The organism is Buchnera aphidicola (Anoecia corni) (assembly GCF_964056675.1).
Taxonomy (GTDB): domain Bacteria; phylum Pseudomonadota; class Gammaproteobacteria; order Enterobacterales; family Enterobacteriaceae; genus Buchnera_E; species Buchnera_E aphidicola_B.
Genome location: NZ_OZ060371.1, coordinates 57672 through 519044, shown reverse-complemented (window position 1 = coordinate 519044; position 461373 = coordinate 57672). Strand labels below are relative to the sequence as shown.

The 461373-nt window shown below is 23.0% G+C and carries 375 protein-coding genes, 23 tRNA genes, 3 rRNA genes, 2 other RNA genes and 6 pseudogenes (1 of these 409 cut by a window edge); 189 read left to right on the top strand and 220 right to left on the bottom strand.

Going from position 1 to position 461373, the window contains the following annotated elements; all coding sequences use genetic code 11:
* The 5 genes from rnr to dut form a co-directional block, all read left to right on the top strand.
* On the top strand, nucleotides 1-1140 hold the 3' portion of the coding sequence (gene rnr, locus AB4W63_RS02280; protein WP_367680966.1) for a ribonuclease R. The gene continues 1071 nt to the left of window position 1, outside the view; the window shows 1140 of its 2211 coding nt (coding positions 1072-2211); its start codon lies off the left edge, out of view; the stop codon is at nucleotides 1138-1140.
* 303 nt (nucleotides 1141-1443) lie between these two features.
* Nucleotides 1444-1818, top strand: coding sequence for a 30S ribosomal protein S6 (rpsF, locus tag AB4W63_RS02275; protein WP_367680965.1), 375 nt, complete (start codon nucleotides 1444-1446; stop codon nucleotides 1816-1818).
* Between the two features lie 86 nt (nucleotides 1819-1904).
* On the top strand, nucleotides 1905-2132 hold the full coding sequence (gene rpsR / locus AB4W63_RS02270; RefSeq protein ID WP_158342103.1) for a 30S ribosomal protein S18: 228 nt from the start codon (nucleotides 1905-1907) through the stop codon (nucleotides 2130-2132).
* 32 nt (nucleotides 2133-2164) lie between these two features.
* The gene (gene rplI / locus AB4W63_RS02265) at nucleotides 2165-2614 is read left to right on the top strand and encodes a 50S ribosomal protein L9 (RefSeq protein ID WP_367680964.1); all 450 of its coding nucleotides are present in this window, start codon (nucleotides 2165-2167) and stop codon (nucleotides 2612-2614) included.
* A 144-nt stretch (nucleotides 2615-2758) separates the two neighbouring features.
* Entirely contained in the window at nucleotides 2759-3232 is a 474-nt protein-coding gene (gene dut / locus AB4W63_RS02260) for a dUTP diphosphatase (protein ID WP_367680963.1), read from the top strand.
* 233 nt (nucleotides 3233-3465) lie between these two features.
* Here the strand turns inward: dut and AB4W63_RS02255 are convergent.
* Nucleotides 3466-3538 (bottom strand) — tRNA-Ile (locus AB4W63_RS02255).
* Between the two features lie 170 nt (nucleotides 3539-3708).
* Here AB4W63_RS02255 and AB4W63_RS02250 point away from each other — a divergent pair.
* Both AB4W63_RS02250 and sbcB read left to right on the top strand, forming a co-directional pair.
* Nucleotides 3709-3781, top strand: a tRNA-Asn gene (locus AB4W63_RS02250).
* A 424-nt stretch (nucleotides 3782-4205) separates the two neighbouring features.
* A complete protein-coding gene (gene sbcB, locus AB4W63_RS02245; RefSeq protein WP_367680962.1) occupies nucleotides 4206-5639 on the top strand; it encodes an exodeoxyribonuclease I in 1434 nt (477 codons plus the stop codon).
* A 103-nt stretch (nucleotides 5640-5742) separates the two neighbouring features.
* Here the strand turns inward: sbcB and AB4W63_RS02240 are convergent, their stop codons facing one another.
* Nucleotides 5743-5976, bottom strand: a complete 234-nt coding sequence (locus AB4W63_RS02240; protein ID WP_367680961.1) for an oxidative damage protection protein — start codon at nucleotides 5974-5976, stop codon at nucleotides 5743-5745.
* Between the two features lie 25 nt (nucleotides 5977-6001).
* On the bottom strand, nucleotides 6002-7036 hold the full coding sequence (gene mutY / locus AB4W63_RS02235; protein WP_367680960.1) for an A/G-specific adenine glycosylase: 1035 nt from the start codon (nucleotides 7034-7036) through the stop codon (nucleotides 6002-6004).
* Between the two features lie 189 nt (nucleotides 7037-7225).
* Between mutY and trmB the strand changes: the two genes are divergently transcribed.
* Entirely contained in the window at nucleotides 7226-7942 is a 717-nt protein-coding gene (gene trmB, locus AB4W63_RS02230) for a tRNA (guanosine(46)-N7)-methyltransferase TrmB (protein ID WP_367680959.1), read from the top strand.
* Between the two features lie 99 nt (nucleotides 7943-8041).
* On the opposite strand, the gene hemW is transcribed toward trmB, so the two are convergent.
* From hemW to dusA, 4 genes are all read right to left on the bottom strand, one after another.
* Nucleotides 8042-9178: a radical SAM family heme chaperone HemW gene (hemW, locus tag AB4W63_RS02225; RefSeq protein ID WP_367680958.1), complete on the bottom strand. Its 1137-nt coding sequence runs from the start codon at nucleotides 9176-9178 to the stop codon at nucleotides 8042-8044.
* Between the two features lie 198 nt (nucleotides 9179-9376).
* Nucleotides 9377-9799, bottom strand: a complete 423-nt coding sequence (ruvX, locus tag AB4W63_RS02220) for a Holliday junction resolvase RuvX (RefSeq protein WP_367680957.1) — start codon at nucleotides 9797-9799, stop codon at nucleotides 9377-9379.
* A 638-nt stretch (nucleotides 9800-10437) separates the two neighbouring features.
* Nucleotides 10438-11832 carry a replicative DNA helicase gene (dnaB, locus tag AB4W63_RS02215; RefSeq protein WP_367680956.1) on the bottom strand — a complete coding sequence of 465 codons (1395 nt, stop codon included), beginning with the start codon at nucleotides 11830-11832 and terminating at the stop codon, nucleotides 10438-10440.
* Between the two features lie 345 nt (nucleotides 11833-12177).
* On the bottom strand, nucleotides 12178-13161 hold the full coding sequence (gene dusA / locus AB4W63_RS02210) for a tRNA dihydrouridine(20/20a) synthase DusA (protein WP_367680955.1): 984 nt from the start codon (nucleotides 13159-13161) through the stop codon (nucleotides 12178-12180).
* A gap of 352 nt (nucleotides 13162-13513) precedes the next feature.
* Between dusA and AB4W63_RS02205 the strand changes: the two genes are divergently transcribed.
* The 5 genes from AB4W63_RS02205 to deoD all read left to right on the top strand — a co-directional run bounded on the left by AB4W63_RS02205 (nucleotide 13514) and on the right by deoD (nucleotide 20132).
* Complete coding sequence (locus AB4W63_RS02205) at nucleotides 13514-14044, top strand: single-stranded DNA-binding protein (RefSeq protein ID WP_367680954.1); 531 nt, start codon at nucleotides 13514-13516, stop codon at nucleotides 14042-14044.
* A gap of 633 nt (nucleotides 14045-14677) precedes the next feature.
* Nucleotides 14678-15253 (top strand): NfuA family Fe-S biogenesis protein, encoded by a 576-nt coding sequence (locus AB4W63_RS02200; protein ID WP_367681211.1) that lies wholly within the window; start codon nucleotides 14678-14680, stop codon nucleotides 15251-15253.
* A 910-nt stretch (nucleotides 15254-16163) separates the two neighbouring features.
* Nucleotides 16164-17765 carry a peptide chain release factor 3 gene (locus AB4W63_RS02195; RefSeq protein ID WP_367680953.1) on the top strand — a complete coding sequence of 534 codons (1602 nt, stop codon included), beginning with the start codon at nucleotides 16164-16166 and terminating at the stop codon, nucleotides 17763-17765.
* A gap of 375 nt (nucleotides 17766-18140) precedes the next feature.
* Complete coding sequence (locus tag AB4W63_RS02190; protein ID WP_367680952.1) at nucleotides 18141-19376, top strand: phosphopentomutase; 1236 nt, start codon at nucleotides 18141-18143, stop codon at nucleotides 19374-19376.
* A 51-nt stretch (nucleotides 19377-19427) separates the two neighbouring features.
* Nucleotides 19428-20132, top strand: coding sequence for a purine-nucleoside phosphorylase (gene deoD, locus AB4W63_RS02185; protein ID WP_367680951.1), 705 nt, complete (start codon nucleotides 19428-19430; stop codon nucleotides 20130-20132).
* Nucleotides 20133-20222: 90 nt separating this feature from the next.
* Here the strand turns inward: deoD and AB4W63_RS02180 are convergent.
* Nucleotides 20223-20314: transfer RNA gene (locus tag AB4W63_RS02180), tRNA-Ser, on the bottom strand.
* Nucleotides 20315-20871: 557 nt separating this feature from the next.
* Here AB4W63_RS02180 and aroK point away from each other — a divergent pair.
* From aroK to trpS, 4 genes are all read left to right on the top strand, one after another.
* The gene (gene aroK, locus AB4W63_RS02175; protein WP_367680950.1) at nucleotides 20872-21396 is read left to right on the top strand and encodes a shikimate kinase AroK; all 525 of its coding nucleotides are present in this window, start codon (nucleotides 20872-20874) and stop codon (nucleotides 21394-21396) included.
* A gap of 83 nt (nucleotides 21397-21479) precedes the next feature.
* Nucleotides 21480-22565, top strand: a complete 1086-nt coding sequence (gene aroB / locus AB4W63_RS02170) for a 3-dehydroquinate synthase (RefSeq protein WP_367680949.1) — start codon at nucleotides 21480-21482, stop codon at nucleotides 22563-22565.
* Nucleotides 22566-22702: 137 nt separating this feature from the next.
* On the top strand, nucleotides 22703-23371 hold the full coding sequence (gene rpe / locus AB4W63_RS02165; RefSeq protein WP_367680948.1) for a ribulose-phosphate 3-epimerase: 669 nt from the start codon (nucleotides 22703-22705) through the stop codon (nucleotides 23369-23371).
* Nucleotides 23372-23546: 175 nt separating this feature from the next.
* Nucleotides 23547-24545 carry a tryptophan--tRNA ligase gene (trpS, locus tag AB4W63_RS02160; RefSeq protein WP_367681210.1) on the top strand — a complete coding sequence of 333 codons (999 nt, stop codon included), beginning with the start codon at nucleotides 23547-23549 and terminating at the stop codon, nucleotides 24543-24545.
* Between the two features lie 209 nt (nucleotides 24546-24754).
* On the opposite strand, the gene tsgA is transcribed toward trpS, so the two are convergent.
* On the bottom strand, nucleotides 24755-25936 hold the full coding sequence (tsgA, locus tag AB4W63_RS02155) for an MFS transporter TsgA (protein WP_367681209.1): 1182 nt from the start codon (nucleotides 25934-25936) through the stop codon (nucleotides 24755-24757).
* Between the two features lie 1883 nt (nucleotides 25937-27819).
* Here tsgA and tusD point away from each other — a divergent pair.
* From tusD to rplQ, 35 genes are all read left to right on the top strand, one after another.
* Nucleotides 27820-28215 carry a sulfurtransferase complex subunit TusD gene (gene tusD, locus AB4W63_RS02150; RefSeq protein ID WP_367680947.1) on the top strand — a complete coding sequence of 132 codons (396 nt, stop codon included), beginning with the start codon at nucleotides 27820-27822 and terminating at the stop codon, nucleotides 28213-28215.
* A gap of 40 nt (nucleotides 28216-28255) precedes the next feature.
* Entirely contained in the window at nucleotides 28256-28615 is a 360-nt protein-coding gene (gene tusC, locus AB4W63_RS02145; protein ID WP_367680946.1) for a sulfurtransferase complex subunit TusC, read from the top strand.
* A gap of 26 nt (nucleotides 28616-28641) precedes the next feature.
* Nucleotides 28642-28908: a sulfurtransferase complex subunit TusB gene (gene tusB, locus AB4W63_RS02140; protein ID WP_367680945.1), complete on the top strand. Its 267-nt coding sequence runs from the start codon at nucleotides 28642-28644 to the stop codon at nucleotides 28906-28908.
* A gap of 94 nt (nucleotides 28909-29002) precedes the next feature.
* Nucleotides 29003-29377 carry a 30S ribosomal protein S12 gene (gene rpsL / locus AB4W63_RS02135; RefSeq protein ID WP_367680944.1) on the top strand — a complete coding sequence of 125 codons (375 nt, stop codon included), beginning with the start codon at nucleotides 29003-29005 and terminating at the stop codon, nucleotides 29375-29377.
* A 77-nt stretch (nucleotides 29378-29454) separates the two neighbouring features.
* Nucleotides 29455-29925: a 30S ribosomal protein S7 gene (gene rpsG / locus AB4W63_RS02130; protein WP_158342053.1), complete on the top strand. Its 471-nt coding sequence runs from the start codon at nucleotides 29455-29457 to the stop codon at nucleotides 29923-29925.
* A 96-nt stretch (nucleotides 29926-30021) separates the two neighbouring features.
* Nucleotides 30022-32151 carry an elongation factor G gene (gene fusA / locus AB4W63_RS02125; protein WP_367680943.1) on the top strand — a complete coding sequence of 710 codons (2130 nt, stop codon included), beginning with the start codon at nucleotides 30022-30024 and terminating at the stop codon, nucleotides 32149-32151.
* A 44-nt stretch (nucleotides 32152-32195) separates the two neighbouring features.
* A complete protein-coding gene (gene tuf / locus AB4W63_RS02120; RefSeq protein WP_367680942.1) occupies nucleotides 32196-33380 on the top strand; it encodes an elongation factor Tu in 1185 nt (394 codons plus the stop codon).
* A 476-nt stretch (nucleotides 33381-33856) separates the two neighbouring features.
* A complete protein-coding gene (gene rpsJ / locus AB4W63_RS02115; protein WP_158342047.1) occupies nucleotides 33857-34168 on the top strand; it encodes a 30S ribosomal protein S10 in 312 nt (103 codons plus the stop codon).
* Between the two features lie 31 nt (nucleotides 34169-34199).
* Nucleotides 34200-34829, top strand: a complete 630-nt coding sequence (rplC, locus tag AB4W63_RS02110; RefSeq protein WP_367680941.1) for a 50S ribosomal protein L3 — start codon at nucleotides 34200-34202, stop codon at nucleotides 34827-34829.
* Nucleotides 34830-34840: 11 nt separating this feature from the next.
* Entirely contained in the window at nucleotides 34841-35464 is a 624-nt protein-coding gene (rplD, locus tag AB4W63_RS02105) for a 50S ribosomal protein L4 (protein WP_367680940.1), read from the top strand.
* Nucleotides 35461-35763, top strand: a complete 303-nt coding sequence (rplW, locus tag AB4W63_RS02100; RefSeq protein WP_367680939.1) for a 50S ribosomal protein L23 — start codon at nucleotides 35461-35463, stop codon at nucleotides 35761-35763. The genes rplD and rplW overlap by 4 nt, the downstream gene beginning before the upstream one ends.
* A gap of 23 nt (nucleotides 35764-35786) precedes the next feature.
* Nucleotides 35787-36608 carry a 50S ribosomal protein L2 gene (gene rplB, locus AB4W63_RS02095; RefSeq protein ID WP_367680938.1) on the top strand — a complete coding sequence of 274 codons (822 nt, stop codon included), beginning with the start codon at nucleotides 35787-35789 and terminating at the stop codon, nucleotides 36606-36608.
* Nucleotides 36609-36629: 21 nt separating this feature from the next.
* The gene (gene rpsS / locus AB4W63_RS02090; protein WP_367680937.1) at nucleotides 36630-36917 is read left to right on the top strand and encodes a 30S ribosomal protein S19; all 288 of its coding nucleotides are present in this window, start codon (nucleotides 36630-36632) and stop codon (nucleotides 36915-36917) included.
* A 14-nt stretch (nucleotides 36918-36931) separates the two neighbouring features.
* Nucleotides 36932-37264: a 50S ribosomal protein L22 gene (gene rplV / locus AB4W63_RS02085; RefSeq protein WP_367680936.1), complete on the top strand. Its 333-nt coding sequence runs from the start codon at nucleotides 36932-36934 to the stop codon at nucleotides 37262-37264.
* Between the two features lie 19 nt (nucleotides 37265-37283).
* Nucleotides 37284-37991: a 30S ribosomal protein S3 gene (gene rpsC / locus AB4W63_RS02080; RefSeq protein ID WP_367680935.1), complete on the top strand. Its 708-nt coding sequence runs from the start codon at nucleotides 37284-37286 to the stop codon at nucleotides 37989-37991.
* A 16-nt stretch (nucleotides 37992-38007) separates the two neighbouring features.
* Complete coding sequence (gene rplP, locus AB4W63_RS02075; protein ID WP_367680934.1) at nucleotides 38008-38433, top strand: 50S ribosomal protein L16; 426 nt, start codon at nucleotides 38008-38010, stop codon at nucleotides 38431-38433.
* Nucleotides 38420-38620, top strand: coding sequence for a 50S ribosomal protein L29 (gene rpmC / locus AB4W63_RS02070; RefSeq protein ID WP_367680933.1), 201 nt, complete (start codon nucleotides 38420-38422; stop codon nucleotides 38618-38620). The genes rplP and rpmC overlap by 14 nt, the downstream gene beginning before the upstream one ends.
* Nucleotides 38613-38867 (top strand): 30S ribosomal protein S17, encoded by a 255-nt coding sequence (gene rpsQ, locus AB4W63_RS02065; RefSeq protein WP_367680932.1) that lies wholly within the window; start codon nucleotides 38613-38615, stop codon nucleotides 38865-38867. Before rpmC ends, rpsQ begins: the two co-directional genes overlap by 8 nt.
* 141 nt (nucleotides 38868-39008) lie before the next feature.
* Nucleotides 39009-39380: a 50S ribosomal protein L14 gene (rplN, locus tag AB4W63_RS02060; protein WP_367680931.1), complete on the top strand. Its 372-nt coding sequence runs from the start codon at nucleotides 39009-39011 to the stop codon at nucleotides 39378-39380.
* Nucleotides 39381-39390: 10 nt separating this feature from the next.
* Nucleotides 39391-39708 carry a 50S ribosomal protein L24 gene (gene rplX / locus AB4W63_RS02055; protein WP_367680930.1) on the top strand — a complete coding sequence of 106 codons (318 nt, stop codon included), beginning with the start codon at nucleotides 39391-39393 and terminating at the stop codon, nucleotides 39706-39708.
* 22 nt (nucleotides 39709-39730) lie between these two features.
* Entirely contained in the window at nucleotides 39731-40270 is a 540-nt protein-coding gene (rplE, locus tag AB4W63_RS02050; protein ID WP_367680929.1) for a 50S ribosomal protein L5, read from the top strand.
* A 21-nt stretch (nucleotides 40271-40291) separates the two neighbouring features.
* A complete protein-coding gene (rpsN, locus tag AB4W63_RS02045; protein ID WP_367680928.1) occupies nucleotides 40292-40597 on the top strand; it encodes a 30S ribosomal protein S14 in 306 nt (101 codons plus the stop codon).
* A gap of 95 nt (nucleotides 40598-40692) precedes the next feature.
* Complete coding sequence (rpsH, locus tag AB4W63_RS02040) at nucleotides 40693-41088, top strand: 30S ribosomal protein S8 (RefSeq protein WP_367680927.1); 396 nt, start codon at nucleotides 40693-40695, stop codon at nucleotides 41086-41088.
* A gap of 16 nt (nucleotides 41089-41104) precedes the next feature.
* Complete coding sequence (rplF, locus tag AB4W63_RS02035; RefSeq protein WP_367680926.1) at nucleotides 41105-41641, top strand: 50S ribosomal protein L6; 537 nt, start codon at nucleotides 41105-41107, stop codon at nucleotides 41639-41641.
* 5 nt (nucleotides 41642-41646) lie between these two features.
* Nucleotides 41647-42009: a 50S ribosomal protein L18 gene (rplR, locus tag AB4W63_RS02030; RefSeq protein ID WP_367680925.1), complete on the top strand. Its 363-nt coding sequence runs from the start codon at nucleotides 41647-41649 to the stop codon at nucleotides 42007-42009.
* A 35-nt stretch (nucleotides 42010-42044) separates the two neighbouring features.
* Nucleotides 42045-42530 carry a 30S ribosomal protein S5 gene (rpsE, locus tag AB4W63_RS02025; RefSeq protein WP_367681208.1) on the top strand — a complete coding sequence of 162 codons (486 nt, stop codon included), beginning with the start codon at nucleotides 42045-42047 and terminating at the stop codon, nucleotides 42528-42530.
* Between the two features lie 8 nt (nucleotides 42531-42538).
* On the top strand, nucleotides 42539-42727 hold the full coding sequence (rpmD, locus tag AB4W63_RS02020; protein WP_367680924.1) for a 50S ribosomal protein L30: 189 nt from the start codon (nucleotides 42539-42541) through the stop codon (nucleotides 42725-42727).
* A gap of 1 nt (nucleotide 42728) precedes the next feature.
* Nucleotides 42729-43169 carry a 50S ribosomal protein L15 gene (gene rplO / locus AB4W63_RS02015; protein WP_367680923.1) on the top strand — a complete coding sequence of 147 codons (441 nt, stop codon included), beginning with the start codon at nucleotides 42729-42731 and terminating at the stop codon, nucleotides 43167-43169.
* Between the two features lie 6 nt (nucleotides 43170-43175).
* Nucleotides 43176-44519, top strand: coding sequence for a preprotein translocase subunit SecY (gene secY / locus AB4W63_RS02010; protein WP_367680922.1), 1344 nt, complete (start codon nucleotides 43176-43178; stop codon nucleotides 44517-44519).
* 29 nt (nucleotides 44520-44548) lie between these two features.
* Entirely contained in the window at nucleotides 44549-44665 is a 117-nt protein-coding gene (rpmJ, locus tag AB4W63_RS02005; protein ID WP_158342004.1) for a 50S ribosomal protein L36, read from the top strand.
* A 96-nt stretch (nucleotides 44666-44761) separates the two neighbouring features.
* Nucleotides 44762-45118, top strand: a complete 357-nt coding sequence (gene rpsM, locus AB4W63_RS02000) for a 30S ribosomal protein S13 (protein ID WP_367680921.1) — start codon at nucleotides 44762-44764, stop codon at nucleotides 45116-45118.
* A 21-nt stretch (nucleotides 45119-45139) separates the two neighbouring features.
* On the top strand, nucleotides 45140-45529 hold the full coding sequence (gene rpsK / locus AB4W63_RS01995) for a 30S ribosomal protein S11 (RefSeq protein ID WP_367680920.1): 390 nt from the start codon (nucleotides 45140-45142) through the stop codon (nucleotides 45527-45529).
* Nucleotides 45530-45557: 28 nt separating this feature from the next.
* Nucleotides 45558-46178, top strand: a complete 621-nt coding sequence (gene rpsD / locus AB4W63_RS01990) for a 30S ribosomal protein S4 (protein ID WP_367680919.1) — start codon at nucleotides 45558-45560, stop codon at nucleotides 46176-46178.
* Nucleotides 46179-46203: 25 nt separating this feature from the next.
* Complete coding sequence (gene rpoA / locus AB4W63_RS01985) at nucleotides 46204-47190, top strand: DNA-directed RNA polymerase subunit alpha (protein WP_367680918.1); 987 nt, start codon at nucleotides 46204-46206, stop codon at nucleotides 47188-47190.
* A 56-nt stretch (nucleotides 47191-47246) separates the two neighbouring features.
* Nucleotides 47247-47660 (top strand): 50S ribosomal protein L17, encoded by a 414-nt coding sequence (gene rplQ, locus AB4W63_RS01980; RefSeq protein WP_367680917.1) that lies wholly within the window; start codon nucleotides 47247-47249, stop codon nucleotides 47658-47660.
* 197 nt (nucleotides 47661-47857) lie between these two features.
* Here the strand turns inward: rplQ and fmt are convergent, their stop codons facing one another.
* Complete coding sequence (gene fmt, locus AB4W63_RS01975) at nucleotides 47858-48838, bottom strand: methionyl-tRNA formyltransferase (protein WP_367680916.1); 981 nt, start codon at nucleotides 48836-48838, stop codon at nucleotides 47858-47860.
* 28 nt (nucleotides 48839-48866) lie between these two features.
* The gene (def, locus tag AB4W63_RS01970; RefSeq protein WP_367680915.1) at nucleotides 48867-49301 is read right to left on the bottom strand and encodes a peptide deformylase; all 435 of its coding nucleotides are present in this window, start codon (nucleotides 49299-49301) and stop codon (nucleotides 48867-48869) included.
* A 989-nt stretch (nucleotides 49302-50290) separates the two neighbouring features.
* Here def and AB4W63_RS01965 point away from each other — a divergent pair.
* The 6 genes from AB4W63_RS01965 to cspE all read left to right on the top strand — a co-directional run bounded on the left by AB4W63_RS01965 (nucleotide 50291) and on the right by cspE (nucleotide 55778).
* Nucleotides 50291-50845, top strand: a complete 555-nt coding sequence (locus tag AB4W63_RS01965) for a Sua5/YciO/YrdC/YwlC family protein (RefSeq protein WP_367680914.1) — start codon at nucleotides 50291-50293, stop codon at nucleotides 50843-50845.
* Entirely contained in the window at nucleotides 50838-51692 is an 855-nt protein-coding gene (gene aroE, locus AB4W63_RS01960; protein ID WP_367680913.1) for a shikimate dehydrogenase, read from the top strand. The genes AB4W63_RS01965 and aroE overlap by 8 nt, the downstream gene beginning before the upstream one ends.
* Nucleotides 51693-52041: 349 nt before the next feature.
* Nucleotides 52042-52114: transfer RNA gene (locus AB4W63_RS01955), tRNA-Glu, on the top strand.
* A 171-nt stretch (nucleotides 52115-52285) separates the two neighbouring features.
* Nucleotides 52286-55212 (top strand): 23S ribosomal RNA (locus AB4W63_RS01950).
* A gap of 92 nt (nucleotides 55213-55304) precedes the next feature.
* Nucleotides 55305-55420: ribosomal RNA gene (rrf, locus tag AB4W63_RS01945) — 5S ribosomal RNA — on the top strand.
* 148 nt (nucleotides 55421-55568) lie between these two features.
* Complete coding sequence (cspE, locus tag AB4W63_RS01940; RefSeq protein ID WP_367680912.1) at nucleotides 55569-55778, top strand: transcription antiterminator/RNA stability regulator CspE; 210 nt, start codon at nucleotides 55569-55571, stop codon at nucleotides 55776-55778.
* Nucleotides 55779-55869: 91 nt separating this feature from the next.
* Here cspE and ybeD read toward each other — a convergent pair whose 3' ends face one another.
* The gene (ybeD, locus tag AB4W63_RS01935) at nucleotides 55870-56133 is read right to left on the bottom strand and encodes a DUF493 family protein YbeD (RefSeq protein ID WP_367680911.1); all 264 of its coding nucleotides are present in this window, start codon (nucleotides 56131-56133) and stop codon (nucleotides 55870-55872) included.
* A 151-nt stretch (nucleotides 56134-56284) separates the two neighbouring features.
* On the opposite strand from ybeD, the gene cysS reads away from it, so the two are divergent.
* The gene (gene cysS, locus AB4W63_RS01930) at nucleotides 56285-57730 is read left to right on the top strand and encodes a cysteine--tRNA ligase (protein ID WP_367680910.1); all 1446 of its coding nucleotides are present in this window, start codon (nucleotides 56285-56287) and stop codon (nucleotides 57728-57730) included.
* Here cysS and folD read toward each other — a convergent pair.
* Nucleotides 57720-58595: a bifunctional methylenetetrahydrofolate dehydrogenase/methenyltetrahydrofolate cyclohydrolase FolD gene (gene folD, locus AB4W63_RS01925; protein WP_367680909.1), complete on the bottom strand. Its 876-nt coding sequence runs from the start codon at nucleotides 58593-58595 to the stop codon at nucleotides 57720-57722. The genes cysS and folD overlap by 11 nt on opposite strands.
* A 134-nt stretch (nucleotides 58596-58729) precedes the next feature.
* On the opposite strand from folD, the gene AB4W63_RS01920 reads away from it, so the two are divergent.
* Nucleotides 58730-58803 (top strand) — tRNA-Arg (locus AB4W63_RS01920).
* Nucleotides 58804-58898: 95 nt separating this feature from the next.
* On the opposite strand, the gene AB4W63_RS01915 is transcribed toward AB4W63_RS01920, so the two are convergent.
* The 12 genes from AB4W63_RS01915 to AB4W63_RS01860 form a co-directional block, all read right to left on the bottom strand.
* Nucleotides 58899-59546: an adenylate kinase family protein gene (locus AB4W63_RS01915; RefSeq protein WP_367680908.1), complete on the bottom strand. Its 648-nt coding sequence runs from the start codon at nucleotides 59544-59546 to the stop codon at nucleotides 58899-58901.
* A 75-nt stretch (nucleotides 59547-59621) separates the two neighbouring features.
* On the bottom strand, nucleotides 59622-61541 hold the full coding sequence (htpG, locus tag AB4W63_RS01910) for a molecular chaperone HtpG (protein WP_367680907.1): 1920 nt from the start codon (nucleotides 61539-61541) through the stop codon (nucleotides 59622-59624).
* Nucleotides 61542-61718: 177 nt separating this feature from the next.
* Nucleotides 61719-62048 carry a YbaB/EbfC family nucleoid-associated protein gene (locus AB4W63_RS01905; protein ID WP_158341971.1) on the bottom strand — a complete coding sequence of 110 codons (330 nt, stop codon included), beginning with the start codon at nucleotides 62046-62048 and terminating at the stop codon, nucleotides 61719-61721.
* A gap of 519 nt (nucleotides 62049-62567) precedes the next feature.
* On the bottom strand, nucleotides 62568-63653 hold the full coding sequence (dnaX, locus tag AB4W63_RS01900; protein WP_367680906.1) for a DNA polymerase III subunit gamma/tau: 1086 nt from the start codon (nucleotides 63651-63653) through the stop codon (nucleotides 62568-62570).
* 363 nt (nucleotides 63654-64016) lie between these two features.
* Nucleotides 64017-65762, bottom strand: coding sequence for a SmdB family multidrug efflux ABC transporter permease/ATP-binding protein (locus AB4W63_RS01895; protein WP_367680905.1), 1746 nt, complete (start codon nucleotides 65760-65762; stop codon nucleotides 64017-64019).
* Nucleotides 65763-65786: 24 nt separating this feature from the next.
* Complete coding sequence (locus tag AB4W63_RS01890; RefSeq protein WP_367680904.1) at nucleotides 65787-67517, bottom strand: SmdA family multidrug ABC transporter permease/ATP-binding protein; 1731 nt, start codon at nucleotides 67515-67517, stop codon at nucleotides 65787-65789.
* Between the two features lie 199 nt (nucleotides 67518-67716).
* Complete coding sequence (locus tag AB4W63_RS01885) at nucleotides 67717-69579, bottom strand: SurA N-terminal domain-containing protein (protein WP_367680903.1); 1863 nt, start codon at nucleotides 69577-69579, stop codon at nucleotides 67717-67719.
* A 283-nt stretch (nucleotides 69580-69862) separates the two neighbouring features.
* Nucleotides 69863-72220, bottom strand: a complete 2358-nt coding sequence (gene lon / locus AB4W63_RS01880; RefSeq protein WP_367680902.1) for an endopeptidase La — start codon at nucleotides 72218-72220, stop codon at nucleotides 69863-69865.
* A gap of 192 nt (nucleotides 72221-72412) precedes the next feature.
* Nucleotides 72413-73663, bottom strand: a complete 1251-nt coding sequence (clpX, locus tag AB4W63_RS01875) for an ATP-dependent Clp protease ATP-binding subunit ClpX (protein WP_367680901.1) — start codon at nucleotides 73661-73663, stop codon at nucleotides 72413-72415.
* A gap of 113 nt (nucleotides 73664-73776) precedes the next feature.
* Nucleotides 73777-74403: an ATP-dependent Clp endopeptidase proteolytic subunit ClpP gene (clpP, locus tag AB4W63_RS01870; RefSeq protein ID WP_367680900.1), complete on the bottom strand. Its 627-nt coding sequence runs from the start codon at nucleotides 74401-74403 to the stop codon at nucleotides 73777-73779.
* A gap of 184 nt (nucleotides 74404-74587) precedes the next feature.
* Complete coding sequence (gene tig, locus AB4W63_RS01865) at nucleotides 74588-75877, bottom strand: trigger factor (RefSeq protein ID WP_367680899.1); 1290 nt, start codon at nucleotides 75875-75877, stop codon at nucleotides 74588-74590.
* Between the two features lie 361 nt (nucleotides 75878-76238).
* Entirely contained in the window at nucleotides 76239-76538 is a 300-nt protein-coding gene (locus AB4W63_RS01860; RefSeq protein WP_367680898.1) for a BolA/IbaG family iron-sulfur metabolism protein, read from the bottom strand.
* Between the two features lie 192 nt (nucleotides 76539-76730).
* Between AB4W63_RS01860 and cyoA the strand changes: the two genes are divergently transcribed.
* Genes cyoA through cyoE form a run of 5 tightly spaced genes read left to right on the top strand, consistent with a single transcriptional unit; the run spans nucleotide 76731 to nucleotide 81481 of the window.
* Nucleotides 76731-77591 (top strand): ubiquinol oxidase subunit II, encoded by an 861-nt coding sequence (cyoA, locus tag AB4W63_RS01855; protein ID WP_367680897.1) that lies wholly within the window; start codon nucleotides 76731-76733, stop codon nucleotides 77589-77591.
* A gap of 50 nt (nucleotides 77592-77641) precedes the next feature.
* A complete protein-coding gene (cyoB, locus tag AB4W63_RS01850; RefSeq protein ID WP_367680896.1) occupies nucleotides 77642-79642 on the top strand; it encodes a cytochrome o ubiquinol oxidase subunit I in 2001 nt (666 codons plus the stop codon).
* Nucleotides 79629-80249, top strand: a complete 621-nt coding sequence (locus tag AB4W63_RS01845) for a cytochrome c oxidase subunit 3 (protein WP_367680895.1) — start codon at nucleotides 79629-79631, stop codon at nucleotides 80247-80249. Before cyoB ends, AB4W63_RS01845 begins: the two co-directional genes overlap by 14 nt.
* On the top strand, nucleotides 80246-80599 hold the full coding sequence (gene cyoD / locus AB4W63_RS01840; RefSeq protein WP_367680894.1) for a cytochrome o ubiquinol oxidase subunit IV: 354 nt from the start codon (nucleotides 80246-80248) through the stop codon (nucleotides 80597-80599). The genes AB4W63_RS01845 and cyoD overlap by 4 nt, the downstream gene beginning before the upstream one ends.
* A 21-nt stretch (nucleotides 80600-80620) precedes the next feature.
* Nucleotides 80621-81481, top strand: a complete 861-nt coding sequence (gene cyoE, locus AB4W63_RS01835; protein ID WP_367680893.1) for a heme o synthase — start codon at nucleotides 80621-80623, stop codon at nucleotides 81479-81481.
* A gap of 50 nt (nucleotides 81482-81531) precedes the next feature.
* On the opposite strand, the gene AB4W63_RS01830 is transcribed toward cyoE, so the two are convergent.
* Both AB4W63_RS01830 and nusB read right to left on the bottom strand, forming a co-directional pair.
* Nucleotides 81532-81837, bottom strand: coding sequence for a TusE/DsrC/DsvC family sulfur relay protein (locus tag AB4W63_RS01830; protein ID WP_367680892.1), 306 nt, complete (start codon nucleotides 81835-81837; stop codon nucleotides 81532-81534).
* 1582 nt (nucleotides 81838-83419) lie between these two features.
* Nucleotides 83420-83845, bottom strand: coding sequence for a transcription antitermination factor NusB (nusB, locus tag AB4W63_RS01825; RefSeq protein ID WP_367680891.1), 426 nt, complete (start codon nucleotides 83843-83845; stop codon nucleotides 83420-83422).
* Nucleotides 83846-84918: 1073 nt separating this feature from the next.
* Here nusB and AB4W63_RS01820 point away from each other — a divergent pair.
* Nucleotides 84919-84995, top strand: a tRNA-Met gene (locus tag AB4W63_RS01820).
* A 96-nt stretch (nucleotides 84996-85091) separates the two neighbouring features.
* Here AB4W63_RS01820 and recD read toward each other — a convergent pair.
* The 9 genes from recD to AB4W63_RS01775 form a co-directional block, all read right to left on the bottom strand.
* Entirely contained in the window at nucleotides 85092-86714 is a 1623-nt protein-coding gene (recD, locus tag AB4W63_RS01815) for an exodeoxyribonuclease V subunit alpha (RefSeq protein WP_367681207.1), read from the bottom strand.
* A 13-nt stretch (nucleotides 86715-86727) separates the two neighbouring features.
* Entirely contained in the window at nucleotides 86728-86940 is a 213-nt protein-coding gene (locus tag AB4W63_RS01810; RefSeq protein WP_367680890.1) for a hypothetical protein, read from the bottom strand.
* Nucleotides 86941-86948: 8 nt separating this feature from the next.
* The gene (gene recB / locus AB4W63_RS01805) at nucleotides 86949-90473 is read right to left on the bottom strand and encodes an exodeoxyribonuclease V subunit beta (RefSeq protein WP_367680889.1); all 3525 of its coding nucleotides are present in this window, start codon (nucleotides 90471-90473) and stop codon (nucleotides 86949-86951) included.
* A 42-nt stretch (nucleotides 90474-90515) separates the two neighbouring features.
* Entirely contained in the window at nucleotides 90516-92891 is a 2376-nt protein-coding gene (locus tag AB4W63_RS01800; RefSeq protein ID WP_367680888.1) for a hypothetical protein, read from the bottom strand.
* Nucleotides 92892-93070: 179 nt separating this feature from the next.
* Nucleotides 93071-93880 carry an exodeoxyribonuclease V subunit gamma gene (locus AB4W63_RS01795; RefSeq protein WP_367680887.1) on the bottom strand — a complete coding sequence of 270 codons (810 nt, stop codon included), beginning with the start codon at nucleotides 93878-93880 and terminating at the stop codon, nucleotides 93071-93073.
* A 183-nt stretch (nucleotides 93881-94063) separates the two neighbouring features.
* A complete protein-coding gene (mscS, locus tag AB4W63_RS01790) occupies nucleotides 94064-94915 on the bottom strand; it encodes a small-conductance mechanosensitive channel MscS (protein WP_367680886.1) in 852 nt (283 codons plus the stop codon).
* Between the two features lie 247 nt (nucleotides 94916-95162).
* The gene (fbaA, locus tag AB4W63_RS01785) at nucleotides 95163-96245 is read right to left on the bottom strand and encodes a class II fructose-bisphosphate aldolase (RefSeq protein WP_367680885.1); all 1083 of its coding nucleotides are present in this window, start codon (nucleotides 96243-96245) and stop codon (nucleotides 95163-95165) included.
* 51 nt (nucleotides 96246-96296) lie between these two features.
* Nucleotides 96297-97469, bottom strand: coding sequence for a phosphoglycerate kinase (locus AB4W63_RS01780; protein WP_367680884.1), 1173 nt, complete (start codon nucleotides 97467-97469; stop codon nucleotides 96297-96299).
* A gap of 290 nt (nucleotides 97470-97759) precedes the next feature.
* Nucleotides 97760-98353, bottom strand: coding sequence for a YhgN family NAAT transporter (locus tag AB4W63_RS01775; protein ID WP_367680883.1), 594 nt, complete (start codon nucleotides 98351-98353; stop codon nucleotides 97760-97762).
* Nucleotides 98354-98832: 479 nt separating this feature from the next.
* Here AB4W63_RS01775 and asd point away from each other — a divergent pair, with 479 nt between their 5' ends.
* Nucleotides 98833-99960 (top strand): aspartate-semialdehyde dehydrogenase, encoded by a 1128-nt coding sequence (asd, locus tag AB4W63_RS01770; RefSeq protein ID WP_367680882.1) that lies wholly within the window; start codon nucleotides 98833-98835, stop codon nucleotides 99958-99960.
* Between the two features lie 132 nt (nucleotides 99961-100092).
* On the opposite strand, the gene tusA is transcribed toward asd, so the two are convergent.
* From tusA to prfB, 11 genes are all read right to left on the bottom strand, one after another.
* Nucleotides 100093-100350 carry a sulfurtransferase TusA gene (gene tusA / locus AB4W63_RS01765; protein ID WP_367680881.1) on the bottom strand — a complete coding sequence of 86 codons (258 nt, stop codon included), beginning with the start codon at nucleotides 100348-100350 and terminating at the stop codon, nucleotides 100093-100095.
* A gap of 54 nt (nucleotides 100351-100404) precedes the next feature.
* Complete coding sequence (gene nadD, locus AB4W63_RS01760; protein WP_367680880.1) at nucleotides 100405-101046, bottom strand: nicotinate (nicotinamide) nucleotide adenylyltransferase; 642 nt, start codon at nucleotides 101044-101046, stop codon at nucleotides 100405-100407.
* A 12-nt stretch (nucleotides 101047-101058) separates the two neighbouring features.
* Nucleotides 101059-102051 (bottom strand): DNA polymerase III subunit delta, encoded by a 993-nt coding sequence (gene holA / locus AB4W63_RS01755; protein WP_367680879.1) that lies wholly within the window; start codon nucleotides 102049-102051, stop codon nucleotides 101059-101061.
* A gap of 57 nt (nucleotides 102052-102108) precedes the next feature.
* A complete protein-coding gene (gene leuS / locus AB4W63_RS01750) occupies nucleotides 102109-104697 on the bottom strand; it encodes a leucine--tRNA ligase (protein WP_367680878.1) in 2589 nt (862 codons plus the stop codon).
* Nucleotides 104698-104906: 209 nt separating this feature from the next.
* Nucleotides 104907-105734, bottom strand: coding sequence for an HlyC/CorC family transporter (locus AB4W63_RS01745; protein WP_367680877.1), 828 nt, complete (start codon nucleotides 105732-105734; stop codon nucleotides 104907-104909).
* A 125-nt stretch (nucleotides 105735-105859) separates the two neighbouring features.
* Nucleotides 105860-106303 (bottom strand): rRNA maturation RNase YbeY, encoded by a 444-nt coding sequence (ybeY, locus tag AB4W63_RS01740; RefSeq protein ID WP_367680876.1) that lies wholly within the window; start codon nucleotides 106301-106303, stop codon nucleotides 105860-105862.
* A 203-nt stretch (nucleotides 106304-106506) separates the two neighbouring features.
* Nucleotides 106507-107835, bottom strand: coding sequence for a tRNA (N6-isopentenyl adenosine(37)-C2)-methylthiotransferase MiaB (gene miaB / locus AB4W63_RS01735; RefSeq protein WP_367680875.1), 1329 nt, complete (start codon nucleotides 107833-107835; stop codon nucleotides 106507-106509).
* Nucleotides 107836-108136: 301 nt separating this feature from the next.
* Nucleotides 108137-108931, bottom strand: coding sequence for a thymidylate synthase (thyA, locus tag AB4W63_RS01730; RefSeq protein ID WP_367680874.1), 795 nt, complete (start codon nucleotides 108929-108931; stop codon nucleotides 108137-108139).
* A gap of 973 nt (nucleotides 108932-109904) precedes the next feature.
* Nucleotides 109905-111152, bottom strand: a complete 1248-nt coding sequence (lysA, locus tag AB4W63_RS01725) for a diaminopimelate decarboxylase (RefSeq protein ID WP_367680873.1) — start codon at nucleotides 111150-111152, stop codon at nucleotides 109905-109907.
* 301 nt (nucleotides 111153-111453) lie between these two features.
* A complete protein-coding gene (lysS, locus tag AB4W63_RS01720; protein WP_367680872.1) occupies nucleotides 111454-112971 on the bottom strand; it encodes a lysine--tRNA ligase in 1518 nt (505 codons plus the stop codon).
* A 10-nt stretch (nucleotides 112972-112981) separates the two neighbouring features.
* A protein-coding gene (gene prfB, locus AB4W63_RS01715) for a peptide chain release factor 2 (protein ID WP_367681206.1) occupies nucleotides 112982-114086 on the bottom strand; the annotation gives its coding sequence in 2 pieces (ribosomal slippage) (nucleotides 112982-114010 and nucleotides 114012-114086; 1104 coding nt in all).
* A gap of 315 nt (nucleotides 114087-114401) precedes the next feature.
* On the opposite strand from prfB, the gene ygfZ reads away from it, so the two are divergent.
* A complete protein-coding gene (gene ygfZ, locus AB4W63_RS01710) occupies nucleotides 114402-115382 on the top strand; it encodes a tRNA-modifying protein YgfZ (protein ID WP_367680871.1) in 981 nt (326 codons plus the stop codon).
* A gap of 256 nt (nucleotides 115383-115638) precedes the next feature.
* On the top strand, nucleotides 115639-116262 hold the full coding sequence (gmk, locus tag AB4W63_RS01705; protein WP_367680870.1) for a guanylate kinase: 624 nt from the start codon (nucleotides 115639-115641) through the stop codon (nucleotides 116260-116262).
* Between the two features lie 228 nt (nucleotides 116263-116490).
* Here gmk and typA read toward each other — a convergent pair whose 3' ends face one another.
* Entirely contained in the window at nucleotides 116491-118314 is a 1824-nt protein-coding gene (typA, locus tag AB4W63_RS01700) for a translational GTPase TypA (RefSeq protein WP_367680869.1), read from the bottom strand.
* Between the two features lie 409 nt (nucleotides 118315-118723).
* Between typA and yihA the strand changes: the two genes are divergently transcribed.
* On the top strand, nucleotides 118724-119332 hold the full coding sequence (gene yihA / locus AB4W63_RS01695) for a ribosome biogenesis GTP-binding protein YihA/YsxC (RefSeq protein WP_367680868.1): 609 nt from the start codon (nucleotides 118724-118726) through the stop codon (nucleotides 119330-119332).
* Nucleotides 119333-119485: 153 nt separating this feature from the next.
* Here the strand turns inward: yihA and polA are convergent, their stop codons facing one another.
* A complete protein-coding gene (gene polA, locus AB4W63_RS01690) occupies nucleotides 119486-122254 on the bottom strand; it encodes a DNA polymerase I (protein ID WP_367680867.1) in 2769 nt (922 codons plus the stop codon).
* A 922-nt stretch (nucleotides 122255-123176) separates the two neighbouring features.
* On the opposite strand from polA, the gene mutS reads away from it, so the two are divergent.
* The gene (gene mutS / locus AB4W63_RS01685; protein ID WP_367680866.1) at nucleotides 123177-125690 is read left to right on the top strand and encodes a DNA mismatch repair protein MutS; all 2514 of its coding nucleotides are present in this window, start codon (nucleotides 123177-123179) and stop codon (nucleotides 125688-125690) included.
* A 604-nt stretch (nucleotides 125691-126294) separates the two neighbouring features.
* Here mutS and eno read toward each other — a convergent pair.
* Both eno and AB4W63_RS01675 read right to left on the bottom strand, forming a co-directional pair.
* Entirely contained in the window at nucleotides 126295-127581 is a 1287-nt protein-coding gene (gene eno, locus AB4W63_RS01680) for a phosphopyruvate hydratase (RefSeq protein ID WP_367680865.1), read from the bottom strand.
* Between the two features lie 1083 nt (nucleotides 127582-128664).
* Nucleotides 128665-130353: a glutamine--tRNA ligase gene (locus AB4W63_RS01675; RefSeq protein WP_367680864.1), complete on the bottom strand. Its 1689-nt coding sequence runs from the start codon at nucleotides 130351-130353 to the stop codon at nucleotides 128665-128667.
* Between the two features lie 175 nt (nucleotides 130354-130528).
* On the opposite strand from AB4W63_RS01675, the gene AB4W63_RS01670 reads away from it, so the two are divergent.
* The 5 genes from AB4W63_RS01670 (at nucleotide 130529) to rpiA (ending at nucleotide 131740) form a co-directional block, all read left to right on the top strand.
* Nucleotides 130529-130602: transfer RNA gene (locus AB4W63_RS01670), tRNA-Met, on the top strand.
* Nucleotides 130603-130648: 46 nt separating this feature from the next.
* Nucleotides 130649-130730 (top strand) — tRNA-Leu (locus AB4W63_RS01665).
* Between the two features lie 53 nt (nucleotides 130731-130783).
* Nucleotides 130784-130854 (top strand) — tRNA-Gln (locus AB4W63_RS01660).
* A 58-nt stretch (nucleotides 130855-130912) separates the two neighbouring features.
* A tRNA-Gln gene (locus AB4W63_RS01655) sits at nucleotides 130913-130983 on the top strand.
* Between the two features lie 82 nt (nucleotides 130984-131065).
* Entirely contained in the window at nucleotides 131066-131740 is a 675-nt protein-coding gene (rpiA, locus tag AB4W63_RS01650) for a ribose-5-phosphate isomerase RpiA (protein WP_367680863.1), read from the top strand.
* Nucleotides 131741-131821: 81 nt separating this feature from the next.
* On the opposite strand, the gene AB4W63_RS01645 is transcribed toward rpiA, so the two are convergent.
* From AB4W63_RS01645 to alaS, 6 genes are all read right to left on the bottom strand, one after another.
* Nucleotides 131822-132406, bottom strand: coding sequence for a 16S rRNA (uracil(1498)-N(3))-methyltransferase (locus AB4W63_RS01645; protein WP_367681205.1), 585 nt, complete (start codon nucleotides 132404-132406; stop codon nucleotides 131822-131824).
* Between the two features lie 23 nt (nucleotides 132407-132429).
* On the bottom strand, nucleotides 132430-132552 hold the full coding sequence (locus AB4W63_RS01640) for a hypothetical protein (RefSeq protein WP_367680862.1): 123 nt from the start codon (nucleotides 132550-132552) through the stop codon (nucleotides 132430-132432).
* Between the two features lie 310 nt (nucleotides 132553-132862).
* Nucleotides 132863-132936: transfer RNA gene (locus AB4W63_RS01635), tRNA-Arg, on the bottom strand.
* 4 nt (nucleotides 132937-132940) lie between these two features.
* Nucleotides 132941-133029: transfer RNA gene (locus AB4W63_RS01630), tRNA-Ser, on the bottom strand.
* A gap of 221 nt (nucleotides 133030-133250) precedes the next feature.
* Nucleotides 133251-133427: a carbon storage regulator CsrA gene (gene csrA, locus AB4W63_RS01625; RefSeq protein ID WP_367680861.1), complete on the bottom strand. Its 177-nt coding sequence runs from the start codon at nucleotides 133425-133427 to the stop codon at nucleotides 133251-133253.
* 180 nt (nucleotides 133428-133607) lie between these two features.
* A complete protein-coding gene (alaS, locus tag AB4W63_RS01620; protein WP_367680860.1) occupies nucleotides 133608-136262 on the bottom strand; it encodes an alanine--tRNA ligase in 2655 nt (884 codons plus the stop codon).
* A 346-nt stretch (nucleotides 136263-136608) separates the two neighbouring features.
* On the opposite strand from alaS, the gene AB4W63_RS01615 reads away from it, so the two are divergent.
* Nucleotides 136609-136794: a S4 domain-containing protein gene (locus AB4W63_RS01615; RefSeq protein WP_367680859.1), complete on the top strand. Its 186-nt coding sequence runs from the start codon at nucleotides 136609-136611 to the stop codon at nucleotides 136792-136794.
* Complete coding sequence (locus tag AB4W63_RS01610) at nucleotides 136785-137570, top strand: RluA family pseudouridine synthase (protein WP_367681204.1); 786 nt, start codon at nucleotides 136785-136787, stop codon at nucleotides 137568-137570. Before AB4W63_RS01615 ends, AB4W63_RS01610 begins: the two co-directional genes overlap by 10 nt.
* Before the next feature lie 131 nt (nucleotides 137571-137701).
* Here the strand turns inward: AB4W63_RS01610 and aroQ are convergent, their stop codons facing one another.
* Nucleotides 137702-138151: a type II 3-dehydroquinate dehydratase gene (aroQ, locus tag AB4W63_RS01605; RefSeq protein ID WP_367681203.1), complete on the bottom strand. Its 450-nt coding sequence runs from the start codon at nucleotides 138149-138151 to the stop codon at nucleotides 137702-137704.
* Nucleotides 138152-138496: 345 nt separating this feature from the next.
* On the opposite strand from aroQ, the gene tldD reads away from it, so the two are divergent.
* A complete protein-coding gene (gene tldD / locus AB4W63_RS01600; RefSeq protein WP_367680858.1) occupies nucleotides 138497-139942 on the top strand; it encodes a metalloprotease TldD in 1446 nt (481 codons plus the stop codon).
* Nucleotides 139943-140097: 155 nt separating this feature from the next.
* Here tldD and rplS read toward each other — a convergent pair whose 3' ends face one another.
* The 6 genes from rplS to AB4W63_RS01570 all read right to left on the bottom strand — a co-directional run bounded on the left by rplS (nucleotide 140098) and on the right by AB4W63_RS01570 (nucleotide 145148).
* Nucleotides 140098-140448, bottom strand: coding sequence for a 50S ribosomal protein L19 (gene rplS, locus AB4W63_RS01595; RefSeq protein WP_367680857.1), 351 nt, complete (start codon nucleotides 140446-140448; stop codon nucleotides 140098-140100).
* Nucleotides 140449-140488: 40 nt separating this feature from the next.
* Nucleotides 140489-141238: a tRNA (guanosine(37)-N1)-methyltransferase TrmD gene (gene trmD, locus AB4W63_RS01590; RefSeq protein WP_367680856.1), complete on the bottom strand. Its 750-nt coding sequence runs from the start codon at nucleotides 141236-141238 to the stop codon at nucleotides 140489-140491.
* Nucleotides 141239-141276: 38 nt separating this feature from the next.
* Nucleotides 141277-141816, bottom strand: a complete 540-nt coding sequence (rimM, locus tag AB4W63_RS01585; RefSeq protein WP_367680855.1) for a ribosome maturation factor RimM — start codon at nucleotides 141814-141816, stop codon at nucleotides 141277-141279.
* Between the two features lie 17 nt (nucleotides 141817-141833).
* Nucleotides 141834-142088: a 30S ribosomal protein S16 gene (gene rpsP / locus AB4W63_RS01580; protein WP_367680854.1), complete on the bottom strand. Its 255-nt coding sequence runs from the start codon at nucleotides 142086-142088 to the stop codon at nucleotides 141834-141836.
* Between the two features lie 93 nt (nucleotides 142089-142181).
* On the bottom strand, nucleotides 142182-143546 hold the full coding sequence (locus AB4W63_RS01575; RefSeq protein ID WP_367680853.1) for a signal recognition particle protein: 1365 nt from the start codon (nucleotides 143544-143546) through the stop codon (nucleotides 142182-142184).
* Nucleotides 143547-144008: 462 nt separating this feature from the next.
* Nucleotides 144009-145148 carry a prephenate dehydratase domain-containing protein gene (locus AB4W63_RS01570; RefSeq protein ID WP_367680852.1) on the bottom strand — a complete coding sequence of 380 codons (1140 nt, stop codon included), beginning with the start codon at nucleotides 145146-145148 and terminating at the stop codon, nucleotides 144009-144011.
* 516 nt (nucleotides 145149-145664) lie between these two features.
* On the opposite strand from AB4W63_RS01570, the gene rplM reads away from it, so the two are divergent.
* The gene (rplM, locus tag AB4W63_RS01565) at nucleotides 145665-146093 is read left to right on the top strand and encodes a 50S ribosomal protein L13 (RefSeq protein ID WP_367680851.1); all 429 of its coding nucleotides are present in this window, start codon (nucleotides 145665-145667) and stop codon (nucleotides 146091-146093) included.
* A gap of 13 nt (nucleotides 146094-146106) precedes the next feature.
* Nucleotides 146107-146499, top strand: a complete 393-nt coding sequence (gene rpsI / locus AB4W63_RS01560; protein WP_367680850.1) for a 30S ribosomal protein S9 — start codon at nucleotides 146107-146109, stop codon at nucleotides 146497-146499.
* Between the two features lie 197 nt (nucleotides 146500-146696).
* On the opposite strand, the gene cgtA is transcribed toward rpsI, so the two are convergent.
* The 4 genes from cgtA to AB4W63_RS01540 all read right to left on the bottom strand — a co-directional run bounded on the left by cgtA (nucleotide 146697) and on the right by AB4W63_RS01540 (nucleotide 149561).
* Entirely contained in the window at nucleotides 146697-147704 is a 1008-nt protein-coding gene (gene cgtA, locus AB4W63_RS01555; RefSeq protein WP_367680849.1) for an Obg family GTPase CgtA, read from the bottom strand.
* A 104-nt stretch (nucleotides 147705-147808) separates the two neighbouring features.
* Nucleotides 147809-148072, bottom strand: a complete 264-nt coding sequence (gene rpmA / locus AB4W63_RS01550; RefSeq protein WP_367680848.1) for a 50S ribosomal protein L27 — start codon at nucleotides 148070-148072, stop codon at nucleotides 147809-147811.
* A gap of 8 nt (nucleotides 148073-148080) precedes the next feature.
* Nucleotides 148081-148404, bottom strand: coding sequence for a 50S ribosomal protein L21 (gene rplU, locus AB4W63_RS01545; protein WP_367680847.1), 324 nt, complete (start codon nucleotides 148402-148404; stop codon nucleotides 148081-148083).
* A 908-nt stretch (nucleotides 148405-149312) separates the two neighbouring features.
* Nucleotides 149313-149561 (bottom strand): BolA family protein, encoded by a 249-nt coding sequence (locus AB4W63_RS01540; RefSeq protein ID WP_367680846.1) that lies wholly within the window; start codon nucleotides 149559-149561, stop codon nucleotides 149313-149315.
* Between the two features lie 443 nt (nucleotides 149562-150004).
* On the opposite strand from AB4W63_RS01540, the gene greA reads away from it, so the two are divergent.
* The 12 genes and pseudogenes from greA to AB4W63_RS01480 all read left to right on the top strand — a co-directional run bounded on the left by greA (nucleotide 150005) and on the right by AB4W63_RS01480 (nucleotide 165517).
* Entirely contained in the window at nucleotides 150005-150484 is a 480-nt protein-coding gene (gene greA / locus AB4W63_RS01535) for a transcription elongation factor GreA (protein WP_367681202.1), read from the top strand.
* Between the two features lie 224 nt (nucleotides 150485-150708).
* Nucleotides 150709-151344, top strand: coding sequence for an RlmE family RNA methyltransferase (locus AB4W63_RS01530; RefSeq protein ID WP_367680845.1), 636 nt, complete (start codon nucleotides 150709-150711; stop codon nucleotides 151342-151344).
* Between the two features lie 59 nt (nucleotides 151345-151403).
* Nucleotides 151404-153200 carry an ATP-dependent zinc metalloprotease FtsH gene (ftsH, locus tag AB4W63_RS01525; RefSeq protein WP_367680844.1) on the top strand — a complete coding sequence of 599 codons (1797 nt, stop codon included), beginning with the start codon at nucleotides 151404-151406 and terminating at the stop codon, nucleotides 153198-153200.
* A gap of 997 nt (nucleotides 153201-154197) precedes the next feature.
* Complete coding sequence (gene secG / locus AB4W63_RS01520; protein WP_367680843.1) at nucleotides 154198-154485, top strand: preprotein translocase subunit SecG; 288 nt, start codon at nucleotides 154198-154200, stop codon at nucleotides 154483-154485.
* A gap of 71 nt (nucleotides 154486-154556) precedes the next feature.
* Nucleotides 154557-154643: transfer RNA gene (locus tag AB4W63_RS01515), tRNA-Leu, on the top strand.
* A 459-nt stretch (nucleotides 154644-155102) separates the two neighbouring features.
* Nucleotides 155103-156323: pseudogene (gene nusA / locus AB4W63_RS01510) on the top strand (transcription termination factor NusA); the annotation flags it as partial.
* Nucleotides 156324-156566: 243 nt separating this feature from the next.
* Complete coding sequence (gene infB, locus AB4W63_RS01505; protein WP_367680842.1) at nucleotides 156567-159137, top strand: translation initiation factor IF-2; 2571 nt, start codon at nucleotides 156567-156569, stop codon at nucleotides 159135-159137.
* Between the two features lie 132 nt (nucleotides 159138-159269).
* Nucleotides 159270-159632 (top strand): 30S ribosome-binding factor RbfA, encoded by a 363-nt coding sequence (gene rbfA, locus AB4W63_RS01500; protein ID WP_367680841.1) that lies wholly within the window; start codon nucleotides 159270-159272, stop codon nucleotides 159630-159632.
* Nucleotides 159633-159665: 33 nt separating this feature from the next.
* Nucleotides 159666-160604: a tRNA pseudouridine(55) synthase TruB gene (gene truB, locus AB4W63_RS01495; RefSeq protein WP_367680840.1), complete on the top strand. Its 939-nt coding sequence runs from the start codon at nucleotides 159666-159668 to the stop codon at nucleotides 160602-160604.
* Nucleotides 160605-160713: 109 nt separating this feature from the next.
* Nucleotides 160714-160983: a 30S ribosomal protein S15 gene (gene rpsO, locus AB4W63_RS01490; RefSeq protein ID WP_367680839.1), complete on the top strand. Its 270-nt coding sequence runs from the start codon at nucleotides 160714-160716 to the stop codon at nucleotides 160981-160983.
* A 172-nt stretch (nucleotides 160984-161155) separates the two neighbouring features.
* Complete coding sequence (gene pnp, locus AB4W63_RS01485; protein WP_367680838.1) at nucleotides 161156-163255, top strand: polyribonucleotide nucleotidyltransferase; 2100 nt, start codon at nucleotides 161156-161158, stop codon at nucleotides 163253-163255.
* A gap of 504 nt (nucleotides 163256-163759) precedes the next feature.
* Nucleotides 163760-165517 (top strand): DEAD/DEAH box helicase, encoded by a 1758-nt coding sequence (locus AB4W63_RS01480; RefSeq protein WP_367680837.1) that lies wholly within the window; start codon nucleotides 163760-163762, stop codon nucleotides 165515-165517.
* Nucleotides 165518-165618: 101 nt separating this feature from the next.
* On the opposite strand, the gene AB4W63_RS01475 is transcribed toward AB4W63_RS01480, so the two are convergent.
* Entirely contained in the window at nucleotides 165619-166008 is a 390-nt protein-coding gene (locus tag AB4W63_RS01475; protein ID WP_367680836.1) for a Rid family detoxifying hydrolase, read from the bottom strand.
* 156 nt (nucleotides 166009-166164) lie between these two features.
* Nucleotides 166165-167181, bottom strand: a complete 1017-nt coding sequence (gene argF, locus AB4W63_RS01470; RefSeq protein ID WP_367680835.1) for an ornithine carbamoyltransferase — start codon at nucleotides 167179-167181, stop codon at nucleotides 166165-166167.
* 346 nt (nucleotides 167182-167527) lie between these two features.
* Here argF and AB4W63_RS01465 point away from each other — a divergent pair, with 346 nt between their 5' ends.
* The 4 genes from AB4W63_RS01465 to asnS all read left to right on the top strand — a co-directional run bounded on the left by AB4W63_RS01465 (nucleotide 167528) and on the right by asnS (nucleotide 175183).
* Nucleotides 167528-169030 carry a leucyl aminopeptidase gene (locus AB4W63_RS01465; protein WP_367680834.1) on the top strand — a complete coding sequence of 501 codons (1503 nt, stop codon included), beginning with the start codon at nucleotides 167528-167530 and terminating at the stop codon, nucleotides 169028-169030.
* Nucleotides 169031-169208: 178 nt separating this feature from the next.
* Nucleotides 169209-172052, top strand: coding sequence for a valine--tRNA ligase (locus AB4W63_RS01460; protein WP_367680833.1), 2844 nt, complete (start codon nucleotides 169209-169211; stop codon nucleotides 172050-172052).
* Nucleotides 172053-172177: 125 nt separating this feature from the next.
* On the top strand, nucleotides 172178-173134 hold the full coding sequence (locus AB4W63_RS01455; RefSeq protein ID WP_367680832.1) for a rhodanese-related sulfurtransferase: 957 nt from the start codon (nucleotides 172178-172180) through the stop codon (nucleotides 173132-173134).
* A 651-nt stretch (nucleotides 173135-173785) separates the two neighbouring features.
* Nucleotides 173786-175183 (top strand): asparagine--tRNA ligase, encoded by a 1398-nt coding sequence (gene asnS / locus AB4W63_RS01450; RefSeq protein ID WP_367680831.1) that lies wholly within the window; start codon nucleotides 173786-173788, stop codon nucleotides 175181-175183.
* A gap of 231 nt (nucleotides 175184-175414) precedes the next feature.
* Here asnS and AB4W63_RS01445 read toward each other — a convergent pair whose 3' ends face one another.
* From AB4W63_RS01445 to AB4W63_RS01360, 18 genes are all read right to left on the bottom strand, one after another.
* On the bottom strand, nucleotides 175415-175777 hold the full coding sequence (locus AB4W63_RS01445; protein WP_367680830.1) for an HIT domain-containing protein: 363 nt from the start codon (nucleotides 175775-175777) through the stop codon (nucleotides 175415-175417).
* Nucleotides 175778-175865: 88 nt separating this feature from the next.
* A complete protein-coding gene (ptsG, locus tag AB4W63_RS01440; protein ID WP_367680829.1) occupies nucleotides 175866-177329 on the bottom strand; it encodes a PTS glucose transporter subunit IIBC in 1464 nt (487 codons plus the stop codon).
* 124 nt (nucleotides 177330-177453) lie between these two features.
* The gene (locus tag AB4W63_RS01435) at nucleotides 177454-178110 is read right to left on the bottom strand and encodes a TatD family hydrolase (RefSeq protein WP_367681201.1); all 657 of its coding nucleotides are present in this window, start codon (nucleotides 178108-178110) and stop codon (nucleotides 177454-177456) included.
* Nucleotides 178111-178260: 150 nt separating this feature from the next.
* Nucleotides 178261-179253, bottom strand: coding sequence for a DNA polymerase III subunit delta' C-terminal domain-containing protein (locus tag AB4W63_RS01430; RefSeq protein WP_367680828.1), 993 nt, complete (start codon nucleotides 179251-179253; stop codon nucleotides 178261-178263).
* Nucleotides 179246-179881, bottom strand: coding sequence for a dTMP kinase (tmk, locus tag AB4W63_RS01425; RefSeq protein ID WP_367680827.1), 636 nt, complete (start codon nucleotides 179879-179881; stop codon nucleotides 179246-179248). The genes AB4W63_RS01430 and tmk overlap by 8 nt, the downstream gene beginning before the upstream one ends.
* 370 nt (nucleotides 179882-180251) lie before the next feature.
* A complete protein-coding gene (gene acpP, locus AB4W63_RS01420; RefSeq protein ID WP_367680826.1) occupies nucleotides 180252-180500 on the bottom strand; it encodes an acyl carrier protein in 249 nt (82 codons plus the stop codon).
* Nucleotides 180501-180545: 45 nt separating this feature from the next.
* Nucleotides 180546-181271, bottom strand: a complete 726-nt coding sequence (gene fabG / locus AB4W63_RS01415; RefSeq protein WP_367680825.1) for a 3-oxoacyl-ACP reductase FabG — start codon at nucleotides 181269-181271, stop codon at nucleotides 180546-180548.
* On the bottom strand, nucleotides 181268-182218 hold the full coding sequence (locus AB4W63_RS01410; protein ID WP_367680824.1) for an ACP S-malonyltransferase: 951 nt from the start codon (nucleotides 182216-182218) through the stop codon (nucleotides 181268-181270). The genes fabG and AB4W63_RS01410 overlap by 4 nt, the downstream gene beginning before the upstream one ends.
* A gap of 295 nt (nucleotides 182219-182513) precedes the next feature.
* Nucleotides 182514-182687: a 50S ribosomal protein L32 gene (rpmF, locus tag AB4W63_RS01405; RefSeq protein ID WP_367680823.1), complete on the bottom strand. Its 174-nt coding sequence runs from the start codon at nucleotides 182685-182687 to the stop codon at nucleotides 182514-182516.
* 114 nt (nucleotides 182688-182801) lie between these two features.
* Nucleotides 182802-183746: an RluA family pseudouridine synthase gene (locus tag AB4W63_RS01400; protein ID WP_367680822.1), complete on the bottom strand. Its 945-nt coding sequence runs from the start codon at nucleotides 183744-183746 to the stop codon at nucleotides 182802-182804.
* 630 nt (nucleotides 183747-184376) lie between these two features.
* A complete protein-coding gene (locus tag AB4W63_RS01395; RefSeq protein WP_367680821.1) occupies nucleotides 184377-184694 on the bottom strand; it encodes a hypothetical protein in 318 nt (105 codons plus the stop codon).
* A complete protein-coding gene (flgI, locus tag AB4W63_RS01390) occupies nucleotides 184694-185833 on the bottom strand; it encodes a flagellar basal body P-ring protein FlgI (RefSeq protein ID WP_367680820.1) in 1140 nt (379 codons plus the stop codon). Before flgI ends, AB4W63_RS01395 begins: the two co-directional genes overlap by 1 nt.
* Before the next feature lie 154 nt (nucleotides 185834-185987).
* Entirely contained in the window at nucleotides 185988-186716 is a 729-nt protein-coding gene (locus AB4W63_RS01385) for a flagellar basal body L-ring protein FlgH (RefSeq protein WP_367680819.1), read from the bottom strand.
* Nucleotides 186717-186778: 62 nt separating this feature from the next.
* On the bottom strand, nucleotides 186779-187576 hold the full coding sequence (gene flgG / locus AB4W63_RS01380; protein ID WP_367680818.1) for a flagellar basal-body rod protein FlgG: 798 nt from the start codon (nucleotides 187574-187576) through the stop codon (nucleotides 186779-186781).
* 18 nt (nucleotides 187577-187594) lie between these two features.
* Entirely contained in the window at nucleotides 187595-188353 is a 759-nt protein-coding gene (locus tag AB4W63_RS01375; protein ID WP_367680817.1) for a hypothetical protein, read from the bottom strand.
* Between the two features lie 89 nt (nucleotides 188354-188442).
* Nucleotides 188443-189732, bottom strand: coding sequence for a flagellar hook-basal body complex protein (locus AB4W63_RS01370; RefSeq protein WP_367680816.1), 1290 nt, complete (start codon nucleotides 189730-189732; stop codon nucleotides 188443-188445).
* Between the two features lie 165 nt (nucleotides 189733-189897).
* Nucleotides 189898-190320, bottom strand: coding sequence for a hypothetical protein (locus AB4W63_RS01365; RefSeq protein ID WP_367680815.1), 423 nt, complete (start codon nucleotides 190318-190320; stop codon nucleotides 189898-189900).
* Nucleotides 190321-190354: 34 nt separating this feature from the next.
* Nucleotides 190355-190942 carry a flagellar basal body protein gene (locus AB4W63_RS01360; RefSeq protein WP_367680814.1) on the bottom strand — a complete coding sequence of 196 codons (588 nt, stop codon included), beginning with the start codon at nucleotides 190940-190942 and terminating at the stop codon, nucleotides 190355-190357.
* Between the two features lie 108 nt (nucleotides 190943-191050).
* Here AB4W63_RS01360 and flgA point away from each other — a divergent pair, with 108 nt between their 5' ends.
* Nucleotides 191051-191719, top strand: coding sequence for a flagellar basal body P-ring formation chaperone FlgA (flgA, locus tag AB4W63_RS01355; protein WP_367680813.1), 669 nt, complete (start codon nucleotides 191051-191053; stop codon nucleotides 191717-191719).
* Nucleotides 191720-192022: 303 nt separating this feature from the next.
* Nucleotides 192023-193570 (top strand): murein biosynthesis integral membrane protein MurJ, encoded by a 1548-nt coding sequence (gene murJ / locus AB4W63_RS01350; RefSeq protein WP_367680812.1) that lies wholly within the window; start codon nucleotides 192023-192025, stop codon nucleotides 193568-193570.
* A 44-nt stretch (nucleotides 193571-193614) separates the two neighbouring features.
* Here the strand turns inward: murJ and AB4W63_RS01345 are convergent.
* Nucleotides 193615-193701 (bottom strand) — tRNA-Ser (locus AB4W63_RS01345).
* A 218-nt stretch (nucleotides 193702-193919) separates the two neighbouring features.
* On the opposite strand from AB4W63_RS01345, the gene AB4W63_RS01340 reads away from it, so the two are divergent.
* Both AB4W63_RS01340 and AB4W63_RS01335 read left to right on the top strand, forming a co-directional pair.
* A tRNA-Cys gene (locus AB4W63_RS01340) sits at nucleotides 193920-193990 on the top strand.
* Between the two features lie 46 nt (nucleotides 193991-194036).
* Nucleotides 194037-194124 (top strand) — tRNA-Leu (locus tag AB4W63_RS01335).
* An 86-nt stretch (nucleotides 194125-194210) separates the two neighbouring features.
* Here AB4W63_RS01335 and AB4W63_RS01330 read toward each other — a convergent pair.
* Nucleotides 194211-195074: a methyltransferase gene (locus tag AB4W63_RS01330; RefSeq protein ID WP_367680811.1), complete on the bottom strand. Its 864-nt coding sequence runs from the start codon at nucleotides 195072-195074 to the stop codon at nucleotides 194211-194213.
* Between the two features lie 454 nt (nucleotides 195075-195528).
* On the opposite strand from AB4W63_RS01330, the gene minC reads away from it, so the two are divergent.
* The 3 genes from minC to minE are packed head-to-tail and all read left to right on the top strand — an operon-like array spanning nucleotide 195529 to nucleotide 197346.
* Nucleotides 195529-196227 (top strand): septum site-determining protein MinC, encoded by a 699-nt coding sequence (gene minC, locus AB4W63_RS01325; RefSeq protein ID WP_367680810.1) that lies wholly within the window; start codon nucleotides 195529-195531, stop codon nucleotides 196225-196227.
* A gap of 45 nt (nucleotides 196228-196272) precedes the next feature.
* Entirely contained in the window at nucleotides 196273-197085 is an 813-nt protein-coding gene (gene minD / locus AB4W63_RS01320; RefSeq protein WP_367680809.1) for a septum site-determining protein MinD, read from the top strand.
* 3 nt (nucleotides 197086-197088) lie between these two features.
* Nucleotides 197089-197346, top strand: a complete 258-nt coding sequence (gene minE, locus AB4W63_RS01315) for a cell division topological specificity factor MinE (protein ID WP_367680808.1) — start codon at nucleotides 197089-197091, stop codon at nucleotides 197344-197346.
* 107 nt (nucleotides 197347-197453) lie between these two features.
* Here the strand turns inward: minE and tsaB are convergent, their stop codons facing one another.
* From tsaB to zwf, 4 genes are all read right to left on the bottom strand, one after another.
* On the bottom strand, nucleotides 197454-198122 hold the full coding sequence (gene tsaB / locus AB4W63_RS01310) for a tRNA (adenosine(37)-N6)-threonylcarbamoyltransferase complex dimerization subunit type 1 TsaB (protein WP_367680807.1): 669 nt from the start codon (nucleotides 198120-198122) through the stop codon (nucleotides 197454-197456).
* Nucleotides 198123-198310: 188 nt separating this feature from the next.
* Nucleotides 198311-199882 carry a TerC family protein gene (locus AB4W63_RS01305; protein ID WP_367680806.1) on the bottom strand — a complete coding sequence of 524 codons (1572 nt, stop codon included), beginning with the start codon at nucleotides 199880-199882 and terminating at the stop codon, nucleotides 198311-198313.
* A 337-nt stretch (nucleotides 199883-200219) separates the two neighbouring features.
* Nucleotides 200220-201110 carry a protease HtpX gene (gene htpX, locus AB4W63_RS01300; protein WP_367680805.1) on the bottom strand — a complete coding sequence of 297 codons (891 nt, stop codon included), beginning with the start codon at nucleotides 201108-201110 and terminating at the stop codon, nucleotides 200220-200222.
* A gap of 342 nt (nucleotides 201111-201452) precedes the next feature.
* Complete coding sequence (zwf, locus tag AB4W63_RS01295) at nucleotides 201453-202919, bottom strand: glucose-6-phosphate dehydrogenase (protein ID WP_367680804.1); 1467 nt, start codon at nucleotides 202917-202919, stop codon at nucleotides 201453-201455.
* Between the two features lie 606 nt (nucleotides 202920-203525).
* Here zwf and pyk point away from each other — a divergent pair.
* On the top strand, nucleotides 203526-204971 hold the full coding sequence (pyk, locus tag AB4W63_RS01290) for a pyruvate kinase (protein WP_367681200.1): 1446 nt from the start codon (nucleotides 203526-203528) through the stop codon (nucleotides 204969-204971).
* 1133 nt (nucleotides 204972-206104) lie between these two features.
* On the opposite strand, the gene aspS is transcribed toward pyk, so the two are convergent.
* The 3 genes from aspS to trxB all read right to left on the bottom strand — a co-directional run bounded on the left by aspS (nucleotide 206105) and on the right by trxB (nucleotide 209446).
* Nucleotides 206105-207832: an aspartate--tRNA ligase gene (gene aspS / locus AB4W63_RS01285; RefSeq protein WP_367680803.1), complete on the bottom strand. Its 1728-nt coding sequence runs from the start codon at nucleotides 207830-207832 to the stop codon at nucleotides 206105-206107.
* 248 nt (nucleotides 207833-208080) lie between these two features.
* Nucleotides 208081-208299, bottom strand: a complete 219-nt coding sequence (gene infA / locus AB4W63_RS01280) for a translation initiation factor IF-1 (RefSeq protein ID WP_367680802.1) — start codon at nucleotides 208297-208299, stop codon at nucleotides 208081-208083.
* A 193-nt stretch (nucleotides 208300-208492) separates the two neighbouring features.
* Nucleotides 208493-209446, bottom strand: coding sequence for a thioredoxin-disulfide reductase (trxB, locus tag AB4W63_RS01275; RefSeq protein ID WP_367680801.1), 954 nt, complete (start codon nucleotides 209444-209446; stop codon nucleotides 208493-208495).
* A 325-nt stretch (nucleotides 209447-209771) separates the two neighbouring features.
* Between trxB and lolA the strand changes: the two genes are divergently transcribed.
* From lolA to tpiA, 7 genes are all read left to right on the top strand, one after another.
* Nucleotides 209772-210395 carry an outer membrane lipoprotein chaperone LolA gene (gene lolA / locus AB4W63_RS01270; protein ID WP_367680800.1) on the top strand — a complete coding sequence of 208 codons (624 nt, stop codon included), beginning with the start codon at nucleotides 209772-209774 and terminating at the stop codon, nucleotides 210393-210395.
* A 113-nt stretch (nucleotides 210396-210508) separates the two neighbouring features.
* The gene (serS, locus tag AB4W63_RS01265) at nucleotides 210509-211801 is read left to right on the top strand and encodes a serine--tRNA ligase (RefSeq protein ID WP_367680799.1); all 1293 of its coding nucleotides are present in this window, start codon (nucleotides 210509-210511) and stop codon (nucleotides 211799-211801) included.
* An 83-nt stretch (nucleotides 211802-211884) separates the two neighbouring features.
* Nucleotides 211885-212976 carry a 3-phosphoserine/phosphohydroxythreonine transaminase gene (serC, locus tag AB4W63_RS01260; protein ID WP_367680798.1) on the top strand — a complete coding sequence of 364 codons (1092 nt, stop codon included), beginning with the start codon at nucleotides 211885-211887 and terminating at the stop codon, nucleotides 212974-212976.
* Nucleotides 212977-213049: 73 nt separating this feature from the next.
* Nucleotides 213050-214339, top strand: coding sequence for a 3-phosphoshikimate 1-carboxyvinyltransferase (gene aroA, locus AB4W63_RS01255; protein WP_367680797.1), 1290 nt, complete (start codon nucleotides 213050-213052; stop codon nucleotides 214337-214339).
* Between the two features lie 303 nt (nucleotides 214340-214642).
* On the top strand, nucleotides 214643-215314 hold the full coding sequence (gene cmk, locus AB4W63_RS01250) for a (d)CMP kinase (protein ID WP_367680796.1): 672 nt from the start codon (nucleotides 214643-214645) through the stop codon (nucleotides 215312-215314).
* 111 nt (nucleotides 215315-215425) lie between these two features.
* Nucleotides 215426-217105 (top strand): 30S ribosomal protein S1, encoded by a 1680-nt coding sequence (rpsA, locus tag AB4W63_RS01245; protein ID WP_367680795.1) that lies wholly within the window; start codon nucleotides 215426-215428, stop codon nucleotides 217103-217105.
* Between the two features lie 220 nt (nucleotides 217106-217325).
* Nucleotides 217326-218102: a triose-phosphate isomerase gene (gene tpiA / locus AB4W63_RS01240; RefSeq protein ID WP_367680794.1), complete on the top strand. Its 777-nt coding sequence runs from the start codon at nucleotides 217326-217328 to the stop codon at nucleotides 218100-218102.
* A 341-nt stretch (nucleotides 218103-218443) separates the two neighbouring features.
* On the opposite strand, the gene pfkA is transcribed toward tpiA, so the two are convergent.
* The 6 genes from pfkA to phrB all read right to left on the bottom strand — a co-directional run bounded on the left by pfkA (nucleotide 218444) and on the right by phrB (nucleotide 227283).
* Nucleotides 218444-219406 carry a 6-phosphofructokinase gene (pfkA, locus tag AB4W63_RS01235; protein WP_367680793.1) on the bottom strand — a complete coding sequence of 321 codons (963 nt, stop codon included), beginning with the start codon at nucleotides 219404-219406 and terminating at the stop codon, nucleotides 218444-218446.
* A gap of 380 nt (nucleotides 219407-219786) precedes the next feature.
* On the bottom strand, nucleotides 219787-220479 hold the full coding sequence (gpmA, locus tag AB4W63_RS01230; RefSeq protein ID WP_367680792.1) for a 2,3-diphosphoglycerate-dependent phosphoglycerate mutase: 693 nt from the start codon (nucleotides 220477-220479) through the stop codon (nucleotides 219787-219789).
* 498 nt (nucleotides 220480-220977) lie between these two features.
* Complete coding sequence (gene sucB / locus AB4W63_RS01225; RefSeq protein WP_367680791.1) at nucleotides 220978-222177, bottom strand: dihydrolipoyllysine-residue succinyltransferase; 1200 nt, start codon at nucleotides 222175-222177, stop codon at nucleotides 220978-220980.
* A 22-nt stretch (nucleotides 222178-222199) separates the two neighbouring features.
* On the bottom strand, nucleotides 222200-225001 hold the full coding sequence (locus AB4W63_RS01220) for a 2-oxoglutarate dehydrogenase E1 component (RefSeq protein ID WP_367680790.1): 2802 nt from the start codon (nucleotides 224999-225001) through the stop codon (nucleotides 222200-222202).
* A gap of 106 nt (nucleotides 225002-225107) precedes the next feature.
* Complete coding sequence (locus tag AB4W63_RS01215; RefSeq protein WP_367680789.1) at nucleotides 225108-225851, bottom strand: Nif3-like dinuclear metal center hexameric protein; 744 nt, start codon at nucleotides 225849-225851, stop codon at nucleotides 225108-225110.
* Between the two features lie 4 nt (nucleotides 225852-225855).
* On the bottom strand, nucleotides 225856-227283 hold the full coding sequence (gene phrB, locus AB4W63_RS01210; protein ID WP_367680788.1) for a deoxyribodipyrimidine photo-lyase: 1428 nt from the start codon (nucleotides 227281-227283) through the stop codon (nucleotides 225856-225858).
* Nucleotides 227284-227512: 229 nt separating this feature from the next.
* Here phrB and fldA point away from each other — a divergent pair, with 229 nt between their 5' ends.
* Nucleotides 227513-228031 carry a flavodoxin FldA gene (gene fldA, locus AB4W63_RS01205; RefSeq protein ID WP_367680787.1) on the top strand — a complete coding sequence of 173 codons (519 nt, stop codon included), beginning with the start codon at nucleotides 227513-227515 and terminating at the stop codon, nucleotides 228029-228031.
* A 381-nt stretch (nucleotides 228032-228412) separates the two neighbouring features.
* Here fldA and gap read toward each other — a convergent pair whose 3' ends face one another.
* Complete coding sequence (gap, locus tag AB4W63_RS01200; protein WP_367680786.1) at nucleotides 228413-229408, bottom strand: type I glyceraldehyde-3-phosphate dehydrogenase; 996 nt, start codon at nucleotides 229406-229408, stop codon at nucleotides 228413-228415.
* A 1501-nt stretch (nucleotides 229409-230909) separates the two neighbouring features.
* Between gap and mfd the strand changes: the two genes are divergently transcribed.
* Nucleotides 230910-232961: a transcription-repair coupling factor gene (gene mfd, locus AB4W63_RS01195; RefSeq protein ID WP_367680785.1), complete on the top strand. Its 2052-nt coding sequence runs from the start codon at nucleotides 230910-230912 to the stop codon at nucleotides 232959-232961.
* 125 nt (nucleotides 232962-233086) lie between these two features.
* Here the strand turns inward: mfd and leuD are convergent, their stop codons facing one another.
* The 4 genes from leuD to leuA all read right to left on the bottom strand — a co-directional run bounded on the left by leuD (nucleotide 233087) and on the right by leuA (nucleotide 238368).
* Nucleotides 233087-233710: a 3-isopropylmalate dehydratase small subunit gene (gene leuD / locus AB4W63_RS01190; RefSeq protein ID WP_367680784.1), complete on the bottom strand. Its 624-nt coding sequence runs from the start codon at nucleotides 233708-233710 to the stop codon at nucleotides 233087-233089.
* A gap of 36 nt (nucleotides 233711-233746) precedes the next feature.
* Nucleotides 233747-235141, bottom strand: a complete 1395-nt coding sequence (gene leuC / locus AB4W63_RS01185; protein WP_367680783.1) for a 3-isopropylmalate dehydratase large subunit — start codon at nucleotides 235139-235141, stop codon at nucleotides 233747-233749.
* A gap of 4 nt (nucleotides 235142-235145) precedes the next feature.
* Entirely contained in the window at nucleotides 235146-236237 is a 1092-nt protein-coding gene (gene leuB, locus AB4W63_RS01180) for a 3-isopropylmalate dehydrogenase (RefSeq protein WP_367680782.1), read from the bottom strand.
* Nucleotides 236238-236829: 592 nt separating this feature from the next.
* Entirely contained in the window at nucleotides 236830-238368 is a 1539-nt protein-coding gene (gene leuA, locus AB4W63_RS01175; protein ID WP_367680781.1) for a 2-isopropylmalate synthase, read from the bottom strand.
* Nucleotides 238369-238987: 619 nt separating this feature from the next.
* Between leuA and AB4W63_RS01170 the strand changes: the two genes are divergently transcribed.
* The gene (locus AB4W63_RS01170) at nucleotides 238988-239974 is read left to right on the top strand and encodes a beta-propeller fold lactonase family protein (RefSeq protein ID WP_367680780.1); all 987 of its coding nucleotides are present in this window, start codon (nucleotides 238988-238990) and stop codon (nucleotides 239972-239974) included.
* 1367 nt (nucleotides 239975-241341) lie between these two features.
* Nucleotides 241342-242259, top strand: a pseudogene (gene bioB, locus AB4W63_RS01165) (biotin synthase BioB); the annotation flags it as partial.
* A 752-nt stretch (nucleotides 242260-243011) separates the two neighbouring features.
* Here bioB and glyA read toward each other — a convergent pair.
* From glyA to rlmN, 3 genes are all read right to left on the bottom strand, one after another.
* Nucleotides 243012-244283, bottom strand: a complete 1272-nt coding sequence (gene glyA / locus AB4W63_RS01160) for a serine hydroxymethyltransferase (RefSeq protein WP_367681189.1) — start codon at nucleotides 244281-244283, stop codon at nucleotides 243012-243014.
* Between the two features lie 90 nt (nucleotides 244284-244373).
* Entirely contained in the window at nucleotides 244374-245654 is a 1281-nt protein-coding gene (hisS, locus tag AB4W63_RS01155) for a histidine--tRNA ligase (protein WP_367681199.1), read from the bottom strand.
* 550 nt (nucleotides 245655-246204) lie between these two features.
* Nucleotides 246205-247254 (bottom strand): 23S rRNA (adenine(2503)-C(2))-methyltransferase RlmN, encoded by a 1050-nt coding sequence (gene rlmN / locus AB4W63_RS01150; protein ID WP_367681188.1) that lies wholly within the window; start codon nucleotides 247252-247254, stop codon nucleotides 246205-246207.
* Nucleotides 247255-247481: 227 nt separating this feature from the next.
* Between rlmN and AB4W63_RS01145 the strand changes: the two genes are divergently transcribed.
* Complete coding sequence (locus AB4W63_RS01145) at nucleotides 247482-248261, top strand: inositol monophosphatase family protein (protein ID WP_367681187.1); 780 nt, start codon at nucleotides 247482-247484, stop codon at nucleotides 248259-248261.
* A gap of 894 nt (nucleotides 248262-249155) precedes the next feature.
* Here the strand turns inward: AB4W63_RS01145 and AB4W63_RS01140 are convergent.
* Both AB4W63_RS01140 and AB4W63_RS01135 read right to left on the bottom strand, forming a co-directional pair.
* Nucleotides 249156-249917: a pseudouridine synthase gene (locus AB4W63_RS01140; RefSeq protein ID WP_367681186.1), complete on the bottom strand. Its 762-nt coding sequence runs from the start codon at nucleotides 249915-249917 to the stop codon at nucleotides 249156-249158.
* 72 nt (nucleotides 249918-249989) lie between these two features.
* Nucleotides 249990-250907, bottom strand: coding sequence for a DMT family transporter (locus tag AB4W63_RS01135; RefSeq protein WP_367681185.1), 918 nt, complete (start codon nucleotides 250905-250907; stop codon nucleotides 249990-249992).
* Between the two features lie 348 nt (nucleotides 250908-251255).
* On the opposite strand from AB4W63_RS01135, the gene trpD reads away from it, so the two are divergent.
* The 6 genes from trpD (at nucleotide 251256) to yciA (ending at nucleotide 257225) form a co-directional block, all read left to right on the top strand.
* Nucleotides 251256-252260, top strand: a complete 1005-nt coding sequence (gene trpD / locus AB4W63_RS01130; protein WP_367681184.1) for an anthranilate phosphoribosyltransferase — start codon at nucleotides 251256-251258, stop codon at nucleotides 252258-252260.
* An 8-nt stretch (nucleotides 252261-252268) separates the two neighbouring features.
* Nucleotides 252269-253636: a bifunctional indole-3-glycerol-phosphate synthase TrpC/phosphoribosylanthranilate isomerase TrpF gene (trpCF, locus tag AB4W63_RS01125; RefSeq protein WP_367681183.1), complete on the top strand. Its 1368-nt coding sequence runs from the start codon at nucleotides 252269-252271 to the stop codon at nucleotides 253634-253636.
* Nucleotides 253637-253673: 37 nt separating this feature from the next.
* The gene (trpB, locus tag AB4W63_RS01120; RefSeq protein WP_367681182.1) at nucleotides 253674-254879 is read left to right on the top strand and encodes a tryptophan synthase subunit beta; all 1206 of its coding nucleotides are present in this window, start codon (nucleotides 253674-253676) and stop codon (nucleotides 254877-254879) included.
* Complete coding sequence (gene trpA / locus AB4W63_RS01115; protein ID WP_367681181.1) at nucleotides 254866-255687, top strand: tryptophan synthase subunit alpha; 822 nt, start codon at nucleotides 254866-254868, stop codon at nucleotides 255685-255687. Before trpB ends, trpA begins: the two co-directional genes overlap by 14 nt.
* Before the next feature lie 166 nt (nucleotides 255688-255853).
* Nucleotides 255854-256627, top strand: a complete 774-nt coding sequence (locus AB4W63_RS01110; protein WP_367681180.1) for a YciC family protein — start codon at nucleotides 255854-255856, stop codon at nucleotides 256625-256627.
* 187 nt (nucleotides 256628-256814) lie between these two features.
* Nucleotides 256815-257225, top strand: coding sequence for an acyl-CoA thioester hydrolase YciA (gene yciA / locus AB4W63_RS01105; protein ID WP_367681179.1), 411 nt, complete (start codon nucleotides 256815-256817; stop codon nucleotides 257223-257225).
* Between the two features lie 798 nt (nucleotides 257226-258023).
* Here yciA and lipA read toward each other — a convergent pair.
* From lipA to mnmA, 7 genes and pseudogenes are all read right to left on the bottom strand, one after another.
* The gene (gene lipA, locus AB4W63_RS01100; RefSeq protein ID WP_367681178.1) at nucleotides 258024-258932 is read right to left on the bottom strand and encodes a lipoyl synthase; all 909 of its coding nucleotides are present in this window, start codon (nucleotides 258930-258932) and stop codon (nucleotides 258024-258026) included.
* A gap of 109 nt (nucleotides 258933-259041) precedes the next feature.
* A complete protein-coding gene (lipB, locus tag AB4W63_RS01095; protein ID WP_367681177.1) occupies nucleotides 259042-259665 on the bottom strand; it encodes a lipoyl(octanoyl) transferase LipB in 624 nt (207 codons plus the stop codon).
* 94 nt (nucleotides 259666-259759) lie between these two features.
* Complete coding sequence (locus AB4W63_RS01090; protein WP_367681176.1) at nucleotides 259760-260404, bottom strand: YchE family NAAT transporter; 645 nt, start codon at nucleotides 260402-260404, stop codon at nucleotides 259760-259762.
* Between the two features lie 337 nt (nucleotides 260405-260741).
* Nucleotides 260742-262691 (bottom strand): exoribonuclease II, encoded by a 1950-nt coding sequence (locus tag AB4W63_RS01085; RefSeq protein WP_367681175.1) that lies wholly within the window; start codon nucleotides 262689-262691, stop codon nucleotides 260742-260744.
* Between the two features lie 241 nt (nucleotides 262692-262932).
* Nucleotides 262933-263708: pseudogene (locus AB4W63_RS01080) on the bottom strand (enoyl-ACP reductase).
* 401 nt (nucleotides 263709-264109) lie between these two features.
* Nucleotides 264110-265480, bottom strand: a complete 1371-nt coding sequence (purB, locus tag AB4W63_RS01075; RefSeq protein ID WP_367681174.1) for an adenylosuccinate lyase — start codon at nucleotides 265478-265480, stop codon at nucleotides 264110-264112.
* Between the two features lie 260 nt (nucleotides 265481-265740).
* Entirely contained in the window at nucleotides 265741-266856 is a 1116-nt protein-coding gene (mnmA, locus tag AB4W63_RS01070; protein WP_367681173.1) for a tRNA 2-thiouridine(34) synthase MnmA, read from the bottom strand.
* Nucleotides 266857-267298: 442 nt separating this feature from the next.
* Here mnmA and lepA point away from each other — a divergent pair, with 442 nt between their 5' ends.
* The 5 genes from lepA (at nucleotide 267299) to acpS (ending at nucleotide 272166) form a co-directional block, all read left to right on the top strand.
* A complete protein-coding gene (lepA, locus tag AB4W63_RS01065; RefSeq protein ID WP_367681172.1) occupies nucleotides 267299-269086 on the top strand; it encodes a translation elongation factor 4 in 1788 nt (595 codons plus the stop codon).
* A 22-nt stretch (nucleotides 269087-269108) separates the two neighbouring features.
* Nucleotides 269109-270038: a signal peptidase I gene (gene lepB / locus AB4W63_RS01060; protein ID WP_367681171.1), complete on the top strand. Its 930-nt coding sequence runs from the start codon at nucleotides 269109-269111 to the stop codon at nucleotides 270036-270038.
* Nucleotides 270039-270166: 128 nt separating this feature from the next.
* On the top strand, nucleotides 270167-270847 hold the full coding sequence (gene rnc, locus AB4W63_RS01055; protein WP_367681170.1) for a ribonuclease III: 681 nt from the start codon (nucleotides 270167-270169) through the stop codon (nucleotides 270845-270847).
* A complete protein-coding gene (era, locus tag AB4W63_RS01050) occupies nucleotides 270844-271692 on the top strand; it encodes a GTPase Era (RefSeq protein WP_367681169.1) in 849 nt (282 codons plus the stop codon). The genes rnc and era overlap by 4 nt, the downstream gene beginning before the upstream one ends.
* Nucleotides 271693-271785: 93 nt before the next feature.
* A complete protein-coding gene (acpS, locus tag AB4W63_RS01045; protein WP_367681168.1) occupies nucleotides 271786-272166 on the top strand; it encodes a holo-ACP synthase in 381 nt (126 codons plus the stop codon).
* A 31-nt stretch (nucleotides 272167-272197) separates the two neighbouring features.
* Here the strand turns inward: acpS and tadA are convergent, their stop codons facing one another.
* The 7 genes from tadA to dnaQ form a co-directional block, all read right to left on the bottom strand.
* Nucleotides 272198-272653 (bottom strand): tRNA adenosine(34) deaminase TadA, encoded by a 456-nt coding sequence (gene tadA / locus AB4W63_RS01040; RefSeq protein WP_367681167.1) that lies wholly within the window; start codon nucleotides 272651-272653, stop codon nucleotides 272198-272200.
* A gap of 35 nt (nucleotides 272654-272688) precedes the next feature.
* Entirely contained in the window at nucleotides 272689-273162 is a 474-nt protein-coding gene (gene smpB / locus AB4W63_RS01035) for an SsrA-binding protein SmpB (RefSeq protein WP_367681166.1), read from the bottom strand.
* A 264-nt stretch (nucleotides 273163-273426) separates the two neighbouring features.
* Entirely contained in the window at nucleotides 273427-273999 is a 573-nt protein-coding gene (gene grpE, locus AB4W63_RS01030) for a nucleotide exchange factor GrpE (protein ID WP_367681165.1), read from the bottom strand.
* Between the two features lie 286 nt (nucleotides 274000-274285).
* Nucleotides 274286-274741: a xanthine phosphoribosyltransferase gene (gene gpt, locus AB4W63_RS01025; protein ID WP_367681164.1), complete on the bottom strand. Its 456-nt coding sequence runs from the start codon at nucleotides 274739-274741 to the stop codon at nucleotides 274286-274288.
* 226 nt (nucleotides 274742-274967) lie between these two features.
* Nucleotides 274968-275558, bottom strand: coding sequence for a D-sedoheptulose 7-phosphate isomerase (gene lpcA, locus AB4W63_RS01020; RefSeq protein WP_367681163.1), 591 nt, complete (start codon nucleotides 275556-275558; stop codon nucleotides 274968-274970).
* Nucleotides 275559-275842: 284 nt separating this feature from the next.
* Nucleotides 275843-275916: transfer RNA gene (locus tag AB4W63_RS01015), tRNA-Asp, on the bottom strand.
* 68 nt (nucleotides 275917-275984) lie between these two features.
* On the bottom strand, nucleotides 275985-276686 hold the full coding sequence (dnaQ, locus tag AB4W63_RS01010) for a DNA polymerase III subunit epsilon (protein WP_367681162.1): 702 nt from the start codon (nucleotides 276684-276686) through the stop codon (nucleotides 275985-275987).
* Between the two features lie 50 nt (nucleotides 276687-276736).
* Here dnaQ and rnhA point away from each other — a divergent pair, with 50 nt between their 5' ends.
* The 3 genes from rnhA (at nucleotide 276737) to AB4W63_RS00995 (ending at nucleotide 278025) form a co-directional block, all read left to right on the top strand.
* Nucleotides 276737-277195 (top strand): ribonuclease HI, encoded by a 459-nt coding sequence (gene rnhA, locus AB4W63_RS01005; RefSeq protein WP_367681161.1) that lies wholly within the window; start codon nucleotides 276737-276739, stop codon nucleotides 277193-277195.
* 96 nt (nucleotides 277196-277291) lie between these two features.
* The gene (locus AB4W63_RS01000) at nucleotides 277292-277417 is read left to right on the top strand and encodes a hypothetical protein (protein WP_367681160.1); all 126 of its coding nucleotides are present in this window, start codon (nucleotides 277292-277294) and stop codon (nucleotides 277415-277417) included.
* Between the two features lie 14 nt (nucleotides 277418-277431).
* Nucleotides 277432-278025 carry an MBL fold metallo-hydrolase gene (locus tag AB4W63_RS00995; RefSeq protein WP_367681159.1) on the top strand — a complete coding sequence of 198 codons (594 nt, stop codon included), beginning with the start codon at nucleotides 277432-277434 and terminating at the stop codon, nucleotides 278023-278025.
* Between the two features lie 18 nt (nucleotides 278026-278043).
* Here the strand turns inward: AB4W63_RS00995 and AB4W63_RS00990 are convergent.
* The 3 genes from AB4W63_RS00990 to AB4W63_RS00980 all read right to left on the bottom strand — a co-directional run bounded on the left by AB4W63_RS00990 (nucleotide 278044) and on the right by AB4W63_RS00980 (nucleotide 279912).
* Nucleotides 278044-278116: transfer RNA gene (locus AB4W63_RS00990), tRNA-Ala, on the bottom strand.
* Between the two features lie 101 nt (nucleotides 278117-278217).
* Nucleotides 278218-278294 (bottom strand) — tRNA-Ile (locus AB4W63_RS00985).
* Between the two features lie 66 nt (nucleotides 278295-278360).
* A 16S ribosomal RNA gene (locus AB4W63_RS00980) occupies nucleotides 278361-279912 on the bottom strand.
* Nucleotides 279913-280276: 364 nt separating this feature from the next.
* Between AB4W63_RS00980 and argS the strand changes: the two genes are divergently transcribed.
* Nucleotides 280277-282010 (top strand): arginine--tRNA ligase, encoded by a 1734-nt coding sequence (gene argS / locus AB4W63_RS00975; RefSeq protein WP_367681158.1) that lies wholly within the window; start codon nucleotides 280277-280279, stop codon nucleotides 282008-282010.
* Between the two features lie 106 nt (nucleotides 282011-282116).
* Here the strand turns inward: argS and flhA are convergent, their stop codons facing one another.
* Both flhA and AB4W63_RS00965 read right to left on the bottom strand, forming a co-directional pair.
* Nucleotides 282117-284231: a flagellar biosynthesis protein FlhA gene (gene flhA / locus AB4W63_RS00970; RefSeq protein ID WP_367681157.1), complete on the bottom strand. Its 2115-nt coding sequence runs from the start codon at nucleotides 284229-284231 to the stop codon at nucleotides 282117-282119.
* A 28-nt stretch (nucleotides 284232-284259) separates the two neighbouring features.
* Entirely contained in the window at nucleotides 284260-285381 is a 1122-nt protein-coding gene (locus AB4W63_RS00965) for an EscU/YscU/HrcU family type III secretion system export apparatus switch protein (RefSeq protein WP_367681156.1), read from the bottom strand.
* Nucleotides 285382-285847: 466 nt separating this feature from the next.
* Between AB4W63_RS00965 and AB4W63_RS00960 the strand changes: the two genes are divergently transcribed.
* Nucleotides 285848-287578 carry a proline--tRNA ligase gene (locus AB4W63_RS00960; protein ID WP_367681155.1) on the top strand — a complete coding sequence of 577 codons (1731 nt, stop codon included), beginning with the start codon at nucleotides 285848-285850 and terminating at the stop codon, nucleotides 287576-287578.
* A gap of 78 nt (nucleotides 287579-287656) precedes the next feature.
* Here the strand turns inward: AB4W63_RS00960 and dnaE are convergent, their stop codons facing one another.
* From dnaE to rpsB, 7 genes are all read right to left on the bottom strand, one after another.
* Nucleotides 287657-291163 carry a DNA polymerase III subunit alpha gene (gene dnaE, locus AB4W63_RS00955; RefSeq protein ID WP_367681154.1) on the bottom strand — a complete coding sequence of 1169 codons (3507 nt, stop codon included), beginning with the start codon at nucleotides 291161-291163 and terminating at the stop codon, nucleotides 287657-287659.
* Between the two features lie 52 nt (nucleotides 291164-291215).
* Complete coding sequence (locus AB4W63_RS00950) at nucleotides 291216-291794, bottom strand: ribonuclease HII (RefSeq protein ID WP_367681153.1); 579 nt, start codon at nucleotides 291792-291794, stop codon at nucleotides 291216-291218.
* 174 nt (nucleotides 291795-291968) lie between these two features.
* On the bottom strand, nucleotides 291969-292397 hold the full coding sequence (locus AB4W63_RS00945; RefSeq protein WP_367681152.1) for a 3-hydroxyacyl-ACP dehydratase FabZ family protein: 429 nt from the start codon (nucleotides 292395-292397) through the stop codon (nucleotides 291969-291971).
* 731 nt (nucleotides 292398-293128) lie between these two features.
* Nucleotides 293129-293698 (bottom strand): ribosome recycling factor, encoded by a 570-nt coding sequence (frr, locus tag AB4W63_RS00940; RefSeq protein ID WP_367681151.1) that lies wholly within the window; start codon nucleotides 293696-293698, stop codon nucleotides 293129-293131.
* Between the two features lie 161 nt (nucleotides 293699-293859).
* Nucleotides 293860-294585 carry a UMP kinase gene (gene pyrH / locus AB4W63_RS00935; protein ID WP_367681198.1) on the bottom strand — a complete coding sequence of 242 codons (726 nt, stop codon included), beginning with the start codon at nucleotides 294583-294585 and terminating at the stop codon, nucleotides 293860-293862.
* A gap of 200 nt (nucleotides 294586-294785) precedes the next feature.
* Nucleotides 294786-295583 carry a translation elongation factor Ts gene (gene tsf, locus AB4W63_RS00930; protein ID WP_367681150.1) on the bottom strand — a complete coding sequence of 266 codons (798 nt, stop codon included), beginning with the start codon at nucleotides 295581-295583 and terminating at the stop codon, nucleotides 294786-294788.
* Between the two features lie 189 nt (nucleotides 295584-295772).
* A complete protein-coding gene (gene rpsB / locus AB4W63_RS00925; protein WP_367681149.1) occupies nucleotides 295773-296480 on the bottom strand; it encodes a 30S ribosomal protein S2 in 708 nt (235 codons plus the stop codon).
* A 299-nt stretch (nucleotides 296481-296779) separates the two neighbouring features.
* On the opposite strand from rpsB, the gene map reads away from it, so the two are divergent.
* Both map and dapD read left to right on the top strand, forming a co-directional pair.
* Nucleotides 296780-297538 carry a type I methionyl aminopeptidase gene (gene map / locus AB4W63_RS00920; protein WP_367681148.1) on the top strand — a complete coding sequence of 253 codons (759 nt, stop codon included), beginning with the start codon at nucleotides 296780-296782 and terminating at the stop codon, nucleotides 297536-297538.
* 270 nt (nucleotides 297539-297808) lie between these two features.
* Nucleotides 297809-298639, top strand: coding sequence for a 2,3,4,5-tetrahydropyridine-2,6-dicarboxylate N-succinyltransferase (dapD, locus tag AB4W63_RS00915; protein ID WP_367681147.1), 831 nt, complete (start codon nucleotides 297809-297811; stop codon nucleotides 298637-298639).
* Between the two features lie 114 nt (nucleotides 298640-298753).
* On the opposite strand, the gene AB4W63_RS00910 is transcribed toward dapD, so the two are convergent.
* Complete coding sequence (locus AB4W63_RS00910) at nucleotides 298754-300205, bottom strand: trypsin-like peptidase domain-containing protein (protein ID WP_367681146.1); 1452 nt, start codon at nucleotides 300203-300205, stop codon at nucleotides 298754-298756.
* A gap of 952 nt (nucleotides 300206-301157) precedes the next feature.
* Here AB4W63_RS00910 and ilvB point away from each other — a divergent pair.
* The 9 genes from ilvB (at nucleotide 301158) to mtnN (ending at nucleotide 312664) form a co-directional block, all read left to right on the top strand.
* The gene (ilvB, locus tag AB4W63_RS00905; RefSeq protein ID WP_367681145.1) at nucleotides 301158-302888 is read left to right on the top strand and encodes a biosynthetic-type acetolactate synthase large subunit; all 1731 of its coding nucleotides are present in this window, start codon (nucleotides 301158-301160) and stop codon (nucleotides 302886-302888) included.
* On the top strand, nucleotides 302885-303361 hold the full coding sequence (ilvN, locus tag AB4W63_RS00900; protein WP_367681144.1) for an acetolactate synthase small subunit: 477 nt from the start codon (nucleotides 302885-302887) through the stop codon (nucleotides 303359-303361). Before ilvB ends, ilvN begins: the two co-directional genes overlap by 4 nt.
* 175 nt (nucleotides 303362-303536) lie before the next feature.
* Nucleotides 303537-304484: a 16S rRNA (cytosine(1402)-N(4))-methyltransferase RsmH gene (gene rsmH / locus AB4W63_RS00895; RefSeq protein ID WP_367681143.1), complete on the top strand. Its 948-nt coding sequence runs from the start codon at nucleotides 303537-303539 to the stop codon at nucleotides 304482-304484.
* A gap of 942 nt (nucleotides 304485-305426) precedes the next feature.
* Complete coding sequence (locus AB4W63_RS00890) at nucleotides 305427-305858, top strand: hypothetical protein (RefSeq protein WP_367681142.1); 432 nt, start codon at nucleotides 305427-305429, stop codon at nucleotides 305856-305858.
* Nucleotides 305825-306562: an FtsW/RodA/SpoVE family cell cycle protein gene (locus tag AB4W63_RS00885; RefSeq protein ID WP_367681197.1), complete on the top strand. Its 738-nt coding sequence runs from the start codon at nucleotides 305825-305827 to the stop codon at nucleotides 306560-306562. Before AB4W63_RS00890 ends, AB4W63_RS00885 begins: the two co-directional genes overlap by 34 nt.
* A gap of 2401 nt (nucleotides 306563-308963) precedes the next feature.
* Nucleotides 308964-310217: a cell division protein FtsA gene (gene ftsA / locus AB4W63_RS00880; RefSeq protein WP_367681141.1), complete on the top strand. Its 1254-nt coding sequence runs from the start codon at nucleotides 308964-308966 to the stop codon at nucleotides 310215-310217.
* A complete protein-coding gene (gene ftsZ, locus AB4W63_RS00875; protein ID WP_367681196.1) occupies nucleotides 310217-311410 on the top strand; it encodes a cell division protein FtsZ in 1194 nt (397 codons plus the stop codon). Before ftsA ends, ftsZ begins: the two co-directional genes overlap by 1 nt.
* A gap of 123 nt (nucleotides 311411-311533) precedes the next feature.
* Nucleotides 311534-311869, top strand: a complete 336-nt coding sequence (gene erpA, locus AB4W63_RS00870) for an iron-sulfur cluster insertion protein ErpA (RefSeq protein WP_367681140.1) — start codon at nucleotides 311534-311536, stop codon at nucleotides 311867-311869.
* 135 nt (nucleotides 311870-312004) lie between these two features.
* Entirely contained in the window at nucleotides 312005-312664 is a 660-nt protein-coding gene (gene mtnN, locus AB4W63_RS00865) for a 5'-methylthioadenosine/S-adenosylhomocysteine nucleosidase (protein ID WP_367681139.1), read from the top strand.
* Between the two features lie 223 nt (nucleotides 312665-312887).
* Here mtnN and lpdA read toward each other — a convergent pair whose 3' ends face one another.
* The 5 genes from lpdA to truA all read right to left on the bottom strand — a co-directional run bounded on the left by lpdA (nucleotide 312888) and on the right by truA (nucleotide 322224).
* Complete coding sequence (gene lpdA, locus AB4W63_RS00860; RefSeq protein WP_367681138.1) at nucleotides 312888-314309, bottom strand: dihydrolipoyl dehydrogenase; 1422 nt, start codon at nucleotides 314307-314309, stop codon at nucleotides 312888-312890.
* Nucleotides 314310-314389: 80 nt separating this feature from the next.
* On the bottom strand, nucleotides 314390-315670 hold the full coding sequence (locus tag AB4W63_RS00855) for a 2-oxo acid dehydrogenase subunit E2 (RefSeq protein WP_367681137.1): 1281 nt from the start codon (nucleotides 315668-315670) through the stop codon (nucleotides 314390-314392).
* A gap of 32 nt (nucleotides 315671-315702) precedes the next feature.
* Nucleotides 315703-318378: a pyruvate dehydrogenase (acetyl-transferring), homodimeric type gene (gene aceE, locus AB4W63_RS00850; RefSeq protein WP_367681136.1), complete on the bottom strand. Its 2676-nt coding sequence runs from the start codon at nucleotides 318376-318378 to the stop codon at nucleotides 315703-315705.
* Nucleotides 318379-318683: 305 nt separating this feature from the next.
* Complete coding sequence (secA, locus tag AB4W63_RS00845; RefSeq protein ID WP_367681135.1) at nucleotides 318684-321209, bottom strand: preprotein translocase subunit SecA; 2526 nt, start codon at nucleotides 321207-321209, stop codon at nucleotides 318684-318686.
* Nucleotides 321210-321444: 235 nt separating this feature from the next.
* Nucleotides 321445-322224 carry a tRNA pseudouridine(38-40) synthase TruA gene (truA, locus tag AB4W63_RS00840; protein WP_367681134.1) on the bottom strand — a complete coding sequence of 260 codons (780 nt, stop codon included), beginning with the start codon at nucleotides 322222-322224 and terminating at the stop codon, nucleotides 321445-321447.
* 387 nt (nucleotides 322225-322611) lie between these two features.
* On the opposite strand from truA, the gene dksA reads away from it, so the two are divergent.
* The 5 genes from dksA to thrC all read left to right on the top strand — a co-directional run bounded on the left by dksA (nucleotide 322612) and on the right by thrC (nucleotide 330237).
* Complete coding sequence (gene dksA, locus AB4W63_RS00835) at nucleotides 322612-323067, top strand: RNA polymerase-binding protein DksA (protein ID WP_367681133.1); 456 nt, start codon at nucleotides 322612-322614, stop codon at nucleotides 323065-323067.
* 413 nt (nucleotides 323068-323480) lie between these two features.
* A complete protein-coding gene (gene pcnB, locus AB4W63_RS00830; protein ID WP_367681132.1) occupies nucleotides 323481-324695 on the top strand; it encodes a polynucleotide adenylyltransferase PcnB in 1215 nt (404 codons plus the stop codon).
* Between the two features lie 838 nt (nucleotides 324696-325533).
* The gene (thrA, locus tag AB4W63_RS00825) at nucleotides 325534-327990 is read left to right on the top strand and encodes a bifunctional aspartate kinase/homoserine dehydrogenase I (RefSeq protein ID WP_367681131.1); all 2457 of its coding nucleotides are present in this window, start codon (nucleotides 325534-325536) and stop codon (nucleotides 327988-327990) included.
* Nucleotides 327991-328007: 17 nt separating this feature from the next.
* A complete protein-coding gene (gene thrB / locus AB4W63_RS00820) occupies nucleotides 328008-328937 on the top strand; it encodes a homoserine kinase (protein WP_367681130.1) in 930 nt (309 codons plus the stop codon).
* Between the two features lie 7 nt (nucleotides 328938-328944).
* Nucleotides 328945-330237, top strand: a complete 1293-nt coding sequence (gene thrC / locus AB4W63_RS00815; RefSeq protein ID WP_367681129.1) for a threonine synthase — start codon at nucleotides 328945-328947, stop codon at nucleotides 330235-330237.
* Nucleotides 330238-330347: 110 nt separating this feature from the next.
* Here the strand turns inward: thrC and ychF are convergent, their stop codons facing one another.
* The 3 genes from ychF to AB4W63_RS00800 form a co-directional block, all read right to left on the bottom strand.
* The gene (gene ychF / locus AB4W63_RS00810; protein ID WP_367681128.1) at nucleotides 330348-331421 is read right to left on the bottom strand and encodes a redox-regulated ATPase YchF; all 1074 of its coding nucleotides are present in this window, start codon (nucleotides 331419-331421) and stop codon (nucleotides 330348-330350) included.
* A gap of 29 nt (nucleotides 331422-331450) precedes the next feature.
* A complete protein-coding gene (gene pth, locus AB4W63_RS00805; RefSeq protein WP_367681127.1) occupies nucleotides 331451-331987 on the bottom strand; it encodes an aminoacyl-tRNA hydrolase in 537 nt (178 codons plus the stop codon).
* A gap of 157 nt (nucleotides 331988-332144) precedes the next feature.
* The gene (locus AB4W63_RS00800) at nucleotides 332145-332756 is read right to left on the bottom strand and encodes a Fe-Mn family superoxide dismutase (RefSeq protein WP_367681126.1); all 612 of its coding nucleotides are present in this window, start codon (nucleotides 332754-332756) and stop codon (nucleotides 332145-332147) included.
* A gap of 377 nt (nucleotides 332757-333133) precedes the next feature.
* Here AB4W63_RS00800 and rnt point away from each other — a divergent pair, with 377 nt between their 5' ends.
* On the top strand, nucleotides 333134-333778 hold the full coding sequence (gene rnt, locus AB4W63_RS00795; RefSeq protein WP_367681125.1) for a ribonuclease T: 645 nt from the start codon (nucleotides 333134-333136) through the stop codon (nucleotides 333776-333778).
* 163 nt (nucleotides 333779-333941) lie between these two features.
* Here the strand turns inward: rnt and grxD are convergent, their stop codons facing one another.
* Nucleotides 333942-334250: a Grx4 family monothiol glutaredoxin gene (gene grxD, locus AB4W63_RS00790; protein ID WP_367681124.1), complete on the bottom strand. Its 309-nt coding sequence runs from the start codon at nucleotides 334248-334250 to the stop codon at nucleotides 333942-333944.
* 258 nt (nucleotides 334251-334508) lie between these two features.
* On the opposite strand from grxD, the gene ssrA reads away from it, so the two are divergent.
* Nucleotides 334509-334878: a transfer-messenger RNA gene (gene ssrA / locus AB4W63_RS00785) on the top strand.
* Between the two features lie 84 nt (nucleotides 334879-334962).
* Here ssrA and nadK read toward each other — a convergent pair.
* Nucleotides 334963-335846 (bottom strand): annotated as a pseudogene (nadK, locus tag AB4W63_RS00780) (NAD(+) kinase).
* Nucleotides 335847-335983: 137 nt separating this feature from the next.
* On the opposite strand from nadK, the gene grpE (AB4W63_RS00775) reads away from it, so the two are divergent.
* Entirely contained in the window at nucleotides 335984-336592 is a 609-nt protein-coding gene (gene grpE, locus AB4W63_RS00775; RefSeq protein ID WP_367681123.1) for a nucleotide exchange factor GrpE, read from the top strand.
* Nucleotides 336593-336734: 142 nt separating this feature from the next.
* Here grpE (AB4W63_RS00775) and ung read toward each other — a convergent pair whose 3' ends face one another.
* Nucleotides 336735-337319, bottom strand: a complete 585-nt coding sequence (gene ung / locus AB4W63_RS00770) for a uracil-DNA glycosylase (RefSeq protein WP_367681195.1) — start codon at nucleotides 337317-337319, stop codon at nucleotides 336735-336737.
* Between the two features lie 250 nt (nucleotides 337320-337569).
* Between ung and AB4W63_RS00765 the strand changes: the two genes are divergently transcribed.
* Nucleotides 337570-338172, top strand: coding sequence for a redoxin domain-containing protein (locus AB4W63_RS00765; protein WP_367681122.1), 603 nt, complete (start codon nucleotides 337570-337572; stop codon nucleotides 338170-338172).
* 149 nt (nucleotides 338173-338321) lie between these two features.
* Here AB4W63_RS00765 and AB4W63_RS00760 read toward each other — a convergent pair whose 3' ends face one another.
* Nucleotides 338322-339089 (bottom strand): DUF2076 domain-containing protein, encoded by a 768-nt coding sequence (locus AB4W63_RS00760; RefSeq protein ID WP_367681121.1) that lies wholly within the window; start codon nucleotides 339087-339089, stop codon nucleotides 338322-338324.
* 553 nt (nucleotides 339090-339642) lie between these two features.
* Between AB4W63_RS00760 and gyrA the strand changes: the two genes are divergently transcribed.
* The 3 genes from gyrA to nrdB all read left to right on the top strand — a co-directional run bounded on the left by gyrA (nucleotide 339643) and on the right by nrdB (nucleotide 345859).
* Nucleotides 339643-342183 (top strand): DNA topoisomerase (ATP-hydrolyzing) subunit A, encoded by a 2541-nt coding sequence (gene gyrA, locus AB4W63_RS00755; RefSeq protein ID WP_367681120.1) that lies wholly within the window; start codon nucleotides 339643-339645, stop codon nucleotides 342181-342183.
* A 178-nt stretch (nucleotides 342184-342361) separates the two neighbouring features.
* Entirely contained in the window at nucleotides 342362-344650 is a 2289-nt protein-coding gene (nrdA, locus tag AB4W63_RS00750) for a class 1a ribonucleoside-diphosphate reductase subunit alpha (RefSeq protein WP_367681119.1), read from the top strand.
* A gap of 78 nt (nucleotides 344651-344728) precedes the next feature.
* Nucleotides 344729-345859: a class Ia ribonucleoside-diphosphate reductase subunit beta gene (nrdB, locus tag AB4W63_RS00745; protein WP_367681118.1), complete on the top strand. Its 1131-nt coding sequence runs from the start codon at nucleotides 344729-344731 to the stop codon at nucleotides 345857-345859.
* 196 nt (nucleotides 345860-346055) lie between these two features.
* On the opposite strand, the gene pta is transcribed toward nrdB, so the two are convergent.
* The 5 genes from pta to prfA all read right to left on the bottom strand — a co-directional run bounded on the left by pta (nucleotide 346056) and on the right by prfA (nucleotide 352817).
* Complete coding sequence (gene pta, locus AB4W63_RS00740; RefSeq protein ID WP_367681117.1) at nucleotides 346056-348167, bottom strand: phosphate acetyltransferase; 2112 nt, start codon at nucleotides 348165-348167, stop codon at nucleotides 346056-346058.
* A gap of 36 nt (nucleotides 348168-348203) precedes the next feature.
* Nucleotides 348204-349403: an acetate kinase gene (locus AB4W63_RS00735; RefSeq protein WP_367681116.1), complete on the bottom strand. Its 1200-nt coding sequence runs from the start codon at nucleotides 349401-349403 to the stop codon at nucleotides 348204-348206.
* A gap of 544 nt (nucleotides 349404-349947) precedes the next feature.
* Nucleotides 349948-350757 carry a tetratricopeptide repeat protein gene (locus AB4W63_RS00730; protein ID WP_367681115.1) on the bottom strand — a complete coding sequence of 270 codons (810 nt, stop codon included), beginning with the start codon at nucleotides 350755-350757 and terminating at the stop codon, nucleotides 349948-349950.
* A gap of 114 nt (nucleotides 350758-350871) precedes the next feature.
* Nucleotides 350872-351735: a peptide chain release factor N(5)-glutamine methyltransferase gene (gene prmC, locus AB4W63_RS00725; protein ID WP_367681114.1), complete on the bottom strand. Its 864-nt coding sequence runs from the start codon at nucleotides 351733-351735 to the stop codon at nucleotides 350872-350874.
* A complete protein-coding gene (gene prfA, locus AB4W63_RS00720) occupies nucleotides 351732-352817 on the bottom strand; it encodes a peptide chain release factor 1 (RefSeq protein ID WP_367681113.1) in 1086 nt (361 codons plus the stop codon). Before prfA ends, prmC begins: the two co-directional genes overlap by 4 nt.
* A 580-nt stretch (nucleotides 352818-353397) precedes the next feature.
* Between prfA and AB4W63_RS00715 the strand changes: the two genes are divergently transcribed.
* Nucleotides 353398-354345, top strand: a complete 948-nt coding sequence (locus tag AB4W63_RS00715) for a ribose-phosphate pyrophosphokinase (RefSeq protein WP_367681194.1) — start codon at nucleotides 353398-353400, stop codon at nucleotides 354343-354345.
* Nucleotides 354346-354637: 292 nt separating this feature from the next.
* Here the strand turns inward: AB4W63_RS00715 and AB4W63_RS00710 are convergent, their stop codons facing one another.
* From AB4W63_RS00710 to ndhC, 14 genes are all read right to left on the bottom strand, one after another.
* The gene (locus AB4W63_RS00710; protein ID WP_367681112.1) at nucleotides 354638-355111 is read right to left on the bottom strand and encodes a CvpA family protein; all 474 of its coding nucleotides are present in this window, start codon (nucleotides 355109-355111) and stop codon (nucleotides 354638-354640) included.
* A 661-nt stretch (nucleotides 355112-355772) separates the two neighbouring features.
* Entirely contained in the window at nucleotides 355773-357230 is a 1458-nt protein-coding gene (locus AB4W63_RS00705; protein WP_367681111.1) for an NADH-quinone oxidoreductase subunit N, read from the bottom strand.
* A 36-nt stretch (nucleotides 357231-357266) separates the two neighbouring features.
* Nucleotides 357267-358775: a NuoM family protein gene (locus tag AB4W63_RS00700; RefSeq protein WP_367681110.1), complete on the bottom strand. Its 1509-nt coding sequence runs from the start codon at nucleotides 358773-358775 to the stop codon at nucleotides 357267-357269.
* A gap of 76 nt (nucleotides 358776-358851) precedes the next feature.
* On the bottom strand, nucleotides 358852-360723 hold the full coding sequence (locus AB4W63_RS00695) for an NADH-quinone oxidoreductase subunit L (RefSeq protein WP_367681109.1): 1872 nt from the start codon (nucleotides 360721-360723) through the stop codon (nucleotides 358852-358854).
* A complete protein-coding gene (gene nuoK, locus AB4W63_RS00690) occupies nucleotides 360720-361022 on the bottom strand; it encodes an NADH-quinone oxidoreductase subunit NuoK (RefSeq protein ID WP_367681108.1) in 303 nt (100 codons plus the stop codon). The genes AB4W63_RS00695 and nuoK overlap by 4 nt, the downstream gene beginning before the upstream one ends.
* 50 nt (nucleotides 361023-361072) lie before the next feature.
* Nucleotides 361073-361564, bottom strand: coding sequence for an NADH-quinone oxidoreductase subunit J (locus AB4W63_RS00685; RefSeq protein WP_367681107.1), 492 nt, complete (start codon nucleotides 361562-361564; stop codon nucleotides 361073-361075).
* 11 nt (nucleotides 361565-361575) lie between these two features.
* A complete protein-coding gene (nuoI, locus tag AB4W63_RS00680; RefSeq protein WP_367681106.1) occupies nucleotides 361576-362121 on the bottom strand; it encodes an NADH-quinone oxidoreductase subunit NuoI in 546 nt (181 codons plus the stop codon).
* A 17-nt stretch (nucleotides 362122-362138) separates the two neighbouring features.
* Complete coding sequence (gene nuoH, locus AB4W63_RS00675) at nucleotides 362139-363110, bottom strand: NADH-quinone oxidoreductase subunit NuoH (protein ID WP_367681105.1); 972 nt, start codon at nucleotides 363108-363110, stop codon at nucleotides 362139-362141.
* Complete coding sequence (nuoG, locus tag AB4W63_RS00670; RefSeq protein ID WP_367681104.1) at nucleotides 363107-365833, bottom strand: NADH-quinone oxidoreductase subunit NuoG; 2727 nt, start codon at nucleotides 365831-365833, stop codon at nucleotides 363107-363109. The genes nuoH and nuoG overlap by 4 nt, the downstream gene beginning before the upstream one ends.
* A gap of 140 nt (nucleotides 365834-365973) precedes the next feature.
* On the bottom strand, nucleotides 365974-367260 hold the full coding sequence (gene nuoF, locus AB4W63_RS00665) for an NADH-quinone oxidoreductase subunit NuoF (protein ID WP_367681103.1): 1287 nt from the start codon (nucleotides 367258-367260) through the stop codon (nucleotides 365974-365976).
* Nucleotides 367257-367769 carry an NADH-quinone oxidoreductase subunit NuoE gene (nuoE, locus tag AB4W63_RS00660; RefSeq protein ID WP_367681102.1) on the bottom strand — a complete coding sequence of 171 codons (513 nt, stop codon included), beginning with the start codon at nucleotides 367767-367769 and terminating at the stop codon, nucleotides 367257-367259. Before nuoE ends, nuoF begins: the two co-directional genes overlap by 4 nt.
* Nucleotides 367770-367772: 3 nt before the next feature.
* Nucleotides 367773-369578 (bottom strand): NADH-quinone oxidoreductase subunit C/D, encoded by a 1806-nt coding sequence (gene nuoC / locus AB4W63_RS00655; RefSeq protein WP_367681101.1) that lies wholly within the window; start codon nucleotides 369576-369578, stop codon nucleotides 367773-367775.
* Nucleotides 369579-369718: 140 nt separating this feature from the next.
* A complete protein-coding gene (locus AB4W63_RS00650) occupies nucleotides 369719-370372 on the bottom strand; it encodes an NADH-quinone oxidoreductase subunit B family protein (RefSeq protein ID WP_367681100.1) in 654 nt (217 codons plus the stop codon).
* A gap of 41 nt (nucleotides 370373-370413) precedes the next feature.
* The gene (gene ndhC, locus AB4W63_RS00645) at nucleotides 370414-370803 is read right to left on the bottom strand and encodes an NADH-quinone oxidoreductase subunit A (RefSeq protein WP_367681099.1); all 390 of its coding nucleotides are present in this window, start codon (nucleotides 370801-370803) and stop codon (nucleotides 370414-370416) included.
* A 684-nt stretch (nucleotides 370804-371487) separates the two neighbouring features.
* Here ndhC and dnaK point away from each other — a divergent pair.
* Both dnaK and dnaJ read left to right on the top strand, forming a co-directional pair.
* Complete coding sequence (gene dnaK, locus AB4W63_RS00640; RefSeq protein WP_367681098.1) at nucleotides 371488-373416, top strand: molecular chaperone DnaK; 1929 nt, start codon at nucleotides 371488-371490, stop codon at nucleotides 373414-373416.
* 105 nt (nucleotides 373417-373521) lie between these two features.
* On the top strand, nucleotides 373522-374661 hold the full coding sequence (gene dnaJ / locus AB4W63_RS00635; RefSeq protein WP_367681097.1) for a molecular chaperone DnaJ: 1140 nt from the start codon (nucleotides 373522-373524) through the stop codon (nucleotides 374659-374661).
* 131 nt (nucleotides 374662-374792) lie between these two features.
* Here dnaJ and rpsT read toward each other — a convergent pair whose 3' ends face one another.
* Nucleotides 374793-375053, bottom strand: a complete 261-nt coding sequence (gene rpsT / locus AB4W63_RS00630) for a 30S ribosomal protein S20 (RefSeq protein WP_367681096.1) — start codon at nucleotides 375051-375053, stop codon at nucleotides 374793-374795.
* Nucleotides 375054-375193: 140 nt separating this feature from the next.
* Between rpsT and AB4W63_RS00625 the strand changes: the two genes are divergently transcribed.
* From AB4W63_RS00625 to AB4W63_RS00585, 9 genes are all read left to right on the top strand, one after another.
* Nucleotides 375194-375391 carry a hypothetical protein gene (locus AB4W63_RS00625; RefSeq protein WP_367681095.1) on the top strand — a complete coding sequence of 66 codons (198 nt, stop codon included), beginning with the start codon at nucleotides 375194-375196 and terminating at the stop codon, nucleotides 375389-375391.
* A 100-nt stretch (nucleotides 375392-375491) separates the two neighbouring features.
* Nucleotides 375492-375812, top strand: coding sequence for a hypothetical protein (locus AB4W63_RS00620; protein ID WP_367681094.1), 321 nt, complete (start codon nucleotides 375492-375494; stop codon nucleotides 375810-375812).
* A 34-nt stretch (nucleotides 375813-375846) separates the two neighbouring features.
* A complete protein-coding gene (locus AB4W63_RS00615) occupies nucleotides 375847-376050 on the top strand; it encodes a riboflavin kinase (RefSeq protein ID WP_367681193.1) in 204 nt (67 codons plus the stop codon).
* Between the two features lie 86 nt (nucleotides 376051-376136).
* Nucleotides 376137-378962: an isoleucine--tRNA ligase gene (gene ileS / locus AB4W63_RS00610; protein ID WP_367681093.1), complete on the top strand. Its 2826-nt coding sequence runs from the start codon at nucleotides 376137-376139 to the stop codon at nucleotides 378960-378962.
* Nucleotides 378962-379423: a signal peptidase II gene (gene lspA / locus AB4W63_RS00605; protein ID WP_367681092.1), complete on the top strand. Its 462-nt coding sequence runs from the start codon at nucleotides 378962-378964 to the stop codon at nucleotides 379421-379423. The genes ileS and lspA overlap by 1 nt, the downstream gene beginning before the upstream one ends.
* A gap of 761 nt (nucleotides 379424-380184) precedes the next feature.
* Complete coding sequence (dapB, locus tag AB4W63_RS00600) at nucleotides 380185-380985, top strand: 4-hydroxy-tetrahydrodipicolinate reductase (protein WP_367681091.1); 801 nt, start codon at nucleotides 380185-380187, stop codon at nucleotides 380983-380985.
* Between the two features lie 198 nt (nucleotides 380986-381183).
* Nucleotides 381184-382305 carry a glutamine-hydrolyzing carbamoyl-phosphate synthase small subunit gene (gene carA, locus AB4W63_RS00595; protein WP_367681090.1) on the top strand — a complete coding sequence of 374 codons (1122 nt, stop codon included), beginning with the start codon at nucleotides 381184-381186 and terminating at the stop codon, nucleotides 382303-382305.
* Nucleotides 382306-382357: 52 nt separating this feature from the next.
* Nucleotides 382358-385591 (top strand): carbamoyl-phosphate synthase large subunit, encoded by a 3234-nt coding sequence (carB, locus tag AB4W63_RS00590; protein ID WP_367681089.1) that lies wholly within the window; start codon nucleotides 382358-382360, stop codon nucleotides 385589-385591.
* A 28-nt stretch (nucleotides 385592-385619) separates the two neighbouring features.
* Nucleotides 385620-386102: a dihydrofolate reductase gene (locus AB4W63_RS00585; RefSeq protein WP_367681088.1), complete on the top strand. Its 483-nt coding sequence runs from the start codon at nucleotides 385620-385622 to the stop codon at nucleotides 386100-386102.
* 33 nt (nucleotides 386103-386135) lie between these two features.
* On the opposite strand, the gene AB4W63_RS00580 is transcribed toward AB4W63_RS00585, so the two are convergent.
* Together AB4W63_RS00580 and rsmA are read right to left on the bottom strand one after the other, a co-directional pair.
* Nucleotides 386136-386945, bottom strand: coding sequence for a symmetrical bis(5'-nucleosyl)-tetraphosphatase (locus AB4W63_RS00580; RefSeq protein WP_367681087.1), 810 nt, complete (start codon nucleotides 386943-386945; stop codon nucleotides 386136-386138).
* A 106-nt stretch (nucleotides 386946-387051) separates the two neighbouring features.
* Nucleotides 387052-387762, bottom strand: a complete 711-nt coding sequence (gene rsmA, locus AB4W63_RS00575; RefSeq protein WP_367681192.1) for a 16S rRNA (adenine(1518)-N(6)/adenine(1519)-N(6))-dimethyltransferase RsmA — start codon at nucleotides 387760-387762, stop codon at nucleotides 387052-387054.
* A gap of 257 nt (nucleotides 387763-388019) precedes the next feature.
* On the opposite strand from rsmA, the gene AB4W63_RS00570 reads away from it, so the two are divergent.
* A complete protein-coding gene (locus tag AB4W63_RS00570; RefSeq protein WP_367681086.1) occupies nucleotides 388020-388781 on the top strand; it encodes a DedA family protein in 762 nt (253 codons plus the stop codon).
* Nucleotides 388782-388836: 55 nt separating this feature from the next.
* On the opposite strand, the gene rplY is transcribed toward AB4W63_RS00570, so the two are convergent.
* Nucleotides 388837-389154 carry a 50S ribosomal protein L25 gene (gene rplY / locus AB4W63_RS00565; RefSeq protein ID WP_367681085.1) on the bottom strand — a complete coding sequence of 106 codons (318 nt, stop codon included), beginning with the start codon at nucleotides 389152-389154 and terminating at the stop codon, nucleotides 388837-388839.
* 144 nt (nucleotides 389155-389298) lie between these two features.
* Nucleotides 389299-390147 (bottom strand): deoxyribonuclease IV, encoded by an 849-nt coding sequence (gene nfo / locus AB4W63_RS00560; protein WP_367681084.1) that lies wholly within the window; start codon nucleotides 390145-390147, stop codon nucleotides 389299-389301.
* Nucleotides 390148-390712: 565 nt separating this feature from the next.
* Here nfo and glyQ point away from each other — a divergent pair.
* Together glyQ and glyS are read left to right on the top strand one after the other, a co-directional pair.
* Complete coding sequence (gene glyQ, locus AB4W63_RS00555; RefSeq protein WP_367681083.1) at nucleotides 390713-391606, top strand: glycine--tRNA ligase subunit alpha; 894 nt, start codon at nucleotides 390713-390715, stop codon at nucleotides 391604-391606.
* Nucleotides 391607-391628: 22 nt separating this feature from the next.
* Nucleotides 391629-393698, top strand: coding sequence for a glycine--tRNA ligase subunit beta (gene glyS / locus AB4W63_RS00550; RefSeq protein WP_367681082.1), 2070 nt, complete (start codon nucleotides 391629-391631; stop codon nucleotides 393696-393698).
* Nucleotides 393699-394393: 695 nt separating this feature from the next.
* On the opposite strand, the gene pheT is transcribed toward glyS, so the two are convergent.
* From pheT to AB4W63_RS00515, 7 genes are all read right to left on the bottom strand, one after another.
* Entirely contained in the window at nucleotides 394394-396799 is a 2406-nt protein-coding gene (gene pheT / locus AB4W63_RS00545; protein ID WP_367681081.1) for a phenylalanine--tRNA ligase subunit beta, read from the bottom strand.
* 13 nt (nucleotides 396800-396812) lie between these two features.
* A complete protein-coding gene (gene pheS, locus AB4W63_RS00540; RefSeq protein WP_367681080.1) occupies nucleotides 396813-397796 on the bottom strand; it encodes a phenylalanine--tRNA ligase subunit alpha in 984 nt (327 codons plus the stop codon).
* A gap of 250 nt (nucleotides 397797-398046) precedes the next feature.
* On the bottom strand, nucleotides 398047-398403 hold the full coding sequence (gene rplT / locus AB4W63_RS00535; RefSeq protein ID WP_367681079.1) for a 50S ribosomal protein L20: 357 nt from the start codon (nucleotides 398401-398403) through the stop codon (nucleotides 398047-398049).
* Nucleotides 398404-398456: 53 nt separating this feature from the next.
* Nucleotides 398457-398654 carry a 50S ribosomal protein L35 gene (rpmI, locus tag AB4W63_RS00530; protein ID WP_367681078.1) on the bottom strand — a complete coding sequence of 66 codons (198 nt, stop codon included), beginning with the start codon at nucleotides 398652-398654 and terminating at the stop codon, nucleotides 398457-398459.
* Between the two features lie 72 nt (nucleotides 398655-398726).
* Nucleotides 398727-399263, bottom strand: coding sequence for a translation initiation factor IF-3 (gene infC, locus AB4W63_RS00525; RefSeq protein ID WP_367681191.1), 537 nt, complete (start codon nucleotides 399261-399263; stop codon nucleotides 398727-398729).
* Nucleotides 399264-399266: 3 nt separating this feature from the next.
* Nucleotides 399267-401195: a threonine--tRNA ligase gene (thrS, locus tag AB4W63_RS00520; RefSeq protein WP_367681077.1), complete on the bottom strand. Its 1929-nt coding sequence runs from the start codon at nucleotides 401193-401195 to the stop codon at nucleotides 399267-399269.
* 222 nt (nucleotides 401196-401417) lie between these two features.
* Complete coding sequence (locus AB4W63_RS00515) at nucleotides 401418-402464, bottom strand: 3-deoxy-7-phosphoheptulonate synthase (RefSeq protein WP_367681076.1); 1047 nt, start codon at nucleotides 402462-402464, stop codon at nucleotides 401418-401420.
* A 1138-nt stretch (nucleotides 402465-403602) separates the two neighbouring features.
* On the opposite strand from AB4W63_RS00515, the gene AB4W63_RS00510 reads away from it, so the two are divergent.
* Entirely contained in the window at nucleotides 403603-403974 is a 372-nt protein-coding gene (locus tag AB4W63_RS00510; RefSeq protein WP_367681075.1) for a HesB/IscA family protein, read from the top strand.
* A 48-nt stretch (nucleotides 403975-404022) separates the two neighbouring features.
* Here AB4W63_RS00510 and tyrS read toward each other — a convergent pair whose 3' ends face one another.
* The 4 genes from tyrS to nth form a co-directional block, all read right to left on the bottom strand.
* Complete coding sequence (gene tyrS, locus AB4W63_RS00505) at nucleotides 404023-405306, bottom strand: tyrosine--tRNA ligase (RefSeq protein WP_367681074.1); 1284 nt, start codon at nucleotides 405304-405306, stop codon at nucleotides 404023-404025.
* Nucleotides 405307-405513: 207 nt separating this feature from the next.
* A complete protein-coding gene (locus tag AB4W63_RS00500) occupies nucleotides 405514-407325 on the bottom strand; it encodes a hypothetical protein (RefSeq protein WP_367681073.1) in 1812 nt (603 codons plus the stop codon).
* Between the two features lie 5 nt (nucleotides 407326-407330).
* Complete coding sequence (locus AB4W63_RS00495) at nucleotides 407331-407777, bottom strand: hypothetical protein (protein WP_367681072.1); 447 nt, start codon at nucleotides 407775-407777, stop codon at nucleotides 407331-407333.
* A gap of 104 nt (nucleotides 407778-407881) precedes the next feature.
* Nucleotides 407882-408514 carry an endonuclease III gene (nth, locus tag AB4W63_RS00490; RefSeq protein WP_367681071.1) on the bottom strand — a complete coding sequence of 211 codons (633 nt, stop codon included), beginning with the start codon at nucleotides 408512-408514 and terminating at the stop codon, nucleotides 407882-407884.
* Between the two features lie 958 nt (nucleotides 408515-409472).
* On the opposite strand from nth, the gene AB4W63_RS00485 reads away from it, so the two are divergent.
* Nucleotides 409473-409545, top strand: a tRNA-Val gene (locus AB4W63_RS00485).
* 180 nt (nucleotides 409546-409725) lie between these two features.
* Nucleotides 409726-411057, top strand: a complete 1332-nt coding sequence (gene tilS / locus AB4W63_RS00480; protein ID WP_367681190.1) for a tRNA lysidine(34) synthetase TilS — start codon at nucleotides 409726-409728, stop codon at nucleotides 411055-411057.
* Between the two features lie 54 nt (nucleotides 411058-411111).
* Here the strand turns inward: tilS and metG are convergent, their stop codons facing one another.
* From metG to smrB, 12 genes and pseudogenes are all read right to left on the bottom strand, one after another.
* Complete coding sequence (gene metG / locus AB4W63_RS00475) at nucleotides 411112-412761, bottom strand: methionine--tRNA ligase (protein ID WP_367681070.1); 1650 nt, start codon at nucleotides 412759-412761, stop codon at nucleotides 411112-411114.
* Nucleotides 412762-412965: 204 nt separating this feature from the next.
* Nucleotides 412966-413547 carry a dCTP deaminase gene (gene dcd, locus AB4W63_RS00470; protein ID WP_367681069.1) on the bottom strand — a complete coding sequence of 194 codons (582 nt, stop codon included), beginning with the start codon at nucleotides 413545-413547 and terminating at the stop codon, nucleotides 412966-412968.
* A gap of 274 nt (nucleotides 413548-413821) precedes the next feature.
* Nucleotides 413822-415231, bottom strand: coding sequence for an NADP-dependent phosphogluconate dehydrogenase (gene gndA / locus AB4W63_RS00465; RefSeq protein WP_367681068.1), 1410 nt, complete (start codon nucleotides 415229-415231; stop codon nucleotides 413822-413824).
* Between the two features lie 182 nt (nucleotides 415232-415413).
* Nucleotides 415414-416031 carry a bifunctional phosphoribosyl-AMP cyclohydrolase/phosphoribosyl-ATP diphosphatase HisIE gene (hisIE, locus tag AB4W63_RS00460; protein ID WP_367681067.1) on the bottom strand — a complete coding sequence of 206 codons (618 nt, stop codon included), beginning with the start codon at nucleotides 416029-416031 and terminating at the stop codon, nucleotides 415414-415416.
* Entirely contained in the window at nucleotides 416022-416801 is a 780-nt protein-coding gene (gene hisF, locus AB4W63_RS00455; RefSeq protein ID WP_367681066.1) for an imidazole glycerol phosphate synthase subunit HisF, read from the bottom strand. Before hisF ends, hisIE begins: the two co-directional genes overlap by 10 nt.
* Nucleotides 416795-417519, bottom strand: a pseudogene (hisA, locus tag AB4W63_RS00450) (1-(5-phosphoribosyl)-5-[(5-phosphoribosylamino)methylideneamino]imidazole-4-carboxamide isomerase). Before hisA ends, hisF begins: the two are co-directional and overlap by 7 nt.
* Nucleotides 417520-417524: 5 nt before the next feature.
* The gene (gene hisH / locus AB4W63_RS00445; protein WP_367681065.1) at nucleotides 417525-418118 is read right to left on the bottom strand and encodes an imidazole glycerol phosphate synthase subunit HisH; all 594 of its coding nucleotides are present in this window, start codon (nucleotides 418116-418118) and stop codon (nucleotides 417525-417527) included.
* Nucleotides 418118-419185, bottom strand: coding sequence for a bifunctional histidinol-phosphatase/imidazoleglycerol-phosphate dehydratase HisB (hisB, locus tag AB4W63_RS00440; RefSeq protein WP_367681064.1), 1068 nt, complete (start codon nucleotides 419183-419185; stop codon nucleotides 418118-418120). Before hisB ends, hisH begins: the two co-directional genes overlap by 1 nt.
* A gap of 21 nt (nucleotides 419186-419206) precedes the next feature.
* Nucleotides 419207-420271, bottom strand: a complete 1065-nt coding sequence (gene hisC, locus AB4W63_RS00435) for a histidinol-phosphate transaminase (RefSeq protein WP_367681063.1) — start codon at nucleotides 420269-420271, stop codon at nucleotides 419207-419209.
* The gene (gene hisD / locus AB4W63_RS00430) at nucleotides 420264-421580 is read right to left on the bottom strand and encodes a histidinol dehydrogenase (RefSeq protein WP_367681062.1); all 1317 of its coding nucleotides are present in this window, start codon (nucleotides 421578-421580) and stop codon (nucleotides 420264-420266) included. The genes hisC and hisD overlap by 8 nt, the downstream gene beginning before the upstream one ends.
* Before the next feature lie 6 nt (nucleotides 421581-421586).
* The gene (gene hisG, locus AB4W63_RS00425) at nucleotides 421587-422486 is read right to left on the bottom strand and encodes an ATP phosphoribosyltransferase (RefSeq protein WP_367681061.1); all 900 of its coding nucleotides are present in this window, start codon (nucleotides 422484-422486) and stop codon (nucleotides 421587-421589) included.
* Between the two features lie 584 nt (nucleotides 422487-423070).
* Nucleotides 423071-423583, bottom strand: a complete 513-nt coding sequence (gene smrB, locus AB4W63_RS00420) for an endonuclease SmrB (protein ID WP_367681060.1) — start codon at nucleotides 423581-423583, stop codon at nucleotides 423071-423073.
* A gap of 205 nt (nucleotides 423584-423788) precedes the next feature.
* Between smrB and aroC the strand changes: the two genes are divergently transcribed.
* Both aroC and dapA read left to right on the top strand, forming a co-directional pair.
* Nucleotides 423789-424871, top strand: a complete 1083-nt coding sequence (gene aroC / locus AB4W63_RS00415; protein ID WP_367681059.1) for a chorismate synthase — start codon at nucleotides 423789-423791, stop codon at nucleotides 424869-424871.
* 484 nt (nucleotides 424872-425355) lie between these two features.
* A complete protein-coding gene (gene dapA / locus AB4W63_RS00410; protein WP_367681058.1) occupies nucleotides 425356-426243 on the top strand; it encodes a 4-hydroxy-tetrahydrodipicolinate synthase in 888 nt (295 codons plus the stop codon).
* A gap of 272 nt (nucleotides 426244-426515) precedes the next feature.
* On the opposite strand, the gene dapE is transcribed toward dapA, so the two are convergent.
* From dapE to AB4W63_RS00390, 4 genes and pseudogenes are all read right to left on the bottom strand, one after another.
* Complete coding sequence (dapE, locus tag AB4W63_RS00405) at nucleotides 426516-427643, bottom strand: succinyl-diaminopimelate desuccinylase (RefSeq protein WP_367681057.1); 1128 nt, start codon at nucleotides 427641-427643, stop codon at nucleotides 426516-426518.
* A gap of 295 nt (nucleotides 427644-427938) precedes the next feature.
* Nucleotides 427939-429951, bottom strand: coding sequence for a transketolase (gene tkt / locus AB4W63_RS00400; RefSeq protein WP_367681056.1), 2013 nt, complete (start codon nucleotides 429949-429951; stop codon nucleotides 427939-427941).
* 68 nt (nucleotides 429952-430019) lie between these two features.
* Nucleotides 430020-430982, bottom strand: a complete 963-nt coding sequence (tal, locus tag AB4W63_RS00395; protein ID WP_367681055.1) for a transaldolase — start codon at nucleotides 430980-430982, stop codon at nucleotides 430020-430022.
* A 487-nt stretch (nucleotides 430983-431469) separates the two neighbouring features.
* Nucleotides 431470-432682 (bottom strand): annotated as a pseudogene (locus AB4W63_RS00390) (beta-ketoacyl synthase N-terminal-like domain-containing protein).
* Between the two features lie 413 nt (nucleotides 432683-433095).
* Between AB4W63_RS00390 and AB4W63_RS00385 the strand changes: the two are divergent.
* The 3 genes from AB4W63_RS00385 (at nucleotide 433096) to rnpB (ending at nucleotide 434373) form a co-directional block, all read left to right on the top strand.
* Nucleotides 433096-433353 (top strand): hypothetical protein, encoded by a 258-nt coding sequence (locus AB4W63_RS00385; protein WP_367681054.1) that lies wholly within the window; start codon nucleotides 433096-433098, stop codon nucleotides 433351-433353.
* A 44-nt stretch (nucleotides 433354-433397) separates the two neighbouring features.
* Nucleotides 433398-433976: an SAM-dependent methyltransferase gene (locus tag AB4W63_RS00380; protein WP_367681053.1), complete on the top strand. Its 579-nt coding sequence runs from the start codon at nucleotides 433398-433400 to the stop codon at nucleotides 433974-433976.
* A 10-nt stretch (nucleotides 433977-433986) separates the two neighbouring features.
* Nucleotides 433987-434373, top strand: an RNA gene (rnpB, locus tag AB4W63_RS00375) — RNase P RNA component class A.
* Nucleotides 434374-434480: 107 nt separating this feature from the next.
* Here rnpB and pmbA read toward each other — a convergent pair.
* Nucleotides 434481-435827 (bottom strand): metalloprotease PmbA, encoded by a 1347-nt coding sequence (pmbA, locus tag AB4W63_RS00370; protein ID WP_367681052.1) that lies wholly within the window; start codon nucleotides 435825-435827, stop codon nucleotides 434481-434483.
* Nucleotides 435828-436029: 202 nt separating this feature from the next.
* On the opposite strand from pmbA, the gene ppa reads away from it, so the two are divergent.
* A complete protein-coding gene (ppa, locus tag AB4W63_RS00365; protein ID WP_367681051.1) occupies nucleotides 436030-436569 on the top strand; it encodes an inorganic diphosphatase in 540 nt (179 codons plus the stop codon).
* A 102-nt stretch (nucleotides 436570-436671) separates the two neighbouring features.
* On the opposite strand, the gene AB4W63_RS00360 is transcribed toward ppa, so the two are convergent.
* Nucleotides 436672-438600, bottom strand: coding sequence for a hypothetical protein (locus AB4W63_RS00360; RefSeq protein ID WP_367681050.1), 1929 nt, complete (start codon nucleotides 438598-438600; stop codon nucleotides 436672-436674).
* Nucleotides 438601-438953: 353 nt separating this feature from the next.
* On the opposite strand from AB4W63_RS00360, the gene rpmB reads away from it, so the two are divergent.
* Together rpmB and rpmG are read left to right on the top strand one after the other, a co-directional pair.
* Nucleotides 438954-439181 (top strand): 50S ribosomal protein L28, encoded by a 228-nt coding sequence (gene rpmB, locus AB4W63_RS00355; protein ID WP_367681049.1) that lies wholly within the window; start codon nucleotides 438954-438956, stop codon nucleotides 439179-439181.
* Nucleotides 439182-439211: 30 nt separating this feature from the next.
* Nucleotides 439212-439379 carry a 50S ribosomal protein L33 gene (gene rpmG / locus AB4W63_RS00350; RefSeq protein WP_367681048.1) on the top strand — a complete coding sequence of 56 codons (168 nt, stop codon included), beginning with the start codon at nucleotides 439212-439214 and terminating at the stop codon, nucleotides 439377-439379.
* Nucleotides 439380-439820: 441 nt separating this feature from the next.
* Here the strand turns inward: rpmG and fliR are convergent, their stop codons facing one another.
* The 11 genes from fliR to fliF all read right to left on the bottom strand — a co-directional run bounded on the left by fliR (nucleotide 439821) and on the right by fliF (nucleotide 449804).
* Complete coding sequence (gene fliR / locus AB4W63_RS00345) at nucleotides 439821-440612, bottom strand: flagellar biosynthetic protein FliR (RefSeq protein ID WP_367681047.1); 792 nt, start codon at nucleotides 440610-440612, stop codon at nucleotides 439821-439823.
* Between the two features lie 2 nt (nucleotides 440613-440614).
* On the bottom strand, nucleotides 440615-440884 hold the full coding sequence (fliQ, locus tag AB4W63_RS00340) for a flagellar biosynthesis protein FliQ (RefSeq protein ID WP_367681046.1): 270 nt from the start codon (nucleotides 440882-440884) through the stop codon (nucleotides 440615-440617).
* A 42-nt stretch (nucleotides 440885-440926) separates the two neighbouring features.
* Nucleotides 440927-441664 carry a flagellar type III secretion system pore protein FliP gene (gene fliP / locus AB4W63_RS00335; RefSeq protein ID WP_367681045.1) on the bottom strand — a complete coding sequence of 246 codons (738 nt, stop codon included), beginning with the start codon at nucleotides 441662-441664 and terminating at the stop codon, nucleotides 440927-440929.
* Nucleotides 441665-441891: 227 nt separating this feature from the next.
* Nucleotides 441892-442296, bottom strand: coding sequence for a FliM/FliN family flagellar motor switch protein (locus AB4W63_RS00330; RefSeq protein WP_367681044.1), 405 nt, complete (start codon nucleotides 442294-442296; stop codon nucleotides 441892-441894).
* Between the two features lie 16 nt (nucleotides 442297-442312).
* Nucleotides 442313-443260 (bottom strand): FliM/FliN family flagellar motor switch protein, encoded by a 948-nt coding sequence (locus AB4W63_RS00325; protein ID WP_367681043.1) that lies wholly within the window; start codon nucleotides 443258-443260, stop codon nucleotides 442313-442315.
* 100 nt (nucleotides 443261-443360) lie between these two features.
* Nucleotides 443361-444407 carry a hypothetical protein gene (locus AB4W63_RS00320; protein WP_367681042.1) on the bottom strand — a complete coding sequence of 349 codons (1047 nt, stop codon included), beginning with the start codon at nucleotides 444405-444407 and terminating at the stop codon, nucleotides 443361-443363.
* Nucleotides 444408-444588: 181 nt separating this feature from the next.
* On the bottom strand, nucleotides 444589-445041 hold the full coding sequence (locus tag AB4W63_RS00315; RefSeq protein WP_367681041.1) for a flagellar FliJ family protein: 453 nt from the start codon (nucleotides 445039-445041) through the stop codon (nucleotides 444589-444591).
* Between the two features lie 44 nt (nucleotides 445042-445085).
* Nucleotides 445086-446441 (bottom strand): FliI/YscN family ATPase, encoded by a 1356-nt coding sequence (locus AB4W63_RS00310; protein WP_367681040.1) that lies wholly within the window; start codon nucleotides 446439-446441, stop codon nucleotides 445086-445088.
* The gene (locus AB4W63_RS00305; protein WP_367681039.1) at nucleotides 446413-447129 is read right to left on the bottom strand and encodes a FliH/SctL family protein; all 717 of its coding nucleotides are present in this window, start codon (nucleotides 447127-447129) and stop codon (nucleotides 446413-446415) included. The genes AB4W63_RS00310 and AB4W63_RS00305 overlap by 29 nt, the downstream gene beginning before the upstream one ends.
* A 25-nt stretch (nucleotides 447130-447154) precedes the next feature.
* Nucleotides 447155-448111, bottom strand: coding sequence for a FliG C-terminal domain-containing protein (locus AB4W63_RS00300; protein ID WP_367681038.1), 957 nt, complete (start codon nucleotides 448109-448111; stop codon nucleotides 447155-447157).
* Complete coding sequence (gene fliF / locus AB4W63_RS00295; RefSeq protein ID WP_367681037.1) at nucleotides 448098-449804, bottom strand: flagellar basal-body MS-ring/collar protein FliF; 1707 nt, start codon at nucleotides 449802-449804, stop codon at nucleotides 448098-448100. The genes AB4W63_RS00300 and fliF overlap by 14 nt, the downstream gene beginning before the upstream one ends.
* A gap of 238 nt (nucleotides 449805-450042) precedes the next feature.
* On the opposite strand from fliF, the gene AB4W63_RS00290 reads away from it, so the two are divergent.
* On the top strand, nucleotides 450043-450354 hold the full coding sequence (locus tag AB4W63_RS00290) for a flagellar hook-basal body complex protein FliE (RefSeq protein WP_367681036.1): 312 nt from the start codon (nucleotides 450043-450045) through the stop codon (nucleotides 450352-450354).
* A gap of 207 nt (nucleotides 450355-450561) precedes the next feature.
* On the opposite strand, the gene AB4W63_RS00285 is transcribed toward AB4W63_RS00290, so the two are convergent.
* Both AB4W63_RS00285 and gltX read right to left on the bottom strand, forming a co-directional pair.
* Nucleotides 450562-450634 (bottom strand) — tRNA-Ala (locus AB4W63_RS00285).
* Between the two features lie 105 nt (nucleotides 450635-450739).
* Nucleotides 450740-452158, bottom strand: a complete 1419-nt coding sequence (gene gltX / locus AB4W63_RS00280) for a glutamate--tRNA ligase (RefSeq protein WP_367681035.1) — start codon at nucleotides 452156-452158, stop codon at nucleotides 450740-450742.
* 181 nt (nucleotides 452159-452339) lie between these two features.
* Between gltX and AB4W63_RS00275 the strand changes: the two genes are divergently transcribed.
* Nucleotides 452340-452412, top strand: a tRNA-Val gene (locus tag AB4W63_RS00275).
* Nucleotides 452413-452469: 57 nt separating this feature from the next.
* Nucleotides 452470-452542, top strand: a tRNA-Lys gene (locus AB4W63_RS00270).
* Between the two features lie 19 nt (nucleotides 452543-452561).
* On the opposite strand, the gene ligA is transcribed toward AB4W63_RS00270, so the two are convergent.
* On the bottom strand, nucleotides 452562-454577 hold the full coding sequence (ligA, locus tag AB4W63_RS00265; RefSeq protein WP_367681215.1) for an NAD-dependent DNA ligase LigA: 2016 nt from the start codon (nucleotides 454575-454577) through the stop codon (nucleotides 452562-452564).
* 1150 nt (nucleotides 454578-455727) lie between these two features.
* On the opposite strand from ligA, the gene AB4W63_RS00260 reads away from it, so the two are divergent.
* The 3 genes from AB4W63_RS00260 to crr all read left to right on the top strand — a co-directional run bounded on the left by AB4W63_RS00260 (nucleotide 455728) and on the right by crr (nucleotide 458385).
* Complete coding sequence (locus tag AB4W63_RS00260) at nucleotides 455728-455982, top strand: HPr family phosphocarrier protein (RefSeq protein WP_367681034.1); 255 nt, start codon at nucleotides 455728-455730, stop codon at nucleotides 455980-455982.
* A gap of 148 nt (nucleotides 455983-456130) precedes the next feature.
* Nucleotides 456131-457831 (top strand): phosphoenolpyruvate-protein phosphotransferase PtsI, encoded by a 1701-nt coding sequence (ptsI, locus tag AB4W63_RS00255; RefSeq protein WP_367681033.1) that lies wholly within the window; start codon nucleotides 456131-456133, stop codon nucleotides 457829-457831.
* A 53-nt stretch (nucleotides 457832-457884) separates the two neighbouring features.
* Nucleotides 457885-458385 carry a PTS glucose transporter subunit IIA gene (gene crr, locus AB4W63_RS00250; RefSeq protein ID WP_367681032.1) on the top strand — a complete coding sequence of 167 codons (501 nt, stop codon included), beginning with the start codon at nucleotides 457885-457887 and terminating at the stop codon, nucleotides 458383-458385.
* Nucleotides 458386-459017: 632 nt separating this feature from the next.
* On the opposite strand, the gene AB4W63_RS00245 is transcribed toward crr, so the two are convergent.
* Nucleotides 459018-460268, bottom strand: coding sequence for a tRNA CCA-pyrophosphorylase (locus tag AB4W63_RS00245; RefSeq protein WP_367681031.1), 1251 nt, complete (start codon nucleotides 460266-460268; stop codon nucleotides 459018-459020).
* 150 nt (nucleotides 460269-460418) lie between these two features.
* Here AB4W63_RS00245 and rfaE1 point away from each other — a divergent pair, with 150 nt between their 5' ends.
* Complete coding sequence (rfaE1, locus tag AB4W63_RS00240; protein WP_367681030.1) at nucleotides 460419-461357, top strand: D-glycero-beta-D-manno-heptose-7-phosphate kinase; 939 nt, start codon at nucleotides 460419-460421, stop codon at nucleotides 461355-461357.
* Nucleotides 461358-461373: the final 16 nt, after the last annotated feature.

The window sequence follows — 461373 nt, the reverse complement described above, 5'->3', positions numbered from 1 at the left end:
GTAAAAGGAGAGATTTTAAATTACAAACATTATCAAGCAATTATAAATTCTCATGCTCGTCTTACTTATACAGAACTTTATAATATCTGGCAGAACAAAAAATTAGTATGTATTAAATACAATAATTTATTAAAAGATTTACACTGTTTATATCAATTATATTTAGTTTTAAAATCTTCTCCAGTATTACAAAATAAAATTTCTTTTAAAAAACAAGAGTATAAGATAAAACTGTCATCTTCTTTAAAAATAAAAGATATTTATAAAAAGAATATATATAATTCTCATGAATTAATTGAATTATGTATGGTTTTAGCTAATTTAGTAACAGCTCAATTTTTAATAAAAAACGAATCCTTTATACCGTTTAGAAATCATGAACCTCCTGACGAAAAAAGTGTTAAGAATTGTCAAGAAATGTTATATCATTTAGGTTTTTGTTTAAATAAAAATATTTCGCCTTGTGCTATGGATTATTCAGCTATATTAAAACAATTATTCACTCACTCTCATTATGAAATTGTTCAAGAATTATTATTGCGTTCTATGAAGTCAGCTGTTTATAATGTAAATAACAAAGGTCATTTTGCATTGTCCTTACGTTGTTATACACATTTTACTTCTCCGATAAGACGTTATCCAGACTTATTAGTACATAGGGTTTTAAAAGATCATATTTTAAAAAGAATAGATAAAACAAGATACCTTTCAAACAAAAATGTTTTATTTTTTAAAGATAAGATGAAGAAAATAGCTCATCATTGTTCTTTTGCTGAAAGAAGAGCTGAATGTGCGGTAAGAGACTCTATAGAATGGTTAAAATGTGATTTTGTAAAGAAAAAATTAGGAGAAGAATTTGAAGGAACAATTTTTCATGTTGTTGAGTTTGGATTTTTTGTAAGATTATCTAGGTTTTTAATTGATGGTTTAGTGCATGTATCTACTTTAAGCAATGATAAGTATTTATATGATCATCAGAAACAAAAGTTAGTTGGAAAATCTTCAGATTTGTTTTTTTCTTTAGGAGATAAAGTAATAGTTAAAATACATACTGTTTCTACTGAATCTAGAAAAATCGAATTCTTGTTTTTATCAAAAAAAAAATTTTCAAAAGCGTCCAAATTTTTTATAAATTTGTGATTATATTATTTAATAGTAATTAACTATTTTATTTAAAACAAGATAAGTTTATTGGTATTTAGTTTAGAAAATTGTATTTTCCAATATGTAATTTGACAAATGATAAAATAAATACATATAAATTAAGTTTTAAAGAAAAAAATCATTGTTACAGTTTAATCCTTGATTAAATAAATTTATATATATTGAGTTTTTTACTTATATAATATATATTGAAAAGAGTTGTGTAGTATTAAGTACTTTTATTGTTTTTATAAACATATAGTATGAGTAAACAAAGTTAAATGATAGACGAGGTTTTTAATGAAATACTATGAGATAGTTATAATGATACATCCGGATAAAAGTGATAAAGTAAAAAACTTTATAAGTAATTACGATAAGTTTATTGTAGAAAAGCAAGGTAAAATTCATAGAACTGAAGATTGGGGTAGAAGACAATTAGCTTATCCTATAAAAAAATTGCAAAAAGCTCATTATATATTAATGAATATTGAATTAAATTCAAATTATATTAATGATGTTAGAAAAAAAATACAATTTGACAATTTTGTTATACGGCACTTAATTATGTGCACTATAAAAAATAACGTTACTCCTTCTATTATGATGAATGTTTCAAAAGAACAACAAGATAAAAAATTATCTTCAGTAACTAATAGATCGTTTGCATCATAAAATGTAACTATAACTATTTATTATAGTATTAACTAATAGAATATGTTTTGTAGAGTTTGTTAATTAAAATTGCTCAGGAAATCAATATGGTAAGGTATTTTAGAAGAAGAAAATTTTGCAGATTTACTGCAGATAAAACTTTAGAAATAGATTATAAAGATATAAATATGCTAAAAAACTATATAACAGAAAGTGGAAAGATAGTTCCTAGTAGAATTACTGGAACTAAAGCAAGATATCAACGTAGGTTAGCTCAATCTATTAAAAAAGCTAGATATCTTGCTCTTTTACCATATACAGATTTACATAAATAATATGTATTTTTTTTAGAAAAAGAAGAGAAATTATGAGACTAATTCTTTTAGAAAAAATGAAAAATATAGGAAATGCAGGACAAGTTGTAGAAGTCAAATCAGGTTATGCTCGTAATTTTTTAATACCTAAAGGTAAAGCTATTTTTGCTAGCAAAGAAAATATTAAAAAACATGAGTTAAATAAACGAGAATTAGAAAAAAAATCACTTGAAAAAATTTTAAATGCTAAAGATAAGATAAATAAACTAAAATCATTAGGTACAGTTGTTGTTTATTCTCAAGCTGGAAGTAAAGGAAAGTTATTTGGTTCTGTGGGTCCTTCAGAAGTAGTCTCCGCAATAAAATTGTTAGGAATGGAAGTAAATAAAAAAGAATTAATGTTTAATAGTGGTAATTTACATTATATAGGTGTACACACTATAGTTTTTCAACCACATAAAAAAGTAAAAACAGATTTTTTAGTAGAAATTATCCCATGTTAATGTAAAAACATAACTATTTATTTAGTTGTATACAATTATTGTAAATTATAAATACATTTTAGGTATAATTTATGTTTACAAAACAATTAAATTTGCAAATTTTTTTTTAGAACAAAATTATAAAGTTGAACTGTAGTTAAAAAAATGAAAAATAAACAAAATTATATAATACAGTACAAAGTTTTAGATCCTAAAATAGGAACAAAATTTTCTATTCCAAAGTATGCCACTGATGGGTCTTCAGGTTTAGATTTGGTAGCATGCATTAATAAAAATATGGATTTGGTTCCAATGAAAAGTATTTTAGTTTCCACTGGAATAGCTATTTATATATCTGATCCAAGTATTACTGGAATTATTGTTCCTAGATCTGGATTAGGACATAAAAAAGGAATTATTCTAGGAAATACAGTAGGTTTAATAGATTCAGATTATCAAGGCGAACTTATGATTTCAGTTTTAAATAGAACTAATAAAAAAATTCTAATTTTTCCTGGAATGCGTATTGCTCAAATTATATTTGTTCCTATTTTAAAACCAATATTTGAAATAGTACAAACATTTAAAAAAAACACACATAGAAATATAAACGGATTTGGACACACTGGAATAGTATAAATATTATTTTTGATAAATAAAAAAAATAAAAATTGAAATCTAAAAATATTTTTTACTTAAAAAATAAGAATACGAATTTTTATATATAAAATTTAATCAATGTTACTGTCTATAGTTTAATTATATAAATATAATCATAGATATAAATATACTATGGTAGTGTTTGAAATAAAGAATTAATTTTTAGTAAATATATATTTATATAGTGCATATATTTATAGAATTCACATTTTTGACCCCTGCTGGATTTGAACCAGCGACCAAGCGATTATGAGTCGCTTGCTCTTACCACTGAGCTAAGGGGCCGAAATATTTTTTATTATACCATATATAATAAGAATTTATCTATATAAATTTCTTTATATAAAGTGAAAAATTTCCAATTTATCTGTTAGAATTAATTATTTTTATATAGATACGAAAAAAAAATTTATAGTTTTGACAACTTTTATTTTTATTGATATTATATATATAATTCCTCTGTAGTTCAGTTGGTAGAACAGCGGACTGTTAATCCGCATGTCACTGGTTCGAGCCCAGTCGGGGGAGAAATACTATTTACTATTAAGTAATAGTAATGTTTTTATAAAATTTTATAATTTTTCTGTTAAATAAACAATAATATTATTTTTATATTTGTTAAATACCAGACTATTTTATAGTCAAAATTGTTTAAAAAAATTTTATATAGTATATGGAACATAACATTTTAAATTGTATTTAAAGATTAAACGAATTAATTTTATACTATAAAAAATATCCATTTTATTAGTATAAAGTATACTAGATATAATCTAGTATCATTAAAAAAAGTGTTAAATAAAAAAATTGTTCTGTTTATATAGTTAATTAAATAAATTATTTCTTAAAAAGAATATTTTATATATAAAATTATATGTTTATATATATAAAAAAATAATTAGTTATAAATGTATTAAAATTAATAAAAGGTATATATATATAAATATATAGTATGATTGATACTTTTCTTTTTTATGATTATGAAACTTTTGGATTAAATCCAGCATTAGATAAACCAGCTCAATTTGCATCTGTTCGTACTAATTTAAATTTTAAAACAATAGAAGATCCTTCAGTATTTTATTGTTACCCTCCGAAAGATTATCTTCCTGATCCAAAATCAATATTAATCACTGGTATTACTCCTGAATATACTATTAAACATGGATTTAATGAATCTTTATTTTCAAAAAAAATTTATAGTATTTTAAATAAAACAAGGTCTTGTATTGTTGGTTTTAATAATGTTAAATTTGATGATGAATTTACCAGAAATATTTTTTATAGAAATTTGTTAGATATATATAGTTGGCAATGGAAAAATGGTAACTCAAGATTAGACGTAATTAAAATAATTAGAGCTTGTTATGTTTTTCGTCCAAATGAAATAAGTTGGCCTAAGAAAAAAGATGGTTCGATTAGTTTTAAATTAGAAGATTTAGCTAAAGTAAATGGTATAAATCATTATCGTTCTCATGATGCACTATCTGATGTTTATGCAACAATTAGTTTGTTAAAATTAGTAAAATATAAATATCCAAAAATGTTAAATTTTTTTTTCAAAATAAGAAAAAAAAACGGTTTATTAGATGTTATAAAAAAAAGTAGAAGTAAGTTGTTTATTTATACATCTTCTTTTTTTGGATTTAAACAATATTATTGTATTTGTTTTTTTCCTATAGTAATAGATCCGAATAATAAAAATTTACTAATATATATAAATGTAGGAGGAGAAGACGTAGAAAAAAATTTTATAAAAAATAGATTTAGTTTAATAAAAAATAATAATGTAGAATATTTTTTTTCATTTGGATTTAGTTACTTATATATGAATAGATGCGAAATTATAGCTCCAATAACAATTTTACAAAAAAATGATTTTTTTAGATTAAATTTAAATAAAAAAACAATTTTAAATAATAGAAAATGGATTAAAAAAAATTATTTTCTTTTAAAAGAAGCAGCTCTTTTATTCTTGAGTAAGTGTTCTTTTCAGATTAATAAAGATGAAAAAAATGTTGATTTATTAATGTATCGTTCTTTTTTAAGTAACAGTGATAAACTTATTTTAGAAAGAGTTCATGTATTACCTAAAAAAAATTGGAACGTATTGAAATTTAAAGATAATAGAATGAATAAAGTATTTTATAGATATCGTGCTCGAAATTATTTTTATCTTTTAAATAGAAAAGAAAAAGAAAAATGGATTTATTATTGCAGTTCAATTATTAATCAAAAAAAACTTTATGAATATATTGTTAGAGTAAAATATTTACTCAAAAAATACAGCTATGATATAAAAAAAATAAATTTGTTAAAAAATATGTTGTTGTATGCAAAAAAAATTTATATAGAACATCGTTTAAATTTGTTTTTTATAAAGTAGACATATTAAATATATAAGTAAAATTTTAACGTTTGTTTGATAATCTTTAATAGTTTTGTTTAAATGTAGATAATTTTTTTTAGAAATAACAATGTTGAGTACATTATTTTTTAAATAAAAAGATATTCATAAATTTTACAATTTTTTTTTGATCTTGAGGATCAAACATATTTAGTTGTTTTTCATTAATTATTATAGTTTGATAATCTATCCATTTTAACCATGCTTTTTTAGAAATTTGTTTATAAATTTTTTTTCCTAATTTTCCAGGATATGGAATTTTATCCATTCCTTCTAAATTTTTTTTATAAAAATTGCAGAATACTATACGTTTCATATTTGTTTTATATACTGTAGGTTGTTTACAACATTAAATAAGAATATTTGTGCAAAATTTTTAGAACTAAACTTGGAATTCCAACTTTTTGGTTATTTAATACGTTGAACCAAATCGTATCTTTTTCAGATTTAACATGTTTATTTGTTTTTATAATTAAGAATATAGGGTTAATTGTAAATTTATATTGAGTAATATATAGCGTAATAGATTGTAATTGTTTTATTTTCACAGGAATTATGTTTTTTTCTTTTATCCAGTTAATTAAATAATTTCTTTTAGTAAATAGTGGAAAGCTAAACAAGTCTTTCCAAAATGAGTCTTTTTTATATTTTTTTAAATAAATATATTCTTTGTAATTAATGATAATACACCAATAATTTTTTAATTGTAAAATTTTATTTCTAATAGAGCACGTTTGAAAAAATTTTTTTTTAAAAAACGTACATGTATGATTAATAGGACAAATTTTACAATTTGGATTTTTTGGATGACAAATTAAAGATCCTAAGTCCATTAGTGCTTGATTAAATTTTCCAGCATTATGTAATGGTAATATAGATTGAATTTTTTTCCATAGAAAATCATCTATTTTTTTATTGTATACATTAAATTTTATTCCATATAATCGTATCAAAATTCTTTTTACATTACTGTCTAATATAGGAAAAAAATAGTTATAGCTAATAGATAATATTGCTCCTGCAGTCGTTCTTCCTATTCCTGGAAGTTTTATAACATGATTAAAAATATCGGGAAATTTCCCGTTATATTGACTAGAAATTATTTTAGATGTTTTATAAATGTTTTTTGCTCTTTTATAATATCCTAATCCGCTCCATTTGTGCAAAATAGCATTTTCTGAAGATGTAGCAATGCTATGAATTGTAGGATATTTTTTTAAAAATTTTGTAAAATATGGAATAACAGTTTTTACTTGAGTTTGCTGTAGCATAATTTCTGATATCCAAATAGAATATGTTGTTTTATTCTTTTGCCATGGTAAATTTTTTCTTCCGTAAATATGAAACCAGTTTAAAATTATTTGTGAAACATTCATTGTGATTTTAACTTGTAATTAAAAATTATAGTAAATAAAATAATTAAAAAAAATGTATTAAATAAAATCTAATTTATTTTTTAGTTTGATTGTGTGTAAAGAAACATTCTTTTATTTAATAGATATATAAATGTACTATTAATACTTTATTATAAATAATTTTATCTAAAAATAAATAGGAAAATAAATATGGATAATAGTTTTTTGTTTACACATAAAGTTACAAACGATAAATGTTTAAAAAAAATCAATAGTTTTGTGTGTAGACGAAGAAAAATAAAAGAACATCATAAAAAAGAAATTGAAAAATATTGGTCTTTAATCGGAATAATGTATACGAAATTTTCTTTTAATTTAAATGATTTTTTTATTAATTCAAATCCTTTAGTAATAGAAATAGGGTTTGGAACAGGTATGTCTTTAGTTGAAACAGCAAAACGAGAGAAAAACAATAATTATTTAGGTATAGAAGTGTATTTTCCGGGAATATTACAATGTGCACGTGCTAGTTATTTTTTAGGGTTAAAAAATTTGCGCATAATATATTATGATGCTACAGAAGTTTTTAAAAATATGATACAAGATTCGTCTATTAAAAGAATTCAAATTTTCTTTCCTGATCCTTGGCCAAAGAATAAGCATAAAAAGAGAAGATTGCTAAATAAACAATTTATTATTTTATTATTTAAAAAATTAAAAAGAGGAGGTAATTTATGTATTTCTACGGATTGTAAAGATTATTCAGACAATGTTATTAAAATATTAAGTAGTGTTAAAAGTTGTTTAAATATAACAATGAAATATAATCTTAATAAGAAACTTTTTTTTTGTCCAACTACTGTATTTGAAAGAAAAAGTAAGTTATTAGGAAAAATTAATTTTTATATTTTATGCAAAAAATTATAAAAAATACATTAGTAGTAAGGACGTGTAATTATGATTTTATCTTTTAATTAAGAAGAAATTATTAAATAGAAAATTATTTATTGATTTATTTAATTTTATTTAATTTAAAAATATTTCTAGTAAATTATTCATAAAATATGTTCCTTTTTTAGTTAGTGTCCAATAGAACGGAGTTTCTAACAAATATCCTTGGTTGATAGCTATTTTTATTTTATTTTTGATTTTTAGACAAGGAACATTAGTTTTTAAAAAAAAACAAATTTTTTTAATAGGTTTTAACAATCTAAATTTATTAATAAAATATTCTATAGGTAAATCTTTTTCTTTAATTTTATATTTTTTCTGTAAATATAATCCTTTCATAAATATAGAAATATTTCTATTTTTTATGGTTCTAATAATATCTCTATTACTTTGAGTTATTTTTCCATGAGCACCACATCCTATACCTATATAATCATTAAAATTCCAGTAGTTTTTGTTGTGCATACATTGAAAACCTGGTTTTGCAAAAGAAGATATTTCATATTGAATATATCCAGCTCTTTCTAGCAATTTTTTTCCTTTTTTAAATATTTTTAAATTAGTGATTTCATTAGGAATATTTTTAGGTTTTTTATAAAAAAAAATGGTATTTGGTTCTATTGTTAATTCATACCATGAAATGTGAGATGGATTTATAAGTATTGTTTTTTTTATATCGTATATAGCATTTTCATAAGATTGTCCTGGTAAGCTATGCATAATATCAATATTAAAGTTGATATTTTGGATATTAGATATTTGATATAAAAAGTTTTTTACTTGAGATTGACTATATTCTCTACCTAAAGATTTTAGTATATTAGTATTAAAGGTTTGAATTCCAATAGAAAATCGATTGATTCCAATTTTTATAAATTGGTTTATTTTTTCTAATTCTACTGTATTAGGATTAGATTCAATAGTAATTTCTGCGGTTTTTGATACTTTTACTTTTTTTTTTACCTTATATATAAGGTATTCTATTATTTCTGGATTGAACAAACTAGGTGTTCCGCCTCCGATAAAGATAGATTTGATTGTTCTATTGTTTGTAATTAACAAATCTCTGTCTAAATCGTTTAATAAATTTTCAATGTATTTTTCTTGAGGGATTTTTGTTTTTATTTGATAAGAATTAAAGTCACAATAATAGCATTTTTTTAAACACCATGGAATATGAATATATAGACTTAAATTAGGTAATTTTTTCATAATTGATATATTAGAATTTTCAATAAGTAAATGTTAATAAAACTTATTATACAAAAATTAAGTATTGATTTGGATACCATTTTAAATGAATTTTTATTTTATATACAAAAAGAATTATTGGATTTAAGTTTTATAAAATTATTTTGATTAGTATTTAAAATTATAAATAAAAAAAATATTTATAATAAAAATTATATTTTATTTATTTTTAGCAATTGATCTTTTATGAAACCAACTTTCTAATATTATTACAGCAGACAAAGAATCTATTTTTTTTATTAATTTTTTTTTTTTATATTTATGTATTAATTGTAATTTAGCTTCTACTGTAGTGAATCGTTCGTCATATAATTCAGTATTTATTGAAAACATTTTGCGTATATATTGAGCAAATTTAATGGTTTTATAAGTAATCTTTTGTTTTTTTCCATTTAAGTTTAATGGTAATCCAACTATTACACATTTTGGATTCCATTCTTTAAAAATTTTATTTAAAGATTTTTGTTCTGGAACGCCATTTTTTGCTTGAATTGGGTTTAATATAGTTGCTGTATTGGTTATTGTTTGTCCAATAGCAACTCCTATTTTTTTTGTTCCAAAGTCGAAAGCCAATGTTATCATTTTTTTATTAAATAGTAGAATGTTTTGGTATTTGTGTAATAACTAAAAATAGTTATATTAAATTTTGTGTATACAATATAAATAATAATAAGCTAAATTTGGCTAATTAATTTGTTTTTTATCAGTAAATAGATAATAAAAATAATTAAACGTGTTTTTAACTAGTTTAATTTTATTAACGTGATATAAACAAAATACATTGTTCATGTTTTTTTTTCTGTTAATTGTAAGTTATTTATGTAAATAGTTTGGTTTAAATTTTATTTTCAATAAACAGAATTTTATTCTATCTTTTAAAGAAGTATTTTTACGAATTTGACTTTAATTAATAACAGTTATCGTGTTATTCTAACAAGAATGTAAAAAATATAAGGACATATTTATATACATAAATAAATACAAATTACAATTAATTTTTTAAAAACCTATATTTTGTATAAAAAATTGTTAATTTTTGTAGTATTACATGAATATTATGTTGTACACAATTTTTTTATAAAAAAACATAATATATGTTTAAGATAATTTATCTATATTCAAAAAAAATTTTATTTTTTTATATAAAAAAATTTATACTGTATTTTTATATAAAGAAATATATTTAATATTTATGTGGATTTTTTATTATTATATAATCTTCAACTTTTATGTTTTCTATTAGAATAGTTATCAAATCGAGACCAATGTCCATTAAAAGTTAACTTTATAGTTCCTATTGGACCATTTCTTTGTTTTCCTATAATTACTTCTGCTATCCCTTTAAGTTCACTATTTTCATGGTATATTTCATCTCTATAGATGAACATTATTAGGTCAGCATCTTGTTCTAAAGAACCAGATTCACGTAGATCTGAATTTACAGGTCGCTTATCTGATCTTTGTTCTAGTGATCTATTTAGTTGAGATAAAGCTATAATAGGAACTTTTAATTCTTTAGCTAAAGATTTAAGTGTTCTAGATATTTCTGCTATTTCTAAATTTCTGTTTTCGCCAAAAGAAGGAACACGCATTAATTGAAGATAATCAACCATTATTAAGCTTAATCCTTTGTTTTCTCGATATATTCTTCTGGCTCTAGATCTTATTTCTGTCGGTGTTAATCCTGTTGAATCATCTATAAACATATTTTTCTTTTTTAAAAGAATATTAATAGTACCTGACAGTCTGGACCAATCTTCATCATCTAGTTGTCCTGTACGTATTTGTGTTTGATCTACTCTAGATAAAGATGCTAGCATTCGCATCATAATTTGTTCTCCTGACATTTCTAAACTAAAAATTAATACGGGTTTGTCATAAATCATAGCCACGTTTTCGCATAAATTCATAGCAAATGTTGTTTTTCCCATGGATGGACGAGCAGCTATTATTATTAAGTCTGATGTTTGGAGTCCAGATGTTTTTTTATTTAAATCTTTATATCCAGTATTAATTCCAGTAACTCCATTATAAGGAGTTTGATACATTTTCTCGATAGTAGAGATAGTAGAATTTAGAATATCTTCAACATTTTTAGGACCAGAGTTTTTTTTCATTTTTTTTTCGGAAATTTTAAAAACGCTAGATTCAGCATAATCTAGTAATTCTTCACTAGTTTTTCCTTTAGGATTATAGCTTTTTTCAATAATTTTATTGGCTGTTAGAATAATTTCTCGGAAAATAGATCTTTCTTTAATTATATCTGCATAAGCAGTAATATTAGAAGTACTGGGAGTATTTTTTGACAATTCAGCCAGATAAGAAAACCTTCCTATAATTTCTAGTTTTCCTTTTTGTTCTAGTGACTCAGATAAAGTAATTAAGTCAATAGGATGTCCTGATTGTAGAAGATATTTCATTTCTTTAAAAATTAATTTATGAGACTGTGTAAAAAAATCGTCAGCTACTATGCGATCTGAAATACTATCCCAATAGTCATTATCAAGCATTAGACCTCCTAAAAGAGATTGTTCAGCTTCTAATGAATGAGGTAGAACTTGTAAATCTTTAGAAAAAGTATTAATTTTTTGGTGAAATAATTTATTACTTTTCATATTTTATATATTTACCAAAATATAGATAAAAACTGAGTAATATAAATTTTAGTTTAAAATTCAATCATAATTTAAAAAATATAGAGTTTAGTTGATTTTTAATTGAATTAAATGTCATTTTGTTATAAATTTACTTATAAAAAATAAAAATGTTAATGTTAAAACTTTATTCTATATTGCTATAAAAAATATAAAATAAAGTTTTATTAAAATGTATAAAAATAATTTTTTTAAAAGATAAATTTTCAACGTATTTAAATTTAAAAAAGTACATGTATAAGAAATTAAAAATATAATTATTTATGGAATGTTTTATATATTTGTACTTTTTTTAATATAATTTAATTATATATGAATAAATTTCATAGCTTTTTCTAATACATTAATGTTAGCATTTTTTTTATAAGATTCTTGCATAAGATATTTTTTCCATTGCTTATATCCTTTTTCTCCTTTAAAAAGTCCAAGCATATGTCGAGTTATTTTATATATTGGAATACCGTTAGTTATTTGTTTGTTTATATATGGAAACATGCTATATAGTAGTTGAACATTGTTTAATTTTTGTTTTTTAGGATACTTGAAAATTTTTTCATCTACTTTTCTTAATAAACTTGGATTTTTATATACTTCTTGTCCAAGCATAACTCCGTCTACTTTTTTTAAATGAGATATTGATTCCTTAATTGTAGTTATTCCTCCGTTAATGACTATGTTTAAATGAGGAAATTCTTGTTTTATTCTATATACAATATTGTATTTTAAAGTAGGAAGAGATCTATTTTTTTTTGGGCTATATATATTTGTAAAAGCGTTTCTAGCATGTATAATAAATGTTTTACAAAGAGTATTTGTAGATATTTTATGTATAAAGTCGCTTAAAAAACTATAATTATCTTTATGATTTATTCCAATTCTAGTTTTTATACTTATAGGAGTTGGAATAGAATTATTTATTGCTTTTACTATTTGAATTACTAGAGTGCTGTGTTGCATTAAAAAAACGCCAAACATACCAGCTTTAGCACTTTTAGAAGGACATCCTATGTTTAAATTAATTTCATGATAACCTTGATTGTACGATATTTTCGCGCATTTAACTAGTTCTACTATATTACTTCCGGCGATTTGGATGGCAATTGGATTGCACAGTTTTTTTTTTAAAATGTTTTTTTTGTTTAAAATATATTTTGTAGTCATCATTTCAGTATATAAAATAGATTTTTTAGTAAGTTTTCGATGAAAATAGTTACAAAATTCATCAGTATAACTTAACATTGGTGCAACGCAAAATCTATTCTGATTATGAAAAATAAAATTTGGATTCATATTATCAATTATAGTATGTGTTCGTACTATAATAATATAGTAATATATCAAAAATATATATATAAATGTCATTTAACTAAATATATTTTCTAAATTTTAATTAGATATTTATTATAATAAACAGTTTATAAAATAAATAATTTAGACTGTATATTTAACTAAATAAAAGTTTTATTAGGAATAATATTTAAATAAATGATCTAAATTTATAGAAATAATACGAATATATATTAAATTTAATTATTGTTAAATTGTTAATAGTATAATAAACAAAATTTACATAGAATTATAGTTATAGAAGTGAATGGTTTTCTACTAATATAAATTTATATAAACTAATAAGGTTTCAGTTATGGCTAGTAGAGGTGTTAATAAAGTTATTATTATTGGTAATTTAGGTCAGGATCCTGACATTAGATATATGTCTAATGGAGGCGCAGTTGCGAATCTAACATTAGCTACTTCAGAAACTTGGAAAGATAAAAATACGTTAGAAATGAGAGAAAAAACAGAATGGCATAGAGTTGTTTTATTTGGAAAATTAGCAGAAGTTGCTGGGGAGTATTTAAAAAAAGGATCTCAAGTTTATATAGAAGGTTCATTGCAAACTAGAAAATGGAAAGATAAAAGTGGAATAGATAGGTATACTACTGAAATTGTTGTGAATATAGGTGGTACTATGCAAATGCTAGGAAATAGACATTCATCTTCTACTTCTCCTAACGTTTCTAATGCTACTTTTGCTAAAAAAAATAGTAAACCAAATAAAGAAAATACAATTGAAAAACATTCAGCAGTAAATAAATCGGCAAAATACATAAATTCTAAAAGTTTAGAAAATGATGAATCTATAGTAGATTTTGATGATGATATTCCGTTTTAAATAATCTCTTAATTGCAAAAAGGATCTATTAATGATAGAGCATTAATAGTGTTTATTACACTAGATATGTTTTTAGTTATTAATATTTATTATTTTAAATATTATTAAATTAGATTTGAGTTTACAGTTAAATATATATTTAATATATTTAATAAAATTTGTTTTATTTATTAAATGAAAATGCTTTAGAATAATTAAAAATAATAGATATATATAAAATATTTTTTTTTAATTTATTTAATAAAAAACACAAACAATTAAATTTATTAAATCTATAAAATATTTAATTAAATTAAAAAAAAAAAACAAAAAAAATCTTGAGATAAATTGAATATAATAGTATATTATTTTAATAGTTTAGAATTTATTTATTTAAATTATAATGTAAATAGACTTTTTTAATTTATATGTTTATTTCGAATATATTTATAACTTTATACGTGGAGGAAAAGTTTATGTTTCTAATAGGAATGTTTTTCATTTAATAATTTTTACTATGTAAAAAAAAGATAAAATAGTATTTTTTTAAAATACTATTTATTTTACAAAAAAGAAACATGAAAATAATTTTTCTTGTTTACTTTAAAGTAAAGTAGTATTCTTTATTTTACATAGTAATTACTTATTTTATATATAATGCATATTTCAAAAGAAGCACAATCATACTTTGTTAGTTTATTATCAAAAAAAAAAAAAAACACACACATTCGTATTTTTATAATTAGTCCAGGAACACAAAATGCGGAATGTGGTATTTCATATTGTGAATTAGATGAAGTTTCTAAAAAAGATATTGTTTTAAATTTTATGAACTTTAATGTCTATGTACGAAAAAGTATATTTTCTTATTTAAAAAATGCTGAAATTGATCTAATAAAAGATAATTGTAATAGTCAAATTACTTTTAGAGCTCCGTTTGCTAAAGGAAGAAAAAAATTAACTGAATTAACATTATTCGAACAAGTAAAATTAATGTTAGATAAGGAAATAAATCCTAATTTGTCTTTACATAATGGATTAGTTACTTTAGTAAAAATTACTGAAAAAAACATAGCTGTTTTGAAGTTTAGTGGAGGATGCAACGGTTGTTCCATGATTAGCACAACACTAAAAGATAACATTGAAAAGTTATTATTACAAAAAAATCCAGAATTAAATGGAGTAATAGATATTACAAATCATAAATATGGATCTCATTCATACATATAAAAAATATTTTTTCGACTGAAAATAAAATTTAATTAAACATTGTTTATTTTATAAATAAAATATGAATTAGTATTATACTATACATACATATATATATAAAGAATTATATTATCTATAGTATAGTTAATGTAATTAGTAATAATATCTTTTATTAAAAATACTTTGTACAAGTAATATATATATAACTTTAAAAAAGTTATTATTTTTAGTAATAATTTTATTCAAGATATAAGTTTAAAATTAATGAAATATAAATACATAGTTATTATATATATATAGTAACGAATTAAAAATTAACAGTTTTATTAATTTTCTTTTTTATCTAATACATATATATGCAATTAGTGTTTAAGATAATTTAAATAGACCATATATATTGGTTTTTTTATTACATTAACATATATTTTTTTAATTTATTAAATTTTATATATCATTTCTTTTAAATTTTAAATAAAAATATAGCGTACTAGTTAATTAATATAATATTGAAATATGTAACAATTATAACGTTGAATATATATGTATTTATTATAATACGAACTAAAATAAAATAGTGTAAATTATTTAAATAAAAATATTATATAAACATATACTCATACAAGTAATTTGAGACTTATAAAGTTAGATTTTCTATTATTTTTAATACAATGTTTTTAATTTAAATATTAAATATATAAATAAAAATATTTATTATTTAAATAGTATTAGTTCTACAATGTTTTATTGTAGTTCATAATATACTTTACGTATAATAAAACTCAATTTTAAAATAGTCTATTTATAATAGTACAGGCAAAGCGTACTATATAAATTCGAATTAATCGGATGGTTAATTTAACATTCTTTGCAAGTCATGTTTTAACAAAAAAGGATTAAATTTATTTGATATGAAATATGTATGGATTAATGAATGTTTACTATTAACTATGAACATAGAGTGAAAACGCGACGAACATTTGCTATTATCTCACATCCAGATGCAGGTAAAACTACTGTTACAGAAAAGATGTTGTTTTTAGGAAAAGTTATACATATGGCTGGAACAGTAAAAGCGAAAGGAAGTAGTAAATATGCAAGATCTGATTGGATGGAAATAGAAAAAAGAAGAGGCATTTCTGTTACTACATCAGTTATGCAATTTTCTTATAAAGATTGCATAATAAATCTTTTAGACACTCCTGGACACGAAGATTTTTCTGAAGATACATACCGTATTTTAACTGCAGTAGATTTTTGTATTATGATAATAGATGCTGCCAAAGGAGTGGAAGAAAGAACAAGAAAGTTAATAGAAGTTACGAGACTAAAAAAAACTCCGATTATAACATTTATCAATAAATTAGATAGATATTGTAAAAATTACATATCTTTATTAGACGAAATCGAATCAGATTTAAATATAAAATGTATTCCTATAAATTGGCCTATAGGTTCCGGAACTAGTTTTTATGGAATTTATAATTTAAAAAATAAAAAAATACATACATATTTAAAAAAAAAAAAAAGTGAACAAAGTCAAAATAATTTAAGTGATTCTATTAAAATTTTTAATTTGTTTTCTTTAAAAAAAATATATGAAAAAAATTATGCTGAAGAAATATATGAAGAATTACAACTAATAGAAAACGTATATGATAAGCATAATTCTGCAGAATTTCTTAAATCTATATCTACCCCCGTATTTTTCGGTACAGCTTTAGGAAATTTTGGAATTGATTATATGTTAGATTATGTTGTAAAGTATGCCCCTAGTCCTAGTTCTAGAAAAACTAATCTTCGAATAGTTAATCCAAAAGAATCTTTTGTAACAGGTTTTGTTTTTAAAATTCAAGCAAATATGGATTTAAGGCATCGTGATCGAATTGCTTTTTTGAGAATCGTGTCTGGAATTTTTCATAAAGGTATGAAGTTAAAAAATATTCGTACAGGAAAGATATTTGTCTTATCAGATGCTGTGTATTTTATAGCAGGAGAAAGGCGAATAGTTAATTCTGCTTATCCAGGGGACGTTATTGGAATACATAATCATGGTACTATAAATATAGGAGATACTTTTACTGAAGGGGAAAATTTTAGTTTTATAGAAATTCCATTATTTGCTCCAGAAATTTTTAAAAAAGTATTGTTAAAAAATCCTTTAAAAAAAAAACAATTAGTTAAAGGATTAATTGAGTTATCTGAAGAAGGTACTATACAAGTTTTTAGAAAAATGGATAGTAATACTATATTTTTAGGTGCTATAGGTTCGTTGCAATTTGAAGTAGTACTTGATCGTCTGAGAATAGAGTATAAAGTTGATATAGCGTATAATGATGTCAATATAGCTGTTATTAGATGGATTAAATGTAAATCTAAAAAGAAATTAAAAGATTTCATTAATAAGTACTCTCAACATTTAGCTTTTGATTTTAAAAAAAATTTAGTCTATATAGCTACTAATGCAGCAAATTTAAAGATTACATCTGATCTGAATAAGGAACATATATCTTTTTCTAGTACAATAAATTTTTGATGTTAAAAAATATTATTTGTTTTAATAAAGATATACATATTATTTATAAAATAAAAAAATGTTTTTTTATAAAAATAATTGATTCGAATTTTAAATACTTATTTATATTTTCTAATTTTTTTTACAAATAAAAAATTTTTATTATTTAAACTAATAATAATCTATGTTGTATATAAGTAAAATTATAGTTTAATTAAATTATTTAAATTTTATAATTAAAATGAATTAAAAACCGAAAATTTGTTGTTTTAAGACATATTAAAGTAGTTTGTATAGTTTATATGTTTTATGTATAAAGTGTAGTAGTTTTTTATAAAGAAGAGTAGATGTAAATTCATTACAATAATATATGTATATATTTGGAGTTATATTTATATGAAACGAGTAATTTTAATAGTACTTGATTCTTTTGGAATTGGATCTACAAAAGATTCATATAAATTCAAAGATAATGGATCAGACACTTTCGGTCATATTGCTGAGTACTGTTTTAGAGGGTTAGCAAATAGTAAGTTAAGAAAAGGACTGTTAAAAATTCCTAATCTAGTTCAATTAGGTATAGTAAAAGCAGCTGAAAAATCAAGAAAAAAACCAGTAATAGGATTAGAGAATAATGGTTTATTAGATTTAATAGGAAGTTATGGTTATGCAGAAGAAATATCTTCTGGTAAAGATACTTCTTCCGGACATTGGGAAATAGCAGGTGCACCTGTTCTCTTTAATTGGGATTATTTCATTGAATATAAAAATAGTTTTCCTCAAAAGTTATTAAAAAAAATTATAGATAAGTGTTTTTTACACGGTTGTTTAGGAAATTGCAGGGCTTCTGGAACGGATATTTTAAGTGTGTTAGGAGAAAAACATATACAAACTAAATATCCTATATTTTATACTTCAGCAGATTCTGTATTTCAAATAGCATGTCATGAAAAAATATTTGGACTAAATAATTTAAATAAATTAGGACAAAATATACGAAAAATACTAGATGAAGAAAACTATAATATTGCTAGAGTAATAACTCGACCTTTTCTTGGAAAGAATAAAAACGATTTTCATAGAACAGGAAACCGACGTGATTTTTCAGTTAAACCTACATCTGTTACTATAATGGAAAAAATTATTAAAGAAAAAAATGGAAGTGTTGTTTCTATAGGAAAAATTTCAGATATATATGCTAATGTTGGAATTTCAAAAAAAATAAAAGCTACTGGAATAGATGACTTATTTAATTGTACTTTAAAAGAAGTTCGAGAACGTAATCAAAGACATTCTATGATTTTTGTGAATTTTGTTGATTTCGATTCTTCTTGGGGTCATAGAAGAGACGTTTCTGGTTATGCTTCAGGATTAGAATTATTCGATTCTAGATTACCTGAAATACTTAAGTTATTACAAAAGGATGACTTATTAATTATAACATCTGATCATGGTTGTGATCCTACATGGTCTGGGACTGATCATACTAGAGAAAATATACCTATACTAATATATAATGTAAGTATTACTCCTAGATATTTAGGTTTTAGAAAAACTTTTTCAGATATAGCTCAAACTATAGCTTCTTATTTTGGGACTACTAGAATGAATTATGGAAAAAATATGCTTTAATTTTATTTATATATCGTTATAAAAAAATGTATAATTTTTAGGAGAAAATTTATGTCTACACCCCATATTGATGCTCAAAAAGGCGATTTTGCTGAAGTTGTTATTATGCCTGGAGATCCTTTAAGAGCAAAGTATATTGCTGAGAATTATTTAAAAAATTCAATACAAGTAAATACTGTACGATCTATGTTAGGGTTTACTGGATTTTTCAAAAATAAGAGAGTATCTGTGATGAGCCATGGAATGGGAATTCCTTCTTCTGTTATATATGTAAGAGAACTAATTTCAGAATTTGGGGTAAAAAAAATAATTCGCGTTGGTACTTGTGGAGCTGTATTAAATTCTGTTGATTTAAATGATGTTGTTATTGGAATGGGAGCGTGCACTGATTCTAGAATTAATAGATTACGTTTTGGAAATCATGATTTTTCAGCAATAGCTGACTATGACACGTTGTCTGCATTAGTATTGAGTGCTAAAAAAATAAATACTGCTGTTAAGGTAGGAAACTTTTTTACAACAGATTCTTTTTATTCTAATACCAGTGAATTATTAAAAATGTTAGTACAGTATAATATTCTTGCGGTAGAAATGGAAACATCTGGAATTTATAGTATTGCAGCAGAACTTAATGCAAAAGCGGTTTCTATTTGTACTGTAACAGATCATTTAATAACGCATAATAAGTTAAGTGTAAAAGATAGAGAAAAAAGTTGTAATAAAATGATAGAAATAGCATTGAATTCCATCGTGTAGGTTAAAAATATTAATATATAACTTCTATTGAATTTTAGTAATTAAAAAAATGATTATTAATAATATTAGGTGAAATACTTATTTATTTTCTGGCGGTGAGAAAGGGATTCGAACCCTTGATACGTTAAATGACGTATATACGCTTTCCAGGCGTACTCCTTAATCCTCTCGGACATCTCACCTTTTTTTTAATTTTATATTTTAAATGTACCTTATTTAATGCAATAAGTATATATTATTTTTTATAAAAATATGCAACAATTCGTATATATATATAATAAGTAACATATATAGCATATAAGTGAAATAAAAATTAAGTGTTCTTATCTGTTTTATAAAAATAAATATTTTATTTTTATAACTAGAATATAAATAGATTTGTATAGATTATATAGACATTTTTAACATTCTAGAATATAAATAGTTTATTTAATAATTCTAAATCTACTAGACGAAATAAATAGTAAATTTTTGTGGTATAAAAACATATTGTTACGAATATTAAAGAGTTTTAAACTAGTTAATTACATGATTTTATGATTTATTAGAATCAATTAGGTATTTATAGTGAATTTAACTAATAAACAATATTAATATTAAAAAAAATAAAACAAGATAAATTTTTTATTAAAAATAGTAATTTTAGTGCATTATATAGTTTTTAACTTTATTCTCACCAGTATATTTACACTGGATTTTATATAACACAACAAAATGATTAAGTTTAAAATAGTAAAATATGGCAGAAAAACGTAATATATTTTTGATTGGACCTATGGGAGCAGGTAAAAGTACCATTGGAAAACAATTAGCACGACGATTAAATATGGATTTTTATGATTCAGATAATGAAATTGAAAAAAGTACTGGAGCAAATATTAGCTGGGTATTCGATGTGGAAGGAGAAGAAAAATTTAGAATTAGAGAAGAAAAAGTTATTAATACTCTAGTAAAAAAACAAGGTATAGTTTTAGCTACTGGAGGTGGATCTATTTTATCTAAAAAAGTTAGAAATAAATTATCTGCTAGAGGTATAGTAGTTTATTTAAAAACATCTATTGAAAAACAAATTATTAGAACATTGAGAGATAAAAATAGGCCTTTGTTAAATATTAAAAATTCAAACGAATCAATTTTTAAAAAACTAGAAAATATTCGAAATCCTCTGTATGAAGAAATTGAAGATATAGTAATATATACAGAAGATAAAGGAATTAAAACATTAGTGTTAGAAATAATTAGATATATAGATAATTTAGTTTAAGTATTTTCTATTATTAATAGTACATCATCGAAAAAATACTGTATATACATATATTTTATTACGCATGCGTAGGGAATAATTTTATGGACATTTTGCGAGTAAATTTAGGGAATCGTAGTTATCCTATAATTATAGGATCTAAATTAGAAAAAATAGATAAATCTTTTTTTTGTATAAAAAAAAGAAATAAAGTAATGTTAGTTACCAATAAACGTATATCTAAATTATGGAAAAATAATGTTATTACCTATTTAAGTACAGTGCATAATCATATAGATGAAATCATTCTTGACGATGGAGAACAGTTTAAACAACTAAAAACGGTAGAATTTATTATCAGTATTATGTTAAAAAATAAATATTCTAGGAATAGTATTCTAATTGCATTGGGAGGTGGAGTAATAGGAGATATTGTAGGTTTTGTAGCATCTATATATTTAAGGGGAATTAGATATATTCAGTTACCTACTACTTTTTTGTCCCAGATTGATTCTTCTATAGGAGGAAAAACAGGGGTAAATCATATTCTTGGAAAAAATATGATAGGTTCATTTTGGCAACCTAAAAGTGTAATTTTAAACTTAGATTTCTTAAGTAGTTTGTCTTTTCTTGAAATACAATCTGGGATGGCAGAAGTAGTAAAATATGCTATTATTTTTGATAAATATTTTTTTGTTTGGTTAGAAAAAAATTTTCCTTTGGTGTTAAAATTAGATAAATTATCAGTTCTATATTGCATAAAAAAGTGTTGTGAATTGAAAGCTAAAATAGTATCTAATGATGAAAAAGAAAATAATTTAAGAGCACTTTTAAATTTAGGACATACTTATGGGCATGCTATAGAAACAGAGTTAGGATATGGTTTCTGGTCTCATGGACAAGCAGTTTCAGTAGGTATTGTAATATCTTCATATACTTCTTTTTTATTAGGAATTCTTCAAGAACAAGAATTATTGAGAATTATATCTTTATTAAAAAATATAGGTTTACCTATAAATATTTCTAAAAATAGTTCTGCACAATCTTATTTAAATCATATGCGAAGGGATAAAAAAGTAATTTCAGGTGTTCTTAGATTAATTTTACCTAAAAAAATAGGGAAGTGTGATATTTATTCAAATATAGATTCAGATATTATTTTAAAATCTATCAGAAGTGTTATGGTGTAAATAATTGTAATTTTTATAAAAATATATTTAAAAACATGAAAAACATGTATTTATGTGTAATATGTTTAAAACATACAAATTATTTTAATTAATTAGAATTATTTTTTATGATGGCATTGTAAATATGGAATAAAGATATGAAAAAAATATTATTAGCTCCATCAATTTTATCTGCAGATTTTTCAAATTTAGAAAAAGAAATTAGAGAAGTAATGTCTTCTGGAGCAGATTTAATCCATTTTGATGTAATGGATAACCATTATGTTCCTAATTTGACTTTTGGGTCCATGGTTTTAAAATCTTTACGAAAATCTAACATTACTTCACGTATTGATGTACATTTAATGGCAAAACCATTAGAAAATTTAATTTATGATTTTTTAAAAGCAGGAGCAGATTCAATTTTTTTTCATCCAGAATGCAGTGATCACATAGATAAAACATTAAATATAATAAAAGATTATGGATGTCAGACTGGTTTAGTTTTTAATCCTGCAACTTCTCTGTGTTGTTTAGAGCATGTTATAGAGAAAGTCGATCATATTGTAATAATGGGAGTTAATCCAGGATTTGGAGGACAATCGTTTATATCTTCAACATTGAGTAAAATAAGAAAAGTTCGGTCGATAATTACAAATAGTAAATTAAAAATATTATTACATATTGATGGCGGTGTGAATTTAAAAAATATTGCAGATATTTCACAAGCAGGTACTGATGTTTTTATTGTTGGTTCTACAATATTTAAAAGTAAAAATTATTTCTCTATATTAAAAAAATTACGTGAACAAGCAAATAATATTTGATAATTAAGTATTAATAAATTACTAGTAGATAAATTATATTATAATTAATATATTAAATATTAACATTAATAGTAATAAATAAGAAATTATTGTTCATAAACAATAGCTTATTTAGATAAATGAATAAAAATTTTAATTGTGAATAAAACATGAAAAATAAATATAAAAAAAAAAAATTTTATTTAGCGCTGTTCAACCCTCTGGATTATTAACTATTGCTAATTATTTAGGAGTATTATGTCATTGGAAAGAAATGCAAGATAGTTATGATTGTATATATTGTATTGCTGACCTGCATGCTATGACGGCGAAAAAAAAAATTTATAAAAAAAAAAACAAAAATGAAAATATAAAAACTATATTAGATACTTTAGCTTTATATTTAGCATGCGGAGTAGATCCAAATGAAAGTATTGTATTTCTTCAATCTCAAGTGCTTGAACATACGCAATTAAATTGGATATTAAATTGTTATACAAATCTTGGTGAGTTATTTAGAATGACTCAATTTAAAGTGAAGTCTAAGAATGAGAACGCTAGTATAAATTCGGGATTATTAACTTATCCGATACTCATGGCTTCAGATATATTACTATATGATGTTGATAAAGTATTAGTTGGGGAAGATCAGAAACAACATATAGAGTTAACAAAAAAAATAGCTCGTAGAGTAAATGGAATTTACAGTAAAGAAATATTTACTATACCTAGTGTAGTTATCACTAAATCAGGATCTAGAATAAAGTCCTTATTAGATCCGACAAAAAAGATGTCTAAATCAGACTTTAATAGAAATAGTAGTATATTTATGTTAGATAATATAGAGTTAATAAATAAAAAATTTGCAAAAGCAGTAACAGATTCTGAAAATCCAGCAAATATATCTTTTAATAAACAAAAAAAACCAGGGGTTTCTAATCTTTTAGAAATACTTTCTGCTTTAAAAAATATACCTATTATAGAATTAGAAAAATTTTTTTTAAATAAGACATATTTAGATTTAAAATTAATGATTTGTCAAACAGTTAAAAATAAATTATTACCTATACAAGAAAAATATTTTTTATATAGAAAAGATGAAGAGTATTTAAAAGATATTTTATTTCGAGGAGCTACGAAAGCTAAAAAAAGAGCAAAAGAAACAATTAAAAGATTATTTAGTGTATTAAATTAAAAAAAAGTAATACATATTGTTTTTTGATAAACATTTCAATTGTTTAATTGATTATGCATAAAGTAAATATACTTTGTGTTTTAGAATTAAACTTTTAAATATAAAATATATAAATATATATATTATAGTTTAAAAGTTTACTGAATAAGTTAGTATATAACAATAAATATTATGTTCTTGTAGTGTACAATGTAAAGAATAAAGTATATTTATATTTTTCTTAATAAATATTTTTTATGTTGGGAAAAATAGATTATGATTATATGTAAAAAACATACTATTAAATATAAAAAATTAGCAGTATTTAATGCAGAATTAACTCCACCTGCAGCTACGATAGGTCCTGTGAAAACAAAAGTTAGAAGTGTTCCAATGGTTCCAGATGTTAAAATAAAGTTGACAATTTTTGGGGAAGCTATTTTTTTTTGCAACGAAGCTAAAGTAATAATTATTGTATATATAGCGCTTGAAAAAAATCCTAACATAGAAATGATCCATGGTAGATAATGAATATTATTGCTATGAATAAAAATATACATTAGTACAGTAGAAGTACTAGTCAAAAATATAACTATTTTTTGTAAGTCGAATAAAGTTAATACAACGGTAAAAAACCACATTCCTACCATATAAGCCATCCAAAAGTTACTTACTAATTGGCTAGAGTAGTTGATATTTGCATGCATATTTTGCATAACAAATTGAGGAACCCAAGAAATAAATCCTAGTTGTCCTAAGATATAAAAAAAAGCAGATATAGCAAGTAGAATTACACTAATTGTTCCATTTTTTGATAGTTTTGAGTGTATTTCTGTTTTTTCTTCTTTAATAAGAGGAAATTGAACACTTATTGCAATAAAAAAAATAAATAAATCTATTATTCCTATTAGGATGTAAATCCAGTTCCAAGGAACGTTTTTTGCTAATAAAAATCCAGTAATAAATGGAAAGAAAATACCTGCCATGCTAAAAAAAGAATCAGTTAGTAGGAGAAAAGTAGCACGTTTTGTACCGTGATATAAATTAGCAATTATAAACGTTCCTATAGACATAGTAAGACCGCTAACACTACCCAATATGAACATACTACAAGAAAAAATAGTTATACTATGAAAAAACGATAGTCCAAAAATAGATAATACAGCCAATGCAAAACTAAAAAAAATTTGTTTTTTTAAAGAAATAATTTTAACACACCAGTTATTTATAAACATAGCAGTTAAAATTCCTGAATTTAAGTAAGTGAAAGAATTGCTCATATCTACTAAAGACAGTTTAAAATCTTTTGCTATATTACCCATGACTATTCCAGTAACAGTCACTAATGCTCCAGTAAAAGCATATGATAAAAAACTAATCCAAGTTAAACCAACACGGTTATAATTCATCATTGTTCCTTTATTATTATTCATAAAAAAGAATGTGTAATCAATTTTAAAAAAAAATTATGAGAATTAGAATTTTCCTGTTGATGATAATTTAAAACTTCGCAGTACTTAAGAAAAAAAAGAATTATAATTTAATTTTAAAATTGTAGAATATATATATGTATGTGTATGTATTGTACAATAATATAGGATTATTTGTTATTAAAAACGTTAGAAGTAAATTATGTTTTATTATTTAACAATAATTTTTATTATAAATAGATTATATAAATAATAAATAGTAGAGTGTTAGTTGAGGAAAATACAAAATAGTATATTGTTTTTTAAAAAAAGCATAATACAAAAAACAATAATAAAAGAAAATAAACGTATTTTTTTGTTTAACAAATAAAGTGCTTAAGAAAATAACTTAATAATAGAAAGTATAGTTGTTTTTCATGTGTCATAATGTTTTTACTTGATTTTAAAAGTATAGTTTATTATTTATTAAAAATAAGGCGTAATTTTGCAAATATTTTTTATTGTAAATTTTATTTTTTAAATATCTTATAAAGGATAAGACGGATAATAGTTTTATTAAAATATTACTTTATAACAAAAGACGTAAAATACAGAACGGTAAAAATTATTCCCGTTTTATAATTTAATGTATTATTTTTTTCAAATAGTATTTTTTGCTATATATTTATATTTTTTTACTACAATAGTGATGTTTGTATATTAGAATTATTTTTTTTTTAAATATTAAGTTGATGTTAAAAATCATTAAAAATGATATTTTGTATATTATTTAAAATAATAAAGAATTATTGTTTTATTATTAATAATATTATAATTATTACAACTAGTTATGATGTTACTATATATCAATAGTTTTGATTAAGAAGTATCTATAACTAGATAAATGGTTTTTTATAAATGGAAATATATATCGTTTATATAGTTATTTTAACGTTGACTTCTAATTTTATATTAGAGAATGTTTCGATTTTGCATTTAAATTTATATTGAATCGTTAAAAATATTATTTAAAAGGATGATAAACATTTTATATTAATAGATTTAATTGTAAAACAGATATATATAAAGCACTAATGTTTATTGTTATACAAACTATATTTTTTTTCGTTTAAAACTAACGTTTGATAAAAATTTTAGTATTCAATTAATAGTTTTTCTAATATTAATTAGATTAAATATACGTTCAGTAATGGTAAGTATTATTATTATAATAATAATTATTTTTATAATTTTAAAAATAAGAAATTAAAATGATAATACATTTATACTAATAATGTTATTGTTGATAATTATTAATATAAAACAATATTATATTCTTTTATTGTATAGATAATATTTATATATGAGAAAATGTTATATTAAGAATCTACATTTAGTTTAAAAGTGACACATATAAAAATTTTTGGTTTTTTTTACTAGTTAAATATGAATTAATTTATCTTAATAAAAAAAAGTATTTTTGTTTAATAAATCTTTTTAAAGATAATTTAAATATAGATATTTCATTTAAATAAAATGTTTAGCAGTATAGAATAAATAAGCGATTTAGAATAGTTGAAACTAATTTACTTAAATTGTAATGTTCTATTATTTATTTTAATTTATTTTTTTAGTTAGTTATTTTAAAAAAATGCTAGATTAATTTCATTTAATTTGTTAGAACTATAAAATGAATTATTAGATGCAATCGTTCATTTAGTAACAAATCACTACTTTAAAAAAAATACTTAATTTTTCAATATTAAACAATTAGTACATATATTTATTGTTTATATAATCACAAATTATTAATACTTTATCTTAAAGTTACATAAATTTAAGTTATATATAATAATTTTATATTAAATCAATTTGATCTTTTTAAAATGAAATATATTTATACAGTAATGGTAACTTCTTCAATATATAGTTCGCAAAATTCAATTAGTTCATTTATTTTTTCTAGAACTGTTCTTAATTTAGGACATAGTATATACAGTGTATTTTTTTACGGTGATGGTATTTTTAATGGAGTTACTACTAGTAACATGAAAAATGTACATTATATAAATATAGAAGAAGAATGGAAAAAAATACATGATTTACATAATGTGAAATTATATTTATGTATAAATTCATTAATACAGCGCGGAGTGGTAACAAAAAATGCTGATTTAGGTAAAGAAAAAAATAAAAAAAATATTTCTAAAGCATTTTCTATTGTAGGATTCAGTAGATTTTTAAAATCAGTTAAAAAATCTAATCGTTTTATGCAATTTTAAATTATATTAATTAGTTAATTAAAATATATTTATATGAATAATGAATAGTATAGCTTTTGTTTTTTCTCATCTTCCATATGGAACTTCGAATAGTCAAGAAGGTTTAAATGCTGCTCTAGCATTATCTTCGTTTACTAATGAAATAGGTTTTTTTTTTATAAATGATGGAGTTCTACAATTATTAAAATGGCAAAATTCTAAAAAAATTTTTTTTCATAAATATACTAATGCATTTCGTATTTTTTCGATTTATTGCGAAAAAAAGTGCTATTTACATTTAGGATCTGTTAATAAACGAGGGATATTTTTTTTTGATGATTTTTTAGTTAATATAAAAATATTAAATAATTTATCTTTTAAAAAAAAGTTAAATAGTTTTGATTGTATTATAAATTTTTAGAGGTAATAGGTTTGTTGCATACATTGATGAAGTCTCCATATTCTATTGATTTAGATACTATGTTTTTAATGATAGATTTAAATGATGACATTGTTATGTTGCAAGATGGAGTTGTTTTTGCAGTAGATAAAGATTTTTTTTTGAATTATAAAAGATATATACATATCATACATGTTTTAAAAGAAGATTTAGAAGCACGGGGTTTAAAAAATATTAATTCTGGATTTAAAGTTATAAACTATAAACAGTTTGTACAACTTACATTTAAACATAAAACACAAATAAATTGGTAAATTAGTATTTTTGTTTGTATTTAGATGTTTACAATATAAATTTTTAAAAAATGTAATATACTTTACATCAAAATTAAAACTATCAGGAAAAATTATGTCTACTATTAATCAATTAGTGCGTAAGTCGAGATTGTATAAAAGTATTAAAAGTAATGTTCCAGCATTAAATAGCTGTCCTCAAAAAAGAGGCGTATGTATTAGAGTATATACGACTACTCCTAAAAAACCTAATTCAGCATTAAGAAAAGTTTGCAGGGTTCGTTTAACGAATGGATTTGAAGTTACTGCATATATAGGTGGAGAAGGGCATAATTTACAAGAACATTCTGTAATATTAATAAGAGGAGGAAGAGTAAAAGATTTACCCGGAGTAAGATATCATGTAGTAAGAGGATCTTTAGATTGTGCTGGAGTAAAGGAAAGAAAGACTAGTAGATCAAAATATGGAGTAAAAAAAAGTAAATCTTAAATTTATTATTTATAATATATATATCTATATTTATTTTAATAAGTTTGAATAAATATTTTTTAAAATAGGAGAATTATATGCCAAGAAGAAGAGTAGTAAATAATCGAAAAATTTTACCTGACCCGAAGTTTTCTTCTGAATTATTAGCTAAATTTATCAATATATTAATGGTAAATGGAAAGAAATCTATTGCAGAATGTATTGTTTATAGTGCGTTAGATAAATTATCTAAAAAAATTGGAAAAAAAGAAATTGATGCCATTGAAATTGCTTTTGAAAATGTTCGACCAGTAGTAGAAGTTAAATCACGTAGAGTAGGTGGTTCTACTTATCAAGTTCCAGTCGAAGTTCGTTTAGTAAGGCGTAACGCTTTAGCTATGAGATGGATAATTTCATCAGCTAGAAAAAGAAAAGATAAATCTATGACGTTACGTTTATTTCATGAATTGCTTGATGCTATAGATAATAAAGGAGCTGCAGTGAGAAAACGAGAAGAAGTACATAAAATGGCAGAAGCAAATAAAGCATTTGCACATTACCGTTGGTAAAATAAAATATATATATTCTACAGTATTTTACTAAGTAAAAATAAATTTGCAATTTAGTATTGGTATAATTATTAATTCAATAAGGCAAAAGAAATAATGGCTCGTATAACACCTATTATACATTATCGTAACATTGGAATTAGCGCTCATATTGATGCTGGAAAAACTACAACTACAGAACGGATTTTATTTTATACAGGAATAAATCATAAAATAGGAGAAGTTCACGATGGAGCGGCTACCATGGATTGGATGGAACAAGAGCAAGAAAGGGGAATTACAATTACATCTGCGGCAACTACAACGTTTTGGTCTGGAATGGCTAATCAGTTTAAATCACATAGAATAAATATTATTGATACACCAGGACACGTTGATTTTACTATAGAAGTAGAAAGGTCAATGAGAGTACTAGATGGGGTAGTAATGGTATATTGTGCAGTAGGAGGAGTTCAACCTCAATCTGAAACAGTATGGAGGCAGGCTAATAAATATAAAGTTCCACGTATTGCTTTTGTTAATAAGATGGATAGAATGGGAGCTGATTTTTTAAAAGTAGTAGAACAAATTAAAGTTCGATTAGGTGCTAATCCAGTTCCACTTCAACTTTCTATTGGAAAAGAAGAAAATTTTACAGGATTAATTGATTTAATAAAAATGAAAGCTATTCGTTGGAATGAAGAAGATCAAGGTATTACTTTTAAATATGAAGATATACCTGTAGATATGGAAGTTATTGCTGAAGAATGGAGGCAGCATATGATCGAAGCAGCAGTAGAAGAAGATGAAATTTTAATGAATAAATATTTAAATAATCAATATATATCTGAAAAAGAAATAAAAACTTGTTTAAGAAAAAGAGCACTAAAAAATGAAATAATGTTAGTGACTTGTGGTTCTGCTTTTAAAAATAAAGGTGTACAAGCTTTATTAGATGCTATTGTAGAATACTTACCTTCTCCTTTAGATGTTGTTAATTTAGAAAAAAAATTAAAAATTAGTGATAAAAATACTACTCAAAATAATATAATTTTTGATCATAGTGATTATTTAGACAGACAATCTTTTTCAGCTTTAGCTTTTAAAATAGCAAATGATCCGTTTGTTGGAAATTTAACGTTTTTCCGAGTTTATTCTGGTTTTGTTCGTTCTGGAGATACTGTCTTTAATTCTGTTAAAGAACAAAAAGAACGATTAGGACGTATTGTTCAAATGCATGCAAACAAGAGAGAAGAAATAAAAGAAGTATATGCTGGAGATATCGCTGCTGCAATAGGTTTAAAAAATGTTACTACGGGTGATACTTTATGTGATCCAGGTAATCCTGTTATTTTAGAAAAAATGGAGTTTCCAGAACCAGTAATATCTATTGCTGTTGAGCCTAAGACAAAATCTGATCAAGAAAGAATGGGTGCTGCATTAGCTCGTCTTGCGAAAGAAGATCCTTCATTTCGAGTACATGTTGATATCGAATCTAATCAAACCATTATATCTGGAATGGGAGAATTACATTTAGAAATTATTGTAGATCGTATGAAACGTGAATTTAATGTAGATGCTAATATAGGAAAACCTCAAGTTGCATATCGTGAAGCTATTAAAATAAGAGTAAATGATGTAGAAGGAAAACATATAAAGCAATCTGGAGGAAGAGGACAATATGGTCATGTAGTTATTGATTTGTTTCCATTAAAAGATAGTGATGAAAACTATACGTTTATTAATGATATTAAAGGAGGAGTAATTCCAGGAGAATATATTTCAGCTATTGATAAAGGTATTCAAGAACAGTTAAAATCAGGTCCTTTAGTTGGATATCCGGTAGTTGGAATTGGAGTTCGATTGCATTTTGGCTCATACCATGATGTAGATTCTTCAGAAATTGCTTTTAAATTAGCAGCTTCTTTCGCATTTAAAAAAGCTTTTAATTTAGCTAATCCGATTTTGTTAGAACCAATTATGAAAGTTGAAATAGAGACTCCTGAAAAGTATATGGGAGATGTTATAGGAGATTTAAATAGAAGAAGAGGACATATAGAAAAGATGAAAGATGTAATGTCTGCTAAGTTTATTACAGCTCAAGTGCCTTTATCGGAAATGTTTGGATATGCAACTGATTTGCGTTCTCAAACACAAGGAAGAGCTGTTTATTCTATGGAATTTTTGAAGTATACAGAAGCTTCAAAATCTACAATTTCTTCTATTTTAGATAATAGAAAAAAATAATAGTAATTTATTAAATATAAATAAACATATGAGGAATATAGAGAGTGGCTAAAGAAAAGTTTGAACGTTCTAAACCGCATATAAATGTAGGTACTATCGGTCATGTAGATCATGGTAAGACTACGTTAACGGCTGCTATTACTACAGTTTTATCTAAAAAGTATGGTGGTACAGCACGTGCTTTTGATCAAATAGATAATGCACCTGAAGAAAAAGCTAGAGGTATTACTATTAATACTTCTCATGTAGAGTACGATACTGAAAAGCGTCACTATGCTCATGTAGATTGTCCTGGTCATGCTGATTATATAAAAAATATGATTACTGGAGCAGCACAAATGGATGGTGCGATTTTAGTAGTAGCAGCTACAGATGGACCTATGCCTCAAACTAGAGAACATATTTTGTTAGGACGTCAAGTAGGAGTTCCGTATATATTAGTTTTTTTAAATAAGTGTGATATGGTAGATGATGAAGAATTATTAGAATTAGTAGAAATGGAAGTTAGAGATTTGTTAACACAATATGATTTTCCAGGAGATAGTACTCCTATAATTAGAGGGTCTGCTTTAAAAGCATTAGAAGGAGATGCAGAATGGGAAGAGAAAATTGTTGAATTAACAAATTTTTTAGATTCATACATTCCAGAGCCGAAGCGTGCTATTGAACAACCTTTTTTATTACCGATAGAAGATGTTTTCTCTATTTCTGGAAGAGGAACTGTTGTTACTGGAAGAGTAGAAAGAGGTATTATTAAAATTGGAGATGAAGTAGAAATAGTTGGTATTAAACCAACGAGTAAAACAATTTGTACTGGTGTCGAGATGTTTAGAAAATTATTAGATGAAGGTAGAGCAGGAGAAAATGTAGGTGTATTGTTAAGAGGTACAAAGCGAGAAGAAATAGAACGTGGTCAAATTTTATCAAAACCTGGTTCTATTTTACCTCATGTTAAATTTACTGCTAAAGTTTATGTATTATCCAAAGATGAAGGGGGAAGGCATACAGCTTTTTTAAAAGGATATAGACCTCAATTTTATTTTAGAACAACTGATGTAACTGGTTCGATTGAACTTTTAGGTTCAGTAGAAATGGTAATGCCTGGAGATAATGTAGAAATGGTAGTTACTTTAATTCATCCAATTGCTATGGAAGAAGGGTTACGTTTTGCTATAAGAGAAGGAGGAAAAACTGTGGGTGCTGGAGTAGTTTCTAAAGTAATGAGTTAATTTTAAAAAATAACAATAATATATTATTATATGTTTATTTATTAATATAAACAATGAAGATAGGGAAAGGAGTAGTTTTTTATGCTCTTTTCTCATTTTAAATGAAATATTTTTTAAATAAAAAAAATCAATTAAATATAGAACTGTTAAGTTTTTAAAATATAGAAATAGTATTTTCAGCAGGTTTTATTTATATATATATAGATTCGTTTGTCTGGTAAGATATTTACATATCTGAATAATAATTTATACGTTTTTTTTTTATTGTTAATATGTTAAAATACTATTAATTTTAATTAAAAATCATAACATTCTTTATAGGAGTTGAATTATAGAAATATATATATAAAAAATATTAAAATTTATTTTAAAAATTCCTAATAAAGGATTTATGTCAAAACGATTACACCACATAACATGCATTTTCATGTATATGGAGTAAATTTATAGTTTGTATATAATGGAGTTCTGATGCTATGCAGAACCAAAGAATTCGTATTCGTCTTAAAGCTTTTGATCATCGTTTAATTGATCAATCTACGGCTGAGATAGTAGAAACAGCTAAAAGAACAGGAGCTCAGGTTCGAGGTCCTATTCCTTTACCAACAAGAAAAGAAAGATTTACTATTTTAGTATCTCCGCATGTTAATAAGGATGCTCGTGATCAGTACGAAATTAGAACACATAAAAGATTAATTGATATCGTTGAACCTACTGAAAAAACTGTAGATGCGTTGATGCGGTTAGATTTAGCTGCAGGTGTAGATGTTCAAATTAGCTTAAGTTAAGGTATCTTAATGTGATTTAGAGGTACTAAAAATGATGGGTTTAGTAGGAAAAAAAATTGGAATGACTAGATTTTTTACTAAAGAAGGTTTAGTTATTCCTATTACTGTAGTTAAAGTCAATAATAATAGAGTTACACAGATAAAGAGAAAAGAAAAAGATTTATATGATGCTATTCAAGTAACTACGGGTAAAATAAAAAATAATAGATTAAAAAAACCTGCAATAGGACACTTTATGAAAAATAAAGTATCAGCAGGAATAGGTTTATGGGAGTTTAGAGTTAAAAATATAACAGAGTTTAAGATTGGCCAGATTTTGACTATAGACATATTTTTAAATATTAGTAAAGTAGATATTACTGGATTTTCAAAAGGAAAAGGATTTAGTGGTACTATTAAAAGATGGAATTTTAAAATGCAAGATGCTACTCATGGAAACTCCTTATCACATAGAGTACCTGGATCTATTGGACAAAACCAAACTCCTGGAAGAGTATTTAAAGGAAAAAAAATGTCTGGTCATTTAGGAAACAGTAGAACTACTATTCAAAATTTAAAAATAATAGAAGTTGATGCAGATAATAGTTTATTACTTATTAAAGGATCTATTCCTGGTCCAAAAAATAGTAATATTATTGTTAAACCGGCTATTAAGGGATGAGGGATTTAGATATGGATTTAGTACTTCAAGATATACAGGAATTAGTCCCTGTATCTAGATCTGTTTTTGGTTGTGATTTTAATGAATCTTTAGTTCATCAAGTAATAGTAGCATATACTTCTTATGCTAGACAAGGAACAAAATCTCAGAAAAGTAGAGCTTTAGTTTCTGGTTCAGGAAAAAAACCATGGAGACAAAAAGGTACTGGAAGAGCAAGAGCGGGTTCCATAAGAAGTCCACTTTGGCGTTCTGGAGGAGTGACTTTTGCATCTTGTAATAAAGATTATTCGAAAAAGATTAACAAAAAAATGTATAAAGGAGCGTTAAAAAGTATATTATCTGAATTAATCAGGCAAAAAAGATTTATAGTTTTAAAAGATTTTTCTTTAGAATATCCAAAAACTAAATTATTATTAGAAAAAATAAAATTTATATCATTAACAAAAAAACTATCTTTAAATAAAGTACTAATTGTTACAAACAAAATAGAAGATAATTTAATATTAGCTTCTAGAAATGTCAAGAGAATAGAAGTTCGAGAAGCTTCTTATATTGATCCATATAGTTTGATAAAATTTGATAAAACAGTGATTACTTTAAAAGCAGTAAAAAAAATTGAGGATATGCTGGTATGATTATGGAAGAACGTTTATTAAATGTAATTCTATCTCGTCATATTTCTGAAAAATCAACTACTTCTGTAGAAAAAAAAAACACCATAGTATTAAAAGTAGCATATTCTTCAAAAAAATATGAAATTAAAAAATCTGTAGAAAGATTGTTTTCTGTGAAAGTAGATAAAGTCAATACATTAGTAGTAAAAAGCAAAAAAAAAGGACAGGGACAAAAAATAGGATTTAGAAAAAAATGGAAAAAAGCTTTTGTAACTATAAAAAAAGGACAAAAATTAGATTTAATTGATTCTAGAAAATAAATAGTTATACTAAAGGAAAAAAAATGACAGTTGTCAAATATAAACCAACATCTCCAGGACGTAGACATGCTGTAAAAATCGTCACTCCTAATTTATATAAAGGAAAAGCTCATTCTCTTTTATTAAAAAAAATGGTTAAGACAGGAGGTAGAAATAATAATGGTCGAATAACTACTCGTCATATTGGAGGAGGTCATAAAAAAAGGTATAGAATAATAGATTTTAAAAGAAAAAAAGATAATGTTTTGGCAGTTGTAGAAAGAATAGAGCATGATCCTAATAGGTCGGCTAATATAGCATTAATTTTATATAGAGATGGAACAAGAAGCTATATCATTGCTCCAAAAAATATTAATATTGGAGATACAGTAGTTTCTGGTCCAAAATCAGATATTAATGTTGGTAATGCTCTTCCTATAAAAAATATACCTATAGGTTGTCTTATTCATAATATAGAAATGAAGCCTGGAAAAGGAGGTCAAATAGCTAGATCAGCAGGAAATTACGCTCAGTTAATTTCAATAGAAGAAAATTATGCTTCATTAAGATTGCGATCTGGAGAAATGAGAAAAGTTGAAATTAAATGTAGGGCAACAATAGGAGAAGTGGGAAATTCTGAAAATATGTTGAAAATTTTGGGAAAAGCAGGTGCCTCTCGTTGGAGAGGAGTTAGACCTACTGTCAGGGGAACAGCCATGAATCCAGTCGATCACCCTCATGGAGGTGGTGAAGGTAGGAATTTTGGTAAACATCCGGTTTCTCCTTCAGGTTATCAAACTAAAGGAAAAAAAACTCGTAGAAATAAAAGAACTGATAAATTTATTTTACGTCGTAGAACTCGATAATTATTTATAAGGTAGTTGCATATGCCACGTTCTTTAAAAAAAGGGCCTTTTATAGATTCACATTTATTTAACAAAGTAAAAAAAATAATTAAAAACAAAGATAAAAAACCATTACGAACTTGGTCTCGGCGTTCTACTATATTTCCGAATATGATTGGATTAACAATATCTGTTCATAATGGAAAAAAACATATTCCAGTGTTTATTACTGAAGAAATGGTAGGGCATAAGCTTGGTGAGTTCTCTGCAACAAGAACTTATAGAGGACATACTTCAGATAAAAAAGTAAAAAAAACATCTAAGAGTTAATTAAAGGTATAACAATGGAAATTTTAGCAAAATATTGTAAAGCTCGTTCTTCAGCTCAAAAAGTGCGATTAATTGCTGATTTAATACGGGGAAAAAATGTTTTAGTAGCTATGAATATATTAAACTTTTTAAAAAAAAAAGCTGCTCATTTTGTTAGAATGACTCTTCAATCTGCTATTGCAAATGCCGAACATAATAATAGTTGTGATTCAAAAAAACTGAAAATCATAAAAATATTTGCAGATGAAGGACCTACAATGAAACGTATGATGCCGAGAGCTAAGGGACGTTCAGATCGTATTTTAAAGCGAACAAGTCATATAACAGTAGTTGTTTCTGACACTTAAGTTTTTGGAGTAATATAATATGGGACAAAAAGTTCATCCTAATGGAATGAGGTTAGGAATTGTTAAAAAATGGAATTCAATCTGGTTTTCTAATAGTAAAAATTTTGCGAATAATTTGCATAGCGATTTTGTCGTACGAGAATTTTTAAATAAAAAACTATTAAAAGCATCAGTATCAAAAATAGTAATAGAAAGGTTATCTAAGAGTATAAGAATTACAATCTATTCAGCTAGGCCGGGGATAGTCATAGGAAAGAAAGGCGAAGATATAGAAAAATTAAGATCAGAAATTTTAAATATTACTGGTATTCCTGCACAAATAAATATTGCAGAAATAAAAAAACCTGAACTAGATGCAAAATTAGTATCAGATAATATTGTCTCTCAATTAGAGAGAAGAGTTATGTTTCGTCGTGCCATGAAAAGAGCTGTCCAAAATTCTATGAGACAAGGAGCAAAAGGAATAAAAGTAGAAGTAAGTGGAAGGTTGGGAGGAGCTGAAATAGCTAGAACAGAATGGTATAGAGAAGGTAGAGTTCCATTGCATACTTTAAGGGCTAATATAGAATATAATTCTTCGATAGCTAAAACTACATATGGAATAGTTGGTGTTAAAGTATGGATTTTTAAAGGAGAGATATTAGGAGGAATGTCTTCAGTTGAAGAGTTAGATAAATTAGAAAAACCTACTTTACTTTCCAGAAAGAAAAAAAAGAATAGAAGATAAAGGATAAAAATTTATTATGATGCAACCAAAACGTACTAAGTTTCGAAAAATGCATAAAGGACGTAATCGAGGTATAGTAGTAGGAGATGAGATTAGTTTTGGAATGTTTGGTTTAAAGGCAGTAGATCGAGGACGACTGACAGCAAAACAAATTGAATCAGCTAGAAGAACTATTTCTCGGTTTATAAAAAGACAGGGAAAAGTATGGATCCGTGTTTTTCCAGATAAGCCTATTACTCAAAAACCATTAGAAGTTAGAATGGGAAAAGGAAAAGGTAATGTTGAATATTGGGTTGCATTAGTTCAACCTGGAAAAATTTTATACGAGATTTCAGGAATTTCTGAAGAAATATCTAGAAAAGCATTTAAATTAGCATCATCAAAATTGCCTATAAAAACTATATTTGTTAATAAACGAGAGATTGTACATGTTAATAGATAAATTACGTTCTTTAAAAAAAAGTGAAATTTATGAACAGTTAATGATTTTTTACAGAGAACAGTTTAATTTAAAAATGCAATTGTCGTCAGGAAAATTAAAACAGACTCATTTATTAAAAAAAATTAGAAAGCAAATTTCTAGAACTAAAACTATTTTTATGGAAAAAAGGCATAAAGATAATGGTTAAAAAAAAAAATATATTACAAGGAAAAATAAGTAGCAATAAAATGTATAAGTCAGCTACAGTAATAATAGAAAAGTTAGTAAAACACAATTTATATAAAAAATTCATAAAACGTACTACTAAATTACATATTCATGATGAAAACAATGAATGTTCTGTAGGAGATATTGTAAAAGTACAAGAGTGCCGTCCTATTTCTAAGACTAAATCATGGAAATTAGTACGTATAGTTAAGAAAATAGTTATTTAATTTAATTAAAATTCAATATAGTATTATTATATATAAAAATAAGTATGTAGTTTAATATCATTAAATGTTCATATAAGTTTTATACGAATAATATAGCTATATTTTACAGTTTTGTGAATATAAAAAGAGATAATATTTAAAATGATACAAGTAGAAACTGTTCTTAATGTAGCTGATAACTCAGGTGCTAAATTAGCAGTTTGCATAAAAGTGTTAGGTGGTTCGAAAAGAAGATATGCAAACATTGGAGACATCATTAAAATAGCTATCAAAGAAGCGATCCCAAGAGGAAAAGTAAAAAAAGGAGATGTTCTTAAAGCTGTAGTAATAAGAACAAGGAAAGGTATCAGGAGATCTGATGGTTCGTTAATTAGATTTGATAGAAATTCTTGTGTTTTGTTAAATAATATTAATGAACAATTAGTTGGAACTAGAATTTTTGGTCCTGTTACTAGAGAATTACGTAACGAAAAATTTATGAAAATTGTTTCTTTAGCTTCAGAAGTAATATAGAGGTAAAGTTATGGCAGCCAAAATTCGCAAAAATGATACAGTAATGATTTTATCAGGAAGAGATAAAGGAAAAATTGGAAAAGTTATTGAAATAAGATCAGATAGAAATAAGGTCATAGTACAAGGAGTTAATATAGTAACTAAACATCAAAAGTCGGTTCCTTCTCAAAATAAAAGCGGGGGAATTATAAAGCAAGAGGCTTATATTCATATTTCTAATGTAGGTATTTTAAATACAAAAACTGGAAAATCAGAAAAAATAGGGTTTAAATTTCAATCAGGAAAAAAAATTAGATTTTTTAAGTCCAGTAATGAAATGCTTATATAAAAAGAAAAAAAGGACTATTTATATGTCTATATTATATAATTATTTTAATAGTGTTGTTGTAAAGAAACTTATGGTTAAATTTAATTATAGTTCTATAATGCAAGTTCCTAGGATAGAAAAAATTGTTTTAAACATGGGTGTTGGAACAGCTATATCAGATAAAAAAATATTAAATAATGCTGTATCAGATTTATCGTTAATTTCAGGTCAAAAACCATTAATTACTAAAGTTCGAAAATCAGTAGCTGGATTTAAAATTCGAAAGGGGTATCCTATAGGATGTAAGGTTACTTTAAGAGGAAAAAGAAAGTGGGATTTTTTTCATCGTTTAATAGCAATAGCTATACCTAGAATTCGCGATTTTAGAGGATTTCCACGTTCTTCTTTTGATGGACAGGGAAATTATAATTTTGGAATAAAAGAACAAATTATTTTCCCAGAAATTAATTATGATAAAATAGATAAAATAAGAGGTTTAAACGTTACTGTTGCAACTACTTCTTTATCAAGTGCTGAAGGATATGAATTATTATCTGCGTTCAATTTTCCATTTCGAAATTAAAGATAGGAATTATCTAATATTATGGCTAAACAATCAATGAAGGCTAGAGAAGTTAAACGTATTTATTTGGCTAAAAAATTTTTAAACGTAAGAAAGAAATTAAAGTCTATTATTTTGAATTCTAATTTAAAAGAAGAAGTACGTTTTAATGCTGTTTTAAAATTACAATCATTACCAAGAGATTCGAGTATTTGTAGACAAAGGAATAGATGTCGTCAAACAGGAAGACCTCATGCTTATTTAAGAAAATTTGGATTAAGTAGGATGAAAGTACGAGAATCTGCTATGAGAGGAGAAATACCAGGTTTAAGAAAAGCTAGTTGGTAGCTATATGTAGTATAAAAAGAATAACATTTCTAATATTTATATTGATTAGTTAAGTATATATATATAGTAGAAAGATTTAAAAGGAGAAAATTTAATTGAGCATGCAAGATCCTATTTCAGATATGTTAACTCGTATACGAAACAGTCAGGCTTCTAATAAAATTTCAGTAATGGTCAGTTTTTCAAATATTAAATTAGCAATTAGTAAAGTATTAAAAGAAGAAGGATATATTTTAGATGTTATGGTAAAAAAAAATAAAAAAATATTTTTTTTAGAAATACTTTTAAAATATTTTCAGGGTAATGCTGTTATAGAAAAAATAGAACGAGCAAGTCGTCCTAGTTTTAGAATATATAAAAAGAAACAATTCATTCCTAGAGTTATGGATGGTTTTGGAATTTCTATTCTATCTACTTCTAAAGGAGTTATGACAGATAAAAATGCCCGTAAAATAGGATTAGGTGGTGAAATAATTTGTTATGTAGCTTAATTGGAGTAGTATATGTATGTCTAGAATTGCAAAATTACCTATTATTGTTCCGAAAGAAGTAAAAATTGTTTTAAATTATCCAATAATTCATATAACAGGATCATTCGATTCTTTATCGTATAAAATACATAGATATGTTAATGTACGGTACAAGAGTAATGTTTTAATTTTCAATACTAAGATTGATGATTCTAAAAGTTGGGCTCAAGCAGGTACTGCTAGATCGATTATATCTTCAATGATAGTTGGAGTTTCTGTAGGATTTGTAAAAAAGTTAAAGTTATCAGGTGTCGGATATAGAATTGCTTTATCAAAAAAAAATGTTATTAATATGTCATTAGGATATTCGCACAACGTTGAATATATTTTACCAAAAGGTGTATTAGCAGAAAGCCCATCTACGACTGAAATTATATTAAAAAGTGCTAATAAACAGTTAGTTGGTCAAGTAGCGTCGAATTTGCGTAGTTATAGAATTCCAGAGCCTTATAAAGGAAAAGGTATACGTTATGAAAATGAGAAAGTTCGAATTAAAGAGGCAAAAAAGAAATAATTTATATGAATCCTAATATTAAAAAAATGTCTAGATTACGTAGAGCACGTAAGACAAGAGAAAAATTAAAAGAGTTAAAAGTAATTCGATTAGTTGTTCATCGTACTTCAAAACATATATATGCTCAAGTAATTAACTCAGATTCTTGTACAATTATAGCATCAGCTTGTACTTTAGAAAAAAAGATCATAAAGAGTAAAAAAGGAACTGGAAATAAAATATCTGCTTCAATTATTGGAAAAGAAATAGCTAAAAGAGCTTTAGAAAAAGGTATTAAAAAAGTTTCCTTCGATCGTTCTGGTTTTAAATATCATGGTCGTGTAAAAGAATTAGCAATGTCAGCACGAAAAACAGGACTTAATTTTTAAGGTAAAATAGGATGTCAAAATTTGAAAAAAAGAATATGTCTCAGGGAGATTTAAAAGAAAAATTAGTAGCTGTTAATAGAGTATCTAAAACTGTTAAAGGTGGTAGGGTTTTTTCTTTTACTGCATTAACAGTTGTAGGGAATGGACGTGGAAAAGTGGGATTTGGATATGGAAAAGCTAAAGAAGTCCCTGCAGCTATTCAAAAAGCTATGGAAAAAGCACGAAAAAATATGATTAGTATTCCGTTAAATAGAGGAACGTTGCAACATGCAGTTACAGGATCTCACACTGGATCAAATATTTTCATGAAACCAGCTTCAGAAGGGACAGGTATTATAGCAGGAGGTGCTATGCGTGCTGTTTTAGAAGTCTCAGGGATACATAATGTTTTAGCTAAAACGTATGGATCTACTAATCCTATTAATGTAGTTAGAGCTACATTAGATGGTTTATCTAGAATGCGATCTCCTTCTATGATAGCTAAAAAGAGAAACAAACTTATTAGTGAAATAGTGGAGTAAAAAAAAACATGATAAATAATGATAGTGTAACAATTACTCAAACCAAAAGTTCTATAGGAATATTGCCGAAACATAAAGCTACTTTAAAAGGATTAGGACTTAGGTATATAGGACATACTGTTGTAAGAAAAAATACTCCTTCCTTGCAAGGAATGATAAAATTAGTATCCTACATGTTAGTAGTAAAGGAATTTTAATATGCATTTAAATACTATTTCTTCAAAAAAAGGTTCTATTACAAGAAAAAAAAGAGTTGGAAGAGGAATTGGTTCAGGGTTAGGAAAGACATGTGGTAGAGGTCATAAAGGACAAAAGTCTAGAAGTGGGAAAAAAATTAGTAGAACGTTTGAAGGAGGGCAAACTCCTTTATATAGACGATCTCCTAAATTTGGTTTTTTTTCTCGAAAAAAAAAGCTAACAGTAGAAGTTCGTTTATCAGATTTAAATAAAATAAATACTAAACATGTTATTACTATTAATGAATTAAAAAAACATAATATCATAAATAACAATGTAAAGTATGTCAAAATTATTTTACATGGTACTTTAAAAAAATCTCTTATAGTAGAAGGTTTATCTGTTACAAAAGGAGCGCGTTCAGTAATAGAATCATGTGGTGGAGCAATTAAAAATGAATAATTTATTATGGAACATAAATTGATTAACTATTATAAAAATTATAATAAAGGAATAATTGAATTAAAAAGAAGAACGATATTTTTTATTTTTTCTATTATTGTTTTTCGCATTGGTTCGTTTATTCCTATACCTGGAATTAATATTCCAGTATTGTCAAAAATTATATATTCTAATTCTAGTGGAATTTTTGACATATTTAATATGTTTTCTGGTGGATCTTTAAGTAGGGCTTCTATATTCGCGCTAGGAATTATGCCGTATATTTCAGCATCTATTATTATTCAAGTATTAACTTTAGCTTATCCAACTTTTTCTAAGCTAAAAAAAGAAGGAGAATTAGGAAGTAAAAAAATTAATAAATATGTAAGATACCTAACATTATTCTTGGCTATTTTTCAAGCGGTTGGATTGGCTACTAGCCTTCCATTTTTATCTGGAATGAAATATTTTATTCTTAATCCTGATATTTATTTTTATTTTATTGCTATATTTAGTTTAATTTCAGGATCATTGTTTTTAATGTGGTTAAGTGAGCTCATTACTGAATATGGTTTAGGAAATGGAACATCTATACTAATATTTATTAGTATTTTATCAGGATTTCCTTCAACTTTTAGTAAAATAGTTAACCAATTTCATAATAATGAGTACACTATATTGCAATACATAGTTGTTATGATTATTATTGTATTGTCTATTTTTTTTGTAGTTTTCACTGAACGTTGTCAAAGACAAATAACTATACGTTATGCTGGTCGTCAACGAGGCAGTAGAATATATTCTACTCAAAATACTCATTTACCATTAAAGTTAAATATGTCTGGTGTTATGCCAGCAATATTTTCATCTAGCATGTTAATTTTTCCTTCTACTATAGCATCTTGGTATTTGGGTAAGCACTTAGACAATTTAAATTTATTATGTAAAATTATTTTGTTTTTTAAGTTTAGTCATATTTTTTATATTTTATTATATGCTACATCAATAGTATTTTTTTGTTTTTTTTACAGCCAATTAGCTTTTAATCCAAGAGAAACTGCAGATAATTTAAAAAAATCAGGAGCTTTTATTCCAGGTATTAGACCAGGAGAAAAGACAGAAAAGTATATTAGTAATATTATGTTGAAGTTAACATGTATTGGTTCTGTATATATGATATTTATTTGTTTGATGCCAGAATTTATAAAAAATATTTTTAATATGCCATTTTATTTTGGAGGCACATCATTATTGATAGTTGTCGTAGTAATAATAGATTTTATAACTCAAATACAAACTTTAATTTTATCGAATCAGTACGATGTTATTTTAAAAAAATCTAATTTATATTTTAACAATAAAAAAAAATAGTTATATATTAAAAATATTGAGATCTACAAATGAAAGTAAGAGCATCAGTAAAAAAATTATGTAGAAATTGCAAAATAGTGCGTAGAAAAAATGTGATTCGTGTATATTGTATTAGTGATCCAAAACATAAACAGAGACAAGGATAAATCATATTTAAATTAAAAAATTAATAAGTTATATTGTTTTAAATAAAACTGTAGTATAAATAATTCATTTTTGTATTATAATAATTAGGAGTTTTTATGGCTCGTATTGCAGGAATTAATATTCCTGATCATAAACATATAATAATAGCTTTAACAAAAATATACGGGATTGGCATTTCTAGTTCTAGGTTAATTTGTCAAAGTATAAGTATTAATGAAGATAATAAAGTAAAAGACTTAAATGATTCGCAGATAGATTTATTAAGAACAGCTATTTCTAAATTTATTGTAGAAGGAGATTTAAGAAGAGAAAAAACGCTAAGCATTAAACGTTTAATAGATTTAGGCTGTTATAGAGGGTTAAGGCATAGAAAAGGATTACCGGTACGGGGTCAAAGGACTAAAACTAATGCAAGAACATGTAAAGGTCCTAGAAAATCTATAAAAAAATAATTGGAGTTTTATAAAAGAATCATGGCAAAAACCACAATACGTACTCGTAAACGAGTAAAAAAGCAAGTTATGGACGGAATAGCACATATTCATGCTTCATTTAATAATACTATAGTTACTATTACTGATAAACAAGGAAATGTTTTAGGATGGGCAACTGCCGGAGGATCTGGTTTTAGAGGATCTAGAAAATCTACTCCTTTTGCAGCACAAGTAGCAGCAGAAAGGTGCTCTGAATTAGTAAAAGATTATGGTATAAAAAATTTAGAAGTAATGGTGAAAGGTCCTGGACCTGGAAGGGAATCTACAATTAGAGCATTAAACTCTGCTGGATTTAAAATTACTAATATTACAGATGTAACTCCTATACCACATAATGGATGTCGTCCTCCTAAAAAAAGACGTGTATAAAGTGGTTAACGTTAAGGAAAAATAATAAATGGCAAAGTATCTTGGTCCGAAGTTAAAACTAAGTCGAAGAGAAGGAACGGATTTGTTTTTTAAATCAGGAGTTCGGTCTATAGAATCGAAATGTAAAATAGATAGACCGCCTGGAGTTCATGGTATAAAAAAAACAAGATTGTCAGATTATGGTATACAATTGAGAGAAAAACAAAAAGTTAGAAGACTATATGGAATACTAGAGAGACAATTTAGAAATTATTATAAAAAAGCAGCAAGATTAAAAGGAAATACAGGTGAAAATTTATTGTTGCTATTAGAATCTAGATTAGATAACATTGTTTACCGTATTGGATTTGGTTCAACTAGAGCTGAATCTAGACAGTTGATAAATCATAAAATAATTACTGTTAATAACAAAATAGTAAGTATTCCTTCATATCAAATTTTAAAAAACGATGTTATTGGCATAAATAATCATGCTAAGAATTATATTCGTATAAAAAATTCTATACAGCTAGCAGATCAAAGAGAACCTTCTACTTGGTTAAATTTAAACAAATCTACTATGCAAGCTAAATTAATTAGAGTGCCTGAACGAGTTGATTTTTCTTCAGAAATTAATGAACATTTAATAGTTGAACTATATTCAAAATAAAGCAATATCATTAAGAGAGGAATATATGTCACTTTTAAATAAAAATTTTCTAAAACCTAGATTAGTAAATGTAGAACAAATAAATATAACCCGTGCAAAAGTTACTTTAGAACCATTAGAACGAGGATTTGGTCATACATTAGGAAATGCACTTCGTAGAATTTTATTGTCGTTTATGCCTGGAAGTGCTGTTACAGAAGTAGAAATTGATAATGTTTTACATGAATATAGTACTAAAGAAGGAATTAAAGAAGATATATTAGAAATATTATTAAATTTAAAAAAATTAGCTGTAAAAATTCATGGAAAGGATAAAGCTATTTTATTTCTAGAAAAATCTGGAGTTGGAGTAGTTACAGCATCTAATATTATTCATGATTCAAGTATAGAAATAATTAATCCAAAACATCATATATGTCATTTAACAGATTTAAATTCTTCTATAAAAATGAGAATAAAAATAGAAAAAGGAAGAGGATATGTTCCTGTTTCTGCTAGAGTTAGGAATAGTAGCGAAAGAATAATAGGAAGATTATTATTAGATGCTTGTTACAGTCCTGTTAATCGAGTTTCTTACAATGTAGAAGCTGCTAGAGTTGAACAAAGAACTGATTTAGATAAATTAGTATTAGAGATAGAGACGAATGGTACTATTAATCCTGAAGAAGCAATTAGAAAATCAGCTACTATTTTGTCAGACCAATTAGAAGCTTTTGTAGATTTAAGCAGTGTTCCAGAAGTAGAAATTAAAGAAGAAAAACCGGAATTTGAACCAATTTTATTACGACCTGTTGACGATTTAGAATTAACAGTTCGTTCAGCTAATTGTTTAAAAGCAGAAATGATTTACTATATTGGAGATTTAGTACAAAAAACTGAAGTAGAATTATTGAAAACCCCTAATTTAGGAAAAAAATCTTTAACAGAGATAAAAGATATATTAGCTTTAAGAAATCTTTCCTTGGGTATGCGTTTAAAAAACTGGCCTCCAAAGAAGTTATTAAATGTTTAATAAATTTAAAATTATAGAATATTTAAAATCTATGTAGTTTTTAAAGGAATATAGATATGAGACATAGAAAAATTGGACGTAAACTAAATAGAAAAAGAAGTCATTTGAACTCCATGCTTAAAAATATGGCTCATTCTTTATTTACGTATGAAATTATAAAAACAACTTTATCTAAAGCAAAAGAATTACGCAGAATAGTAGAGCCATTAATTACTCTTTCTAAAAAAGACAGTTTGTCTAACAGAAGAATATTATTCTCTAAAATTAGAGATAAAAAAATTGTTTTTAAATTGATTAAAGATATTGGTCCAAGATTTTTAAATCGTGCTGGAGGATATACTAGAATATTGAGATGTGGAGTACGACCTGGAGATTGTGCTCCAATAGCATATATTGAATTAGTGAATAAAAATGCTAAAAGCATGGTAAAATTAAATACAACTAAAACGTTAGAAAACAAATTACATTAAGTATAATTAAGTTTATTCTAAACGTTACTAATAGTTTTTAACTATACACGTATTTTTTGGATGTAATTATTAAGAACATAGCGTTTCAAATTTTGTTATGTTCTTAAACAAAAAATGATTAATTTAGGATGTCATATTTTTGTAAAAATACAACAAAGGGATATATAGAATTTTTTTAATTTTAAATATTTAAATTATTAATTTAAAATAATACCTGTTTTTAACAATTTTTTATTTGAATTAATGAAATCTTGTATAGAAATAATTTTTTTTCCTGGAAATTGTATTTTTTTTAATAAAATAATACCATTTTTTGTATTTACTTGGATCCCCTTTTTACTAATTTTAATAATTTCTCCTATTTTATGAGTTTTTTTATTGTTTATAACAGACGATTGAATCACTTTTATTTTTATATTATGAAATATAAAATATCCAATTGGCCATGGAAAGAATGCTCTAATTAAGCGTTCTATATAACAGGCTGTTTTGTTCCAATCTATTCTTGCATTTTCTTTTTTAAATTTTTTAGCGTATGTAGTTAAGCTTTCATTTTGAGATATTAATTTTATTGGTTCTTTGTGTTCTATTTTTTTTAAAACACGAATTATACAATAAATTCCTAGTTTAAATAATTTTTTTTCTAAACTATAACTTGTTTCTTTTTTTTTTATAAAACATTTAGAAGAAAACATTATTTTTCCAGAATCTATGGATTCATTCATTCGTATAATAGTTATCCCAGTTATTTTATCTCCGAATAAAATTGAAGAAGATATAGGAGATGCCCCCCTCCAACGTGGTAAAAGAGAAGGATGTAAATTAATACATCCAAAAGGAAATAAATTTAATATAGAATGTGGAACAATTGAACCGTAGGCTACAACAATCATAACATCTGCATTTAATTTTTTAAGATTTTCTACTATTTTTCTATCTTTTGATAAGCAATTAATTTCAAATGTTGGAATAGAATAGATTTTTGCTATTTTTTTGACAGGGCTTTCAATTGTTTTACTTCCTCTTTTACTCTTATTATTTTTTTTAGTAATTACTGCTACAATATTATATTTGTAATTAGCTAATGATTGTAAATGTTTAGCAGCAAATATAGGAGTTCCAGAAAAGATAATTTTTAATTTTTTAAGGTTGTTTTTGTTTAAAGTTTGTGTTGTCATTGTAGTTTATATAAATTTTTTATAGTTATTATTTTTTTTTTAAATAGTCGATAAATAATTTTCCTGATAAATGATCTATTTCATGTTGTATACATACAGCTAAAAGAGAGTGTGCTTTTATGAAACATAATTTATTAGACCAATTTGTTGCACGAATTTCTACGTAAGAATATCGGGATATTATTGCTCGTTTATTTTTAATAGATAAGCAACCTTCTTCTACCTCAATATTTCCAGAATAATTTAATATGGTTGGATTAATAAGTATTATAGGATTGTTTTTTTTTTCAGAATTTATAGCAATAGCTATTTGTAAATGTATATCAATTTGTGTAGCTGCTAGTCCTATTCCGTCATTTTCATACATAGTTTCAAACATATTATCTATTATTACTTTAACTTTTTTATTCACTGTTTTCACAGGTTTAGCTACGTTTCTTAAACGAATGTCTGGATGTTGCAATATATTTAATATACTCATAATTTTATGATAAAGTAATCGGTTAATATTTTATTATAAATCTTTTTAAAAAAATAAAAAGGTGAAAGTAGAAATGTTTGAATTTTATTTCAAAATAGAAAAATTAAAAAAAATAATTATTTTTATTTTAAATTAATTTAAAACAGATTTAATAAAATGATAAGTAAAGATATATATTTGTAATATTTTATTAGTAATTAAAAATTATTTATTTTATATAATTGTGTATATAAAATAGTTTATTCGTATATAAAAAACAAAGTATTTTTTTTGATCAATAACAAATTAAGTTTTTATAGTAAATTTTACTTTATAGGTAAAATACTTATAAAAAACAAATTATTTAAAAGTAAAAAAAATAAATAATTCAATGATTTATTGAGTTAATTTTAATTAAAAATGAATTAATTAATTAAATGATTAAAATTACTTTTAATAAAATTAGTAAATAAAAAGCCTATAATAGTATTAGTTTATTATATCTATAAGTATAGATACATAAATATATAGACATATAGATATATAAATTTATAGATATATATACAAAATAACTAAGATCATAATATAGGTGTATTAGTTTAATAAGTTGTAAAGCATTTAGTATATATATAAATACATAATATATTTATTTGTATAACTTTAAAGAATTAAAAGTATTAATATTATTTAATTAAATAATAATAAATAATATTAAAGATTAAATATTTATACTAGTTGTATTTTTAAACTTATAATGTTTTGAAAATATACTATTAGATATTTATTTTTTTTAATCTAGAAATAAAAATAAATATTTTTTTTAAATACTAATCATGTTTTAATTATTAGAACTAGAACTTTTTTAATTTTTTAACTTTTAATTACATGTAGATACCGTTCGGTTTGATTATCTTTTGATTTAGGTAAAGTATTACAACATTTTTTATGAAATTTAGTTAAAGAAAATATAATAATATACAAGAGTAAAAATAATGCTTATTTCTATAAGAAAAAGTATTCAATTATTAAAGAAAAAAAATATTATTTTTTATCCGACAGAATCAGTTTTTGGACTTGGATGTGATCCGGAAAATAAAAGTGCAGTTTACAAAATACTTTTTATTAAAAATAGGAATATAAACAAAGGATTTATATTAGTAGCTCATAACTATAATCAAGTAGAACATTACATAGAGTATTCTAGATTAAAAATATGTAAAAAACAACTTTTTAGTTATTGGAAAAACATGAATACTGTATTGTTACCTTCAAAGAATTCTGTTCCATATTGGATTACTGGAGATTCAAATTTAATAGCTATTAGAATAAGTAATCATAGTGTAATAAAAAAAATATGTACTAGATTCGGAAAACCTATAATTTCTACTAGTGCTAACATTTCAGGAAAAACCCCATGTAAAACTTTATTGGAATTAAAAGAACAATTTGGAAATACTATAAATATAGTTAAAGGAAGTCTTGGATCAAACAAAAATCCATCTAATATTATTAATGCAATTACACAAGAGTATGTTAGATATGAATAGTATAGTAAATAAGAAAAAATCTAAAAACGATAGTATAGATAATTTTGCTTTGTTCGGGAATCCAGTTAATCATTCTATGTCTCCTAATATATATAAAAATTTTTCTAAAGAACAAGGTATTCCATTAAAGTACAAATTGATAAATGTATGTGAAAATAATTTAATTAAAGAAATGGAATTATTTTTTAGTTTAAAAAATAGTAAGGGGGCAAATATTACTGTACCGTTTAAAGAAACAGTTGTGCATATTTGTAATTCTTTAACAGATAGAGCTAAAGTTAGTAATAGTGTTAATGTCATAAAAAAATTAAGCAATGGGACTTTATTAGGTGATAATACTGATGGAGTAGGATTGATTCACGATTTAAAAACAAAGAAATTTATAGATAAAAAAAGTAACATTCTTATACTTGGAGCAGGTGGAGCTGCATTAGGAATAATTAGTGTATTATTAGAAATAGGCAGTACTGTATTTATATGGAATAGAACGATAGAAAAAGCTAAAGTGTTAGAAAAGCGATTCAAGCATTTAGGAGATGTATTTTATTTAAATTTTTTTAACAAAAAGATTCATGAAAAAAAATTTAATTTGATTATTAATGCTACTTCTTGCAGTATGAAAAATCAAATTCCAGATTTTCCAAAATATTTAATTAGTAGTAATACATATTGTTATGATTTGTTTTATAGTAGAAAAAATACTGTTTTTACAAAATTTTGCAAAAAAAATGGAGCTATCCATTGTTCTGATGGAAAAGGGATGTTAGTTAGTCAAGCTGCATTTGCTTTTTTTTTATGGTATAATAAATTTCCAAATATAAGTAGTAGTATGGACTCTGTATTTTAAAAACGGAAAAAGAGCATATGCAGTTTTTTATTTGTTTTAAATATATATAACATAATTAAAATGTTATAGAAAAGAATTTTTGTATATTATTTTCGAAGTTAAATTAATGTTTTATTTATTAAAAATATAAAATTATATATAAATAATACTATTTTACTTTGTTTCAACAACGTGTTAATCTTATTGTATATTTTAATTTTAAATTCTAATTTAGATTAATTTTTTACTTTGGTGTTTAATTGGATACATTTCGTATATAAAGTAAATTTTATTTCAAAAAATAATAGTTATTATTGTTTTTATACTTTATATGTATAAATAATAGTTTATATATTAAAATATTTTTTTAGTCCCCTTCGTCTAGCGGTCTAGGACATCGCCCTTTCACGGCGGCAACAGGGGTTCAATTCCCCTAGGGGACAAACTGTATAAATTTTTAGTAAAGAAATTAAATTATTTGTATACTATTCTTTATATTTGTGTTAATCTTATTATGATTTAAAATTTATTAATTTGTTCTTTAACAATTGAAAGCAAGCATACAATATAATATACATGTAATATTTATTATATAAAACACCTGTGGGTTGTAAGGTTAAGCGTATAAGCGTATATGGTGAATGCCTTGGCAGTCAGAGGCGAAGAAGGACGTGCTAATCTGCGAAAATCATCGGTGAGCTGATAAGAAGCGATATTAACCGTTGGTATCCGAATGGGGAAACCCGATGCAATATATAGCATCATTATTAACTGAATATATAAGTTAGTAAAGCAAACCGAGAGAATTGAAACATCTAAGTATCTCGAGGAAAAGAAATCAATTGAGATTCCCTTAGTAGTGGCGAGCGAAAAGGGATCAGCCATGAGTTAACTATATAACTTGTTTATTTAATAGAATGATTTGGAAAAATCAGCGATACAGAGTGATAGCCTCGTACATGAAAAATAAATATTTTATAAACTCAAAAAATTAGGGCGGGACACGAGAAATCTTGTCTGAAGATAGGGGGACCATCCTCTAAGGCTAAATACTCCTGACTGACCGATAGTGAACTAGTACCGTAAGGGAAAGGCGAAAAGAACCCCGGCTAGGGGAGTGAAATAGATCCTGAAACCATATACGTACAAGCAGTAGGAGCTTGTTGAAATAAGCAAGTGACTGCGTACCTTTTGTATAATGGGTCAGCGACTTGTATTTTGTAGCAAGGTTAACTTTAATAAGGGAGCCGCAGGGAAACCGAGTCCTAAATAGGCGTTTTAGTTGCAAGGTACAGACCCGAAACCCGGTGATCTAGCTATGGACAGGTTGAAGGTTGGGTAAAACCAACTGGAGGACCGAACCGACTGATGTTGAAAAATCAGCGGATGATCTGTGGTTAGGGGTGAAAGGCCAATCAAACCGGGAGATAGCTGGTTCTCCCCGAAAGCTATTTAGGTAGCGCCTCGTGAATTCATCTTCGGGGGTAGAGCACTGTTTCGGCTAGGGGTCCATCCCGGACTACCAATCCGATGCAAACTCCGAATACCGAAGAATGTTATCACGGGAGACACACAGCGGGTGCTAACGTTCGTTGTGGAAAGGGAAACAACCCAGACCGCCAGCTAAGGTCCCTAAATTATAGTTAAGTGGGAAACGATGTGAGAAGGCATAGACAGCCAGGATGTTGGCTTAGAAGCAGCCATCATTTAAAGAAAGCGTAATAGCTCACTGGTTAAGTCAGCTTGCGCGGAAGATTTAACGGGGCTAAAACTATATACCGAAGCTGCGGCAATAAAATAAACTAATTTTATTGGGTAGGGGAGCGTTCTGTAAGCTGATGAAGATATATTGTAAAGTATATTGGAGGTATCAGAAGTGCGAATGCTGACATGAGTAACGATAAAGCAGGTGAAAAACCTGCTCGCCGAAAAACTAAGGTTTCCTGTCCAACGTTAATCGGGGCAGGGTAAGTCGACACCTAAGGTGAGGTCGAAAGGCGTAATCGATGGATAACAGGTTAATATTCCTGTACTTCTTGTTATTTGCGAAGGAGGGACGAAAAAGGTTAGATTATCCAGGCGTTGGTTGTCCTGGTTTAAGCGTGTAGGTATAAAAACTAGGTAAATCCGGTTTTTTTTAATCTGAGGCGTTATGACGAATCATTACGGTGATGAAGTAATTAATACCATATTTCCAGGAAAATCTTCTAAGCTATAAATAACAAGAAATCGTACCACAAACCGACACAGGTAGTTAGGTAGAGTATACCAAGGCGCTTGAGAGAACCTAGGTGAAGGAACTAGGCAAAATAGTGCCGTAACTTCGGGAGAAGGCACGCTAACAGTAAGTGAAAAAGATTTACTCTTTATTAGCTGAAGTTAGTCGCAGATAATAGCTGGCTGCAACTGTTTATTAAAAACACAGCACTGTGCAAACACGAAAGTGGAAGTATACGGTGTGACGCCTGCCCGGTGCCGGAAGGTTAATCGAAGGAGTTAAAGGAAACTTGAAGCTCTGAACTGAAGCCCCGGTAAACGGCGGCCGTAACTATAACGGTCCTAAGGTAGCGAAATTCCTTGTCGGGTAAGTTCCGACCTGCACGAATGGCGTAATGATGGCCAGGCTGTCTCCACCTAGGACTCAGTGAAATTGAAATTGCTGTGAAGATGCAGTATACCCGCGGCAAGACGGAAAGACCCCGTGAACCTTTACTATAGCTTGATACTGACTACTGAGTTCTACTGTGTAGGATAGGTGGGAGGCTCTGATGTTTAGACGCTAGTTTAAATTTAGCCGACCTTGAAATACCACCCTGTATAATTTGGTATTCTAATCTAGCACCGTTATCCGGTGTAGAAACAGTGTCTGGTGGGTAGTTTGACTGGGGCGGTCTCCTCCCAAAGAGTAACGGAGGAGCACGAAGATTGGCTAATTACGGTCGGACATCGTAAGGTTAGTGTAAAGGCATAAGCCAATTTGACTGCAAGCATGATAATGCGAGCAGGTGTGAAAGCAGGTCTTAGTGATCCGGTGGTTCTGTATGGAATGGCCATCGCTCAACAAATAAAAGGTACTCCGGGGATAACAGGCTGATACCGCCCAAGAGTTCATATCGACGGCGGTGTTTGGCACCTCGATGTCGGCTCATCACATCCTGGGGCTGAAGCAGGTCCCAAGGGTATGGCTGTTCGCCATTTAAAGTGGTACGCGAGCTGGGTTTAGAACGTCGTGAGACAGTTCGGTCCCTATCTGCCGTGGGCGTAGGAAGATTGAGGGGATCTATTTCTAGTACGAGAGGACCGAAGTGGACGCATCTCTGGTGTTCGGGTTGTCATGCCAATGGCATTGCCCGGTAGCTAAATGCGGAAAAGATAAGTGCTGAAAGCATCTAAACACGAAACTTACCCCAAGATTAGTCTTCCCTGAAACATATTTTGTTTACTGAAGGGACGTTGGAGACTACGACGTTGATAGGCTAAATGTGTAAGCACAGCAATGTGTTGAGCTAATTAGTACTAATGACCCGAGAGGCTTAACCTTACAACACCAGAGGTGTTTTAATATGAATCACTATTTGTTTTTATTGAATGCTTGTTTTTAATAACTAAAATTAAATTTTAGTAAAATAATTACCTGGTTATTATAGTAATGTGGTACCACCTGAAACCATACCGAACTCAGAAGTGAAACACTTTAACGCCAATGGTAGTACGGGGTCTCCCCGTGTGAGAGTAGGAAATTTCCAGGTAGTTATTTTACTAAAATATTTTTAATTGCTACAATAATTTAAATACATTTTTATTTTATAGTTAATTGTTTTTATATTTGTTTTATAACTTAAAATAAAGTAAAATTTTTTAGAAAAAATAGTGTAATTTTATGTAAAGGTAATATAGATGTCTAAGATTAAAGGTACTGTTAAATGGTTTAATGAGTCTAAAGGTTTTGGTTTTATTACTCCTGAAGATGGAAGTAAGGATGTTTTCGTTCATTTTTCTGCTATACAAAGTAATGGATTCAAAACTTTAGCAGAAGGTCAAAGTGTAGAATTTGAAATTACTGAAGGAGCGAAAGGTCCTTCTGCTGCTAATGTAACAAGTGTTTAATTATTTTAAATTAATAAAATTATAAATTAGATTCTTTTAAATCATTTAAAACGGTACATTAAGTACCGTTTTAAATTTTTTTAAACGAATTTTATAAAACCATTCTGACTATATTTATTTTGTTTATATCATTGTATAAATTTTCTATTTGAGTAAAATCATTAGCATATATAGTAATAGAAATAGATAAATAATTTCCTTTACTACTTGATTTTATTATTGGAATATAATCTCCAGGTATTCTTAATTGAATAACTTTGATAACGTTATCGATTAATTCTGGTTTAGCAATTCCAATAACTTTATAAGTAAAAAAACAAGGAAATTTCAAAGATTCTTCTAATTTTGTCTTCATGTTTATCCTAATTTAAATATAAAATATTATTTTTACTAAAAAATTTAAAACTTCGTGTTTAAGATTTTTTTATATAAATAGGAAATTATATATATAAAATTATACCATTTTATTTTTAAATACATATACTCTTATTATGAGATAAAGAAGGATGTTAAAAATTTTTAATACTTTAAATAATAAAAAAGAAAAATTTATACCTATAACTTCAAATAAAGTAAATATGTATGTTTGCGGAATTACTCCGTATGATTTTTGTCATTTAGGACATGGAAGAACTTTTATATTTTTTGATATTGTGTTACGGTTTTTAAAAAAAAATAGATATCAGGTTAATTATATTCGAAATATAACAAATATTGATGATAAAATTATTGAAAAGTCATTTAAATCTAACGTATCTGTAAAAAATCTTACAAATTATTTTATAGAACAAATGCGTAAAGATTTTTCTGTATTAAATATATTAATTCCTACTCAAGAACCATTAGTTACTGATCATATGGAATCTATATACAAAATAATTCGATTTTTGTTGGATACTAATTATGCTTACCATTCTAAGAATGGAGATATTTTTTTTTCTGTTAGGAAAGATAAAAACTATGGAAAATTATCAAATCAAGTATTAAATAAATTAAAAAAAACAAAAAATAGTATAGATGAAAATAGTAAGCATCATGTTGAAGATTTTGTTTTATGGAAAAAATCAAAAAAAAATGAACCATATTGGACTTCTCCATGGGGAAAAGGAAGGCCTGGATGGCACATAGAATGTTCAGCTATAAATAATTTTTATTTTGGAAAAAAAATAGACATACATGGAGGAGGAATTGATCTATTATTTCCTCATCATGAAAATGAAAATGCTCAATCAACCTGTTATAATCAGTCATTAATATATTCAAAATACTGGATGCATTCTGGTATGGTTTTTTTAAAACAAAAAAAAATGTCAAAATCTGGTAAAAACTGTGTTTATTTACGTGATATTTTAAAAAAAAATAATCCAGAAAGTGTTCGGTTATTTTTTTTATCTACGCATTATAAAAAACCAATTTATTACGATAAAATTTCTTCTTTAAAAATTTCTTTTTTTGCTTTATCTAAATTGTACATTGCTTTACAGCAAAATAATATTGTTTGTTATATAAATAACCAATTTCAAGAAATAAAAAACCATGGTTTATTGTACAAAAAAAAATTTTTTAATGCTATGAATGATGATTTTAATACTCCAAAAGCTTTATCTGTTTTATTTGAGTTATCAAAAAAAATACAAATGTATAAAAAGAAAAAAAGTTATTCTTATTCTAATTATTTAAGCTATATTTTAAAAGAATTAGGAAATATATTAGGTATTTTACTGCAAAATACAAGCGATTTTTTTAGCATAAACTCAGTTGTTAATAATGAAAAATCTAATCAGTTTATTAAAATCTTAATAAAAAAAAGAAGTTATTTTAGAAAATTAAAAAACTGGAAAAAAGCTGATTTTATTAAAGAAAAACTTTTAAAGTTAAATGTCAGAGTAGAAGATTCTACAACAAAAACAACGTGGAAATATATACACATATATAATGATGTTAGTACTTAAGATATTTTTTTATATTTTTTTTATAAATATCTATAGTGTTTTGTAAAAGAGATAAAATGGTCATAGGACCTATTCCTCCAGGTACCGGCGTTATAAGAGAAGCTTTTTTTATTACAGATTTAAATTTCACATCTCCTACAATACTACCATCATTTTGTTTATTTATTCCTACATCTATTATTATAGATTTTTCTTTAATCCATGAAGAATCAACAAATTCTGCTTTTCCAATTGCTACTATTAAAAGTTCTGCTTTCTTCGTATGTTCTTTTAAGTTTTTTGTAAATCTATGAGTTACGGTAGTAGTGCATCCATGTAGAAGTAACGCTAAATTCATAGGTCTTCCAACAATATTAGAAGCTCCTACTATCACTGAATTCAATCCGTATGTTGGTACATCATAAAATTTCATTAATGTAATTATTCCTCTCGGAGTGCAAGGTATTATTGTAGGATTTTTTTGACATAAAGAACCTATGTTGTATGGATGAAATCCATCTACGTCTTTGTATGGAGATATAGAATTACATATGTGTGCAGAATTAATATGAATAGGAAGTGGTAGTTGAATTAATATTGCATCTATTTTATCGTTATTATTTAAATGATTAATTTTTTTTAATATTGATGTTTCAGATATATTTTTTGAAAAGTGATATAAAACGAATTTGATTCCTACATTTTTACAAGCTAATTTTTTGTGTTGTACATAAATTAACGAAGCAGGATTTGTTCCTATCAATATTACTGCTAAATGTGGAGTTCGATGTCCTTGATTTTTATAAAACAATAATGTTTTTTTTAATTTTTTTTTAAAAAAATTGGATACTTTTATACCATCCATAATTTTTTTTGTTAATTTCATTTTAGTAATCTCTGTATACAAAAAAATATTTGTATAATTTTATGTTGCATAACATGATTTTTATATGTAATATATTTTGTATATACTGGTTTTTTAACTAATTTTTTTTAAATTAAATTTTATTTTTCTGTATTGCACTCTTAGCTCAGTAGGATAGAGCAGCGGCCTTCTAAGCCGTAGGTCACAAGTTCGAATCTTGTAGAGTGCAATTTTTTTAATTTTAAATAAATATTTAAATTACTTGTTTCCTAAAATCTTTTATATGTAATTTTTATAGATTTTTTTTAAACTTTTAACGTTATGTTAAGAATTTAAATTTAAATGATGTAACAACTCTGTTTTAACATGTTCAATAGTTTTACTAGCATTTATTTCATATAATTTACATGTCCCGCGAATGCTTTCTGTTCGATAAAATTCTATTAACGGTTTGGTTAAAGAGTTATAAATTTCTAATCTTTTTTTAACTATTTTTTTAGAATCATCTTTGCGAATACTTAATGGTTCTTTAGTTAAAGGATCTAATTGTTTTTCTCCAATAGCAAATGAGTTAACATTAAATACTCTTCCTGAAGGAACATGAATTCTTCTACCAATTAGCCTATCAATTAATACATTTTTTTTAGCAAATAAATAAAAGATTATATCAATTTTTTTGAATTTTTTTAATTCTTTTGCTTGAATAATAGTTCTTGGAAACCCATCTAAAATAAAACCTGGTTTACAAAATTTTTTTTCTATTTGAGAAAAAATTAATTTTGTGACAATATTATCATTAATTAATTTTCCATCATTTATTTCTTTAGATACATTTTGCATTGTAGATAACGTATTGATGTTTTCTTTTAAAATTTTACTACTTGATATTATTGGAATTTTTATTGTTTTAGATATTAATAAAGATTGAGTTCCTTTTCCTACCCCTGGGGGTCCAATGAAAATAATATTCATTTTTTTCCTTATTACAAAAAAAGATTATTTTGATAATTTTATATAGCATTTTTACTGTATTAGATGAAAATCCTTTTAAGAAGTTAGAAATTTATTCATTCGGGAAATAAATCCGTTAGGATTTTTGAGATTTCCTCTTTCAATTAACAAAGCTTGTTCAAACAACAGTTTAACCCATTCGTTTAATTCTTCTGTATCTTGTATAGCAGATATTTTTTTTATTAGTTTATGTTTAGGATTTATTTCTAAAATATATTTAACTGGAGGAACTTTTTGTCCAGCTGATAAAAATAATTTAGCCATTTGAGTTGACATTTCATTTTCATTTGTTAAAAGAACAGAAGGTGAATTAGTTAAACGATGAGTGATTCTGACATCTTCTACTTTATTTCCTAATATTTTTTTTATGTCTTGAATAAAGGATGTAAATTTTTTTTCTACAGTAGATGTATTATTTTTATTTTCTGAAAACAACTTATTTAACGAATCATCTGATTTGCTAACAGACTGGAACTTTTTGTTTTCAAATTCATTTAGATAGTTCATCATCCATTCATCTATTCTTTCAGATAATAGTAAAACATCAATAGATTTTTTTTTGAATACTTCTAAAAGAGGACTATTTATAGCTGCTTCATAGCTTTCTGCAGTAATGAAATAAATTTTTTCTTGATGTGAAGGCATGTTATCTACATAATCTTTTAGTAACACAGTTTGTTTTTTACTTTTATTATTAATAGAAGAAAAGAGTAATAATTTAGATATTGTTTCTTTATTTATTGGATCTTCAGCTGGACCTTCTTTTAAGATTGGACCGAATTGATTCCAAAATTCTATATATTTTTCTTTATGCTTATCAAGCATATTGTTTAAAAGTTTTAATATTCTTTTTGTAATTGCTTTTTTTAAGGAATTAATAATATGGTTATTTTGTAATATTTCTCTTGATATGTTTAATGGTAAATCGTTTGAATCTATTAATCCTCGTACAAAACGTAAATAATTAGGTAAAAATTGTTCTGCATCATCCATAATAAACACACGTTTTACATAAAGTTTCAATCCTTTTTTATTATCTCTATTCCATAAATCCCAAGGTGCTATTTTAGGAACATATAATAAACTGATATATTCTTTTTCACCTTCAACTTTGTTGTGACTCCAAACTAGTGGATCTTGAGAATCATTAGTTAGATGTTTATAAAAATTTATGTATTCTAAATCAGAAATTTTAGATTGTTGTTTTGTCCATAACGCTTGTGCTTGATTTATTTGTTTCCAAGTATTGTTTTCTTTTTCTTCTTTTTTTCCTTTTTTTTCTTTTTCTTCTTTTTCTTCTTTTTCTTCTTTTTTTTCTATTTTTAATAAGATTGGAACGTTAATATGGTCAGAATATTTATTGACTGTATTTTTTATTTTCCATTCTTCTAAAAATTCTTTTTCTTTTTCTTTAAGTTGTAATGTAATAGACGTTCCTGCAGTTTCTTTTTTTAGATGTTTTATAGAATAATCTCCTGAACCTAAAGATTCCCATAATAATCCTTCAGAATTTGAATCTATTGCACTTTTAGTATGAACTAAAACTTTTTTTGAGACTATAAAAGAAGAATAAAATCCGACTCCAAATTTTCCAATAAGATTATTTTCTTTTAATTTTTCTTTTTTTAACGATTTTAAGAAATGTTTTGTTCCAGACTTGGCAATTGTTCCTAAATTCTCAATAAGTTCTTTCTTATTCATACCAATTCCATTATCAATAATGGTTAATTGATTGTTAATAGTATCAATTAATATTTTTATTTCAAATTGATCATTTTTATGATCTACAGAAGAAGAAAGATTGAAATACCTTAATTTATCTATTGCATCAGATGCGTTTGAAATTAGTTCTCTTAAGAATATTTCTTTATTAGAATATAAAGAATGAATCATCAGTTGCATTAATTCTTTAGTTTCAGATTTAAAAGAATAAGTAGTTTTTTCTTGATTGTTCATTGATATCTCTATTTTTTATAAAAAATTAATTATGTATAATTTGATTTAAACAATAAGTCTAGACTATAAATATTATATAAATATATAATTTTTAATTATATCAAATAATTGATATAAATTATTATAAGTATATAATATGATGTATTTTGCATATTTAATATAGCAATATTATCTCGTTTAGTTAGATAAATTAAATGCATTAGGAATATTCATATTATTAGAAATAGAAGACATTTTATTTTTTTTTATCTCCGATATTCTTCGGATGGCATCATTAAAGGCTGCTGTCGATAGATCTTCTAGAATTTCTTTTTCTTCATCGAATAAACTAGAATCAATTTCTACTTTTTTACAAATGTAAGAACCGTTTATAGTTATTTTAATTAAACCAGCTCCAGATTCTCCTGTGACTTCAATTTTTTCTATTTCTTCTTGTATTTTATTCATTTTTTCTTGCATATCTTGAGCTTGTTTTACTAAATTTCCTAAATTATGTTTGTTGAACATATATTGATATTACCTTTTACGAAAAAATGACAGATGATGTTTTATTTTTTTTTTAAATTTTTTATTTTTAAATTATTTTTGTTTAAATGTATTTTAAATATTTGTATAATTTTTGTTAAATTTTTATCAGATAAGAATTTTTTTTTCATAAATTCTTTTTTTTTTTTAACTTTATATAGATTTTATCGACTTTTTTTTTTTGATAAAATCAAAAAAGGATAAATTAGATTTTTTTTCTTTTTTTTTTAAAAAAAATACAGATTTTTCTTTGATTAGTTTATAAAACCTTTCGTTTAAACTAATAGCATTGTTTTTTTTTAAAGAATATTTCTCTTTATTTAAAATAATATTTTTTTTTTTTTTATTATTTTTTTTCTAGATTCAATAATATTCATTAATAATTTTTGATGTTTTAAAAAACTATTGTTTTTATCTTTGGAGTCCATTTTTTATTTTATATGTTTAATGTTGTTAAAAATAATTGTAAAACGCTTAGTAATATTTAACGTTGTTTTTATTTTATAAATGAAGTATTTCTAATACTAGCATTTCTATGCCTATTTTTTTAGTTGGAGCTAAATATATCAGTGAACGTCCATGAAGAATTGTTTTATAATATAATTTTAATTGATTAAAACTTAATTTACTTGCTATTTTTAATAATTCATTTTTAAAAGACGACATATAATAATTATTTTTCAATGTAGATGGATATAGTTTTATCATAGAAATAAAATGAAATATTTTTAATATTTCTACTAATAAATAATCCCAATTAACATATGAAGATTCGCATTGGTTTAATTTTTCAAACGTTTTTGTAATATTTTTTTTTATGATTGATTTTGTAATTTTAAAAATTATTTCTTCATTAAATGTTCCTAATAAATTAATAATTGTTTTGGTTAAAATTTTTTTATTATCTATATATATAGATTGTTCTAAAAAATTTAAAGCATCTCGAATACTACCTAAAGAGTAGTTAGAAACAATTTTTAAAGCCTCGGGTTCTATTTGTATATTTTCTTTTTTTAAAATTTTAGAAATAAAATTATATATCTCAATAAATTTTAGGTCGTTTAATTTAAAAATTAAACATCTGGATAATATTGTATTTGGAATTTTTTCTATTTCTGTTGTTGCAAAAATAAATTTAACATGTTTCGGAGGTTCTTCTAGAATTTTTAATAAAGCGTTAAAACTATGTTTAGATAGCATATGTATTTCATCTATTAAATATATTTTAAACCTTCCTTGTAAAGGACTATAATAAACAGTTGAAAGCATTTCTTTTATATCTTCTACTTTTGTTTTAGATGCTCCGTCTACTTCTATAAAATCTGAAAAACAGTGTTTTTCTATATTTTTACAAATAACACATTTTCTACATGGATTTGCTGTAATAGAATTATAACAGCTTAAACTTTTAGCAAGTATTCTAGCTATAGTAGTTTTTCCAGTTCCTCTTGTACCAGAAAAAACCCAAGCATGATGTATTTTATTCAATTTAATACTATTAGTTATAGCTTTTATAACATATTTATGACCGCATACTTGACTAAACTTCTGAGGTCTCCATTTTCTAGCTAATATTTTATAATTCATAATGATAGAAGAAATAAAAGTGTAGTACTTCTTATTTTATCATAAAAAAATGCATATAGTTATCTGTATTTCATGTATATATAGTTATAATTATTGTTAAATTTTTTTTAAAAGATGAAAAAATATATATTTTATGTTATTATAAATAATATTTTTATTTATATAGAAATGTAACGTTTTTTTTTAAAGTACATTTCTATATAAATATGTAAAATTACAAATAAATCTCTGTTAGTAACCTAATGTTGTAATCTTGAATGAATAAGTCAGGTTCGGAAGAAAGCAGCTACATCAAGTGAATCAGGTATTAGAAAATTACTAACAGGGATTTACTTTTTTTATATAAATATGTAATGTTAAATACTATTGATTGTACGTTTGTCCTTTATACATTCTAAAATATACTTTTCTTCTATTTATCAATTCTTTGTGTGTTCCTTTTTCAATTATTTTTCCATTTTGTAAAACAATAATATTGTCTGCATCAATAATAGTAGATAGTCTATGTGCTATTATAACTAATGTAGTATTTTTTCTAATGGATGTTAAGGTTTCTTGAATTGTTTTTTCTGTTTCAGAATCAATATTAGCTGTTGCTTCGTCTAAAATTAATATTTTTGGTTTTATAACTAAGACTCTAGCTATAGCTAATAATTGTTTTTGTCCAACCGATAAGTTATTTCCTTGCTCTCCTAACATAGTATTTATTCCATTTGGCATAGATTTAATAAAAGAATAAAGTTTTACTAGTTTAAGAGTTTTTAATATTTTTTTTATAGAAATTTTCCTACCTAAATCAATATTATTCAATATAGTATCTGCTAAAATGATTGGATCTTGTTGAACAATAGCAATTCCAGTTCTTAGAGAAAAGTAAGATAATGAGTTTATATCTCTATTATCAATAAATATACGTTGGTTTTTAACAGGATAAAATCCCATTATTAGGTTTACTAGTGTACTTTTTCCGCTCCCAGTGTTTCCAACAAAAGCTATGAATTTTTTGTTTGGTATTATTAAATTAATATTATTTAATGAAAGTGCACTATTCTTAGAATATGAAAAACTTAGATTATTAATAGCAATTTTACCAGTAGATATAGTAAATTTGTTTACCCCGTAGTTTTGTTTTGGTGAGTCTATCAATTCAAATATTCTTTCTCCTGCTACAATAGCTTGTTGTAAAATAGTTTGTTGAGTAATTATAGCTATAAGAGGTTCATTTAGACGTCCTAAATAATTTATAAACGCATATAAAACACCAACTTCAAATAATTTATTAGAGAAATAATTTACTAATAGCATTAAACTGCAAAGAATGATTGAAGAAATAAAGCTCAAAAGAGGTCGTAATAAAAATCCATCTAATTTTAGTATTTTAATTCTAGCTAAGTAATGAAAATAACTAGTTTCTTTTAAATATTTTCCAAATCTATTTTCTTGATTAAATTGTTTAATAACATTCATCCCGTTTATTATTTCATTGAATTTGTTATTTATATTAGCAATATAAAATCGCACTTCTCTTAATAACGGTGTACTAAATTTTTGGTGTATTAACATTATAATTAAAACTATAGGAATCATGGTTATAGCTAAAATAGCCATATGCCATTCTAAAAAAAACATACTGATTAACATAGTACTAATAAATGCTGTTCCACGTAATGTAGTAGATATTACAGTATCATATAGTTCTCTTATCACCTCAGTATCGTTTGTTACTTTAGATACTAACTGACCTATAGGTTGAGCGTCAAAAATGTATACAGGTTGTGCTAAAGCCGATCGCATTACTTCTGATCTGATGGCATATACTATTTTTACAGATATTTTATTAAATAAAATAGCTTCTATATAAGTAAGAGTAGAAGCAATAATTTGTAAAACAAAAAAACATAATATAATCAATGTTATTAAATGATAATCTCCTTCTTTTTTTTCTATGATATGTTGTATAAAATATCTTATTAATATTGGACTAGATACTTCAGCTATTGAAGCTGCTATTAGTAGAGAGAAAGCAATATAGAGAGATTTTCTATGCTGTTTACTATAAGCAAGTAATCGTTGAAAAATTGGCCACAGTTTTATAAAACAATTTAGCATTCAATATTTTCCTTTTCAATTATATTAAATATGTTGATAATTATACATTTTACTGTACCAATTTACTTCTTTCATTAAATTTGTATGAGAACCATGTTGAATAATGTTTCCATTTTTCATAACTACAATTTCATCAGAGTTTTTTATAACAGATAATCTATGAGATGAAATAATTATACTTTGATTTTTCTTTTTCCATTTTTTTATATTTTTTAATATTTTGTGCTCGGTGCATCCATCAACAGCAGATAAAGCATCATCTAAAATTAATAATTCTGCATTTAATAATAAAGCTCTAGCAATTGCAATTCTCTGTTTTTGTCCTCCTGACAGCATAACCCCTTTCTCTCCAACTTGAGTATTGTATTTTTTAGGAAATCGAATAATATCAGTATGAATATTTGCTATTATAGAAACAAATTTTATTTCAGAATAAGTTGCGTTAGGTTTTCCTAAAGCTATGTTATTAAATATTGTATCAGAAAATAAAAATGTAGTTTGATTGACTACTGCAATATGATTTCTCCATTCTTTTAAAGATAATTCATTTAAATTTACTCCATTAAAAATAATCTCTCCTTTATCTATTGGAAAATTACGTTGTATTATATTTAATAACGTTGTTTTTCCAGATCCTGTAGGTCCACATAACCCTAATATTTTTCCTGATGATAAAACAATTTTTATATTTTTTAAAAAATGATCTTTAGTATTTGGATATTTGAAATAATTAATATTAATAATGAAACTATTAAGTATTTTTGGAAAAGTAGTATATAAATTTTTATTATTTGTATTGTTTGGAATAATTAAAATTTCTTGAATTCTTTCCCAAGCAGCACTCCCTCTTTCCACTATATTAAACATCCATGCTAAAGCTAACATAGGCCAAATAATCAATCCTAAATACATAATAAAACTAGTTAATTGTCCTAAACTTATAGCATTAGTCCAAACTAACCAACCTCCTACAGTAATAGATAAAAGATTAGATAAAGAAATAAAAAAATGAATTATTGGTTCAAAACATGCATCAACTTTAGATACTTCCATATTTTTAAAGCTAGTAAAGTTAGCAATTTTATTAAATTTTATTAATTGACTTTTTTCTAATCCAAAAGCTTTTATCATCCTGATACTAGTTAAACTTTCTTGTACTTGATTATTTAAAGAAGAAAAAGCAGCTTGTGATTCAAGAAAACGAATGTGTAATTTTTTTCCAAATTTTTGTATTATAAATGCCATTATTGGCATAGGTAATAAAGCAATTATAGTAAGTTTAAAACTGATCTGAGTACTCATAACAATTAAAACAGAAACACCTATAACCAGAGAATCAACCAATGTTAACACTCCTTCTCCTGCTGCAAAAACTACACGGTCTACGTCATTAGTAGCCCTTGCCATTAAATCTCCAGTTCTTTTTGTTAAATAAAAAGACATAGTGTGTTTACTAAGGGATTTATATAATTTTTTTCTTAATTCTACAGCTAATTTATATGATGCACCAAATAATAAAATTCTCCAAATATATCGAAAGATATAAATGATAATAGAAGTAGTAAGCATAGATATAATCCAGTTAAACATATTTATGCTATTTTTTTTATTTTGAATGATTGCATCTACTAACATTCCAAGTAATTTAGGAGGAAGAAGTTGAAGTATAGCAATTATAAGTAATAGTGTTATAGCTCCTAAATAGCGTTTCCATTCTTTTAAAAAAAACCATTTTAATTGATTAAACAATTTCACAGAAAATTTCCTACTAGTTAAAGTATGTATATGAATAAGTTATGGGTAAAATTGTTATATTTTTAATATTTTAATATAGATATGTATAATACTTGTAATACTAAAAAAATAATAACAAAAATAGAAAATTTTATACTAATTTATTTTCATCGAAAAAGTGAATATATTTTTAAAAATAATTTTAAATAAAAATATTTTATTAAACTATATTTCCTGATAGTTGAGTGTTATTTTTAATGTCAGATGTTTGTTCTAGACTGTGAAATATGTTATGAACACAAATATGAGAATAATAATTTTCAATGTAATTTTTTAAAAATAAAATATTTTTTTTGTTAGAACTATTAGAATAAAATGTATTATTACATTCAATAAGAAATATATGTCCTTTTGGATTTGTAAAAATTCCATAAACTGGTTGATTTTGAAGTTTTAATTTTAAATTAAATGAAAATTTCTGGAGTGGCGAAATGTTTAATTGAGATAGGATGATTTTATTAGAAAAAACAAATTGTTTATTTAATAAAATCCGCAACTTATTATTCGGTGTAGTATCTATTGTTTTTTTTAAATTCATTATTATTTTTTTTCTTGTTTGCGTATATCTCAATATATTTTTTATTTCTTTTATACATTCTGAAATAGTTTTTTGTTTTTTTGGGATATATTTTTCTATATTGAATAAGTAACATATTCCATGTTTAAAATCGATTTTATATAAATTTACATTAGATATAGAGTGAATATTTAATTTTTTAAATGTTTTTTTTTCTAGAATAGTATTTATTAAATTTTTTAGAGTATTTTTTTTAGAAAAAAGTGTAGCATGAAGAACATCTAACTTAAATTTTTTAGCAATATTTTTTAAATTATTTTTCTTATTTTTTATTTCTTGATATATTTTCTGTTTGATTATCTGAAATTTTTGGTTATTTATATTGTCAGTTGATTTTGGCGTAAAAATCTTTTTTGCATTTAGAACTGTTTTTTTTTGTGAAGGAATTACTTTACTGGATTTTAAAATATAAAAACCTTGTTTCGAACAAATTATTTTAGAAATATTCCCATTATATGCTAAAAACACACGTTGAATTTCACTTGGAAATGACGAGTTAGTTATCCAACTTGTACTATTATTTTCTGTTATAGGAATATAATTAGTTGTTTTTTTTCTTTGTTTTTCTATTTTTTTAAAATTTTTTCCAAATAATAATTCTGTTATTATAGTTTTAGCTGTTTTTTTAGAATTAGTTTTTAGAATAGTAAATTTTCTTTTTGTTGAAATAAAAGGATTCTGACAATTTGATGTATTCCAATTTTTTAAATTATTATTATTAACTGACATTTTTAATTTATTAATATCAAGTTTAATATAATTTATTTTTAATTTTTCAGGATGAAAAAATGAATATTTATGTTTTTTGTAATAATTTTTTATATTTTGTAGTGTTATTTTTTGCTGATTTATTTTTTTGTAGACATTTATTTTAGCTTGCCTAATTATTCTGTGTTCAGAGAAAGATTTTATAAGTATATTTAGTTCTGAATTTGTTAAAAAATCAGTATCTTCTAGTACGGATAAAAATTTTTTTTTCGATTCTTGTATATTTACAAAATTTTCATATTCTTTTTTTGAAATATGTAAAATCTTTAAAAAATTATTAAATTTATTTTGATTAAATTTGTTATTTTTTTTAAAAAAAGATAATGTTTGTATTTTTTTTTTTATAAAAGAGGAACTTAATAAAAAATGAATTTTATTCATATATTGCTCTAATAATATATTTTTGATTTTTTTAGATAAAAATTTTCTATAGTTTTGATTAATAGAATTATTTTTTTTATAGTAAAAATTGTTTAATAAATTATTAGAAATTGTATTTTTTTCTGAAGAAATTAATTGATAAATATATTTAAGTGTATTGTCTTTTTTTTGTATGCTATACACATTAGATGTATGTTCTTTTTTTATGCTGTTTTTATTAACGCAAGTATAAGTAATACTTATCATTAAAGAAATAGCTAGTAAAGTTAATAAACTATTAACTATGATCTTGTTCAATTTGAAATTAGCCTTGATATTAAAAATTAAAATTTAAATTAATTTGAATTAATTAAAAAATACAAATACATAAGTATATAAATTAAAAATATATATATGTACGTATGTGTTAATTATAGCTAGTATATAATATAAAACTGACATTTTATAGTCAAAATTATTTTAAGTTTGATTTATTAAAAATTATTTTTTAAATAAATATATAGTTAATGTATATGATATTTATTTAGTAAAATACACACTGGTAAAATGTTTCATTTCACCAGTTGCAAAATAATTATAATTATTTTGTAAAATTTTCAGTTAAGTATGGTTTTTTTTCTAATGCTAAAATTAATACTTCTTTAATTGTTTCGACAGTAATAATTTTTAGATTAGATTTAATATTTTTTTCAATTTCTTCTAAATGTATTTTATTTTCTTTAGGTATAATTACAGTTTTAATACCGCTTCTACGTGCGGCTAAAAGTTTTTCTTTTAACCCTCCTATACTTAAAACTCTTCCACTTAATGTAATTTCTCCTGTCATAGCTATATTTGATTTAACTGGATTATAAGTTAAACAAGATACTATAGCAGTACACATAGCTATTCCTGCGCTCGGTCCATCTTTAGGTATGGCTCCTTCTGGGACGTGTACGTGTACATCTTTTTTTTCATAAAAAGTTTTTTTTATTCCTAAATATTTTGCTTGTGATCTTACTACTGTCAGAGCAGTTTGAATTGATTCTTTCATTACTTTACCTAACGACCCTGTATAGGTTAACTTTCCTTTTCCAGATACACAAGCTGTTTCAATAGTAAGAATTTCTCCCCCTACTTCAGTCCATGCTAAACCAGTTACTTGGCCTATGTGATTAGAAGATCTGGTTTTTCCAAAAATAAATTTTTTAATTCCTAAATATTTTTTTAAATTTTTTTTGTCAATTGATATAGAGGTGCAATCTTTTTTTAATAATATTTTTTTAACTGTTTTTCTACATATTTTTGATATTTCTCTTTCTAAATTTCTAACTCCAGATTCTCGAGTATAATATCTTATAATATTAACCAAAGCATCGTCTTGAATGAAAAGTTCTTTATTTTTTAAGGCATTTCTTTTCATTTGTTTGTCGTATAAATAATTTTTTGCTATATTTATTTTTTCATCTTCTGTATATCCAGAAATTCGTAAAATTTCCATTCTGTCTAATAGTGGAGTAGGAATATTTGTAGAATTAGCAGTAGCTATGAACATTACGTCAGAAAGATCGTAATCTACTTCTAAGTAATGATCATTAAAAGCTATGTTTTGTTCTATATCTAAAACTTCTAATAATGCTGCCACTGGATCTATTCTAATATCAAAAGCCATTTTATCAATTTCATCTAGTAAAAAAAGAGGATTTTTGACTCCAACTTTAGCTATTTTTTGAATTATCTTCCCAGGCATAGATCCAATATATGTTCTTCGATGACCTCTTATTTCAGCTTCATCTTTTATTCCACCTAATGCCATTCTAATATATTTTCGCCCAGTGGCTTTTGCTATAGATTTTCCTAATGAAGTTTTTCCTACTCCAGGAGGTCCTACTAAACATAATATCGGACCTTTTAATTTTTTTGTTCTATTTTGTACAGCAAGAAATTCCAGAATTCTTTCTTTGATATTATCTAATCCGTAATGATCGTTATCTAATATATGTTTTGCTATATGTAAATTTTTTTTTATTTTGCTTTTTGTATTCCATGGAACTTGTAACATCCAATCAATATAATTTCTAATAACAGTAGCTTCTGCTGACATAGAAGACATCATTTTCAATTTTTGAAGTTCTGATATAGCTTTTTTTTTAGCGTCTTTTGGCATTTTACTTATTTTTATTTTTTTTTCTAAAACTTCATTTTCGTCTAAATTTGAATCCGGTTCCCCTAATTCTTTTTGAATAGCTTTTATTTGTTCGTTTAAATAATATTCTCTTTGGCTTTTCTCCATTTGGTTTTTGACACGATTTCTAATTTTTTTTTCAATTTCTAGTAAATCAATTTCTGATTCTATTACACTCATTATATTTTCTAATCTTTCTTCAACATTTTCTAACTCCAGTATTAATTGTTTTGATGATAATTTTAACGGAATATGAGACACGATAGTATCTGCTAATTTTTCTGGATCATGTATTTCTTGTAGAGTAGTTAATATGTCAAAAGGAATTTTTTTATTTAATTTTATATATTTTTTAAATTGGTTAATAGTTGTTCTCAATAAAACAGTAACTTTTTTTTCTTCTACAGGCTCAGATTTTTTTTTGCAAACATTTGCTAAAAAATATTCTTTTTTTTCTTCTATAAAGTTTTTTATTTTTGCACGGAATAATCCTTCTACTAATACCTTGACTGTTCCATCTGGTAATTTCAACATTTGAAGAATTTTTGCTATAGTTCCAACTTTAAATAAATCAGATTCTTTAGGTTCTTCTATAGTTGATTTTTTTTGAGTAATTAATAGTATTTTTTTATCATGTTTCATAGAATATTCTATACATTGAATCGATTTTTTTCTTCCTACAAATAAAGGAATAACCATATAAGGATACACTACGACATCTCGTAATGGTAAAATAGAAATTTTAATATTTTTTTCTAACATGTCAATATTCATTAATATAGACCTTTATATTTTTAAACTAATTTGAAAAAATTGATTTTCAACTCAATTAATAATTGTATGAATAATTAATTATTATAACGTATGACAATCAAATTTTTTTCAATAACTATGTGACAAACGTATTTTATGAACATTTTGATTGTTTTAATAATACTAGTATTTATTGTTATATGTATATATTTATTAATTTTTTGTTTTATAAATTAATACTGGATCAGAATTGTTATAAACAGTTTCTTCTGTAATTAATATTTTTTTTACATTATTAATAGAAGGTAAATTAAACATAGTATCTAATAAAATATTTTCCAAAATAGAACGTAGACCTCTTGCTCCTATATTTTTTTTTAATGCTTGTTTTGCTATTGCTTTAATAGATTGATCACAGAATTCTAGTTCAACTCCTTCAATTTCAAAGAGTGTTTGATATTGTTTAATTAACGCATTTTTTGGCTCAGTTAATATTTTTGATAAAGATTTATAATCTAGTTTTTCTACACTAGTTAGTATAGGTAATCTTCCAACAAATTCAGGAATTAATCCAAATTTTATTAAATCTTTAGGTTCTATTTTTTCTAATAAATTAAAATTATATTTTTCTATATTGTTTAGAACAGAATGAAATCCAATAGAATTGGTAGTATGTATTCTTTTTGAAATAATTTTTTCTAATCCATGAAAAGCTCCGCCACATATAAATAAAATGTTAGAAGTATTAACGTTTAAAAATTCTTGATTAGGATGTTTTCTGCCACCTTTAGGTGGAATGGAAGCTAGTGTTCCTTCTATTATTTTTAATAACGATTGTTGCACTCCTTCTCCAGAAACGTCTCTAGTAATAGAAACATTTTCAGATTTTCGTGCAATCTTATCTATTTCATCAATATAAATGATTCCTCGTTCAGCTTTTTCAATATCAAAGTTACAAGTACTTAACAGTTTCTGTATAATGTTTTCAACATCTTCGCCTACGTAGCCTGCTTCAGTTAATGTAGTTGCATCAACTATAACAAAAGGAACATTTATAATTTTTGCTAATGTTTTAGCTAATAATGTTTTTCCGCTTCCAGTTGGTCCTATTAGTAAAACATTACTTTTTTCACATTCAACTTTATTGTTTTCAAAAGTATTTTTTTTAATGCGTTTATAATGATTGTACACTGCTACAGAAAGTATTTTTTTAGATTTTTTTTGTCCAATTATGTGATGGTTTAAATGTTTGTATATTTCATGTGGAGTTAAATGTATTTTACACATAAATTGATTAATTTCGCTATTTTTTTCTTGTGTAATTATTTCATTGCATAAAAGAATGCATTCTTCACAAATAGATACATTTTTTCCAGTTATAATTTTTTTTAATTTATTTTCAGATTTATTACAAAAAGAACAATGTAACATAGAGTCAATTTTTTTTTTAAAATCATCGTTCATAAAAAACCTTACATATAAAGTTTATATTTAATTTTATAGTTTATAATTTTATAATAAAAAATATAAACTTTATTTATACAAATAATTATTGAATTTAAACAAAATAATAGAATTTACATTCTAGTTGTTAGAATAGAATCAATTAAACCATATTCTTTTGCTTCGCGAGCACTCAAAAAACAATCTCTTTCAGTATCCATTTCTACTTTTTCAAAAGTATTTTTTGTCATTTTAGCAAGAATTTTATTCATTTTTTTTTTTATAAATAAAATTTCCTTAGCATGTATTGCAACATCAGATGCCTGTCCTTTATATTGTCCTAAAGGTTGATGAATCATAATTCTAGAATTAGGAAGGGAATATCGTTTTTTTTTATTTCCCGCAGCAAGTAAAAAAGCTGCCATAGAACACGCTTGTCCTATACAAATAGTATTCACTTCTGGTGTTATAAATTGCATTGTATCGTAAATAGACATACCTGAACTGATAATTCCTCCCGGAGAGTTGATATATAAAAAGATATCTTTGTTTGGATTTTCAGATTCTAAAAACAAAAGTTGGGCTATTACTGTATTAGCCATATTATCTTCTATAGATCCTGTTACAAATATAATCCGTTCTTTTAATAGACGAGAGTATATATCGTAAGATCTTTCTCCTCTTTCATGATTTTCTACTACCATTGGAATAAGATGTGAATAATTTTTTGCATAATTTTGACATATTTTGTTTTTATACATATTTTTTTATTAATTATGTTAATTTGTTAAAAGTAATAAATTCATTATAAATGTTAATATTTATTGCATATATAAAACATTTTAATTTTAGTATTTAAAATATACAATATATAAATATATTGAACATCATTAAAAGATATTATATATATAATAATATATTTATTGTTTAAAATTTTTAATTTGCTTAAATCTTTTTAATAAATTGTTGAAAAGAATATTGTTTATATATAATTTTTGTTGATTTAAGTAAAGTTGAATAGATTTTATTTTCTATAATAAAATTATCTATTTTTTTTCTTATTTTTGTATTTTTATAATAAGCATTTATATATTTTGAATATATATGTTCTTTTTTAAAAGAACTTTGAAAAAAATTTTGTATAATATTTTTATCAATAGAAATTAGATTTTCATTAATAACTTTTTTAAAAGTTAATTTTAAAATTAAATTTTTTATAGCTTCAGCTTTTACTTTTTTTTCTGAATAAATTGAAAGTAAACATCTAAATTTTTTTTCATATTTAGTATTATAATATTTATATATTAAATTCATTTCTTTTTTTATCATTTTTTCCGGAAAAGAGATAGAATTTTTCTTTAAAATATTATTAATAATTTGTTTTTTAATATATATTTTTTTAAAAACATTTAATGTTGTTTTCATTTTTTTTTTAACATTATTAAATAAACTACTTTTAATTTTTTTTAGAAATTCTATTTTTTTTGAAACAGGTAAATATAGTTTTTCTATATTTTTAATTAAAATTATAATTTTTACTTTTTTTCCTTTAAGTTCTTTTTCATAAAAATTTGAAGAAAATGTTTTATATATATTACAAACATCGCCTATTTTATGTCCTAATAGTTTATTTTGAATCTCAGAAAAAAATAATTTATTATTTATAATAAAAGAAAAATTTTTTGTTTTATATTTTTCAATATATAGGTTATTATGCTTTATTTTATAGTCAATAGTAATTTTATCTGAGTTTTGTATTAAATAATAAGATTTTTTTTTCCATGATAAATAATTTTTATATATTTTTTTTAAATAAAAAGATTTATCTGAGTTAGTAATATTAATTTTCGGTTTTATGATTGTAGTGTTTTTTATCGATTTTATCGAAGAAGATAAGTATTCATAAAACTCAACTGAATAAGTAATATTTTTATCAAATGAATCTTCTTGAAAAATATATTTTGGACGATCTAATATTTTGTATCTTTTTTTATCAATATAATTGAAAAAGTTTTTTTTCATCAGATATGTAATTGATTTTTGCATAATTTCATTTTTATGCATTTCATAAATAATATTTAATGGAACTTTTCCTTTTCTAAAACCATGTAAAGATACATTTTTTTTTAAGATGATACTTTCTAGATTCATTCTTTTTAAAAATTCTTTTTTGCTAATATTTAATGTTATCAAGTGATGTTTGATTGTTTTATTTTCTTTATTTTTTTTTTTCATACTAATTCCAATAAATCATGGTTATCTAAATATATTTATAAAATATTTTTAAAATTTAAAGAAATCAAATTATTTTTATTGTTATTTTACTTTCAATTTAAACTTAAAAATTATATAAATTAATGATAGGTATAGAAAAAGAAAATATTTACATAATAATTATCATTAGTAATATATTTAAAATATTTAACAATTATAAGTTTTGTATATAGTTAAAACTAATCAAAAAATAATTATGAAATATAATATACTATGTTTTATTTTGTATAATTAATAGATAACATATGTAAATTTAATAATTATTAAATACGTATATATTAATATATTTATATTTATTTAAAATTAATTGTTTTTTATATTATTAGGATCTTTTGTTTGAACAAATAATCTTATAATTCGTATTATTTTTTTTAGTATTCCATTCTATTTGTGTATAAGTGTATAAATCAATAGAATAAATAGAAATATTATTTTTTTTTAATATTGCATGTACTAACTGGTGTCTACGTAATAAGGACAAAGAAGAAAACTGTTGAGACACAATAATTAATTTATAATGACTGTTATTTTTTTTTAGTAAATGAAATTTACTATTATTAAAAATAATTAAAGTAGTAGTAGATAAGCTTTTTTTTAAAATTTTTTTTAATATTTGTTTCATAAAATACTCTTTATTAAATAATATAATAATTATGATAATGTAATTAAAAGTAATTATTTTTTATAAAATAATTATAAATCATTTGATATATGCGGTAAAAATTTACTAGTTATATATATATTTTATATATTATTTTGTGTTTAATAAAACATTAAACAAGCAATTTTATTTATAATTTAATTAGGTTTGCAAATGAAATTTATCAAAAAAAGTAAAATTTTAAAAATTTTTTTAATTAATAGTACTATTTTATTGCTATATGGTTGTAGTTATGATGGTATTTTAAATGGGAAAGGAATAATAGCGACTCAACAATACGAATTATTAATTACGGCTTTTTTAATTATGTTATTGATTGTTATTCCAGTAATTATAATGACTTTACTGTTTTCCTTTTTATACCGATCTTCTAAAAAAAACACAAATTATGATCCAAATTGGAATCATTCAAAACCAATAGAGATTATAGTTTGGACAATTCCAATAATAATTATATTTTTTTTAGCAAAAATAACATGGCAATCAACTCATGATTTAGACCCAAAAAAAAATATTTTTTTAGAAAAAGATAAAAAACCAATTTATATTAATGTTGTTTCTTTAGATTGGAAGTGGTTATTCATTTATCCGCAATACAACATAGCGACTATTAATGAAATTTCTATTCCGATAAACGTACCTATCATATTTAAAATAACATCTAATTCTAATATGAATTCTTTTTTTATTCCTTCACTTGGTAGTCAAATATACGCTATGGCAGGCATGAAAACAACTTTACACCTTATTTCTAATGAAACAGGAGTACTTAAAGGAATTTCTGCAAATTATAGTGGAGAAGGATTTTCTGGAATGAAATTTTCAGTTATATCTAGTAAAAATACTAAAACTTTTATGCAATGGATTAATAAAGTAAAAAAATCTAAAAAACATATAAATAATTTTTATGATTTTAAAAAAATATCTGTTCCTAATCAAAATCATAATATAGAATATTTTTCTAGTGTATATTCAAAAATATTTACGGATATAATTAATCAATTTTATCCATAATTAGATTTTTAATTTTATTAAATTAAAAAAGATTATTTTTAGGAAAAAAAATGTTTGGTAAATTAACTTTACAATCTATACCTTATCATGAACCTATAATCATGATTACTTATTTTATAATAATAACTATTGGAAGTATTATAATTGCATATATTACATATATAAGAAAATGGAACGATTTGTGGAACATTTGGATTACTTCAGTTGACCATAAAACTATAGGTATAATGTATATGGTTCTTGCTTTTGTAATGTTATTTCGTGGTTTTACAGATGCTGTTATGATGAGAATCCAACAAATTCTAGCTTCAACATTAAATCATGGTTCAGGTTTTTTACCACCGCATCATTATGACCAAATATTTACAGCACATGGGGTAATAATGATTTTTTTTGTAGCCATGCCTTTAATAATTGGATTTATGAATTTTATTATTCCATTACAAATAGGAGCAAGAGACGTTGCTTTTCCATTTCTTAATAATTTAAGTTTTTGGTTAACTGTAAGCGGCGCAATACTGATTAATATTTCGTTAGGAATTGGAGAATTTGCAGCTACAGGTTGGTTGGCATATCCTCCATTATCTGAACTAATATATAGTCCTGGAGTAGGAGTTGATTATTGGATTTGGAGTCTACAAATTTCAGGAATTGGAACAACTTTAACAGCGATTAATTTTCTAGTAACTATAATACAATTACGAGCGCCAGGAATGAGTATGTTCAAAATGCCAGTTTTTACTTGGACATCTCTATGCTCTAATTTATTAATTTTAATTTCTTTTCCTGTTTTAACAACCACCTTATCATTATTAACGTTGGATAGATATTTCGGATTTCATTTTTTTACTAATGATTTTTATGGAAATCCTATGATGTACATTAATTTGATTTGGATTTGGGGTCATCCGGAAGTTTATATTTTAATTTTACCTGTATTTGGTATTTTTTCTGAAGTTGTTTCTACGTTTTCTAAAAAAACTTTATTTGGATATGTTTCATTAGTATGGGCTACAATAGTAATTACTATTTTGTCTTTTATAGTCTGGTTACATCATTTTTTTACTATGGGAGCAGGATCTAATGTTAATACTTTTTTTAGTATAGCTACGATGGTTATATCAATCCCTACTGGAGTAAAGATTTTTAATTGGTTATTTACCATGTACAAAGGGAAGGTTAAAATGCATTCTTCAATGTTATGGACTATAGGATTTTTAATTTCTTTTACTATTGGAGGTATGACTGGAGTAATCTTATCTATACCAGCACTTGATTTTGTATTGCACAATAGCTTATTTTTAATAGCACACTTCCATAATATGATTATTGGAGGAGTAGTTTTTGGATGTTTTGCAGGAATAAATTATTGGTTTCCAAAATGTTTTGGATTTGTTCTGAATGAGTTTTGGGGTAAACTAGCTTTTGTATTTTGGATAACTGGATTTTTTATTGCATTTATGCCTTTATATCTATTAGGGTTTATGGGAATGACACGTCGTATTAGTCAAAATATTGATCCAGAATTTCATACTTTATTGGTAGTTTCAGGTATAGGAGTATTTTTAATTTTATTAGGAATAATAAGTCAAATAATTCAATTTTATTCTTCTATAAAAAATAGAAAAAAAAATATTGATTTTACTGGAGATCCTTGGGATGGAAGAACTTTAGAGTGGTCTATTTCTTCTCCTCCTCCGTTTTATAATTTTTCAAAAATACCAAATATAACAAGAAGAGATGATTTTTGGTTTTTAAAACATAAAAAAATACAAAGCACTATATTAGACAAAAAAAAATATTTTTTTAAAATGCCAAAAAATTCTAAGTATGGAGTTTTAATCGGATTTTTTTCTACTTTTTTAGGATTTTCTGCTGTATGGCATATTTGGTGGTTGTTTATTTTTTCATTTGTATGCATATTAATGTTAATAATAATAAAGAGTTCTATAAAAAATAAAGAACAAATTATAACATCTGATGATGTATTAAAAATAGAAAATCAGTGGATTAAACATTTAAATAAAAAGAAAGATTATGATAGAAAATAAAAATTTGAAAGAAAAAAAAAAACTACACTATGAAAAACTTAATTTTACATTAGATAGAAAAAAAACATTTGGTTTTTGGATTTATTTAATGAGTGATTGTATTATTTTTGCAACTTTATTTTCAGTATATTCAGTTATGCATAGTAGTTGTCCATATTTTTTACAAAAAAATTCATTATTTAAAATAAATATTGTTAGTTTAGAAACTGCTGTATTATTATTAAGTTCAGTGTCTTACGGAACGTCTATGCATTTTTTACTAAAAAATAATTTAAAAAAAGCATATTTTACTTTTTTCATTTCTTTCATATTAGGATGCTATTTTATTTTTACTGAATATATTGAGTTATATACACTTATATTGAATGGATATGGACCTACAAAAAATGCTTTTTTATCTTCTTTTTTTACGTTATTAGCAACTCATGGAATTCATGTGTTTGTAGGAATAATATGGATGGTAGTTTTAATTATTCAATTAGCCTGCAAAAAAAATTATTCTTCTGCATTAATAAATGATTTTTTTTGCTTAGGACTATTTTGGCATTTTTTAGACATAATATGGATTTGTATATATACTTTTGTTTATTTAATTGGTGCTTTATGATTATAAAAAAACATAACGAAGAAAAAAATAATTTTATAAAAAGCAATATATATTCATATTTTTTTGGTTTTATTTATTCTGTTTTACTATCTTTTATTCCATTTTTCTTAATAGAAAAAAAAATAAATATTTTAGATAATAAAAATTACACAAATTTGATAATTTTACTTTGTTGTTGTCTTCAAATTTTTTTTCAAATATATTATTTTTTACATTTAAAAGATTCTATGGGAAATTTTTGGAATATTATTTTTTTATTATTTACTTTTATAATTATATTGATAATAATAATTGGATCTACTTGGATTATGTATAATTTACATTATAATGTAATGATTCATCAATATTAAATAACTGTAAAATAGTACACCATGATTAATTATTTTTATATTATAAAACCTAGAATTATAGTTGGTAACTTAATTTCTTTAATTGGAGGATTTTTTTTAGCATCTAGAGGAACAGTTATTTGGGATTTATTATTTTTTTCTTTAACTGGTACTCTTTTTGTTATTGCTTCCGCATGCGTTTTTAATAATGTTATTGATATAGATTTAGATAAAAAAATGAATAGAACAAAAAATAGAGTATTACCTAAAAAATTAATATCAGTTAAAAATGCTTGTGTTTATGGTATTTTATTGGCAGTTATAGGATTTAATATTATCTATTTTTATGTTAATCATTTATGTTTTTATTTAATTATGTTTGCTTTTTTTATATATATATTTGCATATACATTGTTGACTAAAAGATATTCTGTATATTCAACTTTTATTGGATCACTAGCAGGAGCTATTCCTCCTATCATAGGGTATTGTTCAGTTAGAGATAAAATTGATTTATGCTCTTTGTTATTGTATTTTTCATTAATATTCTGGCAAATATCGCATTTTTATTCTATAGCTTTGCATTATTTAGAAGATTACAGAAAGTCAGGAATGCCAATATTACCTGTTTATAAAAATATAAAAATAACTAAGATATATATTATTTTATTCATTATTTTTTATATTGTTGTTAATACAATTTTATTGTATTTTTCATATGTTAAAATACAATATTTTATAACATTAGCAATATTTTCTTTTTTATGGTTGTTTTTAGCTATATATGGCTTATTTATACACGTAAATTTGCGTTTATGGTCTAAAAATTTATTTATTTTTTCGTTATTAACAATATGTGTAAATATGTTGTTAATGATTACAGATAATTTTCGTTTTTTATAAATAAATTTATAATATACTATGTATATTTTAATATTTATAATAGTAGTAATTTATAAACAAATATTCGGCTTAGGAAGTCCAGCTATTTTGGTAGCTTGTTTTAATGGTCCTTTTGGAAATAGTATAAATAAGTACTGACTATTAAATATTTTTATACTATGGTTTTTTTTCATATTTTGAATAATTATTCTTAATGAAGGACATAAATGGAATTCACAATAAAATTGCCGAATAAAAAAAATTATTTTCCAGTGGTCTTTATTAAGAGTCAAATATTCTTTTTTTGCTATTCTATTAGCTATATTTAAGTTCCATTTTTTATAGTTTAATAAGTATCCTTTAGAATCTACATTCATTATTGTTAACCTAGTTTTAAATAATTTTTAAATAAATAATTTTATTTGTTTTTATTTATATTAAATTATAAGAAACAATTTAGTGCAAGTTGTTTTTTACAAAAGCATTTTATATGCTTGTTTATTAAATGAAGAAAAAAGATAGTATATGCACTATATATATATATAGTGAAACATTATTTATTTTTTAATATTTTTAGTTATGTAGTATACATTGATTAAAATAAATATATATAACTTTTATCTATTTTTTTAAATTAGTTTTGTATATATATATATTATATAAATTTATATATTAATTGATTTATATAATCAGTTATAGATTCTAAAAAAATATGTTTATATGTTACAAAAACATAGTTATAGACATTTTAGTAATATTAAAAATTTTACGAGTGTAGTATATAATTTTATTTATTTTATATTTGTGTATTATAAATATATTTTTTTTTTACTATTGGATTTGTAGAAGGATAGTTTTTTAAATAAATTTATATAAATATTGAATTTTAGTATTAGTTTAAATATTAACTTTTTAGTATTCAACTTAGTAAATTAAATGAAATTAGAATAATTTATTCTATATATTTATGTATTTCAATATTCTTAAATTTTTTAAAATATTAAAAATAATTTTTTTTCATTTTATATAGAAAAAATAGTATTTTTCAAAACTTATTTGAATTCTGCTTTGTTATTCATTCAAATTTTAAAAAATATTTTTTATATAAAAAATAATCAATTATTGCAATATTGCATCCTTCTTAAATTTTAAACCTGGTTAAAAGAGATTATTATTAATAATATATATTTTTTAAGATTTTACTATCATTAAAGTTTTATAAATTTTCTAAATATATAGTTATATATAACGTATATTTACATCTTTAAATGTTAACAGTTATTTAACGTAAATCAATAATATGTAAAAAATAAATATGATTACATATGCTAATATTTTAAAACTATAATTGTATACACTTACATGTCAAATATGTAATAAGTTTGTTTTAGATGTAAAAATATCAATTATATTTGATACAAATAATCATCATTAAAATTTAATTTAAAGGATATTTATATATATAAAATAGAAACGTTTTTTTTATAATCATAAAAAATTAAAATAAATAGTTTTTTTTGTATATACAATTATTTTTATTGTATAATTTTCTTGTTAAATTATTATGATATTGTTTATTTGTAATAAATAAAACTAATTTTATAGTTGTAAGTTAGTTTTCTTTTCTTTTAATTAACTTTAAATTAGAATGTTTTTATTTGTTAAAAATATTTTATTATAAACTAACACTTTATATTTTAAATGAATTTAAAATTTTGAAAGTTAACAAAATTGATTTTTATTAAATTTATTTAATTATTTTTTTAAATGCATTTAAATATATAGAAATACATTTATATAATATTAAATATATTAAATACATAAGTATAAAATACTGATTTTTTAAACAATATTTGTTTTCATATTTTTAAAATTATAGAAAATCATTCTATTATGTTTGTACATATTATTAAAATAATAAATATTGATTAAAAAATAATCTTGTTTTAAAAATTAGTTTTAAAAACTGTTTTTAGTATATCTTAGCGCAATAGCAGCTTTATCTAATACTCCATTAATAAATTTATGACTTTTTTCAGCTCCGAAAGATTTTGCTAATTCAATTCCTTCATTAATAGAAACCCTATATGGTATATCGTTTCTTTTTAATAATTCATAAAAAGATATACGAAGAATAGCTTTTTCTATTTCTCCTAATTTTTTTAAATCACGTGAAAGATATGGAGATATTAGTTTATCAATATGTTTGTAATTGTTAGTAACTCCAAGTATTAGTTCATAAAAATATTCTATATCAACATTTTTATTATCATATTCTAAAAAAAAATAGTCTATATTATCTTTAATGTTGTTATTAGATAATTGCCATGAATAAAGTAATTGCACAGCATATTCTCTAGCTTTTCTTCGTTCTGACGGTTTCATACTTATCCTGTAAGGTATTATTTACATAAATAGTTATTTAATGATTGAGAATTTTTATTAAAAATAATTTTAATAAATTTAAAATTATGATACTAGCAGTGTATTAATGCATAAACATCATTTATATTAATTATCGATGCTTTATTAAATTAGTAATTTAATATTTTTTTTAAGAATAATTAATTTTTTAATGTAAATTAAATTTTAAATATAAAACATTAGGAAACATTCATAATTTAAATTAAAGGTATTCAAAAAATATATTAACATATTTAACATATAATTATTTTAAACAAAATAAAAAATATTTATTTTGCAAATAAATTGTTTTTAATTTCAATATTTTAAACAAAAGTATTGTTTTTTACTTTTTAATTCAATAAAATATAAGAATCAATATATAGTTTTATTTATTTTTTAATATAGTGTTTTCTTTAAACAATTAAATTTTATGCATAGAATGAATAGATAAAACATATGCTTTTTAAGTTTAGTATCAATAAATTTTATTTATACATTAAAAACAAAGTAAGTGTTTTTTATTTAATATGTAATATCTTTTAATTTTTTAATGTAAATTAAAATAACGTTAATTATTAATATTTTTTTGCAAATGTTTTTAATAGTTAAATAATCGTTTATTTAAAATAATTAGATTTGTTTTTAAATAAATATAAAGTACTGATTTTTCTAAATTAACTACTGTAATAAGATAACATAAAATATATATATGTCTAATTTATTAAATTCTTTTAAATAATGAGTAAAATGTAAGATTAGAAATTTGTTTTTTAAAAGACTAGTTGCTCAAATTTAACAAAAAATATTTTTTGTAAAATTAGTAAATTCAATATAAAATTATATGATAAATTCTTTACTTCTATATATGTAGGTGTACATATAAAACATTATAAACTATATATTCAGAACAATTTATGTATTAAAAAAAATTATTTTTAATTATTTTTAATTTTAACAAATATAAAAATGTTGCTAAATACAGTTTAGTAATGTATAATAAGACTTTGTGACATAAATAATATAAACTATTATTTAGTAATGTTTAAAAAAATCGCGGGGTGGAGCAGTCTGGTAGCTCGTCGGGCTCATAACCCGAAGGTCGTTGGTTCAAATCCAGCTCCCGCAACCAAAAACATATTCAATGTTCATTGATAAAAATAAAAACCCATAATTGTATATCAAAAATTTTTTCGTTTCTTAAAAAAAATAATTGTTAGTTAAAATTTTAATTTTTATATATTCTACTAAAATTAGTATTTTTCAAGCGTAATATTTTAAAAAAAACACTTTTTTTCCCATAAATATAAATTTCTTTTTTTGATCTTGTAACAGCTGTATAAATCAATTCTTTACTAATAAAATTACTGCTAATTTTATTAGGCATTATTAAACTAATAGAATTGTACTCTGAACCTTGAGAACGATGTACTGATATAAACCAAGCCAACTTATAATTAGTAATAAGATAGCAAGAAATTTTTTTCAATGTAGAATTAGAAAGTAAAAAAAATACTTTTAATTTTTTTTTATCATCATATAACACTATTCCAATATCTCCATTATGAATACCTAAAATATTACAATTTTTTGTAATTATTATTGGTTTTCCTTCATACCAAACTTCTTTTTCAAATAAATTTAAACTTTTTATAGATAAAAAGTTATATTTTTGTATGTAATATTCTATTTTTTTATTTAAAATATTAGTTCCAAAATTATTAATGTTTGTTGCACATAAAGCTTGATGATATTGAAAAATAGTTAAAATATTTTTAGGAGATTCATTATTTTTAATAGATTGAAAATAGTTTTTGTAACATTTAATAATATTTTTTATCATACCTAAATAACTTTCTTTATCATTTATTTGAAAAAAGTTAATTTTATTTGAATTATTATTTAAAATTTTATTAATAGTTTTAACGTCATTTTGTAATATAGCTTGAGAAAACAAATCAATACTTGAGTTTTTTTTAAAACGATAGCTTTTTCTTAAGACAACAAATTTATTACTAATATAATTTAATTTTAAATTACTTAATGTTAAAAGTGTACTATGTCCTAATTTTTTTATGTTTTTTATAAGATCAATTGTGTATCCATTTTTGTAATACTTAAAAATATCTTTAAATATTGCCCCAGATCTTATAGGAGGTAATTGATGAACATCTCCTAAAAATAGAAGTATTGTTTTTTTTGATAATGAATCTATTATTTTACAGAACATATCAATATCAATCATAGATGATTCATCAATAATTAATAAGTCTAATTTTAATATACGATTCTTATTATAATAAGGTTGAGAAAAATTATTCTTAATTCCTAATAAAGAATGGAGTGTTTTAATTTTATATTCAAACATTATTTGAGCATTATTAATTTTTTTATTTTTTTTTAAGTCTAGAAGTGTTTTTTGAACAGAATATGCTAATTTCATTGTAGATTTTCCAGTTGGAGAAGATAATCCAACACTAATTTTCTTTTTTTTAACAATAGAAAACGCGCTAATTAATTTCGCTATCATAGTAGTTTTACCTGTCCCAGGTTTTCCTACTATAAAAGTAGTTCTATTCATTAAAGCGATAAGAAGAGCTATTTTTTTTTCTTGTGAATCGCGTTTTAAAAATAATAAATTTATTACTTCAATATATTTTTTAATGTATTTAGTACTGTATATTTCTTTTTGATGTATAAAATCTATAATTTTTTTTTCTAATTTCCACATAGAAAATAAGTATAGCGAATGATTATCTATGACGATAGGAGCTATTAAATTATTTGGATCAGTTGTTACAGCACTAGTAGCACTAATTTTTCTTATCCAAAGATTTTCTTCAAACTTTATTTTTTTCCAAATTTTATTTAAAAATTGATTTTTTTTTTATAAAAAAATATTTTTTTTTTAAAAAAATAAAAGGAAGACATATATTTCCTTTCCATGTAAAATTACTAACACAAGAAGCTAAAAACATTAATTCTTTTTCATTTTCTTTAGCAATTGTTATAGAAAAATGAAAATCAAAAAATCGAATAATGTTTTTTTTTACTAACAATAACAATAATTTTTTCATAATTTTTTTTAAAAAACTCCGGAAAAAAGTTGATCTAACTTATTTATTAAAGAAAAATTCGGAACTACATGAAATATTCCATTATTTTTGCTTTTTTGTCTGTTATCTATTGCTCTTAAAAAAATATAAATAATACCTCCAAAATGTGTTACATAATTGTATTTTGGAATCCTTAATTTTAAATATCTATGAACAGCAAGAGTATATAATTTATACTGTATGTGATAATAATTTTTTTTTATAATTAATTCTAATGCTTCACTAGAATAATAACTATCATTGGATCCTAACCAATCTGATTTATATTCTAAAATATAAAATTTTTTTTTATGCATTACAATTAAATCAATAAATCCATGAAGCAAACCATAAATTCTATTAGACAATTGATTATATATTTTTTTTTCAGAAAAATTTGAATCATTTAAAATATTAAATAAATCTAATTTACGTATTTTTTTAAATATTGGAATATGAAATTCAAATTCTTTTTTTAAAGAATTCGGATTTAATTTAAATAACTTAAGTTCATGGTATAGAAAAGAAGTATTAATGATATTATTCATCCAATGTGTTAAAGGAGAAACCCATTTTTCTTCTAAACTAATTTTAAACATTTGTTTTTGGATCCAAACTTTATTAAATAAATGTAAAAAATTATGCTTTTTTAAAAGCAAATGTAAAAATTTTCCAATTTTTTTTCCTTTTGGAAAAGTATGAGGGTTTAGTTCTTTTTTTATTAGATTTTTTTTAACATTTTTACTTTTTTCTATAAAATATTCATTAAAATTTGCAGATTGGTTTGAAAAATATTTAATTAATTTAGAATAACTCAAAATATTCCAGGTATTTAGTTTTTTTCTGTTGAATGTATTTGTTGTTAATGAATACATATTTTGCTGTTTTTCATCTTTTATTTTAGAAAAAGATCTTATATAATTAGTAACATTTATTACATTTTTAAGGTGCACTAGTTTAAAACTTTTAAACAAATCATTAGAATTTAAATAGGATTTATTTCGTAATAAGTATCCTAATCCAGTTTCATATAACGATCGAGTATTATTTTTTTTTTTATAAACTGGAGCTACACTTATACTACAATGCAATATGGATCTAGTTAACGCAACATATAACAATCTTAAATCTTCAGAGAGTATTTCTTTTTTAGACAAGATTGTATTTTTTATGGTTTTTTCTAGATCTAAATTAAAATAATTTGTTTTTTTATTATAAAAAATACATAAATCATTTTTTAAAAAAGAAATTCCGAATGGAATCCATACAATAGGAAATTCTAATCCTTTAGATTGATGTATACTAATGATTTTTATACAATTTTGAGAATATGATCTTTTAATATACTGTAGTTTAACTTCTTTTTCTTGACATAAAATTTTTTTTTCTAACCAAGATAACAATAAATTTTTAGACTTAAAATAATAACTTTTTTGTTCTAATATTTCTGCTAATTGAAAGTAGTTTAAAATAGAATGTTTTTTTTTTTGATTTAGTATAGATTCAAAATTCGAGTTTTCATTTAAAATAACTTTTTTTATAAAAAAAGAAATTCCAAAATTTTTCCAATATTTTTTATATAAATACATTTTTTTTAAGAAGTTATAAAACATAGTTTTATCGTTTTTTAAGCAATAAACATCAAAAAAATTTTTAAAAAAAACATTAGACATGATTACTTGATCTAAATATTTTTTATTATTTAAATCTAATATAGATCTCATGATATAAAATAAATTTTTTGCTTCTTCAGAAGAAAAAATCGTTTTTTTCTCAGAAAAGTATGCAGATTGTATATTTAATTTATTCAATGATTTTTGAATTATATCAGATTCGTATTTATTTCTTACTATAATTGTAATATGTTTTATATTTAAAAATTGATAATTTCCATTAAAATATAATTTTGCTTTTTTTTCTTTTCCTTTTTGAATCCAATAATTTATATTACCTGCACATTTATCAGCACTATTTTTTTTATAATTTTTTAATGAAATTAATTTTTTAGAAACAAAAAATATTTTTAATGCTGATTGAGTAACACTATGTATTTTAAAAGACATCTTGTGTTTTTTGACATTAATTCTATTTGGAACAGAACTTTTTAAAAAAGAAATATCTTGAAAAAGAAACGGAGTATTGTTTTTACTAAAAATAATATTAATGCTTTTGATCATATTTTTAGAGGATCTCCAATTACTTGTCAATGTATGTATATTTTTAATTTTTGATCTTATTTTAAGATATGAAAAAATATTGGAACCTTGAAAACTATAAATAGCTTGTTTAGGATCTCCAATTAAAATTAAAGAAGAATAATTTTTTTGTGTATATATTTTTGAAAAAATTAAATATTGTTGATAACTAATGTCTTGAAATTCATCTATAAATGCTATAGGATATTTTTTTTGTAAATCAATAGTAATATTTTTATTTATTAAAATTTTATTTTTAATTAAAATTTCTAACTCATTAAATTCTAACTCAAAATTTTCCTTTTTTATTTTTTGTACAAACATCTTTATTTTTTTTATAGCATAAAACACAAATAACTCTTTTAAAGAAAACTTTATTTTTAAAAAATTATCTATAGTTTTAAGAAAATTATTTACTACGTTATTTTGTTTATCTATGTATAAAAAATGTGTCTTTAATTTAAAATCAAGTAATTCTTTTGGTATATAGTAGTTTTTAGTGGTAGAAATAGACCATTCAGTTATTGAATTGAATATTTTTGATAATTTTTTAAGTTTATTATTCATATTATTAAAAATTAAAGATTTATATATTTTTAATATATTTTTATTTTCTTTTTTCCAATAATTTTTAAAAAATACTATATGACTAATTAATATTTGATGTCTTTCAACTAAAGATTTTTTATATATTGCATGTTTTATAATTTTCCCAAAATGAACGTTTAACCAAGGAGTTATATGCATGAATAATGCTAAAGGTTCTTTCCAATATGTAAAAATAATTTTTGATATATCTTTAGGAAGTTTATAACAATAACATTGCCAAAAAGAAATAGTAGCATTTAGTTGTAAGTTATGAACATCTGTAACGAACTTGTCTTTAAAAATGATTCCACAGGAAAATTTATATGTATTTAATATATACTTGTAATAACTATGCACGGTGTAAATAGCGATTTTATCTAAATTGTTTAAAGCAAAAGTTAATGTTTGAATTGCTTTGTTAACGTTTTTTATTTTCTTTATAAAAGAAATAAAGATAGGATGGGTTGTGTAATTTTTTTTAAACGCTGTTTTTAGTTCAAATATTGTTTTTTGAATTCTTTTTTTTAATTCTTTTTTTGCATTATTTGTAAAGGTAACAATTAATATATTTTCTATATTAATTTGTAATGTTTGCAATGTTGTATCTTTTATACCTAATAATAATCGTAAATATAAAAATACGATTGTAGAAGTTTTTCCAGTTCCAGCTGAAGCTTCAATAAGATGTTGTCCTGGAAAGGAAATGTTAAATATATTAAAATTTTTATTCATTATTAATAATATATATGATTTTTTCTTAAAAAAAGTATTTATTTAACGAATGTTAACTTTTTTATAAGAATATTTTAAAATAGGAAGAAACCATTTTTTTGTATTTTTAAAAATTTTTTCAATAATTTTTTCATTTAAACTAGGTATTAATTTATGTACAAAAACGTCATCTTTTTCTCCTTGTTGAAATTGATTTCCATTCCATATTTGCATAAACTTTTCTTTGCTTGCTTCAATGATATGTTTATTACTAGAAATTTTATTTAATTTCTTATCAAACATTGTATTTAACCAATGCATTCCAGAAGAAGTAAGTAAAATAGGATTTTTTGATCCTATAACAAATCCACATACATATTTTTTTAGATAATAAATTGATTTTGTTTTATTTAAAGAGTGAAGATGCCACTCACTATTTTTAGATCCTATTAATATACTAGGTTTTTTTCCTCCTAAAGCACAATAAATTAAATGTTGTATCCAAAATGACATACCATCTTTTAATTTTAAAATAGAAGGTTTAAAACAAAGAATTCCAAAATGATGATTTTTTTTTTCTTTAAGAACTTTTATTTTTCCTTTTAAAAAAATATTATCGATTTTTAAATTAAAAATATTTTTTTTAAATGAATTCGGTGTTAAAAACGAAATTTTATTTATTACATTTTTTATTTCTTCCTTTTGTTTCGAAAAACAATTTTCTCCAAAATATTTATATGGCAATTGTCCAGAAAATAGAAATCTATTAAAAATAGTATCTAGTTTTTTATTTTTTAATTTAAAATTAAATATTTCGTCATTTAATTTATATCGATTTAAGTAATCTATAGAAAAAGGTTCGAATTCTGAAACGTTTACATTAATTTTTGATATAGAAATGTGTAAATAATATTTAAAAAAATAAAAAATTGGATTTTTCCAAAAAAATATAAAATTTTCTATTAAAATAATATTGTTATTAAATACAGATCTAGAATAAATTTTTTTTTTGTTATTAAAATTAGAATCTGAATAAATTTCAGATTTTTTTAGCCGTTTTTGACTAATTTTTGTATGTTTAGAACATTTTTTTAATTTATTTTTATCACAAATAATCGAGTAATGATAGTGTTTTATAGTAAAGTCTTCTTTTTTTATATTTATATAATTAAAGTAATTAAAATTAATTTTTATAATTTTTTGAATATATTTTTCTAATTCTTTTATAAAAGGTGATTTAGATGTTTTATTTTTATATGCACACTGAGATTTAAAATAACTAATAAAAAAAAAGTTTTGTGTATTTATTAAAGTAACTAAAAAACAATATTTTTTTAATTCATAAGTATCAGTATGCATAGCAGTGTTGTAATAACTTGTTAAATCAAAATAATCATAATCTTTTATTTTTGGATAGCTTTCTTCATCACATCCTAATAAATAAGTTACTTTATATGGAATATATTCAAAAGAATAAAAATCAGAAACAATAACAGATCCAGTAAATATTTTATTTTTTTTTATAAAACTATTTATATTTTTTAATATTTCTTCTATTAACAATTGAATATTTATTCGATAATTTTTTATTATTGAAGCAGTATTAATTGTCTTTTTCCAGGCATCTAGAATTAATTTAAGATATTTGTTTGTTTTTTCATTGTTTATGTAAAAGTCATGTATTATATTTTCTCCAATTAATTTCCAATTTTTTATTTTTTTTGAAGTAGACAATTTTTTTTTCCATTTTTTTAAGAAAGAAATAAATATTAAAAATTTATTTAATGTATTAGATGCATCTAAATTAAAATCATGAGAAGAAAATATGTTATTCCATAGTATTTGTTCTTTTTTATTTATAGAATAAGAAATAATCATCCTATTTATTCCTTTTTCCCATGTATTATGTATATCAATTGGTAAATTTATTTTCTTTAAATGTTCTTGATCTATACCCCATTTGATATTAGATTGTTTTGTCCAATCATCTAACCACTGTACTTCTTGTTCGTTTAATAGAAATTTTTTGTATATAAATGGTAATCTTAACAAAAAAAATATTTCATTGTGAAAAAAATTACATTTAGATAAGTTTAATAATTTGAAAAAACTATTAAAAATTAAGTTATCTGTATTTATTTTTTTATTTACTATAATGAAAGGAATACATTTTTTTTTTTCTGGAGAATTAAATATTGTTTTTATAAATGGAAGATAAATATTAATATTTGTACTTTTTATAATAATATCATGAGGAAATATATCTAAATTGTTGTTAAAAATATGTAAAAGATTAGTATGAAGTACTTGTACTTCAATTTGAATAGAAGAACAAATATGTATTTCTATAGAATTATCTATATATATGTTTTTTTTTACATTTCTTTTGTTGTAGTTTTTTTTTTGATATTTTTTAATAACGTTTTTTTCACGATCCAATACAATATTAGATTTAATTAAATTTAATATAGTTGTATTTTTATTATTAATGGAAAATGTATTATATAAATTTATATATTGGTTGGATATTTCTTTTAAAAAAAAAATAGAATTAAATTCTAACTGACCCCATAAATTTAGTAAATGATTATTAAAACGTAAATTTTTGTTGGTATTTTTTATTTTTTTATTAAAAAAATAACAGTTTTTAATGAAATTAGAAATTTTGTTAGATATATTTTTTTTTTTTTTTTTTGGTAGTGAGTAGTATACTGATTGTTGCTAACAGTAAAAAAAAATAGATACACATCTATAAATTTTTTGTTTTTAATAACAGATAATAAATCATAAATTGACGATTGTACTGTTCCAATTAAAAAAACACGATTTGGAAAGTTAAGTATATGTATTTTTTTCTTATTTATGTACCTAATATAGTGTCTTAATAACTTAGGATAAAAACATAATTTATCGTTAGTATCTTTTATATGTTGAATTAGGAACATCCATATTTTTTCTTGTAATATTTGATTTTTTAATTTAAAAAAGTGTTTTTTCTTATCCCATTCGTTAATCCAATCCGGTCTATTTTTAATGTATTTTTTAAACAAATCAGCAATATGTGACAAAAATAAGTATTTTTCAAAAGAATTTTTGAATTTTTTCAAAAAAATTGCAATATTTTTTTTTTTAGAAAGTAGTAACAAATACCATAAGATAGTATCTTTTTTTATTTCTATCAACTGTTTTTTTTTTGGAATTATACATTTATATAATTTTCTAATGTAAGAATTTATATGTAATATTTTTATGTTAGCTGTTATTCCTAATTTTAAGGAAAGTGAATAATTCAACCATTGCTTAATCTCTTCACTATTAACTAATATAATTTCTGATGTTAAAGGATTATCTAATGGATTTTTTTTAATATGAGTACATATAGTATTTACTACTATATTGAGATCATTAGTTTTATATAAAAATAGCATGAATTATTTTATTTTTAATACAAAATATATAGTTAATTTATTTTAAATTAAAATTTTATATTTACAACATAAATACAATATAAATATATATTTTTTTTTAAAAAATAAACTTGTATTTATATTGTAAAAAGATATAGATTTTTTTTACAGTTGATAACTGTTTAAATAGTTTAAAATATTTTGCTATAGTTTTGTTTTTTTATGAATGTGAACATCTAATTGAGGATAAGGAGAATCTATGTTATTTTTATCTAGTGCCTTTTTAAATTTTATCATTAAATCCCAGTATACTGAATTTAAATCATCTGTATAACTCCAACAACGTATTATAAAATTCATAGAAGAAGGACTTAATTCACTTAATCCTACAACTACTCCACGATCTTGTAATACCCTTGGTTCGTTTAAAGTAACTTGTTTCAAAACTTCAATAACAAAATCAACGTCAGTATTATACGCTACCCTGATCATAAATTCATTTCTTCTAGCTGGCTCTCTAGAATAATTTATAATGTTATTATCTAATATTTTACTGTTTGGAACAATTACTATTTTCCCATCTAGTGTACGCAACATAGTATAAAATATATGTACATTTAAAACTGTTCCATTTATATTGCATAAATTTACATACTCTCCTGTTCTTAGTGGTCTAAGAGTAACTAATAACGTTCCTGCAGCAAAGTTAGATAAAGATCCCTGTAACGCTAAACCTACTGCTACTCCAGCAGCCCCTAAAACTGCTATAATAGAGGTTATTTGAACTCCTATACAACTTATAGAAGCTACAAAAGATACGGCAATAATGACATATTGTAATAAAGTAGAAAGAAAACCCGCAACAGTTTCATCAATACATCTGTGCGTTAAAATTCCATTTATTCCTTCTGAAATACCTTTAGCTATACATATTCCAATTATCATTATAATAATAGATGATGTAATGTGTAAAGTATAACTGCAAAACAGTTCTTCATTTTTCGCTAACCAACTACTTGCGAGATTTATATCATTAGCTATTTGTAGACCTTCCATTATTATCTCTTTTCTCTAAAAATTAATTGTTTAATGTGAAATTATTTGAAATTTAACTTTAGTGATTTTTTATAATCAGAAAAGTTATAAATGTTAATTTATTTGGATTTAATTAATACTTTATATTTAAAAATAAATTTTTTTAGCTAGAACAATTTAAATAATTAAAAATAAATATTACTAATGTTTCATAAAATTTAATTACAAATTTACAAATTGTTAATGCTAATTTTTTATTAAAAGTTAGTTATAGTGTGTTAAAAGAATTCAAATCTTGAAATATTTTCTTTAATTTAGCACGAATATATAATTGACTATTTCGAATCCAAGATCTTGGATCATAGTATTTTTTATTTGGTTTGTTTTTTTGAGTAGAATTTCCAAGTTGACTTTTTAGATATTCTTTATTACTTTTATAGTAGTCTAAAGTTCCTTTCCAGTATTTCCATTGGATATCAGTGTCTATATTCATTTTAATCACTCCGTATGATATAGACTGTGTTATATCTTGTAAAGAAGATCCGGAACCTCCATGAAATACAAAATTGACAGGATTTTCTTGTGAACAATTATTGGATCTAATTAGAATTTGAGCATTTTTTAATATAGATGGTTTTAACTTCACGTTACCTTGTTGGTATACTCCATGCACATTTCCAAAAGATGCTGCTATAGTAAATTTAGAACTAATCTTTTTTAATTCCTCATATGCATGTTTTATATCTTGAGGACTAGTATAAAGTAATTTGTTATCTATATTTGTATTATCGACTCCATCTTCTTCTCCTCCTGTGCAACCTAGCTCTATTTCTAAATATATGTTCATACTAGACATATCTTCTAAATATTTTTTGCAAGTATCAATATTTTTTTCTAATGTTTCTTCAGATAAATCAATCATATGAGAAGAAAATAAAGGATGATTTTTTCTTTTAAAATATTCTTTATTTTTAACTAATAGTTGATCAATCCAAGATAAGTTCTTTTTATGACAATGATCAGTATGTAAGATTACTGGTACATTATAATATTTAGCCATTAAATGTACATAATTAGCTCCTGCTATAGATCCTATAACTGATTTTTCATGTATATCTAATGTATTTGGTATTCCTTTTCCAGATAAAAAAGAAGATCCTCCATAAGAAAATTGTATTATTACTGGAGATCTATATAGTGATGCGCTTTCTAAAACAGCGTTTATAATATCTGTATTTATACAATTTATCGCTGGTATTGCAAAATTATATTTTTTTGCTAAATAAAATAATTTTTGTATATCTTGTCCAAAGATAACACCTGGTTGTATAACTTGTAAAATTTTAGACATTAATTTTCCTATATAGTACATATTGAATGTCAAGTTAATAATAACATATTATCAATTAGAAATTACATCTTTTTTATGTAAAAATTTTATACCTGGAAGTAATTTCCCTTCTAGATATTTCAAAAATGAACCTCCTCCAGTTGATATATATGAGATTTTATTTCTTATTTTAAATATGTCTATAGCACTTATAGTATCACCTCCTCCTGCAATAGAAAAAGCATTACTGTTAGCTATTGAATGTGCTAATGTTTTTGTTCCATATGAAAAATTTTTAAATTCAAAAACTCCCACTGGACCATTCCATAAAATAGTTTTTGCAGATTTTATTATATTTTGAATAATATTTTCTGATTTAGGGCCTATATCCATAATTTCTTCATTTTTTTGTATATTAGAAACGAGTTTTATAGTAGGTAATGCATGTTCATTAAATTCTTTACTGACCCTAGAATCTACTGGAATAACAATATTAAATTTTTTATATAGCATACTCGCTTCTTTTATAAATTCTTTTTCATGTAAAGATTTTCCAATATGATTATTAATAGCTAAAAATGTATTTGCTATTCCTCCTCCAACTATAACTATATCTGAAATATGCAGTAAATGATGCAACATATTAAATTTAGTAGATACTTTTGATCCACCGATAATAGAAATCATTGGTCTTTTTGGTTTTTTTAATATTTTTTCTAGTGATGTAATTTCATATTTTAAAAGAATTCCTGCACAAGATATAGCTGCATATTGTGCTACTCCTACAGTAGAAGATTGAGTTCTATGAATTGAACCAAATGCATCCATAACAAATATATCACATAATTTAGAATATTTTTTTGATAAATTTATATCGTTTTTATTTTCTCCGATGTTAAATCTAACATTTTCTAAAATATATAGTTCTCCATTAGTAAGTTGTATATTGCTATTTAAATAATTTTTAATAAAATGAACTTTAGTAAAAGTAATTTTTTTTTTAAAATATTGAAAAATAGGAAATAGCGATAGTTTTTTGTTATATTCTCCTTCTTTAGGTCTTCCTAAATGAGACATAACTAAAACTTTAGCATTGTTTTTTAAACAATGCAATATTGTAGACATAGAAGCTTTAATTCTTGCTGTAGATATAATTTTATTATCTTTCATTGGAACATTTAAATCAGATCTAATAAGAACACGTTTATTGTTTAAATTTAGAGTTTTAATATCTATATATTCCATACATATTCCTTAGTACTATGAATAACATTGAATTAAATAATTTTTATGAATTTAGAATTAAACAATATAGTTTTAAAAAACTAATATAATTATTATTATTTTTTGATCTATTTAATGTTTACACATATATAACTTCAATTTTTCTAAATTTTATTTATTGTATGTTAATTTTTTTTAATTTAATTTAAAGTTTAAAAAAATAAAAACAAAATAAATATATAACATATATTTATTTTTTTTAATAAAAAATTATTAGCTTGAATAACAGAATAAGACTTTTTTTGAAAAAATTAATTAAATAACCATGCATGAATACCGTCTAAGAACATTTGAACAGATAGCATAATTAAAATTAACCCCATTAGTTTTTCTAGTGTATCTATTCCTTTTTTTCCAAAAATTGTTAAAAAAAATCCGGATAATAATAAAACTCCTGTTGTTATTATCCATGCTATAAATAAAGATATAGATAATGAAGTTAAAAATTGAGGATATTTATGCGATAATAACATAAGCGTAGCTAATAAGGAAGGTCCAGAAACTAATGGAACAGCTAATGGTACTAAAAATGGTTCCTCGTCATCTTTTTCAGAATTTAATAATGTTTCAGGATTTGGAAAAATCATTCTTAGAGCAATTAAAAATAAAATTATTCCACCGGATATTGAAACTGATTCTGTTGTAACATGAAAAATACTTAATAAATTTTTTCCAAAAAGTAAAAATAAAAACATAATAAATAAAGCTATAATCATTTCTCGAATTAGGACAATAGTTCTTCTTTTTGGATGTATTTTTTTTAAAATAGACACAAAAACTGGTAAATTTCCTAATGGATCCATAATTAATAAAAGTAATATAATTTGAGATAATATATTATACATAGAATACTCCTGGAATGATGTTGATATAAAATATTTGGATTGTTGTATTTATTTAAATGAATTTATTGTTATATCAATAATATTATTTATATGTAATATATAATTTTACTATTATTATTTGCATTAAATACAGAAAATAAAAAATGTAAAATAGTTATACATAACTATTTTTCATGTATATGTTTTAATTGAGCATTTTAAATAAATTGTATTATAAGTTTAAATATTTATATTTTTTTGTTACATAGATTTAAAACTTTTGTATTAAATTAATTTAATAATAATAATTGTTAATCATATTCAATTATTAAAAATAAATAATTTCATACCAATAAGTTTAGTATTAGTATATAAGTTTATTTATTGATAATAAATATTGATTATTAAATATTTAATGAAATAAAATTTTATATATTTTTTTTTAAAATAAATCGATAGTAAATATATTACTAAAATTTAATCATTGAGAGTTCATTACTATGAATAAAAAAAGAAAAAAAACAGTTGGATTCGTTGGATGGAGAGGAATGGTAGGATCAGTACTAATAGAAAGGATGATAGAAAAAAAAGATTTTAAAAACATTAATGCTGTTTTTTTTACAACGTCACAAATTGGAGAAATATCACCTATTATTGAAGATTGTAATTATACAAAATTGTTGCAAAATGCTTATGATATAGATCTTTTATATAATTTAGATATTATTGTATCATGTTATGGTACTGAGTATACTAATCTTGTTTATTATAAGCTTAGGTCAATAGGTTGGAAAGGTTATTGGATAGACGCAGCATCTGAGTTAAGAATGATGAAAGAATCTTGTATTGTTTTAGATCCTATAAATTTAGAAGAAATAAATAAATCTATAGATTCTGGAATAAAAACATTTGTAGGAGCAAATTGTACTGTTAGTTTAATGTTAATGGCATTAGGAGGTTTATTTTGTGCTAATTTAATCGAATGGATTTCTGTATCAACATATCAAGCTGCTTCAGGAGCAGGTGCCAAACATATGTTAGAATTATTGAATCAAATGAATTTTATTTCTAAAAACATAAATAGTGATTTAGAAAATAAGGTTGTATCTATACTAAATATTGAAAAAAAAATTACTAACCTATACAAGTCAAAAAAATTTCCAAGAACTCATTTTAAAATTCCACTATTAGGAAACTTAATTCCTTGGATTGATAATTTTTATAATAAAGGACAAACTCGAGAAGAATGGAAAATACAAGCAGAAACTAATAAAATTGTTTCTTCGGATAAAAAGATTTTAATTGACGGAAACTGTGTAAGAATTGCAACTTTGAGATGTCATAGTCAATCTTTCGTAATAAAATTAAAACAAGATATTTCAATAATAGAAATTGAAACAATACTAAAAAATCATAATAAATGGGTGTCAATTATTCCAAATACTGCAGAATTGAGTTTAAAGTATTTAAATCCAGCATATGTTAGTGGAACTCTACTTACTCCAATTGGAAGAATTAGAAAATTAAATATAGGAAAGAAATATTTATCTGCTTTTACTGTAGGAGATCAACTATTATGGGGAGCAGCTGAACCTTTAAGAAGAATACTATGTATTCTTATTAAATAACATAAAATATAACAAATATATATACGTTTTAACTAATTAAACATAAAAAGATTTTTTTAACAGTGTATTAATTCTATTTAAATTAATTTAAAGATTAGCATAGTATTTATTGAAATACCATAAAATACGATACTATGTTATCGAGGTATTCCCTCGTTTTAACAAATAACGAAAAGGTACATATTTATCATGATATTCTAGAATATTATGCCCCATAAAGTTACAAAAATACTGTATATCTTGTTTTATAGAAATATCGTCAGAAATAACTAAAACTATATCTCCATTTCTAATAGTTCTCATAGTTTTTCTTAGTAAAAAAACTATGTCTGGACAGCATAATCCCCGTAGATCTAATATATTTCTTTTTTTTTCAAAAATTCCTTTCATGTTATTAACTCGTTATTAATTTTATATGTTTTGTATTAAACATGTTTTTTATAATTAAAGATATAGCTTGTTTTTCTTTATATACTGATATACTTTAATAGGTACAAACTGTTTATATATTTTTTTTTTTTTTATACAATTTCGTATCTTTGAAGACGAAATATTTTCTTGTTTTATATTAGAAAAAAAAATATAACCTGAACTGCAATAACTGAAAATAGAAAAATCATCTATTTTATAAGTGTTAACCCAGGATAAAATAGAATCCTGAACTTTTTTTACTAATTTTACTTTTCTTGGAATAACAACAATATGGCAAAGATTTAAAAATTTTTCCCAATTTTCCCATTTATAAATTTCATATAGATTATCTTCGCCAATTATAAAAATCAAAGATATAGATTTTCCAATTTTTCTCCTTATTTTAACTAATGTATCAAAAGTATACGATATTTTTTTGTCTTTTATTTCAAGTAAATTTATTCCCAAATTAGTAAAGTTGGATATAGCTAATTTTATCATTATTAATCTATGTTTATTTTTTATATTCCGTATAAGTTTATGAGGTGGAATATTATTTGGTAACAAAAATATATTTTTCAAATGCATTTCTTGTAATAAGCGGTTTGCAGATAACAAATGCCCATTATGTATTGGGTTAAACGTTCCTCCTAGAATACTTATTATTCTTTTCATAGTTATTTTTCATTATTTCTTTTTGTAACAAAGTAATATTGTTATTTTTTTTAATTTATCTATAATAACGCATTCATAAGATTTTTTATAAATTATTTCTATATTAATTAAATATTGTAATATTGTATTTAATTTTTCTAAAGAAAAAAATGTTGATTTTTTTTTTAAAAAATTATGTTTTAATTTTTCAAAAAAAAATGAATTTTTTTTTTGCTGATAAAAAGTAGAAGTTTTTTTAAAAAAAATTAGTTGAAATATATCTTTTTGTAATAATTTAATCAATAACAAAATTTGATTTTTTTTTAGCACTAAATGATTTAATATTCGAAGAGCTTTATCTAATTCTTGATTAAATAAAGAGAATAACCAATCATATATTAAAAAATTTGAAGAATCTGAAATTACTTTTAAGACTTTCTCATAAGTTATTTTTTTTTTTTTAAAAATTAAAAACAGCATTGTTATTGCATTTGACAATCCTAAAATGTTTTTTTCGTAACATTGACAAAACATTTTTAAAACAATAGGATCTATTTTTAAATCTATTTCTAATACTTTTTTTTTTAGCCAAATTAATAGTTGATTATTATTGGGAATAGTACATTCTACAAATAAACATGAAAAATTTTGAAGATTATTTAAATAACAAAATTTAGATTGAAAATAATAGATTATTATTAATAAATTTTTATCTAATCTATTGAATATTTTGTTTAATAAATTATTAAAAGCAGTTTTGTGTATACTATATTGTATATATAAAATAATTATTTTTTTTGAAAAAAACAAATTATTTTGAATTTTTATTTTTAAAAAATTTAATATGTCTTTTTCTTTTTTTAAGTAAAATCTTTTTAGTAAAAAAAAACCTTTTTTTTTTGCTTTATCTAATATTTTTTTTTTAGTTTCTTCTAAATAAAAAATTTCTATTCCATATAATATGTAGCATGCATAATTATGTTTTTTTAAATATAAAGAAACTTTTTCTGGAGTAATTTTTAACATTTATAATTTTCTATATAAAAATTTAATGTTGATTATTAATTTTTAACTATAATATATTTATTTAATTGTTTCAATAACAAAATTGAGGACTTTATTAGGAATATGTATAATATTTTTTATTTTAATTGATTTTAAATAGTTTTTAATTGTAATACATGTGTTTATATGTTCTAAAATTTTATTTTTTGTTAAATTTTTTTTAACTTGAATTAAATATTTTTTTTTTCCATTTATTTGAATAACAATATTGGTATTAGAAATAATAAATTTTTTTTTAAAAATAGGCCAATGTTCTTTATCTAAAGAATTTTTTTTAGTTATTATTTTCCATATATAGAAACATACATGAGGTATGAATGGATAAAGTAATTTTAATATAGTTAACAAACATTCTCTGTAAACTGCTTTATCTTGTTTTTCTAATATTTTGAATTTTGAAACACAATTTACTAAAGACATAATAGAAGATATAGCTGTATTAAACGTTTGTCGTATTTCAATATCATCAGATACTTTTTTTATAGTTTGGTGTAAATTACTATATAGCACTTTTTGCTTATTATTAAATAATAATGGATTAGGAATTTCTAAGTCTTCTTTATTTTGTATAAAATTATAATATAAGTTCCAGATTCTTTTTATAAATCTATGTGTACCTATTAAATTATTTTCATTCCATTCTAATGCCATAGTTGCTGGCGCAGCAAACATAATAAATAGACGTACAGAATCGGCTCCATATTTTAATACTAATTGGCTAGGTTCTATTCCATTATTTTTTGATTTAGACATTTTTATCATACCCGCATGAATCACTGGTTGATTATTACTAGCAATACTAGCTTGAATAATTTTTCCTTTTTTGTCCTTTACACAATGAATTAAAGAAGGAGATATCCAGTGTTTTTGTTTTTTATTATCAAGAAAATAAAAGGCATCACCTAATACCATTCCTTGGCATAAAAGTTTTTTTACTGGTTCAGATGAAGAGACTAATCCAAAATCATATAATAATTTATGATAAAATCTTAAATAAATTAGATGCATAGTAGCATGTTCTATTCCACCAATATATTGATCTACAGGAAGCCAGTAGTTAGATTCTTGTTTATCTACCATTCCATATTTAAAATTAGGAGATGTATATCTAACATGGTACCAAGAAGATTCTATAAAAGTATCAAATGTATCGGTTTCTCTAGTAGCTTTTTTATCATTAATAATAACATTAAACCATTTCTTATTATATTTCATAGAATTATGAATGTTTTTTAGATCTTTTACTACAGGTAATACTATTGGAAGTTCTTTTTCTAAAACAGGTAATATTTTTCCTTCTTTAGTTGTAACTATTGGAATAGGAGTTCCCCAATAACGTTGTCGAGAAATACTCCAGTCTTTTAGTTTAAAAAATGTTTTATTTTTTATAATGTTTTTTTTACTTAAAATATTAAATATTTCAGTTTCTAATTTAGAATGGTCAAACTTATAAATTTTTTTTAACAAATTAACACAAGACGATTTTCCTAAGTTTTTTAATTGATGTAAAAAAAAATTTTTTTTATTTATTTGAGATAAAGAAGAGATAGTAGGAATTTTATTTTTTAAACAAAATTGAAAGTCTTTTTTATTATTTTTTGGGTATCCGGCTACAACTCCTGTTCTATAATCTTTATCAACATACATACCTATCCATAGTGGTATTTTTTGTTCTGTTATAGGATGAATAATATATTTTTTAGTATTAATTCCTATTAAACTTTTACTTCTTTCGTTAAAATGCATAGATTTATATTTATTAATTAACAAATTATCTTTCATACTAAATATCAAAAAACCATTTGTTAAATTATGAAAAGGAGAAACAGCGATATATGTTATATCGAGTAATTTACTTAATTTAGTAATAAATATCAATAAAGTTTTATCACTATTAAAAATAGATAATTTTATTTCTTTTCCTTTTTCTTTTCCTATCCAATTTTTCTGCATATCTAATACTTTTTTTGGCCATTCAGACAATTTTTTTAAATCAGATAATAATCTGTTAGAATAATCACTAATTTTTAAAAACCATTGATAAATTTTTTTTACAGTAACTGTTTGATTACATCTCCAGCATAATCCATCTTGTACTTGTTCATTAGCCAATACTGTTTCGTGAAAGTTACACCAATGTACTAAAGATTTTTTTTTATATACTAGATTTTTTTTATACAATTTTAAGAAAAACCATTGTTCCCAACGGTAAAATTCTACAGTAGATGTATTAATTTCTCTACTCCAATCATAACTAAATCCAATTAATTGGAGTTGTTTTTTCATATTTTTTATATTTTTTTTTATCCATAATTCTGGAATTATATTATTTTTTATTGCTGCTTCTTCAGCTGGTAAACCAAAAGCATCCCATCCGATCGGATGTAGTACATTTTTCCCTAACATTCTTTGATAACGAGCTATTACGTCACTGATTGTATAATTTCTTACATGTCCAATATGTAAATTTCCAGAGGGATATGGCAACATTGAAAGACAATAAAATTTTTCTTTTTCTTCATTTTTGACCGATTTAAAAGTATTATTTTTTTTCCAATATTTTTGCACTATTGATTCAATTTTTTGCGGTATATATTCTTTTTTCATTTTTATTGTTTACAATAATTTATTTTATATAAAATATAAATATTTATACAATATATATGTATATTAATATCGAATTGTAATTTATATAATTTAACTAAAATATATTTTACTCGTTAATAATTTAAAAATATTGCTATTAACATACAATTAAATAGTCATATTTATGTATAGAAGTAAATATTTATATTAATTTAAGCATATATAATTTATCAATTTAAAATTGATACTTTCATTTGAACAATATGCCTGTTGTTTAATATCGATATTTCAAATTTTAAATTTTTTATAGTTATCACTTCTCCTTCTACAGGTAGCCTTTCTATTTTTTTAGTTAAAAATCCTCCTATAGTATCTACGTTATCACTTTTAAAATTAGTATTAAATGTTTCGTTAAATTCTTTAATAGAAGTAAATCCTTTTACAATAAATTTTTTTTCATTAATTTTAAAAATATTCTCTTCTTCATTTGTATCAAATTCATCGTATATATCACCAACAATTAATTCTAAAATGTCTTCAATAGTTACCAATCCAGAAACTACTCCAAACTCATCTATTACTATCGCTATATGAAATCTTTTAGCTTTAAATTCTTTAAGCATATCGTCAACATATTTACTTTCAGGTACTACAATAGCAGGGCGTAGTACATTTTTAACAAAAAATTTTTTTTTAGGGTTTTGCATAAAAGATAATAAATCTTTCGCTATCAAAAATCCTTCTACATAATTCTTATCTGAACTAATAACTGGAAATCTAGAATGTGCTGATTTAATGATAATATTTAAACATTCTTCAAGGGTAAATGTTAATTCTAAAGTAACAATATTTGGTTTAGGTATCATTATTTCTTTCACACGACGTTTAGTAATGTCTATAACTCTTTCTATCATTTTACACGTAGTTTGATCTATTAAAGAATTTTGTTCAGATTCTTTTATTAAAGAAAGTAATTCTTTTCTACTTTTTGGTTCATCATTAAATAATCGATGAAATAACAGGGAAAAAAAGTTTTTTTTTGATTGATTATTGCTCATAATTTTATGTTTAAATTATTAAATAATTCATTAATATAAAATTGTTTTCTATAAATTTATTATATTACTATTTTTAATAAACTATATTTATAATATTTTAAAAGAATAAAAATCTAAAAAAAAAATTAATTCGAAATTAATAATAATTTTTGTTCTAAAGACTCCATTTTTTTTGCTGAACTATCATTTAAATGATCAAATCCAATTAAATGCAATATTCCATGAATTATAATATGCGAAAAATGATAGAGTATAGTTTTTTTTTCTTGGATCGATTCTTGAATTACTGTTTCATAACATATAGCTAAATCTCCAATAAAATTTTTTATTTCTTGATTAACAAATGGTCCTCTAAATGGAAAAGCAAGGACATTAGTTTCTTTATTAATGTTTCTGTATAATTTATTTAAACGTATCATTTCAATTTTTTTTACACATTTTATAGAAACAAAAATAGATTTTTGTTGATCATTAGAAACGATTTGAACTAAATTTTTAAAATGTTTTTTAGATGGAATTCTCATGTCTTTATTTTTAAACAAATCTAATTTTGCACTATATTTATTCATAATTTAATATAAAACTTTTTTATATAAAAAATGTTAATACAATTTTTTATTAAAAATAAAAAACTATTTATATATTTAAAAAAAATTATATATAAAAAATATATATTTCTATATTTTTAATGTTATTAATTGTAATTAATTGTCTGTAATATTTTTGTTTATTGAAATTAAAAAATTTACTAAATTAAAATAAAAAATATTTTTTAAACTAATTTTCCAACCAGAGTATGTCTACCTACATTAGTAATATTTATCTTCACAATTTTTCCTATACAAGAATGTCTTCCTTCAAAGTAAACTGTTCTATTATTCATTGTTTTTCCTGATAATTTCATAATATCATTTTTTGCAATACCGTCAACAAGAACAGACTGAGTTGTATTTAACATATTTGAACTCAATTTTTTTGATTGAACAATAATTTTGTTTTGCAGTATAAAAAGTCTTTTTTTTCTTTCTTCAATTCTTGTGTTTTGTTTTAAAATAGAAGCAGGAGTTCCAGGTCGTGGTGAATACAAAAAACTAAAGCTCATGTCAAAATATATATCGTTTACTAATTTCATAGTTTGTTTAAAATCTGTTTTTGTTTCTCCTGGAAAACCAATTATAAAATCAGAACAAATATGCATTTTTGGTCTAATTAGTTTTAATTTTTCTACTATTACTTTATATTGGACAGTAGAATATCGTCTCCTCATAAGCTTTAAAATTCTATCTGATCCACTTTGAACTGGAAGATGAAGGGAATCAGTTAGCTGAGGTAATTTTGAGTATGCATGAATCAAATCATTTGTAAAATGAATTGGATGACTAGTAATAAATCGAATTCTATAAATTTCATTAATTTCTGAAATATAATATAATAGCTTAGAAAAATTACATTTTTTTTTATTGGAATATTCTCCAAAATAAGAATTTACATTTTGTCCTAATAAAATAACTTCTCTAGTACCCAATCTTGTTAGTTGTTTAATTTCATTAATTATATCAATAACCGGTCTACTAATTTCTCTTCCTCTTGTATATGGTACAATACAAAAAGAACAATATTTGTTGCATCCTTCCATAATAGCTACTAAAGAAGAAATCCTTGAAGTAGATGTAATTGTATATTGTATATTGTCAAATTTTTCTATAGATTTATAGTTAATAATGTCTATAATTAATTTTTTTGAAAGAATTGCAGACTCAATCATATCAGGTAATCGATGTAGAGTTTGAGTTCCGAAAATTATATTAATATAATTAGCGCGATTAAAAATTTTTATTCCTTCTTGCGTAGCAACACAGCCTCCGACTGCTATAATTATATTTGGATTGTTTTTTTTTAAGATTCTCCATCTTCCTAATTGATGAAATAATTTTTCTTGAGCTTTTTCTCTTATAGAACAAGTATTTAGAATTAAGATATCAGCTTTTTTCGCACTATCAATTAAAAAATATGATTCTTTTCTCTTTAAAAAAATCGCAATTAAAGATGAATCATATTCATTCATTTGACAACCCCATGTTTTAATATGTACTTTTTTCATTTTTTTATTTTAATATTGCTATATTATCAATTGTATTTTATAAATTTAATTCATTAAAATATAATGTTTTTATACTATTATTTATATCGAAAATTAATTTATATTAAAAGAATAAGTTTATTGCTATTTTTTAAATTTTATTAAAAGTAAGATTTTTTTCATTTTTTTACATTTTATGCATTTATTGAAATCAATGTGGTTTTTATGTTAATAAAACATTAATATTATAAAAATAGTAAATCAATTTTTTATATTTAATACGTTTGAAAATAAAAATGATAATATTTAATATTAAGTTTAATTATATAGCAATTTCTGCCTTTATTACAGGATGAGGATAATAGTTAATTATTTTAATATCATTAAATTTGTAATCAAATATAGAATCTGGTTTTCTATTGAATACAATGATAGGAAGATGTTTAGGTTTTCTACTTAATTGAATTTTAGCTAATCCAATGTGATTAACATATAAGTGTACATCTCCTCCTATCCATAAAAAATTTCCAACTTTTAAATTACATTGTTGTGCAATCATATGAATTAGTAAGGAATAACTTGCTAAATTAAAAGGTAATCCTAAAAAAACATCACAAGAACGTTGATATAGTTGACAACTAAGGAATTGTCCATCAACATAAAATTGAAAGAGTAAATGACATGGAGGTAATGACATATTTTTTATTTCAGCAACATTCCATGCAGATACTATCATTCTTCTAGAATTCGGATTAGTCATAATTAAATGAATTACTTCATTAATTTGATCAATATGTTTTCCATCGTATGTTTTCCATTTTCTCCATTGTTTTCCATAAATTGGTCCTAAGTCGCCGTCAATATTTTCCCAATTATTCCAAATGGATACATTATTTTCTTTTAAATATTTTGTGTTTGTATCCCCTCTTAAAAACCACAATAATTCATAAACTATAGATTTAATGCTACACTTTTTAGTTGTTAACAATGGAAATCCATCATTGAGATTAAATTTCATTCTATAACCAAAAATAGATTTAGAATCAATGTTTGTTCTATTTTTTTTTATAGTTCCTTTATTAATAATAGTTTTTAATAATGTTAAATATTTTTTCATATAATCATTTATATTATTTTTTTTAAGTGAAAGTATAGAAACAAATTAACTTCTAAAAATAGTATAAAAATAAAACTTAAATTATAGTAGTAATATATATATATGTGTGTGTATTTAATTATCTAAATTTTATATATATCTAGTTATAATTTAAAGTATCAAATTTATAACTAAATCCAATATAAAAAAAACTAGTTAATATTAAAAAAATATTTTAAAATTAATTCTAACGATTTTTAAAAAATACATATAACAAAATCAAATATGTGATTAGTTATTGTATTTTATTAAAATATTAAATACGATAATAAATCGTTTTTAGTGTTGTCTGAACAACATAACAAGTTTTAATGAAAATATTAAATGCTTGCAATTAATTTATAGTATATTTCTATATTTATAAAATAGTTTTTTTGAATTTATTTTGATTAAAGAAAAATAATTAGAGTTATTATTGTTTTTTGCAAAACACAATTTTATATTAGTTTTTATTTTAAAAAAATTAATAATAGTAAATTAAATAGTTTTTTATAAAAAATTTACGTTTTTTTTTAAATATTAATAAATGAACAATAGATAGTATTAATTCTGCAAAAAATGTATCTAATCCGTTCATCTAAATAATTCTTTACAATTAGTACAAATTTTGTTTTATATTTTTTATGATTTATATATTTTTAAATTATAGTATATAAACTATACTAGTAATATATAAACAAAAATATAAGTTAATTCCTATAAATAAATTTTAAATTTAGTACTAAAAAAAACTTATATTCATAAAATGTAAAATACATGTATTAATATAATTAACATTTATTATTTTTTATAAATATACAATTTATTTGTATAGCACGTTTGTATAAAAAATAAATATAATTTGTTTACTAGATTTTTTTTTGTACAAATAGTACATATTATCTTTTTTTAGATGTAAATATAAAATTTAAGTTATAACAATCTTAAAATTAATTTAAAGCTCTAACGCAAGCATTTCAGAAATAGTTTGTCGTCTTCTAATAACTTTAACGGTTCCTAAATTAAATAATATTTCAGGAATTAATGGTCTACTATTATAATTTGAAGACATAGAAGATCCGTAAGCGCCTGTATCATGAAATATAATAATATCACCAATTTCTATTAAAGGTAGTAATCTTGGTTTAACTTCTCCATCATTAGATTGCGTAAATATATCTCCTGACTCACAAAGAGGTCCTGCAATTACTGTTTTTCTTTTTATTTTATTATTAATTAATTTGCAACTATTAGAAATTACAGATATATGATGATAACTACCATACATTACCGGTCTAACAAGATCGTTAAATCCAGCGTCTGTAATTACAAAATATACATCTTTTATTTTTTTTACAGCATTTACTTTTGCTGCTAGAATACAAGATTCTGCTACTAAAAAACGTCCAGGCTCTATTTCTAATGTAATAGGATGATTAAAAAAATTAGCCAGCTTTTTTTGTACAACATTCCATAATGTAAAATATTCATCAATATTAATACAGGATTGATTCAATTTATATGAAATAGGAATACCTCCTCCTGCTGATATTGATGATATATCAGTGTTTAAATTAGTAACGCACGATAACATAGATTCACATACTTTTTTTAGATTTTTATAATTTACTCCAGATCCTATATGCATATGAATTCCTACTAAATTAAAGTTATAAACTTTAACTAATTTAATCGCTGATTGCAAATCCCATATTCCATGTTTACTGTTTTCTCCCCCTGTGTTTGTTTTTTTATGGTGTCCATATCCAAATTTTGGATTTACTCTAAGCCATATCTTATGATTAGGAGAAATATTGCCCAATTGATGCAACATATCTATAGATCCAATATTAACTGTAATATGTTGTGATACAACTTTATTTAACGACTCTTCATCGAAAGAATCAGATGTATAAACAATCTCTTCATTATTAGGACTAAACCCGGACATTAAAGCTCTTTCAATTTCTCCGTAAGATACAGCATCTATTTTTACACCACATTTTTTTAACAAACGTAATATATGAATATTGGAACATGCTTTTTGAGCATATCTAATAACGTTAAATTTACTTAGTTTTTTTACTTGATTTTTTATAATATTTGCATCATATATCCATAGTGGTGTTTTATATAAAGAAATAGATTTTAAAATATTTTTTTTATTTAATTCACTTTTAGTAGTAAAAACAGAAAAAGGCATATTTTTTCTCTTAAAATGATAATAGTAAACATACGTATTTCATTATTAATAAATTATTATATATAGCTAAGTTAAAATTTCAAATTTCATTACTAAAATAGTCTAAATAATTTTCTAATGTATGATTTTGCATATATATATATATAATATATCATTTTTTATAATTTTTATTAAAACAATTTTAGATAATTATTAATTGTATTTATTGTTCGAAAAAAGTATTTAAATTAAGACTTAATGTAAAAACATATTAAAATTAAATGTGATTTAACTTAATAATATAAAAGTATATAGCGATAAATTACTTGAAATTTTTAGGACGAAGAACTGGAAATAAAATAACATCCCGTATATTTTTTTGATTAGTAAATAACATTACTAAACGATCAATACCTATCCCTAATCCTGCAGTTGGAGGTAATCCATATTCTAAAGCATTAATATATGAACTATCATAAAAAAATTTTTTTTGTTTTGTATTTTTATAATATTTTTTTTGTTGCAGAAATCGATTTTTTTGTTCTTCAGAATCATTTAATTCAGAAAAACCATTTGCTATTTCATATCCTCCTATAAATAATTCAAATCTTTCTGTATATTCTATAGTATTTCTTTTATTTTTAGCCAATGGTGAAACTTCTGTTGGATAATCAACAATAAACGTAGGTTCAATTAATTTCTTTTCTACTGTTTTTTCAAAAATTTCATTTAATAACTTTCCAATTCCCCATTGTTTGTTTTTTTTTATTCCTAAAGAGAGGGATATATTTTTTAATTTTTTGTAATTGTTTAAATCTGAAAATCGGATATTAGAATTAAATAATAAAATAGATTCCTTCATAGAGATAACTTTAAACTTATTTTTAAAATTTAGTACATGTTTATTAAATTCAATTGCGTATGTGCCTGTAATTACAGTACATAAATATAAAAATAAATTTTCTATAAATTTCATAGCATCTTTATAGTTATGATAAGCCATATATGCTTCCATCATAGTAAATTCTGGATTATGCCGAACAGATACACCTTCATTCCTAAAGCTCTTATTTATTTCAAAAATTTTATCAAATCCACCTATAATTAATCGTTTTAAATATAATTCTGGGGCTATTCGTAAATAAATATCTATATCTAAACTGTTATGGTAAGTTATAAACGGACGAGCGTTAGCTCCTCCTGGAACATTTTGCATTATAGGAGTTTCTACTTCTAAAAAATGATTTTTTTCCATAAAAGATCGAATCTTAGAAACTATATAGGATCTTTGTTGAAACCTAAAAAACGTTTTTTTATTTGTTATTAAATCTAAATGTCTTTTTCTATAACACAATTCTTTATTCGATAAACCATGAAATTTATCTGGAAAAGAATTAACAGATTTTGTTAATAAAATTATATTTTCACAATATACAGATAATTCTTTCGTTTTTGTTCTAAATAAATATCCTTCGATTCCTAAAATATCTCCTATATCTAGAATATCATTAGACGTTAAATATATATTACTTTCTATACATTTTTTTTTATAATAGATTTGAATTAAAGTATTTACATCTTTTAGTGTTATAAATGAACTTTTTCCCATAATTCTTTTTTGCATTACTCTTCCTGCTATATTTACTTTAACTATGTTTGTCTTAAGCATATCTCGTGTGTAAGTTTTATATTTTCTATGAATTAAATCAGCAGTATGGGATCTTTTAAAAGAATTTGGAAAGTTAAATCCGTTTTTTTTCATAAATGCTAATTTATTAGCCCTATTTTTTTTTTCTGTAGTTTCTTGTTTTATTTCGTTACAAATCGATTTTTTATTCATATTCTATATCCTAAAATCCTAGTTTTAAACTAGCTTTTATAAATTTGTCTAAATGACCATTTAATACTTTCTGAATATTTCTAGATTCTATATTTGTCCTTACGTCTTTTATTCTAGAATCATCTAATACATAAGATCGAATGTGATTACCCCAAGTAATATTTAGTTTAGAATCTTCTATTTTTTTCTTTCTTAATTGTTCTTTTTTTAAGGATAAATGATTAATTTTAGATATTAATTGTTTCATAGCCTGTTCTTTATTTTTATGTTGAGAACGACTATTTTGACATTGCACTACTACACCTGTAGGTATGTGTGTAATTCGAACAGCAGATTCTGTTTTATTGACATGTTGACCTCCTGCTCCAGATGATTTGTAAACATCTATACGTAATTCATTATAATTAATTTTTGTATTGAAACCTTTATTAATATCAGGATAAATAAATATAGAACAAAAAGAAGTATGTCTTTTATTATTAGTATCAAAAGGATTTTTTCTAACAAGTCTATGAATTCCAGCTTCTGTTCTAAGCCATCCAAAAGCATAGTGTCCTTTAACTTTAATAGTTGCTGATTTTATTCCATTATTTTCCCCTAATGTTTTTTCTAAAATATTGATTTTAAACTTTTTACTATAGATCCATTTAAGATACATTTTTAATAACATATTAGCCCAATCTTGAGATTCTTCTCCTCCAGAACCAGACTGTATATCTATATAACAATTTAGAGAATCATATTTTTTTGAAAACATTTTTAAAAATTCTAACTTTTTAATTTTAAATTGTAAATTATAAATTTCTTTAACAATGTCACCTAATATTTCTTTGTCTTTTTTTTTTTCTTGTTCTACTAACACTAATAATTCTTTGAAATAATTTATTTTTTTTTGTATGCTATCAATAGGAAATAAATGTTCTTCTAAAAAAGATTTTTCTTTTAATAATTTTTTTGAAATATTAATTTCTTTCCATATTTTAATAGATTGTAATTCTATATTGATTTCTGTAAGACGTTCTTTTTTTTTATAATATTCAAAGATAATACATAATTTTTTTTTTTTTTTTGTATACAGAGTTTAATAACTTTTTTACAAAATTAATTGAATACATAGTCATTTACATCCTTTAATATGAGATCATTTTTTTATAACATATGAACGTAATTTTATAATTATATTTTTTTTGTAAAAAATATTGATGTTTTTTTTATTACTAATAGAGTCGTTGTTAACTTTAAAAAAAATTACTATAGTAAAAAAAAAATCTTAGAGATATATTTAATATATATCATAACTTTTTTAATTATTATAATATAATTGAAAATATATAAAATCTAATTAAAATAAATTAATGTAAATTTATTTCAAATATTAAATTTGTATTTAATACATATCAATAATAAATTAATTGTTTTAGGAAATATTAATGATTACAAATAAAATAACAAAGACCGTTGATTCTTTTTCTTTAGAAACAAAGTATCCTATGTTTTTTTTAAAAGAATGGAGTATAGTGTCGATTTCAGGAATTGATGCAACAATGTATCTACAAAATCAATTAACAATTGATATTATTTCTTTACCTAAAAATACTATACAGTTTTGTGCTTTATGTAATGTATCAGGAAAAGTATTAACTAGCTTAATTATTTTTAAATGTAAAAAAAAATATTTTTTATTTTTTCGTTCTAGCGTAAAAGTCATAGTTATTGATGAACTAAAAAAATATGCTGTTTTTTCTAAAGTATTAATTGTAGATGAAATAGAATTTTATATATTAGGTATTATAGGTAAATATTCTTCTATAATTTTAGAAAAATGTTTTAATCAAAAACTTAACAAAAAAAATTATGCGTATGTTTTAAATAAATTTATTGTTATAAATTTAAGTTTTTTTAAATTGCGTTATTTGATAATAGTTAGTAAATCTTCAAGTCTAGAATTATTAAAAAATAATTTTTTAATTAACAATTATAATATTTTAAATGACGATAAATGGTTATCAATCGATATTGAGTCAGGATATCCTATTATCGAAATAAAAAATACTGGAAAATTCCTTCCTCAAGCATTAAATCTATATGCATTGAACGGAATTAATTATAATAAGGGATGTTATAAAGGACAAGAAATAATTTCTATTACTAAATTTAAAAGACAAAATAAACGAGTTTTATCTTGGATTATTAGCAAAGAAATTATTAAAGATATAAAAATAGGTGATATTTTAGAAGTTAAAAAAAATAAAATATGGTATAATGCAGGAGTAGTATTAACTTACATTTATATACGAAATCAATTCACTTGGATTCAGGCAGTATTAAATAATAAGTATTGTCCATCTATGTCTTTTAGATTAAAACTGCATAAGTCTTATATAATATCAATCAACAAAACTTTTTTATAGGAATTTTATGTTTACTATTTATTTCATATATAAATATTTTTATAAAAAAGTAATTCGATTTTAATTTTTATTTTTTAAAACTATATACTCATACATATAAAATACATTTTTTTCATATGAAATGTATAATTTTTAAATTTAAAATTAATATTTTCTATTCACTAAATAGAACAATTTTAAAATTTATTTATAGAAAATTTTTATATATATTAGCTATTTTAGCAAACATTATCGAACATACAGCGTATTCTATATAATGACAAAAGGCACATTATTTATTATTTCCGCACCAAGTGGTACAGGAAAATCTAGTTTAATCAGAGCTTTTCTAAAGAAAAAAATTATAAATAATATCGAAGTATCTGTATCTCATACTACTAGATCAGTTCGTCCTGGAGAAATAAACGGGAAAGATTATTATTTCGTTTCTATAAAAAAATTTAAAATTATGATAAAAAAAAATAAATTTATAGAATATGCAAAAGTTTTTAACCATTATTATGGAACATCTTATACATCGATTAATAATAAACTAATTAGTGGAAAAGATGTTTTTTTAGATATTGATTGGCAAGGAGCAAAACAAATAAAGAAAAAAAATATTAATTCTAAAAGTATTTTTTTATTACCTCCTTCAAAAAAAGAATTACTTTCTAGATTAAAAAAAAGAAATCAAGATAGCAACTTTATTATTTCTAAAAGAATGAAAATGGTAAAAACTGAAATAAGTCGATTTTATCAATATGATTATATCATAGTAAATGATGATTTTGATGCATCTTTATTAGACATTAAATATATAATATTATCACAGCGTTTATCTATAGAACACCAAAAGAAGCATAATATTAATTTAATTCAAAATCTTTTAAACAAGTAATTAAAATTTTTTTATTTTTAAAATGTATCCGAAATTTTTTTTATGGTTATTTTTTTTTAATATGTTATATACAAATATTTTTTTTTATATTAATTTGATTATCACTTCAACATATATTATTTAGATAGAATTATTCAGATAATCCTATCTAGGTGATAACTATTCTGTTTAATAACTATATAAAACATATATAAATTTTCTACTTAAAATAAAATATATATATATTATTTATAAAATTTTATTTTTTCGTATTTCTTGTTTTCTTTTACTTTCAGTTAAATATTTTTTTCTCAATCGAATAGAAATAGGAGTTATTTCGACTAATTCATCATCATTAATAAAAGCCAGCGATTGTTCTAAAGTTAATTTAATAGGAGGAGTTAAAACAATAGCTTCGTCAGATCCAGAAGCTCTCATATTAGTGAGTTTTTTACCGGTTAAACAATTTACTGTTAAATCATTTATCCTATTATGTATTCCAACAATTTGACCTTCATAAACTACATCTCCATGTTCTAAAAATAATTTTCCTCTCTCTTGCAAATTAAATAAAGCAAATGCTGTAGCTTTTCCAGTTTTATTAGAAATTAGTACTCCGTTTCTTCTTTGTGTTATTTTATTTTTTTGAATTTTTTCATAATGGCTAAAAGCAGAATAAAATAATCCTGTACCGCATGTTATATTCATAAATTCAGTTCTAAAACCTATTAGAGATCTACTAGAAATAATGTATTCTAATCTAACTCTAGATATTTCATCTGAAAAAATATTTTTTAATTCTCCTTTTTTTTCTCCTATATTTTTCATAATGACTCCTTGGTATTTTGATTCAATATCTATAATTAAAGATTCGAATGGTTCATGTTCAATATTGTTAATAAATTTAAATATTATAGTTGGACGAGATACTTCTAATTCAAATCCTTCTCTTCTCATATTTTCAATTAATATAGATAAATGTAGTTCTCCTCTTCCAGAAACACAGAAAACATTAGCATCCGTAGTTTCTTCTACTTGTAAAGCTACATTGTATTTTGTTTCTTTTCTTAAACGAGCAATAATTTGACGAGAATTAACATTTTTTCCTTCTTTTCCGCAAAAAGGAGAAGTATTTACACAAAAAAACATTTTTACAGTAGGTTCATCAACTTTTAAAACTGGCATTGCTTGAATATTATCAGGATCGCATATTGTATTAGAAATTAATAAGTTATCAATTCCAGTAATGGCAACAATATCCCCTGCTTTTGCTAGTTGTATTTCATTTCTTTTTAAACCTAAATATCCAAGGACTGTATTTATTTTTCCTATTCTAGTACAATTATTATTATCAATCACAATTACTTTCTGATTAGGTTTTACACTTCCTGATTGTATTTTTCCAATACCAATTGTTCCTAAATAATTGTCATACCCTAATTGCGAAATTTGCATTTGAAAAAAAGGATTATTATTTATAGATGGTTTTGGAACATATTTTATAATTGCTTCAAATAAAGGATTCATATTGCTCCCCATATTTAAGTAATCAGTTCCAGCAATTCCTAATAGAGCAGAAGTATAAATAATTGGAAAATCTAATTGTTTGTCAGAAGCTTTTAAACTTACAAACAAGTCAAATATTTGATCTAATACCCAATCAGGACGTGAGTTTTCTCTGTCTATTTTATTTATTACTACTATAGGATTAATATTATGTTTAAACGCTTTTTGAGTAACAAATCTTGTTTGTGGCATAGGACCGTCAAGAGCATCTACAACTAATAATACTGAATCAACCATAGATAGAACTCTTTCTACTTCACCTCCAAAATCTGCATGTCCAGGAGTATCTATTATATTTATTCTATATTCTTTCCATATAATTGAAGTATTTTTAGCAAGAATAGTAATTCCTCTTTCTTTTTCTAATTCATTAGAATCCATCACTCTTTCTGTAGTTTCTTCATGATCTTGAAATACACCAGATTGTTGTAATAACTTGTCTAACAATGTTGTCTTCCCATGGTCTACATGAGCAATAATAGCAACGTTTCTCAGTTTTTTATTCATATTTTCTCAAAATAATGTAAAATTAGATTTTTTATAAATTAAATAAATTATGTAATTGACAAATTTTTAAATATTTATTCTAAATATTGAATTTGAAACAATATTTTTTTTGATTTTTTATAAAATTAATATTTAAATACCTGTTGTATAATAATAATTATTTAGAACTATATTTTTTGTATATATAGCACTTTGAGTTAAAAGAAAACTTATAAAATAATGTATTCAATTGAAAATTTTTATAAATAAAAACATATATAAATAATTACTTATATAATGTAAAAAATATTTTTTAAAAAAAATATTCTTATATTAAAAATGATTTTTTATTTATAATATAATGGTTTGTTTTAAAAAGTAAATTTTTGTTATAAACAGTTATGACATTACTTTGATAAGGGTACAAGCAATGAATTATAAATATGAAAATACAAAATTTTTAACTAGTGCATTAAAAGTGCCTTTAAAGTATTTAAATTCTTGGACGGAAATCGCGTTTTTTGGTTATTCAAATTCAGGAAAATCTAGTTCAATAAATGCATTAATAAACAGAAAAAATTTAGCTCGTATTGGAAAAACTCCAGGAAGTACAAAAACAATTAATTTTTTTCAAGTATCAACTAATTTGAAATTAGTAGATTTTCCTGGATATGGTTATTCAACTATTCAAAAAAAAATAAAAAATAAACTAAAATTAGAACTTACTAAGTATATTAAAACTAATAAAAATTTAAAAGGTTTAATTAACATTATGGATATTAGGCATCCATTAAAAACTTTTGATTTATTTTTTATAAAAAAAGCTTGTGAAAATAATATTCCTGTATTAGTTCTGTTGAATAAATCAGATAAGATTGCATTAAATTCTCAAAAAATAAAAATATTGCAAGTAAAAGAAAAACTATCTGTAAAACATAATAACATAGATATAATTACATTTTCTGCTTTAAAAAAAACAGGTATTGATTATTTAAAAAGAAAAATATATTATTGGCACCAAAATCGTAGAAAAATTTAAACAATAAAATTATTTAATTCTAATGATATTTGGAATAAAAATTTATGTTAAATGTTTAATATAAAATATAAATAATGTTAATTTAAGCGATTATTAATCGTATAAAAGTATTTTAAATTATAAAACATACTAAATTTTTGAATATAAATTTTTTCACATCACTGCATTCCAATTTTTTCCTATTTTTATGTTAACTTTTAAAGGTACATTTAAATGTACACATGATTCCATAATTTTTTGTATACGTTTAGCAATATCAAAAGATTTTTCTTTTCTTATTTCAAATACTAGTTCATCATGAACTTGCATGATCATTCCTGCATGTTTTAAAAAATATTGTTCTAAATCATTATTAACATATATCATAGCTTTTTTTATAATGTCTGCTGCTGTACCTTGAATAGGAGCATTTACAGCAACTCTTTCAGCAGCTTTTTGATAATTTTTATTATTAGATTGTATGTTTCGGATATATAGCTTTCGTTTATCTATAGTTCTTACATAACCTTTTTTCGCTGCAATAATTTTAATTTTTTCTATATATTTATGTACTCCACTATATTTTTTAAAATATAAATGAATATATTTTTCAGCAGCAGTAATTTCAATATCTAGTTTTTGTGCTAATCCAAAAGCACTAATTCCATATATTACAGAAAAATTAATTGTTTTAGCTATTTTTCTTTGCTCAAACGTTACTGAACTAACGTTTACATGAAATAAATCTGATGCAGTTATACTATGTATGTCTTTCCCAGTATTAAAAGCATGAACTAAAGCTTTATCATTTGATAAATGAGCTATGATTCTTAATTCTATTTGCGAATAATCAGCACTCATTATTACAAAATTTTTTGGTGCTATAAATGCTGTTCGAATATTTTTTTTATTTTTTTTATCGATCGGAATGTTCTGTAAATTAGGATTTTTTGAAGATAATCTTCCAGTATTTGTAATAGTTTGATAATAAGAAGTATGTATTCTTTTTGAATCTTTTCTAACCATTTTAGGTAGCTTGTTTATATAAGTAGATTGCAATTTTCGTAAACTACGGTATTTTAATATAATCTGAGGAAGAGGATCATATTTAGATAATGTTAACAATACTTTTTTATTAGTAGAAAATTTTTTATTTTTTTTTGCAACAAATAGTTTTTTTTTAAAAAAAATTTCTTGAATTTGCTTTGTAGATGATAAGTTAAATATTGTTCCAGAATGAATATAAGCTTTTTTTTCTAGTTTAATTAGTTTTTTAGTTATATTTTTAGAAAATGATTTTAGTAAATTACAGTCTATTAAAACCCCATTCAACTCCATTTTAAAAAGCGTTTTTACTAATGGTAAATCAATGTTCTTATATAAATTAAACATAACTTTATTTTTTTTTATTAAAGGCAATATATGCATATGAGTTTTGAAAATAAAATAACTTTTTTTTATAATTTTTTTTATATGGTCTATTGATGTGATTTTACTAGAGTAAGTTTTATTTGAGTTTATTAACGAATTTGAATTTTCTAATAGTTTTTCATATTTAGAATACTTAAAAATATTGTTTATAATAAAAACGTTTGTATTATCATATGATAATTTATTATATTTAAATAAATATAACTCTAACATAGTATCAAAATATCTATTACATATTTTTATTTTTAAAAAAAACAAAATAAAATATTGTAATTTTAAGTTTTCTGTTATTTTTACAACGTTTGGATCTTCAAACATGATTTTCAATTTTTTAAAAACCACATTTATATTAAGATTACTAATAATATTTAATTTATTAGTTTTAAAAACTAAATAACAGAATTTATTTTTTTCTGCAGAAAGTACTATTCCATTAATATTAAAAATTGTTTCGTTTATATAGTAAATATCAAAAAAAAATGAAAATTTCTTGTTTTCTTTAAATTCATTTAACCATAATTTAAAATTTTTTTTATCTAAAATCATATTATTATAATAATTTTTTTCATATTTTTTATATTTTTCTTTTTTTTTCACGATAAAATTATGATTTTTTGGAAAAAACCATTCATTAATTAAAAACAATTTATAAAAATAATTAAATTCATAGTAATGAAAAAAATGTAATAATAAGTTAATTTTTGGTTTTAATAATAACATATTTTCTATATTTTCTTTCAAAGAAACATTTAGTTTAATTGTTGTTAATTTAAGTGATAAAAAAGCATTTTTTTGATATTTTTTTAAATTTTTTTGAATTCTAACTTTCCCTCTTAATGATAGTTCTTGAATTTTCTTAAGGTTTTTATAAATATTTTTAATACTTCCAAATCTATTTATTAATATCAATGCTGTTTTTTTTCCTATTCCCAAAACTCCAGGAACATTGTCTGAAACATCTCCTGTTAACGCTAAAAAATGGTTTATATATTCTGCTTTAACGCCATATTTTTTTTTTATTTCTTTAGGTCCTAAAATACACTTTTTTGAGTTATCTATAATCGAAATATTTTTATTAACTAATTGAGCCATATCTTTATCAGTACTACTAATAAGAACAGAAAAATTTTTTTGTTCTGCTAATTTTGATAATGTTCCAATAACATCATCTGCTTCTACGTTAGATTCAATTATTAAAGGAATACCAAGATATTCAATAACTTGATACAAAGGATCAATTTGAATTTTTAAATTTTCAGGCATAGATGATCTATTTTTCTTATAGTTTTTATATAATTTTTTACGAAAGTTTTTTTTAGAAGAATCAAAAATAATGATCATTGTATATGGATCATAATTTAAAAATAAACTTCGAATTATATTTAATACTCCATAAATAGCTCCTGATGGCTGTCCTTTTGAATTAAAAAAAAATGGAAAAGCATAATATGCCCGATATAAACAAGACGTTCCATCTACTAAAATTATATTTTTTTGATGTATGTTTTTCATTCCAGCATTCCATTATTAAAATATATATGAATGAATAATTTACATATTTTACATTTATACATATAAAATATTATAAAATTATATAAATAATTAAGTTTTACAAGATAATTTTATAATTACATTTTTTTGATTACACTAACAAATATTATTGAATTAAATTTGTTTTAATTGAAAATACTTAATTTATAATTTGTATATTTAATTTAAAATTAATTCTCTAGGATAATAAGTAACTATTTGTAAAATGCATTTTTTTATTTTTTTTAAACAACGCTGGTAGTATTGTTATGAAATATTGTTAAAAAATGTAAAATGTTAAATAAAAAACACTTAATTTTAAAAAATGTATTAAAATTTTTAACTAACAATTTATTTTTATCTTTTATACCAAGTATATTTTATATATATATATAAAATATTTACTAAACGCGATTGTTATACACGATATTTTCAATTTAAAATAATTAATTAACAAAAGTTACATTTATTAATTTTAAATTATTTTTTTTTTGTTATTAAATAAAAACTTTAAAATTACACAAAATAGATAAATTAACAAATATAACTTATTTATTTAATAAATAAGATAATAAGAAAATGAAATTTAAACTATTACTAGTTTAAAATAATTTTCATTTACAAAAGGTATTTATACTCATAATTTTAAAATTTAAATTTAGTTATTGCTAAAGATACATACATACAATTTTGTAGTGTTTTATTCATTGTTGTAAACATTTACTAAATTTTTTATATATATTAAATATATATATTTAAATGAATTTACAATGTAAATATATATTTATAACAAGTTTTATATCTAGTTTTTAACTAATATAGACACATTCATTTGATTTTATCATTTGATATTTTTTTTTATAACAACTATTAAAGTTTTTAAATTTATCAATATGGAATATTCATGCTAAATACAAATTGTTATAGACATACTCCAATAATTCAACAGTATTTATCAATAAAAAAATTATACCCTAATATGTTTTTATTTTTTCAAATAGGTGATTTTTATGAACTTTTTTACGAAGATGCGAAAATTGCAACATCAATATTAAAAATTGTTTTGACTAAAAAAGGCTTTTCTGCAAAAAAAGTTGTTCCAATGGCAGGTTTTCCATGTCAAAAAATAAATTATTATTGTAAGAAGTTGCTAAAATTAGGAAAATCTATTGTAATTTGTGATCAAGTTAACAATAAATTATTTAATAACAGTCTTATACCACGAAAAATTGTACAAGTTATTACACCTGGAACTGTAGTTAATGAAGAATTATTAAATGGAAAAAAAGATAATTTATTAGTATCTATTTTTGAAAAAGATAATTCTTTTGGATATTCTAGCTTGAATTTATGTTTAGGAAAATTAGAAATTTTAGAATTTAATCATATAAACGATTTAATGTCAGAAATAGAAAAAACTAATCCAGAAGAAATTTTACTACCAAAAAATTTTGCTTATTCGTTTTTATTTAATAAAAGAATAGGAATACAAAAAAGATCTATATCAAATTTTAATTTGAAAAAATCATATCAAGTACTTATTTCACATTTTTTAAGTAATAAAAAACAAAAAAGTAAACTCAAAACAAAAAAATTAGGAGTTCGAGCAGCAGGTAGTATTTTACAATATGTAAAATATATAAAAAAAAATATTCCATCTCATATTCAAAATTTAAAAATAAAAAATAAACATATATATATATATATGAATCTTTCTACTAGAAAAAATTTAGAAATTAATGAAAGTAAAAATATTTCTAATAAAAATGGTTCTTTGTTGTCTTTAATAAATAAAACATCTACATTGATGGGCAGTAGATTGTTAAAGAGATGGCTTGTTTCTCCCATATGTAATACAAGCGAAATTGTTAATAGACAAAATAGTGTAACTATTTTGTTAAAAAACTATCAGAAAATAACTTCTATTTTAGAAAAATTTCATGATTTAGAAAGAATAATAACTCGTATATCATTAAACCAATCTATTCCAAAAGATTTGGTAAATTTAAGAAATTTATTATCATTATTACCAAAATTAAAAATACTTCTCTCTAAAATATTAGAAAAAAATTTAATTCGTTTAAACAATAAAATACATTTATGCAAAAGTTTAAATACACTTTTACACAATGCTATTCAACCTATGCCATCTTATTATATAAATTATGGTAATGTTATTGCTACTGGATTTAGCAAAAAACTTGATCGATGGCGAGAAATAGCTCACGATTCTTTAAGCTACTTAAAAAAAATTGAACTTAAACAAAAAAAAAAAATTGGAGCGAATTCCTTAAAAATAGGATTTAATAAAATTATTGGATATTATTTACAAGTAAACAAAAAAGATAGTTGTTTAATTCCTAATAATTATTTCCGAAAACAAACTTTAAAACATACAGAAAGATATATAATACCTGAAATAGAAAATTATCAAGAAAAAATTTTATATGCAAAGACTATTTCTATTGATATTGAAAAAGAAATATATTTAAGTATATTACATAAAATCACTCCGTTTTTAGAAAAATTAAAAAAAACTTCTTATTCTATTGCAGAATTAGATGTATTAAATAACTTTGCAAAAATAGCAATTAATTTAAATTATGTTTGCCCTACTTTAACAAAAAATTATGGTATTAGTATAATTAATGGAAGACATCCAATAGTTGAGTTAGCAAAAGAGAAAAGTTTCATTCCTAACTCAACTTATTTATCTTCAAAAAAAAGAATGTCGATAATTACAGGTCCTAATATGGGTGGAAAAAGTACTTATATGCGCCAAATAGCAATTATAGTAATTTTGTCTTATATTGGAAGTTATGTTCCAGCTACAAAAGCATCAATTGGTCCTATTGATAAAATATTTACTCGTATTGGAGCTCATGATGATTTGTATTCTGGAAAATCAACGTTTATGATGGAAATGTTAGAAACTGCTTATATTTTAAATCATGCTACATCAAATAGTCTAGTTATCATAGATGAATTAGGAAGAGGTACTTCACCGCAAGACGGATTATCTTTAGCTTGGTCTTGTGCTAAAAATTTAGCTAAAGATATAAAATGCATGACTCTTTTTTCTACTCATTATTCTGAATTGTCAGATTTGGAAAAAAAATATAAAAATATAAAAAATATTTATTTTGATTCTTTGTTTAAAAATAATGAAATTTTTTTTAATTATGTTTTAAAAAAAGGATTTACAGAAAAAAGCTATGGTTTGTCAGTAGCTTTACTATCTGGATTTCCTAAAAAAGTCGTCTTAAATGCTAAAAAAAAATTAAAACAAATCCATAAAGAACAAAAATTACCTATTATAAAGGCAATTAAATTAATAAAGAAAATTAACTTTAATAAAATAAAACCTTTAAAATCATTAATAGTGCTTAATTTTTTAAAAAAAATTTTAATAAATTAAATAAAAAGCATTTTATTTTTAATAAAATTAAACTAATTTAAATTTTAATTGTTGTATTTCAAATTATTATGTGAATAAGATCTAAATCTATTCAAACGTATAATACAAATTAAATAGCACATTTTTCACTAAGAATATTAATTCCAGTAAACAATTTTAATTTTATATCGGTAATTACGTATTCTATCTTAGATATGAATAAAAAAAATTTATAAATAAACAATGTTTAATATATTTATTAACAAATTACAAAATTATTTGTTTAAAAGAGTGAATTAAATTTATATTTAACCAATTTGATTTTGTATTTTTGCAAATTTAAATATATATTTAATACTTTTAGCATTTTAAAATTAAAAATTAATAAAGTTTATTTTCACTTTTATACAAAAATAAATAACATTTTTGTACAAAAGCATCTTAATAATAATTATTAGTATTTTTATATTTATAAAGTAAAAATTTTGTTGTATTAGAAATTACTAATACAACATGTGTAAAAAAATTGATAGATAATATTTAATATTTTATTTAATATATGAATATTTTATATCTAAAAGATAAGATTTATGCAATTAATTTTTTATTAATTAAAATAATTTACTTAAACAAAAGAACATAAAGGAGTCAAATTTTTCTCTATTAATTCTTCAATTCTTATTAATTGATTATATTTTGCTACTCTTTCTGTTCTGCTCATAGACCCAGTTTTAATTTGCCCAGCATTAGTTCCAACAGACAAATCTGCAATAGTCACATCTTCAGTTTCACCCGATCTATGTGAAATAATCACCTTATAATTTGCTTTTTGTGCTATTTTAATAGTTTGCAATGTTTCAGTTAATGTCCCAATTTGATTAGGTTTTATTAAAATAGCATTAGCAATGTTATTTTTTATTCCTTTTTTTAACAAGTTAGAGTTAGTAACAAATAAATCATCTCCTACTATTTGTATTTTTTTTCCTAATTTTTCAGTTTGATATTTAAAACCATTCCAATCTGATTCATGCTGTCCATCTTCTATCGAAGATATAAAATATTTATCAGATAATTCTTCTAGATAATTAGTAAATTCTTTATATGTAAATTTTTTATTTTTGTTGTCTAAAACATATTTTTTTTCTTTAGAAGAAAATAATTCAGAAGCAGCACAATCAATAGCTATTGAAATATTTTCTCCTAAAATATAGCCAGAATTTTCTATAGATTCTTTAATTAATTGCAAAGCTTCTTCGTTGTTTTTTAAATTAGGAGCATATCCTCCTTCATCTCCTACTGCAGTACTCATTCCTTTTCTTGTTAAAATTTTTCCTAAAGAATGAAATATTTTTGCTCCTATTTCTATAGATTCTTTAATAGTTTTTACTCCTATAGGACGAATCATGAATTCTTGTATATCTAAATTATTATTTGCATGTTTTCCTCCATTAATTATATTAATCATTGGAATCGGCATAGATAGTTTATTATCTGTATTATTTATTTCAGCAATATATTGAAAAAAAGGTATCTTTTTATATTTTGATGCAGCTTTTGCTACTGCTAAAGAAATAGATAGAATACTATTCGCTCCCAAATTAGATTTATTTTCAGTCCCATCAAAATTTATCATAGCTAAATCTATTTTGTTTTGATCAGTACAATCATAATTTTTTAAAAGATTATTAAAATCATTATTAATTAAATGAACAGATTTTTTTACTCCTTTTCCACAAAATCTTAAAAGATCATTATCCCTTAACTCTACTGCTTCTTGTTTTCCTTTTGAAGCTCCTGATGGACATGATGCTCTTCCAAAAGTACCATCTTGTAAATAAACATCCGTTTCAACAGTCGGGTATCCTCTGGAATCAATTATTTCTCTAGAAATTATTTTTTTAATTTTTGACATTATTGTTTCCTATAAAATAATTTTTTTTGTATATAAAACGGTGCATATATATTTTTTTATGAAAGATATAAGCTTAAATAAACTACTTTAACTGTATTATTAATAGAATTAATATCTCATATGCTTATTTTGAATAAAAATCATTTGTATGAAAAAAATAACATAAAGTAATTTTAATATTAATAAATGATGTGTAATTTTTGTTATATTTATATTTGTAAATAATTAATTGTTCATTGACATTTTTTTATTTGTAACATACTACTACTAGTAGTAGTTTTTACTGCAATATTTATTGTATATATAAATGTATAACATATAAACAATATTTTAATAACATGCACATTTTTTTAAATCTATATATATTTTTATACAAAAAAATATTAATCAATATTACTATATATTTAGTTTAATAATAAAATATTAAGATTTATTTATATTTATTAAATTATTAATAGAATGAATATTCATTATATTAGTAACAATTGAAATTTAAGCAATGCAATTTATTAAAAAATTAAAAAAATCATGTGTTTTTTTATTAAATTGTTAATTCTTAAATATTAAATATATAACATGACTAAACATATAATTTATTTGTGATTTAAACAAAATGTTTTATCGCAATTTTAAAAAAAAAATATTTTTTATATTCTTTCTTACTAAATATTAATAATTATATATATTTTTTTAAGTGAACAACTAAATGCGATATTGTACAAGATTGATGTTTGATTTTCTTTTAATTAATCAAATTTAAAACGTATCAATCTAGTTAGTTACTGTTCGATTAATCACAAACTATATATGTATGTGTAGTAATATTTTTCTTTAATAAATAGATATTATTTATGTAAATATACACTAAATAAATTTATTATAATTTATCTTTTTATTCATATAAAAATACGATTTTTCGCATAAATTTTAAAATATTAAATAAAAATGAAAAAAAAAATTTAGTTGTGATAGAAATAATTTTAAAAAAATATTTTAAATAATACTATTATTAATAAACTTAAAATTTATTTAAAATTAACTAAATAAATCTTTTTACATGATAAAATAAATAAAATAAGTATTTTAACGTTGTTGTTTTTTTAACAATTTATTATTTTTTCTTTCCTTTAATGTAACTATTCTATTAAAAGTAATTATATGATTTTTTACATTTAATTTATCTAAACTGTCTTTATCAATACAAAAATATCCTACTCTTTCAAATTGATAAAAATTGTTTTTACTATTGAAAATAATACTTTTTTCTACTATTCCATTTTTTTTTACTAATGAATTTTCATTTATAAATGGTAAATATGTTTTTTCTAAATCAGGTTTTTTGATTCTAAATAAAGGTTTATAAATGTTAAATACAGCGTTTAAAATATTTTCTTTTGCAATCCAATGAATAATTCCACTAATACGATATTTTGTAGGATTTTTACGAAACGTATTTTTATCATATTTACAAATTAAACAAACAATTTTACCAAAATTATCTTTTTTAATCTCAGTAACTGTAATAACGTACGCATATCTAAGTCGAATAAACGTTCCATAAGATAATTTTATATTATTATTACTTTTTTTCTCATTAAAATCAGATCTATCTATATATATTTCTTTTGAAAATATATATTTTCTATTTCCCATTTTTTTGTTGTTAGGATGATTGGGAACAGTTATAATTTCTTTTTGAGAATCATTCATATTGTATATTATTATTTTAATTGGATCTAATATAGCCATTATTCTAGGAGCTCTCACGTTTAAATCTGATCGAATACAAGATTCTAGTAATGATAATTGAACTGAATTTTCTTGTTTAGTAATTCCGATTTTCATACAAAAGTTTTTTATCGATTCAGGAGTATATCCTCTTCGTTTTAATCCTGAAATAGTAAGTAATCTTGGATCATCCCAATTATTTACTATTTTTTTTTCAATAATAGTTTTCAGTTTTCTCTTAGATAAGACTGAATATTCTATGTTTAATTTTGAAAATTCGTATTGTTTAGGTTTATATTTAATAGATATATTATCTAAAATCCAATTATATAGTCTTCTATTATCTTGAAATTCTAAAGTACACAAAGAATGTGTAATATGTTCTATAGCATCTGATATACAATGAGCAAAATCATAAGTAGGATAAATACACCAAGTATTTGTAGTTTGATGATGATTCGAAAATATAATACGGTACAAAATAGGATCTCTCATTACTATAAATGAAGATTTCATATCTATTTTAGCACGTAAACATGCATTTCCTTCAGAAAATTCGCCATTCTTCATTTTTTTAAATAAAAATAAATTTTCTTCTATAGTGTGATTTCTGTAAGGACTATTAGTTCCTGGTTTAATTAATGTACCGCGATATTTTTTTATTTCGTTTTTTTTTAGTTTATCAACGTAAGCTAAACCTTTTTTAATCAGTTCTATAGCATATTCATATAAATAATTAAAATATCTAGAAGTATATTTTTCACTTCCATCCCATATACATCCTAACCATGTTAAATCTTTTTTAATAGCTTTTACATAAGATATTTTTTCTTTTATCGGATTAGTGTCATCAAATCTTAAATGAAAACGTCCATTAAATTTTTTTGCTAGATAAAAATTTAAATATATAGATTTGGCATGACCAATATGTAAATAACCGTTAGGTTCAGGAGGAAATCGCGTTCGTATTTTTTTATGAATTTTATTTTTTAAATCTTTACTAATTATTTTTTCAATAAAATTATTATTATATGTATTTTTCATATTTTCCCTCAAAAACAATAAATTATAAATTTATAATAATTTTTAGTTAATATTAAATAAACAAAGCAATAGTTTTATTGTAAACTTAAAACATTTTTTATTCCTTTATTGATTTATATTATGGTACAATATCATAAATATACTATATATTTAATTTTATTAAATAAATTTAAACAGCTACGTAGCTCAATAGGTTAGAGCGCAGCACTCATAACGCTGAGGTAATGGGTTCAAATCCCATCGTAGCTAAAAAATATATTCCTAGTCAATTTATACAATATGTATATAAACATAAGCGGAAGTGGCGAAATTGGTAGACGCACCAGATTTAGGTTCTGGCACTGAAAAGTATGCGAGTTCAAGTCTCGCCTTCCGTATATAACATGATATTAATTTTTTAAATAGTTTTTTGTATTTATATATTTAAAAATGGGGTATAGCCAAGTGGTAAGGCACCGGTTTTTGATATCGGCATCCCTGGTTCAAATCCAGGTACCCCAGAATTAATAAATAATTAGTATTGTTTAAAATAATACTTATTTTTTATAAAAAAACCGATTGGGGTATAGCCAAGTGGTAAGGCACCGGTTTTTGATATCGGCATCCCTGGTTCAAATCCAGGTACCCCAGTACATTTTTATTAAAAAATAAAATGTATCACATATATTTAATGTTATATCTATTTTACTCATTAAAAATAGGAGTAAATAATTTGTATCAAGAAAAATACAAGAGTTCAGCTTCATTATTTTCAATGAATTATATAAAAAAAAATTCAATAATAGGAATAGGAACAGGTAGCACAATACTTCATTTTATTAAATATTTAAGAAAATTAAAACATTGTATTACAGGTGTTGTATCTAGTTCCATTCATTCTTTAAATATTCTAAAAAAATATCAATTCTGTATTTTAAATTGTAACAATGTTGAAAAAATCGACGTATATATTGATAGTGCAGATGAAATTGACTATAACTTAATGATGATTAAAGGAGGTGGAGGTGCTTTAACTGGAGAAAAAATTCTTGCTTCAAAGTCTAAACAATTCATTTGTATCGTTGATGACAGTAAAATAGTAAAAAAATTAGGGAAATTTCCTATTCCTATAGAAGTAGTTCCTATGAGCGTTTCTCATATTAAAAAAAAATTAATTAGTTTAGGTTGTTTTCCAATACTTAGAAAAAATTTTACTACAGATTATGGAAATAAAATAATTGATGCATATAATTTAAAAATTAACAACGTTCTAAAACTAGAAGAAAAATTAAATTCATATCCAGGAATTGTTACAGTTGGATTATTTGCAAAACAATCAGCAGATATTTGCATTATTTCTGGAAAATTGGGAATAAAAATTTTAAAAAAAAATAATAAAAATAGTTAACTAGCTCATTGAGCTATATACTATGTTTTATAATTTATATTTTTTACTGAAAATATTTTATTGAGTTTGTTATAAGAAAATTTAAAAATCACCAAATTTTAGTTGTAGACAAGAAATAGCAGAAATTGCCGCAGTTTCCATTCTTAAAGTTCTAGAGCCTAAAGACAAACTACTAAATCCGTTTTTTAACAAATACATTTTATCTTTTTTAGAAAATCCGTATTCTGATCCTATTAAAATTCTAACTTTATTTATATTCTGATCTAAATTGTTGATGCTATATTTTCCACTTTTTTCAAAAAAAAATTTTTTTTCTTTTTTATCTTCTTTTATCCATTTTTTTAAACATTGTGGTTCATCTATTTCTGGAACAATGTTTCTTTCACATTGTTGACAGGATGAAATAATGATCTCTTTCCAATGTTTCATTTTTTTATATATGTAATCTTTATTTAAAATGTTTTTTAATAATTTATTAAAAATAGGAGTAATTTTAGAAACTCCTAGTTCTACTGATTTTTGAATAATCATATCCATATTTTTATTTTTTGAAATTATTTGTCCTAAATGTAAATACAAGTTTGATTCATTGTTTTCACTAGTACAATTAATGATCTTTAAAGCAATTAATTCTTTAGAAATGAATTGAATTGTTGCTAAAAATATAATATTTTTGTTGTTAAATAATTTTATGTAATCGTTTTTTTTTTTTTTAATACATTTTTTATATAATGAACTATTTTTTTTTCATGTAAAACGATAGAATCAGTGACAGACAGTTTTTTAAATTGATATATTCTTGGAATTCTCATTAAATAATTTTTAGCTTTAATTTTTTTGATATAATTGAACGTTTTTTAGATACATAAATTAAGTTAAAACATTATATAAATTTCTTTATATTTTAATTGGAATAATAAGTTAATTTAACTGCTAACTTATATATTTTTTATATACTAGTTATTTAGTATTATAAATAGAGTAATTTTTATAACATTTTATTAAAAAATAAAATTAGAATACATTCATAACAAACAGTTAATCACGTTAAAATTTATGCATATATATAATTATTATGGAAGCAGTACAAATTTTATATTTTATATAAATTTATATGTCTACTACATCCGGAAGGATTCGAACCTCCGACCTCTCGGTTCGTAGCCGAGTGCTCTATCCATCTAAGCTACGGATGCTTTTCGGTGAGAGAGGGATTCGAACCCTCGATACAGATTTATCTATATATTCCCTTAGCAGGGGAACGCCTTCAACCTCTCGGCCATCTCACCAACATCACATAATTTTTTAATATTAATATGCTTAATATATTACTTTTTTATTCAATAAGTCAATAATTTTTTATCTCAACTATTTTTATATTTGTTGTTACAAATAATACAAATATTTATCGTTAATAAACATATTCAATCAACATGTAATTATTTTAACACATAGAAAAAATATTTGAATTACTATTAATAAAAATTACTATTCTTATCTATATTACATATTAATTTTGTTTTTTTTCAGCTTGAATACGTTCGTATATTTCTTCTCTATGTATAGAAACTTTTTTTGGAGCATTGACTCCAATTCGCACTTGATTTCCTTTTACACCTAATACAGTCACTGTTATTTCATCACCAATAATTAATGTTTCACCGACTCGTCGAGTTAAAATTAACATTCCCTACTCCTTGAAACGTTTTAGACTATAATATACGACTATTTCCAATTTAAAATATTTATTGTTTAATAACCAATTAAACTATTTATATATAAAATATTAACCATAAAAAATCTAAGTTTATTTAAAATTTTTTTTTATTATATCAAATAGAACTTAAACATGATATTTATTTTAAATTTAATTATTTTTAAAAGAGCAATACTTATATATATTTTTAATAACATAATCTTTTATTTTTTTTAAAAAGATAGAACAATCTTCTACATTATCTCCAAAACCTGATGCTGATTCTTTTTTCCCTCCTCCTTTTCCATTTATATCTATAGCTATTTTATTTGTTAAATCAACCGCATTAATTATATAAAGAATATTTTTGGTGACTTTTACATGAAAATACATTTTTCCATCTACACTATAAAATATAATTATTATACCTTTATTTAATACTTGATAAATAATAGATATTATTTTTTTTATAACTTTATGATCATTTATATGTATATATTCTATAATAATTTTATTATTATTTATAATAAAAACGTTTTTTATTAATTGTCTACTTATCTTTTTTATTTTTTTATTTATATTTTCTTCATGAATTTTTTCTAATTCAAAATTGTTTTTAATTAATTGAATAATTTTTTTTTCTATATTATTAACATTAGTTTTTAAAAATCCCGCAATTTTTTTTAAAATATTGTTTTTTATTTGCATATCTAAAATTGCTTGATTACCAGTGACAGCTTCTATTCTAGATATTCCAGCACCTACATTTGATACATTTGTTATTTTAAAAGTACCTATTTCTCCTGTATAATTCACATGTGTTCCACCACATAATTCTTTAGAAAAATCTCCTATAGATAATACTCTGACGTTGGTACTATATTTTAAATTAGGCAACAATATTACATTTTCTTTATTTATATTATTAAATTTTACAATTTTAGTTTTTATGCAAATATTTTCCCGAATTTTTTCATTTATTAATCTTTCTAAAATAGAAATTTTTTCTGAATCTAATATTTCAATATTAACAAAGTCAAATCTTAAGTATTTTTCTTCTACTAAAGAACCTTTTTGTTCAACATGTTTTCCAATAACTAATCGTAACGATGCATGTAATAAATGAGTTGAAGTATGATTGCATTGAATCGAGTGTCTCTTTTTTTTATCTACTTGTACATCAACCATATCATTTATAGCAAATGATCCTTTAATAACTTGTCCAATATGTCCTATTGCTTTTCCATATTTTTTTGTATCTTTTACTAAGAAAACGCTATTTTTTAAAAAAATTTTTCCTAAATCTCCTATTTGTCCTCCTGATTCAGGGTAAAACGTTGTTTTATCTAAGATAATTATCCCTTGTTCTCCTAACCTTAATTTTTTTTTTAGTTTTTGATTTATAAAAATTTCTTTTATTTCAGATTTAATTTTAGTATCTGTATATCCTTGAAACAAAGATGAAGTTTTTGACTTTAACTTTAAGTTATTTGTTTGAAAAAAATTATTATTCTTTCTTGCTCTATTTTTTTGTCGATCCATTAGATTATTGAATTGAATTAAATCAATTTGAAAATTATTTTCTTTGCAAATATCTGTAACTAAGTCAATTGGAAAACCATAAGTATCATACATAGAAAATAAAGATTTTCCATCTAAAGTATTATTTTTTATATGTTTAAATTTTTCTTTTAATAGAAATAATCCTTTTTCTAAAACATAAAAAAACTGTTCTTCTTCTTTTTTAATTATTTGTATAATAAAATCTTTTTTTTCTGATAATAAAATATTATTTTTTTTTATTTTCTCAATAAAAAAAGAAGCTAATTTATAAAAAAATAAATCCTTTATTCCTATTTTATTTCCATGTCTTATAGCTCTTCGTAATATTCGTCTTAAAACATAACCCTGTCTTTCGTTAGATGGAACAATACCGTTTGAAATAATAAATACAGAAGATCGTACATGATCAGCTATAATTCTTATAGAAGAATTATTAAAATTACTTGTTTTAGACATATCTATAATTTTTTTTATTAAAAATAAAAATAAGTCGGTTTCATATGCTGAATCAACTTTTTGAATAATAGAAACGATTCTTTCTAATCCCATTCCTGTATCTATTAATACATTAGGTAAAGGAATTAAATGATCTTTGTTAATTCTGTTAAACTGTATAAAAACTAAATTCCAAATTTCAATAAATCGATCACCTGTGTTATAATTTGAACCTGGAGGATAACCCTTTAAATGACTACCTTTGTCAAAAAAAATTTCAGTTGAAGGACCACAAGGCCCTGTAGAACTCATTTGCCAAAAATTATCAGACTTATATTTTTCATTTTTTTTATCACTTATTTTTATTAATTTATCTAATGGAATATTAAATTTTTTTTTCCAAATATTATAAGTTTGTTGATCTTGAGCATAGGTAGTAATCCAAAGTTTTTCTTTAGGTAAATTAAAATAGTTAGGACTAGTTAATAGTTCCCATGCATAAGAAATTGCTTCTTCCTTAAAATAACCATTAAAACTAAAATTTCCTAGCATTTCAAAAAATGTATGATGTCTAGAGTTAAATCCAACATTGTTTAAATCATTATGTTTTCCACCTGTTCTTAAACACTGTTGCACAGTAACAATTCTAGAATGTTGAGATTTTTTTTTTCCTAAAAATACATCTTTGAACTGATTCATACCTGCATTAGTAAATAACAAAGAAGGATCATTATTTGAAACTAATGGACTTCCAGGAAAAATACAATGATTTTTTTTTAAAAAAAAATTTAAAAATATGTTACGTATAGTATTAGAACTTATATTCATATAATTCCTATTTAAAATTTTATGCATTTAATATTAAGTAGTATTTAACGTCTAATATAATTTTGAAACATAGATGTTTAATTAAAATTCATAAATTTTACTATTTTATCAAAAAAATAATTTTTAATTAAAAAAATTAAATTAAAGTTAAATTATAAACATATATATATAATCACGTTTCATAATTTGGTTTTTATTTTTATATAAAATATCTATAAAATATTTTGCATATATAATATTTTTTTATTAAAAGATTTTATATTAATAATATTAATAATATATTCCAATTATTATTACCATTTATATTCTATAAACATATAGACAAACTTGTTATTTAAAGGAAATAATGAATAATTCTACTTATCGAATGTTTACTGTTTTTTCTTTACCAAATAAAGATACAAGATTAGACAAAGTTTTATCAATGAATTTGCCAGAATATTCTCGTTCATATTTTAAAAAATGTATTTTAACAAAAAAAGTTAGTGTAAATGGTTTAATTAGCACTAAACCTAAAAAAAAATTTTTTTAAAAGATATAATTACTACTATAATCGATGTAACTGAAAATAATTCAATTGAACCTGAAAATCTAAATTTGTCAGTTATTTACGAAGATGAACACTTATTGATTATAAATAAAAAAAGAGGAATGGTTGTATATCCTGGTCCTGGACATCCAAATAAAACATTAGCTAATGGTTTGATATATAAAAATCACAACTTACTAAAAATTCCGAGAGTAGGTATTGTCCATCGATTAGATAAAGATACAACAGGATTACTAGTAGTTGCAAAAACTATATCTTCGTACTATAAATTGGTCGGGTTATTAAAATTAAGAAAAATTACTAGAATATATGAAACAATTGTGTTTGGAAAACCACCAAAAATAGGAGTTATAAATAAACCTATTTCTAGACATAATGTTCAAAGAAAATTAATGTCAGTTAATATAAAAGGAAAAAAGGCTACTACACGTTTTATAGTTATTGAACAATTTCATCATTGTTCACATGTAAAAGTACAATTAGAAACAGGAAGAACTCACCAAATCCGAGTTCATATGCTACACATAAAACATCCTATTTTAGGAGATAATGTATATTTTTCAAAAAAAAGTAAAAAAATTTCTAAAAAAATTTTAGCTTGTTTTACTAATTATGTCTCTAGACCTCTATTACATGCTAAAACAATTCAGTTTTATCATCCTATGACAAATGTATTTATGTCTTATACTGTTAATCTTCCTCAAGATATGAATTTAATTATTGACTATTTAAAACAATACTTTAGTTATAAATCCTAAAAATTGTATTTATTTTAAATAATGTAAAATAATGTAAATAATTTAAAAACTATTAATTTTTTATTAATTTTCAAGTAATGTACTTATTTCTTTTACATTTTATATTAATTTTATAAAGTTTATTTTAATTGTTATTTAACTTGTAATTTTTTAGGTATACTTCTTAATGCCCAAATATATCCATCAAAACCAAAACCACAAATTGTTCCAGATGATATATCAGAAAACCAAGAGTGAGATCTAAAACTTTCACGAGAATATATGTTAGAAATGTGAACTTCGATAAATGGAATATTTACAGATAAAATTGCGTCTCTTAAAGCAATACTAGTATGCGTAAAAGCAGCAGGATTAAAAATAATAAAATTAACTTTATTCAATCCTAAATGAATTTTTTCAATTAAACGATGTTCTGAATTAGATTGAAATATATCTAAACTTATATTTAATAACTTAGCTTCTTTATATAACGTTTTTGACAAATCAGATAACGTATTATCTCCATAAATTTTAATTTCTCTTTTTCCTAATAAATTTAAATTTGGTCCATTTAATATTAAAACATTAATTTTTTTCATGATGATTATAATTGATATATTTTTAAAGTTAATAAATTGTTTTTATAATAGAATTTAATTTAACTATTTTAAAACTATTTAACTCAATAATACATTGTAAAACTTATAAAGTAAACGTGGATTTGTTTGATAAATATTTTATTAAGATAATAAATATATTTTATTAATTTAAAGCTATATACTCTAAAATAATTAGATTTTGCTATTTATTAATAATTAACTTTTTAATTATATTAAAATTAAACAATTTATAGACGAGTCTTAACCTATACAATAAACATTAAAGAAGAAGAACCTTTTTTGTTATAAATAAGATGCTAAATTTTTAACAGAAGTGAAAATAATATTATGCATATTTCAGTAATTAACAATTTATTAATTTTAAATAAAATAACTCAAGAAAATATATTTAACGTATTATCTAATCTATTAAAAAAAAACATAGATTATGCTGATATTTATATTCAATCTATTTTTAACGAATCTTGGACTTTAGAAAATAATATTGTGAAAGAAGGACACAGTGACATAGATCAAGGATTAGGAGTTAGAACTATTTTTGGAGAATCTACAGGATTTGCTTATTCTAATAATATTAGTTTAAAATCGTTGTTGAAAAGTTCAAAACTATCGTCTGAAATAGCAAAAAAATTTAGAAAATCTGTATTAAATCCTTTTTGTAGCATTAAAAAAAAACAAATTTTTAGCACAATAAATCCTTTAAATTCTTTAACAACAAAAGATAAATTAGATATTTTACTTCGTGTAAATTCTACAGCTCGAAAATATAATCCAAAAGTTATAGAAGTAAATGCATGGTTATCTGCGACTTATGAAGAAATTTTAATTGCTTCAACAGATGGAAATTTAACTACTGACATAAGACCTTTAGTACAATTATCTATTGTTGTTTTAGTAGAAAAAAATGGAAGAATAGAATCAGGAAGTAGTGGAGGTGGAAGAAGAACTGGATATCAATTTTTTTTATCCTCACAAATCGGAGAAAATTACATTGACTATTTATCTAAAGAAGCAGTTCGCATAGCATTAATAAATCTTTCTGCAAAAGAAACACCTTCGGGATCTTTTCCTGTTGTACTAGGTTCAGGTTGGCCAGGCATTTTATTACATGAAGCTATTGGACACGGATTAGAAAGTGATTTTAATAGGAAAAAAACTTCAATATTTAGTAATAAAATTGGATCACGAGTGACATCTAAATTATGTACAATTATTGATGATGGAACTCTTTTACATAAAAGAGGATCCTTAAATATTGATGATGAAGGAGTTTTAAGTCAAAAAACTATTTTAATAAAAGAAGGCATACTTATCAATTACATGTATGACAAATTTAATGCTAGATTAATGAATATGAAATCAACAGGAAATGGACGCCGTCAATCCTATAAAAGTTTACCAATGCCTAGAATGACTAATACTTATATGCTATCTGGTTTTTCTAGTAAAAAAAATATTATTGAAAGTATAGATTATGGATTATACGCTGTGAACTTTTCGGACGGACAAGTTGACATTACATCTGGAAATTTTGTTTTTTCTACATCAGAAGCTTATATTATTAAAAAAGGAAAAATTAGTTATCCTGTCAAAAAAGCTATGCTTACAGGATCAGGAATAGCTGTTATGAACAATATTTCCATGGTAGGAAATGATCTTAACATGGATGAAGGTATTGGGACTTGCATGAAAGAAGGACAAAGTATTCCCGTTGGAGTAGGACAACCTACTTTAAAAATAGATCAAATAACTGTTGGAGGAACTATGAAATAATATGTAAAAAAGAAAATAATAGATAAACATTTTAAAGACGTATCTATTTACTATATTTAGTATACTTTATTATACAAGAACAATCATGCAGGAAAAACAATAGCACTGCATGATTCTATTATAGTAGATATATATATGTAAACCTTTAATTTTATTTAATTTAAACGTTCTTTTATACGAGCAGATTTACCGGTTCTATTTCTTAAATAATATAATTTAGCTTTTCTCACTAATCCTTTTCTTTTTACCATAAAACTATGAATATTTGGGGAATATATTGAAAAAACGCGTTCTACTCCTTCTCCGTTAGATATTTTCCTAATTGTACAAGAAGAATTCAATCCACGGTTTTTTTTGGCAATCACCACTCCTTCAAAAGATTGTAATCTTTTTTTTGTACCTTCTATAATCCATATATTTATTTCTAATGTATCTCCTGGTCTAAAAATTGGAATGCTTTTTTTATTAATTTCTTTTCTTTCTAAATTTTTAATAATATTACTCATGTTTTGTAACCTTTAAATACATAAGTTTTAGTAATTTGTTTTAAAAACTATTTTTATGCAGTTTTTTTTTTATTAATACAAGAAGTTTGAGTTCTTTAGTTGAAAGTTTTTTCTTTAACAATAAATTTGGTTTTTTTAATAATGTTTCTTTTAAAGATGCTTTTAACTTCCATTCTTTTATATTTTTATGATGTCCTGATAGTAATGTTTTAGGAACAGACATATTTAAAATAGTTTTTGGTTTTGCATATTGAGGTTCTTCTAATAGTTTATTAGAAAAAGAATCAGAATTAATAGAATCAATATTTCCTACCACTCCTGGAATTAATCGAGAAATAACGTCTATTATAACCATAGCAGCTATTTCCCCTCCACTTAAAATATAGTTTCCAATAGATAATTCTTCGTCTACAACTGTTTTTAAAATTCTTTCATCAATTCCCTGGTACCTACCACATACTAATGTTATATATGAATGTTTTATTAAGCTAAGAGCTTTTTTTTTATTTAATTCAGTACCTTTAGGACTTAGATAAATTACTTTAGTTGTATTATTAGATTTTTTTTTCGAAACATTAATTGCTGATGTCAATGGTTGAAACATCATAACCATTCCAGGTCCACCACCATACGGTTTACTATCAATTCTTTTTCTTTTATTTTCAGAAAAATGTCTAGGATTAAAATAATCTATTGTTAAAAGGTTTTTTTTTATAGCTTTTCCTAAAATTCCATATTTACTTATAGACGAAAACATTTCTGGAAAAATACTAATGATATCAATTTTCATATAATTTATAATTATTAATATTAAATATAATTATTTTTTTATAAACTTTCATTATAGTCTACAATAATAATATTTTTTATTAAATCTATTTTTTTTATAATTTTTTTTTCTATAAAAGGAATTAAAGTTGTTACTTTATTTTTTTTAAAAGTTTTCTTACTTATAACTAACAAATCATTAAAAGTATTATCAATCAAATCAACAACTTTCCCAATATATATATTTTTTATTGAAAAAACATGACAATTAATTAAATCTTTCCAATATAGTTCACTATTTGATAAATCCGGTAATGCGCTCTCTTTTACTAAAACATTTTCATTAGTCAATGCAGAAATACTATCTCTATCATTTATATTTTTAATAGAGAAGATGTAACGTTGTTTATATTTTTTCCATTGTACGTTAATGATTTTTTTCCCTTTTATAAACCAAGGAAAATAACTAAAAATATTTTCTTCTTTTTCTGTAAACGAAGTTAAATATATCCATCCAAGTATTCCATACGGTCTTCCTACTTTTCCAACTGTAATATTTTCGTTATTTTTTTTTAAATGTTTATTTTTAATAATTATCATTATTTAATTAATTATGTCTATACTGTATCTATTGAATTGAATTTCACAATTAAGTCTTTAGTTCTATCTGACGGTTTAGCACCCTTGTTTACCCAGTGTTGAAATCGTTGCATGTTAATATTAAATTTTTTCTCTTTTATTAATGAAAAAGGATTAAAAAAACCAATGCGTTCAATAAATCTTTTTTTTACTGAAAAACGATTATCTGATACTACTATTTTGTAAAAAGGAAAATTCTTTCTTCCATGTCTAGCTAATCTAATTACTACCATAGTATTAACCTCTACTTGAATACAATCAAACAATTATTTATTTATATAATAAATATGTCTTTATTTATAAAAATGAATGTATTTTTACACAATTTAAAATAATTTGTTAGGAAAAAAATTACTAATATTTTTAATAATGTTAGAAATTCCAGTTTTTTTTACTGATTTAACTAACCTTTTAACATTTTCAAACTGTTTTAGCATATTGTTTATATCTTGAACTTTAAATCCAGATCCTAAAGCTATTCTTCTTTTTCTAGATCCTTTAATAATGTTTGGAAATAATCTTTCTTTTTTTGTCATAGAATTTATTATGGATACAAATTTTTTTAATAATTTACTATTTAAATTAGATTTAACATCGTTAGGAATTATTTTATTATTTGGTAATCTTTCTAATATATTTTCAATATTCCCTATTTTATTTATTTGTTTTAATTGAATTAAAAAATCATACAAGTTAAACTCTGTTTTATTAGAAAAAGTTTTTTTTATCTTTTTTATACTAGAACGATCAATTTTATTTTCAATTTCCTGTATTACTGATAAAACATTTTCCATTCCTAATATTCTTTCAGCAATTTTTTTAGGTTGAAAATATTTAATATCATATATTTTTTCCCCAGTTCCTACAAGTTTAATTATTTTTCCTGTACTATATTTTATAGATAAAGCTATACCTCCACGAGCATCACTGTCTATTTTTGTTAAAATAATACCGGATATAGGTAAATACGTATTAAATTGCTCAATCATATTAATTGCATCTTGTCCTACCATAGCATCTATTACTAATAAAATTTCTATAGGGTTAACTACATTACTTATAGATTGAATTAAATGCATCATGTGTATATTTGAATACATTATTCCTACTGTATCTAATAGCAAAACGTCATAAAAATTAACTTTCGCATATTTTAATGCTTCTTTAGCAATTAAAATACTATCTTTTTTTTTGCAAAAAGGAAAAAAATCTACTGAGGCTTGTTTAGATAACGTTTCAAGTTGTTCAATAGCTGCTGGACGATAAATATCAGTTGACGCTATTAATATTTTTTTTTTCTTTTCTTTTTTTATAAATAATGCTAATTTTCCAACAGTAGTAGTTTTACCCATTCCTTGCGCACCTACTAATAAAAAAACAGCTGGAGGCTCTGTAGACATATTTAAAACATGATCATTTTTTTCATTCGAACTCATAGTACATATTAGTTGTTTTTTAACTATTTTAATAAATTCTTGACCTGGAGTAAAACTATTATTAAATGTTTTTCCAATAGCATCATTTTTTATATCTAAAATAAATTTTTTAACTACTTTTAATGCTACATCTGCTTCTAACAAGGCTGTTCTAATGTTACGTAAAGTCTTTTGTATATTAGATTCTGTGATCTTACCTTTATTTGATATATTAAATATAGATTTTGAAATTTTTTTAGCTAGGTTATAAAACATATATTTTTTCTCGTACTTATAAAATTAATATTTATTTAATTTATTAAAAATAGAAATTATATTTTGTTGCGCTCTACTATAAATAATTATTAAATAAAAAAAAATAAGAATTTTTAATTAAAACTAATAAAATATTATTTATTTTTTTTTATATATATCTGCCAAGTTTTTTTTTATAAGAATTAATTTTATTTTAAATAAAATGTTTATTTACATTATTAGTTTAATAATAATAATTATAAATTGTACAAAAAATTATTGTTAATGACCTTATATTTTATTTATATTATATATCATCTCTTAAATAAGATGATAAAATTTACAAAAAAATTAAATTATTAAATATTTTAAATACAATATACACTACTTTTATAATGTATATTCGATACTAATATATTACAAAAATTAGAATTTTAAAAAAAAACATATGTATTTATATATAAAATTATTTATCTAATTTTATTATATTTTATAAGGATAAGATCCTAATATTTTTAAAAATCTAGTTAATTTTACAAGTTTGTAAAGAATTGCTAATTGTTTTTTATGTGAAAAATTATTTGTGATATCCATGTGAAATATTGATTTAATATCACTTGACGAATAATTTAGTAATTTTATTTTTTTTATATAAAAATTTGCTTTTTTTAGTGAGGAAATAATATTGTTAATAATATTATTTTTCTCATCAATACTAAATAATATGGTAGTTTTATAATTTGTTTTATTAATAGGTAATATATTATTTCTAGATAAGATAAAAAACCTAGTAGTATTTAAAATCTTATTAGATAAATTTTTCTTCAATTTATATAGATTATAAAGACCCGCTCCAATCTTATTTCCTATAGCAGCACAATTTTTGTTATTGTTTGTAGAAACTATTTTCATTGCTTCAGAAGTACTATTTGTAAATTTAATTTTCCATTCTGGAAATTGAGAAATAAATGTACTGCATTGTTTAAAAACTTCTTCATGACTATAGACAGTATCTATATCTTGAATTAATATTTTTTTAATTGTTAACAAATAGTGGTTAATTGGAATTTCTATTTCTCCTACAACATTTAAGTTAGTAGTTAAAAGTAATTTATAATTTTGCAAAATAGGACCAGAACAAGTATTTCTAATAGGTAAAATACAATAGTCGGATTTATTCTCTTCTACACTTAGAACTAACTTTTCAAAAGAAGAGAACGGAAAATATTCAACATTTTTTATTTCTTTTTTTAAAAATAGAGAAGAAGCAATGTAAGAATAAGAACCTTTTGGACCGAGAAAAGAAATTTTTTTTGAAATATTTTTTTTATTCAAATAATCTTTATCTAACAAATATTTTTGTACACGAATTGATTCTTTAATAATCACTTGAAATAAATGTATTATAAAATTCTTATTTAGATTGTTTTTTTTTCCTATTTTAACTAAAGTTTTTAACATTTTTTTTTCTCTTTCTTTATCTTTTATCTTTTTTTTATAATTTATTTTAACTTTTACAACTTTTTTTGTTAGTAATTGTCTTTTTGATAGTAAAAGTATTATTTTTTTATCAATATTGTTAATGTTTTTTCTTAATTCTAATAAAGGATCTAAAAAAGTCATAATTTTTTCCTATACAATCATGTTATTAATATAATTAATGGTTATTTTTTTAAAATTTATACTTATAATAAGTGTATATACATTTTATATAGAAAAAAATTTATGTATATACATTATTTTTAATAAAAGACCATTAAACTTGAAAAAAATATTTATATTTTAATTGCTAATACAATAATAAATATTTAAGTAAACTAGAACTAAAAAAAAATTTATACTTTTGAAATTTTTTAATTAGCAATAAAATTATTATTTTTTTTTTATGTTTAATAATTTTTAATTAAATTTTAAATATTCAAATACCCTATTTTAAATTCTAAATTTAATAGAATTTAAATATAAAAAAAACTATATTTAATTTTTTAAAATTATTGAATTTAAATTATAAATTTATATGTTAGGATTGAATATCAATGATATTTGGACATATATAAAATATTTAAAAAAAATATAAATAAAATATTTTTATAAGAAAAATATCTTCTGTTTAAAAAAATCGTATTAGGTTAAACTTACATGAAAACATTTATTGCCAAACCAAATAACTTTATACAATCATGGTATTACATAGATGCGACCAATAAAATATTAGGAAGATTAGCTACACAAATTTCTATATTGTTAAGGGGAAAGCATAAAGAAAAATATACCCCAAATATAGATACAGGAGATTATTTAATTATTTTAAATACAGAAAAAATAAGGGTAACCGGAAAAAAAAGCAATAACAAAATTTACTATCATCATACTGGATATATAGGCGGAATAAAAAAAGTTACATTTAAAGAACTTATTAAAAAAGATGCAAGAAAAATATTACATAATGCTGTTAAAGGTATGATGCCTAAAGGACCTTTAGGAAAATCTATGTTAAAAAAACTTAAAATATATATAGGAAATAATCATTTACATGTTGCTCAAAATCCACAAAAATTAGAAATTTAATCAGGACATCTCTATGAAAATACTATATAAATATGGAACTGGAAGAAGAAAAAGTTCTTCTGCACGTGTTTTTTTAAAAAAAGGAACAGGAAAAATTACAGTTAATAAAAAATCTTTAGAAAAGTATTTTTCTCGAAAAACTTCTTCAATGATAATCTTGCAACCTTTAGAACTCATTAATATGAGAGAAAAATTTGATCTATATATCACAGTAAAAGGAGGTGGTATATCTAGTCAAGCTGGTGCTATTAAACAAGGAATAACAAGGGCTTTAATAGATTACGATAGTTTTTTTAGACCTGTACTCCGAAAATCGGGATTTGTAACTAGAGATTCCAGGGAAGTAGAAAGAAAAAAAGTAGGATTACGAAAAGCAAGACGACGTCCTCAATTTTCTAAACGTTAAATAAAAGATTATTATTTAATTATGTTTTTACATACATTTAACCCGGTTTAATTAAATGAGTGATCCGGGTTATTTAAACTAACGTGATTTATTTATTAAAATTACATACCTATTTTAATTTTAAACTTAATATTTTTATTATTTTCTAGTTAACAGTATATAAATATAGTATATATTGTAAAATATAAATAAAATTTTTATTTATAAAAGAAAGAAGATATATCGTTGCATAATTTTTCTAGTCCAAAAGAATCAGAACATGAAATAAGATAATATTTTTTGATTTGAGGAAAACTATGCAAGATAGTTTTTAATAATTTTTTAGTTTTTTCTTCACTTACTAAATCAACTTTAGTAAAAACAGTCCAAATATGTTTTTTTAACAAAATTTTTTTCTTGTAGTTATTTAATTCATTTATAATGATTTGAATATTATTACAAACATTTGAACTATCATAGGGACAAATATCTATTAAATGTAATAAAAGAGTACATCGTTCTAAATGTTTTAAAAAACTTATTCCTAACCCCACTCCATTAGAAGAACCAGAAATTAACCCAGGTATATCAGCAATAATAATTTTTTTTTCTTTTATTCTATCAATTACTCCTAACGTAGGATATATAGTAGTAAATGGATGGGAAGAAATTTTAGGCTTAGCTTTTGTTATCGTATTTACTAACGTCGACTTTCCTGCATTAGGCAATCCTAATGTACCTATATTAGCTATTAGTAATAATTCTAAAATTAAATCTTTTTTTTCTCCTATAGAACCTAAAGTTCTTTTATAAGGAACTCTTCTAGTAGGAGATTTAAATCGAGTATTTCCTAATCCGTGCCATCCTCCTTTAGCTAATAATAGTTTTTTTCCAATAATAGTTACATCAAATATTATATTTTTTGAATCAAAATCTATAATTCTAGTTCCTAATGGAACAAAAATAGTTGTATCTTTTCCTTTTCTTCCTGATGCATTATTAGATTTTCCAGATTCTCCGTTACCTGCTAAAAATATTTTTTTAAATCTATAGTCTACCAAAGTATTAATATTTTCATCACCTTGAACCCATATATCACCTCCATCTCCTCCATTTCCTCCATCTGGGCCTCCTTTAGGAGCATATTTTTCTCGTCTAAAATGAATGCACCCATTTCCTCCATTTCCAGCGATAACTTTAATTAATACTTTATCTACAAATTTCATTTTAGAAAAGTCCTAATTGTAAGTATGTTAAATCTAAAATAGATATGCTATAAAAATTAAAACATATATATTATTAATTTAATATACATAAAAATATGTTATGCTTACGTTCCATTCTCTATTATATAAACATAACTTCTATTCTTTATACCTTTTCTTTTAAATTTTACTAATCCATTAACTAAAGCGTATAAAGTATGGTCTTTTCCACATCCTATATTTTTACCAGGATGAAATTTTGTTCCACGTTGACGAACAATGATACTTCCAGATTTAACAGTTTCTCCTCCAAAATGTTTAATTCCTAATCTTTTAGATTTTGAATCCCGTCCGTTTCTACTAGAACCACCTGCTTTTTTCTGTGCCATAACCTAATTTATTCCTTAATGTTATATTCTATTTTATGAATTTTTACAGTTGTAAACCACTGTCTATGACCTTGTTGTTTTTTATAATGCTTTCTTCTGTTAAATTTTATAATATTTATTTTTTTTGAACGACCATGTTCTAATATGTTTCCATGAATAAAAACATTACTTAAAAATGGATTTCCAAAATTAGTATTTTTTTCTCCAACATGAATAATAACATTTTTAAATATTATTTTTTCTCCTATTTTAGCATTCAATTTTTCTAATAGAATGATTTTTCCTACACTCACTTTATATTGTTTCCCGCTATTTGAAATAATTGCATACATTATAATTCTCCGTTCTTCTTGTAAACTATCAATAAAATTAATCTATTTTACGTAAATAAACATATGATTTATTTTTATTAAAAATATTTAGAATTTAAACTTAAATGTGATTTAATATATTTAATTTAAAATATGTTATAAAATATAAAAAATTTTATTCTATAAAAATAGCATGTATTAATTAGCACTAATACTATTTATTGTATAAACAATACTCACATATTTTTTTTTGCAGTTATACATGCTAATCAATAATATTAATTTAGTTTTAAACTATACAAAAATAAAAAAAGTATTTTCTTTTAATTTATAAAACAAATATAGGTATTTTATACTAATGAAATTATTCTTTTAAAAACGTATCAACTTTACAAGCATTTTGAATTTTTGAAACATTAACATTACTATGAATTAATGTTTTTTTTTAAATAATTATGAACGACTCACTAAAAATATTCTTTACGATGTATTTTTCTGTAAAACAAGTAAAACATCACTTAAATAAATGAAATATTTCATTTATATATATGTTTTTCTATTCAATTCATATTAATAACAAAAATATATACTGTTTAAATCATATTTTTCAGGTTAAAACTATTTTTTTATCATTTTTTTTATTTATGAATATTTTTTAAATACAATTCTATTAATTAAATTATTATTATTAAAAAAATAGTATATTTTGTATTTAAACAAATACTTTATAATAATAGATTGTCAAACTATGAATTACTGAATAATTATATTATTCATGGTATATAAAACATATATAAGCACATTCATTATTTATTAAAAATAAAAATATTTTATATTTTTTTTAAATTTATATACAATAAATAATATATAACAATTATTTATTTAATCATATTTGTGTATTTCATATAAAATATGATTATAATTAATAGTTATTTTAACAATTTGTTTTTTTTCCATTCTTTTAAAGAATATGCTTCTATATTTATAGAATGTATTGTCTCATCAGAAAAATACTTCATTAGTGGTTCATACACTAATTGTTGCCGTTTAACTTGATTCATTCCTATGAAGACATCACCTATTACTACTATGTTAATATGATTATTTTCACCACTAACAAACACTTGTTCTAAACAAATGTTTATTTTCAACAATTTTTCTATTTTCTTATATTTCATAGTTAAATTTCGCATAATAATATATTATTATATTATTTTACTAAAAAAGTAAAATACTTAAACGTTAATCTAAATATAAATAATACAGTTTAATTTTATTAAATATATTTTTTTAAATGTTTATCTAAACACTTAATAAATTGAGTATATCTTATTATTCATACAAACAATAATAATTGACTAATTTTTTTTAATTCACATCAACTATTTTTTAATTTAATTATAAGTTAAAAATGTTGTTTTTACTAAATAAAAAAAAATTTTATTTAATAAAAAAAATCTTATCAAAAATAAATACTTATTCTTTTTAAGACAAGAATAAACATAGTATATTTATACTAAATAATCTACAATTTTATGAAAATTAATATATTTAAAATGATTTTAAAAAATGATTTCAATTAGTTAATTAACAATTGACGGATAAACAAGAAGGTATTCTTATGGTGAACTATATTCCTATGACAGTATCTGGTGAAAAAAAACTTCGAGAAGAATTAAAATATTTAAAACATGTTCAACGTCCAAAAATAATATCAGCTATTTCAGAAGCTAGAAAGCATGGTGATCTAAAAGAAAATGCCGAATATCATTCTGCTAGAGAAGAACAAGGATTTTGTGAAGGAAGAATTCAAAATATTCAAAAAATGCTTTCTAATGCTCAAGTAATTGACATCACGAAAATAAATAATCAGAAAAAAGTAATTTTTGGAGTAACAGTGACTCTTCTAAATACTGAAAATAATACAAATATTACCTACAAAATTGTAGGAGATGATGAAGCAAATATTAAACATAATTTAATTTCTATTAATTCTCCATTAGCAAGAGGATTAATAAGTAAAAAATTACATCAAATAGTGCATATTGTTACACCAAACGGAAAAAAAAGCTTTAAAATATTAAAAATTGAACATATTTAAAAAAAATTGAATTAAAGTAAATATTAAACATTGTATATTTTTAATAAAAAAATATGTTGATACTTAAAAATGAGTTTAATTTATAAAAAATTAATACAATATATTCGAAATATTATTATAAAAATAATATATAAGTATATTACTTAAATTAATATTGTATAGTACTATTACTACATAATAATAATAATATGTGTATTTTATAACAACTGAGGTTTAATTTAATTTTGATTAAACATTTTTCTTTTAAAACTAATTCTTGGATAAAAAATCATATAAAAGATTATTACGTTAAAGAATCTTATAAAAACAACATTCGTTCTAGAGCATGGTTTAAATTAAAAGAAATAGATGAAAAAGAAAACTTATTTAAACTTAAACATAAAATAATAGATTTAGGATCAGCCCCAGGAAGCTGGGCTCAATATGCAGTATCTAAAATAGGTAATAAAGGAGTTGTCTATGCCTATGATATAAAACCTATGAAACCAATTAAAAATGTTATTTTCAATCAAGGTGATATTGTTAATGATAGTTCGCTACTGGAATCATTATTAAATTTTTTTAAAACAATCTCTATTCATGTAGTTATGTCAGATATGTCGCCAAATTTGACAGGTGTTCGTCTTGTTGACAATGTTCGTTCTATTAATTTATGTAATATTTCATTACTTATCGCAAAAAAAGTTTTAAAAAAAAATGGTTTTTTTTTAGTAAAAACATTTCAAGGAATAGAATTAAATCAATATATAAACGAAATACGCAAGCATTTTGTTTTAGTTAAAATTTATAAACCACGATCATCACGTTCTTTTTCTCGCGAATTATATATTCTAGCATCTAGACCAAAAAAAAAAAATTAATCTAGATATTTTTTTAAAACCGTTATGTTATTTATGAGGAGGTTTATCTTTTGAGTGACATGATTAAAAACTTAGTCTTATGGCTAGTTGTTGTATTAATATCAATGTTTATATTTCAAAGTTTTAATTTTATCGAAAAAGATTTACCTAATGTAGACTACTCTACTTTTTTATCAGATGTTAAACTTAATCAAATTCGAGAAACACATATTAATGAACACGATATATTAGTTATAAAAAAAAATAATACTACTTACCGCACATTCATGCCTATGAATGATCCGCAACTAATTAATAATCTTGTAATTAAAAAAGTAAAAATTTTTGGAAATATGATAGACAAACCTAATATACTTATGTCTGTTCTTATATCTTGGTTTCCGATGATATTACTAATTGCAGCATGGTTTTTTTTTATTCGCAACATTCAAATCGGTGGTGGAAAAGGACCTATGTCTTTTGGAAGAAGTAAAGCAAAAATGCTTTCTTCCAACAAAATTAAAACTACTTTTTCAGACGTTGAAGGTTGTGATGAAGCAAAAGAAGAAGTAGCAGAATTAGTAGAATATTTGAAAGAACCGTTAAAATTTAAAAAATTAGGAGGTAAAATTCCAAAAGGAGTATTAATGATTGGCCCTCCTGGAACTGGAAAAACTTTATTAGCTAAAGCTATTGCAGGAGAAGCAAAGGTTCCATTTTTTTCAATTTCAGGTTCAGATTTTGTAGAAATGTTTGTTGGTATTGGTGCATCTAGAGTAAGAGATATGTTTGAGATATCCAGAAAATCAGCACCGTGCATAATTTTTATAGATGAAATTGACGCTGTTGGACGTCAACGTGGTTTTAACATTGGAAGTGGAAATGAAGAACGAGAACAAACTTTAAATCAAATGTTAGTAGAAATGGATGGATTTGATAGTAATTCTGGAATTATAATCGTAGCAGCTACTAATCGTCCAGATATTTTAGATCCTGCCCTTTTACGTCCAGGAAGATTTGATAGACAAGTAATAGTAGACCTTCCGGATATTAAAGGAAGAACTAAAATTTTACAAGTACATATGAAAAACATTCCATTAGATAAAAATGTAGATCCTAAAATAATAGCTAGAGGAACTCCGGGTTTTTCAGGAGCAGACCTTGCTAATTTAATAAATGAATCAGCATTATTCGCAGCAAGAAAAAATCGAAAAACAGTTTCTATGTTAGAATTAGAAAAAGCAAAAGATAAAATTGTATTAGGTGCAGAACGACGATCTTTAGTTATGACTGATAAGCAAAAAGAATGTACAGCTTACCATGAATCAGGACATGTAATTGTTGGACGCCTCGTACCTAATCATGATCCAGCGCACAAAGTAACAATTATTCCTAGAGGAAAAGCTTTAGGTGTCACTTTTTTCTTACCAGAAGAAGATGAATTTAGTATCAATAAAGAAAAATTAGAAAGTAAAATTTCAACTTTATATGGAGGAAGATTAGCAGAAGAAATAATCTATGGAAAAAATAAAGTATCTACTGGAGCATATAATGATATTAAAATGGCAACAAATATAGCTAAAAATATGATTACTTTATGGGGATTTTCAACTAGATTAGGTCCTATTTTATATTCTGAAGAAGAAAAAAATAGCTTTTTAGAAAAAAGATCAATGAAAATTAACCGAATCTCTAATGAAATAGCAAATATAATTGATGAAGAAGTAAAATTATTAATAGAAAACAATTATTCTAGAGCTAAAAAAATTTTAAAGGAAAACCTAGACATATTACATGCTATGAAAGATGCTTTAATAAAATATGAAACTATCAATTCTGATCAAATTGAAAATTTAATGTCAAGAAAACCTATATAAATAAAACAAATTTATTATCTTTTTAAAAAATTAGTTGAAGCTAAGAATCATTCATTTTGTATAACTAATTATATATTAGTGAAAGTAATACTCAAACAGTTAGAACTAAAATATACATATATAGAATAAAAAATCTTTTAAGATTTTTTATCTATATAAAATTAGTAGTCTAAACCGTTATTTATGCAAAATACGTTAAATGTATTTAATATTTATGAAAATAAATATTGTATATCTACTTATATATAGAACTCATCTTCTTAAGATTAATATTTTTTTTTACTTTTATAATTTTATTGTAACTATATTAACAAAAACAGCATTTATATAATAACTTTATTAAATTAAATTAAAATAATTAATATGAATTTAAAGTTATATAACAAATTTATATTTAAATAACCAAAAATAAGTATTTTTTGTAAAAGTTTTAGAATAAACAAAAGATTGAATTTTTTTAAAATAAAAAAATCATATACACTTATTATTCTTAATATTTATTTAATTTTATTAATTTATATCCAACATTTTGTTTTATTTCTTATAAAGAAATTATAATATAATTATATTATTTACTAAACATGACATTATTTTATTAAGTATATAAATACTATTGTACAACTAAAGTTTTACGTATTAGTTATAATTTATAATTACAAAAAAAACCTTTACTATATATAGAAAATAATTTAAAGCGACGAAATAAATTGTCTTATAAAAATAGTGGTTAAACCTATTACAGTTTTATCATTTAAACCTTAAATAATATATATCAATCAGTATTGATTTTTAAATTTAAAAAATAATTACTATTTAAATTATATGTTTATATTTGTTCACTTTTATAATTATTTTTTTAAAAATTGTTTTTTAAAAGAAATTGTATTTGCTAGATAAATACTCAATTATTTAATAATATATACTCACAGTATTAATTATATTGTATAATAAAAGTTAAGATATAAAAAATAAAATACGCTATTCTGCAGGATATTTTATGTATCAATTTATGTTTTGTTTATTTATGTTAACATCACTTTTTTTAATTGTTTTTATCATGTTGCAAGAAGGAACAAGTATAGACAAATCTTATGATTTAAATTCTTCTTCCATATTCAATATTTTTAGCAATAATGGCAATACTAATCAATTTATATTAAAAATTACAGTTTTCTTATCAATAATGTTTTTTATATTAAATATTGTATTATCTAATTTAAGTATTAAACATAAAACCAATATGAAGCACCTGAATAAAGATATAAATCATATTGTTCATATATAAAAGATATTTATTTTTATAGCCATACACACGTATATATGTTTAAGTGATACAAATTATTTATTTTTTAAATTGCCGAGGTGGTGAAATCTGGTATACACGCTACTTTGAGGGAGTAGTACCTTAATATAGGTGTACGGGTTCGATTCCCGTTCTCGGCATAATTTTTTTGTCTGTTTGATAAATAAGATTAAATATATAATATATATATATATCTTTTTTATATTTAGTAAACTAAAACAATAAAACGTTTAAAAAAGAACTATTGATATAATTTATTAAGAAAAAAAATCTAGAATTTATAAAAAAGCCCCGAAAAAACGGGGTTTTTTATTATTATACAATCATTTTAACAAAAATTATTTTTATATATACATAAGTTTATATATTAAAAAAAAGTTCTTATTATTCAATATAAATATTTTTTTAAAAAAAATTTTTTATATTTTTTATATCTTGCTCAATTATTATGTTTAAAAAAAATTTGTTAATAACCAATAAGAATTATTTTGTATATAAATTTATTATAGTAAATTATTTAAAATTTAAACAATTAAAATATTAAGAAAAGCATGAATTTATCTTTAGTAAAAAATAATTTAATTTGAGAAAATTTAAAAATGAATAAAGAAATTTTAGCGGTTGTAGAAGCTGTTTCTAATGAAAAATCACTTCCTCGTGAAATAATATTTGAAACGTTAGAACTAGCATTAGCCACTGCTACTAAAAAAAAATATGAACAAGAGATAGAAGTTCGAGTGAGTATAAATAGAAAAAATGGAAGTTTTCTTACTTTCAGAAGATGGTTAATTGTTAACCATGTTTGTTATCCAACAAAAGAAATTACAATAGAAGCTGCTAGATTAGATGATCCTACTCTTCAATTAGGTTCTTATGTAGAAGATATTATTTCTTCTGTGACTTTTGATAGGATAACTACTCAAACAGCTAAACAAGTTATTGTACAAAAAGTACGTGAAGCTGAAAGAATGATGATAGTTGAAGGATTCAGAGAAAAAATTGGTAATATTGTTACTGGAATAGTAAAAAAAATAAATAGAGAAAGTATTTCTCTAGACTTAGGAAACGGTGCTGAAGCATTAATTATACGAGAAGAAATGCTTCCTAGAGAAAACTTTAGACCTGGAGATAGAATAAGAGGGATACTTTATAATATAAATTTAGAGTCAAAAGGAGCACAATTATTTGTAAGTAGATCACAAATAACTATGTTAACTGAGCTTTTTCGAATAGAAGTACCAGAAATAGGAGAAGGTATTATTGAAATAAAAGCAGCTACTCGAGATCCAGGATCTAGAGCTAAAATTGCTGTAAAAACTAACGATACACGAATAGATCCTGTCGGTGCATGTGTTGGGATGAGAGGAGCCCGAGTTCAAGCAGTTTCTGAAGAATTATGTGGTGAAAGAATAGACATTGTTTTATGGGACAAAGATCCGGTTCAATTTGTTATCAACGCTATGTCTCCAGCAGAAGTATCTTCTATTGTAGCAGATGAAAACTCTAATATAATGGATGTAGCTGTAATTAATGAAAATCTTGCTCAAGCTATAGGAAGAAACGGACAAAACGTTCGACTAGCCTCTCAATTAAGTGGTTGGGAATTAAATATAATGACGGTAGACGAATTAAATATAAAAAAAACAGAAGAAAAAAAAAACATAATTAATTTATTTAAAAAAAAAATAAATTTACAAGAGAACATTTCTGAACTATTAATTCAACATGGATTTTCTTCTATTGAAGAATTAGCTTATGTAGAATTACATGAATGGTCTAACATTCAAGGAATAGAATTAGATGTTGCTAAAAAAATTCAATCAAATGCGATTAAATATTTAAAAAAAACTGATAAAAAAAGAATAAATAAATAAATATTAATCTAAGAATTTTAATAAAAAAATTATAATTTGAAATTAGAAAATAAACATTTTAGATTAAAGAATATAAACAATAAATTTTTATTTATAAAAATCTATTAAAATTAAATACATATTGAACAAGAATATATTTTGATTAAATTTTATTAATTTCTAATTGTAAATTTTAAGATAAGAGAAAATATGAATAAAATTACTTTAAATACATTTTCAAAAGAGATTAATTTATCGATAGATCGAATAATTCAAATTTTTAAAAAAATAGGAATTGTTAAAAATAATAAAGATGTAATCGATAATACAGAAAAAACAATGTTTTTAAAATTTATTAAAAACGAATCAGTACATAAAAAGAATACTTTTACATTAAAAAGAAAAGTTCACAGTATATTAAATGTTTCTAATAGTAATGGTAAAACTAAAACTGTAAAAATAGAGTTTAGAAGAAAACAAAATATATTTGATAAAAAAAATACTAATAATGTTAAAAAAAATGAAAAAAAATATTTTCAAAAAAACATTATTTTAGATTCTAAAAAGAATAAGAATAATATTCTTGTTTCTAAGAAAGTAATAGATACTAAAAAAAACAATACTCAAAATTCTGAAAACGTTTTAATTTCTGATGAAAAAGATTCTAAAAAACTACAAAAATATTCAAAAAAAAAATTTAAACTTAACAAAGTTAACACTGTAACAAGAAAAAAACCTATAGACGATAAAATTAATAAAATAAAAAAAAACAAAATAGAAAAAAACAATAATTTAAAATCTTTTATAAATAATAATAAATTCAATATTAATCTAGATAAAAACAATTCCGCTAAAAACAATTCTAAGGTAAAAAAAAAATTATTTATATCAAAAAAAAATAAAAAACCCGTAAATAATATAGAAAATAAAAATTTAAATAAAAAAAATGCTCAAATCCTGTCTAAAAATAAAAATATAAAAGAACATTTAACACCATTACATGGATTCAAAAAACCATTAAAAATTATAAAAAGGAACATTATAATAAGAGAAAAAATTACTATACATGAACTATCTAATAAAATGGCAACAAAAAAAAACAAAGTGTTACAAGTAGCAAAAGAACTAGGTATTTCATTTAAAAATAATGAAATAATTGATCAAGATATAGCTCAATTAATTGCTGAAGAAATGGGGCATAAAGTAATAATAAAAAAAGCAAACTATTTAGAAGAATCATTATTAAATAAAGAAAAATTAGGAAATCAAAAGTTAATAATAAGACCTCCTATAGTCACAATTATGGGACATGTAGATCATGGTAAAACAACTCTGTTAGATTGTATACGAAAAATTAACACTGTTGACAAAGAAGCAGGAGGAATAACTCAACATATTGGAGCTTATAATGTCAAAGTTAATGAAATAAACACTATAACTTTCTTGGATACTCCTGGACATGCAGCATTTACAGCTATGAGAGCTAGAGGTGCTAACATAACAGATATAGTAATTTTAATAATTGCTGCTGATGATGGAGTTAAACCTCAGACAATAGAAGCTATTCAACATGCTAAAGCAGCAAAATCACCTATTATCATAGTTATAAATAAAATTGATAAATCTGATTCTAATCCAAAAAAAATACAAAAAGAACTCATAAAACACAATATTGTTTCAGAAGAATGGGGTGGAGAAACTATGTTTGTTAAAATTTCTTCTAAAACAGGAGAAGGTATACCAAATTTATTAGATGCTATCCTACTTCAAGCTGAGATGTTAGAACTAAAAGCATCATCTTGCGGATTAGCTGAAGGAATAGTTTTAGAATCTTTCTTAGATAAAGGATTAGGTCCAGTCGCTACTATTTTAATAAGAGAAGGAGTATTAAAAAAAGGAAACATTGTATTATGTGGTTGTACTTATGGAAAAATTAAAGTTATAAAAAATGAAGCAAGTAAATTAGTTAAATATGCTAAACCTTCTATTCCAGTTCAAATATTTGGTCTATCTGATATACCTATATCTGGAGATAAAATTAATGTTGTTAAAAATGAAAAACAAGCTAAGGAAATTGCTTTATACAGACAAAAAAAATTACAAGAATATAAATTGTCTAAAGAAAAATTTTTAACATTAGATACTATCTTTAATAATTTAAATAAAAAAACTAATTTAGGATTAAATTTAATTTTAAAATCAGACACGCAAGGTTCTTTAGAAGCGATTAAAACAGCATTGCAAAAAGTTTCTACTGAAACTACAAAAATAAAAATTGTAGGATCAGGAGTAGGTGGAATAAAAGAAACAGACGTATCTCTAGCTATTGCTTCTAAATCCATTATTATAGGTTTTAATGTTAGAGCAAATTCTTTATCTAAAAAATTAATTCAATTAGAAAAAGTAGATATTAGGTATTATTCTGTTATTTATGATTTATTAGACGCTATAAAAATTTCTGTTAATGAATTATTAATTCCAAAAAAAGTTCAAAAAATTATTGGATTAGCCACTGTAAGAAATATATTCAAATCACCAAAATTTGGAACAATCGCAGGATGCATGGTTACGAGTGGAATAATAAAACGACATTGTTCTACAAATATTCTAAGAGATAGTAAAGTAATATACACAGGAGAGTTAGAATCACTTAGAAGATTTAAAGATGATGTTATTGAAGTAAGAAACGGAGTAGAATGTGGAATTGGTGTAAAAAACTATAACGATATTCGCGTTAATGATATAATAGAGGTATTTCAATTAACAGAAACAAACTTATAAATTTTTATTTTTTTAATTTTTTAATTTTTTTAATATATTTAAACCACACAAAGTATATCTATAATTTATTATAATAAATTATTAGTTGTATATTTCAGTAAAATAGTAAAATAACTATAATTTAATACAATTATGAATGGAAAACATTACCGATCAATACGCATTTCAGAAATCTTAAAAAAAGAAATTTCTTATATTTTTTTAAAAAAAATTAACGATCCACGAATTATAAATTCTATGTTAACTATTTTAGATATAACACTGTCAAAAGACTTATTTAATGCTAATGTATATATTGGTTTTATAACAGAAAATAATAAAAACATTTGCAATAAAACTATTAAAATAATTCAAAATTGTTCTGGATATGTTAGATTATTACTATCAAAAAAAATACAATTAAGAATCATTCCAATATTGAATTTTAAACACGATACTTCTTTTTCAACAGGTAATTACATTAGCAATATAATAAATCAAATAAAGAAAAAATAATTTAATTTATTAAAAATATTCATAAGGTGTTTAATGTCTGCTTTAATAATATATCGATCTGTAAATGGAATATTACTTTTAGATAAACCATGTGGATATTCATCAAATAATATTTTGCAAAAAGTAAAAAAAATTTTTTGTGCTAAAAAAGCAGGACATACTGGATCTTTAGACCCGATTGCTTCAGGAATGTTACCTATTTGTTTTGGAGAAGCTACAAAAATTGCACAATATTTACTAAACTCAAATAAAACTTATCATGTAATTTTTAAATTAGGTCAAAGTACTTCAACATTTGATTCTGAAGGAGAAGTATTATTAATACGGAAAATAAACGTAAATGATCAAAAAATAAGAAAAGTTTTAAATCAATTTACTGGATATACCTATCAGATACCACCAATGTATTCAGCTATAAAATATAAAGGTAAACCATTATATTTTTACGCACGAAAAAATATTTTTATAAACAGAAAAAAAAGATTAGTACATATTAGTGATATCCAGTATATAAATAATAAGAACAATCTTATAGAAATAAAGCTTAGTTGTTCTAAAGGAACTTACATCCGTTCTTTAATTCATGATATAGGAGAAAAATTAAAATGTGGTGCTCATATAGTCTTTTTAAGAAGACTAAAAATAGCACATTATATAGAATCTGATTTAATAAATTTTAATTTACTACAAAAGTTAAAAAATAACTTTAAAAATTTAATTTCTCCTTCTATATTTTATAAGAAAATAGATAGACTTTTAATTTCAATAGACTCTGCTTTATATCATCTAAATGAAATAGTTTTAAATTCTGAAGAAGAACGTTTATTTAAGAATGGAAATAACATATTTCTAAAAAAAAATAATACTTTTAATGGAATAATAAGAGTAAAATCAGAAAAAAAAAAGATACTAATAGGTATTGGATTTATAAAAGATAAAACTGTTCTTTTTCCAAAAAGAATAATATTCTAATTTTACAAGTTTAACAAAATTAAAAATATTTAATTTAAAATTATTTTTCTTAAATAGTGAATATTTTAGTTAAATATAAATTTTATTATTAAGTATGGAAAATTTATATATGTCAATAACAGCTAGAAAAAAACAACAAATTATCACACAATTTGGAAAAAATGAAAAAGATAGTGGACGTTCAATAGTTCAAGTAGCTTTATTAACTGAAAGAATAAATCAACTGCAAAATCATTTTTCTTTACACAAAAAAGATCATTCTGGAAGAAGAGGACTTATAAAGATAATATCTTATCGTAGAAAATTACTTAAATATTTAAAAATAAATTATTTAGATCAATATCATCTAATAATTAATAAATTATCTTTACGTCACTAAGCTAAAGTAATATTTTTGATGAAATACTCCTTTAAAAGGGCTCCAAATAGCCCTTTTTTAATTCTAATAAAATTATTTGTACGTTTATAATAAGTTATACAGTGTAAAATATGTTTTTATAATTCAATTTAAATTATATATTCAATCTTATTTAATTTTAAGGATACTAGTTTTGTTAAATCCAATTTTCCATAAGTTTCAATATGGACAACATACAATCAGTTTAGAAACAGGATTAATTGCCCGACAAGCTACTTCTTCTGTTTTAATAAATATGGATGGTACTGTTGTATTAATTACTATCGTAGAAAAAGAATCTTCTACACTAATAGATAGAAATTTTATTCCTTTATCAGTTAATTATCAAGAAAGAACATATGCAGCAGGTCGTATACCAGGAGGATTTTTTAGAAGAGAAGGAAGGCCAAGTGAAAACGAAATATTAATTGCTCGTTTAATTGATAGACCAATTCGTCCTTTATTTAAAAAAGGGTTTTCAAATGAAGTGCAAATAATTGCTACAGTTTTATCTCTAAATCCAGAAGTAAATCCAGATTTAGCAGCTATTATTGGAACTTCCACTGCTCTTACTCTGTCTAACATTCCTTTTCAAGGACCTATAGGAATTGCAAGAATAGGACTCGTTAATAATGAATATGTACTAAATCCTTCAACTACAGTAATAAAATTAAGCGAATTAGATTTAGTCGTTTCAGCAACTAATAAATCTGTAGTTATGATTGAATCTGAATCAAATATGCTATCTGAGAAAAAAATTCTAAACGCTATTAAATTTGGGTTTAAAGAACAAAAAATATTGATTAAAAATATTTTAATATTTGCAAAAAAAAATAAAATAATTAAAAATTATAACACTCATTCATTGCATGAATACGATCAAGTTTTATATTCGACAATAAAGAAAATAATAGAAATACCTATTAAAAATATTTTTTTTAAATCAAAAAAAGCTGAAAAAACAGAAAAGTTAAATACATTAAAATGTAACTTATTTAAAATTTTAAAAAATAAAGAATTAATATTTGAAGATTTAATTATTGAAAATATATATACAGATATTTTAAAAAAGACTATTCGAAAAAAAATATTAAAAGAACAAATAAGAACTGACGGAAGATCAAAAAAATCTATTCGAAAAATAAACATTAAGACTGGACTATTACCAAGGGTGCATGGATCAGCTTTATTTACTAGAGGAGATACTCAAGCTTTAGTATCTATCACTTTAGGAACGTCCCGTGATGCGCAAAACATAGATGAATTAATCGGAGACCGAACTGATAACTTTTTATTTCATTATAATTTTCCTCCTTATTCAGTTGGAGAAATAGGAGTAATAGGATCACCAAAAAGAAGAGAAATTGGACATGGAAAATTAGCTAAACGAAGTTTACTATCTGTAATGCCTAAAATAAATCAATTTCCATATACTATTAGAGTTGTTTCTGAAATTACTGAATCTAACGGATCATCTTCAATGGCTTCAGTATGTGGTGCTTCTTTAGCATTAATGGACGCCGGTGTACCAATAAAATCAGGAATAGCAGGAATAGCTATGGGACTGATAAAAGAAAAAAATAAATATATTATACTTTCAGATATTATTGGAGAAGAAGATTTTTTTGGAGATATGGATTTTAAAATATCTGGAAATGATATAGGAATAACAGCACTACAAATGGATATGAAAATCAATGGAATAAACCAAAAAATTATTGAAGAAACATTATATCAAGCAAAAGAGGCTCGTTTAAAAATCTTAAAGACAATGAATGAATCAATAAATATTCCAAAAAAAGAAATATCGATATATGCTCCTAGAATTTATACAATTAAAATAAATCCTGAGAAAATAAAAGATGTAATTGGAAAAGGAGGTTCAATTATTAGAATGTTAACAGAAGAAACAGGTACAACTATAGAAATAGAAGATAGTGGAATGATAAAAATATCTTCTGCTTTACAAGAAAAAGCTATTCATGCTATTCGAAGAATTAAAGAAATTACAGCTGAAATTATAGTTGGAAAGATTTACCCTGGAAGAGTTATACGTATTGTAGATTTTGGAGCTTTTGTATCTATCGGAATAGGAAAAGAAGGATTAGTACATATATCGCAAATAGATAAAAATCATGTAGAAAAAGTTTCTGACCATCTGCATTTAAATCAAATAGTTCAAGTAAAAGTCTTAGAACTTGACAAACAAGGAAGATTACGACTAAGTATTAAAGCTGCAAATAGTACAATATAAAATTACACAAATAATACGCATTGATCTATTCCATCTATTTATCTATTGAAATATATAAAAAATTATATTTTTTAATAAAAACAATTATTATTTGTAATAGTTACTCACATTAATCAATTTAAAGCATCAAATGTCTAGACAAATTTAAATTTTAATTTCTTATTTTTAATAGTAATAAGAAAAATTCTATTTAATAATTTTATATTAATGTTTAGAATTAAATAAAAGAATGATTTCATATTTAAAATTTACTGTAAATTTAAAAAAATATTTATTTTAAAATATATTATTACTATTTTTAATATGTTAATATTAAAGATATATTTTTATAAAAAACCAGATTTTATTACTAAATATTAATTATTAATAATATTAGTAATATTATTTTTGTCAGTTAGCATTATTTAATTAAAGCTGGTTCACATTATTCAATGAAAAATAAAAAATTTTATTTTGATGATTTGTGTAAGCTAGCCGCCGTAAATAAAGAGGCATAAGTATTACATGACTCATATCGAAACATCATTTTTAAAACTTGGTTTAAATACTAATTTAATTAAATCTCTACATGAAATGGGATACACAAAACCTTCTCCTATTCAATTTTCTTGCATTCCTTATTTATTAAAAAACTATGACGTTTTAGGAATGGCTCAAACTGGAAGCGGAAAAACTGCTGCTTTTTCTTTACCATTATTACAAAATCTAGACTTACTTTTAAAATTTCCTCAAGTTTTGGTTTTAACTCCAACTAGAGAATTAGCAGTGCAAGTGTCAGAAGCATTTTTAGCATTTTCAAAATATATTAAAGGAGTACAAATATTAGCTTTGTATGGCGGTCAAAAATATGAAAACCAGTTAAGATCCTTAAAAAAAGGCCCGCATATAGTAGTAGGAACACCAGGGAGACTTTTGGATCATCTAAAACGAGGAACTCTTAACTTATCAAGATTAAAAAGTTTAGTTTTAGATGAAGCTGATGAAATGTTAAGAATGGGATTTATTGAAGATGTAGAAAACATTATGGCTAAAATCCCAAAAAACCATCAAACCGCTTTATTTTCTGCAACTATGCCTGATGCTATTCGAAAAATTTCTAAAAGATTTATGAAACATCCAAAAGAAATATACATAAAATCCAATATTACTAATAAACCCGATATAGAACAAAGCTATTGGATTGTTAATGTAAGAAAAACAGAAGGACTTATTCGATTTTTAGAAGTAGAAGAATTTTTGTCTGCTCTAATATTTGTTAGAACTAAAAATGCAACTTTAGAAGTTTCTGAATCTCTTGAAAAACATGGATATAATAGCGCAGCATTAAACGGCGATATGAACCAAGCTCTTCGAGAACAAACTTTAGAAAAATTAAGAACTGGTAGACTAGATATATTAATTGCTACAGATGTAGCAGCTAGAGGTTTAGATGTAGATAGATTAAATCTAGTAATTAACTATGATATTCCTATGGATGTAGAATCATATGTGCATCGAATAGGACGAACTGGAAGAGCAGGAAGAACTGGAAAAGCTTTACTTTTTGTAGAACACAGAGAAAAAAGACTGTTGAGAAATATCGAAAGAATAACAAAATCAAAAATTTTTGAAACAAAGTTACCTAACAACTCGTTATTAACAGAAAAAAGATTACAAAAAATTAATTTAAAAATAGAAAAACAGCTAAATAGTAAAGATTTAGTAGATTATCAATCAATATTAAAAAAGCTAAAATGTTTTGAACATATTACCATTGAAAAATTAGCTGCAGCTTTACTTAAAATGGCTCAAGGGAGAAGAGTACTAATCATAAAATCTGAACCATTATATAAAAGTAACAAATTTCTAACTTTAAAAAATAGTACAAAAACATTTAATAATTTTAAGAGAAGTAAATTTAAAAAAGAAAAAAATGTGCTAATGAATCTTTATAAAATTGATGTTGGAAGAAACGATGGAGTAGAAGTACGACATATAGTAGGTGCAATTGCAAATGAAGGAAATTTAAGTAGCAAAGATATAGGAAACGTAAGACTTTTTCCAATTCATTCTACAATTGAATTACCTATGTCTTTACCTACAAAAACATTGAATTTTTTTTCTAAAACACGTATTTTAAACAAGTTTATTAATATAAGACTTATTTCTAATAACAAAAATTTTAAATTGAAAAAACATAATGAAAAAAATCGTTTTTCGAATAAAAAATCTTTTTTGAAATATGTTCCTGAACGAAAAAAATTAAGTAGACGTAGAACTTAATAAGGTTTAATAATTTTATTTTTTCAAGTTAAAAATATATAGTTTATGCCACATAGTGGCATATATATATTATAGTATGTGAATACTTTTAATACTGAAATTCATAAGTTTTTCATCGCAATAGCTTCAATTTCTATATTAGCATCGTATGGTAATTTTGCTACTTGAACACAAGATCTCGTAGGAAATTGAGAATTATGGTTTAAAAAAAATTTTTCATATGCTATGTTTATTTTTTTTAAATCATGTATATCGGTAACATATATTGTAGTTTTAATAATATTATTAACCTTAAATTCTCCTTCTTGTAAAATATAATTTATATTATTTAAAATGAACATTGTTTCTTCAGTTATATTTTTAGTTGAAGACTCAGGTTTTTTATTTAATCCAATTTGTCCAGATATAAACATCATATTATTAAATATAGATCCTTGAACATATGGTCCTAATGGACTTATTACTTTATTAGTATGTATTGTTTTAAACATATAGAATCCTAATTCTAAGAGTTTAAAAAAAAATAATATATATTTAATGATTTTAAAGATTGTTTTAAAATTCATAAATACATATTAATCGTTATTTAAATAATTTTTTTTTAAAAATTACTTATTAAGTTTCTTAATTATACATTAATTTAGCTTTTAATTAATCGTTTTAATTAAACTTAGTATTAATAAAGATTTAATAGTATGTAATTTATTTTCTGATTGTCTAAAAATAATTTCTTTGTTTTTTTCAAAAACATCGTTTGTAATCTCTATACCATTATTTAAATTATATGAAGAATATATACTTCTAGATAACACGGTTTTTTTGTCGTGTAAAGCAGGAAGACAATGTAACACTTTTACATTTTTATTATTAGTTAACGTTAACAATTTTTCATTTACTTGATATTCATATAAACAATCAATAGTCTTAGTCCACTTATCATTGTCATCACCCATAGATAGCCATACATCCGTATATACATAATCTACATTTTTTAATCCTAAATCAATATTATCAGTAAATAAAATGTTTTTACTTTTTTTAATTAAATCATCTATATGTTTATTTTCTTTCATTGTTTTTTTTAAATATTTTTTTGGAGATATTACACGAAAATCAAATTGATATAATAGAGACATTTCTATTAAACTATTTGAAATATTATTACTAGAATCTCCTATATAGGCTAATTTAATGTCAGATAACGATTTAAAATTATGGAGGTCTTCTTTTATAGTTAACATATCTGCTAATATTTGAGTTGGATGATGTTGTTTTGTCAATCCGTTCCACACAGGAACATAAGAAAATGATGCTAATTCATCAACATTACTATGATCTATTCCTCTAAAAAATATGCCATCATATATTGACGTTAAAGTTCTAGATGTATCTTTAATAGATTCTTTATATCCTATATGTGAATTTTTAGATTCTAAATATGTAGTATTCGCTCCTTGATTAAAAGCAGCAATTTCTATTGCACATCTTGTGCGCGTAGATTCTTTTTCGAAAATTAATACAATGTTTTTTCCTCTTAAATATTTTTTTTCATCATTTTTTTTTTTTTTTACTTTTAATTTTTGTGCTAAGTCTAACAATTTATTTATGTCAACTTTATTAAAATCTATTATTCTTAAAAAATTTTTTTTGTACATTCTGTTCATATAATTTATCTTCTAGTTTTTTAAAAGGAACATATACATATTTATTCGATATTTTATACTTTATGTACTTCCTAAATAATAACATCTATGTTTCAAAAAAAAAATGTACATACTTACATGTCTTAAAATCATGTATCTATAATATAGATATTTAATTTATTAAAAAAAAACTATATTTATTTTAATTAAAATAAATTTTTGTTTAAATTTTAATAAAATATTGTGAACATATGTAAATAATCATCGTATGAATCATCTTTAGTGTATTATACTACTAAATACAGGTTTATTAAAAAATTTTAAAAAAAATAATATATAATTTTTTTAAGTAAAAAATAGGATTAATATGAAGTGCTTTATTAAAGACAAAATATTAAATATACCAAACATAGAATCTATTATTATAGGAGTTTTTCAATCTAATAAGTTATCTTATTTTGCAAAAAAAATAGATGTAAAAAGCAACGGATATATTTCTAGTTTGATTAGATCAGAACCACAATTAAGTAAACCGGGAAATGGAGTTTTTTTATACAAAATTCCTAACATTAATTTTAAAAAAGTAATCTTAGTAGGATGTGGAGATAAAGATACTATAACTTATGAAACATATATAAAAATTATACATAAAAGTATAAATATATTGAAAACTATTGTTACACCCACTATTTTTTTTTCATTATTAGATTTAAATGTTAAAAGTTATAATTTGTATTGGAAAATAAGAATATTTATAGATATTATATATGATTCTTTTTATATTTTTAACAAATACAAAAAAAGTAATAAATATTTTAATTTAAAAAAAATTTATTTTACTTATATTTCGAAAAAAGAAAAAGAAATTGGAAAAAAAGCCATTAAACACAGTATAGCCATATCTATAGGAAAAAGTTATGCGAAAAATTTAGCTAATTGTCCTCCTAATATATGTAATCCAGCTTATTTAGTCACTTGCGCTAAACAATTAAAACATAAATATAAAAACACAATAAATGTAAGTGTTTTAAACGCTACAAAAATAAAAAATTTAGGAATGAATGCATATTTATCAGTCGGAAAAGGATCTAAAAATAAACCCTATATTTCTATTATAAAATATAAATCTATCAATGATGTTTTGAATAAAAAACCAATTATATTTTTAGGAAAAGGAGTTACTTTTGATTCTGGAGGTATTTCGATAAAATCTTCATACGCAATGGATGAAATGAAATATGATATGTGCGGAGCAGCAGCAGTATATGGAATTTTATTATCTGTAGCTCAATTAAACTTACCTATTAATATTATTGGAATTTTAGCTGGTAGTGAAAACATGCCGGATGGAAATTCATTTCGTCCGGGTGACATAATAAAAACTATGTCTGGAAAAACGGTGGAAATCATTAATACAGATGCAGAAGGACGATTACTACTATGTGATACACTTACTTATTTAGAAAAATATGATCCTGAAATAGTAATAGATGTTGCTACGTTAACTGGAGCATGTATAACAGCATTAGGAAAAAATGTTAGCGGTTTTATGACAAAAGATAAATTGTTATCTCAAGAACTAATAACGGCTTCTAATCAAACAAATGATAAAATATGGAGACTTCCTATGTTTGACGAATACTATGAAGAATTAAAATCAAATATTGCAGATTTAAGAAATGTTGGAAGTGGAACAGCCGGAGCTATAACTGCAGCTTGTTTTTTATCTCATTTTTCAAAAAAATACCGTTGGGCTCATTTGGATATTGCAGGAACAGCATGGACTTCTGGAAAGGAAAAAAGCGCTACTGGACGTCCTATAAACTTATTAATACAGTTTTTGTTAAATAGATGTAAATTATCACAATAACAATATGAGTTTATTATTCTTATGTTCTAAATTCTATACAACTCTATATTGCAAAAAAATTATTTTAAATAAATTTATATTTTTTATATTTTTTAAATTTTTAATGTTTAAAATATAATAAATAAAATTTATATTAAAAAATAAATTGCATATTAAAAATAAATATTAATAAATTACTATGAAAAATCAATATAATCCAAAATCAATTGAAGAAAAAATATATTCTTTTTGGGAAAAAAATAATTTTTTTAAACCTAATAATGACAAAAGCAAAAAAAGTTTTTGTATTATGATGCCACCTCCAAATGTAACTGGAAATTTACATATGGGTCATGCTTTCCAGCAGACATTAATGGACATTCTAGTACGTTATAATAGAATGAAAGGAAAAAATACTTTATGGCAAACGGGAACTGATCATGCTGGTATTGCTACTCAAATTATTATTCAAAAAAAAATAATTGAAGAAAAAGGTATATTTCCGAAAAATTACCGAAGAGAACAATTAACTAAAATCGCATGGAAATGGATAAAGAAAACAAAAAAAATCATAAATAATCAAATAAAAAGATTAGGTTGTTCAGTAGATTGGACAAGAGAACGTTTTACATTAGATCCAAAAATTTCAAAAGCTGTTCAAAAAGCATTTATAACATTGTATCATGATAAATTAATCTATAAAAAAAAACGTCTAGTAAATTGGGATACAACAGTAAAAACTGTTATTTCAGATTTAGAAATAGAATATCGTGAAATAAATAAAACGTTTTGGTATATAAAATATCCTATTTGTACAAACAACTCGCAAAATGTATCTTCAACTAATTTTATCGAAATAGCTACTACACGTCCTGAAACATTATTAGGCGATGTAGCTATAGCTATAAATCCATTAGACTCTAAAAATAACCACTTTATTGGAAAGAAAGCAGTTGTTCCAATAATAAATCGAATTATTCCTATAATTGGAGATCCTTCAATTAAGATAGATAAAGGTACTGGATGCGTAAAAATAACCCCAGGTCATAATTTTATAGACTATTCTATAGCAATAAAAAATAAATTACCTATAATTAACATTTTTTCTTCTTCTGGATATATTTTAGATATATTGAAATCATATGATTACTGTGGAAAAAAAATAGATATGGAATACTTAAAAACTCCTGATATATTTCGATATTTGACTATTCTTGAAGCAAGAAAAAAAATATTAACAGAAATAAAAAAATTAGGATTATTAACAAAGACTACCAATTTAAGAGGAAAAGAAGCATATAGTGACAGAAGCGGTTCTATTATAGAACCAATGTTAACAAGCCAATGGTATTTAAAAACTAATTCTCTATCAAAAAAAGCAATTTTAGCTGTAAAAAATGATTCTATTAAAATATTTCCTGAACAATATGCAAATATGTATTTTTCTTGGATGAATAATATTCAAGATTGGTGTATATCTCGTCAATTATGGTGGGGACACCGTATACCTATTTGGTACGACAAAGAAAAAAAAATGTATGTTGGAAAAAATGAAGAAGATATTAGAAAAAAATATTTAATTAAGCAATCTGTCACTTTAAAACAAGAAAAAGATGTATTGGATACTTGGTTTTCTTCAGCTTTATGGACTTTTTCAACTTTAGGTTGGCCTAAAAAAACGGAGGAATTAAAAACTTTTCATTCTACTAATGTACTAATAAGTGGATTTGATATTATATTTTTCTGGATAGCCAGAATGATCATGTTAACTTTATATTTTATAAAAGATAAATATGGAAATCCTCAAGTACCATTTAAGAAATTATATATTACTGGATTAATTAAAGACGAACAAGGATTAAAAATGTCAAAATCAAAAGGAAATGTCATAGATCCTTTAGATATGGTTGACGGAATCAATTTACCAGACTTAATTAAAAAAAGAACTAGTAATTTAATTAAATCTAATACATTAAATACTATTATAAATCTTACAAAGAAACAATTTCCATCAGGTATTAAAGCTATGGGTACAGATGCATTAAGATTTACTTTTTCTTCTATAGCATCTAATAATAGATTTATTAATTGGGATATGAATAAATTAAAAGGATATAGAAATTTTTGCAATAAACTATGGAATGCCAGTCGTTTTATTATTAATAAAATAAATCTATCTAAATTGAATATGTATAAAAAAAATATAGAAACAAAGTGCATTTTAAACAAGTGGATTAATGTTAAATTTAATAATTTAGTTAAACATTATGAAAACAATTTGAATAACTTTAGATTTGATATAGCTTCTAAAGCATTATATAATTTTTTGTGGAATTGTTTTTGTGATTGGTATTTAGAATGTTCTAAGCTTTTTATAAATAAAAATTTTTTTAATGACGAAAAAAAGTTAGAGATAGAATATACTTCTCTAAACATATTAGAAAAATTTTTAATCTTATCTCATCCTATTATTCCATTTATTACAGAAATAATTTGGAAGGAAATTAGCATTGCAAAAAAAATACCATTTACATCTATTATGTTACAACCGTTTCCGAAATTTAATTCTATATTAATAGATAAAAAATCTATCATAGAAATGCAATGGTTAAAATTAATTATAACTTCTGTTAGAAAAATTCGTTTAGAACTTAATATAAAAAAAAATATAAAAATATCTATGTATTTTCAGTCACATGATAAAATAGGAGAAAAAATAATTACAAAATATTCTAAATATTTATGTAAACTATCCAATTTAATGTATTTGAAAAATTTAAAAAATAAAAATAACAAGAATAATTATATACAAAAAATAATAAACAATATAACTTTTTATATTCCTGTAGAACATAAAGAAAAAGTTATATATAACAATGATCTATTAATAAAAAAATTGAATAAAATAAATTTAAAAATTAAAATTAGTAAAAAAAAATTATCTGATAAAAATTTTTTAAAAAAAGCTCCAAAAAACATTTTAATAAAAGAAAAAATATATTTATTGAAATTAAAAAATGAAAAAAATGAATTGTTAAGTTAAATATAATAAATTACTAATTTATTTTGTTTTTAAAAAGTAATTATCAGTTAGTACAAATTACTATGTTTGTACATATAAAAATATTTTAGATACAAAAACTTATGTTTAAAGTTATAAGGTAAATAATGAATTTTAAGCTAAATAATATTTTTTGCAGAAAAGATTTAAAAAAGAAAGAAGTTTATCTTCATCATTGTAGAATTACTATTTCGTTTTATAAATATTTTTACGTAGAAAATCCACTTCAAGTTAGAAATAAATTATATTTATACTTTTTCAAATGCAATGTTTTTGGAAGAATATATGTATCTATAGAAGGAATAAATGCACAAATAAGTATTCCTTACCGTAAATTTACTAAAGTAAAACACTTTATCTATAATTTACATAAAAAGTTGAAAAATGTGTATCTAAATATAGCTATAGATAATAAAAACTTATCTTTTTGGATGCTAAAAGTTAAAGTACGTAAAAAATTAGTGTCAGATGGAATTGATATTCCTAATTTTAATAATGAAAAAAAAGGAACATATTTAAATTATATGCAGGTAAATAAACATATAAATGATCCTAATACCATTTTTGTAGATGTTAGAAACGACTATGAATTTAATGTAGGTCATTTTAAAGGATCTATACGAATTCCAGGAAAAACATTTAAACAACAAATAAGTAATTCTGTTTCTTTTTTAAATAAATTTAAAAAAAAAAATATAGTTATGTATTGCACTGGAGGAATTCGTTGCGAAAAAGCAACATCTTGGATGTTGTTGAATGGATTTAAAAAAATTTATCATATTTTAGGAGGAATTATAAGATATGTAAATGATTCAAATAAAAAAAATTGTAAGATTAGTTTTTTAGGATCTAACTTTGTGTTCGATGAACGTATGATAGAAAAAATTACTCAAAAAGTTTTATCTTACTGTTACAATTGTAAAAAATCTAGTGATAAATATAGAAACTGCATTAATAATTTTTGCCATAAATTAATTATCCAATGCGATTCATGCGTTGATCAGTTAAAATCACATTGCTCTCTAATCTGTATGAACAACAATAATAATAAAGTTACTAAGTAAAACTTGTATAAATAGTATATACATATACATATACATATACATATACATATACATATACATATACATATACATATGTATATGTTAAGTTTATTAAAACAATTGTTTTATTTGTTTTTTTAAATTTACTCAACTTTCTTAATTTATAAATAGAAAAATATTTTTAAAAATTGAATTATTTTTAAACTTTTTTAGAAATAAAATATTTTTGATTAATTTGCAAAATTTTAAACAACATATACTAAAAAAATATATATCGTTTTTATTTTTATATATTCTTTGCATATACTTACTTATGTTAAATATATTGTAATATAATAATGTTTATTTACTGCATTTCTAGTATTAAATATCAATAAAATAATATTCTTTTATTTTTTTATATATATTTTCATTTTAAAAAATAATTATTTAATATTATTTTAATTTTTATGATAGACAGAAAATAATTAAAAGGTTTAATCTTATAAAAGAAAAAATTAAATTATTTCCTTTAATTTTTGTATATGTATATTTCTACATAAAATTCTATTTATAAATAAATATAAAACTAATTTTGTTTTTTTATATGATTTTTTACATTGTTAAAACTATATTAGTATAAAACAAAAATATTTATTTTTTTTGATTTTCAATTTAGGATGAAAAAATCTTATGGTAACCCCGATTAAACTTATATTAATGGAAAAAATAAAAATTAATGAAAAAATAAAAATACAAGGATGGATTCGAACTCGAAGGAGTTCAAAAATAGGAATTTCATTTCTTAATGTATACGATGGATCTTGTTTACATACTATTCAAATAGTAGCTCATTCTTCTGCAAAAAACTATCATACAGAAATATTATGTTTAACTGCTGGTTGTTCTGTATCAATAATTGGTACATTAGTGTTATCAAAAGGAAAATCACAAAAATATGAAATTAAAGCACAAACCATTACTGTTTTAGGATGGGTAAATAATCCCAAAAAATATCCTATTTCTTCTAAAAATCATACCACTCAATATTTAAGAGAAGTATCTCATTTAAGAGCTAGAACTAATGTCATTGGATCAATTTGTAGAATTAGAAACACTCTTTCATTTGAATTGCATAATTTTTTTTTTAAAAATGAATATTATTGGATTCCAACTCCTATTATTACAAGTATAGACACAGAAGGTAGCGGATCCATGTTTCGTGTGTCTACACTAGATTTTAACAAAATTCCTAAAGATATATCTAAAAATGTAAACTACAAAGAAGACTTTTTTGGAAAAGAATCTTTTTTAACTGTGTCAGGACAACTCACTTTAGAATCGTATGCTTGTGCTATGTCCAAGGTTTACAATTTTGGACCTACTTTCAGAGCAGAAAACTCTAATACTAGTCGTCATTTATCAGAATTTTGGATGCTAGAAGTTGAACAATCTTTTTCAAATTTGAACGATATTATAAAATTATCTGAAAATACAGTAAAATATGTTATTAAAAAAGTTTTAGAAAATAATGCTGACGATATTTATTTTTTAGAAAAATTTTTAAAAAAAAAGTTGTTTAAAAAATTAACATATTGTATAGAAAATAATTTTTTTCAAATTAATTACATAGATGCGATTGAAATATTAAAAAGTTCTAATCAGTTTAAAACTGATAACATTTGTTTTGGAATAGATCTATCTTCTCTTCATGAAAAATACTTAGTAGAAAATTGTTTTAATAATCCAGTAGTAATACTAAATTATCCGAAATTATTAAAACCTTTTTATATGAGAATAAATAAAGATAAAAAAACAGTAGCTGCTATGGATATACTATTTCCTGAAATAGGCGAAATTATAGGAGGTTCGCAAAGAGAAGAAAGAATTAAAATTCTAGACCAACGTATCAATGAATGTGGTTTAAATAAAGAAGACTATCAATGGTACAGAGATCTGAGAAATTATGGAACAGTTCCCCATTCTGGATTTGGATTAGGATTTGAAAGATTAATGTCGTATATTACTGGTATGTCTAACGTAAAAGATTTAATTCCATTTCCAAGAACGGTGAAAAACTCTAGTTTTTAATAGAAAATTACTCTATATATATATAACTCTAAATGTTAATACTTAATTAATTATATATATAATATTATATATATATTTTATGTTGATAAATGAATTCATTGTTATACAATTTAAAATTATTAACTATTGTTACATACTATAAAGAATAATTATTTAAAATTAAATTTCTTAAACTAAACATAAACATTTACATACGTATATAATCTATATAATTAATTTTGTACTATTATTTTAACAAAAATGTTTGCTTAACTTTTTACCTCCTAATAAATGAATATGTAAATAAGGAATTTCTTGACCTCCATTTTCATTACAATTAACAATTAATCTATATCCATTTTCAGATATGTTAAACTTTTTAGCTAATTTTGTAGCTGTATAAAACATATGTCCAAGTAATAACTTATTTTCAAACGTAACATAATTCATCGATTCTATATAATTGTTAGGAATAATTAAAATATGTATCGGAGCCAACTTATGTTTGTCTTCAAATGCTGTTACTAATTCATCTTGATGTACAATAATCGCAAAAGATTTACGTAATACTATATTTTTAAAAATAATAGATTTTTTTTTATCACTTTTATCCATATGATCCTCATATAAAACAAATAGTTCTATTATAGTTGACATTAATCATATAAAGTTAATTATTCGCTAATTATAATTATATGCATTACTATATAGATAAATATTTATTTTTTTTAATTTTATAATTTTTTATATATTCATCAATAGCTGTTTTAATATTATCTGATTTTGTTCCAAAAACAGCTTGTATGCCTGATCCTGAAATTATTACTCCTAAAGCACCAATTTTTTTTAACTGTATTTGATTCACTTTAGTACTATCTTTTACTGATACTCTTAAACGTGTTATACAAGCATCTATACTGATAATATTTTCAACTCCTCCAAAAGAATCTACTATTTTAGAAACTATTTTTTCTATATTTTCAGATTTTAATGCTTCTGAAAAATGTTCTCTTCCAGGAGTTTTTAAATCAAAAATTATTATAAAAAAATAAAAAATAATATAATAAACTATAGTATATAATATCCCAATAATTGGAAATAACCATAAATTATGACTGTTTCCACTCAGTATTAAAAAATCTAAAATTCCATGTGAAAAACTAGTTCCAGCTCTCATATCCAATAACACGCAAATAGTAAAAGCTAATCCAGAAAGAATAGAATGTATTATATATAATATAGGAGCTACTAATATAAAAGAAAATTCAATTGGTTCTGTAATTCCAGTTACAAAAGCAGTTAAAGCAGCTGAAATCATAATTCCTGCTACTTTTTTTCTATACTTAATTTTAGCCGACTGCCAAATAGCCATAGCAGCGCCCGGTAATCCATACATTTTAAATAAAAAACCACCAGACAATCTTCCAGCTGTAGTATCTCCAGCCATATATCTAGCTATATCGCCATGAAAAACTTTACCAGAAGAATTTACATATTCTCCAATTTGCATTTGAAAAGGAACGTTCCATATATGATGTAATCCAAAAGGAACAAGCATTCTCTCTACCAAACCATAAATTCCAAATGCTATTTCTGGACTTTGATAAGCCGCCCATAAAGAAAAATTTTGAATTATCTGTCCTACTGCAGGCCAAATTGTAGAAAGTAATATTCCTAAAAAAACAGAAAAAATACCTGTAATCATTGGAATAAATCTTTTTCCAGAAAAAAATCCTAAATATTCTGGAAGCTGAATTTTAGAAAAAATATTGAATAAATATGCAGTCATTGCTCCAACAAGAATACCACCTAATATTCCTGTATCAGAAAAATAATTTAAAGATGCATTATTTAATGACTGATTCAAAAAAAATGGAGTAAAAACAAACATTGTTTTTTTCATAATTCCATAAGAAACAACGGCTGATAATGCAGCTACTCCATCGTTTTTAGTAAAACCTAACGCTACTCCTATAGAAAAAATAACTGACATATTAGAAAAAACAGAACTTCCTGCTTCAATCATAACTTTAGAAACAATTTCTGGAATGCAAGAAAAATTTGCAGATCCTATGCCTAAAAAAAGACCTGCAATTGGAAGAACAGAAACTGGCAACATTAAAGATTTTCCAATTTTTTGAAAACTTGAAAATGCATTTTGTAACATAAACTGTATTATCCTCTATCACTGTAGATCAAAAAACAATTAACATATAAAATTAATAATTAAATAATTTTTAATATTTAAAATTAATTCAATAAAATTGCAAAAATCATACTTTTTTAAAACATTACTTGTTATGTTTAAAAAATAATCTGTAAAAATTTTTTGTAGTAATTGCTGAAAAAATATTTAAATTCATATTTTTTATTTTAGATAAATAATTTGCTATATTATATAAATAAGCAGGTTGATTTTCTCTTCCACGATATGGAACAGGAGTCAGATAAGGAGAGTCTGTTTCTATCAACATTCTTTCTATTGGAATAAACTTCACAACTTCTAGCAAATGTTGTGCATTTTTAAATGTTGTAATTCCAGAAAAAGAAATAAAAAAATTCATATCTAAAAACTTTTTAGCTATTGACTTGCTTTCTGTAAAAGAATGTATAACTCCTTTACAAATATGTGCTTTTTCTTCCTTTAATATTTTTAAAACATCTGAACTAGAATTTCTCGTATGAACTATTAATGGTTTATTAAGTTTAAGAGCAGTTCTAATATGCTGTCTAAAAAATTTTTTTTGAAGATTTACATTTTTTCTATGATGATAATAATCTAATCCTGTTTCTCCTATTGCTATTACTTTTCGGTTATTAGCAAATTTTTCTAATTCTAAAATAGAATTATCATTGCTACAATACAAAGGATGTATTCCACATGAATACCAAACTTTTGAACATAATGTGTCTACTAGAATAAATTTTTTAAATTTTTCTAGTGAAATCGAAACTGCTAAAATTGCATGAACATTTTTTTTTTTGCTTTATCTAAAACATCGTTTACGTTCAAGTGCAATTTTTTATAATCTAAATCATCTATATGACAATGAGAATCTACTAAAAACATATATTTTCTCTCTTTAATTAAGTGAATATTAAATATGAAAAAAATTTTTTTCAAATTTTAGCAATTCATTTGCAATTAACACATTTTTATCTATTCCAATAACATTTATTAGATTAAATCTACATTTGAACCAAGAATATATACTCAAATTTAACTTTTTAACTGAATATTTAAAAGAAATTTTTAAAATTAATAATTTTTGATCTAGATTAATTAAACAAGATTCATCTAAATACTTTATTTTTATAGAATCTATTAAAATAGAATAAATCCACAAAATAATTAAATTAAAGTTTATTTCTTTAAAAAAGGAAAACAATAAAAAAAAATTTTTTTTTCTTAAACAAAAATAAAATTGTTTATAAAACGATTCTCTTTTTTTTAAGAGTGTAATTTTCAACATATGAAATGCAACTAATGGAGATCCATTACTCAATTTTAACATAATCGTACATAATTTTAGCGAAGAATGAGTTTTTTTTTGTAACCATAGTATATTTTTCTTATCATTTATGGAAAAAAATAAATTGTACGTAATACAACGACCAATAAAAATCGTTGGTAAAATATCAGAAAAATAGTTTTTTATAAAAAGAAAAGTGTTAGAATAGGAGTCTTCTACTATTTTTAGTAAAATGTTAATAAAAGAGACAGGTATATTGTGACTATTAGAAAAAAAAATAATTTTAGCACTATTCTGATGAGATGTATTAAAAATAACTTTTTTTACTAATTCAATAGATTTTTCTATATAAGAATCAGATTTTTCTTTCTTTAAATCTATAAGATAAAAATCTGGATGATTTTTTAATTTCATTAAATTGCATGAAAAACACTGGTTACAACTATATATATGTTTTTTTTTTTCACATAATATCCATTTACTAATATCCCATATTAGAACAGAGCATGCAGTACCTATCATAGAATTAATTACAATAGATTTGTTTGCATAACCTTGTCTATATTGATTAATTATTTTCTCATATAAACTAACTATCCACGGATACTCATTATTCATAATTTTTAATCCATGTATACAATTTAGTTTTTATTTCTTTATGAACTTCATTTTTTTTTTTTTCAGCATCTATAATAATACAGTTACTATGTTTATTTACTAACTTTAAATATTCTAGTCTAACTTTAGAAAAAAAATCAATATTATTCATTTCTATTCTATCCAATGATGTTCTTTTTTTTATTCTTTTCATGCTAGTATATGGAGATATATTTAAAAAAAAAGTTAAGTTAGGTTTAAAAGATCCAAAAAACATAGACTGTAAAATAGAAATTTTTTTCTTAATGCTTTTTGAAAATGTTCCTTGATAAGCATATGAAGAAAAATAATGTCTATCTCCTATAACCCAATCTCCTTTTTTTAGTCGTGGTTTAACAATACTTTCAATTAATTGAGTCCTTGCTGCATACATTAATAACAATTCTGTATTGATAGTAATTAAATCATTATTAAATTTTTTTTTTACCAAACATCTTATTTCTTCTGCTAATGCAGTACTACCTGGTTCTCTTACAGAAATAACATTTCTAATACCAAAATCCATTAAAATGTTCTTTATGTGCATTACCGCTGTAGTTTTTCCGGATCCTTCTATACCTTCTACTACTATAAATTTATTTCTCATCATATCTATTTTCTTTTTATAAAATTAAAACATATTAATTAAATTAAAAATTTTATTTTGCAATACAGCATAAATATATAAAAATAAGCTAAGATTTATAATTTTATTTTTTTTAATATTTAAAAAAAAATACTTTTAATATAAACAATAGACTATAAAAAAACAAATAATTTTAATTTATACAAAAATTGATTTTAAATTAAAAATTATATACTTAACATTTTACGTAAACATATTGAATATTAAATAAATAACATATTTTTAATATTTAAAAATTAATATAATATAAAAATATTCACTCCTAATAAAAAAAAAATTTATAATTATCTTGTTCTTACAATAAAATAACTTTTAATGATAAAAAACTAGAAATTTAATTATTTAAAGAAAATTTATAATTTTTAACAAATTCAATAGCATGTTGTAAAGTAGTAATTTTTTCTGCTTCTTCATCTGAAATATTAACTCCAAATTTTTCTTCTATAGACATAATAAGTTCTATTATATCTAAAGAATCTGCTCCTAAATCTTTTGAAAAAGAAGATTTTACAGATAATTTATCTTGTTTTATATCAAGTTGTTCTGAAACAATTTTTTTTATTTCTTTTTCTATATCTTTCATAAATTATATATCCTAAATATATATTAAATAGTATATCTTATATTTTTAATTCATAAAGAGTCCACCATTTACATGTAATGTTTGACCAGTAATATACTTTGCACAATCTGAAGACAAAAAAATAATAGCATTAGCAACATCTTCTTTAGTTCCAAATTTTTTCATTGGTATTTTGTTTAATACTTTTTTTTTAATTCCTACGGTCATATCTGTTTTTATATAACCTGGAGCGACAATATTAACGGTTATATTTTTAGAAGATAATTCTAAAGCCATAGATTTGTTAAAACCAATTAATCCGGATTTAGAAGAAGCATAATTAATTTGTCCAATATTACCAATAAATCCGACTATTGAACTTACTGTTACAATTCTTCCATATTTTTTTTTTTTCATTAACGGAACTACTAATTTAGAAATATAAAAAGCAGAACTTAAATTAACCCTCAATACTTTTTCCCACTGAAAAAACGTCATTTTGCATAAAAAATTATCTTCTACAATTCCAACGTTATTTATTAAAATATCAATGCAACAAAAATGTTTTAATACATATTTAATTGCTTTTTTTATTGAATAAATATTAGTGATTTCTAATACAACTCCATCTCCTGACATTTTTTTTAAATAATATTTAATACTATCAGCACCTTCCTTAGTACTAGAAGTTCCTATAACTGTAGCTCCTTTTTCTGCTAGCATAATTGCCGTTGATTTTCCTATTCCTCTGCTAGCACCTGTAACTATTGCTATTTTACCTAAAAAGTTCATGATTTTTTACTTAAAATTTTAAATGCTTTTAAAAAATTACTCATTTTATATAATGAAATGTTAGTAGTACCATATATATCTTTATTAATTTGAGTTAAAATGGAAGAAGCCCCTATTTCTAAGAAAAAATTTATTTTTTTAGAAAAAATAAATTGTATAATTTCTATCCATCTAACTGGTTTGTACAATTGTTGAATTAAAGACTTTTTTATAAAAATAGAAGATGTTTCACATTTTATAGAAGTGTTGTTAACTATCGGACATATAGGATCATAAAACTTAACTTTCTTAATTAATTTATATAAATATTTAGCTGCTGGTTTCATTAGATATGAATGTGCAGCAGTATTAACAGGAAGCATTTTTGTAAATGTTGCTCCATGTTCTTTACATAATAATTGCATTTTTTTTATATATTTCATTTTTCCTGAAACAACTATATTTTTTTTAGAATTTATACATGCTATAGAAATTACTGGATTATTAAAATTTAAAACAATTAATTTTTTTATATTTTCTAATTTTAATCCTATTATTGTTAACATACTAGCTTTAAAATTCTTACATGCAAAATCCATTATTTTTTCTCTTGAATGTATAATTTCTACTGCTTTTGCAAAATTCAATGTATTAGAACATACTAAAGCTGAATACTCTCCTAAACTATGTCCGGCCATTATTGTTGGATTGATTCCTGTAATAGTTATCCATATTCTATAAATAGCTACAGATGTTGTTAAAATTACTATTTGTTTGTAAGAATAGTTTTTATTTCTAATATAGAAATATTTTTTTTTTGAAAAAATATTCCATAAATTCAACTTTATAATTTCTGAAGCTTCTTCAAACGTATCTTTTGCAATTTTTAAATTAGTTGAGTTTAAATGTTTAAAACTATTAAATACATTAAGAGAACCTTGTCCAGGAAAAATCATTGCGAATAACATGTTACCTTCTATATTTTAAATAACTTTATGCATGTAAAACAATTTGCATTTATAAAATTAGTAAAATTCAATACAATAAAAAATAATGTACTATATAATACGTAATCTGATATATACAAATCTTATTAAAAAAATAAACTTATTTATATAAAAAATTAAATATTGTTTTCAATGTCATCAATAAAAAATAACAACGAAAAACATATTTTTTAACAATATCTAATATTTGATTAGAAAATAATTAATAATGTTGTATTTTTATTTGTTAACTATTTGTTAAAAATTAGAAATGCTTTTACTTTTTGCTAATTACTTTTTTTCCTTTATAGTTACCTTTTGTAGTAATATTATGTCTTATATGTAACTCATGTGAGTTTCTGTCTTTAGATATAGAAGGAGAAAAAATTTTATCATGTAATCTACGCATTCCACGTTTTGAACGAGAAGGTTTATTTTTTTGAACTGCCATATTTATCCTTTATCTTTAAAAGATTTAATGTTATTAAGATAATTAAAAACAATAATATGCGATTATATGCATTTATAAAAGTACGTATAATTATTTCAAATTTTATTCAATTAACTATAACTTTTTTTCATAATTAATCCATGTTTTTGATAATGGAGCTTTTATAAAAAAATTTTTTTTATTATCAGGATGTTTAAACTGTATACTAGAAGCATGAAGAAATAAAGAAATATTCTTATTTTTTTTAAATAAAAGTTTATCTAATTTATTATCACCATACCGCTCGTCAAATATTATTGGGAATCCTAAAAAAGAACTATGTACTCTAATCTGATGAGTTCTACCAGTAATAGGTGTCACTTCCATAGAAGTAGTATTAGTATAATATTTTTTTATTAAAAAAAATGTTTTTGCAAATTTCCCTTTATTACTTACAATAACCGCTCGTTTTTTACTAGAATGAAATTTTTTTAATAATGGTTGAGTAATATTTATTTGACTTTTAGGCCAATGTCCATGAACTATACTAATATATTTCTTTTTAATTTTATTATTAATCCATTGTTCATGTAATTCTTTTAAAGAAGAATATTTTTTTGCAATTATTAATATTCCAGAAGTTTCACGATCTAATCTATGCACTAATTCAAGATATTTATTTTTTGGCCTAATATGTCTAAAAATTTCAATTATACCAAATTTTACTCCGCTACCTCCATGAACAGCTATTCCTGCAGGTTTATTAATTATAACAAGAAACTCATCTTCATATATTATGCTGGACAAAATAGTTTTTTTTATAGTTTTACATAAAATTATTTTTTTTTTTACTTCATTTGTTATGTTAATTAGAGGAAGATGTACTATATCTCCTTTTTTTAACTTATAAAATGGTTTGATTTTTTGTGTGTTTATTCTAATTTTTCCAGTTCTTATTAACCTATAAATCATACTTTTAGGAACATTTTTATATAAATTAAATATAATATTATCTACTCTTCTATTTATCATATTGTCATCAATGACTAATCTTTTATATATTTTTTTTTTAAACTCCATATTGTGTTTCTCTAAAATAGTTTTTCTAAATCATTTAGTTTTTTTAAATAAATCCTTTAATAAAAAGAATAAAAACGACTTCAATAAATAGTTTATTTGAAATAAAATCTAATGTAGTAACTAAATTAATAGTATATAAATGTTATTTTTTCTATTTATTAAAAATAAAAATTAATAATTTTAGTAAAATAAACACTGTTATAATACGAATATTTTTATTTTTCTATTTTTTAAATAATGTATAATTCTATTTCTAATATAGTACAAATATTATTATTCTAAAATATAATATAATATGATCTATTAAATTTGAATTTCTATTAAAGTAAAAAAGTAATACCGAAATGGTAAAATTAATTACATTCTTATTTAAAATATTTTTATCTAACAAATAAAAATTGAATTTTATTTCTATGTATACTGTACTACTAATATATAAATAAAAGTTATTTATTTAACAAAAAAACTATTACATAATTCAGTATTTTAAAAATAAAAATTTAAATAAAAAAAACAACTTTTATTTATACTAAGAATCTAAATACGAATTTAATATATTAAACATAATTTGAACTAATTTAAATAAAAAGTTATTTCTTAGATGTATAATTTATTTATTTTTCTGGTTTTTTAACTAGTTTTTTTTACACAAAAATTTTCTAATCCAAATCCTTTTTTAGATAAAACACTAGACAATTGATAAGTATACATACTATTTAACATTTTCATTTGATCGGAGTTAAACAGAGTATTTTCAGAATAAAAAATGTTTTTATTGGATAAAACCATATTTATGAATATCATTTCAATAGATTTTGTTATAGAATTTTTATTCTTTAAATTTATTTTTTTTTTTGAATTATTAGTTTTTACTAAATAATTTAAATGTGATTTACTATGTTTATAATTATTTTTAATCAAATCTATACTATTATTTTCAATTTTCATTATTGTTTTCTTATCTCTAAAGTAGCTGGAAGCGCTCCAACATCTTTCATGGACGTAAGAATAGAAATTATTTCAGCTGGAGTTATATGAAATTTATTTAAAACAGATAATATAACATGTATATCAACAGTGTTATTTATCAATACTGTATTGAATTCATCATTATAGTTTTTTGTTTGACTATTAGTTTTTTTTGATAAAATATTGTTTTTTTCTTGATTAGAAAAACATGGAATATTGTTTTTGTTAGTATTTATAAGTAATGAAAAATGTTTACTTAAAATAGTACATGAACCTACTTTTATATCTGAATTTGATATTACTAATCCTGTTCTATTATTTATAATAATTTTTGGTTCATTTATATTTGTATTTATAAACATCTTTTCTATATTAGAAATCATGTTTATAACATTTTTACAACTTTTATTATTTGTGTTTACTTGAACTATATTCGGATTTAATACAAAAGATGCGTTTTTATAAGAAACGTTAATACGATCGCTTATCTTCTGTGCAATAATAATATCGGGTTTATTTAGTTGAAAATTAATAAAATTTTTATTTCCAAACATGTTATCTATTGACTTTTCAACAATAGCACTATTTTTTAAAATTGCTACATTATTATTTCGTGAATTAACAATAAAATTATGACGATCAATTGCCTTACTAAATTTCTTTTCATTAAAAAAAGGAATACTTCCTTGTGCTATAGCATATGTTTTATTATCTAATCCAAGAAGAGGTGTCAACAATAACGTACCTCCTGACAAACTAGTACTGTTTCCAATAGATGAAACTTCTACATTGATTTTTTGTCCAGATCTAATAAAAGGAGGTAATGTAGCAGTAACTACTACTGAAGCAGTATTTTTAGAATCTAAACACTTGTTTTTTTCAGATACATTTATTCCTAATTTATGTAGTAAATTATAAAGTGTTTGAAAAGTAAAAGGGGATTGTTTAACAGAATCACCTGTTCCTGGTAACCCAACTACTAAACCATATCCAATTAATTCGTTTTCTCTAACTCCTTCAATAGTAGTTAATTTATTGATTGTTTGAGCATAAGAAAAAGAAAATAAAATAAAAAAAATAACTATAAAAAAAGTTGAAAAAAATGATTTTTTATACATATAAAACCTTTTTTTAAAAAATTCTATTAGATAAGTTAGAATGTTTAAAAATATAACTTTTCTATAATTAATAGAATTTAAAAAATTAACAATTTTAATTATTATAATAAAAAAAATTTTTTATGTAACATTTATCATTTTTTTAAATGCTACTCTAACTTGAAAAAAAATAAAGGAATAGTTTTTGCATCCAACTAATTTTACTATTTTGTTCAATACTTCCATTATTATAATATTCTATTTTTTCATTTGCTACATCATGTGACTTTACTACATTATTTGCACTAATATTTTTAGGATTTATTACTCCAGAAAAACGAATGAATTCTGATTCTTGATTTATAGATATTTGCTTTTGTCCAAATATTTTTAAATTTCCATTTTTACATATATCGGTTATGGTAACAGTAATAATGCCTGTAAAAGTGTTTTTTGAAAACGTATTTCCTTTTCCAGAAAAATTATTTTTAGATTCACTATTTATTTCTGCTCTAGATCTATTTATTTTTGAATTTAATAAAAAATCTAACGGATTCGGAAAGGAATTTATATTTACTTTACTATTTCCATTTCTTGTTAAAGAAGACATAGAACTATTACTTGCACTGACATTTTCTTCTAATAACAACGTAATAGTTTCTCCTATCTTATATATTCTTTTCTCATTTAAAAAAGGATTGGATAGGTTGCTTTCTTTATTTTTTAAACTTTCAAATAATGATAAATCATTAATTTTTTTTAAAAAATCATAATTGGCTTTTTTATAATTTTTTATCTCTGAATTTACATAATTTTCACTTGTATATAAAGAAAAACCATTTAGTACTAAAATAGTTGTAACTAAAAAAAACCATTTAGGTGTTTTAAAAAATGATTTAAACAATGAAATATACCTTTTTTTAATATTAAAACTACATCTTATAACTAATAATATATGTATATTTATTATAGCTGAGATAATTTTTGTAACATTTGATCTGCACTAGATATAGCTTTTCCATTAATTTCATATGCTCTTTGTATTTGTATTAAATTTACTAATTCTTCAGCTATATTTACATTAGAAGATTCTAAAAAATGTGATTTTATACTTCCTGTTCCTTCAGTTCCTGGTTTGCTCTCTATTGCACTTCCAGAAGAAGGCGTTTCAACAAATAAATTATTACCAATATTAGATAATCCAGAAGTGTTAGAAAAATGAAATAAGTTTATTTGTCCTATATGTTCAGGAGTGCCATTTTCTTCAGATGATAGATTTACTGTTACAGAACCATCTAATCCTATAGTAGGATCGTTAACTAAGTTATTTGGAAAAATAATTCCAGATTCTTGTTGTACAGGAAATCCTGAGTTAGTGACTAATTGATTATCTTGATTAATATTAAATGCACCATCTCTTGTATACGCCATTTTTCCATTAGGTAATATTATTTGAAAAAAACCATTACCATCGATTGCTAAATCTTTAAATGAATTAGTAGGAGTTAAATTTCCTTGTGTGTCAATAATTTCTGTAGAAATAGGTCTAACACCTGTACCAATTTGTAAATTAGAAGGGAAAATAGAATTTTGAGAAGACGTTTCACCAGGAGATCTTATGTTTTGATACATTAGATCTTCAAACATAGTTCTAGAACGTTTAAATCCGTTTGTATTAGCATTAGCTAAATTATTAGAAATAACATTCATATTTAATTGCTGAGCATCTAATCCAGTCTTTGCAATCCATAAAGAAGCGAACATATCTTTTTTTCCTATATTTTAACTATTAATGTCTACGAATTTGTTTAAAAGATTGTTATTTTCTATATCATGTCCAACAATACTGGTATAAAAATCAAATTTTCTACAACAATCAATAGATTGTAATAAATTTTTTGTTAAATCTACATTACTAGTTTCTAACGATTTCGATTTTATTTTTTTTTCATTCATTAATTCGTTATTTTCTTTTATTTTTTTATTTTCTATTGTTTTATTGAAAATGTCATAACAAAAACTATATCCATTTTTTTTTACGTCTTTACTTCTTAACCAGGTTAACTTTAATTTTCCTAAATATTTTTTTTTTCCTTTTATTGTATATATGATAGTTCCGTCTTCTAAAAAATTTATATTTTCATAATTAGGAATTACAATATAACCTTTTTCACCTAAAACTAAATAGTTGTTTACAGTAAGTCTATTTTTTGAATCAATACTCATGTGGCCGTTTCTAGTATACATTTCTTGATTCAAAATAGGATTTTTAAGAGTTATCCAATAATTTTGCAAAGGAGCAATATCTAATAATCTATTAGTTTCTTGTATACTTCCGGGTTTATCACTATAAGAAACTACTGGTTTTAAGTAGTATTCTTTATTTTTAAGGACATTATTCTTTTTTTTATCTAGAATTAAAGAAAAAGTTTGTTCTCTAAACCCGGTTGTATCAATATTAGATAAATTATTTAATAAGATTTCATGTTGAATTACGGTATTTTTAGCAGCTTCTAATACTGCATTTATTCCAGAGTTCATTTATTTTTTTCTTATTATATTAAATATATTTAAATATTTAAATAAAATTAATTAACTATTATATTTTTTTAAAATTAATCGTATTTCATTTAGCTTGTAAATATGCTTGATATATTATTGTTTTTATCAACTGTAATAATGTCTATTTTAGAATTTTTTTCTTCATTATGATCTAATTGTAAATTAGAGATTTGTTTATTATCTAAATTATGACCATCACTATAATCAATAGCGATTTTTCTATCTTGATTATCTTCGTTTTCTTTCGCTATAAGACTAGATATGTTCTGAGATACTGTTGATAAAATGTTTGGGTCACTGACTTCTAAAATAGACATCTGTGCTAATTGTAATTTTTTTCCATTAGAATAATATCCTGATATTAACCCTTCGCTATCTATCATAAATTTATTTAAAGTACCTTCAGGAAATCCGTTTGCCTGAACATGAGTATAGTCTCTAGGTATATTATAATTGTTACGTATTCTTACGCTTTCTAAATTTATAGATAAAGGAGTAACATATCTTTTATCTGAAGAAGTGATATTTATTAATTTTTTTGAGTTTATGATGTTTCCATTTTCGTCGCATTTAAAAGTAAACGGATCACAAACAACTGTTTTTCCATCACTTCCTTGATAATAATTTTCATTTTTAAAAATGTTAGGAATTTCAGATGCTGTTTGACTATCATCATGAATAGAAGTTGAAACAGTCCATTCTCTATTACCAGTTTTTAATATATTTAAATCTACAATACATTCTTTTCCGTCTTTATTGTAAATAACTGTTTTTATATTATTAGTACATGTTGATTCATTTCTATAATCATAGGAAAAATTAGTAAAAATAGGAGCATTCATATTTAAATATGAAAATAATGCTAACTTAGTAGTTGGCTTATAGTCTATTTTGTATGCATTAGAAAGATTTAAATTTTTAGGAATAGAACTATCTATAAATTCTGATACTTTCTTGCACCCTTTAATATTATATCCCGTTAACCGGTATCCTTGTTCTGTTATTACATCTCCATGTTCATTTATTAAAAAATGTCCTTGTTTTGTATACAAGATAGAATCATTATTGTCCGATAACCTAAAATAAGCGTTGGGACTAATATTAGTATACAAATTTCGGTTGGCATGCTTATCTACTTTGTTTAAAGACAAACAACTTCCGTTTTCGTCTAACTGTTCAAAACCAAAGTTAGCCTCGCTTCTATATGGACTGTTATTTGCATTATTATATTGAAAGTTTAATTCTTCGTATTGTGATGCTACCTTATTTTTATGATTATGTTTTATTGTTGATGATTGTAAAGATTGGATAGAATTATGAAATTTTTGAATTGAGTTTTCAAGAGATTCTAAAGACATATAAAAACTCTCCTTAATAAGATTTTTAATTTTTAATTATTTAAAATGGTTTAGTAATATATACTACATTATTTAAATGTAATTATTTTTTTATTTTTTAAATATAAATAATTTTTTAAATTACTTAATGTTTAGTTGACTATTGCTTTATAAATATATTGTATATCATTTCTCGATAATAGACAAAGTATTTAATATAATAGATTTATTAGAATTCAACATAGACAAATCAATTTTATACTGATTAGAAGATTCTATAAATCCTATATAATTATTAATAAAATCAAGATCTGACATTGAATTATACTTTTCATTGCTAAACTTATTGTTTTTTAAACTTTTACTTACAAAACCATCGTCAACTTTGTTTTCTTCAATTTTTAACTTAACACCTCCTATTTTACAAGAATTATCGTTTTTAATAGGACTAAATTTAAAAACAGCATTTTTTTGTTTATATAAATTATTATTTTCTCTTTTATATGAACAATGTTCTATATTTGACATTTTTTTAGCATAAAAATTCATACTATATTCCTGCGACTCTACTGCAGACCCTAATATTTTATATGTATCAAATATATCCATTTTATTTACCCTTACTTTTATTTTTAAATTTTTATTAATCTAAAACTTTTAGCATATTATCTATTTTATATTTTATAATAGCCAATTCTTTTTTATGTTCTAGTTCTGTTTCAACAAAACTTATCCTCTCATGAGTTAAATTAATTTCATTACTATTATCATTGTCATCTGTAATATTTAAGTTAGAATCGTTTGATTCTATTACATTTTTTAGCATAGAATCAGTTATTTCTTGATATAATAAATTATTCTTTTCATCAATATTTTCAATACTATTTTTAATATCGTTAAACAACGAATTTTGTATGTTAGAATGTAAATTCTTTTCATTAAAAGTAAAGTTTTCATCAATAGTTTTATCTACTGATATACTTTGTTTTAAGTTTTCCTTATAAATCTCAATAAAATTTTTTTTTTTACTGTTTACAGCAGAATTATTTTTTTTTATGTAAATTAAATCCTTTACTTTTTTTTTAAATTCATCTAAAAAATTTACATTTATTTTTTTATAATTAGGAGTATCAATATTAGCTATATTACTAGCTATACTACTTTCTTTTAATGTTAATAACTCTAACATCAATTTATCATTTTTAAAATATGTGTCTAATTTAGAAATCATAAAGTTCCTTAATCATATTATAAAATAATAAGTTTTTAATTAAAACTAACATTTATGTTTTTAAATACAATTAACATTTAAAATTAATTAATATATTAAAAAAATTCTATGAATCATTATAAGACAAAATCTTTTATATGCATAATTATATTCTTAATTAGTCTAAATAACGCATTTTCTTCAGAATTATCAAAAAAAATTATAAATTTCTTAAAAAGAAATGACCCTATCTATTTAAATCATATTGATTTAAAAATACTAACTAAAAAAAAATTGTGTGACACACCATATAATCCACGATTTATTCTTCCTTATCATTATAAAAAATGGGGAAATACAAAAATATTAATGGCAACTGCAGAAAAAACAATGCAAATAAATATATATATTAAAATTATTGGATGTTATTTTTTAACTAATAAGAAACTAGAAAAATATTCTATTTTAAATAATAATAATTTTATATCTAAAATTGGAAATTTCGACAGTTTACCACAAGATGCTATTCTAGATAAATATTTAATACTTAACAAAACAATAAATCAAAGTATGCACTCCCATCAAATAATTACTAGCTCTACTTTAAAACCTATTATTGTTATAAAAAAAAATGATATAGTAAAAGTTTTTTTTAAATCTTTAAATATATACATATCAACTATTGGAATCGCTTTAAATAATACTTGTATAGGAAATAAAGTAAAAGTTATTTTATATTCAGGTAATATAGTCACAGGTCAACTTGATAATGATGGAAACGTAAAATTATTAGTATAAATACGATGAAAATGTAAGAACGTTTTTTTAATATCTGTATTTTAACTTTAAAAAAATAAATTTTAAATTTATCTTATTTGTATTTAATAACCAATTTTCAACTAAAACAACTTTTAATGATAAATAACAAATGTTACACATTATAGTAAAAAGTTATTACTAGAGTATAAGTATGCATTATATTTACTTGCTTTATTGAGTTTTTTTAATTTTTTAAAAAACACACCGATTATTTTAAAATTAAGTAATTGAAATACATTTTGATTCAAATATTTCTCTAAAAAATATAGGAGGAAATAATATATGAATCTTTTTAAACCTTTTTTTATAAATAGCACTGTGATTTTGTTTTCTAGAATTTTAAGTTTTATAAGAGATATGTTAATCGCTACAACGTTTGGAGCTATTATAGAAACAGATGCTTTTTTTGTAGCCTTTAAAATACCCAATATACTACGTAAAATTTTTGCAGAAGGAGCTTTTTCTCAAACATTTATACCAATGCTAACAGAGTACAAAAATAAAAAAAAGTTTAAAAAAACTAGATTTTTTATATCTTATATTTCTGGAATGTTAAGTCTAATATTAATATTAATTATAATAGTAGGAATGATATTTTCTCCAGAAATCATTTTTATGACGTCTCCTAAATTTTATTCTGATTCAGAACTCTTTCACACTACTGTTATTCTATTAAGAATTATGTTTCCATATGTTTTTTTTGTATCTTTAGCATGTATGGCTTCTTCTATTTTAAATGTATGGAATTATTTTTTTTTACCAGCAATATCTCCTATGTTTTTGAACTTCAGTATTATTTTTTTTGTAGTTTTTTTACATTCGTATTTTAAAAAAAATATTTTTTGTTTAGCTTGGGGTGTTCTTGTAGGAGGAATAATACAATTTTTATATCAATTACCAAAAATACAACAAATACATATGTTACCGTATCCAGTTATAAATATAAAAAATAAAAGATTAACTAAAATGTTAAAAGGTATAATTCCAGCTGTTTTTGGAGTAGCTTTTTCTCAGTTATCAACAATAATAAATATTTTCTTTTCTTCTATTTTAGATGCTGGATCTATTTCTTGGATTTATTATGCTGATAGACTACTAGAATTTCCAACCAGTATATTAGGAATATCTTTAGGAACTATTTTATTACCTGTTTTAACAAAAAATGTTGTAAAAAATAATTTTTTAGATTATAAGAAAAATTTAGATTGGGGATTGAAATTATCTTTTATGTTAGGTTTACCAAGCAGTTTATTAATATATTTTTTAGCAAAACCTTTAGTAATTTCTTTATTTCAATATGGAAACTTTAATGATTTTGATACTTTTATGACAAAAAATACAGTTGAATCATATTCAATTGGAATTATTGGTTTAATTCTAGTAAAAATACTATCTTCTAGTTTTTTTGCTTTGAAAGATTTTACTACACCGATGAAATGTTCATTATTAACTATAATTATAAATACAGTTATAAATATATTCTTTATATATATTTTTAAACATGTAGGTCTTGCTATTTCTGTTTCAATATCAACCTGGATTAATGCTTTTTTATTGTACAAAAGTTTACGTTCTTTTCAAAAAATATCCTTTACATCTGAATGGTTGCAATTTTTATTAAAACTATTTATTTCTTTAATAGTAATGAACTATGTTATTACTATTATTTTACATAATATATGTGATTGGAGATATGGATCTATTATTTTTAGAATTTTACGTATAACTGGAACAATATTAATATCTTGGGCAACATATTTAATTACGTTTAACATATTAAATTACTGTACGTTTTACAGTAAAAGCTGTTTTAACATTAAAAAAAATTAATAGATAACTATTTTAATGAAATATACACTTTCTTTTTAAGTTTTCGGAGGAAGAGAGATTCGAACTCTCGGATGATTTTATTCATCGGCGGTTTTCAAGACCGCTGCCTTAAACCACTCGGCCACCCCTCCATATTTTTAAATAAATTTTATTTTTATTAAATTAAAATATATGAAATATATATCATATATTATGTACTCAATGCAAGTAATTTTACTATTTTATAGATAATAAAACATTTTGTTTTTTTTATTTATTCTGATATAATATTATCAGTTTCTATATACATATATTATATAAAAAGTTATTATTTTTTTAATATAATTTAAATATAGTTATATTACTTATAGGCGCGTTGACAGATCGGTTATGTAACGGACTGCAAATCCGGAAAACTCGGTTCGATTCCGGGACGCGCCTATATAAATATATATATATAGATATTTTTTAATCAAGATATGAAAATGCCCGGATGGTGAAATTGGTAAACACAAGGGACTTAAAATCCCTCGGCTGTAAATGCTTTGCGGGTTCAATTCCCGCTCCGGGTACCAAAATTTATAAATTTTTATTTTAATAAATTAAAATTTTATTAACTAAAAAAGTATTATTTCTTCACTTTCAGTAATATTAATTATGTTTAATTTAATCCTTGATAGATTTTATAATTTTTATTTTTTTTTAACATAAAAAATTTTTTAAAATATTTTTTAAAATAACTTTCAAAAAAGCAAGACGAGTTTGTTACAATTCTCAATTCTCCATTTTTTTTTAAAAAATTTTTAGATTGTTTGATTATATTTTTTAATACAAAGAAATCTAATTTTAAATCATTATGTATTGGAGGATTAGAAATAATTAAATTAAACTTCTTGTTTATTCTAGAAAAAATATTACTCGAAAATACAGATGCTTTTAAATTATTATTTTTAATATTTAATTTACTAGAATATAAAGATAAAGCACATTCATCTACTAGATTTATATTTATATTATTTTTATTTAACAATTTTAAAATTTGAATAGATAAAATACCTGACCCACATCCTATATCTAATACATCTCCATGAATTTTTTTATCTAACGTTGATAGTAACAATAAAGTACCAGAGTCTACTCCTGAATATCCAAATACTCCTGGAAAACAAGAAATATATATTTCATTCCAAAAATAACTTTTTTTGAAATTATTTAATACAAATAGATATTTTTTTTTTATTTTTCCATAAAATAAAGTACAACGATTTTTTCCTTGAATTTTTTCTAAATTAATCCATTCTTCTAGTATACCTTTAGCGCTTCTTACACCACTTTTATTTTTTCCTACAATAAATACTTCGGTTGAAATAGAAAATATAGACAGTAAGTATTTTATTTGAAAAATAGCTTCTTGTTTGTTTTTTGGCCAAAAATATACTATTGTATTACATATTTTTGAAAAATGTTCAGGAAGAAACACTCCAAAAAAAATTTTTTTTTTGTTATACTTCTTAATTTTTCCCATTTACTATATTTTATAGTATGTGTTATAGAAAAAATAGACTCTAATTTTACAGGTAAATCATCTTGAAAATTTCCTGAAAATAAAATTTTTTTTTTTAACAAATAAGAAAGATTATGAATAATCTTACTAGTAGAACTAAAGTTAGTCATATTTTTTCGTACACTCCAATTTAAAAAAATTACAAAAATAGACATATGATTTATAATCATAAATGTGTAGTAAATATATTTACTATATATAAAAAAACAAATATATATATGTTTTTTATATAAATAAATTTATATTTTTAATTTAAAAACAAAGTATCTATACTTAAAATAAAATCTTTGATAACATTTTATTAATTAATGATACTTAAAATCAATAGATATATATATATCTACTATTTATATAATAAATAATATCTTTTTTATATTTAACTCCATTTTTTTAAAAAATATCAAGCGAAATAGATATGTTTAATCAAGTTATAAAATTAAAAAGTAATAATTTTACTTTACTAGTTCTTTATTTACAAAATGATTCAACAAAAAAAATAAAGTATGCTTTACAAAAAAAAATACAAGAGTCACCTTCTTTTTTTAAAAATGCACCTATTATTTTAAATATTTCACAACTGTCTTGTAAAATCGATTGGAATTCAATTAAATATATTATTCAATCGTTAAAATTAAAAATTGTAGGTTTTATAAAATGTAAAAATGAAAAATTAAATGAAACCGTCCTTGATTCTGGAGTTCCTATTTTTTTTAAAACAAACAAATTAACAAATGCTGTACATATTCAAAAAAAAAAAAAAACTATTGATGTAAAATCAAGTCTTTTTTTTAAAAATAAAATTATAAAAAAACCGATACGATCTGGACAACAGATATATTCAAGTAACAGTAATATTATTATAATAAATAATGTTAATGAGGGATCTGAAATTCTTTCTAATGGAAATATTCATATATATGGAAAACTGAAAGGTAAAGCATTAGCAGGAATACAAGGTAATACACAATGTTATATTTTTTGCACAGAATTATTTGCTGAACTTATTTCTATTTGTGGTCAATTCTTGCTATTAGATCAAATCCCATCTGACTTAATTGGAAAATCCGTTCAATGTTATATAAAAAATGGAGCTATAAAATTATTAAAAGTATAATCTATAATTGTTTTTAACCAAATTACTCATTCTACAGGAAAATGTATGACACGTATTATCGTAGTTACATCCGGGAAAGGTGGAGTAGGGAAAACCACTTCAAGTGCATCTATTGCTACTGGTCTAGCTAGACTTGGACAAAAAACTGTAGTTATTGATTTTGATATTGGATTAAGAAATCTAGATCTAATCATGGGATGTGAAAGAAGAGTTGTCTATGATCTCATAAATGTCATACAAGGTAATATAGAGCTTAATCAAGCTTTAATAAAAGATAAGAACACAAAAAATTTATTTATTCTACCTGCTTCTCAAACAAGAGATAAAAATTCACTGCATAAAACAGGAATAAAAAATCTTTTAAAAAAACTAACAATTATGAATTTTGACTTCATCATTTGCGATTCTCCAGCTGGTATAGAATCAGGAGCTATTATACCTATATATTTTTCTGATGAAGCTATAATAGTTACCAATCCAGAAGTTTCTTCTATTCGAGATGCTGATCGAATTTTAGGTATTATTTCCTCAAAATCACAAAGAGCTGAAAAAAATCAAAAGCCTATCAAAGAACATTTGCTTATAACTAGATATAATATTGAAAGAGTTAAAAAGGGAGAAATGCTAAGTATAGAAGATATAAACAACATATTATGTATACCTCTATTAGGAGTAATCCCAGAAGATTTATCAGTACTAAAATCTTCTAATCAAGGAAAACCTGTTATTTTAAATAAATCTTCAGAAGCCGGTCAAGCTTATTCTGATGCAACTAACAGATTAATGGGTAAAAAATGTCCTTTTCGATTTATTAAAGAAAAAAAAAGAAATTTTTTTCAACGATTTTTTTGGAGATAACATATGTCTTTACTTAATTTTTTCTTTTCTAAAAAAAAAAAAAAAACAGCTAAAATTGCAAAAAATAGATTAAAAATTATTATAGAAGAAGAAAGAAAAAATAAAAAATTAAACCATTATTTACCAAAACTTAAAATAGATATTATTAAAGTTATATGCAAATATATAAAACTAGATCCTAAAACTACTAATATTCAACTAGAATACAAAGAAAATAAAATGTCTATATTAGAACTTAATATAACTTTTATAGAACAATAAAAAAATAAATTTTGTGTATTAACTATAATAAATATATTACATTCAGTAACATAAAATAATAAAACTAAAAAATACTTTAATTTTTAGTTTTATAAAAGTATTTTTGTTTAAGATAAATATTTATTTAAATAAACAGGCTCTATTTTATGAGCAGGAAAAATAATATTTTTTTGAATATATAATAATGAAGTTGGAAAAATGTAACGTATATTAGGATATGTTATATCTTTAATATTTTTTATACATCGACTTGTGTTAGGTATTTCAGACCATGCTGATCCTACAGAAATATATACGCTATTTATCATATTTACTTTTTTTAAAATAGTTTTTCTATCTAGTAATACTTCTGTATTTTCTCCAATCCAAAATCCATATTTGTTTTTTTTATATTTGCCCCAATAAAATTTTTCTTTTGTAGCTTTCATTGCTACTATAACTTTATTAAATTTTTTTTTTTTTGAAACTTCTTCTGCCATTAATATAAAAGTAGAAACACTTAATATTGGAATATTTAATCCTAATGAAAGACCTTGAGCAATATTACAGGATATTCTTAATCCTGTAAAATTTCCAGGTCCTTTAGAAAAAGAAATATAATCCAAATCTTGTACCTGAATTCCATGAGACGTCAATAAACTATTTATACAATTATAAATATTAATATCTTTTATTCTAAAATTAAATAAAGAACTAGTATAAATACTATTATTTTTCAATAATGCTATTGAAGCACAGCTAAATGTCATATCAATTGCTAAAATATTTAAACACATACTATTAAACCATATTGAATAATATTTAAATAAAAATTTATAAATAATTAATAAAAACTATAATTTCATCACACTAAAAATTTATTTATTTCTAATAAAACCATTTTTATTTATAATTTTAAAAATTTATTAAATGAAAATTTTTTTTTCTATATTAAGTATTGTTTTAAGTAAGAAGAAATTTCTTCTTAAGTATCTTGTTTAGTTATTACAACTTTAACTAAATCTATTCTATATTGATTTGATTCTAATATGCAGCATTCTATAGGTGGAATTTTTACTATATCTCCTGGAATAGGCACATTTCCTTTTTCAGAAATTAATAATCCTGCTAAAGAAGCATTATTATTTCTATTTTTTGTGTTAATTATAATATTTAATGATTGTTCTAAAGTATGCAAGTCAGTTCCTCCTTTTATAATCCAAACACCTTTTTCGTTTTCTACTATATCTGGAGTCTCATCATCATCTGGAAATTCTCCTGCTATTGCTTCTAAAACATCAAGTGGAGTTATTAAACCTTGAACTACTCCAAATTCATTAGTCACAATAACTAAAATTCCTTTAGCTTTCCTTAATACTCCTAATAAATTAATAGGATTTAGTGTATCTGGTATAACTACTGGAGGTCTGTTAGATGCGAACTTAATTATATCAAACTTATTATTAAGAATCACTAGAATTTCTTTAGCTCTAACTACTCCTATAATTTTATCTAATTCTCCATCACAGACAGGAAATAAATTGTGAGGTGTATCTAATAATTTTTTTTGTATGTTACTCAATGAATCTTCTACATTAATCCATGATATCTCTCTTCTAGGAGTCATAATACTTTTAATAGATCTACCTTCTAACGTTAAAACTCCGTTAATCATGTACTTTTCTTCTTCTCTAAAATAATTTTTATATCTATTATTTTCTAAAATAGTTGGAGAATGCTTATTTTTTTTTAAAAAATCATATGTGCATTCTATTTTTTTATCCTTTATTATTAAATTAGAAATAGCTTCTGAAACTCTAACTCTTACAGGACGAAGTGATTGGTATTTTATAAGATTATTTTTATCTATCTGATTTAAACATTCTATAAATACAGAAAATACTATTGCTCCATATAAATACCCCTTAGGTATATAAAATCTAAAGGATTCTGATACCAAACTAACACCAATCATAATTAGAAAACTCAAACATAAAATAGTTATAGTAGGATGAAGATTTATAAAAGAGACTAATATTTTAGAAGCTAATAACATAAAAACTGTTGCTATAATTATAGCAACCACCATAATTAATAATTTATTTACCATTCCAACTGCTGTTATAATTGAATCTAAAGAAAAAATAGCATCTAAAATAGATATTTGGAATACAGTAATCCAAAAATTAGAATATTTTTTTTTTATATTTTTCTTTTTTTTAGCAAAATCTAACTTATCATGTAATTCCATAATTGCTTTAAATAAAAGAAAAGATCCACCAAATAATAGTACTAAATCTCTTCCAGAAAAATAAAAATATTTAAATACCAATAATGGATGATCTAAAGTAATTATCCAAGACATAAAATATAATAATGTTATTCGCATTACTAAAGTAATAGTCAAACCTAATATTCTAGCTTTATCTCTTTGTGAAGGAGATAGTTTTTTTACTAAAATAGAAATAAATATTAAATTATCAATTCCTAAAACTATTTCTAATGCGACTAACATTAATAAAGCAGCCCAATTTGACGAGTCTAAAAACAGGTACATTAAAAACTCCATATTAAATAGGGCAAAATATTAAATGTTACACTATTAAAAACAAATATATATAATTTACGAATAACTGAGATTTTTATAAATAAAAATTCTGTAAATATACTAAAAAATTGAGTTTTAACCTATAAAAAAATTCATAATTTAATTTTTAATTATTGAAATACAATTCTTTTTTTAAAAAAAAATAATAAAATTATATCGTTTTAATATTTTATACATTTAAAGTTTAAAACCGGTACATCTACTTAAATTTTTATTTTTATTAAATATGGTTGTAAATAAATTTAATCAGTCAAATTATCGTGTTTGACTGATTAAATCCTTTATTTTATAAATAATCTCTATTGTACAAAGCTTCTATTCTTTGCTGTAATGGTGGATGAGACATAAACATCTTTGCTAAATTAAAACTTTCTTGACCATGTATGCACAATGCAGTAACAGAAGAAATTCCTTTATTCATTTGGTCATTTTGCATTTGTAATTTTTTTAATGCAGCTACCATTTTATCTATTCCAACTATTTTAGCAGCTCCAGCATCCGCATAAAATTCACGATTTCGAGAAAACCACATAATAATAATAGTAGCTATTCCACCAAATACCATTTCAGTAAACATAGAAACTAAAAAATAAAATATTGGATAATTACTAGTATTTAAATTATCTTCATTTTTTTTTGAAGAGATAAAATTAGTAACTATAGTTGCCACTATTCTTGAGAAAAAAATCACAAAAGTATTTACAGTTCCTTGTATTAAAGTCATAGTGACCATATCACCATTAGCAATATGACTAATTTCATGAGCAATAACCGCTTCTGCTTCACTTTTATTCATATTCTGCAACAGTCCAGTTGTTACAGCAATCAACGCAGAATTTCGTCTAGGTCCAGTTGCAAAAGCATTGATTTCTAATGATGGATAAATAGATATTTCTGGAGTTGTTATTCCTACTATTTTAGAATATTTTTGAATTGTTTTAATTAACCATTCTTCTTGCTCAGTTTTTGCTTGCTTTACCAAAATTCCGTTAACTGCACGCAATGCTATCCACTTAGAAAATATTAAAGAAAAAAAAGAACCTCCAAAACCACATAATACTGACATTATCATTAAAGATTCGATACTATTTTGTTGTATTCCTACTATGAATAATAAAAATCCAAAAACTAACATAACTGATATATTAGTTAATAAAAAAAGAATGATTCTCATCATAAAATACATATTCCTCTTATGATTTTAAAATCGTTAAAAACATAAAAATATTTTTTAGCTAAATTAATTTTTTGTATATTTTATATAATTGATTTTGCATATATACGAAATACTCACAATATATATTATTGGTATTATTATGATATAAATGTTCACTTTTTTACATGAATGGTTTTTAATCTAAAACATTTTTTCAAAATAAAATCTTTTTTTAATATTCTATTAAAATTAACGCAAATTTATTAACCATAATTAGTTTTTTATTTATATTAAAATAACTAATATTTACTTAAATTGTTAAATAAAAAATAAGTATCTTTTATTAAAATTTTCTTTTTAAAACTAATTATTATGCCAATATCTACCATCTTTATTTAATAAAACATCAGAATTATTTGGTCCCCAACTTCCTGATTGGTATAAAATTGGTTTTAAATTTACATCTTTCCACGCATCTATTATAGAATCTATCCAACTCCATGCTAATTCCACTTCATCTCGACGTACAAATAAAGATTGATCTCCTTTTATAATTTCTAAAAATAATCTTTCATAATCTTTTAAAAATGTTTTATTTCTTTCTTTATAAATAAAATTTAAAGATTCAGTCACTAAATCGTTAGAATCATATAAACCTGGTTTTTTATTAAAAAAATTAATTTTTAATCCTTCATTAGGTTCTAAAGTAATAATTAATTGATTGCTGTTTCTTCTAGACAATGTTTTATTAAAAGTATTAGTAGAATCGTTTTTAAAATTTATTACTATTTCTGAACATTTTTTTAATAATCTTTTTCCTGTTCTAATATAGAATGGTACTCCATTCCATTGCTCATTATCAATTTCTACTTTTATAGCAATAAACGTTTCAGTATCACTTATATTTTTTTTACTTCCTAAATCATTTAAATATGATTGAACTGGTTTGTGATTAATAAAACCAGAATCATATTGTCCAAGAACTATATTATTTTTAACATTATTTTTAGTAATTAGCTTTAAACTTTTTAATATTTTTACTTTTTCATCCCTAATTTTATCTGCATTTAAAGAATGTGGTCTAGACATAGTGATAAGAGTTAAAAGTTGAAGTAAATGACTTTGAACCATATCTCGTGTTTGACCAGTACTACTAAAAAAATTAATCCTTCCCTCTATTCCAATTTCTTCCGATAAAGTAACTTGTACATTATCAATGACTGAATTGTTCCAATTTTTATAAATAAAAAAATTTGAAAACCTAAAATAAAGTAGATTTAAAACAGTTTCTTTTCCAAGATAATGGTCTATTCTAAAAATTTGATTCTCTCTAAAATATGTTCCTAATACATTATTTATTAACTTCGACGTTTTTAAAGAAGTTCCTATAGGTTTCTCAACTACAACTCTAGAGCTATAATTATTAAGATTAAACTTTTTTAGTCCTAAACAAACGTTGCTAAACGTATAATGCGGCATAGCTAAATAATAAATATATCTACTATTTTTTTTTTTTAATATATCTTCTAAAAGAAAAAAATTAGAATGATCAGCAACATCTAAATTACAAAAAATAAATCTAGATTTAAATTTATTGAATACTGAATAATCTATTTCTTTTGATAAAAAAGTTATTAAATTTTTTTCTATCATATCACAATATTCACGACTACTCCATTTTGCTCTTCCTACAGCAATGATGCGAGTATGTGCATGTATTTGTTGTTTACATTCTAAACTGTATAATGCAGGAATTAATTTTCTTCTAACTAAATCACCTTTAGCTCCAAAAATAACAATGTCATATAATTCTACTGAACTGTAAACCATAAATTTTATCCTGATAAACACAATTAATTTGTAATATTCTTATTTTTTTCTTTGTAATATAAAAAATATTTAAAATACAAATTTGAAAGAACTAAATTTATCCCTATATTTAAAAACATCTATATAAAGAGTTTTATTATATTTTTTTATTAAATTATATTTAAATAAAATATTACTATATTTTAAAATTTTTAATGATTACTAATCATAGTAGACTTGCATTTTTATTGCTAATAAACCATTTTTTATTAAAAATGTTTAACTATTTTAGTTCAATTCTATCTATTGTCAATAATATTAACATTTAAAATATTAAGTGTATTTTACTAATTACATACATACATGATGATTCGATTTTAACTTAATTATTATAACAAATTTTAACATATCTCTTAACAATTTGTAAGCATTCACTACATCTTAAAAATGTTCCTTATAAATCAATCTTTAGTTATAATCTCAATATTAGTAACTTTAAAAAAACTCAAAATAAATGTATTATAAATACAGTTTTAAATAAAATTATTCTTTTTAATATAAACATATTACATATATAAGAAATTTTAACCCGTATATTTTATTCTTTATAAACAATAGGCTTTTATCATTATGAAATGTATTAGAAGAACAAAAATTGTTGCAACATTAGGTCCTTCTACAGATAAAAAAGACAATTTAAAAAAAATTATTCAAAATGGTGTTAACGTGCTACGTTTAAATTTTTCCCATGGCAATAGTCAAGAACATCAATATAGAGTAGAACAAGCTAAACTAATTATGAAAGAAATGGGATGTTATTTATCAATATTAGGTGATTTGCAAGGTCCAAAAATTAGAATAGGTATGTTCGAAAATAAAAAAATTTTCTTAAAAAAAGGAAATAGCTTTATATTGGATTATAATTTTTCAAAATACCATGGAAATGAAAAAATAGTTCAAGTTGAATACTCTAAATTATCTGAAGAAGTAAAAAAAAATGATATTCTTTTGTTAGACGATGGCAAGATAAAGTTAAAAGTATTAAATACAAAATTGTCTAAAGTATTTACCAAAGTATTAATAGGAGGAGTTCTTTCTAATAAAAAAGGAATTAATAAACTTGGAGGTGGATTATCTGCTGATTGTTTAACAAAAAAAGATGAAAAAGATATAAAATTAGCAGCTAACTTAGGAGTAGATTATTTAGCAATTTCCTTCCCTAGATGTTCTGCGGATCTCTTACGTACAAAATTATTACTACAAAAAGCAGGAAGTCGTGCAAAAGTCATTGCAAAAATAGAAAGAGCAGAAGTAGTTTCTAACCAAAATATAATAGATGAAATAATTAATAACTCAGATGCTATTATGGTAGCTCGAGGAGATTTAGGTGTAGAAATTAGCGACCCAGAACTAGCAGGAGTTCAAAAAAAATTAATAAAAAGAACTCGTCAATTAAATAAGATTGTAATTACGGCTACCCAAATGATGGAATCTATGATCACTAATTCTATCCCTACAAGAGCGGAAGTAATGGACGTAGCTAATGCAGTTTTAGATGGAACCGATGCAGTTATGTTATCAGCTGAAACTGCTTCTGGAAAGAATCCAGTAGAAACTGTAATTTCTATGTCTGAAATATGTCAAGGGGCAGAAAAAATACCAATTTTAAATACTTCGAAACATCGTTTGAACACACAATTTAATTGTATAAAAGAAGCGATCGCTATGTCATCAATGTATACTGCTAGTCACTTAAAAGGAGTATCATCTATAATTAATCTTACCCGTTCTAAACAAATATCTATCATGGCTTCTAGAATAACGTCTAAATTACCTATTTTTTCGTTAACTGATAATTTACGAGATTTAAATTTAATGGCATTATATAGAGGTGTTATTCCTATATTTTTTAAAAAAGTAAATAATGAAGTAAAAGAAGAAAATCAAGCTATTGCATTTTTACTATCTAAAAATCTAATAATTTCGGGAAGTCTAGTAGTTATTATTGCATTAGAAGAAACTTATAATTTTAAAAAAATTTATTCTTCTAAAGTTTTAGAAATATCAATGTAAAAAATGTTTACAACAATATTGTTTTTAAATTCAATTTAATTATGTTAATAATCGTAAATATAAAATATATGTAAATCCTTTATATAGAAAATAATCCGTCTATACAATTTATTAATATATTTTATATTTATAAAATAGATACATTTAATACAAAAAATAAAAAGTCATAATTTTTAATTACATAAAAATAAAAAATACTTTAATTTGCAAAATTTAAAAATTTCAAATATTTAATAGTATGTATATTCATTGTTTAATTCTTTAAATTAACATTTAAGTTGATTAACATTTTTATTAAAATTAAATACTACTTAATCAGATGGAATAACCCAAGATTATTAGTAGAAAATACCTCTTATAATTTTTCTTAATAAAAATCGCTTCTTTTAAATAAATAAAGTTTTAAACAATTTTTTTTAAAAAAAATTTAACTTTCACATTTTTTTAAATAAAGTAACAATTGTTATATTTAACACTAAAAACTTTTTTTTAGTATAAGTAAACTATTATTAATTTAATTTTTAAAAATTAATATTAATAATGTATTCTATATAATTAATTGTTTTATTTATCAATAGACATGTTGAGATTTATATCTATATATATGAAAAATAAAAAAAAATGATTGTAATACTAATCTTGTATTAAACATTTACACTGCAAAAAAAAATAAACAGTAAGTAATTACTTTATAGTTAGAATTTGTTTTTATAACATATTAATATTTTTGATTAAAAAACATTAAATTGACTTTTGAATAAAATTATTTTTTATATATTTCAAACTATTAAATAAAAAAAAAATTTTCTTTTATTATCTTTATATAAAATATAATTATTACGTAATTACTCTATTTAATCTTACCGTTTTAACAATTTAAATTATATTTCTTATCAATGCATTATCTTCTACTATTATAAATAGTACTACTAAAGCGATTTTTTATTTATACTTTTAATATTATTTTTTATTTTATATGATTAAATATTTAATTAAATTTAAAACTCAAACTTTTAAATACTTGATATACATTTAAAAAAATAATATATTTTTAATTTTTTATTATAGGTTAAACTAATTGCTACTGTTCAATAAATTTAATATTCTTAAATTTATTTGATTTTGTTAAATTACTAAATAATTTTATTAGGTGCACCTGTTGTTAAACAATAAGCAGAGGTTGTCTTTGGAAAAGCAATAACATCTTTTATATTTTTTGAATTCGTCATGAGCATGACAATTCTATCTAAACCAAAAGCCATTCCAGCATGAGGGGGCGTTCCAAAATCTAAGGCTTTTAAAAAAAAACCAAACTGTTCTTCTTTTATCTTTTTTGAAATTCCTAGAAGATTAAAAATTTTATCTTGTATACATGTACTGTTTATTCTAACAGAACCACCACCTGCTTCATATCCGTTTATTACTAAATCATAAGCTTCAGAAATAATTTTTTCAGGATAAGAATCCAACAGATCTAAATTTTTTTTAGTATTTTTAAAAGAAGTAAACGGATGATGAACAGAAACTAAATTATTTTTAATATCTTTATTAAATAATGGAAAATTTATAATCCAAACTGGCTTCCAATCTTTTTTACTTATTAAATTTAATTCTTCACCAATTTTTTTTCTTAAAACTCCAAAAATAGTACTAACTAAAGCACATTTTTCTATCATTAAAAATATAATATCTCCGTTTTTTGCTTTTGTTTCATTAATTATTTGTTTCAAAATTTTTGCATCTATTATATTTTTATGAGAACTTTTAATTCCATTTAATCCTAATTGCATATTAATTATTCGTATAAAAATTAATTGTGATTTAGTGAATTTAGCAACCAATAAATTATATTTTTCTATTATTTTCCTACTAAAGTATTTTTTATGTGGAACACAAAGTCCGACTATTTTATAATTTTTTTCCTCTTTAATATTAAAAAATAAAAAAAATTTTTTATTTTTTTTTAGTAGAAAAGTTAAATTTGTTAATAATAATGGATTTCTTAAATCCGGTTTATCAGATCCATATTTTTCTATTGCATGATTAAAAGTAATTGTCGGAAACTTATCTAACCGAATTTTTAAAACTTTTTTCCATAAATTCCGAATCATTTTTTCCATAATTAAACGAACTTTTTTTACATGCATAAATGACATTTCCACATCTAGTTGCGTAAATTCTGGTTGTCGATCTGAACGCAAATCTTCATCTCTAAAACATTTAGTTATCTGATAATAACGGTCAAATCCTGATATCATAAGAAGTTGTTTATATATTTGAGGAGATTGAGATAGAGCGTAAAATTTATTAATATGTATTCTACTAGCAACTAAATAGTTTCTTGATCCTTCATTCATTACTTTTGTCAGAATTGGAGTTTCTACATTTATAAATTTATGACTTTGCAGAAAATGGTGTAATAAATATACTATTTTACTTCTAATTTTAAAAATATTTATATTTTTTTTATTTCTAAGATCTAAATAACGAAATAAAAATCTTTTTTCTTCACTATATGTATGGTAATAATCTAAAGGAAATGACTTAGATTCATTAAATACATATATTTTTTTTGCTAATACTTCTATTTTTCCAGTATTTAAGTTTAAATTAATATTTTTGTCCAATCTTTTCTTTACAATACCATGAACTTTAATACAATATTCATTTTTTAAAATAGAAAATTCTTGATACAGATTTTTATTTTTCTTATCTATAAAGATTTGAACTATTCCTTTATTATCTCTTAAATCTAAAAACAAAAAACTTCCAAAATTTCTAATTTTATCAACCCATCCACATAAAATAACTGATGTATCTATATCTATCAAACATAAATCTCCACAATATTTTGTACGCATATAACTTCTCTTCAATCTATAAAACATATATGTGTTTAATACGTTAATAAAAATAAATCATATTTTTCGAAATTAGCATATAAATTTTTTTTTGTCATATTAATAAACATTATTTTTTAAAACAATTAATATATTTAATAATTTTTATTAATAAACCTGTAAAATTCTTTTTTATTCAAAATAAGAAAACATTACTATTTAAAATATATTGTATATATTAAATATTATTTAAATAATATTTAATATATTTATCTACTTCTAAAAATTATTCTTCCTTTAGAAATATCATATGGAGTTAATTCTACCGTAACCTTATCTCCAGTAAGAATTCTAATGTAATTTTTTCGCATTTTTCCTGATATATGAGCAATAATAATATGATCGTTTTCTAGTTTTACTCGAAACATGGTATTAGGTAAAGTATCAATTACAGTTCCTTGCATTTCTACATTATCTTTTTTGTGCATAATTTACTTGTTCTCTATTATTTTTCAGTTGATCTCAAGTTGTTATTTATTACTAAAATTTTAAAAAATTGAAAATGAATTATTTTTTTAAATTTTTTATTTTATATTTCATATATACAATTTAAGTTAATTTTTTTAGTAAAAAATGTAAGTTTATCTATAATTTATACTGAATGATATCGAAAAAAATATTTTATTTTTTTGCATTTAAATACTTTTCAGCATCTAAAGCAGCCATACATCCTGTTGCTGAAGAAGTAATAGCTTGTCTGTATACATGGTCAATTACATCCCCTGCCGCAAAAATGCCTTCAGTACTAGTTTTAGTAAATCCACTATGTATTCCAAAGTTCACAGAAATATATTCATTTTTCATTTTTAAATGATTTTTGAATATTTTTGTATTAGGAGTATGTCCTATAGCTATAAAAACTGCTGCAACATTTATAGTAATAAATTCATTATTGTTTATATTAGATTTTATTTTAATTCCAGTAACTTCTTCTTTTGTTCCTAAAATTTCATCAACTATAAAGTTCGTATACAATATTATTTTTTTTTCTTTTACTTTTTTTTTTAATTGATATAGTAATATACTTTCTGCACTAAAATATTTATTTCTATGTACTATAAAAACTTTTCTAGCTATTTTTGATAAAAATAAAGCTTCTTCTACAGCAGTATTACCTCCTCCTATAACTACTACATCTTTTTTTACATAAAAAAAACCATCACAAACAGCACAAGTTGATACTCCTTTCCCTTTGAACTTATTTTCAGAACTTATCCCTAAATACCGAGGAGAAGCACCTGTTGCTATAATTAATGCATCAGTTCTATAACAAAACGTTCGTCCTATTAAATAAAATGGTTTTGTTAAAAAATCTACTTCTAGAATTTCATCATTAATTATATCAACTTTAAATTTCTTTGCATGTTTATGCATTCTATCCATTAAATCTATTCCACTTAAAGTCGAAAAATCTCCCGGCCAGTTTTCAATAGTATACGTTGTAGTTAATTGTCCTCCTACTATATTTCCTGTAATTAATATTGGAAACAAATTAGCTCTAGATGCATAAATTGAAGCAGTATAGCCAGCTGGACCAGATCCTAGTATAAGAAGTGAAGTATTTTTAGTTTCCATTTTTCTTTTATAAATACATATATTGGACTAATTTAAAATTTATTTATTTTTAATACTTTATTTATTTTCAAAATTTTATATACTATAAAATTTAAATATAAAAATTTATTTTTTAATATATAATAATATTATTTCAATTAATTCTAATAGAAATATTATTTTATATGTTATTCTAATTAAACGCAAATAAATGAGTTTATCTTCTATACATATTTAAAATCCTAATATAAACTATATGTTTATTCTAAATAAAAATATTTAATTTAAACTCATATAAATATGAAAACACCATATCTTTTTTTTTAACTGATTTTAGGACAAAAAAATGAATAAAATATTGTTGTTTATCTTTGCAGTATTATTATCAGTATCTTCAATGGCATTCGACAAACAATTAGATTTAGAAAATCGATTAAATCATTTAAAAAATATCTTTTTAGAATTTAAACAAAAAATAATAGATAAAGATGGAAAACAAATTTTTGATTCTAAAGGAAAGCTTTGGATTAAAGACAAAACTACATTTTATATTCATATAGATTCTCCTAGTCCTGTAAAAGTAGTATCTAATGGAAAAACAGTATGGCATTTTAATATAGAAGATCATAACGTAACTATTTTACCATTTGAACATATGAAAAAAAATGTACAAATTCTATCTATGATAAATGATCCATCATTTCTAAAATCAATAATAAGCAAACATAAAAATAACGCATTTAATATGATTCTAAGTGAAAAATTTTTACCTTATAAAAAAATTAATATAAACATAACAGAAGAAGGTATTATTAAAAGAGTTGAGTTCATAGATGAAAACAGCGAACGAATTATATTTGAATTCCGAAGCCAAAACAAATGGGATGTAGAACCAAATAAATTTGATTTCGTAATTCCAGAAAAAACTGAAGTTAACGATCTACGACTAAGCAATTCAAGTAATAGTTAATTATTAACAAAATTTTTAATAACATTTAAAATCATGTTTGCGTTTTTTTATTATTGAAATCAAATAATTAAAACTTAACGCAAACTACACTCACTCTATTTTTGTAAAAAAAAATGTTAGATCCAATCTTATTTCGTATTCAACCTGAATTAATAAAAAAAAAATTAAAAAACCGTGGATTTAATTTAAATATACATAAAATAAATACGTTAGAATCTAAAAGAAGAATTCTTCAATTACATACTGAAACCCTTCAAAAAAAACGAAATTATTTTTCAAGATTAATTGGAAGCTTTAAATTAATATCTAAAAAAAATTCACATTTAAAAAAAAAAGTGGTGAATATTAATAATACTATTCAACATAATAAAAAAAAATTATCCTTTCTGAAAAAAATAATTTTAGAATTTTACCTCAATATACCTAATATACCTCATAAAGATACTCCAATAGGAAAAAATAATACTAGTAATCATGAAATATTCCAATGGGGGAATAAATATAAAAAAACTAATATACTATTTAAAAATCACATTCAACTTGGTAATAATATTCTCGGATTTGATTCTAATCCAAATTTAAATATATCTGGTTCTCAATTTATTGTTATGAAGAATAAAATTGCTTTACTTCATAGAGCACTTGGTCAATTTATGTTAGATTTGCATACAATAAAACATGGATATTCAGAAATATATGTTCCTTATATAGTAAATTCAGACTGTTTATATGGAACAGGACAATTACCCAAATTTAGCGAAGAACTTTTTCATATTTATTCTAAAAATAAAAATAAATTAGAGTACTCTTTAATTCCAACTTCAGAAGTACCACTAGTAAACTTATTTAAAAATAAACTAATTAATAAAAATGAATTACCTATTTTATTAACAGCTCATTCTCCTTGTTTTCGATCAGAAAATTATTCTTATGGACAAAACACAAAGGGGCTAATTCGAACTCATCAATTTGAAAAAGTAGAAATTGTACAAATCGTCCATCCAAAAAAATCATCTTTAGCTTTAGAAGTAATAACTAATCACGCAGAAAAAGTATTGAGACTATTAAAACTACCATATAGGAAAGTTCTCCTATGCACACAAGATCTAGGTTTTTCTGCTTCTAAAACTTATGATTTAGAAGTTTGGTTTCCATCTATGGATAAATATATAGAAGTATCTTCTTGTTCTAATATGTTAGATTTTCAATCGAGAAGAATTAATCTAAAATATTCTAGAAAAAAAAAATCAAAAAATAATTTTTTACACACGTTGAACGCATCTGGATTAGCTGTTGGAAGAACATTGGCTGCCATTATCGAAAATTATCAACATTCTGACGGAAAAATAGAAGTTCCTACTGTTTTGCAAGAAAAATATATGAATGGATTAAAATTTATACAATAAAAATTAATTAAATTAATATTTAATTTTTTAGATTAACATCTAAATTAATAATTTTTACAATTTAAACATTAGATGAGAAAGAAATGAATAGTAAAATTTATAATTTTAGTGCTGGACCAGCTATGATTCCGAGAAAAGTATTAAATACTATTTCTAAAAATATTCACAATTGGAATAATTTAGGAGTTTCTATTATTGAAATAAGTCATCGTTTTAAAGATTTTGTTGATATGTTTGAAACAGCAAAAAAAAATTTAAAAAAAATAATGAATATACCTGAAAACTACAAAATATTATTTTGTTCTGGAGGAGCAAGAGCTCAATTTTACGCTATTCCTATGAATTTATTGAATACAACTCAAACCGCAAACTACATTAATAGTGGTTACTGGTCTAAAAGTGCTTTTACAGAATCTCAACGTTTATGCTCTTCTAAATTAATAAATGTACGTAAAATAAGAGACGGAAAATATTCTATTTCACCAATGAAAGAATGGAATATCAATGATAAAACGTCTTATATTCACTATTGTCACAATGAAACAATAGAAGGTATTGCTATATACGAAAGACCAAATTTTAATAAATCCATTGCAGTAATAGCTGACTTTTCTTCAAGTATTCTATCTAGAAAAATAAATATTAAAGATTACGGAATGATATATGCCAGTGCTCAAAAAAACATAGGACCATCTGGTATAACAATAGTTATTATACGAGAAGATTTAATTAAAAAATGCCATGAACATTGTCCATCTGTTTTAAATTATAGAAATATTTTAAAAAATAAATCCATGTTTAATACTCCTGTTACTTTTTCTTTATACGTAGCAGGTTTGGTATTTAAATGGATAAAAAAAATAGGAGGAATTGCAGAAATAGAAAAAATAAATGAAAAAAAATCTAATCTTTTGTACAAAACAATAGATGATAGTTCTCTATACACTAATTTTATTGATAAAAAAAATAGATCATCTATGAATATTTCGTTTTTTTTAAAAGATGAAAAATTGAATGAACTATTTTTAAAAAAAACACATAAAAATGGTCTTTTATTTTTGAAAGGACATTCTTTAATAGGTGGTATGCGCGCTTCTATTTATAATGCTATGACTTTTAATGGAGTAAAAAAACTATCTTCATACATGAAATATTTTGAAAAAAAATATGGATAGTTTAATTAATTATTATGTAAATAATAAACAATACTTAATATATACAAATAATTTTTTCTAGGAAATTTACTATATGAAAACATCTTTAACTATAAAACCTATTGCTTACGTTCAAGGAAAAATAGATTTACCTGGTTCAAAAAGCATTTCCAATAGAGCACTTCTTATTTCTGCGATTTCTAACGGAAAAACTAGTTTAATAAATTTATTAGATAGTCATGATACACAATTCATGCTTTTAGCTTTAAAAAATTTAGGTGTACATTACATTTTAGAAAAAAAAAACTCTATTTGTCATATATATGGAAATGGAATTGATTTTAAAAATAATAAAAAATCATCTATATTTTTAGGAAACGCAGGAACAGCTATAAGATCTTTAGTTGCTGTTTTATCTTTAGTTAATAATGATTTTGTTATTACAGGTGATGAAAGAATGCAAGAACGTCCTATAGGAGATTTAGTTGACTGTCTAAAACAAGGAGGAGCTAAAATTAAATATATACAAAAAAAAGAAGGATTTCCACCAGTACAAACAAAAGGAGGATTTGTTGGAGGAAAAATTTCAATACGTGGGAATATTTCTAGCCAATATTTATCAGCACTTTTGATAGCATCTCCACTAGCCATTAATGACACTACTATTACAGTAAAGAAAAAATTAGTATCAATTCCCTATATTAAAATGACATTAAATATCATTCAACATTTTGGAATAAAAATAAAACATGAGAATTATAAAACGTTTTATATTAAAGGACAACAAACTTACCGTAGTCCAGGAACTTACTACATAGAAAGTGATTTATCTTCAGCTACTTATTTTCTAGCAGCTGCAGCTATTAAAGGTAAAAATATTGTTTTAAATAACATATATAGAAATAGTATACAAGGAGACATTAGATTTATTAACGTACTTCAAAAAATGGGAGCTATAATATTTTGGGGAGAAAATTTTGTAAAATGTTCGAAAGGAAAACTGTGTGGAATTGATATGGATATGAATGATATTCCTGATGCAGCAATGACTATTGCTATGGTAGCGTTGTTTGCTAATGGAACAACAACTATCAGAAACATATATAATTGGAGAGTTAAAGAAACAGATAGATTACATGCAATGTCTACTGAATTAAGAAAAATTGGTGCCATAGTAATAGAAGGTGAAGATTATATTTCTATTACTCCTCCTAAAAAATTTATTACATCTTCTATTAATACATATAATGATCATAGAATAGCAATGTGTTTTTCTCTTATATCTCTATCAGAAACATCAGTTAACATAATAGATCCAGAATGTGTTTCAAAAACATTTCCAAATTATTTTTCTGTTTTTAATAAAATAAGTTTTTATAATTAAACATATAATATTTTACAAGATATTTATATATATTTATATCTTATGCAAATATTATGAAAATAAGATTTATCTTATTAACAATCTACATATAAAACTAACATTTTATTTTTAAAATAAAAAATTTTATACAATTAGGTTTTAATTTAAAATAATAATAAATAAAATTTATTTATTTTAATTTATATAATAAAATCTAAAATACTATTTTTAAAATTTTAATATATTTACATATATATATCTAATATATACTTATATAAAAAAAAACAATAATCTTTTAATTAAAACTTATTCTATTTAACTATTATGAATATTCCAGTAATTACTATTGATGGAACAAGCGCGTCAGGAAAAAGTACTTTATGTAAAAAAATATCTAAAAAAATAGGATGGTTTTCGCTAGAATCCGGTTTTATATACAGGGCAGTTGCCCTCATTTATTTACAACGTTCTTCTTATATTATACCAAACAAAGTTATTGTTATTGCAAAAAAATTAAACTACTTTTTATTTATAAGAAAAAAAAAATTTAAGGTAATTTATAATAAAAAAGATATTACAAATAACATTTTTACAGAAAAAACTTCTATACTTGCATCTAAAATATCACAAATTCCAGAAATACGAAGTATATTATTAAATGTTCAAAAATCATTCCGATTAAACCCTGGTTTAGTAGCTAATGGAAGAGATATGGGAACTGTAGTTTTTCCTGATTCTCAACTTAAATTTTTTCTAACATCAAATTTAAAAATTCGTTCTTACAGAAGAATGCTTCAATTAAGAAAAAGAGGAATAATTACTAGTTTTAAAAAAACGTATTATGAAATTCAAAAAAGAGATAATCTTGATATTTTTAGAAAAATATCTCCTTTGAAACCATCAAAAAATGCTATAATATTAGATACAAGTTATATTAATACAACTGAAATGTTTAACATTTCAATGAAATATGTTAAATCTAAATTTAATTTATAATAAATTATATAAATAGCCCTAAAAAATGGAAATTTTTTAGAAAAATGTACTATATCTTAATAAAAATACGGAAATTGTAGAGATTAAATAATCTATATATACATATATAATATGACTGAAACATTTTCTCAATTACTTGAAGAATCTTTTCAAAAAATAAAAACTGCTCCTGGATCTATACTAAAAGGAACAATTATATCTATAGGTAAAGATTCCGTTATAGTAGATGCTGGATTAAAATCTGAATCTTCTATTCCTATCGAACAATTTAAAAACAAAAAAGGAGAATTAGATATATCTATAGGAGATCTTACTGATGTTTCGCTAGATACGATAGAAGACGGGTTTGGAGAAACAATATTATCTAGAGAAAAAGCAAAAAGACATGAATCTTGGTTATTATTAGAACAATCTTTTAAAGAGAAGAAAACTATTAATGGAACAATAGATGGTAAAGTAAAAGGTGGATTTACAGTTTCTCTAGATGAAATTAGAGCTTTTTTACCAGGTTCATTGGTTGACGTAAGACCAGTAAGAGATACCATGCATTTAGAAGGAAAAAACTTAGACTTTAAAGTAATAAAACTAGATAAAAAACGAAACAATGTAGTAGTTTCTAGAAGAGCAGTTATTGAATATGAAAATAGCGCCGAAAGAAATCAACTATTAGAAAAACTACAAGAAGGACTTAAAGTAAAAGGAATAGTTAAAAATTTAACTGAATATGGTGCTTTTGTAGATTTAGGAGGAGTTGATGGATTACTACACATAACAGATATGTCCTGGAAAAGAGTTAAACATCCTAACGAAATAGTTAGTATCGGAGATGAAATATCAGTTAAGATTCTAAAATTTGACCGTGAAAAAACCCGTGTTTCATTAGGACTAAAACAACTAGGAGAAGACCCATGGATAGCTATTTCTAATCGTTATCCAGAAAAAACTATTTTAAAAGGAAGAGTAACCAATTTAACAGATTACGGATGTTTTGTTGAAATAGAAGAAGGAATTGAAGGATTAGTTCATGTTTCTGAAATGGATTGGACTAATAAAAATATACATCCTTCTAAAGTAGTTAATGTAAATGATATTGTAGAAATTATGGTACTAGATATAGACGAAGAAAGAAGAAGAATATCTCTAGGTATAAAACAATGTAAAAAAAATCCATGGAAAAACTTTTCAGAAATTCACAAAAAAGGAACTAAAGTAATAGGAAAAATAAAATCTATTACTGATTTTGGAATATTCATTGGTCTTCCAGGTGGAATAGATGGACTGGTACATTTATCAGATATAGATTGGAATTCTTCTGGAGAAGAAACCATTAAAAACTATAAAAAAGGAGAAGAAATAACAGCAATTGTACTTCAAGTAGATCCTGAAAGAGAAAGAATATCTCTAGGAATAAAACAATTGCAAGAAGATCCTCTAAATTTTTATTTAAAATTAAAGAAAAAAAATGGTACTTTTATAACAGAAATAAAAAAAATAGAAGAAACACGATTTATTACAAAAATGAAACATAATATTACTGGAATCGTAAAATTATTTGAATTACCTGAAAAAAATAATAAGATAAATATTATTCAATACAAAATTAATGACATTATTTCCACAAAAATAAATAATGTAGATAAAAAACATAGAACTGTTTATTTAACTATCGTTCAAAATAAAAATACATTGAAAAAAGAAAGCACTGATGATATACACTCTAATGCAGCGAAAAAAGAAAAGTTTTCAAACGCTATGATGGAAGCGTTTAAAGCTGCAAAAAATAATGAGTAAATTGCACTTAAACAATTAAATATTGGTTATAATATTCTATTGTTACATTTATTAGAATCAAACTACATAATCTTAAATTATTTGATTAATAGTATTAAATGCTATTTAAAATGAAATATTTTATTTTATATTTCATTTTTCTATACAACTAAATTGCTACTTGCTAAAATGGCAATTTAGTTTTTCTAACTATACACAACTTCTAAATTCCTTCAAAAAAATGAAAAAAAACCCCACATTACCTATAATTATAGGAAACTGGAAATTAAATGGAACAAAAAATAAGTTAAATTCGTTTTTTAAATTTATAAAAGAAAAATCATTAAAAATGAAAAAAAATTTAACTATATTAGCTCTTCCAACTATTTATTTAAATTATGCTCAAGAACTAGTGTCAAAATTAAATATTAACTGTAAAATATCAGCGCAAAATATAGATATTCATAACTATGGAGCGTATACTGGAGAAACATCAGTAAATATGTTATCTGACATTAATATACAATACACTATACTAGGACATGCAGAACGACGTCACTATCACTCAGAAAACAATGATATTATTGCAAAAAAATTTATTTTATCCAAACAAAAAAATATCACTCCTATTTTATGTCTTGGAGAAAATCAATTAGAAAAAGATTATGGAAAAACAGAAGAAATAATATTAAATCAATTAAATGCTATTGCTAATATAGATAAAAAAAACAAAACTATATTCAATAATTCTATTATTGCTTACGAACCCATTTGGTCAATTGGATCTAAAAAATCTGCTAATCCCGACATAATTCAAAAAATACATACTTTTATAAAAAACTACGTTATTAAAATTCAAGATTTTAATGTAAATAATTTTTTTACAATTTATGGAGGATCTGTTAACGAAGAAAATATAAGTTATTTTTTAAAAAAAAAAAATATAGATGGTTGTTTAATTGGAAATGCTTCTTTAAATAAAACTACATTTAATAAAATTTTAGTAAAATCTAAGTAAATAAATAAATAAATTTTTTATAAATGAATTACTTATATATAAAATTATTGTAACTAACAATTAATTATAATTTCTTTTTATATAAAGTTACTATTTTTTATAAAAATAGACATATCTATTGTTATAGAAATAATCTATATATCTAACTATAAACAAAAACGATTAATACGTTATAAAACGTATTAATTAAATAATTAAAAATTAAATATATAATAAAGTATGAAATTTTTAAAATTAGAATAAAACAATAAATAAATTTACTTATTTGAGAATGCAAATTTCTTTTCAAAAAAACTATATAGTTTTTTTATAAAAAACTTATTTAAATAATTAACTGTTTTCTAAACCAATTTTTTAGCTAAATCAAACCAATCACTTTTAAAAGACCGTTTCATATTTTTTAAAGCGTAACTAATATCATTATTTACCATTTTTCCATTTTTGATCCCAATACATTTTCCAACATTACCTTTTATTATTAAATCTATAGCGTAAGAACCCATTCTAGATGCTAAAATTCTATCATAAGCTATAGGCTTACCTCCTCTTTGAATATGTCCTAAAATAGTAGCTCTTGTTTCTCTTTTAGTATTTTTTTCTATATATCTAGCTAAATTTTCTACATTACAAATATGTTCTGTTATAGCTATAATTGCATGCTTTTTTCCTTTAGATAATCTATTTTTTATATAATTAAGTAAATCTTCTTTAACATATTTAATTTCTGGTAATGCAATAAACTCACAACCTCCCGCAATAGATGCAGCTAAAGTTAAATCCCCGCAGTTACGTCCCATTACTTCTACTATAGATATTCTCTGATGCGATGAAGAAGTATCGCGTAACCTATCAATTGCTTCTACCACTGTTTCTAATGCAGTTAAATATCCAATTGCATAATCAGTTCCTACAACATCATTATCAATGGTTCCTGGTATAGTTAAGCATGGAATTCCTAATTCTGTAAGTTTTTTTGCTCCTACATAAGATCCATCTCCTCCTATAATAACTAAATAATCGATTCCTTTTTTTTTTATATTATTTATTGCAATCAATCTATTTTTTATTAAATTAAATTCTGGAAATCTAGCAGATCCTAAAAATGTACCTCCTCTATTAATCATATTTGATACACTATCACTGTTTAATTTAACTATTCTATTTTTACATAAACCTAAATAACCATCATATATCCCAAATAATTCTAATCCCTCCATTATACCTGTTCTTACAATACTTCGAATAGCAGCATTCATCCCTGGTGCATCACCACCACTTGTTAAAATACCTATTTTTTTTTTCATAAACTTTATAACCCTTTACATATAACATTAAACACAAATTTATTAACATATTTTCAAATCTATAACTTATTCTTAATGATATATAAAACAACTTATTTTTAATAGTTCTATAAACTATTTTGCTAATTTTAATCAATACGAAATAAATCTATATTTTTTATAACAAAAACAATTTTAAAATTTAAATAAAATGTTTCACAAATTTATTTTAATTTTAACATTTTAGTTTTAATCATTTTTACTAATTAAATTTAATTAATTTATTTAACAAAGTAATACTATACTCTAATGCATGTATTAGTTTACATAACAACAAATTAAAAATTTATTTATTTTAATTTTTTTACTTTATTTTTATGTTTAAATTTATATTTAATTTTTTATAAAAAATAGTATCTTACTGGAACATTGTTTTTGTTAAATTCATAAATAATAGGAGATCCAGTTGGAATATCTAATCTACTAATTAATGCATCATCAATTTTTCCTAAATATTTTATTAACGCTCTTAAAGAGTTACCATGAGCTACTATAATTATTTTTTTTTGTAATTTCATTTTTGGTAACAATGTTTCTTTCCAAAATTTAACTACTCTTTTCTCAGTTAACTCTAAACTTTCCCCTTTAGGAAAATTGTTTAATCCTATATTTTCATAACGCTCATCATATCCAGAAAACAAACAACTAGCATTTTTTATTTTAGGCGGTGATATTTTATAGCTTCTTCTCCATTCATGTACTTTCTTTTTTCCATATTTTTTTATCGTTTCATCTTTGTTCAATCCTTGCAAGGCACCATAATGCCTTTCGTTTAACCGCCAATCTTTATTTACAGTAACCCAATTTTTATTCAATGTTTTTAAAATAATCCATAAAGTATGAATAGATCTTGTTAACATTGAAGTAAATGAATAATTAAAATCAATTTTATTTATTTTTAATAAGTTTGCAGCTTTTACTGCTTCTTTTTTACCTAACTCAGATAATTCAACATCATTCCATCCTGTAAACTTGTTTAATAAATTCCATTTACTTTGTCCATGCCTAATTAAAATAACTTTATTTACTGACATATATACTCCTTTAAAAAAATGCATATTAAATAAATTAAAACCATTTTAAATTATAAATAATATATAAATATATACAACAATCTTTAATTACAATAAAAATTGTAATTTTTTAACAAAAAAATATCACTACAATATATTTATAATTAATTTATTTATTATTGTTAAATATCAATAATGAACTCATATGTCATAATATTTACAAAAACTACATATAATTTTATACTAAAATTATTTTCATTGAAAACTATTAACAATCATTAATATGTTATTTAATTTAAGCTATTTTGCCTCATTTAAAACAATTAAATACATAAATATATATATTCTAAACATTTCATTCTTTTAAAAACTTCTATTTACTTTAAAAATAAATTTAATATTTTAACTTATTTAAATTAAATTAATTATTTTTTAATAACGTTTATTCATTAAATATAAATATGTTGGTTAACAATATAAAGTTCCAACATATTTTAATTAATTCATTTTATAACATCTTTATACATGTAATAAAATTCTAGAAAAATCTTCTAATATTTCTTTCAATCTTGATAAAAATTGAATAGAGGTTTTTCCATCTATTATTCTATGATCATAGGATAACGAAATATACATCATAGGAAGAATTATAATACTATTTTCTACTACCATTGCTCGTTTTATGACATTATGCATTCCTAAAATAGCTGTTTGAGGTGGATTTATTATAGGAATAGACATTAAAGAACCAAAAACACCTCCATTACTAATAGTAAAATTCCCTCCAGTTAAGTCATTTATAGATAACTTTCCAGTATTCCCCTTTAAAATAAAGTTTTTTATTTTTTTTTCTATATCAACTATACTCATTTCTTCTACATTTTTCAACACAGGAGTAATCAAACCTCGTTTTGTCGCAACAGCTACACTTATATCAACATATTTATAATATATAATACTATCTTGATCTATTGAAGAATTAATCACTGGAAACGACTTTAAGGATTCTGCTACTGCTTTAATAAAAAAAGATGTTAGTCCTAATTTTGTTTTATGTTTTTCTTCAAACTCGTATTTATATTTTTCCCTTAAATTTAATATGTTTTTCATGTTAACTTCATTAAATGTTGTTGAAGTCACCATATTCCTTTGTGAAAATAACAATCTTTCTGACATTTTCATTTTTAAAGGACTCATTTTTATTCTTTCAGCTCTTCTTTTTTCGTAACTTTGTTTATTTTTTATATTTTCTTCTTCTCCTCTTATACAGTTTATACTGTTTTCAACTTTATCTTTTTTAATAATATTTAATACATCATCTCGATTTAACCGTCCTTTTTTTCCAGTAGCAATAATTAATGTATGATCTATTCCATGTTGCTTTATTAATTTTCTCACTGAAGGAGAAGCTTCTAATTCTTTTTCCTTTTTTACAGATTCATTTTTTTCTTTAACAATTTTTTTTAATTTCTCTTCTTTTTGTAAGGTAATTTTTCCTAATATCTGTTTTGAATAAACAACTTCTCCCGGTTTCATTATTATAGATGTCAAAATACCATCTGTTAAAGCAGGTACTTCTAATATTACTTTGTCTGTTTCGATATCTAATAATACATCGTCTCGTTTAACATATTCTCTAATATTTTTATGCCAACTAATAATTTGAGCATTAGATACAGATTCTGGAAATTCTGGAGCTAATATATCTACTTCATTCATTATTTTTCCTAATATGAATTAGTTAATTAATATTTATTGCTTTTTGTAAAATATTTTCTTGTTCTATTTTATGACAAGAAAAACTACCTACTGCTGGCGAAGCTGATTTTCTTCTCGAAATACAAAAAAAATTTGAATTTATAGGTAATAAAGATTTTATTTTTTCTTGAAAAAAAAACCAAGCACCTTGATTTAAGGGTTCTTCTTGACACCATACAAAATCATGAATATGATGACATATGTTTAAGATTTGTCGAATATCTTTTTTGGGAAATGGATATAACTGTTCTATGTTAATAACACATATATTAACTATATTTTTCTCTTTTATCTTTTGTAAAAGATCATAAAAAATTTTTCCAGTACAAAATATTACTCTTTTTAGTTCTTCACTCGATAAAAGTGATTTAGAATAAACTATTTTTTTAAAATCTTGATAGCATATTTCATTAAAAGAAGAATATGTTTCTTGACGTCTTAATAATGATTTTGGTGTGATAATAATTAATGGCTTTTTTTTCGTTAAAAAAGCTTGCTCACGTATTAAATGATATATTTGTGAAGCTGAAGATGGAATACATACACGTATATTATCCTGGGCACACAGCTGTAAAAATCTTTCAATTCTAGAAGAAGAATGTTCCGGTCCTTGACCTTCATATCCATGAGGTAAAAACAAAACTAAATTGGACTTTATATTCCATTTTTGTTCTCCTGAAACAATAAACTGATCAATTACTACTTGAGCTCCATTAGCAAAATCTCCAAATTGAGCTTCCCAAATCGTCAAAGTTTTTGGAGAAGAAATAGAATAACCATATTCAAACCCAAGAACTGCTTCTTCAGATAATACTGAATCAATAACATCGAAAAAAGAACTAGAACTATTCATCTGCATTAGAGGTGTAAAACTAGAACCATTTTTTTGATCATGTATTTTTAAATGACGATGAAAAAATGTTCCACGAGATACATCTTGTCCTGATATTCTACAAGAAATCCCAGATTTTATTAAAGTTGCGTACGCTAAAACTTCTGCAGATCCCCAATCAAACTTTAATTCTTCTTTTACCATTTTTAATCTATTTGAGTAAATTTTATTAACTAAAAAATGTGTATTGAATTTATCAGGAAATGAATAGGCACTATTTGCTATTTTTTTTAAATAATCAGCATCTATAACTTTTTTTTCAAAAATACTCTTACTACTTTTTTTTACTTCTAAAAAAACGTCTTTTTTATTTATTTTATTTTCTTGTATATACGCAAAATATTCACTTTCTATTTTATTACGATATTCTTCTACTTCATTATCTGCTTCTTCTTTAGTTACTACTTGTTTGTTAATTAACTTACTAGAAAAAATAGAACACACTGTTGGATGATTTTTAATCTTTGTATATAAAACAGGTTGAGTTACATAAGGATCGTCTGCTTCATTATGTCCATTTCTTCTATAACAAACTAAATCGATAAATACATCTGAATTAAATATATTACGAAATTGTAATGCTAATTGCATTACATATATAACTGCTTCTGGGTCATCTGCATTTACATGAAAGATAGGACATTGAGTCATTTTAGCAATATCAGTACAATATTTACTAGATCTAAGATCCATATGATTTGATGTAGTAAAACCAATTTGATTGTTTATGACAATGTGAATAGATCCATTAACGTTATATCCTGTAGTCTTAGACATATTTAGTATTTCTTGAACAATTCCCTGACCACATATTGCTGCATCACCATGAATCAATATAGGTAGTATGTTTTTTGTACTATTTTTTTTTTTATTTTTGTCTAAATTAGCTCTTACAACACCTAATACAACAGAATTAACAACTTCTAAATGAGATGGATTACACTGTAAAATTAACTCAAGATCATAATTTTCTTTAACTTTTTTAATTAATTTATGTCCTAAATGGTATTTAACATCTCCAGAAATATTCTTACTTGTTTTATTAGAATCAAAAAATTCAGAAAATATATTTATTATTGGTTTTTTTAATATATTCACTAAAACATTTAATCTTCCTCTATGAGCCATTCCAAATACAATTTTTGATATTTTTTGATCTTTTGCAGATTTTATAACTGAAGATAGCATTGGAATTAAAACATCTGCTCCTTCTAACGAAAATCGTTTAGCTCCTGGAAATTTGTTCTGTAAAAACTTTTCAAAAATTTCACATTTAATTAAATCTCTTAATATAGATTTTTTCGCTTTATCTGTTATTTGTGAATAAATAGATATATGTGAAATGTAATTCTTAATCCAATTTATTTTATTATTATTGTCAATATGTAGAAACTCAAATCCAATAGATTTACAGTATAAATTTTCATAAATTTTTAATTTATGTCTTATATTATTTTCTGAAATTAATCTTATAAATTTTTCTTGTAACGTCGGATAATTGTATTTTAAATATTTTTTAAAACTTGTAATATAATATTTTACTAAATCTTCTTTTTCTATATTCAAAACTAAAGGATTAATAGACGCAAACTTATGTCCATGTTTTTGAAAAAAAAAATCTAAAATACAAAACAGTATTTTTTTTAAAGTTGATTCTTTTTCTTTAATATTAGAAAATTCTAATTTTTTTAATTTATTTTTTTGATCTTTTATATAATTTTTTTTAAATATTTTTTTTTTATTATATAAATTATTTTTTAATTCATTGAATTCGGATTTAAAAGAAAAATCTAAAATATTACTTTTTTTTTTATTTATAAATTCATTATACAAATTTTCTAAAAACTCTTGATTAATAGAATTTATCCAAGATGTTTTTTTAAACAAAATCATATGATAATATCCTTAACTTTAAGATTAATATTTTAACTTTTAAAAAAATTATTCAAAATGATTTATTTTCTTTAGCTCATTTTTTTATAAAAAATAAAACATTATTTTAAATTGGATTATAGATATCTAAAAACTCAACATGCAAATTATATTTTCTTTGTAACCATTTACCTAAATATTTTATACCGTTTCTTTCAGAAGCATAATGACCAATAGAAAAAAAATGAAGTTTATATTCTCTAGCATAGTGAATAGTTTCTTCCGACACTTCTCCAGTAATAAAAGCATCTACACCAAACTCCCCGGATTGTTTAATAAAAGATTGACCTTTTCCACTACACCAAGCTATTTTACTTATGTATTTAGATCCTGTTTCCCCAAAATAAAAAGGTGTTCTAAAAAACGTTTTTTTTATCTTATTAAATAATTCTATTCCTGTTATTTTTTGATCAACATTACCCCATGAAACATATTTTGTTATATTATCCTTATAATTGATCTTTAACTTTCTTCCAATATGAAAATTATTTCCTAATGTTTTATGAATATCTAAAGGTAAATGCCACGCATATAAATTAATGTCATTACTTAAGATCTTCTTTAATCTTTTCCTCTGTATTCCTCTAATAATATGCAAATCGTTGTTCCAAAAACAGCCATGATGTACTATGATTGCATCAGCTTTCTTTTTTACAGAATATTCCAATAATTCTTGACAAACAGACACTCCGGAAATAACAGAATTAACTTTTTTTTTTCCTTCAACTTGTAATCCATTAAAAGTATAATCTTTAAATAAATGAACTTTTAATTTAGCATTTACTACTGATTCTAATTCAATATTATTCATACTATTAATTACTCATATTTTTTGCTAACTGAATAAAGTGTAAAAATTTTTTATACTCAATATTATACATAACAATAAATGTTGGATAACGTACAAATTTCTTTTGTATACACTTACACAATCCAGGATTATGGATACAACGTATAGGAATATGAAGTAACTCTTTTAAAAAACTTTTAATATAATTGCATAAATAATCAAACCTTTGACATTGACTTATAGGATTAAACGTTCGAACATATGGGGCGTTATCACATCCTATTGATGATATCCATTGCCATCCACCATTATTAGATGAAAAATCTCCATCAATTAATTTAGACATAAAATATTTTTCACCTAACCTCCAATCGACTAGTAAATTTTTTACTAAGAAATTAGCAGTCACCATTCTTAATCTATTATTTATCCAACCTAATTCATTTAACTGTTTCATACCTGCATCTACTATAGGATATCCTGTTTTACCTTTTTTCCACATTTTAAAAAAATACATGTTATTTTTCCAAACAAGTTTCCCTTCCCATTTTCGCAAAGATTGATTTTTGCTTAAGATAGGATATCCATTTAACAAATGTTTAAAAAAATCTCTCCAAATTAATTCGTTTATCCATTTTAAAACAAATTTATTTTCTAAAAAATTACATTCTTTTTCTATAGATTTTAAAAAGCATTGTTTAGGAGATAAAACCCCAATACTTAAATATGGAGATAAAAAACTATTTGATTTAAACGCAGGATAATCTCTATATAAAAAATATTTTTTAATCTTTTGTAAACAAAATTTATTTAATTTAAGTAAAGCATTTTTTTCCCCTACTGGAAAAATGTTTTTGTCAAAATTTTCTCTTGGAAATTTAAAAGAATAAATCCTACACTTATAAACTATGTTTAATTTTCTTCTAGAAGGTTTCGGGAAAATAACGAAGTTAACAACTTTTAATTTACTAATCATTTTTTTTTTAAACAAATGAAAAACTTTATACGCACTATTAACTTTAGTTAACATTTTTTTAGGACTAAGTAATAAATTCCCATGAAATCCATTCATACTAATATTGTTAATATTTAATTTTTTTTTTATATCAACATCACATTCTTTTTCAATATGTTCATATTGGTAATTATAAAAAACAGAATTTATTTTGTGTTTTAAACAAAATTTTACTATTAATTTTTTTAAAACTGAATTACTATTAACTTCATAATAGTAAAAAATTATTCCAATTTTAAACATCTCTTTAGATAGATTAAATATATGTTCATATATAAACTGCGATTTTTTATAAGACATATTATTCTTTTTCCATTGTTTTGGAAGAGATGTAAAAAGTCCTAATACTTTGTCTTTTTTGTTTTTGCAAGCAGTATATAAAGCTTCATTATCTGTCAATCTTAAATCACTTCTAAACCACATAAGATTAATATTCATATTTTTACAACTTTATAAAAAATAATATATGCGTTTATTAAAATAAAAAACTAATTACTGTACAAGAACAAAATTTTATTTTTATATAAAATATTCATATGTGTTAAGATATAATAACCTATATTTAATATGTACTTTTACATTTATAGTATATCATGTTATTAACTATTCAATAAAAGTTATCCTTTTTTTAAACAATTTAACTTAATATAATTCTTGGACCTTAAATATGAAGAAAGTAGGAATTTTTTTTGGTACTGATACTGGAAACACAGAAAAAGTAGCTTTTTTAATACATGAACTATTAGGAGATGCAATTTCCAGTATGTTTAATATTATTGAAATAAAAAAAAAAGATATAGAAAAGTATAACATTCTTATGTTTGGTATACCTACATGGTATTACGGTGAATTACAATGTGACTGGGAAGATTTTCTTCCAACTTTAAAAACTATAAATTTTAAAAATAAAACAGTAGCTTTTTTTGGATGTGGAGATCAAGAAGATTATTCAGAATATTTCTGTAATGGAATGAGAATTATATATGACTTAATTGTCAAAAAAGGAGCAAAATGTGTTGGAAAATGGAAAAATGAAGGATATTCTTTTAAGTCATCCACTGCACTATTAAATGATAAATATTTTCTTGGATTAACTATTGACGAAGATAGACAAATTGAATTAACAGAAGACAGAGTTTATATGTGGGTGAATTCTATAAAAAAAGAAATAAATTTATCTGAATAAAAGAAGCGTAATAATAATTTTAATTATATTAATAGATCTAATTATATTTATAATAAACATTAATATAAAAATCAAAAATACATTATATGTTTATAACATAAATAAAATTGAAATACATACAAATATATTATTTGAATAAAAATATAAATGTATGTTCACTTAATTTAATAGTGATTTATTATATACAATTTTGTTATTTTTTCTATAACATGTGACGATAATTCTTCGTCACATGAAGAAAAAATATGTGCTTTATTAAATGAACAAAGTTCAATTATCTTATTTCTACATCAATAAGACAACTACTCAGTATATTAGAATAATTTGCTTATAATTAAAATTTCTTAATAAAAATTATTTTAAAAAATAAACAAAAAATATTTAAGAACAAATTAGTTCTACAAGATCAAGCACTTTAGTAGAATACCCGGTTTCATTGTCATACCAAGATATTAACTTAGAAAAATGATTATTTAAAGACAATCCAGCCGTAATATCTACAATAGAAATTAACTTACTTCCATTAAAATCTGAAGAAACTACAGGATCTGTAGTGTATCCTAAAATATCTTTCATAGAACTACTAGAAACATATTTTATTAATTCACAAATATCTTGATAACTTGCTGATTTTTTATGACGAAAAGTTAAATCTACTACAGATACGTTAGGTGTTGGAACCCTAAAAGCTATTCCTGTTAATTTTCCATTTAATTCTGGTAATATTTTTCCTACTGCTTTAGCTGCTCCAGTAGAAGAAGGTATAATGTTCTGAATAGCTCCTCTTCCTCCTCTCCAATCTTTACTAGAAGCTCCATCTACTGTTTTTTGCGTAGCTGTTACCGAATGAACTGTAGTCATTAATCCTTCTAAAATATTAAATTCATCATGTATTACTTTAGCTAAAGGAGCTAAGCAATTAGTAGTACAAGAAGCGTTTGACACAACTAATTCACCTTTGTAAGTATTAAAATTAACTCCTCGGACAAACATAGGAGTATCATCTTTAGATGGTCCAGTAATAACTACTTTTTTTGCTCCTGAAGATATATGGCTTAATGCACTTTCAGTTGTTAAAAAAATTCCAGTTGATTCTATAACTACATCTACAGAATATTTACTCCATAAAATATCTTTTGGACTTTTCTTAGCAGATGTAAATATTTTTCTATTATTTACAATTAAACAATCTTCTTTTACTTCTATACTATTAAAAAATAAACCATGTGTAGAATCATACTTTAACATGTAAGCCATGTATTCAGCACTAACTAAATCATTTATAGCTACAATATCGATATTTGAATTATTTTGTGCCATTCTGAAAACTAATCTACCAATACGTCCAAACCCGTTAATACCTACTCTTATTTTCATTCTAATTTACCATTTTATTTATATATATATATAATAATTTATTGAAATTAAAAAATATTGAAACTAATATAATGAACAATGCTATTGTTTTTAAAATAAAATATTATTACTTTAATTAATATAATATTTAGATTAAAAACCTTATATTTAGTTAACTTAATATATTAAATTATAAAAATAGTATGAATATTTGTTTAGAATAGCTTTAACTATGTAAAATATTAATTATACTTTATTACCTATATAGACAGCAATTAAAAATAAAACATATTAATTTTGTTCTACAATTAAAATCGTATTTCATATAAATTTTTACTCATATTTATATCTTAAAAAAAGATAAAAACCCATTAAACAGATTTAAAATTTATATTTATATTTAAAAAAATACATACTTATGGTTAAATAAAATTTGATAATGATTGTGTTTTGTTTAATAATTTTTACTATAAACTAATTAGTCATTAATAACCTACATATTTTTTATAAAAAACATTATAATTTATTTGAAATAAATAATACTTATCATATAAAATATATATATGTAGAAATAACTATTAAATTATTATTTATATATATCTATAAAAAAATAAAATTTAAAAGTGTTTTTTTATAAGAGTTAAAAAAATTTTTAAAATATATCAAAATTTTTTGAATTACCTTTCTTCCAAATTAACAATATAATAATCAAAATTTATTCTGATTTTATTAAAAGTAACATAGTAAAACATTTTTATCCAAAACTATAGAAATATATATGTACTAGGTACATAACACATTCATATAAACATCAATGCATTAATATAAGTATTTCACTATTTTATCTACTTAATAAAACACTATATAATAAAACTTATATAACAGTATATTCTATATATATATGTATTAAGTAATAGACAAAATTATTATTTTTAATTTTAATTATGCTATTCAAAAAAAAAATGATTACAATTTATCCTAAAAAATTAATTATTTTTTAATATAATCTAGTATATAAAAATATTTATCACACTATTTAAACAAATTATCTTTTAAAAAATTATTTTACTATAACTTTATATTATTACTGCATATATATAAATAATAAATCAGTATTTTTAAAGTTTATAAAAAAAATTAATTTTGTATGTATTTTAAAAAAAACAATAATAATAATTACTACTAATTTAAATAGAATTATATATTAGTATTTTATTATTAATATTTATTTATTCGTTTAATTTTATTAAAAACAACTAAATATAAATCTTATTTATTACATTAAATTACATTTAAATATAAAAAAAAGTTTTTTTTAAAATCAATAATAGGTATTTTTCGCAAAGTAAAATAAACTATTTTTTAAGATTAAAATTATTAATTACGAATACTAAAATAGAATTTTATTAAATCTCACGATTTAATTTTAAATATAAATATATATATATGTAATATATATATATGTTTACCATTTATATATAACTATATCTTATAAACAATAAATTTTAAAGAAACAAAAACAGTGAATATACAAATTCAACATTGTCTAGAGTTAAAAGTAAACCAACTAGTAGTTCATATAGAACACGGCATCGGATTATATAAAGGGTTAACTACTTTAACGACTCCAAACGGTATTACTACTGAATATTTAATTATAGTATATGCTAATAAAGCAAAACTATACGTACCAATATCATATCTACATCTAATTAGTCAATATCGATCATATACTAATCCTAATATTCCTCTAGATAGGTTAGGAAGTTCTAATTGGAAAAAAGAAAAACACAAAGTATTTAAAAAAATTCGCGATTATGCAGCAAAATTATTAGATACATATTCTTTAAGAATGTCTAAAAAAGGTTTTTCTTTTTCAATACAGTATGCAAAATACAAAAAATTCGTAAAAAACTTCCCATTCAAAACTACTCCAGACCAAGAAAAAGTAATTAATACTGTATTAAAAGATATGCATAAATCTACTCCAATGGATAGGCTAGTTTGCGGTGATGTAGGTTTTGGAAAAACAGAAGTAGCCATGCGAGCTGCATTTATAGCTGTATGTAATGCCAAACAAGTTGCAATATTAGTTCCTACTACTTTGTTAGCTCAACAACATTTTAATAGCTTTTCTCAAAGATTTAAAAGTTGGAATGTCAACATAGGAATCCTATCTAGATTTTCTTCTGATAAACTAATTAAATCTAACATAAAACAAATATCTAAAGGAATAATTCATATTTTAATAGGAACTCATAAAATGTTATTCAGTTCTATAAAATGGAAAAATTTAGGATTATTAATTATTGATGAAGAACATAGATTTGGAGTGTTAGATAAAGAAAAAATAAAGGAAAACTATATTAATATCGATATTTTAACATTAACAGCAACTCCTATACCCAGAACTTTGAATATGACAATTAATGGAATACGAGATCTATCCATAATAGCTACTCCACCAGAAAAAAGACGTTCTATAAAAACTATTGTTGAAAATTATGATGAAAGTATTATAAAAAAAGCTATAAAAAAAGAAATAGAAAGAAAAGGACAAGTATATTTTATACATAATAATATAATGACGATTCAAAAAAAAGCTAATCTACTCAAAAAATTAATTCCAGAATCAAAAATAGCTGTAGCTCATGGAGGTATGAAATCTTCTTATTTAAAAGAAATAATAAAAAAATTTTATTTAAAAAATTTTAATATATTAGTATGTACTACATTAATTGAAACAGGTATTGATATCCCAAATGTTAATACTATTATTGTCGAACGTGCAGATCAATTTGGATTATCTCAGTTACACCAACTGAGGGGTAGAATTGGACGATCTCATCATCAAGCATATGCTTGGTTATTAGTTCAAAACTTAAAAAAAACAACTTTAAATGCTCAAAAAAGATTAGAAGCTATTTCTAAGTTTGAAGATCTTGGAGCTGGTTTTATATTATCTTCTCATGACTTGGAAATTAGAGGAATTGGAAATCTTTTAGGTAATGAACAAAGTGGACATATCAATTCGCTCGGTTTTTCTTTATACATGAAATTATTAAAGCAAGCTATTAAAAATTTAAAATCAGGCTGTTCTACGTCTTTAAAAAAAATGTTATCTTTTCAACCAGAAATAGAACTATATATTATTTCATTAATTCCTTCACAATACATTTCTAATGTAAATACAAGACTATTTTTTTACAAAAAAATTTTTAGTGCTAAAAACAAATTAGAATTGAAAACTATAAAACAAGAACTCAAATTAAAATTTGGAACTATTCCAATAGAAGTTAATAATTTAATAAAAATTTCTTATTTAAGAACAATTTTTAAAAAAATAGGAATAAAAAAAGCAATACTTAATAAAAATGTAGGAAAACTATGTTTTGATAAAAAAACGCCTATATCAAATCACGTGTTATTACAAAATTTATCAAATAATCCAATTTTATCATGGAACTTTTCTTCAGAAACATGTATCCAAATTCACTATAAACTTTGCAATGAAAACGCTAGATTAGAGTGGATTTTATCTTTTGCTCTAAAAATTGCTATGATAGTTACTTAAAATAAACAAACGTTGGTAGATACTAAATCTATCAGACTCATTTTTAGAATCTATATCGTATACATAATATATATTAATTTTTTTTTACTTTAAAAAAATAGATATTACTAATAATCATTATTAAATTAATTTAATGCGTTTTTCTTATATCTTAAAAAAGATGGTATAGATTGTTCATAACTTTTAATTTCTTTTTCGTGTCTCATAGTATAATCAATATTATCTAATCCATTTAATAAACAAAACCTATAAAAAGAATTTATTTTAAAGAAATAATCTTTTTTTCTTATCGTAAGCTTACAATCTAATAAACTAATTGTACAAGATATACTCTCATTTTTTTTAAACAAATTAAATAATTCATTTATTATTTCTTCAGAAAAATTAATTAATAATAATCTATTATTTATAGAATTATTATAAAATATATCCGAAAAACTTGGCGCTATTATAGCTTTAAAACCATAATCTACTAAAGCCCATACTGCATGTTCTCTTGATGAACCACATCCGAAATTTTCTCTAGTTAAAAGAATATTAGCTTTTGCATAAATCTCTTGATTCAATATGAATTTAGAATTTTTTTTATCTTTCAATCCATTTAAATATCTCCAGTTATAAAAAAGATTTTTTCCAAATCCAGTTTTGACATTACTTTTTAAAAACTGTTTTGGAATAATAATATCAGTATCTATATTCGAAACATTTAAAGGAACTACTAAACCAGTATGTCTAATTATTTTTTTCATCAATATGTTTAACCTTTTAAATTAATAATTTGTAAATTACTTACTTATATCTACAAATTTTCCATAAATAGCTGCAGCTGCTGCCATTTTAGGACTAACTAAATGAGTTCTTCCTCCTCTTCCTTGGCGTCCTTCAAAATTTCTATTACTTGTAGAAGCACATCTCTCTCCATCATTTAAAACATCTTTATTCATACCTAAACACATAGAACATCCTGGTAATCTCCATTCAAACCCTGCTGACTTAAAAATTTTATCTAATCCTTCTTTTTCTGCTTTAATTTTAACAGATTTAGAACCTGGAACAACTATAGCATGTACATAATTAGATATTTTTTTGTTTTTAATAACATCTGCTGCCTCACGTAAATCTTCAATCCTTCCATTAGTACAAGATCCTATAAATACTTTATCTACTTTTACTGATAATAAAGATACGTTTTCTTTTAAGTTCATATATTCCAAAGATCTTCTTGCACTATTTTGATCTATTATATTCTTATAATTACTAATAAATGGAATTTTTTCTTCTATATTAATTACCTGAGATGGATTTGTACCCCAAGTAATTTGAGGAGATAAATTATTAACATCTAGTGTATAAACTTTGTCAAACTTTGCATGCATATCAGATTTTAAAGTTTTCCAAAACTCAATCGCTTTTTCAAAGTCATCACCTTTTGGAACGAAAGTACGATTTTTTAAATATTTATAAGTAACATTATCTGGAGCAATTATAGCAGATTTTGCACCCATCTCAATTGCCATATTACAAATAGTCATTCTTCCTTCCATAGTCAAATTACTAATAGTTTCTCCACAAAATTCAACTACATGTCCTGTTCCTCCAGAAGTACCTATTTTTCTTACTATATATAATGCAATATCTTTAGCAGAAACATTATCTTTTACACGTCCAATAACTTGAATTTTCATATTTTTTAAACGATTTTGTGATAATGTCTGGGTAGCTAAAACATGTTCTACTTCTGAAGTTCCTATTCCAAATGATAAAGCTCCAAAAGCACCATGAGTAGAAGTATGAGAATCTCCGCAAACAATAGTAGAACCAGGTAATGTTAATCCTTTTTCTGGTCCAATAATATGGACTATTCCTTGGTCAGGATGATGTAAATCATATAAAGAAATATTGTATTTTTTACAATTTTTCATCAATGTTTGCATTTGTATTTTTGCCATTTTTCCTGATGAATTTATATTGTTACTATGTGTTGGAACATTATGATCCATTGTAGCAAAATTTTTTTCTGGACACCTAACATTACGATTTTTATCTATTAAAGAAAGAAAAGCCTGAGGAGATGTTACTTCATGTAATAAATGTAAATCAATGTATATAATAGGTATAGTATTTTCATCTTGAAATATAATATGTGAATTATATATCTTTTCGTATATCGTTTTTCCCATAATTTTACGCCCTTAAAGATAATAATTTAGCTACTTGACTACCAAATTCATCAGTGCTAATGTATTTTTTACTATCACTAATATCTTTTGTCCTATACCCAATTCTCAAAGCTTCACGAACCGACTTTTCTAGTAAATAAGATAATTTAGGTAATTTCATTGTATAATGTAAAAACATAGATATACATAAAATTTGCGCTATAGGATTAGCAATATTTTTTCCAGCAATATCAGGAGCAGATCCTCCTGAAGGTTCATAAATTCCAAATTCTTTTTCATTAAAACTAGCTGAAGGCAGCATTCCTATTGATCCAATAATAGCAGCACATTCATCTGATAATATATCACCAAATAAATTAGACGATAATATCACATCGAACTGGGATGGATTTTTTATAATTTGCATAGCAGCGTTGTCTACGTATAAATGATTTAATGAAATATCAGGATAACTTTTTGATATACTATGAACAGTTTTTCTCCATAATATAGAGCTGTTTAGTACATTAGCTTTATCTACAGAAGTAACTCTTTTTTTTCTTAATCTAGCTAACTGAAAAGCTATTTTTGCAATTCTTTCTATTTCAAATTTGTAATATATCTCTGTATCAAAAGAATGTTCCATTAATCCACAACCACTATTTCCTCGTGGTTTTCCAAAATATATTCCACCTGTTAACTCCCTTACATATAATATATCAAACCCTATTTTACTGATATCATAACGAAGAGGAGATAAACAATGCAATTCAGGATATATTTTTGCTGGTCTAATATTCGAAAATAAATTAAAATGTTTTCTTAACGCAAGAAGAGCACTTTTTTCTGGACGTAAATGACTGGGAAGATTATCCCATTTTGGACCTCCTATCGATCCCAATAAGACTGCATCAGATTCAGAACAAGAATCTATTGTACATTTAGGTAAAGATACTCCATACTTATCAATTGCTATTCCACCAATATCACATTCACAATGCGAAATATTTAATTTAAATTTTTTTTTTAACACTTTTAAAATTTTGTAACCTTGCTCCATTACCTCAGGTCCTATCCCATCACCAGGTAATATTGTTAATTTAATCTCTTTTTTCATAAAACAACTCTTATTTTTTTTTAATTTTTTAAAGTATTAGATATTTTTTACAATATATTGTATATATATATAAACAAACAAATATCAATATTATATGTCTAATATACTAATTTTATTAGTAATTTACATATTTAAAATATATATAATTTCACATTATTATACTTTTCTACAGTATATATAGATAGATATTCTATCCTTATAAAATATATAAATACATTCTGTTATTTCGTAAAATAAAAATATAGATTTGTTAGTTAAACCTGTTATGCTATATAATTAAAAATTACTACAATAAATTTAAAAAAAAGTAATTTTCTTTAATATAATAAGTACATACTATTATATAGTTGAATTATCCTTAAAAAAAATAAGCAAAACATTTATAAAACTAATTTTTGTTTGTAAAAAATTAATTTACTTATATTTTTTAATCTAATATAGAAAGATTAAAATATTTAAATAAAAAACCTATATTAATTTATAAAAAATTTAAATTTTATTCTTATAATCAATAAATTAATTTTTTTTTAATTCAATTATTTATAAAATCAAAAACTATTTTTTTTTTGTTTAACTAACATATATTTATTTGTTAACTTTTAGCTAATAACATTGCTCTATTGTATTTTTCAATATCATTTAATATTATTACTAATGATTTGACAATTGCTTTTGAAAAACTTATAGAAGAAGTTTTTGAATAAAATATTCTTTTTTTATATAAAACTGACATACTTATCATTCCAATTTCTTTTTTATTCTGCATTTGAACTACAAATTTATAATTATTTAAAATAATTGGCACATTAGTTATGTTAATAATAACTTCTGTTATAGAATTTACTAAATTATTACTTTTTGATAATGATTGTCCTTTTAATATATTTTTTCCGTATAATAATTCTATAAAAACCATGTAACTATTACTAGAATAAAGTTCTACTTTTAACGATTTTAAAAAAAATGAGGTTAACTTATATTTATCATCTAAAAAAGATAATATCTCTAAATGATAATCAAATACTTGTCCAATTTTGTCAGATAACTTCAAAAATTTTTTATATAATACATTTAGATTATAATCTGCTTCTTTATAACCCATGTTATCCATATAAAATTTTATTGCAGCTCTACCAGAACGTGATGTTAAATGTAACTGTTTAGCTTTAAAACCAATATCTTCAGGAAAAATTATTTCATAATTTTTTCGATTTTTTAATATTCCATCCTGATGTATACCTGAAGAATGAGAAAAAGCATTATTTCCAACAATTGCTTTATTTTCAGGTATTAAAATATCACATGTCGAACTGACAATTTTACTCGTATCATAAATGTTTGAAATTTTAATACTAGTATACAAATTTAATAATTTTTCTTTGATTTTAATTGCCAAAATAACTTCTTCTAATGCAGTATTCCCTGCTCTTTCTCCTATTCCATTAATTGTTCCTTCTATTTGTCTAGCTCCTGCTTCTAATGCAGAAATAGAATTACCAGTAGCCATTCCTAAATCATCATGACAATGAACAGAAATAATTGCTTTACCTATATTATGAACCTGATTGCAAACTTGTGAAATAATTTTTTTATATTCACTAGGAATAGTGAATCCAACTGTATCAGGAATATTAATTGTTGTAGCACCAGCATCTATAACAGCTTCTATAATTCTACAAAGATTTTGAATAGAAGTACGTCCAGCATCTTCACATGAAAATTCAACATCATCTGTGTACCGTTTAGCTCTTTTTATTCCTTTAACAGCCATTTCTATAATTTCATTAAAAGTTTTTTGCAATTTAGAAGTTATATGCAAGTTAGACGTTCCTAGGAATACATGAATTCTAAATTGTTTTGATTTATTCATCGCTTCTGCTGCTACATCAATATCTTTATCGATACATCTAGCTAAGCTACATATTCTACTATTTTTTATAATATTAGAAATTGTTTGAACTGCTTTAAAATCTCCTGGAGAAGACACTGGAAATCCTGCTTCTATAAAATCTACTCCTAAGTCTTCTAAAGATAAAGCTATTTTTAATTTTTCTTCTATACTCATACTTGACTTTAAAGATTGTTCTCCATCACGAAGAGTTGTATCTAAAATAATAATTTTTTCTTTCATTATCTTCCTATTCTATAACATTTATCTATACTAAAAATAGATTACATATTGCTAATATCAGCTTAAATCAAATACTATTGTTTTACAATATACTGTAATCCACTAATAATAGTTTATCAATATTTAATAAAAAACATTAAACTACTATAATTTTAAATTTATTTAATTATCTATTTTAACAAAACTATATTTTTTTAATTTATTCATAACTATAAATTACTTAGCTTTTAAAGCAGTAACAAATATAAGAATATCTTTTATAAAGTATTTTTATATACAAATTTTATGTTTTCTAATATCTATTATTTTTTAAAAACCATGATTTTAAAAACATCTAACCTATTTAAATATATAATTTTACTCTGTAAATAATAATAAAAAAAAAATATATATTTTTTAAATAATTTATATATAAATATATGTAAAAATAAAAATTATTAAATAAAACACCAATATTTTAAATTCTATAAAATTGACATATATTTTTATGTTAAAAGTACATATAATTTCTATATAAATAAAATTCGTATTAAAAACATGTTTTTTATGCATGCTTTCTTATTTACTTTAATTTAAAAAAATTATATATGACTTGTATTATTAAAACGAGAGAAAATTAATGGATAAATATATATATATCTCTAGTCCTGGAGATAACTCAATTAAAATTTTAAAATTTTTTAAAAAAAATATAACAGTAGTTCAAGAAATGTATACTAAAGGTCAAGCACAACCTATATCTTTAAGTAAAAAATACAAATTAATATATGTTGGAATAAGACCTAATTACAATATAACAACTTATAAAATTTTAAATAATGGAAAAATAGAGGAAATATCTACTTTCGCATTACCAGTACCTTTAAATTATATTGATATAAATAAAGAAAATAATTTATTAGTATGTAGTTCATATCATGGATCATTATTAATCATTGTAAAATTAAATGAAAACGGAATTCCTATAACTATTTTAAATACGTTTAAAAATGTTAATGGTTGCCACTGTTCTAAATTTTATCACTTAAAGAACAGTATAATTGCAACTGCATTGAAATCAGATTCTATTTATATTTTTAACTCTATAAACAATAAAAAACATTTTGAAAGATTACAATTTTTAGTTGAAAAAAAATCTGGACCACGCCATCTTGCGTTTCATCCAAATAAAAGTTTTATTTTTTCTATTAATGAATTAAATGGCACAATAAATGTATGGAAAATAACAAATAATAAATTTGGTATAAATAATGTACAAAAAATAAATTTACTTCCCAAAGAATATAACAATTCTATATGTTATTGGGCTGCCGATATTCACATATCACCATGCGGAAAATATTTATACGCGTCAGAAAGAAATAATAGTATAATAACATTATTTGAAATTAATCAAAATAATTTTAAAATTTTTTTTAAAAAACGTTATTTTGTAGAAAAACAACCTCGTACATTTTTTATTGATAAAGAAAAAAATTTGCTATCTGTTGTAGGAGAAAAATCAAATTTTATTACAATATACAAAATTTCTAAAGATAATGGTGAACTTTTTCCTATAATAAGGAGTTATGCTGGAGAAAATCCTGTATGGGTCATTATGAATTAAATCAACATTAACTTAAACTTATATACTTGATTTGTTAAATTTTATTAAATTTCATATAAATTTTTTTTATACATTTAATATTTGAAATCATTACACATGTTTTTAATAAAAACAACTGTAATATATATGCTATTTTAAAAATAAAAAAAAATTTTATTAAAACTTTAAATACAGAATTAACTAAATATATGATCCGTAAGATTCGTAACAACCATATTATAAAATTTTAGAATCAATTGGTTTCTATTTTACAATATGTTACTTAAATACATTTGATATTTCTATAATCTAATTTTTTTTTATTAAAAAATTTCAATATAATTTATGTATTAACAACAGTAATATTTTTTATCTATTTTATATTATAAAAAAAATAACAGTATAGAATAAAATATAAATTTCTTAACTTATTAAATTAATTGATCTATTACATAAATAAAATCTCATTTCTAATTATTTTAAATAATTAAAGCAAGATACATATATGAATTTTAGATCAAATATATCTTGTATATAAAACTTGTTTTTTAATATTCATTAAATGTTAATCGAAAATATTTTTTCTATTCTTTTAACGTTAAAAATTAACTAAAAATTATTTTTTATATATATATTTGAAAGTAAAAAACAAGTAAATACTATTTTTAATATTGAAATAAAATAAATTCATATTTATATCTATTTAAATTATTACCACTATAAATTTATAAATTAAACTTTGATTATTTAAAAAAATAATAATATAGCAATCTATAACAAATATGTTTAATTACATTAATAAATATTAAAATGTACTAAAATAAAAATATATAATTAACATCTATATTTTATTCTTGATAAAAAAAACCAATAACATTTGTTTCAAATAAAAAAAATTTTCTATTATATTTTTCCTAAATTACATAGAATACATATTCTTTTAATTGAGAAAAATTTTTCAATCTTTTACAACTAATTGCATAATTATTTAAAAAATAAATGTTTTATTTAAAAAAATGAAAACTTTATCAAAATAAATAAATTATTTTTTTAAAAAATTACTATATAACACAATTCTGTATTACTAAAATAGTAGTCTATGTTTGTTTTTCTTATTTAGTAAATTTAAATGCAATTAAATACGTCTATATATAAAAAACCATAAAATTTTATATATTATTTTAAATTTATTAAAATACCCTGAATAATTTTTAATACCTTTACCAAACATATAGCGCTTAATTAGTTGTTAAACGATAATAATTCTATATGTTTTTTTATATTAGAATATAAACCCTATTTATTTATTTTAATTTAAATCTACAAAAATTAAAATTAAGATTTGTCATATATGTATTTATAAATACTATGAAATTTATGAGAAAATTATGAAAAAAATTTGGACTTTAAAAAAAATTCAACAGTTATTTAAATTACCTCTTTTAGAACTGTTATTTTTATCTCAAACTATACATAGAAAAAACTTTCCTCCTAATACTTTACAAATAAGCACTTTACTATCAATCAAAACAGGATCTTGCCCTGAAGATTGTAAATATTGTCCACAAAGCGCACATTATAAAACAAATATAAAAAAAGAAAAATTATTAGAATTAAAAAAAGTTCTTTTAGAAGCTAAAAAAGCAAAACTATCAGGTTCAGACCGATTTTGCTTAGGAGCAGCTTGGAAATCTCCATCTGAACAACATATTCCATATTTAGAAAAAATAATAAAAAAAATTAAAAATATGGGCATGGAAACATGCATGACATTAGGAAGTTTAACAAATCTACAAGCTAAAAGATTAGCTCGTGCTGGATTAGACTTTTATAATCATAATTTAGATACTTCTCCTAAATTTTATAAAAATATAATTACTACTAGAAAATATGAAGATAGATTAAGAACATTAGAAAATGTAAGAAAAAATGGAATAAAAATCTGTTCAGGAGGAATAATAGGACTAGGAGAAACTGTTCAAGATAGAATAGAACTACTTATGGAATTATTAAATCTTCCTAGTCCACCAGAAAGCATACCAATAAATATGCTAGTAAGAACAAAAGGAACTCCTATGGAAAATTATCAACCTATAGATCCGTTTGAGCTAATTCGAGTAATCGCAGTTACGAGAATTATATTCCCTTCTTCCTATATTAGATTATCTGCTGGAAGAAAAAATATGAACGAACAAACCCAAGCAATGTGTTTTATAGCAGGAGCTAATTCTGTATTTTATGGTTGTAAACTATTAACAACAAAAAATCCAGATAAAGAAAATGATCTTCAATTATTCAAAAAACTAGGACTAAATTTCAAAAATACAATAACCGATAAAAAAAATAAAAATATAAACATAATTACAAAAAATAAAAAAAATAATACTAAAAAAATGTATTATAACGCAACTATTTAAATTAAAAAATACATATATATATAATTTTTTATATGAAAAAAATAGTTTATAACGTTACATAAAACTTAAAATTTATGTAACGTACTTACAATATAAATTTAATTATTAATGCTAAAAATAATGTAAAACTCTATATAAAAAATCGTTATTTTAGTAAAAAAATATTTTTTCTCAAAAGAAATAACTAGAAAATTATTTTTAAACTTTAATCTATTTTAGAATCTAAAAAAATAGATAACTTCTATTCATTTATACATATCAATATTTACGTTAAAGATATTTTTACTATAGTAAAAGCCATATCTTCATAAAAATAGTAAAACATCTTACTAAAAATTTTTATTTTAATAAAAAAATAATATATAAATTACTAATATGATAAATACATAAATAATGTTTACATTAAATAAATAAACATCATTAATTTTTAATTAATAGTTAAACTTATTTACATTTTAAATATAAATACAGCTAAACTTAAAATATTGATATACTATTTTTAATACATATATATATATTTTATTTATAATTTTATTCCATATTTATTAATGAAATATATATATATATAAATTATTTTTTCTGTAAAAAAAATTTTGTAAGTTTAAAGTATACTTAATTATTCTACTTTAAAATTAAATAAGTTATGGTATATACTTATATACTGGAAACAAGACACATAATTTTTTTACTTTTAATTTTACCTCATCAATTTTGTCTATATTATTTATATTATTTATATTATTAAGAACTTTCATTATCCAATGAGATACTAGTTTAGATTCTTTTCTTCTAAATCCCCTACGGGTTATAGCAGCTGTTCCTATTCTAATACCTGAAGAAGTAAAAGCACTTTTTGTATCATTAGGAATACTATTTTTATTCACTATTATATTAGAACGACTAAGATAGTATTCGGCTTCCTTACCAGTAATGTTTTTATAACTCAAATCTATTAAAAAAAGATGATTATCTGTTCCATTAGATATAACTTTAAAACCGTTTTGAATAAAAATTTCAGACATATATTGTGCATTTATTAAAATTTGTTTTTGGTATGACAAAAAATCGGGTTTCATAGCTTCTTTAAAAGCAATAGCTTTAGCAGCTATAACGTGCATTAATGGACCTCCTTGACTTCCTGGAAAAACAGACATGTCAATTTTATGATAAAAACTTTTTTTTTGATTTTTTGACAAAATTAAACCACCTCTAGGTCCACCTAAAGTTTTATGGGTAGTACTTGTTACTACATGAGCATAACGAATAGGATTAGGATATAATTTTGCTGCTACTAAACCAGAAACATGAGCTATATCTACTATAAAATAAGCACCAATTTTGTCAGCAATATATCTCATTCTTTCCCAATCACATATTCTTGAATAAGCAGAAAATCCTCCTATAATCATTTTTGGTCTATAATTAATTGCAATTTTTTCTAGTTTAGAATAATCTATAAATCCAGAGTCGTTTACTCCATATTCAATAGAATTGAATATTTTCCCTGAAAAATTTACTTTAGATCCATGAGTCAAATGACCTCCATGGCTTAATGCTAATCCTAATATTAAATCCCCTGATTTTAGCAAAGCAGAATATACTGCAAAATTTGCCTGAGATCCAGAATGAGGTTGAACATTAGCATAATCAGCATCAAATAATTCTTTAGCTCGTTGTATAGCTAATAACTCTACTTTATCAACATTCTCGCATCCACCATAATATCTTTTATGTGGATAACCTTCAGCATATTTATTCGTTAAACAAGATCCTTGTGCTTGCATAACAGAAAAACTAGCATAGTTTTCAGATGCAATTAATTCTATATGTTCTTCTTGTCTTTTTTTTTCTTTTTCTATAATTTTCCATACATCTAAATCATGAATTTTTAAATCATTATTTTCAATAATCATTATTTTCTCTATATATTAAATGCACAATTTATTTTTTATTAAATATTATTAAAAATAAAAAACTATAAATAATAGTAAAAGTATTTTTTTTTAAAAAAAAATTTTTTTTAAATATTTTATTAATTCTTTTTTAGATACAATCATTTGCATGTTATTTTTTAAGTTTTTAACTAAGACTGTTTTTGTAAGAACTTCTTTCTCACCTAATATTAAAGCTACTGTAGTATTGCACCTATTTGCTTTTCTTAATTTATTACTAATATTACTAACTAAAAAATCAATTTTAATTTTTAGTGTAGGAAAAACTGTTCGTATATTTTCTGCTAATTTTAAAACAATAAAATATATTTCCTTTTTTAAAAAGAATAAGTAAATATCTATAAACGATGCGGCTTCTTTTAAAATCATAGATTCTTTTCTTATTAATAATATTAATCTTTCAATTCCTACAGCACATCCTACTGCACTTGTTGATTTACCACCTATTTGTTGAAATAAAGTATCATACCTTCCACCTCCACACACTGTATTTTGAGATCCTAGAGAATTTGTTTTCCATTCGAACACAGTATCATTATAATAATCTAATCCGCGTACTAATCTCGTATTAATCTTATACTTAACATTTACTTTATTCATTAATAAGCATAGTTTTTCAAAATGAAATTTCGATTTTTCATCTAAATAATCTAGAATTACTGGAGCTTCTTTAAGTAGACTTTGAATAGCTTTATTCTTAGTATCTAATATTCTTAATGGATTAGTATAAATACGTTTTTTTGAATCTATATCTAACTTTTTTTCATATTTTTTTAAAAAAATAACTAAATCTTTTATATATAGACGTCTAGCACGTTTTGATCCAATGGAATTTATTTCTAAATAAACAGAATTAGATAATTTTAAATCATGCAATAAACGAGAAAATATCATTAATAATTCTAATTCAATTTCTGGTTCGCTAATTCCAAACACTTCTATTCCTAATTGATTAAACTGACGATATCTTCCTTTCTGAGGACGTTCATATCTAAACATAGGACCAACATACCATAACCTATTTTCAGTAATACTATTTAATTTATTTTCTATTATTGTTCGAACACATCCAATAGTACCCTCAGGTCTTAAAGTAATGCTGTTATTTTTCTTATCTTTGAAACTATACATTTCTTTAAGTAAAATATCTGTACTTACTCCAATAGTTCGTTGAAATAACTCTGTATTCTCAATTATTGGAAATTGGATTTCATTATAGCAATAACTATTAAGAACATTTATTATTTTTGTTTCTAGAAATCTCCAAATTCTCATATATTCTGGTAGATAATCAGAACATCCTCTAATAGACTGTTTTATACTTTTCACTATATTTAAAATCATTTATTCTGAATAACATTATTTTATCATATTGTATTTATTTAATAAATTTTTATCTAAAGTGAATTAGCAATATTATAAAATCTAACATTAAGCATGAAAAAAATCTGAACGTTATTTTTTATAATATCTATACAAATTTATATTATTAAAATAAACAAAGAAAATTAAAGCTTAACTACGTATGTTTTTTGAATCCTTTTAATGTCCATCAGCATTGCACTTTAATAAATATATATGTTTTTCAATAATCATTAATTTTTTATTAAAATAATAAATCTGTGAAAATAGATAATATCCTATGAAATTTCTCGGTAATTTTATATTTTATATATTTAAGTTGTAAATAAAAAATGTATATTATATTCTAATCTTATAATAATGTATTTATGTGAATAACTAATTATTTCAATTAATAATTCTATATAAAACAACCTATCATTAATTATATATATAACTTAGATATGTTTTTATATAATTAGAATGATAATTATTTTTCTAAAATAACTTCTAAATTAATAACATTTATGTATTATATAGCTTACATTTTTCCTACTAATTGACCACAAGCCGCTTTTATATCTTCTCCTCTATTTTTTCGAATAGTAGTAATGAATCCTTGTTTTTTTAATATTTTAGAAAAATTTATAATTGTATTGTAAGAACTACTCTTGTAATTAGTTCCAATAAAATGATTCCAAGGAATTAAATTAATTTTACTAGGTATATTTTTTAACAATACTGCTAATTCTTTTGCATTATTTAAAGAATCATTAATATTTTTTAACATTACGTATTCTATTGTAACACCCCCATGATTAGCTTTAGATGTTTTTAAATATTTTCTTACTTCAGATAAAATAGATTCAATACTATATTTTTTATTAATAGGCATTATTAAATTTCTTATTTTATCATTTGATGCGTGTAATGAAATAGCTAAATTTACATCTATTGTATTTCTTAATATCTTTAAACCCGAAACAATTCCAGAAGTAGAAACAGTAACTCTTCTTTTAGAAATATTAAAACAAGAACTATCTGTAATAATTTTTAACGCTGGAATTAAATTTTTTATATTTAATAACGGTTCACCCATTCCCATAAAAACAATGTTAGTAATAGATGTATTTTTTTTGCTACTTTTATTTTTTATTATTCTCGAAGCATTCCATATTTGACCAATTATTTCAGAAATAGATAGATTTCCATTAAATCCTTGATATCCAGTAGAACAAAATTTGCATTTTAATACACAACCTATTTGCGAAGAAACACATATAGTAGATCTTTTTTTTTCTGGAATATAAATAGTTTCAATTAACTTATTACCAATTTCAACACTCCATTTAATAGTTCCATCAAGAGATATTTGTTCTTTTAAAAATTTAGGACTATATATGCAGGCTATATCATTAAGTTTCTTTTTCAATGATAAATTTAAATTCGTCATTTTGTTAAAATCGTTACAATAATATTTATATATCCAGTTCATTATCTGATTCACACGAAATTGTTTTTCTCCTATGCTGAGAAAAAAACGGTACATTTGTTGTTTATCTAAATCTAGTAAATTAATTTTATTTATCATATATAGTTTAATTAACAAAAATAAATAGTTTGTTTATAAAAATTATTATATAAATATTATTCTAATTTTTTAAATATCAAGGTAAACTTGGCATTACGCAAATTTAAATTATAAAATTTAAAGTAAATATATTTAATATTATATAAAGTTTTATTTTTATCTGTATCTTACACAATAACTTTGTTATAAATAATTAAATTTTTATTTAAATACAAAAAGGACATTAAATGCACCCAATACTACATATAGCTATTCGAGCTATACGAAAAAGCGGAAATTTTCTTCTACAAAATTATGATAGAAAAAAATTAGAAAAAGAAAAAAAAGAGAATATTCTATATATCGTAAAAAAAATAATGTATATGTTAGAAAAAAACATTTTTTTTACTATACAAAAATCTTATCCAAATCATATTTTGTTAAGAAATAAAGTTATTTCTACAAAATTAAATATAAATAATGTTTATTGGATTGTTAACACATTAAACGGAATGGAAAATTTTGTTAACAATATCCCTCATTTTTGTATTGGTATATCAGTTATTATAAAAAATAAAATAGAAATTTCAGTTATTTATGATCCAATAAAAAATGACCTGTTTACTTCTGTAAAAGGCCAAGGATCACAATTAAACGGGTATCGTATGCGTTGTTCTAATATAAATGATAATAATTTAATCGTTTCTATGCACTACCCTACTAACATCAATAAAAAAATGTTAACTTATTATACTCGAATATTAGAAAAATTGATTTTAAAAAAAATTATTATTAGAAATTCCGGTTCTTTTCTATTAGATTTAGCATATGTTGCAGCTGGAAAAATTACATGTCTATTTAACTTCGATAAAAAAAATTACAACCTTTATATTGGAGAATTACAAATTAGAGAATCAGGAGGATTAATTAAATCAATAAATACTGATAATATATATAAAAACGAAAAACTATTTTTATTAGGAAACTTTAAATCTATTTCAATAATAGAAGAAATATTAGAATTTTAAAGATAATTATCATTACAAATCTGTAATTAAATATAATTAAAGAAAATCATTGTTATTATTTAATATTTTATTAAATATACATCTATTTAAACTACAACTATCACTTTTAATTATTGCATAATTAAATTAAAAAATTAAAAAATTAAAAAATTAAAAAATTAGTATAATTTGTTAATATAAAATAACATTGTTGTAAAAAAATGATTTTAATATTATTAAAAATAAATTCACATGAAACATCAATTTAAATTACATTAATGTAACTTATGTATAAAATAGTAAAATATAAAAAACTGCTATTAAATAAAATTGTTATTCTGTCTTAAAAAAATATTTGCTAAAAATTATATAAAAAGTTTAATTTTATTTAAATAAATATATATAGTTTAAAATACTGAGTCTCACATATACAAATATATATATATATATTCAAAATATAATTTAAAAAAATATAACTTTCAAGTTAAAACTATATATATGACACTTAAATAATAAATTACTAATTTATATGATTAAAATTTTAAAGTTATATATTTAAAAAAAAATAACTATATATATTTAATTAAAATTAAACAATTTATTCATAATAAAAAATTTAACTAATAGTTAATCTATTAAAAATAGATTTAATATTTTTATGGTTTACATAAAACACTTGACATGTTGAGTATAAGTTATATATATGTTTTTAATATGTCAATATAAGCATATATATATTATACACATTATTTTCTATATATAATAAATTTTACTTATATAAAAAATGCATACTTTTGTTAATTTATAAAAAATATTATTTAAATTCATTTTTAAACAAAATTTTATTTTTAAAATTAATCAAACAGATGTTTCATTTTTCACAAACGTTTATTAATTTCAAAAAAACAAGCAATGTTAATACTTCATATACCTATTAATTAATTTTGTATTAGTTTCTTGTGAACACACCAAATCATTTAAATTTAACTCAATCCATTTCTTTAAAGGTAATGTTTTAGGAAGAGTGAAATCGCCATACCTTATTCTAATCAATCTACTAACTTGTACATTTACAGCATTCCATAAACGTCTAACTTCACGATTTCTTCCTTCATACAGAGATACTTTAAACCACATATTTTTTTTTCTTTTTACACACTCTATACTACTAAACTTACAATATTTATTTTGAATCTTAACACCAGAACTTAATATACTTATTTTTTTCTCACTTATTTTCCCAAAAACTCGAACAAGATATTCTCTTTTAATCTGAAAACTAGGATGCATAAATCTATGAGCTATATCCCCATCAGTTGTAAATAATAATAGTCCACTACTATTTAAATCTAATCGACCAATACTTATCCAACGATTATTTTTTAATATAGGAAGTCTATTAAATACACTATTATTAACGTAGAAATCATCTCTAGAACAAATTTCTCCTTCTGGTTTATTATATAAAATTAATCTAGCATTTATAACGGATAGTTTATCCACTCTAATTTCTTTTCCATTAATATTTAACTGTTTTATACTTTTATAATCATATCTATCGCCTATTGTTACCACTTTTCCATTCACTAAAATAGACTTATTTCGTATATAACTTTCTATTTTTCTCCTTGAACCATATCCTAAATGCGCAATCAACTTTTGTATTTTTTTTTTCATTATAAATAGTATATAACAGGAAATAAATTAAATTAAATAATTTGATCAAAATTAATTAGAAAGTTAAATCTTTTATTTATCGTTATAAATAAAATTTATTCTTCTATTTCTTATAATATTTCTAGGAATAAAAACTAATACTATTCCTAGCATCAATGTTATTATAGAATATAATTCCTGTGTTGCAAATAAAACATTATACATGTAATATTCTATAATTAAAGCTATAATAGGAAAAATAACAAAGATTATAGAAGAAAAAAAAGAACTTACTTGTTTTTGAAGATAAAAATACGATAAAACCCCAAAAAATCCAGAAAAATTAGAAAGATACCATAGAGCTAATATCGAACTATAAGAAAAATTATAAATAATCGGTTTTTCATAAAATAAAGATATTGAGGTTAACAAAATTCCAGTTAATAACGAAGGAATTGTGTTAAAAGTTAAAACAGATAAATTATTATAATTCTTTTTACACTGAACGTACACTATAGAATGACTAATTAATGAAAGAATAATAGCAATAATACCATAAATAGAATCTTTTTTACCATATAAAATTTCATAAAACAATACCGCAAAAAAAGATAATATTGATATAAATAAACCAATAATCTGTACATCTTTAACTGTTTCTTTCAAAAAAATCATTGACATAACCAGCACCATCACTGGCATAATAGAAAATATTAAAGCTGCTAATCCCGCATTTACATAAATACCTCCATATAGCATTAAAGAAAATGGAATTGAAAAATAAAATAAAGTAATTACTAATTGAAACCATCTTTGTTCTTTTGGAAACAAAAAAGGGGCTTTATTAAATACTGATAATCCAATTAATAAAGGTGAAACAAGTAAAAATCGCATACCTGTAGCAAAAATAGGAGGTATAGTTGAAACTATTATTTTCATAGCTATCCAAGTTGTGCCTAACGTAAAAGATACTGTTATAAACAATAATACTATCATTACTCTTTTTAACATGCTTATACTCCTCATCTATAAAAATTCAAATAAAAAAACAATTTTTTATTTTTTATTAATAAAAAAAAATTATTAAAAACCAACGTTTTTTTACTTTTAAATTTAAATAAAATGTTAATTTTTAATAATTATTAAATATAGATTTACATAAAAATTTACCAATACCTTTAAAAAAATATTTTTTATTCATTAAAACAATATTTATATATAAAAACAAAATTGTTTTTACTTTAAATAAGTTGTACTACAATTAGACTGTAATAAAAATAACATTTAATTATATAAATAAATATTACTTCCTAAATAACTTTAATAATCAACAATTAACATTAATTCACATTAAAAACAATGGATAAAAAAATACAAAAAGAACTAAATTTCCAATATATTAATCAAAACGAAATTTGTCATTTATTTAACAATATAGCATTAGATAAATTTGACTCTAAACAATTGTCTTATATATTAAGCTCCATGAATCTAAAAAAAAATAACTTATATGAGTTAATTATAGGATCTACTAAAGAAATATTAAAACACTCTAAACCATCTTTTAAACCAAAATATTTGTTCGCTGATATTGTTGGAACTGGAGGAGATAATGCTAACACTATTAATATTTCTACAACTAGTGCATTTGTAGCATCTTCTTGCGGATTTAAAATCGCTAAACACTGTAATAAAAACATAACTGGACTAAGTGGATCTGCTAATTTACTCGATTCTTTAAAAATTAATTTATATTCTACTCCTGAAAATTCATTACAATTACTAAATAAATTTAATCTATGCTTCTTGTATTTTCCTCATTATTACAATTGTTTTAACCGTATATATAAAATAAGAAAAAAATTAAAAACAAAAACTATATTCAATATCATAGGTCCTCTTTTAAATCCAACTCAACCTCCTTTAATTGTAGTAGGAGTATATAACGAGAACATCATTGAACCTATGATTAACGCTATAAAATTTTTTAAATATAAACATGCTATAGTTATACATAGTTCTGGAACTGATGAAGTTACTCTTCATGATACTACCTATGTAGCTGAACTAAAAAATGATAATATTTCGTTCTATGAACTGAATCCAAAAGATTTTGGAATCAATAAACATTCAGAAAACTTTGCTATAGGAGGAAGTACAAAAAAAAACACTAATATCATTAAAGATATTATAAAAGGAAAAAGTAATTTAGCTATAGAACAAATCATAGCAGTAAACGTTGCTATAGTTTTAAAAGTTTTCGGATGGTCCGATCTAAAAAAAAACACATCTTTAGCCTTACATGCTATTCAAAGTGGGAAAGTATATAATCATATGATTTCTATGTCTAAACAACATAAATAGAGAAAATAATGCAAAAAAATTTACTAAGAACGATTATTCATAATAAAAAAAAATGGATAGCACAAAGACAATCGTATCAACCATTAACTCAATTTAAAAATTTTATTACACCATCTAACAGAAATTTTGAACAATCATTAAAAAAAAATCATCCTTTTTTTATTCTAGAATGTAAAAAATCCTCTCCAACATGTAAAATATTAAACTCTAATTTCAATTTACATTCTATTTTAAATGAATATAAAATATATGCCACAGCTATATCTATTCTTACCGATGAACAATATTTTCAAGGAAAATTTGAATATTTATTACAAGCTAGTCAACTAGTACATCAACCTATCCTATGTAAAGATTTTTTTATAGATCCCTATCAAATTTTTCTTGCACGATATTATAAAGCAGATGCTATATTGCTTATGCTTTCTGTATTGAATAATAATCAATATACTATATTATCTACAATTGCTAAAAATTTAAATATGGGAATTATTACTGAAATAAATAATATTGAAGAATTAGATAGAGCTAATTATTTAAAAGCAAATATTATAGGAATAAACAATAGAAATCTGAAAAATTTATCTGTTGATATTAAAAAAACAATTACTATCGCTCCTTTAATATCAAAGAAAAAAATAATTATCAGCGAATCTGGAATTTCTACCTATAAAGAAGTTCGTAGTCTTAGTAATATTGTTAATGGTTTTCTTATTGGATCTTCTCTAATGAAATCCGCTAATTTAAACCAAAAAATAAAAAGTATAATATTTGGGAAAAATAAAATATGTGGTTTAACCAATAAAAAAGATGCTATTTCAACTTATAAAGTTGGTGCAATATATGGAGGACTTATTTTTGAACAATCGTCGATTCGGCATGTGTCTAAAAAATTAGCTTATAATATCATGCAAAGTGCTAATTTAAAATATGTTGCAGTATTTCAGAATGAACCTATTTTTAATATACTTTCTTTAATTAAAGATCTACCAATTTCCGCAATACAACTACACGGAAACGAAACGCAAGATTATATTGATACTTTATATAAAAAATTACCATCCAATATTAAAATATGGAAAGCTATATCAGTTTCTAATACAATCACCTTTCAAATGTGTTTTAAACATGTTACATGTTACGTATTGGATAACGGAACAGGAGGAACAGGAAAACCATTCAATTGGTCTCATTTAAAAAATATTAACTTAAACAATGTTATTATTGCTGGAGGATTAAATGAAAAAAACTGTTTTTCTGCTTCTAAATTAGGTTGTTCTGGATTAGATTTTAATTCTGGAATTGAAAAAAAAGCAGGTGTTAAAGATGAAAAAAAATTGATTTCTATATTTAAAAAATTACGCTATTATCAATAATATAATTACATCTATATAATAAATAAAGGATTTATTTATGACACTGTTAAATTCTTATTTTGGAGAATTTGGAGGTATGTACGTTCCTCAAATTCTTGTACCAGCTTTATTGGAATTAGAAAAAACATTCGTGGATTCTTTAAACGATCCAATTTTTCAAAATAAACTGCATAATTTACTACATAATTACGCAGGAAGACCTACCCCTTTAACTCTGTGTAAAAATCTTACTTATGGAACAAATACAAAAATTTACATGAAACGAGAAGACTTACTACACGGTGGAGCGCATAAAACAAACCAAGTTTTAGGTCAAGGGTTACTAACTCTAAAAATGAAAAAAAAAGAAGTCATTGCTGAAACAGGAGCGGGTCAACACGGAGTAGCTACAGCTATTATATGTTCTCTATTGAACTTAAAATGCCGTATTTACATGGGTACAAAAGACATAAAAAAACAAAACTCAAATGTATTAAGAATGAAAATGATGGGTGCTACTGTTATACCAGTAAATCATGGATCAAAATCTTTAAAAGATGCTTGCAACGAAGCTCTAAGAGATTGGTCGGAAAACTATAAAAAAGCTCATTATATGCTAGGAACAGCAGCAGGACCTCATCCTTACCCAACAATAGTTAAAAATTTTCAAAAAATTATTGGAAAAGAAACTAAAAATCAAATAATCGAAAAAGAACAAAAATACCCTGATTATATTATTGCCTGTATAGGAGGTGGTTCTAATGCTATAGGGATATTCTCCGAATTTATAAATGAAAAATCTATATCTTTAATTGGAGTTGAACCAGCTGGACTTGGTACTAATACCAATAAACATGGAGCAGCATTAACATGTGGAAAAAAAGGCATTTATTTTGGAATGAAGTCATTTTTATTACAAAATCCAGAAGGACAAATAAATAATTCATGGTCTATATCCTCTGGATTAGACTTTCCATCTGTTGGTCCAGAACATGCTTGGCTAAAAATTAATAAAAAGGTGAAATACGTTTCAATAACAGATAAAGAAGCTATAAATGCATTTTTACTATTGTCCAAAAAAGAAGGAATAATACCCGCTTTAGAGTCTTCTCATGCTATAGCTTATGCGTTAAAAATTATGAAAAGAAAACCTAGAAAAAAACAAACTATTATAGTTAATTTATCAGGTAGAGGCGATAAAGATATTATGACTGTCAACAACATTATACAAAGAAAGGAAAAAAATATTCATGGATCGTTATAAATACTTATTCAAAAAATTGCATTATTCTAAAAATAGATGTTTAATACCATTTTTAACGATTGGAGATCCTTCTTTAAAACTATCATATAAAATTATCTATTTTATTTTAAAAAAAAAATTAGCTCATGCCTTAGAGTTAGGAATACCATTTTCTGATCCACTAGCAGATGGTCAAACAATTCAAAAAGCAAATCTACGTGCTTTAAAATCTAATATTACACTAAAAAAATGTTTTTTTTTAATAAAAAAAATACGTAACGTTTTTAAAAAAATTCCTATAGGACTATTAATTTACGCAAATATGGTTTTTCAAAAAGGAATATACAATTTTTTTTATGAGTGCTATATAAATGGAATTGATTCTGTTATTATTCCAGATGTACCAATAGAAGAAAGTCAATATTTTAAAAAAACAGCAGAGCTATATGGAATTCATTTTATAATAATGTGTCCTCCTGATGCAAATGAAAATCTATTAAAAAAAATATCTATGTTAGCTACAGGATTTGTTTATCTTTTATCTAGAACAGGAGTTACTGGAAATAATAAAACTATAAATGCTTCGTCTATATCGAAAACAATTAAAACACTTAAAAAATATACTGCTATACCCTTAATTCAAGGATTTGGTATTTCTAAAGTAGAACAAATAGAATTCGCATTAAAAAACAAAGTTTCTGGAATAGTTTGTGGATCAGCTATTATTTCAATGATTGAACATTTGTATCAAAAACAACCTCATCTTATTTTTAAAAAAATGCACACACTACTATCTTCTTTCAAAAAAACTACTTTATATAAAAAATAAAAAATTATACTGTATATATTTATATATAAAACATTTATTTTTATTAAAATAAGGTGTGTAGTAAAATAATTACTTATACATCTTTTCTAAAAAATATACTAATTTAATATTATATTTTCTATAAAATATAGATAAAGCACATGTCTATTATTATAAGGAATGATTTATGTCTGTACAAAAAACACAATTGTTTAAAGATTCATTTTACTTTTTTAGAACAAACTTTCAAATTTTTTTAATTGTATCTGTATTAACTTCTTCAGTTATTATAGAACTTCATGATTATATAATATTAAAATTAATATCTGATACATACCATGACTCATATTTTGTAGAAAACAATAGTAACTTTACTGAAATTATTGACACCTTTTTTTTTAAAAAAAAGCTTCAATTCATCATAATTTTTATGCTTAAAATAGCACTACGTTCTCTATATAATGCAATTTTAATTGGAACTATTTTGTCTACAATTTATCTTGTATGTAAAGAAAAATGTTGTTCTTTTTTTTCTGTTGCTGAAAAATCTATTTCTATTTTACTACCTTTATTTATACTACAAGTATTAAATAATATGCTAACAGAATTAGGAACAATACTATGCGTACTTCCTGGAATAATTCTCCAACTATTATTATTACTATCTCCTGTTATATTATTACATAGTAAAAAAAATATTTTATATTCTATAAAAAATAGTATTATTATATCTAAAGATCATATTTTTTTTATATTTTTTACTAACTTTTTATTTTCTTCTACAAAAAAATGCATTTCTTTATTAGTATCTACACTACTATCTGATTTTAATAATTCAAATAATATTTATCTGTTAATAACTCATTCTGCAAATAATTTTGCATACATTGTATTATATATAATATTATATCGATTTTATTCATTAGAAACATCAGAAACAAAATCAAAAAAAAATAATTAAATCACCATTTATATAAAAAAATAAATACACGGTTTTAAACTATCAAAAAATAAATATACTTTTTTCTATTATTAATAGTTTTTTATTTTAATACATTTACTTTTATAATAAAATTCTATTAATTTTATAATTTTCCCTAAACACCTGTTCATTTTAAACCCTTTATAATACGAAAAACATATATTTTATGAAAAAAAAAAAATACAAAATTTTTAACACCACACTAGTTTTAAAAACTTTATCAATGCCCTACCATACAAACGCAAATGGAAAAATTTTTGGTGGATGGATAGTCAGTAAAATAGATATTGGAGGAGCTATTTTAGCTAAAGAAATAACAGGAGGTAATGTTGTAACAGTTCAAATTAGTAAAGTTATATTTTTAAAACCAATTGAAGTAGGTGATTTAATTCATTGTTACGCCCAACCAATAAAAATTGGAAACAGCTCTATTACTATTAAAGTAACAATATGGATTAAAAAAATATGCAATCCTCCTATTGGAAAATATTACTTATCAACTAAAGCTACAGTCGTTTATGTGGCAATAAACAATCAAGGAAAACCTAGAACTATTCCTTTATTAAGTATTTTATAATATTAAATATATAAAAAATTATAAACTACTTTTATTAAAAAAAATGAATTATTTCGATAATACAAATTTTACTCGTTTATTTTTTTATTAAATTAAATTTATATTTTCAATTTAGGTATAAAATATATATGATTAATTTAATTAATCTGTATAACAATAATTAGTTTTAAACTTATTTTTTATTACTATCATTAAAATTTGTTTTTTTAATTAAAAGATTTTAAATTTAATTTCATAAAATGAAGAAAATTTTCTTCAACTTTAGTTGAAAAAATCAGATTAAAAAAAACATTTGCTATTCATTATTTATTAAAATTAAAGTTAAATAAAAATATAAATAAAAAATACTTTACTAGTTTAGTATTTTTTTTAAAAAAAAATATTTTCTATATTTATGAATATAACTGTTATATATTCATTTATTTTTGTAAAATAATTTACAAAACATTCATACTCATAATATTCACTAAATATTTTAAATTGTTAATTAAAATTAACTCTATAGATGTCATCTATATATTTAATTTCATATTTAAAACATTTATTTTTAGTAAAAAAATGAATAAACATATATCTATTTATAATATGTATATATATATATTTATTATGTAAAAATTTAAAAATATTTTTTAAAAAAAACTATATTTATATTTACTATTTATATCAAATATAACTATTAAAAATTAGTTTTCTTATATAAAAAACTATAAATATATTTATTTATACTAAAACCTTAAATTAATATATTACTTGATATATACATTTTTTTACCACATATATATTTTTTTATCGTAACACTTACTTTTTTTGTTGCTCGTAAGCATGATAAGATGAACGTACTAATGGACCACAGAAAGCGTTTTTAAATCCAATCGATAAAGCAAATTTTTTAAAAAAATTAAATTCAAACTGAGTAATATAACTTTTTACTTTTAAATGAAGAGATGATGGTTGTAAATATTGTCCTAAAGTTAACATAGTAACTCCATTACTTCTTAAATCATATAAAACATCTAAAACTTCTTTTTTTTTTTCTCCTAATCCTAACATAAGACCAGATTTTGTTTCTATATTAGAATATTTTTTTTTAAATTTTTTTAATAATTTTAGAGACGAAATATAATCAGCTCCTGGACGAATTTTTTTATATAATCTAGGAACGCTTTCTATATTGTGATTAAAAACGTCTGGTAAAGAAATACCTAGATAATCTACTACTTTATTTTGACAATTTTTAAAATCAGGAACTAAAATTTCAATTTTAACATTTTTTCTTTTTCTTATCTCTTGTATGCACTTTATAAAATGCTCAACTCCACCATATTTTAAATCATCTCTAGTTACTGAAGTAATTACTACATATTCTAAATTCATTTGTACTACTACATCAGCTAATTTTTCCGGCTCTAAAATATCAGGAATAGTTGGTCTCCCTTTCTTTACAGCACAAAATGGGCATTTTCTAGTACATACCGAACCTAAAATCATAAAAGTAGCAGTGTTATTATTGAAACACTCATGAATATTTGGACATAAAGCTTCCTCACATACTGAATGTAATTTATTATTTCTTAATTTTTTTTTAACAATATCTATTTTTTTATAATTCAAAGGAAGCGTTATTTTTAACCAATTAGGTTTTTTAAACACATTTTTAATATTTTTTGTTTTTTTTATAATAGGTATATAATTTTCTTTTTTTTGCATAAATTTATAATTTTGTGTGTAATGTAAATAAGAGATTATTAAATCATTAGTATTTATTCTAAACAAATATATTAAACATAACATTTAACTTTAAGATATAACAAATATTTTATATCTTTTTAAAAAAATACAACATTTCTTCTACTAAAACATTTTTAACCATATTGAAAGTAATGTTTGGATTTATGTCAAACACTTGCGTCATAACAATATTTTTTATTCCACATGGAATGATCAAGCTAAACGGATGCAAATTCATTTGTATATTTAAAGCTATTCCATGTAATAAACATCCTTTTATTATCCTAAAACCAAAAGAACATATCTTTTTTTCTTTTACATATATTCCAGGATACTTTTTATTAAAATAAGCGTCAATTTTAAATTTTTTTAAAGTATTCAACACTATATCTTTTACTACAGTAATGAAAATACGAAAACTAAATTTATGTCTCTTTAAATCTACAAGAAAATAAATGATTTGCTGACCTGGCCCATGATATGTTATTTTTCCACCACGATTGCTATAAAAAATAGGTATTTTATTAATTTTTAATAAATAATTTTTTTTATATCCAGTTGGACCAGTAGTAAAAACAGGATAATGTTCTGTAAACCATATTTGATCCTGAGTAAAAACATTTCTATTTTTTGTGTATTCATACATTCTGCAAAATGTATCTTTCCAAAACGTTAATCCTATATCTTTATATGTAACATATTTATTAAGCAAAAAGAATATTCCTATTTAATAACATGCAATATTGACTTTTATTTGTAAAATAAATAACTTAACTTAAATTTAAATTAATTTACCGTTAATATTATTATATTATTTTAGTAAAAGCAAACATTACACTTTTTATGCATAATTCAATTCCTAAAGATAATAATAATAACCCCATTATACGAGTTACAATATTAATACCTGAACTACCAATACTATTTACTATATAAGGTGCAAATTTAAATAAAGTCCAACAAAAACAACAAAAAATAAAAATTAAAGCCACACAAATAACTAAATTATCTAATTCATTATTTTTAGAAGACCACATAATAGTAGAACTAATAGCTCCAGGACCTGCTATTAATGGAATAGCTAAAGGTACTACTGCAATATCATTGTTATCTATTTTTATCCGTTTATTTTTTTTTTCTTGTGTAGTTTCAATGAACTGTCCATTTACCATAGATATAGCTATCATAATTAATAAAACTCCACCAGCAATTCTAAAGGAATTAACTGAAATACCAAAAAAATTCAGAAACCAATTACCAAATAATAAAGAAAAAGATAAAATAAAAAATACTGAAATATTAGTAATAAAATTTGTCTTATCTCTTTTTTCTTTAGAATAATTATAAGTCATGCTCATAAAAACTGGAATCATACCTATTGGATTAACTAAAGCTAACAAGTTTGCAAAAAATTTTATATAAATAGAAGTATCAAACGTAAAAAAACTCATATATCATCCTTATAAAAACTGATATCTTTAATAAATAAAAACTACGTTAACGTTCTAAAAACTTTTATATAAAAATATAATTTTTAAATACAATAAATACCAATTTAAAAAAAATTTAAAATTTTTATCTGCTATATTAAAAATAATTGAATTAGACAGCACATAAATCATATATATATATATATATTATATTTACATTTATTTAAAAAATAATATGAAACTTTTCTATACGTATTTTTCACAAAGTTTATTTTTAATTAAATATTATTGAATAATGTATATATATTATTATGTAATTTCATCCGTTAATTTAGCATTAAAAACAATTTAAATTCCATTATCTTTTTTCTAAAACAGGTTTCACTAAAATACTTCTTGTTGATTTATTGAATTCAGATACTTTAACTTTTAAAAAATTAGACACTCTGTGTATTTCTTTTCCTCTATAATACATAATACCTTCTTCTTTATTGCATATAACATCATATTTAGAAATATTTAAAAAACTGATAGGTAAAAAAACTGGAGCTCCATTATCTAGTAATTTACCTCTTATTCCACTTCTTGTAAGATTAACAATCTCCATGTTATAAATAGTATTCATATCATTATTACTATAAAAAAATAAAAAATATAACCATTCTATTACATCTCTTTCAGCAGTTTTATATCGTCTTTTTCTATTACTCATTAAAGAAATCACTTTGTCTGACGGTTTTTTTACTATTTTTTTTAAAAAAATAGATTTTAATAATCTATGGTTAATCATATCTCCATATTTTCTTATTGGAGAAGTCCAAGTAGCATATTTTTTTAATCCTAAAGCAAAATGAGGTAATGGAACATTTTTTACTTCACTAAAAGTGTGGAACCTACAAATACGATTCTCAATATAATCATTAGAACAACTATCTAACATTCTTTTTATTTTACAAAAACCATCAAAAGAATTAATTTCTTGTTCACTATAATAAATATTATTTTTTTTTAAAATACATAATATTTGTTCTGTGTATTTCTTATCAAAACCTTTATGGGTATTAAATATTCCATAACCTATTTTTTTTGCTAGAATAGTTGCCGCACATATATTAGCCATAATCATTACTTCTTCAACGATTCGATGTGCTATTGTTCTCTTTTCTAATACAATTTTTTGAATTTTTTTTTCTTCCGAAAAATGAAATCTAAACTCTAATCTATCTTTAAACATTAAAGCATTTTTCTTTCTCCATTGAATTCTAGTACAACACAATTCTTTTAACCACAACAATTGATTTCTAATCAAATTACTTTGAGGAACCCAACTTCCTTCTTTTTCTAACCAATTAGATACAGATTCATATTCTAACTTTGCTTTAGACATTATCCATCCTAAAAAAAACACAATGCTTTTTTTTAATATATTTCCGTGACTATCGACTTCCATTTCACACACTAAAACAGGTTTTTTTACATTAGGATGCAATGAACATATATCTTCAGCTAATTTTCTAGGAAGCATGGGTATATTAAAACCAGGTAAATAATTAGTAAAACTTCTTTTAAAAGCTATTTTATCTAATTTACTATCTTCAGAAATATATGAAGTAGGATCTGCTATTGCCACCATAACAAGAAAATTATTTTTTTTTGTTTTTTTTATATAAATTGCATCATCAATATCTTTTGTAGATGAATTGTCTATAGTAACAAATTCTAAAGATGTTAAATCTTTTCTTGTTAAATCATAATTAAATTCAATATCGGAATTATTCATTGATGGTGCATTTATTTCTAGATTATGACGTTTTAACGTAACAATCCAAGGTAAAAAAGCATTATTTTTTTTAGAAACGAAATCAATTATCTCTGCTTGAAAACAAGGTTCTCCTCGCAATTTATGTTGTACTAATTCTGCTATAACCCAATCTCCATCTTCAAAAGAAAATACAATGTCTTTACTAAAAGAACAGATAATAGGTATTTTTAAGTATGGATAATCTGGAATAATAAAAAATTTATTATGTTTTTTTTGAAAACTACCAATAAATTTTTTTAAAAAAGGTTCTACTAATTTTTCTGGCTCAACTATTTCTCTATTTTTTTCTAATTTTACTTTAGCTATAATACGATCTCCATTCATTACTCTTTTCATTTGATATGGAGGAATAAAATAACTAATAGAAGAATCTACTTCTAAAAAACCAAATCCTTTTTCTGTACTTTTTATAATTCCTTCAACTCTAGTCGCTCTATTATGTAATTTTTGCTTTAATTGAACTAATAACGGATTATTATAAAACATATGTAAAACCTAATTTTTTAAAATTTGTTAAAAATATACAATACATTATTTACTATAAAATATGTAAATATAGTATATATATACTATTTTTTTAATTTAAATATTATTATTAATATATAAAAAATTATTAATTTAATTTTAATTATAGTTATTGATTCTTTTTAAGAAAAAATACACTTTTCATCTATACAATACATTTTTTTATATCCTCAAAAAAATTATCTAATAAATATGATTATTTTTATTTACAGTTAAAAAACTCACTAAATCCATTTTCAGTATAAATGATTTGGCCTGTAACTGAAGAAGATAGTTTAGAACACAAAAAAACAACTATATTGCCTATATCATGCGAAGTAACAACATTATTTTTGATAGAAGAAGATACGTAATCTTTATATATTTTTCTAAAACCAGTTATTCCTGAAGAAGATAAAGTTACAATAGGTGGTACTGAAATAGCATTTACTCGAATAAAACTTTTTTTCATATAATATGCCATATACTTTACATTAGCTTCAAGAGAAGCTTTTGCAACACCCATAACATTATAATTAGGTATAACCTGATTAGATCCTATATAAGTTAAAGTTACCAAAGAAGAATGTGCATTTAACATATTTCTAAACACTTTTGCTAAAGCTACAAAGCTATAAGAACTTATATTATGAGCAATATAAAAACCTTTTCTAGTTACAGATTCTATATAATCTCCAGATAATTCAGATTTTTTAGCTTTAGCAATGCAATGTATTATTCCATCAAAAGAATTCCAATATAAAAACAATTTTTTTTTTAATCTATTAATACTAACATCATCTCCAACATTACAGTGTAATAATATATTCGAATCAATAGTTGCAATTAATTTTTTTATTTTTTTTTTATTAAACTATTATGGTAAGTAAATGCTACTGTAGCATTATATGATTTCATTACTTTAGCTATTCCAAATGCTATAGATCTTTTATTACTAATTCCAGTAATTAAAAATTTTCTTCCAGATAGCAATTTCATTTGTATCATTCTCAATTAGCATCCCTCGTCTAGCGAATAGATAAAATTTATATATTCTATAGACAAAAAATAATAATAATAATCTTAAAAAAATTAACTAGTCTTTAATTGAAAAACACAGTATCGTTCAAACACTATTTTCTATATATATATAAAAAGTACTAAGAAAAACTAATTTATCTAAATTATTTTCAATTAAATCTAATTTTCAATTTTAAAAATATTTTCTATACAGTTATTTTATGAATTGCAAAAACGTTATATACATATATAACATTTTTAATAAACTTTTTTATATTTGTATTAAAAATAAAAATATAATTTATATATATTGTTAATTTTACACATATATATATTTCAAATACCAATATATTATATATAAAAAACAAAACATATAAATATTATATATTTTTTACAAGAATTGAAGATTTTCCTATGTAGTCTTTAGGAGTTAAATTTAACAATTTAACTTTTACATCATGAGGTAAATTTAGATTTTTAATAAAATTATGAATTATGTCTCTATTAATTTTTTTTCCTCTTGTTATAGTTTTCAATTTTTCATAAGAATTTTTTATTCTATAAGTTTTCATTATAGTGTGTATAGGTTCAGCTAAAATAAACCAGCTATTATTTAAATCTTTATCTATATTTTTTTTGTTAATAGTTATTCTATTTAATCCTAATAAAAAAGAAGAATAAGCAAGAACCGAATAACCAACTGCAACACCTATATTACGTAATACTGTTGAATCACTTAAATCTCTTTGAAATCTAGAAATCGGTAATTTTTCAGACATATGTATCATTAATGAATTAGCTAAACCTATATTTCCTTCAGAATTCTCAAAGTTTATCGGATTGATTTTATGAGGCATAATAGATGATCCAACTTCTCGGTCTATTAACTTCTGTTTGAAATAACCAAAAGAGATATACATCCATAAATCTCGATTTAAATCTAATAAAATGTTATTAAATCTTACAACACAATGAAATAATTCTGCTATATAATCATGCGGTTCATTTTGAGCAGTATAGGCATTCCACTCTAATCCAAAACTGGTTACAAACTTTTCGCTAATTTTAATCCAATTAACCCCTGGATGAGCAAAATAATGAGCATTATAATTACCAGTAGTTCCATTAAACTTTGCTAAAACATTAATTTTTTTTAATTGACATATTTGTTTTTTCATTCTCATATAAAATATGAAAAATTCTTTTCCTAAAGTAGAGGGGGTAGCAGGTTGTCCATGCGTTCTACATAAAATAGATACATCTTTATATTTAAAAGATAAATTTTTAATAAATTCAGCAATTTTTTCCCAAAAAATAAGAAAAATATTTTTTTTTACTTTATTTAGCATCAGCCCATAAGAAATATTATTAATATCTTCCGAAGTGCATCCAAAATGAACATATTCAATTATATGAAAAAAATGCTGATTTTTTAATAATTTATTTCGCAAAAAATATTCTACTGCTTTTACATCATGGTTAATAACATTTTCTATTTTTTTTATCTCATAAGCATCTTCTTCATTAAAATTTTCAATAATATTATTTAAAAAATTGAATACTTCTTTTTTTGAATAATCAATATTAAATATTTTTTTAATTTTTAATAAATTTTTAATCCAACTTACTTCTACAAACAGTTTATTCTTTATAAAAGCATATTCGCTAAAAATACTTCTCACTTCGTTTAATTTATCTTTATATTTTCCATCTAAAGGGGAAATAGAATACAAGGATGAATGACATACCATAACACCTCTTCTCCTATTGTTACAATTTTATAATTATATTATATCTAAAAAAATCTATTTCTATTTGTTATAAATACAAATGAAATTTGTTTTATCTGTTAAATTACTTAAAGGATTTTAAATAAAATTAATTTTTAGTTTAACATATTAAACAATATTTAACAGAATAAAATATTAGAGTTATATATATACATATAAATTATATGTACAATTTCTAAAAAAATTTATTCTTTTTTAAAATTCTATATTACATACAAATTCTACTGCTTATGTAAAATAAATCCTTTTTCAATCACTCCTCCCCCTAAACATATATGTTTATCATAAAAAACTGCAGATTGACCAGGACAAACTGCTAGAACAGGTGTATCGAATATAACTACTACTGAATCACTAGATATTACTTGAACTTTAGAATATACAACTGACTGGCGATATCTAGTTTTTACCATACAATTGAATATTTTATTTAATGGGTTTTCATTTATCCACACTACGTTAGTTACTATGATACCTTTATAAGTTAAAGATATATTATTGTTTCCTTGAACAACAAATAATTCGTTTTTTTTTATATCTTTTTTAAAAACATACCATGCTTTACCATTACCTTTAGAAATACCACCTATTTTTAATCCTTTTCTTTGTCCTATAGTATAATTGTGTAGTCCTCTATGAATTCCAACTACTTGACCTTTTTCATCTACAATATTACCTGGATTACTCTTTATAAATCTACTTAAAAAATTAGTAAAATTCTTAGGTCCAATAAAACAAATTCCCATTGAATCTTTTTTTTTAGCGACAACCTGAACATATTTTTTAGCTATTATTCTAACTTGTCTCTTTCTTAAGTTTCCAACAGGAAACAAACATTTAGATAATTGGAATTGATTTAAATGATATAAAAAATAACTTTGATCTTTATTATCATCTATTCCACGTAACAAAAAAAATTTTTTATGTCTCTCTACTCTTCGAACATAATGTCCTGTTGCCATATAATCAGCTTTTAAGTTAAATAATACAAAATTCAATAATTCTTTAAATTTTATTTCTTTATTACATAACACATCAGGATTAGGAGTTATTCCTATTTTTAGTAAATTAACAAACTTTTCAAAAACATTATTCCAATATTCTTCTGCAAAATTTATTTTATGTAATAATATTCCTATACTATCGCACACTGCTTGAGCATCTTTTAAATCTTTCGATGATGCACAATAACCATTATTATGGTCATCATCTTCCTCCCAATTTTTCATAAATATTCCTTCTACGTTATATCCTTTCTTATTTAATAACCAAGTGGTTACAGATGAATCAACTCCACCTGACATAGCAACTACTATTTTTATATTTTTTTTTCTCATAATTTAATCTTATTTAAATAAACATAATCAATATTATATTGTTTATAATCAACTTTTAACATAACAAATTTATTACGATAAAAATTTTTACATACACAATATTAAGTTATTTAAAAAAAATATAAATGTGTTTATACTACATAAACTTTTAAATTGCATTTATTATTATTTATCTTATAAAAAATTAAATTATATGTCTTACATATGAATATACCTAACATATATATATTACATATGTTTGTTTATTCATAATTAACTATGTGTTTAAAAAATTTTAACTGCACAAAATATAACTCCAACGTAATAAAATTACACTTTTTAAAATTTAAAACAACTTTTTTATATTAAAATATTAATACTAAAAATTTTTATATAAAAAATGTTAAAATTTGCTATATAATACATTTATAAATTTTTTTTAAACGGCATTTGATCTATAAAAATGAAAAATATAAGAAACTTTTCTATCATAGCTCATATCGATCATGGAAAATCTACTCTTTCTGATAGATTTATTCAAAAATGTGGAGGACTGTCTGAAAGAGAAATGTCTTCTCAAGTTTTAGATACTATGGATTTAGAAAAAGAAAGAGGTATTACGATAAAAGCTCAAAGCGTTTCAATCTTTTATACAGATAAAAATAAAAAAAAATTTAATTTAAATTTCATTGATACACCAGGGCACGTTGATTTTTCTTACGAAGTATCTAGATCTTTATCCGCTTCTGAAGGAGCATTACTAATAGTAGATTCTTCTCAAGGAGTTGAAGCTCAAACAATTGCAAATTGTTCCACTGCTATAGACATGGGTTTAATAGTCATCCCAGTTTTAAATAAAATTGATCTTCCTACTTCGGATACTATAAGGGTAGAAAAAGAAATAGAAAATATAATTGGAATATCTTGTAAAAATTCTATAAAATGTTCAGGTAAAACAGGAGTAGGAATTGATTCACTATTAGAATCAATAATTAATTATATACCATGTCCAAAAGGCGATGTTACCGCTCCTCTTCAAGCTTTAGTAATTGACTCTTGGTTTGATAATTACCTTGGAATCGTTTCATTAATACGAATTAAAAATGGATCACTTAAAAAAGGTTCAAAAATTAGAATTATGAGTTCCGGTAAAACATATTTTGTAGATGAATTAGGAATTTTTACTCCAAAAAAAATCATAAAAAATATGTTAATATGTGGGGAAATAGGATGGATCATATGTGGAATAAAAAAAATACACTCTATATTAGTAGGGGATACTATTACTTTAGATCATCATCCAGCTGTTTTACCATTATCTGGATTTAAAAAAATAAAACCACAAATATATGCTGGTGTGTATCCAACACAATCTGATCAATTTCTCTATTTTAAAGAAGCATTACAAAAATTATCACTTAATGATGCCTCTCTTTTTTATGAAACTGATAACAGTTCTGCTTTAGGATTTGGATTTAGATGTGGATTCTTAGGATTACTACATATGGAAATAATTCAATCCCGTTTAGAACGAGAATATGGATTAAATCTAATTTCAACAGCTCCAACTGTAATTTATGAAATATTATTAAATAATAATAAAATTATATATTTAGATAATCCATCTAAATTCCCCAATAAAACAATGATTAAAGAACTACGAGAACCTATAGCAGAATGTAATATTCTATTGCCAAAAAAATATTTAGGAAATATCTTATCTCTATGTTCAGAAAAAAGAGGAAAACAAAAAAATATGGTTTTTCATAATCGTCAAATTTCTCTAACATATGAAATTCCTTTATCTGAAATTGTTTTTAATTTTTTTGATCAACTAAAATCTGTTTCCAGTGGTTATGCTTCTTTAGAGTATAGTTTTATTAAATTTAAAAAATCTAATTTAGATAGATTAGATATTTTAATTAATTCAGAAAAAATAGATGCTTTATCTTTAATAATTCATAAAAATAACTCTTTTAATAAAGCACAAAAAATTGTAAAAAAAATGAAAGATTTCATTCCTAGACAACAATTTAACATTACTATTCAAGCTGCTATTGGTAATAACATAATAGCTAGATCTACGATAAAACAACTCAGGAAAAATGTACTCGCTAAATGTTATGGTGGAGATATTACAAGAAAGAAAAAATTATTAGAAAAACAAAAACGTGGAAAGAAAAGAATGAAAAATATAGGTAATGTAGACATTCCTCAAGAAGCATTTTTTTCAATATTAAAAATTAACTAAATTATTTTATAAAAGGACAAAAATGATAAATATACCTAATTTATTGTTATTTATAGTTTTTTTTACTGGAATAGCACTTTTCATTGATAAATTTATTCTACATAAAGATTCAGAAAAAGAAGTCGACCAAAATAAAACTAAATTTTCTATTTTTTTAAAAAAAAATATTAGGTTTTTTTCTTCTTTTTTTTATGTTTTTTTATTAGTATTTATAGTAAGATCCTTTTTATTTGAACCTTTTTATATACCATCAACATCTATGAATCCTACTCTGCTAGAAGGAGATTTTATTTTAGTTAAAAAATATTATTACGGAATTAAAAATCCAATAAATAATGATACCATAATCCCTATTAATGTTCCGCGCAGAGGTGATATTGTTGTATTTCAATACCCACAAAATCATCGTATACACTTTGTAAAAAGAATAATAGGAGTTCCAGGAGACTATATTAAATATAATATTAAAAAAAAGCAATTAATCATTTATTCTAAAGATAATAATAATATATATTTAAACATACCAGTCCATTATGATAACGTAAAAAACTCTCAATCTGGAAAATTAAACCTATATTCTAACAAAAATAACACATTTTTAAATGATTCTAACAATTATCAAAAATTATTAGACGATGTTTTTACTATGGAAGAAAATAAAGAAACAATAAATAATCATTCACATAACATTTTAGTCAATAGATTATTAGAAGATGATGTAAAACTATACTATAAACAAAATAAATTAGTAGCAGGAGAATGGATTGTTCCTAAATCACACTATTTTGTTATGGGAGATTATCGAGATAATAGTCTAGATAGCAGATATTGGGGTTTTATATCAGAAAAAGAACTTGTTGGACAAGCAAATATAATATGGATGAGCATAGAAAAAACAAAAAACATATGGCCTATACACTTTAGATTTAATAGAATCGGATTAATTCATTAAACAATTATTTACTATATATATTTGTAAAAAAATATTTAAATTTATAAATTCTAAAACTAATAATAAATAAGTCATCCTAAATTATAAATTAATATATTGATATTAAATAAAATCTAAACTGGTATTGCATGAATTATAATGTAACTAACAAGCTTCAAAAAATGATTGGATATACTTTCAATCAAAAAAAAATTTTAGAACAAGCTCTTACTCACCGTAGTGCTAGTTCTATTCATAACGAAAGATTAGAGTTCTTAGGGGATTCTATACTTAGTTTTGTGATCACTAATGAACTATATAGTAATTTTCCAACTGTAAATGAAGGTGATATGAGTAGGATGAGAGCTACCTTAGTACGTGGAAAAACATTAGTAGAAATAGCTAACGAGTTCAATTTAGGACAATGTTTACAATTAGGACAAGGAGAACTTAAAAGCGGGGGAATACGCAGAGAATCTATTCTTGCAAATACCGTAGAAGCAATTATAGGTGGTGTTTTTTTAGATAGTAATATATATATTATTAAAAATTTAATACTAAAATGGTATAAATATAGATTAAAAAAATTAAACCCTAAACATACGCAAAAAGATTCTAAAACTAGATTACAAGAATACTTGCAATCTAAACATCTACCGCTTCCTTCTTATTTTGTTACTAATGTATTCGGTGAGTCACATAATCAAATTTTTACTATAAACTGTAAAATTAGTACTATTAAAAGTAATATAATTGGAATAGGTAAAAGCAGAAGAAAAGCAGAACAGTCTGCTGCTCAAAATGCATTATATAAACTGGGGATGGAGTGAATACTAAAAAAAAATACTGCGGAAAAATTTTAATTCTAGGAAGAACTAATACTGGAAAATCAACACTATTTAACCAACTTGTAGAAAAAAAATTATCTATTGTATCAAAAAAAAAAAATACAACAATTAAAAATATAATAGGTGCAAAAATAAGTTTAAATATTAAATATATATTTATAGATACACCAGGCATTTATAGTTCTAATGGAATCTATCTAAAAAGAATAAATAAAAATATTCAAAATATTCAACTTATTTTATTTGTACTAGAAAAAACTATTTGGACAACATATGATGAAGAAATATATAAATATATTAAAAACAAAAATGTACCTATTATCGTTGTAATAAACAAGATAGATCTTTGTAAAAATAAACAAATGTTATTACCATATATGAATTTTATTCAGAAAAAAATTAATCCTATATCTATATTTCCTATTTCGGCGAAAAAAAAATATCAACTTTCTATACTGTTGAATAATATCAAAAAATTTTTACCGGAAACAATTTATATAAATAAAAACAATATAGAAAAAATTAAAAACAACAGATACATGTACACTGAACTTGTTAGGGAAACTCTCTTTCATTATTTAAATAAAGAAATTCCATATAACATTGACGTAAAATTACATAAATTATACGTTTTACCTAATAAAGAAAAAAAAATATATATAGAGATTTTAATATCTAATAAAAATCACAAAAAAATTATAATAGGAAAAAATGGAAATAAAATAAAACGTATTTCTATTATGTCTAGAAAAAAAATTGAAATTTTTTTTAAAGAAAAAACTCATGTAATGTTAAAAATAGTTTTATTAAAAATACCTAATTTATAAATAAAAATCGGTGTCAGTAATAAAAAATAGAACTCTATATATTTATTAACATAAAACTTTAAAAAACTATTTTTATAAAAATTAGAGAATAAAATGGGTATATTAGGAATCGGAATAGATGTCGTAGAAATAAAACGTATTCACATATTAATTAAAAATATAAAAATAAAATTAGCACATAGAATATTATCTAATAATGAATTAAAAAAATATTTTTTAACAAAAAATACATCTATATTTTTAGCCAAACATTTTGCAGTAAAAGAAGCTTCTGCTAAAGCACTAGGTATAGGTATACAAAACGGAATATTTTTTAATAATTTTGAACTATACACAGAAAAATTAGGAAAACCAAAAATACGTTTTCTACACAACGCTAAATTGCTACAAAAAAAATTTAATATAAAACACATACATGTTTCTATAACAAAAGAAAAAAATTATATTCATGCTTTAGTGATTTTAGAAAACTAAAAAATATTAATTTAATACAACTATTATATGGTTATCTTCTCTTTTTTTTGAAGAAATTTAAAATAACATTCTTACATATGTAAGAAAATACACCCTTTTCAATTTTTAAAGAAGAAACAATGTTTTTTTCTTTATATTGACATAAAAAATTATACAATGAATCCAACTTTATATTTGAAGTTCCATATACTAATCTTTTAACTCGTCCATTTATTATAGCCCCTAAACACATCATACACGGTGCTAAAGTAACATATAGCGTTGTATCTAATAACCTATAATTTCTTATTTTCTTTCCTCCTTCTCTTAAAGCTAAAATTTCTGCATGAGAAGTAGGATCATAATTACAAATGGATTTATTATATCCACTACCAATCATTGTTTTATTAAGAACTAATACTGCTCCAACAGGAACCTCCCCGTTTTTTTCAGCTAACTTCGCTAATTTTATAGCATATTTCATCCAAACATAATCGAAATCAAACATCTATAGTCCTAGTTTTTAGTAAAATTATTTTTAAATCAAAATTTATTGTTGTTTTTTAATAATCTTTCTTTTTGCTTGTTCCACTCTCTTTCTTTAGTGCACTTTCGTTTGTCATACTTGCTTTTACCTTTTGCTAATCCTAAAACTACTTTACACCAGGCCTTTTTCCAGAATAATGATAAAGCTATAACAACATACTTTTCTCTACTCATTTTTCCATGTAAAAAACCTATCTCTTTTTTATGTAAAAGTAATTTTCTATCTCGCATAATATCATATTGAATATGAGATTCTAAAGTAGTAACAGGATTAAACCTAGAACCAAATAAAAAAACTTCTTCATTTCGAAAAATAATATAACTATTTTCAATATTTATTTGTTTTCTTCTTAAAGATTTAACTTCCCATCCCTGTAAACATAGTCCAGCTTCAATTTTTTTTTCAATAAAATATAAATATTTAGCTTTTTTATTTAAAGATATGCAACTATTTTTTATTTTTTTTTTCATATTTTGTAATTTTAACAATTAATCATCAGTAAATTACATGTAATAATTTATTTAATTTTCATAAAAATCATTTTTTGACTTATTACATAATCATAACTTTTCAATATAACACAATTAATAATCTAATGTTTTTAGATAGATATCTAAACATCTGATTATAACTAAACAAAAAATAATAATTTACTTCTAAAAAAAAGGTGTGTAATTCTTACTTATTATAAGTATATTTAATACAACACACCTTCTTTATAAGAAAAAATTTAATTATTTTTTTGATACTATTACCATAGCTGGTCTTAATAATCTTCCATTTAATAAATAACCATTTTGTACAATTGATAAAATATGATTTTCTTGAATAGAATTAGATTTTTGCATAGATATTGCTTGATGAACATTTGGATCAAATTCTACATTTATAGAATTTATGCTATCTACTCCAAATTTTTTTATTGTTAATAACAATGATTTTAAAACGCATTTTAATAAATTTCTGACATATACCTCTTTTTTATCTTGTTTTTCTATTAACAAACTATACGCTCGCTCTAAACTATCTATAGTTGGCAAAATTTCAAAAATTATTTTTTTTAAAGAGAATTTATTTTCTTTTTCTAAAATAACTTTTTTTCTATTGAAATGTTGTTCTTCATCATTTGTCAAATCACTCTTTGTGTTAATTAATTTTTTTTCTAATTCTAATAGCTTGCTTCGTAATTCGTTAAGTAAAAAATCGCTATCGTATTTTATATCATTATCATTCACATTATTTTTTATTGTTGTAATATTTGATTTATGGTTATTTAAATTTTTTTTATCAATTTTATTATTAGACATTTTTTTTTCTTTTTAGTCATATTTTTCTATTTTAGAAAATATTTTTAGGTATATTATATGTATTAAATAAACAAATGTTTAATATTTTAAAAAAATAACACTAATTATTATTATTTTTTATGCAATAACATAATATATAAACTAAAACATACTATTTTAAATTTTATAAAATAATTCTTTATGATAAAAAAAATTGAATTGAACTATATAACTATTAATTTTTACTTTTCATGTTTTTAAAATAAAAAACTATTATATATGTATGTTTATATAATTTAGACTTTAATCAATCACATAGTGGTGGAACATATAATAAATCCATATCCCACGGTTGTTCAATCCATGTACTTTGAGATATATCTACTACATAACGATCAACTAAACGTCTTCCCATCGGTTTAGCGAAAATAGTAACAAAATATAATTTTGGATAAGCTTCCTTTATTATTTTAGCAGTAGCACCAGTATCTACTAAATCGTCGACTATTAAAAAATCTTGTTTTATTTCTTTAGGTTCTTTTATTACTACAATATTGTTTTTTTTATCATGTTCATAACTAGAAATGCAAATAGTATCTACAAACCGTATATTTAACTCTCTAGCTAATAAAGCAGCTGGAATTAATCCTCCTCTACTAACTGCAAGAACACCTTTCCATTTTTTTATTAATTTTAATTGTGTAGCAAGCTTTCGACCATACATCTGTAACATGTCCCACGTAACAATGTATTTTTTATTCATAAAAGACATTCCTAATCTTTAAAAAAAACAAAAATAACTAAAATTAGTTATATTTAATTTAAATAAAAACCACACTAACTGTATATTCTTATAAATTATTTTTATAAAATATGATTTTCTGTAAAATAATATACATTCATAATTATGACATATATATTAAAAATAAACACACAAATAATATGTCTATTACTTTTGCTAGAAAATATATTTTATTCTTTTAAAAAAATTATTTAATAATATTCTTTTTCATTTTTATTTCTATTAAATATATCAATATATGAATAATTTTTATGTGCATTTCTTGAATTCTATCTGCATAACCAGTATAAGGTACACAAATTTCTATATTCGCTCTTCCTTTAACTTTTCCTCCATTATTTCCTGTTAAAACTATAACTTTCATATTTTTTTTATAAGCTGACTTAATAGCTCTTAAAATATTCTCAGAATTCCCTGACGTAGTAATAGCTAGTAACACATCCCCTTCTTTTCCTAACGTTGAAACAAATCTAGAAAAAACATAATTATATCCTATATCATTAGATACACAAGTAAAATAACTTGAGTCAGAAATAGATATAGCCGGATATCCTTTTCGTATTTTTCTATAACAACCAGTTAATTCTTCAGCAAAATGCATAGCATCACAATGTGATCCTCCATTTCCACACGAAATTACCTTTTTTCCTTTTTTAAAAGACTCAACTATTATATCAGCAGACAATTCAATTTTTTTAATATAAGATTTATGTTTTAAAAATTTTTCTAGTAGATTTAAAGAAGACTCTAATTCTTTTTTAATGATTCGTTCATACATGTAATAAAATCCTTAACTTTCATTTTCTTATCTAGAAGAAATATTTTTAATCTTAAATGAATATGTCATAATGAAATTAAATTTATTTAATCTGAAAAAGAATAAAACTTTCATATATAAAAAATAATATAACAATTAATATTAACTTATATATTAATAATATCAATATATTGTTATATTCTATTACCATGTAATGAAATACTGTTATTTTTCTTCAGGAAGGATATAAAACACAATATTTTTCTATAAATATACTTCGTTTTTTAAGTCAATATTGTATTTCACGGTGCGGACGGGGCTCGAACCCGTGACCCTCGGCGTGACAAGCCGATATTCTAACCTGCTGAACTACCGCACCAATTATTTTCTAATTAAAATTATCTTGAAATTAAAAGATAATTGATTTAAAAAAAATAGTCAAGATTTTTATGATAATTTAGTAATTTTTTTTATAAAAAATAAATAATCGTCATGTTTATGAATTTCTTTTTCATTTGCAAAAATTACTATGAATTTATACTTAATATGATTTTTTAACTTTGATTTAAATTTATAACTATTGTCAAAACACATAACTTTTTGATAACTAGTCATTTTTAAATATACTTTAGCAAGTAATTGTGAATCTAATAAAGCACTGTGCAATTTTCTACTTTTATTTTCTATCTTATATCTATCACATAAAGCATTTAAATTATTTTTCTTTCCTGGAAATAAGTTTCTAGCTATTGATAATGAATCTATTACTTTGTATTTTTTTTCTATATTTTTAATATGAAAATTTATTAACTCTAATTCATAATTTATAAATGCAATATCAAACATAGCGTTATGAATAATTAAATTTGAATTCTTTATAAAAGAAAAAAAAAATTTAACAACATCTTTAAATTTAGGTTTATCATGTAAAAAATTTTCAGAAATTCCATGAATATTATAAGCAGAATCATCTATAGTTCTATCTGGTTGTAAATAAGTGTGAAAAACTTTCCCTGTAATATTTCTATTAAATATTTCTATACATGATATTTCTATAATTCTATGTCCTTTATAAAAACATCCTTTACTATTCATACCTGTAGTTTCTGTATCTATAACAATTTCTCTTTTTGTTATCGTATTCATCATATATATAATATATTAAAATAAACTAATTGTTTAACAGTTGAATAAAATTAATGAATAAATCAATTATACTATTTACAGATGGTTCTTGTTTAGGAAATCCCGGTCCAGGTGGATATAGTGCTATTTTATATTATAAAAAATATAGAAAAATATTAACAGCAGGTTTCTATAACACTACTAATAACCGTATGGAATTAATGGCTGTAATAGTAGGACTAAAAGCTTTAAATCAATCTTGTAACGTTTCTATATATACTGACAGTCAATATGTTAAAAAAGGCACTAATATTTGGATCAAACAATGGAAAAAGAAAGGATGGTTTACTCCAAATAAAAAAAAAATTAAAAATATAGATTTATGGATTAAACTTAACAAAGTATTAAATTTACATAACACTACATGGATATGGATTAAATCTCATAGTGGAAATATAAAGAATGAATTATGTGATAAAATAGCTAAAACATCAGCAAAAAATCCACAATTCATAGATTTTTTATATAAATAAACAAAATACGTATATATATATACGTATATATATATTCATGTACGCATGAATTTATATTTTATGTTATAACCGTCCATTAAATAATTTAGGTGTATTATGATATTTTACGTTCGATCTTTAAAAAACAATTATATTTGGATTTTAAGCAAGAAAAAAAAATGTATTATAGTAGATCCAGGAGAAGCATTTAACGTTTTACAATTTATAAAAAAAAAAAATTAATATTAAATGCGATTTTGCTAACTCACCATCATCAAGATCATGTTTTTGGAGTTAAAGAAATAATATTATCATATCCAAATATTCCAATTTATGGTCCAGTAGAAACAAAAAAAGCAGGTACTAATATATATGTATTTAACCATGATGTAATCAATATCATGAATTTAAGCATAACAGTATTACATACTCCAGGCCATACAGAAGGTCACGTTTGTTACCTTTCAAATCCATATTTTTTTTGTGGAGATACTTTGTTTTCCGGAGGTTGTGGATATACTAAATACGAGAATTTATTAGATATGTTTAATTCATTAAAATTAATAAGTAAACTAAAAAATAATACTGCAATTTTTTGTTCTCATGAATATACAAAACATAATATAAAATTTTTTTGTTCTATATTAAAAAAAAATAAAATGTTAAATAAATTTTTAAAATTAATAGAAAATAAAAAAAGAACAGTACCTACTGTTTTAAAAAAAGAAAAAACTATTAATATGTTCCTATGCACTAATAAAAAAAATATAAAAAATTATATTTTTCCTAAATTAAATGTTTCTGAATTTGATTTTTTTAGGTATCTAAGAATAAAAAAAAATAACAATTAAATTTGTAAAGAAAAAAATTGGAGCTAAGCGGGATTGAACCGCTGACCTCCTGCGTGCAAAGCAGGCGCTCTCCCATCTGAGCTATAACCCCACATTTTCAATACATATAAATCTATTAATTTTTAAAAAATAAAATATACATATATATATATGTATATATATATATGTTATATATATTTTATATGCTAGTTTTGGTAGGCCTGAGTGGACTTGAACCACCGACCTCACCCTTATCAGGGGTGCGCTCTAACCAACTGAGCTACAAGCCTTTATCTTATAATGAAAAAGGCAATCAGAAAATTTGTGTGGGCACTACCAAAATAAGTAAAATTCTGTAAGGAGGTGATCCAACCGCAGGTTCCCCTACGGTTACCTTGTTACGACTTCACCCCAGTCATGAATCACAAAGTGGTAAGCTCCATCCAGATAAATCTGGTTAAGATACTTGCTTCTTTTGCAACCCACTCCCATGGTGTGACGGGCGGTGTGTACAAGGCCCGGGAACGTATTCACCGTGGCATTCTGATCCACGATTACTAGCGATTCCGACTTCGTGGAGTCGAGTTGCAGACTCCAGTCCGGACTACGATACACTTTATGAGGTTTGCTCACCTTTACAGGGCTGCTTCTCTTTGTATGTACCATTGTAGCACGTGTGTAGCCCTGATCGTAAGGGCCATGATGACTTGACGTCGTCCCCACCTTCCTCCGGTTTATAACCGGCAGTCTCTCCTGAGTTCCCAGCATAACCTGATGGCAACAGAAGATAAGGGTTGCGCTCGTTGCGGGACTTAACCCAACATTTCACAACACGAGCTGACGACAGCCATGCAGCACCTGTCTCATAGTTCCCTAAGGCACCTTCTTATTTCTAAGAAATTCTATGGATGTCAAGACCAGGTAAGGTTTTTCGCGTTGCATCGAATTAAACCACATGCTCCACCGCTTGTGCGGGCCCCCGTCAATTCATTTGAGTTTTAGCCTTGCGGCCGTACTCCCCAGGCGGTCGACTTAACGCGTTAGCTTCGGAAGCCATATATCTTAGAAACAACTTCCAAGTCGACATCGTTTACAGCATGGACTACCAGGGTATCTAATCCTGTTTGCTCCCCATGCTTTCGCACCTCAGTGTCAGTCCTCACTTAGGAGGCCGCTTTCGCCACAGGTATTCCTCCAGATATCTACGCATTTCACCGCTACACCTAGAATTCTACCTCCCTCTATGAAACTCTAGTTTTTTAGTTTCAAATGCAGTTCCTAGGTTAAGCCTAGGGATTTCACATCTGACTTAAAAAACCACCTACGTGCTCTTTACGCCCAGTAATTCTGATTAACGCTAGCACCCTCCGTATTACCGCGGCTGCTGGCACGGAGTTAGCCGGTGCTTCTTTTGTAAATAACGTCAAAAACAAAAGGTATTATCTTTTATTTCTTCTTCTCTACTGAAAGTACTTTACAACCCTAAGGCCTTCTTCATACACGCGGCATAGCTGCATCAAGCTTTCGCTCATTGTGCAAGATTCCCCACTGCTGCCTCCCGTAGGAGTCTGGACCGTGTCTCAGTTCCAGTGTGGCTGGTTATCCTCTCAGACCAGCTAGAGATCGTAGCCTTGGTAAGCTATTACCTCACCAACAAGCTAATCTCATCTGGGCTCATCCAAAAGCGTAAGGTCTATTAAAGATCCCCTACTTTGGTTTTTCAACATTATGCGGTATTAGCTACCGTTTCCAGTAGTTATCCCCCTCTTTAGGGTAGATTCCCAGATATTACTCACCCGTTTGCCGCTCGCCGACAAAAAACCGAAGTTTTTCTCGATGCCGCTCGACTTGCATGTGTTAAGCTTGCCGCCAGCGTTCAATCTGAGCCATGATCAAACTCTTCAATTGTAAAAAATAATTCTTAAAACTAAATTTCTTTGACTTAACTTAGCGTGCCCACACAAATTTTCTGATTTTTTTTTAAAGAGCGAAACTATATAAACTTTTTATAGATTACTAATATTTTAACATTTTGTCAATACTTTTTTTAAACTAAAATAAAATACTCTTTGCTTTAATCTAAATTTAATTATCATTATAATAAAATTTTGTTATACACTATTAATTATTTTTTTAATTTATTTTTTCTAATAAAATTCAAAATACTTCTATGTATTACTTTAATAATAAAAACTAATTTTTACTTATTTTCTACTACTGTTTTTAAATTACACAATATATACATCTATCTATCAAGCATATTGGGAAATATATGAATATTCAAAAATTACTTCAAAAAAAAATAAAACAATCTTTTTTAAAAAATAAAATTCCTAAACATTTTAATCCTATTATTCAATGTGTAACTAATAAACCAAATATACATTATCAAATAAACGGTATTATACAAATTGCTAATATACTTAAAAAAAACCCGTCTGAATTAGCAAAAAACATTATAAATATGAGCGAATTAAACCAATTATGTTCAAAAATTACCGTAACTTATCCTGGATTTATTAATTTAACTTTAAATGTACAATGGATACAAAAAAAATTAGAAAAATCATATACATGCTTTAGATTAAATATTTCTTATACTAATCCAAAAACTGTAGTAATTGATTATTCATCTCCAAATGTAGCAAAAGAAATGCATGTTGGACACCTAAGATCTACTATTATCGGAGACGCTACAGCAAGAATATTAGAATTTTTAGGAAATAAAGTCATTCGAGCTAATCATATCGGAGATTGGGGTATACAGTTCGGAATGCTTATTACTTATTTACAAAATAAAAAAAAAATAAATATATTAGAAAATATGCCTTTAAAAAAACTTGAAATATATTATAAAAAAGCAAAATTAAAATTTGATAAAGAAAAAAATTTTTTACAAAAAACAAAGAAAAACGTTGTTTTACTTCAATCTGGAGATTTACACGTTACTAAAATATGGAAAAAATTAGTAAATATAACAATAAAAGAAAATCAATTGATTTACGATCAACTTGGAGTATCTCTAAAAAAAAAACATATCTTAGGGGAAAGTTTTTACAGTAAACTGCTACCTTCCATTATTAATGATTTATTAAAACAAAAAATAGCTGTCATCAAAAAAGGTTCAGTAATCGTCTTTCTAAAAGAATTGAAAAATAAATTAGGAGATGATATGGGGGTAATTATACAAAAATCAGATGGTGCATTTTTATATATATCAACAGATATTGCTTGTCTTAAATACAGATTCAATGATCTGAAAGCAGATAGAATAATCTATTATGTAGATAGTAGACAACAACAACACTTTCAACAAATAGAAATAATATGTAGAAAATCAGGATATATAGCTAATAACTTCAAAATAGAACACCATATATTTGGAATGATGTTATCTAATGATAACAAACCTTTTAAAACTAGATCTGGAAAAAATATAAAACTAACTAAATTAATACACGAATCTATAGAAAGAGCTAAAGAAATTATTAAACAAAAAAATCCTGGTTTATTAGGCGAAAAATTAAATAAAATAGCTCATGTAATAGGAATAGGTTCTCTTAAATACGCTGATCTTTCTAAAAATAGAAAAATGAATTATGTTTTTAACTGGGATAACATGCTTCGTTTCGAAGGAAATACAGCATTATATATACAGTACGCCTATACAAGAATATTATCTATATTTAAAAAAAACAAAATTTCTCAATTTAATTTAAAAAATAATATTATTCTTTTAGAAAATCAAGAAATAAAACTAGGAATACAACTTTTACAATTTGAAGAAATATTATACTCTGCAGCAAAAAAAGGAGTTCCACATATTATATGTTCATACTTATATCGTTTATCTGTTTCGTTTTCTCATTTTTATGAAAAATACCCGATTTTTTTAGAAAATAAAATACATATAAAATACAGTAGACTCAAACTATCTGCGCTAATTGCAAAAACAATAAAAATAGGACTATCCTTATTAGGTATAAAAACAGTAGATTATATGTAATCTATTTCTAATAAAATGTCTTTTATTTAAAATATAAAATTCTAAACTGTACCAAGAATAATACTTTATATTTAATTTATTTTAAAACTTGTTATTGATACTAAATTTATTTATTTCTGTTTAAATTTGTTCCGATTATATCAATAATTTGTATATTTTTTTGATCTCCTATTTCTAACTGAGAAAGAACATTTAAATCTTCAAAATAAGGTCTTAAAAAATTTGACAGAAAGCTTCTTAAAGAATGTTTTACTACTAATACAATATTTTTACTTGTTATCTTTTTATCTAAAATAGAACGCGTAAGATCTTTTATTAAATAATCAGCTAATCCAGGTTCAATTACATAACTATCAGGATGAATAGACTGTAGTAAAATATTTTCTAACTTTATATCTAAAACACGTATTTGTATATTTTTTTCATCTTTGTATATTTTTTGAAGTATAGACTTCCTCAAAGATATCCGAACGTAAGACGTTAATTCTTTAACATTATTTTGAACATTTACATTTTCTATTATTGTTTCAATAATTGTTATCATATCTCTAATTGAAACATTCTCAACTAATAAGTTTTTTAATATTTTATGAAAAGATGTTAACGTAATAATATTAGGAATAAATTCTTCTACTAATTTTGGAGACACTTTACTTACTCTATCTAAAAGTTTTTGTGCCTCTTGTCGACCAAATAACTCATGTAAATTTTTTTTTATAATATAATGTAAATGTGTCGCTACTAAAGAAACTGGATCTACGATAGAATATCCACTGTTTTTCGCCTTTATTTGCAATGATTGATCTATCCAACATGCCGGCATTCCAAAAATAGGCTCTTTAACTATTTTTTCTGTTAAAACTTTCTTAACATTTCCAGTATTAATAGCTAATAATTTATTATAAAATGCATATTCCTTAACTACTTTTATCCCTTTTAAAAATATTTGATAACATGAATTAGGCAAATTATGATTATTTTGTATATGAACTACAGGTGGTAAAAATCCAATTTTTTGTGCAATTTTTTTTCTTATTCCTCTAATTTTAATTAATAAATTATTTTTTTTGCTTTCATCTACTATATAAATTAAACTACTTCCTAATTCTATTCCAATAGGATCTTCTAATCGTACATCATCCCAAGATACTTCTTTTAAATAAAAAGATCTTTTACTTTTTTTAAATTGTTCGTAAAACGAAAAATGTGATTGATTAATACCAGTACTGTATAAATAATATGATAATAAAAAAAGAAATCCAGTAAAACATAAAAAAACTAAATTAGGCATACCTGGAACTAAACCTAAAATACCGAGTACTAATCCACTTAATAAAATAACTTGCGGATTATTAAATAACTCACCTATCATCTGTTCTCCAACATTTTTTTTAGTAGTAACACGAGTCACTATCACTCCAGCAGCAGTAGAAATTACTAAAGCTGGAATTTGAGCTACTAATCCATCTCCAATAGTTAACAACGTATATACTTCTGCTGCTTCTTTCAAAGATAAACCATGTTGAACAACTCCTACAACTAAACCTCCTATTATATTAATAATCATAATTAAAATTCCAGCTATAGCATCTCCTCGAACAAATTTACTAGCTCCATCCATTGATCCATAAAAATCCGCTTCACAAGCTACTTTAAGTCTTCTTCTCTTAGCTTCTGCTTCACCAATTAAACCTGCATTTAAATCAGCATCTATTGCCATTTGTTTTCCTGGCATGCCATCTAAAGCAAACCTAGCTCCTACTTCTGCAACACGACCTGCTCCTTTTGTGATAACCATAAAATTAATGACAACTAATATAACAAATACTATCATTCCTATAGCAAAATTTCCTCCTACTAAAAAATGACCAAACGATTGTATAACATTTCCAGCTGATCCAGATCCAGTATGACCTTCCAGTAAAATAATTCTAGTAGAAGCTACGTTTAAGCCTAAACGTAATAACGTCGAAAAAAGCAAAACTGTTGGAAAAGACGAAAAGTTTAGAGTTGTTGTATTAAACATACTTACTAATATTATTATAATTGATAACACTATATTAAAAGTAAAAAATAAATCTAATATCCATGGAGGTAAAGGAAGTACCATCATAGATAAAATCATTAACAATAAAATCGGTCCAGATAACAAATTCCAGGATATATAATTAGATTTTTTTAATGCATTAATACTGTTCTTTAATTTAAAAAAATTAAACATAGGCCTAACTCTTTTTCTTTATAAAAAATTATATAGTAAATGAACTTGCAGGTTTTTCAGGATATACACCACCTTCTTTCTTCCATTTTTTTAACTTCCACACCCATGCCAATATTTCTGCTAATATAGCATACAACGTCCATGGTACACGATCACCTATTTCAGAAGTATAATACAGAGATCTAGCTAATTTTACACATTCGAAAATAGGTATTTTATTCTTTTTAGCTATATTTTTTATTTTAAAAGCTAATATTCCCTTTCCTTTAGAAACTACAATTGGAGCCTCCATTGTCATCTCATTATATTGTATAGCAATAGCATAATGTAATGGATTAGTAATAATTACATCTGATTTAGCAACATTAGATGTAATTTTATTCCGTATAGCTATTTTCATAGCCCTTCTAATTCTTGATTTTATCTCTGGATTTCCATGTATTTCTTTATATTCTTCTTTAACTTCTTCTTTAGACATCTTTATTTGTTCAAAAAAAATAAACTTTTTCCAAAAAAAATCTAATGTAACCACTGGAATAAAACTTAACATACATAAAAAAACACATTTTTCTATCAGAGTAAAAGAAAAAATAAAACCATTTATTGGTTCGTATGTTGATAAACATAAAAAACTTTGCGAATTTACATTATTAAAAAACAAATAAAACATTATAAAAACAATAACAAAAAATACTTTCAATACTATTTTCAATAACTCTATAAATGAATTAATAGAAAAAATATTTTTAACTCCTAAAAAAATATTTAAAATATTTAATCTAAATTTTATAAATCGAAACTTTATAATAAAATTACTAAAAATCACTGGAGAAATATAAGATATTAAAAAAATACCTATAAATAATGGTAAAATTGTTCTTATTATTTTTTTACATAAAAAAATACTGGATGAAAATACATCAATTTCATAAAAAATAATGTTATGATCAAAAATTAAATATTGATTAATTATATCTAATAAATTATTAATTATTTCTATTTTAAAAAACCATAGAATAAAAAAATAAAAACTTAGTACTAATATCGAGTTTAATTCGCTAGAATAACTATTATTTCCTTTTTCAAGTGCTTTTTTTATTCTATGAACAGTAGCGTTTTCAGTTCTATTTTCATTTCCATCGTATGACAATGTATTAGCCTTATCTGTTTGTATAATATATTATATTATTAATATGTCTGTTATCAAATCTTTATATGATATATAAATTATATATATATACTAATTAAGTTTTATTTAATTTTTACTCTCATTTACACCTTAAACTATAAAAAATTTTATACTATTGAAATTAAATAATACTAAATTTACTTACTTTTTTTTTAGTAATAAAACTATAAAATATTTATATAATTTAATTTATTTTGACATATTAACTATAATCAATTCTAAAATTGTATATTATTTTACTGAATTATGTAATATATACACATTAAATAACACATATATGCATTCTTAACAACTATTTAAGAATGTTTCTAAAATAAAGCATTCATTATATCGAAAATTGTTTTATATAAAAAATACAAAAAATTCACTAAATACACATAGTCTACTATAAATCATTCATGCATCTTTAACATAACCTGAGAAAAAGATGAAAACAAACAATTATTTACTCTATACTTTAAAAAAAGTGTCTGATCAAACTGATACAATTAGTAACCGATTAATGTTAAGAGCAGGAATTATTAGAAAAATCTCTTCAGGATTATATACTTGGTTGCCAACTGGAATGAGAGTTATAAAAAAAATTCAAAAAATAATTCAAAAAGAATTAAATAAAAAAAATGCAATCGAAATTAGCATGCCTATATTACAACCAAGTAAAATATGGAAAAATAGTGGAAGGATAAATACTTACGGAAAAGAATTATTAAAAATACATGATCGAAGAAATAAAACATTTATATTAAGTCCTACTCATGAAGAATTAATAACATTATTACTTAAGCAAGAAATAAATTCTTATAAACAATTACCTATTGTCTTATATCAAACACAAACAAAGTTTAGAGATGAAATTAGACCACGATTCGGAGCTATACGAACACGTGAATTTTTAATGAAAGACGCTTATTCTTTTCATTTAAATTCAAGTTGTTTAGATAAAACCTATAAAATCATGTATAAAACATATTCTAAAATATTTAAATTAATGAATATTAATTTTAAAATAGTTGAAGCAAGTTCAAATAATATGGGAGGAAATATTTCTCATGAATTTCAAGCAATTTCAAGTTCTGGAGAAGATAAAATTGCGTTTTCTAAAGATTCTAACTACGCTGCAAACGTAGAAGTCGCTACTATAAAAAATAGTGAAAATAATCAATTTAATATTAATCAAAATAATTATTTATTAAAAAATAAAACATTATTTCAAAAATTAAATAAAATATATATTCAAAAAATAAAAAATTGTTCCATTCCAAATTTAGTAGATACATTTATAGCTAAATATTTTTCTGGTAAAAAATTATGTTTTATCACTTTACTCATAAAAAAGAATCGTCAATTAAATTTAACTAAAATTAAAAATTTAACTTTGTTTTCTTCTCCTATAATATTAGCTACAAAAAAAGAAATTTTTAATCTTACAGGAGTAAGTGACGTCAATACCATCGGACCTATTGGATTAACTATTCCTATAATTTCTGATATAGAAGTAGCAAAAATGAAAAATTTTTCTGTAAAAGCAAATGCTGAAAATTATTTTTTTACTGGAGTAAACTGGATTCGTGATTTAAAAAAACCTTATATAGAAGATATAAGAAATATAGAAAAAGATGATAATGATCCTAAAAACATAACAAAAAAAATAACTATTTCTCCATCAATAGAGATAGCTCACATATTTAAAATTGGTTCAATTTATTCAAAAAAATTAAATTTTTCTATAAAAAATAAAGATAAAAAAGATATTTTTTTAAAAATGGGATGTTATGGAATAGGAATAACTAGATTAATAGCAACTATTATAGATCAACACCATGATAAATATGGAATTATATGGCCGAATTCTATTGCACCTTTTCACGTTGCTATAATACCTATTAATTTTCATAAATCTAATACTGTTAAAAATACTAGTAACAATATATATATAGAATTAAAAAAGAACAAAATTGATACTATACTCGATAACCGAAAAGAATATTTAGGAAAAATGTTTTCTGAAATAGAACTTATCGGTATTCCCCACATACTTATAATAAAAAAAACTCATATTTTAAAAGGAAAAATTGAATACAAAAATAGAAGAGAAAAAAACAATATTCTTATTTCTATAAAAAATGTTTTAAAATTTATAAAACAACAAATTATTTAAAAAATATATAGTATATTTAAAAAAAATTAAATAAACTAATCTCAATTATTAATTTGTTTTTATTGCTGTATAGAAAAATCAATATAAATTTTTACATTTTAACTTTATATTACCTTTTCCTAAAATAAATTTTAAATCATTAAATAATTCATCTACAGGACATACATTCCAATCTTTTCCTAAAAACAACTTCGTAAAACTTTTGTCTTTAAAATAGTATATATACACTGGTATAATTCCTGTATTATACTTTTTTAAAATAATATATAACTTATCTAATATTAAATTACTTACATTTTTTTCATGTATAATTAATTTTATAAAATCAACGTGCTTTTCTCTTAAACCTACTATAGAATTACAAGAAGTGGCTATAAATGTTTGTTTATTTGAATACAAATCAAACTTTACAAATCCATTAACATATATCACATGATTATTCTTAATATATTTTTCATTATCTTTTACAAACTTGCTAAAGATTACTATTCCAATCCTTCCATAATAATCATCTAAAACGAAAGTAATATACATCTTATTATTTTTATCTATTCTTTTATTTACAGATATAATTACTCCAAATAAAGAAATTTCTTTCTTTTTATCAAAGAAATTTTTACTTGTGGTAAAAGAAATATCTTTGATATATCTTTTTACTTCTCTAGAATATCTACGTGCTGGATGATTAGTCAAATAAAAACCTAAAGTTTCATACTCATACATATATATATCTTTTTTTAAAACTAATAAATGCTTACTTTTAACATCACTTTTATTTAACACCTTTAACTCATTCGAAAGTGAACCAAACAAACTTTTTTGTTTCAACATTCGGTATTCTAAATACTTAACAGATGAACGAAAAACATAATTTAACTGTCTTAATAATTCTATTCTACTTCTATTAAACGCATCTAAAACTCCTGACATAATCAACTTTTCTAAAATTTTTTTAGTAATTTTTTTATGATCTATTTTTATACATAAATCAAAAAAACTAGAAAATTGCTTATATTTTTTCCTCATTTCTACTATTGAATTTATAGCAGTTTTTCCAACTCCTTTTATAGCACCCATACCATAAACTATATGGTTGTTTTTATTAACATAAAAAAAATATTCACTATATTTTATACTAGGAGGAACTATTGCAATATTCATTCTTTTTACTTCGTTAACTAAAGTGACAATTCTTTCTGTGTTATCTATTTCTGAACTCATAATTGATGCCATAAAATATGCTGGATAATATGTTTTTAACCATAATGTTTGATACGAAATAAAAGCATATGCTGCAGAGTGAGACTTATTAAAACCATAATCGGCAAAGTTTTCTAATAAACTAAATATTTTTTCTGCAAATAACGTACTAATGTTATTCTTTTTTGCTCCATGTAAAAAAATAGATCTCTGCTTTTTCATTTCTAATATTTTTTTCTTGCTAATCGCTCGTCTTAAAATATCAGCAGCTCCTAAAGTATAACCAGCTAATACTTGAACTATTTTCATAACTTGTTCTTGATACAAAATTATTCCATATGTCGATTTTAATATTGGACGCAACAAATCGTGTTCTAGTTTTTCTATTGGATAAGAAATTCTTTCTTTACCATTTTTTCTATTAATAAAATTATCCACCATTCCAGACTGCAATGGTCCTGGACGAAATAAAGCTATTAAAGCTATTAAATCTTCAAATGAATCTGGCTTTAAACGCAAAATAAGATCTTTCATACCACTAGATTCTAACTGAAATATACCAACAGTATTCGATTGTTGTAAAAAATTAAATACTTTCTTATCTTTTAAAGAGATTCCTTTCATATCTATACACTGTTCGTATAATGTTTTTCTTTCTTTATTTATAATCTTAACTGTATTGTGAATAATAGTTAAAGTTTTTAATCCTAAAAAATCAAATTTAACTAAACCTATTCGCTCTAAATCATCTTTATCAAATTGAGTAATCAAATTTTTTCCAAATGAATCACAATATAATGGAGAAAATTTAAAAATTTTTTTTGGAGCTATAATCACTCCTCCAGCATGTTTTCCTACATGTTTTATCAATCCTTCTAACTTTTTAGCTATAAAAATAATATGACGAACATCAGAATTAATTTTATATAACTCACTTAATTCATTCGATATTTTTAATGCTGAATCTAAACATATTCCAGGATCTAATGGAATTAACTTAGAAATACTATTCATAAAACCATATGGATATCCAAATGCTCTACCAACATCTCTGACTACCGACTTCGCTGTCATAGTTCCAAAGGTTATTATTTGAGATACTAATTCCTTTCCATAAATCTTTGATACATGTTTAATTACTTCATCTCTCCTATCCATGCAAAAATCAATATCAAAATCCGGCATAGAAATACGTTCTGGATTAAGAAATCTTTCAAATAATAGATTTAACTTTATAGGATCTAATTCTGTAATCTTTAATGCATAAGCTACTAAAGAACCTGCTCCTGATCCTCTACCAGGTCCAACTGGTATATCATTTTTTTTTGACCAATTTATAAATTCCATAACTACTAAAAAATATCCCGGGAAACCAATTTGATTAATAATATTTAATTCGTTATTTAATCGATTAAAATATTTTTTACTCATACTTATTCTTTTTTCTTTATTTGGAAAAATAAATTTTAATCTTTCTTCTAATCCTTTCTTAGAAATTTTAATTAAAAGCTTATCTTCAGAAATAGTTTTGTTATAAAAAACAGGTAATAATTTTTTCTTTTGTTTTAATACAACGTTACAACGTTTTGCAATTTCTATACTATTTACTAAAACTTCCGGGATATCTTTGAAAAGAAGACACATTTTATCTTGCGATCGAAAATATTGTTTTTCTGTATAACTATTTTTAAAATTTTTATCGTAAATACTTATACCTTGATTAATAGATAGTCTAACAGTATGAGCATAAAAATCTTCTTCTTTTAAAAAACGTACTTTATTAGTAGCTACTATTGGAATTTTATTCTGATAAGAAAAATCAGCAACCAAATTTAAATAATTACTTTCATTTTCTTCTCCTATTCTAGATATTTCTAAATAATATGATCTAGGAAAATATTTATGATAATATTCTAAATAATTTTTAGCTATTAAATAATTATTTTTTAATAAAGATTGAAGTAAATCTCCATTTTGAGAACTAGAAATTATTATTAATCCTTTTCTAAATTCAGTTAACCATTTTCTAAAAATAAATACCACTGAAACATCTTTGTTATTTTTTTTAAAATCATATGCTTTAGAAATTAAGACGAGAAGATTTTTATATCCTCTATAATTGGAAGCTAATAAAATTATATCAAAAAAAACATTACTGAAATCATTAGAAATAATTTTAGTTTCTAATCCAATTATTGGTTTAATTCCATATTTCTGAGAAATTTTATAAAACTTTAATATTCCAAATAAATTATTATAATCTGTTAAAGCCAAATAAGGCATTTTAAATTCATAAGCTTGTTTAACTAATTGTTCAAGTTTACATATTCCATCTACCATGGAATAATCACTATGAACACTTAAATGAGAAAACTTTTCTTCCAAACTTCAATTCCCTTAATAGTAAAACTATGATAAAAGTATAATAATTCTCTATTTATTGATATAATTTTAACCTATAACTACGACGATGAAATTTAGTAAATCCATATTTTTTTAATGCACATACATGCTGAGATGTACAATATCCTTTATGATTTAAAAAACCATATTTAGGAAAAATTTTATCCAATATCACCATGCTATTATCTCGTGATACTTTAGCTATAATAGAAGCAGCACTTATTTCTTCAACAATATTATCTCCTTTAATAATTGAAACATTAGGAATAGATATATTTAAAGTTTTGACACCATCTATAAATATAAAAGTAGGTTTAATCATTAATCGATTAATTGCTCTTATCATAGATAATTCTATGGCTTTAGATACTCTAAGAATATCTATTTCTTTACAAGAAACTCGTCCTATACTCCATGAATAAGCATTTTTAACTATTTGTTCATATAAAAACAATCTTTTTTTTAAAGATATTTTTTTTGAATCTTGTAGTCCAAATATAGGAAATTTAGAATCTAAAATCACTGCAGAACTAACTATGTCCCCTGCTATTGCACCAACTCCTACTTCATCTATTCCAGCTGTACGTATATAACATGGAAAACTTTTTTTCATAAAAAATATTACTTCCTTAAAAATAAAAATAATTAAATACTATATGATGTTAATTCATAATTTATATATATTATTTAATAAATAAATAATTAGTTTGTTCATTAGAACATAAACATTAAGTTTTACAATTAAAATATACATATTAAATACTTTAATAAATTCAATTATATTGATTCAATTAATGAACTTTCTAACACACGATATATAGAAATTGCATACTATTTTTTGTTCAACTGTTATATACCCTTTAAATTTTGTTATATTATTCCGTGATCTATTTACAAAAACCTTAATTACTAATATATTATTCACAATGATAGGAGATCTAAAATTTAATGTATTAACTTTATATAAATAATATATCTCATTTTTTTTCAGTTTTCCGTTACTAACAAATTCTAGTAAACCACTTGATTGTGCTATTATCTCTAAAATTATAGAACCTGGAAAAATAGGTCTTTCTGGATAGTGAATATTTAAAAAAAAATCATTGTTAACTATTTTTTTTGATGCATATAAGTATTTATTTTTTTTATACGATATTACTTTCTCAACAAGTAAAAATGGAAAAGAATGAGATAAAAAGTCAGGTATATTAATCATATAAAATATAAATGTCCTTTATTTTTATAAAATAAAACAAAAATTGTAAAAATAACCATTTTCAACTTTGTTATTACAAATAACTTTATATAACTATTATTTCAATAAATATATTTATCAATTACTTAATATAATAGATAGTAAATAAACACTTCTAGTGTTAATACTTTTCTGTTAAAATACCTTATTCTTAAATCACTTTTTTCTATACCTATTATTATATATAGTAATATATTCTTATTTTATAAATAATACTTATATATTTATATTTAATATTTTATACAGCTAAAACTAAATAAAAAAAATTTATACATTTATAATTACTTAATATTACATATCTTCAATAAAAATTATATTTTTATTTGTTATCTATTATTTTTAATTAATATTTATTATTTTTTTTAAAATTTAAATAAAATAAATAAAATAAAAAAGTTGATAACTATACATAAATGTAAAATAAATTGTTGTTTATATACATATTGTTATTTTCTTAATTTTTTTAAAATTATACAATATATACATTATTTATTTTATTTTAAAAAAAAACGTATTGTTTATAAAACAATAAACATTATTAAAATAATACAAAATAAATTACTTCTAATACTTATTAGAACTTATTTTCTATTACAATAATTAATAACATTTCAATATATGTATTATAGTAGTGTAAATTAAAATTTTTCGTATTTAAATACGAAAAATTATATTTAAAACTATATTTCTAATCATATAGTTAGAATGTTATTCTTCTTCTTTAAAACCAAAAACTCTATTTTTTTCATATAATCATTGGTTAAATCCTGAATAGCATTCTGAGTGATATACTCTTCATCATTACTAATTATTTTTTTTTTTTTTCTATTTTTTATCTTTTCATTAGCTTCGCGTCTTATATTTCTAATACTAATTTTTGCCTTTTCAGCGTCATGATTTAATAATTTTATAAATTCTTTTCTTCTTTCTTCAGTTAAAACAGGTATAAAAACTTTTATACTATCTCCTACTATTACAGGATTTAATCCTAAATTAGATTTCATGATACTTTTTTTTACTACAGAACGTATAGAAGAATCAAAAGTGTTAATTTTTAATGTATGCGAGTCCTCAACAACTATACTTGATATTTTTCTTAATGGGACTATATTATTATAGTATTCTATACTAATAGAATCTAACAAAGAAGATGTAGCTCTTCCGGTACTAATCTTTTTAATAGATTCTTTAAAAGAATCTATACACTTATCCATTTTCAGATAAACATCTTTTTTTAAATCATTCATAATACTACTCTCCATACTAATATTTACAAAACACTACATATATGTATACTTTATTCATATTTAGTAACACAAAATCACTAAATAAATGTTTTTTTTAAAAAAATACTACTAATAGTTTTAAAAAATTGAATTAAACTAAATTAAATAAGAAATATTTTTATATAATTTTTTATACATCAACATCCAATAAATGTTCCTTCTTTAACGCCAGTAACAATCTTATACAATAAACCTGGAGTATTTATATTAAAAACACAAATCGGAATTTTATAGTCTCGCGCCAAAATAAACGCTGATAAATCCATTATTTTTAACTCTTTATCTAATACTTCTTTGTAACTTAATTTATGATACATTACTGCATTTAACTTTTTTTTTGGATCAGCTGAATATACACCATTCACATTTGTTCCTTTTAATACTATCTCTGATTTAGTTTCAATAGCTCTCAAACATGCAGCTGAATCTGTAGTAAAACATGGATTACCTGTCCCTCCCCCAAAAATAATTACTATGTTACTAGAAAGCAGTTTTATAGCTTTATCTAAATTAAAACTTGAACATATTCCTTTTATAGGAAAAGACGACATTAAATACGATTGAATTTTTTTCTGAAATAAAATATCTCTAATAGCTAATCCATTAATAATGGTTGATAACATTCCTATATGATCTGCTACAATATGATTAACTCCTATATTAGTTAAACTTGAACCTCTAAACAAATTTCCACCTCCAATCACGATAGAAACTTGTATTCCTAACTGTACTATTGCTTTTATATCTTTTGCTATACGATATAAAAAAAACTGATTTATACCGGTTTTTTTTTCGTTTTGTAAAGATTCTCCACTCAATTTTATTAATACTCGATTATATACTTTTTTTTTATAAATACACATTTTCATTATTTTATATCCACTATAAAGCTACTTAATACAAAATGAATACTAACTTTAAATAATTCATTTTTTGATAAAATATAAACATTTTTATCTATTTAAAGGAACTTAAATTATCAGTTCCTCTAAACAAATATTTAAAATTAATTATCTTTTATACAATGATTAATTTTATTAAATATAATTTAATAACTATGTATTTAACGACCTAATTCAAACCGAATATAGTTCTTTACTAAAAACTTATGTTTTAACAACACATCTTTTACTTTTTTAGTATTATCTAATAAAAAATTTTGTTCCATCAAACAAATGCTGTTTATATATTTTTGCATTCTACCTTCCAATACTTTTTTTATAACAAAATCTTGTTTATTTATTTTTTTTGATAAGTTTAATTGTATTTCATGTTCTCTATCCATAACATCTTTAGGAATATGATCAGACGAAAGATACTCTGGATCATTTGCTGCAATATGCATAGCTAACTGATGTAAAATGTCTTTTTCAACATTTTTAAAATCACTAGATACCAATACTCCTATTCTAGAATTATGCATATACGATCCTAAACTCTCCCCATTTAAAAATTTAATTCTACGAATTAAAATATTTTCTGAAAACTGATTAATAAAAGATGATCTTTTTTTTTCAAAAATATTTTTTAATTCATGAATATCTTCTAGTTTTTTTTCAATAGCTATTTTTGCTAAATCTGTACCTATTAAATTAAACTCCTTACTACGGGAAGCAAAATCAGTTTCAGAATTTATTTCTAAAATAACTCCAGAATTATTTTTAATTTTTAAAAAGATAGAACCTTGCAAAGTTGTATTTCTTATTTTTTTTTTAGCGTTTCTTATACCAGATTTCCTAAGATAATCTATAGCTAATTCTATATTTCCATTTGATTCTATTAAAGCTTTTTTACACTCTAGTATACCTACTCCCGTTCTTATTCTTAAACTCTTTACAAGAGAAGCTGAAACATTTTCCATATTGAAACTCTCTTTGTTAAAAAAAATAATTTTTAATATATATAAAACATATAATTTCAACTGTTTTAAATAATATATTTCTATACAAGTTTAGTCAAACAAACTATTTAATATCTGCACATAAAATGCATTTAACATTAACTGACATGACAATTAGCAAAATATTACATTACAAAATATGCAAAAATTCTATTTATTCTTTTTAATAATTATTTTTTTTTCACTACTCTTTTGAAGAATAGACACTACTGTATGTAGATATAATTTTATAGCTCTAATAGCATCATCATTACCAGGAATAATAAAATCAACTCCTTCTGGATTAGAATTTGTATCAACTATAGAAAACACTGGTATACTAAGATTATTAGCTTCTTTTATAGCAATATTTTCATATTCAGCATCTATGACAAAAATAGCATCAGGTAACCCTCCCATCTTTTTTATTCCACCCAAACTTTTTTCTAATTTATCCAATTCTCTTAATCTTAAAAGTCGTTCTTTTTTAGTTAATTTATCTAATGTACCATCTTCTAATTGAATTTCTAAATCCTGTAGCCGTTTTATCGATTGTCTTACAGTTTTCCAATTAGTTAACATTCCACCTAACCAACGATGATTAACATAAAATTGCTTACAGTTCATAGCTGCTATTTTTATTTCTTTACTTGCTGCTTTTTTAGTACCAATAAATAATATCTTTCCATTTCTATAAAATATTTTTTTTAATTCACATAAAGCTATATTAAATAACGGTAAAGATTTTTCTAAATTAATAATATGTACTTTGTTACGTGATCCAAAAATAAAAGGTTTCATTTTTGGATTCCAATAACGCGTTTGATGACCGAAATGCACTCCTGCTTTTAACATATCCTTCATTGAAATAATATGCATGACAACTCCAAATAATTCACATTAATGATTTTATAAATTAACTACATATATATAATATTTTAATAAATTTTTTTTTAACTTCAACTTAATAAATAAGATTAAATTGCTAAAACTTAATTTATCTATAATATACTGCTACAGTATATCATTTATTATTATGATTATTTTAGTTTATAATATTGTTGTATATACACTTACACGCTAAAATTTTAATTTTTAATAAAAAAACAAAATTAAATATTTTGTAAAATTAAATATTTTTTATGTAACTCAACTATATAGTATAATTTAGGTAAAGAATGACTAGCACTCTAATCAAAACAAGTCAAGAAATTAAAAAAATGAGAATCGCGGGAAAATTAACTTCAGAAGTGTTAAACATGATTGAACCATTTCTTATTCCAGGAATTTCAACAGGCGAAATTGATCGTATCTGCCATAACTTTATAATAAAACAACAAAAAGCTATTCCAGCTTGTTTAGGATATAATGGATTTCCAAACTCTATTTGTACATCAATAAATGACGTAGTATGCCACGGTATTCCTAGCTATACAGAATACCTTAAAGAAGGAGATATTATTAACATCGATGTAGCAGTTATTAAAAATGGATATCATGGAGATGCTTCTAAAATGTTTATTATAGGTAATACTACAAAACAACTTAAAAAACTATGCCGAATTGCAGAAAACAGCTTATCTTTAGCTCTAGAAAAAATAAAACCTGGAGTTTATTCTTCTATTATTGGAAAAACAATACAAAAATATGTAGAAAGCAATAAATTTTCCGTAGTTCGAAACTATTGCGGACATGGAATAGGAAAAATGTTTCATGAAAAACCTGAAATTTTACATTTTTATAATAAAAAAATAAAAGGCATCAAAATAAAAAAAAATATGACTTTTACAGTAGAACCTATGATTAACATTGGAAGCCACAATGTACAATGCATGCAGGATGGATGGACAGTAAAAACAATAGATCATAGCTATTCTGCTCAATATGAGCATACTGTTTTAGTTACAGAATATGGATGTGAAATTCTTACTCTATAAATCATAATTTATACCCCTACTTATAAAAAACATTGCTATACTATGTATTTTTAATATTTGTGTATTTACTGTATAAAATCTAACTCTGTTTATAATAATTCGTTATATTAAATTAGACTAAAATCTACTTTTTTTAGAAAATACTTTAAATTATACAAAAAAAATGTTTCTATATTAGAAATATTTATCATATATACCTATATATGATCTATAATATCAAGTTAGATACTATTTAAAACCATTAATATTACTTATAGGAAATATTCATTTATGGAAAATTTAAAAAAAATAATCAATGAATCTTATGAAAAAAAAGATACTTTAGATATTGACAATATCGATTCCTCTATCTCTGAATCTATCGATAAAACTATTAGTTTGCTAAATTCCGGTACATTACGTGCAGCAGAAAAAAAAAATGATTCATGGATAGTTAATGAATGGGTTAAAAAAGCTATTTTATTAGCATTTTTAACAAAAGAAAATTCTATATTCCACGCTCTTGAAACCTGTTACTACGATAAAATCCCATTAAAATACAGTGACTATGATGAATCTCAATTTCAGAAAGATAACGTAAGAATTGTACCGTTATCTACTGTAAGAAACGGAGCGTTTATAGGTAAAAATAGCGTTCTAATGCCAAGTTATGTAAATATAGGAGCATACATAGGAGAAAACTCTATGATAGATACTTGGTCAACTATAGGATCTTGTGCTCAAATAGGAAATAATGTTCATATTTCAGGAGGAGTTGGTATTGGAGGCGTTTTAGAACCTATTCAATCTTCACCTACAATTATTGAAGATAACTGCTTCATTGGAGCTAGATCTGAAATAGTTGAAGGTGTTATTGTTGAAGAAGGATCAGTAATATCCATGGGAGTTTATATTGGAAAAAGTACAAAAATTTATGATAGAGAAAATGACAAAATCTATTATGGACGAGTACCAAGTCAATCTGTAGTAGTACCCGGCAATCTACCTTCAAAAAATGGAAAATATGGATTGTACTCCGCTATCATAGTAAAAAAAGTAGACCATAAAACATTAAGTAAAGTAGAATTAAATAAATTACTTAGAAATATATATCAAGATTAGTTTTTGATATTTAATTTTTATAAATTTTTTTTAAATCATTAGTTGTCCTACTTTTTATAATCTTTATAAATACTAGGACAACTAATAAAAAATATATATATTTTATATTTGTAATTAACTACAAATAACATATACTATTTGATTGTTCCTTAAAACTTTAAAAACCAGTAATGTACATTTTTTATCTAAATTTTTTTTTAAATCTTCTAAATCTATAACGAAATGTTTATTTACTGATATGATTATATCATTTTTTTTAAATCCCTTGATATCTGCATGAGAACCTTTTTTGATAGAATTTATCTTTACACCTTTATTATCTACTCCATCCATTTTATAACTAAAATTACATAACTTAGATCCTAAAAAAAACCGATCAACATATTCTGATATAATGTTTTTTCCCTTTTCGTTTTCTTCTACTGTTATATTAATAAAAAACATGGAATTATTTCTTATTACACCCAATCTTACTTTAGATCCACGTTCTGCAACTAATGTTTCTGAAACTAATTCAGGAAAATTAGTAATTGGTCTGTTATTAAAAGAAACAATTACATCTCCAGCACGCAATCCTTCTTTTTTTGCAGAAGTATTATCATCTACTTTAGTTATAAAAGCCCCATCGATTTTAGACATTCCTACAGATTCAGCTATGTTTTGTTCTGAATCAACTCCACAAATTCCTAAATACCCACGATGAACAGAACCATATGAAATTAGTTGTTGACTAATAATTTTTACTACATATGCTGGTATAGCAAAACCTATTCCTACATTACCACCTGCTGGACTAAAAATAGCAGAATTCACCCCTATTAATTCTCCTTTTAAATCAACCAACGCTCCTCCAGAATTTCCATTGTTAATAGCCGCATCAGTTTGAATAAAATTTTCATACTTACTCAAATTTAAACCACTTCTTCCAATATTTGATATTATTCCTGTTGTTACAGTATCAGGTAAACCGTATGGATTACCTATAGCTATAGTACTATCTCCAACTTTTAACTCTTTACAATCAGAAAGTTTTATTTCTTTTAACTTATTTATTTCTTCAACCTTAATTACAGCTAAATCAGTACATGGATCTGTTCCTATAACACTTGCTAAATAATAATAATTGTCATACGTTCTAACAATAATACATGTAGCGTTATCTACTACATGATTATTAGTAACAATATATCCATTATTAGAGTCAATAATTACACCTGACGCAAGTGCTTTAAACTTTTTTCTGATTTCATAATTATTATTATTTTTTTTACAAAAAAAGTATTTTTTTAAAAATGTAATTCGTTTTGTATTTTTATTTTTTTTATTTTCAGAAGTACTATCTTGATTTTTAATTTTTTGATTATCTACAGTTATCATTCCATCAACATAAATACTAACAACCGAAGGAATAGCTTTTTGTATTACTGAAGAAAAGCTATCCTGAATTACCTTAGAAGACGTTTGTGCAAAAGAATTTGATAACAAAGAAACACAAAAAAAACAAAAAAAATATAAAAAAAATAATGCTTTTAATAAAAAATCATAAAAAAAACGTATTGTTTTCATATATCTACTCAAAATAATTTAATTTCGTTTTAAACAACTTATTTTTTATAATATAAAATATATATGTATATATTTTTTACTATATGCATACATATTTTTTATATAATTTATATATATAAGCTATTTTTAAAAATAATCTCATTACTATTCAATCACTATTTTAATTATAACTAAAGAAAAAATTTGCAAAAATAAATGTATAGCTAGCTAATTAAATAAATTTAAAATAAGTATAAAACTAGTATTGCTAAAATCACATGCCATGTTTTAAATAAATGAACTAATATATTTTTTTTTAATAAAAAAAATATATATTAATAATTTATTGATATTACATAAAAATTTCTAGTATTACGATGATTACTAAAAATTAAAAAATACATATATATATACATGTACATACATATATGCGTATAAATTAAAAATCACTATAATATTTTACAATAACAATCTATTTTAAAAAAAGTTACACATATTCTACGCACAATGTTTCACTTTGTTACTAAAAAACACCCATAATTTTATACATATAAAATATATAGTTTTTTACTTTTTAAAACATACTAATGCTTTTTTTTAAAAAATCACTTATATACATTTCTTAAATTCATTAAATAACTAATATCTTTTATAATAATTAAATTTTATTAGAAATTAATAATAATCAAAATTAAACCATAAAAATAATTTATTTAATTAGATCAATTTAAAGATATCTGTTGAAAACAATTTACTACCAAATTAATTCTTTTAATATTAGTATCAAAATACTTAATACAACATATATAACATGTAAAAAAATGACTACCTTCTATAAAATGTGATATGTTTATATATAATAAATTCAATATTTTATTAAAAATACTCAACTCCAATCAAATTAATTCTCATAAAATGTATAACTATATATAGATATATATTTAAAATGAAAATTTTACTATTAGGAAAATAAATGAAATTATTATCTGGTGCTGAAATAGTTATTCAATCTCTAATAGATCAAAAAGTAGAATATATTTTTGGTTACCCTGGAGGAGCTGTTTTAGATATTTACGACGCTTTAAAAACTAGTGAAAAAAAAATAAATCATATTTTAGTAAGACACGAACAAGGAGCTACTCACATGGCTGATGGTTACTCTAGATCTACTGGAAAAACAGGAGTTGTTCTAGTAACATCAGGTCCTGGAGCAACTAATTCTATTACCGGAATAGCTACTGCCTTTATGGATTCAATACCCATGGTTATTATTTCAGGACAAGTAGCTTTACATCTTATAGGATACGATGCTTTTCAAGAATGCGATATGATTGGAATATCCCGTCCTATAGTAAAACATAGCTTTTTAGTTCAATCTGTCGAAAATATAGCAGAAACTATAAAAAAAGCTTTCTGGATCGCTTCTACAGGAAGACCTGGACCTGTTGTAGTAGACCTACCTAAAAATATACTTAATCCACAAAATAAAATACCGTATTGCTGGCCTAAAACTATAAAGTTTAAATCATATAATCCTGAAATTCCAATAGATAAAAAACAAATACAAATTGCTTTAGAATTGTTAATACAAGCTAAAAATCCTGTAATTTACATAGGAGGAGGTGTTATAACTTCCAACAGCCATCAAGAAATAAGAAAATTAGCTGAAAACCTAAACATTCCTGTAACTACTTCACTTATGGGTTTAGGAGGATTTCCGGGAAATCATACTCAAAGTATTGGCATGTTAGGAATGCACGGAACATATGAAGCTAATATGGCAATGCATTATGCAGATGTCATTTTTGCTGTTGGAGTTCGATTTGATGATAGAACTACAAATGAAGTTAAAAAATATTGTCCAAACGCAAAAATTATACACATTGATATTGATTCAACTTCTATATCAAAAATAATAACAGCTCAAATACCAATTTTAGGCCATGCAAAAGACGTTTTAAGAGAAATAAATTCTTTACTAAAAAATAAAAAAATTAAGAGAAATAGAAATTCACTTTCTATATGGTGGAAAAAAATAAAACAATGGAGAAACAAAAAAAGTTTACATTATAAAAAAAATACAAAAAAAATAAAACCTCAATTAGCTATAGAAACTATTTGGAAATTAACAAAAGGAAAAGCTTTTATTACTTCAGATGTAGGTCAACATCAAATGTTTACAGCTTTATATTACTTATTTGAAAAACCTCGACGTTGGATCAATTCTGGAGGTTTAGGAACTATGGGATTTGGTTTTCCAGCGGCTTTAGGAGTAAAATTAGCTTTTCCAAAAGAAACTGTTATTTGTATTACAGGAGACGGTAGCATTCAAATGAACATTCAAGAGTTATCCACTGCCATGCAATACAATATACCTATACTTATCATGAATTTAAACAACGAATGTCTAGGTATGGTAAAACAATGGCAAGACATGCTATACTCTGGACGACATTCTCATTCTTATATGGAATCTCTACCTGACTTTGTAAAACTATCAGAGTCTTACGGACATGTAGGAATTAGAGTAAATTCTCCAATAGAACTATCTGAAAAATTAACGTTAGCTCTTAAAAATTTATCTAAAAATAAACTAGTTTTTGTAGACATTATAATCGATAGCTCTGAACACGTATATCCTATGCAAGTAAAAGGAGGAGCTATGAATGAAATGATTTTAAGGAAAAATCTATCTAAAAAATGAAACGAACTTTATCTTTAATCTTAGAAAACGAACCAGGATCTCTCTCTCGTGTAGTAGGACTATTTTCTCAAAGAGGATACAATATAGATAGTATTAACGTCTCGGCAACAAACGATGTTACTCTGTCTAATGTTTTCATTCAAACTAGAGGAAATGAAAATACTATAAAACAAATTCAAAAACAATTAAAAAAACTAATTAATATAATAAACGTAATAGAAATATCAGAAAATTCTCATATATCACGTCAAACATCATTAATTAAAATAAAAAATATTGATTCTATCAATGAAAAAATTAAAAAACATTGTAAAATATTTAAAGCGAAAATAATTTATATTTCCCGTTCACATTACATTATACAAGTAACTGAAAAACCTGAAAAAATAAAATCGTTCATTTTAATAATTAAAAGTTTTGCTACAATTTTAGAAACATGCACATCTGGAATTATTGGAATGAATAATAAATAAATTTATTGATAAAATCAGTAAACTTAAAATACTAAATCAACATATAGATGTCAAAGCAAAAAAATAATTCTTTATGACCTCTAAATGTATCCTACTTTCGCTATTTATTTAAAATAACAAAAAATTTTAAAAATAATTTAATTAATTTAACAATATTCAGTTTTACAAAAAATCTATGCATAACTATAAATTTAAAACACTTCACACTGCAGTATTTCTAAATGAAGCTATTGAATCTCTTAAAATAAAAAAAAAAGGAATTTATATCGATAGCACATTTGGATATGGAGGTCATTCTTCTTTAATACTAAAAAATTTAAGTTCTGAAGGAAAACTTTTTGCTATAGATACAGATCCTGATGCTATTACACACTCTAAAATTATTAAAGATTCAAGATTTAAAATAGAAAATAATGTTTTTTCAAATATTTTTAATTTTTCAAAAAAAAATAATATTTTAAAAAAAACTAATGGAATACTATTTGATTTAGGAGTTTCTACTCCCCAAATTGATTCTTCTAAACGAGGATTTTCATTTATGAAAGATGGTCCTCTTGATATGCGAATGAATCCAAAAAAAGGAATTTCAGCGTCACAATGGTTATTAAAATCTAAACAAGAAAAAATAGAAAAAGTACTACGAGAATATGGAGAAGAACGTTACGCAAAAAAAATATCTTATGCAATAAAAAAACAAAATTCAATAAAACCTATTGTAACTACTAAACAATTAGCTAATTTAATTGCTAAAATAATACCAAAAAAAATAAAAAAATTTAAACATCCGGCAACTAGAAGTTTTCAAGCCATTCGAATAAAAATAAATAGAGAATTAGAAGAAATCAAAATCGCATTACAACAATCATTAAATATTTTAGCTCCAAAAGGTCGTATTGTTGTAATTAGCTTCCATTCTTTAGAAGACCGAATTGTAAAAAAATTTTTTAGTAAATACAGCAAAAATAGATTTATTCCAAAAGGTATTCCTATTACAGAAAAAGAAATTTCTTTATCTAACTCAATAAAATTAAAATTAATTTCAAAAAAAATACCCAATAAACATCAAATTATTTCAAATCCAAGATCTAGAAGTGCTATTCTTAGAACAGCTGAATTGATTTAATACATGTATACTTATATAAATATATAAGATAAAAACTGGAAACATTTAAAAAATTTTTTTTCTAAGAAAATCTATATTTAATAAAAAATTTAAACAATGCAAATAAAATTCATTTAAAATAATAAATTAATGGCACAATATATATATATATAATTCAATCTGACAACTGTTGTTTATTAACTATAAATTATTATATTATATATATATAGTTATAAAAAAAAACTGAACCTCAATATATCTATATTCAAATTATACCTTACATATAAAAAAATAATATACATTTTAATGATTATAAATTTTACTGCATATAAAAAAATAATTATCAAAATTCTATAAATATTTATTAAAAATAAAAATTATCTGTAATCTCTAATTGTATAATTTGAGTACTCTCGTAAAACTTATACAATGATAATTATGTTTTATTACATTAAAACATTTTGTTGTTTTTTAATACTTAAATTAATGTATTTTATTATTTTAGTAATAAATAAAATTTATATGTATCGTATATAAGTTTTTAAATAAAACGTCATAATAAATTACATTCGATATTATAATTAATATGTATCATATTTATTAAATTTAAATAATGTTTAACCTAATAAAACCAAATAATTTTTAAACTTTAAATAAAATTTAAAAAAGATTATAATCTAACTTCACAAAGTAAAAAAATTAGTTTTAATAATGATTAAATTATGTTTTGAAATAAAAATTAATTTTCTATAAATTTTACATTTACTACATAACTCTTAGAATTACAACTATCATTATTTATTCTATTAATTAAATATAAAAATAGTAAAATTTTTTATATATTATTTTTTGTTTTACCATTATTATTAAAAATAAAATTTTTCATAAATTCATTAAAATCATCACTACAACTAATTAAATTTTATATATAAATATTATTCAATACTAAAAATAGTGAAAAAAATGTATACTTTTTCTATAAAATCATATAAATCTTTATTCAGATGGTTTATTATTCTAACAAACTTTATTTTATATACTATGTTATTTTCTATTCCAAATACAATAAAAAAAGAAAATATACTATTTCAATCAATGTTATTAATTCAACATAATTTTCTTTATTTAACACTTCTAACAATAACGACTTATATAATATTATATCTTCCTCTTTCTTTTTGGAAAAAAAATAATAATACTATACTTCAAACAATTTTTATAACACTCTTTTTAATAATTTTTCTAAAAAATTTTCAATACTCGCTAAAAATAATTGTTAATTATAATAGTATATTTTTACAAATTCTAGAATTAATTAAATTATTTTTTTTTATTTATACTGCTAGTTATTGCTCTAGAAAATTAAAAAAAAAAAAAATATTTGGAATATTATAAAACTAATAATTGTATTAACAATAACATGCAGTTTTTTTCTTTTTGAAAAAGATATAAAAAATGCTTTTATTCTTTTTATTACAACGATATATTTAATATGCTTAACTAATAGAAGAAAAAAACTATTTTTTTTAACTATTTTTCCTTCTACAACATTACTATTTATAAATTTTAATTTAATAAAAAATTATTCTATAAAAAATATGTTTTTTGTTTTAAAACTATTATTAATAACAATTACATCTAACATACAAATTATTAACAACATATTAAATTACAAATATATAAATTTATCATATAGCACAATTAATAATTTTAATAATAAATATTATTTCCTAAAAAATACTAATTTATACTCGGCTTTCATTTTTATTTCTAAAAAATTAAGCTTCTTTTATTTTTTTTATTTAATTTTTATTATTATTTTTCTAATTATATATATAAAAAAAATTGGAGAAAAATCTCTCAAAAAAAATAATAATTTTTCTGGATTTTTTGCATCATCTTGTTCTATTTGGTTTTTAACTCAAACAATAGTTAATATGTTTAATATTGCTCAACATAACACAACATCAATTCCAATACTTCCTTTTTTAATTTATGGTAAAGCTAACTTTATATCTATTTGGATAGCAATATTAATTATAATAAAAATTGATTTTTTGAAAAAAAAAAAATTATACCAAGCTTTTTATAAAATTTAACTACACTTCATTAATAATTTATAAAATATACTATCAACAATTAATATTATTAATATAATAAATAATATTAATTTAATACAAAAATTAAATTTTAATCTTAATAAACAAAATATATTTAATAGCAATACTTCGAATTAATTTTGACATATAAATAAAAAGTATTTCAAATCTAGATTAATTACTATTAATACGCTTATATATTTTATATACACATCTTACTAATATTTACTAACCAGTAAAAAAAAATTACTATGAATAATAAAAATATATAAAATCATACATTAAACTATCCAAAATTTATTTACTATTCCAAATATTTTTATTTCTACTAAAAAAATAGAAGTACTGTTCGAAAAATATTCATTTTTAATACAAATTAAAACTCTCTCTACATAATTATTCAAAAAAAATCATTATATTTCTAATACAACATAAAAGTACGTTTTACAACTATTAACCAATATTGTTTTTAAATTATAAAAAAAATAATACGACTACTATTTACATTCAATTAATATATAAATGTTTTTACCTTTAACACAATCAAAGAAATTTTTAACTTTAGCAATTACTATGAAACTTTATATTTTTAATCTACTAAAACTTTAAAAACAATATTTATCTTTAAAAAAAATGTGTAAATGTATCATTTATTGTAAACAAAATTATTACAAGTTAAATTTTTTTAAAAAAAAATATTATTTCTTTATTAAAATCAATATAATCTAAACCACTAAAAAAACACTATCTAAATAATTTGTAAAAATTTTTTTATATATAGAATTTACAATTAAATTAATCTAGTTTTACTTATTTAATAACATTCATCAAACTTAGATTATAAAATTTTTTCTATAAATTCTTATCTATTAATATACTGTTAATTCTAACAATAAAAAATTTTGTTTTACCTTAAAAATAAAATATAAAGATTAATATATAAAATAATATTCATTACTAAAATTTAAAATAAAAATATAAAAATTAAAAGTAATATATATCTTTCCAAGATTAAAAAACAAATAACTATTAATAAAGAAATATCTATCTTTAATAATAGTTAACATAATTTTTATAAAAAAAATCTAAGTACATATCATTATAAAAAATACATATACATATGTTTAAATATATGTATACATAAATATATTTATATAGAAAAATAATGAAATGCATATATATTTAATTAAAATTAATCTAAAAGTTATAATCAAAACTAACTATTTAGCAATGCAAATTTCAGAAATCTAATAAGTTTACATATAGTTATGTATATTTAATAAAATGTCATTATACTACAAAAAACTAAACATAACATTTTTTATATATACTTAAAATACATACATAAAATTTATTTAAAAAACAATATATACTAATATAATATCTTTTACATAAACTCCTGTTAAAAAATTCTATTTCAGTCCCACTAACACATTTAATAAATATACATTACATATAATGTAACAAAATGAGTTAAATTAATACTATTTTTGTAAAATTTAAAATATAAATAAATTATAAAAATTATTTTTTTAAAAATAATCCTAAATAACATTGCTACAATTTTTATCAATTCCTATATAAAATAAAGTTATTATACAGAAAATAAAAAAATTATTTAATTAAACTGAAATTAATTTAAATAATTTAAACCTAAAAATATTTTTTTATAATTTACCTCATACAAAAATAGATATTATTTATCTATAACATGCTACTTTAATATTAATAATTTAATTACATTTTTTATAAAAATACACATTTATACTAATTTTCTCATTTAAATTTCAAACAAAAACATAATTTAACTATATTAAATTTACTTTTTTAAATACTTTTAAAAAAGTAAAACTACTTATTATATTTGTTTTTTTGTAAAAATAAATTTAAAATTTTAAAATATAATTATTCATATTTAATTCTTAAATGAACTAAAACAAATTTATTATTTAAATTACGTGTATACTAATCAATTATTCAAAATCTAATTTTTTAAAAATAATATTGTCAAAATATATAACTAAAACTTTTCACAATATTTAACTTAATAATTCATACATAAAAAATATTTACTAAAATTAAATTTAATATTTATCCTATACATATATACATACATATATACATATATACATATATACATATATATATATTATATTTAATATTTTATTTAAATAGCTCTATCTCTTAGAACTTGCTAATTAGATTAAACCAATAAAACAATTATTTATCACTGAATTTTAATATTACAATGATCTTTTATAGAAAACATATTTATACATTAAATAATCTATAATATGATGTATTTATTACTTACATATATATATATAATAAATCTTTAACTATTCAAGTGATCTAATAAAATTGATTACCACAGCATTTATTTACAGTATGGACTAAAAGTATGATTGATGCACAAAAAAAACAACTAGTAGTTGGATTAGATATTGGTACTATGAAAATATCAGTTGTAATTGGAGAAATATCTAAGAAAGGTATTAATATTGTCGGAATAGGAGAATCTAAATCTAAAGGAATTGAAAAAGGATTTGTTAATAATTTAAAATTAGTAACTAATTGTTTAAAAAAAGCATTATTCCAAGCAGAATTAGTTTCTAAATGCAAAATAAAATCTGCATATGTAACTCTCTCTAATAAATATATAGATTCTAAAAATGAAATAGGAATTATTCCGATTTCTAAAAATAAAGTGAATAAAAATGACATTAATCATATAATTCATACAGCTAGTTCTATTAAAATTGATAACGACTATCAAATAATACATATTATTCCACAAGAATATTCAATAGACCAACAAATTGGAATAAAAAATCCAATGGGTTTACGTGGAAAAAGAATGGAAGCAAATGTACACATCATTACATGTCATAATAATATACTAGAAAATATTCAATATGCTACAAAAAAAAATGGAATTGTAATAGATAAATTCATATTCTCCGGCATAGCTTCTGGAAAAGCTGTACTTACAGACGAAGAAAAGAATCTAGGAGTATGCATGCTTGATATAGGAGCAGGAACTATAGATATCACTATATATATATACGGATATTTATATTATAGTAAAGTCATTCCATATGCTGGAAACATGGTTACTAACGATATATCTTACGCTTTTTCTATTTCCATTACTGAAGCAGAGCATATCAAAATAAAATACGGGCATGCAGATCTATCTAAAATACCAAAAAATAAAAATCTAAAAATATTAGATACCCAAGGTAATGTATTTTCTCACATCACGATGGAAAAACTAACAGAAGTAATTGAAGCAAGATACATAGAACTACTTAGTTTAGTACAATCAGAAATAGAAATAGCAGAAAGAAAATTAAAAAACAAAAATCATTCAGCTGAACTAAAATCAGGTATAGTTATAACTGGAAACGCATCTCAAATAAAATCTTTAACAACATGTTCTTATAATGTATTTAATAAAAAAATAAGAATTGGATTTCCATTAAATACCGATAATGAAAAATCTATTCTTTCTATACCAAAATATTCTACTGCTGTAGGACTATTACACTATGGAAAAAAAAAAATTGAACAAAATCAAAACGTTAAGAATACTAATACACTATTAAACAAATACTTTAAAAAATTATACAATTGGTTATATAAAGAATTCTAATAAATCTACATGTACATCAATTTACTAAAAAGGAGAAAAAAATGTTTGAACAAACTCAACTAACTAACGATGCCGTTATAAAAGTCATTGGTGTAGGAGGAGGTGGAGGTAACGCTGTCGAACATATGGTTCGCGAAAAAATAGAAGGAGTAGATTTTTTTGCTATAAATACAGATGCTCAAGCACTAAAAAAAATTGAAATATGTCAAACAATTCAAATTGGTAATAATATTACTAAAGGATTAGGCGCTGGATCTAACCCAGAAATAGGTAAGAATTCCGCAGAAGAAGATAAAGAAGCTTTAAAATCAGCACTAGAAGGATCTGATATGGTTTTTATAGCAGCAGGAATGGGAGGAGGAACAGGAACAGGAGCAGCTCCAGTAGTTGCTGAAATCGCAAAAGATTTAAACATTTTAACAGTAGCTGTAGTAACAAAACCTTTTTCATTCGAAGGTAAAAAAAGAATGATCTTTGCAGATCAAGGAATAGTAGATTTATCTAAACATGTGGATTCTTTAATAACAATACCTAACGATAAACTATTAAAAGTTCTTAGTAGAGGAATTTCTTTGCTAGACGCTTTTAGCGCTGCTAACAACGTACTTAAAGGAGCAGTACAAGGAATAGCTGAACTAATCACAAAACCTGGATTAATGAATGTTGATTTTGCTGATGTAAGAACAGTTATGTCTGAAATGGGACATGCAATGATGGGAAGCGGAATAGCGGAAGGTGAAAATAGAGCAGAAGAAGCTGCAGAAATAGCTATTTCTAGTCCATTATTAGAAGATATTGATTTATCAGGAGCAAAAGGAGTACTAGTTAACATAACCGCTGGCTTTGATTTACGATTAGATGAATTTGAAACTGTAGGTAATACTATTAGATCATTTTCTTCAGATAATGCAACTATAGTTATTGGTACTTCTCTCGACCCTGATATGAATGAATCGCTAAGAGTAACAGTCGTAGCTACTGGGATTGGAAATGAAAGATACGATGACTATCCATCTGTTCAAAATATATCGTCTAAAGAATTATCTTCTGACTACAGATGTCAAAACATTACTAGAAAAGTTTTTTCTAAAGAAATTAAAAATAATGAGAAAAATAAATTCAATAACCAAAAACAAAATAACAAAAAAACTCAAAACTATTTAGATATTCCTTCTTTTCTCAGAAAAAAATAATTTTAATAATAATAAAAACTTTAAATATTCATAAATACTCGTTATCATAAATAATTATTTAAATAACTAATAACTTTACATTATACAAAATAATATATTCCACAATTTTTAAATTTATATAATATGAAAAACAAAAATAATTACCATATAAATATTACTCAGTCTGCTATAAAAAAAACAAAAAAAATTTTATTAAATAAAAATTTAAATTTAAGAATCTACATTACTGGAGGAGGATGCAACGGATTTAAATATAATTTTAAAATTGACAAAAAAATTCACAAACATGATACTATTGTAAAAAATTCAGGGATTTCTTTTGTTATAGATCCTATCAGTATACAATATATTAACGGTGGAACAATCGATTATTTAGAAAATTTTACAGGATCTATATTTTCTATTAAAAATCCAAACGCAAAAAAAACCTGTAGTTGTGGAGAATCTTTTAGTTCATAAATAAATATATCATTTATAAAATTTTATTTACTTTCACCTGACTAAATAATAATAAAATATTTTAAAAATTATGAAAAAAATAAAAATTGGAATTATTGGCGCAACATATGAAGAAATAAAAAATATAAAAAAAAAATGCAACCATATAAAAAAAAAACTATAGAAAATCACAATTTTTATGATGGATATATATATAATATAAATGTCATTTTAGTACACTCAGGAATCGGAAAAGTTTTTTCTAGTATAATGTCTACCTTGCTCATAAAAAATTATTTAGTCAATGGAATTATTAACATTGGATCATGCGGAAGATTTAACAAAAAATTAAACATAGGCGATATTATCATTTCTGATTCCGTTCAATACCATGATGTTAATTTAGAATCATTTGGTTATAAAAAAAACCAAATAGCAGGGTGCCCACAAACATTTCACTCATATTATCCATTTGTTCAACTAGCTCAATATTGTTCAAAATTGTTAAAAATAACATTTTATATTGGAAAAATGATTAGTGGGGATTCTTTTATTACAAATATTAAAAAAATTAACATTAAAAATTTAAAAAAAAAACCATTATCAATAGATATGGAATCAGCTTCTATAGCGCAAGTATGTTTGTTTTTTCAAAAACCTTTTATATCTATCCGTAGTATTTCTGATTTTTCAAATAATAACTCTGTTTTTAGTTATTACAAAAATAAAAAAAAATCCATAAAAAACTACTCTAATTTAGTTTTGAGTATGCTTGAAAATATAAAAAAAATTAAATTATCTTATAATAAAAATTAATTTTAAATTGCTATATTAAAGAATAAAATAATTCCTTAAATTTTAAGAAAAAATAATTTTATACAAAAAACAAAGTTAGTCATATAACTACATATTTAAATTTCTAAGGTTAAATTGTAAAAAATAAACCACATGCCCGTGCAATCTACAATAACTACCATGCACGAGCTAATCCAATTAAAGCAATTTTTTATAAGGTTATAAGCATGCTAATTTAATTACATTAAATTTTGCTTTTTAAATTAGGAACATCAGTTACGCTACCTTGAAAAATTTGAGAAGCTAAACATATTGATTCACTTAAAGTAGGATGAGCATGTATAGTTAAAGCTATATCTTCAGCATCACATCCCATTTCAATAGCTAATGTGATTTCTGATAATAATTCACCAGCATTATTACCTATAATAATCCCTCCAATAATTTTTTTTGTAATTTTGTTAAATATTAATTTAGTTAAACCACTAGAAGAATTAGAAACAATTGCTCTTCCTGAAGCAATCCAAGGAAAAACACACATTTCATAACTTATATTTTTCTTATTTGCTTCTTTTTCATTAACACCAACCCATGCTATTTCAGGATCTGTATAAGCTACACTTGGAATAACTTTTGGATCAAAATATACATTCTTACCAGAAATAACTTCCGCTGCTACATGACCTTCATAAATTCCTTTGTGAGCCAACATTGGTTTACCTACTACATCTCCTATTGCAAAAATATGGGGTATATTTGTTCTTTGTTGATTATCTACTTTGATAAAACCAAATTTATCTAATTTTATTCCTAACAAATCAAGATTAAGTTTAGAAACTGAAGGAGAACGTCCTACTGCAGATAAAATATTATCATATTTATTTACATATATTTTTCCTTCTCTATTTTTCATAGTAACAACAAAAAAACTATCTTTATCTTCTACATTTAAAATAGAAGTATTTGATTTATAATTAAACATTTTTTTCGATAAATTTAAATAAGTAGAAACAATATCTTTATCCAAAAATGGTAAAGTAACCTGGCTGCTATCTACTATCTCTACATGAGAACCTATAGCACTATATACAGTTGCCATTTCTAACCCTATTATTCCTCCTCCAATAATTAATAAACGTTTTGGTATATATTCCATACTTAATGATCTTGTCGAATTCCATATTTTAGGATTTTTATAGTTTAAATAAGGTAACTCTATAGATTTTGAACCAACAGCAATAATTGCATATTTAAAATGAACTATCGAAATCTTTTTTTCTGAAACTATTCTTATACTACTATCCGTTACAAACTCTCCTAACCCTAAAACAACTTCGACATTTCTCCTTTTAGCCATTAAAGAAATATTAGAACTAATACTTTTTATTTTTTCTTCCTTCCATAATCGAAGTTTTTCTATTTCAATTACTGGACTATTAAAAAAAACTCCTTGACGTGACAAATCATTAGCTTCTCTAATAACTTTAGCGATATGTAAAAAAGCTTTCGAAGGAATACAACCAACATTTACACACACACCTCCTACATGAGAATAACGTTCTACTAATACAGTACTTAAACCTAAATCTGCACAACGAAAAGCAGATGAATAACCAGCTGGACCAGAACCAATTACTACTACATCAACATTATATTCAAAATTCATAAATAAACCCTTAGAAACTAATTCAACATATATAAAAAATAAATTTTACTTATATCAATATATTACTCTATAAAAAATTATTAATAAACTGTTAATAACGCTACATTTGATAATAATTTTATTATCAAATTTAAGAAATTAACTGCATATACTCCATTAATTACTCGATGATCATACGATAAAGATAAAGGTAAAATTAAACGAGGTAAAATTTTATCAATAACCCATGTCGGCTTTAAAGAAGCACGTGAAATTCCTAATATACCTACTTCAGGACTATTAACTATAGGAGTAAAAAAAGAACCTCCAACTCCTCCTAAATTAGAAACAGTAAAAGTAGATTCTTGAACATCTGATAGTAATAATTTTTTTTGTCTAGTTTTTTCAGATAAAAGAAAAACTTCCTTCGCAATATCCAAAATAGATTTTTCATTCGCTTTTTTTAAAACTGGAATAAATAAACCTTCTTTACTATCTACTACTATCCCAATATTTAAAGATTTTTTAAACAATAAACTAGATGTAGTATCCGAATAAACACTATTAAATTTAGAAAATTTTTTCAATGCACAACATAACGCTTTTATAATAAAAGGAAGATAAGTTAACGAATACAGATTTTCTTCTTGAAAAAAATCTTCTGAAAAACTCTTTTTCAATTTATTTAACTCCGTAATATCAGCTTCGGCAAACTGTGTAACATGGGGAACTGAACTCCAATTTTTTTTTAATTGACTAACAGCACTCATCTCAACTCGATTAAAAAAATATCTATTTTCTTTTTCTAGATTCAATCCAGAAGAAGAATTTTTTACAAAAACATTCTCTTTACTACTAGATAAAAATAGTGTAGAATTATCTTCTCGTCCCTTAAGATATACCTTAATATCTTCTTTAAGAACTCTACCTTTTCTTCCTGTTCCTTTTATCTCGCTTAGCTCTACTTTGTACTCTCTTGCTAATCTTCTTACTGTAGGAGATGCATGGCTATCCTCTCTTTCTTTATTACTCTTTCTCTTTCTCTCTTCCTTGTCTTCTTCTTTCCTCTTCTCCTCTCTTCCTTTTTGACTTTTCTCTACCTTTTGATCCTCTTCTTTCTTGTTTTCTTTTTCTTCTTTACTTGTTATATGTTCGTCTGATTCTATTTTTATGAAAGGTGTTCCAGTCTTGATTTTTTGTCCTATTTTTACTAAAATCTCTTTTACTTTACCTTTTACGGTTGAAGGTATATCTATAGAAATTTTTTGCCCTTCTACTGTAATTAAAGTTTGCTCAGGTTTTACTTTTTCTTCTTCTTTTATTTCTATTTCTGTTACTTCAACTTCTTCGTTTCCTATCTCTGGTATAGTATATGTTTTCATTTTTTTTTTTTTTTTTAGTTTATTTGTGAAAATTAGGCTGTTCTTGGATTTATCTTTTTTGGATCTATATTAAATTGAATTATTGCTTTTTCTACTATTTCGTTTTTTATTTTTCCTTTTTTAGCGAGTTCATTTAAAGCTGTTACGACTATGAAAAATGGACTTATTTCAAAGTGTGATCTTAAATTTTCTCTACTATCGGATCTTCCGAATCCATCGGTTCCTAATGTGCGATATGATTTTGTAGGAATATAACTTCTAATTTGTTCCGGGTAGGATTTAATGAAATCAGTTGCAGCTATAGTCGGAATTTTTTGCATTATTTTTGTAATATAAGGTATTTTTTGTGGTTTTTTTGGATTTAATGTATTCCATCTGTCACAGTCTTGACCCTCTCTAGCTAATTCTGTAAATGAAGTCGCACTGTAGATTTCAGATCCAATATTGAAATTTTTACTTAGAATTTTTCCTGCTTTTATTATATTTTGAAGGATTGATCCTGAACCTATTAGTTGTACTGTATATTTTTTTCCATGAATACTTTTCAGTTTATAAATTCCTTTACATATTCCTTCTTTTATTTTTTCTTTTTTTTCTTTTTTTATTTCTGGCATTTTTATATTTTCATTAGAAGTAGTGATATAAAAATAAACATTTTCTTGTTTTGGTCCATACATTCTTTCTATTCCGTTTTGAATGATTATAGCAAGTTCATATGCATATGCAGGATCATAGGATATACAATTAGGTACAGTAGAAGAATATATGTGGCTATGACCATCTTCATGTTGCAAACCTTCTCCATTTAATGTAGTTCTTCCGGATGTTCCTCCTATTAAAAATCCTCTAGCTTGTTGATCTCCAGCTGCCCAAAATAAATCACCAATTCTTTGAAATCCAAACATAGAATAATAGATAAAGAAAGGTATCATAGGGTAGTTGTTACTGCTATATGAAGTAGCTGCTGCTAACCAAGAAGATGCTGCACCTAGTTCGCTTATTCCTTCTTGAAGTATTTGCCCTGTTTTTTCTTCTTTATAAAAAGAGAGTTGTTCTTTATCTTGAGGTGTATAAATTTGTCCTTCAGAATTATAAATTCCAATTTTTCTAAATAATCCTTCCATACCAAAAGTTCTAGCTTCATCCGCAATAATTGGAACTATTCTTTTTTGTATTTTTCTATCCTTTAGTAAGATATTTAAAATTCTAACAAAAGCAATAGTAGTAGAAATCTTTTTTTGTTGTTTTTCCAATAATTTTTCAAAACTATTAATTTTAGGTATAGATAATTCATCAGAGAATTTTATTCTTCTTTGTGGTACAAATCCTCCTAATGCAATTCTTTTTTTTATTAGATATTTGTATTGTTCAGATGTTTTCTTAAATTTTATAAATGGTAAAGAATTAACTTTATTATCTTCTATTGGTATTTCAAGTTTTTTTTTTATTCTTAATAGTTCTTCAATATTTATATTTTTTACTTGATGTGCAGTGTTTTTGGCTTCTGCACTTTTTCCTAATCCATATCCTTTGACAGTATGAAGTAAAATAACTACTGGTTTTTTTTTGGTTTTTTTTGCTTTTTTTAAAGCATTAAAAATTTTTATTGGATCATGCCCTCCTCTATTTAGGTTCCATATTTCTTGGTCTGTCATATTTTCTACTAATTTTTTAGTTTGATCATATTTTTCAAAAAAATATTTTCTTATATATTTTCCATTTTTAGATTTAAAATTTTGATAATCTCCATCAACTGTTTCATTCATTAATTTTATAAGTTTTCCAGTCTTATCTTTATCTAATAATGAATCCCATCTGCTACCCCATATAACTTTAATGACTTTCCATCCAGATCCATTAAATGTGTTTTCTAATTCGTTTATTATTTTTCCATTACCAATAACTGGACCATCTAATCTTTGAAGATTACAATTGATAACAAAAATTAAATTGTCTAATTTTTCTCGGACTGCAATGTTTAGAGCTCCTTTAGATTCAGGTTCATCCATTTCTCCATCACCTAAAAAAGCATATACAGTTTGTTTAGATGTATCTTTTAATTTTCTATTTTTCAGATATTTTAAAAATCTTGCTTGATAGATGGAACAAATAGGTGATAATCCCATAGAAACTGTTGGAAATTGCCAAAATTCTGGCATGAGTTTTGGATGTGGATAAGAAGATAATCCATTACCATTTATTTCTTGTCTAAAGTTATTCATTTTTTCTTCGCTTAATCTATTTTCTATAAACGCTCTAGCATAAATTCCTGGAGATATGTGTCCTTGAAAATAAATTAGATCGCCACTATTTTTTTTGTTATCTGCTTTAAAAAAATGATTAAAACATACTTCGTATAAAGTAGCTACAGATTGGAAAGATGCTAAATGTCCACCTAAATCTAAATTTTTTTTTGAAGCTCGTAAAACAAGAATAATTGCATTCCAACGTACTACATTACAAATATTTTTTTCTAATTTTAAATTTCCTGGATACTTTTCTTCTTTAGAATAATGAATAGAATTTATGTAATCATTATTAAATTTTTTTCTGCAAATTTTAATTCCATTTATTTTTGCTTGTTTAATTAATTTTTTTATTATAAATTGAGTTCTTCTACTTCCTTCTTTATCAATCATTGACTGTATTGCTTGTATCCAGTCTTTAGTTTCAAGCGGATCTACATCTTTATAGATATCATTAGACATAGCCTAACTTTCCTTAATTTATTTTATATTTTTATTTATAAAAGTTTAGTTTAATAATTTTTTAAAAATGATTAATTTTGTCTATATAATAGTATATAGTAATTATATGTAATATTTTACTACAGATTAATTTTGATTTTTAATTGCAATAAAAATTTTTCATTTTAGTAATTTTTTTAATATTTTTAATTATTCTAAATTATATTTTTTTAAATTTAAGTATTTATATTTTTTCTATAAGAAAATTATATATTTTAAATTTTTTTTATTTTATTGAATTTATATAAACAAAAAATAAATTTTAGTTAATTAAATTTTTTTAAAAATATATTTTTATTATCATATAAATTAGTAAATAATTTGCTAAAGGTAGTAATTATTTTACATTTTAGTGTTTTTAGTAAATGAATAAACATTTCAAATGATTCTCTTTTGTATTCTTGTTTAGGATCTTTTTGTGCATAACTTCTTAGGTGTATTCCTTTTTGTAGATTTTCTATAGATGAAAGGTGGTCTATCCATAGTAGATCTAGTGTTTTTAAAAATATTTCTTTTTCAAAATTTTGTATTTTTTTCTTTCCAATTATTCTTTTTTTGAAATAGTGGTATAATTTGAAATAGTTTATAATTCTTCTGCTAATTTTTTTTGAAGTTAAATTTTCATTTTTTTTGTACCATTGAGTTATAGGTATAGATAGGTTGTATTTTTTAATTAAAAATTGTTCTAATTCTAGAATTGATTTTATTTTTTTTTTCTTAGATATTTTTTTTGGAATAAATTTATTAATAGTTTTCTCAAAAACATCTTTAGCAATAGTGTCTATTATTTTACATATATCTTTTGATTTTATTATTTGATTTCTTTGCGTATATATAGTTTTTCTCTGGTAATCAATAATGTTATCATATTCTATTAGTTGTTTTCGTATATGAAAGTTTCTCATATCTATTTTTTTTTGAGCGTTTTGAATACATTGATTAATTAACTTATGTTTTATTGGAACTTTTGGATTAACAACTAATTTTTTCATAAGATTAATAACAGTTTTTGAGGCAAAAGTTTTTATTAAAGAATCTTCTAATGATATGTAAAATTGTGAAGAACCTATATCTCCTTGTCTTCCTGCTCTTCCACATAATTGGTTGTCAATTCTTCTTGATTCATGTCGTTCTGTTCCAATGATATGTAATCCGCCTACTGCTAATACTGAGTTATGATTTTTTTTCCATTTTAAAAAGTTTTCTTTTTTAATGTTTTTCTTTTTATTAAAGTAAAAACTTCCACCTAATACAATATCTGTTCCTCTTCCTGCCATATTAGTAGCAATGGTAACCATTCCTAAAGTTCCTGCTTCTGCTATTATTTCAGCTTCTTTTTTGTGTGATTTTGCGTTCAATACATTATGTTTTATTCCAATTTTTTTTAATTCGTTAGAAATAATTTCAGATTTTTCAATAGAAATAGTTCCAACTAATATGGGTTGTTTTTTTTTTACACAATTTTTTATATTTAAAATTATTGCATTCATTTTTTCTTTTTTATTTACGAAAACTAAATCTGGTAAATCTTTTCTTATCATAGGATTATTAGTTGGAATAGCGATAGTGTTTAACTTATAAATTTCGTAAAATTCTTTTGATTCAGTAACAGCAGTTCCTGTCATTCCAGATAATTTTTCGTATAATTTAAAGTAGTTTTGAAAAGTAATAGAAGCTAATGTTTGATTTTCATTATTTATAAATACTTTTTCTTTTGCTTCTATTGCTTGATGAATTCCATCTGACCATCGTCTTCCTGGCATAATTCTACCTGTATGTTCATCTACTATGATTATAGATTTATTTTTAACAATATAATCTACGTTTTTTTTAAACAAATAATGAGCTTTTAAAGCTGCTATTACATGTTGAATATAAAAAAAATGACTAGATAAATATAAAGATTCTTTTTTTTCAATTAATTTTAATTTGATTAAAATATTTTCTATTTTTATTAATCCTTTTTCAGTTAAATGAATTTGATTTTGTTTTTTATTTATATAAAAATCACCTATTTCATTATTTTTTTCTATTTTTTCTTTTTTTTGCAATTTTAATCTATGTATTATATTATTTATTTTTAGAAAAAATAATGCTCTATTTTCTAACGAGTTAGATATTATTAGAGGAGTTCGGGCTTCATCTATTAATATTGAGTCAATTTCATCTATTAATGCATAATGTAAATTACGTTGAATTCTTTCTTGTGAATGAAAAACCATGTTATCTTTTAAATAATCAAAAGCATATTCATTATTAGTTCCATATGTAATATCAGCTAAGTATGCTTTTTTTTTTAATTCTTGAGACATACCTGAAATGTTGAGTCCTACAGTTGTTTTTAAAAGTTTAAAAAGAGGTGTGTTGTTTTCTGCGTCACGTTTAGCAAGATAGTCGTTCATAGTTACTATATGGACTCCTTTTCCGATTAAGGAGTTTAAGTATGCAGGTAAAGTAGAGGTTAAAGTTTTTCCTTCTCCAGTTTTCATTTCAGCAATACTATGATTATTTAATACTATTCCTCCTAATAATTGAACGTCAAAATGTCTCATTCCAAATATTCTTGTACTAGCTTCTCGGACGACTGAAAAAGCTTCTGGTAATAAATCGTTAAGGCTTTTTCCTGATTTTAAAGATTTTTTAAAATAATCAGTTTTATTTGATAACTGTTTATCAGTTAATTTTTTTATATTTTTTTCAAAGGAGTTAATTTTTTGTACTATTAATTTAAAATTTTGTAGTATTTTATCATTTTTATTAAGAAAGAAATTTTTAAATAATTTTTTAAACATGTTATGTTTCTCATTTAAATATTTAATTAAGTTGATAGTATTTTTTATTACTTTATATAATAGGATTACTTATTTTTTTTTATATAGTTTAATATTTTTTAATAGTAAAACTATAATTCTTTAAGTTATAAATTTTTTTTTATTTCTAGTTTATTTAGCTTAATACATTGATGTATTTAGTAATACAATTTTTATTAAGGAAATTATTTTTATATTAAATTTATTTATAATTTTTTTATAGTACAAATTGTGGTTTTTTATTTTTAATAAAATTAAATTTTATTGGATAATTAACATAAATTAAGTTTAGTCCAGAAGATTTTGCTGTTATCCCTGCTAATCTTCTATTTTTTTTTTTTAAAACTTTTTGTATCCAATTTTCAGGTTTTTTATTAGTTCCTACTTCAATTAAAGAACCGACTATATTTCTTACCATATGTTGTAAAAATGAATTTGCTTGTATATTAATAATTATTAAATTTTTAAATCTAGATACTGATAGATTCATTATTTTTCTATAAGGACTTTTAGATTGGCAATATGTAGAACGAAAACTAGTAAAATCGTGTTCTCCTATTAAATATTGTCCTGAGTAATGCATTTTTTTTTCATTTAATGGTTTAAAAAAATGATAAGAATAATCATTTAGTAAAGCTGATCGTAGTATACTATTATTAATAATATATTGATATTGACGAGATGTGGCACTATAACGTGCATGAAAATTATTTGGAACTTTTTTTATCCAACAGACAGAAATATCATTAGGTAATTTAGAATTGACTCCAATAGTCCATGCTTTTTCTGTTCTTTTTGATGTTGTTTGGAAGTGAATTATTTGACCAGAACTATGTACCCCAGTATCTGTTCTTCCAGCACAAATTACTTTTATTTTTTGATTAGCAATGTAACTAATAGCTTTTTCTAATGTTTCTTGAATGGTTATTACTTCTTTTTGGTTTTGCCACCCATGATAATTTTTTCCGTTATATTCGATACCTAAAGCAATTTTCATATATTTTTTTTTTTTATAGTTAAATATAATAATATATTTATTAAATGTATTTAAATGTAGATTACGTTATAGATTAAGATAATAATCTATAAAATATATAATTTTTTTGTGTAAAAACAATAAAATTAAGAAAATTTTGTTTTAAATTAGAAATTTCAATTAGTAATTATTATTTTAATGTATTTTTTATATATTTATATTTTTGTCGAAGTATATTTAGTATATGATTTACAATTAAATTTATGATTTATTACAAATTTAATTTGTATAAAATATAATCATAGATTGAGTTTAAAAAAAATAGTAGATATAACAAATACTTGTATTTTTTTTTAAACTTTTGATATTTATTATTATTTTAAACAATATTTAATATTAGAGAATATAATGTATAAACGAAAAAATAGTAAAGTTTCATCTTTAAGTATATTAGCTATAGCTGGAGTGTGTTCTTATACAGTTAAAAAAGATGAAGAATATATGAATATATTTCAAAGAAACCATTTTAAAAAAATTTTAACAGCTTGGTATTTACAAATAAAAAAAGATGTTTGTTCAACATTATCAACTATGCAAGAAAAAGCTTCAAATTTTCCTGATCCAATTGATAGAGCTGTTCAAGAAGAAGAATTCAGTCTTAAGCTAAGAAACAGAGATAGAGAAAGAAAACTTATAAAAAAAATAGAAATTACTTTAAATAGATTAAAAAATAATAAATTTGGATACTGTAGATGTTGTACTATAGAAATAGGGATTCGAAGATTAGAAGCTAGTCCTATAGCTGATTTATGTATTGATTGTAAAACGTTAGCCGAAATGAGAGAAAAACAATTAATGGGATAAAGTAGTTTTAAATTAAACGGGGTAATTTATCCCGTTTTAGTTTACTAAAATAATAGTTTTTTTCATATGAATATTTGGAAAATAGTAGTTTTTATGTTTTGCTTATTGTTTTCTAACTTCATTACTTTTACAAAATTAAAGTAATTTGAAAAAGTGTATAATATTACATTATAAATCAATTTAATATAGGCGTAAAAGTATAGTGTTAATATTTTTTACTTTTTCTTATTTAAAAAGAATTATTAAAACTTTAGTAAATGATAAAATTATTAATTTATTAAAAATAATTTTAGAATATGACTATGTATCATTTTTATTAAAAGATTAATTTTAACGTTTTTATTTAATAAGAATAATTGCAAATTAAGTAGTTAACATTGATATTTGTATTAATATTTACAGAAAATAATATAATGATTCTTACAATTTTTAAATACCATAATATTTCTCGAAAAAAAATAAGTGAAAATGCTATTAAAGTATTATATAGATTAAATAAATCAGGTTTTGAAGCTTATTTAGTAGGAGGTAGTGTTCGAGACTTAATTTTAGGAAAAAAACCTAAAGATTTTGATATTACTACAAATGCTACTCCTGTACAATTAAAAAAAATATTTAAAAATTCTAGATTAATTGGTCGTCGTTTTCAAATAGCTCATATTATGTTTCGTTCTGAAATTATAGAAGTATCCACTTTTAGAGGAAATGTAAAAAGTGATTTGCAGAATATAGCAAATTATTCTACAAAAAGAACTAAAAACGGAATGTTGTTACGTGATAATACTTTTGGGAATATTGAAGAAGATGCCCAGAGAAGAGATATAACTATCAATACTTTATATTATAGTATGACTGATTTCACTATTAAAGATTATGTTGGAGGAGTTAAAGATTTACAAAGAAAGATTATTCGATTAATTGGTGATCCAGAAACTAGGTACAGAGAAGATCCGGTACGGATGTTACGTGTAATTCGATTTTCTGTTTCATTAAAAATGAAAATAGAAGAAAGAACTAAACAACCTATAGTAAAATTATCTAATTTATTGTACAAAGTACCTTCAGCGAGGTTATTTAATGAATCTATAAAATTATTTTATACTGGATGTGGTTATAGTATTTACAAACAATTACGAAGATTTTCTTTGTTAATACCTCTTTTTCCATTTTTATCTTCTTGTATAAAGAAAAGGATAATCTATCCTATAGAATTATTAACTATGCAAGCTTTAAAAAAAACAGATTTTTATATTCATAAAAAAATAAAAGTAGAACCTGCTTTTTTTTTCTCTGTTCTTTTATGGTATTTTCAAGTAAAAAAAACTTTAGAAATTAAAAAAGAGAAAAAGTTTTCTTATTTTAAATCTTTTTCTATTTCTACAAACAATGTTTTAGATTATGCTTCTGTAAAATTAGCTATGCCAAAAAAAATGATTTTGTTTATAAAAGAAATTTGGATTTTACAAGTTAATATGTTTAAATTCCCTAAAAAATTTAGTCGTAACACAATTGATAAAAAAGTATTTTATCCTGCTTATGATTTAATGTTATTAAGAGATAAAGTAGAAAAAAATAGTGATTTGAAAGACTACTCGTATCTTTGGATGGCTTCGTATTTAAAAAAATAAATTTTTTTTAAAAAAATACATGTATATTGTATATAAAATTTTCAATTTAAATATAACTATTAATTCTATTTATAAAAAATATGTTATGCTAATTTATAAAAAAATTAGCATTCCGTTTCTTTAACAAAAAATTTATATTTTTATGACAATAATTTTAATAAATATTTTGTTATAGGTAATTGGAAAAATATATAATGAATATGCATGTAGTATAAAAAAATTTATTTATAATAAAAAATTGAAAATTTTCATTTTTTGATTAAAAGTTTATATTTTTATGAAATGGTATTAATAGATTTTTAAATAATTATTTTGTTAGTCGTCTTTAAAAATATATATAAATAGTATTTATATTGTTAGATATATATAGTAATATTTAATATGTATATATTTAATAATATCGAATGTTTAATTTTTAGTATAATTAAAATATTTTTTAAGGGTAAATAATATGTTTATATATTTTTATTTTTAAAGATCGAACTCTATATATAAAAATATTGAATTTTTTATAATTGTTATTATTTATGATTAGTAAATATACACATATTTCTAGAATTCAATTTTTTATTAACAAACAGTTTTTATTTTTATAAAGATATTTTTATTAATATTTTTATAAAATAGTTGAATATTAATTTTGATTTAAATTTAAAATGCTTTAGTTCTAATAACTAAAATAAATTCTATTCTTAACAAGAATAATATTTTTTAAAATTTATTTAAAACATTTCGTTTTATTGAATATATACATAAATGTATATGTTTTAATATTTTTAATAAATGTTAATATTAAAAATAGGTAAAATTAATTTATTAGTTTAGGAGCATTTTATATATGCGAACATTAAAATTTGGTGGTACTTCTCTAAAAGATGCTCAAAGTTTTTTAAATGTATTTCAAATAATTGCAAAAAAAACAAAACAAGAACAAATTTCAGTTGTACTATCAGCACCTGCTACTGTTACAGATAATTTAGAAAAATTAATTGATATAGCTGTTCGCAACGAAGATTTTACATGTAAGTTGAATATTATGTATCAATTTTTTTATAAATTATTATTAGAACTTTATTCTGAAAAATCGAATAATTATTTTGATTCTTCAGTATCTTTGCTAAAAAAATTATTTAAAAAAATTAAAAATTTATTATTTTGTATAAGTTTTTTACAGGAATGTTCAAAAAAAACCTATGCAAAAATAATGTCTACAGGAGAAATTTTTTCTATAGAAATAATGAATTTTTTATTTTTATCTAAAGGTTTTACTGTTAAAGTTATAGATCCTGTAGATGTTTTTTTTTCTGTAATTAGTAGTTCAGGAAATGTATTTATCAACATTAAAAAATCGCAAAAAAGAATAAAAAGTTTAAATATTTCGAAAAAAGATATAATATTAATGCCAGGATTTATTGCTGGAAATTCTAGAAAAGAATTAGTTTTATTAGGACGTAATGGTTCAGATTACTCTGCTTCTGTATTGTCAGTTTGTTTAGATTCATCACATTGTGAAATATGGACTGATGTAAATGGAGTATATAGTTTTGATCCACGAATAATAAAAAAAGCTAAATTGTTAGAGTATCTTTCATATGATGAAGCAATAGAATTGTCTTATTTTGGTGCAAAAGTATTACATCCAAAAACGATTAAACCATTAAAAAGTTTTAACATATCTTGTTTAATAAAAAATTCTTTAAAACCTAAAGAAAAAGGTACTTTAGTATCTAATAGTACATTAAATAGTTATTCTTCATGTATTAAATGTATTACTCATCTTAATAAAATTACAATGGTAAAAATTTGTACTATTAGTAATGAAGAAAATTATAACGTTTTTTCTAGAGCTTTTTCAAAAGTATTTAGCAATAATGAATTATCAATTTTATTAGTGAAGAAATCATTTTTCAAAAATGAAATTGTTTTTTATATTTATGATAAATATAAAGAGCATTTGCAATATGTGTTAGAAAAAGAGTTTGAATTAGAAATTAAAAATCAAGTTATATATCCAATTTCTATAATAAGTAGTTTATCTATAGTTTCAGTTGTAGGTATCAATAAACTTAATAGATTAAATGTTTTTACCCAATTTTTTTCTGTATTATCTGATTTAAAAATAAATATAGTGGATTTAGTTTATGGTATGTCATGGAAATCTTTATCGATTGTAGTAGAAGAAAAATTTCTTCTGCGAATAGTAAAATTCTTACATGAAAAATTGTTTTATAACAATAAAATAATAGAAATATTTTTAATAGGAGTAGGTAATGTTGGAAGCACATTACTAAAACAAATATATAATCAGCAAAGTTTTTTAAAGAAAAAAAATATTAATTTTAAAATTTGTGGAATTGCAAATAGTAAGTATATGTTGACAAATATTAATGGAATTGATTATAAACAATGGAAAGAAAAATTATTAAATAGCAGTATGTCTTTTTCCATTGATTTATTAATAGATTTTAAAAAACATAATACTTTATTTAATCCAGTAATAGTTGATTGTACTTCAGATGTTATGATAACAAAAAGTTATTGTAAATTTTTTAAAAATGGATTTAATGTTGTAACTTCAAATAAGAAAGCAAATACGTCTAGTATGAAATTATACAATGATATTAGAAGTACTGCTTGTAAATATAAAAAAAATTTCTTATATGAAACAAATGTAGGAGCAGGTTTACCAATTATTAAGACTTTAAAAAAATTATTAATTTCTGGAGATTATTTAATTAAGTTTAAAGGTATTTTATCCGGTTCTTTATCTTTTGTATTTGGACAATTAGAAGAAGGGATGTTATTTTCTAAGGCTGTTATAAAAGCACAAAAAATGGGTTTTACTGAGCCTCATCCATATGAAGATTTATCTGGTATAGATGTAGCTAGAAAGTTATTAATATTGTCTAGAGAAGTAGGTAATTATATAGAATTAAAAGATATAAAAATACAGTCTATAATTCCTCAATATTTTGAAAATATTAAAGATAAAGAAAAGTTTATCAATAAATTAAAGGAGTTAGATACATATTTTTCAAATCTTGTAGAACGAGCAAATCAAGAAGGAAAAGTATTACGATTTGTTGGAACTATTGATAAAAATAAAGAATGTTGTGTTAAGATTCATTTTATAAAAAAAAGCGATCCGTTATATACAGTTAAAAATGGAGAGAACGCATTATCTTTATATAGTAAATATTATAATCCTCTTCCGTTAGTTTTACGTGGGTATGGTGCTGGAAATAATGTTACTGCGTCTGGAGTTTTTTCAGATTTAATTTGTACATTATCGTAGAAGTTAGGAGTAGAAAAGTGGTAAAAGTTTATGCGCCAGCATCAATTGGTAATATTAATGTTGGATTTGATTTATTAGGTGTAGCTATATCTCCTATTAGTGGAAAATTATTAGGGGATTGCGTTTCAATTAAAGTGTCTAAAAAATTTAAAATAACTTGTTCTGGTTATTTTTCTGATGAATTACCTAAAGATTTAAAAAAAAATATTGTTTTAAAATGTTGGATTCTTTTCTCTAAAACTATTAAAAAAGAAATTCCTGTATCTATAAATTTAGAGAAGAATATGCCTATAGGATCAGGTCTAGGATCTAGTGCTTGTTCTATAGTAGCTAGTTTAGTAGCTATGAATATTTTGTTTGGAACACCGTTATCTCCTAAAGAAATATTATATTTAATGGGGAAATTGGAAGGAGAAATATCAGGAAGTATACATTATGATAATGTAGCTCCATGTTATTTAGGTGGATTACAGTTAATTATTCATAAAAAAGATATAATATCTCAGTCTATTCCTAGTTTTAAAAAATGGATTTGGATTATAGCTTGGCCTGGTACTAAAGTTTCTACAGAATTATCTCGTTCTTTGCTTCCTAATGTATACTCAAGATCGATTTGTATTGAGCATAGTCGGAATTTATCTAGTTTTATTCATGCTTCATATACTAATCAATCTAATTTAGCGGCTAAGTGTATGAAAGATCTTATAGCTGAACCGTATAGAAAAAAAATATTACCTAAATTTTTAGAAGCTAAAAATTTAGCTATGGATTTAGGTGCTTTATCATGTGGAATATCTGGATCTGGACCTACTTTTTTTAGTGTATGTCAAGATATTACAGTAGCTAATGATATTGCTACGTGGTTGACAAAGAATTATTTAGATAATGATAGAGGTTTTGTTGATATTTGTCGTGTTGATACAGTAGGAGCACGAAAAATAAGGTAATATTAATATGAAGTTATATAATTTAAAAGATGCTACAGAAATAGTTACTTTTTCACAAGCTGTTCAATTAGGTTTAGGTAATAATCAAGGATTGTTTTTTCCTAAAAAATTACCGACAATTAAAACATCAGATTTAGAAAAAGTACTTGATATGGATTTTATTTATCGAAGTACTTTTGTTTTATCTATGTTTATAGGTAATGAAATACCTTTTAATGAACTTGAAAAAATTGTCAAGAAATCTTTTTCATTTTCAAGTCCTAAAATAAGAATACTGAATCAAAGTATTTCATGTTTTGAGTTGTTTCATGGTCCAACTTTAGCTTTTAAAGATTTTGGAGCCCGTTTCATGGCTCAAACATTATCTTATTTAAATAAGAAAAATAATAAACGTATTACTGTTTTAACTGCTACTTCTGGTGATACTGGAGCTGCTGTAGCACATGCTTTTTATTTAATGGATAATGTAAAAGTAGTTATTTTGTATCCTAAAGGTAAAATTAGTGTATTACAAGAAAAACTTTTTTGTACTTTAGGTAATAACATACAAACAATATCTATAAATGGAAGTTTTGATGATTGTCAAGATTTAGTTAAACAGGCGTTTAACGATAGTCATTTAAGAAAATATTATGGTTTGAATTCAGCTAATTCAATAAATATTAGTAGAATATTAGCTCAAATCTGTTATTATTTTGAAGCTTTCTCTCAATTATCAAAGAAGAATAGACGAGAATTAATTATATCTGTTCCATGTGGTAATTTTGGAAATTTAACCGCTGGTTTGTTAGCTAAATCATTAGGTTTACCAATAAAGTCTTTTATTGCTGCTACTAATGCTAATGATACAGTTCCGAGGTTTTTATTAAATAAAAAGTGGAAACCTAGAAAGACTATTTCAACCATATCAAATGCTATGGACATTAGTCAACCTAATAACTGGCCTAGAGTAGAAGAAATATTTAGAAGAAAAAAATGGAGTATAAAAAGTTTAGGATTTGGTTCTGTTTCGGACATTGAAACTAAGAAAAAAATTAAAGAGTTATATAGTTTAAATTATACATCTGAACCTCATGCTGCTGTTGCATACAAATTGTTAAAAGAAAAAATAAAAGAACAAGAATATGGTGTTTTTTTAGGAACAGCTCATCCTGCTAAGTTTAAAGATGTTGTTGATGAAGTTTTAAATATTTCTTTGTCTTTACCAAAAGAATTAGCAAGTAGAGAAAAAAGTATATTACTTTCTAAAAATATTAATCCTGATTTTGTTTTATTAAAAGAAATTTTATTAAATCAATAAATTTATATTTCTTCTAGAAAATTATATATTTATTTCTAGAAGATATAAATTTCAGTAATAAAAATAATATATTTGTATTTTATAATATTTAAAATAAATATTTTTTAAAGTTAATTGTTAAATAAGAATTGAATTATATCACCATCTTGAACTATATATCTTTTTCCTTCTAATCTACATTTCCCGAATTTTTTAGCTTGAGTTTCTCCTTTGTAAAAAATAAAATCCATATAAGATATAACTTTTGCTCTTATAAATCCTTTTTCAAAATCAGAGTGAATTTTTCCTGCTGCTGTAGTAGCATAGCTATTTTTACTGATAGTCCAAGCTTTAACTTCTTTTTTTCCGACTGTAAAAAATGTCTCTAATTTTAGTAGGTCATATCCACATTTTATAATTTTTTTTAAATTTTTATATTTTTTTTCTTTTTGTTTTTTTTCATTTTTTATTGAATATGAAGTAGTAGTACTTTTTTCTTGAGTTAGACAAATAGGTATTATTTTTTTGTTTTTTAATGAAGATAAGGATTCTAAAATTTTATTTTGTTTTTTTGATTGATCAGTGTTAGCTACATACATAAATGGTTTTAAGGTTAAAAAATTATATGCAGATAAAATTTTTAGTTCATTCTTATCAAAATCAATACTATTTAACATTTTAGATTGATTCAAATACATTAAACATGAATTTAATAGATTTTTTATTTTATTTATTTCGTTATTTGTTTTTTTTGTTTTTTTTTTCAATTTTAAAATAATTTTTTCACATCTATCTATATCAGAGAGCATAAGTTCTGTTTCAACAATTTCTATATCGTTAATAGGATTTACTTCAGAATATATATGAATAATTTTGTCATCTTTAAAACATCGAACAACATGTATAATTACATCTGTTTCACGTATATTAGATAGAAATTGATTTCCAAGACCTTCGCCTTCTGAAGCTCCTTTTACTAATCCTGCAATGTCTATTAATGTCATTTTTGCAGGAGTAGTAGTGTCAGGGTGCACAATATTTTTAATCATATTTAATCTTTCATCTATTACAGGTACTATTCCTATGTTTGGTTGTATTGTACAGAAAGGGAAATTTAATGCAGAGACGTTCATTTTTGTTAATTTGTTAAATAAAGTTGATTTACCTACATTAGGTAGACCTATTAAACCGCATTTAAATCCCATTTTTATCCTATTTTAATAATGTAAGTATTTTATGTGTAAGTTGATTTTATGTTATTTTTAATTGAATTATTTATTAATAGTTTTTCTTGACTGGATGGAATTGACAATACAAAATTAGATATTGTTGTAGAACTAGCAGGTCTTCCAATTCCGATTCTAATTCTAAAGAAATAATGTTGAGCTGTATTTTTTTGATTAAAATTATTAATTATACTTTTTAGTCCGTTATGACCGTTATGTCCGTATCCTTTTTTGAATTGAACAATTCCTGGTATTAAGTCTAATTCATCATGAACAACTAAAATATTATTCAATTTAATTTTATAAAATGAAGCTATATAAAATATAGGTATTCCACTTAAGTTCATAAAAGAATTTGGTTTAAATAATTTTATTTTTAAATTATTAATTAGAATCGTTCCTATTTCTCCTTCTTTTTTTTTTTTTAAAGATATATTAAAGAATTTAGCTAAATTATTTATATACCAATGTCCAGCATTATGTCGAGTTTTTTCAAATTTTTTTGTTGAATTTCCTAATCCTACTATCATTTTTATATTTTTCATATTTTAACTTGAATTTATAATTATGTTATTTAAAGTTGTAAATTTTACAAGTTTAAATAACAATGTTTTAAGTTTTTTATGATTATGTTAAATTTATATAGTAATTTTTTGAATAAATTTATTTTTATTAAAGTAGTATTCAACTAAAGTATTGTTTTTAAATTCTATTGATAGCTTCGTTCCAATCTACTATATTCCAAAAAGATTTTACATAATCTAGTTTGTTATTAAAATATTTTAAATAATATGCATGTTCCCATAGATCTAAACATAAAATTGGATATCCTTTAAAATTTTTAGTATTCTTTTCCATTAAAGGATTATCTTGATTAATTGTAGAAGTAATACTCAATTTTCCTTTATCATGTAATAACCATATCCATCCAGATCCAAAATGATTTATAGCAGTTTGTTCAAATACATTTTTAAAATGATCTATATTTTTGAATTGAGTTTCAATTTTGTTTTTTAAAATTCCAGAAAGTTTTGTTTGTGGTTTTAAACACTTCCAGAAAAATTTGTGGTTAGCATGTCCTCCTGCATTATTGCGTAGAGTTATTAATTTTTTTGCATCTAGCGGAATTGTATCTAAAGATGAAATAAGTTTTTCAATGGAATTCTCTTGATAATTAATAGAATCTAGAATTGCGTTAGTATTATTTATATAATTTTGATGGTGTTTAGTGTGATGTAGAATCATTGTTTTTTCATCAAAATAAGGTTCTAATGCATTATATGAATAAGGTAATTCTGGTAAGGTAAATCGCATTTTTTTTTCCTGTAGTATAATAAAATAAGTAGTATTATTTTTAATAAATTTAATTTTTACTTTATTTTATTAAATAGATGTAAATAAATAGATAATGTTATTTTTAACGAGAACAATAATATGTTTTTTATAAAAAATATTTGCATTTTACATAAATTTTTTATATAAAATATTATTATATTTTATATAATTTGGTGTTTTATTTGTACTTAAAAAGATTTATTATATAAATTATGTATAAAGTATACACTTTATTTTTTAATTTATGTATATATGTATGTGTTTAAAATAAAAAGGTTAAAATATATATATGTCTGTTATTTTTTATCTATTTTAATAAATAAAATTTGTTAAATATGATTCAAACGAGATGTAATATGTTAAATAATAATAAAAAAAATTCTTTGTCTAGTAGATTTCGTAATTTTTATCCAGTAGTAATAGATCTAGAAACAGCTGGATTTAATCCTCAAAAAGATGCTTTATTGGAAATAGCTATTGTAACATTAAGCATGGATGAAGATGGATGGTTAAAGAAAAAAGATACTTTACATTTTCATATTATTCCGTTTGTAGGTGCATGTATACAAAAAGAAGCATTGGCTTTTAATAAAATTGATCCTTTTAATCCTTTAAGACAAGCGGTAAGTGAAAAAAAAGCTCTTAAATCCATTTTTTCTTGCATATATAAAGGAATTGAAGGAGAAAAATGTAGTCGTGCGATAGTAGTAGCTCATAATGCTGCATTTGATCATACGTTTTTAATTGAAGCAATAAACAGAATAGGAATAAAAGAACATCCTTTTCATCCATTTGTTACATTTGATACAGCATCACTCAGTGGTTTAGTTTTTGGTCAGACAGTTTTAGCTAAAGCTTGTAAAGCAGCTGGTATTTGTTTTGATAATAATCAAGCGCATTCTGCGTTATATGATACATTACAAACTGCTGATCTTTTTTGCGAATTAGTTAATCGCTGGAAGCGATTAGGTGGATGGCCTCCAAACGAAACTAATTTTTAAGAAATAGGTTATATATTTTGATAAAATATAAATGCGTTATGTAATTTTATTTTCTATTATCTTTAATTTATAAAGATAAGTTTTATTTAAATTAACACATATTTTTTATAAACGTATATAGAAAAAGTTTAAATTGGTAATTAATAACATTAAGAATAAAATTCTAAACAGAATCGATGTATTTTTGAAGTTCTCCATTATTAAACATTTCTAGTATTATGTTGCATCCACCAATTAGTTCTTCTTTTATCCACAATTGTGGAAAAGTAGGCCAGTTAGCATATTTTGGTAATTCTTTGCGTATATCTGGATGTTCTAAAACATCAACATAAGCAAATTTTTTTTTGCATAAAGATATAGCTTGTGCTGCTTGAGCAGAAAAACCGCATTGAGGTTTTTCAGGAGAACCTTTCATATATAGTAGAATGTTATTTTTTTTTATTTGGTTTTTTATTTTCTCGAGAGTATTCATATTTTAGAAGGATCCTTTAATATAATTTAGAATAATAAGAATGTAATTTTAAATAATAGAAGAATTGCAATTATAAAAAAATACTAATAAATTAGCAAAGAAATTCGTATAATTTATTTAAGTATAGTATAAATAGAGTGCGTTTAATCCATTATAAAAATAGTTGTATAGTGTTTTTGTAAATATATGCGTTTTAAATAAATTTAAAAAATATATAAATTAAAAAAAATATTTGGTATAATAATAGTTGCATTTTTTGGGGCTGATATTGGATTCGACAAAATAACTAAAAATATATGGTGCATGTCGAGGGTTACGGTTGCCTCGTAAAAACCGTAAAAATTTAAACGCAAACAAAAAAACAGAATACGCTTTAGCAGCTTAAAAAACTGTGTAAAGCCCTTTTACAAAAATGCTTCTTTTTCATTTTTGTGTATAAAAGGTCATATGTAAAAGATCGCATAGTTAATATTTTCTTGTAAATATTATATGCTAAAGTTTTTACAAGATTTTTTTTTGATCTATGTCTATTTTATATCAGAAAAACAATAAATTAATATAGACTAAACATGTAGAACCATAATCGTAAGTGTTTTGGACGCGGGTTCAAATCCCGCCAGCTCCATAAAACAAACATATTATATATCTTACGTTATAAGTAGATATGCGTATGTTAATACAGTTAATTTATATGATGTATATATATATATTTTTAAAAAAAATTTTTTGACCAATTTAACTTAGACCTTAAATGACTAAAGTAATTATAGTTTTTTGGATGGATCAGATACAAGTAATTAGTACTTTTCCGTATAAAAATTTTTTCTTTTATTTTTATAGGAAGAATAACTTGATTATCACAACTGATCTGTAGATTTTTATGCATATTATTTACTTTTAAACAAATATGACTGTTGCTACTAATTACTACAGGACGTGATGATAAAGTATGAGGAAACATTGGAATAAGTATTATTGCTTGTAAAGAATGTTCTAAAATGGGACCTCCAGCTGATAATGAATAACCTGTAGATCCAGTTGGAGTTGATATAATAAATCCATCTGATCGATGAGAAAAAGAAAATTTTTTATTGATATATACTTCAAAATCAATCATGTTAGATACTTTATCTGAATGTAGAATAACTTCATTAATAGCACTAAAACTTTTTTTTTTTTATCAAATTTTTTAGACAACTGTATTTTTAAAAAAAATCTTTTTTCTAGAAAATATTTTCCATTAAGTACTGTTTCTAATGTTTTTAATGCAGTATCAGGTTCTAAATCAGTCAAAAATCCTAGCTTTCCTCGATTTATTCCGATAATTTTTATATTATATGAAGATAAAACTCTAGCTGCGTGTAACATATTTCCATCTCCGCCTACGATAATAGCTAAATCGCATAGTTTTCCAATTTCTGCTAATGTACCAACAGTTTTAATGTGAAATTTCAATTTTTTTGAAACATCAATTTCGATAATTACTTCATATCCTTTCTTTAGTAACCAGTAATATAAAATTTTATGGGTTATCAAAGAATGATTATTTCTAGGTTGACCAATTATGCCAATGTAGTAAAATTGTTTGTTTACCACTTTTATTTCCTTTGTATAGGATTTATTTATAAATATTAAATTATAATAAAATTTAAAAAATTTTATATAATAATTTTTTATATCATTTAAATTTTAACTAAAAATCTATAAGTTTTTACTTTTCTAAAGGGTATTTTATGAATGATAAAAGTAAAAAAAATTATCAAGATAAAAATTTTTTAAAAAAAATGCAAAATCAGAAAACATTGCAAGAAAAAAAAAAACATGATGAGTCTATTATAGATGAAATAGAAAATATTAAAAATATTAAATATACGTCACAGAAAGTTAATGAAATTCAAAAAAAAATATTTAATATAAAAAAAGAAATTAAAAATTTAAATTTAAGACATCAAGCGAACATAGAGAACTTTGAAAAAAATTTAGGCATAGAGTTGCTTAATATTAAAAATGAATATTTAAAACGATTTTTTTTAGATTTTTTTCCTGTGTTAGACTTGTTGGATTCTGTTATATATACAGTAAAAAAAGAAAATATGTTAAAAGATCCTATTATTGAAGGAATAGTATTAACTAGAATTTTACTTTTAAAGTGTCTTTTTAAATTTGGATTAAAAAAAATAGAAGTCAGTAAAAATAGTTGTTTTGAACATAAAAAACATGAAATTAATAATCATCTTGATGGTAAAGATAAAGATTCGTACATCGTACATAATGTTGTAAAACCGGGTTATTTTTTTAACAATGAAATATTAAGAAAAGTTAGAGTAAACGTTGTTACATAAAGTCTTATTTATTAATATGTTATATATAGAATATACATATACATATACATATATATATATATATACATATATATATATATATGTATTTTAGTTTGTATTATAAAAATATTTTTTTTATATATTAGTCTTAATTTAAATTAAATTACCACACTATAATTTTTTTTTTTAGTTGTAATAATAGTTTATTTGTTTTAGAAAAATGATTACATCCTATAAATCCTCTATGCGCTGATAGTGGAGATGGATGCGATGAAGTTAATATGAAATGTTTTTTTGTGTTGATTAATGGTAATTTTTTTTTTGCAAATGATCCCCATAGTATAAAAATTATATTTTTTCTTAATTGATTAATTATATTAATAATTTGGTTTGTAAAAATTTCCCATCCAATATTAGCGTGAGACATAGGTTTTTTTTCTTCTACTGTTAAAATAGTATTTAGTAAAAGAATCCCTTGTTTAGCCCAACGAATTAAACATCCGTCAGAGTATAATTTATTTTTATTTAAATCGTTATTTATTTCTTTAAAAATATTTTTTAGTGATGGAGGAATTATAGTACATTGAGAATATACAGAAAAGGCTAAACCATTAGCTTGATTTTTATTATAGTAAGGATCTTGTCCTATGATTACTACTTTAATATTATAAAATGGTGTAAATTTAAAAGCGTTAAATATATTTTTCGCTTTAGGATATATTGTTTTTGTTAGTCTTTGTTGTTTTATAAATTTGATTAGATTTATAAAATAAGGTTTTTTTTTTCTTCTATTAAAATATTATTCCAAGAATATTTAGTATTATTCATTTTTATCAGAATAGATTCCAGTGTTAAAATATAAAAAAGGATAGAATTTAAAGTTTATATATATTTTCATATTTTATATAATTCATTATACTGTGTAATAATATTTTTTAAAAGTAAAAGCTGTAATTTGACATTATTTAAAACAATAAACATTTTATTAAGGGAAATTTATGTCATTAGTAACATTGCCCGCTCCTGATTTTACTGCATCAGCTATTTTAAAAAATGGTGATATTGTAAATAACTTTAATTTAAAAAAATTTGTAAATAATAAATATTCTATTATATTTTTTTGGCCTATGGACTTTACTTTTGTATGTCCTTCTGAATTAATATCTTTAGACAATGCTTATTCTCACTTTGAAAAACGTAAGGTTCAAATTATAGGAATTTCTATAGATTCAGTTTTTGTACACAATGCTTGGAGAAATACTGATCGTCAAAATGGAGGGATTGGACCAGTTAAATATGTAATGGTTTCTGACATAAAGAGAAAAATACAGAAATTATATGGTATAGAACATCCTATTTTAGGAGTAGCTTTACGAGCATCTTTCATAATAGACAAACATGGAATTATTCGCCATCAAGTAGTTAATGATCTTCCTTTTGGAAGAAATACTCAGGAATTTTTAAGAATAATAGATGCTATTGAACATACTGAAAAAGTTGGTGAAGTATGTCCTGCCAATTGGAAAAAAGGAAAAGAAGGTATGACTCCTTCTTCATTAGGTGTTAAAACGTTTTTAACAAAACATAGCAATAGTTTATAGTTTTTAATGTTTTATATATGTATAACATATATTTAATATGAAGTTTAAACCAGCATAGTTATATTTTTTTGCTGGTTTTATAATGATGAGTGTAAAATGTTAAATTAATTTATTTTTATTTAAATATATTTGATAGATATAAAATTTATTTACAAATCATTAAGATCGTCTATCTCGTCGTTATCACTAAACATGTCATGCGACGATAGTTCTTCTTCCGTATTATCATTATAATTATGAGGAGCAGTATGCGACGATAGTTCTTCTTCCGTATTATCATTATAATTATGAGGAGCAGTATGCGACGATAGTTCTTCTTCCGTATTATTTACATTGTTTTTATTATTATTTTGGAAATCAGTGTTATTTATGTTTTTTTCTATAATTGTATCATGTTCAATAATGTGGTCGATATGTTGTTCATTATTATTATGTTGAAATAAATTTGAAAACATATTACCTAATGCAACTCCTCCTGCTACTCCTGCTGCTGTTTTAATTGCATTTCCTAAAAAACTATCATTACTAGTATTATGAGGAGTATTATTTAATGGATTATTAATTGGATTGTTCGGGTTTGATTGATTGTGATTATAGTTTTTTTTTATTTCTGGAGTAGTATTGTTTATAGAAGAAATCGTATTATCCTTTTTATCTAATACTGAAGAAAATAAAAAATTAGGTTCTTCTTTTTTTTTATAAATTTTTTCTTGCAATTTTAATTGCGTATTTAATTTTTTAATCACACTTTCTTGAACTAAAGCTGTTTGTACTATATAATAAATAGAGTTCGGTTGGATCGATATTAAATTTTTAATGTATTTTTCAGCTTCTGTATTTCTTCCTGGAAACTTTTCTTCATTTTTTTTTAATTGATTAAATAAATTATCAATAAGATTTTTTTCTTCTTGTTTCATGAAATATATATCCTAAAATTAAATGTTAGTTGTAATTTTTAGCATGTACTAATCTAGTGTAGTTATATAGGTATGTACATATAATTATTACAGTTTCGAATATGTGTGATTTCTGTTATATAATCGCATATCATTATATTCTATAAAATACTATAAAATTATATAATTTGTTAATGTCATTTATTGTAATAGATTTGTAAAAAATAATTTGATGTTAAAAACTATATATTTTATATGTATAAATTTTTTACAAATATATCATTTTAATTAAAATAATACTATATTTATTGTTTTTTATTTTATTTAAATAAATATGTTTACTAGTATAATAAAGCATTAATAAAATATTATTAATGCTTCTATTGTTATATATATTAAATAGAATTAAATATTATACGAATATAAATGTATATGTTTCGAATAAAATAATTACTGGTAGTTAATTCTAATAAAACTTATTTTAAAATAGAAAAAATATTAGAATTAATTAATGGTATTTAATATAAATTATGTTCTTTTTTTATGTAATAAAAATGTAAAGGATAATTGTTTTATGTTAGATGATTCAAGAGAAATTAAGAAAGTAGATATTGAAAAGGAATTAGAAAAATCGTATTTAGATTATGCTATGTCAGTTATTATAGGTAGAGCCTTACCAGATGTTAGAGATGGTTTAAAACCAGTACATAGAAGAATACTATTTGCTATGAGTGTTCTGGGAAACTATTGGAATAAACCTTATAAAAAATCAGCTCGAATTGTAGGAGACGTTATTGGAAAATATCATCCTCATGGTGATTCAGCGGTTTATGATTCTCTTGTTCGCATGGCTCAAAATTTTTCACTGCGTTACATGTTAGTAGATGGACAAGGGAATTTTGGATCTGTAGATGGTGATTCAGCGGCTGCTATGAGATATACAGAAGTGAGAATGTCAAAAATAGCTTACGAATTATTGAGTGATTTAGATAAAGATACGGTCAATTTTATAAATAATTATGATGAAACAGAAAAAATACCAGATATTCTTCCTACAAAAATTCCAAATTTATTAATAAATGGATCTTCTGGTATAGCTGTAGGAATGGCAACTAATATCCCACCGCATAATTTGAAAGAAGTAATAGATGCTTGCTTAGCTTATATAGATAATAGTAATCTTAATGTACAAGATCTTATGAAATATATACCTGGTCCAGACTTTCCAACGTCAGGTATAATTAATGGACAATTTGGTATAAAAGAAGCTTATAGTACAGGTAAAGGAAAAATATATATAAGATCTTGTACACACGTAGAAGTGAATAAAAAAACTAAAAAAGAATCGATAATAATTTATCAATTACCATATCAGGTAAATAAATCTAAACTAATAGAAAAAATTGCTGAATTAGTAAAAGAAAAAAGAATTAGTGGAATAACTGCTTTACGCGATGAATCAGATAAAGATGGTATGAGAATTGTTGTAGAAATAAAGCGTGAGGCTATATCAGAAGTTATACTTAATAAGTTATATTTATTAACACAATTACAAATTTCTTTTGGAATTAATATGGTAGCATTGTGTAATGGACAACCAAAAATAATGACATTGAAAGAAATAATACATTGTTTTGTTAATCATAGAAAAAATATAGTAAGACGTCGTACTGTTTTTCAATTAAAAAAAATTATGAATGAAGCTATGGTATTAGAAGGTTTTACTATTGCTTTAGGTAATATTAAAAGAATGATACAACTTATTCAAAATGCATCTAGTTCTTTAGAAGCTAAACAAATATTACTATCTAGAAGATGGACAGTTAACAAAACAGATTTTATTAATAATATTTTAAAAAAAAATACAATACTGAAATCAATAAATATAAATCATACATTTATTAATATTAATAAAAAATATTTATTGAATGAAAAACAGGTTCAAGCAATTTTGGATTTACGATTATATAAACTAACGCATTTAGAGAAAAATAAAATTTTTAGTGAATATAAACAAATTGTTATTGAAATTCAAAAATTAGTAGATATATTAAAATATTCTGAAAACTTAATTAATGTTGTTAAAACTGAATTAAAAGATATTTCTAAGAATTTTAGAGATGATAGAAGAACAAAAATAATAGCTGATCAGTCGGATGTTACTATAGAAGACCTTATTAATAAAGAAGATGTTGTTGTAACTTTGTCTCATTCTGGATATGTAAAATATCAACCTATATCTGATTATAATGCTCAAAAAAGAGGTGGTAAGGGAAAATCTGCTACTTCAATGAAAGAAAAAGATTTTATTGCTAGTTTACTTGTTGCTAATACCCATGATACGATTCTATGTTTTTCTAGCAAAGGAATTATTTATTGGATGAAAGTATATCAATTACCAGAAGCTAGTAGACATGCTAGAGGAAAACCTATTGTCAATTTATTACCATTAAGTTATAAAGAACGAATTACAACTATTTTACCAATTAATAAATATAATCATGGTATAAACATATTTATGGCAACAGCAAACGGAGTAGTAAAAAAAACAAGATTGTCAGAATTTAAACGTCCAAGGAATAAAGGAATTATTGCAATAAATTTACGAGATGATGATAAATTAATTGGTGTTGCATTAACAAGTGGAATAGATCATGTGATGTTGTTTACAAAGAAAGGAAAAGTAGTACGTTTTGCTGAAGATAAAGTTAGAACTATGGGAAGAGTAGCATCTGGAATAAAAGGAATAAAACTAGATGACAAAGATACAGTAGTTTCTTTAATAATCCCACGTGGATCTGGAAATATTTTAACTGTTACTGAAAATGGATACGGAAAACAAACAAAATTATCAGAATTTCCTGTAAAATCGCGTGCTACAAAAGGTGTTATTGCAATTAAAATAACTAGTAAAAATAAAATAATGATAGGTGCGATACAAGTTGTAAAAAACAATCAAATTATGATTATAACCAATGCTGGTACTTTAGTAAGAACTAGGATTTCAGAAGTATGTGTCTTAGGAAGAAATACACAAGGAATAATATTAATAAGAACTACTTCTAAAGAAAAAGTGGTAGCTTTACAAAAAGTAAATGAATCTATATTAGATTAATTAGTTCTATAATTATATGTATAACACACAGTAATAAATTAATAATTCGTTATATAAAACTATATAATTTTAAGAATAATAGAATTTCTAATTTTATTATTTATGCGTAATTATTTTAATAAAAATTATTATGTTTATTTTTATTAGTTAAAACGAAAAAAGTATGGGTATATGTTATATGAATGATAGTTTATTTGTAACTAAGCGAAGTGGTAGAAAAGAAACAATTGATTTAAAAAAAATTAATCAAATATTAAATTGGGCTTCAAATGGTTTAAAAAATATTTCTTTATCTAAAGTTATATCTCGTTCTAAAATACAGTTTTATAATGGGATACAAACCATTAAAATACATGAAATAATGATAAAATCATCTGCAGATTTAATTACGGAAGATGCTTCTGACTATCAGTTTTTAGCTGCTAGATTAACTATTTTTTATCTTAGAAAAAAAGCATATGGTCAATTTCAACCTCCTTCATTATATGATCATGTTAAAAATATGGTAAAAAAGGGGAAGTATGATAAGCATTTATTAGAAGATTATTCTAAAGATGAATATTTAGTTATGGATGCATGTATAGATCATTATAGAGATATGAATTTTTCATACGCTGCTGTTAAACAATTAGAAGGAAAATATTTAATTCAGAATAGAATTACTGGAAAGATTTATGAAAGTGCTCAGTTTTTGTATATGCTTATAGCAGCTTGTTTGTTTTCTACTTATCCTAAAATTACTAGAATGATGTACATAAAAAAGTTTTATAATGCTATTTCTACGTTTAAAATTTCTTTACCTACTCCTATTATGTCAGGAGTAAGAACTCCAATACGTCAATTTAGTTCTTGTGTTTTAATAGAATGTGACGATAGTCTTGATTCTATTAATTCAACGGCTAGTGCTATTGTAAAATATGTTTCTCAAAGAGCTGGTATTGGAATAAATGTAGGAAGAATTCGTGCTATAGGTAGTCCTATTAGAAATGGAGAAACATTTCATACTGGTTGCATTCCATTTTATAAATATTTTCAAAGTGCAATTAAATCTTGTTCTCAAGGTGGAGTAAGAGGAGGAGCAGCAACTTTATTTTATCCTATTTGGCATTATGAAGTAGAAAGTTTATTAGTTTTAAAAAATAATAGAGGAATTGAAGAAAATAGAGTTCGACACGTAGATTATGGGGTTCAAATAAATAAATTAATGTATGAAAGAATTTTATCTGGAGAAAACATTTCGTTATTTAGCCCAGCAGATGTTCCAGATTTATATAATTCTTTTTTTTGTAATCAAAAAAAGTTTAAAAAATTGTATTTGATATATGAAAAAGATAAAAATATAAGAAAAAAGTGTGTAAAAGCTACCGATTTATTTTCATTAATTTTGAATGAAAGAACTTCAACTGGTAGGATTTATATACAGCATGTAGATCACTGTAATTCACATAGTCCTTTTAATTCTGATAAGGCTCCTATTCGTCAATCTAATTTATGCTTAGAAATATTATTGCCGACTAAACCTTTAAATGATTTAAATGATGAAAATGGAGAAATAGCATTATGTACATTATCTGCGTTTAATTTAGGAAAAATAAAAAAAATAGAGGATTTAGAAGATATAGCAAATATAACTGTAAGGGCTTTAGATGCTTTGTTAGATTATCAAAATTATCCTATCATTGCTGCTAAAAATAGTGCAATAGGAAGAAGGGCTTTAGGTATAGGAGTAACTAATTTTGCATATTATCTTGCAAAAAATAATGTGCGATATTCTGATGGTAGTGCAAACAAATTAACTCATAATACTTTTGAAGCTATTCAATATTATTTATTAAGCGCTTCTTCTCAATTAGCAAAAGAAAGAGGATCATGTAGTTTATTTCATGAAACTAATTATTTTAGAGGTTTATTACCAATAGATACGTATAAAAAAAGTGTAGATGAGATATGTAATGAGTCATTAAAATTTAATTGGGAATCTTTAAGGAAAAAAATAAAAAAATATGGATTAAGAAATTCTACTTTATCAGCGTTAATGCCGTCAGAGACGTCGTCTCAAATTTCTAATTCTACCAATGGAATAGAAGCTCCAAGGGGATTTATTAGTATTAAAACTTCAAAAGATGGAATATTAAAGCAAGTTGTTCCAGATTATGAAAAATTAAAAAATAAATATGAACTATTATGGAGTATACCTAACAATCTTGGGTATTTAAAGTTAGTTGGAATCATGCAAAAATTTATAGATCATAGTGTTTCTACTAATACTAATTATGATCCAGAATTATTTTTAAATGGAAAAATTCCTATAAGACACTTGTTAAAAGATTTATTAATTGCTTATAAATTTGGGTTAAAAACTTTATATTATCAAAATACACGTGATAGAGCAGGAGAACTGGAATTAAAGAATAAAAAAAGCATTGAATTTTTTGATCATTGTGATAATGGTGCATGTGTTATATAAAGTGTAAGTTATAAGTTTTTAGTAGTATATATTTATTTTGTAAGATAATATTTAAACATATAATTGGTTATTAATTTTATGAAATATTCTACTTTTTCAAAAAAAAACAACAATCAGTTAAAGGAACCAATGTTTTTTGGGCAATCTGTCAATATTTCTAGATATGACCAACAAAAATATGAAATCTTTGAAAAAATAACAGAAAAACAGTTATCTTTTTTCTGGAGACCAGAAGAAATTGATTTATCTAGAGATAAAATTGATTTTGAAAGGTTATCTAAACAAGAAAAGCATATCTTTTTAAGTAATCTAAAATATCAAACTTTGTTAGATTCAATTCAAGGAAGAAGTCCTAATGTTGCTTTTTTGCCAATAGTATCTATTCCAGAGTTAGAGACTTGGATAGAAACATGGTCTTTTTCAGAAACAATTCATTCTAGATCGTATACTCATATTATTCGAAATATAACTAATAATCCTTCTAGTATATTTCAGGACATTATTGTTAATCAACATATTTTAAATAGAGCTATAGATATTTCACGTTATTATGATGAGTTGATAACAATGACTCATTATTGGCAGCTTTTAGGAGAAGGAAAACATACTATTAATGATAAAATATTAAAAGTTAGTTTAACTGAATTAAAAAAAAAACTATATTTGTGTTTAGTTAGTGTAAATGTATTAGAATCTATAAGATTTTATGTTAGTTTTGCTTGTTCTTTTGCCTTTGCAGAAAGAAAGTTAATGGAAGGTAATGCTAAAATAATTAGGCTTATAGCTAGGGATGAATCATTACATTTAACTGCTACTCAGTACATGATTAATATTATATCAAAATTTGATATACATGAAGATATGTATAAAATTGCTAGTTTATGTAAAAATGAATGTTATTTAATTTTTAAAAATGCAGCTAATCAAGAAAAAATTTGGGCTAAATATTTATTTAAAAATGGTTCGATGTTAGGATTAAATGCTAGCATTTTATGTAAATATATTGAATATATAACTAATATTAGAATGAAATCAGTTGGGTTTAAATCAATATTTCCTACTTGTTCTAATCCTATTCCATGGATTAATTCTTGGTTAATGTCGGATAATGTGCAGGTAGCACCTCAAGAATCAGAAATAAGTTCTTATTTGGTAGGGCAAATTGATTCTAATTTAAATAGTGCTGAGTTCAAAAATTTTAAATTATAGAAAATTAATGAATTATTAATAATAAATATAATTTAGTTGTATTAGATATTTTTATTTTTTTAATATGTTTAAAGTATACTTTAAATAAACATAATATTTATTTTTTTATTTTTTTAAGTAAATAATTTTTGTCTTAAATAAAATTTAATAATATTTTTATATAAATATTTTTAATTTTTTATATATATATATTTTATTAATTTAAATATGATTGAATTGCTGTTATAGCTGTTGTGTATACTATATCTTGTATTGAAGATCCTCTAGAAAGATCATTTACTGGTTTTTTTAGACCTTGTATTATTGGTCCTATCGAAATTATGTTATTAGATTGTTGAACTGCTTTATATACAGTATTTCCAGTGTTTAAATCTGGAAAAATAAATATAGTTGCTTTTCCAGATACTAATGAATGTGGAATTTTTATTTTTCCTATTTTATAATTTATTGCTGCATCATATTGAATCGGACCTTCAATAATAAGACTAGGATGACTTTTTTTTACTATCTGTATAGATTTTTTTATTATTTCAACAGAGCGTCCTTTTCCTGAATTACCAGTAGAATAAGAAATCATAGCTATAATAGGAGTTATTTTAAATTTTTTAGCAGTATTAGCTGATTGTATAGCTATTTCTGCTAATTGATATTCGTTAGGTGAAATATTAATAGCACAATCTGCAAAAATAAGTACTTTTTTTCTAAATAACATAAAAAAAATAGATGAAATTAAAGATTTTTCTTTATTTGTTCTGATTAATTGAAATGGTGGTATAAGTGTATTTGCAGTAGTTTGTTTTATTCCTGCTACAATACCATCAATTTCATTTTGTTCAAGCATTAAAGTAGATAAAACCATATTGTTTTTTATATCATAGCTAGCTTTTTCTAGATTCATTCCTTTATGTTTACGTAATCGAATTAAATGATTAATATATTTTTCTCTTATAAAATTAGGATTAATAATTTTTATTTTTTTGTTAATTAAAATATGCATTTTTGATGCAGTTTTATATATTTTGTTTGGATCTCCTAATAATATACAAGAAGCTATATTTTGTTGAGTACAAATATTTGCGGATTGAATTATTTTTTCTTCTTCACCTTCTGTATATAGAATAGTTTTATTTAAACTAGAACACATTTTTGTTAAGAAATATTTAAATTCTATAGCAGAATAGTTTAACGGTAATGTTTTATTTTTTTTGATATTGTTTATATGTATCATGTTATGAAGGTAGGTAGAAATATATTTTTTTATATTTTCAATGCATATATTGTTTAGATTAATTTTTTTAAAGTTTAAATTTACTAGTTGAAATACTAGTTTAGATACGTTTATTTCTGAATATAAAAAAGAAGGATTTGTATCAAATTTTTTATAATAGTAATTTTTTACATATAAATTATGTTTTTTATTAGCATTTACTAATAAAACAATAGATTTATTTAATTGTTCGCATAAATTATTGATATTAATTTTTCTTTTTAAATCGATAATGAATAACGTATTTTTTTTATGAGCACAGTTTAGTGTTATTTTTTCATTATCTAAAATCATTATAGAACTTATAGGCGTAATATTGATATTTTTAATATTGAAAACTTTAATATGTAGTATTGAACATAATTTTTTTAAAGAAATAGAGAATAATTTAACATTCCATGGTATAAAAGAAATATTTTTACATATTGATAAATTGTGAATTTTAGGAATAAGAGTGTTTAATTTTATTTTTTTAATTTTGTTATTATTAATAATATTTACTATACTATTAGGATAGTTTATTTTATTAATAATCAATCCTTGTACTTTCATTGTAGTGTTACTTTGTATTATATTATTAATATAATCTATTTTTTCTTTGATATAATTTGAATTATTTTTTTTTAAATCTGTAACAAAAATAATATTTGCTTTTATTTCATTAGCAATTTTGAGATTTAATACAATATTTATATTATCTAAATTTTCGTTTTCTTCAACTCCTTCTATTAAAAAAGTTTTTTTTTCAGTTTTATGGTTTCTATATTTTTTATATATTATTTCCATAAAATTAGAAAAATTTTTTTTTGTTTTTAAATCAGTGATTTTATTTATAACAATAGAATTAATAGTAGTACATAATTTGTTTTTTTTTATTATTAGTGTAGTTGAAGATGATGTTTTTTTATTTTTTTTAATTGTAAAAGGTTTGAAAAAAATAAAGTCATTATTTTTTTTTTTGATGGAATTAATAAGTCCTAGACTTATAGTTGTTAAACCAACGTTATAACCTATTGGAATTAACATAATAGTGTTATTCATATTGTTAATATTAACTTTTAGTGAGATTTAAATACATTAAATTATTTTAGATGTTTCTCGAGCTATAGCTATTTCTTCTTCTGTTGGAATAACTAGTATAGGAATGCTGTTTTTTTTATTAATAAATCGTGCTTTTTTAGTTTCTTGATTGTTATTGCAATCATCGTCTATGAATAAACCTATTATAGATAATCTTGAAATAGTTAATTTTCTTACTAGAGTAGAGTTTTCTCCAATTCCTCCAGTAAAAACAATAGCGTGTAAATTTCCTTGAATAGCACAGGTGTATCCGCTTATATATTTAGCTAGTCTATAACAAAAAATATCTATAGAATTTTTAGCATCTTTATCAATAAAATAATTTTTTTCAGAGTAACGTAAATCACTAGTTTTTTTATTTATAGCTTTAATTCCAGATTGTAAAGTAAGTATATGATAAATATCATGCATTTTTATTTTTAAATTTTTATGCATATAAAATATTATAGCCGGGTCTATGTCTCCACTTCTAGTTCCCATTACTAGACCTTCTAGAGGAGTTAATCCCATAGAAGTATCTATGCTTTTTCCCTGGCAAATTGCTGTTATGGAACATCCTCCACCTAAATGACAAGTAATGATATTTGAAGTGTTTTTAGGTTTTTTTAACATTATAGTAGCTTGTTCATATACATAACTATGACTAATTCCATGTGCTCCATATCGTTTTATTTTTTCTTTTTTATAAAAATAATAAGGGATAGCATACATATGAGCTATGAGCGGAATAGTTTGATGAAACGATGTGTCAAAAACAGCAACATTTTTAGTAGCAAGAGAAGGAAAAATTTTCATAGATAATTGTATTCCTAAGAGATTAATAGGATTATGTAAAGGAGCAAAGCAAGACATATTTTTTATATTTTGCATGACCAAATCATCTATAAATACAGCAGCTTTTTTTTCTTCTCCACCATGAACTACTCGATGAGATATAAATTTAAGATTATTTGAAAAATGATTGTGTTTTAATATAATTTCAGAAAACATAAAATTCAATGCGGTTTTATGATCACTATATTGTTTTAAAGCGCATTTATGACTATTTTCGTATATTGTCCAAGAAATAGAAGGATTTTGTAAAGTTAGGCGGTCTGCTAAACCAAAAAGATGTTTTGTATTGTTATTTATATCTATAATAGAAAATTTTATAGAAGAACTTCCGCAATTAAGAACAAGAATAAGTGTGTTTTTCATAGTAGTCTAGTTTAATTTATGTAAATAAAAAATAATATTTATTATAGAAATTAACTATTTTTAGAGTCTTAAAAAAAAATAACTCTAATATATTAGAGATAATATATTTATATTTATCTTTTAAAAACAATAATAAAATTTTAAATTTATAAATATATGAATTAATTTTACGCACTATATTAATAGTATTTCAATTAATATAAATTATTTCAACTTAATTAATACAATATAAGTATAAGTAATAAAAATAAAACATTTTTTAAAATAAACAAATAACAATTTTAAATTGTATATTGCTTATATAAATATATATTATATTAGTTAATAGAAAATTAACTAGTTTTTTAGATAAATATATAATAAATTTATTACAATGTAAGTATATACAGGTTTTTTTAATTACTATTTAAAATAGAATTTTAAAAAAGTTAAATAGAAATATTAAATGTTTAATATTATGGAATAAATGCATAAATATTGTGTTTTTTTTATTAATACATAGTGTTTAATAAACAAGAATATTATATTTTTAAATGTTGATACTTTAATGAAAATTTGTTTTTTTTTGTTCAATAGTATGGATTTGTATTTTTATTAATTCACTTATAGGATCATCTGGACATTTTTCAATAAAATAATTTAAGTCTTGTAATGATGCGTTATAACATTCTAGTTGAGCATAAATTAATCCTCTATCACGAATTTCATATGGATTATTTGGATTTATTTCAAGTAATACATTGCTTGTGTTTAACGCTAATTCCATTTTTTTTTCTTCTATTAAAGATGTTTTAAGAGTATTTAATAATTTTTTTAAAATTAAAATAGGAGTTGATTCTTCTAAATCTGATTTTTTTAGTTCTGATGTTGGGCTAATATTTCCTTTAATCCACATATCTAATGTTCGATGATTTATAGTTTCTCCATCTAGTGGATTAAAATACCAAGTACATTTATCTGAATAAAAGTATTTTAAAATTAATTGAGTAGGAAATAATATAGGAGTTAATGTTAAATCAATTTCTTCTGCAATATGCATCAATAATATCCCTAAAGATAATGCTATTCCTTGACGTGTTTTTAGTACTTTATCAATCCATAACATATCAGATAGTTGGTATTTTTTTTTCGCTCCTCCAAATTTCCATCGAAAAAAAAATAGATCAAGTAATTTTTTTACTTGCAATTCACTTATAGTTTCTACTAAAACGTATATTTTTGCTTCTTTTATTTTATTTCTTATGTCAGATAATACGTATGAAGAGGAAAAATTTTTATCTATTTTTTTCAATGCGTGGATTATAGTATGCAAAAGTGAAGATTTAGAGAAATCAATATTTGAAAATGATAACATTTTTTTCCTAATAATAGTAATATGTAGTTATTTTCAATTATTATTAAATTTTAAAAGTAATTTAATAAAATGTATGTTATTTTTTATTATTTAAATAAATGTATAAATTTTTAATTATAAATTCTTATTAATATGTTTATTATATTGTATATGTGGTTTATTTCCAATAGTTATTCTATAGTTTCCTCCATAATCTTTGTAAGATTGAACATATAAAAAACCATTTTTTTTAAATATTTTTTGTACTTGATTTTTTTGTTGAAATCCGTGTTCAATAATTATCCATCCTTTTGAATGTAAATATTTTTTTGCATTACTAATAATTATATTTATATATCCTAGTCCTGTTTTTGGAGAATATAGTGCTATTTTTGGTTCAAAATATAGTTCTTTACTAAGATTTTTAAATTCTTTTTTACTTATATAAGGAGGATTACTTACAATCATATGAAATTTTTTTTTTATAGTAGAAAACCAATTGCTAATAAAAAACGTAACGTTATTAATATTAAGTTTTTTAGAATTATGTTTTGCCATTAGAACAGCGTTTTTATCTATATCTACTCCAGTAACAAAATAATTATTGTTCATGCTTGCAATAGATAAAGCAATGTTTCCACATCCAGTACCTAAGTCTAATATGTTAGATTTTTTATTTCCTAGAAGAAACAATGATTTTTCTATTAAAATTTCTGTATCTGGTCTAGGTATTAAGGTATGTATAGATATATTGAAATTAAAAGACCAAAATTCTTTCTTTTTAGTAATATAAGCAATAGGTTCTAGTAAATATCTTCGTATAAGTAACTTTTTTAAGTGTTGTATTTCTTTACATGTTATTTTTTTTTTTTCATGAAGTATAATATACTTTTTATTTATTTTTAATACATACATTATAAGTAACTTTGAGTCTAGTTGTGGAGAACTAACATGTGATAGTTTTATAGTAGATTTTTGAATCCATTTTTTTATATTCATAATGTATCTTTAGATAAAGAGTGTATAATATTAGCGTTATACTGTTCTTGTAGTGGCTGGATAAGTAAATCTAGTTTTCCGTTCAAAATTTCATTTAAAGAATATAAACTTAAATTTATTCGATGATCAGTAATTCTATTTTTATGAAAGTTGTAAGTTCTATTTCTATCAGATCTTTCTCCGGTTCCTAGTAAATTTTTTCTAGTTAAAGCATTTTTTTGATTTTTTTTTTCTTGTTCTAAAGCGTTGACTCTTGCTGTTAGTATTGATAAAGCTTTAGCTTTGTTTTTATGTTGTGATCGCTCATCTTGACATTCTACTGTTTGTCCAGTTGGAATATGTGTAATTCTAATAGCTGAATCTGTTGTGTTAACATGTTGTCCTCCTGCTCCAGATGAACGAAAAGTATCTATTTTTAAATCTTTTGTTTTAAGATTTATTCTTTCAGATTTAGGTAATTCAGGCATTATAGCAACAGTACAAGTAGAAGTATGTATACGACCTTGAGATTCTGTTTTAGGAATTCGTTGAACTCTGTGTCCTCCAGATTCAAATTTTAATTTTCCAACTACTCCTTTTCCTCGTATTCTAGCTATTATTTCTTTAAATCCTCCTTGTTCTCCTTCGCTAATGTGAATTATATTTGTTTTCCATAGACATAAATCTGCGTATTTTGTATACATTTTAAATAAATCACCAGCAAATATAGCTGCTTCGTTTCCTCCAGTAGCGGCTCTAATCTCTATAAAACAACTATGTTCATCATTAGGATTTTTAGGGATTAGTAATTTTTTTATTTTTTTTTCTATTTTTAAATATTTTTTTTTTAATATTTTTAATTCAGATTCAGCTATAGATTTAAGTTCTTGATCGTTTAATAATAGTTCGGTTTTTTTTATTTCTTTTAACGTTTTTTTCCAGTTTAAAAAGTTTTCTATCAAATTTGAAATATTAGCATATTCTTGAGATGTTTTTTTAAAATGGTGCTGATTTTGAATAATATTTGAATCAGATAGCATAATTTCTAATTCATGATAACGTTTTTTTATTTCTTCTAGTTTTTTTATTATAGAAGGATGCATCGTTGTTATATACCTTAAATTTTATTGTGATCAGTTTAACTAAATTGCATTTAGTACGATTTTTACTTATATAGATCGTAGCAGATTCATGGTAACAATGATTTTTATATAAATATATGCAATATATATTACATATTTTATTGTTTTTAATTTTTTTAAAGAATAATTATATTTTTAAAATTAATTTTAAGTAAATATTAAATTTAGTTTAAAATAAATGAAATAATGAATGGAAAAGATAGTAATTTCAAAAAATATAAAAATGTGATGTTATATAAACATGAATAAACATTATCTAAAATTTGTAAAAAATATTTTATGATATAAAACATTGTATACGATATTTTACATTAGTAACATATTTTATATTTAATTATGAAAGATAACATTTTATTATATGTATTTTAAGTTTATTTTTATTTTTTTATAAGTGTTTAATTCAAAATAAACAATTTAGATTAAGATTTTTTATAGATAGTTAATAAAAAACAAAATTTTGTTTTATAGTTAGAATAATTAAAATAATTTTTTAGTAGAGTGTTAAATTAATTAAATACTAGTTTAAACGTCAAGAGGTTTTATATATAAAATGAAACTATTTTCTGGAAATTCTATTCCAAATTTAGCTAAATCAATTGCTACGTGCTTGTGCACTACATTAGGACGCGCAGTAGTTAGTAAATTTAGTGATGGAGAAATTAGTGTTGAAATTAATGAAAATGTAAGAGGTAACGATGTTTTTATAATTCAGTCTACTTGTTTTCCTACTAACGATAATTTTATGGAATTAGTTGTTATGGTAGATGCATTAAGAAGAGCTTCAGCAGGAAGAATTACAGCAGTAATGCCTTATTTTGGATATTCTAGACAAGATCGTAGGGTTCGTTCTGCCAGAGTTCCTATAACAGCCAAAGTAGTAGCTGATTTTTTATCTAGTGTAGGAGTAGATAGAGTATTAACTGTTGATTTACATGCAGAACAAATTCAAGGTTTTTTTGATATTCCAGTAGATAACGTTTTTGGGAGTTTAGTGCTTTTAGAAGATATTGTTAAAAAAAAGTTAAATAATCCTATAGTTGTTTCACCGGATATAGGAGGAGTAGTACGTGCTAGAGCGATTGCTAAGTTATTAAATGATGTAGAAATGGCTATTATTGATAAAAGACGTCCTAATACTAATTTATCTCAAGTTATGCACGTAATAGGGGATGTATCAAAAAAAGATTGTGTGTTAATAGATGATATTATTGATACAGGGGGCACTTTATGTAAAGCAGCAGAAGCATTAAAGGAAAGAGGAGCTAATCGTGTTATTGCTTATGCTACTCATCCTATATTTTCCGGACAAGCTTCATTGAATTTAGACAAATCCATTATAGATGAAGTTGTTGTATGCGATACAATTCCTCTAACAGAAAAAATAAAAAAAATTAATAAAGTTCGTACTTTAACGTTGTCATCTATGTTAGCAGAAGCTATCCGTAGAATTAGTAATGAAGAATCTATTTCCGAAATGTTTGAGCATTAATTATTTTAATAGTGATGATTAATAATCATATTAAATATTATATCAATAGATAATAATATTTCTATATATATATATATATATATATGTATATATATATATATTTATATAAAATATTTAATTTTAATAAAAAATCATTAAAAAAAATAGTATAAATAGTTTTTTTTGTAAGAAAATTGTTTTTATAAAAATGTAACTATATGTATATATTTAATAATTGCTACCATTATATAGTGCAAATTAATATTCATTATATATTTGACTACAGATATGTTATTTCTATTTTTTTTTTAAATTAAAAATATTGTGTTTTAATAAAAATTAAAATTTTTTTTATAAAATAATTAAAATAAGGTATTAGCATAGATTGTTTGTAATAATGACTTGCACTGAAAGAAGTAAAAGTATTTAGTATAAAAATTAAAATAGAAATTAATATTGTTCCTTTTATAAATCCAAACGCTAAACCTAATATTTTATTTGTTTGACTACATCCTAATTGTAGAATAAATTCTGTTAAAACATATTTAGAACATGATTCAAGTACCATTATTATAACAAATAACAGAAAGCACATAATAAAATTTTTTATAATTTTATTATGTATGTTAATAAAGTGTTTAGAAAAAAAAGAATAATAATTTATAGAAATATAGATACTTGCGATCCAAAAAAAAATAGATAATATTTCTTGAAAAAAACCTTTTAAAAAGCTTATTAAACAAGAAATAAATAATGCTAATATAATTAAGTAGTCTACTAATGCCATAATATTTTTCCATTTAGTTGTTTTAGCAAAATAAAACTGGTACATAATATTGATTATGTAAGTTTCAGATAAAATGTTTTTAACATAATTAATAAAATATAAAATATAGCTTGTAAATGCAATTTACTATATACAAAAATATTAGTGTAAATGATATACAAAATGTAGAAATAATTATAATTTTTATTACTATTTTAAAATTAGATTCAAACAAACTAAATTTGTAAAATAATCATAACTTGTGAAGTAATATTATTTTTTTGGAAAAATATTAAAGTACGTTTTTAAATTCGCATGTTTTATTTTATAAATTGTTTAATATTTTAATAAGAATTAAGTATGCAAAGAATGTTAATAACAATATATGAATAAATTTGTTTTTATATAATTAAGAATTAGATGTGTTCGTTTAATAAATAAAATTTTTAATTGTATTTAATAAATTAAAAAATTTATATTTTATATAGTAAATTGTTATATGTAAAAATTAGTGACATATGTAGTTTATTTAAATAATAAAAATTTTATCAAAAATAGATTTTAAGTTTTATAGCATTTCATGGTATTTGTATTAGTAGCACACATTTATAATCAATGAATATATATATATATATATTTTAGAATGTATTTTATATAATATTATATAATTAATAATGATTAATTATAATAGACTGATTAAAATTTGTGGGTATATTCCCAACATTATAATAACTAGAGAAAAAAAACATATAATTAATTGAGAACTGTAAACAATATAGTTTATTTGTTTATTTTTTAAATTTTTAAAATCGTCCAAATTTTCTTTTTTTTTAATAAACAGAATTTTTATTATTTTTACATAATAATATAAACTAATAACTGTTCCAAAAATAGTTCCTACAGTTAACCACCATGATTGATTATTGATTGATAGTAAAAAAATAAATATTTTATTTATAAATCCTATAGTAAATGGTATTCCAGCAGAAGATAGAAGAGCGATAGTAAAAGCTATAGTTAATAATGGATATTTCCAAAATAAACCAGAATAAGAATATAAACTTTTTTCAGAATTATTGGTTTGATCTTGTTCTACTATACAAATAGTTCCGAAAATAATAATATTGCTCAAAGTGTATCCTACGATATAGAGCAATATACTTTCTAGAGAAAAAGTGTATGTTTCGCTTTTTAGTAAAATAAATGGAATAAGTAAATATCCAAAATGAGAAATAGAAGCATAACCTAAGAGCCTTTTTATATTTTTTTGAAAAATAGCTAAAGAACTTCCAATGGTTATAGATAAAAAAGATAAAGTTTTTAATAATAAAATTAAAAAGTATAATTTTATGTTTATTAGCAATAAATATAATTTAATTATAATAAATAAAAAAGTTGTTTTAAAGGAAGTGGAATAATACATTAGAGAAGGCATAGGAATTGTTTCATATAGATCTGGAGTTAAGAAATAAAATGGGAAGATAGATAGTTTTAATAAAATAGATATAAAAATTATAAAAAATCCGATTATAACAATCAATTCTTCTTTGGATGAATTAAAAAACATCATTTGTTGAATTTCTTTAAAATGAAATTCTCCAATTATAGAATAAATTAATGTTATTCCTAGTAATAAAATTGAAGATGATACAGTAGAAAAAATAATATATTTCCAAGAAGATTCTATAAATTTTTTTTTATTTTCATTACATGCTAGTAATCCGCAAAATGGAATAGAAATTAATTCTGCAGCTACAAATAAAGAGAGCATATTTGAAGATATATTTAGCATTAAACATCCTAATGTAGATAATAGTAATAAAATATAAAATTCTTCTTTTTTAAAGATACTTCGATTTAACCATGTATAGGAAAATATACAAATTATAATTGTTGTACATATAATTATATTATTTATTATAGAAGATATTTCAGTTATTTTAAACAAGTTAGAGACGTTAATAGGAACGTCATTATTATTAATATAAATAGATGTAATTAAAGATATTATTAATCCTAATATAGTAATAAAGAAAGATAATTTATGATCTCTTTTAATTGAAACACATATTATTGATATTACTATAGTTAGGAATAAAACAGTATAAGGCATAAATAAAAAAAATATATTATTTAACATATAGAATGCAACCTTGTAAATATTAATTATACACATTTAATATGTGTATAATAAATTTTTTAAAATTTTATTTAAAGGGTAATAAGAAATATATCCTATAGTTTTAGGAAATAAACCTATAATTATTATTAACAATATTAAAATTATAGTTTGTATTTTTACAAATTTCTTTTTATGAATATTGGTATAAAACTGCAAAGATGTTCCAAAATACATGTTATATATGACATACATAGAGTATGCGGTAACCATAATTAGTCCAATAGAAATTCCTATAGATAATACATGGCAGTATTTAAAACTTCCTAGTAAAATTAGTAGTTCTCCTGTAAAATTTCCGGTTCCAGGAATACCTAAGTTAGCTAGTAAAAAAAATAAAAAACTTCCGGATATCCATTTTTTACAACAGTATGATATTTTCATCTTTTTTAAGTTATAAGTATTGAAATAAAAATATAAATATTGAATCAAAATTAATAATCCTGATATAGATAACATATTTGATATTGTATAAAGGATTAGTCCTTTATAAGACGTAATATTAAATATATATGCTCCGACGAGCATGATTCCAGCATGAGATATAGAAGTATAAGAAATAACTTTTTTTATGTTTTTTTGCGCAATAGTTAAAAAAGATCCATAAAAAAAAGTAAATAACCCTAATAATATTGCGTATTTAGAGATATAAATAGAAGACTTAGGAAATAAAGAAATATTAAAACGTAATATTCCGTATAAAGAAGTTTTTAAAACTACACTAACTAAGTCAACAGAAGAACTAGTAGGGAAACTTTTTTGTATATCAGGTAACCATCCATGAAAAGGAATAATTGGCATTTTAACAATGAAAGGAATAAAAAAGCCTATCATAATAAAAAATTCTGTCCAAAATGTTAATTTTAGATTTTTAAAATTATTATAGTCAAAAGTTAGTATATGAGAAGTATTATAATTTATTACAACTAAATTTATAATTGCAACAAGCATTAATAAACTAGATAGTTGTGAGTATATTAAAAATTTATTTGCAGAATTGGTTCTACTATTCATAGATAGTGAAGAATTTCCCCAAAAAACAGTAATAAAATAGATAGGTAGTAATATTAGTTCCCAAAAACAAAAAAATAAAAATAAATCTATAGATAAAAATATACCTATAGTACAGCTTAATATACATAATAGATTGCAGTAAAACATTCCTGTAGATTTATCTAATTCATTCCAATGACAAAAAATAGAAAATATTCCTAATAATCCGGTTATTGTCAACATTAAAGCAGATAGTCCGTCAAGAGCTAAATGAAAATTTATTCCTAGTTGTGGAATCCATGGAATGCAGTATTCATAGTTCCACAGAGAATGATTTAAATAGTGTAAATGATGGATATAAAATTCAGAATATAGTATTTTACAAGTGATTAAAAGTAAAACAGTAGTTGTAAATAAAGCTATCCAACGTGGAAGTTTAATATTGCAAAAAGAAGATAAATAACATAATATACTTCCTAAAAACGGAAGTAAAATTAAAACATTAAGTAACATTTTTATAGCCTATTAGTATGATATTTTTATTTTTATAGTGAAGTATATAATTTGATTTTTAAATTTTTAATTTTTTTTATAGATAAGTTGTATATAAAAAGTTATGAATGTAGATTAAATAAGTTGCACTTGTCATAATAATAAATATGTACCAGCGTATGTATCCTGAAGAGAGTTGTAAAAATAAATTATTTATTTTTTTAAATATTTTAACAGGAAAATTACAAATTATTGATACTGGATCATATCTGAGTTTTGAAGTGATAAAGAAAAATAATCGTACCAATGTATAAGTATATAGTTTTTCAAGTCCTATTTGTGGATAGAACGTTTTTAAATTACTTACTAATTTAGAGTTTAAAACTTTTTTAGAAAAAATATTATTTGATCCCCATAAAAAATATGCGAATAAAATTCCAAGGATACAAAATATACTGGACACTGTTTCTAATACAATTTTTTTTTCATTAGAAATATTTGGAGCATAGGAAAATTGAGTTATATTAGAAATAATTAAATGACCAATAAAAGTAGAACATATTGCTAATATTACTAATGGAACGTTATTTAGTAGTTTTAAATTTTTGTTATATAATTTTAGTGATGGATGACTATGGAATAAAATGAAAAACATTCTGAATGTATAAAGAGAAGTTAAAAAAATGCTTAGAAATCCTAATAACAAAAACCAAGTGTGTTGTTGATTTAATAACGCATGTAAAATGTGCTCTTTACTATAAAATCCGGATGTAATAATAGGAAAAGATACTAAAGAACTACTTCCTACTAGAAAAAAAACATATAAAAGTAATGGTTTTTTCTTTATGGATCCTATTTTAAATATATTTTTTTCATTGTTATGCAAATTAATTAATAATCCTGCTGACAAAAATAGTAAAGCTTTAAAAAAAGCATGGTTGATTAAGTGTAAGAAAGCAGCATTCCATGCTTGTATTCCAAGAGATAAAAACATATATCCTAGTTGACTGATAGTAGAGTACGCTAAAATTTTTTTTATATCTTTTTCAAAGAGAGCACAAAAACTAGATAGAATTGAAGTAAAAATTCCAATTATACTAATAATTTCTAATGTTTTTGGGCATAAATAAAATAAGGTATGAGTTCGAATAATTAAATATACTCCTGCTGTCACCATGGTAGCTGCATGAATTAAAGCTGAAACAGGAGTTGGTCCTACCATTGCTTTAGATAACCAAATATGTAATGGCACTTGTGCAGATTTTCCAATAGCTCCGATTAATAAACAAAAAGATAAAACAGATAAGTTAAAGCTACTTAGTGTTGACCAATTGTGAAAGTGAATAGATTTTATTTTTATTAGTTCAAAATTTAAGGTTCCGAAAATATAGTTTGTTAGTAACATAGAAAATAGGATAAAAATATCACTAGTTCTAGTAATTAAAAAAGTTTTTATTGAATTTTTTCCATTTTCTAGTTTAGAGGTATAAAACCCAATAAGTAAAAAAGAAAAAAGTCCAACTATTTCCCATCCAATATACATAAGTAATAAGTTATTAGATAATACCAGTAAAATCATTCCAGAAATAAAAAAATTGATATATGCAAAAAAAGAAAATTTGTGTTTTTTTAATTCCATATATGATATTGAATAGATATAAATAATAATTCCTATTATTGTAATTAGCATTAACATTAATAGTGAAAATTGATCTAAAAATAAACCGTTGAATAAGTTATAATAATTTAAGTTAAAATCAAATATTGTTAATATTGGATACTTTAAATTTTCTAGTGGATTTTTTTGAATAAATATTATATATGTATAAATAGTAGATAGTAGTGAAAATATTAATCCTAAAATTCCAAAAAAATGTTTTATTTTATATGAAAATGTTTTTTTAAAAACAGTTAATAATAAAAAAGAAATTAGTGGAGATAGAATTGTTAAATATATAACATGTTTCATTTTTTCATCTCATTTAATAAATCAATATTTAATGTTTTATGAATACGATATAATTGCAATAAAAGAGCTAGTCCAATGACTGAATCGCTAGCAGCACAAGTAAGAGTGGTAAGAAAAAATATTTGTCCATTTATATCATCCCAATAGGTACTTAAAATAGCTATGGATAGTCCTATAGCACTTAGTATGATTTCTATGCTAATAAGAGTAAATAGTGCATTTTTTCTAATCATTATTCCTGTTATTCCTAAAAATAATAATATAAATGAAAAAGATAAACTATTAAAAAGAGAAATCATGGGTTTACCTCATTTTAAATTGGAGATTATGAGTTTAGTTATTTATAATATTAAAATAATTTTTTTTCTATGTATAAAGAAACAATTAAAGCTGATAGTAAAAGTATAGATATTAATTCTACTAATAATATATAATTAGTGAATAAACAACCTCCTATTAACTGAGTATCAACAATACTAATATGTATGCTTTTATTTTTTAATAAATTAAAAACAGGATTTAATGTTTTTTTCATCAAAATAAAAATAATGAATAAACTTATAGAAAGATAAATTTTTTTTAAATAAGTAAGTTGTAGATCTGAAATATGTTTAATATTAAGCATCATAATTATAAAAATAAATAAAACCATGACAGCTCCAGCGTAGATAATTACGTGAACTGAAGCAGCGAAAAAAGAACCTAATAAAAATAATATACTTGATATACATAAAAAAGAACAAAGAAGATATATTATTGCGTAAATTGGATTTTTTTGAAATATAGTCAATAGCGTTGAGATAATTGAGCATGTCGCTAACAAGTAAAATAATATTTGCATATGTTTTTCTCTTAAGGTAGCAAACTATGAATATCTATACAGGTATTTTTTTTAGAATATTGATGAGAATGTTCTTTTTTTTCATGAACTTTTACTCCAGAAACGTTGTAGAAATTATAATGCTTATTTTTTCCTGTTCCAGATATTAACAGGTTTTTTTTTTCATAAATTAAATCTTTTCTATCATATTCAGCTAGTTCAAAATCTGGAATTAATTGAATAGCAGTTGTTGGACATGCTTCTTCACATAATCCGCAAAATATACAACGAGAAAAGTTAATCCTAAAAAATTTTGGATACCATCTGTTATTTTTTTCTGCTTTTTGTAAAGAAATACACCCTACAGGACAAACCACAGAACACAGATTGCAAGCTACGCATCTTTCTTTTCCATTGGTATCTCGAGTTAATATAATTCTTCCTCTGTATCTTTGAGGTAAATTAACAGTTTCTTCAGGATACTTTTGAGTTTCTGATTTTTGAAATAAATGGAAGCATATTAATAATAAACTTTTTGTTTGAGATAATAAGAAAAATAATATTTTTTTTATAAACATATTCTACCTTGTATATATTAAATACATAATAAATATGAAGTTGTAATAACTAAGTTCAGTAAAGATATTGGAAAAAGAAATTTCCAGCTAAAAATAAGCATTTGATCATATCTAGGTCTAGGAAGTGAAGCTCTGATTAAAACAAATAAGAAAAAACATAACAACATTTTTATGATAAACCAAAATTCTGGGTATATTCCAGGACCATACCATCCTCCTAAGAACATACTGACGATTAATCCTGAAACAGTTAATATAGAAAGATATTCTCCAATAAAAAATAAACCAAATTTCATTCCAGAATATTCGATATGGTATCCGTCTGCAAGTTCTTGTTCAGACTCAGGTTGATCAAAAGGATGTCTATGACATAAAGCTAAACTTGATATAAAGAAAGTAATAAATCCTAAAAATTGAGGTATAATATTCCAAATGTATTGTTGACTAGTAACTATATCGATTAGATCAAAAGAGTTAGCTCGTGCTACTGTTCCCATACATGATATTCCTAAAAAAAGTTCATAACTTAAAGTTTGAGCAATTGAACGAACAGATCCTAAGAAAGCATATTTGTTGTTACTACTCCATCCAGCAAAAAGGATAGAATAGACAGATAGTCCAGCCATTATTAAGAAAAATAGTATTCCTATATTTAAACGTATTAAAAATATTTTGTTTGAAATAGGAATAATAGAAAAAACTAATAATAAACTAACAAAAGAAATAATAGGAGCGATAAAAAAAAGTGTTCTATTACTAAATTCAGGAATCCAATCTTCTTTAAAAAGTAGTTTAATCATATCTGCTGCTATTTGCATAATTCCTAACCATCCTACTCGATTAGGTCCATGTCGATTTTGAAAATATCCTAGTAATTTTCTTTCGAATAGACTCATAAAGGCAGAAATTATCACTAATAAAAATGAAAAAGTAATTCCTTTTGCTATGCATGAAAAAAAATTACTATTATTGTAATAAAGTAAATTCATATTATTACTTCCTGAAAATTGACTATAGTTTTTCCTAATAATGTATAAGGAAAACCTATTCTTCCTAAAGGTAAAGCAATGTTTTTGGAAGATAAAGTTTTAGATAATTTAATAGACATATGAAAAGTTTGGTCTAAGCATTGAAATATAATTATAGAACCTGATTCTAAATTTTTTTCTTTAGCATCTTCAGCATTGATTAATGCATAAATTGAGCAGATTTTGTGATGTATTTCAGGAGAATATTGTGATATTTCATCCGTTCCAAATAGAGTATAATAAGGTACAATAGTAAAAAAATTTTTTTTTGTTGAGTATTTTTTTTTGTTAATGGAAAAAAATATTGTTTTTTTTATTTTTTCTTTAAATAAAAGAATACCAGGGCTTCCATTCTTTAAATCTCCACCTATTTCTTTTTGAAATTTATTCCACGCTTGAGGTGAATTCCAACCAGGAGACCAAACAAATGGAATGTAAGAAGAATATTCGTAAAATCTATTTGATCCTTCCATAGAGAATGAAAACATACTATCAGTATCTTCTGGTTGTTGAGGTTCATGTATATTGATATGAGATCGAAGTGCTGTTCTTCCGCTAGCTCGATTAGGAGAACGTGGTACTTTTTGTTCGAAAATTTTAGTATTGGCAGTAGGTAACATTTGTTCTAATGGAGTAAAATAAGAAGAAAAAGACGAATACAGTTTTGTAATTTTATCTAGTGATATATCATGTATTGTATTTTTGTTAATTTTATTGTAGATTTTGTAAATCCATTTCCAGCTTTCTTTTGCTTTATTTTTTTTGTTTAAAAATTTTGCAGAATATGTTTTAAAAAATCTTTGAGCTCTGCCTTCATAATTAACGACTGTTCCTGAACTTTCGAAAGAATTTGAAGAAGGGAAAACAAGGTTTGCTTGCTTAAGAGTTGTTGTTTTTTGATGATCTAATACTAAAATTGTTTTGACCTTTTTAAAAATTAAATCAATTGTATTTTTTGTCATCCAATGATATAAGTTATTTTCCATAATAATTAGAGTGTTAATTTTTTTATTAATAATAGTATTAACTGCTTGATTTAAGGTCATTCCTCCAAATAAACTAACACCTATACTATTAGAGGCATATGGAAGAAATGCGATTTTTGTATTAGAATTTAGTAAATATAAGGATTGCGAAATATTAAATGCTATTTTTAGTATAGTAGAATTACTTGATCGACTTCCAGAAATAATAAGAGGTTTTTTTGATTTTATTAGAGAATTACAAATAAGAAAAACTTTTTCTTGTGTTTTTTTATTGAATTTATAAGAAGTTAAATCTTTTTTTGCAATAAAATCATAAATTAAATTTAGGATATTTATTTGATTTTGAATAGATCCAATATAGCTGTAGGTTGTAACATCGTCTAATTTAGTTTTAGTAGATCCTATAAAAAATAAGAAATTTTTCAGATCTTCTGAAAAGTTTTTAATTCCTTGAGAATGCCAATGAGGGATGTCATTTTTAATTGCTTCTTTTGTTAATTTCATTTTTATTGCTTGTCTTATAGATAGAGCCATTCTAGAAGAAGTTTGAGTAATATCTTCTCCAATTATTAGTATGGAATCACATTCTTCTATTTCTTTTAAAGAAATAGATTTTAGTCCGCTATTTTCTAATAATTTTATAAATAAAAGAATGCTTTTATATTCTGAATCTAACATTCCATTAGAAAAATTTTTCTTTCCTACTAATTTCAACAATGCATAATTGCTCTCTAAACTTGCTCTACTAGAACCTATTCCTATAATTTTATTAGAACTTTTAATTATTGTTGCCGCAATATTACAAGCTTTTTGTGAACTTAAACAAATTTTTTTTTTGTTTTTAATAATGTAAGGATTTTTTATTCTGTTTTTTAAATTAGAATATCCGTATCCAAATCTTCCTAAATCGCAAATGAAATATTGATTAATATTATAGTTATATCTATTTTCTATACGTCTAATATACCCATATCTTTCTCCTGATAGAATATTACATCCTATACTACAATGCTGGCATATATTAGGAGAATATTGCATATCCCATTTTCTATTATAATGTTTTTTATGCAATTTATCAGTAAAAACGCCAGTAGGACAAATTTCAATTAAATTTCCTGAATGTTCGTTGTCCAATTCTCCGGATTCTAAACGTCCAAAATACATTCTTTGACCTGATCCATATACTCCAAAATCTTTTCCGTCGCAATAATCTTTATAGTATCGAACACAACGGTAACAAGAAATACAACGATTCATTTCATGAGATATAAAATGTCCTAAATATTGATTATTGTATGTTTTTTTAGAAAAATTATACTTTCTATTATGGTGTTTTGCCATAACAGTCATATCTTGTAAGTGACAATTTCCACCTTCTGCGCATACAGGACAGTCATGTGGATGATGGATCATAAGGTATTCAATATTATTTTTTCTAAAATTTTTAACCTCTTTTTCATTAATAGATATTATCATATTATTTTGAATAGGAGTCATACAAGCCATTGTTATTCGACCTAATGGGTCTTTTTTATTTGAATATATTTTTACAGCACATTGTCTACATGCTCCTATACTTCCTAAAGTTGGATGCCAACAAAAATACGGCAAATTAATTCCAATAGATAAGCAAGTATGTAACAAGTTTTCTGATTTTTTCACAGTATAATTTTTTTTATCTATAAAGATAGTAAACATAATTTTTTCCAAACGAATTAAATATTTATTTATTAAAAATAAGAGTAATTATATAAACGTATTTTGCGTAAATATTTTCTATATATATAGATGTATTTTAAATAAATATTTTGAACATAGATTTTTTAATTTTTAGATAATTAAATAAAATATTTTTTAAAATCAGAAATAAAGTATTTTATGGCACTTTTTAATGGAGACACAGCTCCAGGAGCATGGGCACAGAAAGTTTTTCCTGGACTTAAATCTGTGCAAATTTTATCCAAATTTTCTATGTCTTCTATATTCCCTAATCCTGATTCTATTTTTTTTAGTATTTTTAGGCTCCAAGGTAATCCTTCTCTACATGGTGTACACCAACCGCATGATTCTCTAGAAAAAAAATCTTCTAAATTAATAAGTAAGGGTACAATATTAGTTTTTTCATCAATCGCAATAGATATTGCAGTACCCAATCGACTTCCTGCTTTATAAATATTAGTAAAATCTATAGGTGTATCTAAATGTTTGTGTGTTAAAAAGTCTGTTCCAGCTCCTCCAGGTAGCCATGCTTTTAATTTTAAATTATTTTGCATGCCTTCTGCATAATCTTCTAAAAGTTCTCGTGCAGTAATTCCAAAAGGTAACTCCCATACTCCTGGTTTATTAACTTTACCAGAAAATCCCATCATTTTTGTTCCATGATCTTTAGTTTTTGATAATTTTTTATACCATGTTATTCCATGTAAAATGATAGCTGGAATATTACATAAAGTTTCAACATTATTGACGCATGTTGGTTTCCCCCATAGTCCAATATTTGCAGGGAAAGGAGGTTTGAATCTTGGGTTAGCTCTTTTTCCTTCTAAAGAATTAATTAAAGCAGTTTCTTCTCCGCAAATATAACGACCTGCTCCAGTATGAATGAATATATTTAAATTAAAATCACTTCCTAAGATTTTTTCACCTAAAAAACCCTTGTTCATTGCTTCTTTTATTGCTTTTTTTAAAAAATAATTAGATTCTATATATTCTCCTCTTAAAAAAATATAGCTAGTTGGAACGTTTAGGGCATAAGAAGATAAAATAATACCTTCTATTAGTAAATGCGGATTTTTTTCCATTAATAGTTTATCTTTGTATGTTCCTGGTTCCATTTCGTCTGCATTACAGATTAAAAATCGTTCATATTTAGTATTTTTTTTATTAGATTTTTTCATTAACTCCCATTTCATTCCTGTAGGAAATCCAGCTCCTCCTCTACCTTTTAGTTCAGAATTGATAACTTTTTTTATTACTTCATTAGGAGATAATTTTTTTATAGCTTTTTTTAATCCTGCATAGCCATTTTTTTTTAAATACTCATCAATGAATATAGTTTCTTGGTCTTCACGTAGTCTCCATGTTAGAGGATGAGTTTCTTCTAGTTTTTTGTTTTTTTTTTTCATGAATACTGTTCCAAAATAAATATAATAGATTCTACTGTAACTTGTGGATAATAATATGAGTTTATAGAAATAACAGGACTTTTGTCGCAAAAACCTAAACAGCAAGTAGGTAATAAAGTAAATCTTTTATTTTTAGTAGTTTCCCCTGATTTTATTTTGAGGATTTCTTCTAAACAGGATTTTATTTTTTGGACATTGTTTATATAACAGACAATACTATCACAGTAACGAATTATATAGTTTCCAACTGGTTTTCTAAATATCTGACTATAGAATGTAGCAACCTCTTCAATTTCATTGCTAGAAATATTTAATATTTTTGATATAGCATGTATAGAATTAGTAGAAATCCATCCTCTATACTTTTGCACTATTTTAAGGGCTTCAATAGACACAGCTTTATTTGTTTTATATTTTTTTTTTTCTTTTTCTATTTCTTTTATTTCAATTTCACTTAACTGAAATTGTTGAAAAATAATAGTATTTTGTTTTATTTTATTTATTTTCATGATTTATCGATCCACATCTGACATAACAAAGTCTATGCTACCTAAATAAACTACTAAATCTGATATTAAAGAACCAGAAATAACAGAAGGTATTTGTTGTAAGTGGGGGAAGCTTGGAGTTCTTATTCTAGTACGATAACTCATAGTTCCACCATCGCTAATTAGATAGTAACTATTGATTCCTTTTGTTGCTTCAATCATTTGAAAAGATTCATTGTTTTTTAGAACTGGACCCCAGGATACTTGTAAAAAATGAGTAATCATAGATTCAATATGATTCAATACGTTATCTTTAATTGGAGGAGTTGTTAAAGGATGATTTGCTTTAAAATCGCCTTCTGGCATATTATTTAAACATTGTTTAAGTATAGAAATACTTTGATAAATTTCTTCTACCTTTAACATAACTCTTGAATAAGAATCGCTTATATTATTTCCTATTGGAATTTCAAATTCAAAGTTTTCATATCCAGAATAAGGTCTATATTTTCTTATATCGAAATTTATTCCTGTAGCCCGCAATCCTGCTCCTGTAACTCCCCAGGATAAAGCTTCTTCTTTAGAGTATGTCGCAATGCCTTTTGAACGTGATATTAAAATACTGTTTTTTAATGAGATATCAACATATTTTTTTAATCGATTAGGTATCCAATCTATTATTATTTTTAATAATTTATCCCATCCTTTTGGTAAATCTTGAGCAACACCTCCAATTCGAAACCATGCTGGATGCATTCTAGCTCCGGTAATAAATTCAATTAAATTATAAATTTTTTGTCTATCAGTAAAAGCAAAAAAAACCGGACTCATAGCTCCTATATCCTGAATAAATGTAGAAATATATAGAAGATGACTATTGATTCTAAATAATTCCGATAGCATTATTCTAATAACTTTAACTCTTTCAGGAACTACTATATTAGCTAATTTCTCAACTGCTAAAATGTATGGCATTTCGTTAACACATCCACCTAAGTATTCTATTCTATCTGTATAGGGAATATAGGAATGCCAAGTTTGTCTTTCAGCCATTTTTTCAGCTCCTCGATGGTGATAACCTATATCAGGAACGCAATCAACAATTTTTTCTCCGTCTAGTTGAAGTATTATCCTGAAAGCTCCGTGAGAAGATGGATGGTTAGGACCAAAATTTAGAAACATGAAATCAGAGTTTTTTTTAGATTTTTTCATTCCCCATTTTTCTGGTTTAAAGGATAATGCTTCCATTTCAGAAATTTCTTTTTCTTTTGTTAAATAGTATGGATGGAGTTCAGTTGCTCTAGCAGGATAGTCTTTTCGCAGAGGATGTCCTTTCCAATTTCTCGGCATTAAAATATTTGTTAAATTAGGATGGTTTTCAAAAAAAATTCCAAACATTTCATAGGTTTCTCTTTCATACCAGTTTGCATTTTTAAATAAATTAGTAATAGTAGGAATTTTTAGATCGTGATTTAAAAGAGGTACTTTTAATATTATATCGCAGTTTCTTTCGATAGATAATAGATGATAAAAAACAGAAAAATCAGAATTTGGAATATGTTTTTTAAAAACACGTGATCGTTCATCTACTCCATGTAAGTCGTACAACATAGAATACGGTTTAGACATATTTTTTAAAAAACTAGTAACATCTAGAATTATTTTTTTTTTTATCCAAAGAACAGGATAACCTATTTTAGTAGGTTGAAAAAAAAAGTTTTTTTCGTCAAATTTAATAAATAATTTTTGAATAGTATCATTAGTATTTTTATCATAAGAATTATAGATATTTGGTTTATTATTTTTTGGTAATAATTTTTTATTTATCATAAATTATACAGTACACTTTATTGAATGTAATCAATAGATAATTAGTAATTTTGCTGTTGTATAAATAATTGGTAAGAACTTTAAATGTAATTAAACTTGAACATTTACTTGTAAAAAAAATATATATATAGTAGTGTTTATTAATCAATATGTTTAATATCAATAATTTTATCGTTTTTTTTATTTTTTTGAGAAGGCATTTTAGCTTTATACACTCCTTGATCTCCTATTATCCAAGATAAAGGTCGACGTTCTTTAGCAATAGAATCTTGTAGCAGCATTAATGCTTGAATATAAGCTTCTGGTCTTGGTGGGCATCCTGGTATATAGACATCAACTGGTAAAAATTTATCAACTCCTTGCACTACAGAGTAAATATCGTACATACCTCCTGAGTTAGCACAAGCCCCCATAGATATGACCCATTTTGGTTCCAGCATTTGATCATACAAACGTTGTATGATTGGTGCCATTTTAATAAATGGAGTACCTGCTATAATCATAACATCAGCTTGGCGAGGGGAAGCTCTTAGAACTTCTGAACCGAATCGAGAAATATCATGTACAGATGTAAATGCTGTTACCATCTCTACATAACAGCAAGATAATCCAAAATTAAAAGGCCATAGTGAATTTTTTCTTCCCCAATTAACTATATAATTTATAATATTTTTCAATGTTCCCATAAAAATATTATTATTTTTATTTTTTTCTAAAGGGTCTTTTATGGTTATTTTTTTTTGTATAGGATAATTTTTGTTTTTTAAATTTACTTTAGTGATTGTATATTTCATAATTTATATGTGATAACTCTAATTTTAAATAAAGATAATAGTTAGTATTTATTTTTTTTTTTTTCGTTCCAATATAAAGATTTTGTAGAGAATAAATAAAAAAGACTTATTAATAGAGTTGTTATAAATAATATTGCTTCAATAAAACCAGTCCATTTACTAAAATGAATACTTACTGACCAAGAGTACAAATAGATACTTTCTATATCAAATATTACAAAAAACATAGCAATTAAGTAGAAATGTATTGAAAATCTAATTTTTGTATTTCCGATTGAAGTTATTCCTGATTCAAAAGGAATGTTTTTTTTATTAGAATTAGATTTTCCGCCTAGAATGTAACCTAGAAATAGTATTATAGAGCATATAAATAAAGAAGTTAAAATAAAAGATATCACTGGTATGTATGACAAAATTTGTGTTTTATTCAATTTGATAACTCATTTTCATTAGAATGGTTTGCACATATTATTTTACAATCGAATTTTAATAAAATAAAATTATAAAAACAGTGTATATTATTTAGTAATATATGTTAAAACTCAATTTTGAAATAATAAACGCGTGTTAGTATGTTTTTTAAAAGTATAATTCATTATAACGAAATTATATTTTATATTATAAATTGTTTTAATTTAATTTTATTAAATTATACATCTATAAAAAAAATCATAAAGTAATTATTCATATTTACATATGTATATTTTAAGTAAATAGAATGCAAATTCTATGCATAAATGAATTTTTATTTAGGAATTAATCATTTTTTTTAAATTAAATTTAATGAAATACAAGTTAAATATAAATATTATTTTTTATAATACAAATTTTAAAATAAATGTGAGTATTATAGTATATATATTAAATATTAATTCTATGTAATTAACTTTCGTAACAAATTTTCTTAGCTCAATATTTTATTTTAAATATTTTTCTATTATGCCCTTGATGAGTGGAATATAGACCCCCATTTAATGGGTATTGCTGTAATAGTTGAAATTTAATTTATAGTAATAGTCCAATAATATGTTTAGCTGATTAAAAGCCAAAAAAGTATAGGCTACATAACAGTTGAATCACCCAATTTATTACAACATCAAATAGGAGAAAGTAAAATGAGTAAAATTATTGGTATAGACTTGGGAACAACCAACTCTTGTGTTGCCATTATGGATGGCAATAAAGCTCGAGTATTAGAAAACTCAGAAGGAGATAGAACAACTCCTTCCGTAATAGCTTATACAAAAGAAGGAGAAGTATTAGTAGGACAACCTGCAAAAAGACAGGCTATAACAAACCCAAAAAATACTTTATTTGCTATTAAGAGATTGATTGGAAGAAAGTTTAGAGATAAAGAAGTTCAACGAGATATAGAAATTATGCCTTATACTATTTCTGAATCTAGTAATGGAGATGCTTGGTTGCTTGTTAGTAATAAAGGTAATAAAAAAATAGCTCCTCCGCAAATATCAGCTGAAGTTTTAAAAAAAATGAAAAAAACAGCAGAAGATTATACAGGAGAGATAATAAAAGAAGCAGTGATAACTGTACCAGCGTATTTTAATGACGCTCAGCGACAAGCAACAAAAGATGCTGGTAGAATAGCTGGACTAGAAGTTAAAAGAATCATTAATGAGCCAACTGCTGCAGCATTAGCATATGGTTTAGATAAAGGACGTGGTAATAGAACAATAGCTGTTTATGATTTAGGAGGAGGAACTTTTGATATTTCAATTATAGAAATTGATGAAGTAGATAAAGAAAAAACTTTTGAAGTACTTGCTACAAATGGAGACACTCATTTAGGTGGAGAAGATTTTGATAGCAGATTAATAAATTATTTAGTAGACGAATTTAAAAAAGAACAAGGTATTAATTTAAAAAATGATCCATTAGCTATGCAAAGATTAAAAGAAGCAGCAGAAAAAGCAAAAATAGAATTATCTTCAGCACAGCAAACAGAGGTTAATTTACCGTATATAACAGCAGATTCTAATGGACCAAAACATTTAAACATAAAAGTAACAAGAGCTAAGTTAGAATCGTTGGTAGAAGATTTAATTGTTAGATCTATTAAACCGTTAGAATTAGCTCTTCAGGATGCTAAATTAACTATAAAAGATATAAATGATATTATACTAGTAGGTGGTCAAACTAGAATGCCTATGGTTCAAAAACAAGTAGCTGATTTTTTTGGAAAAGAACCAAGAAAAGATGTTAATCCGGACGAAGCAGTGGCAGTCGGAGCGGCAGTTCAGGGAGGAGTTTTATCAGGAGATGTTAAAGATGTTTTATTATTAGACGTCACTCCATTATCTTTAGGAATTGAGACGATGGGTGGAGTAATGACTTCTTTAATAGCAAAAAATACTACAGTTCCTACTAAACATAGTCAGGTATTTTCTACTGCAGAAGATAATCAATCTGCTGTTACTATACATGTGTTGCAAGGGGAAAGAAAAAGAGCACAAGATAATAAATCTTTAGGACAATTTAATTTAGATGGTATACAGCCAGCTCCAAGAGGAATTCCTCAAATTGAAGTTACTTTTGATATAGATGCTGATGGAATATTACATGTTTCTGCGAAGGATAAAAATTCTGGAAAAGAACAGAAAATTACTATAAAAGCATCTTCTGGTTTAAATGAAGATGAAATTAACAAAATGGTTAGAGATGCAGAAATTAATTCTGAATCTGATCAAAAATTTGAAGAATTAGTGCAAACTAGAAATCAAGGTGATCAAGTTATTCATAGTACTGAAAAACAATTATTACAACATGGTAATAAATTAAAAAAAGATGATAAAATTAGTATAGAATCTTCTATAAAAAGTTTAAAACAAGCCCTAAAAGAAGAAAATAAAGATAATATTAATAATAAAATACAACAATTGATTAAAGTATCTTCAGTTTTAGTAGAATTAAGTAAAAAGGATAATAAAGATCAATCTGTTAAATCTAATAATGATTCTGAAAACAAAAACTCTAATGTAGTAGATGCTGAATTTGAAGAAGTAAAAGAGCCCAAAAATAAAGGTTAATTGGAACTTTTTTTTAAATGTAAAACTATTTTAGAATTAATAAACACGGGCGAAGAGTTTTCATCTTCGCCCGTGTAAGTATGTTATAGATTAGGAAAATTATCTATGTCAAAAAAAGATTATTATCAAATTTTGGGTATTAAAAATTCAGCAAAAGAAACAGAAATTAAACGAGCATATAAGCGATTAGCTATGAAATATCATCCAGATAGAAATCAAGGTGATAAAAGTGCTGAAAAAAAGTTTAAAGAAGTAAAAGAAGCATATGAAGTTTTAATTAATCATGAGAAAAGACAAGCTTATGATCAGTATGGGCATTCTGCCTTTGATCAAAATAGTAATAATAATGGAAATTTCCATAGTAGTTTTACTACTACAGCAGATTTTGGAGACATTTTTGGAGAAGTTTTTGGAGACATTTTTGGAGGTAGTAAGCGTAATAGATCTGTTAAAGGATCAGATTTACAGTACAATTTAGATCTAACTTTAGAAGAAGCAGTTAAAGGTACTACTAAAGAAATTCATATATTATCTTTTCAAAAGTGCAAGACATGCAGTGGTACTGGAACTACTTCTAGTAAAAAAATGATTAATTGTTCAATGTGTAACGGTAATGGACAAGTACACATTAGAAAAGGATTTTTTACTGTTCAACAAAGTTGTCCTGAATGTCATGGAAAAGGAAATATAATAAAAAATCCATGTCGTTCATGTTCTGGATGTGGAAGATTAAAAAGAAATAAATCATTATTAGTAAAAATTCCACCTGGAATAGATTCTAACGATAGAATTCGTTTAAATAATGAAGGTGAAGCGGGAGAAAATAATGCATCTTCTGGGGATTTGTATGTTCAGATTAAAGTTAAAAAGCATTCAATTTTTGAGAGAAACGAAAATGATTTATATTGTGAAGTACCAATTAACTTTCCTGTAGCAGCCTTAGGAGGGGAGATAGAAATTCCAACATTAGATGGAAAAGTTAAGTTGAAAATTCCTACAGAAACACAATCTGGAAAATTACTTAGAATACGAGGTAAAGGTGTTAAATCAGTAAGAACAAGAAACGTAGGAGATTTATTATGCAGAATAGTTGTGGAAACTCCAGTAAATTTAAGTTATGAACAAAAAGAATTGCTACATAAATTTGGAGATAGTTTAGACGATTTTAAAAATAAAAGAAATAGTCCAAAATCAAAAAGATTTTTTGATGGAATAAAAAAATTTTTTGATGAATTAACTAGATGAAATTAAAATAGTAGTATTGCTATTTTATTACGTGCAATACTACTAATTTTTTAAATTAAATAAATTTATTAATAAATTTGTTTAACACATATTCATTTTTAATTTTTGAATATTCATATATTAAACATATGTTATAGTTTTTTTATGTGATTTTCTAATATAGATTTATGGCGAGCTGCTTTATTTTTATGAATTATTTTTTTTGCTACGTTTCGATCGATAATAGGTTGCATTATTTTGTATGCTAACACAGCAGATTCTTTATCTTTAGATTTAATCGCAATATATACTTTTTTAATGAAGGTACGAATAGTAGAACGTTTATTAGCATTTTGAATTCTTTTTTTCTTGGATTTAACGGAATCTTTTTTTGATGATTTAATGTTAGCCATATTTTTCCCTTTGTTATTTTAATTTTAAAAATTATATTCATCTTATAAAATACGAATTTATAGATAAAAATTCTACTTTTTGTATATTTTTAAAATGTATAATATAAGAATATTATACTATTTTAAAATTTACTATACTTATGAAACTAATAAGAAAAATAAAGAGTTTAAAAATAATAGATGAAGATTGTTTTTTGACTATTGGAAATTTTGATGGAATGCATCATGTACATCAAGCTCTTTTATTAAATATATGTAATAGAAAAAAAATGTATGGAGGAATTACTATTGTAATGTTTTTCGAGCCACATCCAATAGAATTTTTAGGTAAAAAATGATTCATTAAGAATTATAACGTTTAGGGATAGAATAAATTATTTAAAAAAAATGGACAATTGATTTTGTTATTTGTATTTCTTTTAACAGAAAGATGTTTTAATGACGTCAAAACATTTTTTAATTCATTTTATATTAAATAATGTTAACATTAAGTATATTGCAGTTGGAAACGATTTTTGTTTTGGAAAAAATAGAATAGGAAATATAACATATTTAAAAAAGATGAGTGAAATATATAAATTTGTTATATTTTTTCAGCCTAATTTAGGCTTACATGGAATGCGTATTAGTAGTAGTTTAATTAAAAAAAAAATATTGAGCGGTAAATTTATAGAATTTAAAAATTTACTAGGACATGATTTTTATATTTCAGGAAAAGTAAGACATGGCACAAAAAGGAAAGGGTTATTGGTTTTCTAATAGTTAATATTTCTTTACATAAGAATATGTTGCTATTTTCAGGTGTTTATGCGGTAAAAGTTACTATTCCTTTTTTTCGTTAACAGTTTATGGGGTTGCTAATATAGAAACTAGAGCTAGTTTTTATGGAAAGCAAAAACAATTAGAAGTTCATATTTTTGATATGAAAATAAATTTATATAGACAAAAAATACATACTTTCATATTTAAAAAAAATAGAAATGAAATGCTTTGTTAAGAATGTTTACTAGCTTGTAAGCATTATTAAAACAGATGTGAAAATAGATAAAAATCGTTTTTTAATATAAATTAGAGTCATAATGAATGAAAAATTATAAATTAACTTTAAATCTACCTACTACTAAATTTCCTATGCGTGCTAATTTATTGGTAAAAGAACGTGAAATTTTAAAAAAATGGTCTTTAAATAAATTATATGATTTAATTCGTGTAAAAAAAAAGAAAAAAAAAAAATTTATCTTACATGATGGTCCTCCATATGCTAATGGAAACATTCATCTAGGACACGTTCTAAATAAAGTATTAAAAGATATTATTGTAAAATCAAAGAACATGTCAGGATTTAATGCATTGTACACTCCTTGTTGGGATTGTCATGGATTACCTATAGAGCATAAAATAGAGGTTATTCAAAGAAATAAAAATAAGCTAAACATTTCTAAAAAAGATTTTCGTGTGTTATGTAGAGAATATGCATTAAATCAGGTTGAGAATCAAAAAAAAGATTTTATTAGGTTAGGTGTTTTAAGCGATTGGAAAAAATCGTATCTTACTATGGATTACAAAAATGAAGCGCGTATTGTTCGATCTGTTTCCAAGTTAATTCAAAATAATTTTTTATATAATGGAACTCGACCAATTCATTGGTGTATAGAATGTCAATCATCATTAGCTGAAGCAGAAGTAGAATATATTGAAAAAGAATCTTATTCTACATTTTTTGTTCTTTTATTCTACGAAGAAAAAAAAATAAAAAAAATATTTAAAATTAAAAATGAAGTTAGTTCTATTGGAATAGTTATTTGGACTACTACTCCTTGGACTTTACCTTCTAGTCAAGCTATTGTAATTCATCCGCAGTTTAAATATTCTTTAATAGAAGTGAATTCTTGTTTTTTCCTTGTTGCTAAAAGTTTAATAAGTAATGTTTTAGATAATATGAAGTTTAAAACATATAAAGAAATAGGTGTTGTTATTGGAAAAAGTTTAATTAATTTAAGTGTTTTTCATCCCTTAAAGCAAAGTAAAACTATACCAATTATTTTTGGAAATCATGTAAAAGATGATATTGGATCTGGAGCAGTACATACAGCACCAGATCACGGAGAAGAAGATTATTTAATTGGTAAAAAATATAATATATTACCTATTTTTTTAATTAATAAATATGGATGTTATTATAAAGATGTTCCTAGTGAAATTATTAAAAAAAACGTATTTGAATCTGAATTAATAATTTTAGGTTTATTAAAAAAAAATAAGAAGCTTATCAGTTTTTCATTAATGAAACATAGTTATCCTCATTGTTGGCGACATAGAACGCCTCTTATTTTTTATTCAACTCCACAGTGGTTTTTAAATATAAATAAATGTGATTTGAGAGAAAAATCTATTGAATTAATGAATAATGTATCATGTATTCCTAAATGGGGAAGGAAACACATGAAACTTATGATAAAAAATAGACCTGATTGGTGTATTTCTAGACAAAGAATATGGGGGGTTCCTATTTCTTTATTCATAAATAAGAAAACAGGGGAGATGCATCCTAGATCTGTTTTTTTCTTAAAAAAAATATCTAAACGAATAGAGAAAGAAGGTATTGAAGCATGGTGGGATTTAAAAAAAGAAGAATTTTTAAATAAAGATGAATGTAAAATATATAAAAAATCAGAAGATATATTAGATGTCTGGTTTGATTCTGGTTCTATAAGTCCGTCGCACATTTATCATAATCATGTTAATATTAGTAATGTATCTGATGTTTGCATAGAGGGATTAGATCAGTATCGTGGTTGGTTCATGTCTTTATTAATAATTTCAATGGCTACAAATGGTTACATTCCGTACAAAAATTTAATATCGCATGGTTTTGTAGTAGATCAAAAAGGTTATAAAATGTCTAAATCTACAGGAAACGTTATTGATCCAAAAAAAATAATAAATACTGTAGGAGCTGACGTTTTAAGGTTATGGGTTTCTTCTGTGAATTATTCGAAAGATTCCATTTTATCTCAAGAAATTATGCAACAAATGATAGAATACTATAGAAAAATTAGAAATACTGCTAGATTTCTTTTATCAAATATTAGTGATTTTAATCCAAAAACAGATAGTATTCATATAGATGAAATGATTTTAATAGATAGATGGATAATATCTAAGACAAAAAAAATGCAAAAAAAAATTATTTTTTGTTATGAAAAATTTAATTTTAATAAAGTGTTACATTATTTAATGGACTTTTGTTCTACAGATCTAGGTTCTTTTTATTTAGAGATTATAAAAGATAGACAATATACTTCTTCTACAAATAGTAAAATAAGAAGAAGTTGTCAAACTGCTATGTATCTAATAATTGAATCTTTTTCTAGATTGATATCTCCTATTCTATCATTTACGGCTGATGAAATTTGGAGTTATATACCAGGAAAGAAAAAAAATTTTATTTTTACTGAAGAATGGTTTACTGGTTTAGTTTCATTTCCTAAATTTAGTTATATTAGTGAAAAAGATTGGGAGATTATTGTTAGTGTAAAAAATGAAGTTAACAAAGTGATAGAAAATGCTAGAAATATAAAATTAATAAAAAATTCTTTAGAATCATCACTAACCATGTTTGTAACTGGTAGATTAAAAGAAATACTGCATATTTTAGGAAGTGAAACAAAATTTTTATTTTTAACTTCTGAATGTATAGTTAAAGATTTAAAAGAATGTAAGAATGATGGTTTTGTTAGTAGTAATATAAATAATTTAAAAATAAAAATTAAAAAATTTAATGGGAAAAAGTGTTCTCGATGTTGGCATTATGTTATGGTTTTAAGTAAAGATAAACAATATCCAGATATTTGTATGAGATGTTTAAATAATATATTAGGGTTAGATGAAAAACGGATGTTCATATAATGAAAAAAATATTTTCTTTTATTAGTTTAAAAAATTTTATATTATTATCTATAATAGTTTCATTGGATTTTTTTAGTAAACAATGGATCATAAATAATTGTTCTCTTTTAGAAACTACATATATTACATATTATTTTAATATTTTACGAATTCATAACTATGGATCTGCTTTTGGATTTTTATCAAAATATCATCTATCTCAAAATTGGTTTATTTTTTTTACTATTTTTATAGTATTACTTGTGTCAATTCAGTTTTTTTGTTTTTTTAAAAGAAAAGAAGAATTTTATTCTACGTTATATTTATTTATTGTTGGTGGATCTATAGGAAATTTATTAGATAGAATTAATTATGGTTATGTAATTGATTTTATTGACTTACATCTTTTTGATTGGCATACCTGTACTTTTAATATTGCTGATGTTAGTATTTTTATAGGTAGTACTTTTTTATTTATGTAATATAGAAATGACAGCTAAACAATGTTTTTTTTTAAAATGTATTTTTATAAAATTTGTATATTTATATAGTAATTTATAATATTACTAATATTATTAGTTTAGTTAACATGTAAAATAAAATACTTATGTATTATATAATATGTAAGTATTAAATAAAAAATAATATTTGATCTTGTCTATGTAAATTTTTTAGATAAAAAATATTAAATTATAAATTATTGAAAAAATATATTAAAACATATTGCAACAATATATTTTTTATTTTTTTTTATATAAAATATTTATACATAATTGTTATGTATAGAATTGTTGGAAATAAATATTTCCTGTATTTTTTTATATACTATATTATAGTTTTACATGTACTGTAAAAAATATTTTTTTGGAAGAGATATGAATTGATACTTAAGTGTCCATCAATTTTATAGTTTTTTAAATGAAAATTACGTAGTAATATTGATTTTTTAATTATTTAAAATAATAAATATGTTTAATTGTGCTAAAAATAAAAAATTGTATTTTTAGATTTATAAAAAATAAAATATTATTAATATATAAATATGTTAATTTAATTTTTTAAGTAAAAACCGCATAAAGTTTTATTTCTAAAATAAATTAGACTGTGTATTAAATATACTAAATTACATCTAATAATTTTAATTATTAAAATATACTTAGTTACACAATGAAAAAAGATTTTGTAGACAACTAGAATTTTAATAAAAAAATTTATTTTTGGAATATTAATTCATTGGAAAATTATGATAAAAATAGCATTGTCTGGCACTTTAGGAAAAATGGGTAAAAGTTTAATTCAAGAAATATATAAGGATAAAAACATTACTTTATCAGTAGCAATTATATCAAACGATCAATATATTTCAAAAAATAAAAATCCAATACTAAACGAATTAAAAAAAAATAATGTTCTTATTGTTACTTCTTTAGAAAAAGTATGTGATAAATTTGATGTTTTAATAGATTTTAGTTCTATAGATAAAACTTTAGAAAATATAAAAATATGTTATAAAAATAAAAAAAAAATAGTTATAGGAACTACAGGATTTAATTCAGAAGAACAAAAACATATATTTGAGATATCTAAAAAAATTGGAGTAGTACAATCTTCTAATTTTAGTATAGGTATCAATTTAGTATTACAGTTAATAGATAGAGTTGCTAAAACTATAGGTTCAGATTCAGATATTGAAATTATTGAAGAACATCATAGTGAAAAAAAAGATGCTCCTTCAGGAACGGCTATTACTTTAGGAAAGAAAATTGCAAACGCTATGAATAATGATTTTGAAAAAATAGCGGTTTATTCTAGAGCAGGAAATATTGGAGTAAGAAAAAAAAATACTATAGGATTTTCAGTTATTCGAAATGGAAACATTATAGGGAACCATACTGTTATATTTGCTAATAAACATGAACATATTAAAATAACCCATAAAGCAATAGATAGATCTATTTTTGCAAAAGGTGCTATAAAATCCGCAATATGGGTATGTAAAAAAGATAAAGGTTTTTTTAGTATGAATGATGTTTTAAAATTATAGTATTTAATACTATAATTAATATATTTTATATGTTCGTACTACGTACAAGTTTTTTTAGGAATTATAATAAATTAGTAATAGTTTATATTTATAAAGTATAACTACATGTTATTTATAAGCAATAATATAAAAAACAATGTTTAAATTAAATAAACGTACATATATACAATTTAATGCAAATTTAATAGAGGTTTTATTTTGGTGAAATCAGCCGTATTAGTTTTAGAAGATGGTACTTCTTTTTATGGAAAATGCATAGGAAAACAAGGATTTTCTATAGGAGAAGTAGTTTTTAACACTTCTATGACAGGTTATCAAGAAATTTTAACGGATCCTTCATACTTTGAGCAAATTATTACTTTTACGTATCCTCATATTGGTAACATTGGAGTGAATTCTGAAGACGAAGAGTCTATGAAAGTTTATGCTAAAGGAATGATTATTCGAGATTTATCTATAATTCCTTCTAATTATAGAAGTGAAATGTCTTTACGTAATTATTTAAAAAAACATAACGTTGTAGCAATATCTGGAATTGATACTAGAAAGTTAACTTTGTTAATTAGAAAAAATGGCACTAAAAATGGTTGTATTATGAGTTTAGATATAGGAAATTATGATGATGCTTATAGATTAGCTAAAAGTTTTTATGGATTAGAAAACACAAATTTAGTAGACATGATTACTACTAAGCATAAGTATTATTGGAATCCTATAGTGAAGAAAAAAGAGAATAGAAAAAAAAGTTTTTCAACAAGAAAAAAATTTTTTGTGGTCGTTTATGATTTCGGAGTAAAAAAAAGTATATTAAGTATTTTGCATAACAAAAATTGTATTTTATTAATTGTTCCATCTTACACTAATTACAAAGATGTTTTACAATTAAAACCAGATGGAATTTTTCTTTCTAATGGACCTGGAGATCCTCGTCCATGTGTTTATATAATTAATACAATAAAAGAATTTTTAAAAAAAAATATTCCTATGTTCGGCATATGTTTTGGTTACCAATTGCTAGCTTTAGCGAGTGGAGCCAAAATAATAAAAATGAAATACGGACATCATGGTTCGAATCATCCTGTAAAAAACATAAATAATAATACTGTATATATTACACCTCAAAATCATAATTTTTCAGTAGATCATAACTCTATTAAAAGCAACATTAAGATTACATATATTTCTTTGTTTGATAATACAATACAAGGGATTTCTATAAAAGGTAAAAAAGCGTTCGGTTTTCAAGGTCATCCAGAATCTAGTCCTGGACCGCAAGATATTGTTCATTTATTTGACGATTTCATTAATCTAATGCAATAAGTAATTAAATTAGTAATGATATATATATATAACTAGTAAATAGAGATTTAATATGCCAAAACGTACTGATATAAAGTCTATTTTAGTGCTTGGAGCTGGTCCCATAGTAATTGGACAAGCTTGTGAATTTGACTATTCTGGAACTCAAGCATGTAAAGCTTTAAGAAAAGAGGGATATAGAATAGTTTTAGTAAATTCTAATCCTGCTACTATTATGACCGATCCTAATATAGCACATGCTACTTATATCGAACCTATTCATTGGCGAGTAATTAAAAATATAATTAAAAAAGAAAAGCCAGATGCGATACTTCCAACAATGGGTGGGCAGACAGCTTTAAATTGTATTCTAGAGTTATATTCTAGAAACATTTTACATGATTTTAACGTAGAAATATTAGGTGCTTCTATAGAAGCTATAAAAAAAGCAGAAGATAGAAATATATTTAAAAAGTTAATAAAAAAGATAGGATTAGAAACAGCTAAGTGCGGAATAGCTCATAATATAATTGAGGCTTATGAAGTATTAAAAAAAGTAGGATTTCCTTGTATAATAAGACCTTCTTTTACTATGGGAGGAAGTGGAAGTGGAATAGCGTATAATTATGAAGAATTTAAAAATATTTGTATTTCTGGATTAGAATTATCTCCTATTAAAGAGTTATTAATTGATGAATCTTTAATAGGATGGAAAGAGTTTGAAATGGAAGTTATAAGAGATAAAAATAATAATTGCATTATTGTATGTTCTATTGAAAATATAGATCCAATGGGAATTCATACAGGTGATTCTATAACGATTTCACCAGCTCAAACTTTAAGTGACAAAGAATACCAAATAATGAGAAATGCATCTATTTCTGTAATAAAAGAAATAGGGGTTGAAACAGGTGGAGCAAACGTGCAGTTTGCTGTAAATCCAAAAAATGGCAGAATGTTAGTAATAGAAATGAATCCTAGAGTTTCTAGATCATCAGCATTAGCTTCGAAAGCTACTGGATTTCCTATCGCTAAAGTAGCAGCGAAATTATCAGTAGGTTATACGTTAGATGAATTATATAATGATATTACTGGTTCTATAAAAATGCCAGCTTCTTTTGAACCGTCAATAGATTATTGTGTTGTAAAAATTCCTAGATTTAATTTTGAAAAATTTGATGGTTCTAATGATAGATTAACAACACAAATGAAATCTATCGGAGAAGTAATGGCTATCGGAAGAAATTTTCAAGAATCTATGCAAAAAGCAATTTGTAGTTTAGAAATAGGAAAAAGTGGTTTTGACTCTATGTTTATTAATGATTCACACATAGATATAAAAAAAATTAAATATGAATTGCAAAATCCTGGATCTGATAGAATTTGGTATGTAGCAGACGCTTTTCGTGTTGGAATGTCATTAGATGAAATATATTCTATGTCTAAAATAGATAAATGGTTTTTAGTACAAATATGCGAAATTGTTAGCATAGAAAAACAAATTACAAATATGAAATTTCAGTTTATAACAAAAGAATTTTTTAGTTTTATAAAAAGAAAAGGTTTTTCAGATTTAAGAATATCTTTGTTAACTAAAACAATAGAAGAAAAAGTTAGAAAAAAAAGAAAAGAGTTTAATATTTTTCCTGTTTTTAAAAAAATCGATACTTGTGCTGGAGAATTTCCTTCTGAAACATCTTATTTATATTCTACATGGGAAGAAGAATGTGAATCTAATCCTAGTGGGAATAAAAATAAAATAATTATTTTAGGTAGTGGTCCAAATAGAATAGGTCAAGGAATAGAATTCGATTATTGTTGTGTGCATGCTGCTATTGCTTTGAGAAAAGATGGGTATGAAACTATTATGGTGAACTGCAATCCAGAAACAGTTTCTACAGACTATGATATTTCTGATAGATTATATTTTGAGCCTATATTTTTAGAAAATGTACTTGAAATTATAAGAATAGAAAATCCGAAAGGAGTGATCGTTCAATATGGAGGTCAGACACCGTTACGGTTAGCAAAAATATTTAATAAAGAAAATGTTCCTATATTAGGAACTTCATTTCATTCAATTGATTTAGCTGAAAACCGTTATCTTTTTCAAAAGATAGTTCAAAAATTGCGATTAAAACAACCTAAAAACGTTACTGTAAATAATTTTATTGAAGCAAGAGAAGAAGCGAAAAATATAGGTTATCCTATAATGATTAGACCTTCTTATGTATTAGGTGGAAGAAATATGCAGATCTTTCACAAACAAGAAGATTTAGAGAATTATTTTTGTAGTAGAAAAAGCGATAATGATAAATTTGAGTATCCAATACTATTAGATGAATATTTACATAATGCAGTAGAAGTAGATGTAGATGCGATATGTGATGGAAAAACAGTGTTTATTGGAGGTATATTAGAACATATTGAACAAGCCGGAGTTCATTCTGGGGATTCTGCATGTTCTATTCCAGCTTATACTCTTACTCAAAAAATACAAGAAAGAATTAAAGAACAAGTAAAGCAGTTAGCATTATCTATGTCTGTAAAAGGATTAATGAATGTACAATTTGCTATAAGAGATAATAAAATATATTTATTAGAAGTGAATCCGAGAGCTTCTAGAACTATTCCGTTTGTTTCTAAATCTATAGGAATTCCATTAGCTCAAATTGCTGTTAAGGTTATGTGTGGAAAATCTTTATTAGATCAAAAAATATTAAATAAAATTATTCCAAACTATTTTTTTGTTAAAGAAGTTGTATTACCTTTTCATAAGTTTCAAGGGGTTAATCCTATGTTAGGTCCTGAAATGAGATCTACAGGGGAAGTAATGGGAATAGGAACAAATTTCCCAGAAGCTTTTTCTAAAGCTATGTTAAGTGCTTCTATAAATATTAAAAATAATGGAAGAGTTTTGTTATCTATAGGTGATAGAGATAAGAATTCTATTATTAATATAGCTAGAAAATTAATAAAAAGCGGATTTACATTAGATTCTACTATTGGCACTCATTATTTTTTAAAAAAACATAATATATGTACTAGATTAGTTAATAAATTGTATGAAAATAGACCAAATGTACAAGACAGAATAAAAAATGGAGAATATGTGTATATTGTATATACAGCTTCATGCATTGAATCAATAAAACATTCTGCGCTAATATATAGCGAAGCTATACAACAAGGTGTTCACTTTGATTCTACTATTAATGGATCGTTTGCTACTACGATGACTTTAAACATTAAGGATGTTTCTCGTTACAAAGTTAGAAGTTTACAATCTATTCACAAAGTATTTTAATAATATTGTTCAGGAAAGGAGAATATTTTTGACGGTTAGTATGATTGCAGCTATTTCAAATAATTTTGTTATAGGATATAAAAATAAAATACCTTGGAATATTCCAAACGATTTATTTTGGTTTAAAAAAAATACTATCAAAAAAGTTGTTTTAATGGGAAGATTGACGTGGGAATCAATTGGAACACCTCTTCCGATGAGAGTGAATCTAATATTAAGTAAAAAAAAAACTTATTTTCATAAAAATGTTATTTCTATCACTTCAATAGAAGAGGGTTTAAAAATCAGTAAAATATTAGATCTAGAGTTAGTAATCATTGGAGGAAGTTCTATATATCATTCTATGTTACCATGGTCTAAAAAAATATATTTAACTTGTTTGAACACATGTTTTCATGGAGATACGTTTTTTCCTATTTTAGATAAATCGGAATGGAGTCAAACATTTTTTATGAAACAAAAAGACAAGCTTAATTTTTTTTCCTATACATTTACTATATTGGAAAGATAAATATTTTTTTTTATAATAATAAAAAAATTTAATTTATTTTAAAAAATTTTGTTTGTATATTTTGTTTTCTTCCCATTTTAATACTGACAATGACCCCCCCCAACAACAGCCAGTATCTAACGCGATAATTTTTTTTGGAGTTCCTTTTCCATTTAAGGAAGACCAATGTCCAAATATTATAGTAAAATTTTTTAAATTAGAGTTATTTATATTGAACCAAGGAATTAAATTCGTATTTTTTATAAGTTTTGGATTTTTTTTGCTATTGAGTTCTAAAGTTCCATCTTTGAAGCAAAATCTCATTCTAGTAAAAGCGTTGATTATAAATTTAATTTTTTCTATAGAAGAATTCGTTTCTTTCCAAGTAGTTGAATTATTACCTCTAATTATTTCTAAAATATTAAAAAAATTATTTTTTATTAACATGTTTTTAATTTTTTGAGTATATAGTTTTATTTTTTGCAAATTCCATTGTGGATAAATTCCAGCATGTGATAAAATAAATTTTTTTTTTTCATTTATTCGTGCTATAGGTTTTTTTCTTAACCATGAAATTAATTTCGAATGATCCGGAGCATTAAAAATTTGATTCATATAGTTTTTCATATATTTTCTATTTTTGTAAGCTAAAATTAGATTTAAATCGTGGTTACCTAACACAATTTTTACTGATTTTCCTAAAGAAAATAAATAACGAAGAACTTCTAAAGAGTATTTACCACGTCCTACTAAATCTCCTGTAGACCACAATTCATCTTTTTTTGGACAAAACTTTATTTTTTTTAATAATAAAACTAATTCTCTATAACATCCATGTATATCTCCAACAAAATATGTACTCATAGTTCACCTAAATGAATGATATTATCAATAAGGTAAATATTTTACCAAATTTATAGCAAATAACAAATATTACTTTTTTAAATATTGTAATAGATTTTATTATTTTTTAAAAATTTAAGTGTTTAGATAATAAACAATATTGGCTAATTGATAAATTTTGAGCACGTAGTAAAGGATTTATTCCTAATTTAATTAATTTTTCTTTTGGAAATAAAGAAGATAAGCTATTACAAATAGTTTTTCTTCTTTGATTAAAAGCAACTTTTGTTATATAGCTTAAAGTATTGACATCGTATTTTGAACACAGATTATCATTTTTTTTTTTAAAAGAAACAAAACAAGAATCTACTTTTGGAATTGGTTTAAAAGAATTTGGGGAAACGTTTTCAAGGATTTTTATTTTAAAATAAAATTGTGATACGACAGTTAGTCGATTATAAAACTTAGATCCTAATGTTGCTACTAGTCTAAGAACTACTTCCTTTTGTAACATAAAATGCATATCTTGAATAATATGATGATGTTTAAATAAAGAAAAGATTATTGGAATAGAAACATTATATGGTAGATTGCCAAATATTCTAAGTAAACTATCCCTATTTTTTTTAATTTTAACAAAATTAAAATTAATTGCATTTTCATTAAAAATTATTACATTATTAAGTTTACGATTATTTTCCATTTTTTTGCATAATTCTTTATCTATTTCAATAACTATCATTTTTTTTAATAATTTACTAACTGGAATAGTTAAAGCGCCTAATCCTGGTCCTATTTCTATTATTTGTTCTTCTTTTTTTATTTTTAGAAAAGATATTATTTTCTTAATAATATTTTTATCAATTAAAAAGTGTTGTCCAAATTTTTTACGATTTTTTTTTTATATGAGAGCATAATATAATATATCTCAACAAAGATTTATGTGATGTAAGTAAATTTAATAGTATAGTTGTTAAACATTTTTTATTTAATAAATTTTTTTTTGTAAATAAAATTGTTATTTATTTGAATTGGAGTAGTCTTTTGTTCTATATTATAGAAATGTCAAAAAAATAAAAGATAAAGATAAAATTTATGATACACTGGTTCTCGTATATTACTTCTGAACATTCTGAATATATTTTAATTTTTATTTCACTTATTTCTTTTTTAGAATCTTTTATAATAATAGGATCATTTCTTCCTGGAATGATTTTAATGTCTATACTAGGTACTTTTATAGGGAGTAAAAAAATAAATTTCTATTATGCATGGATTTCTAGTACTTCAGGTTGTTTGCTAGGAGATTGGTTATCGTATTATTTAGGATTTTTATGTTCTAATTGGATAATACGTTGTCATCTATTTAAGAAATATAATTCTATTGTAGTTAAAGCAATATATGCATTAAATAAATATAGTGTACCAAGCATATTTTTTGGAAAACTTTTAGGATTTACTAGACCTATAATTCCTGTCCTTTCTGGAATGTTAAAGGTTCCAATAAAAACATTTTTAATCCCTAATTTATTTGCATGTATATTGTGGCCTATAATATATTTTTTTCCTGGAATTATAACAAGTATAGTTATAAATAGTCCAAAAATTAAGCAAAATAGTTTATTTAAATGGTTAATGTTATCTGTTCCAATATTAGCTTGGATAATAATAGTTTTATTGTGGAAATGGTGGAGAGAAGAATTTAGTACAAACAGATTATGGTTAAATAGATATATAAACAAAACATTTTTTTTGTTGATTATTTCATGTCTACTTTTGACTATTAGCATTTTTCAATTACAATATTATCCAGAACTAAATGTTTTGAAGAATTTAATATACAATATTATTATATAAATGTATTTAGTAAATATTTTTCACTATATTTGGAAAATGCAATATAAATAATTAGTTAAATAATAGTATTATTATTAATAATAATGAAGTCTATATGCAATAATTTTTGTTTAAATGGATGCCATTGTACGTTTTTTATTTTTACAAAATAAACATCTAAATTTATTTTTATTTTTATATTTTTTAAATAAAAGTTTTTATTTTTTTGTAAATGAAAAACAGTATCGTGGTCTAATGTAATAGGTATAGAAATACGGGGTTCATGACCATATATTACAGATGGAAATTTATTTTTTAATCTTATTTTTCTACTGTTGTTAGTTCCCCTTTTTTTTCTATACATGGCGTTAACACTAAATGTATAATTTTTCACAAATATTTTCCTTAATATGTAAATTTTATTAAATATAAAAAAATATATAATTTATAGTTTATATCGAACAGTTAGAATTTCTATATAAAATAAATAATATTATATATTTACACTAAAAACAATAATTTATTTATAAAAATTATATTAATAATTTTTACATATAGATTTTAACCAATTTATTTCTTTGCTCCATAAATTTTTATTACTAGTTTCTAGTATTAAAGGGATATTATTAAATCGAGAATCATTCATTATATAAGAAAAAGTTTTATTTCCTATATTTCCTAAACCTAAATTATGATGTCTATCTATGCGACTATTAAACATAGTTTTAGAATCATTTAAGTGCATTGCTTTTAGATATTTTAATCCAATTATTTTTTCAAACAATAAAAATGTTTTTTTAAAAGACTCTTTTGTTCGAATGTCATATCCAGCGGAAAATAAATGACATGTATCAAGACAAACACCTATTCTAGATTTATCATGTGTATTTTTAATTATATTAGCAATATGTTCAAATTTATACCCAACAGAACTTCCTTGTCCAGCTGTATTTTCTATTACCAGATTAACTGATTTTGTTTTTTTTAATGCATAATTAATGGATGAGGATATTAATTTAAGACAATTTTTTTCAGAAATTTTTTTTAGATGATTTCCAGGATGAAAGTTTAATAAACATAATCCTAGTTTTTGACATCGATTAATTTCGTCTAAAAAAGCTATTCTTGACTTTTGTAGTAACTGAGTATCAGGGTTTCCTAAATTAATTAAATAACTAGCATGAGGAATTATGTATTTATTAGAAAACTCGCATATATCACACGCTGATTTAAATTTTAGTATTGTTTTTTTATCTAGATTAGGAGAATTCCAACGAAGTTGATTTTTAGTAAAAAATGAAAATGCAGTAGATTCAAGTAGTTTTGCTCTAAATACTGCTTTATCAATTCCTCCAGATGTACTAAAATGAGCTCCAATATATTTCATTAATTTTTACCTGTATTTATTAATAACTAGATTAGTATTGTAACGTAAAATAAAAAAATTGTTTGGAGATTTAATAAAATATTTTAAATGTTTTAAATATTTTTTAAAAAAAATATAATAATAAAATCATTGTTAGCGTTTTGAATAACGGATTCAAAATGTAAACGTTTATTTAATAAATCTAAAAACAAAATATTTTATTAGGTAAATTTAATCAGAAATTTTATTAAGACTAAATTCATTCAAATAACGTTTGGTTAAATTTAATCGTTAAGTTTTAAGTAAATTTTTGAACAAAAAAGATAATATTGAATGTTTATAAATATTTTTGTTACTAATTACTATTTAATATCATAAAAATTTGAAATTAATTAGAACTTATAAAGTGATATATATATTTATATTAGAAGAAATTTTAAATTTTTATTTTTAATTTAAAGAAAAATAAAAAAGTTTTTTAAAAAAAATAAAAAATGATATTTTGTTACAATGAGTTATATATAAAATAGGGTTTTTCTACTAAACTGTAAGTAGTGTTAACAGAATAAATAACGTTGGATTTTTAATGAAAGAATTTGAAAATATTACATTTATTAGTATAATAAACATTTTAAAGAAATATTGGAGCAGTAAAGGTTGCGTTATTATTGAACCATTAGATCTTCCAGTAGGAGCTGGAACTTTTCATCCTGAAACGTTTTTTAATAGTATAGGAAAAAAATCTTTTTCTAGAGCGTATGTACAAGCATCCCGACGTCCTTCTGATGGAAGATTTGGGAAAAATCCAAACAGATTACAACATTATTATCAATTTCAAATTATAATAAAACCTGCCCCAAATAATATTCAAGATTTATTTTTAAATTCTTTAAAACAATTGAATATACATAGTACAGAACAAGATATACGTTTTGTAGAAGATAATTGGGAAAATCCGACTTTAGGTGCTTCAGGAATTGGATGGGAAGTATGGATTAATGGCATGGAAGTTTTTCAGTTTACTTATTTTCAGCAAGTAGGAGGCGTTGAATGTGATCCTGTTGCTGTTGAAATTACTTATGGTTTAGAACGATTATGCATGCATATACAAAATATTGATAATGTATACGATATAGTATGGGGTTTATCAAAGCATAAGAAAGTATATACTTACAAAGAATTATTTTTAGTTAATGAAAAAGAACAATCAATGTATAATTTTAAATATTCTGATACGAATACTTTATTTTGTTTATTTGAAATGTATTTAAAAGAGACGGAACGTTTATTAAATTTAAAAAATCCATTAATTATTCCTGCATATGAAAATCTTTTACATGCAATTCATAATTTTAATTTGTTAGATGCAAAAAAAGTTATATCTGTAACAGAAAGGCAAAATTATATTTTAAAAATACGAAGTTTTTCAAAAAAAATAGCGAATATTTATTTTCTTAGAGAAAATACTCTAATTACATAAGTACTTGAAACAGTGAAAAATAATGAAAAAAAAAACATTATTAGTAGAATTAATTACTGAAGAACTACCGGCAAAAAATTTGTTTGGTTTATCAAAACTATTTTCTAAATTAGTAGTTAATGAATTAATTTTTTATAAAATTAAGTATAAAAATGTAGAATGGTTTTCTTCTCCTAGAAGATTAGCTATAAAAGTAAATGGAATAAATAATTTTTCTATAGAATTAAAAAAAAAACAGAGAATAAATAAAAAATTATTTTTTTTTAAAAATAAAAAAACAATTAAAGAAAATGAAAAAAAAGTACAATACCATTATTCTGATTTAGAAAACTATAAAAAATATAAAAAACAATTATATACCAATAGTGAATATATTGAAAATAATAAAAATGAATATATAGAATTTATATTTTCTAAAATAGTTTTAATTTCTCTAAAAAAATTAACTTTAAAATCAACTATAATGAGTTGGAATAACAAGAGTATAAAATTTATACGTCCTGTGAGAAACCTGTTGGTGTTATTAGATGAAAAAAATATTTTAGTAAATATTTTTGGAATGCAATCTAACAGATTGACGTTTGGACATTTTTATATGAATAAAAGAGTAATTTCAGTTATAGAAGCAAAAGAATATCCATTAATTTTAGAGAAAAAAGGACAGGTACTAGTAAATCATTATGTTAGAAAAGATGTAATTTTAAAAGATTTAAAAAAGAAAGCTGATTTAATTGGTGGTATTGTAAAATTTTCTAAAAAATTATTAGAAGAAGTAACTTCTTTAGTAGAATGGCCTAAAGTGTTAATTGCTTCTTTTCCAAAGAGGTTTTTATCTATTCCTTCTGAAATTATCACCCATATAATGGAAAGAGATCAAAAATTTTTTCCTATATTCGATAAAAATAACAATTTAATAAATAAATTTTTATTAGTTTCTAACATTTCTCCTAAATGTTCACGTGGTATAGTGAATGGTAATGAAAAAGTAATAATTGCTAGACTTTCAGACGCTCAGTTTTTTTTCTCTGTTGACCGCAAAAGAAAATTAAAAAAATGTTTTGCAGATTTAAAAAATATCATTTTTCATACGTCTTTAGGTTCTTTATTAGATCGAAGCAAAAGAATTATTAGATTAGTAAAATATGTATGTAGATTAACTAATAAAAATAATGTTCTATCTATACAGGCTGCTAAACTTTCTAAATGTGATTTAGTAACTAATGTTGTAAGAGAATTTCCAAAAATGCAAGGAAAAATAGGTAGTATTTATGCTTTGTTAGATGGAGAAAATAGAAAGGTATCTTTAGCTATAAAAGAACAGTACGATAACATTAACATAGAGGAAGACGTTCCTGATAGTGACATATCGTGTAACTTAGCTATTGCTGACAAAATAGATATGCTTACAGGAATGTTTATTGCAAACAGTAGAGTAAGTAGTAGTGGGGATCCATTCGGTATGAGAAGATCTTCAATAGGTTTAATTTTAATTATATTAAAAAAAAAGTTAGATATTAACATCGATAATTTAATAAGTACTGCAGTTTCTTTATATAAGGTTAATGATGCAGTTCATAATAGAGTTATGATAAAAGTAAAAAACTTTTTATTGGATAGAATCTTTAATTTTTATGTAAATAAGAATTATAATAAGTCTGTAATTAATTCTGTTATTTTTGGAAATGATATTAATTTTGTTAGTATTAATAATAAAATAAATTTTATAAATAATATTTATTGTTCTAAACAATTCATTCAATTAATAAATTTATACAAAAGGTTAAACAAAATATTAAAGAAGAATAGTATTCTAATTTCAAAAAAAATAAAATTTTTTTTATTGGAAAATAAACAAGAAAGAGTTTTATATAAGTATTTCATATTTATTAAAAATAAAATAACTTTTTTAAAAAATGAAAAAAAATATAAATCTTTCTTTTTTTTATTGAACAAATTGACCAATTTAGTAGACTATTTTTTTAAAAAAGTGTTAGTAAATGATAAAAATATAGAAATTAAGACGAATAGATTATCTCTTTTAAATTTTATATTTGTTTTTCTAAATAGTGTAGTTAATTTTTCTTTTTTTTAATTTTTAATGTTACATATAATTAATAAGAAAACGGTTTACTATTTTTTAAAATTATAAATGTTAATATTACATAATTTATTGTTAAGTTAATAATAAGTTATTAACTATTATATAGTCATTTATTAATTTTTTAGATTATTTCAAAATCAAAAATTGAATTTTGTTTGAACAATTATTAAAAATAACAAATAATATGATATTGTAGAGTTTTACTAGACTGTATTAGTTATCAATTATATTTGTACAAATATATATTTCAATTTAATTATTTATCTAGTATAGATTCATATTATTTATTGAATATAAAAAACAATATATATATATTGATTAATAAGTAAAAAACTATTTATTTTTTAAATTTTAAATAGAAATTTTTATTTAAATATTTTTAATTAAAACAATTTTTATATATTGAGGTTTTTTTCCATGAATACTGTTTTTTATAAATTTTAATTAAAATATGAATGTATACATTTGAAATTAAAAATTTATATTTAATATAAAAATTAAAGTAAATACAAAATATAAATAAATATAAGCTGTGCAATAGCTGTTGTAGATAAAATTTTAGCATATAAATAGTTTTGTTTTAAACAACGGATGAAAAATATGTATAGAGTGTAAGTAAATATGTGGAAATTTACATTTAAAATAATTTAATTTAGTTATTTTTTATAGAAAATGATTAAATTATTTTATATCTGTCTGAGACTTGCTTTATATTTTTTTTCTAAAATATGTATACAATTATTAATAATTGTATCAATTTCACGATTAGTATACGTTTTTTTATAATGTTGAAATATAAATTTTATTGTTAAACTTTTTTTATTTTTTTGAATATGATTTCCATAGTAGACATCAGTTATATGTATTTTTGTTAAATTATTATCTATTATTTTAATACAAGTTTTAATAATATTGCTTGATAAAGTGAACATAGGTAACATTATAGATATATCTCTTTGAATAGTAGGATATTGAGATATTGCATGAATAACTTTTGTTTTTTTTTCTTTTATTTTATCTAAAAACAATTCAAATAAAACAGTTGAATTTTTTAAATTAAATTGTTTACTTATTCGAGGATCTAATTCGCCAATTTTTCCAATAATAGTTTTATTAATGTATATATAAGCACTTTTTCCAGCATGTAATCCTGTTATTTTAGCAGGTAAAAATTCTATTTTTTTCATATTAACACATAATTCTAAAATAGATTCTACATCTCCTTTTAAGTCATAAAAGTTATATGTTCTATTTTTTCCATCCCAGTTAGTAGGATAGAATAATCCATTAATAGCGCCAGATAGAACATGTATTTCTTTTACTTTTAATTCTTTTGTGTTTTCTTTTATGAAACAAATTCCACTTTCGAAAAATCGTAGAGAATGATTTTGGCGATTTTGATTATATTCGATCGAAGATAATAATCCTATCCACATTGATTGTCTCATAGTAGATAGTTCTTTAGAGATTGGGTTTTTTATTGTTAAGTAATTATTGTTTGTAAAAAAAAGATTTTGCATATTAGGATCAACAAATCCGTATGTTATTACTTCATAATATCCTTTATCTATCAAAAGATATTTAATTCTGTGTAAATTAAACTTTTTACAGTTTTTTTGACTTTTATACGTATGATATTTAATAGGTAAATAATCAATTTTTTTATATCCATATATTCGCAAAAAATCTTCTATAACATGTTCTTCTATTTTTATATCATATCGCCAGTTTGGAACTATAACAGTTATTGTTTTATCATTTTGAAGTATTTCATACCCTATTTTTTGTAAAATTTTAAATATAACATTTTTTTGTATATGACAGCCTAATAATTTATTGAAGTTTTTTAATTGTATGTTTATTTTAATACGTTCGTAATGAATGGTATTGTTATGACTTAAATTTATTGATTGTTCTATACCGTCACATAAATTAACTATTAATGAACTAGTATAGTTGATTAATTTAGTTTGTAATCCGTAGTCGGTGCTATATTCATATATACGGTAGTTGTTTTGTGAAAAGATGTCGTTTTTATTTAAATTATGAAATGAAGAATATGGTTTTAAAAAGATAGATCCTATAAATATATTTGTAGATCTTTTTTGCATATGAAATGTGTTTTCATTTAGATTGTTTCCTAATGACAATATGTTTTTTGCATTAGATACGACTATAGATGTTTTTGAAAGAATAATTTTTTTTTCTGCATGCAATTTTTTTATTTCTTTTTTTTTAGGATGTCGAATAAATAATTCATTTTTTATTAGCGAAGAATTTATGATATGAACTGGTTGTCCTAATTCGATATAAACATAGTTAATAATGTTGTCTAAAATATTTTTTTTAGGTAAAATTTCAGAAAATCTAAGTCTTTCTTTTAGCCAAAATGGAGTTTCTTTTTTTAAATTTATGTTTTTTATTTTTTTTCCACAATATTTAACAACATGTTGTAAATTTTTTTCTATATTTATATTTATTTTGTTTTTTTGATTTTTTTTTGTATTTTTTATTTTAATAAATGGCAAACTTAAATTATTTATTACTGCTATTTCTTTTGCTAAAGTGAATAAGCTTAATCCATATGAACGGTTTGGTGTAGCAAGTACGTTAATTATCGGAAAAAAATGTGAAAAAATTTTTTTTATATCTGTTCCAAGTGGATATTGAGAAGATATTTCAATAATTTCTTTTTTTGAGCTATCAATTCCTAAATCTAAAAAAGTACAAATTTTTCCTTCTGAATAAATATTTTTAGCAATTAGAATTTTCTTTATTGTTAGTTTTTTAGTTAATACAGATTTTTTTGTTGCTATTGCTACTGTTTTCCCGATATAGATATCATCTAATATACTATATGCAATAATTGATTTATTTCTACCGATATCAACATTAAAATATTTTAATTTATTTTTTTTTTTTACTTTTAATTCATTTATAATTTTTCCTGTGATAATGTTATGAAAATCATTAAGAAAAATAGGGTTATATATATTTGCTTCAAATCCTATTTCTGTCAGTTGATTACAAAGAGTAGATGTATCTATTTGAGGATTAATCCATTCTCGAAACCAAGATTCGCTAAATTTCATAAAATATCCTATTTTATTTAAATTGTTGGAGAAATTGAAGATTGTTTTCAAAAAAAGAACGTAAGTCATCTATTTCATATTTTAACATAGTAATTCTTTCTACTCCTAATCCAAAAGCACATCCTGTGTATTTTTTTGGATTAATTCCAGATTTAGTTAAAATATCCGGATGTATTATTCCGCAACCTAGTACTTCCAGCCATTTTGTATGATGAGTTTGTATATCTATTTCTGCTGACAAAACAGTAAATGGAAAGTATGAGTTTCTAAATTTAATACTAATTTTTTTTTGAAAAAAAAAACAGAGAAATTCATTCATTAACCATTTTAAGTTAGAAAAGTTAATATGTTCTTCTATGATAATTCCTTCTATTTGATGAAACATTGGAGAATGTGTTCGATCATAATCATTTCTATAAACCTTTCCTGGAACGATAGTTCTAATTGGTGGTCTATTTTTCTTCATAATACGCATTTGAGAACTAGATGTTTGAGTTCTAAGTAATTTTTTAGAGTTAAACCAAAAGGTATCTTGATTAGTTCTAGATGGATGATGTTTCCATATGTTTAAAGCATCAAAATTATAATAGTCGTCTTCCACTTCAGGTCCTGAAGCAGTATTAAATCCTAATTTAAAAAAAAAACTTTTGATTATATTGATTGATTCTGTAATAGGATGAAACGCTCCGTTATTAATTCTTGTTCCAGGTAAAGAAACGTCTATTTTTTCTTGTTTTATTTTTAACAGTATTTGGTTTAAATTTAATTTTTCTCTTTTTATTTTTATTATTTTTAAGAGCATATTTTTTGATTTATTTATGATAATAAATTTTTTTTTCCTTTTTTTTAATGGAAGAGATAACAAGATATGTATATATTTTGTAATTTCTCCTTTTTTTCCTAAAAAAAATATTCTAGAATTCTCTAAATGAAGTATTGTTTTTGCATTTTTAAATGAGTGTATAGCTTTTTTTATTAAAGTAACTAATTTTAGCATTGTATTATAATTCCTACTTAATTACTTAAAATCATTATATATAAATATATCATATAGTTTATGAGTGAAAAGCTTCCTTTTAGGAAGCTTTTTATTTTTTTAAAAAATTAAAAATAAGTGTTTATATTATAGGTTATATTCTTTGTATAGTAGATTTCAAATGTTTTAAAAGAGATACATTACGTATAGAAATATTTTGTATAAGATATTTTTTAAATTTTTTTTTATACCATATTTTAAATTCAATTAATTAACTTATTATTGTTTGAGATTGGTTAACTATTTTTTTAAAAGTTAAAGGATCGTTAATTGATATTTCTGATAGCATTTTTCTATTTAAATTTAGACCAGAATTTTTTAATCCAAATATAAATTTATTATAAGAAATGTTATTATTTCGAACAGCAGCATTAATCCGAACAATCCATAGTTTTCTGAATTGTCGTTTTTTTTGGCGGCGATCTCTATAAGAATATTGTCCTGCTTTTATTACAGCCTGATTTGCTACTCTATAAACTTTAGATCTAGCTCCGTAGTATCCTTTAGCTTTTTTTAATATTTTTTTGTGTCGGGCACTTGAAGTAGTTCCACGTTTTACGTGAACCATAAATATTTTCCTTTTTTTTATTAGTAAAGTTTAAATATTTTATATTTAAAAAATTAAACGTAAGGTAAGCAAAATTTTATTTTAGAAATATCATTTTTAGAAACTATTGATTTAGATCTAATTTTACGTTTATAATTAGTTGTTTTTTTTGTCAAAATATGTTGAAGATTTGATTTTTTTCTTTTGAATTTTCCAGAAGCTGTTTTTTTAAATCTTTTAGAAACACCGCGTACAGTTTTTATTTTTTGCATAATATTTATATCTTGTATAAAATTGTAAGTTATAAAATACGTTATTTAAAATTTAAATTTTAAGCTTAAAGTTTATTTTTTAGGAGAAAGAAACATAATCATTTGTCTTCCTTCTATTTTAGAAGGGAAAAAATCAACTACTGATAAATTAGATAAATCATTTTTAACTTTTAATAAAAGATTTAGACCAATTTCTTGATGAGCCATTTCTCTTCCCCTAAAACGTAAGGTTATTTTTACCTTATTTCCTTCATTTAGGAATCGTGTTAAATTTCGTATTTTTACATTATAGTCTCCAATGTCTGTACTTGGACGAAATTTTACTTCTTTTATTTGTATAGTCTTTTGTCTTTTTTTTTGTTCTTTGTAAGATTTGTTTTTTTTATATAGGAATTTTCCATAATTCATTATTTTACAAACTGGAGGATTAGCATTAGGGCTTATTTCAACTAAATCCATATTAACTTTTTCAGCTTGAAGCAAAGCTGTTTTTAAGCTTACTATTCCTATAGGTTTTCCTGAAACATCTGAAAGACGTACTTCTTTAGCCCTTATTTCGTTATTAATTCGATTAGGACGTTTTAATGTGTGTTTTTTTATAACTTTAATATTTTATACCTCCAATTCAGTGTTAGAATGAGTTTTAATTTCTTTAATTAAAGCATTAATGAAATTGTTAAAACATATGCTGTATATATTTCTTCCTAATCGTGTTCTCACTGTAATAGTAGAAGAATTTTCTTCTTTGTCTCCAATAATTATTATATAAGGAGTATAACATATTATATGTTCTTTAATTTTAGTGCTAATATTTTCATTTCTAGTATCACATTTTGTTCTTATATTTGATTGTGTTAATTTTTTTTCTAAAGAATAAGCATATTCTGAATTTTTACTATGAACTGTGAGTAAAACTACTTGAATAGGAGATAACCAAGTTGGTAATTTTCCCACATATTCTTCTAGTAAAATTCCTATAAAACGTTCAATAGATCCTAATATAGCTCGATGAATAATTACTGGATGTTTTTTTGTATTTTTTTTGTCTATATACGTTGCATTTAATCGTTTTGGTAAATAAAAGTCTAGTTGTATAGTTCCGCATTGCCATAGTCTATCTAATGAATCTTGTAAAGTAAACTCAATTTTTGGTCCATAAAAAGCACCTTCTCCTACATTATGATAATAATCAATGTTATTATCATGCAGTACAGATTTTAAATCTTTTTCTGCTTGATCCCAAATTAAATCATTTCCGATGCGGTTTTTGGGACGTGTAGACAGGTTAATATTTATCTTCTTGAACTTAAAAATATTATAAATATCAAACATCATTTTAATACAATTATTGATTTCTGATTGTACTTGATTAATACTACAAAAAATATGAGCGTCATCTTGGGTAAAACTTCTAATTCTTAGTAGTCCGTGTAATGAGCCTGAAGATTCTTTTCGGTGACAACATCCGAATTCAGCTAATCTGATAGGTAAGTTTTTATATGAAACCAACTTTTGATTAAATATTTGCACGTGTGCTGGACAGTTCATAGGTTTTAAACAATAACTTTGATTTTCAGAAGAAGTATGAAAAATAGATTCTTTATAGTAATCTAAATGGCCGCTTTTTTCCCACATAGATTGATTAATTACAATAGGTGTATGTACTTCTTCATAAAAATATTTTTTTAGTTTAAGACGTATAAATTGTTTTAGTTCTTTATAGATAATAAATCCGTTGTTATGCCAAAAGACCATTCCAGGAGATTCTTTTTGTATATGATAGAGATTTAATCTTTTGTTTATTTTTCTATGGTCTCTTTTTTCTAGAAAAATAATTTTTTGCAAAAATTGTTGTAGTTTTTTATTTGATTCCCATGCAGTAACATATATTCTTTGAAGCATTTTATTGTTTTTATTTCCTTTCCAATAAGCTCCAGAAATTTTTTGAATTTTAAAGTGATTACAAAATTGTATATTTGGTACTTGAGGGGATAAAGCTATATCAAAATAAGATTCATGATAGTATAAGTTTATATTTTCGTTTTTGCTGCTTAAAGTTTTTAACATATTAACTTTGTAGTTTTCTTTTGCTATTGTAAATAGTTCTATAGCTTTTTTTACTTTTACATTTTTTTTTTTTATATCATAACCGTTTTGTACTATTTTTTTCATTTTGGTTTCAATGGTGATGATATCATGTTTAGTTAAAAACTTGTTTAATTCTATGTCACAAAAAAAACCATTTTTAGTTATTTTTCCTTCAGCTATTTTAGAATCTAGCCACAATTTTTTTATTGCGTAAGTGAGTAATTGTAAACAAGAATTTCGTATTATGTAAATTGATTCCGAATCATAGATTTTAATAAACTTTACAGTAGAATCCTCTTTAATAAGATGATTTAAATCTTTAATTTTATTATTTATTAAAGCGGCCACACATACATTATAAATTTTTTTATTGTAATCTTGAATTAGTTCTTTAACAGAAATAGGTTTTTTATATATTTTTTTTTTCTTATCAAAAAAAGTAATAGTAAGCATCTTTCATCCTTAATGAAAGAAATGTAATTATTATATGAAATAAATATTTTACATAATTATAAAAATAGCATAAAAAGTAAAAGATTAATTTTTAAATTTATTTAAATATAACATTAAACATTTAGTTTTGTGTAAAAAAAATAAATTTTTTATAGAAATATATGAGGATCTTATCTTTATAAAAAACCAGTCAATTTTTTAAAACATTGACTGGTTGTATTATTAAAAACGATTATCAACTGATTCCGCTAATTTATTTATAATAAGTTCGCTATCTTTCCAATTTAGACATGGATCAGTAATAGATTGTCCATATACTAATTGATTTTTTGGTTTTAGAGATTGAGATCCTTCTTTTAAAAAACTTTCAATCATAACACCTATTATAGACTTTGATCCTGTTTTTATTTGTCTAGTCACTGATTCGCATACGTCAATTTGTCTCAAATGTTGTTTTAGACAATTACCGTGACTAAAATCTATCATTAAGTGTTCTGGTAAATTAAATTTTTTTAAATATTTAACCGCTTGCGTGATATTTTCGGAATGATAGTTAGGCATCGTTCCACCTCGCATAATCAGATGTCCAAACGGGTTTCCGCTAGTATGATTAATACACATTTGACCATGTTTATTCGGAGCTAAGAAAAGATGCTTAACTTGTGTAGCACGAATAGCATCAATAGCTATTCTTATGTTACCATCTGTTCCATTTTTAAATCCTACTGGACAAGATAAAGCTGAAGCCATTTCTCGATGAATTTGACTTTCTGTTGTTCTCGCTCCTATTGCTCCCCAACTAATTAAGTCTGCAATAAATTGTCCTATGACCATATCTAAAAATTCTGTTGCAGCTGGCATTCCTAGAGAATTTATGTCAAGTAATAGTTTTCGAGCAATACTCAATCCGTCGTTGACTTTCATACTTCCATCTAGGTAAGGATCAGAAATTAATCCCTTCCATCCTACAACAGTTCTAGGTTTTTCAAAATATGTTCTCATAATTATTTCTAATCTTTCATGAAATTTTTTTCTTAATTTGCAAAGATTAGTAGCATATTCAATTGCTGCTATAGGATCGTGTAGAGAACATGGTCCGATGATAACTAATAATCGTTTATCTTTTCCTCTAATAATATTAGCGATGTTTTTTCGAGTTTGTATAACATTGTCCATAATAGATGAAGTTATAGTATAACGTTTAGCTAACTCAGCTGGAGTTATTAATGGATCAATTCGTATAGTACGTAGTTCATCTGTTTTTTTCATGTTTATCTCTAAGATAAGTGTATTATAAGTAATATATATATACTTTTAAAATGTTAAATATAGAACATGTTTTACAATTAATTATATGTAGTACATATAAATTATTAATATTGATATTGATAATTATTTTATTATAATAATGTTAATTTTTTATATAGAAATGTGTAACATTTTTAAAAACAAGTAATATTAGTTAATTTTATTTATATGTAAAAAATAGAATGAATTTTTTATTTTTTGGTAAATAAATAATTTTATAGGGTTAATTATTTGCATTAAAGGTACAACATACACATTTATATATCTAAATAGCCATATTTAGTGATGTATTATTCTTTTAAATAGATTTAATAACAACAAATAGTTTAAAATAATAATTTATTATAACAATATATTTTTATTTTTTTTGAAATAATTTTCAAGTATGTTAAGTACATTAATTTAAAATTGATAATTTTGTTTTAAGAATTAGTTTATTTTTTTTTGATTGTTATAGATGTATAATGAATAGTTATTAACACTTGAGTTTCTTGTTTATAATTAGTGGTTTTTATAAATCATTTTTAATAAATATCGAAATTTTATATAGAAAAATATTTTATATTTATAAAATTTGTAGTTTAAGTATTAATACGGTATAAATAAGTAATTAATGATGTTTTTTTATTTTTATCTTAATAAAGAATATATAAATGTAAGTAATATTAGTTTTATAATGTTGATATAAAGACGTTATTTATAATAAAATTATGTTTTTGAATAGTTTTATATTTTAATTAATTATTAAAGTATAGGAAATATATATTTATTAATTAATGTTTTATATAATAGATTGTGCAACACTTTAATAATTTTAAAAAAGAAAATAATTTTTTTAAAATATTTTTTAGATTGTTTTTTTTTAAAACATATGCATTATTATATTAAATTATTTATATTTTTCATTTTTTATTTTATAAATATAAAATTTATAGAAAATAATTTACAAATTTTTTGCATAAAGTTATTCATAATAAATTCATATATAAATCAAGAAATTATTTTTTATTCATAAAAAAAGTAGCATATAATATTTTTTTTAGTAATTTAGTATTTATGCAATATTTATATAAATATTTTATAAAAAAAAAGGTAAAAAATGACATTCAATAAAAAAAGTATTTTTGTTCCTAAATATGGAGATTGGTTAGGAATAATTATAACTAATAATGCGACAATGCAAATATATCGTTTATTATGTAATAATAAAGAGAAAAATATAAAATTTTTTTTAAAAAAATCTGGATGCGCTGGGTTTCGTTATGGGATAGAAGTGTATTATAAAAGAAATGATATAAATCATGTTATATTTATACATAAAAATATGAATATTTATGTATTAAAAAAAGATGTTAAATTTTTAGATGGAATTACTATTGACTATATTAAGAACGGAATAAATAGAAATTTTACTTTTTATAATTCTAAAGAATTACACCGTTGCGGATGTGGAGAAAGTTTCAATATATAGATGTTTTATTCATAAAATGTTTTTTTATACAAATATATATATATATAATTATTTTTTCCAAAATAATAAACAATGGGTTTTTTTTCCTTTACTCAAAATTGTATATTTGTTAAATATCCTATCGTTTCTAGATAACTCGTAGTGAACATTTTTTTGTAGTTTTTTGTTTATTCTAATAGATTTATTTTTTATTAAATATCTAGATTGACGTTTAGAAGAAGATAAATTGGAAGTTAATAATACTTTTTGCAAATTAGTTTCTTTTTCTATTAATATAGATGGAATTCCATCAATTTTTAATTGTTGAAAATCAGTTTCAAAAACTTGTAAATAAGATTCAGAAAATAAGTAGTTAGTAATTCGTTGTGCTGATAACAAATTATATTTTCCGTGTATTAATGCAGTAATGTAACTTGCCAATATTTTTTTTATTTTTAAAATCACATTTTTGTTTATAATTTTCTTTTCTATTTTATTTATTTTATGTAAATTTATTAATGTAAATAGTTTTAAAAATTTTATTACGTATTTATCTTGTGTGTTTAACCAAAACTGATAAAACTTGTAAGGAGTAGTTTTTTTTTTATTTAACCAAATAGTTTCTTTTTCTGTTTTTCCAAATTTTTGACCATTAGATTTAAGAAGTAAGGGGACGGTTATTCCAGAAACATTTTTTTTATATAAATTTTTAATTAAATGAATTCCAGAAGTAATATTTCCCCATTGATCTGATCCTCCTATTTGCAGGATAACTTTATAATTTTTAAATAGCCATAGAAAGTCATATGATTGAAGTAAACTATAAGAAAATTCTGTAAAAGAAATTCCTGATTCTGATTTTTTAATTCTTTGTTTGACTGATTCTTTTTTTATCATTTTATTTACTGAAAATTGTTTTCCAATAATACTTAAAAAATCTATAATATTAATATTGTTTATCCAGTCAAAGTTATTTAAAATTTTAATTGTATTGTTTTTATTTTTTGTTTTAAAAAATGTTATGATTTGTTTAGTTATTTTTTTTTCCCATAGATGTTTTGTTTTAGTTTTAAAATTAGAACGTCTTTCTTTATCTTTAAAACTTGGATCGCCTATAATACTAGTTGCTCCTCCAATTAAAATTATTGGGATACATCGCATAGCTTGAAAATATTTAACGCACAACATAGGAAGTAAATGTCCAATATGGAGACTATCAGAAGTTGGATCAAAACCACAGTATATTTTAAAAGAATTATTATTAGATAAGTTTTGAATTAATTCTTTTTCATGAGCTATTTTAGAAATTAATCCTCTATTTTTTAGTTCTTGTAATAGTTGATTTATTTGCACAATTGATTCCTATAATATAAATATTTATTTTATTTAATAGTTCAAATTTTAATTAGTGACTAATGATTATTATATATAAAATATATAAGATTTAATCTTATCAGAAATTTATATAATTGTATTAATTTTTTATTAATGAAAATTAATTAAATTAATTTGATGACTAGATTTTTTTTAATTATTTACATTTTTTTAAAAGCGAATTTATCAATATTTTATAGGATCTACTAAAATAAAAATTTTTATTTTATAACGTAAAAATTTTTTTTTTGTTGATAAAAGAATAAAATTTAATATTCTATTTAAAAAGTTTTTGCAATAATGCTGTAAAAGTATAGAAGAAGAATATTGTTGTGTAAATTTATTAATTGAAGATATTGCACACGGCATTATTAAAAGAGAATCATTCAGTTTTTTAAAATTGTTTGCAATTAAATGATTTATTAATGATATTGCATATTGTACATTTTTTAAAAAATTACTTGTTATTTTAAGTATAATGTGTGTTGTATATGGTGGTAATATATTATATTTTCTTAATTTTATTAAGTGATTTATAAAAGAATAAAAACCTTTATATACTAATATGTTAAGTGAGCAATTTTTAGAAAAGTAAGTTGGAATAAATGTGTTTGTTTTATTTAATCTGACAGAAACATTATATGTACAATTAATATACAAATGACTAAAAAATTCCATAGCACGAAATTTATAGTAGTAAAAATAGTAATCTAGATTAAAAAATATAATATTTTTAATATTTGAAATAAAAGATAAATTTTCTAATGTATCTGACATTAGAATTATTCTAGGGCTGTTTTTAGTTAAATGAAGAATATTTAAATAACTTTTTTTTGTACAGTTTTCATCTATTAAGTTAAAAAATAAGAATCTTATTTTTTTGAAAGTCATGTTTAACAATTTATTTATATTTTTTCTGTTTATATTATAAATATGTAAACAGTAAGATTGACAGTATATACATTTAACAAATTGTTGTATAAAAGAAAAACAATTGTGACAAAATAATTCTTTTTTTAGGGTGTTTAATTTATAAAAATTGTTACAAGTATCGCATTTCATAATTAGAGAACAATGCAGGCATATTAAAACAGAAAAAAAAACCATTTTTTTTGAGATAATAAGTATTGTAGTTTTTTGATTTTTTAAAGAAGAGTATATTTTTTTTATAATTTCAGTTGTAAAAATTCCATAACACTTTGATTTTTTCATATCTATAATATTAGTAGTTTTTTGTATATATTTAATATTTTTTCTATATAAGTTAAAATAAGAATATTTTTTAGAATGCAATTTTTTTAAAGTGAGTAAATCTGGAGTTATGGATTCAAGAATTATAGGAATATTTTCTTGATAAGCTCTAATCATAGCTATAAATTTTGTATTATAATGACATGGTTTTTGTTTTATATAATCAGTACTATTTTCTTGATCTATTATAATGAGTCCTAGTTTACAAAAAGGAATAAAAATTCCGTTTGTTGTAGAAATAATGATTATATTTTTAACAATCTTAGCTTTTTCTAAAATATAATATTTTTGTTTATTATTTAGTTTTGTATGATATACGTCTATTGGACTATCGATTTTTTTTTTTAAAAAATATTCTATTTGAAATAAAGTATTAATATTTGGAGTTAGAATTAAAGTTTGTTTTTTTTTTATTATCACTAATTTCAATATTTTTAAATATGTTTCTATTTTTAAAAAAAAATTCATTCCAATCAATGCTATTATTTTGTAGTTTAAATTGCTAGTGAGAATTTTTATTAAAATTAATTTCGTAATTTTTTTTAATTTTTTATATATATATTGTTCTTTTGATTTATTCTTCCATATACATAAATTATATTGTTTTATATTTAAAGTGCATAAACCTTTTTTTTGTAGTTTATAAAAAATACTTTCATATATTTTATGATTATAATAATCATTTTTTTTTATGTTATTGTTTTTTAATATAGATATAGCATATTTTTGTTTAGGAGCGTTTTTCAAATTATTCAAATTGAAATATTTTCCTTTGGTAGTAATTTTCCAATAAAAATCATTTTTTTTTTTATTTTTTGATCATATAACTTTGGTAGTACGTTAAATGTTAATATTCCTATAGGACAGTGATAATACTTAGCTGCCCAATGTAATACATTAATTATTTTTTTACTTATTGCATAATGTTTATCTAAAATTTTTGTTATATACTTTATATTATTATTAATTTTTTTTTCTTTCTTAAAATAAATTTTAGATATAATTCCAATTAACTTTTTATTTTTAAAAGGAACATACACTCTAGAACCTACAATAGGATTTAAGTAGGGATGACAGTAATAAAAAAATGTAGTTTTAATTGGTAAAAATAATATTACTTCTATAATGATCATATTTATTCCAACGAAATGTGTAGTAGAAATATATGAGAATGTGTTTATGAATCTTGACATAGACATGTGTTAATTTATTGCATTAATAAAATGATACGAATATTTAAATAGTTTTCTAATATTTAAAGATATACATATATATATATTACAAAAATATAAATGTAATGAATTTATTCATTTTTTTTTTTATATTCACAATAATGTTTAATACAGCATTTTTTACATATAGGTTTTTTGGACTTACAAATATAACGGCCATGAAGTACAAACCAATGATGTATTTTATGAATATATTGTTTTGGAACAACTTTCATGAGTTTTTTTTCAACTTCTTTTACATTTTTTCCTAAAGCAAAGTGGCTTCTATTAGATACTCTGAATACATGCGTATCTACAGCTATAGTTTTTATGTTATATAAAGTACTTAATACGACATTTGTTGTTTTTCTTCCTACTCCTGGAAGAGATTCTAAAAAAGATCTTTTATTGGGAACAAAGTTATATTTTTTTTTGATAAATGTTTTAGATATATTAATGATATTTTCTGCTTTTTTATTGTATAATCCTATACTTTTTAAATGATTTTTTAATTTTAAAATTCCTAATTTTATAAATTTTTCAGGTGTATTTGCAATAGGGTATAAAATATTAGTAATATTATTTACACTTTTATCTTTAGTTTGAGCTGAAAGCATAACAGAAATTAAAAGTTCAAAACTAGAATTAAAATTCAATTCTGATTTTGGAAAAGGATTTTCAGTATTCAAAATATGTATTATTTTAAACCGTTTAGTTTTATTCATAAAATTCGTTTCAATTTTTAGGTTTATTTTAAAGAAATAATTTGTTTTATTATCTATTGATATTATAAATTTAATATTTGATGAGATACTTGCATAAATTTTTTATTTTACAAGATAATTCTTAAGTAAAATATTTAAAATAATAAAATATTCAGCTGTTTATGGAAAAAACATTTGTGTTGATTTCTATAAATTGATAAAAGTTTATGTATGTAAATAAATAAAAATCTAATAATTTGAAATTTATAAACTTAATATAATAATATATAAACAGTATTATAAAATTTAAAAAAAATAAATAAGAATATTTCGTATTTAATTAATATAATTTAATTTTTTATATTAAACAGTTTTTTAAATGTATATAAAATATATATTTTACAGAATAAAAATTTTGATTTGTAATAGTTAAATATAGAGTATAGACTTGAAATATGTATAGACTTGATATATATATATTTTTTTTATTTTGAATATAATATTTTGTAAATTAATATTTTAAATTATTAATATAATATAAATTATATTTTATAACTTAAAAGTTATATTTAATTGCTTAAATAGAAAATATAAAAAAAATAATATTTTTAGTTAAAAAATAATTCTATTACAATAGATTAAAAATAGTAATGCGAATTTATTATTTAGAAATATATTTATTTATATATACATATATATACGATAATTATATTAATCGTTTGAATTATTCTAGGTAATATATTGTTACGTCATTACATATGAATGTATTTGTTATTTTCATATGCATTGTATCTATATAAAAAAATATTTTTTATATTCGTCTATATGTTAATAATTAAAATAAAATATAGTTCTACATATATATATATATGTTACATGTAAATTTGATTAGAGTTTTTTATGTAATTTTTATTGAATAAAATATGAATTTGATTTAATATAAACGATATATTTTTGTTTGTTTTATCATAAAATTATTACGTCCGTAGTTCAGATGGTAGAGCATCACTATGACATAGTGAAAGTCAGTGGTTCAAGTCCACTCGGACGTATAGTAATAAATTTTAATTGAATTTAGGTCATAAGGGTATCGTTAAAAAATAGATACTGTATATTAAAAAATATAGATAGAATGTTTTTGCTATATATATAGTCTATGTTTTAGAATTTTTTTTTACAATTATAAATTGTTCTAATTTTTAAAAAAAATAATAAGCATTTTTATAATATAAATATATTTACTATATGGAAAACTTAAAAAAAAAATTAATATTTATAAAAACAATTCAGTTTTAATATCATACAGTGGTGGTATAGATTCTACTGTCTTGTTATATAAATTAATGAAATTAAAAAAATATTATTCTTTTATTAATATTAGAGTACTACACGTTAATTATAATGTTTTTAAACATTCATTAAATACAGTTAAACATTGTATTCAATTATGTAAAAAATATAACTTAGAATTAATTATTAAACATGTAAAAAAAATATCTGTAAAAAAAAATTTTGAAGAAGTAGCTCGAGTTATTCGTTATAATATAATAAAAAAAATACTGCTTCCTAAAGAAGTAGTAATTACAGCACATCATTTAAATGATCAGTGTGAGACTTTTTTTTTATCTCTAAAAAGAGGAAGTGGTCCTACTGGATTATCAGGAATGAAATTATATACTTTTTTAGATAAAAACAAGTTATTAATTCGACCATTTCTTAATGTATCTAAAAAACAAATAGAACGTTTTGCATTTAAAAAAAAATTAATTTGGATTACAGATAATAGTAATAATAATATCTACTATGATAGAAATTTTATAAGAAAAGAGATTATTCCTGTTTTGGAGAAAAGATGGCCTTCTTTTCTAAATACTTGTTCTAGATCTTCAGCAATTTGTTCAGATTATGTAAAAATTGCTAATAACATAGCAGGTCAGTTTTTAAGAAAAAACATGTTATTAGATTCAATATTAAATTTTTTTAATATGTTGTTTTTAGATATTAGTATAAGAAAAGTAATAGTCCGAAATTGGATTTTAAAAAATAATAATAAAATACCTTCTTATTCTATAATTGAAAAAGTTTTGAAAGAAGTAATAAATAGTAAAAAAGATGCAAATCCTAAAATAATTATTAATAAATCTGAAATAAGAAGATATAAAAGATATATATATATTGTTCCTGTATTACCTTCGATAAGTTCTTTAATATTAATATGGCATAATACAAATTATCCTTTAGAATTACCCTATCATTTTGGGTTTTTAGAAAATAATAGTTATGGGATGAAAATTCCAATTCCTAAAAAAAATGATATAATTAATATTAGATTCATATTATCTGGTCGAATATCTATTTTTGGAAGGAGTGGTAGTAGACAAGTAAAAAAAATATTTCAAGAATTTAACATTCCTCCTTGGTATAGAAATAGAATTCCTTTTGTATTTTATAATAGTGATTTTATAGCTGCACCTGGTATATTTTTAGCAAACAATAGTGCAACTAAAAAAAATAAAAAATCATGGTTTATTTCTTGGAATAGTTTTCTGATAAATAACATGTAATATTATTACAATAGCTAATATATTGTATTATTAAGTTTAATATTTTTATCTTAATTAAGAATATTTATTGTTTTTAAGAAATTTTATAATATCTTTTTTATGTATTCTATTGTATAAAGTAGAAAATGAAGCAATTTTATGATTTAATAATGGTCTTTTTATATTATTCCAATTTAATTTAATCAGCAAAAATTTTTCAATTTTTTTAGATAGATCAGGTGTAATTGGTGTAATCCAAGTAGCGATGATACGAAATAAGTTTAAGCTTATAGAACATATTTCATGTAACTTTTTTTGTTGATTTTTTTTATTTAGTAAAGTCCATGGTTTTTTTTCGCTAAAATATGTATTAGCAATATCTGTGCATTTTATAATTTTTCTTGTAACAGATCCAAACTCTCTTTTTTGATATAAATCTTCTATTAATTGAGAGTATTGTAGTATTTTTTTGTATATATAAACATCTGACAAATTTTTAGATAAGGTATTTTGGAAATATTTATGAATAAAACTAGCACTTCTAGATGCTAGATTCACGATTTTATTTACAATATCACTATTAATTTTTTTATAAAAGTCTTCTAAGTTTATTTCGATATCTTGTATTGTTGAAGATGATTTACTAGCGTAGTAATATCGTAAACTATCTGAGTTAAATGTTTTAATCCAATTTTTAGCTAATATTGATGATCCTTTAGATTTCGAAAGTTTTTTTCCATTTAAAGTTACATACCCATGTACAAATATATTTGTTGGTTTTCTATAAGAAACAGAGGTCAATATAGCAGGCCAAAATAGTGTATGAAAATAAATAATATCTTTTCCTATAAAATGATAAAGCTCAGTAGATGTGTTTTTTTTCCAAAATTCGTTAAACTGAATTTTTTTTTCTTTTTCACATAGTTTTTTAAAAGTACTTATGTATCCGATAGGTGCATCTAACCATACATAAAAATATTTATTTACGTAATTTGGAATTAAAAATCCAAAATAAGGAGCATCTCTTGATATATTCCAATCTTTTAATCCAGCTTTAAACCATTCATTGGTTTTATTTAATACAGATTTTTGCAGTTGTATAGAACAAATCCATTTTTTTATTTTTTTTTCATATTTTTTTATGTTAAAGAATAAGTGACTTGATGATTTTAAGATAGGTTTTTTATTTGATATCAAGGACATTGGATTTTTTAGATTAATAGCATCATATGTACTCCCACAAAATTCACAGTTATCTCCAAATTGATTTTTTTTATAACAACTAGGACAATCTCCTTTAACTAGTCTATCAGGTAAAAACATATTATGTTGTATATCGTATAATTGAGAGATTTTTTTTTCAATAATTAATTTTTTTTTTTCTAGAATATTAAAAATTTTATTAACTGTTTTTAAATTTTCTGAACTATGTGTAGAACTGTATAAATCATATTTAATATTAAATTTAGAAAAATCAAGTTTATGTTCAATATAGTTTTGTGTAATTAGTTTTTTAGGAGTAATACCTAGTTCTTTTGATTTTAATAATATAGGAGTTCCGTGAGCATCATCAGCACAAATAAACCATACTGTATTACCGGTCATTCTTAAATATTTAACCCAAATATCAGCTTGAATATGTTCTAAAAGATGACCTAGATGTATAGATCCATTAGCATAAGGAAAAGCGCAGGTAACTAAAATTTTTTTTTTTGTTTTTTTCATAGTAAAGTACATATATAGATATGTATATATATATTTATATATATGTAATGTAGAAAATATATATATATCGATGATAAATTAAAATGTGTGTATATTGTATATATAATACAATAAATACTATTATGAAATGCAGATAATCATCTGAATGATATATGTTTTAACATTATAATAGCGTATTTATAGTTATAAAACTTAAGGAACTATTTAATCTTGATTTATTCGACTACTGATTATATTTTTTTGCCCAAAATATTTAGCATTAACACGACTATTATAAGGCGTTTTTACCGGTTTAGATAATTTTTCAAAACTTATAGCAGCAATAAACATTCTTGGATATACAGCTAGTACTATATTACTTGAATTAAAAAATTCTAATACTATATTTCCTTTCCATCCAGGATCTATTCTATGAGAAGTCGCATGAATCATTAATCCTAATCTAGCTAAAGAAGATTTCCCATCTAGCCAACCAACTAAGTTGTTTGGTAAAGTTAATTCTTCTCGAGTCATAGCTAATGCAAACGAACCTGGTTGTAAAAAAAACGGTTTTTGTTTTTTTAAAACAATTTCATTGCTCATTACCTTATCCAGTGTTCTATTAATATTTTTTTTAGATGCATTTAAATTTATGAATGCAATGGAATGATTTTTTATAGTTCTAAATCTATTACTTAAGGTAAGATCAACAGTAATTCCATGAACGCAATTATCTTTTGGACGAGGATTTATAATCAGTTTTTTTTCATTTAACCATAATTTTATATCTTCATCAGATAATCTCATATTTATCCTATTTTTTATGTAAATAATATATATTTTTTTTTATTGAATATAAATATAGAATTTTTAGTTTTTTTTAAAGTATAGTTCAATCAAAAAAATAGTTAAAGTAGAAATTTATAGTTTTATAGGAATAAAAATTAAATTTTGTATAATAAAAAATAGAAATTTTTAATAGTATTAATATTAATAATATTAGTATAAGTGATTAACTGTTAAGGTATATATTAAATATACATTTACAGTTTTTAAACAATCGTATTTTTAAATATAAAACTTACGTCCAGTTACTAGTAAAGGATCCGTTTTTATCTGTTCTATTATAAGTATGAGATCCAAAATAATCTCTTTGAGCTTGAATTAAATTTGTTGATAAATGAGAAGAGTGGTATCCATCATAATAAGCTATAGAAGAAGATAATACAGGTACTGGAATTTTTGTTTGTATTGCGTACGCTACAACTGAGCGTAAAGATTCTTGATATTCTTTTGCAATAGAAGAAAAAAAAGAAGTTAGTAGAAGATTTTTGATATCTTTATTGTTAGAAAATTCTTGACTAATTTTGTCTAAAAAACTAGCTTGAATTATACATCCTGATCGAAAAATTTTAGAAATTTTACTTAGATTTAGATTCCAATTATAGTGTTGACAAGCAGTTTTTAATAAAGAAAAACCCTGCGAATAAGCGAGTATTTTACCTAGATATAAAGATTTTCTTATTTTTTCAATAAAAAGTAGTTTATTTTTAAAGTTCAGTGGATTAGGCGATTTAATATCTATATATTTTGATGCAGTTTTTCTCTGGGATGTTAGAGATGATAAATATCTAAAAAAAACAGATTCACTTATTAAAGATAGAGGTTCTCCTAATTCTAAAGCGCTTTGTACTGTCCAAGTTCCAGTACCTTTATTTCCTGCTTTATCGGATATTAAATCAATTAAATCTTTATTAGTTTGTGCATCTTTTTTTAAAAAAATGTTTTTTGTTATGTTTATCAGATAACTATTCAGTTCTCCTTTATTCCAATTAGAAAATATATTAGATATATCTTTATTATTTAGATGTAACCCTAGTTTTAATAAAGCGTATACTTCTGAAATAAGTTGCATGTCACTATATTCAATTCCGTTGTGTATCATTTTTACATAATGACCTGATCCGTCCGGACCTATATAGGATACGCATGGTTCTCCTTGGTATTTAGCTGCTATTTTTTTGAATAAAGATCGTATTACTTTATATTTTTTTTTATTACCTCCAGGCATAATAGCTGGTCCTAATAGTGCACCTTCTGATCCACCAGAAATTCCTGTTCCAAAAAAATAGATTCCTTTTTCTTCTAAATTTTTATTTCTTATAATAGAGTCTTTATAAAAAGAATTTCCACCGTCAATTATGATATCTTCTTTATTAAGATAAGGAAGTACGCTATTAATAGTATTATCAGTAGCTATTCCAGATTGAACCATTAATATAATGCATCTAGGTTTTTTTAAAGACGAAATGAAATTTTTTATATTAAAAAAAGGAATTATTTTTTTTTCAGCATTTTTTTCGAAAAAGCATTTTGTTTTATTACTAGTTCTATTAAATATAGATACTATATAACCGTTTCTTTCTATATTTAATATTAAATTGCTTCCCATTACTCCTACTCCAATAACTCCAATTGTTTTATTAATCATATTTAATCCTGAGGTATTTATATTTTTACGGAAAAATAACATCTTAGATCAATTTAATTACTATTTTTATAATCATTAAATCTAATATTTAAATATTTATTAAAATTTAATGAAGTTATTTTTTTGAATTAATTTTAAGATGAAGTAATTTATAATTATTATTATATGCTAATATAGCATGATTAATTTTTTTTAGTATTTCGTGTTTGCAAATTATGAATTATTTCTTTAAATTGTATTTTTTTAAAGTTTAACAATACTAATAAATGGTACATTAAATCTGATACTTCGTTTATCAAATCATTTTTTTTCTTAGTCATGGAGGCTAATATAGTTTCTACTGCTTCTTCTCCAACTTTTTGTGCTATTCTTTGAATGCCTAACTTTAATAGTTTTGATGTATAAGATTTTTCTTGTTTACTTTTCTTACTATCTATAATTTTTTCTAAATGAAATAAAAATGAAAAAATTTCTATTTTATTTGAAAAACAGCTAATTTTGTTTAGATGGCATGTATTCCCATAAGGTTTTACTAATATTAGTATAGTATCTTGATCGCAATCAGAGGACATATGTTTTACTATTAAATAATTTTTAGAGGTTTCTCCCTTAGTCCACAATCTTTGTTTAGTTCTTGAATAAAAGGTAACTTTTTTTTCTTTTATTGTTTTTTTTAAAGATTCTTTGTTTAAATATCCAAGCATTAGTATTTTTCCAGATATATAATGTTGAATGATTCCAGGTATATATCCTTCTGTTTTTTTCCAATTTAGATTTTTTACATTTATTTTTAATGGCATAATCGAACTTCTATTCCTTTTTTCTTTAAAAATTTTTTTAAATTTTGTATATTAATAATTTTTTTATGAAATACTGAAGCTGCTAATGCTCCGTCTACATTTGTTTTTCTAAACAAATTATAAAAATGATTTTTTGTTCCAGCTCCACCGGACGCTATGAGAGGTATTTTACATAAATCTCGAATTTTTTTAAATTGTTCGATGTTATATCCACTATTTACTCCATCTTGGTTCATAGAATTTATTACAATTTCTCCAGCTCCTCTATCTTGAACTTCTTTAACCCAAGATTCTGTTGTTAATTTTGTTTTTTTTATTGTTTTGTTACTTCCAGTATATTGGTATACTTCATAGCATTTTGTTTGATTATTAAACCAAGAGTCTATGCCAATAACCATACATTGAACACCAAATGTATTAGAAATTTCATTTATTAGATTCGGATTGGAAATAGCAGGAGAATTAATAGATATTTTGTCGGCACCTAAAGATAATATTTGTCGTGCATCATCTACAGAATTAATTCCTCCTGCAACACAAAAAGGAATAGTTATAATTTTAGCAATATTCTTTATCCAATGTTTATCTATTAAATGTTTTTTTGAGGAAGCTGTTATATCGTATAAAACTATTTCATCAGCATTTTCTTTAAGATACCTTAAAATAAGGGGTAGAATTTCTCCTATAACTTTATGATTACGAAATTTTACACCTTTAACTACTTTTCCGTTTTTGACATCTAGACATGGAATAATTCTTTTTGCTAGCATGTTATTGCCTCTGATAGAGTAAATTTTTTTTCCAATAGCGAACGACCAATAATAATTCCTTTTATATTAGTTTTTTTTAACCTAATGATATCTGATATTTTACTGATTCCACCAGAAGATTGAAAATGAATAGTTTTAAACTTTTTTGTTATTTCTTCATATAATTTAAAATTTGGTTCAGTTAAAGTACCGTCTTTTGATATGTCAGTACATAAAACATGTTTTAATCCGAATTTTTTAAATTGTTGAATTACTTCTTCTAACACACAGTTAGTTTTATCTTTCCATCCATTAATTCTTATAACTTTTTTTTTCTCATGATTAATCATTATATCTAATGCTAGTACAATAGTTTCAGATCCATATTCTTTTATCCAATTTTGAAATTTTTCAGGATGTGTTATTGCAGAAGATCCTATAACGATTCTTTTTGCTCCGATAGATAGTAATTCTTCAATATTTTTTTTATTTCTTATTCCTCCTCCTATTTGCACAGGAGTAACAAGATCGTTTAGTAAAGTTTTTATATGTTTTGTTTGTCTTTTATTAGGATTATTAGCAGCATCTAAATCAACAATATGTATAATAGATACATTTTTTGTATCATACGAATGTATTATATCTTGCGCAGATAAATTATATATTTTTTTTTTTTGTAATTTCCTTGGAATAGTCTGACTACTTTATTATTTATTAAATCTATAGCAGGAATAATCATTTTTTTTAAATTTCCAAAAAGTTCTTTATTAGTTGTTGACCGCATGATCCGGATTTTTCTGGATGAAATTGCACTCCATAAAAGTTATTATGTTTTACGGACGCACTAAAGAATTCTCCGTAGTATGTTTTAGAAGTAGTGTAGGAACATATTGGTACTTTATAAGTATGGATAAAGTAAAAATGTGATCCATTTTTTATTCCTTTAAATATATTTTCATTATTATAGCAATAAACTTTATTCCAACCCATATGAGGTATTGGCAATATATTATTACTTGATAGTTTTCGTACATGTATATCTAGTATGTTTAACATATTAGTTTTATTATTTTCATCACTTATTTTACATAGAAGTTGCATTCCTAAGCAAATTCCTAATACAGGTTTTTTATATTCGCGTAAAATGTTATATAAGTTATGATTATATATGGATTCCATAGCTGTTAAAGCTGTTCCTACTCCAGGTATAAATAATTTATCTGAATTTTTTATTATATCTTGATTTGAACTAACGGTAGAAAAAAAACCTAATCTTTTTATAGAACATATTAATGAAAACGTATTAGAGCATTTTGTATCTAAAATAACTATTTTCATTATAGTATTCCTTTAGAACTAGGTGTTAATATTTTTTTATTTATTTTTGTAGCTTGATAGAGTGTTTTTCCAAAAACTTTAAATAAGCTTTCTGCAATATGATGATCGTTTTTTCCTTTAGCTGTTATATGCAGAGTAATTTTCATTGAGTATGATAATGAATAAAAAAAATGTTCTATCATTTCTGAACTTAAATCACCTATTTTTTGATATTTAAAAATAGCGTTAAATTTTAAAAAGGGTCTTCCTGATATGTCTATAACACACTTTGCAACGCATTCATCCATAGGAAGAGTAAATCCATATCTTTCTAATCCAATTTTATTTTTTAATATTTCATATAATGTTTTTCCAATAACAATTCCAGTGTCTTCTACTAAATGATGGTCATCAGGATCTATTTTTTGTTTACATTGAATGTTAAAGTATAGATTACCATGTATAGAAATTTGTTCTAGCATATGGTCAAAAAATTTTATTCCAGTATTGATGATGCTACTTTTGTTTGAATTAAGCCTTATTGTTACTGAAATATGTGTTTCTTTAGTATTTCTAACAATTTTAGCAAATCGATTGCTAATAATTTTTTTCTTTATATCATGCCAATTATTTTTTTTTCTATTATATAGCAATCCAGGTATTCCTATATTTTTAGCAAATTCTATATCTGTACTTCTATCTCCAATAACATAGCTATTGTTTTTATCTATTATGTTTTTTTCTAGCCAAGGTTTAATTAATTTTAATTTTGGTTTTCGGCAAGAGCAGTTATTTTGTAATGTATGAGGGCAAATTAACACTTGATCAAAAATTATTCCTTGAGATTTAAAAACGTTAATCATAAAGTTATGAGGTATATAAAAGTTAGATAATGGAAAGTTAAGACTTCCTAACCCATCTTGATTAGTAACAATTATAAAAATATAACTATTTTTTTTTAGTTCAAGTAAAGAAGAAATTACATGTGGTTCAAATTCTATTTTTTGAATAGAATCTACTTGAAAATCTAGTTTCGGTTCAGATATTAATGTTCCATCTCTATCTATAAATAGAACTTTTTTAAGCATTTTTTTTCTCTTAAATAGGGTTTAATAATTAAAGCTATTTAAAGTTTCAATTATTTTTTTACATTCTGAGTGTGTTCCTATAGATATTCTTAAACATCCTCTTAGCATAGGTATATTATGCTGATTACGAACAATAATACCATTTCTTTGTAAAACAAGAAAAATTTTTTTCACGTATAATGTTTTTATTAAAATAAAGTTTCCATAACTCATAAAGACTTTTTGAATTAGTTTTATTTTTTTTAATTCATTAAATAACCAAAAACGGTTAAAGTTAATAGTATTAATATGGTTTTTAAGTAAATCTATATTTTTAGGAGAAAAAAAAGAATAAGCTATTTTATATGTTGGATATGGAATTGGATATGGAGCTATGATTTTTGAAATTATATTTATAAGTTTAGACGAAGCTAATATAAATCCGCATCGAATACCAGCTAATCCAAATGCTTTAGATAAGGTTCTTAATATAATTAAATTTTTAAATTTGTTTATCCATCCAGAAAGATTATTTATTATACAGAAATCAATATATGCTTCATCGATTACAACAAAAAATTTATTTTTAGATAATTCTAATAAAGAGTAAATTATTTTTTTATCTATCACATGTCCAGTTGGATTATTTGGTCTACATATAAATATAATTTTTACATTTTTTAAGTTAGAAATAATTTTGTTTATAGAAATATTTTTTTCCCATAACATAAAGAGTTGTTTATTTTGTATTCCTGTTATTTTTGCAATAATATCGTACATTCCATATGTAGGAGGAAGAGTTATTATCGAATCTTTATTTCTTTCACAAAATATTCGAACTAATAAATCAATACCTTCATCTGCACCTCGAGTAATTAATATATTTTCTTTTGGTATTTTAGAGTAAAGGGAATATGCTGAGAGTAATTTCTTTGGTTGAAAATGTGGATACCGATTTAATTTTTTAAACGATACAGATAGTGTATTTGAATAAGGTGATTCATTTGCATTTAACCATATTTCTCCATTTCCTCCAATTTTTCTTGCTGATTGATATCCGGTTAGATTTTTAATGTATTTTGGAATTATTTTATAAATATCAGACATTATTTTTTCCTGATGTTAAAGATTGAAATCTACATTTCATAGCATTTTTATGAGCTTCTAATTTTTCGTATGAAGACAATACAGTAACACTATTATATATTTTTAAAAATCCTGATGGTGTTAATTCTTGAACAGTAATGCATTTTTGAAAATCAGATAACCCTAATCCAGAGTTTACTATTGCTGATCCGTATGTAGGTAAAACATGATTAGTACCAGAAGAGTAATCTCCAACTGATTCAGGAGACCATGGACCTAAAAATACTGAACCTGCGTTTTTTATTTTTGCTAAAAATGATCTAGGATTAAGAATGTTGAGTATTAAATGTTCTGGAGCATAAAGATTAGAAATATTTATAGCTTCGTCGATATTTTTTACAATAATAAATCTACTGTTTTGTATAGATCGGTTTAATATTTTTTTTCTTAAAGATTTTTTTATTTCTTGATTTATTTTACGTATAACATTTTTAACAAATACAAGACTATATGATAGTAAAATTACTTGTGAATCAGGTCCATGTTCAGCTTGAGATAAAAGATCCAAAGCAACAAAATCTGAATTTGCAAATTCATCAGCAATAATCATTAATTCAGATGGTCCAGCCAGCATATCAATTTCAAGATTTGGAATTGAATTTCTAACTTGACGTTTAGCTTCTGTTACATATGAGTTACCAGGTCCGAATATCTTATTAACTTTAGGAACTTGTTTGGTTCCGAATGCAAAAGCACCAATAGCTTGAGCTCCACCCATTTGAAATATGTTTTTTATTCCACATACGTAGGCAGAATAAAGTACTTCTTTAGAAATAGGAGGTGGTGAACATAGGTAAACGTTTTTGCATTTTGCAATATAAGCAGGAATAGATAACATTAATACAGTAGAAATTAATGGAGTGTCCCCCCCTGGAATATATAAACCAATAGAGTCTATTGGAGTGGTAATTTTTTGGCATCGTATTCCTTTTTGAGTTTCAATATCTATATCTTGACATTTTTGTTCAATATGAAATTTTTCTATATTAGATTTAGCCAATAAAATAGATTTTTTTAAATCTGGTTTTATAGCATTTATTGACGTTTGAATTTTTTTTGTATCTATTTGTACTTTTTTTATTTTTTGTTTATCTAGAAGAAATGTATATTTATATAGGGAGGTATCACCAAAATATTTTATGTTATTTAATATATTTTTAACTGTTTTTTGAACTTCTTGATTTGTATGTAACATTGGTCTAAGTAATAATAAATGTTTTTTTTTATTACTGATATCACTCCACGTATAAATGTTATTTAGTGGTTGCATAGTACTTTACTCCAACATTTTTTCTATAGGTAAAACTAAAATAGAACTAGCTCCTAATGATTTTAACTTTTCCATAGTTTCCCAAAATACTGTTTCACTACTAACCATATGCATTGCTACTCGATTTTTTTCTCCAGCTAATTTTAAAATAGTAGGATTTTCAGCACCATGTAATAGTAAAATAATTTCGTTTAATTTTGAAATAGGTGCATGTAACATAATATATTTAGATTCTCTAGCTTTTATAACCCCATTTATTCTATTCATCAGTTTATTAATAACAATTTGTTTACTATGTTCGATATGTCCTAATCTACAAATAACGCAAGCTTGAGAGTTAAATATAGTTTGAACTTCTTTTAAATCGTTAGCTTCTAAAGTAGTTCCTGTAGATACGAGGTCACAAATAGCATCTGCTAAACCAGAACGAGGAGCAACTTCTACTGATCCATTCAAAATACATAATTTAAATGGAATAGATTTTTTATAAAAGAATTGTGTAACTAAGTTAGGATAAGAAGTAGCGATCCTTTTATTTTTTAAACTGTCTAGTCCGTAATAAGTGGAATTTTTAGGTATAGCTAATGATAATCTACATATTCCAAAGTCAAGTCGTATTAGTAAATTATAGAATTTTTTTTTCTTTGTATTATTTTTTATAAATAGTTTTTCTTCTAATACGTTTTCTCCAACAATACCTAAATCTACTACTTTATCAACTATTAATCCAGGTATATCATCATCTCGAACACACAGTATGTCTATTGGCATATTTTCAGCAAAAGCGAACAATTGGTTATTTTGTAAATTTATTTTAATACCACATTTTACAAGTAAATTATAAGATTCACTGCTTAATCTCCCTGATTTTTGCAAAGCAATTCGTAGTCTATTTTTTTCTAGCATATTTATTCCTTGTATTAAAAAAATTATAAAATAATTTATCATTAAAATAAATAATTTTAATTTTTAAAATTATAAATAAATGTATTGTTATTACATATAAAGAAATGAATTTATGTTTTGTAGTAATAATAATAGTATATATGATATTGTAAAAAAAAAAGAAATATATATATATAAAGTGTTGTTTATATATAATATTATTATGATTTGTTTGAAATTTTAAGTGTAGTATGTAAATATAAAAGAAAAATATTTTTATGTATTTATATACTTTATTATTAACCTTCTTGCAAATAATCAAATATATATTTATACATAAAAATTGCGAATACAACAGAATTTTTTTAAAAATAAAAAAATATATTTATATGTTAAACAATAGAAGAGATTTGAAAATGTTTAAATAAATACAGACATATTTTTTTCGATATAGAAATATTTTAAATTCAGAAATTAAATAATATTTAATGATAAATTTTTTTGTTATATAATAGAAATTAATAGTTAGTACTATTAACTGATTGTAGAAAGTTTAAAGTTTAATTAATATTGAAACGTAACAAATGTAAATTTTATAAATAACTTTAAATAGAAGTGTCTATTAAAAGGAAAAGAGTAGTTTGGTCTTTATTTAATGTACATGGTGCTCTGTGAAAGGCAATGGTATCTGGATGTTGAACTAGCCATAAGGGGATTTGTTTTTTTAAAATATTTTTTCCATGACCATGAATTATTCCTGCACAAGATAAATTTTCTTTATGGCATATAAAAAATAATTTTCCTAGTTCTTTTTTAGCTTGATGCTGATTTAGTCCATGAACGTCTATAAAAATTTCAGGTATATAGTATCCTTGACTTAATTTTTTTAGTTTTTTTATATTTTTTTTATCTCGAACATAACTTACTGTATTTTCATTGTATAGTTTTAATGGAGTAGTATAAGAAAAGAGATAACTGTGTATTTCTTCTTCTTGAAATTTTTTTTTAGAAAAAAAAGTTCTTTTTTTTAAAATTTTTTTAGGTTTAAAAACAGTATCTTGAACTATTTTTTTTGTTCCATGTAAATACTTTCTAAAAATTTTTTTGTTATTGTACATAGTATTCAGCGATATCTATATATTTGTATTTTAAAACAATTAAAAATACAATTTTATCATGAAAATAAAAATATTTGTAGAACTTTAATATAAATCTTATACACATGGATATACATACATATTTATACATATAAATAAAATATATTATTATTATGATGATAAATTAACAGTATTAACAATAATTAAACATAGAATGAGGATTTTTATGTCTGGAAATAGTATTGGAAAAATTTTTTGTGTAACTACATTCGGAGAATCTCATGGTACAGCATTAGGTTGTATTATAGATGGTGTTCCTTCTGGATTAGCGTTAAATAATTTAGATTTGCAAAAAGAGATAGATAGAAGACGCCCTGGTCAATCAAAGTATACTACTCAACGTAGAGAAATGGATTTAGTTGAAATTCTTTCTGGAGTATTTAATGGGATGACTACAGGAACTAGCATAGGTTTAATAGTTAAAAATACTGATCAACGTTCTGAAGATTATTTAAAATTTAAAGATATTTATAGACCAGGACATGCGGATTTTACATATTCTATGAAATATGGAAATAGAGATTTTAGAGGAGGAGGTCGATCTTCCGCAAGAGAAACTGTTATGAGAGTAGCAGCTGGAGCTATTGCTAAAAAATATCTTTTTATAAACTATGGTATAACCATACAGGGTTATTTAAGTCAATTAGGTCCAATTAGGTGTAATTTTGTTTCTTGGGATCATGTAGAAAAAAATTCTTTTTTTTGTCCAAATGAAGAAGATTTAGAAAATATTGATTTATTTATAAGAAGTATAAAAAAAGAAGGAAATTCAATTGGTGCAAAAGTAAAAGTTGTAGCAAAAAATGTTCCTATTGGATTAGGAGAGCCTGTTTTTGACAAATTAGATGCTGATTTATCTCATGCAGTTATGGGTATAAATGCTGTAAAAGGAGTAGAAATTGGAGATGGATTTAAAGTAATAGAACAGAAAGGAAATGAGCATAGAGATGAAATGTCACAAGATGGTTTTTTAAGTAATAGGAGCGGAGGTATATTAGGGGGTATTAGTAATGGAGAGGATATTGTAGTAAAAGCTGCTATAAAACCTACTTCTAGTATTAAAATATTAGGAAGAACAATTAATTATAAAAAAGAAGAAACGAGTATTAGTATATCAGGAAGACATGATCCCTGTATTGGCATTAGAGCGGTTCCTATTATAGAGTCGATGATAGCAATAGTTATTATGGATCATATTTTAAGATATAAAGCTCAGAAACACAATACCAAAGTAAACAGTAATAATTAAACAATATTTATGTCTATTCTGAATAAATTTGTTATGCAAATAACGTTGTATTGCAGCTAAGTAAAAAATAAAATATAAAAAAATAATACATATGTAAATAAATGTTAAGGTCACGTAATTTATTTCTTGATATGATATATCCATGTCATGGTTTATTAGTTCTTTTAAAGATATCTATATGTATAGAATATAAAGAGTGCATATTTTATTTTTTATGTAATTATTTTTATAATTTTTATTATTATTTTTAAATTTATAGGTTCAATTTTTTTTAAAATAAGCAATTTATAGAAAATTATTAAAAAATTAATTAAATTTAATCATTTTAAACAAAAGATATTAATTATAATAATAATATGTTAGATGTGGTGTATAACTAACAATATTTATAATTAAAAAATATTTTTGAATGGTAAATTTAAAACATACAAAATTTTATTTTTAAGATTTAAAATCAAAGTATATTTAAGAGGGGTTTAATATTATGTTCAAAGGAAGTATGGTAGCTTTAATTACGCCAATGGATGACAAAGGATCTATTTGTCGGGATAGTTTAAAAAAATTAGTAAATTATCATATTTGCAATAATACTTCAGCTATAATTTCAGTAGGAACAACAGGAGAATCATCTACTTTAAGTCAAAAAGAGCATATACATTTAATTTTTTTAACTTTAGAACTTTCTAAAGGAAAGATACCAATAATTGCAGGAACAGGATCTAATTCTACTACAGAAGCTATATCTCTTACAAAAAAATTCGAAAATTCAGGATTATCGGCTTGTTTAACAGTAACTCCTTATTATAACAGACCTACTCAAGAAGGATTATATCAGCATTTTAAGTATATATCTGAGAGCACTGATCTGTTACAAATTCTTTACAATGTTCCATTGAGAACCGGTTGTGATTTATTACCTGATACTATTGGAAAATTATCTAAAATGAAGAATATTATAGGAGTAAAAGAAGCATCAGGAGATTTATCTAGAGTTCAGAAAATAAAAAATTTAACTAAAAATAATGATTTTTTTATAGTTAGTGGAGATGATTCTACAGCGTTAGATTGTATACAGTTAGGAGGATCAGGAGTGATTTCTGTAACTGCGAATGTTGCCGCTAAAAAAATGTCTAAAATGTGCAGATTAGCTTTATCAGGTAAATTTGCAGAAGCTAGAATAATTAATAATGAACTAATGTCCCTACATGAATCTTTATTTTATGAGCCAAATCCTATACCTATAAAATGGGCGGCTAAACAATTAAATCTTATAAAAACAAGTATATTACGTTTACCCATGACTTCAATTAAATTAAGTACAAAAATTATAGTAAAAAAAGCATTAAAAAAGGCTAACTTACTAATAGTGTAATATATTAAAATAGATCATTATATTTTTATCTATAAACATATTTTTATAAAAAAATATATATAAAATCTAATGAGTTAATTCCTTTAATTTTGACTCGAACTGACTTAGGGAAAAGGTTAAAAATATAGAAATTTATTTTAAAATAGATTTTTAGCAACATTATGTATATATATATAATTTTATTTTTGTTGTTAACAAATAATTTTGAATTAAAATTTTGTATTTTAATTTTATAAAAAAAAAATTTTACAAAAATGCAATTAAGTTTTACTTTATAAAAGTATTTTTTTTAAAATATTTTCATATATTAGAGTCAGTAATTTTAAGTCTGATATTTTAGTATATTCGTTAACTTTATGAATAGTTTTATTGACTAATCCAAGTTCTACTATTTCTGGTTTCATTAATGCAATAAATCGTCCATCCGAAGTTCCTCCTGAAGTAGATACTTTTGGATTTTTGCAAGAATATTTTTTAATAGAATTTAGAACTATATTTACTAATGAACTATTTTTTGTTAAAAAAGGTAATCCTGACAAAGTCCATATGATGTTATTTTTTAAATTAAATTTATTTAATAAATTAAAAATTTTTACTTTTATCGATTTAACTGTTGTTTCGGTATTAAATCTTATATTAAAGATAATTGTTATTTCTCCTGGAATCATATTATTTATTTTATTTCCAGATGTAATAGTTACAATTTCTAAATTGGTTTTGTCAAAATATTTATTTCCAGAGTCCCATTTTATACATGTTAATTCATGTAAAAATAGTAATGATTTGTGAATAGGATTGTCAGCTAAATTGGGATAAGCAACATGTCCTTGTGTTCCGAAGATTTTAATTTTTCCAGTTAAAGATCCTCTTCTTCCATTTTTTAATGTATCTCCTAAAACAGTATCACTAGTCGGTTCTCCAATAACACAATAATCTATTTTTTCATTTCTTGAAATAAGTTTTTTTACTACTTTTATAGTTCCATGGGTTGCTTTAGATTCTTCATCAGAAGTTATTATAAAAGAGATTCTACCATTATAATTTGAATGTTTTAAAACAAATCTTTCCACTGCTATTATCATAGCAGCTATAGATCCTTTCATATCTGCTGATCCTCTTCCGTACAGTCTATTGTTTTTTATTGTAGGATTAAAAGGATTAGTATTCCATTGAAGAGTTTTTCCAGGAGGGACTACGTCGGTATGACCTAGAAAAGTTAAAGTTTTTCCTATTCCACGATAAGCCCAGAAATTATTTGTAGAATTCTCATTCATTTGTTCTATAGTAAAACCAATTTTTTTTAATTTATGTATAAGAATATTTTGACATCCGTTGTCATTTGGACTAATAGAAGGGATAGAGATAAGTTCACTTGCTAATTGTACTATTGGACATGTCATATATGATTTCTTCTTAATTTAACATGTGAATATAGTTAATATATGCATTAAATAATTAATAGTTGAGAAAGTAAACGCATACAAATTTATATTTTTAATGTTTATCGATGAATTTTAAATTGTTAAAAATTTTAGCTATTATTTTTTTATGTAAAAAGTTAGTTAAAGTTAACGGTTCAAAAAAATATTTATATGTTTAATTTATTAAATATTGATTAGAATTAAGAAGTTATAAATTTTTATATAAAATTAAAATAGGGAGCACAAGTAATAATTACTCCCTTAATTACTATTATTAAGTAGATTTATCAACTTTTAATAGTAAATCTTTAGCTTTTTTAACTATTGTTTCTACTGTAATACCAAAATGTTGATATAATTTTTCACATGGTGCTGATTCTCCAAACGAATTCATTCCAATAACAAATCCTTTTAATCCAACATATTTATACCAAAAATCAGAAATTCCAGCTTCAATAGCTATTCTTGAAGTTATTTGTTTAGGAAAAACATAGTTTTTATATTTTTTGTCTTGTTTATCGAATATATTAGTGCAAGGCATAGATACTACTCGAATAAAATATCCTAAATTAGTTAATTTTTTTGACGCTTGTAAAGTAATATTTAGTTCAGATCCAGTAGAAATAAGTATAATTTCTGGTGTTTGGGTACAATCATAAATAATATATCCTCCTCGTGAAATATTATCTATTTGTTCCCTTGTACGAGAAGGTTGAATTAAATTCTGACGTGATAATATTAAAGCTGAAGGTCCATTTTTTCTTTCAATGGCTAATTTCCAAGCAATAGCAGTTTCTACTTGATCACTCGGTCTCCATACATGCATATTAGGTATTGATCGTAAGTTAGAAATTTGTTCTATTGGTTGATGAGTCGGACCGTCTTCTCCTAATCCAATTGAATCATGAGTATATATTAATAAATGTCTTACATTCATCAAAGCAGCCATGCGGACAGCATTTCTTGCATATTCCATAAATATTAAAAAAGTAGCAGAATAAGGTATAAAACCTTTGTGTTGCGATATTCCATTAGATATAGCAGTCATTGAAAATTCGCGTACTCCATAATGAATATAATTTCCATTTGGTTTATCTGTTATAGATACAGATTTAGACCATTTAGTAAGATTACTTGGAGCTAAATCAGCTGATCCTCCTAATAATTCAGGTAATAGTTTACCGCATTTTTCTAGAATGTTTTGTGAAGATTGTCTTGTAGATAAATTTTGTTTATTAGAATTTAAAAAATGAATAGTTTTATTCATTTCGTCGTTCCAATTATTAGGTAAAATTTGACTCATTCTGCGTTTGTATTCTTGAGCTAGATTAGGATAATTTTTTTCATATTTCTGAAATAATTTGTTCCAATTAGATTCTAATTGTTTTCCTTTTTCTTTAAAATTCCAATGGAAATATACATCTTTAGGAATATGAAAGGGAGGATGGTTCCAGTTTAATTTTTTTCTAGTTAATAATATTTCTTCTGTTCCTAAGGGGGCTCCATGAACTTCAGCAGTTCCTGACTTATTTGGAGATCCATAACCGATAATAGTATTGCAGATAATTAAAGATGGTTTATTTTTAATATTTTTAGCTTTTTGTATAGCATTGAATATTTGGTTAGAATCGTGTCCATCTATTTCTGAAATAACGTTCCAATTATAAGATTCAAAACGTTTTTTTGTGTCATCAGAAAACCATTTCTTTACATTTCCATCAATAGAAATTCCATTATTATCATAAAATACAATTAATTTGTTTAGTTTTAGGGTTCCTGCTAATGAACAAGATTCATGAGAAATTCCTTCCATTAAACAACCATCTCCTACAAAAACCCATGTATAATGGTCGATTATATTGTAGTTTAATTTATTAAAGGAAGCACTTAAAGTTTTTTCAGCTATAGCCATACCTATAGCTGTAGCTAATCCTTGTCCTAATGGTCCAGTAGTAGTATCTATTCCAGGAGTATATCCTATTTCAGGATGTCCTGGAGTTTTAGAATGCAGTTGTCTGAAATTTTTTAAGTCATCTATAGATAATTTATATCCAGAAAGATGTAGTACGCTATACAACAACATAGATCCATGTCCATTGGATAAAACAAATCGATCTCGATTATCCCATTGAGGATTTTCAGGATTGTGTTTTATAAAATTTCTCCATAATACTTCAGCAATATCAGCCATTCCCATAGGCATTCCAGGGTGACCTGATTTTGCTTTTTCAACAGCGTCTATACTTAAAAATCTAATTGCGTTTGCTAAATTTTTTCTAAATTTCATAATTAATCCGTAATAAAAATATAAGTTATTTACAAATTGTTTAATGTTTTTTTTTATAAAAGTAGTTTTTATAAGCTTTTTAATTTTTTATAAATAATTTTTTCTAATTCTATTCTATCATTTGAAAAATATCTAATTCCTTCTGATAATTTTTCTACAGCCATAGGGTTTTCATTATGTTCAAATAAGAATTCTGAATGAGATAGCATGTATTTTTTAGATTTTTTATTAAAGATAGGTTCTAATTTTTGTTCTAATGTATCTTGCTGATTATTTTTTAATAATTTTAAAAGTTCTGGAGATATAGTTAAATAGTCACAACCAGACAATGCTAGTATTTGTTCTATTTTTCTAAAACTAGCAGCCATAACAATAGTTTTATAAGATCTTTCTTTATAAAATTGATAGATTTTTCGAACGGATAATACTCCTGGATCTCTTTCTGCATTATATAGATTTATATTATTTTTTTGCATATACCAATCATAAATTCTTCCTACAAAAGGAGATATTAAAAAAGCTCCTACATCAGCAGCTGCTCTAGCTTGTGATAGTGAAAAAATTAAGGTTAAATTACAATTAATTCCTTGTTTTTCTAGAGCTTCTGTTGCTTTTATACCTTCCCATGTTGCCGCTAATTTGATTAATATCTTTGATTTTTCAATACCTTCTTCTTCATACATATTTATTATTTCTTTTGCTTTTTTTACTGAAAGATGACAGTTAAATGAATATCGAGCGTCTATTTCGGTAGAAATACGACCAGGTATATATTTTAAAATTTCTTTTCCAAAATTAATAGCTACTTTATCACTAGCTAATTGTGCAATAGTTTGTTTTATACTAGATTTTTTTTTTGCATATTTTATAGATTTTTCGATAATATAGTTATATTTTTTAGAATTTACTGATTTAAGTATAATAGATGGATTAGTAGTAGCATCTTGGGGTTTATATTTTTTTATAGATTCTATATCACTTGTATCAGCAACAATTGTACTCATTTTTTTTAATAAATTTAGTTGATTCATTGTCCATTTCTCTTTAAAAAAAATTTGTTAAGTTTTTATATTTAAAATTAATTAGAATTGATAAAAAAAGTGTTTTTTTAAATAAATTTAGTTAAAAGTATATAAATTTTATAAATTTTATTTGTATAGTATATAAATTTAAAATAATAAATAAAGTTGTTTTTATTAAATATTTTATTTATTTAAATTAGACGTAAGATTTGTAATTATATACACACACTCATATATTATATTTTGTATACAAAATGAGTTTTAATAAAAAAAATTAATTAGTAAATTTTATTTTTAATAATTAATAAGAATAATTTAATTATGTATTTAAATAGTGATTAAAAAATGAAATATTTAATAAGCATAAAGTATATGTGTATCTGTTAAATAACAGATTATAAAATTTATTTTATAATTTTAGTGTTTTATCATAAAAATTATAATTTTAATTATGTGTTAAATATTAATTTAAGTATCATAGGTATTGTGCATAAATTTATTTATATTTTTTAATAATTAAAGATACGTTAGTTCCGCCGAATCCTAATGTATTAGACATTATCATATTCATTTTTTTTTCAATAGTATTTTTAGTAATATTTAAGTTTTTAGCTAAAGGATCTAAATCTTCAATATTAATACTAGGGGCAATAAAGTTGTATTTTAGCATTAATATACTATATATTATTTCGTGAACGCCAGAAACGCCTAAAGAGTGACCAGTGATAGATTTTGTAGAAGAAATAAAAGGAGAATTGTTTTTATAATGAAATATTTTACGAATAGATTTTAGTTCTTTTAGATCGCCTATTTTTGTAGAAGTTCCATGTGTATTTATGTAATCAATGTCTAATTTTTGAATGTTTTTCATAGCTAACATCATAGATTTAATAGAACCTTTTCCTGAAGGAAGAAACATGTTGGATCCATCAGACGTTGTTCCATATCCAACAATTTCAGCATATATTTTAGCTTTTCTATAAATAGCATGTTCTAATTCTTCTACAATAATAATTCCGGAACCTCCTGATATTACAAATCCATCTCGATTTACATCATAAGGCCTGGAAGCTTTTTTTGGAAAATTGTTAAATTTAGTAGACAATATTCTTAAAGAATTGAATAATAACGAAGATTCTAATGTTATTTCTTCTCCTCCACCAGCAAAAATTATTTTTTGTTTTCCTGATTGAATTAATTCAAAAGCATGACCGATACAATGAGCAGAAGTAGTACAAGCAGAACTAATGGAATAGCTAGTTCCTTGGATTTTAAAAAAAGTAGATAAACAAGAAGATAAACTGGATGATTGTATTCTACTGATAGTATAAGGGTCAATTAAAATTTTTTTTTTTATTAAAAATAGCATTTAAATGTGTTGGAGATCCTAATCCAGATCCAACAATTATTCCTACTTCAGGATTTTTTTGATATATTTTTTTAGATAAAGAGCTATCTGAAATCGCTTTTTTCATAGCTAAATAACTATAAATAGAGGCAATATTCATAAATTTTATTTTTTTTTTATCTATAAAGCTATAATCATTTAATTTAATATTTCCCCAAACATGGCTTCGTATCTTATGGTTTTTCATTTCTTTTGAAAAAGTAATTCCTGATATTCCATTAAATAAGCAATTAAGAATATTTTTTTCGTTATTTCCGATACTAGATAGTATTCCCATACCTGTTATCACTACTCTTTTCATATGCAAATCATCCTTTTCATGTGTTTTATGATAATATATATGTATATGAATAATTTATAGATAAGAAATTGTTTTTGCAAAAAAAGTTTATTAGATATGTGACTACTAATACAAAAAAATTTAATTTTATTTTTATAAATAGAAATAGTTTTTTGTGAAAAATATTTTTATATTTATATATGTGCAAATAAAACAAATCAATTATTATCGAAAAATATTAAATTAGCAACTTAAATTTTACAAAATTAAACACGTATATTGCATAAGTTATTTTATATTTAAATTTGTTGGTTTAAATACAAATTAATTATTATTTAATAATAAACATTATTTATAATTTTTAGAACTAAAATTTTTTATATAAATAATATTTATTTAAAAAATATTAATAATATAGTGTGAGAGACTCAATAATGGGAATTCAGATTAATCAAAAAGATTTAGGAGTTATTTATATAGTTCCTACTCCTATCGGCAATTTAGGAGATTTTACAAAAAGAGGAGTAGAAGTTTTAAATAGTGTAGATTTTATTTTAGCTGAAAATATAAAACGTACTAATTTTTTTTTAAAAAAAATTAATATTAGTGGAAAGTTTATTTCCATGAATAAGTATAATGAAAAAAATCAAACAAAAAAAATTATATTTTTGATAAAAAAAAAAAAAATATAGCTATTGTTTCTGATGGAGGTACTCCTTTAATTAGTGACCCAGGATTGTATTTAATACAAAAATGTCATGAAGAAAAAATTCGAGTTGTTCCATTACCTGGTCCTTGCGCTGCTATAACAGCTTTAAGCGCATCTGGTTTGTCTTCTTTAAAATTTTGTTACGAAGGATTTTTATCTTCAAAAAATACTAAAAGATTAAAAAGATTAAAGGAGTTAAAAAAAGAAGAAAGAACTATTATTTTTTACGAATCTTCTCATAGAATTGAAGACAGTTTAAAAAATATGATGAGTATTTTTGGGGAAGATAGAAAAATAAGTATTGCAAAAGAATTAACAAAAATATGGGAGACTATTTACAGTTCTTCTACTAAAAATGTTCTAATATGGTTAAAAAAAGAATCTTTAAGGCAAAAAGGAGAGTGGGTGATTATTGTAGAAGGATATAAAAATGTAATATATGAAAAAATATCTGAAAAAATAAAATTCGCTTATTCTTTAATCAACGAAGAATTATCGTCCAAAAAATCTATAGAAATAATTTCTAAACTTTATAAAATAAGTAAAAATAAGTTATATAAATATATTTTTAGAAAAAAGATGACAAAAAAAAAAATAAATGTATAATTTAAATACATAAGTTAATCAGACAATCGCTGCTAATTATAAAAATATTAATAATTTAGGAGAGGAAAGTCCGGGCTCCTTTGGATCAAAGTACCAGGTAACGCCTGGGGAGTGTAAACTCACGACTAGTGCAACAGAAAAGAAACCGCTTAATTTTTAAAACTTATATTTTAATACGAAAAATTAAGTAAGGGTGAAAAGGTGTGGTAAGAGCACACCGTATTGTTGGTAACAATAATAGACAATGTAAACTCTACTTGGAGCAAAGTTAAATAATAGTTTTTTTAATGCATGGATCCGTGCTAAACTTGGGTAAACTGCTTGAACTAATAAGTGATTATTAGTCTAGATAAATGATTGTCTAATACAGAACCCGGCTTATAGATTAACTTATGACTGAAAAATTAATGTATATTATTTTTTAGAAAAAATAATTAATGTAATTAATATATAAATACTATATTTTTAATGTAGCATATGTATTATTACATATAATATATTGTTTTATATTCCTGAAATATGAATTTTTTCTATTAAAAGTGAACCACAGTGTATTTTAGAATTAACATTTATGTCAGTAGAAATATATTTAATATTATTAAATATTTTTTTTAAATTTCCGGATATAGTAATTCCATCCACAGGAAATTGAATGTTCCCATTTTTTACGTAAAAACCAACAGCTCCTCTAGAATAGTTTCCAGTAATTAAATCTATTCCATTTCCTAATAATTCTGTTATTAGTAAACCAGTATTCATGATTTTTAACAAATTTTTAAAAGAATATGATCTATTGTTATTGATTATAATCCAATTGTGTATTCCTCCAGAGTTTCCTGTATTTTTTAAATTAAGTCTATTAGAAGAGTAGTTATTTAAAATCCATGTTTTTAATATTCCTTTTTCTACGATAAATTTTCGTTTCGTTTTAACACCTTCAGCGTCAAAAGGTTTTGATCCAAGACCTCCTAATATATTAGGATCCTCTAATATTGAACACCAATCAGGAAGAATTTTTTTATTTAATGAATTCAGCAAAAAAGAAGATTTATTATATATATTAATACCTGAAATAGATTCAGCTAAATGAAAAAATAAACTCTTAGAAATGTTTGAAGATAATATGATTGGTAAAAAAGTAGTTTGAATTTTTTGAGGAGATAGTCGACGTATAGCATATTTTGCTGATTTTTTTCCTATCCAATTTGGTCCTTTAAGTTTTTTAAAGTTTCTATTTATAGAATAAGAATAATCTCTTTGCATTCCATCATTATTTTTAGCTATAATTCCATTGGATAAAGAATATAGAGAAGAACAGTATGATGATAATAAACCTAAACTATTACCTATTATTTTAATAGTAATTGAATAAAAAAAATTTGCTCCTTCGCTATTTACTATTTTTTTGTCATAGTTTAGAGATATTTTTTCAGTATTTATTACTAAATTAATAGCTTGATTTATTGTTATATTATCTACATGTAGAAGAAATAAATTTTTTGGATTAGTTACTAATAATTTTTTTTCAGGCAGTTGATTATATCTATCTATAAAGCTGTTTTTTGCAATATTACATGCAGATTTAAAGGTGTTTTTCATAGACAGATAAGATAAATCAGAAGAAGATGAAGAACCCTTTTTTTGATTAGAATATACGTTAATATTAAAAATAGAATCCTGATTAAATTCTATTATTTCTATATTTTGATTTCTTACTAAAACATTATAACCAAAAGTATGGTCAATATATGATTCAATTAATAATGGTTTTTTACTAGTGTATTCTAGTATTTTTTTCATTTTTAATTTTAGTCGTTTTTCTTTTTTTAATATTCTTTCAAGACGATACATATTGTATTCTTTTTTTTATAATTTTAGATTTAGGAATAATATGTTTTATAAGCAAAATGATCATAAAACTAAATTATTGTAATAATTTAGTTTTTAAACATAACATTGTATTGTATCATACAATTTTATTTTAAATGTTAGATGATTTTAAAAAAAACAAATAAATTATTATTTATTACACACAATTAGTTGAAGGAAGTTTATGAGTATTAAAAATGTTACTGCAGGAAAAAATGTTCCACAAGATATATACGTCATTATTGAAATTCCGTTGCGTTCTTTTCCAGTAAAGTATGAAATTGATAAAAAATCAAATTGTTTGTATGTTGATAGATTAATTCCCACTACTATGTTTTATCCTTGTAATTATGGATACATTAATAAATCTTTATCATTAGATGGTGATCCTTTAGATGTTTTAATTCCTACTCCTTATCCTTTAATTTCTAAATCTATAATTAGAGCAAGAACTATAGGTATGTTAAATATGCGAGATGAATCAGGAATTGATAGAAAAATTATAGCTGTTCCACATAATACTGTATCATCGGAATATAATCATGTTCAAGAAATAAAGGATTTACCTGATTTATTAATAAAGCAAATAGAACATTTTTTCTTACATTATAAAGATCTAGAAGGAGAAAAATGGACTAAAATAGTTGGGTGGAGTGATTGTACTGAAGCGGAGAAAGAAATTATTTCTTCTATTATTAGATTTAATAATGTTAAAAAAAAATAGTTTAGTTATATAGGAATCATTTTTTTTATTTAGATGACTTAAAGAAAATAGATTTCTTTTTATATATATGTTTTATATATATATACTATTATTTATGCAAATTTAATTGCTTTTCTTATTTTTTAGATAAAGAATTATATATAAATTATTAAATTGTAATTTAAAATGTTTGTGATAATTAATAATATTAATTTCATTAATTACTTTTTTTTGTATGATTTGAAAAAAAATGTGATAGTAATTAACGTTTTTATTTACTTCTGTTAATATTGAAAACTTAGAGTTTTTATCCGTACAGACATTGTATAAATTTATTAATATATGAAAATTTATATTCTTTTGTATAAAAAAATTAGAACTAAAATGTATTTTTTTAATTTTAAATATTTGACTAATGATATTACAAAAATTTAAACTAGATAACAATTTTATATAAGAGTATTTTGTTTTAAACGATATTTGTTGAAAACCAGAAAAAGATCCGAGTATATTTGGAAAAAAATAATTTATATGTTTAATATTAATTTTTACTTTAATAAAACATTTTTCATTTATATTTGCTTTAATAAACAAATTATTTTTTTTAAAAAAATAATTTATTCCAGGAATGTATATATTATTTTTTTTATGAAAAATAAAAATAGATCCTAGTGAAGTTAAATTATTTTTTTTTAATAAATAGTTAAATTTAAGTAAAAAATTATTAATTTTATTTAAAAAAAAATGAGTATTTAAAAAAAATAATAGATGTTTTTGTTTAAAAAATAATTTTTTATATACAGAGTAATTAAAAAATTTTTTAAATTTATTAGGAATTTGTGTTTTTTTAAAGTATTTATCAAATGTTAAAAGTATGGGTGATATATCTTTAATTATAGAAAGAATATATAATTTTAAATTATGAATGGAATCATGCGGGTTTTCATTTGTATTTTTTTTATTTTTAATATATAAATTAAAAATAGATGAATCATTTTCTAAATTAAAATAAGTAAAATAGTTGAATATTTCTTTTTTTCTATTATTAATGTTCATTTTTTTCTTTGAAAGATAAATAATTTTACATGTACAGTAAGGAAAATCTTGTTTTTTTTTTAAGTTTATATAAAATACAATGTTTTTGTGCTCTTTTGTTTTTAGACAAAAAAATAATTTTTTCGAGATATTACCAGTCATAATAGTCATAGTATTTTCTTTTATAATTTTTTTTGCATATAAGTTAATTTTTAAAAAAATATCTATAAATTTTTTTTTATTTAAGAATAAAAATCCATTTCCATTTAGTAAAAAATTACAAAACTTTAAGTTTATTTTATTTAAAATATAGATGTTTTTTTTTCTTTTAAGATCTAAATTTACACTAAAAATAAAAGATTTCTTATTTTCTATAATAGAAAAGAAGTTTTCTTTAAAATTATTAATAGATATATTTTCATATTGAGAAAAAATAAAATTTTTTATAAAAAAAAGTTTTAATTCAAATATTTTTTTAGCATAATCAATATTATTACTTGAAAAAAATTTCAAAGATTTAGAATTTTTATTAAATAAATTTTTGGATTTTATCTTTAGTTGAATTTTATTAGTTTTTATCGTATAAAAAGTAATACTTTTTTTTGTACTTTTTATTCCAGAGAAACATTTGTCAATAAAAATATGTTGATTTTTATCTTTATAGTGAATTTGATATAGTTTTATATTTGGACAAAAAAAATCAAACTTTTTAAATAAGAGTTTATATATTAAACTTAAAATGATATTTTTTTTGTTTATATTGCTAATGTGTTGTTGTGAGTATATAAATATATCTTTTATATTGATTAGATCTATATATATATAATTATGATAAAAAAATTTTTTTGATAAATTTATATTTATTTTTTTTATTGAAAATTCTATTTGTTCAGATTTATATACTATGTTTTGCAATATTAAATTATGTATATTTCCGTTTATTTTTTGTACATGTAATTGAGGAAAATAATAAAGAATAGTTTTAAAAAAACAATTAATTCCAAAGTTAGTAGACATTAATAGAAAAAAAATAATTATAAAAATTAAAAAAAAAAATAATTTTTTCATAAGTAGTATATAGTGTTTTATTGTTTTAAATTTGAATTGAAATAATATTTTTATTATATCGGTTTTTTTAAAAGAATTGATTAAATAAAAAAAATTTAATTAGTTAAGTTATTTTAAACATCGGATGTAAAAGTTTTATTAAAGTAAATTAATTTAAAATTAATTAATATTAAATAAATTAAAATATGAATATTGGTCTATTCATATTTATACGGAAACTATTATAGTTAAATAATATAAATATTAATTTTTTATAATAATTAAATTATTATTAATAATAATTTTGTTTAGGAGTAATAAAAATGTCTAAATTTTGTCAAATTACTAAAAGAAAATCAATGACCGGACATAATAGATCGCATGCCATGAATGCTACTAAAAGAAAATTTTTTTTAAATTTAAAAGTGCATAAGTTTTGGATTCCATCTGAAAAAAGATTCATAAAGTTAAAAATTAGTACTAAAGGAATTAGGGAAATAGAAAAAAAAGGTGTAATGCATTTTATGCATATAATTGGCAAAAAAAAATAAGTTCATTTACATTTATATATGGGTTATTAAATGGCAAAACGTATTAGAGAAATAATAAAATTAGTATCTTCAGCTGGAACAGGTCATTTTTATACGACAACTAAAAATAAAAGGAACAATTCAGAAAAATTAGAATTTAAAAAATATGATCCTGTTATACGGAAACATGTTACCTATAAAGAAGAAAAAATAAAGTAAGATATTACTATTTACGATTATAAATTTATTTATTTGATATCATAAATAAATATTTAATGCAATAATAGAGTTGTTTTCGATAAAAACAACTCTATCATATTTTAGAAATTAGTTTATTAATTAAATTAGTTCTATTAAATAGAACAGGTTTTGTTTTAGAAAACAATCTTAACCAAAATAGTTTATATATTTTGATATAGGTGTATAAATAGTTGAATGGTCAAGGATAAAAAAATTCGTTCTTTATAAAACTTTTATTTTAATGACAGTTAGATTATTTAGTTAATCATTAACAATATATAAAAAAAATATTTTTAATAATAATTAGATGTTTTTTTTGTAATTATTAATGAATAAAATATTACGTAAGTAGTAGTTATACAACTAAAATTTAGTTAATTTTTATATATATGAAGTTGCGTTTAATAATTCAATTAATTGCTATAATAAAGTTGTATATTTAGTATTAAATAAATAATTGATAATATTAAAAAATGTCCAATAATTTTGATTAAACATTATATAAAATGTAGGTATAAAGAAGTATAAAGAAAAAACTCCTATAAGTACAGTGAGTGGGAAAGATATGGAAAAGATTGATATTTGAGGTGATATTCTATTTAAAAATGCTAAAATTATGTTGACTAATAATAGTAATACTATTATAGGTAAAACTAACATAATGCCATGTATAAAAGAGTACATAAAAAAACGAATTATATTTTTTATAAAATTTAAATCGTAGTGTTGGCAGTTTATAGGATATATAAAAAAACTTTTAATTATTATTGATATAATAAGTAAATGTCCATGTAACGAAAAAAATAATAGAAAATATATAATTCTAAAAAAATTAGATATGATTGATAGATTAAATTTATTAGTTACATCAAAAATAGTAGCAAAAGACAATCCTATTTGTGAACTAACAAACTCTCCTGCTATCATTGGAATAGAAAAAAATATCTGTACGATAAATCCTAATATTAATCCTATAAAAATTTCTTGAATTAGTATTTTAACAAACAAACATGTATTTAATAAAATATGTATTTTCGGAATAAATGGTGTTAGGATGACGCTAAATAATAAAGAAAAATACAATTTTTGTGTTTGTGTTATAACATTATTTCCAAAAATAGGACTAGAAACGAAAAAAGTTGTAATTCGAGTTATAGGAAAAATATATTTATATATTAGAGAATAGATTATAGTTAAGTTAATATTAATCATGTTTATAAATTTGTTTCAGTAATGTTAGTAAAAATAAATTCTATATAGTTCAGCATGATTCTAAGCATCCATGGTCCAAAAAAAATAAAAATAATTAATATACAAATCAATTTAGGTATAAAAGATAGGGTTTGTTCATTTATTTGAGTAGCAGCTTGAAAGAAGCTAATAATAAGTCCAATACATAACACGGATAGCAGTAATGGAGCAGATAACATACATGTAATTTTAATTGCTTCTTGAAAAATTATCATAACTTTTTCTGGTGTCATAAATTATCCATAAATATATTTTTATATAATCATTAAATAGTTTTAATAAAAACTGTGTGCTAAAGAGCCAATTAAAAGCTGCCATCCATTTGCTAATACGAATAACATTAATTTAAATGGTAAAGATATAGTAGAAGGAGGAACCATCATCATACCTAAAGACATCAAAACGCTGGAAACAACTAAGTCTACGATTAAGAAAGGAATAAAAATTAAAAATCCTATTTTAAATGCAGTTTGTAGTTCACTTATAATAAAAGCTGGCATAACAATATACATAGGAATGTTTTGTTTTTTATTAATAAAATGAAATTTATTTTTAGATAAATTAGAGAATAAAGCTAAGTCTAGAGAATTTGTTTGATTTAACATAAAATTTTTTAATGGTTTTTCACTTCTCGCAAAAGCAGTGATGATATTTATTTTGTTTTCGCTAAATGGTTTATAAGCGTTTAAATAAATTGATGTAAATGTAGGTTGCATAATAAAAAAAGTTAAAATTAATCCTAATCCTAATAGTATTTGATTAGGAGGAGAATAAGGAGTTCCTAAAGCACTTCTTAATAAGCTAAATACAATAATAATTCTAGTAAAACTAGTCATGGTTAATAATATAGAAGGTAGAAAAGTCAGTGTAGTTATTAAAATTAATGTTTCTATAGGAACTGATAGAATTTGATCTCCGTTATGCAGTATTTTTGCATTTACAATGGAGTTATGTGAATAAGTAAGAGTAGGGAGAAAGAGTAAAAGAAGAAAAAGAATAATTTTTAAAATCATTTTTTTTTCCTAAATTTTATATTTATAAAATTATAAGATTACATTTTTAATATTTAGTATCAAAAGTTTAGTAGTTTTTAATTTTTTTTTATATAGAATTTTTGCATTGAATAACTATATATTATATATATATATGATTTGTATATAGATAGCTATATTTGATAAAATATTGTCTTTATAAATTTAGTTTTTAATATTTTTATATTATAATATTGATGAATATTATTCTAACTTTTTTCTTTTTCAAAATCTTTTTTTGTTTTTAAAGAATCGAAAATAGTGGAAATTTTTATGCCATAGGTATTATTTACTACTACAATTTCTCCTTGTCCTATTAAGCAATCGTTAATGAAGATGTTTAATACGTCGTCAACAGATTTATCTAAAGCAATTATAGAGTTTTTTTTAATATTTAAAATATCTTTTATTTTTATTTTTTTTGTTCCTAATTCTACAGTTATGTTAACTAAAATATTATCGAGTATGTGTGTATTTTTTTCTATTTTTTTAGAAATAGCATCATTTATAATTTTTTTTGATTTTTTTTCTTCTGGATTTTGTGTGTTTGTTTTTAGTGGATTTATGTTGTCATTATTAGGTTTTTCTTGCATAGTTTTTGATTTAAAATTCATATATATATAACCTATTTTAATTTTTATATTTTTGTTTTTTAATAATATGAGTAACTTGTATTACTATTTTTTCATTTTTTATTCCATAATTCCCACTAAATATAGGAACTTTTTCTGTTTGAACAATTACTTTCTCAGGATTATTTATAGGAATTATATCTCCTATACTTATGTTTTTAACAGTGTTTAAAGGGATCAAATTTTCGATAGATCTAATACTTAGATTTAAATTTACATTTTTGAGCATAGAAAGTATATTTATGTTTGAAATATTAGAATTAATTAATTGTTTTTGTTTTTTGAAAGATAAGTAATTGTTTATGTTTTTAAATGTATAGTATGGAATAATAATACTAAGTTTTATTTGTGTATAGTTTAAAGTTAAATTAAATATAATGTTTATTTGTAGTTTTTGCTTTTCATTATGCGGTGGATAATATAGAGTTTTGTGTGCATTTTTTGAAAAAAATTGCTGTTCTATAGAATGGTAAAAATTTTTCCATGAATATTCATAAGCTTCTTTTACAATAAGCAGAAATTTTTTTTGCATAAAAACATGAGCTTTTGTTAATTTTCTGGGCGTATTGCAATTTTCAGAATATGCATAATCATTTTTAAGTAAAGAGTTTATCATTAAAGTAGTAATTTTTAAAGGAAATGATAGGAAAACTATTCCTAGATCATTTTCCAGCTTTATTTTGTTTATAGAGCGTTTTGGGTTTAGACTAGTGATTAATCTATCATCGGTATGAACTTCTACTTTATTTAATTGTACATTTATTTCAGAATCAAAAATTTTTTTTAAACTTTGCTGTATCTTGTTTAAAAATAATAAATGAATTTTATCCAATAAAATAATAGTATTTTTTATCATATAACAATCAATAAACTTATTATAGTAAATAAATTCTTTATTTTTAGGATAAAATAATATTTCTATAGTTTTTTTTTTATTTTTTTTCATTTTTTTCTCAAATAAAGTAATTAAAAAAAATTAGTTAAATATGTATATATTTAAGATAAATTAATTATATATATATTTTATAATATTAATATATGATATTTTATGCATAAAAATGTACTCTAATAGTAGAATTTTTCTTTTTGTCATAAGTTAGTACATCTATGGGAATATTTTTCTTCATATTAATGTATGTAGTTACGTTTACTTTTTTTTTCTTATAAGTGATAAAATTTTCAATTAACTTTTTTTGAATATATTTTATATTTTTTATATTTGAAAAGCGTAATAATAAACCATAATTATTAAATATGTCTTTTAATTTTTGAAGTTCTAAAAAAAATATTTTTTCGTTTTCTAGATTGCAAGGAGCGTAATTTAGTATAGCGTCTTTATTTTTTAATTTTATTTTTATGTGTATTGATCCTATATTTTTATCGTGAAAAAAAAAGTTACTTTCATTTTCTTTTTGTAACTGTGAAACTAAAAACTTTCTTTTTAAAAATTGTTTCCATAAATTATTGATTTTAAACTTATTTTTTATATATATATTTTTTTCTTTGTCTATTTTGGATAAATAATTGATATAAGTAGGATGTTTTTTATAATGAAAACTGTATAAACAAGAAATTATATTTTTAAAAAAAAACTTTATTTTAGATTTAATAGGTTTTTTATATAAATATTTTAAAAATGTATGGTCTAAAATGTATGATGTTGTTTTAAACATTATTTGTTTAAATTTGTCATAAGAAACATTCTGGTTTGTTTCATATTGTGAATAAGTATGTTGACATTGTTTGTAATTTTTTATAAAAGAAAAAAAATTTTTTTGTTTACTGAGTAAATTTTTTTTTACTTGAAGGTATATATCATTTATTTTTTTTGAATTAATAGATATTTTAAACTTATTTTTTATAAAATTTTTTATAAAATGAAAATAATTATTAGTATATGATTTATTATTTAATATATTAATATATTTTTTAATTTTACAACTTATATTTTTTTTTTTAATAGTGGTATTTATTATTTTTTTTAATAAAAAATTGTTTTTATATAATATATTTTTCTTATTTTTTACAGTAGAATGTATGTGTTGTTTTGTATTTAAAAATGTTTTCTGACATACTGTTGGTAAAATGTTCACATTGTAATGTATATTATGAAATATAGTTTGTTGAAAACTTTTGTGTTTTTTTTTTCTTTTTTTTTATTAAATATTTTTTTAAATTGTAATACATTTTTTATTTTTTGATTTTTTTGTTTTTTTAACAATTTTATCTTATTTTTTGTTAATAAATAATTTATGTTATTAATAGTATTTATTGTCATAGATTTAATTTCTTTTTTATTTGTATAAGTTGTAAAAAAAAATCATTATTAGCTGATAAAAATTGATTTTTTTTAGATATATAATAATTTTTTCTATTTTTTTCTAAAATATCCCATGCTTTAATTTTTTGTTTTAATTGAGTATATGTAAACAAAATATCGTTTATTTTTTGGTTTTGTAAAAAAAGTTTATTTTTTTCTGATTTAATACTTTTTTCTAAAATTAATAAAAATGTATTAAAATTTTCCCATTTTTTTCCACTAATTCCATTTTTTCCAATCAATAAAAACTTTTTATTATAAGTAGAGTTATAGTTTTTTAAAGCAAAAAGTCGTTTTAAAAAAAGTTCTTTATCTTTTTTTAGTCTTTTTAAAATATAGGTTTGTTGTAATAAATTGTTTTTTAGTTTTTTTTTTATTAATTTTATATAATGATAAGAATTTAACATAATTTTTTTAATATTTTAAAGTATGTTTGTAGTGTATAAACATTTTATTTTAATATATCTTGTAATAACTTCAATGAATCATTGTAGCTTTCATTAACGTAAAGATTTTGTCGTAAAAATCCTTCTATTTTTGGCCATAATTTTATGGATTTATCTAAAATACTGTCATTTCCTTTTATATAAGCACCTATGTTAATCAAGTCTTTATTTTTATAGTAAGAAGATACTATTTGTTTAAAATAACAAGATAATCGGTAACTTTCTTCATTAACTAAATCTGGCATAACTCGGCTAACAGATCGTTCGATATCAATAGCTGGATAACATCCTGTTTCTGCATATTTATTAGAAAGTATGATGTGTCCATCTAGTATAGATTTTACTAAGTCTGCTATTGGATCGGACGATTCTTCTATTTCTGTTAATAATGTATAAAAAGCTGTAATAGAACCATTTTTCGTTTTATTATTTCCAGCTTTTTCTATTAAAGTTGAAATTTTTGAATAAGTAGAAGAAGGGTATCCTTTTGTTGTAGGTAGTTCACCTATAGATAGAGCAACTTCTCTATAAGCCATAGCGTATCGAGTTAAAGAATCCATAATAAGTAAAACATGTTTGTTCTTATCTCTAAAATATTCTGCAATTCTTGTTGCATATATAGCACCTTGAATGCGTAATAAAGGAGATGTATCTGCGGGAGATGCTATGACTACTGAGCGGGATAAATAGTTTTTTCCTAATATTTTATTTATAAATTCTTTGATTTCTCTTCCTCTTTCTCCGATTAAACTAACAATGACTATATCAGCTCTTGCATATTTAGCTATCATACCAATAAGCATACTTTTTCCTAATCCGGAGCTAGAAAATAATCCAATTCTTTGACCTCTTCCAATGGTAAGTAATGCGTTAATAGATCGCACTCCTACATCTAAAATTTTTTTAATAGGATATCTTTCTAATGGATTAATAGATTTTGTCATTAGTGATATAGAATGTTCTGTATTTAATTTTGGTTTATTATCTAATGGATTACCGGATCCATCTAATACTCGTCCTAACAGTTCAAAGCTAATAGGTAGTTTTTTTTGAGTTTCATTAAATACATTTTTTAAAAATATTTTAGCTCCTGGAATTAAACCTTCTGTTTCTTTATACAACATAATAAAAGTAATATTTTTTTTAAATCCGATTATTTCTCCTTCTGCTAAAATAGTTTTAGAATGTATTGTATGTGAAATAGAACAAACGGATCCTACAGGTAAAGATAAACCAGTAGCTTCCAAGATTAATCCTATTGATCCAACGAGTTTACCATATACAAAAAAATCAGGTAATGAATTAATTGAAGAATTAAGATTAAAAATTTTATTAGTCCATCTTCTTAAAAGTAGATTCATTTTTTTCCTCATTTATTATTTTTTCATATAAAGTTTTCCACGATTTATTAGCAGAAATATAGAAATCTCCAGTATTAGAAGTAATTTGGCATTCTCCAGGAGAAAGATATTTGTTTTTTAAAATTTTCCATCCATTTTTATTTATAGCGTTTTCAAATTTTTTTTTTATAAATTTAAAATCGTTTTCGTGCACGTGAAATTGAAGATTTTTATATTCTTGTAACTCTTGATTTACAAGATTTTGAATTTTTTTAAATAAACATGATGTATCTAATACAGGTTTCTTTCCTAGTATTTTAACCGAAATATTTATTATTATATTTAATAATTTAGAAGAAACTTGGTTATCTAGTTTTTCAAAGGATAGTTTTAGATTATTAAGTAGTGAATTTATTTTTTCTTCATTAATTTTTTGTTTTTTTTCAAATATTTTTTTTTCAGTTTCATAAGCTATTTTAAATCCTTTTTTTTTTCCATTTTCAAAACCTGATTTGTATATTTTATTATTTTCATTGAGTTGTATTTTTTTATTTTTTAAATCTTGAACGTTTGTTGAATTTACTTTAGAAGTTTCGAGTATATTTAATGAAGATAGATTCTGATTTTTTTTATTTATATAAAAATCGTTATTTTGTTTTATTTTTTTAGGTTTCCATATTTTCCATTTTTTTGATTTAGATTGTTTCAATCTTATTGATCTCCATTGTAGTATTTTAAATAATTTTTTTTAGGTAATGTAATATTTTTTCTTGTGCGTTTTTTATTTGTGTTAATGATAAAGATTTTTTTTCGTTAAAATAATTTTTCATCTCTTTAGCGGAGTTATCAGACAAATTTTTTAAAAATTTATTTCTAACGGACATTTCAGAATTATATAAAGCGATAGATAATGTTTTGATAGGAATTAGTTTTAATAATTTATTTATATGAACATCCTTTATATCGATAATGTTTTCAAATAAAAATATTTTATTTATGATATTGATAGTTAAGACAGTATTTTTTTTTCTCATGTTTTTTATAATAATTTCTTTTTTTTCAGAATTTATTGTTTGTAAAATATTAGCGGCTCTCTTAGTTCCTCCTCTTTTGTTTAGATTTAAAGTTTTATTATGAAATAATTCGCGAATTAATTGAGTAAATATAGGTTTAGATGATTCAGGTATACTAGTATATGATGCTATATATAAAATTATATCAGCTTGTTGTTCTTCATTTTTTATAGTAGATAATACTTCAGAAGCTAATTTTGTTTTTAAGTTAATTAATATTGTCGCAATAATTTCAATGTTTTCATTTTCTAAGATTAAATTAATATTTTTAGGTGTTAGTTCATTTATAGTATTTTCTTGAATGTTAGAATAGTTTTTTTTTGATTTTATTTTATTTAGCAATAGATTAGTATCATCTATTCCTATTGTTTTTTTTAACATGTTAAATATTTTTACGTCAATAGTGTTTTTTTCAGAACAAATTTTGTTAAATATAGTGAAATATTCTTTAATTACGTTATTTAAATGGATTGTGTTAACTTTTTTTATATTAGATATATGGAAAACAATTTCTTCTATTTCTTGTTTATTAAAGTGTTTTAATATTTTTGAACTAATATTAGTATCTAGTTGCAATAATAAATATGCGATTTTTTGTTTTCCGTTAAGATTTGTCATAATGTTCTTTTATCCATTTTTTTATAATTTTAGCTATAGTACTAGGATTATGAGAAGAAATAATTTTTATCTTATCTTTAATACTAGAATTATCATTTTGACAAAATTGAGTTATTGGTTCCTTCTTTTCAGATTGCTTGTTTTTTTCATGATTATTTCTTAAAGAAAAATTATCAATATTATTTTTGTAATATAAATTTTTTCTTATTAAATCTTTAATTCTTCTCATCTGAAAAATAATAATAAATACAGATAAAACAAAATAAATTATTAAAATTAATAGAATTATTTTAAAGCTTAAGTTAAAGAAAAATATATTTTCTTTTTCTATAATCATTTTTTTAATAAAGTCCGATTCATTTTTTTTAGAGAAAAGTATGTTTTCAATATTGACTATATCTCCTCTGTTTTTTGAATATCCTATTGCTCCGCATACTATATTTTTTATCTTTTTTATTTCTATATTATTTAATGGAGAAAAAGTTCCTTTTTCATTTTTTTTGTAATTAATAATTACAGAAACAGACAATTTAGATATTTCACCTATATCATTTTTAGATAAAAGTTTTGTATATTTTAAAGAAGATAAGTTATTTAGAATATTATCACTATTTTTTTTTAAACTTTTTTTAGAAGGAATATATATATTACTATTTTTAAGTTGTTGTTTATTTTTGTTTTTTGTATTATTTAAAACATAGTTTTTATTATGATTTTTGTTGTTTAAATCAATAGATAACAGTTTATTCACAGGATTTTTAAAGGAGTTTTTTTTTAAACTTAAATTATCTTCATTTTTTGTTTTATTGTGTAATTTAGACTGATAAAGTGTATTTTCGGATACTCTTTTTTGATTTAGATTTATGTTAGCTGTTACTTCTGTCTGTATATTTTCACTTCCATATATAGGATTTAAAATATTTTCAATTTTTTTTTTCAATATTTTTTCGGTAGATTTAATGTAGTCAGAAATAGTAATATTTGAATGAAAATAGTATTTATTCATTGTATCCAAATGATATAAAGATCTTTTCCATTGATCTACTATTGTGATATGGTGTTTATCTAAGTTTTTTATACTGGTTAGTAATAAATTAACAATAGACAAAACGTCGTTATTATTAATAGCATTTTTAGAATCTAAAAATAAAAAAACAGAAACAGAAGGTGCTTGATTATCTTGGATTAAAAAAGAATTTTGAGGTATAATTACATGAACTCGAGAATAGTTTATTCCTTTGAAGTAACTAATAGTAGTAGATAATTCTCCTTCTATAGATCGAGCATAGTTAATATTTTCTCTAAAAGGACTATTATAAAATTGATTATTATCTAGAATTTCATATCCACTTTGATTTTTTCCAGGTAATCCATGAGAAGAAAGTAATGCTCTCGTTGTATGCAATTTGTCTTCTGGAACTAAAATTTTTTCGTTAGAATTTTCATTAATTTTATATGGTATCTTAAGATTATCAAGTTCTTTAATAACCTTGTTTTCTTCTGAAACAGGTAAGAAATGGTATAAAGGATAAAATTTATAATTTTTTTTCCAAGTGTTATTAATTATAAATATAGATATAAATATTATAGATATAATACTTATTTTCCAGCTGTTTATTTTAAAAAATAAAAAAAAAGTACTTAGTTTGTTATTTTTTTGAGAATTTTTTTTATTATCTTTATTTACATTCATGTAATTATCCTGATGTAGCAATTTTGATTTTTTTTCTATATAATAATCAATTATATATGATCATAGTGAATAATATACAGTTTAAAAAATAGGTGTTAATTATACTTTTTTGTAGTTTTATCTGTCAATGCACTATTTATTGCATTAAATAATGTACATTAATTATTGATTAGTTTTTACAACATTTTTTATACTGAAAATGAAAATATTTATATTTTATGAAACATATGGAGAAAGTATGGATATAACAAAAATTAAAAATATTAATAAAGATAATTTTCAAAATAAAGTAAAAAATACAAATACTATTTCAAAAAATGAAGTGTTTAAAAATTATTTTAAAAATTGTACATCGAATGTTTTAGATGCATGTAATGATAAAAAAATTGATCCTGTTGCTAATAAAGAACATAAAAAAAATGTAACAAAACATAGTTTTACTAACGAATTATTAGAATTAGAAAAATATTCTTTAGGATTACAAACTTTAGTTTCTATAAAAAATAAAATTATTTCAGCTTATAAAGAAATAATGGGTATGCAAATGTAGATTTTTTTTTATTTAACATGATATATATATATATCAAGAACGTAATCATTATTTATTTTTGTTAAATATAAATTCAAATTTTATTAAAAAAATAAAATAATTTTCTTTATTTATATTTAATAAATATATAGAAGTAAAATATATATTAGATAGATAATTATTTTCTGTTTTATATATATATATATCATATTTTAATTAAATATAAATTGGAGCTGAGCGGAATTGAACCGCTGACATCTTACATGCCATGTAAGTGCTCTACCAACTGAGCTACAACCCCTTTTTAGTATTAATGTTAATTAATAATTATGTTTTACATAAAACATATTATTAAAAATTTATATTGAGGTAAATAAAACTTTAATACATCTTCGTTAGAAAATATTTAATATTTATTTATTTTTATTTTTTTAATGTTATTTATTGTAGTTAATATTTTTAAAATAGTTATTTTTTTTCCAAAAATTTCTATTATAGAACTAATATTAGGAGAGTGATTTTTCCCAGTAAGTATAATTCTAAGTAACATATATATATTTTTGATAGGGTAGTTTTCTCGTATAGAAGATTTTTTAATTGACAGAACAATATTTTTACAAGACCATATCTTTAAAGAACATAAATTTTTTGTAATTATTTGTAATATTTTTATTGGTTTTTTAGATTTTATTTCTTTATAATGCTTGATTGTTTTAAATTCTATTTTTTGAAAAAAATAAGAAGATAACGTAACCATTTGTTGAATTGTATTACATCTAGGTTTTAATAGTTCAATTATATTATTTAATATTTTTTTATTGTGTATTTTAAAACCTTTTTGGTCTAAGTAAAATTGAAAATATCTTTTTATTACTTTGTTAGATGTGCTGTTAATATAGTATTTGTTCATCCATAGTAGTTTATCTAATTGGAATATACTAGAAGATTTATTTATTTTACTTATAGAAAATAAGTCTTTCATTTCTTGTATAGAAAAAATCTCTTTATCCCCATGAGACCATCCTAATCTAACTACATAATTTAATATAGCTTCTGGAAGAAATCCTTGTTTATAATAATGTAAAATACTGAAGTTATTGTTTCTTTTAGAAATTTTTTTTCCATCTTTATCTATTATCATAGACAGATGTGCGTATTTTGGAATGTTTAACTTCATAGATTTAAGAATATTAATTTGATAAGGAGTATTATTTAGGTGTTCCTCTCCTCTTATTATATGTGTAATATGAGTGTCTTTGTCATCTATAACAACGCAAAAATTATATGTAGGAATTCCATCGCTACGTTGTATAATTACATCATCTAAAACATTATTTTGAAATTTTATTTTTCCACGAATTTCATCGTAAAAAGTTACTGATCCTGTTAATGGATTTCGAAAACGTACTGTATATGGTTTATTTATAATGGTGTTAGGGTTTATGTCACGACAAGTTCTATCGTAATGAGAAGTTTCTTTTCTTAATATTTTTTGTTGTTTTTTATATTGTAACAATTTTTTTGAACAATAACATTTATATGCAAGTTTTTTATCAATCATATTTTTAATTATAGATTGATAATATGCGATTTTGTCACTTTGGTAATAAGGACCTTCATCCCACGTTATATTTAGCCAATTTAATATTTTTTCAATTTCCTTAGAATATTTTATAGAAGATCTAGAATAATCAGTATCTTCAATTCTTAAAACAAAAAGTCCTTTATGATGTTGAGAAAAAAGCCACGAAAATAAAGCAGTTCTAATATTTCCAAAATGTAGAAATCCTGTAGGACTTGGCGCAAATCGAGTTTTTATTATCATAAATTTGTTATCTCAGCTGTATTTTAAAAATAATAATAGGAATTTATGTTATTATATGTTATAACTACGATAGTACAAATTTTTTATTTTTTAAATTTATTTGAATTTTACAAAAAGTGATATAGAAAAAATATTCACTGTGTTGACAAGTATTCAAAATTAATTAACACTATTTAAATAAGGGTGATTAGCTCAGCTGGTAGAGCGCCTCCTTTACACGGAGGATGTCGGCGGTTCAAGTCCGTCATTACCCATAAAACTTATTATATGCAAATAGTATTATATATAATAAAATAATTATATGATTTATAGGGTCGTTAGCTCAGCTGGTAGAGCAGTTGACTTTTAATCAATTGGTCGCAGGTTCAAATCCTGCACGACCCAAAATTTTCATATATATTTTTTATAAAATGCTTGTTGTATTTATTTTAGAATATTTTTTGCAAATTAATACAAATTTTTTTTCTTTTAATATTTTTATTTTGAATAATTCTGCTTGTTTTATCTTTCTTCCACAATTTTCTCCACATATTAATAAATTTGTTTTTTTTGATATATAATTACTTATATTTTTACACCCAAAAGATAAAACGTTTTTAACAGCTTTTTGACGTTTCATTGTTTTAAAAGATCCGGTAAAAACTATATGTTTATTTTTAAAAAAATTAATTCTGAATTTTTTAAATTTAACTAAAGTGTTTTCTATTTGTAAAACTTTTTCTAATTTAGAAATTAATTTTTTATTGTTTTTAAAAAAATAAAACATATTTTTTGCTGTTTTTTTCCCTATATTTTTTATTTGAAAAAAGTCTTGTATTGAAGCGTTTTTTATTTTTTTTAGTGACAAAAAAAAAGAAGATATTTTTAAAGCTGAAGATCTAGCTATATTCGGGATTCCTAAAGAACAAAGAAATGTATGTAATGATACTTTTTTTGATTTTTTAATAGCGTAAATTACATTTTTTGCATATTTTTTTTCTATTCCAGATATTTTTAAAAGATTGTCTTGCGTTAAATAAAAAAAATCACTTATATCATTAATTAAATGATTTTGAATAAGTTTTTTTATAATAGAAGGTCCTAGTCCAAAAATGTTTAGTCCAAATTTAGAAACAAAATATTCTAATGTTTTTTGTTTTTGAGAAGAACAAATTAGTGTTCCTGTACATTTAGATATTTTTTTGCTTTTATTGTCTATAATATCGGAAGAACATGACGGGCAAATTTTTGGAAAATGTATTTTTTTATTTAATTTCATAGATTGATGTATGATATTTGTAATTTTAGGTATTACTTCTCCTGCTCTTTTTATTTCCGCAAAGTCTCCTGTAGAAATATTAAACTTTAGCATATTATTCTTATTATAAAGAGAAGCTTTAGTTATAATAGCGCCATCTATATTTACTGGATTAAAATGGGCGACTGGTGTAATAGTTCCAGTTCTTCCAACTTGAAAAGAAACAGATGTAATTTTAGTGATATATTTTTTAGAGTAAAATTTAAAAGCAATAGCCCAATGAGGATATGTTATTGTATTACCTAGTTTTTTTTGATATTTAATATTATCTACTTTAATGACTATTCCATCGATTTCTACATTTAAATTATTTTTTTTACTAGAAATAGCATTATAAAATTTATAAATTTTGTTGATTTTATTAAGTAAAATATAGTTCTCATTTATACTAAAACCTAAATTTTGAAGTTTTTTTAATCGTTGAAATTGACTATTATACTTGTTTTCAAGATTAAAAAGATTGCAGTAATATGCAAAAAACATAAGTTTTCTTTTATTAGTTTTAGAAGTTTTTTTTATTCTAAGAGAACCAGAAGCAGCGTTTCTTGCATTAGAAAATGTTTTTTTTCCCTGAATAGATAAATTATTATTTAATATAGCAAAATCTTTTTTTAAAATTACTACTTCTCCTCGTACTTCTAATTTTGGCGGAACATTAGTATTATTTAATTTTAGAGGTAAGTTACAGATAGTACGTGCGTTTTTAGTTACATTTTCCCCGTTTATGCCGTTACCTCTTGTAGTTGCTTGAATTAAAATACCTTTTTTATATAAAAGACTAACAGCAAGTCCATCTAGCTTTAGTTCACAGCAAAAATTAATATTTTTTTTAAGAGCAAGTTTATGTTTTATTTTTCTTTCAAAATTTAACAAATCTTTTAATTCAAATATATTTTTAATGGATAGCATTGGTGTAATATGAGATATTGATTTTAAAAATGGGAGTAAATTAGATCCTACTTTTTGTGTAGGAGAATCAGACTGTATGAAGTCGTTATTTTTTTTTTCTAATTTTCTTAAAACCAACATTAAATAATCAAATTTTTGATCGCTAATAATCGGATTTTGCAAGGTGTAGTATTTATAAGAGTAATAATTTAATTTTTTTTGAAGATTTTGAATTTTTTTTTAATGTTCATAGTTTTGTGTTTAATATAAGTAATTTATAAATTTAATATTACATAAAAAACTATATTTTTAATACCGTATAAATATAGTTAAATATGTTAAAATATGTATTAATGATAGTTAAGATTTTTTCAGTATTTTTTTTTTGTAAAACAATTATATACATACATTATTTTATTATTTTATGTACAGTAATATATTTAAATTAATTAAATAACTAAAAAAATAAAAATGTTATCTGAATTTCTTTATCCATATAAACAAATACATAATATTTCAAAAAAATAAGTAAAAAAAAATAAGTGTATATTATTAAAATGAGTGATTGAACAAATTTTACATTCTAAACTAGCATTTGCTTGAAATATAGTAAAACTATATTTAGTTTCGATGAAATAGAATTTAAAAGTATTTTTAATATTATTAAATTTTAAATATAAATTATAGTACAAAACAAGTTATATTGAAAATAATTATTAACATTACCATTTACATTAAAAGTAATGTAAGGTTTTTTTGTTAACATAAATTTTATTATTGTTTAAAGTATTAATAAGAGTTAATACAGAATATATTAAATTTTAATAAACGTTTTATTAAATAAATGTAATAGATTTTTTATTAAGTGACAAATCATATTAAAATTTGTTTTTTATAATATTGAAGTTATATGTTAGTTCTAATAAACAGATCAATTTAATAGAAAATTTAAAATTTAAAATTTAAAATATTAAATTTATAATTTTTTTTAAAAGTATTTTTTTATAACCTAAAATTTATTAGAAAAAAATTTAAATTTGTAGAAAGACTAATATTTTCTAGTTTTTAGTTACATATATACTTTTATTATAAAGTATTTTTCTAATAAAATTAAATATTGAATTTTAGTTTAAAGAAATAAGCTTGTATATTTTACTAAGAAAATATATGCATATCATTTTTTTTTATTTATGACAATATAATAATTATTGTAATTTAAATATTTTTATTAATTTAATAGGACATTTACATAATAATTGTTAAAATATTTTTTTTAAATTTTAATAATAAGATATGAAATATATATAAAAAAGTTAGGAGTACTTTAATTTAATTAATTTAATAAAAACAAAAGAGTATATATGTATGATATTAAGGAATATATATGTTTAAAGAAGAAGTGAAAATTATGAATGTAAATGGATTGCATATTAGACCAGCTGCTAAACTTGTAAAATGTGCTAATGCATTTATTTCAGATATTTTTATTAGTTTAGATGGAAAGAGTGTTAATGCTAAGAGTTTATTTAGATTACAAACTTTATCTTTAACATATGGTAGTATTATAACTGTTACTGCAAAAGGGAAAGATAGTAAGGAAGCTGTAAAAAAAATTAAAAAATTAATAGAAAGTTTGTAGATAGTAAAAATATTAATTTCTAACATATAGAATAATAACTATACTATATGTATAGTTATAATTGATTACAAGTTAAATGCTTAATTTGTTTTAAAAATTATTAATTTTAGAAAAGATAAAAAAAATTTGCTAAATTACAGGAAATATTATGATTTCAGGTATCTTAGCTTCACCAGGTATTGCTTTTGGAGAAGCATTATTAATTAATGAAGATAAGTTTTTTATAAATAAAGAAAAAATTGCTTCTAAAAATATTTTATTAGAAATTAACAAGTTTTTAAACGCTCGTAAAAAAACGTTTATTCAGATAAAAAAAATAAAAAATAAAATAGTTAAAAATGCAGGAAAAGGAAAAGAAGATATTTTTGAAAGTCATTTAATGTTATTAGAAGATTTAGAATTAGAAAAAGATATTATATTTTTAATTAAAGAAAAACTGTATTCGTCAGATGCCGCTGTTCTTTTTGTTATAGAAGAACAGATAAAAAAATTAAATATTATTCAGGATAATTATTTAAGAAATAGAGCAATTGATGTCAAAGATGTTGGTGATAGATTACTTAAAAATTTGTTAGATATAGAGCATGTTGATTTACATAGCATTGATAAAGAAGTGATTTTAATTTCTAAAGAAATAACACCTTCAGAAACAGCACAAATAGATTTAAAAAAAGTATTAGGATTTATTACAGATTTAGGTGGAGCTAATTCTCATAGTTCAATTCTAGCTAGAGCTTTAGAAATTCCAGCTATTGTAGGAACTACAAATATAACAAAAAAAGTTAAATCAGGCGATTTTATAATATTAGATGGCATAAATAATGAAGTTTTAATAAATCCATCAAATATAATTGTTGAAGATAAAAAAAAGATAAAAAGAAATTATTTACATAAAAGAAATTTATTAAATAAATTTAAAAATGTTAAATCTGTAACTACAGATGGAAAAAGAATAAAAATTGGTGCAAATATTAATAATATCAATGATATTAATTTAGCAAAAAAAAATGGAGCAGAATGTATAGGATTATATAGAACTGAATTTTTATTTATGGGTAGAAATTCTTTTCCTTCTGAAGAAGAACAGTTGCAAGCATATAAATTAGCAATAGAGAAAATGAACGGAAAACCTATAATAATACGAACTATGGATATAGGTGGAGATAAAGATATTCCATATATGAATATTCCTAAAGAAGAAAATCCTTTCTTAGGATGGAGAGCTATTCGTATAGGTATTGATCGAAAAGATATTCTGCGTACTCAATTAAGAGCTATTTTTCGCGCTTCTAATTTTGGAAAAATTCGTATTATGTTTCCAATGATTATTTCTTTAGAAGAAGTGATTATATTAAAATCAGAAATAGAATATATAAAATTACAACTTATTAATGAAAGAAAATCATTTGATCCTAAAATAAAATTAGGGATCATGATAGAGACGCCTTCTGCTGCTTTAATATCTAGTTTTTTAGCTAAAGAAGTAGATTTTTTTAGTATTGGAACAAATGATTTAACGCAATATACTTTAGCTGTTGATAGAGGCAATGAGTTAATTTCTCATTTATATAATCCGCTTAGTTTGTCGGTTTTAAAATTAATTAAAAAAGTTGTAGATGCGGCTCATGCAGAGGGTAAATGGATTAGTGTTTGTGGAGAACTAGCAGGGGATATAAAAGGTGCTAAAATTCTTATAGGTATGGGGGTTGATGAATTAAGTATGAGTGCTCCGTTTATTCCTAAAATAAAAAAAATGATTTTAAATAGTTCGTTTAAAGATTTAAAAAAAATGGCTATTATGGCTTTGTCGATTCCTACTTTAAAAAAATTGTTAGATTTGACACAGTAAATTTTTCATTTTATTGATTACAATTAGAGCAATTCTTTATTTAGGAAAACTATATGGGTTTATTTTCTAGATTTTTTAGTAAAAAAGTTGATAGCAAAAAATTAATTGACATCATTGCTCCTATTTCTGGAAATGTAGTAGGTATTGAAAAAGTACCAGATACTGTTTTTTCTGATAAAATAGTTGGAGACGGTGTAGCTATTCAACCTGTTGAAAATCTTATAGTATCGCCAGTAAATGGAATAATTGGAAAAATATTTGAAAGTATGCATGCTTTTTCAGTAGAATCAAATGATGGAATTGAAATGTTTGTTCATTTTGGTATAGATACAGTACAGTTAAAGGGAAGAGGTTTTAAACAATTAGCAAAAGAAAAACAATCAGTAACAATAGGTGATCCTATTCTTCAGTTTGATTTAGTTTTACTGAAAAAAATTGCTAAATCTGTATTGACCCCAGTAGTTATTTCTAATATGGATGATATTAAAAAATTAAATAAAATTTATGGAGAAGTTATAAGAGGAAAAACAATTATTATGACTGCTGAACTGTAATTTTTATTAAATTTTGTTTATTGCCCATAATGATATTTAGCATATAAAGCACTATATATGCTTTATATGCTATGTTTCGAAATACAATAATTTGTTGTTAATTTTTTTATAGAAAGAATTAACATACTTGTTTTTAAAATAAAAACAAATATTTCTTATTAAATATAATGTATATTGTATATATATTTTCAATAGTATTGTTTTTTCTATTTTAAAATTAGTATAATATATTTATTTCTATTATTTTTTTTATTTTTATTTATAATATATAGTTATATAGAATTTATTATTTATATATTTTAGATTATATAAACGTATAAAAAAGTTTTTTTAGAGTTTAATTAAAAAATTATAATTTGTTAATTATTAACAATGTGTTTTTAATAAAATAATTATAAATAACATTTATTTACTTTTAATATATAAAACATAAAATTTTATGCGTTTTATGTGTTAGATTTATACATATATTAAAAATATTAATAAATGTATTATTATCTTTTAATTTATTGTTTTAATAAAAATTGTATAATTTATTAATTATGTATATTTGTTAAGTATTTTAGTATTTATATATATTATTATTGAAATAATATTTAACATTAAATAATTAAATAGTATTTTTATTTTTTTTAATTTTTTATATTTTTATTTTTTTTCCATTTAGCTAATTCGTTAATTCGCCAGTTATTAATAGATATTTTTATTTCTTTTCCTTTATATCCTTTTTTTAATATAAGTTTAATAGGAGGAGAACAAACAATAGAATAAATTTTTTGTAGATAATTTTTTTTTATTTTGATAAATTTTATATTATAATTTTTATAAATGAATTGTAGATATATTTTAATCAAAAAAGTTATTTGACTAATTTGATTAGGATTTCTCCAGGCATCAATAGTATTTAAAAAACTTATAATTGACGAAGAAGATTTTTCTTCTATATTTAATAAGAAAACATTATATTTAATTATCACAAGAATTAGTTTTTTTATTTTTGTAGGTAAATTTAATCTAATACAAAATTTTTTTACTAAATTAATATATAAGCTCTTATTCAGACAATGATTATTTTTTATTAAATCGAGAGGAAAATAATAACTAGTAGTTAAAAACATATAGGCTAATCGAAGATGTGAACTATTATTTTTTTTAGCAATATAAGCTAACGATGTGTATAAATTTTCTTCTAATGACAATGGTAGAAAAGAATAAGAATAAAATTTCAAAAAATTAGTATTTATTATTTTATTTAATTCTGGAAACAAAATTGGAAAAGCTAAGCAATTTTGTAAAATTTTAAAATATACATGAGGATTATTTGTTTTCATAGCTTTTTCAGTTTCTTTCCAGATTCTATCTTTAGTAAGAAATAGTATTTCCTTACTTAAAACTATTTTTTGCATAAACTTCATAGTATTTTTATCAATATAGAATCCTAAATGAGATAAAGATGCTGCAAATCTAGCAACACGTAAAACTCTTAGAGGGTCTTCTTGAAAAGAAGAGGAAATATGTTTTAATACTCGGTTTTTAAGATCTTTAAATCCGTTAAATGGATCAATGTATTTACCATTTTTGTCTTGAGCTATAGCGTTAATAGTTAAATCTCTTCTCATTAAATCTTCTTTTAAAGTTACATGTTGAGAATAGTCAATATTGAAATCCTTGTATCCATATCCTGATTTTCTTTCTGTTCTAGCTAAGCAGTATTCTTCATGAGTTATTGGATGTAAGAATACAGGGAAGTCTTTTCCTACTTGTTTAAATTTTTTTTTTATTAGAATTTCAGGAGTGCTTCCTACTACTACCCAATCTTTGTCTGTAACAGGCAAATTAAGAAAAGAATTACGAATAGCACCTCCCACTAAATATATTTTCATAGGAACATTCCTAATTTATACAAGATTTATTTTTATGGTTAAAAAATGATTTAACATATTTTTAATGACTAATAAAACGAAAATAATATTTATTATATTATCTATATAAGATAACTACAATTAGTACTATATAATAGTAGGATTTAATACATGAAAAAAAAATTACTTAATTTTGTTAATTCTCCAGTTTTAGTAATTGGTGATATTATATTAGATAAATACTGGACAACAAACAATGATTGCATTTTAGATGAATTCTCTACTCCAATATTTAAAATATTTCAATATTATGAGTATGTTGGCGGTGCTGCTAATGTTGCACATAATATTACAACTGTTGGAGGAAAATCTATTCTTGTTGGAGCAGTAGGACAAGATGAATCAGCTAAAAGCATTAGAAATATACTAAAAAAAACTACAGTTGAATATCATCCTTGCATAATTAATAACTATATTACTACAACTAAGTTAAGAATTATGTCAAAAAAAAAGCAAATAGTAAGATTAGACTGCGAAGAAAATATAAAAGAAAATTTTTTATTAAAGTTCAATAATATAATTAATCCTTTATTAAAGAAAGTTTCTGTAGTTATTTTATCAGATTATAATAAAGGAACTTTATGTTTTTCTTCCTCTATTATTAAACAAGCTAAAAAAGAGAAAGTACTAGTTTTAGTAGACCCAAAGGGGAATGATTATTTAAAATATTTAGGAGCTACTTTATTAACTCCAAATTTGTTTGAGTTTGAGTCTGTTGTAGGAAAATGTTCGAATAGAAATGATTTAATTAACAAAGGAATGGATTTATTAATGCATTTAAAGCTTAGTGCTTTATTAATAACGCAGTCAAAAGAAGGGATGACTTTATTGCAAATAAATAAAAAACCGGTTCATTTTGTAACTCGAGCAAAAAAAGTAGTTGATGTAACTGGGGCTGGAGACACAGTAATTGCATTGATAGCTTTAGGATTATCGTCAGGATTTACATTAGAGCAATCGTGTTACCAAGCAAATATAGCAGCCGGAATAGTAGTTCAAAAACCAGGAACAGCTTCTTTAACTTTAGAAGAATTAAAAAATGCTATATAAACGCAATATATAATAT

What these genes read in the sequence shown, in the direction of transcription:
- rpsF (WP_367680965.1), top strand. Translation starts at nt 1,444, where the DNA reads ATGAAATACTATGAGATAGTTATAATGATACATCCGGATAAAAGTGAT.
- rpsR (WP_158342103.1), top strand. Translation starts at nt 1,905, where the DNA reads ATGGTAAGGTATTTTAGAAGAAGAAAATTTTGCAGATTTACTGCAGAT.
- rplI (WP_367680964.1), top strand. Translation starts at nt 2,165, where the DNA reads ATGAGACTAATTCTTTTAGAAAAAATGAAAAATATAGGAAATGCAGGA.
- dut (WP_367680963.1), top strand. Translation starts at nt 2,759, where the DNA reads ATGAAAAATAAACAAAATTATATAATACAGTACAAAGTTTTAGATCCT.
- sbcB (WP_367680962.1), top strand. Translation starts at nt 4,206, where the DNA reads ATGATTGATACTTTTCTTTTTTATGATTATGAAACTTTTGGATTAAAT.
- AB4W63_RS02240 (WP_367680961.1), bottom strand. Translation starts at nt 5,976, where the DNA reads ATGAAACGTATAGTATTCTGCAATTTTTATAAAAAAAATTTAGAAGGA.
- mutY (WP_367680960.1), bottom strand. Translation starts at nt 7,036, where the DNA reads ATGAATGTTTCACAAATAATTTTAAACTGGTTTCATATTTACGGAAGA.
- trmB (WP_367680959.1), top strand. Translation starts at nt 7,226, where the DNA reads ATGGATAATAGTTTTTTGTTTACACATAAAGTTACAAACGATAAATGT.
- hemW (WP_367680958.1), bottom strand. Translation starts at nt 9,178, where the DNA reads ATGAAAAAATTACCTAATTTAAGTCTATATATTCATATTCCATGGTGT.
- ruvX (WP_367680957.1), bottom strand. Translation starts at nt 9,799, where the DNA reads ATGATAACATTGGCTTTCGACTTTGGAACAAAAAAAATAGGAGTTGCT.
- dnaB (WP_367680956.1), bottom strand. Translation starts at nt 11,832, where the DNA reads ATGAAAAGTAATAAATTATTTCACCAAAAAATTAATACTTTTTCTAAA.
- dusA (WP_367680955.1), bottom strand. Translation starts at nt 13,161, where the DNA reads ATGAATCCAAATTTTATTTTTCATAATCAGAATAGATTTTGCGTTGCA.
- AB4W63_RS02205 (WP_367680954.1), top strand. Translation starts at nt 13,514, where the DNA reads ATGGCTAGTAGAGGTGTTAATAAAGTTATTATTATTGGTAATTTAGGT.
- AB4W63_RS02195 (WP_367680953.1), top strand. Translation starts at nt 16,164, where the DNA reads ATGTTTACTATTAACTATGAACATAGAGTGAAAACGCGACGAACATTT.
- AB4W63_RS02190 (WP_367680952.1), top strand. Translation starts at nt 18,141, where the DNA reads ATGAAACGAGTAATTTTAATAGTACTTGATTCTTTTGGAATTGGATCT.
- deoD (WP_367680951.1), top strand. Translation starts at nt 19,428, where the DNA reads ATGTCTACACCCCATATTGATGCTCAAAAAGGCGATTTTGCTGAAGTT.
- aroK (WP_367680950.1), top strand. Translation starts at nt 20,872, where the DNA reads ATGGCAGAAAAACGTAATATATTTTTGATTGGACCTATGGGAGCAGGT.
- aroB (WP_367680949.1), top strand. Translation starts at nt 21,480, where the DNA reads ATGGACATTTTGCGAGTAAATTTAGGGAATCGTAGTTATCCTATAATT.
- rpe (WP_367680948.1), top strand. Translation starts at nt 22,703, where the DNA reads ATGAAAAAAATATTATTAGCTCCATCAATTTTATCTGCAGATTTTTCA.
- tsgA (WP_367681209.1), bottom strand. Translation starts at nt 25,936, where the DNA reads ATGATGAATTATAACCGTGTTGGTTTAACTTGGATTAGTTTTTTATCA.
- tusD (WP_367680947.1), top strand. Translation starts at nt 27,820, where the DNA reads ATGAAATATATTTATACAGTAATGGTAACTTCTTCAATATATAGTTCG.
- tusC (WP_367680946.1), top strand. Translation starts at nt 28,256, where the DNA reads ATGAATAGTATAGCTTTTGTTTTTTCTCATCTTCCATATGGAACTTCG.
- tusB (WP_367680945.1), top strand. Translation starts at nt 28,642, where the DNA reads ATGAAGTCTCCATATTCTATTGATTTAGATACTATGTTTTTAATGATA.
- rpsL (WP_367680944.1), top strand. Translation starts at nt 29,003, where the DNA reads ATGTCTACTATTAATCAATTAGTGCGTAAGTCGAGATTGTATAAAAGT.
- rpsG (WP_158342053.1), top strand. Translation starts at nt 29,455, where the DNA reads ATGCCAAGAAGAAGAGTAGTAAATAATCGAAAAATTTTACCTGACCCG.
- fusA (WP_367680943.1), top strand. Translation starts at nt 30,022, where the DNA reads ATGGCTCGTATAACACCTATTATACATTATCGTAACATTGGAATTAGC.
- rpsJ (WP_158342047.1), top strand. Translation starts at nt 33,857, where the DNA reads ATGCAGAACCAAAGAATTCGTATTCGTCTTAAAGCTTTTGATCATCGT.
- rplC (WP_367680941.1), top strand. Translation starts at nt 34,200, where the DNA reads ATGATGGGTTTAGTAGGAAAAAAAATTGGAATGACTAGATTTTTTACT.
- rplD (WP_367680940.1), top strand. Translation starts at nt 34,841, where the DNA reads ATGGATTTAGTACTTCAAGATATACAGGAATTAGTCCCTGTATCTAGA.
- rplW (WP_367680939.1), top strand. Translation starts at nt 35,461, where the DNA reads ATGATTATGGAAGAACGTTTATTAAATGTAATTCTATCTCGTCATATT.
- rplB (WP_367680938.1), top strand. Translation starts at nt 35,787, where the DNA reads ATGACAGTTGTCAAATATAAACCAACATCTCCAGGACGTAGACATGCT.
- rpsS (WP_367680937.1), top strand. Translation starts at nt 36,630, where the DNA reads ATGCCACGTTCTTTAAAAAAAGGGCCTTTTATAGATTCACATTTATTT.
- rplV (WP_367680936.1), top strand. Translation starts at nt 36,932, where the DNA reads ATGGAAATTTTAGCAAAATATTGTAAAGCTCGTTCTTCAGCTCAAAAA.
- rpsC (WP_367680935.1), top strand. Translation starts at nt 37,284, where the DNA reads ATGGGACAAAAAGTTCATCCTAATGGAATGAGGTTAGGAATTGTTAAA.
- rplP (WP_367680934.1), top strand. Translation starts at nt 38,008, where the DNA reads ATGATGCAACCAAAACGTACTAAGTTTCGAAAAATGCATAAAGGACGT.
- rpmC (WP_367680933.1), top strand. Translation starts at nt 38,420, where the DNA reads ATGTTAATAGATAAATTACGTTCTTTAAAAAAAAGTGAAATTTATGAA.
- rpsQ (WP_367680932.1), top strand. Translation starts at nt 38,613, where the DNA reads ATGGTTAAAAAAAAAAATATATTACAAGGAAAAATAAGTAGCAATAAA.
- rplN (WP_367680931.1), top strand. Translation starts at nt 39,009, where the DNA reads ATGATACAAGTAGAAACTGTTCTTAATGTAGCTGATAACTCAGGTGCT.
- rplX (WP_367680930.1), top strand. Translation starts at nt 39,391, where the DNA reads ATGGCAGCCAAAATTCGCAAAAATGATACAGTAATGATTTTATCAGGA.
- rplE (WP_367680929.1), top strand. Translation starts at nt 39,731, where the DNA reads ATGTCTATATTATATAATTATTTTAATAGTGTTGTTGTAAAGAAACTT.
- rpsN (WP_367680928.1), top strand. Translation starts at nt 40,292, where the DNA reads ATGGCTAAACAATCAATGAAGGCTAGAGAAGTTAAACGTATTTATTTG.
- rplF (WP_367680926.1), top strand. Translation starts at nt 41,105, where the DNA reads ATGTCTAGAATTGCAAAATTACCTATTATTGTTCCGAAAGAAGTAAAA.
- rplR (WP_367680925.1), top strand. Translation starts at nt 41,647, where the DNA reads ATGAATCCTAATATTAAAAAAATGTCTAGATTACGTAGAGCACGTAAG.
- rpsE (WP_367681208.1), top strand. Translation starts at nt 42,045, where the DNA reads ATGTCTCAGGGAGATTTAAAAGAAAAATTAGTAGCTGTTAATAGAGTA.
- rpmD (WP_367680924.1), top strand. Translation starts at nt 42,539, where the DNA reads ATGATAAATAATGATAGTGTAACAATTACTCAAACCAAAAGTTCTATA.
- rplO (WP_367680923.1), top strand. Translation starts at nt 42,729, where the DNA reads ATGCATTTAAATACTATTTCTTCAAAAAAAGGTTCTATTACAAGAAAA.
- secY (WP_367680922.1), top strand. Translation starts at nt 43,176, where the DNA reads ATGGAACATAAATTGATTAACTATTATAAAAATTATAATAAAGGAATA.
- rpmJ (WP_158342004.1), top strand. Translation starts at nt 44,549, where the DNA reads ATGAAAGTAAGAGCATCAGTAAAAAAATTATGTAGAAATTGCAAAATA.
- rpsM (WP_367680921.1), top strand. Translation starts at nt 44,762, where the DNA reads ATGGCTCGTATTGCAGGAATTAATATTCCTGATCATAAACATATAATA.
- rpsK (WP_367680920.1), top strand. Translation starts at nt 45,140, where the DNA reads ATGGCAAAAACCACAATACGTACTCGTAAACGAGTAAAAAAGCAAGTT.
- rpsD (WP_367680919.1), top strand. Translation starts at nt 45,558, where the DNA reads ATGGCAAAGTATCTTGGTCCGAAGTTAAAACTAAGTCGAAGAGAAGGA.
- rpoA (WP_367680918.1), top strand. Translation starts at nt 46,204, where the DNA reads ATGTCACTTTTAAATAAAAATTTTCTAAAACCTAGATTAGTAAATGTA.
- rplQ (WP_367680917.1), top strand. Translation starts at nt 47,247, where the DNA reads ATGAGACATAGAAAAATTGGACGTAAACTAAATAGAAAAAGAAGTCAT.
- fmt (WP_367680916.1), bottom strand. Translation starts at nt 48,838, where the DNA reads ATGACAACACAAACTTTAAACAAAAACAACCTTAAAAAATTAAAAATT.
- AB4W63_RS01965 (WP_367680914.1), top strand. Translation starts at nt 50,291, where the DNA reads ATGCTTATTTCTATAAGAAAAAGTATTCAATTATTAAAGAAAAAAAAT.
- aroE (WP_367680913.1), top strand. Translation starts at nt 50,838, where the DNA reads ATGAATAGTATAGTAAATAAGAAAAAATCTAAAAACGATAGTATAGAT.
- cspE (WP_367680912.1), top strand. Translation starts at nt 55,569, where the DNA reads ATGTCTAAGATTAAAGGTACTGTTAAATGGTTTAATGAGTCTAAAGGT.
- ybeD (WP_367680911.1), bottom strand. Translation starts at nt 56,133, where the DNA reads ATGAAGACAAAATTAGAAGAATCTTTGAAATTTCCTTGTTTTTTTACT.
- cysS (WP_367680910.1), top strand. Translation starts at nt 56,285, where the DNA reads ATGTTAAAAATTTTTAATACTTTAAATAATAAAAAAGAAAAATTTATA.
- folD (WP_367680909.1), bottom strand. Translation starts at nt 58,595, where the DNA reads ATGAAATTAACAAAAAAAATTATGGATGGTATAAAAGTATCCAATTTT.
- AB4W63_RS01915 (WP_367680908.1), bottom strand. Translation starts at nt 59,546, where the DNA reads ATGAATATTATTTTCATTGGACCCCCAGGGGTAGGAAAAGGAACTCAA.
- htpG (WP_367680907.1), bottom strand. Translation starts at nt 61,541, where the DNA reads ATGAACAATCAAGAAAAAACTACTTATTCTTTTAAATCTGAAACTAAA.
- AB4W63_RS01905 (WP_158341971.1), bottom strand. Translation starts at nt 62,048, where the DNA reads ATGTTCAACAAACATAATTTAGGAAATTTAGTAAAACAAGCTCAAGAT.
- dnaX (WP_367680906.1), bottom strand. Translation starts at nt 63,653, where the DNA reads ATGAATTATAAAATATTAGCTAGAAAATGGAGACCTCAGAAGTTTAGT.
- AB4W63_RS01895 (WP_367680905.1), bottom strand. Translation starts at nt 65,762, where the DNA reads ATGCTAAATTGTTTTATAAAACTGTGGCCAATTTTTCAACGATTACTT.
- lon (WP_367680902.1), bottom strand. Translation starts at nt 72,220, where the DNA reads ATGAATATTGACATGTTAGAAAAAAATATTAAAATTTCTATTTTACCA.
- clpX (WP_367680901.1), bottom strand. Translation starts at nt 73,663, where the DNA reads ATGAACGATGATTTTAAAAAAAAAATTGACTCTATGTTACATTGTTCT.
- clpP (WP_367680900.1), bottom strand. Translation starts at nt 74,403, where the DNA reads ATGTATAAAAACAAAATATGTCAAAATTATGCAAAAAATTATTCACAT.
- tig (WP_367680899.1), bottom strand. Translation starts at nt 75,877, where the DNA reads ATGAAAAAAAAAAATAAAGAAAATAAAACAATCAAACATCACTTGATA.
- AB4W63_RS01860 (WP_367680898.1), bottom strand. Translation starts at nt 76,538, where the DNA reads ATGAAACAAATATTAAAAAAAATTTTAAAAAAAAGCTTATCTACTACT.
- cyoA (WP_367680897.1), top strand. Translation starts at nt 76,731, where the DNA reads ATGAAATTTATCAAAAAAAGTAAAATTTTAAAAATTTTTTTAATTAAT.
- cyoB (WP_367680896.1), top strand. Translation starts at nt 77,642, where the DNA reads ATGTTTGGTAAATTAACTTTACAATCTATACCTTATCATGAACCTATA.
- AB4W63_RS01845 (WP_367680895.1), top strand. Translation starts at nt 79,629, where the DNA reads ATGATAGAAAATAAAAATTTGAAAGAAAAAAAAAAACTACACTATGAA.
- cyoD (WP_367680894.1), top strand. Translation starts at nt 80,246, where the DNA reads ATGATTATAAAAAAACATAACGAAGAAAAAAATAATTTTATAAAAAGC.
- cyoE (WP_367680893.1), top strand. Translation starts at nt 80,621, where the DNA reads ATGATTAATTATTTTTATATTATAAAACCTAGAATTATAGTTGGTAAC.
- AB4W63_RS01830 (WP_367680892.1), bottom strand. Translation starts at nt 81,837, where the DNA reads ATGAATGTAGATTCTAAAGGATACTTATTAAACTATAAAAAATGGAAC.
- nusB (WP_367680891.1), bottom strand. Translation starts at nt 83,845, where the DNA reads ATGAAACCGTCAGAACGAAGAAAAGCTAGAGAATATGCTGTGCAATTA.
- AB4W63_RS01810 (WP_367680890.1), bottom strand. Translation starts at nt 86,940, where the DNA reads ATGAAAAAATTATTGTTATTGTTAGTAAAAAAAAACATTATTCGATTT.
- recB (WP_367680889.1), bottom strand. Translation starts at nt 90,473, where the DNA reads ATGAATAAAAATTTTAATATATTTAACATTTCCTTTCCAGGACAACAT.
- AB4W63_RS01795 (WP_367680887.1), bottom strand. Translation starts at nt 93,880, where the DNA reads ATGCTATTTTTATATAAAACTAATGATCTCAATATAGTAGTAAATACT.
- mscS (WP_367680886.1), bottom strand. Translation starts at nt 94,915, where the DNA reads ATGGAAGGTCTACAAATAGCTAATGATATAAATCTCGCAAGTAGTTGG.
- fbaA (WP_367680885.1), bottom strand. Translation starts at nt 96,245, where the DNA reads ATGTCTAAAATTTTACAAGTTATACAACCAGGTGTTATCTTTGGACAA.
- AB4W63_RS01780 (WP_367680884.1), bottom strand. Translation starts at nt 97,469, where the DNA reads ATGGAATATATAGATATTAAAACTCTAAATTTAAACAATAAACGTGTT.
- AB4W63_RS01775 (WP_367680883.1), bottom strand. Translation starts at nt 98,353, where the DNA reads ATGTATAATATATTATCTCAAATTATATTACTTTTATTAATTATGGAT.
- asd (WP_367680882.1), top strand. Translation starts at nt 98,833, where the DNA reads ATGAATAAAAAAAGAAAAAAAACAGTTGGATTCGTTGGATGGAGAGGA.
- tusA (WP_367680881.1), bottom strand. Translation starts at nt 100,350, where the DNA reads ATGAAAGGAATTTTTGAAAAAAAAAGAAATATATTAGATCTACGGGGA.
- nadD (WP_367680880.1), bottom strand. Translation starts at nt 101,046, where the DNA reads ATGAAAAGAATAATAAGTATTCTAGGAGGAACGTTTAACCCAATACAT.
- holA (WP_367680879.1), bottom strand. Translation starts at nt 102,051, where the DNA reads ATGTTAAAAATTACTCCAGAAAAAGTTTCTTTATATTTAAAAAAACAT.
- leuS (WP_367680878.1), bottom strand. Translation starts at nt 104,697, where the DNA reads ATGAAAAAAGAATATATACCGCAAAAAATTGAATCAATAGTGCAAAAA.
- AB4W63_RS01745 (WP_367680877.1), bottom strand. Translation starts at nt 105,734, where the DNA reads ATGAGCAATAATCAATCAAAAAAAAACTTTTTTTCCCTGTTATTTCAT.
- ybeY (WP_367680876.1), bottom strand. Translation starts at nt 106,303, where the DNA reads ATGAATAAATATAGTGCAAAATTAGATTTGTTTAAAAATAAAGACATG.
- miaB (WP_367680875.1), bottom strand. Translation starts at nt 107,835, where the DNA reads ATGAAAAAAGTACATATTAAAACATGGGGTTGTCAAATGAATGAATAT.
- thyA (WP_367680874.1), bottom strand. Translation starts at nt 108,931, where the DNA reads ATGAAAAAATATTTAACATTATTAAAAACTATTATTAATAAAGGAACT.
- lysA (WP_367680873.1), bottom strand. Translation starts at nt 111,152, where the DNA reads ATGCCTTTTTCTGTTTTTACTACTAAAAGTGAATTAAATAAAAAAAAT.
- lysS (WP_367680872.1), bottom strand. Translation starts at nt 112,971, where the DNA reads ATGAATAAAAAATCGATTTGTAACGAAATAAAACAAGAAACTACAGAA.
- ygfZ (WP_367680871.1), top strand. Translation starts at nt 114,402, where the DNA reads ATGATTACAAATAAAATAACAAAGACCGTTGATTCTTTTTCTTTAGAA.
- gmk (WP_367680870.1), top strand. Translation starts at nt 115,639, where the DNA reads ATGACAAAAGGCACATTATTTATTATTTCCGCACCAAGTGGTACAGGA.
- typA (WP_367680869.1), bottom strand. Translation starts at nt 118,314, where the DNA reads ATGAATAAAAAACTGAGAAACGTTGCTATTATTGCTCATGTAGACCAT.
- yihA (WP_367680868.1), top strand. Translation starts at nt 118,724, where the DNA reads ATGAATTATAAATATGAAAATACAAAATTTTTAACTAGTGCATTAAAA.
- polA (WP_367680867.1), bottom strand. Translation starts at nt 122,254, where the DNA reads ATGAAAAACATACATCAAAAAAATATAATTTTAGTAGATGGAACGTCT.
- mutS (WP_367680866.1), top strand. Translation starts at nt 123,177, where the DNA reads ATGCTAAATACAAATTGTTATAGACATACTCCAATAATTCAACAGTAT.
- eno (WP_367680865.1), bottom strand. Translation starts at nt 127,581, where the DNA reads ATGTCAAAAATTAAAAAAATAATTTCTAGAGAAATAATTGATTCCAGA.
- AB4W63_RS01675 (WP_367680864.1), bottom strand. Translation starts at nt 130,353, where the DNA reads ATGAAAAATACATATAATAATAATTTTATTGAAAAAATAATTAGTAAA.
- AB4W63_RS01640 (WP_367680862.1), bottom strand. Translation starts at nt 132,552, where the DNA reads ATGAGAATTCCAAGAATATATCAATTTAAAAAACTGTCTGTCACTGAT.
- csrA (WP_367680861.1), bottom strand. Translation starts at nt 133,427, where the DNA reads ATGTTAATTTTAACTCGACGAGTCGGTGAAACATTAATTATTGGTGAT.
- alaS (WP_367680860.1), bottom strand. Translation starts at nt 136,262, where the DNA reads ATGAATATAAGTTCTAATACTATACGTAACATATTTTTAAATTTTTTT.
- AB4W63_RS01615 (WP_367680859.1), top strand. Translation starts at nt 136,609, where the DNA reads ATGAATAATTCTACTTATCGAATGTTTACTGTTTTTTCTTTACCAAAT.
- tldD (WP_367680858.1), top strand. Translation starts at nt 138,497, where the DNA reads ATGCATATTTCAGTAATTAACAATTTATTAATTTTAAATAAAATAACT.
- rplS (WP_367680857.1), bottom strand. Translation starts at nt 140,448, where the DNA reads ATGAGTAATATTATTAAAAATTTAGAAAGAAAAGAAATTAATAAAAAA.
- trmD (WP_367680856.1), bottom strand. Translation starts at nt 141,238, where the DNA reads ATGAAAATTGATATCATTAGTATTTTTCCAGAAATGTTTTCGTCTATA.
- rimM (WP_367680855.1), bottom strand. Translation starts at nt 141,816, where the DNA reads ATGATAATTATTAAAAATAAACATTTAAAAAAAAATAACGAAAATATT.
- rpsP (WP_367680854.1), bottom strand. Translation starts at nt 142,088, where the DNA reads ATGGTAGTAATTAGATTAGCTAGACATGGAAGAAAGAATTTTCCTTTT.
- AB4W63_RS01575 (WP_367680853.1), bottom strand. Translation starts at nt 143,546, where the DNA reads ATGTTTTATAACCTAGCTAAAAAAATTTCAAAATCTATATTTAATATA.
- AB4W63_RS01570 (WP_367680852.1), bottom strand. Translation starts at nt 145,148, where the DNA reads ATGACTTTTTTAGATCCTTTATTAGAATTAAGAAAAAACATTAACAAT.
- rplM (WP_367680851.1), top strand. Translation starts at nt 145,665, where the DNA reads ATGAAAACATTTATTGCCAAACCAAATAACTTTATACAATCATGGTAT.
- rpsI (WP_367680850.1), top strand. Translation starts at nt 146,107, where the DNA reads ATGAAAATACTATATAAATATGGAACTGGAAGAAGAAAAAGTTCTTCT.
- cgtA (WP_367680849.1), bottom strand. Translation starts at nt 147,704, where the DNA reads ATGAAATTTGTAGATAAAGTATTAATTAAAGTTATCGCTGGAAATGGA.
- rpmA (WP_367680848.1), bottom strand. Translation starts at nt 148,072, where the DNA reads ATGGCACAGAAAAAAGCAGGTGGTTCTAGTAGAAACGGACGGGATTCA.
- rplU (WP_367680847.1), bottom strand. Translation starts at nt 148,404, where the DNA reads ATGTATGCAATTATTTCAAATAGCGGGAAACAATATAAAGTGAGTGTA.
- AB4W63_RS01540 (WP_367680846.1), bottom strand. Translation starts at nt 149,561, where the DNA reads ATGAAATATAAGAAAATAGAAAAATTGTTGAAAATAAACATTTGTTTA.
- greA (WP_367681202.1), top strand. Translation starts at nt 150,005, where the DNA reads ATGGTGAACTATATTCCTATGACAGTATCTGGTGAAAAAAAACTTCGA.
- ftsH (WP_367680844.1), top strand. Translation starts at nt 151,404, where the DNA reads ATGATTAAAAACTTAGTCTTATGGCTAGTTGTTGTATTAATATCAATG.
- secG (WP_367680843.1), top strand. Translation starts at nt 154,198, where the DNA reads ATGTATCAATTTATGTTTTGTTTATTTATGTTAACATCACTTTTTTTA.
- infB (WP_367680842.1), top strand. Translation starts at nt 156,567, where the DNA reads ATGAATAAAATTACTTTAAATACATTTTCAAAAGAGATTAATTTATCG.
- rbfA (WP_367680841.1), top strand. Translation starts at nt 159,270, where the DNA reads ATGAATGGAAAACATTACCGATCAATACGCATTTCAGAAATCTTAAAA.
- truB (WP_367680840.1), top strand. Translation starts at nt 159,666, where the DNA reads ATGTCTGCTTTAATAATATATCGATCTGTAAATGGAATATTACTTTTA.
- rpsO (WP_367680839.1), top strand. Translation starts at nt 160,714, where the DNA reads ATGTCAATAACAGCTAGAAAAAAACAACAAATTATCACACAATTTGGA.
- AB4W63_RS01480 (WP_367680837.1), top strand. Translation starts at nt 163,760, where the DNA reads ATGACTCATATCGAAACATCATTTTTAAAACTTGGTTTAAATACTAAT.
- AB4W63_RS01475 (WP_367680836.1), bottom strand. Translation starts at nt 166,008, where the DNA reads ATGTTTAAAACAATACATACTAATAAAGTAATAAGTCCATTAGGACCA.
- argF (WP_367680835.1), bottom strand. Translation starts at nt 167,181, where the DNA reads ATGAACAGAATGTACAAAAAAAATTTTTTAAGAATAATAGATTTTAAT.
- AB4W63_RS01465 (WP_367680834.1), top strand. Translation starts at nt 167,528, where the DNA reads ATGAAGTGCTTTATTAAAGACAAAATATTAAATATACCAAACATAGAA.
- AB4W63_RS01460 (WP_367680833.1), top strand. Translation starts at nt 169,209, where the DNA reads ATGAAAAATCAATATAATCCAAAATCAATTGAAGAAAAAATATATTCT.
- AB4W63_RS01455 (WP_367680832.1), top strand. Translation starts at nt 172,178, where the DNA reads ATGAATTTTAAGCTAAATAATATTTTTTGCAGAAAAGATTTAAAAAAG.
- asnS (WP_367680831.1), top strand. Translation starts at nt 173,786, where the DNA reads ATGGTAACCCCGATTAAACTTATATTAATGGAAAAAATAAAAATTAAT.
- AB4W63_RS01445 (WP_367680830.1), bottom strand. Translation starts at nt 175,777, where the DNA reads ATGGATAAAAGTGATAAAAAAAAATCTATTATTTTTAAAAATATAGTA.
- ptsG (WP_367680829.1), bottom strand. Translation starts at nt 177,329, where the DNA reads ATGTTACAAAATGCATTTTCAAGTTTTCAAAAAATTGGAAAATCTTTA.
- AB4W63_RS01430 (WP_367680828.1), bottom strand. Translation starts at nt 179,253, where the DNA reads ATGAATAATGAGTATCCGTGGATAGTTAGTTTATATGAGAAAATAATT.
- tmk (WP_367680827.1), bottom strand. Translation starts at nt 179,881, where the DNA reads ATGATGAGAAATAAATTTATAGTAGTAGAAGGTATAGAAGGATCCGGA.
- acpP (WP_367680826.1), bottom strand. Translation starts at nt 180,500, where the DNA reads ATGAAAGATATAGAAAAAGAAATAAAAAAAATTGTTTCAGAACAACTT.
- fabG (WP_367680825.1), bottom strand. Translation starts at nt 181,271, where the DNA reads ATGAACTTTTTAGGTAAAATAGCAATAGTTACAGGTGCTAGCAGAGGA.
- AB4W63_RS01410 (WP_367680824.1), bottom strand. Translation starts at nt 182,218, where the DNA reads ATGTTATTCGCAATGATTTTTCCTGGACAAGGTTCTCTTAATGTATTT.
- rpmF (WP_367680823.1), bottom strand. Translation starts at nt 182,687, where the DNA reads ATGGCAGTTCAAAAAAATAAACCTTCTCGTTCAAAACGTGGAATGCGT.
- AB4W63_RS01400 (WP_367680822.1), bottom strand. Translation starts at nt 183,746, where the DNA reads ATGGAGTTTAAAAAAAAAATATATAAAAGATTAGTCATTGATGACAAT.
- AB4W63_RS01395 (WP_367680821.1), bottom strand. Translation starts at nt 184,694, where the DNA reads ATGAAAATTGAAAATAATAGTATAGATTTGATTAAAAATAATTATAAA.
- flgI (WP_367680820.1), bottom strand. Translation starts at nt 185,833, where the DNA reads ATGTATAAAAAATCATTTTTTTCAACTTTTTTTATAGTTATTTTTTTT.
- flgG (WP_367680818.1), bottom strand. Translation starts at nt 187,576, where the DNA reads ATGTTCGCTTCTTTATGGATTGCAAAGACTGGATTAGATGCTCAGCAA.
- AB4W63_RS01375 (WP_367680817.1), bottom strand. Translation starts at nt 188,353, where the DNA reads ATGAACTCTGGAATAAATGCAGTATTAGAAGCTGCTAAAAATACCGTA.
- AB4W63_RS01370 (WP_367680816.1), bottom strand. Translation starts at nt 189,732, where the DNA reads ATGTCTTTAGAATCTCTTGAAAACTCAATTCAAAAATTTCATAATTCT.
- AB4W63_RS01365 (WP_367680815.1), bottom strand. Translation starts at nt 190,320, where the DNA reads ATGGATATATTTGATACATATAAAATATTAGGGTCTGCAGTAGAGTCG.
- AB4W63_RS01360 (WP_367680814.1), bottom strand. Translation starts at nt 190,942, where the DNA reads ATGATTTCTAAATTAGACACATATTTTAAAAATGATAAATTGATGTTA.
- flgA (WP_367680813.1), top strand. Translation starts at nt 191,051, where the DNA reads ATGAATCATTATAAGACAAAATCTTTTATATGCATAATTATATTCTTA.
- murJ (WP_367680812.1), top strand. Translation starts at nt 192,023, where the DNA reads ATGAATCTTTTTAAACCTTTTTTTATAAATAGCACTGTGATTTTGTTT.
- AB4W63_RS01330 (WP_367680811.1), bottom strand. Translation starts at nt 195,074, where the DNA reads ATGGGAAAAATTAAGAAGTATAACAAAAAAAAAATTTTTTTTGGAGTG.
- minC (WP_367680810.1), top strand. Translation starts at nt 195,529, where the DNA reads ATGTTTAATCAAGTTATAAAATTAAAAAGTAATAATTTTACTTTACTA.
- minD (WP_367680809.1), top strand. Translation starts at nt 196,273, where the DNA reads ATGACACGTATTATCGTAGTTACATCCGGGAAAGGTGGAGTAGGGAAA.
- minE (WP_367680808.1), top strand. Translation starts at nt 197,089, where the DNA reads ATGTCTTTACTTAATTTTTTCTTTTCTAAAAAAAAAAAAAAAACAGCT.
- tsaB (WP_367680807.1), bottom strand. Translation starts at nt 198,122, where the DNA reads ATGTGTTTAAATATTTTAGCAATTGATATGACATTTAGCTGTGCTTCA.
- AB4W63_RS01305 (WP_367680806.1), bottom strand. Translation starts at nt 199,882, where the DNA reads ATGTACCTGTTTTTAGACTCGTCAAATTGGGCTGCTTTATTAATGTTA.
- htpX (WP_367680805.1), bottom strand. Translation starts at nt 201,110, where the DNA reads ATGATGAGAATCATTCTTTTTTTATTAACTAATATATCAGTTATGTTA.
- zwf (WP_367680804.1), bottom strand. Translation starts at nt 202,919, where the DNA reads ATGGTTTACAGTTCAGTAGAATTATATGACATTGTTATTTTTGGAGCT.
- aspS (WP_367680803.1), bottom strand. Translation starts at nt 207,832, where the DNA reads ATGCGTACAAAATATTGTGGAGATTTATGTTTGATAGATATAGATACA.
- infA (WP_367680802.1), bottom strand. Translation starts at nt 208,299, where the DNA reads ATGCACAAAAAAGATAATGTAGAAATGCAAGGAACTGTAATTGATACT.
- trxB (WP_367680801.1), bottom strand. Translation starts at nt 209,446, where the DNA reads ATGGAAACTAAAAATACTTCACTTCTTATACTAGGATCTGGTCCAGCT.
- lolA (WP_367680800.1), top strand. Translation starts at nt 209,772, where the DNA reads ATGAATAAAATATTGTTGTTTATCTTTGCAGTATTATTATCAGTATCT.
- serS (WP_367680799.1), top strand. Translation starts at nt 210,509, where the DNA reads ATGTTAGATCCAATCTTATTTCGTATTCAACCTGAATTAATAAAAAAA.
- serC (WP_367680798.1), top strand. Translation starts at nt 211,885, where the DNA reads ATGAATAGTAAAATTTATAATTTTAGTGCTGGACCAGCTATGATTCCG.
- aroA (WP_367680797.1), top strand. Translation starts at nt 213,050, where the DNA reads ATGAAAACATCTTTAACTATAAAACCTATTGCTTACGTTCAAGGAAAA.
- cmk (WP_367680796.1), top strand. Translation starts at nt 214,643, where the DNA reads ATGAATATTCCAGTAATTACTATTGATGGAACAAGCGCGTCAGGAAAA.
- rpsA (WP_367680795.1), top strand. Translation starts at nt 215,426, where the DNA reads ATGACTGAAACATTTTCTCAATTACTTGAAGAATCTTTTCAAAAAATA.
- tpiA (WP_367680794.1), top strand. Translation starts at nt 217,326, where the DNA reads ATGAAAAAAAACCCCACATTACCTATAATTATAGGAAACTGGAAATTA.
- pfkA (WP_367680793.1), bottom strand. Translation starts at nt 219,406, where the DNA reads ATGAAAAAAAAAATAGGTATTTTAACAAGTGGTGGTGATGCACCAGGG.
- gpmA (WP_367680792.1), bottom strand. Translation starts at nt 220,479, where the DNA reads ATGTCAGTAAATAAAGTTATTTTAATTAGGCATGGACAAAGTAAATGG.
- sucB (WP_367680791.1), bottom strand. Translation starts at nt 222,177, where the DNA reads ATGAATGAAGTAGATATATTAGCTCCAGAATTTCCAGAATCTGTATCT.
- AB4W63_RS01220 (WP_367680790.1), bottom strand. Translation starts at nt 225,001, where the DNA reads ATGATTTTGTTTAAAAAAACATCTTGGATAAATTCTATTAATCAAGAG.
- AB4W63_RS01215 (WP_367680789.1), bottom strand. Translation starts at nt 225,851, where the DNA reads ATGAATAATATTGAATTAGAATCAGTAGTAAATGCTAAATTAAAAGTT.
- phrB (WP_367680788.1), bottom strand. Translation starts at nt 227,283, where the DNA reads ATGAATATTAATCTTATGTGGTTTAGAAGTGATTTAAGATTGACAGAT.
- fldA (WP_367680787.1), top strand. Translation starts at nt 227,513, where the DNA reads ATGAAGAAAGTAGGAATTTTTTTTGGTACTGATACTGGAAACACAGAA.
- gap (WP_367680786.1), bottom strand. Translation starts at nt 229,408, where the DNA reads ATGAAAATAAGAGTAGGTATTAACGGGTTTGGACGTATTGGTAGATTA.
- leuD (WP_367680784.1), bottom strand. Translation starts at nt 233,710, where the DNA reads ATGAAAAAAATAATTAGACATACTGGTTTAGTAGTTCCTTTAAATGTT.
- leuC (WP_367680783.1), bottom strand. Translation starts at nt 235,141, where the DNA reads ATGGGAAAAACGATATACGAAAAGATATATAATTCACATATTATATTT.
- leuB (WP_367680782.1), bottom strand. Translation starts at nt 236,237, where the DNA reads ATGAAAAAAGAGATTAAATTAACAATATTACCTGGTGATGGGATAGGA.
- leuA (WP_367680781.1), bottom strand. Translation starts at nt 238,368, where the DNA reads ATGAAAGAAAAAATTATTATTTTAGATACAACTCTTCGTGATGGAGAA.
- AB4W63_RS01170 (WP_367680780.1), top strand. Translation starts at nt 238,988, where the DNA reads ATGGATAAATATATATATATCTCTAGTCCTGGAGATAACTCAATTAAA.
- glyA (WP_367681189.1), bottom strand. Translation starts at nt 244,283, where the DNA reads ATGATTATTGAAAATAATGATTTAAAAATTCATGATTTAGATGTATGG.
- rlmN (WP_367681188.1), bottom strand. Translation starts at nt 247,254, where the DNA reads ATGATAAATAAAATTAATTTACTAGATTTAGATAAACAACAAATGTAC.
- AB4W63_RS01145 (WP_367681187.1), top strand. Translation starts at nt 247,482, where the DNA reads ATGCACCCAATACTACATATAGCTATTCGAGCTATACGAAAAAGCGGA.
- AB4W63_RS01140 (WP_367681186.1), bottom strand. Translation starts at nt 249,917, where the DNA reads ATGAAAAAAAAAATACAAAAGTTGATTGCGCATTTAGGATATGGTTCA.
- AB4W63_RS01135 (WP_367681185.1), bottom strand. Translation starts at nt 250,907, where the DNA reads ATGTTAAAAAGAGTAATGATAGTATTATTGTTTATAACAGTATCTTTT.
- trpD (WP_367681184.1), top strand. Translation starts at nt 251,256, where the DNA reads ATGGATAAAAAAATACAAAAAGAACTAAATTTCCAATATATTAATCAA.
- trpCF (WP_367681183.1), top strand. Translation starts at nt 252,269, where the DNA reads ATGCAAAAAAATTTACTAAGAACGATTATTCATAATAAAAAAAAATGG.
- trpB (WP_367681182.1), top strand. Translation starts at nt 253,674, where the DNA reads ATGACACTGTTAAATTCTTATTTTGGAGAATTTGGAGGTATGTACGTT.
- trpA (WP_367681181.1), top strand. Translation starts at nt 254,866, where the DNA reads ATGGATCGTTATAAATACTTATTCAAAAAATTGCATTATTCTAAAAAT.
- AB4W63_RS01110 (WP_367681180.1), top strand. Translation starts at nt 255,854, where the DNA reads ATGTCTGTACAAAAAACACAATTGTTTAAAGATTCATTTTACTTTTTT.
- yciA (WP_367681179.1), top strand. Translation starts at nt 256,815, where the DNA reads ATGAAAAAAAAAAAATACAAAATTTTTAACACCACACTAGTTTTAAAA.
- lipA (WP_367681178.1), bottom strand. Translation starts at nt 258,932, where the DNA reads ATGCAAAAAAAAGAAAATTATATACCTATTATAAAAAAAACAAAAAAT.
- AB4W63_RS01090 (WP_367681176.1), bottom strand. Translation starts at nt 260,404, where the DNA reads ATGAGTTTTTTTACGTTTGATACTTCTATTTATATAAAATTTTTTGCA.
- AB4W63_RS01085 (WP_367681175.1), bottom strand. Translation starts at nt 262,691, where the DNA reads ATGTTTTATAATAATCCGTTATTAGTTCAATTAAAGCAAAAATTACAT.
- purB (WP_367681174.1), bottom strand. Translation starts at nt 265,480, where the DNA reads ATGGTATGTCATTCATCCTTGTATTCTATTTCCCCTTTAGATGGAAAA.
- mnmA (WP_367681173.1), bottom strand. Translation starts at nt 266,856, where the DNA reads ATGAGAAAAAAAAATATAAAAATAGTAGTTGCTATGTCAGGTGGAGTT.
- lepA (WP_367681172.1), top strand. Translation starts at nt 267,299, where the DNA reads ATGAAAAATATAAGAAACTTTTCTATCATAGCTCATATCGATCATGGA.
- lepB (WP_367681171.1), top strand. Translation starts at nt 269,109, where the DNA reads ATGATAAATATACCTAATTTATTGTTATTTATAGTTTTTTTTACTGGA.
- rnc (WP_367681170.1), top strand. Translation starts at nt 270,167, where the DNA reads ATGAATTATAATGTAACTAACAAGCTTCAAAAAATGATTGGATATACT.
- acpS (WP_367681168.1), top strand. Translation starts at nt 271,786, where the DNA reads ATGGGTATATTAGGAATCGGAATAGATGTCGTAGAAATAAAACGTATT.
- tadA (WP_367681167.1), bottom strand. Translation starts at nt 272,653, where the DNA reads ATGTTTGATTTCGATTATGTTTGGATGAAATATGCTATAAAATTAGCG.
- smpB (WP_367681166.1), bottom strand. Translation starts at nt 273,162, where the DNA reads ATGAAAAAAAAAATAAAAAATAGTTGCATATCTTTAAATAAAAAAGCT.
- grpE (WP_367681165.1), bottom strand. Translation starts at nt 273,999, where the DNA reads ATGTCTAATAATAAAATTGATAAAAAAAATTTAAATAACCATAAATCA.
- gpt (WP_367681164.1), bottom strand. Translation starts at nt 274,741, where the DNA reads ATGAATAAAAAATACATTGTTACGTGGGACATGTTACAGATGTATGGT.
- lpcA (WP_367681163.1), bottom strand. Translation starts at nt 275,558, where the DNA reads ATGTATGAACGAATCATTAAAAAAGAATTAGAGTCTTCTTTAAATCTA.
- dnaQ (WP_367681162.1), bottom strand. Translation starts at nt 276,686, where the DNA reads ATGATGAATACGATAACAAAAAGAGAAATTGTTATAGATACAGAAACT.
- rnhA (WP_367681161.1), top strand. Translation starts at nt 276,737, where the DNA reads ATGAATAAATCAATTATACTATTTACAGATGGTTCTTGTTTAGGAAAT.
- AB4W63_RS01000 (WP_367681160.1), top strand. Translation starts at nt 277,292, where the DNA reads ATGATATTTTACGTTCGATCTTTAAAAAACAATTATATTTGGATTTTA.
- argS (WP_367681158.1), top strand. Translation starts at nt 280,277, where the DNA reads ATGAATATTCAAAAATTACTTCAAAAAAAAATAAAACAATCTTTTTTA.
- flhA (WP_367681157.1), bottom strand. Translation starts at nt 284,231, where the DNA reads ATGTTTAATTTTTTTAAATTAAAGAACAGTATTAATGCATTAAAAAAA.
- AB4W63_RS00960 (WP_367681155.1), top strand. Translation starts at nt 285,848, where the DNA reads ATGAAAACAAACAATTATTTACTCTATACTTTAAAAAAAGTGTCTGAT.
- AB4W63_RS00950 (WP_367681153.1), bottom strand. Translation starts at nt 291,794, where the DNA reads ATGAAAAAAAGTTTTCCATGTTATATACGTACAGCTGGAATAGATGAA.
- AB4W63_RS00945 (WP_367681152.1), bottom strand. Translation starts at nt 292,397, where the DNA reads ATGATTAATATACCTGACTTTTTATCTCATTCTTTTCCATTTTTACTT.
- frr (WP_367681151.1), bottom strand. Translation starts at nt 293,698, where the DNA reads ATGGAGAGTAGTATTATGAATGATTTAAAAAAAGATGTTTATCTGAAA.
- pyrH (WP_367681198.1), bottom strand. Translation starts at nt 294,585, where the DNA reads ATGTGTATTTATAAAAAAAAAGTATATAATCGAGTATTAATAAAATTG.
- tsf (WP_367681150.1), bottom strand. Translation starts at nt 295,583, where the DNA reads ATGGAAAATGTTTCAGCTTCTCTTGTAAAGAGTTTAAGAATAAGAACG.
- rpsB (WP_367681149.1), bottom strand. Translation starts at nt 296,480, where the DNA reads ATGCATATTATTTCAATGAAGGATATGTTAAAAGCAGGAGTGCATTTC.
- map (WP_367681148.1), top strand. Translation starts at nt 296,780, where the DNA reads ATGACTAGCACTCTAATCAAAACAAGTCAAGAAATTAAAAAAATGAGA.
- dapD (WP_367681147.1), top strand. Translation starts at nt 297,809, where the DNA reads ATGGAAAATTTAAAAAAAATAATCAATGAATCTTATGAAAAAAAAGAT.
- AB4W63_RS00910 (WP_367681146.1), bottom strand. Translation starts at nt 300,205, where the DNA reads ATGAAAACAATACGTTTTTTTTATGATTTTTTATTAAAAGCATTATTT.
- ilvB (WP_367681145.1), top strand. Translation starts at nt 301,158, where the DNA reads ATGAAATTATTATCTGGTGCTGAAATAGTTATTCAATCTCTAATAGAT.
- ilvN (WP_367681144.1), top strand. Translation starts at nt 302,885, where the DNA reads ATGAAACGAACTTTATCTTTAATCTTAGAAAACGAACCAGGATCTCTC.
- rsmH (WP_367681143.1), top strand. Translation starts at nt 303,537, where the DNA reads ATGCATAACTATAAATTTAAAACACTTCACACTGCAGTATTTCTAAAT.
- AB4W63_RS00890 (WP_367681142.1), top strand. Translation starts at nt 305,427, where the DNA reads ATGTATACTTTTTCTATAAAATCATATAAATCTTTATTCAGATGGTTT.
- ftsA (WP_367681141.1), top strand. Translation starts at nt 308,964, where the DNA reads ATGATTGATGCACAAAAAAAACAACTAGTAGTTGGATTAGATATTGGT.
- erpA (WP_367681140.1), top strand. Translation starts at nt 311,534, where the DNA reads ATGAAAAACAAAAATAATTACCATATAAATATTACTCAGTCTGCTATA.
- mtnN (WP_367681139.1), top strand. Translation starts at nt 312,005, where the DNA reads ATGCAACCATATAAAAAAAAAACTATAGAAAATCACAATTTTTATGAT.
- lpdA (WP_367681138.1), bottom strand. Translation starts at nt 314,309, where the DNA reads ATGAATTTTGAATATAATGTTGATGTAGTAGTAATTGGTTCTGGTCCA.
- AB4W63_RS00855 (WP_367681137.1), bottom strand. Translation starts at nt 315,670, where the DNA reads ATGAAAACATATACTATACCAGAGATAGGAAACGAAGAAGTTGAAGTA.
- aceE (WP_367681136.1), bottom strand. Translation starts at nt 318,378, where the DNA reads ATGTCTAATGATATCTATAAAGATGTAGATCCGCTTGAAACTAAAGAC.
- secA (WP_367681135.1), bottom strand. Translation starts at nt 321,209, where the DNA reads ATGTTTAAAAAATTATTTAAAAATTTCTTTCTTAATAAAAATGATAAA.
- truA (WP_367681134.1), bottom strand. Translation starts at nt 322,224, where the DNA reads ATGAAAATTGCTTTAGGTATCGAATATAACGGAAAAAATTATCATGGG.
- dksA (WP_367681133.1), top strand. Translation starts at nt 322,612, where the DNA reads ATGTATAAACGAAAAAATAGTAAAGTTTCATCTTTAAGTATATTAGCT.
- pcnB (WP_367681132.1), top strand. Translation starts at nt 323,481, where the DNA reads ATGATTCTTACAATTTTTAAATACCATAATATTTCTCGAAAAAAAATA.
- thrA (WP_367681131.1), top strand. Translation starts at nt 325,534, where the DNA reads ATGCGAACATTAAAATTTGGTGGTACTTCTCTAAAAGATGCTCAAAGT.
- thrC (WP_367681129.1), top strand. Translation starts at nt 328,945, where the DNA reads ATGAAGTTATATAATTTAAAAGATGCTACAGAAATAGTTACTTTTTCA.
- ychF (WP_367681128.1), bottom strand. Translation starts at nt 331,421, where the DNA reads ATGGGATTTAAATGCGGTTTAATAGGTCTACCTAATGTAGGTAAATCA.
- pth (WP_367681127.1), bottom strand. Translation starts at nt 331,987, where the DNA reads ATGAAAAATATAAAAATGATAGTAGGATTAGGAAATTCAACAAAAAAA.
- AB4W63_RS00800 (WP_367681126.1), bottom strand. Translation starts at nt 332,756, where the DNA reads ATGCGATTTACCTTACCAGAATTACCTTATTCATATAATGCATTAGAA.
- rnt (WP_367681125.1), top strand. Translation starts at nt 333,134, where the DNA reads ATGTTAAATAATAATAAAAAAAATTCTTTGTCTAGTAGATTTCGTAAT.
- grxD (WP_367681124.1), bottom strand. Translation starts at nt 334,250, where the DNA reads ATGAATACTCTCGAGAAAATAAAAAACCAAATAAAAAAAAATAACATT.
- grpE (WP_367681123.1), top strand. Translation starts at nt 335,984, where the DNA reads ATGAATGATAAAAGTAAAAAAAATTATCAAGATAAAAATTTTTTAAAA.
- AB4W63_RS00765 (WP_367681122.1), top strand. Translation starts at nt 337,570, where the DNA reads ATGTCATTAGTAACATTGCCCGCTCCTGATTTTACTGCATCAGCTATT.
- AB4W63_RS00760 (WP_367681121.1), bottom strand. Translation starts at nt 339,089, where the DNA reads ATGAAACAAGAAGAAAAAAATCTTATTGATAATTTATTTAATCAATTA.
- gyrA (WP_367681120.1), top strand. Translation starts at nt 339,643, where the DNA reads ATGTTAGATGATTCAAGAGAAATTAAGAAAGTAGATATTGAAAAGGAA.
- nrdA (WP_367681119.1), top strand. Translation starts at nt 342,362, where the DNA reads ATGAATGATAGTTTATTTGTAACTAAGCGAAGTGGTAGAAAAGAAACA.
- nrdB (WP_367681118.1), top strand. Translation starts at nt 344,729, where the DNA reads ATGAAATATTCTACTTTTTCAAAAAAAAACAACAATCAGTTAAAGGAA.
- pta (WP_367681117.1), bottom strand. Translation starts at nt 348,167, where the DNA reads ATGAATAACACTATTATGTTAATTCCAATAGGTTATAACGTTGGTTTA.
- AB4W63_RS00735 (WP_367681116.1), bottom strand. Translation starts at nt 349,403, where the DNA reads ATGAAAAACACACTTATTCTTGTTCTTAATTGCGGAAGTTCTTCTATA.
- AB4W63_RS00730 (WP_367681115.1), bottom strand. Translation starts at nt 350,757, where the DNA reads ATGTTATCATTTTCAAATATTGATTTCTCTAAATCTTCACTTTTGCAT.
- prmC (WP_367681114.1), bottom strand. Translation starts at nt 351,735, where the DNA reads ATGAATATAAAAAAATGGATTCAAAAATCTACTATAAAACTATCACAT.
- prfA (WP_367681113.1), bottom strand. Translation starts at nt 352,817, where the DNA reads ATGCATCCTTCTATAATAAAAAAACTAGAAGAAATAAAAAAACGTTAT.
- AB4W63_RS00710 (WP_367681112.1), bottom strand. Translation starts at nt 355,111, where the DNA reads ATGGCATTAGTAGACTACTTAATTATATTAGCATTATTTATTTCTTGT.
- AB4W63_RS00705 (WP_367681111.1), bottom strand. Translation starts at nt 357,230, where the DNA reads ATGTTAAATAATATATTTTTTTTATTTATGCCTTATACTGTTTTATTC.
- AB4W63_RS00700 (WP_367681110.1), bottom strand. Translation starts at nt 358,775, where the DNA reads ATGTTACTTAATGTTTTAATTTTACTTCCGTTTTTAGGAAGTATATTA.
- AB4W63_RS00695 (WP_367681109.1), bottom strand. Translation starts at nt 360,723, where the DNA reads ATGAAACATGTTATATATTTAACAATTCTATCTCCACTAATTTCTTTT.
- nuoK (WP_367681108.1), bottom strand. Translation starts at nt 361,022, where the DNA reads ATGATTTCTCTTTTTAATAGTTTATCTTTTTCATTTATATTATTATTT.
- AB4W63_RS00685 (WP_367681107.1), bottom strand. Translation starts at nt 361,564, where the DNA reads ATGCAAATATTATTTTACTTGTTAGCGACATGCTCAATTATCTCAACG.
- nuoI (WP_367681106.1), bottom strand. Translation starts at nt 362,121, where the DNA reads ATGTTTATAAAAAAAATATTATTTTTCTTATTATCTCAAACAAAAAGT.
- nuoH (WP_367681105.1), bottom strand. Translation starts at nt 363,110, where the DNA reads ATGAATTTACTTTATTACAATAATAGTAATTTTTTTTCATGCATAGCA.
- nuoG (WP_367681104.1), bottom strand. Translation starts at nt 365,833, where the DNA reads ATGTTTACTATCTTTATAGATAAAAAAAATTATACTGTGAAAAAATCA.
- nuoF (WP_367681103.1), bottom strand. Translation starts at nt 367,260, where the DNA reads ATGAAAAAAAAAAACAAAAAACTAGAAGAAACTCATCCTCTAACATGG.
- nuoE (WP_367681102.1), bottom strand. Translation starts at nt 367,769, where the DNA reads ATGAAAATAAATAAAATAAAACAAAATACTATTATTTTTCAACAATTT.
- nuoC (WP_367681101.1), bottom strand. Translation starts at nt 369,578, where the DNA reads ATGATAAATAAAAAATTATTACCAAAAAATAATAAACCAAATATCTAT.
- AB4W63_RS00650 (WP_367681100.1), bottom strand. Translation starts at nt 370,372, where the DNA reads ATGAAATATACAATCACTAAAGTAAATTTAAAAAACAAAAATTATCCT.
- dnaK (WP_367681098.1), top strand. Translation starts at nt 371,488, where the DNA reads ATGAGTAAAATTATTGGTATAGACTTGGGAACAACCAACTCTTGTGTT.
- dnaJ (WP_367681097.1), top strand. Translation starts at nt 373,522, where the DNA reads ATGTCAAAAAAAGATTATTATCAAATTTTGGGTATTAAAAATTCAGCA.
- rpsT (WP_367681096.1), bottom strand. Translation starts at nt 375,053, where the DNA reads ATGGCTAACATTAAATCATCAAAAAAAGATTCCGTTAAATCCAAGAAA.
- AB4W63_RS00625 (WP_367681095.1), top strand. Translation starts at nt 375,194, where the DNA reads ATGAAACTAATAAGAAAAATAAAGAGTTTAAAAATAATAGATGAAGAT.
- AB4W63_RS00620 (WP_367681094.1), top strand. Translation starts at nt 375,492, where the DNA reads ATGACGTCAAAACATTTTTTAATTCATTTTATATTAAATAATGTTAAC.
- ileS (WP_367681093.1), top strand. Translation starts at nt 376,137, where the DNA reads ATGAAAAATTATAAATTAACTTTAAATCTACCTACTACTAAATTTCCT.
- lspA (WP_367681092.1), top strand. Translation starts at nt 378,962, where the DNA reads ATGAAAAAAATATTTTCTTTTATTAGTTTAAAAAATTTTATATTATTA.
- dapB (WP_367681091.1), top strand. Translation starts at nt 380,185, where the DNA reads ATGATAAAAATAGCATTGTCTGGCACTTTAGGAAAAATGGGTAAAAGT.
- carB (WP_367681089.1), top strand. Translation starts at nt 382,358, where the DNA reads ATGCCAAAACGTACTGATATAAAGTCTATTTTAGTGCTTGGAGCTGGT.
- AB4W63_RS00580 (WP_367681087.1), bottom strand. Translation starts at nt 386,945, where the DNA reads ATGAGTACATATTTTGTTGGAGATATACATGGATGTTATAGAGAATTA.
- AB4W63_RS00570 (WP_367681086.1), top strand. Translation starts at nt 388,020, where the DNA reads ATGATACACTGGTTCTCGTATATTACTTCTGAACATTCTGAATATATT.
- nfo (WP_367681084.1), bottom strand. Translation starts at nt 390,147, where the DNA reads ATGAAATATATTGGAGCTCATTTTAGTACATCTGGAGGAATTGATAAA.
- glyQ (WP_367681083.1), top strand. Translation starts at nt 390,713, where the DNA reads ATGAAAGAATTTGAAAATATTACATTTATTAGTATAATAAACATTTTA.
- glyS (WP_367681082.1), top strand. Translation starts at nt 391,629, where the DNA reads ATGAAAAAAAAAACATTATTAGTAGAATTAATTACTGAAGAACTACCG.
- pheT (WP_367681081.1), bottom strand. Translation starts at nt 396,799, where the DNA reads ATGAAATTTAGCGAATCTTGGTTTCGAGAATGGATTAATCCTCAAATA.
- pheS (WP_367681080.1), bottom strand. Translation starts at nt 397,796, where the DNA reads ATGCTAAAATTAGTTACTTTAATAAAAAAAGCTATACACTCATTTAAA.
- rplT (WP_367681079.1), bottom strand. Translation starts at nt 398,403, where the DNA reads ATGGTTCACGTAAAACGTGGAACTACTTCAAGTGCCCGACACAAAAAA.
- rpmI (WP_367681078.1), bottom strand. Translation starts at nt 398,654, where the DNA reads ATGCAAAAAATAAAAACTGTACGCGGTGTTTCTAAAAGATTTAAAAAA.
- thrS (WP_367681077.1), bottom strand. Translation starts at nt 401,195, where the DNA reads ATGCTTACTATTACTTTTTTTGATAAGAAAAAAAAAATATATAAAAAA.
- AB4W63_RS00515 (WP_367681076.1), bottom strand. Translation starts at nt 402,464, where the DNA reads ATGAAAAAAACAGATGAACTACGTACTATACGAATTGATCCATTAATA.
- AB4W63_RS00510 (WP_367681075.1), top strand. Translation starts at nt 403,603, where the DNA reads ATGACATTCAATAAAAAAAGTATTTTTGTTCCTAAATATGGAGATTGG.
- AB4W63_RS00495 (WP_367681072.1), bottom strand. Translation starts at nt 407,777, where the DNA reads ATGTCTATGTCAAGATTCATAAACACATTCTCATATATTTCTACTACA.
- nth (WP_367681071.1), bottom strand. Translation starts at nt 408,514, where the DNA reads ATGAATAAAACTAAACGGTTTAAAATAATACATATTTTGAATACTGAA.
- metG (WP_367681070.1), bottom strand. Translation starts at nt 412,761, where the DNA reads ATGAAAAAAACAAAAAAAAAAATTTTAGTTACCTGCGCTTTTCCTTAT.
- dcd (WP_367681069.1), bottom strand. Translation starts at nt 413,547, where the DNA reads ATGAGATTATCTGATGAAGATATAAAATTATGGTTAAATGAAAAAAAA.
- gndA (WP_367681068.1), bottom strand. Translation starts at nt 415,231, where the DNA reads ATGATTAATAAAACAATTGGAGTTATTGGAGTAGGAGTAATGGGAAGC.
- hisIE (WP_367681067.1), bottom strand. Translation starts at nt 416,031, where the DNA reads ATGCCATTAAAAATAAATGTAAAAAATCTAAATTGGAAAAAAACAGAA.
- hisF (WP_367681066.1), bottom strand. Translation starts at nt 416,801, where the DNA reads ATGCTAGCAAAAAGAATTATTCCATGTCTAGATGTCAAAAACGGAAAA.
- hisH (WP_367681065.1), bottom strand. Translation starts at nt 418,118, where the DNA reads ATGAAAATAGTTATTTTAGATACAAAATGCTCTAATACGTTTTCATTA.
- hisB (WP_367681064.1), bottom strand. Translation starts at nt 419,185, where the DNA reads ATGCTTAAAAAAGTTCTATTTATAGATAGAGATGGAACATTAATATCT.
- hisC (WP_367681063.1), bottom strand. Translation starts at nt 420,271, where the DNA reads ATGTCTGATATTTATAAAATAATTCCAAAATACATTAAAAATCTAACC.
- hisD (WP_367681062.1), bottom strand. Translation starts at nt 421,580, where the DNA reads ATGCAACCACTAAATAACATTTATACGTGGAGTGATATCAGTAATAAA.
- hisG (WP_367681061.1), bottom strand. Translation starts at nt 422,486, where the DNA reads ATGCTAGAAAAAAATAGACTACGAATTGCTTTGCAAAAATCAGGGAGA.
- smrB (WP_367681060.1), bottom strand. Translation starts at nt 423,583, where the DNA reads ATGTACAATAACAAAAAAATTTTTAGAAAGTATTTACATGGAACAAAA.
- aroC (WP_367681059.1), top strand. Translation starts at nt 423,789, where the DNA reads ATGTCTGGAAATAGTATTGGAAAAATTTTTTGTGTAACTACATTCGGA.
- dapA (WP_367681058.1), top strand. Translation starts at nt 425,356, where the DNA reads ATGTTCAAAGGAAGTATGGTAGCTTTAATTACGCCAATGGATGACAAA.
- dapE (WP_367681057.1), bottom strand. Translation starts at nt 427,643, where the DNA reads ATGACATGTCCAATAGTACAATTAGCAAGTGAACTTATCTCTATCCCT.
- tkt (WP_367681056.1), bottom strand. Translation starts at nt 429,951, where the DNA reads ATGAAATTTAGAAAAAATTTAGCAAACGCAATTAGATTTTTAAGTATA.
- tal (WP_367681055.1), bottom strand. Translation starts at nt 430,982, where the DNA reads ATGAATCAACTAAATTTATTAAAAAAAATGAGTACAATTGTTGCTGAT.
- AB4W63_RS00385 (WP_367681054.1), top strand. Translation starts at nt 433,096, where the DNA reads ATGGGAATTCAGATTAATCAAAAAGATTTAGGAGTTATTTATATAGTT.
- pmbA (WP_367681052.1), bottom strand. Translation starts at nt 435,827, where the DNA reads ATGTATCGTCTTGAAAGAATATTAAAAAAAGAAAAACGACTAAAATTA.
- ppa (WP_367681051.1), top strand. Translation starts at nt 436,030, where the DNA reads ATGAGTATTAAAAATGTTACTGCAGGAAAAAATGTTCCACAAGATATA.
- AB4W63_RS00360 (WP_367681050.1), bottom strand. Translation starts at nt 438,600, where the DNA reads ATGTCTACTAACTTTGGAATTAATTGTTTTTTTAAAACTATTCTTTAT.
- rpmB (WP_367681049.1), top strand. Translation starts at nt 438,954, where the DNA reads ATGTCTAAATTTTGTCAAATTACTAAAAGAAAATCAATGACCGGACAT.
- rpmG (WP_367681048.1), top strand. Translation starts at nt 439,212, where the DNA reads ATGGCAAAACGTATTAGAGAAATAATAAAATTAGTATCTTCAGCTGGA.
- fliR (WP_367681047.1), bottom strand. Translation starts at nt 440,612, where the DNA reads ATGATTAATATTAACTTAACTATAATCTATTCTCTAATATATAAATAT.
- fliQ (WP_367681046.1), bottom strand. Translation starts at nt 440,884, where the DNA reads ATGACACCAGAAAAAGTTATGATAATTTTTCAAGAAGCAATTAAAATT.
- fliP (WP_367681045.1), bottom strand. Translation starts at nt 441,664, where the DNA reads ATGATTTTAAAAATTATTCTTTTTCTTCTTTTACTCTTTCTCCCTACT.
- AB4W63_RS00330 (WP_367681044.1), bottom strand. Translation starts at nt 442,296, where the DNA reads ATGAATTTTAAATCAAAAACTATGCAAGAAAAACCTAATAATGACAAC.
- AB4W63_RS00325 (WP_367681043.1), bottom strand. Translation starts at nt 443,260, where the DNA reads ATGAAAAAAAATAAAAAAAAAACTATAGAAATATTATTTTATCCTAAA.
- AB4W63_RS00315 (WP_367681041.1), bottom strand. Translation starts at nt 445,041, where the DNA reads ATGTTAAATTCTTATCATTATATAAAATTAATAAAAAAAAAACTAAAA.
- AB4W63_RS00310 (WP_367681040.1), bottom strand. Translation starts at nt 446,441, where the DNA reads ATGAATCTACTTTTAAGAAGATGGACTAATAAAATTTTTAATCTTAAT.
- AB4W63_RS00300 (WP_367681038.1), bottom strand. Translation starts at nt 448,111, where the DNA reads ATGACAAATCTTAACGGAAAACAAAAAATCGCATATTTATTATTGCAA.
- fliF (WP_367681037.1), bottom strand. Translation starts at nt 449,804, where the DNA reads ATGAATGTAAATAAAGATAATAAAAAAAATTCTCAAAAAAATAACAAA.
- AB4W63_RS00290 (WP_367681036.1), top strand. Translation starts at nt 450,043, where the DNA reads ATGGATATAACAAAAATTAAAAATATTAATAAAGATAATTTTCAAAAT.
- gltX (WP_367681035.1), bottom strand. Translation starts at nt 452,158, where the DNA reads ATGATAATAAAAACTCGATTTGCGCCAAGTCCTACAGGATTTCTACAT.
- AB4W63_RS00260 (WP_367681034.1), top strand. Translation starts at nt 455,728, where the DNA reads ATGTTTAAAGAAGAAGTGAAAATTATGAATGTAAATGGATTGCATATT.
- ptsI (WP_367681033.1), top strand. Translation starts at nt 456,131, where the DNA reads ATGATTTCAGGTATCTTAGCTTCACCAGGTATTGCTTTTGGAGAAGCA.
- crr (WP_367681032.1), top strand. Translation starts at nt 457,885, where the DNA reads ATGGGTTTATTTTCTAGATTTTTTAGTAAAAAAGTTGATAGCAAAAAA.
- AB4W63_RS00245 (WP_367681031.1), bottom strand. Translation starts at nt 460,268, where the DNA reads ATGAAAATATATTTAGTGGGAGGTGCTATTCGTAATTCTTTTCTTAAT.
- rfaE1 (WP_367681030.1), top strand. Translation starts at nt 460,419, where the DNA reads ATGAAAAAAAAATTACTTAATTTTGTTAATTCTCCAGTTTTAGTAATT.